Consider the following 461,373-nt stretch of genomic DNA (forward strand, 5'->3'; position numbering starts at 1 on the left):
GTTGGTTTTGTTCTCTATTATAAAGACCAACCCGGGCCTCTCGGCAAAATATGGCAAACTGCCAGCCAATACATAAAAAACAAAGATTCTGCTCAAAATCAGTTAAATCCGTATAAAGCGCCAGAACCGGCCAGCCAAGCGTCGCAAACGGGCAGGAAATCAAAAAACCATAAAAAGGAAGACAACTTTTCTGCAACCAATGAGCCAACGTATGAACCTGACCAGATAGACCTTACTTTACCTGATTACGTATTACCTGCCATTCAGAAAAGCGATGAGGTTATCAGGCACAAAAACTACACGCTACGGTATGAAGAAAAATACGAAATACCTGCCTGGGTAGCCTATCAACTGCGTGGAACGTTTACAAAGGGTAAAGCCGACAGAAGTGAGAACCAGTTTGTGCCAGACGGTAAAGTAAAAGAGGCGTCTGCTTTATCTGCCGATTATACAGGCTCCGGTTATGACCGGGGCCACATGGTACCTGCCGGAGATTTTAAATGCTGCCAGGGGTTAATGAATGAAACATTTTTTATGAGCAACATCTGTCCGCAAGTGCCTGAATTGAATCGCGGAATATGGGAAAACATCGAAAGCCGTATCAGAAGCTGGGCTGTAAGAGATAAAGAATTGTTTATTGTAACAGGGCCTGTGCTGAGCAAAAACATGAAAACCATTGGTAGATATAATACGGTTTCTGTACCAAAACACTATTATAAAATTGTGTTGTATTACCCTAAAGGTAAAACACAACAACCACGGGCCATCGGGTTTCTGATCCCCAATTCAGCCGAATTGAATAAAAAGATGAACACCTACGTAGTTTCTATTGACGAAATTGAGCAGAAAACCGGACTCGATTTTTTTACCAAACTGCCCGATACCATTGAAAATCAACTGGAAGCAGCAAGTGATTGGTCAGCCTGGACAAAAACACAAAAGTTAAGCGTTTATAACTACAGTATTTGCATTGAAAATCCCCCTCCTTTTTCAAGGAGGGGTGGTTAAATTTCATAAACTATATTAGCAGCCTTTGTTCGTAGAGTTTGTCTCACTACAAAACCCTTTGAATGATATTTCCGGTGGCCTTTTCTTTCAGAATTACCTTCTTGCGACCATCTGGCAAAAATTCATCCTTTATATGCCAGTGGTCTGCATCAAAATCTACAAACGGCGACGGCTCCGTTACGTCTGTTCTCCCTCGCCAGTCTATAATTTCTACCGGCTCCCACTTCTTAGTTTTAGCCGATTTGTAGCAGGCATCTATTACCGCATTAACTATGTAGCCATCATAGAAACTTTCCATTGGCGTACCTCCGTTATCCAGGCTATCAAACATATCCGTAAACATATGGGTATAGCCCAATGAATTTACCTCATCGCCCACCGGAAACAACCAACCTGAGGCACTTTCTGCCTTTTCAGCCACGTAGCTAGACTCCTGCGCTGCCGTAAACATTTCAAAACCGGTACGCATAAAATGGTCTGTTCTGATAACCCCTTCCGTGCCTGACACTTCGTCTCTTAAATCCATGCCTCCCCTGAACGACCAGCTCACTTCAAACTGGGCAATAGCGCCACTGGCATATTTTACCAGAGCAATGGCATTATCTTCTGCTTCTATGGGCTTTACCTGTGTGGCAGCCCAGCACATCACCTCAACGGGTCTTATATCTTTGCCTATGTAGTTGCGGGCAATTTCAATACAATGGCAGCCCAGGTCTACAATTGCGCCTCCACCGGCTTTCTTTAGATCCCAAAACCAGCTTGAGTGAGGCCCGGGATGCGCTTCTCTGGAGCGCGCCCACGTTACCCGCCCGATTACCCCGTTTTTCACCGACTGCAGGGCATGCAGGGTTTTAGGGGTATAGGCCAGGTCTTCCAGATATCCATGAAAAATACCGGCCTTCTCAACCATTTCAAGTATTGCTCGGGCTTCATCTCCTGTACGGGCCAGAGGCTTTGTGCATAGCACCGCCTTTTTATATTTGCAACAAAGCTCAATAGCCTGAAAATGCAGGTCATTAGGTAAGCCTACAACTACCACGTTTATGTTCTCATCTTTGATGGCGTCTTCCATGCTGGTGGTATACACGGGTATCCCCCACTCTTCGGCAAAAGATTTGCCGCGTTCTTCGCTTCTTGAATAAACAACTTGTACACGGTCAGGTCTGCGATGCTCATGAAGAGATTTGGTATAGAACCAGCCAATAAGGCCGGTGCCCAGCATAGCAATTCTATGAGGTTTGTTACTCATGGTTAAAATATTTTAAGGTTGATAGATTGGGGGCGGCTTGTCTATACAAGCCCAATGCAAGATACTAAAGAATCAGGAAACCCAAGAGGTAGAAATAAAAAAGAATCTGCCACACAGGTAGCAGATTCTTTTCCGGTAATATCGGTATGCACGGCAGGCTTAGCCGTTAAGTTTCAGACGCATTTCTTTTTTAGCGGCTCTGAACCAGATAAAAATCAGAGTAGGCACTGAAAGGTAAGTAATAACAAGCAGATACAATATTCCGTCATTAATACCTGTTCCTATTTCGCCTCTGCCTTCACTTAAATTGCTGCCAACGGTGGCACGGCACATAGCACATTGCGCCATTGAAACTGAGCAATTAAATAAAAACACAATAACCGTTACCGCAAATAATTTTAAGGCTTTCATGTTTTTAAACATAATATGGTCTGATCATAATATACGCAATCACACCAGTTATTGAAACATACAACCAGATAGGAAATGCAATTCTTGCAATCTTTTTGTGTCTGCTCATCTGATTACTCCACGAAAAATAATACGTTCTTAAAACCAGTGGCAACACTATAAAAGACAAACCTATATGGCTTATCAACACAAAGAAATAAATGTAGCGTATGGTACCTTCGCCGCCGAACTTAGTGCTCGGATTCGAAATATGATAAGCTACATAACACAAAAGGAATAATGCACCTAATGCAAACGCACCCGTCATTACACGCTTATGCTGGTCAATCTGCCCCTGCTTAATTAAGTAGAAACCATACAATAACAATACTGCCGTTAAAGAATTAATCACCCCTATTACATGAGGCAAAGTACTTGTCCAGGCACCAAAATCTATCTTTTGGGGAATCCCCAACAACAATGCTACTGCTACCGGTATCACAACCGACAACAGGTTTATCCACAACATGGATTTTCTTTCTAATTGCGCTTCCATCTGCTTATTTTCCTCTATCGAGATTTGTTTTGATCTTTATAAATTTCTTCTAAAACTTTTATTTCTGCCTGCAAACGTTCTATATCTGCATTAAAAGTTCCATCATATATTCCTCTTATGTAGCCATCTTTATCTATCAGCATTATCTTCTCTGAATGGATAAACATTTCATCTACATTTTTTATGTTCTTATCATACTCTGACGCATCTGCCACAGGTAATTTATAACCTTTAATAGCCAAATCATAAATTGCCTTTTTTTCGCCTGTCAGAAAAAACCACTTCCCGTTTTTAGCATCAAATTTCTTTGCATATTCTTTCAGTACCTGAGGGGTATCATGGTTCGGGTCTACCGAGTGAGAAATCAACATTACATCCGGGTTATCCATAAAAACATCCTGTACCCTAAGCATGGCCGAACTCAGTTTAGGACAAATGGTGCCGCAGCGGGTAAAGAAAAAATCTGCAACGTAAATTTTACCTTTGGTTTGCTCTGAAGAAAACTTCTGCCCATTCTGATCTGTCAATTCAAACGCAGGTATCTGATGAAAAACCGTGTCGGCACCTTTCATCAAAACCATTCCCCTATCGTCCGTTTCAGGCATAAAATAGGGTAGCTTGTAATAGTTATTTCCGAACAACTTCAGAAATATAAATATAAAAGCCGGAACTACCAGTATCACTACTAGTATTCCGGCTTTGATAGTATTTTTACTCATTTTGGAAATATGAAACGTTCGAAACCGATATACCCACCTTCCACAATCAACGCTATAATCAACCAAACCACAAAGATACAAGGTAAGATGATTGTCCATATCAAAGATTTCACTTCATGCTTTAAGTGCATAAAGATACCCACAATATAATAGGCTTTGACGATAGTCAGAATCACAAAGATTCCAATCTTTGTCCATTTATAGTGGTCTGCATCAATTAAAAATGCAATTACGAACTCAAATGAAGTAATGATTAAAAGTATCCAAAACGTTTTCCAGATCTCTTTTGTTTGCGCTGGAAGTTTTTCTCCGTGAGGTTCTGAATGATGAGCCATTTTTTGTCTAATATTTTAAGTTTACTCAATCTATAGATTGAATTTTCTGAAATCAATATCCAAGCCAACTACACAAGGTAGAAGAAAGTAAATACAAATACCCAAACAAGGTCTACAAAGTGCCAGTATAAGCCAACTTTTTCAATCATTTCGTAGTGTCCGCGTTTTTCGTATACACCATTAGCGGTGTTATAAAAAACCAGTACATTAAGCACCACACCAGACAACACGTGAGTTCCGTGAAACCCTGTTATGAAGAAAAAGAAATCAGCAAATGCCGGAGGCCCATATTGGTTTTGAACAAGGTTGGCACCAAAAATTTTGGTTCCGTTTGCCAGGGTTAGGCCCTCTTCTGTACCATGAATAAAGTGTGACCACTCCCATGCCTGAGAACTTAAGAAAGCTATACCACCAAGGATAGTCCATAACATATATTTCTCAACATCAGCTTTATCACGACGATGACCTGCCTCAACAGCTAACACCATAGTAACCGAACTCATGATTAGAATAAAAGTCATGATACCCACAAATACAAGTGGAGCCTCTATACCATGCAAAAAAGGTACGGCTTCAAATACACGTTCTGGTATTGGCCACCAGGTAGTAGAGAATTCAAAGTTTTTTCTTAATCCTTCAAAGGTCGGAAAACTAAACCGTACCAAACCATAAGAAACCAGTAACGCTGAAAAAGTAAACGTATCTGAAAGGAGAAAAACCCACATCATCAGTTTTCCATATCCAACTTTCATAGGTTGGGTTCCACCTTTCCAAATCAAATGTTCAGCGGTTGTTGAGGTATTTGCACTTGCCATAGCTGATAGTTTCTGAATATCAAACCGGTCGGTTAGGAACCAGCCTGAATCTTGAAATTGTAAAATGTTTATCTAAAATACAATAAAAATACAAATAAATACACCCATAGTAGGTCAAGGAAATGCCATGAAGTGGCGCAAACCTCTACCAGTAAAGTATTCTTCGAGTTAATCTTGGTTCTGAACGCCATAATAAAAGTGGCTATCAGAATACCCAGACCAATAACCAGGTGCGCCATGTGCAGGCCGGTGAAAATGTAAAAGAATGAACCCGAAGGATTACCCTTTAAAAACACACCCTGCTGCTGCAGATTTTGCCAACCCAGGTACTGCATAACCAGGAACGCAATTCCAAATCCGAAGGTAAGCGCTACTGCCAACTTTAATGTCGGTTGTTTATCAGCCTTAGCTGCCCTCAGGGCAAAATGCATAGATATACTACTGATAACTAAAACAACAGTGCTAAACCAGAATATTTGAGGAATCTCGAATTCTACCCAGTTACCTTCTGCTCTTCTTACCAGATATGCACTTGTTTGCGATGCAAACAACATAATAATGGTAATAATAAAGAGCCAAACCATAAACTTCCACTTGTTTACCGACAAAACCACTTTGGGCTCTTCGGTAATTTTATTTGCAGGTATCTTTACTACTTTCTGACTCATCTTTTTTCGATATCTATAGGTCTTAAAGTTTATCCAGAAGGTATGCAATCTGCACAACCGGAAGATAAATAAAAGACCCGAACATTAATTGAAGTGCTGCTTTACGATCTACCTTTCGCATTAAGTGAAAAGTCTGCGCCAGAAACAACACCCCGAAAATCATGGCCACAACGGCCGAATTGATACCCGTAATACCCATGTAATATGGTACCCAACATAAGGGCAACAAAAACAGGGTGTAAATCATAATCTGAATAGCCGAGTTTAAATTTTGTCCACCTTTAGAAGGTAGTAACTTAAACCCTGCCTTATTATAATCTTCATCAAGCACCCAGGCAATTGCCCAGAAGTGCGGAAACTGCCAGAAAAACTGAATAGCAAATAAGATGCCTGGCTCCATTCCGAAATGGTTAGTAGCGGCTATCCAGCCAATCATCGGAGGAAAAGCCCCCGGTAATGCGCCAACCGCAACGGCAATGGGTCCCACACGTTTCAGCGGAGTATAAACAAAACCATACAGTACCATCGATAATAAGGCTACCAGACCGGCTCTGAAATTGAACTCATAAAACAAAATATACATGGCAACCGCAGCCAATACCCAACCAAAAAAGGCCGCCTCTTTAACAGAGAGCCTGCCACTGGGTAAAGGTCTGTCTTGGGTGCGCTTCATTAATTTATCCAGATCTTTTTCAATTATCTGATTAATAATGTTCGCCGCCGCTGTAGTTGAAAAAGCAGCTATACAGAAAAGAACTAACTTAAATGCATCAACTTTGTCGGCCCCCAAAATAAAACCAAAAGCACCAGAAAAAACAACTGTCGCCGATAACCGAAACTTAGTTATATCGTAGAGAGCTTTTAATTTTACACCAATTATATTTTGACTAACGGATTGATTCATTACTTAAATAAAACTCCTGAACTCCTCTAAAAACTCTTTCTTTATTTAATAAAAGATACAAAACAAATTGTATCCCCAACATCAAAATAGCTACTGTTAAATGTACAGGCTGTGCAAAATACGGGAAACCCAGATAATTTAAAAACAAACCTGATAACATTTCTACACCTAACAAGGCTATTAAAGCAATCGAAAAACGGTTAATAATCCCTTTGCTACTACTATTTCTTTTTAATCGATAGTAAAAGAATAAATGCAAAACTGTAACTACAATTGAGAACCATCTGTGCATTTGAAACTTACCACCCAAATTAGAAATCCATTCAGACCGCATATCAGACCCCATTAGTATCGCAACCTGATCTATCGTTTCTCTTACCTGTGTACCCAAAAGAACCTGCCCAGTAGTTACCAGAATCAAGGCAGTAAGTAGAAAACTCAACGACCCTGCATCCTTTACCTCTTCAACAATTACAACTTTTGTGTAAGAACGGGCAACTGCATACAAAAGAATGAAAACAATTACAACAGAAAGCAACATGTGCAAGGTAATAATTACCGGATGCAATTCAGTTGATACAACAATTGAGCCCAGCCATCCTTCAAAACCAACCAGAACAAACGCCAGAAAACTTAACCAGACAATTGCTCTATCCTTCGCTCTAAAGGCTAAAAACGAAGAAATAAATGTAGCAAATATTAAAAGACCAATTGTAACGCCAACCAAACGGTTTACATACTCAACCCAGGTTTTAACGGCATTAAATTCAACTTCACCTTTAAGTTTTGCACCAAAAATCTCTTTATAATTAGGCGGAAGCTGCGAAGCGTCAGTAGGCGGAACCCAACTTCCAAAACACTTTGGCCAATCAGGGCAACCCATTCCAGAGCCAGAAGCACGAACAATCCCCCCTACCAGAATCAACACATAAACTGCGCCGATTGTCCAAATACCCAGTCTTCTGAAAACTTGCATACTTCTACGCTTTTCTTTAACCGGTAGTTCTATTGCTAAAACTACCGGTCTATATTATAACCTGAAAATCAATCAGGAATACTGTAATCATATTTGATACCTTCAATATCCTTCTCAGTTTTAATTTCTTCGTTCTCTTCTTCCAGATTTGATTCAGGAGTAGCCGAGAAAGGTATATTCTGAGGGATAAAGTCTTCAGCAGCACCGGGCTTGCTGTAATCATAAGGCCAACGATATACGGTTGGTATTTCACCAGGCCAGTTACCATGACCAGGCTCTACAGGAGTTGTCCACTCTAAAGTGTTCGAACGCCAAGGGTTTGCAGTTGCCTTTTTACCCCAGAACATTGAATAGAAGAAGTTGAACAAGAAAATTAAGTTAGCTGCAAATACTACAATGGCAGCAATGGTACTTAACTCTGCTAAATCCTGGTACTTAGATGTAAAATCGAAACCTGTATAAGAGTAATAACGTCTTGGGAAACCAGCGATACCCAGATAATGTTGCGGGAAGAACACCACATATACTCCGGCAAATGTTATCCAGAAGTGAATATAACCCAGAGTTGAGTTCATCATTCTACCAAACATCTTAGGGAACCAGTGGTAAACACCAGCTACCATACCAAAGAAGGCAGCAGAACCCATAACAAGGTGAAAGTGAGCTACCACAAAGTAGGTATCATGCAATTGAATATCCAAAGCACTGTTACCAAGAATAATACCTGTAACACCACCTGATACGAAGAATGAAACAAGACCAATTGAGAACATCATGGCTGGCGTAAATACTATATTTCCTCTCCACATGGTAGTAATATAGTTAAAGGCCTTAACCGCTGACGGTACCGCAATAATCAGGGTTAGCAACATGAATACCGACCCAAGGAAAGGATTCATACCTGACATAAACATATGGTGAGCCCATACAATAAACGCCAGGAACATAATACCCAACATTGAGAAGATCATAGCACGGTAACCGAAAATCGGTTTTCTTGAGTTAGTAGCAATGATTTCAGAGGTCATACCCAAAGCAGGAAGGATTACAATGTAAACCTCTGGGTGACCCAGGAACCAGAACAAATGCTGGAACAAAATCGGGCTACCACCCTGGTTAGGCAATGCCTGCCCGTTAATATAGATATCTGACAAATAGAAACTTGTGCCAAAACTACGGTCGAAAATCAATAACAATGCTGCTGACAACAATACAGGAAACGAAAGAATACCCAATATGGCAGTAAAAGTAAATGCCCAAATTGTTAGCGGCATCTTATCAAACGTCATACCTTTAGTACGTAGGTTGATAACCGTAGTTACGTAGTTTACACTACCCAACAAACTAGATACAATAAATATGGCCATACTTACCAACCATAGTGTCATACCGGTACCAGAACCAGGAGCAGCACCAGATAATGCACTTAAAGGTGGGTAAACAACCCATCCGCCACCAGCAGGACCATCTTGCACAAACAATGATGCAAACATAATAACACTTGAAAGGAAGAAGAACCAGTATGACAACATGTTCATGAAACCTGATGCCATATCTCTTGCTCCAATCTGAAGTGGAATAAGGAAATTTGAGAAAGTACCACTTAAACCTGCAGTTAATACAAAGAATACCATGATGGTTCCGTGCATTGTTACAAGCGCAATGTAATAGTTAGGGTCAAGCTTTCCGGCATCATCAAACCACCTCTCACCCAGAATCGGTTTTAACCAACCCAGGTCAATACCAGGATAACCTAATTGAAGACGAAATACTAATGACAGAAAACCACCAATCAGCGCCCATACAATACCTGAAATCAAATATTGCTTAGCAATTACTTTATGGTCTTCAGAAAAGATATACTTTCTGATAAAACTTTGCTCGTGGTGTTCGTGAGCGTGGTCATGGTCATTGGCATGTACGTCTGCGTGTGCTACTGCTGCCATAATTTATTACTATTTTAAGAATTTTCTGTTGTTATAAAGAATTACATAGAAGCCGCTACTGGCTTTGCTGTTGTGGTTGAATCAGATGCGGCCGCTTCACCACCAGTATATTTCAAGGCTTTGGCTTTCAGATTGGCCGGAACCTTGTCAATAAACTCAGGTTTAACAGACAATAATGGTTTTTGCTCTTTTTTCCATTTTTCATAATCTGCCGGCTCATCAACAATAAGATTCAGCTTCATAGCAAAGTGGCTACGACCACAAACCTCAGTACATGCAATCTCATATTTAAAATCAGGGTTACCTAATTCAGCACGCATATCAGCAGTACTTTTATCGGCAACAAACCAGAACTTGGTAGGCATACCCGGCACTGCATCCATCTTCACACGCATGTGAGGAATAAACACACTGTGCAACACATCTCTTGCTCTGATCTTCAACAATACAGGTTTTCCTTTTGGAATATGTAGTTCTGTATTACTTGTAAAATCATCAAATGAATGTTCGTCGGTGAAATCAACACCAAACTCATTACCTTCCGAATCGTTGATTAATTTGTAATTGTAGTTACCCAATTTCTCATCATCCACACCACTATAACGCACCATCCATGAAAACTGTTTTCCTACAACCTCAATTACTTCTGCATCTTCAGGCGCATCAGACATGATTCTGTTCCAGGCTCTTAAGCCCGTGAAAACCAAACCTGCCATTACAATCGCAGGAATCAAAGTCCAGACAATTTCAAGTGTATTATTATGAGGATAATAATAAGCCTTTCTGTCTTTTTTATAACGATACTTTAAAGGGAAGTAAAAAAGAACAGAGTTAACCAAAAAGAAAGCCAATGTAATAACAGTGATACCAAACCAGAACCAGTAATCAGTTTCTTTTCCATGTACAGAAGAGGCAGAAGGCATATCACCAAAAGCCATCAGGAAATCTTTCTTGGCATAGTTAAATGACCACACAACTCCGATTACACTAACAATCCAGAATATAAATAGACCAATGGCATTAGAATTATTTGCACCATCAACCACCGAGTCATTTTCTTCCTCCGTCTTTCCCTTTACACCTTTCAATAGAGTTTGGGTTTTGGAAATAACCAAAATGGTTAGTACCAAAAACACAACAGCTAAAATAACAATTAATGAGGTCATGTTACTAAAAATTTACAAGTTATAAGTGCCTAATCCTTGTATGTTTTAAAATTTAATCGAAAAAACCGGTACCTTAAAAAACTTTTCTGTATTAGATATCGTGGTGCAAAGCTTCCTCTTTAAACGGATGTTTCTGAGGAATAAGATTGGCTTTCGACAACTGATTTGCAACAAAATAGATAAACAAAGAAGCAAAAGTAAGCGTAGTACCCCACTCAATGATACCAATACCACCCTGGTCTTTGGCAATACCAGGCATGTGCATCTGATAAAAGTCAAACCAGTGACCAATCAAAATAGCACCACAGGCAAGTTTCAGGAAGGTAGGTCTTCTTTTAGAATCACGTGCCATCAGCACAAGAATCGGGAAGAAGAAGTTGAGAACAAAGTTAATGTGGAATGGCCACCAGTAACGTCCGTCATACCCTGTGAAACGCTCGCGGAAATAAATTGTTTCTTCAGGTAAATTGGCATAGAAAATCAAAAGATACTGCGAGAACCAAACGTAAGTCCAGAAAATCGAGAATCCAAAGATGAACTTTCCAAGGTCATGCAAATGGCTGTCATTCACATACTTCATATAACCTTTATCTTTCAGAATCAGAACCGTAAACATAATAGCCGCTAAACCAGATACATGCCAGCTTGCAAGGTGATACCAACCAAACATAGTAGAGAACCAGTGCGTATCAATTGACATTGATAAGTCCCAGGCTGCAGTAGATGAAGTAACAGCAAAGAACAATAAGAATACTTTAGAAATATTACGGCTTTTGTAATAGTTATCCAAACCGGCTTCCTGATCTTCAAGTAAAGAGAACTTGCGAACCTGCATCCATAGGAAGTACCACACACCAACATAGGCAATCAAACGGATGGCATAAAAAGGAGTGTTCAGATACCATGCTTTGGTTGCGATAATCTTGTCATAATTCTCGCTTCCTTTATCCATAATTCCCTCGTGAGTCCAGTGAAGAATCATGTGGCGGGTTGAAGGAATAGCAAAAAGGATAATAAGAATGATACCCGGAACAATAATGAATGATGGGAAGGCTTCAGCTACACGTTTGATAGAAACAGACCAACCCGCTTTAGCAACGTAATTGTAGGCAATGAAAAACATACCTACTACTGAAATTCCAAGAAAATAGACACTATTCATCCATAGGTTTCCGATGAGACGGTTGATAAGAGTAGCACCATGATGCTCTCCACCACCATGCTCGCCATGACCACCGCCATGGGCTGCAGCGGCTCCATGCTCGGCGCCGTGCGACTCCCAAACGCCGATTGACCAGCCTTTGTGTAAAAGAAACATTCCGAGCGCAACCAAAACCACACCTAAGGCTGCAGCAATCAACAACTTGCTTTTCAATCCGGAAGTAAACTCAAATCTTTCTTCTGTTGAAGGAATTTCGTGAGTATTATGAGCCATTATTCTTGAAATTTGAACCCCTCCCCTAAAGAGGGGTAATCATATTAATATTTCTAACACGCCCCATTAGGGATGGGGGTGAGTTATTAATTTCCTAATTGTAATCTGTGAACGTAGTGTACAATTTTCCAGCGTTCTTCAGGATTAACCTGAGAAGCATGAGGCCACATTCTGCCTTTTCCATAAGTAATTACATGGAAAATATGTCCGTCGTTCATATTCTTGTAAGCATCACTGGCATAATTCGGTACCCCTTTGTAAACCTTACCTACAGGGCCGTCACCTGCTCCGCCGTCGCCATGGCAGTGTGCACAGTTTCTTTCGTATAAAACCTTACCTTCTTCTTCTGCGGCTTCAGACCACGGAATAGGGTTCTTCAAGGTTACTTCTGCAACGGCAATACTGTCTTTAGGCAGATTATAAATCATCAGGTCATTTACCTTAGTGCTATCATCCAGCATGAAAGAAGTATGATAGTTTGAGCGAGGAATAGTACCCGCCACCGGCGACCTCATGTTTTTGCCATCCACATTTATAGTATTCTCACGCCATTGTGTCAAGGGCTCGTAAGCACGAGAATTGTACATGTTAGGTGCAAACTCCCAACCAGTGCTGTTATTATCTTTACATGAAGATAAAACAACTGATGAGAAAGATGCAACTGCTACTGCAAGCGTGATATTTCTGACTGAAAATTTCATTTGAAAACAAATTAATGTATAACTATCTGAGCCCGTTACCGGATACCCGTCAATGTTCTGTTTGTAAATTGTATTGAACAACCCTTCGGCAGTTCATTGTTTTCTGATTTTATGCCTCTTTCACATTTACTTCAGCGGCACCTGACTTCTTTAAAATATCAGTTATCTCGCCTTCTGATAGTTTATTTTTAGCTAAATCAATTGCCATCACAAACTTATCATCTGTACTTCTTACATCAAAGATGATTGGTTTGGCGGTTGGCCCCATACCCTCCATAATAAAGAAAGTAAACGACATACCAAATGAAGCTAAAAGTACGGTCAGCTCAAATATGATAGGTACGTTGGTAGGCCATGGGAAGAAGTTCTTACCACCCACGTTAATCGGCCAGTCGATACCCATTGTCCAGAAAGTTAAAACAAGCGCGCATATTGTTCCGGTAATACCAAACAGGAATGCAGCCACACCCATTCTTGGGCGGTCATAACCTAAAGCACGGTCAAGTCCGTGGATAGCGAAAGGAGTATACACCTCATGAATTTTAACACCGCTGTGTCTTACTGAACCCACTGCGTGTAATACCTCATCTTCGTCTTCAAAAACACCAACTAAATATTTGCTATCTGCCATTGTCTGATAATGGTTTCTTAAATCTAATAATTATGCTTGTTTCTTTACTTTTTCAGGATATTTTTCTGAAGATGACTTCAAAACTGATTTTACCTCGGCCATATTGATAACTGGTAAGAATTTGGCAAAAAGGAAGAATGCAGTAAAGAAGAAACCGAACGAGAAAATATAATCTGAAATATCTCCCATACGTGGGGTAAAATATGTCCAGCTTGATGGAAGGTAATCTCTGTGAAGAGAAGTTACGATAATTACAAAACGCTCAAACCACATACCGATATTTACCACAACCGCCATCACGAAAGATATAACGATATTCTTACGGATTTTCTCAAACCAGAACAACTGCGGAGAAAGAACGTTACAAGTCATCATGGCTGCGTAAGACCACCAAAGCGGCCCCGTAGCTCGGTTAATAAATGCATATTTCTCATACTCAACACCCGAGTAGGCGGCAATGAAAAACTCAGTGATATAAGCAATACCTACAACAGAACCCGTAAGGGTTATGATTTTATTCATTAACGAGATATGCTCAAGAGTAACGTAATCTTCCAGTTTATATACAACACGCGTAACCAGCATCAGGTTTTGAACCATTGCGAAACCTGAGAAAATAGCACCCGCCACAAAGTACGGAGGGAAGATGGTTGTATGCCAGCCAGGAATAACCGAAGTGGCAAAGTCGAAAGATACGATGGTGTGAACTGAAAGTACCAGAGGAGTAGAAAGACCTGCAAGAATTAACGAAACGTCTTCATATCTGGCCCAGCTTTTAGCACCACCTGTCCAACCTATTGCCAATGCACCGTACACTTTTTTGCGAACACCGGTTGCACGGTCACGGATAGTTGCCAAATCAGGAATCATACCAATGTACCAGAATAAACATGATACTGAGAAGTAAGTAGAGATAGCGAAAACGTCCCAAACAAGAGGAGAGTTAAAGTTAACCCATAACGAACCGAAAGTATTTGGTAATGGTAATGCAAAATAAGCTAACCAGGGGCGACCCATGTGCATTACAATGAATGAAGCCGCACAAATTACAGCAAAGATGGTCATCGCTTCTGCCGCACGGTTAATGGAGGTTCTCCACTTCTGACGGAACAATAACAATACTGCCGAAATAAGTGTACCGGCGTGACCAATACCTACCCACCATACAAAGTTGGTGATATCCCAGGCCCAACCTACTGTTTTATTTAAACCCCACACTCCCAGACCTTCCCACCAGGTCCACAATACCCATGCAGTACCATACAATAATACCAGTACTGATATTCCGAATGCTACTTTCCACTCTTTGGTAGGGGCGCCTTCAACCTGCTTACAAATATCTTCTGTTATATCATGGTAAGACTTACCACTCAATACCAGCTTCTCTCTTATAGGTGAAACTACGTGCATAGTTTTTTTTGTTTATTGAAAATGCTAAATTCTTAAAAAATTGACTTTAGAAGTCTTAATTATGAATGTGCTTCGTGTGCCGCTTCTTCTTTAACTCCTGCAGCTTTAACTTTATCTTTATTACGGATTTTAGTTAAATAACTGATTTGCGGTTGCGTGTTAATCTCTTCAAGTACGTGGTAAGCTCTTCCTTCTTTTTCTACAGCCAGTACTTTTGAAATTGCAGACTCGGGGTCAAGCATATCTCCAAACACAATTGCATTAGTAGGACAAGACTGCGAACAAGCTGTTTGGATTTCTCCATCAACCGGACGACGTTTTTCTTTTTTGGCTACCAGCTTACCTGCCTGAATACGTTGCACACACATTGAACACTTCTCGATTACACCTCTTGAACGAACAGTTACGTCTGGGTTCAATACCATACGACCCAGGTCGTTGTTCATGTTGTAATCAAAATTGTCATTTTCAAAGTATTTAAACCAGTTGAAACGACGAACTTTATACGGACAGTTGTTGGCACAATAACGAGTACCGATACAACGGTTATAAGTCATTTGGTTTAGACCTTCAGAGCTGTGGGTTGTTGCCAATACCGGGCAAACAGTTTCACAAGGAGCATTAGAACAGTGCTGACACGTCATCGGCTGGAATACAACCTCCGGATTATCAGAAGCAATTTCCATTGCTCTGAAACCACTTGGGCTATAACCTTCTTCATGTGGCGCATCTGAGCTATAATAGCGATCCAGACGAATCCAGTGCATTTCTCTGGCACGGGCAACTTCTGCCTTACCTACAACCGGAATGTTGTTTTCTGCCTGGCAGCTTACAAGACATGAACCACAACCGTGGCAAAGGTTCAGGTCAATGACCATTCCCCAGCTATGGTTTTTCTTTTCATGACCATTCCAGAGGGTAATCTGGTTGGTTTTCTTGATACCATCTGAAGTCTGCAAAGTAGGCTCAAAACGGCCTGCTTTAACATTCTTAACATATTCACTTAGAACAGACTCCTGAATTATAGACTCACGGCCCATTACGGTGTTGTGCGTTTGTGTCTGAGCCAGGGTATATCCGCTCTTGGTTTTTTCTAATTTAACATCACCAGCCCAGTATTGACCGTTGGATACTAATGGGAAAACATTGGCACCTACGTTACCAGCCTTACCTGCTGCTGTACGACCATAGCCTATTGCTACAGAAACGGTTCCATGCGCCTGACCCGGTTGAATCAACACAGGTAGTTCAATTGTTTTACTACCTACAGTTAATTTAGCCCAGTCTCCCTGATCAATACCTGCTTCTTTGGCTGTTTTTTGCGAAATAGCAATGGTGTTTTCCCAGGTTACTTTAGAGATTGGATCGGGCATTTCCTGTAGCCAGGGGTTATTTGCCTGATTACCCGTACCTATGGCAATAGATTCAAACGCAGAAAGCTCAATACCAGCACCTTTTATACCAGCTATAGCAGTAGCTGCACCGGCCAGGTTACCGCCAAAAGAAGCAGCAGATGCTACAGCTCCTGCACCCGGCTCATAAACGCCGTCATGCAATGCCTGCACCCAAGACTTACCACTTAATATATTTTTGGTCCAGTTTGATTTCAGATAAGCCTGATAATCACCTGAAGCACCAGCCCAAATCAATAAGCTTGATTCAGCCTGACGGGTATTAAATATAAGAGAGATAGTTGGCTGAATTAAAGAGTAGAAACCTTTCTTTGGTTCAGCATCACCCCATGACTCAAGATAATGTGGAGCCGGAGCAATATATTTACATCTAGAGGCTGTTTCGTCGGCATTAGCTGCAAAAGAAACCGATGTGGCTACCTTGCTAAGCGCTTCACCTAACTCAGCACCTCTGATATGGTCATAAACAGGATTTGACAGGAACAATACTGAACTTACCTGGCCACCTTTCACTTCGTTGATGAAGGCGTTCATTTCAGTATCATTACCCTGACGGAAATAAACCGGATTGCTCAAATCAATAGTTGTTCCGTAGCTGCCAAGCAGGCTATTCAGAGCATTTACTACCGTTTGAACTGCCGGATTATTTGAACCAGACACTACCAATGCCGAACCTTTGGCAGCAACCAAATCTTTAGCACATTTGTCGAGGTTCTGAACTTCAATGGCAGCACCTGAAATGGCGGCACCACCTAAAGCAGCTGCTACTTTATTATATAATGCAATTGCTACCGCTCCTTCTTGTGAAGGTTTAATCATTGAGCGATAATCAGCAGATGCACCTGTAATCGTCATACCGGTTTCAAACTGATAATGACGCGACATATCGTTTTTACCACCCTTGCCACTAATTAAACGGCGATTTTCAGCCCATTGAGTAGCAAAAATATCTGGTGAAATCCATGTTCCCAGGAAGTCAGCATTGATACCTACCATAACCTTAGCCTTGCTGAAATCGTAGCTTGGCACAACTGCCTGTCCGAATGATTCGGCATTGGCTTGTATCAGGCCTGATGCTGAGTTAGCATCGTAAGTTACATGCTTGGCAGTAGGGTATTTGGCAACAAAATCAGCAATTACTTTCTTGAAAGTTGGAGAAAGTATTGTATTGGAAACAATTCTGATATTACCTCCTTTTGAAAGCCCGGCAACCACTTCTTTATCCAGGTCTTCCCACGATATGTCTGAAGTGCCTTTTTTAGGGGCTTTCAGTTTTTCGTTATCATAAAGACTCAATACTGAAGCGTGTACACGTGCGCTTACTCCGCCTTTGGTAAGGCTCGACATCTTGTTACCTTCAATTTTAACAGGACGTCCCTCACGGGTTTTAACAAGAATGCTTGAGTAGTCGCCACCTTCAGCGTAAGTTGAGGCATACCAGTTAGGAATACCCGGCTCAACATCTTCAGGTTTGTTCAGATACGGAATAGCCTTACGTACCGGTGCATCACAAGCAGCCAGCGAAACCGCAGCCAATCCAAAACCTAATACTTTCAGGAAATCACGGCGGTGAGTAGGTTCAACCGTGTCAATATCGTCTAAATTAAATTCACGATTGGCGTTTTTAACGAACTCAATATCGTTCTTTAATTCTTCAACCCCTTTCCAATACCTTTTATTAGTATTCTCCATGAGCAAAAATGCTGATTTAAGTATTTATATGTTAAATCCTTGTTAAAGGGACTTAATATCTTTGATTAATTTATTCTAAAACTTTACGTATTCGGTTTACAGATTAATAGTGGCATCTTGCACACTCTAAACCACCGATATCAGAAACTTTCATTGTACCGTTACTTGCGGCATTGTGGGCTTCCATTAGCTTATCATAATAAGCGTTATCTTTACCATTTACCTCAGTTTTACGGTGACAATCAACACACCAGCCCATTGTAAGTGTGGCACGTTGTTGCACTACTTCCATTTTAGCTATCTCACCATGACAATTGTTGCAATCAAGACCACCTACATTTGTGTGTTGCGCGTGGTTGAAATAAGCAAGGTCTGGCAAATTATGTACACGAACCCATTCAATTGGTTTGTTGGTTTCAATTGCCGTGTAAATCTTCTGGATTTCAGGCGACTCACGTTTGATTGTGTTATGGCAGTTCATACAGATGTTAGCTGAAGGAATACCAGATTGTTTTCCTTTATAAACACCTGTGTGGCAATAAGCACAGTTGATTTTCATTTCACCGGCATGTAGTTTGTGAGAGAAAGAAATAGGTTGTTTAGGAGCATAGCCCTGATGAACACCTATACCATACAAACCGTCAAAGGTAGCTTTGGTGGCCAGTAATACAAACACCCAGATAATGGCTGAACGAACCGTTTTGTTAGAAACAATCTGCTTAATGCTCAATTGAATTTTCTCACCCGCTGACACCGCAGAACCTTCTGTGCCTTCTGTTGTACCGGTAAGCTTGTTTAACAACTGTAGAATACCCAACAAAGCAACCAGTACAAGACCCATGATTACCAGCAGGGCAATCATAATTACGGTTACAAACTTGCCGCTTCCGGTATCACCGGCAGTAGCAGTAGCAGTTGTACCACCACCAGGATCTGCAGTAGGAGCCGCCGGAGCAGAAGCAACTTTAACGTAATCAAGTATGGCGCGCACCTGCTCGTCAGTAAACGACGGGAAGGCGGTCATTGGAGTTTTGTTAAACTTTACGAAAAGCTCGTTTGCATACTTGTCGCCACTTGCAATAACACCCATTGGGTTGTTAATCCATTTTTTAAGCCAGGCAAAGTCTCTGCGGGTTTCTACACCGGCCAGACCAGGCCCTACTACTTGCTCACTCGTCGGAGCATGACACTGCGCACAGTTTTCTTTGAATAATTTCTCTCCAAGTGCTGTGTCTCCTCCCCCTGCAGGTGCTGCTGCGGTAGCTGTTGAATCTTGTGCAAATGCGTTGCTGAAAGAAATGGTAACAACAACAGCAAGAGCTAAAAGTGATTTATAAAAATTACGAATCATATTATAAGTAAGTAGTATAACCTAATTTTCTGACTGCAAAACTACGCCAGTAATGTTTTCAATCAAATAGCTTTTTTAACTTTTTTTATTTTTTGCAGTAATTTAGAATAATTTTAAATAAAAACATAAAACACTGCAAATCAGCATTTTAACAAAAAATACCATTCCATGATTCACCCGTGCAGGGGTGCCTGGAATGGTATTTTAGCAAGATTATACGCACAAAAGAAACGTATATTCATTCTTAAATGTTAATTTTTTTCAGTTTAGGTCAGGGTATTAATGTCGTGACAAATATACGGCCAAGGGCGCTCTGTTACAATAGTTTAATCATAAATTTCTAGCATTTTAATCCTGCTCGCTGGCAGTACTCTGTCTTCAGGCATCTGCAAAAGGCTTAAAACCAGTGCGTTGTATTTTTACCTGTTATACCCAGCTCAATGCATGCTGTATTTCTTTACAACAAAATAATATGGCCTGCACTTCAAAAGTATATATACGCACAAAGCTAAAACCGGCCAATCTCTCTTATCTTAAGTGCGTACTATCAAAATAATAGGCTAAAATTCCGCACAAGGCTTTTAAAAACATAAGCCCATCAATAACTGTAAGATAAAAAAAGATGGTTCTTCGCTGTTTGAGCGCATAAGCCACCAGAATCATAGCCAGAAACGGAATCAAATTAAAAAGCAAACGGGTAACAGAAAACCCATTATAAATTGCAAAAGCAAGAAAACTGGCCATGCCAGCCAATGTAAGCGGCACAATGATACTGAAAATGGTAAACCGCAGCCCTTTGGCTACTACAAAAGTTTTGATATTGTGATTGGCATCAGAAGCATAGTCTTTGATATCGAACATGATACAAAGCACTGAAACAAACATGAAGTTTTTTAGGAAAAGCCACCACCCGGTGGGGCTCATGCTTTGGTTGGTCTGATGCGAAATATGGTAAAACACCACAGGGGTAAGGGTTATTAAACCCGCCCAGGTAAAGCCTATGATAAATGGCTTCAGCCACCCTATTCTTCTAAGATTAAAACTGCCCAAAAAACTTAAACCATAATAAAGAAGCGCGGCCAGAGGCGTAAGCAGCAATGGCCATAGTTGCCCTTTGCTGATGCCCGTTAGACCAATCCTGTATTTGTACAAAAAATACAAAAGTATGATACCACTGCTTATCAGACACAACCTCTGGCTATAAAGAACGTAAACTCTGTACTGAATAAACCAACGGGTTCTGGGGTTTCTGGACGTCTTAATTGAAGGGTCTTTTATGTACGCCAGCGTATAAAACCAGACAGTAATCGTAAATACCAGAACATAAAACAAGGGTGGGTTTAAAGAATAATTTTGCTGCAAAGAAGCCTCAATAGCCAATGCCACTGCACAAATGCCATAGAAATAGTTTCCGAAGAAAACTGCTTTGATAATAGACTGAAACATTAGACCGGCTAAATAATAAAACAGATAACAAATGCCTGCGGTGCAATTCCGTTTCTGACCCAAACAACTGGAATACCCAGGTAAAGATAGTTGCTTTTGTAAGAAAACAAATGTCATAAACTTATAAATTGCCCATACACATAGTTTGCTGTTGAAGCAAAACCATAAACCTATAACCCTGCTGCAACGGGTATTGCTACCGGCTAACAATAAACTAAAAAGAGCGCACCCGAAAGCACGCTCCTTAAAACCAACTAAACCCCATTGAATGCCGATACCACCTAAGATACCGGATACTTCTTCATTATTTTGGCTACTCCTTTTTCAATCTGTCTGTCAAGTTTTTGGTTATTGATAGCAGACGAAATACTACCCTGCCATACCAGCTTATTGGTTTTGGCATCAATGGCATCAATTACCAGTGTACCCTCAGTGTAGGTGTATGGCGATGAATACCCTCCACCCCAGTATCCCATGTTATAAGGTACAATGAAACGGCCAATACGGGTGTATCCTATCATTGGGAAGGCTCCGCCATAACTAAACCCACGGGTGGTTTCTTTCTCGGCATTCGTATGAAACCTCAACAACAAATCCGGTTGGCTGGTATCAATACTCAAGCCTTTGCTTAGCAAAGCCTGGTCAACATCCGTCTGAATTTTCTTGCTTACCAGTTCATTATTATATAATGGATTATTCGTCCGTATATCCGGCTCAACCCAGGCAAAAGTTCTGAACTTACTAAAATCGGCCGAAGGGTCTTTATGTGTAATAACCTGTGCGTCGGCACCTGAGATGCCCAGCCCAATCATCCCGATCAGCAGGGCTATGTTCAATAGGCTTTTCATCTTTTAAAAATTGTTTGTTCTGAATGATTGAAAACAACTTTTAGACAGCCCACAGTAAAAAAAGTAAATTACTACCTGCATTAAAATTTGTTAAAAAAATAAGCAGACTCAAACATAAAAAAGCAACAGATTAAACCAGTAAAATTGTTTTTACAGATACCATTTAATCAAAAATTCAGGGTGAAAGATATGAACTCTAAGAATTTTTATTATTTTTGATTACAATTGCCAAACCAGAACTTATATGATTTTTAAAATTCAAATTAGCACTGATTTTGATAATCATCTTGAAAAGAGCTTTACCTATAGCCGTGAGCTTTTAACTTTCGACCTCCACACTGTGCCGATTGTAAAATCCACACTAGATTCAGACACCACATTGAGTAATTACCCCGAATACGTTTCGTATAACCACACCCTTGAGGGCCAAAGGCCTTACCAGTATTCTTAAGTGATATTCCATACAACCAAAGTTAAAAATTTAAATCAGGTTTATTTTTAATTCAATTACTATGGAAAACATCTACCTTAATCACTGGGCAGTGCTGGCTTGTGCTGTCTTAAGCCTTGCCTTGGGCGCCTTATGGTATTCACCGCTTATGTTTCTAAACGGCTGGAAAACAGCCAATAATCTGACAGAAGAGCAACTGAGAGCTAACAATCCGGCAAAAACTTTCGGCATTACTTTTGTGCTGGCGCTGATAACGAGCTATAATCTGGCGTTTTTTCTGGGAGACGACAAAACCGATATGGCTTGGGGCGCTACGGCAGGCTTTTTAACCGGTTTTGGTTTCTGTAGTGCCATTTTTACAATTGTTGCTTTGTTCGAACTACGCTCGCTTAAATACATCCTCATTAATGGTGGATACATAACTGTTTACTATACCCTGGCCGGCCTTATTCTGGGTGCCTGGAGGGGCTAAGTATCGTTTTACATAAGCATATTTAAAAAACACCATCGCACATTGCAAGGGGTAAACGTAATTCATTAATAACTAAAACCTCTTGCTTTGCGCTAAAAAACAGTCACCCGGGTCTACCGGAAGCACCCTGCTGATTATTGTTAAAACCGATACTCAGCAATACTCAAATATTATATAGATTCCTTCCACCGATATCCCTTTCTTTTTTTGTACAAATCCACATTTTTTATAGAATGCTATAGCCGCCTGGTTGGCCTGCAGGCATTTCAGAGTAATTGGGGTCTTTAATTGCTGAATCATGGCATCAACCATCAATTTTCCAACTCCCATTTTCTGATATGACAAATGCACATAAATATGGTGTATAAAGCTATCAGGCTCATAGGCAGAAATAAACCCAACTATTACCTCATCAATAAACGCAACAAGGGTGTATTCACCCTGGGTATCGGTGTCGTAAGATTCTAATTGATAATGGCTGGTATTTAACCAGGTAAAGGTAGCCTTTCTTACCTGCATGTATAATTCTCTTAAAGCAGGTAAATCTTTCAATTGAAACGCTTCTATTTTTACTTTCAAAGTCTTTTAATTTTTTATTTCGGGATTGTCGCCAAAACTATTATGGTTTTTTGAATTTGCCAAACATCGCTTTCCAGTATTTTGAATATTTAATACCTCTGCAATGGCGTAGGCATAATTTTTATTAATTTAGCTTTATAACAACAGCACAACAGATATGAACGAAGAACTATTGAAAGAAATAGCAGCCCAACTGCGCCAGCCACATGGCGAAATGGGCAATGAAATGGGCGACAGAATGAACCAGAGTAATGCCCTGATGAACCGCTTTGTCATTAAAAACCTTAATGCGGCTCCCGGCGATGCCGTTCTTGAAATAGGCATGGGGAACGGCTTTTTTGTAAATGAAATACTCAAAAATAACCACACGATTGTCTACACCGGTTGCGACTTCTCTGAAGCCATGGTTACAAGGGCTATACAACTCAATGAAACTTTGATAAACCAAGGGCAGGCGACATTCAAATTAGCCAGCGCCAACGATTTACCTTTTGATGCTGAAAGCTTTGATAAGGTTTTTACCGTAAACACCATCTATTTCTGGGATAACCCAACAAGTGTATTGAATGAAGTAAAGCGTGTAATGAAACCAACTGCGCAATTGCTGATAGCGCTGAGGCCAAGGTCTGTAATGGAACAATATCCGTTTACCAGATTCGGCTTTACTATGTATAGTGCTGATGAACTAACGGCTTTGCTACTGGCAAACGGTCTTTCGGTAATCTATATACTGGAAGAAAACGAACCAGATCAGGAAATGGCAGGAGAAGTGATTAAGTCTTCTTCAATGGTTGTCTGTGCACAAAAAAACAATTGATATACCTGTCAGATAACCATCCATACGATTTGCAACTTGGGATGGCTGAAAGCCGAAAAATTATCTGACCGATAGCCTTCCAAAAACAATTATTTACCTTTGATGTAGATTTGAAGGTTTAAGCAAAAAAATATGATTCTTAACTTATTAATATCGTTGCTACTCATTCACGCCGGTGAGCATCCGTCTGTAAACAACTTAATAAATGTAAAGGCAAATGCAACCAGTGTGGCTACACTCCAACGGCATATACTTCAAGACACCACTTTTACCCTTAAAATTGAAAACGATAAGCGAGTAGTTGACAATGCCCTGAAGGCCAGACTAACAAAAGAAATAAAAGCAGCTATTGTGGCCAATAAGCTTAAAAAACCATACAAACTGGCAATGGGCTTTACTCGTGGTGCCCGGGATGTGGAGACCTTTCTGTTTGGCGAGCAGCTATTCTACTCTCTGGCCGAGAGTGGCTTTACAATTAATGGCAAACCCATTGAGTTACCAGATGCAAAACCAAACCCCATACCGCAGATAAAGGTCATAGACAATATAATATACGTGGTGCTGTCTAAAATGTAACCTGTCTGATGCTTTACTATTTAATAACGTCTATGAGAATTCTAAAAACCCTGCTTTTAATATGCCTGCCTGTTGGTTTGTTGGCTCAGTCAGAAACCAGCACGTTTAAACCTTTTGTATTAGGGTACATTGATGAAATCAACTCAGTACAACTGGGAGAGAAAAGGATTCTGAATATTTATCTGCCAGAAGGTTATTCAAAAACAGACACCACCCACTACCCTGTTGTTTATCTGCTTGATGGCTCTTATGATGAAGATTTTATTCATGTAACAGGCCTTTATCAGTTCAATAACTTTTCATGGATTAACCGCGTACCAAAATCAATTATAGTAGGTATAGCCAATGTAGACAGGAGAAGAGATTTTACATACCCAACTACGATTCAGAAAGAAAAAGATAGTTTTAAAACCGCCGGGAAGTCAGCCCGGTTTATAGGTTTCATAGAAAAAGAACTGCAACCTTATATTACAAAAAAATATAATGCCGGTGGGTCAAAAACCATTATCGGGCAATCGCTGGGTGGTTTGCTGGCAACAGAAATTCTTCTTAAGAAACCTGCCCTGTTTAATCAGTATATCATTATCAGCCCAAGTATATGGTGGGACAACGGCTCATTGCTTGAACTGGACTCAGACATTCTGAAACCTAACTTTAACCAGCCGCTAAAGGTATATATCGGCGTTGGTAAAGAGGGGCTGGCGCCGTCTGAAACCCCAAGGGTAATGGAAGTAGATGCCAACCTGCTGGTTGAAAAACTGAAAAAAGCGACAAACAAAAATCTGCAAGTATATTTTGATTATCTGCCACAGGAAGACCACGCCACTATTACGCACCAGGCCGTTTTTAACGCTTTACGCTTGTTGAATCCGGTTACTGATAAAAACTGAATTTTAAATCGTTGATTAACCTGTTAACTTATTCTAGTCGGCAAGGAAGGTCATTAAATAGCTTATGATTTCTTTGCTCTGTGGCTCGGTTGCATCCTCGTCCATATCATTATGAATAGTAGCCGGCAGTTTAATAACCGTTATTTTGTATTTCTTTTGTTCTTCTGCTGTTGGCAAAACACCCTCATCTGCGGGTTGGTCGCTTGACCGTAATGAATAAACCCTGGGCTCTTTTGTACGGGGTAGTTCCATTCTGCGGTTATCCAGAGTAACAATCTTGCTAATTAAATGTGGGTACTTATGCGCAAACAAAGCTGTCATGTCTCCACCGTTAGAATGCCCCACTAAAATCACGTGCTTAAAGTCAAGATGCGGACTCCTTTTTTTAAGTTCACTCAAAACAAAAAGTAGGTTAGCTGCACCCCTCCCCCAATTAGAACGCCTTACCACTTGTGGTTTACCGGTTAGTGGCAAAAGGCTGTCGGTAGGCAGTTCATGCTGTACACTAGCTACCAGGTAACCCTCTGATGCCAGATGATGAGTCAGGTAATTATACGCCAGATTAGCGCCTCCTTTGTTTTCGCCATAACCATGGCTGAAAATAACCAATTTCTGATGTTTAACCTTAACAGCAGGTGTAAAAAATGCTATAGGAATTACCCTTTTACGGGCAGTATCAAACCATCTGACGGTGTCAAGCTTTACCTCAAAATTCTTTTGAGCCAGTAAAACAGAAGAAAATGCAGAAAAAAAGAAAGCCAGGATAAATGCCGCAAATCTTTTGTGATGGTTGTTTTTCATTAAGCACGTTTTTTCGTGCAATTTACGAAGTATCCAAAGAGTCTTATAGAGTGCTTCAAAGAAAATTGCTAGGCAGAAACCTTGTCATTCTCCTTTCAATATTAAATGGGCTTCCATGACCGTTCAAATAATTTTACGGCACAAGAACTATTACATGATATAGTTTTGCCAGATATTTTAATCATAAAAGTTTCACCCTATTGTTATGAAATTTCTTAGTTCGTCGTTAATGCTATGCCTATTTGTTTTGCAGGCCATTTGCCAGCCTTTAAATACCAATAAGCTGGATAGCCTCTTCAATACACTTGCCGAGAAGAAATTGGCAATGGGTAGCCTGGCTATCAGTATAAATGGCAAAGTACAATACAAAAAAGCAATTGGTTATGCTGATATTAACAACCATATTGCTGCAAATACGGGTACCAGATATAGAGTCGGTTCGGTATCAAAAATGTTTACTGCTGTAATGGTGTTCCAACTGATTGAAGAAAAAAAGCTCTCATTAACTGATAAACTAAGCCATTTTTATGGTGATATTCCTGATGCTGAGAATATTACGATAAGCCACTTGCTCAATCACAGAAGCGGATTGCACAGTTATACAGAAGATACCGACTACTCTACATGGATGAGCAGCGCTCAATCGCACGCCCAGATGCTGGCAATCATCAGAAAACTAAAACCTGACTTTGCGCCCGGTACAAAAGCCTCTTATTCTAACACCAATTATTTATTGCTCAGCTATATAATTGAGCAAATAGACCAAAAGCCTTATTCAGAAGCTCTCAAGCAACGCATCACCTCAAAAACAGGCTTGAATGACACATACTTCGGGGATTTAACTGATATCTCCAAAAATGAAAGCTATTCATATAAATATAATGAAGGAAACTGGCATCAAATAAAAGAAACAGATTTGAGTATACACAGCGGAGCAGGCTCAATCGTATCAACCCCAACAGACCTGGTCAAATTTATTGAAGCGCTTTACGAGGGCAAATTAATTGGCTGTGCAAGCCTTAATGAAATGCAAACCATGAAAGACGGCTATGGAATGGGGATGTTTCCTTTCAGTTTTGAAGACAAAACTGCCTTTGGACACAATGGGCGGATAGAAGAGTTTTACGCGGCAGTCAGGTATTTTCCTGAAGAAAAAATGGCATTGGCCTATTGCACCAATGGTATTCTTTATCCCAGAGCAGATATTCTTACGAGTATTCAGCAAATCTGCTTTAATAAGCCTTATGCTATTCCGTTTACTAATCCTACTCCGTTGGGTTCGCATGATTTAGACCAGTACACAGGTATGTACACTTCAGACAACAGGGCAATAGTAGTGAATGTAGGCAAAAACCAATCAGAATTGCTTATAGAAACCAGAGGTAAAGCATTTGAGGTGCAACCCATTGGAAAACACTACTTCATGCAGCAAGGTTTGGGTTATTTCTTTGAATTTGAACCTAAAAAAAACACACTCCTGATTAAAGAAACAGATAATATTTACTACCTGAAACGTCAATAGAAATTTAATGACAACAGGAACGCTTTCATTAGCAATAACAGAATCCAGTGGCACAATACCACGGGATTCTGTTAGCGGACTTCAAAATTATGCCTTTTTACGGCAGGTATTTATACCGAATATTGAATAAAGCGGACAATAGTTTATAAAAGCAGTAATCAGGAAAATACCTCCTGCTACTAATGCAACTATGCCCCAAACCCCCGTTAGTACTTTTGTAAAATAGAGTATCAGGGCCAGAAGTGCAACCAGGAATCTGACGATACGGTCGGTGCTGCCAATGTTCTTCATGGTAAAAGAGTTTAAAGATGATATTGTACTACTGAAACTGATTATCGCCGCCGGGTTTTTGCGGTTGTTTATTCAAAAAGTCTTTCAGTAAATCGCCGAAAAAGAACCCGAAATAACCCCCGATTGGAATCATGGTCTGCCACTGCGATTTAAGCGGGCAGGTACCTGTCAGGCAGCCTATTTCTTTCCAGTACAAATAACCGCCCAGGGCACCGATGGCTGTAAATACCCAGACAATGAATCTTTTGTTTTTCATACAATTTTATGTTCTGCGTCTATACCGGCGGTTATCAGGGATATTGCAGCCACCGGGGCCGCAACCAAAATTCATTACTGCCTGCACCACCAACAGCAGCCCGATAACACTGAGAAGCAACTGGTTTTCAATAAAGGCCATGATAATAATACCCATACCAGCTACCAGCCTTATGACGCGAACGGCGTTCCAGTCTTTCAATAAAGTTTTCATATTGCCTTTGTTTATCGCGGATAGCTTCCTATACCACCTGAAAGGTTGTAAACATTTTTAAAGCCCTTACCTGCCATTAATTGACAGGCCTGCGCACTTCTGGCGCCACTTCTGCAATAAAGCAGGTAAATTTTCTGAGGGTCCAGCCCATCCAGCCGCTTTTGAAAATCGCCGCTCATAATATCTGCATTAATGGCCCCTTTAATGGCCCCCTGTCTGTATTCCATGGGTGTGCGCACATCCAGCAACACAGCCTCTTTATTTTCGTTCAGCAGTTGCTTGAAGGCTTGCCCTGACACATCCTGATACTGCTTTTTGGTTTTAAAGAAATCGAACATTTTTTTGCCGTTTATAAATTAATTATAAACCAAATGTCAGCAAAAAATGATACCCTTGCAGTGATTTTTATCACACAGAGATAATTTATTTCAGAGCAGGGTTGTTGGACAAACATAGTCTGTTACAGCTACCCTGCCGGTTTGCTTAATTGCTGCAAAACCGCCGGCCACGTCAATCAGGTTATGAAATCCACGTGCTTTAAGAATAGAAATGGCTATCATAGACCTGTATCCTCCGGCGCAATGTACATAATAAGTAGTGCCAGGATTTACCTGAGCCATGTAATCATTCAGAAAATCAAGCGGCATATTTTCGGCACCCAAAATATGTTCTGAGTCATACTCACTTTTCTTTCTTACATCTATTACGGGCAAGGCTGTTGTTGTATTCATTAAATCGGCAAACTTTTCAGCGTCTACCTGCTGTACACTATCGGTCTCATGGCCTGCATTTATCCATTCCTTAACACCGTCCTTTAGGTATCCAATGCAATTATCATATCCTACACGAGCCAATCTGGTAATGGTTTCTTCTTCTTTGCCTTCTTCTGCAACCAGTAAAACCGGCTGTTTTAAATCTTTGATTAGCGTACCTACCCAGGATGCAAACTGCCCGTTAAGACCAATATTTACCGACCCCGGAATAAATGCCGCGGCAAATTCTGCCGCACCTCTTACATCCAGTATCAGGGCATCAGTTTCTTGTGCGGCGGCCTCAAACTCGCGCACATTTAATGCCCGCATGCCACGGCTCAACACATTGTCGAGGCTTTCGTAGCCTTTCAGGTTCATTAACACATTAAACGGAAAATAGGCCGGAGGCGGTACAAGGCCTGTCAATAAATCTTTAATAAACTGCTCTTCAGTAAGCGACGGGTTCAGCGCGTAGTTTACCTTTTTCTGATGCCCCAGTGTATCAAAAGTGTCTTTGCTCATGTTTTTACCGCAGGCACTACCCGCACCATGGTTTGGATAAACGATGAGGTCGTCGCTTAATGGCATTATTTTGTTTCGAAGCGAATGATACAGATGCGAGGCCAGTTTTTCCTGTGTCAGCTCTGCTATCACGTGCTGCGCAAGGTCTGGCCGGCCAACATCATTTATAAATAAGGTATCGCCTGAAAAAAGCGCCGTCTCTTTGCCACTTTCATCAATCAGCAAATAGCATGACGACTCCATTGTATGCCCTGGCGTGTGCAGCAGTTTTATCTTTACGTTACCTAATGTAAATACTTCGCCGTCGTGGGCTACATGTGCTTCATAGCCCGGCTTTGCCGTAGGCCCGAATACAATGGTGGCTCCGGTTTTATTGGCCAGTTCAAGATGTCCCGATACGAAATCGGCATGAAAGTGAGTTTCAAAAACATATTTTATCTGGGCATTGTCTTTCAAGGCTTTGTTCAGGTACGTATTACTGTCTCGAAGAGGGTCAATCACTGCGGCCTCACCCGCCGACTCTATGTAATAGGCTGCCTCTGCCAGGCAACCGGTGTACATCTGTTCTATTTTCATTGTTATTGTGTTTAAGTTTAAAATTTTAAGCTGCTACAAATGTATTTGCCTGCCAATTGCTTGTCAGTAACATTTCTCACACTTGTTGTACCTTATCTTAAAGCACCTAAAATTATGAAGCTTAAACACTACAATTAATGACGGATATCATAACGGCACAAAACAAAAAGAACGGAAACCACCAGAGGCAATTTCCGTTCAGAAAACTTATTCTTTAAACGGTATGTCAGAGTAATTCAATCCTGTTTCTGGACAGCTTTACTTTTCCGAGTTTTTCTAATTGTTTCAGCAGTCTGGACACCACCTCTCTTGACGTGGCCAGTTCATTGGCCAGCTCTTCATGGGTTATCACAAAAACCTTACAATTACAGGCTTTGGCTTTCCGTTTCAGCAGCATCAGCAGGCGGTCGTCCAGCTTATGAAAAGCTATCTGGTCAATGGTGTTGAGCAAATCTTCAAAGCGTCGCTGATAAGTCATAAAAACAAATTGCCTCCAGGAGTTATACCGGGTCATCCATTCTTCAACCTTCTCAACCGGAATGCTGATAAGGGTGGTTTCTTCATCAGTTACGGCAAGTATTTCGCTTTGCCGGTGCCCCAGACAACAGGTAAGAGACATGGCGCATGAGTCCATACCACCCAAGTAGTATAGCAAGGCCTCGCGCCCTTCTTTATCTGGCCTGAGTATTTTTACCGACCCCTTTAATATAATAGGTACAAACCTGATATAACCGCCGGGCTGCATCAGAACATGCCCTTCTTCCAGTACAACGTAATTTCCAACCAGTGCTAATTCCTGCAACAATTCGTATTCAAATATGCCTGTAAAATTTTCCTGAAGCAATGAGATGCCGGGCTTCATAATAAAAGCTTTTGTTTAAACATCAAAAATAGGTATATGCCTTAAATGCTTATGTAACAAATGTTACATTGTTTTAGTGGCATGCTGAAAACGGAAATTTACTTTTTAAAAATGGATATATTCATGACACACACTTCAGGAGAGAAAAACGAACTAAATTTTACCTTGAAGGTATTGAGTAATCTGACGAAACAAGTGAGCCTGTGATAGATATGGTAGCCATAAATTTATATTTTCAGACAACCATTGTAGGTGCCTCTGACAATTTCCATAAAAACGTTTAAGAAATAAATTTATTCAGGGCATATTATTTAAAAAAAGCACTTTAAAAAGCCAGAATTTCACGTGCAACCCGCTCGCCTGAACGGATGGCGCCGTCAATGTACCCATTCCAGACATCAGCCGTTTCAGTACCAGCCCAATGAATATGGCCTACGGGTTCTCTTAAAGCTTTGCCGACGGAGGTCCAGGCACCGGTAGGCATTAATCCGGCATAACAGCCGCGGGTAAACTCTTCTTCTGCCCAGCTATGATCAAGGTACTGAACAGGTTGCCGGGCCTTCTGCCCGTAAAACCGGGCAAAGGTATTCAGCACAGATGCTTTTCTTTCTTCGGGTGTGAGCCTTGCAAAAGCTTTGGCCTGATTCCCCAGCACAAAACCCATCATAATTCCTTTACTGGCATCTTTGGGCGAGTTATCGAAAGTTACTGTCACGTAACCATCATTAGTAGCCGCCAAACCGTTCAGTCCATCTTCGCGCCAGAAGGGTTTGTCATATATGGCATAGGTTTTCCAGACATTGCCCATTGGCATACGCTGGGTAAGCTGCTCTCTGTTAGCAGGCATAAGCGGGGCGTACTGTATCCTTCCCGCAAGCATGGGTGGCAATGCCACTATAACTTTTGAAGCCGTCAGCTCAAACCCGTCGCCTTTTACGGTTACCAGTGTGCCATCCTGGCTGATGCTTCTGACGATGCTGTTTAAACGGATGTGTTCCTTAAAAGTATCTGCAAGCCGTAATGCCGGTTGCGCGGCCCCTCCTACCAGTCGTTCTTCCTGCGCCCCGTTCTTTACATTCATCAGCATATCCAAGTCCCCACCTGACCTGGTATAAAACAGCGCGTGCAGCATTGATATTTCGTTGGGGTCTGCTGCCCAGATGGCCTCTGCCGCCAGCTTAAACATAACTTTTGCCGTTTTAAACGACATCTGTTTGTCCATCCAGGCAGCCAGAGTCAGCGAGTCATAATAGGCAGCATTGGGCGTATTCCAGGGGTTTTGCAGGTCTACTGTTTTAGACAGCTTATTCATACGCTTAATGGCCATATCCAGACTTAGAAGCGCGCCTATGGGCAAGGGCGGAATTATCCCTTTATAATATTTCAGTTTATTGTTAAAGTAAAGGGTGCTTTTCCCTTCGTCAAAAGTCGGAAAAGTCTGCACGCCAAACTCCTTTGCCAGGGCATAGATTTTGTCTTGAGTGGGCCCTACCCATGCAGCGCCCAGGTCTACGTAGCTGCCGTCTTCAAAATATTGGGTATGCACCCTGCCGCCTACGCGGTCGCGGGCTTCCAGTAAAATTACTTTTTTTCCGGCTCTGAGCAGTTCGCGGGTAGCGGTTAGCCCGGCATATCCGGCACCGACAACAATGGCATCGTAGGTTTGCATAAGAAGGTTAAAGATTAGGGAATCCTAATTTGAATATTTTTTTGTAAAAAACCAACATCTTTTATGAAAAAACTACTTTGCCTGCATCTACACTACAAAACTTAAAAAACTGAAAGTATGATGCCATCTTTCCAACTCAATGTAGATAATCCATGCCACGAGCGATGGGAATCATTTTTGCCCACCTCCACAGGTGGTTTTTGTGCTTCATGCGCTAAAAATGTAATTGATTTCAGCCAGATGTCTGAAAGCCAGGTGGTGGCTTTTTTCAGAGACCGACAAGCATCAGCAGATAACGTCTGCGGGCGTTTTAGAGATGACCAGTTGAAAAAGAATTATAGAATTGAAGATTGGTTTCCTGAATGGAGCGAAGGAGGCAGGTACGATTCTATCGAAATTCCGCTTATGATATTAAGTAATCAGCAGAGTTCCGGTTTCATTAAGCTGCCACACATGAAGCATACCAAGCTTATCAGAAATGTAGCTGCGGCCATAATGACTTTCTTTTGCATTGAAGATGGCATTGCTCAAAACCGCTTGATATCCGGAAGAGTAGTAGATGCAGATACAGGTGATTCTTTGTCTCACGTTTCTATTACAGTAAAAGGAACTAAACGGGGTGTAATATCTGACCTTAATGGTAGATACCAGATTTCAGCTAGTGAAAGCGATACACTCATTTTTAGCTTTATCGGTTATGCAAGTGAAAAAAGACCTGTAATTGAATCATCAGAAGTATTAATGTACGCTACCATGACTGTGCTTTCAGGCGCGGTCTCTGTAAAAGGCATAGCGCCGGAACGACACAATATGAGTACCGGAGGCATTTCAATCAGCAAAAGTTATTGCAGTTCTGAAAAAACACTGCCTCTCCCTAAGTTCGCCTCAAACGCAACCGTATGGGGCAACGCCGTTCAAAACGGAGAACTTACATTGGTACCGCAACTGTCAGCATCGCCCGATTCTGCAGGTACATCTTATGAGAGGTCGGTACATGAACAATGGTTTCAGCAAAACGGCTTTCAGGAAGTACAGAGTGTTCAGATATATGATAATTCGGGTCGGGTATTTACAGAGAGTTTCTCAAAAGTATCTGACGGCATGATTAGGGTTGATGTAAGACATGTTCCCCGAGGCTCCTATATTGTCAGAATAGTTTACCGTAACGAAAGGAGTATTGCAGAACATGAGGTTTCGACAGTACGGATTATTATTGAGAGATAAGCCAGGGCCAAATTTATTTGGCACGCCCTAAGATGCAGGCAGGCTTATGGTAGCAAATGACACGGTTAACATGGTAGTATCTTTAACCCCCAGTATGCAAACCGGAACAACCGATTGCTCTTCAGTTGAAGTTGGCAAGGGTTAACTTTATAAGATTTACTGTCAGGTATCAGAAACTATTTGCCTTTCTTCCCATGAACCTGAGATTTCAGAATTTGAGTACGCATTTCCTGGCCTAATGTTGTAACCTACTGCCTACAAGCAAGAAATATTCATAAAAAACAAAACCTTTTTGATTTTCTCAAAAAGTATTCATAATTTTGCACCCCGAAATACAATTCTAATATTAGCTTGGAATAAAAGTTTCTCAACAATATTGTCTGATAACCAGACTCTTAAAAACATTTTTTCAAAAATCTAAAAAAATGGCACGCGATTTAAAATTTACAAGAAACATCGGTATTGCTGCCCACATTGACGCAGGTAAAACAACTACCACTGAGCGTATCCTTTATTATGCCGGCGTGAGCCACAAAATCGGTGAGGTACACGATGGAGCTGCTACGATGGACTGGATGGAGCAAGAGCAGGAAAGAGGTATTACCATCACATCAGCTGCAACCACCGTTGGTTGGAATTACAGAGACCAAAAATATCATATCAATATAATTGATACTCCAGGTCACGTTGACTTTACTGTAGAAGTAAACCGTTCACTACGTGTATTAGACGGCTTGGTGTTCTTATTTAGTGCGGTTGACGGTGTTGAGCCTCAATCTGAAACTAACTGGCGCTTGGCCAACAACTATAACGTAGCTCGTTTGGGTTTCGTTAACAAAATGGACCGCTCAGGTGCCGACTTCCTTAACGTGTGTAAGCAAGTAAAAGAGATGTTGGGCAGCAACGCAGTGCCACTTCAATTGCCAATCGGCGCTGAAGATAACTTTAAAGGTGTGGTTGACCTTGTGAACTTCCGCGGTATCGTTTGGAACGAGCATGACAAAGGGATGACTTTCACTGAAGTACCGATTCCTGACGACATGATGGAAGAGGCTACTGAATACCGTGAGAAATTGTTGGAAGCTGTAGCTGAATTTGATGATACTTTGATGGAGAAATACTTCGAAGACCCGAATTCAATTACAGAAGACGAAATTCTTGCAGCGCTTCGCCAGGCAGTTATTGCCATGAAGATTGTTCCGATGCTTTGTGGTTCTTCATTCAAAAACAAGGGTGTACAAACCATGCTTGACTACGTGATGGCCCTGTTGCCTTCACCATTGGATAAAGAAGCCATTAAAGGAACTAACCCTGATACTGGTGCAGAGATTTTCCGTAAACCAACTGAAAGCGATCCTTTCGCGGCTCTTGCCTTTAAAATCGCTACTGACCCTTACGTTGGCCGTCTTTGTTTCATCCGCGCTTATTCGGGTGGTTTAGATGCCGGTTCTTATGTATTGAACAACCGTTCGGGCAACAAAGAGCGTATCTCTCGTATCTTCCAGATGCACGCCAACAAACAAAACTCAATTGAGCGTTTGGGTGCCGGTGACATCGGTGCGGTAGTAGGTTTCAAAGATATTAAAACCGGTGATACACTTTCTGATGAGAAAAACCCAATCGTTCTTGAATCAATGGTATTCCCTGATCCGGTTATCGGGTATGCTATCGAGCCTAAGAAAACAGCCGATCAGGATAACTTCTCTAAAGCAATCACTAAACTGATTGAAGAAGACCCAACTCTACAGGTTGAATCAAACGAAGAAACAGGCCAGACCATCATCCGTGGTATGGGTGAGCTTCACCTTGAAATCATCATCGACCGTATGCGTCGTGAGTTTAAAGTAGAAGTAAACCAGGGTGCACCACAGGTGGCGTACAAAGAAACCATCACCAAGTCTATCGAACACCGTGAGGTTTACAAGAAACAATCGGGTGGTCGTGGTAAATTTGCCGATATCGTATTCGAAATCGGACCACGTACAGACGAGAAAACAGGTCTTGAGTTCGTAAACAACATTGTGGGTGGTATCATTCCAAAAGAGTTTATCCCTGCTATCCAGAAAGGTTTCGAATCAGCTATGTCAAATGGTCCGTTAGCAGGTTTCCCTGTTGACTCAATGAAAGTGCGTTTGTTCCACGGTTCATTCCACGACGTTGACTCTGACTCATTGTCTTTCGAACTAGCTGCTCGTATGGGCTTCAAAGAAGCTGCCCGTCAGGCTGGCCCTAAATTGCTTGAACCAATCATGGCAGTAGAGGTAGTAACTCCTGACGAATACACAGGTCCTATCACAGGTGACTTGAACCGTCGTCGTGGTGTGATGAGAGGTATGGATACTAAAGCTGGTTCGCAAGTAATCAAAGCTGATGTACCTCTTTCAGAATTGTTCGGTTACGTAACAGACCTTCGTACGATGTCGTCTGGTCGTGCTACAGCTAACTTGACGTTCTCACATTACGAAATCGTTCCGCAAAACATTGCTGATGGCGTAATTGCAAAATCAAAAGCTTAATAATAGCTTTAAGTATATTAAAAACACCTGCTTCGGTTTCGAGGCAGGTGTTTTTGTTTGGTACTCACGGTCATAATCTTTTCAACATCACTCGCCTGTATTTTTACAATTATTTGTTGCGCCTTCTCTTAATTACTCCTTACCCCATTTTAGCCCCCTTAATCATCAGAATGGTTTTAACCGACTCTTCCTTTAAGGGCAAAAATTTCATACGGCCGTCGTCTTTCATAAAGCCCAGCAAGTCGCTTTCATGCTCAAAAGAAACAATATGAATTTCGTAGGGTTTCTCTTCTTCACCAGCTATATAGGCGGCTGCATCAGGCCGTATCCGGTACAATAACTTGCCGTTATATTTCTCCATCAAGGGTATGGCAAAATTCTCAAACTCATGAAAAACTTCTTCTTTGCCCTCTTTAATAAAAATAAGCTGAGTAATGTAAATCATAGTAAATATTGATTCAGGTTCTATTATCTGATTTTGTTTTGCCGCAATAGGTAGTCTTGCCGGAAGTAATTTTAATGATGCCCCAGACTTGAACCAGATTTGGTATCGGTTTGAACAGGTAACAACTTTTCTTTTCTACAAATTTGCCAAAAAACAATCATGCCATTGGCAAAACTCCAAATTTTATTATTAATAAAACCAGCCTATTTATGAAAAAGCTACTGACTGTCTTCTTCTTCCTTATGTCTCAAATTGCGTACCCGCAAGGCAATCCACCGAGAGCAGACTTTAAAAATCCATCTCTCTGGCTTATTTACAGCAAGCCCACACCGATATGGAAAGATACTATACAGCTAGACAAAACAGATAACGACGGCATGATGGTGCTTAAAGATTTTGAAATGACCAACGGCACGATTGAATTTGACGTAAAAGGGGCAAACCTCTTACAACAAAGCTTTGTAGGTGTAGCCTTTAATGTGCAGGATAGCCAGACCTATGAACACGTTTATTTCAGACCATTTAATTTCATGAACGCCGACACGGCCCGCCGGAGCAGAGCCGTGCAATATGCCTCACTGCCTGATGCCCCCTGGTTTAAACTGCGAGATGATTTCCCCGGGAAATACGAAAACAAAGTAAAGCCTGTACCAGACCCGGACGACTGGTTTCATGCCAGAGTAGTTGTAGACCGACCGTTTATCAGGGTGTATGTCAATAATCATCCTGTTCCCTGCCTTGAAGTGAAGAGTCTGGCCCCTGCAAGGCCGGGCAAAATTGCTATCTGGGCCGGGCCGGCAACACGCGTTAAATTTACAAATCTGGTGGTAACACCAACCGTTAATCATTAATACTAATTCCTATTGGCAAGGATACCAATCAGGGCTGGTTGTCTATACTACTGCCGGGGTTTGTATCCTCAAAAAACGCCTCAGGCTTATAAATACTAACCATACCCGGGGCAATCTTCTACTGCTGCACAAATTCTTACTAGCCCCGGGTATTACTATTTTTAGATATTTTATTACTAATCCGGCATACGTTTTTATACCATTCAGCAGCCTGGCCAACCGCTTGTAAACCTCACAGCAACCACCTGTAATTCAATTAAGACACTCATCGGTTAATATCAAGTATTCATCATCCTAAATGATACACTTATCCATTTTTGGTTTCAGTATTAGCTTTTCTGAACCAACTTTGTAACGTTAAAAACTAAATCATGAAAAAAAGTAATTTACTAATCATTCTAATCGCATCTGTTTTCACCTCATTTACGGCAGCTCAGGCTCAGTTCCCGATGGGCGGGGCACCAGCCACTAAAGCATTGCCGGGTACAGCAGGAGACCAGACACCCAAAGGTAATAGCAAAATTTCGGGTATTGTTGTAGACTCAACTACCAATAAAACTGTTGAATTTGCCAGTGTTGCCCTTCTTGATAAAACCACCGGCAAGCCTGTAGATGGCACGATGGCCGACGAAAAAGGGAAATTTACCCTCAACAAAGTGGCTGCCGGTTCGTTTAAATTACAAATTACATTTATTGGTTATACTACCAAAGATATCAATGTAACCCTAAGCAAAGGACAAGAACTTGACCTGGGGAACATACTGATAGCCAGCAGTGCCAAATTGCTGAATGAAGTTACCGTAACCGGCCAGTCTGCCCTTATTGAAGAAAAAGTTGACCGCCTGGTTTATAATGCAGAAAAAGACATTGCAGCCAAAGGCGGCGATGCCTCAGACGTATTGCGTAAAGTACCTTTATTGACAGTAGACCTTGACGGCAACGTTTCGTTGAGAGGTAGCCAGAACATCAGGGTTTTAATTAACAATAAACCCAGCACCATAGTTGCCAGCAGCGTAGCCGATGCCTTGAAGCAAATACCGGCCGACCAGATTAAAACCGTTGAGGTTATCACCAGTCCATCTGCTAAATATGATGCTGAAGGTTCTGGTGGTATTATTAACATTATTACTAAAAAGAACAGCCTGCAAGGTTTAAGCCTGAATGTAGATGGCGGCGTTGGTAACAGAGGCTCATTACTTAGCCTGAACGGCAACTACAGAAAAGGTAAAGGCGGCGTAACGCTAGGTGGTTTTGGCCGTGGGATGTATAACACCATTACCAAAACTTCTCTCGACCAGACAAGTATCGTAAACGGAGTTTCTACGCTTACCAAACAAACGGGTGATGGTTCAAGTCACGGGTTGTTTGGCCAGTATAACCTGGGATTCGATTACGACCTGGCCAAAAACCAAAGCCTGACAGCTGGTGTACGTTATGGCGTTCGTAACTTCAGCACGCAACAAGACCTTGTAACCAGGTTATTCCGTAATGGCAGCCTTGACGCCGACGCCAGCTCACGAAGAGACGTTGACGCAGACAACCTGTCAGGAACAGTTGACATGAACATTGATTACCTGCACACTTATAAAAAACCTCAACAGGAATGGAGTATTTCTACACTTTATAGCCGTAATGACCTTAAAAATAACTTTGACGCCAACCTGATGACCCAAGGCGGAGAGTTATTGAACCGTCAGCGTAATATTAACTCAAATCTGAATCAGGAATTTACCCTGCAAAGTGATTACCAGACCCCAATCAGAAAAAACCAGATGCTTGAATTTGGCGGAAAGGGTATCTTCCGTGAAGTAACCAGCGATTACAAGTTTCTGATTGCAGGGCCAACCGGCAATTTCTCAACTGAAATCAATCAGCCTCAGGGCGCGCTTACCTACCATCAGAATATAGCAGCAGCTTATAGCTCATATACTTATACTACCAAAAAACGTTATACCTTTAAAGGTGGTTTGCGCTACGAGCATACATTTATAGATGCCAGCACAAAAGAAGGCGGGCAGATTGGTGTAGCAGATTACGGAGTATTGGTGCCAAGTGTAAATGCCTCAAAAACCATTAAAGGTACTACCTTTAAGCTGGCTTACAATAAGCGTATTCAACGCCCGGGTTTGCAACAGTTAAACCCGAACTTTAACTCGGCTAACCCTCAGAATATCACTGTGGGTGACCCTACTCTGAAACCAGAGATAACCGACAACTTTGAATTAACATTGAGCAAAAACATTAAGAAAACCTTTGTGAATGCTTCGTTTTTTGGTAGAGTAACCAATAATGCCATATCGCAGGTTCGTATTCCGTCAGATACCCTGCCCGGTGCAATTGTTACTACTTACAAAAATATCGGGCGCCAACATGCGTATGGTTCCAACATTTTTGCTAACGTTGCAGCAACATCGAAAATTAACGTCGGTTTGTTTGCCAATATCATCTATAATACGCTTGAAGGACAAGTATTGGGTATGAACAATGTATCAGAAACCATAACTAACTCAGGCTGGAATATCAGTGGTGGTGTGTTCTCGCAGGCTACCTTTAAAAACGGATGGGGTGCGCAGGCCTTCGGGTTTCTACAAGGAAACCAGGTTCAATTACAGGGTAACCAGGGTGGATTCGGCTTCTATACCATTGGTATCAAAAAAGACTTTAAAAACAAAAAAGGAAGCCTTGGCCTTGCCGGCGAAAACTTCCTGAACAAAAGTTTCAATATCCGTAGTGAGTTGAAATCGGCGCAGTTCAATCAGGTAAACAATATTTATATGTATAACAGAGGTGTGCGCCTTACATTCAGCTACAAAATTGGTAAAATGACAGTAGATGCACCTAAGAAAAAAGCCCGCTCAGTAAACAACGACGACGTAAAAAGCGATGGCCAAAGCGGCGGACAAACCACAGGTGGCACTACAGGCGGTGGGCAACCAAGACAATAACCAGCCCCTCCGGCTTTAAAACCGGAGGGATTTACAGATAAGCCCCTTAATAAACTAACGAATAAACTTAATTCAAATCGAACAATGAAAATGAACAAACTTTTTGCAACAGCATTTGCAGCTTTGGTTTCAATAAGCAGCTTTGCCCAGACTGTCGATGAAATAGTAGACAAGCACATTGCGGCCCTTGGCGGAGCAGATAAATTGAAATCGGTAAATACCCTTTACATTGAGCGCTCGTTGTCTGTACAAGGCATGGAAATACCAAGCACCAGCACAATGGTGGTAAACAAAGCGGTACGCTCTGAGTCAACCGTGATGGGTAACTCAATGGTTCAGGCTTATGATGGTACTTCAGCCTGGATGGTTCGCCCGACAATGATGGGTGGCACAGGCGAGCCGGAAGATATGCCAGCTGAACAGGCAAAACAATTAAAAGGCCAGCTAGACCCTTTCGGTCCGCTTTTCAATTATAAAGAAAAAGGCAATAAAGTTGAGCTGGTGGGCAAAGAAAAAGTAGACAAAAAAGACAGCTACCATCTGAAAGTAACTTCGGCAACAGGTGATGTGATTGATCAGTATATAGACGCCACCACCTACTTGTTGACCAAAACAAAGGCTTCAGCCAATGGTGTGGAAGTGGAAATCAGTTTCTCTGATTACAAAGATGTAGACGGCATTAAGTTTGCCTATTCTATGGACATGGTAAATCAGATGGGTAATCTGGCATTTATAACCAATAAAATCAAGATTAACCCTCCGGTTGATGCAGCGGTTTTCAAAAAACCTAAATGATAGTCATTAGCATTTAATTGAACAAAGAGGCGCGCCTGCAGGCGCGCCTCTTCTGTTTTACAGGTACCGGTAAATAATTTTTTTTTGCTACATCAAAAAAAAAAATAAAATTGCAGCACGACTGCTACTATGTATTCAATAAACTAAAACAAGCTGTGACTCACCGAATGAAAAAGACAATCGCTTTTGCCTTATCTGCTATATGCCTGGGCCTGGTTGTTGCTTACTTTATCGGGCTATATCCATTTTTTATTTTCGATAAAAACACCACCTCTCAAGCCTCTATTGTAGCAATCAAAGACGAAAACAAGCCTTTTCAGCAATTTAATTTTCAGGAGGGCAATTACACCGCCTACGTAATTATAAGTGTTAACGACCTCATGAACTCCTGGGCCGGTATACCACGCAACAGGGTATTAAAATCATCTGACAAACAAATACTAAGCCAGCTGAAAAACTGCGAGTTTATCAGCAATGGCAGCGACTCACTTAAAATTGAAAGCCGTATATATCTGCTAAAAAACGACTCGCTTATTTATCAGAGTGGGCTGGTGCTTGACCAGGACTTTGAGGGAATCCATAATAATGATTCTGGCTGGGCCGAAAGCAAACAAAAAGGGCAGTTACTGCGTATTTTGCGGCAGTTTGAAGCCGAAACAAAGCCGGTAGTATTTTTACAATAAAAGACCGGGCATGCCAGCCATGCCTTAAACCATTATCTGGCCATATCTGCCAAGCCAGCTACAAAGCCCCAATTCTGATGCTGTTTTCTTCCCATTGCATTAAAACCTTCACCAAAAAAAGAGGCGTCACCCTCAATAATAAATACCAGCTCATTATCACCTTTTTTCAGTTCCAGGGCTGTGCAGTTCTGATAAAGTTCCAACCTTTCCAACTTAAATCTGGCGTAATTATAAACCTCTTTTCCGTTCAGAAAAACTTTTAGCTTACCGGTAAAATCAAAGTACATCAACTTGGGCTTATCAGCTTCAGAAACTACGTTACATCTGGTAAAAACCGTTCCGTTAGGGTATTCATAATATCTTTTCAGATTCACCATTTCGTCTCTTCTATCGTTAATTTTAGTCCAGTTCTTAATTTTCTTTATATCTGTATATTCGTAAGTTTTGTCTCTTACCAGCTGCTCTGATACAGACCATTCGTAAAGTATTTTTGGTAACTCCTGAATATACACATTGGCAAAGTAGGATTCTCCGAACATACTTCTCAATAAAATACTTCCATTGTCAGTATCAGTATCTAGCAGGCTCACAATCAAATCTGGTTCTTTTTTATAGTTCACAAACACTTTCATAATTCTGCCGCGCACCTCTATAGTGGCATGAAACCACTCCAGCTGAGCAATGGCTGCTTTGGCCTCATAAATCGGATAATGGTACATTACCCAACTTAAGCCACCATTATAAATGGGCACATACTGAATTGCCTCCTGCGTGCCACCGTAGCCGGGCCTGAAATACAGAAACTGGTAGTTCTGTTCGTTCTTTACATGGAAGCCGATTCCGCCCATTACACGGCTGGCGATATCGAGGTCTATTCTGAAATTTTCATATTTTTTATCCTTTCTAATAATGATAGCCTCATTTTTACCATCTAATTTTATGCAGCTTTTATCTTTATAGGTTTGCTCGGTTAAAATGGCTGGCGTGTTGTTTTCAGAGAACCCCTGCCAGTCTTTAAAAGCGTTCTGTGCCGAAAGACTAAAAGAAAGGCCAACAAAAAAAGCAACAATTAATGATTTGATTCTGAGCATTTTCATAATAATTTGTTTTAAATTTTGAGTAATGATTTGAGGCTGCAATATGCCAGACACCCGGATAATTATCGTGTGCAAGATTGAACTGTTTTACAACTGTTTTGCGATTGTTTTTTAACCCATCTGATTATGAACGACATCAACCCTATCGATAAAGAACTTCTGGATAGGCTAAAGCAACAAATTGAGGAAATGGCAGGGCTCAGCCTGCACGAAAGCCGGGGGCAGAAAGATTATGAGTTTCTTGAATTTTTTATTGAAGAGAAATCGGGTGTAAAAATCAGCCTTACCACAATTAAAAGAATCTGGCGCAATGAGTTCAACCGTTTACCGCATTTGTCAACACTTGATGCCCTCAGCAAAATTGCTTACCATAAAGACTGGCTCACACTCAAACTTGACCTGGCCCAAATACTTACAGGCAAAACCGTACCGCCAACTGAAACTTTTATACCCCACCCCGATAAGCCCTTTGAAAAAATCAGACCTCGGTCTACACATACAAGACTGTTCGCCATTACCGGCATTATTCTGGTTCTGGCCTTACTGGTGTTTAAAAACAAACTTTTCAAAAATGGTATTCGTGCAGGAGACGTTCAGTTTTCTGCCAAAACCTCTGTTTCTAATACCGTACCTAACACAGTTGTTTTTACTTACAATATCGATTCTGTTAATGCCAGGAAGTTTTATATTCAGCAATCGTGGGATAAAAAACGAAGAGTAGAAATTACCAAAGGCAATTACCAGCAAACGGATATTTATTACCTACCCGGCTACTACATGGCCAAAATCATTGCAGACGACTCTATCATCAGAGAGATTCCGGTACATATCAGGACCGACAACTGGGTAATAGCGGCACACCAGCCACCAATAGAGAATAAAATACTGCCGGAGGCCGATTGGGTATCAAAAGACATCATCGGCGTAAAGCCCGATGTTTTGGTCAGTAACAAACTAGATACCAAAGAACCCTTTATGCTCACTTTTCATAATAGCCGCGATTTTAATATTGATGGAAACAGATTTGTTTTCAGAACTGATTTCAGAATGGATTCAACAGGCGTAGTTTGCCCTGCAGTAGCCGTGCTGATTAAAGGAGAATATGAATATATGTATGTTAACCTGGCCCATAAAGGCTGTGAAAGTAACATAAACCTAAGTATCAGTAACCGGAGGTTTGACGGCAAAAAAACAGATTTAACCGCTTTTGGTACTCAAATGTACGGGTGGCAGCATGTGAGCATAATCAACAGAAACAAATTTGTGAGTATTGCATTAAACAATCAAACGATTTTTGAAACACCCTATAAAAAGCATCTGGGTAAACTCAAAGAAATTGGCTTTATTTTCAGGGGGAATGGCATCATAAAAAATACACAGATTACCAGACTTTAAGCTCGGTCGCTATTTTTAACATTTTCGACAACCTAAATAATGATACATATTACCACGCCCGAAGCATTTAGTTATCAGGAGTTGCTGAGGTTTTTATCGCGTAATGAAAAAGAGTGCCTGCATACCATAAAGGGAGATAATATCTACAAGGTTTTAGACATGGGCAATGAGCTGGTGCTGTTTTCTATTGCATATCACAACGGCCTTGCCGTTCATATCCATACCGGAAAAGCCACGCCAGAAGTGCAGCAGCGCATAAAAAACTATATTGAAAACTGGTTTGACCTGACCGCCGACCTGAACGTTTTTTATAATGCCGTACAGGCCGACCCTATAATGCAGCAGCTTTGCCAGAAATACTATGGCCTGCGCATGGTAGGTATGCCCGATTTATTCGAGTCGCTGGTTTGGTCGGTTATCGGCCAACAGATCAATCTTAATTTTGCTTACGCGCTTAAACAAAGGCTGGTACACAACTTTGGTAAAAGTGTAACTTTTGATGGTGACACATTTTATACACTACCCACACCACAAACACTGGCGGCACTTAAGGTGGAAGACTTCCAGCCATTTCAGTTCAGCAGAAGTAAGGCACAATATATAATAAATATTTCGCAGGCATTTGCAGAGGGTATTCTGGCGCAGGAGAAACTATCCCGGTTAGGGTATGAAGAAATCAAGCAGCAATTAACTGCCATTAAAGGAGTAGGAAACTGGACAGCCAACTACTCAATGATGAAAAGCCTCAAAAGCTACGATGCGTTTCCGGTTGAAGATGTAGGCCTTCATCATGCGGTAAAAAATCAATATAAATTACCGGCCAAACCCACCATTGCCGAATTGCACCAGATGGCTTCCCTGTGGCCGGGCTGGCGTGGTTATGCTACATTTTATTTCTGGCACTCCTTGCTGGAATAAAAAAATAGCAGCTGCTTCAGGCAACTGCTATTTTTTGTAGTCAATAGTTAGCACTATAAAAGTTCTACCGGCTCAACCTCTTTTTTTTCTTCCGGCAGAATAAACTTCATGGCATTGGCAACTTTGCCGGGCAATAATGCTATTTCCAGCACTTCCTGCACGTAGTCTACGTAATGGAAAGTGAGGCCTTCAGTATATGCGGCACCTACTTCCTCTACATCCTTGCGGTTTTTGTAGCACATTACAATCTCTTTTATACCCGCACGCTTGGCAGCCAGAATTTTCTCTTTAATACCGCCCACAGGCAGTACTTTTCCGCGCAGGGTAATCTCGCCTGTCATGGCCAGATTCGGCTTCAGTTGTCTTTGGGTATAGATAGAGGCCATTGATGTAACCATCGTAATACCTGCAGACGGACCATCTTTTGGCACAGCCCCCTGTGGCACGTGTACGTGCAAATCGTAATTCTGAAAAATGCGGTAATCAATACCTATTTCATCGGCATGCGATTTAAGGTAAGAAAGCGCCGTAACGGCCGACTCTTTCATCACGTCTCCCAATTGGCCAGACAACGTCAGCTGGCCTTTACCCCTGCTCAGGCTAGACTCTATGAAAAGTATATCTCCACCTACCGATGTCCAGGCCAATCCGGTTACCACACCTGGCAACTCATTGCCTTCATATAAATCCTGGTCAAAAACTGCACCACCCAGTAATTTCTCAACGTGTTCAACTTTTATCAGTTTCGGATACTCCTCCTGCATGGCAATAGATTTGGCAACTTTTCTTATCAAAGTTCCAATCTGCTGTTCAAGACGACGAACCCCCGATTCTCTGGTGTAGCCTTCAATTACCCGTTGAATAGCCTTGTCTTCTATTTTCAGATCTTTTACCTTTATACCGTGTTGCTCTAACTGCTTAGGCACCAGGTGTTTTTTAGCGATTTCTATTTTCTCCTCAACCGTATAGCCTGAAATCTCAATTATCTCCATGCGGTCTCTTAATGGCGCCTGAATAGTATCTAAAGAATTGGCAGTGGCAATGAAAAGCACCTTAGATAAATCATAGTCAACCTCCAGATAATTGTCTTTGAAGGACGAGTTTTGTTCGGGGTCCAGAACTTCCAGCAGTGCCGATGAAGGGTCACCTCTGAAATCGCGGGATACCTTATCTATTTCGTCTAAAACAAATACCGGGTTTGACGACCTGGCTTTTTGCAGATTCTGAATCACCTTGCCCGGCATGGCGCCGATATACGTTTTTCTGTGGCCGCGTATTTCTGCCTCATCATGCAATCCACCCAGCGCCATCCGTATGTAATTACGGCCCAGCGACTTGGCAATTGAGCGCCCCAATGATGTTTTACCAACACCCGGAGGCCCATAAAGGCACAGAATAGGCGCTTTCATATCGCTCCGTAATTTTAATACGGCCAGATACTCAATGATACGCTCTTTTACTTTCTCAAGACCCGAGTGGTCGGCATCCAGTATTTTTTTAGCCCTTTTCAGGTCAAAATTATCTTTTGTGTATTCTGCCCAGGGCAGCTCAATCATGGTTTCGGCATAGGTTAATGAAACCCCGTATTCTGGCGCCATTGAGTTCATGCGCAGAATTTTGTTCAGTTCTTTATGAAAATGCTCGTTGGCCTCTTTAGACCATTTCTTTTTGGCGCCTTTGGCACGCAGTTTTTCTACTTCCTGATCAGGCGTTTCCATGCCCAGTTCTTCCTGCAATACCTTTATCTGCTGGCGCAGGTAATATTCCCTTTGTTGCTGGTCAATATCAAGGCTGGCTTTGCTTTGTATATCTCTTTTGATTTCAAGCACCTGAATCTCCTTCATCATGTGTTCCAGCAGTTTGTGCGCTTGTTCGCTACCGTCGTAAGTCTCCAGTAGCAATTGTTTCTCGCTAATCTCTATATTCAGGTTAGAAGACAAAAAGTGCGTCAGGAAACTAGGGCTGTCAATATTACTGATAGCCATCTGCGCATCTTTCGGTATTTCCGGATTCAGGCTCAGAATTTTATAAGCCGCCTCTTTCAGGCTCTGTATCAGGGCTTTTACCTCTTTTTTGCGTACACTCGGAAAATTATCAGCTATATACTTAACCGTAGCGCTTAGGTGTGGTTCGGTCTGGATATAGTTAATAACCTCAAAACGGCGTCGCCCCTGAATAATAACCGTCACATTTCCATCAGGCAGCACAATCATTTTAAGAATGGTTGCAATCGTACCTATTTTATATAAATCTTCAGGTGTAGGTTCGTTGGGCGTATGGCGTATTTGTGCAACCACACCAATGGTTTTATCGGTGCGATAAGCCTTTTTTACCATTTTAATAAATTTGGCCCTTGTAACAGTAACAGGTATAACAATACCCGGAAACAGAACGGTATTTCGAAGCGGAAGAAGCGCTAGTTCGGTTGGAAGATTATTTTCATTCTCCATCACTTCATCCGGTGAAGCGATTTCAATCATTTCCACATTTTCTACGTCTTGGCGTCCCATCATAAGGCTGGAGATTAGTTCACGATTCATGTACCACAAATTTAGGTTCTTCTATAAGGCTTTTTCTTAAAAAAACCCGTTTTATTTAACAGCAAACATTAGTTAATTATCTGGTAAAAACCTGCTGAACACCCTTCTAAAAAACCATTAATGACTCGTATTTATCTGCCAGAATGTCAGAGTGAATGTACAAAACGTTTTATATAATTAAAATATTTCTGTGCTTTTTTTATTGTTCAAACCAAGTGCCAATTCTATATACATGGCATAGTGGCAGTAAAATCATTAAATATGCTCAGGTTTTTGAAACCATACAGATTTATTGTCTATTTTTGATTTCTGTTCCGACAAAATCTTAAACTCATGAAAAAAGTATTCCTGCTCTGTTTTCTGTTTTTCAGTCTGCTATCTTCCTTTGCTCAAAAAAGCCCCGATTTCCTCAATAACTATAACCAACGCTGGGTAGATTCTGTTTTCGCGACCCTGTCGTTAGACGAAAAAATCGGTCAGTTATTGATGCCGCGGGGAAATACTTCAGGCCAGGGATATAACGTTGAAAAGCTCAGAAAATGGGTACAGGATTACAAAGTGGGCGGTCTGGTTTTCTTTGCTGGCCAGCCAACCACACAGGCTCGCATTGTAAATGAGCTGCAGGGGATGTCTAAAGTACCCATGCTGATAGGAATGGATTTAGAATGGGGACTGGCCATGAGGCTGGATAGTACCGTTCGGTTCCCTTATCAGATGACGCTAGGCGCCATCAGAGGTAAAGAAGCAGATATACGCGAAATGGGTGCAGAAATAGCCCGTCAATGCCGCAGAATGGGCGTGCACATCAATTATGCCCCTGTAGTAGATGTCAATAATAACCCCAACAACCCGGTTATCAATTTCCGCTCGTTCGGTGAAAACAAATATGACGTGGCCTCTAAGGCCATTGCCTATATGCAGGGCATGAACAGCGAGCGTATTCTGACGTCGGCCAAGCACTTTCCGGGGCATGGTGATACAGGCGTAGACTCTCACTATGATTTACCCCTGATAAGCCACGACAAAAAACGGCTGGATAATATTGAGCTTTACCCTTACCGTATGCTCATGAACAGCGGCCTCAGCGGTGTCATGACAGCCCACCTGAGTATTCCGGCTTTAGACAGCGCCAAAAATCTGGCGTCTACGCTCTCAAAAAATATTGTTACTGATTTGCTCCGTAATGATTTAAAATTTAAAGGTCTTGTATTTACTGATGCCATGGATATGCAGGGAGCGGTAAAATACTTCCCTAACGGGCAAGCCAATGTAAAAGCCATTCTGGCAGGTAATGATATCCTTGAAACCTTCGAAGATGTGCCGGCAGCCATAGCAGCCATTAAAGCAGCCGTTGCCAATAAGGAAATAACCCAGGAAGAAATTGATTTCAGGGTTAAGAAAATCCTGATGGCTAAATCATGGGTAGGTTTAGATAAATATAAACCAATAGAAATTAATAATCTGATACAAGATCTGAACACCACGAAGTCAGACGTGCTGAACCGTCAGTTTGCCGAAGCAGCCCTTACGCTCATAAAAAATGAAGAAAGTGTTTTGCCCGTTAAAGACCTGACAGCCAAAATTGCAGTGGTTTCTGTTGATGCTGTTCAGCCAACGGCTTTTCAGAAAATGGCGGCTAACTATACTACGGTTGATAATTTCAATTTACCGGCCAATGCCACCGATGCCGACATCAGCAAAATGCTGGAGCAAGTCTCAGGATATGACCTCATACTGGTGGGTGTACACCTGAATAATATTCGTCCGGCTGCTAAATATGGTGTTACTGATGCCAATAAAAAGGCTGTAAAAGCCCTGGTAAATACCGGCAAAGCCGTAGTAACGCTCTTTGGCAACCCTTATTCGTTGGATAAATTTGAAGACCTTGACAAAGCTAAAGCCGTTGTAATGGCGTATCAGCTAACCCCCTACATGGAAGAGGCCTCGGCACAAGCCATTTTCGGGGCTATTCCGTTTATTGGCAAGCTACCTGTTACAGTTAATGAAAATTATCGCCTGGAATCTGGCAAACAAACCCAGTCAATCGGTCGGTTAGCTTATGGTGTACCCGAAATGGTTGGGCTTGACAGTAAGGTTTTCAATGCCCGGATGGACTCGGTAGTAAATCTGGGTCTGAAAGAAAAAGCATACCCCGGTGCGGTACTTGAGGTAGCCAAAGACGGAAGGGTTATTTACCACAAAGCATTTGGATACCATACTTACGAAGCCGCCAAAGCAGGCCTGAATACAGCTAATGAAATGGTTTTAAGCGCCGGTAATAAAAATGATGTGATGGACGAAAAAGTAAAAAGCGCTGCTTCTATACAGGCAGGGGCGGCACAAACCAATGCGGTATCAAACGGCAAGGTAAAATTAACCGACCTGTATGACCTGGCCTCGGTTACCAAAGTAAGTACATCATTGCTGGCTGTAATGCAGTTAATGAGCGAAAACAAGTTTGACCTCGACAAAACCTTTAAGGACTACTACACAGAATTTGACAACTCAAATAAGGCAAATTTGCGGTTCAGAGATATGCTTACCCATAAATCAGGCCTGAAAGCCTGGATTCCGTTCTGGATGGACTGCATAGACTCGGTAAAGACCGTAATGAACAGCCCCATATTTAAAGCTAAGTATGCACAGAAATACAAAAGGAAATTTTTAATGAGCAAAAAGAAATACTATGCCATGCTCATGAAAGCCATTAAAGAAGATAAAAATCTGTGGAAAGAAACGCTGTCGCCTGTTACATTGGTTTGGAAAAAGAATACGATTGCTAACGAGCCGTCGGATGATTACACGGTTCAACTGACAGACAGCCTGTGGCTGCACAAAGATTACAGAGAGAAAATTTTCAATGCCATTAAAGATTCGCCTGTTAAACCCGAGCAGGGCTACGTGTATAGCGATTTACATTACTACGCCTACCCGACTTTTATGCCGCGCATAACAGGCATGCCCTGGGAAGACTACCTGAAAAAAACTTACAAACAACTAGGGGCAAACAGCCTTACCTATAATCCGCTGCGCTTTTATCCTAAATCTCAGATTGTACCCAGTGAGCGCGATACTTTATTCAGGCATACACTCATACACGGGCGTGTGCATGATGAAGGCGCCGGTATGCTCAATGGTGTTTCGGGGCACGCAGGTTTGTTTGGCAATGCCAACGACTTAATGAAACTGATGCAGCTTTATCTGCAAAAAGGAACTTACGGCGGCAAGCAGTTTATTAAGCCCGAGGTGGTTGATGAGTGCACCCGTTACCAGTTTCCTGAACTAAAAAACAGAAGAGCCATTGCATTTGACAAAATAGACTTTAACCCTAAGGTGGCCAACGGGCCAACACTGGCAACACCTGAAAGCTATGGTCATTCAGGCTTTACAGGTACTTTCGTTTGGGTAGACCCTAAATATAATTTTGCCTACGTTTTCTTATCAAACCGTGTTTACCCAACCCGTGATAACACGAAGATAAGTACGCTGAACATCAGAACAGCTATTGGCGATGAGATTTACAAAACCGTAAAATAATACAGGTGGAGTAAATTAATGTTTTACTTCTTAGAAAAATGCAATATCTGAAACATAGAAAGTTTGCCGATGTTGAGCTTTTCCGTTTTGGTTATGCTCCTATCGGCAAACCCTGGTTTAATGTGTACTGTTTTGTTTTTGACCACGTATTAATTGATACCGCCCAGGCGCACTGCCGAGAAAAAGTAAAAGCCACATTTAAGGACAAAAGAATTGAAAAAATTCTGCTGACGCATTTTCATGAAGACCACTCAGGTAATGTAGCTGCTTTGGCGATTGAGCATAAGGCTGAGGTATTTGCCCACGCAGCAACCCAAGAAAAAATAAAAAAAGGCTTCGGTCTGCATCCTTATGAGAAAGTACTTTTCGGGCATATTACACCTTATGAAAGCCATATACACCACTTCCCGGCCATTATTGAAACGCCAAACCACCAATTAGTTCCTATTTATACACCGGGGCATTCAGACGACCACACGGTTTTTCTCGAGCCCAACAAAGGCTGGCTGTTTTCAGGCGACTTGTTTGTGGGTATCCGGATCAGGGTTTTCAGAAAAGGCGAGAAATTCTGGCAGCAGGTAGCGTCTATGAAAAATATACTTCAATACAATTTTGATGTACTTTTTTGTGGGCACCACCCCCGGTTAAAAGATGGTAAACAGCAATTACAGGCCAAATTACAGTATTTTGAAGACTTTGGCGGGCATGCACGCGGCCTGCACCAAAAGGGTTTGCCGGTTAAAGACATCATGCGAACCATGAAACTGCGTGAAAATCATCTGATGCGGCTTTTGCTATCCAACGACGTATCCGTCAGATACATGGTAGAAGCTGCTTTGGAAGACGAATAAGCAGATCAAGCATAACAACCTGTTTAGTAACACATTAACATACAGAAACTTTAATCTTTAGACCCATGAACCGCAGAAATTTTGTACAAACCACAGGCCTTACTCTTGGGGCATTTGCTCTTTCTGGCAAAGAATTACTGGCCAATATTCTGGCGCAGAATCCGTATAAACTGAAAGATTTACGCGGTGGCGTAGGTGTTTTTACTGAACGCGGTGGCACCATAGCTTATCTGGTTACACCTAAAGGCCTGGCCGTGGTAGACTCTCAATTCCCTGAGCAGTCGAATCACCTGATTGGTGAACTAAAAAAAATATCAGAGAAACCAATACAACTGCTTATCAATACCCATCATCATGGCGACCATTCGGGTGGCAACATTGCTTTCAAAGGCATTGCTGAACATGTAGTTGCCCATAGTAATTCACTGAAAAACCAGAAAGTAGCCGCAGAAAAGGCCAAAACTGAAGACAAACAGTTATATCCTGACATAACCTTTACCGACACCTGGAAACAAAAAGTTGGTAAAGAGACCATTAAAGCCCATTATTTTGGACCCGGACATACCAATGGCGACAGCATTATACATTTTGAGCAAGCCAATGTGGCTCACATGGGCGATTTGCTGTTTAACCGCCGATACCCTTTTGTAGACCGTGCTGCCGGGGCATCAGTCAAAAACTGGCTTAACGTGCTTGACAAAACGCTGTCAACTTTTGATAACCAAACACTTTTTGTTTTCGGCCATGCCTTCGACCCTGAAAAAATAACCGGTAATAAAGAAGACATCATGGTGTTTCAGGACTACCTGGCAAAGCTATGGAGTTTTGTAGAAGGCGAAGTAAAAGCCGGTAAAACGAAAGAAGAAGTTTTAAAGACCACGGCTATTCCGGGCGTAACCCAAATGCAGGGCGATGGCATCCAGAGAAGCATTCAGGCCACCTACGAAGAGATTGCTGGGGTATAAAAAATCTTTGAATTAGCCTAAAGCTAACTTAGAAAAGTGCAAAAAAATGGAAATTCTGAAATTTTATTTTAAAAAATTTGGAATTAAAAAATCCTTTCGCCTACATTTGTATAGAATATGATTCGCACTTAGCGAATTTTCGCAAATAGAGAAGTTTATTCATGAGCCAACATAGAGTCATTATCGTTCTAATTATTCACCTGCTCGCCTAGCGAGTGTGAAGGAGGACGCATGACCATAGCCTGACGACCTTCTTCACACAGTGAAGAAGGTTTTTTTATGAACAAAATATTATTTAAGACTTAAATCACCCCATTCAATTTCAATGACCACTCTCAATAAATACAGTCGAACGCTTACACAGGAAGTAACAAACCCTGCCGCACAAGCCATGCTATATGCCATTGGCCTTACAGAAGAAGACATGGAAAAACCCCAGATTGGTATAGCCAGTACCGGTTATGAGGGCAACCCCTGTAACATTCACCTGAACGGGCTTTCGGTGCATGTAAAAAAAGGCGTGCAGGAAAACGGAATGGTTGGACTGATTTTTAATACGATTGGTGTTTCAGACGGAATGACCAACGGAAACGACGGCATGAGTTACTCATTACCAAGCCGCGATATCATTGCCGATTCAATTGAAGACGTGGTGTCGGCTCAATGGTATGATGGTGTAATTGCCGTTGTAGGTTGCGATAAAAACATGCCGGGCGCCATGATGGCCATGGCACGCCTAAACCGCCCTGCCATATTGGTTTATGGCGGCACCGTGAAGTCAGGTTATTACCACGGACAGAAGCTGGACATCGTTTCGGCTTTTGAGGCATTAGGTAAAAAGTTTGCCAATAATATATCTGACGAAGATTATAAAGGCGTTATCCAGAACTCAATTCCGGGCCAGGGTGCCTGTGGTGGTATGTACACAGCCAACACGATGGCGTCATCTATTGAGGCAATGGGCATGAGCTTACCAAACAGCTCTTCATACCCGGCCACACACGAAGGCAAAAAGGCAGAATGCCTTGCCATTGGTGCCGCCATGAAAGTGCTTCTTGAAAAACAGATACTACCGCGTGACATCATGACACGCAAGGCATTTGAAAATGCACTTACAGTAGTAATGGCATTAGGTGGTTCTACCAACGCGGTGTTACACTACCTGGCCATTGCCTCTTCGGCAGGTGTAGAATTTACATTAGATGACATTCAGGCCATTTCAGACCGCACACCTTTATTGGGCGACCTGAAACCTTCAGGTAAATATTATATGGAAGACATGCACCCCATTGGTGGTGTGCCGGCAGTAATGAAGTATCTTTTACAAAACGGTTTGTTGCACGGCGACTGCATCACCATAACGGGTAAAACCGTTGCCGAAAACCTGCAGGATGTACCAGACCTTGATTTCAGCACACAAAGTATAATTCGCCCGGTTACCAGTCCGCTTAAAGCAACTGGCCACTTACAGATTTTATACGGAAACCTGGCCGAAAAAGGTGCGGTAGCAAAAATAACCGGAAAAGAAGGCGAAAAATTTGAAGGTATCGCCAAAGTATGTGAGCGTGAAGAAGAAGTAATTGAGTTTTTGAGCAAAGGCGAAATAAAAGCAGGGCATGTAGTGGTAATCCGCAATGAAGGCCCGAAAGGCGGGCCGGGTATGCCAGAAATGCTTAAGCCAACCTCAGCAGTAATGGGTGCCGGACTCGGCGATTCAGTAGCCATGATTACCGATGGCCGTTTCTCGGGTGGTACACACGGTTTTGTAGTAGGCCACGTAACACCGGAGGCATTTGATGGCGGCACAATTGCCTTGGTAAAAGATGGCGACAAAATTACTATTGATGCCATTGACAACAAGCTGATTCTGCACGTGTCAGACGATGAACTGGCCGAACGCAGGGCAGCCTGGCAACCGAAAGAATCAACATTTAAAAGAGGAGTACTTAGAAAATACATCAAAAATGTAAGTTCGGCTAGTGAAGGTTGCGTAACTGACCTGTAACTGACAAAGCCGGTAAACCGGAACAGCGGCTTCAGCAATATTTGCAAAAGATAACCGGCGAAAAGACTTACAACAATATAAGGATACATTAAAAACCACTCTGACATGGGAAATTTATTAGAAGTAGAAGCCAAGCAGGAGGTATTAACTTTACCCCTTGAAGAGCCCCAAAAGAGAGAATATCTTACAGGTGCACAAGCCATGATGGAGTGCCTGCTGGCCGAAGGCGTAGAAACCATTTTCGGATACCCCGGTGGCGCTATTATGCCTACTTATGATGCCCTCTATGACTATATAGACCGTCTTAACCATATACTTGTCCGTCATGAGCAGGGTGCCGGCCATGCCGCGCAGGGTTATGCGCGTGTCAGTGGTCGCCCCGGTATTTGCCTGGTAACATCTGGCCCGGGTGGCACAAACCTGATAACACCCATAGCAGACGCGATTATTGACTGCACCCCATTGGTTTGTATTGTAGGCCAGGTTAAATCTACTTTATTGGGTACAGATGCATTTCAGGAAACTGACATGATTGGCGTAACCACGCCAGTTTGCAAGTGGAATTACCAGATCACCAGCCCCGATGAAGTACCAGAGGTAATGGCCAAAGCATTTTACATTGCCCAGGCTGGCAAGCCCGGCCCGGTTGTGATAGATTTCACCCGCGACGCACAGGCAGGTAAAATGACAGACAAGTTCAGTTACCAAAAGGTAAATAAACTGGTAACGTATCGCCCTCGCATTGTGCCTAAGCAAGAGCAGATTGAAAAAGCCGCCGAGCTGATTAACAAGGCTAAACGCCCCTATATATTGTTTGGCCACGGCGTATTAATTGCTGATGCCGTACAAGAGCTGCTTGAGTTTATTGAAAAAACAGATATGCCTTGCGCCAGCACCTTATTAGGTTTGTCTGCCGTACCGATTGACCACCCCAATTATATGGGCTGGCTGGGTATGCATGGCATGTATGCACCTAATGTAATGACAGACCAGTGCGATGTGTTGATTGCCATTGGGATGCGCTTTGATGACCGCGTAACGGGCGATGCAACAAGGTTTGCCAAACAGGCGCGAATCATTCATATAGAAATAGACCCTTCTGAAATAGAGAAAATAAAGAAAACCGAGGCGCCTGTAGTTGGTGATGCCAAAGAAGCATTGAAAATGCTGATGCCGCTGGTTAAGAGAGGAGAATTTACTGCCTGGAAAAACGAATTCAGGAAACTGGATGCCAGAGAACACCAGAAAGTAACGCTTCGCGATTTGAAAGGTGAAGGTAAGATAAAAATGGCAGAAGTGGTTGCCATGTTGTCTGACAAAACCAAAGGTGAAGCCTGTATTGTGGTAGACGTTGGCCAGCACCAGATGGTAACGGCACGGTATTACCAGTTCCGGAAGCCTAATTCTTATATTGCATCCGGCGGATTAGGTACTATGGGATTTGCTATTCCGGCTTCATTCGGCGCCAAAATGGGAGCGCCTGAACGCGAAGTGGTAGGCATTATTGGCGATGGTTGTTTTCAGATGACCATCCAGGAGCTAGGAACCATTGCGCAAAGCGGGCTGGCAGTTAAAATGATTATCCTGAACAACAATTATCTGGGCATGGTACGCCAATGGCAGCAATTGTTCTTCGATAACCGTTACTCATTCGTTGAATTAAAGAATCCTGATTTCATTACCATAGCCAAAGGATTTGGCATTGAAGGCCATACCTGTGCTGAAAGAGAAAACCTCAGCGAGTCGCTTGACAGGCTACTGCAGTCAGACAAAGCCTATCTGCTGGAGGTATTGGTAGAAAAAGAGGAAAACGTATTCCCGATGGTTCCGGCAGGCACAAGCGTGTCTGAAATACGACTGGAGTAATAGTGAATGGCTAATGACGAATGAGCGAATCAAGCAGTTTGTCATTCAAATTATTCGCTAATCCGCTAATTCACTAATTCCTGATTATTAATGACAACATACACTATTTGCGTATTTACCGAAAATAGCATCGGATTACTCAACAAAATCACAATAATTTTTACCAGAAGAAGAATCAACATTGAATCTTTGACTGTTTCTGAAACCGAACGAAAGGGTATCTCACGCTTTACGATTGTCATCAAACATGACAAACGTGAAGAGGTAGAAAAGCTGGTACGCCAGATTCGTAAGGTTGTAGAAGTTTTAGCTGTTTTCGGTTATCTGAATGAAGATATCGTTTACAATGAAATCGCCCTCTTTAAGATTTCAACCCCTATTGATGGCAAGGTAATAGATGTTGAAAACATCAATAAGGTTTATAAGGCCTGGGTAGTTTACTGGGGGCTTGATTACGTTGTGATTGAAAAAACCGGTACAGAAAGAGAAATATTTGATTTCTTCCGGTATATCAAACCACATGGTATTATAGAGTTCGTTCGTTCAGGAAGAGTAGCCGTAGGCAAAACCCCGCAGGGGCTGATTGAATACCTGCCCGAAGAAATTACAGAATGGGAGTATTATTTATAGTAGTATCATATTTTTATCGCATAAACACAAAACAAAAACAATAAAATGGCAAAGTTAAATTTTGGCGGTGTTGAAGAAGAAGTAGTAACCCGCGAAGAGTACCCTCTTGAAAAAGCAAGAGAGTTTTTAAAAAACCAAACCATCGCAGTAATTGGCTACGGAGTGCAGGGGCCTGGTCAGGCAATGAATATGCGTGACAATGGCTTCAACGTAATTGTTGGACAACGCCCCGGCAAAACATACGACAAAGCAGTTGCAGATGGTTGGGTACCGGGCAAAACACTTTTCAACATTGAAGATGCATTGAAAAAAGGTACTGTTATCTGTTTCCTTTTGTCTGATGCAGCTCAAATTCAATTATGGCCAACCGTTAAACAACACCTTAAAAAAGGTAAAACTTTGTACTTCTCTCACGGTTTCGGCATCACTTACAGCAAAAAAACGGGCATCAAACCTCCGAAGAGTGTTGACGTCGTATTGGTTGCCCCTAAAGGCTCTGGTACTTCGCTTCGTCGCCTATTTGTAGAAGGTAAAGGTTTGAACTCAAGCTTTGCCGTGTATCAGGATGCCTCAGGCCATGCCCGTGAAACAGCCATTGCCATGGGTATCGGTGTAGGTTCAGGATACCTGTTTGAAACTGACTTCTACCGCGAAGTAACTTCTGACCTTACAGGTGAAAGAGGTACTTTGATGGGCGCTATTCAGGGTATCTTTGCGGCTCAGTACGAAGTACTACGTGAAAACGGCCACTCGCCTTCTGAAGCTTTCAACGAAACTGTAGAAGAGTTAACACAATCATTGATGCCATTGGTAGCAGAAAACGGTATGGACTGGATGTACGCCAACTGTTCAACAACTGCTCAACGCGGTGCGCTTGACTGGTGGAAGCCTTTCCGCGATGCCAGCAAACCGGTGTTCAAAAAACTATATAACAGTGTAAAAACACAAAAAGAAGCCGCTCAGTCTATTGAACGTAACTCTCAGCCAGACTACCGTGAAAAACTGGAAGTTGAATTGGCCGAACTACGTGATTCAGAAATGTGGCAGGCAGGCGCTACTGTACGTAGCCTGAGACCTGAAAGAAACTAATTCTTGCATTAAATAGAATTAAATCATTCAATGAGTAGGTATTTTGCCTACTCATTTTATTTTTTATTACATTTGGCAAAAAATTCTTTCGGGTATTTATCTACCGCCCGAATGGGTTCTTATAATTATTTCAGGTTAAAAACAGATTTAACCAATGACCAGCATCAACAAAACAGTGCCAGAAAAACAACTGACTCTTCCGGATATTGACAATATGTATGTAGCAGCCGAAAGGCTGGAAGACGTAGCTACGCACACACCTTTAATGCATAATCTGAATCTGTCTGAACGTTACGGAGCCAATGTGTATCTGAAACGTGAAGATTTACAGGTAGTGCGTTCTTATAAAATCAGGGGCGCTTACAACAAAATGGCCAGCCTGCCAAAAGAGCAACTAGATAAGGGGGTGGTATGCGCCAGCGCGGGTAATCATGCCCAGGGCCTGGCATACGCCTGCCGTAAACTGGGTGTAAAAGGCACCATTTTTATGCCTACCACTACCCCTGCTCAGAAAATAAAGCAGGTAGGTATGTTTGGCAAAGAGTTTGTAAAAATAGAGTTGGTGGGTGATACCTACGACGACGCCTACTTTGCTGCCAAAAACTTTTGTGAAGAGCAGAAAGCCACGTTCATCCATCCGTTTGATGACCTGCAGGTAATTGAAGGACAGGGAACCGTAGGCCTTGAAATATTTAAAGATGCCAATTTCAAGATAGACTACCTCATTTTTGCCATTGGTGGTGGCGGACTGGCCTCAGGGGTTTCTACGGTTTTTAAACAACTATCGCCACGAACCAAGCTGATTGCGGTTGAACCGGAGGGCTCTCCTACCATGAAAAAATCGTTGGAAGCAGGCCATGTTGTAACACTGGAAGAAATCAATAAATTTGTTGACGGCGCCGCCGTAAAAAGAGCAGGAGACCTGACCTTTGAGGTGTGCAAACAAAACCTTAATCATGAAATTATCCTGATTCCGGAAGGGAAAGTGTGTTCAACCATTCTGGAACTGTATAATGAAGAAGCCATAGTTGCCGAACCCGCAGGTGCTTTGTCGGTTTCAGCCCTTGATTTTCTGAAAGATGAAATCAAAGGCAAAAACGTCGTGTGCATTATAGGCGGTGGTAATAATGATATTACCCGTACTGAAGAAATCAAAGAACGATCGCTGCTATATGAAGGGCTTAAACATTATTTCATTATCCGTTTTCCTCAGCGCGCCGGTGCGTTTAAAGAATTTCTGAACGATGTACTGGGCCCTACAGACGACATCGTATATTTTGAATACTCAAAGAAAACTTCTCGCGAGCGCGGCCCAGCACTGGTGGGTATAGAGTTGAAACAGAAATCAGACTACCAGCCTTTGATTCAGCGTTTGGAAGAACATAATATACCATTTGAATACATCAATAAAAAGCCTGATTTGTTTGAGTTTTTGATATGACCGTAGGACAAACTGACATAACGTCTTACCTTTGCACCCAACGAAACCACCATTTTTGAATGTATTGGATATTTCTGTTCCTCTTTTTGGGTTTTATATGGCAAATCCATCGAAATTCAGTTTATATCTCTGAAAGCCTGAGTGATTACTCCCTGAAACTGTTTCTTGGGCTGGTTTCCTGCATTATTCCCACTGGTTTTATCTTATCTGAGTTCAATCTTATTAACCAGCCCTGGGCCTGGGGGGTGTCGGTCAATTTGATTGCCCTGTTGTTTTATGCTGTTTTCAGGCAGGTTAGTAATCCGCAGAACTTTACTCTGGCTAAAGGATTCAGCCACTTAAACAACAAAGCAAAAACTGCGTGGGCAGGTCTTTCGTTTGCAAATAAGATTTCATTTGGCGTACTTTCATTTGCAGCGGTGGCTACGGCAGTTCTTAATCTTGTTATTTTCTTTTTTACCTACCCCAATGAATGGGATAGCATGACAGGCCATCTGGTAAAATGCGCACTTTACCTGCAAAACGGCAACATGAACAGGTTGCAAGGCACCACCTGGACCATCGATTTTTATCCTAATTCTCTGCCAACTTTGCAGATGTTTTTCTTCCATTTGCTAGGCGAAAAAGGATTTAAAGTAATACACTATCTGTCATACTGGATATTTGCCTTGTCTGCTTATGCACTGGCGTTTAAAATCTCTAAAAACTTTGTTGCTTCTGTTTTTACTGGGTTGGTAACACTTTTATTACCAACGGCATTGATACAGGCCACCACTACCGAATCGGACATCGTACTTACAGCTTATCTGGGTATTCTGGCTTATTGCTTATTTGCATTCAGGCAAAAACCAACACCGCTTAACATACTATTGATCAGCCTGATAGCCGGTGTCTGGATAGGCCATAAAGTTACCTTTCTTTTAATAGCACCTGCTGCCTTTGCAGTAGCAGTTTACACGGTATTAATCAAAAAAGAATTCTATAAGAATATCAATCTGTTTCTGATTAGCTTTATGCTTAGTGTAGGTATATATGCGCTCCCAACAGGATACATCGGCAACATAAAAGAAGTTGGCCGGTTTAGCCTGGGCAGCCTCTCTGCCCCGCCGATAGTAATGAAATGGCATGGGATAGAAGATTACAGCACAAAAGATAAAGTAAAAAACATGGCTCTGAATGCCGGGCGTTACTCTTCTGATTTCCTGAATTTAGATGGCTTGCGCAGCACCCTTGCAGGCAAACGGGTCAATGATGTATTCAGAGTAATACCAGACAAAATGCTTGGCCGGCTGCATCTTGAAGGAGAAAGATTTACTGTAGTATCTTATTTTTCTTTCGACCACCCCATCCGATTCTATATCGAACGCCCTTACTGGGGAATCATCAGTTTTGGTATGGTGCTTCCCGCATTGGTTATTTTACTGTTTAGATTTATAGGCCGTTACCGCGCCATCACCCCGCTTGAGAAAGGCTTAGGAATTTTAGCAATTGCTACCCTGTTGCATTTTTTATCATTATGTTACTCAGCACCCTACGACCCCATCAAGGCGCGTTATTTTCTAAACATGGCTGTGTGGTGTATGCCCTTACTTGTTGTGTTCTATTTATTTAGCATAAAACGCAAGCTATGGCAGTACTGGCAAGTGGTATGTTGTATTTTAATAGCGGTTTCGGCCATTTGCACCATATTGTATACAAGGATTCATCCGGTATTCGGAGAGAAAAACATCTTCAATATGAGTAGGATGGAACAGCTGACGGTTGCCCGACCAGACATTTATGAAGCCTACCAGAAGTTTGATGAAATAGTACCCAAAGATGCCGTGGTTGCCTTAGGTACGCAGCAGGAACATGAAGATTTTGAGTATCCGCTATGGGGAAAAGACTTTAAACGCAGGTTAATACCTATACACCCTTTCCGTAGCAGACTGAAACCGATTCCAGCTGAGGCTGAATATCTGTTCTACTCGGAAGGAGTATTGCCATTTGAGGAAGGAGACATTGAATTGAGTAAAAAAGATGAGCACAATGATACACCTGTTAAAGAAAGTTCGTTTTTTCTTAGAAAATTAAAAACTAAAGCCACTGACAAGCCATGACAATCGGAATCATGCAACCTTATATTTTTCCATACATTGGTTATTTTCAGTTAATCAATGCGGTTGATAAATTTATTGTGTATGACGACGTGGCCTATATCAATAAGGGTTGGATTAACCGCAACAATATATTAGTGGCGGGCAAGGCATCGCTCTTTACACTGCCCTTGGTTAATGCCAGCCAGAATCGACTCATCAGAGATATAGCAGTTGATAACCTGCCGGTATGGTCAAAGAAATTTCTAAGAACCATCGAGCAATCATACAAAAAAGCGCCTTTTTATAACGAAACAATTGCGATTCTGGCAGAAGTTTTTCAGTCAGAACCGGCAAATATTGCCGAGTTATGCACCAAAAGTCTGAAAACAACCAGCAGTTATTTAGGCATTAAAACCGAATTTGTAGAAAGTTCGGTTGTTTATAACAATCAGCATCTGAAAGCACAGGATCGGATTCTTGATATCTGCAAGCAGGAAAACGCCAGCCATTACATTAACCCGATTGGAGGAATGGCCATCTACGACAAGCAATTATTTGCTGATAATAAAATCTTACTTAATTTTATCAAGGCAAAGCCGATTCAGTACAATCAGTTTAAAAATGAATTTGTGCCCTGGCTTTCTATGATTGATATCCTGATGTTTTGCCCTGCAGATGCAATTCAGCAATATTTAAAAGAATTTGAGTTGGTTTAAAATAAAAACACCAAAATGGCAAAAGTAGTAGTTTTCGGTACAGAATTAGTGGCAGAACTGGCCCATTATTATCTCACGCATGACTCAGAACATGAGATAGTAGCCTTCACAAAAAACAGAGATTACATAAAAGAAGGTGAAACTACTTTCTGTGGTATTCAGCTGGTAGCATTTGAAGATGTGCCTGCTTTGTTCCCGCCCGCAGATTATAAGTTCTTTGCCCCCTTGAGCGAACGTAAAATGAATCAGATTCGGGCTAAAATCTACGGAGAAATAAAAGCACTGGGCTATGAGTGTATCTCTTACATCAGCTCTAAAGCCACAGTTCTAACCGACCAGATTGGAGAAAACTGCTTTATACTGGAAGATAACACCATTCAGCCTTTTGTAAAAATAGGCAATAATGTAGTGCTTTGGAGCGGTAACCACATCGGTCATCATGGCGAAATCAGAGACCACGTCTATTTCACTTCCCACGTGGTGTTATCGGGTAGATGTCTGGTCGGAGAATACTCATTCTTTGGTGTCAACGCTACCATCCGCGACGGCTGCACCATTGGCGAAGGTACACTGATAGCCATGGGTGCCAACCTAACCAAAACCAAAACTGAGCCTTGGAGTATCTGGAAAGGGAATCCGGCCGTAAAAGCTGAGGTTTCCAGTAAGGATATTAATTTGTAAATACTATTTAGTGCCATTTACTTGTTGGCCTAACTAACAGGTTTTTACAGATAAACCGCCCAATAGAATAAACCGGATAAACATGGTTTTTTCATTAAAAATCTTGAACTTTGACGCTTTAAATCAGAATATACATCGATAATGACTCAATTTTTTGACCAGCTTATTTGCCCGAAAACCAGAACCAGACTTGTTGTGTCGGCCGACGGCAAAACCCTTCATAATACCTCTCAGGAAGAACCTATCTCTTATGATATAAACAACATTGTTGATCTGGTTTATCCGAAAGAACTCTTCGAACAAGACCGCAAAGAACAGGTAGCCTATAACGATGCCCATTTGCGTTACGACCGTGGGGTTTCCTGGGTTTTTCAATCTTTACATGCCAATGAAGCCGCAACTCGAAAACTGATGATTGGCTTGTTGAAATTAAAACCCGGCATGAAAGTTCTGGAAGTAGGCGCTGGTACAGGAAAAGATTCAGCCTTTATTATTGATAAAATCACTCCGGGTGGTCATGCCGTTTTATCTGACCTTTCTCCTGCCATGCTTGGTCATGCCAAAGAAAAGTTTGCTGATAAAAAAGATGTTAAAATTGACTATTTCATCGTTAACGGTTCTTATCTGCCGTTTGAAGACAATTTCTTTGATGCCGTTTTTCATTTTGGTGGCATCAATACCTTTGCCGAAAGAGCCAAGGCATTTGAAGAGTTTAACCGTGTAGTTAAAATTGGTGGCAGAGTAGTTGTAGGTGACGAAAGCGTAGGTGCCTGGCTGAGAGACCAGAAAACCTATCAGATTCTGATGGATGCTAACCCCATGTTTGCCGACCAGGTGCCATTGCAGGACTTGCCTAAAAATGTAAAAGATGTAAAACTGCAATGGATTTTTGGTAATGGGTATTACGTTTTGGAGTTCAAAAAAACCAAAAAAGCCCCAACCGTAAACGTAAACCTACAGATACCGGGTAAAGATATTAAAGATAACTGGAGAATAAGGGCTGAGAGGAATAGGAAGAACACCCCCCGCCCCTAAAGGGGAGTTAAAACAAAAAGCCATCGATATCATTGCACATGAAAGAGAATATGTTTTATGGGGCAAGCAGCATTAGCTTTGAAAGGGCAGCAAAGTTAAGAGCGAATTCCACACCAATGGAGGAGCATCTGTGGCATTATCTGTCAAAAAGCCAATTAGGTTTGCGTTTCAAAAGACAGCACCCAATTGGCAATTACATAGCCGATTTTTATTGCCATTCTGTCAAGTTGGTTACTGAAATTGATGGTAGTATTCATAAAACTACTGAACAGAAGTTAATAGATAAAGAAAAGGACGAATTCTATCAATCGGTTGGGATTACCGTGCTAAGAGTTACCAATAAAGTTTTAAGTAATTCCACCGAAGAAATATTAAATAAAATCAAAGGAATGCTAAATACTAAAGATTCGAACACCCCTTTAGGGGCGGGGGGGCATATCTGGCAAAAAAAAGGAGTAATATACAAACCTGACGGAACATTGGCTCATAGCCGTTCGCATGCGCAGGTGCCGTATGCTTATAAACATAATGACTTTTTAAGAGTTTACTTTTCATCAAGAGATGATCACGGCCAATCACGCCCGACATTTATTGATGTGGATTATGATGACCCTACAAAGATTCTCTATGTGCACGACACTTTCGTTCTTGATTTAGGCGGGCCGGGCGAATATGACGAAACCGGAGCCATGCCTTCATGGTTTGTGCCGCAATCCAATGGTGATATCTGGTTATATTATACCGGCTGGAACCGTACCCATAATTCATACCGGCTGTCAATGGGTTTGTCGGTTAGTACTGATGGTGGCATAACGTTCAAGAAAATGTTCCGCGGGCCTATTATGGACCGCTCTATTCATAACCCTATCTGGGCAGCGCAGCCATCGGTAATGTATGTAAATGGCCGCTGGATGATGTGGTACATTTCTGGTCAGAAGTGCGAGTATATTCACGGGTATCCCGAACCCTATTACGACTGCCGCGTGGCGGTTTCAGATGATGGCATTAAATGGGAACCAACCGGCGATGTGGCCTTGCCTTTTGATGATTTTCTGCATGCCGTTGGCCGCCCGAGTGTATTTTTTGAAGATGGTATTTTTAAAATGTACTACTCTTATCGCCACACCCGCGATTATCGCACAGACCGTAACCAAGGCTATCGCTTAGGCTATGCTGAGTCAAAAGACGGCTTTCAATGGGACCGCAAAGATAATCTGGTAGGTATTCATAAATCTGAAAACCCTGCTGATTTTGACTACCAGATGATAGATTACGCATATTGCTACGAACACAATAACAAAAAATATCTGTTATATAACGGCAACGGTTTCGGAGCCGCAGGTTTTGGCTATGCTGTTCGGGAAAAATAATGATTTTCTGATGAGCATCATTTTTGGAGCTTACCCCAGCATCTAATTTTGCCCTGTTGTTTTATTTTTGATGTTTAAAGCGAAGGTTACCATGAAAGAACAATTCAATAAAGAAGGTTATGTAATAATCAAGAATTTCTTTAATAAAGAAGAAATAGCACTTATATATACCGAAGCCCGTAAACTCTTTGCCATACAAATAGAAAGAGTATTGGGTAAAAAAGTAGATATCAATAACAAAGATGAGTTTGAGAAGGCCATGTTTGATTTTTTTGAGGCCGATTTCACCACTTTTGTTAATACGGGTAAGCAGGTGCAACATCTGATTTCTCTTCACCGGCTGGGTACTGACCCCAAAATTGTTGATTTGTTAAAGTCAATCGGTTACGACTTCCCCATTATCGGTGTCCGCCCGGCCATGCAGTTCAACAGCCGTTATTTGTCAAAAGGTGGCAGCCACTGGAAACTGGGTGCGCATCAGGACTGGCGCACAGGCCAGGGTTCTCTTGACAGCATAGTGATGTGGTTCCCTTTGGTAGACTGTGGAGAAGCCCTTGGTTCATTGCAGATTCTGCCTGCCAGCCATAAAGATGGTTTGCTGAAAGCAGATACCTCCGGCTATCTGGGTAGTATACAGGAAGACCTGCCCGAAGAACAATATGTACAAACTGAATTTGAAGTAGGCGACCTGCTGGTTTTTTCTGCTTTTCTGGTTCACCGCTCGGGCGAAAACGTTACTAAAAACATCCGCTGGTCGGTTCAGTTGCGTTATAATAACATTGCAGAGGGTACATTCCAGGAGAGAGGCTTCCCGATGCCGTATATCTATAAGCCGGAAGCTGATTTGGTTACACCAAATTTTCCGGAAAAGCAACACCTGGAAACAGTTTTCGCTTAAAGGCATACAACCGGCGGTAAGATTAATACCGTTTAATCATATTCAGTGTTATTTTTGAAGAATAACCGCTAAAAATCGTTCTTGAAAAGGAGCGATTTTTTTTATTAATGTCTCCTTTATTCTGATATTAAATTTCATAAAAACCGTTTGCCTATTTCTGAAAATTATCAGATATTTCATACATTTGTTTTACAATCGTGCTTTTATAATAAAACCATAAATTCTACCGGAATGGCAACTAATACTTTTCGCCACCGTCCTGCTCCGTCTGTGCCCAAGGCTGCGCCTAAGGCCGGGCTGTTCGATAATATCAATTCATGGCTTAAAAATCGGCTGCATTTAGGAGACGCGCTTCCTACCGAAACGCTCAAACGTATTGTATGGCTGGGTGCATTGGGTATTTTTTATATCTATATTCAGCATAGCTATGAAGGTTTTATAAAAAAAATTGAGAAGACCCGCCTGGATATGGAAGAAAGACGCGCCGAGTATATATCGCAGAAATCGCGTTACATGTATGCCAGCAAGCAGTCAGAAATTGCCAGGAAACTATCAGACAAAGGTTTGGAAGACAACATAACGCCGCCAAACAAAATAGTAGTAAAAGAATAACAGGCCGATTACAACCATCAATAAAGTCATGTCAGCTAAGCCCTCTATCCGTGAAGAAATTCAATGGCGAGCCAAACTTACGTTTGGTTTGGTATTTGTAATTGGTACATTGATAGCCGCTCAGATATTTGTGGTACAGAATTTCCAGAAAAAAAAATGGATGGATAAAGTTGCCAAAGTGCAACGCAAACCCATGAAAATAAAAGCTACCCGCGGCAATATTTATGCTGCAGATGGCAGTAGTCTTCTGGCCACCTCTGTTCCCCGATACAGAGTAGGTATTGATGTAACCCGTGCCAAGCCCAAATACCTGAACGCCCAGCTTGATTCTCTTACCCATTTAATGGCCGGTTTTTTTCAGGACCGCACCGCAAGGCAGTATCGTGAACTAATAATGAATGCACGCAAAGGGGGCAAAGTACACTTTGTTGTTTTGGGTGACCGACTGGTAGATTTTACGGAAATGGAAAAAATAAAAAAATTTCCGTTTTTTCGTGAAGGGCCTATGAAAGGCGGTGGCAAGTTTGAGCAACTCAACCGGCGGGTAATGCCTTTTGATGACATGGCCCTGAGGTCTATTGGTAAACTAGACCGCGATACCCAAACCAAAGGAGATTTCGGTATTGAGTTCAGCTTTAATAATTATCTGGCCGGACGAGACGGCGTAGGCCTTTTTCAGCGTTTGGCAGGGGGTGTATGGAAACCGGTTGAAGACTCTCCGGATGTACGTCCGGAATCAGGCCAGGACGTAGTAACTACCATAGACATTAATTTTCAGGACATTGTAGAGAGTTCATTACGCAATCAGGTGATGAGTACCAATGCCAAGTATGGTTCAGCCATTGTAATGGAAGTAGCCACAGGGCAAATCAAGGCCATTACCAACCTATCGCGCAGAAATAAAAACGACCAGACCTTTTACACAGAAGACTTTAATTATGCCGTAAAAGGAGGTACCGACCCGGGTTCTACATTTAAACTGGCAACTATGGTGGCCATTCTTGAAAAAAGTCATTTAAACCCTAATGATTTTGGTGCAACCTGCGATGGGTCTGTCAGACATAACAATATTGAACTAACCTGCGACGCCAAACACGGCAGCCAGACGGTGCAACAGATTTTTGAAAATTCTTGTAATGTAGGCATTTATAATCTTGTAAAGCAGCATTTTGGGTTTTCAAGAGCTAATAATTTTGTTGCCTACCTGAGCAGGCTGAAGCTGGATAAACCGGTAGGGTTTCAGTTAAGAGGCGAAACCGACCCGATTATTAAAGACAGTAAAAGCTCTACTTTCAGCTCTACAACAATACCCTGGATGGCCATAGGCTATGAAAGCCGCCTTACCCCCTTGCAAATGCTTACATTTTATAATGCCATTGCTAACGGAGGCAAATGGGTACAACCCTATATTGTAAAAGAAATAAGAGAAGCAGACAGAGTTCTTGAACGGTTTGAGGGAAAAAAAGACGGACAGATTTGCTCTGACCGCACGATTAAAATAGTGCATCAGATGATGAAAGGCGTGGTTGAAAACGGAACAGCCCAAAACATTAACACGGGTTTTTGTAAAGTGGCAGGTAAAACCGGCACTTCGCAAAAAAGAGAAAACGGATACGTTAAAGGGCAGTATTATACCGCTTTCATAGGCTTTTTTCCGGCAGACAACCCCAGATACAGCTGTGCCGTAATTATTGACGAGCCACAGGGTATTAACGTTCATGCCCGGGATGTGGCCGCTCCGGTGTTCCGTACTATTGCCGACAAAATTTTTGCCTATGACGTGGCTATGCACCCTCCTAAAAACAAAAATGCGAACGTACAGAACATAACATCGCACGAGCAAAGTGGATATGCGGAGGATTTCAGAGCAGTAAGCGAGACCCTTGGGCTTGAAAATGTGCCTGCCAGCGCCGGATGGACAAAGGCCGTAAAAAATGGCAGCAATATAACCTGGCGCAAAATCAACGAAAATGAGGACATCCCCAATGTATCGGGCATGACCCTGCGAGACGCCATTTATCTTTTAGAAAACAAAGGCTTTAAAGTACAATATACTGGGTTGGGCAAAGTAGCCGACTATGCCATTATCCAACCAAAGGTGGTGTCATTAATACTTCAGTAATCTACATTAAAAACCCCGGCTTACAAGGCAGGGGTTTTTAATATCTTCTGAACAATTTTCTCCGCATGTATTCTTGAGTTTTCAATGAAAAGGCTGTGGGTGTCCATCCCTCCGCATATTACCCCGGCCAGATACACATTTTTCATATTGGTTTCCATTGTGTCATCATTATACTCAGGTTTCATAATTTCATCTGCCGAAAGGTTAATACCTATTTTTTTCAGAAACGGCAGGTTAGGCTGGTAACCAGTCATAGAAATCACCCAGTCGTTTTCAATGGTTACAATTCCCTCAGGAGTTCTGATATCTACCTCATAATCACGTATTTCTTCTACCTCAGCATTAAAAAACGCTTTTACTGACCCCTCCTTAATTCTGTTTTCAATATCCGGCTTTGCCCAATACTTTACTCTTTTACCTATCTCATCCTTCCTGATAACCATTGTTACCTCCGCTCCCTTCCTCCAGGTTTCCAAAGCGGCATCAACGGCCGAATTATTAGCACCAATCACCAGTACTTTCTGAAATGCATAAAAATGCGGGTCTTTATAATAATGCGTTACCTTTGGTAGCTCTTCGCCTTTTACCCCCAGCTTCTGCGGAATATCATAAAACCCGGACGCAATAATAATATGCTCGGTTTCATAAGTATTCTTTTTACTGATTACCATGTAAGTACTTCTGCCTGCACCGGGTACCACCTCCTGCACCTCTTCAAAAAGTTTTATATTCAGCTTTTTATGCGCAGCCACCCGTCTGTAATATTCCAGCGCTTCGCTACGGGTAGGTTTGGCATTGTTTGATACAAATGGCACCTCTCCTATCTCAAGCCGCTCAGAGGTGCTGAAAAAAGTCATGTTTGCCGGATAATTATATAAAGAATTAACCAGACAGCCTTTTTCGAGAATCAGGTACTTCAAACCTGCCTTTTGCGCCTCTAATCCGCAAGCCAGCCCAATAGGGCCACCACCAATAATTATTAAATCGTACTGTAAAGGGTTCATGTATGGTAAGCTAAATTTGTATGTACTGTGTATTCTTAACAAAGTTTTAATTAAAAAACGTTCTTTTCAATAATAAGTATGCTATTTTTGAACTTACTTTCGTTAGTACAGGCGGAGCTAATCTGGTCTTTTGATCTAGCTGGCGATTATGGAACCTATCAACCCGAAATTTACGTTTGCAAAAAAGGATATTTTAAGACCGAATAACCTATATTATCTATAAAAATTATTAAATTTTCTAATGGCAGTTTTAACAATGATCGGGCAACTTTTGCTTGCCTTAACTATTCTGGTCGGATTACATGAATTTGGACACTTCATCTTCGCTCGTATTTTTGGTATTAGAGTAAATAAGTTCTATATATTTTTCGACTTCCTTTTCCCGCTTCCGAATGTGCTCAATTTTGCTTTATGGAAAAAGAAAAAAGGTGACACCGAATATGGGCTGGGCTGGTTTCCGCTGGGAGGCTACGTAGATATAGCAGGTATGATTGACGAAACCAAAGATGCATCGCAGCTATCGGCTGTACCAGAGCCTTATGAGTTTCGTTCAAAACCGGCATGGCAACGTTTATTTGTTATGTTGGGTGGTATTATTGTTAATATTATTCTGGGTATTCTTATTTTCTGGGGGGTAAAATACGTTTGGGGAGATGAATACTATTCAAAAGCTGAAGTTAACAAACTGGGTATTTATGCCCACCCGCTTGCACAGGAGATAGGCCTTAAAACCGGCGACAGAATTATTAAAATAAACAATCAGGACTTTACCGATTTCAGCGAGGCACGTGCCGCTTTAATGCAGGAGAACACCTACTTTACAGTTGACAGAGGCGGGGTAATTAAAGAAATTCCGGTTCCGAATGAGCTGATAGATAAAGTTGCCAGTAAGGTGCCTTTTATTGAACCTATTATGCCGTTTACGGTTGGGCAAATTATGAAAGACTCGCCCGCTGAAAAAGCAGGATTGAAAGAAGGAGACAGAATTGTAAAGCTGGACAGCACCCCTATTACTTTCTTTCAGCAGCTACAGAACGAACTGAAAAAAGTACCCGGCAAAAAAGTGGAGCTAACAGTTGAAAGAAACAAACAACTGGTTAAACTGACCCCAACGGTTTCTAAAGAATCTACGCTTGGGTTCGGAGCCATTTCAGACCTTACAGCCAGCACCCAGAAATATAATTTCGGAGAGGCGTTTGGCGAAGGAGCCAGAGAAGCGTTATCGGTTATACCTAATCAGGTAAAAGGCTTCGGCCGTATATTTAAAGGGCATATTTCTGCCGGCAATGCGGTAAGCGGCCCGGTTGGTCTTGCACGTTACTTTGGTGGCTATTGGGACTGGCAGAGATTCTGGGGCCTAACAGGCTTGCTTTCTATGGGGCTGGCATTTATGAACGCCCTACCCATACCTGCTCTTGACGGTGGGCATGTAATTGTATTGTTATACGAAATGATTACCCGCCGTAAGCCGTCTGAAAAGTTTATGGAACGCACGCAACAGGTTGGTACATTCATTCTGCTAACCCTGATGGTGCTTGTACTCTTCAACGATACTTTCAAGGCATTGTTTAAATAAAATCATTCAGCCCGGGCAGGTAAAACTATCCGGGTTTTCTTTCATTTATTCACATGCAGTTTTTAATACACTTCATACTTACACTATCTGTACTGCTGGTTCCTTCAGAACTTCAAAAAAACCGGAAGGCTACTACCCTGCATGCTTTTCATACCTCATTAACCGAAATACAGTACAATGCCAGAGAGAAATCGCTTGAGGTAACTATCCGTATGTTTACCGACGACCTCGAAAGCGCGCTAACCAAACTTAACAATGGCCAAAAAGTTATGATTGGGGGTAAAAACGACAATAGCGATGCCCTGCTGAGCAAATATGTGCAACAACATTTTGCCATTATTAGCCCACAGAAACAGAAAAAAGCCATGCAGTATCTGGGCAAAGAACCCGAAGGCGATGCCACCTGGGTGTATATTGAAATACCCGAAGGGCAAACGCTAAAAGACCACACCATTTATAATGACCTGATGCAGGAGTTATTTGACGACCAAACCAACCTGATTAACTTATTCTACGGCAGCAATAAAAAAACCTTTCTCTTCAACTCAAAAATCAAGAGTGCGGCCATTGAGTTTTGATTTTTAGCATAGACTTTAATACCTTTAAGGAATCAACCTTATCTGTAATAATATCTATGAAAAATCCACTACTACTATTGGTTTTTGCCACCATTTGTCTGGCTGCTACCGCGCAAAAAAATAACCCCAAAAAAGAAGAATGGGAGCAAATGTTTAATGGCAAAGACCTGAACGGTTGGGACATTAAAATTGCAGGCCAACCACTAAACGATAATTACAAGAATACTTTTAGAGTAAAAGAGGGAATTCTTCAGATAGCGTATGACGAATACGAAGCGTTTAACGGAAAATACGGCCATCTATACTACAATAAGCCCTATTCTTATTACAAACTTCGTTTTCAGTACCGTTTTGTAGGTAACCAGACCAAAGGCGGTGCCTCATGGAATGTCCGTAACAGCGGTGTAATGTTGCACTCGCAATCAGCAGCCAGTTTGTCTTTCGGACAAGACTTCCCCGTTTCTCTTGAACTACAAATGCTGGGAGGCTTAGGCAAAGGCGTGCGTCATACGGCCAATCTTTGTACGCCAGGCACGCAGGTTTATATAAAAGGCAAACTGAATACCCAACATTGCATTGACTCGTGGTCTAAAACTTATGACGGCGACCAATGGGTTACCATAGAAGCGCTGGTGCTGGGTGACTCGCTGATACAACACCTGATTGATAATAAAGTTGTTTTTGAATATGAAAGGCCCCAGATTGGTGGGGGCTTTGTAAGCAACGATTATAGCTGGAAAGACGCCCACGTTGATGAGGCCGCGGCTCAGGAATGGATTAAGAAAGATGGAACACCTTTAACCGAAGGGTATATAGCCTTGCAGGCAGAAAGCCACCCAATTGAGTTTAAAAAAGTTGAAATACTAAACCTGAAAGGCTGCATGGACCCAAAGGCGGTCAATTTCAAATCATATTATATCAAAGCTGATAACACTTTGTGTGAGTATAAGAGATAAGTACTTAGCACATAATTTTTATAGTTTTCAATTTCCGGATAGTTATTCAAAGACAAACCACTAAGGCTTAAACATACCCTGGCGGATTATATTTATAGCCGATTTTTTACCTTACAGGTGTTTTGCTTAAGAGGTACAAAATAACAATCTGTTCTGAATAGCGGTATTTGCCATTATACCAAGCCTATTCTAATGCCACTTACGGCGGGTTTATTACGTATAATCAAAAATACCTAAGTATATAATAATCAGGTGTTTAGTTGTTGAAATGTAAAATTTTACGTTTATTCGCTCTATAATATTTCAAGTTATATACTGAAATATTTAAAAATTGCTCAATATCATTGAATACTGGGACGCCAGGGTTATGAAAACTAAACTATTACTAACACTTCAGTTTGTTATTATTGCCGGGATTAGCCTTGCCCAGAGGAATTTTGTTAAGGGTAGGCTGATAACCGCCAAGAATGATACCCTGAGCGGATATATTGATTATAAAGAATGGATTAAGAGCCCCCTTGAGATATTTTTCAAGCGAGAACTGAACCAACCCAGTTTTGTTTACGGCAGCGCAGAACTGAACGGATTTATCATAGATTTTAATCAGGAAACTTACGCTTCATTAAGTTTTTCTATCGAAAAATTCCCCCGTAACGGTAGCAAAGAGGTGTTTCCAAGCCTGGCAGCCTACGCCAACCGCAATAAAAAACTAACGCAAAGAAGTGCTTTTGTAAGAGTGCTGGCTTCTGGGAGGGCTACGCTTTATTACTTTGTAGATAAAGACTCTGAAGAACATTTTCTGGTAAAAGTTCATAACAGACTTGAGCCTTTGGTGTACCACATCATAGAAACCGGAAACCAGACAGCCAAATTAAAACAGTATCAGATTCAGATAGAAGAAATGCTGGCAGACGCCTGCAAAAAGTTGCCCATTATGAATACTGATTACTATGCAAAAGACCTCAAGAATCTGATAGATAGTTATAATGATTGCTTCAGGATTGTTACACTGCCAGAAATGGGTCTCAACAACCATGGAAAATGGGAATATGGCCCAGTAGTGGGTGCCGGATATTCGCAGATTATGCATATTGTTTCAACCTCTGTGCCGCCTAATTATGTTTACGTAAAGGGTAATGGCAATTTAACGCCAGCCGGAGGAGTTTTTCTAAACTACGTATTCGGGCGTGGCCGTGGCAAATTTGCAATTGTTAATGAGTTACATACATACGCCCTCAAAAGCACAGCTTCCGATGCCGAAAGTCGGTTCCACTATGATATCCGGTATCTGGGGCTTCAGAATCTGTTCAGATATACATTTTATATCGGCAAACCTTCGGTTTATGCACTGGCGGGAATCTCGAATGCAATGATTATTGCCGACAGAAGTGTGATTGAAGATAAAGACAGAGGTCGTACAGACCTCAACAACGCCTTTGACCGCAAAACCGAACAGGGCATAATTGCCGGTATAGGTGTAAGCAATAAGAGGTTGATACTTGAAGGACGTGGCTGCTGGGGTAACGGCTTCTCTGCGCAGGTGCTTAGTTCGGCGCCAACCAATAGATATGAGTTACTGGCCAAATGGAATTTTGGTCATGTACGCCGCTAACTGTCCATTTGTTATACCAGCAAACCGTCGGTCAGGCTCTTCCATTGTAATTTACTGGCGCCTAAAATGCCACCAAAAGCAACAAAGGTATTTCTGATTTTATCTATTAGCCCCACACCTTCAATATTGGGTTTCTCGTTACGGCCATGCACTTCTGCTTTTAGCTTCATTTCTTTACGTTTCACAATAAAAGTATTGGTGGCGGCGTCATCAAAAAAATGGGCGGTTTCTTCTTTCCCGGCTTTTTTCTGCGGATTAGCCGAAGGCCTTATGGTTATGGAAATAAATTCCTCATGCACACGCTCATCTTCCACGATATTTTCAATTATTACCCAATCGTACCCCTCGCCAGAAGTGTTCGTAGGGCCGGGTATTTCTATTTTTATATAATCACCAACCATAGGTAAACGGTCTACCGGTTCAGCGCGGGCGTCAATGAGTTTAAACTGCAGATTATCGCTTCCTATCACTTCATGCCAATGGTTCACAGCCAATAGTCTTTGTTTTGAAATCTGAAATTGTGCCTTTGCCTGCTTTTCAGTTGAAAAACTCTCTTCTGATACGGTATCGTAAGATGTTCCTTCTCTTTGTGTAGGAATGGTGGGTTTCATAAGATGTCTATTTTATGTCTCTGTTTCAGGGTTTGATATAACTTACCATAGTTACGATAAAAACCTGTGCCAGTGCAGCCTGCGCATTGTTCAGTATCTCCATTTCACTTAAATAATGTTAAATAGTTGCTGATGCCACTGTGTTGACTTTGAGATGGAACCAATATATCCGACTTTAGCAAATGAAACCTAATTTATAAACCAACGCCATGCGCAAAGCACAATTACATGCCATCTGGATTTACTATAAGGGTACAAGCCCCTTTACTTTAATGGTTAGCCTGGGGCTTTTATACACCTATTATCAGTTTAAGGATGGCGCTTCACTGTTTGTCTTTTCAAAAATCATTACGCTTGTTTTAACGGCAATTCTATTGAAATTTTATTATAAAACTGATGCGTTTCTGTTTTATGAGAACCTGGGTATCACACAGAACCAACTTATACTTTTTACCTTGATTTTGGATTTGCTTTTATTTTTGACCGGCCTGTATTTAACTGCATTGATATGACAAAAAATTTACTTGAAGCTGACAGTATTTATCTTGAATTTGGGGCACGCAGCATTCTCTCAGATGTATATGTAAGAGCCGAAACCGGCAAGGTGACGGGTTTCCTGGGCCGTAACGGATGCGGCAAAAGCAGCCTGATGAGAATTATATTCGGCTCGCTTCGGGGCAATTTTCAATCGGTTCGTATAAACGGCCAGTATAAACGCACGCTGTTAACTTCGCCGGGGGCTATCCGATATCTGCCGCAGAAAGCATTTATACCCAAACATTTAAAAATTGAGCAGGTATGTAATTTGTATGAGGTGAATCTGAAAGATGTTATAGAAGACTTTCCAATATTTGATAAATATAGTAAGCAGAAACTGGGGGCTCTTTCCGGTGGAGAAATAAGGCTCTTTGAGACTATGGTTATTCTGAAGTCAGCAGTAGCATTTGTTATGCTTGATGAACCCTTCTCTCATCTAATGCCTCTTCATGTTGAAAAACTGAAAGAAATAATAGCAAAAGAAAAACTTAAAAAAGGGATTATCATTACTGACCATCTATACAGGCATATTATGGATATGAGCGATGATTTGTATTTAATAAGAGAAGGAAAAACCTTTCAAATAAATTCACAAGATGACCTGATTCGCCACGGGTATATGTTGGAAAAGGATAGCTAAAGTATCAGAAATATCGTAGGTTTTTTATGCAAATCAGGCTTTTGCTTTTTCCATTCTTTTACCGGCAAAGTTCTAATCAGTTCGTCTTCAGCTGTAATGTTGGCAGCAATGCACAGCAATGTTTCAGCGCCCATATTTTGCAGCACGTCATCCAGCATCTGGTTGTTACGGTATGGGGTCTCCATAAATATCTGTGTCTGGCTCTTATTCTTTGCTGTTTGTTCCAGACTTTTAAGGGCTTTCACTTTGGCAGCTTTTTCAATAGGCAGGTATCCATGAAAAGTAAAGCTTTGCCCGTTAAAGCCGGAAGCCATCAACGCCAGTAAAATGGAGCTGGGCCCCACCAAAGGCCTGACTTTATAACCCAGCTGATGGGCAAAGCCAACAGCAACAGCACCGGGGTCGGCAATACCGGGGCAACCGGCCTCGCTTATAATGCCTGCATCAGCTTTTAGTTTTTTCAGTTGAGCCAATGTCTGGTCTTGTGGTGTGTCTTTGTTTAGCTCATGAAACGTAAGCTCGTCTATCACCTTCCCAACCTTCAGGCTACTGATAAACCGCCTGGCAGTACGTATATCCTCGGCAAAGAAAATATCAACCTTTGTAATTACCTCAACTATCTGGGGTGCCAACACACTGGTCTGTGTGTCGGGGGCCAATATGGTCGGAATCAGAAAAATATTCATCTTATATAACAGGTAATAAAAACTAAAGGCATATCATATATGTATAGACAGGGCAGGCATCATTACTTAATTATTTCAGTTTCATCCGGTTTATCAAGAGTCAGAGCCTGATGATATTGATTGAGCCTCCACATAGATAAACCTATTAAAACCACATAAATAACCGAAACGGCATAAGCCAAATAAATAAAGAACTCGTGATAATTGATACTTTTCTGAAAGAAGTTCTTGTAAAACAGTACCAGAATGCTGCCCAGATATGCGTAATAATCGGCAAAGGTAATCATAAAACCCACAGTACCCGAACGTTTGAAGGCCGCAATCATCCGCTCAAAATAAAGACTATTACACATGGCATAGGCCATATACAAGCCAAGCCCTAACAAGGTGAGCCAGACAACTGGCGATATTACCCCTTGCTGATAAAGCAAGGTACTTAGCCCGATCAGCGCTCCACCCACAAGCATGAGGCATTGAATAATAACAAAAGCCCTGTAGTTGTTCTGCACCCAGCGCATGGCGGCCATCATCAATAACACAGCAATAGCAATGGGTATTTCTGTCTGGGTAAAAATGGCTGAGTTATTTCCATAGCCCAAGGTTTTCCATATTTCGGGGGCAAAGTTATCACGAAACTCTCGGAAGGTTGTAAGCAAAATATAAGAAACCACAAAAATGGTAAGGGTCAGTGTAAACTCATTAATAAATGCTTGCCTGTCTGACCTCTGCATGGGCTTTCGTTCCGACCTACTGGCCTTATCTTTCTCACTGGGCGGTGGTATCTGTCCCATTAGCCATACGCAACAACCAAAGGGTAGTATCATAATGGCGCAAGCCACAAATGGCATCCAGAACTCGCTTACTTCCAGCGTGGCCATAACCCATTTACCAATGCTTTTGGCAAAGCCGGAACCCATAATAAAAGACGCCGTTAGCACGGCCACAAGCAGGTCGGTTACACGCCTGCCTTCCAGAAAACCAAGCATAATACCATACACCATACCTAAAGGCAGACTGGCCAGAAAAATAAAAAACAGATTGTAAGGCGCCGGAACCCAGGCAAAAAACAGATAACAAACCCACGACAGCAAAATAATGAACATCAGATTACGGGCTCTGCTGGCAGGCGCCATTTCAGACACATATTTGATACCCAAACCTTTAGATACTGCAAAGCCCAAGACCTGAGCCGTAATGATTAGTATTTTATAATGAATGCCAAAGAAATAAAGGTCATCATAAGTAGCGGCAGTGTAGGCGCGCCTGAACGGATAAAAGCACAGATAGGTAAAAAAGGCAGCTATGGAGGTAAATACAGCAAATGCTGTTGAATTAACTGCCAAATATGCTTTAAGTTTGTTCATTTGGTATGAAGTGTAGGGTAAATAAGGAAGCCTTGCTGCCGGTGGCAGAAAAGATTAATTAAATTTTCATAGATGTATGTTCATGCAAATTTGAGAATTCCGAATGAATTACCTAATTTTACATCAAAAAAATAAGCTTTTATTCTAAGCCACAATGAGAGAGATACAATTTAGAGAAGCCCTGCGCGAAGCCCTTTCAGAAGAAATGAGACGTGACGAGAACGTTTTTCTGATGGGTGAAGAAGTAGCCGAATACAACGGTGCATATAAAGTAAGCCAAGGAATGCTGGACGAATTTGGCCCTAAACGTGTGATTGACACTCCTATTGCCGAGCTTGGTTTCGCCGGTATTGGTGTAGGAGCAGCAGCCAACGGTTTACGCCCGGTTATTGAGTTCATGACGTTTAACTTTTCTTTGGTAGCTATTGACCAGATTATTAACTCAGCAGCTAAAATAATGGCCATGTCAGCCGGGCAATATACCTGTCCGATTGTATTTCGTGGGCCAACCGGTAATGCCGGGCAGCTGGGTGCGCAACACTCACAAAACTTTGAAAACTGGTTTGCCAATACGCCCGGTTTAAAAGTGGTTGTACCGCATAGCCCTTATGATGCCAAAGGTTTGTTGAAATCATCTATCAGAGACAACGACCCGGTTATTTTCATGGAGTCGGAGGTGATGTACGGTGATAAAGGTGAAGTACCACAGGAAGAATACCTGATTCCGCTTGGCAAAGCTAATGTGATTCGCGAAGGTTCTGATGTTACCATCGTTTCTTTCGGAAAAATGATTCCGCGTGTGGTTTTACCTGCCATTGCTGAATTGGATAAAGAAGGTATTAAGGCTGAATTGATTGACCTGCGTACAGTAAGACCTATCGATTACGCTACTGTAATTAACTCTGTGAAGAAAACCAACCGTTGCGTGGTAGTAGAAGAAGCATGGCCATTGGCGGCTATTTCATCAGAAATCACTTATCACTTACAACGTTACGCTTTCGATTACCTGGATGCGCCCGTTATTCGTGTTAATAACATGGATATTCCTTTGCACTATGCACCAACTTTAATTGAAGCTACATTGCCAAACGTAAAACGTACAATTGATGCTGTGAAAAGCGTATTGTACAAAAAATAAGCGTTTGTAAAATATATGATAAAGCAAAAATCTCCGGAGGGGTCTCCGGAGATTTTTCATTACCGGCCTATTCTGATGCCGAAGGTTGTCAGATTCTGAGACCAGTTCATATCAACAGTTTCATAAGGCGGAAACTTACTCCGCGTATTGCGGCTCTGGAAGAAATTATTGACATCTCCCTCCAGAAAAAAAGTAAACGCCTTGTAGCCCAGGTTCAGAATTAAGCCGTAACGATAAGGGTTATCCTTGCTTTTTATAGGGATTTTTACATCCTGCTGGTTAATTGATTTTATCTCAGGGTAAATCTGGCTACCGCCTATTAATCTTCCTATATAAGCTCCGAAACCGAAATGAAAGGTTTTCTGGTTTGAATTACCATAGAAATTAACAGTGGGTATTATCTTGAAATTGATATAGAACAAAGATTGATTGTAAGCCGATTCGGCTTTTGGGCCAGCAGTACCCACCAGGTTATCTATGGTATAATAGTTACCAGCAGGCGACGGCCTGTAAACAGCCACTGTATCAAACCCGGCAACATTGGTATTGCTGGCCCGCAGCAGGTATGAAACCCTGTTATTGATGTCGCGGTTCAGGTAATACCAGCTGATATCAAATCCATAATGTAGTAATAGTTCTTTTCTGCCTGTTTGTATAAAACTCTCCTGGCGCATGAGCCCAATGCTGATATTTGGCGATGCGAACGTCTTTTGTCTGAATAAATCTGATGTGTTTTTGTAGGGATTATACACCGAATTACCTCTTTGCAGATACCTGGCCGAACTAAAACCAAATGACAGATTCAGATAGGTGTTTCTGGTAAGCCTTTGCCACGGAGTAAGCCCCTCTAACTCTTGCTGGCGGGTGGTTTCTTTGGTATAGGTATTGCCTTCGTAGTCTTGCCTGATACTGCGTCTGACATTAGAGGGCATCTCTTCCAGATCCTGATTCATTTGTCTTACAATGCGGTTCAGGTCATATTTTTCGAGCGCCTTCAGGTCTTCCTGTGTTGCGCCCCACAATACAATCTTTTTTCGCTTGCCTATATTTACCACTATTGAGTCTATAGCTGCACTTTTTATCATTGCAAAGCCATAGGTATCAGTACCTACAACCAACAACAGCAGCAAAAAGAACTTCTTCATGGCAGGTAATACATTAAAGATAAGAAGTAACAGGTGTGTTTATGCAAACCAGATTCAAAACCCGGTTATTGTCAGAAACAGGCCATTATTTAACGGTAGAATCGGCAGGTATGGATTCATTTTTGAAACTCTGCTTCACAAATGCCCATATCTTGTTAGGCTTGCTAGGGTCTGCGGCCTCAGGGGTTTTATCAACCTGCCTGGCAAGGCGTGCCTGGCGGCTTTTTTTCTTCTCTTTTGGCGCAATTACATAATCGTCTTCATCTTCAGGAATCTCCAGTATAGCTACCCTTTCCCGCTTAGCAGGGGCAACTGCCGTAGCAACTTTATCAATAGGCTTACTGGGTCTGAAGATAATGGGGGCGTCAAAAATAACAGGGCGTACATAAGCCGGCTCGTTTCTTGATGTTACATTGTTGTAGCTAAACTCCTGCTCGCCGTCTTCAGTAGTTACCAGATTATCAAACGCTTCATTGGTGTTTTCGTTTGGCTCCTGCACAAATGGTTTCACTTCGTTTAAAGACCGGCCATTCTTTTTATGCGCTTTCCGGCCCGTATTCTGCTCTTGTGGCTTATCTTTCAGCGCTACCAAAGCAGATTCATTAAACCGGGCTTTTACTGAAGGCGGTTGTGAAGATTTAGCAGATGGTGTATGACGAGGCTCCATTTTATTGGCCATTATGCTACTTTTGTCTGCAAGCACCCCATAAACTCCGGCAAGGCCAAGCATCACCATTCCTGCTGCAACGGCTTTCCACCATCCGAAACGCTTCTTAACCTCTTGTTTTTGTTCAAGGTGCTGCCACACCCGGCTTTTATCCCAATCGGGGTTAAAGTCAGAATTCTCAAGATTTTCTCTGATTTTACTATAAAAGTTCTCTGTTTGCATCACTTTTATTAGCTATTTGTAATTTCTTTTGCAATAATTTGCGTGCATGGTTCAACTGCGACTTTGAGGTTCCCTCGCTTATCTGCAGTTGCTCTGCAATTTCTTTATGTGTGTAACCTTCAATGGCATACAGGTTAAAAACCGTACGGTACCCATCGGGTAATTCGGCAATCAGCCTGTAAATCTCCTCTGTCGAAATCCTGTCGAGTATATGATCATCAACTGGTACATCCACCGCTTCACTTTCAGGCATCAGATGAAAACTTGCCTGCCGGCGCAGTAGCATTAATGCCTCATTCACCACAATTTTTTTCATCCAGGCCTCAAACGACCGCAGGTTATCGAATCTGAAATGGATAATGCCATCAAAAATCTTCAGAAACGAATCTACCATTAAATCTTCGGCCAGCATTCGCTCACGTACGTAACGGTACGCAATCCGATACAAAAAGCTGCCATAATGCTCAAAAATTTCTTTCTGGGCAGCAGCGTCTTTTTGTCGCAGACGTTCGATTGTAGAGGTTAGAATCAAAGTTTAAACGTGGCTTTTAGTGTTAATGCGTAAAAGTGCCAAAAAGTTGTATCAGCCAATAAAAAAACCTGAAATTAAACAAAAAATAAACCAATTGCAGGAGTAAAGCCGGGTATAAACCCATCATTGAGTGATTCTGAAAAAAGCAGCAACGGCTTTCGCCGCCTAGAGGAAGAGAATGTAGAAGGTATTACCCTTACCCCTCTCTGATACCGGAGAGAGGGGCATTAAGGGTTATTTTTTATTTACTACGTTGAATTGCTTTCAGCAAAGACGTGTCATCGGTAGTATCAAGTGCTATTTCCCATATCATTACACCTCCGCAGCCACGTTTTTTGGCCAGTCTGGTTTTGTTCTCAATGGTGATTGTTCCGTTGTAGAAGGCGCCTTTCCAGTAATCATCGTACGCGCTGGCGCCGTCTTTGATTAAATCGCTATAACCCGGACCATAGTTACCCATACCTTTTTTTGAATAGAAGGGTAGGCCCAACACGGCTTTGTGTGCTGGCAGGCCGCGTTCTTTAATCCAGTAGTCAAGACTTTTTACAGCTAATGAGTACGGCGAGTGTGCAATAACATAACTCGGGCCGTAATCAGCGTCATACGCCATCAGATTCAGCCAGTCCATCTTATCAAATGCTGCTTTTTTGATTCCACCACCCGTTTTGCCATAAGAAATAACGGCTGCGGTAAGTTTCTTGCCTTTTTTATGCAGGGAATCTGCCAGCTCTGAAACCAGACTTACATAATGGTCGGCTGACGGGCTGTCTTCATCCGGATACTCCCAGTCTAAATCTACTCCATCAACACCATAAGTTCTTACAAACTGCAAAACGTTTCTTACAAACGTATGGCGCCCATCGGCGCGCTCGGCCATTTTATGAAAACGGGTGTCGTCTCCGCCCCCATCGCCAATACCCCAGCCCCCAATAGAAATAAACACCGATTTTTTATGCTGATGTGCCACTTTTACCAGGCTTTTCAGCGACTCAGGATTACCCAGTGGCAACAGGGTGTCTCCGGTTTTTGCCGGAATGGCAAACGAATAATTGATATGCGTAAGCAGGTGCATGGGCAATTTTTCAGCCGGGATGGAAGGCGTGTAATAACCTACCACCTTAAATTCTTTGTTTTGTGCAGATGCAGCATGTGCCACTACTGAAAGCATCAGTAACGATAATAACCACGATTTAACTTTCATTTTTCTTTGGATTTGGTTTTGCATTTATTCAATTACCAGCCAGGTGTAACCCTCAGCCGGTAGCTGAACTGTTATTTCAATAGAATAATCACGGTTTAATAGATAAGCAGTTGTTTTGCCGTTTTGTTCTCTTACTTTAGCTACTTTGGTTAAGCCCGAATAATAGAGCGGCAGCTTAATTCTACGGCTGATGTTTTCTTTTAGAGGATTATAAAGCATAACCAGGCCTTTGGTTGCCAAAGCAGGATTCACGTGCATGATACCGTCCCAGTCGCGGCCGTCCGGGCGCCGCAGATGTATGATGTCAGAATTAAGGATATCTCTGTATTTTTTATACCATTTAATGGTTTCAGTTACCACTTTTTTTGTTTCCGGGGTATCATATAACCGAGGGCCACGATAGCACGCCTGTATGCCTGCTCCGTAATACTGCATCATGAGTTGTTTGTAGTCTTTCAGATGCTCGCTCAGAGGCTCCAATACTGCTTCGGCTCCGCCACCCTGGTATTTGGTGAGCGGCACAAAACCCCAGCCCATTGAAGGAGTTTTATCCCAGGTGCCATCAAAAATATTCTGGCGGTTCAGTATTTTCTGTTGCTCTCTTGACAGCGAAAAGTTAACCTCTCTGTAACCCAGCGCAATTTTGTGTGAGCCATCCATAAAATACCAGTCGGGCGCGTTAATATAAACACCACGGGCATTGAGCCATTGATAAAACTCTTTTTGCATTTGCATCTGTACCCATTGCGAATCATCTAAACCTTTGTGGCCGGGGTGGCTGGTAGAAGCGCACACATCGCCCGGATACGGGCCGTCATGTTCCAGCAGGTCAAATCCGGTTTCGCTGATAAACTTTTTCAGGCTTTTGATATAATTGATTCCCCACTCACTGGCCAGACAAGGCGCATGGCCAAAGAAAGCGCCTTTATCAGGCAAACCCGTTACGGGGTCTATTACGTCGTTCGCATCATCAATCCGCCTGCTGCTGAATAATGAATAGCCACCGAGTTTAATTCCTTTACTGTGCGCGTAGTCGGCCAGTTCTTTAAACTTCCGGATGTTCGCATCTGATGCGTCTTCCATATTCAGGCCGCTGCCAAAGCTCAGTATCACCATTTCGTAGCCGGTTTCGGCACATTGGTCAATTACACCTTTCACGGTGGCAGGGTCTGTGCTGATGAGGTGCATAAAGATGGGGTTCTGGGTTGTCCAGGGTGCAATGGCTCTATACATTTTCCGGCGGGCCAAACCGTTTCTTTCCCTGTCGTAGCTGTCAAGAAGCAGTTCATACGTGCGGATGGATTTATAGCTTGCTCCGGATGCCAGGTCTATACCTACGCCTAAAGTCGGATACACCTCTACCACACAAGGGGTTTCGAAATTGTAATTCACCTGCGATGTATAGGTACTGTCTATCTTCCAATGTGTGGCCTGGTCTGAAAGCTCATAGCGCATGGCATTGTTGTAAGCATAGTTGTTTTCTATGTATAGCTTTTGCGGTTTTTTCATCTTCTCAGGCTTACCTACTACCGCCGATTCTTCTTCTGGTGTGGCCAGAACCTCATTTACAACCTGTGCCAGCCTGAATGCCCCCTTCGATTGATTACTGATAGTAACCCATTTACTAAGCAGCGGGATACCGTCAAAAACTTCATAATGCACTGCTACCTCGATACCTTTCAACTCTGGCAAACCAGACTGAAAGAACAGCATAAGGCTCTTACCTTTGGGTTGCGTAGGGTTGGCTGTCCATGTAGTGGGTTTCCAGTCAAAATGAGGTTTCACTTCTCCTGTTTCATAACGCACAAATTTGAAGTCGTCCGGCCCGGCTGTTAAACCTGGTATCCACTCTTCCAACAGATATGCGTGTTCTTTTTGCCCGTATAGTCCACCAACATTAAAGGTCTTGCCATTGATAACCACCCGTGCCTCGGGTCTCACCGAACGCACAAATTGTTCGTTGGTTGAAAGGTTTTTGAAACTGACGGTGGCCGCGTTCGGACTAATTTTTATCCGGCGGCTAATCAATCCGTTCGTAATTTCAAGCATCTGTCCGTTCTGCAGAACATTCACTTCACTGTTTTGCATAAAAGGTCGCACCAGCCAGTCTTGACTTGGGGTCTGGGCGAATGTCTGGCTGACAGCCAACAGACCAATAAAAAGCAGATTGTTGAAGGTCTTACGGTGGCGCATATTATTTATGGGCATTAGTTAGTTCATAAGTCCAGGCATACTGGCACGGAATAGTATTAGGGTTTAACTGCGGAGCAACTATGGTAAGCACTTTGTTTTTGTATGTAAACTTAATATCGCCGTTAAAACCCAGCAATTTTACTTTGCTTGGTTTTTCTATATTTTCAATTATGATGTTATCCTGCCATTTGCTGCTAATGGCATAGATATTAGCAGCTTTTTGGGTGAAATGCAGCTTTGAATCTTTTGCATAGGCGGGGGCTTTGTCCCATTTGCGCGAGCCATAAATGGCTTCTCCGTTTACCTTCATCCAGTCGCCTATTTCTTTTAATCGTTGCTGCATAATAACCGGAATCCTGCCGTCGGCTGTCGGCCCTATGTTAAGCAGAAAATTTCCTCCGCGCGCAACAATATCTACCAGTTGGTGCACCAGTTGCTCGCCTGTCTGGTAAACTTCCAGGTTTTCATTGCGGTTATAGCCGAAAGATTCTCCAATACCACGGCATTCTTCCCAGGGTCTGGTAAATCCATTCGTCGGCAAATTGTCAGTGCCGCCATGACCGTACTCAGACGTATAAAAACTGCCATGTTTACTCTTGGTATCATTACCCCAGCGGTCGTTAACAACCACACTGTTTTTTACGGGCGAATCATTATACAGCCAGGCCAGAAACTCTTCGCTTTGCCAGGTTTTGGCAGGGTGGTCCCATTCTCCGTCTGTCCAAAGAATATCGGGCTGATATCTGGTTACGAGGTCTTTCATTTGTGGAATCATCCGTTCGTTTACATACTTTTTTACATCGCTTTTATAAACCGGATTAAACCATTCGTATAAAGAATAATAATAGCCCATGTGCAGATTTCTGGCCTTTACTGCCTTAGATAAATCTCCGGCCAGGTCCCGGTGCGGGCCCACATCAACGGCATTCCAGTTCCAAGACTGGGCACTTGGCCAGAGCGTAAAACCCTCGTGGTGCTTTGAGGTAAGGACTACATATCTGGCACCGGCCTGCTCAAATATCCTGGCCCAATCTTCAGGTTTAAACATTTCTGCTTTAAACTGCTGCACGAAGTCCTGGTACGAAGCCTTGCCGTAGTTTTTTTCATGAAACGCTACAAACTCTTTATGAATTTTAAGATTAGGTGCGAAGAGCCTCTGCCAATACCATTCGGCGTAGCCACTGCCAAAACCGTCGGCATTAGAATTGGTTGCCCAGGCAGGCACAGAGTAGATTCCCCAGTGAATAAAGATTCCGAACTTGGCATCCCGAAACCATTCTGGCGTGGGGCGCTGGTCGAGGCTATTCCAGTTGGGCTGATACTGGGCGTATGTTTGCAGACCTACCAGTGTTGTTAGTATTAGAAGGTATTTTTTCATGTTTATAGGTTGAATAAAGGCGTGCCGCGGTTTGATGCCGCAACACGCCTGAGTACCTGAATTAACAGGTTATTATTTTATTCATTACTTAGGAAAATGGCTCTTTGCCATAAATACCTTGCCGCCGTCGTCGGCCAGCGTAACCGAATAACTGAAACCATGCTGAATAGAATAGGCACCGTATTCGCCCTGTTTATTAATGGCAATAAAACCTACCTGAAAGCCTTTGGCTTTTTCAGGGTTAATTTTTACAATACGCTCTACGGCTATTTTGCAGGCCTCTTCAGGCGTTTTGCCCAGGCGCATCATTTCAACCACCAGGTGGGTACCGGCAACTCTGATTACCTCTTCTCCCTGGCCAGATGAAGTGGCAGCACCGACTTCGTTATCCACAAACAAACCGGCACCAATAATGGGGGAGTCTCCTACCCTTCCGTGCAGTTTAAATGCCATACCACTGGTAGTACAGGCACCTGAAAGGTTACCTGAGGCATCCAATGCAATGGTACCCATGGTATCGTGGTTGGCGGTACCGTCTTCAAAATAACTTGGGGCAAACGGGCCGCTACCATTTTTACGGGCTTTAATCTGCTGTTGTTCTATATTGATAACAGGTTTGTATTCAGACTTCTTCAACCATTCCTTGTAGGTCTTTTCAGCATCCGGCGATAACTTATCAGGCTCTTTTTTGAAACCATTTTCTAAGGCAAACTGTAAGGCGCCGTCGCCTACCAACATTACATGCGGGGTGGTTTCCATCAGTTTGCGGGCTACCGAAATAGGGTGTTTGATGTGCTGCAAAAATGCTACTGAACCGCAGTTGGCTTTTTCGTCCATAATACAGGCATCAAGTGTTACTTTCCCGTCACGGTCAGGATTCCCCCCCAGCCCCACACAACAATTAATGGTATCTTCGATTGAATTGGCTGCTACCTCTACGGCATCAAGCGCGCGGCCGTTCTTTTTCAACACTTTCCAGGCCTCGGCGTTTACGGCCAGGCCGCTGTCCCAAGTGGAAACCACAATGGGTTTGCCGGCTATGGTTTTTGCGTTAGAAAATGCCCTGCTTGCCGACAGGAATGGTAAGCTAAAAGCCGACCAGCGTATAAATTTTCTTCTCGATTGCATTATTTTGTTAGTATTAGGTTATTGAGCTTCTTTTAATATTTCACAAATGTACGGTCTACGGTGCCGTTATCATAAAAATCAAGTACGGCATAGGCAGGCTCGAAGTCTCTGAAAGGACCTCTCCACCAATTACCTGAAACCGCCCCGTTGTTATAATGCGTTACCCCCTGATAGCTAAGCGCCTCCTGCATGTGCAAATGCCCGCTTAAACAAACCTTTACGTTTGGATAATTTCTGAACAGGTTAACTAATGCATGCGCATCGGTATGAATTAAATAGTGCGGTTGCTGCAGGTCGCCGTTTTCGGGCACTTTATCAAAAAACAAACTGGCTGCCGCTGATAAAATGGGTATATGAGAGGCCACACAAATATGCTGTTGTGCCGGGGTAGTGTCTAGCTCTGCCTTTAGCCATTCCAGCTGCTCAGGGTCAATCTGACCCATAAAGCCGCCCTGTGGATAAAGCTGGGTAGAGTCTAGCATAATGAATTTCCAGCCTTTTTTTGTAAATGCGTAATACCGTTTGGGCATCCGGAACTCTTCTACAACCCATTGTTTACCATAGAGGTTGTCGCCTTTTAAATCTGCTGTTTTATTAAACCATCCCCATATATCATGATTACCGATGAGATGTTTTATTTCCAACCTGTTGTTTTCTTTCAATAACTTGCTGAAAAGGTTGAACTGTTGGCGGGTACCTTGTTTTGTGTTTTCAAGTGCATCTAATATGGCATCACCGCCATTGATTATAAAATCCGGCCTGGGAGTCAGCATATTGGCGCTTTGATAAGCTCTGGCCATGCCGGCTTCTGCCTCACGAATGGGTGAAACGTGCACATCTGACAGGTAGGCTACCCTGAATGCCTTTTTACGGGCAGATGCTGCGTTTGGTTCAACTCCGATCATGGTTCCTGCAATTGCACTATTTTTCAGAAATCGGCGGCGGTTCATATCCTGTTATCTGTTAATTTTCAACGCCCATGCATAGCTGTTACCTGCGGATTTTCTGGCTTTTTCCGGAATCTCAACTACTATTTTACCATCCTTTGCCATCCATTTTATTTTCTCCTTGCTGCCCAATAAACTTACGGTTGCCGTTTTGGCCAAGGTAAGTTTACTGATTTCAATACTGGCAGGAAGCGTTTCGCCTTCATCAGCCCTATAAATGGCATAAGTAGTATTGCCATTATGCGTAAACACCAGTTTGTTTTGTTTACCCAGTTCGTTGTCACCTCTTGTATTATAAATGGCTTCCCCATTTACCTGCATCCACTTACCAATTTCTTCCAGACGCTGATACGCCTCTGCATGGAAATCTCCCTCAGGGCCCGGCGCAATATTCAAAAGCAAGTTACCATTTTTTGATACTACGTCGGTCAGAATATGAATTAATTTTCTGGCCGGTTTAAAGTTCTCTTTTGGTATATAACTCCATGAATCGCCCATAGTCATACAGGTTTCCCAGGGTATTGGCATGTAATGGTCCGGAATCTGCTGCTCAGGCGTTACGTAGTTTTCAAATTCGCCACTTACGGTTCTGTCTACTACCAGCAAACCCGGCTGATGGCTTCTTGCCATTCCGGCAATGCGCGGCATATCGATGTCCTGGTCGAAAGGAATGGTTCTCTGCCATGAAACTGTGGAGTCGATAGTGCTGAACGGGCGTACCCAACCCCCATCAAGCCAGAGGATATCCATCTTGCCGTAGTCGCTCATCAATTCTTCAATCTGGTTGTAGGTAAATTGCTTGAAAGCCTTCCATTTTTCAGGATATCTGGCCGGATGGTACGACGGATTACGGTCTTTCGGCGGGAAATATGACCACCAGTAATCGTTAGAGTGCCAGTCTGGCTTAGAGAAATACGCGCCAATCATGAAATCGTCTTTACGGAAAGCCGCAAAAACCTCTTGGGCAATGTTGCTCTTCGGGTTAGAGGCAAAAGGTGTATTAGTGATTTTATAATCGCTTTGTTTGGTGTCATACATCGCAAAACCATCGTGATGTTTGGTGGTAAAAACCAAGTATTTCATACCTGCATTTTTAGCTGCGGCAGCCCATTTGTCAGGATTAAACTGAATGGGATTGAAAGACTTGGGCAGGTCTTCGTATGCTTTTTTATACTCATACCAGTTGTCTTTGAAAGGGCCTTTGCGTTCGCACCAGCCTTCGTCTTCAGGGCAAAGACTCCAGCTTTCTACAATACCCCATTTGCTGTAAGTACCCCAGTGCATCATTAAACCAAACTTTACATTCTGCCACTGGTTTAGTTTTTCTTTTACTTTGGGGTCGGTGGGTACAACATATTTATCATGATTCTGCTCTGAGTGTTGCTGAGCAGAAAGTGTATGCGCCAAAACGGCAATGATAAGTGTGACTAGCGTTTTTTTCATTTTACTTATAATGAGAAAAGAAAGTTTAGAGCTGCAAAGGAATTGGCACTTTCTGAGTCTTGTTTTCTTATTCTCTTGTTTATCAATAATAATTACTGGTTATGGTTTAGACAGCCCCAACTAACGAAACACCGTTTCGTTATACGTTTAATAAATGCGGCCGTTCGCGTTCAATTTTCAGAATCAGCTCTCCAAAAAGCGTGTTGGCCCATGCAAACCATTTACGTGTAAACTGAGAGGCATTGTCTTTATCGAAAGACTCATGCATAAAACCTGTGCCTGCATGTGTGGTTTTCAGGTAATACAACTGGGCCTTTATCTCCTGCTCACTAGTGGATGTCATGGCACGCATAATGATGCTCATGGGCCAAATCTGATTAACCAATGTATGCGGGCTTCCGATTCCCTCGGCAGCTTTGCCCTTAAAGAAATACGGATTGCTGTAGCTCAGCACGAAACGTCTGGTGTTCTGGTACACCGGGTCGGTAGCTTTTACAGCCCCCAGATACGGCAGGCTCAACAGGTTGGGCACGTTGGCATCGTCTTGTAACAGGCAGTTACCAAAACCGTCTACCTCCATGGCATATACTGGCCCGTAGATTGGATGTTTGATGACAGCATATTTTTTAATAGCTGTTTCAACCTGATTGGCAAGCGCCTTACATTCTGTTGCAAAGGCGGTATTATTCAGTACTTTCTCTGATATTTCGGCAAGCTGGCGGAAAGAAACAACCGCGAACAGATTGGACGGAATCAGGAACGGGTACTGGGTGGCATCGTCGGAAGGACGGAAAATACTGTGAATCAGACCGTTTGGTTTGGTATTATTACCATAGCCATTACCAGGTACAGTATCTGTAGACCAGGAGGTGGTACGACCAAAACGGTAAGGCCCCCTGTCGGTAAAGCGTTGTTGCACTTTGCAGGTGGCAATAATCAGTCTGGCTGCCTGAAGCCATCTGGCATCAAAAATACTGGTATCGCCAGAGGTCTTCCAGTAATGATAGGCCAGCCGAACAGTGTAGCACAGTGAGTCCAGCTCCCATTTCCGTTCATGCAACTCAGGTTTCATGTCTGTGTGGTCGGAGTACCACTCCGACTTACCCGGCCCATCGTTAAACGCATTGGCATAAGGGTCAATGAGTATACACTCGGTCTGGCGGTTGATTACCCCCGCTATCAGGTCTTTCAGGCGGGCATCCTGCTTAATTAAAGGCAGGTAAGGCCATACCTGCGCCGAGCTGTCGCGCAGCCACATGGCATGAATGTCACCCGTAATTACAAACGTATCGGGTCTGCCGTTTTTGGTTTTGAAAATAACCGTAGTATCAAGCGTATTGGGGAAACAGTTTTCAAACAACCAGGCCAGTTCAGGGTCTTTTACAGACTTTTTTATGCGCTCAATAGTGGCCTCAATGGCCGGGCTGGTAAAGTTTCTTTTGTCTGGCGCGACCCTAAAAGTAGGGAAACCAGCGGCAAAGGCATTGGTACCTGCCAGCAGGCCTATGCCAGCCAAAGAGGTAGTTTTAATAAAATCTCTTCTATTCTGATGCTGCATTTAACAAATAGGTTAAAAATTAAATTAGGGCTGGCCTTAAGCGGTTTTCAGCAGGTTTTCAACCACGTAGGTATGCACCCCATATATTTTGGCGTTTTCGCCCAGTTGAGAAATCTCAATTCTTAAATCTTCCTTGAAGTCGGTTAAGCAATACTTATTAATGGCGTGTTCTATCGGGTTTACGATGAGTTTCTGCGCTTTAGACAGCACGCCGTCAATAATAATAATCTGAGGATTAAACAAATGCACGGCTATAGACAAACCCTTGCCCAATTCTAAGCCTATGTTGTGTATAATGTCAATAGCAAAGGCGTCGCCCTGTTGGGCAGCCTCAATTACCATTTCAAGATTAATGTCTTCAATTTTGTCTTTATATTCACCCAATTTAGACACTTTACCTTGTCTTAGGCCGTCTTTGATGTTTTTAAGCAATGACGAGGCCGAGGTTATGGTATCAAGACAGCCAACTTTTCCACAGGTGCAAAGCACGCCATCAGGATTCACCTGAATATGCCCCAACTCTCCGGCAAAACCAGAGGCGCCGTCAAATATTTCACCGTTTACTACTACGCCCAGACCAATGCCCCAGTCAACATTGATCGACAACACATGATGCTTGCCTTTGGCCAGCCCGAATCGATACTCGCCAAATGCATTGGCTTTAGAATCGTTCAATACGTAGGCTGGTAACCTGAAATGCTCCTCAATTGATTTGGCCAGCGATTTATTCTCGCTGTTAAGGCTTTTATAGGTGTAGTTGATACCCGTATTTTTATTGACCAGCCCCGGGATAGAAACCCCGATAGCAATCAGTTTTTTACCTTTGGTTATTTTCTGCTCTATTACGTTGTCTACCAACGAAAAAAGTGTCTCCAGAAAGATGGGATTGTTTTTTAGCTGTAAATCAAAAACCTGTGTAAAAATGACCTGATTACGGAGGTTAAGCAGAAAAACCTTGGTGTCGTGCGTGTTGATGTCTAGCACCAGAACAAACTTCTCTTTGGGATTTATGCCGTATATAGCCGGCCGGCGGCCCTGCTTTGACATCCCAAATCCTGTTTCAATAATCCACTTTTCTTCAACCAGTTCTTCAATAAGTGCAGTAATTGACGGAATACTGATGTGTAATGAGTGAGAAAGCTCTGCTATGGTATTGGTTTCGTTGAGATACAGCTCAGAGATGATGCCCTTTTTCTGTCTGTTTTTTTTGATATCGATGACCGATTCTCTACTGGTCCCTTCAAGATCGTTATCGAGAGATACTTCTGACATTGTTTATAATAATTTAATGAGGTTAGGCTCATAACAAACAGGCAGGCGCTTTAAAGAGGGCTCCGGTTATGATTTTATATTTTCGTATAGGGTGAATTTTAAAAAACAGTAAGCAATTTATTAAAAAAATAGCAAGACTTTTTCTTGATTCAGGCTTTTTTGCAAATCAGGCCTAAATATCATATAAAATTTAATAAGACTTCATATATTTTTAAAAAAATTTAATAATTAGTTTTTATTAATCAATTTTTATTTATGTTTGTAACCACATTTAAGATTTTTTTAAAAATCTGTTCGCATCAAAAAGTATCACTATATCAATTTTATATTGATTTTTTTGAACCGCATTCTTAATCCACCATATACGTTTTGCTTTTTATCTCCAGTTTTCGCTACCCGTAAAACGGAGTATTTTAAGACCATTACTATAAGAATGTTTAACCTTAAATCGTCAGAGTATAGCTAAAAATTAACTAAATCTAGCCTATCTATGGAAGCAAAGTATATAGTAGGACACCCTCATAAAAACGTTTGCTTGTTTTGCCACCCGGCAAATTAACAGCACGTTGTCTGAGTGGTCATTTTCCTGTTATGCTTCAATGCCGATTCTGAAAATGCACCATTCAGCTGATTTTACCGATTTTCAAAGCAATCATTTTTAACCCAAGTCAAATTTATATGAGAAATTTTTTACCAAAGTTGGTGGTAATACTTTTGATGGGCTTCAGCCTGCCGGTATTAGCCCAGACCATTACAGGTAAGGTAACAACAAACGGAGAGCCGCTGCCCGGCGTTTCTGTAGCCGTTAAGGGCGCCCCTAACGGAACTATTACTGACACAGAAGGTAAATACACACTTACTGTGCCTAATCTGAAAAGCACTATTGTTGCTTCTTTTATTGGTTTTACAACGCAGAACATTGACATTAACGGACGCTCAATTATTGACATTGAGATGGTTGAAGATGCCAAACAACTTAACGAGGTAGTTGTAACGGCATTGGGTATTAAGAGAGAATCAAAATCTATTGGTTACTCGGCCCAGAAGGTGGCATCGAAAGACCTGGTACAGGCTGCCCCGCCAGATATCGCATCTGGTTTGATGGGTAAAGCTGCCGGTCTGAACATCTCTCAACCAAACGGTGTGCAGGGTAGCTCTCAGAGAATCGTTATCCGTGGTAATAACAGTATCCTGGGCAGCAACCAGCCTTTGATCGTTATTGACGGTATACAGGTACAAAACGACCCCGTTGGTGGTACGCAAGGTAAAAGTGGTGACGTAACCAGCCCTAAAGACTGGGGTTCGTTCCTGAACTTTGTAAACTCTGACGAGGTAGAAGATATCACCGTCCTGAAAGGCGCCAACGCAGCTGCACTATACGGTGCACGTGGCGCTAACGGGGTTATTATGATAACCAGCAAAAAAGGTGGTAAAAGAGAAGGTTTTGGTTTAGACTATAACTTCTCGTCGCTATCAACAACGGCTTACCGTTTTCAGGATGTACAAAACGAGTACGGTTATGGTGGGGCATCTGCCCTTTGGTCGGCAACGCAACCATTCCCAACTACCTCAAAAGGCGAATTGCGCTACCCTGGTAACTACCCTTGGGATGCACAGGACGTAAACAATAACTACCGCAGTGGTGGCCCTATTCCGGGTGGGTATTCATCTTGGGATATTTTCAGCTGGTATGGCCCGGCTTCATCATGGGGACATAAACTGGATGGCACTGAGCTTATCTGGTGGGACGGCGCTAAACGCAAATGGGCTCCACAACCAGACAACAGAAAAGCTTACTTTAACACCGGTAACACTACTACGCATAACTTGTCGTTCAGCGGTGGCGGAGACTACGGAACTTTGAGAGTGGGCTTGACCAGATTAGACAACAAAGCTATTGTGCCGAACAGCAACTATGACCAGACCAATGTAAACCTGGGTTCGTCATTAAATATTTCGAAAAAAGTTAAAGCTGAAATCACTACCAGCTACACGAACTATAACCGTCTGAACACGCCTGAGTCTGCCAACGATAACGGTTGGTCAAACTTTATGATTCACGGTATGTCACGCGATTACATCCCGTTAGAGTTTGACACTTACAAACTACCAAACGGAAGCAAAAACATTTTTGACCAGACTTCTCCATTCAAATATTATCCTTACAACAACAATGCGTTTAAGGATATGTTCTGGAAATTCTACGAAAACAACCAGAGATTATCACGTAATCAGTTGTTAGGTTCAATCCGTTTATCGGCAGACATCACGCCTTGGTTGAACATCGCCGGTCGTACGTCGTTAAACAACTCAACTACCAGCATAGAAAGCAAAAATACGCCTGTTGATGTTGCGGGTATTCAGGGAGCTTATGGTATGGAGAACATCAACAATACCGACCTGAACTTTGAGGCATTCACAACCTTACATAAAGACGGTTTGTTTGGCTCTAAATTTAACGGTAGCTTGTTAATTGGTAACTCGGCTCTTCGTAGCAGAAGCCACGGTGTAAATACCTGGAACGCCGGTAACTTTGACGTACCGTTTAAATATTACCTGAACAACAACCTTGATAAAACCAAAATCACAACCGGTGAAACCCGTTATGATTTAAACCTGAACTCGTTGTTTGGTATTGCAGACCTTTCTTACAACAACTACCTGTTCTTGCAATTAACAGGCCGTAACGACTGGTCGTCTACCCTTCCGATTGCTACTTCGTCATACTTCTTCCCATCAGGAAGCTTGAGCTTTGTGTTTACTGAAGCAATTGACGCATTTAAAAATCAGAACTTACTAAGCTACGGTAAACTGAAAGTATCATTGGCCGAGAGTGCTAACGGTACTAATCCTTACCTGACACAGTACACTTATAATACCTCTACCATTACCAACACCATTAATGGTACAGCTGCTACTTCTTTTGGCGGTCTTCCGGTTCGTAGTTTGCAAACTACCTTGCCTCCGGCTGGCTTATTGCAACCACAAAGAAACAAATCATTTGAAATTGGTACTGAGTTAGGCTTCCTGGGCGGTAAATTAAGCATGGAACTGACTTACTACCAGACAAGAGCAACCAGCCAGATTCTGAGCTCATCGCTGGCTACTTCTTCAGGTGCTACTGCAGTAACATTTAATACAGGAGAATTGGCTAATAAAGGTTTCGAGTTTATTGTAAGAGCTACACCTGTTAACTCTGGTTCATTCAGATGGGATCTTGCTTTGAACGGTGCACATAACCAGAACAAGGTTATTTCATTGGCTGACGGTATTGAGCGTTATCCGATTGCTGACCTTTGGGGAACTAACGGCGCCCTGATGTATGTAAAAGCAGGTGAAAACTATGGCACAATTTACGGATATGACTATACGTATTTGAATGGCCAGAAAGTGGTTAAACCAGTGGTTGACAAAACAACCGGTAAAGTAGTTGGTACCCAATATGTAACCACTGCCGACCCAGTTGCTATTGGTAACACCACTCCGAAACTGACAGGTGGTTTAACTAACAATTTCCGTTATAAAAACTTCAGCTTGTATATCCTGACCGACTTCAAACTGGGTGGTGATATTTACTCGGCAGACTACGGTGCTTCAGTAGGTCATGGTTTGTCGCCAAGCACATTAACAGAAAGAAACGGTGGTGGTTTACCATATACCTATCCTGATGGTAGCACAGCTAACCACGGTGTAATTCTTGAAGGCGTATTTGCCGACGGAACCAAAAATACAGACGTGGTACATTATATGTATAAATATGCAGGACAATACATGGGTTGGTCTAACGTAAAAATGCCAAGAAGCAACCTGGTTTTCGAAAACTCGTGGGCCAAACTTCGTGAGGTAAACCTTACTTACTCTATCCCGTCAGCCATTGTAAAACGTACTAAATTCCTTCAGGGGCTTGATGTATCGTTTGTTGGCCGTAACCTGTTCTATTTATTCACAACCTTGCCTGACAGAATGAATCCTGAGGCTATTAACGGTATTGGCAACGCCCAAGGTTTCCAATGGTCGCAATTCCCGGGCACTCGTGATTTAGGTATCTCATTAAAAGCAAGGTTATAATCCATTAAACACAGAATCATGAAATATCTATCAAAAATATTTATAGTAACCTTACTGATTACGGCAGTATCATGTAAGAATGATTTTGAGGAAATAAACGCTCCGTGGGACAAACCCAACAGCGCCTCAACGCCAGAGATGTTCAATGCGGTAATCAGTTCACTGCCATTGACAGCCGGAGAACAATCGGTTATGAATGCCTGGTTGTACCCTATTACACAGCAGGCCGCCATTACTTCTGGTTCTTACCCATACGACAACGCCAAAAATGATGTTTGGCAGAACTACTACTATACCCTTGGTAACGTAAGAGTAATTGAAGACAGAATTGCTAAAAGTGCAGACCCTGCCTCAATGAACAACGTGTCGGCCATGCTTAAAACCATTATGGCTTACAAGTCGTTTAAACTGACAAACTACTACGGTGCGGTACCTTATAAAGAGGCCGGATATGCTGCTTTGGCAGCCGATAAAGGCGTGGGTGTGTATAAAACAAAATACAATACCCAACAAGAGATATACACAGATATACTGACAAACCTGAAATGGGCAGTTGATAACCTGAAAACCGATGCCTCTCAGTATTCGTTGGGTAACTATGAAACACTTTTCAAAGGAGACATCAGTAAATGGATCCGGTTTGCCAATAGCCTGCGCTTGTATATAGCTGCTACTATTTACAACAAAGATCAGGCTTTAGCAACTGCTCATATTACAGACGCGCTAACTAAACCATTGCTTGGCGACACTGAAAACGTAGGAATCTGGCCAGCTGACCTGAACCTTTCTCTACAATGGCGTGAGTGGTCTTTTTCTGCTAACTGCTACTTAAGAATGGGTTCAACTATGTGGAGCCTGATGTCTGCTAATGACAATAAAGACGGTAGTGGTATATTTGACCCACGTGCCCGTATATTTTATGAACCAAACAACGCAGGCGAGTGGGCTGCATATCCGCAAAACCCGGTTTCAGGCGTAACAGCTACAGAAGGGGGTACTCCTTATGACAAAAAACGTTACACAGCCTGGAGCGATAAAGGCGCCAGCAACCTGTATTCGCCGGTTAATTTGTATTTCGAGCAGGATTTAACCACTATCCCTGAACTTATTCTTACAGCAGCGCAGGTGCGTTTTATCAAAGCCGAAATTTACAACAGAGGTATGGGTGTTGCAGCCAACGCTGCCACTGCCAAAGCAGAATATGAGGCGGGTATAAAGGCATCGGTAAATATGTGGAAAGGCATTGCGTTTAAATCGCCGGTTTGGACAGTAGCAAAACCTTCATCTGCTACAGCAACCGATGCAGAAATCAGCACTTTGCTGTCGAGCCCGGTAGTGGCTTACGCTGCCGACCAGGCTACTGCCTTGAAACAGATATATGCCCAGCTATGGATTGACCAGTTCAGACAACCATTTGATGCCTGGACATTGAAAAGAAGAACAGGAGATAAAACGCCGGTTTCAGCTTCAAATACACAGTATTACACTGGTAACTTCGGTACTTACCAACGTTTTGTGTATCCTGACGACGAAATCACCTACAATGCAGACAACTTTAAAGCAGCTGCAGGCGGAACAAACCTGAACAGCACAAAATTGTGGATAACACAATAATTTGCACAAATATTTTATTATATTTGAACGAATAATTCAAAAATATTAAGTAGAATTGTTTCATCATAGTTTTTCCAGAAAAGGCCCTCAATCGAGGGCTTTTTTCTTTTCAGGAGGTTTTTATCTTGAAAATTAAGAATCAGCAAAGCTTCTTGAAAACTTCACATAGATTCATGAGGTATATCTATGGCAGGTTGATTTTTTATTTTATTTTCGCGCATTGTTTTTTGTGACTAAACCAACCAATCACTACTATATGAAATCCTTCCTTTTTAAGACTATTGTCTTTTTGAAAAAGCCAAGTATCATTTATCGTTTTCTGGCTATTCCTGTTGCATTTTATGCCATTTTTTCAATCGCCATTCCGGACATCCAATTCAATATGGCAAGCGGCAAGACGGTAGAAATGTCATTTGACCAGCTAATCAAAACGCCAAAAGCAGAATTGCCCCGCTATTTAAAAATTAAAGATGCCGTTGTACCATCAGGGACTTACGTTTATGAAAGAAGCAAAAAGAGAGGCACTCTCAGAGGCATTTATTATCCGGTTTATCCAGAACAGAAACAGAGTATTAAAATCAGTGGCGCAAAAGTGGATAGCCTTCTCAAAGCAGCAAATGTTAAATCTTCATCACTTCAAAATGAGGCCGACAGCAGTGTTTCTATTCCATTAATGCAGGATTACAGCAGCACAGAGGCCAAACTTGTGATTCATGATACGCATGTACAAGAAAGTGATATAGATGATAGCACAGGCCATTATTTTGATTCTCCGACTTTTTCTATCGAAGGCCGCAATAGTGGCGATGCCATACCTGATGATATAAAAAGTTTATTTACCGAAGATGGTATCAAGATTAGTAATGATGCCATATTGTTGAAAAAAGGTGAAACAGTTATGAAAACGTCATCGGCAATAATTCTAAGCGTTGTTGCCTTGATTATTGGAGTACTGGGTATCCTTACCTTTTTCCCTACAAATGTGCTTGCCAATTGGGCTGGGGTAAGTATTGTTTCAGAACCTGCCAAAAATGAAGGTGAGGCATCATCTCCTGAAAACAAAGCTTAATTATTTACCTGGCATTTTACAAAAAAAGCACCCGCGCAGGTGCTTTTTTTGTAAAACAGACTTCACTTTGCCTCACCCTCATCTTCCACAATATCCTTATGCTCCTCTGCCAGTTGCCTGATAAGATTCCCTCCGGCCGGTATCCAGTCTGAAACTTTTGAAATAACCGATGGCGCCACTTTAGTGATGACCGGATAAGTGACCGATTCCTGCGTAAGATGTGGAGGCAGTTTTATGTCAATAGCATTGAGCAACCACAAGAAAACACTGATACCAAATACCCAGGTAAATATGCCGACTATTGCCCCGGCGAAGCCATCAATGGTACCCAGAATAGTAAACCGGAGCGCCCGGCTGAGCATCCAACCCAGCTTATTGATTAAGAATATGGTAGGAAAGAAAATAATAGCAAAACTCAGATAAGGCAAAAATCGGTTAGCCGTGTTTTCGCCAATGGCGGGGGCCAGCCAGTTCATGCCTATACCCAGAAACTTAAAGCCCAACACAAGGGCTGCAATAAAAGCCAGAACACCAATAATTTCTATAAACAGGCCCTTTACATAGCCCTTATAGGCACCAAACAGAATGGGTACTATGAAAATCAGGTCAAGCACGTTCATGTTCTAAAACAGGGTTATCAGGAATAATACGTAAAACTCCTGAAAAAATTTCTTTCCAGTTCCGGAGTTATACAAAGGTAAAATTTTTAAGCACAAAAAAGCGCTTATCAGACATAGAAAACCACCTCAAAAAAGTCGATTGGCAGATTCAGAAAACTACTCTAATTATCATAAAAAGACAGGTATAACACAAAAAATCAGGAATAATTCCCTTAAATACACCAAATTTCAGCCTCTAAAATTTATCCTGATATTTTTCTCTTGATTATCAATATCTTAAAAACTATTTAGATAAATTCTAAAAACAATTATTGCAAACTGTGGTATTAATCTGTAAGTTTGACTACACTTTCATGAAAACAATTGGAGTAACCTTAAATTATACTAAGATGACTGACGAGCAATTATTAGAAGTAGAACCCCTGCTCATTGAGGATAAAACAAGATTTGTCCTTTTCCCGATAAAGCATAACGATATATGGGAGTTTTATAAAAAACATGAGGCATCTTTCTGGACAGCAGAAGAAATAGACCTTTCGCCAGACCAGAAAGACTGGGAAAATCTCAATGATGGGGAGCGTCATTTTATATCACACGTACTGGCTTTCTTTGCCGCATCAGACGGTATAGTTAATGAAAACCTGGCGGTAAACTTTATATCTCGCGTTCAGTTTGCCGAGGCCAAATGTTTTTACGGTTTCCAGATTATGATGGAAAACATCCACTCTGAAACCTACTCGCTTCTGATTGACACCTACATAAAAGACCCCGTAGAGCGTGATAAAATGCTCAATGCCATAGACCATATACCTTGTGTAAAGAAAAAAGCCGACTGGGCTTTGCGCTGGATAGACAACGGCAATTTTATTGAACGCCTGCTGGCCTTTGCAGTGGTTGAAGGCATCTTCTTCTCTGGCTCGTTCTGTTCTATTTTCTGGTTAAAAAAACGCGGTTTAATGCCCGGCCTTACTTTCTCTAACGAGTTAATATCGCGTGATGAAGGTCTGCACCGTGATTTCGCCTGTCTGCTTTATACCCGTTATATTAAAAACCAGTTGCCTGCCGAAACCGTTTATTCACTGATTAAAGACGCGGTGGCAATTGAGAAAGAATTTGTAACCGATGCCCTGCCGGTTTCGCTAATTGGTATGAATGCCGAGTTAATGTGCCAGTATATTGAATTTGTGGCCGACCACCTGTTGGTGTCGTTGGGTCTGGAGAAAATATACAACACAGGCAATCCTTTCGACTTCATGGATATGATTTCGTTGCAAGGAAAAACCAATTTCTTCGAAAAACGTGTGGGCGAATATCAGAAAGCCGGCGTTATGTCGCAAAAAGAGCAGATGTCGTTCTCGCTTGACGAAGAGTTTTAATCAAGGAAAACATTTTGTTACATAGTTTGGTAATCAATAGGGGCAAAAGATGTTTTGCTCCTATTTTTTTTAAAATTAAAGACGCTGGTAAAGCTCAGCGAGCCGGGCGGCAATAGGCTTGCCTGCAAATTGCTTAATGTGTTCCTCTCCTGCTTCAACCAGTTTGTGCTGCAAGGTTTTATTGCTTAGCACTTCCTGCATTTTTTTTGCTATGTCGGCTGCATCAAGCGGATTAGCATAAAGTGCTCCCGCTCCCCCGGCTTCTTCAAGGCAAGAGCCTGTTGCTGCCACCACCGGCACCCCGCTGCTCAGGGCTTCAATGATGGGGATACCAAAGCCCTCAAACAATGAAGGGTACACAAACAGACTACAACCCTGATACAAAGCGGGCAAATCGTCCATCGGCACTCCACTCAGAAACCTGACAGACTGAATACGGTTTTGCTGTACGTATTTCTTCAGTTCCTCCAGATATGCCGATACTCCCCCTACCAGCACCAATTCATACGCTTCGGTATTTAAGGCTTCAAATGCCTGTATAAGCCTTAGCTGGTTTTTCCGTTCGGTAAAAGATGCCACACATAGTATGTAATCCTTCGTAATACCATACTTTTTTTTAACCTGCGCCAGCGTAGCCTTGTCTGTTATTGGCTGGCCAAACTGAGGTTGAAACCCCTGGTATATAACAGTTATCTTGTCGGCCGGTGTGCCATAAAACTCTATGATATCACGTTTGGTTTGCTCACTTACAGCCACAATGGCATCGGCGTTCTGGCAGGCATATCTGAATTTCCGCTGATAAAAAAACCTATCAACGGCAGGGTATTGCTCAGGATACCGCAGGAATATCAGATCATGAATAGTCACAACTGATTTTATACCGGCTGCTGCAAGACCCGAGGGAATCTCATTACTCAAGCCGTGAAAAACCTCAATTTTATCAGTCTGTAAATCTTTAGTAATAAATCTGCTACGCCACAAGGCATTGGGCAGGTAGGCATAAGCCGCAGGAAGCTTAATATTTAATTGATTTTTGAAAGGCATCTGCGCATCAGGCCAGGTTGCTTTCTGCTTGGGTGTGTAAGCATAGTAGGCGTTTTGGGGGGCGTGTTCCAGCAAAGACTCCATAATAAACCTGCTGTAATTGCCTAAACCCGTGTAGTTATTAAAAGCCCGCTTGGCATCAAAACCTATTCTCATTGAACTATCTTTGCATTAAATTTGTAAATGAATATTAGGTCATACTTTTAAGAGACCTCCTTTTTACACCATTCAATATTTTTTTCCCTTAGGGGTTTATGGAATATCAAATCTATACTTTACCCAATGGTATTCGTATTGCACATCGTCAGGTACCACACACACAGATTGTGCATTGCGGCCTGATGCTCGACATGGGTAGCCGTGATGAAAAACCCAATCAGGTGGGTCTGGCCCACTTCTGGGAACACATGGCGTTCAAAGGTACAAAAAAGCGCAAATCTTATCATATAATTAATCGTCTGGAATCGGTAGGAGGCGAACTGAATGCCTACACCACCAAAGAGAAAATCTGTTTCTACGCGTCGGTGCTGGATAATCACTTCGAAAAATCGGTTGAATTACTGGCCGATATAACTTTTCATTCTACGTTCCCTGAAAACCAGATTGAAAAAGAACGCGGAGTGATACTGGAAGAGATGTCGATGTATCAGGATTCCCCCGAAGATGCCATCCAGGACGATTTCGATGGGATTGTATTTGCCAATCACCAGTTGGGCGCTAATATTCTGGGCACGCAAGACAGTGTAAAATCGTTTACACGCAAAAGCCTGCAGCAGTTTATAACAGAGAATATGGATACCGACCGGATAGTTTTTTCGGTTGTTGGCAATATATCGTTCAAAAAGGTGGTTCAGATTACCGAAAAGTATCTGAAAGAAATACCTGCCCGCAAGAGTGAAATCAGACGCGAGCCTCCGGAGTCTTATCTGCCGCAACAGGTAACACTTACCAAAAGCATAACGCAGGCACACTGCGCCATTGGCCGCCCCGCCTATGCGCTGAAAGACGAACGCCGGCTACCATTCTTTATGCTGGTGAATCTCTTTGGCGGCCCTGGTATGAACTCACGCCTGAACATGACATTGCGCGAGAAATACGGATTGGTATATGGCATTGAAGCTAATTATTCGCCCTTTATAGATACCGGTTTTCTGGGAATATACTTTGCAACCGACAAGGCTAATCTGGAGAAGGCGAAGTCGCTCATCAGAAAAGAAATGCAATTGCTGAAAGACAAACCGTTGGGTAAGTTGCAACTACACACAGCCAAAGAACAACTGATGGGCCAGATGGCAATGGCCGAAGAAAGCAACCAGAGTTATATGTTAATGATGGCCAAGAGTATTCTGGACCTCGGCAGGGTAGAATCGTTGGAAAGCATATTCAATGCCATAAAGAAAATTGAAGCCCATGACCTGCAAAGTGTTACGCAGGAAATGTTTGATGAAAACCAGCTGAGTTACCTTACGTTTCTGCCTGAATAAAAACATAGCAAGAAAGAATTATACTTTTCGAAGCATTTTGAGAAGGCCGGACGAGCCTTTAACCGACTTTTTTTACTTTTGATAAATGAAAATTCTGGTGCGATGAAAAATATATATTTTACTGCCGGCCCGGCCGAATTATATCCCCGATTTGAGGAGTTTCTAAAACAAGCGGTTGAAGAGCAAATCGGCTCTATTTCGCATAGAAGTGGCCAATTCAGGAAAATATATCAGCATTGCGTCGAGAATCTCCGGGTTTTAATGAATATCCCCGAAACATCAGGCATCTTCTTTACAGGGTCTGCCTCTGAGGTATGGGAACGTATCCTGCTCAACATGGTAGAACACGAAAGTTTCCATCTGGTGAACGGTTCATTCTCTGATAAGTTCTACAAATATGCCGGAAGCCTGAATAAATTTGCACACAAACAGGAAAAACCCATTGGTGAGGGCTTTAGCTATGCCGAAGTAGAAGTACCTGAATATGCCGAACTGATTTGCACCACCCAGAACGAAACCAGCACAGGCGTGCAAATGCGTGAGGCTGATATTCATAAACTGAAACGCAGCCACCAGAAGAAGTTTATAGCGGTTGACATGGTGTCGTCTGCCCCGATTCCTGAACTGGATTTGTCGTTAATTGATACTGCCTTCTTTTCTGTACAAAAAGCCTTTGGTCTGCCTGCGGGCCTGGGCGTGTGGATTGCCAACGAGAAATGCCTTGAAAAGTCTAAAAAGCTGGCAAAACTGGAAGGCCTGCACATTGGTGCGCACCATACCCTGCCAGCGCTTTGGAAAAACTACGAGACTTTTGAAACCCCTGCCACACCCAATGTACTGGGTATTTATCTGCTCGGCAAAGTAGCAGAAGATATGAACAGGATCGGGATTGATAACATCAGAAAAGAAACTGACGAAAAAGCCCGCAAAATATATAAGTATCTGGAAACCAGCAGCCTTTGCAGCATAGCCGTTCAGAACCCTGAGCACCGCTCAAGAACTGTGATAGTAGCCAACACAGCCAAGCCGTCGAAAGTGATTATGGATGCCCTGAAAGCAAAAAACATGATTATCGGCAGTGGTTATGGCCCCAATAAAGATACCCAGATAAGAATCTCAAACTTCCCATCAAACACACCTGAACAAGTAGATAATCTGTTGAAAGAGTTGAAGAATCTGGAGTAGGGGTATATCTATTGAGTGATTTAGTGAATGAGCGATTTAGTGATTGTTTCGCTTAAATCTGATTATATTCACTCAATCACTCCGATTCTATCCCCCTTTCAAAACATATTCGTCAGAAATGCCAGCAATCAGGATGATGCTGGTTACTGCCCCTGCCCATTTCATAATACAAACAACCTGCCAACTTACGGATTTTAAGGGCTCAAACTTGCGCTAAGCCCGGTGCAGCATATCCCCATTGATTGAGATATAGATTCCCGAAGTCATTTACACCACCGTTGATTATCGACGGAATACTGTGCATAAGCAGTATAATAGCCACTGCTACGCGAAGTAAGTAGGTGTGTTGAGTTTTATAGAAATTTTATTACTTAAAAATTTCTATAAAATATTGATTATCATTAATTTATACAGTACTGCATTTTTTTTCATTACAAAATTTTCTTTATTTTTGGCTTATACCATAAACCTATTAATTTCACGACCATGATAAACCAGGAAGCCAAAAACATCGATGAATTCATCGGCTGGTTCCCGCCTGAAGTACAGAAAATATTGCAGAATATACGGAATCTGGTGCATGAGCTTGCACCTGAGGCTACCGAGGCCATTAAATATGCCATGCCTACTTTTGTACTTAATGGTAATCTGGTGCATTTTGCGGCTTTCAAAAATCATATCGGTTTCTACCCTGCCCCTACTGGTACAGCCGCTTTTAAAGAAGATCTGGCACCGTATAAAACAGGCAAGGGTTCAATCCAATTTCAGTTGAATGAACCCATACCTTATGATTTAATACGGAAAATCGTGTTGTTCAGAGTAGAAGAAAACCGTAAGAAGGCCAAACCGGCCCAAAAGAAAGCAAGCACACAGGCTAGTTAAGAAACGGATTAGAACGGCGCTCCTGCCCTATGGTGGTAGAAGCGTTATGCCCGGGATATACCGTGTAATCGTCGCCCAGTGTCAGGAATTTATTTCTAATGCTATTCATGAGGTCGGTGTAGCTGGACATCGGGAAATCATATCGCCCGATACTACCCTTGAAAAGCACATCACCGCCAATTACAAACTTTTGGGTATGGTTTACAAAAGCCAGATGCCCCGGTGCATGGCCCGGCACAAATAATATCTCCAGCGTTGAGTTACCGAATTTTATCACATCTCCCTCGTCAATAAAACCATCTTCCTGCACGGGTTCATAGCCGGGTATGCCCCATACTTTACAACGGTTTTCTACATCGCGCAGCACCGGCACTTCATTTTTGTGCATGAGCATTTTTACGCCAAATTTACGTTTCACAAAAGCACTGCCAAAAACGTGGTCCAGGTGTGTATGGGTCTGCAACAGGTGTTTTACCGTCAGTTGGTTATCAGCAATAAAATCGGCCAGTTCTTCTTTCTCATATTGCGCCAGACAACCCGGGTCGATAATAACGGCCTCTTTGGTTTCATCCCACAGCACATAGGTATTCTCTGCCAGAGGCGAAAAAGTAAAATAATGAATATGAATCATCGGTTTTTGTAAATTTAGGGCTAAAGTTAGGAAGAAAATGAATGATTAATAAGGCTTTTACCTACCAGGCTTTAACTATCTGAATTTCTTGAAACTTTTCTTTTTGTCTTTGGCAGGTGGCTGCGCGTTATTGCTTTGTACCTTTTTCTTCGGGTTTGAAAGTAGGCGCTCGGCTAAATCAGGGCGATTGAGCTTGAAGAGACGGCTACGGATCCAGTTCTTAAACTCCGGTTTATACCAGAAAAAGAAGCGGTTTTGTGCCAGTTTTTCTTCTTTGGTTTTGGCGGTTTTAATGGATTGCAGGGTATACGGGTGCACTCCGGAATAATAGATAACCTCGGCCACTGTCATTGGCGTAGGCGTAAAGTCTTGTACCTGCTCCAGCTGAAAACCCAGATCTTTGGTTTCAGCAGCCAGATTGGCCATATCGGCTTCTTCACAACCGGGGTGCGACGAAATAAAGTACGGTATCAGCGGTTGTTTCAGTCCGTGTTTATCCTGTATGTTATCGTATTTCTGCTTGAATTTCCTGAAATATTTAAAAGACGGCTTCCGCATTACACGCAGCGTATCATCAGAAGTATGCTCCGGCGCTACTTTCAGTCGACCCGAAACGTGGCGGGTTACCAGTTGCTCCATATAAGCATCATGATTCCCATCCTGATTGTTCTTGTTGAAATCATCTACCAGTAAATCATAGCGGATACCCGAACCCACAAAGGCCTTCTTTACGTCCGGGTGCGCATCAACGTTCTGGTAAATCTGGGTAAGGGGTTTGTGCGAAGTATCCAGATTAGAGCAGATAACCGGATGAATACAGCTTGGCGCCTGGCAACGGGCACAGATAGATTCATCTTTGCCCTTCATGCGGTACATATTGGCCGATGGACCGCCCAAGTCGGAAATGTATCCTTTAAACTCAGGGTGCTGAACAATCTGGTCTACCTCTTTCATGATTGACTCCTCGCTTCTGGAAGCGATAAACTTACCCTGATGCGCCGAAATGGTGCAGAAACTACAACCCCCGAAACAGCCCCGGTGCATGTTTATCGAGAACTTAATCATCTCATAGGCAGGAATCGGCCCGCGCTTTTTGTATTTAGGGTGAGGCAACCGAGTATAAGGCAAATCAAACGACTGGTCAATTTCCTTTTCGTCCATTATTTTGAACGGCGGGTTAATAACCAATGTTTGCGCACCAACCTTTTGAATAATGCGGTTGGCCTGCCATTTGTTCGACTCCACCTCCACAATCTTGAAATTGGCAGCGTATTTCAGCTTATCGGCCAGGCACACCTCATGGCTTGCCAGTTCAACGGTGTTCCAGCCTCTGTCGTCAGGTAGGGCCTCAGCAGTATCCTGCATATAAGCCACCTGATTAATATTTTTGATGGTGTTCAAAGGAACACCCTTTTTAACCAGTTTCAGTATTTCGCGCAGGGGTTGCTCTCCCATGCCATACACCAGTAAATCTGCCCCCGAATCGGCCAGAATAGTAGGCATCAGTTTGTCTTGCCAGTAATCGTAATGGGTAACCCGCCGCAGTGAAGCCTCAATCCCCCCAATCAACACAGGTACATCCGGATACAGCTCTTTCAGTATTTTAGTATAAACCGTAGTGGCATAATCAGGGCGATACCCTGCCTCACCCCCCGGTGTGTAAGAATCGTTCGACCGCAAACGTTTATTAGCTGTATAGTGATTCACCATCGAGTCCATACAACCGGCCGTTACACCAAAGAAATATTTGGGTCTGCCATATTTTTTAAAATCACGTAAATCGTCTTTCCAGTTCGGCTGAGCAATAATGGCCGTTCTGAAACCCTCGCTCTCAATAATACGCCCGATAACAGCCGTACCAAAAGCAGGGTGGTCTACATAGGCATCGCCCGAAACGAGTATTACATCTACCTCGTCCCAGCCTCTTTTCTCCACTTCTTTCAAGGTAAGCGGCAGCCAATCTGTTATGGGTCTTTCTGGTCTTATTATCATACTACAAAATTAGGGCTTTTTACGAGAAACACGGCATTTTATTATTATATCGACCACAAACGCATAAAAAACCAACAAAAAGCGAATACTTAACAACAATACCAGGCCTTAGGTTTCAAAGAAGAAAAATTATACTTTTTCAATAAAGTGCCTGGTGGTATTTCCGGTTGGCAATTACGGGTATTTTTTTACGGAATGGAGACAAACAAAAACCGGCTGATTTTTTTGCGCATTTAAACGCGTACCGGAAACGTTCCCGAAAACGAAACCGGTATATTTTATTAAAATTGTTTCAGAATGTCTTTGTTTAATACAAATTTTACATTAATATTCTACTGATTATTATCTGGCTGAAGTATTTTTGATGAAGCAACCCCAACACCTAAAAGCCGCTTCTTTTGTACTTTTTATAGAATTACCTAAACCCTAAATACACCAGCTCCGGTACTTATTCCACAAATAAACTTACGGCACTATCGTGAAACAATTAACTATGGAAGGGAAATTTTAAAGTGTGCGGCTGTGAGCCTGTCAATGCCCTTTCGGGGCTATAGCTGGCAAAACAGCCGCAACCATCCCTGTTTCTTTTGATACCTCTATTCAACATAAACATACAGCGTGAAATGAACAACGATTCAAAAAATGATATTTCAAGAAGAAAATTCCTCGAGCTCGGCAGTAAGGGCCTAATGGCAACAGGGGCAATGGCTTTTGGCGTACCAACCATTGTGCCGGCCTCAGTTTTTGGTAAAAACGCACCCAGCAACCGCATTAATGTGGGCGCCATTGGTGTGGGCCGGATATCGCGCGGGCATGACATGCCGGGCGTTTGGAAACATGAAAACGCACAGATTATGGCCGTTTGCGACCTTGACAGCAACCGGGTTGATGCGGCACAGAAACTGGTAAATGGCTATTATACCAAAAAGACCGGAAAAGACTTTAACGGGGTGAAAGGCTATGGCGATTATAGAGAATTAATGGGTAACAAAGATATTGATGCCGTTATTGTAAGTACGCCCGACCACTGGCATGCGCCTATTGTTATACATGCGGTAGAAGCCGGCAAAGATGTGTACTGCCAGAAACCGGCGTCACTTACCATAGCTGAAGGACGAATGATGGCCGATGTCGTAAAAAGAACAGGCCGCATTGTGCAGATTGGCAGCCAGCAACGGTCTACTTCTCAATTCAGATATGCGGTAGAGTTGGTAAGAAACGGAAGAATAGGTACATTGCAAAGAGTTTTTGTGGGTTTACCGGGAGACCCTTCGGGCAATGAAGAGCCTGAGATGCCTATACCTAAAAACCTAAACTACGATATGTGGCTGGGTACCACGCCGGAAGTGTTCTATACTGAAAAGCGGGTACACCCGCAGGTAGGTTTCGACCGCCCGGGCTGGTTGCGTTGCGAGCAGTTTGGCGCCGGAATGATAACCGGTTGGGGCGCGCACCATATTGATATAGCTCATTGGGGTATGAATACCGAACTTTCGGGCCCTATTGAAATATGGGGCAAGGCCGATTTCCCAACCAGCGGTTTATGGAATGTACATGGCATTTTTACGACCCATGCCATGTATGAAAACGGAGTGGAGATGATTATCAGCAATGAGATTCCGAACGGCATACGTTTTGAAGGTACAGACGGCTGGATTTTCGTTTCCCGTGGTGATGGTGCTGTAACCTCAAGCGACCCGATAGCCAAACAAAATGCTGCCAAGAAACTGGATGCGAGCGACCCTAAAATAATAACGTCTGAAATAGGGGCAAACGAGATACACATGACCGGAAGCCCCGACCACCACGGCAACTGGCTGGAAAGCATTGCCAGCCGGAAAGACCCGATTGCTCCGGCCGAAATAGGGCATCGTTCATGCACCGCATGCTTGTTGCACCATGCAGCCATGAAACTGAAAAGGAAGCTATACTGGGACCCCAAAACAGAACGTTTTAAAAACGATAAAGAGGCAAACGCATTACTTGCTCGCCCGCAAAGAAGTGCTTATGCCATTAAAGTCCGTAAATAACCCTAAGAATATCTGATGAGAAAAAAACACTTGATAACAGGATTTGCTTTAGCGCTTGGTATGTTATTCATTAAAGAAGCATCTGCCCAGTCTTCAAAAGAAATTAAACTGATAACCCTGGACCCCGGCCATTTTCACGCTGCATTGGTTCAGAAAAATATGTATCCGGAAGTAAGCCCCGAAGTACATGTTTATGCCCCTGCCGGAACTGACCTTGATTTCCACCTGCAACGCATACAGGGCTACAATACACGTAAGGATAACCCGACTCAATGGCAGGAGAAAGTATATACCGGCAATGATTACCTTGAGAGAATGCTGGCCGATAAGGCCGGAAACGTAGTAGTAATAGCTGGCAATAACCGTATCAAGGCCGATTACCTTCAGAAGTCAGTCAATGCAGGTTTCAATGTACTGGCAGATAAGCCGATGATTATCAACTGTGGTGATTTCGAGCAATTGAAACAAACATTTGCCGCTGCTGCCCAAAAGAACGTTTTGTTGTATGATATCATGACCGAGCGTTACGAGATTTCAACCATGCTTCAGCGTGAGTTCTCCATGTTACCAGGGGCATTTGGCAAGCTGGAAAAAGGAACCCCCGATAACCCTGCCGTAACCAAAGAGAGTGTGCATCATTTTTATAAGTATGTATCCGGCAGTGTGCTTACCCGTCCGGCCTGGTTTATGGATATTGCCCAGCAGGGAGAAGGCATTGTTGACGTAAATACGCACCTGGTAGACCTTATCCAGTGGGAATGCTTCCCGAATCAGGTTATTGATTATAAAAAAGACATCAGAATTAACGATGCCCGCCACTGGACAACCGATATGACTCTGAGCCAGTTTAAGGCCATTACCAAGTTATCAGGTTTCCCTGACTACCTGAAAAAAGATGTGGTAAAAGACACCCTGCTGAAAGTATTCTGTAACGGTGAAATCAACTATCAGCTGAAAGGCGTACATGCCAAAGCATCGGTTATATGGGCGTATCAGGCGCCGGAGGGTGGCGGAGACACCCATTATTCTATTATGCGTGGTACGAAGGCCAATCTGATAATCAGACAGGGAGCAGAGCAAAACTACAAGCCAACGCTGTACATTGAGCCTGTAACAAAGGCAGCCAATTACGAAACTGACTTAATGAAAGCTTTAGCGGTGGTTCAGAAACAGTTTCCGGGTGTTAGCCTCAAGAAAATCGCCAAAGGCTGGGAGGTTGAAATACCAGAGAGATACAAAGAAGGTCACGAAGCGCATTTTGGTCGTGTAACCGAAAAATACCTTGAGTTTCTGAAACAAGGCAAGCTGCCTGCCTGGGAAGTACCCAACATGCTTGCCAAATATTACACCACTACGCAAGCCCTGAAAGTGGCAACCAAAACCCGATAAAATTAACCTGATTAAACTATGGAGAACAACCCCAATAACCGACGCAAATTTTTAAAGGATAGTCTGGCAAGTACAGCAGGTATTGTACTTTCGTCGAGCCTTGTGAACGAAATTGCTGCAAAGTCTGCCACAGTTGAAGCACCTTATATACACCGTAATCTTGAACCCAGCATTCGTTTTTCGGTAATCGGCCTTAACCATGGCCACATATATGGCATGACAGAGGCCATTATTCGTGGAGGCGGGCAGCTTGTCTCGGTTTACGCAAAAGAACCTGATTTACTGGCGGCTTATGTAAAAAGATACCCGGACGTAAAACAAGCTGGCAGCGAGAAGGAAGTTTTGGAAGATAAATCAACCCAGTTGATATTGAGCGCTGCAATAGCCAGCGAACGGGCACCGATAGGCATCAAAGCCATGCAGCATGGCAAAGATTTTATGGCTGACAAACCCGGTATAACCAGCCTTGAGCAATTGGCCCTGGTAAGAAAAGTGCAAAAAGAAACCAGACGTATTTATTCTATTATGTTTAGTGAGCGTTTCGAAAACCGTGCTACCGTTAAAGCAGGCGAACTGATAAAAACCGGCGCCATTGGCAAGGTTGTGCAAACCATTGGGCTTGGGCCACATAGAATGAATACTAAAACCCGCCCTGAGTGGTTTTTTGACAAGAATAAATTCGGGGGCATCATTACCGATATTGCCTCGCATCAGTTTGATCAGTTTTTGTTTTTCACAGGTTCTACCAAAGGCGAGATTGTGAGCTCTCAGACAGGTAATCTGAACCACCCTGAATTTCCGTTATTTGAAGATTTCGGCGATGCCATGGTAAAAGGTAACGGAGGCACAGGATACATTAGAGTAGACTGGTTTACGCCAGACGGACTAAAAACATGGGGCGATGGCCGATTGACGATTCTTGGGACGGAAGGGTATATTGAAATACGTAAGAATATAGATATTGCCATTAAAGACAAAGGCAATAACCTGTATCTGGTAAACAATCAGAAAACCGAGTACATCGATTGCAGCAATGCCCCCCTGCCATTTGGCAGCCAGCTGGTAAGCGATATTGTAAACAGAACCGAAACCGCTATGACCCAGGACCATTGTTTTTTAGCGACAGAACTGTCTTTGAAAGCACAGAAATTTGCTAAAAGGTTGACATTTGCGAAATAAGCAGCCTGAAAATTGCTATTAAATTACTTCGGGTAAGCATTTATAAATTTTAGTCAATGTTACTCAGACTTTATTGATGGGTAGCAATGGCTAATTTTGGTTATAACAGGTATGAAAATAAGGAAGGCCGCTCAAAGTACAATTTCCTTTTAAATGCTGGCAAATAAGAAAATACTTACGGCACAATAATTTAGTATTCGGGAAATTTGCTGATATTGAATAACCTTATTCAATACCTGAATATTAGAGATTAAAAAAGTTATAAACCTAAACCCGTTGACCTATGTTTACCCGGAAAACCCTAAAAATTGCAGCTATTGTTGCCATTATTGTTTGTATTCTAGGCATTTTGTTAAGCTTGTTGGTAGCCTTAACTGTTGACAAAATGGCTTTTCTTCAAGTACTGTCCTGGCTGATTTTAGTCTATGCAAGTTATTGCGCAATGAAACTAACAGGTTACGATATTTACGAAGAAGATTTAAAAAAAATTGGGTGGAGTATTTATGCACTATTTGTAATTTTTGTTTTGTTTCTTTTTATCGGCTTATCTCTGGGGCCAATTATTGCATTAGTAATAACTGCCCGTTTACATTTCCAGAAAACAAGTATTGAATCATGGATAAAGGATAATTCTTAATATCTAACCCTTCCTTTAATTACAAAATACCTTCTGATACACCCGGAAACGTGCGTCTGTTCCGGGTGTATTAACTATTTAGTTGTTCTTGCCTTACTCTTCTACAATTGTTTTTATGAAAATTGTCCGCTTGCCAAAACACAAACTACTGACGGCGTAGATACCCGCATTTACCCTAAATCGCTCTACGGTAAAGGTTACAACCTTTTTTGAATCATTGATAGAGCAGAAATAAACCCTGGCCAGGGTTAAAGACCCATTTCAAACAAAAACTTACCACAGGCACCCTGTACAAATGCACCTATAAGCGGCAGTAAAATACTTTTCTGGCATGAAACCCTGACAATGGCAAAAAAAGCTGCGCTCAAAATTCCATCGGTACGAACCATAGGTTGGGACATCGCCTTAACCCCAAACGACCCTACAATTATTGAGGGCAACGACAACTGGGGCAAAACCATTGTAGAGCTAGTAACAGGACAAGAACTGCAAAAAAAACCAGTCCGCAAGTGGCAAAAAAAACCTTTACCCAACGCTAGTGGACTTACCCTAAATCCAAAAAGTGCATAAAATACTTTTCTAATTTATAAAATTTTGTAATTTTAATTTTAAAAGTACTATTTGTAGGACTTTTAGGTAATTATTCGAAAAATAAGCCATAGCTAATGCATATTAAATACTTAGCCTATAATATAATTAAAACTGATTTTAGAGAACTTCATAACCTTGTAAAAAAACTAAGCGCAGAGAGGGGTCTTTCAATAACCGAAATTTATAAGGATATAGCCGTATGCCTTTTTAAATACAACACCAAGCTCCTGGATTATTTTTATCTGGGTTTGTTTAATGAAGATACAAGACGCCCGGACTTCACCGATGTTTGGCACCTGCACCAGTTTCATCAAAAGTTTAATACAAAAGACTGCTCTGTTTTTCAAGACAAAGTAAAGTTCAGAGCGCGATTCAAAAACTATTTTACTTACCCTTATTGGGTTGTAAAGTCAGAAAAAGATATTGAAGGCCTACTGCAATGGGCAGGCAAGAACCAATTCTACAAGATTGTAACCAAAATACCATTAGGCAACTCAGGTAAGCAGGTTAAAGTTTTAGATTTAACTTTTGCTGGCAATGAAGTAACCGTTGACGGTATAGATGCCCACAAGGCACTTCTTAAACTTTATAAGGAAGGATATATTCTTTTTGAATCATTCGTAGACCAGCACCCTGTTCTGAAAAACATTAACCCTATATCTGTCAACACAATCCGGATTGTAACATTTGTTAACGACCAGGCATTTGTTGAAGTATGGGTTGCTATTATACGCTTTGGCTGGAACACCCCCATAGATAATTTCAGCAATGGCGGGCTTAGCTCTAATATAAAACTTGAAACGGGTGAGATTGATAACCTGGCCAAAGTAAGAGACCCTTTTACAAAAGAAAGGTATGCAAATCATCCGGTTACAGGCAACGCTATTACAGGAGTGAAAGTCCCTTTCTGGAAAGAAACCATTGAGATGGTAAAAAAAGCCGCCCTTGAAGTACCAGGCGTTAGAACCGTAGGCTGGGACATTGCCATGACCCCAACCGGCCCTACACTTATTGAAGGCAATGACAACTGGGGAATTTATGAGGCCATATCAGAAGAGCCCGTCGGTAACAGGATTCGAGGCTTGCTTTGAAATGATACGTCTGCCAGGTCAGTTCTGTATTTAAACCATATAGCCATACTTTCATTGTTTATCCAATATCAGTCTGATACCTGAAGTTGTATTCCATTCTTCTGAGTGATGCAAAAAACAAAATCTTTTTATTCAACTGAAATCAACATTTAGTTTTAATAGATGTACAGGTTTTTTATTAAACACTTTCTGGACCTCCTTATTTCTGCGCTTGGCATTATCGTTTTAAGCCCTGTGCTAATAGTGGTAACGATAGGCCTGTTTATAGCTAATCAGGGAAACCCATTTTTTTTACAGCCCCGCCCCGGCAAAAATGGCAGGGTATTCAGTATTATAAAATTCAGGTCTATGAACAATAAAAAAGATATACACGGCAACTTGCTTTCTGATGCCGAGCGACTAACAAAAATGGGCGCTTTTATACGTAAAAGTTCAATAGACGAAATCCCCCAGCTAATCAATGTATTAAAAGGAGATATGAGCTTAATTGGCCCGAGACCCCTCCGAACCTATTATATGCCCTTATATAATGATACCCAGAAGCGCCGCCATGATGTACGCCCGGGTATTACGGGTTGGGCACAGGTAAATGGCAGAAATGACATCTCATGGACTGCCAAGTTTGAAATGGATGTATATTATATTGACCACCTGTGCCTTGCGCTGGATGCCAAAATTGCATACCTGACATTAAAGAAAGTGTTCTTAAAAGAAGGCGTTAGTAAGCAGGGATACGCCACCACGGTTCCGTTTAATGGGCATAATTAAAAAATTACAATAAGTGTATTAAAGAAATTGAATATAGCTTTCACTAATCGATGGCTGAGTAAAAAGGAAACCATATTGGGCAGCTGTCTGGAAATTGAAGAAACACAGTATTGAGATAATCCACCATTATTATAAATGCCTTAAACAGGCAAGCAAAAACGAATAAATACTTTACTAAAGGATAATGAATTATAAAGCTTTAATTATTGGCGCCGGAACCTACGGACAGGTTTATTGTGAGTATCTAAAAGAAGAATATGAAGTAATTGGGTTTGTTGACGATAATAAAGAGCTCATCGGGAAGAATTTCTGTGGGGTGCCAGTAATCGGTGATTTTGATTATATAACCAGCAACATTGACAATTCAGTTCATATTTTCGTTCCGATTGGGCATAATCAAACCAGAGTAGCCCTGATAAAAAAACTGGAAGCCGCCGGCTATAGTCTGCCGTCATTCATTCATAAAAGTTCACAGATTCATGAATCTGTCGCAATCGGAAAAACAGTATATGCCCTACCAGATTGCAACATTATGCCGTTTTCTACCATTGAAGACTACGTAATGATCAGCATGGGTGTAAACATAGCACATCATACTATTTTAGGCCAGGGTAGTTTTTATTCGCAGGGTACAAACATTGGGGCGGGCATAACCGTGAGCCAAAACACGTTCTGCGGGCAGGGGTGTACTTTGTCTACCGGTGTTCATTCTGTGGGCCAGAACGTTCTTATAGGCTCAGGAGCTGTAATCATAAAAGACGTGCCGGATAACGCCGTGGTAGTGGGTAACCCGGGGCGAATAATCAGATACAATAATCCGGATTAAAGATTGGTCAATTCGCATTTTTTTGTTATCATTGCTTCGCAGAACAACAAATTGCTATGAGATTTAAACTTACCTTAAAGCCCACTAACCCGGGGCAAAAACTTACTCTTAATTATAACCATCCTTTTTCAAGCTGGATATACACCCGTATCAAAGAATCAGATGCCTCCTATGCCGCCTTTCTGCATCAGAAAGGCTATCGCACTCAGGATTCTACCAAAACCTTTAAACATTTTACGTTCTCAAAGTTTGTTGTACCTCAAAAAGCCAAAGCGATTGAAAAGGGCGACGACTTTATGCTGTTATCTGACCAACCCATATATATTACCGTTTCTTTCTTCATTGATAAAGCAGCCGAAGACTTCATTATTGGCCTCTTTAACAATCAGCAAATCAGCATTTACAACAAAAAATACCAGGCCGATTTCATCATATCTTCAGTTGAATCGTTACCTGCGCCAGCTTTTGCCAATGTACCCATGCGCTTTAAAGCCGCCTCGCCAATGGTGATAGCCGAAAAACGCGTCGACGGTACCGACGAATACCTACCCCCTACTGACCCCCGGTTTGCCAGATACTTAGTACAGAACCTGTTTGATAAATATGAGTCGGTACACGGCAAAAGTATAGACGTAGATACCGCCACGCTTGATAAGCTAATCAGGATTAAGCTCATTGATACCGAAAAGATGCGTTCTAAGCTCATCTGGATTAAGCAAGACCGCAACGACGAAACTAAAATTAAAGGCTACGAAAATTTTAGTTTTGATTTAACCGCCCCAGCCGGAATAATAGAAGCAGGATTTTACGGTGGCATAGGTAAATACACCTCGGCGGCAGGCATGGGGTTTCTGGAAATTGTATAAAACAACAAGCTGATGAATGTCTTCCACGACAATAGCCCTAAAAACCGGCTATTAGGGATCCTGAAAAATCTTTTGGAGCAACCGTGCCATTATACCATTAAAATGCTGGCCGCCCGGTATAATGTGAGCCAATCTATCATCAAAAAAGATTTTGATGAGCTAAAAAACGCGTGGTTTACATTAAAGTATGACAAACAATACCGATACTACCTGGTCTCGGACAAATCGCTGGAACACCTTGAAGACGTGCTGTTTTTTACCGGGCCAGAGAAAGAGTTCTTACTTGAAGCACTCACCAAAGCCAACGCTACCGACAAACGGCTTGAGAAAATAAGGTCTAAGCTGGAGCGCATTTATGACGTATCAAAACTGGGCAGCAGTTTGTTTTCAAGAACTTTTCTTGACAAGGCCAATCTGCTTGAACAAGCCCGAAAACAAAAACGCGTAACGACACTGCTTAACTACCGCTCGACCATGAGCAGCCAGGTAAGCAACCGTGTGGTTGAGCCATTTCATATAAGTACCAAAGAAGACATACTGCATGCCTATGACCTGGAAAGGAAAGAGATACGCCATTTCAGGATTTCGAGAATTGAGCGAGTAGAACTGCAAACTGAAAACTGGCAACACGAGACCTTGCACCATGTAGCGGCAACAGACCCCTTCAGAATAGTCAGCGACCAGCAGGTATATATACACTTAAAACTAAAGACCGGCGCAGTGAACGAACTGATAGATAAATTTCCGGTTTCGCAGGCGTATATACAGCCAAGCAGCACAGAGAAAGACATCTACCATTTTGAGTGCAAAGTAAATGCCGAGTTTAAGGGCATCAGCAACTTCATTTTGGGTCACTCAGAATACATAGTTGAGATTGTTGAGCCTGAATCACTCATTGAACATATTAATAAGAAGGTGCAGGGGATAAAGTTTTAGGGGTAGGGCAAGAAATTCTTATTTTTATTACTTAAGAGATACAAAAAAAGCTTTGCAAATACGGTCCGATTTTTATTAATACTTATTAATAATTTTTCAATTCCTTACTATTTACAAAGCAATCACAAAGTTACTCTCTATTTAAAAATAAAACACAAAATATGGCTGGGTAATTCTAAAAAAAAATAAATTTAATATTTATTTATAATTGGTTCTTAATTTATTTAGTACTACGTTTGTCCTATAAATAAATTAAGATGAAAGATAACACAGCGCCATTAATCAATAAGCCGATGTTTTGCCTCAATTGCGGCAAATTACATATTAGTAATTTTAAAGAATGTGAATTATGCAATGGTTTCTGCTTTATTACAAATGATAATCTATAAAAGCTATAATACCTTAAAACTTTTATTTAAAAAATTTATGGTAGGGCAAATATTGCACCATGCAGGAGTTTAAGTTTGAAACGTAAAAAATGAATATAATAATGAGATTACACATTCACTTATCCCAAAATAAAGAGACAGTGCCTTTTACGTATCAAGAGAGGCAAGTCAGCAAACTGCATTATTGGCTAGGACACAATGAGGTGCATGACAAATTATCTCTTTATTCATTCTCATGGCTAAAGAAAGGCAAACAGGAAGGTAAAAAGGGCCTAAACTTTATTAATGGCAGCCAATACTTTATTAGTTGTTTTGATAGCCAGAATATTAAAAAAATCATTCAAAGTATCCAGACAGATAATGATTTTGGCTGGGGGATGAAAATCATATCCCTAAGCCTTGAAAAAGAACCTGTTTTCAACAATGAACACTCGTTTTCGTTAGGCAGCCCGGTATTTATAAAAAGGCCTCGTTCGGGAGAGAAGGATGCGAAATTCTACTTTTATAACGATTCAGAAGCCAACATTTTTCTCACCCAAACCCTAATCAATAAGCTTAAGCAAGCAGGACTATCAAGTGAAAGCGTTGAAGTAAAATTTGATGAATCGTATGCCAGCCCTCATATAAAAGGCTGCACTTATAAAGGAATTAAGAATAAAGGGTCTATGTGCTCAGTGATTATTAAAGGTACACCTGAGCAACTTGCTTTTGCTTGGAATGTAGGTGTAGGTAATTCTACAGGTATTGGCTTTGGCTCACTAATCTAAAATTAAAGAATTATGGAAAAATACTATGTAGTTAAATACAGCGGTCAATTTGGTTTTATTAAACCATGGACAGCGGTAAGAGACAGTGAAACTTTCTCTCAGCAATTTTTAACGCCATCTATTGTAGAAGGCATTGAAAAAAAGTTGTTTCCGGAGTTGTTATCAGAAAATGGAATAAAAAAGATAGTTGGGCATAGACTTTCATATACTCAAATCAGTTCTCAGCAAGAAGTCATTCAAACCCGAGGTTGGAATTCTACCCGACAAGGAAAGCAAATTCTTTTCGATAGACCTAAAGCTATTTTGTTGAGAGGCATCTTATTAGAGCCTGTGCTTCATCTTGCCTTTTTAACTAAAGCAGATGCTGAATTAGCATTAAGCCAGCATATCTGTCTTGTCAGAAATGAAGACTTAATGCTCCCAGTATCACTCGAAGAAGTATCGAAATACGACTTCAACAATGATACTGAGCGATTTGCAGGCTATGAATTAATCTTTGAAAAAAACGAAAAATCATTCATTGCCGGCTATCACAGACTAACGAATGACGTAATGCATGGATGGCTTAAAATAGTTGGCACACCTGTAAAACAATTCTAATGGAAAAGTTATACGCTAAATCAGGCCCGGAATGGACTTCTTTGGAGGATCATCTTTTGCATGTAGCATTTGCTGCTAAAGCATTTGCCAAACACCTTAAAAAAAATGAAGAATTAGCATACAAAGGAGCTATTTTACATGATATTGGCAAGGCACATCCTGCGTTTCAAGAGCGTCTTTTTAGCAATGCGAGGAAAAGTAAAACATTCAGACACGAAATCAGCTCGTTATTCTTTTTATCAATATTTCCTGCTGACGAATACGAAGTTTTAATAGAAATGATTATTGGGCATCATAAATCTGTAAAAAATGATGCAGGCGAAAAGGGTCTACTTGATTTAGAAAAAGGATACGATTATTTGGATTATCATTTAGGAAAATGGGAAGAGTGGAGCGTTAAAGCCATTGAATTATTAAATAATTTAGGAATACATGCCTCAACTATTACAAAGGCGCAAGCACTTCAAAACATAGATTTTGTAATAACATATTGTAAGAAAAAAACGAAAGAAAGGGGTTACTCAGAATGGCGTGGACTTCTAATGGGAGCAGACCACTTTGCTTCTGCCGTTATTAATGATACAGAAAAACATATTAAAAAAGCTTTTAAAAACCCAAATCTCTGTTTTTTCAATAGAACAAGTGCTTTATATCCTTTATCATTAATTGATAATTTCCGCTCAGAAAAAAAACACACCATAGTTGTAGCATGCACAGGTGCAGGCAAGACTGACTACCTTTTTAAAAGATGTAAAGGGAGAGTGTTTTATACTTTACCTTTTCAGGCATCAATTAATGCAATGTTTAAAAGAGTTGCACATTCACTTAAAGATACTAATCCGGAACTCGACATTAGGGTCTTACATGCTGCTTCATGTGTTGTGAAAAGAAAAAACGATGAAGAAGAAGAAAGCGTTTTACAATCATTATTTGGGTCCTCAATTAAAATTCTTACTCCTCATCAATTGGCAGCAATTGCTTTTGGAATGAAAGGATATGAAGCATTACTGCTTGACTTAAATAGTTGTGATATTATTCTAGATGAAATTCATACTTATTCAGGTATCTCTCAATCAATAGTTTTAAAACTAATTGAAATCTTAAAGGCAAATGATTGTAGAATCCATATTGGAACTGCTACAATGCCAACAATTCTATATAAAAAAATAATCGAGCTATTAGGAAATGATGTACTTGAAACCAGCCTTTCAGACGAAGAACTAGACAAGTTTAATCGACACAGGGTATTTAAAATTAACTCATTTGAAGATGCTAATCAGATTATATCAAATTCAACAACTCATAACGAGAAAGTTCTAATCGTTTTAAATACTGTTGACAAAGCTCAGCAAGTTTATGATTTGATTAAAGAGTCCTATCCTGAAATTGATAAACTTTTATTGCATAGCAGGTTTAGAAGATGTGACAGAAATGAAAAAGAACTAGATTTAATTGGCTTGGATAATGAAGGAAATCCGATACAGACATTTAATACTTCAAATAAAGCATGTATAGTTGTTTCCACGCAAATTGTTGAAGTAAGTCTGGATATAAGCTTTGATGTTATGATAACTGAAACAGCTCCTTTAGATGCTCTTATTCAAAGGTTTGGCCGAATAAATAGAAAAAGAACTACAGAAAATGCAGAAACAATAAAAGATGTTTTTGTGATTGCTCCGCCTGAAAGCACTAAGGATGCTAAACCTTATGACATTGAAATTTTGAAACGGACTTTCAATGTATTAAGCAATGGCGAAATTCTTAAAGAACGTGAACTTCAACAAAAAATCGATACAGTTTTTACAGAAATCAACTTTTTAAAGATTGAAGAGCATGCAGTTTTTAAGTCTGATGGAAGAATTAGCATTGATAAACTCACCCATAGTAGAGAACCCATATTAATGCAACTACTTGAAATTGATTCCGTATCATGTATTCGTGAATCAGACCAGGATGAATACGAAAATTCTTACTTTGAAAGGAGGCTTGAATTGGAAATACCCGTCAGATACTTTTCAGTATGCAAAATGAATCAATCAGAAAAAGGGAATAAACCTTTTATTATTCCTGATAAAGCCTATGACCTAGAAAAAGGACTATTTGTTAAAGAAATAAAAGAAGAAAATTTTAACTCTAAGTTTCAAATTTTATGATAACAACCGTTGTTGGAAAAACATTTTTAGAAGCATATAATGCAAAATATGAAGTAAATAAATCTCCGAAAGAGTTTTTTGAGGAAGTTTATTTTGAGTTATTCTATAATCACGCTAAATATATGCAATGGGTGACCAACTCTCCGTTTGTTCAAATGAAAACAGGCCAAAAACCTGAACTTTTGACTCATACTGAAAGAATTGAGAAGCTCGAAAACTTATTCGAAAAGGTTGAAAATTCAGAACCTGACGCAAGTTTTGCACTCGGTTTCCCTGCATCTGAATTAAAAGAATACGCAAGCACGTCTGGCCTGGTTAGTGATTTAGTTATACCAACAACACCCGATGACATTTACTTATCATGGATTGGCAGCGGTCTAGGGATTGGAGTAGCCGGTGGGTTTTCCATACTTTATAATGATGCTAAAATTACCTTACAGACTTTCGAAGGATGGAAAATTTATAGAAAATACTTAGAAGATGATGGGTTAGATAAACTTAGGGGGAATCAAATAAATACTTGGAATGGACAGTGGTTGAAATATTCATTAGATAAAGATGAATACAGGGAAGACTTTGATTTTACTGAATTAACTAATCAAAAAATCTTTGCTGTAAGTGAGTCATTGGCAGAGGTTAATACTGTAAACTGGTCAGAACTTTTCTTTAGTCTCTCTCAATTGTATCCACAAGGCGAATTAACTGGTTACGTATACGGATTCGGTCAAACTAACAAAACTATAGGGTTTATACCTTTTTATCTAAAATCTGGCACTAGAATAATTGATATTTATCGCCAATTATTCGGAGAACTAAATACTGACAAAAAGCGCTTTGAAGCTCTTTTTGGGATGCACATTAAACGCGCTTGTGAGCTTGGCAGTATAGGATTGCAAGCACTTAGGCCTGAAGGGCTTGTTAAGTATATGAAAGAAGATAAAACTATTTCATTAAAGAAAGAAGAAGATACATTTAATTATTACGCATATAAAACCTGGCTTATAGCAATGATATCAAAAAACAAAGATGAAATAACAGATTATACACTTGAATTGGCGGAGACCTTTTTAGAGTATAGAAACCGCGGGAGTAAGAATGATAGAAAAACTCTATTAGAAAAATTATTCTCAACGAAAACAAAAAAAGCTTTTTTAACAAATCTGACAGAAATGATAGAAGGCTTTGAAAAAGAAGAAGATAGATTAAAACTTAGGAATTTTAGAAATGAAACTCATTTGATGACAAATGAAGAATTTGAATACTTTCACATATTACTAAAATTTGACTACACATTTGTTGAAAAAAATAATAAAAACTAAATAAAAATATGAATACTATTTATATCAGAACTTTAAAACGAGCAGAACACACAGTGTTTTGTGTTGCAGATGGCCAAAAATATTATTATGATAATCAATTTGGAAGAAGAATTCCTTTCTCAAGTGGACAACAAGTAAAACGCTCATTAATTGAAACATTATGTGATGCAATTAATCAAAAGCCTTCTCCAACTACATTCATATCTGAAATTGTAAATGTAAAAGGTAAGAAAGAAATCAATGAAGGAGAGGTCTTTGGCACTTGTGATCCGACTTTCGCAGACCAATTATTTGGAGGATGGATGAAAGCTTCCAAAGCTCTTGAAGGGGTTAAAAAAGAAAGGACTCTAAAGAGAAGAAGCCCTCTTTCTATCTCTGCAATGCGAGCTTTACACCCACTATTGGCAGGAATGCAAAAAGAAGCTGGATCTTTTGATAGAAGCGAAAGACCTAATAATCTAATCGTTGTGAGAGATGAAAAAGGCAATCAATTGTCAGATGAGGATATAAATGACTTATTAGACGGAAAAGACCGAAGCCTAACAAGAAAATGGCTAAATGCATCTGATAGAGCCTCAGGCTTGTTTGTTTCAGATATAGCAATTGATTTAAGACGCTTATTTTCTGTCTCATTAAATAGTTTTGAACCTGAAATGTCAGATAAGACTATTGATAAACTAAAAGAAGAAGGATGGAAAGAATCGGAAAACGTATTTGGCAAATGTCTTGTAGCACCAAAAGAATTAAGAAAAGAATGGATTAAAGGATTAGCTAAAGCAATCATTGACTGGAGAATCACCTCAAATCAGGCAAGAACATTTAGCTTAATGGATACTTTAGCAATATCAATTAGTGATAATGCAAATCTGATAGCAGGTAGCATTAGAGCAAAATTATCGGAAGAAGATTCAGACAAAGCCAATCCAATTATTGAAGAAAACCTGAAAGGTGTAAACACATTTATTACACTTCAAGCCGGAGGATACATACAAACAAAAGGAGAAACTTCAGACGCCCTCGAAAAAGCAGAAGAAAAGCTGATAGAGCTTTTAACAAGTTTTGACTACGAGAATCAATTATAAACCATGCCCATCACAGCTACCCTCATCAATTATCTGATGGTTTGTTACCGGAAAGTCTGGCTACACGCCAACGGCATCCGGATGGAACATACCTCTGAGATAGTTGCTGAGGGTAGGCTCATAGGGCAGGAAAGCTACCCCCAACGTGCCGAACGATACACCGAAATTGAGGTGTCGGCGCAATTCCCCCACCCTGCTTACCAGTTTATATCGCTGGCAGCAAAAATAGATTTCTTTGACCCCTCAACGGGTGTGGTGCATGAAATAAAAAAATCAAACGCAAAAGAGCACGCCCACGTAGCGCAGGTGCAGTTTTATTTATATGTGCTGCGGCTTAACGGTATCCGGGCCGACTATGGGCTGCTTGAGTACCCAAAACTTCGTATTACTGAAAAAGTAAGCCTTTCGGCTTCTGACCAACAACAACTGGAAGCGCTTATTATAAAAACTCATGAAATTGCTACCCTGAGCCATTGCCCCGACAGGCTGCCTGTCAGTAAATGTAAGTCTTGCAGTTTTTTTGAATTTTGCTGGGTTGGAGAAGAATAAACCTGAATCATGAAAAAAACATACTACTTGTTTAATCCGGGCAGGATGTCGCGCCGCGACAATACGCTTAGTTTTACCCCTATCGACGAAAATAACGTGGAAGGGCAAACGCGTTACATTCCCATTGAAACCGTAGATAACATCTATTGTTTTGGTAGCCTCGATGCCAATTCTGCTTTGTATAATTTCCTGGGTAAGAACCATGTATCTGTTCATTTTTTCGATTATTACGAGCATTACACAGGCTCCTTTATGTCTAAAGATTATCTGCTGGCAGGCAAAATGCAGATAGACCAGACAAAGCATTACAGTTCTGACAAAAAACGACTTATAATTGCCCGTAAAATTATTGACGGTGCGGCGTTTAATATGCTCAAAAATCTGAGTTATTATGCCAACCGGGGCCGGAATCTGGCAGAGGCCATTAACCGTATCAGCAGCTATACCGTACTTATACCCGGTGCCACAAAAATTGATGAACTGATGGGCATTGAAGGGAATATCAGGCAGGCATATTACTCAGGCTTTGATGAGATAATCAACGATTTTGAAATGGGGAACCGCACAAAACAACCGCCAACCAACGAGATTAACACCTTGATTTCGTTCGGCAACATGCTATGCTATACGGCTTGCCTGAGCCAGATCTATCATACACAACTAAACCCCACCATCAGTTTTTTGCATGAACCCGGCTATCGAAGATATTCTCTGGCCTTAGACCTGGCCGAGATTTTTAAACCTATATTGATTGACAGGCTCATATTTACGGTTCTGAACAAGCATCAGATAAAAGCTGGCGATTTCAGAAAAGAGCTAAATGCCTGTGTTATGAAAGACTCGGCGCGGAAAACATTTGTGCAAGCCTTTGAAGAAAAACTAAAAGAGACTTTCAGGCACCGGAAACTGAGCCGCAATGTATCATACAAGCAGTTAATAAAGCTAGAGTGCTACAAGCTACAAAAACATATTTTGGGTATAGAAGAATATAAACCATTCAGGATGCTGTGGTGACCCATTAACGGAAAAACAATAAACTGCTATGTATGTGATTCTTGTTTATGACATAGGCGAAAAGCGGGTCGGCAAAATGCTTAAGTTTTGCCGGAAGTACCTGAACTGGATTCAGAATTCGGTGTTTGAAGGGGAAATAACTGAAGTAAAGCTGAAGGAAATGCTGATAGGCGCAAAGAAGATAATGAATGAAGAAACCGACAGTATTATTATTTTTAAGAGCCGTGAAGAAAGGTGGCTCGACAAAGAAATTATAGGTATTGAAAGGATGAGAACCGATAACTTTCTGTAGGGGGGTGTCGTCGGTGCCTATAAAAACAGTTCATTGACATACTGAAAAAATAACACTCAGCAGGCAACTTGCTGATTATCAATGGTCGTCGATGTACAGGCAAAATCCTATCATTATACATCGACGACTTTTTCATTGATTTTTCCATCCAAAAACCCTATTTTTACATCATCTGAGCCGTTTTTTCAACGGCCACCAATCGCACCATATAGGAATTGAAACATTAGATTAAGCCCTTTTGCATTAAAAGGCAGTTTAACCACCAATCGCACCATATAGGAATTGAAACAGCGAGTCATTTACACTGCCCAACAGCACAAAAGGCACCACCAATCGCACCATATAGGAATTGAAACGAAATATAAGGACCTGGCAAATGCTGATAAAGGAGACCACCAATCGCACCATATAGGAATTGAAACTGAACCATGAGTCTTTACATACGGCATGGTACAACCTCCACCAATCGCACCATATAGGAATTGAAACTTTGATTGTTTCTGCCAACGCACAAAATTTATTGAACCACCAATCGCACCATATAGGAATTGAAACGAATAAACTCCTCCAGAGCCAACGCTGGCCCATATCGCCACCAATCGCACCATATAGGAATTGAAACACTACTAAAATGCTTGCGACTGAAGAAGCCTTGGGTTCCACCAATCGCACCATATAGGAATTGAAACGAGGTGGCGTTCGTCTTCGGTGCCTTTTCTTTGCCCTCCACCAATCGCACCATATAGGAATTGAAACTTTAGCTATTCGTTTCTTACTCCGAATAAACCGGACCACCAATCGCACCATATAGGAATTGAAACAGGAGGAAGTCGAAGAACTTAAACGCCGATACGGAGCCACCAATCGCACCATATAGGAATTGAAACTTTTCTTATCTCTTCTTTTTGTCTGTTGCTCTCAACCCCACCAATCGCACCATATAGGAATTGAAACTTTATTATAACGGTGTTGCTTAGATGCGATACTGTCCACCAATCGCACCATATAGGAATTGAAACTCAAATTGCGTTGGCAGCGTTCCGGTTACATTGCCGCCACCAATCGCACCATATAGGAATTGAAACATGGCCCTGAGCAATCTACGTACACTTCTGCTGTACCACCAATCGCACCATATAGGAATTGAAACTGAGTTCCTTTTGCCCTCTCTCTACTTGTTCTATGCCACCAATCGCACCATATAGGAATTGAAACAAAAAATAAGGCCACAAACGTGGCCTTTATTTCGATGCCACCAATCGCACCATATAGGAATTGAAACTTGACAGCTGCTAAATCACAAGTGTATCAGGACTTACCACCAATCGCACCATATAGGAATTGAAACCGGATAACCAAAGGCCGACCCCTCCGTTGTTGTCTGACCACCAATCGCACCATATAGGAATTGAAACATAGGTAAAACCGTTGTTTGGTTTATATCCGTAAAAGCCACCAATCGCACCATATAGGAATTGAAACTTCCATATTACCGGTCTTTCTATCGACCTCGTAACTAACCACCAATCGCACCATATAGGAATTGAAACTCATACACGGTCATTTTACGGCCTGTTTGCCCTCTACCACCAATCGCACCATATAGGAATTGAAACAAGTAACTGCCGGGCGTGGATGCAAAATAAAATAGATCCACCAATCGCACCATATAGGAATTGAAACGCCTTAAACTAGCTAAAGTTAGTAATGTAATAGCTAACCACCAATCGCACCATATAGGAATTGAAACAACATTTTTAATGAAACAAATTAAGCATTTATGCAGAACCACCAATCGCACCATATAGGAATTGAAACTAAGTTACAAACCCGTTTTCCGTTCTGGCAGGCCAACCACCAATCGCACCATATAGGAATTGAAACGCTTCAGGCGGTCATGGTCTCAACTTACAGGCCGGACCACCAATCGCACCATATAGGAATTGAAACTTTCAGGATAAGCTAAGATTAATTCTGGTTTTTTGTCCACCAATCGCACCATATAGGAATTGAAACAATGATACAAGAAGACATTGCAACGTCTTTGCAGATGCCACCAATCGCACCATATAGGAATTGAAACAATACTGCCGCTTAACGGTTTCGTTTTGTACCCTGAACCACCAATCGCACCATATAGGAATTGAAACGAAACCGACTACACTACACAAGCACCCGAGCCTTACCACCAATCGCACCATATAGGAATTGAAACGCTATAAATATTAATTCGTATCTCCTGAGTATAGACACCACCAATCGCACCATATAGGAATTGAAACAAGTGGCAACTCTTTATCAGCGCGCAATCTCACAACCCACCAATCGCACCATATAGGAATTGAAACTAATAAGTATTTGATAAGTACAATTATATTCTTGAGTACCACCAATCGCACCATATAGGAATTGAAACCATTAATCTATTCCTTGATGCTGATGCCAGCGGCCGCCACCAATCGCACCATATAGGAATTGAAACAACCGAATGGATTTTTTATCCCGGCTCTACCTGCGCCACCAATCGCACCATATAGGAATTGAAACTTGTTAGCTTAAACTCGCTTGTGTTAAATGTTGTAGGCCACCAATCGCACCATATAGGAATTGAAACAACTCTAAACTTTAAAAGATTGCCGGGGATGGATATCCACCAATCGCACCATATAGGAATTGAAACTCAGGTGGTGGCAGCTCAGGAGGAGGTGGCGTTATAGCCACCAATCGCACCATATAGGAATTGAAACCCGCCTTAACTTTGAATTTGACAGATTCCGAAATAATCCACCAATCGCACCATATAGGAATTGAAACCCATAAAGTTTATGCCCTACTGCTTTTTTGTATTCAGCCACCAATCGCACCATATAGGAATTGAAACCCTACATCTACAATTTTAACGGGGAAACCATCCATAACCACCAATCGCACCATATAGGAATTGAAACTTTTCCGACTGGGAATTTATCCCCTCTGGCGTTTATACCACCAATCGCACCATATAGGAATTGAAACTATAATAAAATGAAAATAAATGATTTAAAATTTGCTACCACCAATCGCACCATATAGGAATTGAAACACATTGAAATCATTTGAAAGTGAATTGGCTTAATGCCACCAATCGCACCATATAGGAATTGAAACTATGTAATAGGCGGCGCGCCTTTCTTGCCGTCATTGTCCACCAATCGCACCATATAGGAATTGAAACATTTGCCAACGAGTTTGATGTTATCCGTGCCATTGCGCCACCAATCGCACCATATAGGAATTGAAACCCCCAATATTCAAAACCTTCAACGCTAGGATAAGGGTCCACCAATCGCACCATATAGGAATTGAAACTACTATGAGCGCTATATTAATGCCCGAAATCGTTATCCACCAATCGCACCATATCGGAATTGAAACGATAATCTTATATAAGTAGAACTAGCAGTAGCGGCAACCACCAATCGCACCATATAGGAATTGAAACTTTTAACTTTGCTAGAGGCCTTTTTAGCCTTAACTCCACCAATCGCACCATATAGGAATTGAAACTATCTGTTAACTGTCCTCATAATTCTAAGGTTGACGTCCACCAATCGCACCATATAGGAATTGAAACTGTTTATCAATTTTTTTAGCGTGCCAAATAATGTATTCCACCAATCGCACCATATAGGAATTGAAACATTCAAAATAACTTTCTTCTGTTACAGTTTTAAAATACCACCAATCGCACCATATAGGAATTGAAACTAATTATGGCAAAGATAATATTCTATATCGTAGATTAACCACCAATCGCACCATATAGGAATTGAAACTATAATAAAATGAAAATAAATGATTTAAAATTTGCTACCACCAATCGCACCATATAGGAATTGAAACAATTTAACAGTTCTCATATACTCTCTTTGCTTATCCACCAATCGCACCATATAGGAATTGAAACTAACTTGAATACCTAGCTTAATATCTTTGTTATCCGCCCACCAATCGCACCATATAGGAATTGAAACAAGGAATCCGACCAAACATTTTTAATGAAACAAATTACCACCAATCGCACCATATAGGAATTGAAACTAGAAAACGGGCGGCCTAGCGGTACTTCTGCTTCTCCACCAATCGCACCATATAGGAATTGAAACGAAAATGAGAAAGGCACACCTATCATTCTCAGCCGGCCACCAATCGCACCATATAGGAATTGAAACATATCGGTAATGAGTGAGAAACCAAATTGATGAATTCCACCAATCGCACCATATAGGAATTGAAACAAACGCCAGGCCTCGCCCGGTGCAAAATCTGTTGGTCCACCAATCGCACCATATAGGAATTGAAACGTGGTTGAAATTAGTTTTGTGAGCGATCGTGGCTCTACCACCAATCGCACCATATAGGAATTGAAACCCTATCATTAACTGTTTCATTTCTTTTGTGTCGTTTACCACCAATCGCACCATATAGGAATTGAAACAAAAGCCACGCCCCGGCGACCTTATAGGGTATATGTCCACCAATCGCACCATATAGGAATTGAAACTTACGGCAAAGAATAGTTTTGATGTTGATATTATGCTACCACCAATCGCACCATATAGGAATTGAAACAGCAAGCATTTAGTCAAGGTGCTTAATGGTAAAGCAACCACCAATCGCACCATATAGGAATTGAAACTTGTATCCGCTAATAGAAACGGGGTTGACTAAAAACCACCAATCGCACCATATAGGAATTGAAACCAACACAATACAGCTTCAAGGTGAACAGCTGAAAACCACCAATCGCACCATATAGGAATTGAAACCGTTAATGACAAAGAGTATTCTTCATTATACTTTTCCCACCAATCGCACCATATAGGAATTGAAACCCTATGCCCGAGAATAAGTCTAACAGTATTATTTTCACCACCAATCGCACCATATAGGAATTGAAACCAACTAGTTCTACAACTACATCAACTTCAACTAGTTCCCACCAATCGCACCATATAGGAATTGAAACGCGTATTCATCCGCGTATCAACAATCAGGAGTATGTTCCACCAATCGCACCATATAGGAATTGAAACAAAGAATTCATATCAGCAACAGGAGAGAAGTTTTATCCACCAATCGCACCATATAGGAATTGAAACTTAGCTACCGAATCAGCCTTAATTGATGGGGATGGCTCCACCAATCGCACCATATAGGAATTGAAACACTTTTGTGCAACCTCTGGCAATATTCCAGGTTACACCACCAATCGCACCATATAGGAATTGAAACTTCAGGCAGTGTTGTACAAAAGCGTAGGCTTTCAACCACCAATCGCACCATATAGGAATTGAAACTTTTTAAATACTAACAAATTTTAGCGATGGACGGAACCACCAATCGCACCATATAGGAATTGAAACTTGAAACGGCTTCAGATAACCCTGAAGCCGTTTTTACCACCAATCGCACCATATAGGAATTGAAACACGCCCCGGTGGCATCCTTAACGCTACTACTGTAATTCCACCAATCGCACCATATAGGAATTGAAACCCTAAAAATTCATTTCCTGTTTTTTCGTCTACCCACCACCAATCGCACCATATAGGAATTGAAACTAAGCAGATGTTAGCATCTTCTTATATGCTTCCTTCCCCACCAATCGCACCATATAGGAATTGAAACTCGCATCCGGGTAAAAAGAAAGCCCTGTTTTCTCACCACCAATCGCACCATATAGGAATTGAAACTCCGGTAATTGATTGGGGGTTCTGGCTCCCCGATGGCACCACCAATCGCACCATATAGGAATTGAAACTTGTCTTTAAACCCTACGCCTGTTTGGTTTCCCCTTCCACCAATCGCACCATATAGGAATTGAAACTTACTTGTTTATGAAGCAATCCAAGTGCTTTTGTACCACCAATCGCACCATATAGGAATTGAAACTTTGATGTGTTTTTTATTCCTTTTGGATGTATCAACCACCAATCGCACCATATAGGAATTGAAACATTTCAACAAATAAGACATTTATCAGGCAAACTATCCCACCAATCGCACCATATAGGAATTGAAACTTCAAAAGAGCCGGCCAATGGTGGCAGGCTTACAAGCCACCAATCGCACCATATAGGAATTGAAACTCGTACAATTCATACACGATAGTTTTTTCGTTTGCTCCACCAATCGCACCATATAGGAATTGAAACTAAGCGTAAATACTTTTTGATGAATATGATACTAGCACCACCAATCGCACCATATAGGAATTGAAACTTGGCAATCAGCAATGTACACGTGCCGTTTGCATTTCCACCAATCGCACCATATAGGAATTGAAACCCGTTCAATCTTGCTTATAAATACTTGCTTTTTTATACCACCAATCGCACCATATAGGAATTGAAACATAAGCCGCACTGGCCGCCATGCCTGCCACATAAGCCACCAATCGCACCATATAGGAATTGAAACCTTTTTATGGGTGGGCAAAAAGCCTGAGCATTTTACCACCAATCGCACCATATAGGAATTGAAACCTTTATACTTATCGTCAGCAATGCGCCAGAAACCGTCCACCAATCGCACCATATAGGAATTGAAACGAGTACTTGTAAACAACCTCGGCCGTTGCATCAAATACCACCAATCGCACCATATAGGAATTGAAACGTAAAACATAAGAGCATAATAAACAAAAAACCGGGGTCCACCAATCGCACCATATAGGAATTGAAACAAATTCGCGTGCAAGGAACTGATAGAGACGTATATAACCACCAATCGCACCATATAGGAATTGAAACGACAGCAACCTTAAATAATTCTGCTTGATTTCCTTGCACCACCAATCGCACCATATAGGAATTGAAACTAATATCCCGTCATATTTACAATGCTCAAAGCCTCCCACCAATCGCACCATATAGGAATTGAAACATTGGGTTGGTTGGCGACCAACCCACTACAATAGACCACCAATCGCACCATATAGGAATTGAAACTCAACGGCAAAGGATTTACTTTCGTGTCGACTTACTCCACCAATCGCACCATATAGGAATTGAAACTAATAATAATAATTTGTTTTAATCTTCAATAGCTGCCACCAATCGCACCATATAGGAATTGAAACCACGTTTTTAAATCTGTCATGAAGTGAAAAATTTTACCACCAATCGCACCATATAGGAATTGAAACTCGGGATAATACACATCTGCACCGTTCTTTACTACTTTCCACCAATCGCACCATATAGGAATTGAAACACGCCCAACGTCGCGCTTCATTCTTTGCCAGTACAACCACCAATCGCACCATATAGGAATTGAAACCTATGGTAGCAAAATTAGGTCATAGCAGATTTTTAGTCCACCAATCGCACCATATAGGAATTGAAACTTCCGAAACACCTATCGTCCACAAGACCGAGTAACCCACCAATCGCACCATATAGGAATTGAAACCAAAATGCTTTCGCAAAGCATGGATTGAAAAAACCGCCACCAATCGCACCATATAGGAATTGAAACCCGATAAAGAAATATCTACCCCTGAGAGTTCTAATGTACCACCAATCGCACCATATAGGAATTGAAACGTATAAAATTATAAATGATACCACGGCCTTGACATCGCCACCAATCGCACCATATAGGAATTGAAACGCTTTACCCAAAATTTTACACACTAATTCGCCTGAACCCACCAATCGCACCATATAGGAATTGAAACAACCAGGCTTTGACGTCTCCTACTGTAACTTTGCCGTCCACCAATCGCACCATATAGGAATTGAAACAAACTATACTGCTACATTCGATTGCATGGCTTAAAAGCCCACCAATCGCACCATATAGGAATTGAAACTCAATCCAAAGTTATCAAAAGAGGCGAGAGAAACAACCACCAATCGCACCATATAGGAATTGAAACGCTTTAGGGTCCGTAAATGTTAGTTTTCCAGCAGGGCCACCAATCGCACCATATAGGAATTGAAACTCAACCAGTCCGGCTTGATGCCTAGCCGCCCGGCTATCCACCAATCGCACCATATAGGAATTGAAACTGCGAAGCGCGCCCCTGTCGCCTTTCGGATTTGTCACCACCAATCGCACCATATAGGAATTGAAACAAGCTTGTCTCCTTTAACGTTAGCCGTTGTTTGCGCCACCAATCGCACCATATAGGAATTGAAACTGAAATTAGCGATTCAGAAACGTTTTTTAGCTTACCACCAATCGCACCATATAGGAATTGAAACTCTATCAGGAAATGAAGCGTTTGCAAGCAGAGACCGCCACCAATCGCACCATATAGGAATTGAAACGGCGCAAAGAGTGTAAACGGTCGGGCGGAATCAGTCCACCAATCGCACCATATAGGAATTGAAACGATACTTTAATTAAAAGGTTGTTGACTGACAGAGAAACCACCAATCGCACCATATAGGAATTGAAACTAGGCGATTGCAATTCATAAGCTGTAACATAAGCAGACCACCAATCGCACCATATAGGAATTGAAACTTCTTTATAAGAACTACCCAATACCCAAAAATTTCACCACCAATCGCACCATACATATAGGAATTGAAACACCTCGTCAACTGGTCTTCCAAGGTTGATTTACACGACCACCAATCGCACCATATAGGAATTGAAACTATCGCCTAATTTACCAAAACCCTGTTGCAGTCTGGCACCACCAATCGCACCATATAGGAATTGAAACTCCATTATTAGGCTCAAAACGCCTTCCGGAAACCATACCACCAATCGCACCATATAGGAATTGAAATTTTTGTAATTGTGCAACTTTTTCAAGATAAGATAAGCCACCAATCGCACCATATAGGAATTGAAACGCCTAATAATACTGCTCTCCACATTTCAATTAAATACCACCAATCGCACCATATAGGAATTGAAACTCTGATTTTAATGCGCTAACTGACCTTGTAGCTTCGTCCACCAATCGCACCATATAGGAATTGAAACATAATTTCAATACGCCGGTGTTGGGTATGGGTACGGACCACCAATCGCACCATATAGGAATTGAAACAATTTAACAGTTCTCATATACTCTCTTTGCTTATCCACCAATCGCACCATATAGGAATTGAAACATAATTTCAATACGCCGGTGTTGGGTATGGGTACGGACCACCAATCGCACCATATAGGAATTGAAACAATTTAACAGTTCTCATATACTCTCTTTGCTTATCCACCAATCGCACCATATAGGAATTGAAACATCTTGAAAAAAACATTGTATTTTCTGGCACCGCCTACCACCAATCGCACCATATAGGAATTGAAACGAAAGCATGAACGAATTACAGTTGTTCAGCAATTACGCCACCAATCGCACCATATAGGAATTGAAACTTACTTCTTTGCTCTTCTTTCCTGCAATTCCTGCGCCACCAATCGCACCATATAGGAATTGAAACAACATTTCCGCTAGTTTTTGTTGGGTAAAATTCTTCCACCAATCGCACCATATAGGAATTGAAACTAAACGGTATTGAAGTACCGGCAATAGCCGCTTTTTCCACCAATCGCACCATATAGGAATTGAAACACGATTAGCAAGGCGGTAAAAGCTATATAAAGCAAATCCACCAATCGCACCATATAGGAATTGAAACCTTCTTCGGCCATGGTTTTCAAGTCTTCCATTTTCGCCACCAATCGCACCATATAGGAATTGAAACAAATTGATAGGCTCCTATGATAGCTTTGCTCCTAACCACCAATCGCACCATATAGGAATTGAAACTTTGATAAAATCTTTTTTATTGGTTACTGACCATTCCCACCAATCGCACCATATAGGAATTGAAACTCGTAATTTTTATCGTTTATATAGCGGGTGAAATAAGCCACCAATCGCACCATATAGGAATTGAAACTTTGGTGACGCAAAGTCAATCGCCATGCTTGCTAACCACCAATCGCACCATATAGGAATTGAAACAAAACCATGAGGGTTTGAAAGTTCAGGACAGAAGAGCCACCAATCGCACCATATAGGAATTGAAACGCCATTCCATACGCATCTATATTATTCGAATATTCCACCAATCGCACCATATAGGAATTGAAACTTGTATTAATTCCGTTAATGATTAATTGATAGGACAACCACCAATCGCACCATATAGGAATTGAAACTTAAATAGCTGTCCAAGATAGTTTTCTATTGATTGTTCCACCAATCGCACCATATAGGAATTGAAACATAAATTCGGTCAACTCTTCTTCTTTTCCTTTTTTTACCACCAATCGCACCATATAGGAATTGAAACAAGAAGTGTAATGTGTATGTGTGGGAGGATGAGGTGATCCACCAATCGCACCATATAGGAATTGAAACGTTATTAGGAAAAAGAAAGTAGTTTGTTTGAGATTGACCACCAATCGCACCATATAGGAATTGAAACAAGAAACCAGATGCAGGCGGTTAAAAATCTGGCACACCACCAATCGCACCATATAGGAATTGAAACTGCCATTAGCAGCCACAAGCCTGTTCACATCACTACCACCAATCGCACCATATAGGAATTGAAACAGGCGCGACTACCCGGAAGAACTAATTAACTATTTACCACCAATCGCACCATATAGGAATTGAAACAAACGGCCTTTTATCAGGAACTTAGACTATAACAAGCCACCAATCGCACCATATAGGAATTGAAACTCAAAAACTTGCTTTACAAAAAATGACATTGCAGCACCACCAATCGCACCATATAGGAATTGAAACTGTTTTTATTTTCTAATCTTCGTAAATAACTCCCTGCCCACCAATCGCACCATATAGGAATTGAAACCCTGTAAAATCTTGTATTAAATAGCCCTGCCCGCCGTCCACCAATCGCACCATACAGGAATTGATATACGAGATACAAAAATAGAATTTCCGGAATGACTTTACCTTTGCTGCCGCTGTGGCTATAAAATCAATCATTAGCATTAAACTATAATTTATATATCCTTAGCCACTATTTTTCCTGCTTTCTTTCTATTCATTCACTAAATTGCTTTCCATATTCTTCAGTTTTATAGCTTACGCTGTTATCAATCAAAAAAAAAATTAAATATTCTGTAATGTTTCGTTAGGTGGGTCGTCTATGTTATTGAAATGGATTTAAAAGTATTTACACAATCGGTTCTTCAACACCAGGCACGCTTATACAGAGTGGCCAAACTCTACCTCAAGAACGCTGAGGAAGCCGAAGACACCGTGCAGGAAGTATTTTTGAAACTGTGGGACAAACGACAACAGCTTGAGACATACCAGAGTGTGGAAGCGCTGGCAGTACAGATGACCAAGAACCTTTGCCTTGACAAACTGAAGTCGTATGCCTACAACCACACGCAAACTGGTTTAGAGACCATTGATATGGGCGAAATTGCCTACACACCTTATGAACAGGTGGAGTTAACCGATAGTAATGAATTATTAAAGAAGATTATTGACGCCTTGCCTGAAATTCAGAAAACGGTTTTGCATCTGCGCGATGTGGAAGAGTATTCATTTGAAGACATTGAGCAGGTTACAGGCCTGACCGTCAACAATATCAGAGTTATTTTATCAAGAGCCCGGAAGAGTGTCAGAGACAGTTATTTAAAAGTGAACAATTATGCATCAGGAAATTGAAAAATTATTGGAGAAGTACTACGAGGGAGAAACGTCGCTACAGGAAGAAAAGTATATCAAAGATTTTTTCAGTAAAAGCGATGTACCACCCCATTTGCAACACCATGTGGCCGAATTTGGGTATTACCAAAAGGCAGCGGAAGAGCAACCCTCTGTGCAAATAAAAACTCAGGTATTAAACACCATACAAAAGCGCGGAAGGGTGGTGCAGTTTGGCATCGTCAGCAGAAGAATAGCCGCCGGCATTGCCTTGTTAATTGGCGGATTTACCGCCGGATACTATTTCAATAACAGTCGGCCGGATATACTGATTGTTGAAAGCACACCAGAATCAAACCTGAAAAAAACCTTACAGTTTGAACAGGTGAAACTGACGTCGGCCAGTGACCGGATTGATGCCGTACACCAAAGCCTTGAGCTGAAAGAGCTTGACCAGGAGCTGATACAGTTGTTAATCAATACCCTGAATTTCGACGACAACGTAAACGTACGTTTAGCTGCCTGCCAGGCACTGGCTCGCTTTGGAGATGAACCCATGGTACGAGAAGGGCTCATTCAGTCGCTCAAAATACAAACCGACCCAAATATTCAGATTACGCTTATTGAGCTGCTGGTAATAATGAAAGAGAAACGCGCATCAACTACCCTTGAGCAAATCTCTAAAGACAAAGCAGCATTGGATATTGTACGTCTGAAAGCACAGGAAGGCGCAGCCAGATTAATAACCTTATAAACAATTAACAACAAACGGATTTTCGAAGAAATGTAAGGCCTTGTTCAGAGATTATCCCATTTTTAATCGATTCAGAATTATCTAAAAGCAAATTACAATGAAAAAACACATGCTTATATTCGCCTGTCTTTTTCTGACAGCCCTTTATACCCAGGCGCAGGAATACAAACATAAACTTGCCAACAACGCCAGCAGCAAAATAGCCATAGAGCTGGATGCCGACAACCTGAAGATTGAAGGCCATGCCGGTGATGAGGTGATTATCAGAGGCGGAAGTACTGAAATACTACCTGAACAAGCCAAGGGTTTAAAAGCCTTGTATAATACAAACGTTGATAATACCGGTATCGGGCTTTCTGTTACGTCAGAAGGCGGAATATTAAAGATTGAAAAAGCATCAAGAAAGTCGGCTAAATACACAATTCTAATCCCGAATAAGGCCAGCCTGATATACACACAGATTAACTGGCAAGGCTCTTGGATAGCCATCAACAATGTAGAAGGAGACCTGGAAATGAAAACCAACAATGCCGATATGAAACTGAATAACGTTACAGGGCCTATTGTAGCCAGCAGTATCAGTGGCAATTTCACGGCTGTTTTCAAAAACGTGAACCAATCAAAACCATGTGCTATTTCTCTGGTGAGCGGCGAGATTGACCTTACGCTGCCCTCTACCACAAAAGCTTCGGTATTGGTAAAATCGGTAACAGGTGAGGTTTACAGCGACCTTGACATGAACCTGAAACCTGGTAAAGATGGTTTGCCAAAAGTGAGTGGCGGCCACAATATTGCAGGCACCCTGAATGGCGGCGGCGTGAACCTGAATCTGAATTCGGTAAGCGGCAATATTTACCTACGCAAGCAAAAATAACAACCTTTGTCCTATATAAAAATTATGAAAAAGCTATTAATATTACTTATGCTGGCATTTAGCCAGTACAGCGGCTACGCACAAAAAATAAAACTAATTGAAAAGCACCTGCCTTTTTCTGCCGCTCAATCGGTTAATCTTAATCTCAGATTTGCCGATGACATTCAGGTAAAATACTGGGATAAAGCCGAGGTTTACGTAAAAATTGCTGTAGAAATAAACTCTGGTAAGCTGAATGATGCGTTGACGGTAAGCAGTAACAGTACAACAAACGAGATAAGTCTGAAAACCGATTTTAACAATGCGCTGCTTGAAGACGGGAATGTAGAAGACTGCCCCGATAGCAAAGCCCACCAATCATCATGGAACCGCAACGGCAAAAACTATTATGTATGCAGTAAAATAAACTATGAGGTTTATCTGCCTAAGCAAGCCGAACTAGAGCTGGAAACGATAAGCGGAAACATCTGGATTAACTCTGTTTACAGCTCAATAAAAGCCAAGAGCATCAGCGGGTTTGTTGATGTAAGCTGGCCGAAAGGCAAAGGTGGAACCCTTGGCATGAAAACCGTTACCGGTGAAGTTTACTCAGACCTGAAAATTGATTTCACCAGCAAAAGACAAAAGAACCCTTTAGTTGGGTATCCGCTTGAAGGCACCGTAAATGGTGGCGGCCCCAAAGTAACGTTAGAGTCTATCAGTAATAATTTATATGTAAGAAGTAAATAATAAGTTGTTGGTCCGGTGGTTTAACCTGCTCATCACAGGATTTGAATCACCGGATTTTTTTATCCAATAACCAGCCACCCCAACACAATGGCTTATATTGAACCATGCCCGACAATCCTGTAAGGGGCTTATCAGGCAAGGTTTTAACCACTATTCTTCAATTCTTCAGAACAGCCACGCGTGACACCTGGCTTTCAATGTTAAAATCGTAGATTAATTTCTCATTTCCGGCAGATACCGCCAGGGTATAAGCGCCGTCGTCAAGATGCTCTACATTCAGCACCAATGGTTTATTAGTCTGGCTAAGCTCCTGATAAAACACTTCACCCTTAGCGTTATAAATTTCAATGCTTGCGGTATTTTTTGTTACATCATCAAAAAGTACTTTCAGACGAAGATTGCTCATATCTAAAACACTGATTTTTGATTCGGTTTTTGTGTCTTTGGCAACCGGAGTTTCTGCTTTTGCATAGCTAAAGCTGCTGATAACTAAACCCAGGGCAAGAATAAAAAATGACTTTCTCATGATACATAAAATTTAAAATGTTGAACCGTTTTTTTCTTTGATGAGTCAAATATACAGGTCATTTTTTTAGCAGAAATGCAGAATAGATAAACCCGGAACCTAAGATGATGAAAGCTGAGAAGGACTTGATATAGGCACATATCGACAAAAAACTGGCAATTTTGGGCTTACAAGGGCATACATCGTCATATTTCAGGTTTTTATCTACCTGCATCACGATTTGTTCCACATCATAAGAGAGGCATTAAACCTTTAAGAATACCGGGGGAGAGTTCAGCACAATCAGAAATGGCTGCCCTTGCTGTTTAAATCAGGTAGGTTATGTAAGCAGCGGTGTAAAATTTAAAAACAAGCCCCATAAAAATATTATTCTATGGGGCCCTTACCAGTTATTTGAAATTGAATGCTTTTTTCAGCTTATCAAAAATATCGTTGTTCTTATAAAACCCTGCAAACATTTCAGCGCCTTTGCCGTAAGCAAAAACCGGAATCATCACAGCTGTATGCCCACCGGTAGTAAACTTGCCCTCCACTTTACCGTCTTTAGAAAGGCCGTTCAAAGAAAAGCCACCAGTTTCATGGTCGGCCGTAATTATTACCAGGGTATTACCGTCTTTATCCGCAAAATCAAAGGCCTCGCCAATGGCTTTGTCAAAATCAAGCATTTCGTTCACAATATACTGGGTGTCGTTTGCGTGGCCACCCCAATCTATCTGAGACCCCTCTACCATCAGGAAAAAACCCTTTTTGTTTTGTTTCAGAATATTCAGTGCCGTTTGGGTAGACACCAGCAACTGGTCTCCCCTGCCCTCCGATATCTTCACCGGGTCGCCCTCTGCAATCAGCCCGGCCAGTTTACCGCTTTTTACTTTGGCCACCTCATCAATTGACTGCGCAACCTGATAATTTTTGCTTTTCAGTTCATCAAGCAGGTTTCTTCCGTCTTTTCTCTGATTAAAATACTTGCGACCACCCCCAATAAACAGGTCAATATCTGTTTTAAGGAAATCAGCCGCTATTTCTTCCGACATCTTTCTTGAAGGCTGATGCGCAATAAATGAAGACGGCGTAGCATCTACAATGGCACATGTAGCCACCAGGCCGGTAGCCAGCCCTTTCTGCTCGGCAATTTCAAGAATGGTAGGCAAAGGATTCTTATCTGCATCTACCCCAATTGCGCCGTTATAGGTCTTCTGCCCGGTAGAAAACGCAGTGGCACCAGCGGCTGAATCGGTAATAAAATTATCGGCCGAATGGTTCTTATGAAAACCAATTACCTTACTGCGCTCAATGTTAAGCGGGCCTTTAGCCGAAACAATGCCCGAGTAAATCTGGGCGGTACCCATGCCGTCACCAATCAGAAAAATAATGTTTTTTGGATACTGATTTTTCTGTGCTTCAACTGTAAACGACCCTATTGTTGCCAAAACAGCAAACATGCTCAACCACAATGTTTTTTTCATTAAAATGCTTTTTTTTATTAATACCCCGGCCTGCCCTTAAAAGACCATTGTGCACCTGATGCTACACCCAAAGACAGGGTATTAAAATGTGAATAATTATAAAACGAGGGCACAAAAAACGGAAAGAACCACTAAATAACAGACCAACATTTGTTATGATTTTATTAAGAAAAATACAATCCACACAAGAACAAGCCTGTTTTTGGCGTTTATAGAGCTAAAAACGTATATATATCCACCAAAATTTTTATCTACTAAATGTGCCATTTGCGTGGCATATTAGCCGTCCACCTCTCCATTTTTGATTAAATCTCCTAAATAATTATGTTTTTTGTTTACATTTTAGGAAATTTGAACAGCTGCATACGATGAGACACAAAGTATTTACTAACCGAATTTTATTATATCCTGAGGCTTATCTGAAGAGTTAAATTTACTCTGATGTCTCTTAAATGCGAACACATGAAAACTAAGAATTATAGGATTTTCTACACTGATGACGACCTTGACGATAAAGAAATTTTTAAAGAAATAATCAACGAAATACATCCCGATTTTTTGATTGAGTTTCAGAGTGACGGGATAGAGTTGCTATCGATGCTGAAAGAAACCCAGGCCAAGCCGGACATACTGTTTCTTGACCTGAATATGCCTTATGCCGATGGCTTTGAGGTATTGAGTGAAATACGACAAGACTCATCGCATAAAAATCTTCCTGTGGTGATACTCTCTACATCAAACGATACCAGTTCTATTGCCAAAGCAAAAGAATCTGGGGCTACTCTGTATGTTTGTAAGCCTGATTCTTATACCAAACTCAAGAATATTCTTGCCGAGCTATTGAGTTTAAACTGGAACAGCTATTTAGAATCGCAGCCTGTGAAAGAATTTGTTTATTGTTGAACAAATATCTTTTCTCTGACAATTGCCTGAGGAATACATGACACACTACGATAGCATTTTAAGCAAACTCAGGTCTGAGACCGGGGTTCTGCATACTGAATTAGAAAAAACTGCTCTTTCAAAAGCCCTGCTTGAAGAAAACGTTTCAATGGAAAACTACCTGCTCTATCTTCAAAAAATGAGGAGTGTGGTTGATTTTTACAAAAATTGCGTTTTCCCGGTTTTGATTGATACACTTGCTGATTTGCCACGCAGACGAAGACTTGAGATGATTGACCATGATTTGAACCGGTTATCGGCAAAGCCAATTGAACAGAATGTTTTTAATATACAGAATGCAGGTGGGCATCCGCCCGTTCCGTACGCCTTAGGCTGTATGTATGTAATGGAAGGTTCAACACTGGGTGGCAGAATCATTCTTAAGCATATTGAAAAACACTTAGGGCTTTTGCCATCTGACGGCGCTTCTTTTTTTGAAGGCTATGGCGCCGAAACGGGGCAATTGTGGAAGTCGTTTTTAACAACATTACAGACTTATTCATTACAAAATGATGCTGATGCCGCTATCGTTGCCGGAGCAACTGATACCTTCAGGTCAATAAAAAATCATTTGGAGTCTTAACAGATGGCATTGAAAGATATAGTTAACCGCGAGCTTGTTAACCTTACCAATTGCGAACAAGAGCCTATTCATATACCGGGCAGTATTCAGCCTCATGGTTTTTTAGTAGCCACAGACACCAACGGGGTAATCAGATATTGCAGTGCCAATATCCATGAATTTACCCCGTTCAAAGCCGAAAACCTGCTTCAACAACCTATTGAAGTGCTTATCGGAGCCGACCAGCTTTCGCAGTTCAGGCACTACCTTACTGAGCTCCAGCGCACATCGGCGGCGCCTCATATTCTTGGTATAGGAAACACTCAGTTTCAATGTATGGTACATCAGGCAGAAGATACCTTTTTGTGTGAATTTGAGCCGGTTTCGGAGCATATCCCACGCGTATCGGCAGTTTATGACCAGGCCATTAACTTTGCACGGTACATGAGCCAGGCCATGACCCTGCAACAGCTTTGCCATAGCGTAGCTACAGAAATACGGGCATTAACCGGATATGACCGCGTAATGGTGTATCGTTTCGATAAACAATATAACGGCGAAATATTTGCAGAAAGCAAAGTTGATGAACACGAGCCTTTTCTGGGTTTGCATTATCCGCACACGGATATTCCTGTTCAGGCACGGCAGCTATACATCAGAAACCTGATGCGCCTGATAGTAGATGTTAATTACACCCCTGTACCGATACTTACTAAAGAAAACAGCAGCAACAAAGACCTAGACCTCAGCTGCTCAACATTGCGCAGCGTATCGCCTATTCATGTGCAGTACCTGAAAAACATTGGTGTAAGCGCCACACTAACTATTTCTCTTTTGCACGAGGGCAAGCTGTGGGGGCTTATTGCCTGCCATCATTACTCGGCCAAGTATCTTGACCATTACACCCGCATTACAGCGCAGTTGCAGGGACATTTTCTAACATCACAGATTCAGGTTCGGGAAATGGCCGAAGGTTACGCCGTGGCGGCCAGAATAAACACCTCTTTAGAGACTTTACTGAACAAAACATTTGTACCCGAAAGAGCCTCTTTACAAGCATTGGTAAATCAGCCTCAGATACTTGAAATATGCCATGCCGCAGGCGTAGCGGTGATACTGAACAATGTTGTATACAAAGCAGGAAAAACACCTGACGACCCGTTAATTCTGCAAATTGCAGAGCTGGCCAGACAAAAAGCAGCAAACGGCATTTTTAACACCTCGGCACTTTCTGAAGATTTTCCTGAAGCCTTAGAATGGTGTTCGGTGGCCTCTGGTATATTGTATTACCAGCTGGGGGTAGTGCATAATGAAGCCATAGTCTGGTTCAGACCAGAAAGCCTTCAGACTATTAACTGGAGCGGAGACCCTGAAAAAGCCATAATGAAAGATGTAAACGGGCTGTCGCCAAGAAAATCATTTGAAAAATACCAGCAGATTGTAAAATGCCGCTCTTACGACTGGACTCAGACAGAGCTGACCGCCGCCGCTACTTTTTCATATTCTATTCAGAAACTTATTACACTTATTCTGCTTACTGAAGAAGAAGCCCGCCAAAGAGAATTGACCAGACAACTGGAGGCATCGAACCTTGAATTGGAAAATATCAGTTGGATAAGCACTCATGATTTAAAAGAACCGTTGCGTAAAATACAATTGTTTTCGTCGCGCTTGTTGAACATTGACAAGAACCTATCGGCTGATATGAGCGCCACGCTCCAAAAAATGAATGCTTCTGCTAACAAAATGCAGAAACTTATTTCAGATATCACTAATTATTCCAGAATCAGGCATTCTGAAACAACACTCGAAAAAATTGACTTAGCTGCCCTGATTGATAAAGTAAAACAAGAGCTTGCAGAAGATATTGAAGAAAAAAACGCCAGCGTTGTTGCAGTTAATTTAGCTTTCATAGAAGGCATACCCGTTATTGTGCATCAGTTGTTCAGCAACCTGATAGGTAATTCTATGAAGTTTATCAAAGATGGCGTATGGCCGAAAATAGTAATTAAGCAAGAGCAGGAGCCAGTAAAATCACCGGAACCTGACGACACAAAACTATACTACAAAATTACTGTTGCTGACAATGGCATCGGCTTTGAAAACGAATTCAGCGATAAGATATTCAAGATATTTACACGCCTACATTCGGCAGATAAATATCAGGGCACAGGTATAGGGCTTGCCTTGTGTAAGAAAGTCATGCAGTTGCATAATGGATATATCTATGCAGAAAGCGGAGAAAATCAGGGAGCTGTGTTTACACTTTATTTTCCTGTTTGACTACCGTGCCACGCTCTCTTTATGAAGAGGATAAGCGTGGCACGGTTGAATTAATTCTCTATCTATTAAAACTCTCCCTCAGCAGGTTCTTTTGTTTTCTTCTTAGCCTGATGCAGACGATAGTTAAACGTCAGATTCACTTGTCTCAAACGCCCTTGTCCTCGGCTCTCCGTAATAAAGTTAGGCCCTTCGGTAATAGAACGATAAATCCTTGAGTTAAAAACGTCGCTCACATTCAAAGTCACTGTGGCATTGTTTTTCATGATATCCTTACTCACTGCCAAATCCATCACGGCAATGGCTTTTCTTCTTCCCTGAGGCGTTTGCTGTGGTGCCTCATAGTTACCACGTATCTGGAAATCGGTGTTATTCCAGAAAGTAAAGCGTGAGGTCATACGCGTAAACCAGCTGTAAGTATCACTTTTAAGGCTGGCATCAAAGTTAGCACCATTGGTAATGGCTCTGAAAAAGTTAAAGCTGCCATCCAGTTTCCACCATTTATAAGGCGTTAATGAGGTAGTAAACTCATAGCCGAACGAGTTTTCAGTAGCCAGATTTTCAGGTCTTGTAAATGAATTACCGGCATCGTCCACTTTTCTGATACGTACTATCTTGCCATCGGTATATCTGTAATACAAAGATGAGCTGATAGACCCGCTCTCGAAATACTTGATATGACCCAACTCATACACATCCGTAAATTCCGGATTCAAATCAGGATTACCGCTCCAGAAGTTACGGCTGTCGCTAAAAGTTGAGAAAGGGCTCAGGTCATTATAAGTCGGGCGACGGATACGTCGGCTATAGCTAATCTGCATCGAGTTTTGTTTCGGAAACTCATAAGTAATATGCACACTCGGAAACAGGTTGTTGTACTTACGCGGGTTTACTTCATTGGTTTTTCTCAGCGTAGTGGTCACATTTGTCCACTCTGCCCGAACACCTGCCTGATACGAAAACTTGCTCACTTTGTTACCAATAATACCATAAGCCGCATTGATGTTCTCTTCATAGAGGAAATCGTTTGTAAAACCTGCAATCGGGAACCAGACGTTGTTCTCACCTCTTTGTGTCAGCGAGAAATCGTTGGTCATATCGCGCGAGCTGCTTCTGGCACCCAATTCAAATTTGCCCTCTTTGGCAAACGGATGCGTGTAATCAGCCTGAAACAACAACTGTTTTTCGGTTTCATAATTCAGCGAACGTTGCAATATAGCCGGTATGTCAGAAGCACTGCCATCTGGTTTGTAGGTCTGCTGGTTATAGTACTGGTCAGAGTCCTCCCAGTTATCCAGGTACCTCACGTCTGCCGTCAGTTCATGGCCTTTTCTGGCAAACTTACGTTTGTAAGTAAGGGCATATTCAGCATTGGGTTCGGTTTCGGTTTCGTCTTGTGTACGGTTGGTAATACCGGTAGGGTTATTTACATTGTTCAGGTAATCACGGTAGCGGATGTCTGAAAAACGTTTTCCTTTGCTTATTCTCCACAGGTACGAGCCCGTCAATGTATTGTTATCATTAAAGAAATAATCAATACCTGCACGGGCACTGTTATTCTCACCTTTCAGTTTGTTGGTTGAGTTTTGCTGGGTTATGAGCGTTGAATCGCCCTGATAAAACTCCTGATACAGCGAGTTTCTGCCCGGAGTATTTCGGTACGAAGCCGTATAATTAACAAAAAAGTTAAGGTTTTTACGCCGATAATTTACATTAGCAGCCAGGCCCAGGTTGGTAGGGTGTCCGGCAATTACATCAAACGAACCGTTAAAGCCTTCTTTTCGCTCTTTTTTAAGAATAATGTTAATGATACCCCCCATCCCTTCGGCCTCATAGCGTGCCGATGGATTGGTAATAATCTCTATTCGTTCTATGCTGCTGCCTTGCAACTGCTGCAAACCACTTCCACCTTTAATACTCACCAGGCCCGATGGCTTACCATCTACCAGAATCCTGACGTTATTACTGCCTCTCAGGCTTACGTTACCATCAATATCAACCGATAATGAAGGAATATTGGTCAGGATATCAATGGCCGTGCCACCAGCGTTGGCCAAATCTTTACCTACATTGAAAATACGCTTATCGAGCGACATCTCCATTGAGCTTTTCTCGGCGCGCACCTCTACTTCATTCAATACATTACTGGAGGTGGCTACTTTCAGGATTCCTAAATCATGCGAAGGATTATCAGGTGACAAAGAAAACGGAGCCGTTTTGGTGGCTTTATATCCAATAAACTCCAGCAGCGCATAATAAGTACCAGATGGTGCATCAATAGAAAAAGCACCGGCATCGTCTGTAATATTACCGGTAACAAAAGAGCTGTCGGGCAATTTATACAGCCGCACACTGGCAAAGGCAAGGGGTGCGTTAGACTGCGCATCTACTATTTTACCTTTCAGTTTAAATTTCCCTGCATTCTGGGCTAAAGATTTTTCGGCTCCTAAAAAGCTAATCATTAAAACAACAATAAACGATAACGGTTTTGCGATTGAAAGTAAAGATTTGTATTTGATGATAATGTTCATTTCCGGATTGATAGATAGGATATAAGGCTGAAATCTGTTGTGGGTTAATTTACTTTATAAGCTACCACCTTGTTTTTAAGAAAAGTAGGCACAACCAGTAGTTTTTTGCTGGCTACATACTCAAAATCGGCAGTATTCATTGGTTTTTCAATGGTATCTAGTAAAAGGTTTGTTTTGCCCTGGGGTGTTACATGCCAGATACGGCCTCTCCACTCACTAACAAAATAGCCTTTCTTACCATCAGACTCTATGCCGTCAATGCCGCTTTTCTCGGTACCCATTCCTTCGGCAAATTTGCTTAGCTCTTTAGTCTTGGTATCATAGGCATACAAAATACCTTCGCCATTGCCTATCAAGAGCTGGCCATTATCATAAAACAATCCGTTCGGATTTTTAAGCAGGCCGCCATCCAGTATTTTTTCAAGTTTACCATTCTGTAGTTTCCAAACCCTGTTGGCGCGCATATCGGTCACATACAAAGTTTTGTTCTTTTCATCAATCGTAATATCATTCAGCATTTTGGCTTCCGGCACATCATATTTATTAATTACCTTTCCGCTTGCCAGGTCAATTTCAACCACTGCATAAAAACCGGCCGCATATAGTTTGTTATCAATAATGCCCATGCCTTTAATGGCATTGAGCCCCCCGGTAACAACTTTTTGTTGTATTTTGCCATCAAGACCTATTTTAGCAATAAAGCTTTCCTGATTTTCGGGAACCGATTTTCCATTAATGCAAGAGACATACAAGACATTCTTTCTGGCGCCGTATAGCACCGACTCCGGCGTTGTGAGTGTTGTATCAGTTTCCCATACCTGTGTTAAGGTCGGGGTTTGAGCAAAGGCTGTCAGGCTAAGCGCACAGCAAAGCCAAAATGAAGCAAGTAAGATTTTCATTAGTAAAAAAGGTTAAATAGATTTTATTCAGGCTGAATGAATGTGAATATTACAAATTATTAAGGGCATTGACAAACAACCTATTCATAAAATAGACTTCCTATTCTATTAAATCGACAAAGTCATTCCAAAATCAGGCAGAATGCCCGGCGCTGCTTCTATTTATATCCATCAATTCATTGGTCAGATTAGTTGGGCCCTTATCAGCAACAGGTTATGGCCTTCCCCCTGGCTTTCCTGCAATAAAAGCAACTTGCTTATCAATATAGCCCAGGGGTGCTTCCACATTTTGAGTATCATCTTTCACAACATTCAATACAATCGTAAATGGCATATAATTTTTGCTATTGGCCTTACAAAAAACACAATTTTATGATAGACCAGGAAAACAGCTTTTACAGTCAGAATGACGAACAAGCAATAGAACCGAATAATGCGCAACCAGAAAAAACCTGGGATGTGCCACCCATGGAACCCGAACGGTCGGCGCAGCAGCAGCAAGACACTATTGATGAGCGGCTGGCCGATGTGGCAGATACCAACGAAAGCACAGATAGCCCGCCGTTAAGAAGCGAAATGGACCCTCCGAGGGCTCCTGATATTATCCCTGATCAATCGCCGGATGAAATAAATTACCCCGGTAAGCAGGATATCCCTAGAGTTGAGCAACCAAAATTCTTTGGTTCTTCTATCAGTTCTTCGTCGTCTATCGGCAATGAAGATGACAGACCCGAAAAAGGCGATGAGGCTCAGGAATTACAGTTAAAAGAAGAAGAAGAACGAAAAGAGAAAATTAAAGACCGGGAATCAGATTTGCGCGAGGCAGTGGAAGGACGTGAAGAAAGCATCAGGAAGTCGGAAGATGGAAACATAAGCGATAACCGTGGATACAACGAGATTCGTGAAAACTCTCCGGTAGGTAATGACCGCGATAAGGAGTTTTTGAATTAAGTTTGCAATAGTACCGAAAAGGCCTTGAATTGTTAATTCAGGGCTTTTTCAGTATATTTAGCGCGCTTATTCTAAAAAACGTGCTAATTACAAACATGAAAAGACATTTACTTCTGCTTTCTGTTTTTATAGTTTCAGGCTGTGGTGTAATTAGTACAACCCCAAAAAAGGTTTTGATAGATGGCATTTACAAACAAAAAAGAGAGAGCCTGACCAGAAAAGTTTATGTAAATATAGAAGACGAGACGCTCCGCATTCATCCTTTAAGCGTGGCCGCGAATAAAACTACCTTTGATACCCTCAACCCTGAGGAGGTATTCCCTGTAGAAATAAACAAGGCCGGCATCAGAAAAAGCGCCTTTACAGGCAATAGCTTTGATATTGATTTTCTGACCATTCCCATAAAATATCGATTTGCCCGCCAAAGTGTGCCTGCGCAACTAAATGCTAATATTAATGGTGCAGTTTATCTGGGTTACCGAATAGACAAATATGTTGTGAGCTATAAGCCAGATTTGCTCGGGCACTCATTTAGGTATATCACTCATTATGGATTCTCGTGGGGTATTTTTAATGGCCTGGGTAACACCGCCATGACCCCCACAAATACGTTTCCGGCAATTGACCAGGAGTACGATGGCATTGTATGGAATAAAGGCATTGCCGGGATTTTTGCAATCAATAATTTTACATTAGGGGTATCAGCAGGTATAGACAATTTGTTAGACAAAAATAAAAAGGCCTGGATTTATCAATCCAGACCCTGGTTTGGCATTGCTATAGGCCTTAATCTGAACTAGAGCTTACTCTCCGAATATCTCCCCTGCCAGTTTTTCATCCAGCCCGTATAAATCATTGCGGAAATTTATTTTCCCGGCAGTATCAACCCAGGCTGTAAAATAAACTATGTAAACCGGCATTGGTGGTTTTAGCTTTATTCCGGTTTCCTTATCGGTTTTCAGTATATCGTCAACCTTGGTTTCGTTCCATTCTGCATTATTTCTCAGCAGGTAAAGCGCCAGCTTTTTAGGGTCAGATAACCGGATGCAACCATGGCTAAAAGCCCGGTTTGACGCACCAAAAAGCCCCTTCGATGGCGTATCATGCAAATAAATATTGAAGCTGTTCGGAAACAAAAACTTCATCTTACCTAAAGAGTTGCTTCTTCCTGGTTTTTGTCTGAATGCATAAGGTACATTTTTTGTAAACGAATTCCAGTTAACACTCGACGGGTCAATTACCTTATTACCTGATAATACTTCCATATTATTTCTGGTCAAATACGATGTTCCTCTTTTCAGCTGTGGTAAAATTTCATTGCGTACAATACTCTGCGGTATATTCCAATAAGGATTCAGGACTATCTGCGACATATTTCCTTTGAAAATACTAGTTTGAGACGCCGTTTTACCTACAACCACGTTCATGGTCCAGACCTGCTTACCATTCTCAAACACGTGCAGCATGTATTCGGGTATATTTACCAGCAAGTGATTTTTTTCCAGTTCAACCGGCACCCATCTCAGACGTTCCATATTAAGCATTATCTGCCTTATCCGGTACTCAATCGGCCTGTTCAGTTCTTTTAATGTAGCTACATCAATTTTACCAGTTGCTTTTAAGCCCATCCGTTGCTGGAAACTCGCCACGGCATTAACCAGAGAATCGGTAAAAATCAGACTGGTGTCTTTTATACTGAAGTCGCCCGTTAAATAAAGACTTTGCTTTACTGCCAGCAGGCTTGAATCGGTGTTTCCCTTAAGCAACAACTTTTTATTGGTTGCTATCCTGGGCAAGCCACCCTGGCGCTCAATATTTCTATAGATGCGAAGTTTATCTTTAAGCCTGGTGTAGTATTCATTAACAGGCTCTTTTACATGCTCTCCTTTATTAACAGATACAAGGGAGTCGAGCAGTAACTGATAATCTTTCTTTTTACGTGGCATGAACCACTCCAGATCAAGCGGATTTTTGGCTATACCCCCATAAACTTTTTCGGCATACTCAAAAAAAGTAGTGGTCATTAATAACTCAAGCCTTTGTACATCTTTGGTTCGGCTTAAAAAACCCTTTTCGTCGTTTTCGGCATCATCAATGAGCATATCCAGTTCATGATTCTGAAAACTGGTATCGGCAAAATCATAAGCATAATTCTTAAGCTGATTATGGAAGTTAAGGGCGGCATGATTCATACCCTTTTTGCTAAACCAAGCCGACTGGTAGTTACGGCGTGCATAAAACTCGTTTACCTCTTCTCTGATGGTATCTTTTACGGCAAAACCGCTGAAGAATGTATTAACAACCGAGCTGTCGAGCAGTATATCTGTGAAGTTCTTTGTTGAATAAACGGTGGAGTCCTGCAATGCACCTCTCCGGAATTTTTTCCCTTTTTTGCAGCCACCAAGACTAACAATAACCAATAAAACAAGACCAAAAAAAACAGCAGAGTTTCTAATTTTGAGCATACTGAGCGGATGTGTTTTCACGATGAATGTATAGCAAACTGCCATCGGCTATCACCGGAGCTACCTGGGGTACCAGCTCATTGGGCAGTGCGGGGCATCCAAAACTCCTACCTAATCTACCAAACCGCTTCACAAAGTTTGTACTTACGTAATCAGCGCCATGTATGATTATCTCACGACGACGGGCGTTATCATTAATACCTTTCTGTAAACCTGCCAGCAATAAAGCCATACCATGCTTGGGGCTACGGATAATCTGCCCAACCATGTAGAATCCGAGACTGCTTTTGTGCGACTCCATAGTATTAGAAAAAAACTGTGCCACATTATCGCCTGATTTCTGCCCGTGTGCTACCAACGAAGAAAAAAGTAACTTTTTTTGCACCAGGTCTATCACAAAGAAGCGCTCCCGGGTAGAGGGCAAATTAAAGTCAATTATAGTAATGATAGATTTTGAGGGGTGGTATTTTTCATACCCGGCAATTGATTTCTGAAATGCCTCAAAGCTCACTATACCAGCCAGATTACATTGATTGTATAATGTCATTACTACCTTATTTGCAGTAGCCAGACTACCCTCTGTTGTTTTTCTGCTGCCTGTTTCATGGGCTGCAGGTATTGTAAAATTGAGTAATACCAGCAAATAAATGAGTTGCAAGAAATTAAACATAGGCTTATTATAAGTTATTGCAATTACTTTAACGCCATTTATGCCAAAATCATTTCATGCAAATGTATAAAATTGAGAATTGAAATTCCCCAATTTGGGGAATTCAGTCCAGCTACGTTTATTTATAAAACGTGGAAAAAGCATATACGAAGCCCAATGTTAGAATTAAGCAAAACTGCCCATTTTAGCTATAAATCAGCATTTTTATTGTTATATTAGCTTTCATTCGGCTTTAAAATTTCAGGTTTTTATTTCACATCATAACTCAGTTTTAATTTTTTAATTTTCTGGTAAAAAAAAATCAAAAAAACCGAAAGCCTTACAAAAATGAGGCCAGCAAACCAGAGTTATGATGGTAAATGATCATTTTACAACCTTACGAACAAACTGCCTTCCATAGGCTGAAATTCTTAAATAATAGATGCCACTCGGATATTCGGTTAAATCAAGAGGCATATAACCTCTTACATAACTTTTTCTTTTTAACTCTCTACCTCTTGAATCAGTAATTACAACTTCCGCATTCTTTTTTAAGAGTGCTCTATCCATATATAATCCGGTATTGGGTTCATAAGGATTCGGGAACACCTTTACCAAACTTTCTATTTCTTCTGGCTGATGAACCACATAAGTTGCTTTGCCTTTAAAAGTACCCTCTCCGCAAGCGTTACTTGCAGACGTAATGAATATATCTTCTGACTTCATGGGTATGTAGTTCAAATAAACACTGTTAACTGTTATTCCTGCCTGTGCCATTCCATTAGAAAGCTTGAACGACCATGGCAAATCTCCACTATGCGATATATTAAAATCTACGGTGTCGCCAGCCATCACAGAATCATACCCATAAATTTCTACTACTGGTTTACTTTTTATTGAAATAGGTATTGCAGAACCTACAATCACCGGATTGCTCCCTATTACCCGAATGTACTGAGTTCCAGTAGCAATTCCGTCAGGAATGATTATAAATAAACTATCACCTTCAACGGTTGTTGGAATTTCCTTAAAAGTGCCATTTATCTGCCCTGAGGTTTCAACTTTAAAAATATTACCCGGCTGAAAAACTCCGTTACTTATTAAGAACGGAACATAGATCTTCAGATTTTTACATATCACTTGAGCAGGAGGCGCCTTAGTAGTAATAACGGGCAAAGGTAAGACTTTCAACTCAACTACCCCTGATGCTTTACCGTTACCGCAGCCATTATACAAGCTATCAATAGAATAGCGTGTAGTTCTCAGGTGTGTTTCTTTATCTATATAAAATGGATTCTGAGTTATATTAGTATACATTGAACGGTCAGATAACAGGATGTTATATGGACCTTCTCCTGAAAAGTCAACTCTTAAACTTACTTTCGATTTTTCATATACTGTTCTGGTCTCGCTACTGATAACTGCAGTACTTATCGGCTTAATCGAAAACGATTCGCTTAGCTGCGTTTCGAAATATGGGCTGGTTGAAACAATCTGCAAATTGTATCCATCAACTGTCGGTAAATCTGTTGGTATATTAAAAACCAGATTATTTTCATCTGCAAGATAGGCTGTTATCTCTTTATTGATTTTTCTGCTGTTATTGGTTAGTTTTACTATGAACTTATTCTTCTCACGGAACGAACCGTCTTTCTTAACAGATAAATTTGCAACAGAACCTATACAAAAAGCTGAAGGCTGAACAAAAGTTAACCTGCTCGCTCTTGGTTGAAGAACCTTCACTGTAGCAGAACCACCTACCTGGCCCATACAGCCATAATACTCTACTGATTTAACTGTATAAGTAGTAGTAGTTGCCGGTGAAACTTTGAAGATTTGAGAGCCCTGGCTAGTCAGTACCATCGTGCCGTCAGACAACCCAACATTTCCAAAATCCGGGCCTGAAAAATCCAGTTTAATAGATGCCTGTTCTCCCGGAAGAATTTCACTATAGCCTGAAATGGAAGCAATGGGGGTTTGAGCTATAATCAGTGAGGATGAAGCAGGACTTTCAAAATAGGGATTAGATGAAATTACTTTTACTTTATAACCAAAACCACTAATGTTATCAGGCAAATTAACTATCATTTCATTGGTTTTTGAAAAACCTAATACCGCAACAAATTTATCATTACCATCATACAGATGACTGGTGAAATAGTTATTTTCACCAAAAACGCCTTTTGGTTTAAAACTCAGTTTGATTGAAGAACTTCTATTGGCGCATTTTTGAATATACCAATCGCTTAATGCAACACTTTCTACAGAAGCCTTTGTGCCTGCAGGTTCCAGAACTTTAACATTTACCGTACCAGTTATTTTGCCATCTCCACAGGCGCTGTTAATCAGGCGGTCTAACTTAAAAGCATAATCTCCAGGCCTGTTAACCGGAAACATTAATTCTCCAGGTATATTTAATGACAATTTGTTATAGTAAACTCCCCAAGTGCCAACAGTGTTATTACCGGCAACAAATGTCCAGTCACCACCGCCATCAACAGTTGCAGCCATAGACATTTTATTACCTAAAAGTATAGTCTGGCTGCCACTTAAAATTCCATTAGGAATATCATTTATTCTAAAAGCTCTGCTAAAAACACCCTCAAAATAAGGTTCTGTTGCAATAATCCGGATTTTGTAGTTCATACCGATTGCCAGGTCTGATGGGAATTTAATCCTTATCGGACTGCTTTTACTTTGGCCTATATAACCTATGAAATTACCAAATGAATTGTAGAGCCCTACCCTGAAAACATTATTCTCAGGGAAATCACCTGTGGCGGTAAAGTATATATCTTGTTCTATCGTTTTACATAAAATATCTGATATATTATTTACTGATGCCGAATATTGTGGGGCATCATCAGATATATATATGGTGTAATCTTCGGTTTCACCTCCATCTACTCTCATACAAGGGTTATCAGGCAGATTCTCACTTTTGTAACTTCTTACTCTCATCCGCGTGATACCCTTTTTTGCATTTTCCGGAACCTTAAAATTTTCACGTATCGAAAACGCTGCGTTTGATACAATAATTTCATTTTTATCAAACTTCCCATTCTGGTCATAGTCAATCCACATAATAAGGTTGTATCCCCATGCCGAATAAGAATATTCAGTTCCCTCATCGCTATTGGTAAGGTCAAAAGTATAAGTATTACCTGGCTTCAGATAGGCAACCATACCCGTGTTATCGGTATATCTGTCTTTGCCAATTTTCATTTCATAACTATTGAGAAGCATCTTACCATTTAAATCTGAAATTCTCACTCTTGCTATTTTCCCATAAGCATTATATCCAGATGTTACCATTGGCATGCAATATTTTTCGGCCCCATACTGAATGGTGCTTACAGCTTGCCCGTATGCTGCCCCAACTCCACAAGCATTGCTTACTAAAGTTAGTTTATAGACACTGCTATTCTGAACGGTAACCGGCAAAACCTCAGGGCTCTGATTAAGTGTATATTCAGACTCTTGTCCACCGGACGACAACTTAATTGTCCAGGGCCCCCCACCGGTTAATTTTACAGGAAAACTACCAGAAACTCCTTTATTACCAGCTACAGCCCCTTCAAGATAGGCAGTAGGCTTTCTTTTAATACTAAACTGGTTTGAGCCGCTGCCAATATATCTGCCATCTTTACTTATTATCCTTAGTCGGTATTCATCACCTTCAGTTATGTCATTTGGAATAATTGCCTCTAAAGGACTTGCAGTGCCACCAGTAGGAATATTTTTAAAATTCAAACCCGTTTTATCTGATAGCTGAACAATATAACCATTATCATTCCTCAGGCTGGAGTCCACCTTGAAAGGAACTTTTACGATTTCTCCGGCGCACACCGAAGCAAAGCTAACAAGTTCGGTAGTAATCAGGTAATTCACTTTCACATCTGCATTTCCAAAAACTTCTCCATTAGGACAGCTGTTATTAGACACAGATTTTAATACATAGGTACTTGTTTCTGTTGGTGAAACTGCCCACAAAAATTCATTTGATGCGCTTGATATTGTCTCTCCTTCTTTTGTTGTTAAAGTAAACGGAGGAGTGCCTGTAAACTGAATTTTAAGATTTGCTATCTTGCCATTATCTATTACATAGTTACCTGCAAGACTGGCTGTTACTTTCTCCGAAATTGTGAAGCTTTGCGTTACATATTCTATAGCCGGGCTGGATGAAATAACTTTAACTTTATAATTGCTACCGCCAGGCAAATTTTTATCAACCGGCACTTCCAATACATTGATAGAATTAGGAAACAGACCTATATCCTTAAAATTAATACCATTTTTATCAGAAAACTGCACTTTAAAGGTATTCCAGGCATCAAATAATCCGTCTGCTTTCAATCCTAATTTAATGGTAGTGCCAGCACAAATACTCTGCCCATTCAGGTTTTCAATAATAAAGCTTTTAGCTATTGGTTTTTGTTGAATATTAATATCTACCTGCCCGATAGCAGTACCTTGCCCACAACTATTATATACACTTGTAACCTTTAGTACCTCAGTCCTTGAAGCAACCATCTCAATAGTTGGAGGGATAATCGTAGTGCTAGAATAACCATTATTATTGCTCAATACATATCTTAACTGCCCTCCTGTTGCTTTCAATGGTATTTTAAGAATTTCACCCTGAAATACATTGTAAATTCCGGACAGCTCAATAGAAGGCAACTTTGTAACATAAAAAAAAGCATTTGATAACGTACTGTGTAGTACAGGGCTGCTTGAAACAATCTGGATCCGATAAAGAGTAGAAGTAAGAGGTGTTTCTGCAGGAATTTTGCAACTAATCATGGTTCCGGTTCCTTTGCCAACTTCAACAGAATAAGTGCCGTTTTCTGCTATCAGAAAAACTTTATATTCATTATCGGTATTAAAACTACCGGTGGCACTATAAGTAACACTAAAAGGTTTTTCAACACATATCTGATTATAAGAATTTTGCTTTATCCCGTCAATATAAATATCACCCGCTATAATTACATTAGAGTTTACCCCTTTACAATCAATACTATATGCCTGTGATCTATCAGAATCCTGTATCATTCTGATAAGCAGCCCGGTTTTCACCATTGAGCGCTGGCCTGGTGTAAAGAAGTTTCCACAACCGCGATAATATGACATCAGGTTACCTATCTGAGGAGAATAGCCTTCACCATTGGCATCTAAGTTTGTAGAAGTATACTGGCAATTCTGAATACTGTAAGTTCCTCTACCGTAAGGGTCTGCGGGTGTATCACAAATTAAGTCTCCGGTATATGCACAATTGCTTTTTTCACCTCTTGTAACCAATTCCGCGTTAGCTTCATATCCGGAGCCCTGAAAAGTATGCATTAAACCAAAATAATGGCCCATTTCGTGAGGCAGAATTTTGGTAATCAAATCGGCCAGATTACTATATGCGCAAAAAATACGGTTTGTAGTTTTATTTGATGACGGGAAATAGGCGTAACCACCCAGGCCGGCATCAGCAAATTTCTTAACCAAATAAACATTGATTGCATTGCTAACATCATATTTCTTACAAAACGCAGGCTCATCGTTGGTATTGAAAGTATAGTATTTATCATCTCTGATATTATCAATTTCCCCACACTGATAAAACTGTATGTTGGCGCCTATAAAATGTGCATTAAGTGAGTCTATTAATTCCTTGATTTTTACATCAGGAACCTCGATTGCACCATTTGACATACTTAATAAGTGTATTTTAAGCGCTACATGAGTCACTGTTTCTACAGCCTGGCGGGCCTTTACAGATTCAACCGAATGATACTTCTGAAGAAAAAGCCTCCTTTCTTCCTGTGTAGGCTCTTGTGCGCGGCACCATGTGGCTTGGCCTTCTGCTTTAAAAAAGGAAAATAATAGCAGCAAAAAACAAAACAGATTTTTCATTAAAGGGTGGTACTTAAGTTAGATTTACGTTCTTAAAAGATGGCTTATTGAGACCGAAAAATGAGCTTTCTGCAGAGCATTCAGGTATCACAGCATTACGGCTCCAAATTAGCAAAAGTTCAGAAGATACGTATAATCATTATCTTAAATTTTGCATACATTAAGGGTTCAATTATAACTTTGAATGCCATGCCTTTTTGGGATATAAAAAAAGGTGCATGTTTAAAAAACAAGCACCTTCAGTAGAGTTAAGTGTCGATTACAAACTATTATAGTAATCAAATATGCGTATTAAATCGGCGTCTTCTTTTGTACCCAATTTTTCCTTTTTTATGTATATCTCAACCTCTCCGGCCTTGTCGCCAAATAAGGCAATAATAGATTTTTTATCGGTTTTTATCTTTGAAAGTTTTGAAAGCTCTCCGATATAATAGCTGGTGTTATTCAAGATATTTCTTTGCACAGTAGCTGAGCCGTACGGCTTCTCATCAATTATAGACTTTTGGTTTTTCTTCCATAAAGTAATTTTTCCGGTCAATAGTTTTTCATAAAAAACACCGTCCGGGCTTCTTTCAAAATTATAAACGTCGGCTCCCTTTTTTACAGTAAATGCTGCCACAGGCTGGCTAAATGCTTTGCTTTGCCCGTCCGCGCCTCTAAAAATAACCATATTGGCAACCTGATCGAACATCATGCTTAAATTCTCAAACTTTTTACCTGATGCCATGGTAACAGTGCCGATTTCCCATGTATCCAATAAAAAAGGAGATCCCTTTATATTAGTATACGGTTGTCCGGTAAGGGGCGTGCCCCCTATCACATCGGCCGAGATAGCAATCTGCGCGTGAGCATTAGTAGCTAGCCAGACAAAACCAAAACTTACAATCAATAGCTTTCCAAGTTGTTTCATTGTTCTAAAAAATTAAATTTATATAAAAAAATGGGTTGTCTTAGTAGAACCAGACAACCCATTACAAATATAAAAAAAACCTTCAATAAATTAATTACCTATACCAGGGTTTGTCTGGATTTCAGTCAAAGGAATACCAAAGATGTATCTTGGGTCTGATGGCTGAATTAAAGCACCAGCACCAAAAGAGTTAATTGGTTGACCTCTTCTCAGAATATCTACTGTTCTGAAACCTTCAGCAAACAACTCAATACGTCTTTCAGTCAGAATTGCAGTAATCAAATCTGCTTTTGAAGGTGAACCAAAATCGTAAGTAGCATCAGAACGACGGTGTACTGCTGTCAACAAAGCCAAGGCACGTGTTTGACTACCGGCTTCTGCCTCAGCTTCGGCAAGATTTAACAAAACCTCTGCATAGCGAATACTTGGTACAAAATCGATATATGGAGATACACCGCTGAATTTAGTACTTGACGGGAACGCAGCAACTGAAGTAGTTGGTACCATCAGTTTAGCTTTACGATCATCAGAAGCTCTGAATTGTGCATTAGCATAGATACCCGTTGGACCCGTATTAATAAAATACTCAACGTTACCTGCATTGAAATAATACCCTAACTGGTTTTGTCCTCCCGGACCGTTTGTTTCAGCCATCGGGAATGAGAAAATAGACTCAACTGAAGTGTATGGAGCTCTGAAAACAGAAACTACATCTGCTTGCAATTCATGAGCAACTCTGTTGGCTGATTTGAAAGGAGAAGCAGCCGAAACAATTTTGTTGGCTTCTGTAATTACACCTGCGTAGTCTTTCTTTGCTAACAATACACGGGTTTTTAAAGCAATTGCGGTGTTTTTGTGTGCTCTGGTTGTACGAAGCAAAGGGGTAGTGTAGTTATCTGGCAATTCATTTTCTGCCTCGTTCAGGTCTTTCAACACTTGCTCATAAATTTGTGCAACAGTGCTTCTAGGCAAATTATTATTGGCAGAAGTAACTTCACCCTTTAATCTTAGTGGAAGACCTGGTGATGCACCGTTATCTAATGCATACGGTTTAGCAAAAAGCTGCACTAAAGAAAAATAAGTTAGTGCTCTAATAAATTTTGCCTCGCCTCTGTAATTGGCAGCCAAAGTCGTACTCACTGCATTTGGATTGGCTGCTATACCTTCCAAAAACAAGTTGGCTCGGTTGATAGTCAGGTATCCCTGCACCCAGAAGTTAGCTATGTAAGTATCTGAAGGGTCCTGATTACCCTGATACGTAGAGTATCCGGTAACAGAGTTAGTAGTACGGTTTACAAATTCTTCAGCGCGGATATCGTTATAAATCAAATAACGACCACCGAAAAGCGCACCACTCTTTGCTGAAGCATACAATCCTGTTATCTGCGATTCAACACGGGCAGGAGTACTGAAAACTGTCGCATCAGACAAGCTCAGTTCCGGAACAGCGTTCAGAAAATCTTCTTTACAAGAAGAAAGACTAAGCGTTAATGCCAATGATAGGAATCCTATTTTTTTATTTAATATTTTCATAAAATCAATGTCATTTAGAAATTAGAAACTTAAGTTAAGACCAAGCGTAAATTGTCTGCCTTGTGGAATTGAGTTACGCTCAATACCCATTGCATTATTAGAATCTCCGTTAGTTGAGATTTCAGGGTCAACACCGGTATACTTGGTTAGTAAGAAGGCGTTATTTACCTGCGCATACACTCTCATAGAAGTAATACCTGTTTTACCAAATGTACTAGGTACACGATAACCCAAAGTAGCTGTTTGCAAACGTAAGAAGTCTCCTTTCTCAACATTTTCAGAAATCAGGAATGATGAGCCGTTTGAAATGTTGTCTCCGTAGATTGCTTTGGGAATATTCGTGATATCACCAGGGTTTTTCCAAGAAGTTAATACTTCTACAGAGTTATTCCAAACACGTTGGTCTCTCAAACCGGCTTTGCTACCGTTATAGATGTAATTCCCACCAGAGAATGTAAAGTTCAATCCTAAATCAAATCCTTTATACTTCATAGTATTATTAAATCCACCATACCAGGTTGGCATTGTTCCTCCTAATATCACTTGTTGTGACGATGGAGACACAGTTGCTGAACCATCAGAAACTAAAGTCCATGCTGTTGCACCGCCAAGGTGATTGTATTGCACTTCTTTGCCGTCACGTGTAACGAAAATACGACGACCATTATCAGAGTTAACTCCATGAGTTACTACACCATAAATCTGACCCGCTGAATATCCAACCTTCGTGATATTTGTAGCTTCCAAACCAGAGGTATTAGTCAGGATTGGCGTGTTATCATCAACCATGCTCGTAACCATATTTTTATTGGTAGAGAAGTTAATGTTGGTTGACCAAGTAAAACCACCTTTATTAATAGGCACTGCATTGATTGAAAACTCCCAACCCTTGTTGTACATTGAACCAACGTTGGCAAGAATTGTATTACCAGGGATACCTTTTGAAGGTGCTTGCGGAACATCAAGAATCAAATTGTTGATGTCTTTGTTATACCAGTTAGCCTCTAACGTGATACGGTCATTCAGGAAGCTAACATCTATACCAATGTTAGTTTGTGCACTTGTTTCCCATTTCAGGTCTTTGTTACCAGCCTGGTTAAATGCCAATGTAGCAGAGGAACCATATAAGCCAGAACCAAATGTAGAATATGAACCGTAAGCATTGTTTAAGTTACCGTTACCAACTTTACCCCAGCTTCCTTTCAAACGTAATGAAGAAAGCGTGTTACCAAAACCAAGAGATTTAAAGAATTCTTCTTCAGAAATTGTCCAACCTACAGACACCCCTCCGAAATCACCCCAACGGTTTTGAGCAGCCAAAGCAGAGTTACCATCACGGCGGTAGTTACCGCTAACAAAATATTTACCTGCATAGCTATAGCTAACACTACCTAAATAGGCTTCAAAAGCCACTTGCGAAATACCATTACCTGCAGCAAGGTTCGTAGTGTAGTTACCCTGGAAATCCTGGAAGAAGAAGTCTGCCAAAGTCTGACGTTGTGCGCCCCAACTTGTATTTCTTCTTTTTTGAACATCTGAACCAGCCACGATAGTGATATTGTGCTTCTCAGCAAAGGTTTTCATGTACTGCAAGGTATTAATCCAGTTCCAGTTGTCACCACGTACAGTCTGGTTATATGCATCACCTTGTGCAGCCCAACCGTCACCATTGAATGGGTTCCAGAAACGGATGTTTTCAGTATTCCTGAAGTCCCAAGAGTAAGTAGTTTTATAGTTAAGGCCATCATATAGCTTCACTTCTGCACCCAGATTAGCAATTACGCGGCTAGTTTCAGAGGTGTTTTTATCTAAATCTCTCAATACGGCTGCATTAGGGAACTGCGCAGGTAACAAGTTATTTTTACGACCTACTGTATTGTTTTCAAGGTTATAAGAACCATCTGCATTATAAGCAGGCAGGTTTGGCACTTGAGCCACTGCTATACGACCCAACCCAGATGTAGCAAATGCACCACCAGTGTACGAACCACTGTTAGGTGATTTGTTCATACTATTGGTATAGTTTATGTTTGCCGATAACTTCAACCAGTTAGTGGCCTGATGATCCATATTTAAACGACCTGAACGACGCTGAAAGTTATTGGCCCTTAGGAAACCATCCTGATCTGAGAAACCTGCAGAGAAGTAATAAGTAGTTTTTTCTGAGCCACCCTGAACTGTAAGGTTATGGTTTTGAGAAAATCCGGTTCTATAAACTTCTTTATACCAGTCAGTATCAATTAAGTTGCCATTGGCATCATAATTAGGAAGGAATGAGCGATTCTGAGCATCGCGTTGAGAAGCATTTATGGCATTGGGGTTGTTAGCTAATGCATTAGCAATTGCCATGTTTTTATGGTCCATGTACTGCTGTGCATTGAGTACATCTGGTAAACGTACTGCATTGCTTACACCAGCCCAGCTATCAATACTTACTTTGGTTTTGCCTGCTTTACCACGTTTGGTGGTAATCAATAATACCCCTGCTGCAGCACGAGAACCATAGATGGCAGCAGAGGCTGCATCTTTTAATATGTCGATAGACTCAATATCAGCGGGGTTAATGTCTCCCAAAGGGTTGTTTGTACTTGCGTTACCAGATACGTCACCTGTAGCGATAGGTATACCGTCAATTACAACCAATGGAAAAGAGCTCAATGAAAGTGAGCTAAGACCACGAACACGGATAACCGGTGGGTTGTTTAGCAAACCGTTTGGCTGAACAATGTTTACTCCGGATGCCTGACCAGTTAAACCTTGAGAAAAACTTTGAACAGGACGTTCAGCAATCTGAGTCGCTTTAACTGTAGATGCCGCACCGGTAAACTCAGTTTTCTTCTGAGTACCATAACCAACAACCACAACCTCATTCAGTTGTTTGTTGTCTGCAACTAACTGAACATCAACGATTGAGCGTGTTCCAACTGCAATCTCTTGTGTTAATGTACCAATAAAACTAAAAATTAATGTTGCATTACCTGACACCGTTACTTTGTACACTCCTGATGCATCAGTCTGAGTTCCTTGTTTTGAACCCTTTACCGAAACACTCACACCAGGCAATGGTGACCCATCTTCTGAGGCCGTTACTTTTCCAGAAACAGTTCTCTCTTGCGCAGACACCTGCCAACCGGTTAAGATAATCCCCAGCATTAAGAGAAGTAGAAATTGTTTTCTCATGTGATTGAAGGTTTGTTTAGTTTGTTTAAAAATTCTAAAGACACACTTAAAAAGTGGATGGTAAAATTATTAAAAAGCGATTAAAAAAAAAATGACATTAAATTTTGATTAAAAAAACCAGCAGCAAATAAACGACTTTGTTGTACTTTTTTTAGTTATTTAACAGAAAATGCAGTAATAAACGGCAAAATTGGCAAACTTAATATTTTATTAAAATTTAAAATTTCAGAAATTCAGATGGTCAGACGTCTGCTACTCTGAATGGCTTTATCTCTATTGATTGCCAGACATTTTGCTGAATGTATGGCTCATTGCAGTACCAATTCTGTAGAGCTGCTTCATCTTCAAACTGAACTATCATTACTGAGCCTGTCATTTTCCCTGATTCATCAAGTATAGCACCACCCAAAATGAAGTGATTATTGGCTTTTAGGTCCCGGGCTCCGGCCAGGTGTGAGGGGCGGGCCGCCATACGGCGTTCTAAGGCCTGGGAATCCGTTCCATCAATAGCGATGATGACATATTGATTCATTAAACTACAATTTAGTTTAGAAAATTCCTTTAAGCGTTGCCAGAAGAACTTGTTAGTAATACTTTTTTCATTTGCCTGGCATTCTGTAAAACTTGCTGGTTTCAGTCATTAAAAGTAGGCCAACAAATTATTACAATTACCGGATTCAATAATACGAACGTATTATTGAATCAATTCGCTGTGTTGATTGTACAAAGAATGTCTATAAATTTTAAAATTTAATTTCAGCAAATGAGCATTCATGCATAAAACTGGCTGTAAATATAGCCTGCCAATTAATCTTTACTCTATTAAGCAGGTAGTTCTAAAAAGGTAAATTACCTGCGCGCCTATATTTATGGCCGGGTTAAACCGCCTGATAAAAAAAGCTCAATTTATGATACGTAAAACGAGGCTTGCCCTGATTATTTACGTAATTTGTTGAACTTATTACGTTAAAAAAGTACCTGTCTGTTGAACAAATTTAAAATTTGAGCTTCAACTTTCTTATTATATGCCGCCATCCACTTTGACTTGTTTACTTGTTGATGATGATCAGGATGACCAGGAAATCTTTTATCTGGCACTAGAAGATTCAGGCCTTAATATGAAATGCCTGCTTAGTAACTCACTTAAATTTACCACAACTGACCCACAAATAAATATCACCTCTCATAAGCTCAGCTTTGCCGAAGTAAACTCGGTTATTGAACTGAATGCTAACAAAAGCTATTTCCTGATTGAAATTCACGATAACGGCATTGGCTTTGAGCAACAATATGCCAAGCAGATATTTACTATTTTTCAGAGGCTCAACGACAAACAATCTTATGCAGGCACAGGTATTGGTCTGGCACTTTGCAAAAAAATAGTTGAAAACCATAAAGGGCACCTGTCAGCAACCAGTGAGCCGGGCAAGGGAGCAAATTTCATATTTACCTGCCGGCATCAGCAGCTTAAGTTTTTTGAACAAAAGAATCCGAACATAAAAAACAGTGAAAATGGCAACGCTACTATTGGTATTTGCGTGAACATACCAAAGGTGATGAAACACAAGCCGATTAACAGAGTAAAAATCTGCTTATCTAAAACGCTTTTGTGTTTCATCACCCTCAGGCAACTTATTTAAAGAATATGGCTAACTATTACAAACGATTGGGGTCTCTGTCCATATCTCCGTTACGGTTGTCCATATTCTTTTCTATTTCACGGTTTTCAGAGTAATCGGCGTTTCTGTTTACACCCTCGCGGTCTTGTTCACGGTCTCTGCCTTGTTCGTTCTGGTCTTTAGTCCACTGGTCTGACTGCCCCTGCTGACCGCCGGAAGTATTACTTTGTTGGCCCTGCTGGCTGGTATTTCTGTTTCCTGATTGTTGGTTGGAATCACGATTGCCGGATTGCTGACCCTGATTCAAGCCTTCCTGGCCTTGCTGGCCCTGATTCTGGCTTGATTGTTGGCCTTGTTGAGCGGTATCTCTGTTACCAGATTGTTGTGTAGACGGGTTTCTTTCGTCTTCTCTCGGATTATTCTGTGAACTTGTCATAATTGTAATAAGTTAAAGGATAAAATAAATAATTTAACATTATTTCTTAAAAAAATTCTATACCAAACCCATTAAACTCAAAAATGCAGGCATATTCTGTTTTTCCGAGGTTTAAATTTCTCAGCATCAACACAGTTGGGAAAATTAATAGGCAACGATTAGCGATTTCCTGGCCATTTGTGCGGCAATTTCTCCGTTTAATAAAATCGCCAGCCGAAATACCCCTGAATAATGGATGTCTGGCTTAAATTTTTACGAATTTTATACAGCATCAAGAAGTTTTTTCCAGAAAAGACATGTACATGAATCATTTTATTGGTTGTTCAGGCTTTTCCAATAAAGACTGGAAAGGTCAATTCTACCCGGATAGTCTGCAGTCGAAAGACTATCTGGCTGTCTATGCTGAAAATTTCAACTCGGTGGAAATTAATTCTTCATTCTACAGAAAACCCACCACCAAAACTTTAAACAATTGGTACGACCAAACACCCGATGGCTTTGTTTTTTTTGTTAAAGCACCCCAGGCAATAACGCACATTAACCAGATGAATGGTGTGAATACCGAGATTGCCGATTTCTGTAAGCACATCAGTAATAGCCTGAGAGAAAAACTCGGTGGATTTCTGTTTCAGTTTCCGCCTTCTTTTCTGTGTACCAAAGAGAATATCAATCATATCATTGAAGGCCTTAATCACCGGTACCTGAATGTGGTGGAGTTCAGACACAAAAGCTGGTGGAATAACCAGGTTTATGACTTACTGGCCGAGCAAGGTGTTGTTTTCTGTGGTGTAAGTATCCCCAAAGATATACCCGAAGAGGTAATCAGTAACCACCCTACTGCCTTGTATTACCGGCTGCATGGCAAACCGGAATTGTTTAAATCTGAGTATAGCGAAGAAACATTGCAGGAATTGGCCGAAAACATAAAAAAAAGCCAAAAAAACACTTATGTGTACTTTAATAATACATGGGGGCTGGCCGCTATTAATAATGCCAGATACCTGCAAAAGTTGTTGGCATCTGACCATATCTGATTACTTTGGCCTATATCAGCAGAAATACAAAACCTGAAAACAAGAATGACCGGATACTTTTAAGCACTTCAGGGGCGAGACTACACCTTAATTGTAGGTTAATAAAGGCATAAAGCATAAATTGCAGCAGAATAATAATCTTTATTTGCTACGGTTATGAAAACAACAAAAGCTGCTGCCCTGCGAACCTTACTTACGCTGTTTCCGCTCATTATTGCGTTTCATGTATCAGTGATGGCAGATGTAATTCCGTACACTATTGTGTGGGCAGGGAGAATCCATTCTACACAGGAAATGTATGTTTTTGAGGCGGTGTCTATCGTTATCAATCTGCTGTTTATAACGGTGCTACTGCTGAAAGCACAATATGTAAAAAACAACGTACCCGACCGGCTGCTTAATAACATTCTCTGGCTGTTTCTGATACTTTTTTCGGTCAATACCATTGGTAACCTGATGGCCAAAACTTCATTTGAGAAATACGTCTTTACGCCCATTACCCTGCTTTCGGCCATTCTTATCTGGCTGGTTGTAAGAAAAGAAAAAGCCTGACGCTTAAACAACTACACCCCGCCTACCAGATGCGGTTTACATGCCCTGCAGTTTTTTATTGGCGTGATAAGCTCTTGCATGGTTGATACTATCCGTTTTTGGCTTGGCCTTTGCTAAAGCCCCGTTGTTTAAAGCGTGTATCTGCTCGCTGTACTCAGCCGGAAGAAGAATATGCTTCACCAGCCCATCAATTTTGAGCTTGCGGCTCAATAAATACAGATTCAGTAATATTTTGCCCTTTGCCGAACTGCCGAAGTGCAACAGCTCAGACACCTTTGCCGGAACCACGAGTTTCTGGCACTCCAACAAAATACGGTAACGAGTACCGCCCAGATGTTTTTTATATTGTTTAAAAAGGTCTGCCGTGTAATGCCCGTTCACTAAGTCTGCCTGTAGATGCTCCTCGCGAGACTGTAGCCAACTGGCGTAATCTCTGGGCAGGTCTTTCAGGCCCATCCGTAAACCCACCTCCGAAAAGACATTGAAAACTTCTTCTTTTTCTTCCAGGCTCAGTTTTCTTTCCAACAATTCATAAGCTACCACCCCATAATCAATCAGCATATACAGCACATCTCTGTAAGCCCAGTCGGGGATGCGTGCACCGCGACTCTGTTCAACGCCCTGATGGATACTGCTTATCTGGTCAATGGTTTTGATGGCACTTTCTCCGTCGGCAAAGACAATCATTTGTGCATAGCGGACAGTTGAAAATAGCCGCCCTAAGGGGTCAGACGGAATCTTGCCTGTAAAATACAGCCAGTCAACCGCTTTGTTGAGGGCAAATTCTGCCGCTGAGCCGGCAAAGATGAACAGAATCACATCTGAGTTGCCCCATATTTTTCTAACTATCGAGTGCTTGTCAACAAAATCATTCATAACCGTTTCAATTTAAAAGCCCTTTTTTTGTGGATACGCCCCTGCTTTTGTTCTCTGGTACTCTACCCAAAGGATGGTCAGGACACCCAGCGTGTAGGCCAGCATATCATACCACGAAAAGCTGCTGCCCAGGGCAACGGCCACCATTCTGTGCTTCTCCCAACCCATGCGATGCACAAAATGGAAATACTGCGAGGCCTCAACCAGATAAGAGAACAACAGCACCGCCACCGACTCTGTTACAAAATGGGTGTTCCAGAACGTAAAAACGAAACAATAGACTAGAAACACCACCAGATAGTCTCCCACAAAGGGCCTGACGAACGAATCATGCACATAGACGGCTATCATTACCTCAATAACGAAGAAAACAACCGCCAGCAATCCATATTTAGGTCTGAAAGTAAACATCAATAATTAAAAGTACTTTGTTTTACAAAGTTAGTGATTGTTTTTGGATTTTGGAAAGGAGAATGTTTTTTTTCTATACAAATGATGCTAAAAAGTAAAATTCATTAACTAATCTTAGATTCGAGGCTTTATATTTATTAAGTTGATTTGTAAAATGATTATAACAATTGTTATGTTTATCAACTTTGTCTTTTTATGCTTTATTATTTAATGTAAAACCTCTACTTTTGAAAAATATAATAAGGCCTTAAAAATGAAAATTATAGAATTAGATGACATTGACAATATTCAAGTTGACGAAAATCAACTAGAATTCTATTTTACTCAATCTAGGGGTGAGCATTTTAATGTTTGGGATAAATCAGTAAAAGTAGAAGAAAATTTATATTACAATAATCACAATTTAATTACACAAAAAGGGGCAAAGAATAATGTAGTAAGACCAACTGTTGTTGAGTTATTCTGTGGATGTGGAGGAACTTCAATGGGGTTTGAAATGGCAGGCTACGAAGTTATTTTAGGTTGTGACATTCATTCTCCATCTATTCAAACTTTTAAAACCAATCATCCCCGTTCAGCTACAATTCTGGGGGATGTTAGAAAAGTTGAAGCAAATTTAATCACAGAATTAACAAATAATCAAAAAATTGATGTACTTATTGCTGGTGTACCATGTCAAGGATTTTCCTTAAATAATAGGAAGCGTCATGAAAATGATGAAAGGAATTTACTTTATAAAGAGTTCATTAGATTAATTAAAGACTTACAACCGAAAGCAATAGTATTAGAAAATGTTTCAGGTATGAAAAGTACAGGAAACTTTGTTAAGACAATTGAAAAAGATTTAAGTGAAGCAACCGGAACAACTGTAAAAAGCAAACTGCTTTTTGCCCCCGATTACGGAGTTCCACAAAGAAGACAAAGACTTGTCTTTATAGGTGTACATGGGGAGGAGTTTAACTTTAATGATATCATAAAAACTCATGGAGATACTACTGGCATTCCTTATGTAACTGTTAAGGAAGCTATTGGTGATTTGCCAAGTTTAAAACCAAATGAAGAATCTCTGGAATATAAATGTGAACCATTTAGTGATTACCAAAGGTTAATGCGTAAAAATGTTGATGATAAAAATCTTAAGAATCATAAAGCTCCGAATCATCCTAAAGAAACAATAGAAAAAATTGAGAATACTAAACCAGGGGAGCCAATGTATCCTAACTTTAAACAAAGGATTAGACTTTCTTGGGAAAGTTTAAGCCCTACACAAGTATCTGGTGGAATTCGACCTCAATTTCAATTTGGACATCCAAGTGATGCCAGAGGGCTCACTATTAGAGAAAGATGCCGATTACAAAGTTTCCCTGATACGTTTGTTGTTAAAGGTGGAATAGTTCAAGGTAGAGTTCAAACCGGTAATGCAGTTCCGCCGTTACTTGCAAAAGCCATAGCACTTGCTCTTAAAAAATATATAATATGAACTATAGAGTTTGGTATAGTACTGAAAGTTTTGCGGATTATATAATTGACAACACGGTCCTCTCGACTAAAAGCGTTACAAAAAAGAAAATGTATGAAAGTGATGCCAACAATGCAAAAAACTTTCATACCATGCCTGACCACATAAAAAAAATTCTTTATTTAGATGCTCCAGACATTATTGTTGAACTAGATTCAGAGCCTATTTTCTCAATAGAAGTTTCAACTGAAGCCGGAACGGGACATAATGTATTTCAAAGATTTGCGAGATTAGCGGCATCCGTTGAGAATAACGTGCCTGCATTTTATATTTATCCCGAGGCTGTGATTATTCATAGACAAGGAAATCCAACAAGATGGGATGCTATTAATGCATTAGTTTTTAAAGCTCTTGAAGATGTTATGAACATATATAGCATACCAGCATTATTCTATTACTTCCCGTCCGATTTTAAGACATATTCTAATCCAAATTCATCTCCAAATATTCAATCAAAAGGATTAAAATATGATCGTAATATTAGCTATGCCGGAAGTCCAGATAGTGGAGATAGTGAAATGCGGCTAATGTTCGACGCAATAAATGAAGTTATATCGGTATTTGAAACTGCTGGTATAGTCCAAGGCAGAAGTAACTTACTTAGTAGACGAGTTGTTATTGATAGAAGAAGCTTTATGCAACAAGAATATTTTTCAAAAAATGGGAATCTTCAGATGTCTCCATTGACATCTACGATTAAAATACCAACAATTTATCTACTTAATTATTTATCTCAATATGAGAATAGCAATTATAAAATTGGTGAGCTATTAAGAAGTAGAGATGAGACCATCATTTATTTTACTGATTCTAAGTTTCGAGGTGACCCATTTCCGGGAGCATTAGCAGCAATAGATTACTTATGTACTAGACAAGGCAAAACATTTGAAGAAAGAAAATATAATTTAGTAATGGTATGGGGAAATCTTGTAAAAGATGAAACAAATAAAACACTACAATTAACAAGCGCCAGAAGTTCTATTAATAATTTTACTAGTGCTGTTCAAACTAGTGAAGCCAAGAACATTCTGAAAAAATCTTATAATCAATTAGCACCAGAACAGGTACCTCGTTATTACATGCAGGTTCGCTATGGGTCAACTTATTCAAAGGCTAAACATATAAGAGTATATTCATATTTTGCAGATGCAATCTTATTTTCCGATGGCGCATTATGGCGAGACGCTTAACTGAAGAGCAGGTGACGAAATTTTTACTTTCTTGGTTAATTAATCAAGGATGGGAAATAATATGTTTTGATTTCCCACAAAGTGGTACTGGGCAGATTTTACATCCAAATCAAAGTGTTAGAACCACTAGAAATAAAATGGCTATAATTCCTGATATAGTTGCAATAAAAAATGGAGTATGTATCTTTTTGGAAAATAAAGATCGCTTTGTATTATCTGATTTTCATAAAATTTCTTCCCTCAGAGCTGAGAATTACTATTCAGAAGCAATTGAGAAATTGCTCAAAAATAAAGAAGTTGAGAAAATATACTTTGGAGTAGGATTACCTTACTCTAAATATGCGCAAACCAAAACTCTAGAAAATATTGATTCGATTGATTTTGCTTTAATAATAGAGAATGGCGAAAAAACAGTACTGATAATTCATCAAATAGCAGAAATATTCATATAATTGATTTACTGTTAAAATTTCAAATCTGTAAATTTTATAATAAAATTCATATAAATTTGTCTTTAATTTTCAGTATCAACTTTATTGCTAATATCACAAGAATCTTCCCTAATCCAACAACAAATTCCCCCTCCCCCACCCAAATCCCCAAATTTTTTAATATTTTTACCAAAAAACACTTCTTAAAAAAACATCTTCTTCATGAAACCTACTATTACTTTTAAGTCGGCACTGATGGGCGTCTGCATCGGTTGCTGCGTGGTGGCGGGTGTCTTTGCTTCTAAAGGCCGTGTGTACTCGCGGCTTTTGCATGCGCTGAACGACACCACCAAACCTACCAAAGACACTACTAAGTATATACGTTACAAAGATTTACCGCTTAAAGCCACACGTAAACTGAAAACCACAACTACCGAAGGCACCTGGCTGTCGGTCGATGTAAGCCCCGACGGCAAAACCATTGCTTTTGATGTCATGGGCGATTTATTCACCATTCCGTTTGGCGGGGGCAAGGCCACCAATGTAACCAAAGGTCTGGCGTTTGATACCCACCCACGCTTTAGTCCGGATGGTAAAAAGCTGTTGTTTATCTCTGACCGCACCGGGTCAGACAACGTGTGGTACATCGACTTTGAGAAAAAAGACACCATACAGGTTACCAAAGACCGCGACCAGAACTATACCTCTGCCGACTGGACACCCGACGGCAAGTACATTGTGTTCTCGAAAGGCCGCATGAACGTACAACTCTGGATGGTGCATCACGAAAGTGGCGGTGGGGTACAATTGATTGACCAACCCACGAACCTGAAAACCATTGATGCAGCCGTAGGGCATGACGGCCGTTATATTTACTTCTCGCAACGCAGCGGTGCCTGGAACTACAACGCCATGATGCCGCAATATCAGATAGGGGTATATGACCGCGACAACGCCAAGCGCACCACCATTACATCCAGATACGGCTCGGCCTTTACGCCAACGCTTTCCGGCGACGGCAAATGGCTGGTATACGGTACACGCTTTGAAGACAAAACAGGATTGGTGTTGAGAAACCTGGATAACGGCGACGAAAAATGGCTGGCCTACCCTATTCAACGCGACGACCAGGAGTCTATCGCAACCATGGGTGTATTGCCGGGCATGGCGTTTACACCAGATAACAAGGCGGTTATTGCCTCTTATGGCGGTAAAATATACAAAATAAGCATTGATGGTTCTGCTCCGGTGGCTATTCCGTTCAGTGTAGATATGGAAATAGAAATGGGGCCTCAGCTGGAGTTCAAATATCCGGTTTCAGACAGCAGCCATACGCTCATTACGCAGATACGCGATGCGGTGGCCTCTCCTGACGGTAAAAAACTGGCCTTCACTGCCTTGAATCGCCTGTATGTAGCCGATTATCCGAACGGTACCCCTCGTCTGATAACCACTAACGATTTCACCGAAGCCCAACCGGCGTGGTCGACCGATGGTAAAAGTCTAGTGTTTACTACCTGGGCGCCTGAGGGAGGCCACTTGTATAAAGTAAACGCAGAAGGCACGCCGAATCTGCAAAGGCTGACACAAAACCCTGCCCTTTATGCACAACCCGTTTGGACACCTAAAAACGACCGTATAGTGTTTATCCGTACGCGCCTGCAAACGTTTAAATCATCAATCGGGCCGGGAGCCAACGGTTCAGAAGACGAAATCTGCTGGATAGATGCCAACGGTGGCCCTGTAACGGTTATCGACAAAGCCCGCGATCGCTCCGCGCCTCACTTTGTAAGCAAAACCACCGACCGCATTTATTTCAGTGCAGGCGACGGTGCGCTGCAGTCTATTAAATGGGATGGAACCGACGAAAAAACACACGTGAAAGTAACGGGCATAACTACCTACGGCATGAGCATCGAGGGAGAAGACTTTGCCCATAACTGTATGCTGTCTGAAAAAGCGATGCAGGCTATGGAGGTAAACCGTCCTTCTCCGGCATCACAAATCATTATGGCGCCTGATGGCGAGCAGGCACTGGCACAAATAAACAATGAGATTTATACAATGACCGTACCGCAGACAGGTAAGACTGTCAGTATTTCGGTGGCCGATGCAGGCTCGGCGCAATTTCCGGCTAAAAAGCTGACAGAATTGGGCGGAGAGTTTCCCTCGTGGTCGAGCGATTCTAAAAAAGTGCACTGGTCGCTGGGTCGTTACCACGTGGTTTACGATTTAGAAAAAGCCAGAAATTTTGACGACAGCGTAAAAGTTGCCAAAAAAGCAGAAGAAAAACGAAAGGCGGATTCGCTGAAAATTGTGAAGACCGACACAGTGAAGATTAAAACCGACAGCGTGAAAGTAAAAGATGCCAAAAAGGCCACAGCAAAAAAAGAAGAGTCGAAATACAAACCGCAGGAAACAGAAATAAAAATCTATTTCAAGCGTGATTTACCTACCGGAACCGTGCTGCTGAAAGGTGCCCGTATCATTACCATGAAAGGTACCGAAGTGATAGAAAACGGCGATATATTGATTGAAAACAACCGGATAAAGGAAATAGGCAAAAGCGGAAGCATTAAGGGAGCAGGAAAAGCCAAGGTGATAGATGTGAAGGGCAAAACCATTACGCCTGGCTTTGTTGATACGCACGCGCACATGTGGCCACAATGGGGAATACAGAAGAATCAGGTCTGGATTTATGCCGCTAACCTGGCTTATGGTGTTACCACCACCCGTGATCCTCAAACCGCTACCACCGACGTATTTACGTATGGCGACATGGTGGAATCGGGCAAAATTCCCGGACCTAGAATCTACTCTACGGGTCCCGGGGTTGGCTTCTGGGCATATAATATCAAGGATTCTACCGGAGCCATTAATGCTTTGAAACAATACAGCAAGTATTATGACACAAAGTACATTAAAATGTACCTGACCGGTAACCGCCAGGCTCGCCAGTGGATTATCAAAGCTGCCAAAGACCAGAAATTGATGCCTACAACCGAGGGTGGTCTGAACTATAAACTGAACATGACCAACCTGCTGGATGGGTATCCGGGTCATGAGCATGCTATTCCGGTTTATCCGTTGTATAATGATGTTATCAAAAGTATTTCGTTCTCGCAAATGGCAGTTACCCCTACGCTTTTGGTAGCTTATGGCGGGCCGTTTGCAGAGATTTACTATTTTGAAACCGAGAACCCGTACCACGACAAAAAGATGCAGTATTTTATGCCTTATGAAGAGCTGGCAGAAAAAACGCGTAGAGTAAGTGGCTGGTTTCTGCCGGAAGAACACGTGTTCCAGAAACATGCCAAATCGATGAAATCGATGGTTGAAGCTGGTTCATTGGCAGGTATCGGTAGTCACGGTGAGTTTCAGGGGCTGGGTTATCACTGGGAGTTGTGGTCGATGCAAAGCGGTGGCATGAAGAACCATGATGCCCTGCGTGTAGCCACTATTCTGGGCGCCAAAGCGCTGGGTCTTGACCAGGATTTAGGCAGTATTGAAAAAGGTAAACTGGCCGATTTATTGATTATGGATAAGAATCCGCTGGAAAACATCCGTCATTCAAACACGCTGAAAATGGTTATCAAAAATGGCCGTGTGTATGATGCAGGTACATTAGATGAGGTTTACCCAACCCAAAAGAAACTGCCTCGCACCGAGTGGAATTATGAGAAACCTGCCAATACTACGGGTTTGAACGATTAGGACGCCCCTAACCGATACGTCGGACCGCCCTAAAGGGGGGATAAAGAATAGCGTTTTGTGCTGTGGACGAAACGCTATTCTTGCTTATTTTAAATAATACATAGTCAAAAGTTTTGTAGCTTCCTCGGCGTTTTCGGCGCAGGCGTTGCAGAAGGTGCCTCTGCCTTCGGCCGGGGCTTCATATAGCCAATGAAAGGTTTTGGCATATTTGCCGTCGAGGCCGGCTACTCTTAATGTGTTGTTTTTTCGCGGTATTACATACAATAATAAGTTGTTCGGGAATAATACCTTGAAAGCTTTTTCACCATTTAATATACCAACACCTTCATACTTCAACTTCATGGTTTTAATGTCTCCTTCGGGTGTTTTGTATGAATACTTAATGTCACTTACCTCATTGGCATTTACCCAAAAGGCATAAACTTCAAAGTCTTTAGCGCTGAACTCTCTATAAGCAAAATTGGCAACGCGCTGTCCGTTAACCGCAACGGGCAACGATAATAATAGCAAAATCAATAGTCTGCACATGGGTTCTATGGTTTGTGTTTCTGCACAGACTAAAAACTCTATGCCAGCCTTTGCTATTACTTGGCTTGTTGCTTTTTCAGTACCAACACAACTTATTTGCCTCATTAAAATCAGCTTTGTTCAAGCTAAATGGCATATAAGCGGAATCGGATAAGCTAAAACCTACAACTTCCCGAACTTTTATTTTTGCAACAATGTTGCATATTAAAGTTTAATTATTATTCGCTGAACAACACACAAAACTATGAAAAGCAATACTTACTATGATGCCGTTATCATCGGCGGCAGCTATGCAGGTCTGTCGGCAGCCATGAGTTTAGGCCGTGCCTTAAGAAATGTACTGGTTATAGATTCAGGCCTGCCATGCAACAGACAAACGCCGCATTCGCATAACTTTCTGACACAGGACGGCCGAAAACCAAAAGAGATTGCGGATATGGCCTTGGCGCAAATCCATCAGTACAAAACCGTCCGGTTCTATAAAGGCATGGCTATCAATGCCACACAATCGGAAAATATTTTTGTAGTGGAAACAGAAAACGGAGAAACTTTTTCTGCTCGGAAACTCATCTTTGCCACAGGCATAAAAGATACCATGCCTGCTATAAAAGGTTTTGCCGAATGCTGGGGTATCTCGGTTATCCATTGTCCATACTGCCATGGATATGAGGTTCGGCAACAAAAAACCGGCATCTTAGCCAATGGTGAAGGTGCGCTTCATTATGCCCGGCTGATTAACCAATGGACGAGCGACCTCACTCTTTTTACCAATGGGCCATCCACACTTACAGAAGAGCAAACAGCCAAACTTACCAAACACAATATTGCTATTATAGAAACGCCCGTCTCCGAAATTATCCATACCAACGGGCAGCTTGAAGCACTGGCTTTTGAAGATGATACACTTACCGGCCTAAGCGCCATTTATTACAGACCTGCATTTGTACAACATTGCCCCTTACCCGAAAAACTGGGTTGTGAATTGAACGAACACGGCCTCATAAAAATCAGCGGGTTTCAGAAAACCAATGTGCCGGGTGTTTTTGCCTGCGGCGACAACTCACATTCAGGCCGTTCGGTAGCAATGGCCGTTTCGTCAGGCTCGATGACCGGAGCATTTGTCAATCATGAATTAATAGAAGAAGACTTTTAAGCCCACAGGCAGGTTTATTGGTGCGAAATGGTGTATTAAGCGTAGATTCACCTTTTCAGCATAAATCTGCTTTTCAAGCAATGAATTAGCAGCTTTTGGTGATTGAGCTTGTGCGAGTGATGCGCACCAGCTCAATCACCCTTCGGCTTACGATGGCGTATCCGGATCTGATTCTGCCCCTGTGGGCAGCCGCATCTCCAGCAAATGGCCTTTAAACCCTGCTTTTTCGTAAGCCCTTTTGGCAATGAGGTTATCATCATATACTTCAAGGCGAATCTCCGATACATTTTGACGGGCTGCCCATTGCCTCAGGTAGTCCAGAACAGCCTTGTTGATACCCATACCTCTGAATTCAGGCTTTACATACATAAAACCCAGATAGGCATATATTTCATGGTCAAGATAGTCTTTTGCCTCTTTCAAGAGCGCATAGCCAGACCCGGCCACTTCATTATCAACCTCTGCCACCACCACTTCTGCAGTAGGCAATTCGATGAGCTGCTTTAAGTCATAATAATGTATTTCACCCTTTTTCAGGGTTGGGTCAAATGGGCGTTCCGTTTTTACAATTCCCTGCTCAAATTCCAGAAGCAAATCAATCTCTTCCAATCTGGCCGGTCTTACTGTTATGTTACTCATTTTCTTTAATCTTCTTAAATGCGTTTATTGTTTCTTTGGAATCATGATTTTATACCCCTGCCCGGGTTTAACTTCCAGCATTACATTCATCCATTTATTCTGCTCATAATATTTATCTGTCTTTGCGGCCCCGGGGTTATATACCAGCCAGGGATTATAATACTTAAGCGTTTTATAGTTAATCTTATATTTTTGGGCAAGTTCTATCAGATTTACATCTTCTTTTATTTCAACAACTTCCAATATTTCAGGAGCGGGACTTTTACTCACTTCATAACCATAAGCAGCCGGATTCTCACAGATTATCTTCAAAGCCAGTATTCTGAACACGTAATCGTTGGTTTCAAGGGTCAGGTGCAAATCATAATAAGACTGCACCCCTTGTGCTTTCTGGGTATTCATAATGCTGGTTCGCCCTGAATTATAGGCGGCGGCAGTGAGGGTCCAGTTATTGAAAGTTTTGTTCAGGTTATTAAGAAAATTACAAGCCGCCTGTGTCGAAAGTTCCAGGTCCCGTCGCTGGTCAACAAATCTTGACACCTCTAATTTATATTCCTTAGCAGTAGTATCTCTGAACTGCCAGAACCCGGCGGCCTTGCCCGAATTGGCGTAGGGCCACAGCTCACTTTCAATTACTGCCAGATAGAAGAAATCGTCCGGCACTTTATTCTTTCTCAGAATACCCATAATACGTTCTTTATAAAGCCCCGCTCTTTGCAATATAGCCAGTGTAGAAGAGTGCTTGTACACGTTTTTGGTTAGCTCCAACTGTAGTTGCTCATAAACAATAGGGTTATCGAGTGGCACCTTCTCAGTGGCAAAGTCTATCGTAGCCGGAACAGGTGGCAAAGAGATTTTCTGCGCCACTGCCTGCGCCTGCACAGTTCTGAACCCAAACTGGCAAATCAGCAGGCAAATACATACTGTTTTTACCTTGTTCATGATAATTGGGTAAGGCTATTGTTCATTTTCTATTATACCAATTGTTGATAGCGGCGGCGCAATAATCTAATTTCTAATACTGCACCAAATGCTTTTTAACTGACCTTTAATTCTAATTTAAAACCAGTTTTAGGCCGCCTGCTTTACTTTGTTGCACCAAAACAAAGAAACGAAAACGCAAAAAAGTAAACCAGTTAATATAAGATTTTATGACAGCAACTGTATCTGCTCTATTTTAATTAAATCATTATATTATTCTAAAACTCAAATAAGACAATGAAAAAGAACATCATTCTGGCTGGAATCATGGCTCTTCCATTTTTCACCCATGCGCAATCGCTTTCTTCTAACACAATGTTAGTTAATAATTCGGTAACTACTGAATTGGCTATTCCAAAAAATGGAATATTTATCAATGCAGAAGAGTTTCAGAACGGAATGCCGGAATTAGGTTTCGACAAAAAATCAAAACAAAATCATATTCATGAATTTGACAACAAGGTTTTCCTGACCGAAAATACCGAAAAAGCCAGCTTCCCTAAATCGGCTATCTGGGGTTTCCGTAAAAACAATCAGGACTACCGCACTTTCCAGAACACCGACTACGCTGTTGCGTATGCACCAAAAGGCTTGCCAATTTTATTTTACACACTCGGAGAAGTAACCGGTGAAGGAAATATTAAAGACGACATCAACACCAACTATTACTTTAGCCGTAACAGTCAGTCGGCCATTTATCCGCTCACACTGGCCAATGTAAAAGAAGTGTTTTCAGACCAGCTTAGCTTTGTAAAAGCCCTGGACGGCTCCGGCTTGTCAGACGACAAACCTATTCATGAAATCAGCAAAGTGCTGGCAGCATACGTGCGTAACAATGTAAATTAGACAAAACAGAAGGGTAAAACCTTTTAAATATATAAATGCTTTAAGGTAGGAATCGCTAAAGGTCAGGAAAAAGAATGATGGGTAGCCTTGCAAAAAAAGATAGGGCAAATACAAAAGGCCCGGTCTGTTGATAAGGTTGCTCATCATTAAAAAACTAAAGATTGACCGATAAATCAAAAACTTTCACAAAAATGGTGGTATCTGACCACCATTTTTTGTTTTAAATTGTTTCAGTATAATCACAACCGGTTAAGTTGCCTTGTTAGAATTATACCCGGCACCTGCCTTAAGCATGAGACAACGAACAGTTTTTTTTATTCTATTCTATTTAACACCATTTGTTTTGCTGGCACAGATACCCTATTCTCAGCAAAAAGATGCCAGCGATGTGTTGCGCAGAATATTCCATATAAAAAAGCCAAGAAAGAGCGACTCAACCTCACTAAAAGAAGGTGGCAGGGTAATTGCCATACTCCCTACCCCCGGTTATGCACCGCAAAGTGGTTTTTTTGCGCAGGTAGTTTCTAATGTGGCCATAAGAAATACCAATGCTAACGTATCTATTCTTAATCTGGTAGCAACCTTTACAGAGTTCAGGCAGTCAATATTTCAGTACACAACCAGTTATTTTACCAAAGACAACCGATTTTATTTCTCTAACGATTGGCGATGGATGGACTACCCGCAGGCCACCTACGGGCTTGGAATGAACACAACGAGGCAGAACAAAACAGAGATGAATTTCAGGTACCTGAGATTATACCAGACCCTGATGCGCAGCATTGGCAAAAACCGGTATATAGGTATCGGTTATCAGTACGATTACCACTGGCACATTGAGAGCTACGCACAAGGCACACGTGTAGAAGAAATTAGTGGCTACAAGATGGGGGTTAACGGTAAATCGGTTTCTTCAGGCCCTACCATAGCGTTTCTGTACGATAGCCGTACAAATGCGATGAGTGCCACCCAGGGTTTGTATACCAACGTGGTGTTCAGGCAAAACCTGAAAAGCCTGGGCAGTAATACCAATTACCAGTCTTTACTGGTAGATGCCCGTAAGTACTTTGATTTGACAGGTAATACAAATCATATACTGGCGCTGTGGTCTTATAATATGTTTACACATGGCAATGTACCCTATCTTGATATGCCAAGCACTGGCTGGGACACAAACGTAAATATGGGCCGTGGGTTTATTCAGGGGCGTTTCAGGGGTAAAAACCTGATGTATTTAGAAGCTGAGTACCGATTTACGCTAACGCGAAGCCATTTCATAGGTGGCGTTTTGTTTTCTAATATACAGACAGTAAGTGAGATTACCGACAACCGCTTCCGGAAGGCGATTCCGGCCATTGGCACAGGGCTGCGGATACGGATAAATAAGTTCTCAAAGGCCAACCTTGCTATTGATTTTGCTGTGGGAGGAGATGGTTCACGCAATATTTACTTCAATTTTGGCGAAGTTTTCTAATATCATTAAAATATTTATAAAAATAGTAAAAATATTTATAAAATAATTATGACTATTCAAAGTAATAATTATATTTGCCCAAGAATTACTGAACTTTAACCCATGTGACTATGTATTTAGATGTTATCGCCATTACGGGCGTATTTGGCATTCTACCATTGATTGCCGTTGTCGTAATTTTGGGCAGAGCCTACTGGTCATATCAACTATTGATCAAAAAAGGCTTAAAAACAGAAGGTGAGATTATTGACTATGAAGAGTACTCAGACGGTAAAGGGAAAAAGTCCTTTTTTCCTATTATCAGGTTCAAAACTTATCATGGGCAGGAAATCCACCAGCGAACCTCATATGGCCTTAACGCCAGAAACTTTATCGACAAAGGCTCGATTGTCGAAGTAGTGTATTCAGCGAGCAACCCGAACCGCTTTATGTTAAATAAATACAGCCCTCTAAAAACCGAGGAACCTGCATTTTTAGGTTTTATTGTAGGCTTTGGAATGAATTAACAGATGTAAAACCGGAAGATATATATCTTTCAGTTTCTATAAAACATTACCCAAACGGCAATAACAGCCGCAACCAGGATAACAATTTTAGCCCAGGCAGGAAGCCATACCCTGCCCGGGCTTTTTTCGTCAACGTCGGGCTCATCATCTTCATCTGCTATTATGGGCCGGTGCTTCTCCTGCATATAATCGAGATACGCCAGATAAGACCTGAATTGCTCATACCAGGCTATGGTTTCAGGTGTGAGGCTGACAGGCTCGCTGTAAGCATCTGAAAGAGTATTGCTATGTATATTTACTATTTTTTTACTGACAAGTATAAACAACAGATTCCTGAACTGCTGCTCATTCATGCCGGGTAATTCAGCAAATAGCTCCCGGCAAAGTTCATTATAAGCGGGCACCCCGGTAAAATCTGCTTGCTTTCTTACCTGCCTATCAAATAATACATTGATGATTCTGTCAATCTGCTGATTGGTTGTCATGAACAATGCCGTTTTGGTTGTTGTCAAATATACATTTTGTGTTACTTTCTGTCAATTGTAACCACCTGTTTTTTATGGTCTGCTCTTGTAAAAGCAACAAAACTAACGGCAAAATTATGTATATTGGCCGGGGCTTTCAATACAACGCTTAAGGATAAACCCGTATTAAAGAAAATCATTCATTCATGAATTGCTTAATTAACCGTTACAAAGGCCAATTTCTGGCTATTTTGATGCTTGCGCTGGGAGTCTCTGCCTGCCAGACCATCGGCAAAAAGGTAAAATATTACGCTACCGAAATAACCCTTAAAAACGGCGCAGTGCTGAAAGGCAGTACTTCGCCCATTGCCGGAGACAACTTCAGTTTTAAAGATGCCCAAACCAGCAGTAACTCTACCATTCAAAGTAAAGATGTTCAGTCAATCATCAAACAGACACCCGACGGGCCCAAAGAATATGCGCAGTTTACCATAATAAATAACAAAAAACGAGGTAAGGTGGAGACCGTTTTGGCGGCGTATGAAGTAAAGGGAGAAGTGAGCCTGATTGCCCATGAAACCAAAGAGCATGTACGAAAAACAAAAGACGTAAACAACCGGATGACCTTTGTAGAAGAAACAGAATTAATAAAACGCCTGTATCTGAAAAAACAAACCGAACCCGGTGCAGAGGTGCCTGCCGGTAACAAAAAAACACAGGTGGAAGAATTTAATGAACTTGCAGTTAATTATTTTGCCGATGCACCCGCCCTTATGGCAAAAATTGGCGGCCCGGGCTATGAAGTAAAAGACATAAAAAAAATAGTAGCTGAATATAACCAGATTAAAGCGAAGAAAAATTGAGGGGTAGCCTGATTCTGATTTAAACTACTTCATCCTTACGTATTTTTCAATGTTTAGCCTTTCAATGTTTGCGCTTTCTACTTTTTCAATGCCTTTCTGAACCAGTGTGTCGTTCTTGATTTCAATGGTAAAACTGAAATGGTGCCCCTCCCACTTGCGGGCATTACAATATTCAAGGTTTTCGGTGTAGGTGTTTTCTTTCAGGGTATATGTACCACCACCCGCCGTGAAAACGGCCGTTGTTGAGTCCTTACCACCTTTCAAATCGTGCTGAATAAAAGCAAAATGGGTATCGTTTATAATCTTGATAAAAGAAACCCCTTGGGTGTAATCAGTTACGGTTGTGTCTCCTTTGTCTACCAGTGTACCGCTTAGCAGTTTCCAGGTACCAACAATGGCTGGTGCCTCATTTGTGTCGGTTTGTTTGATGCAGGCAAGTAAAACCGCAGCTACCACCATAGAAGCAATTACTTTTTTGAAATAGAGGGTTCTCATTCGTTGTAAGGTTATTAAGGTTGAATACGAAAACTAAGGGTTTTCAGGCACTCAACCAAATTTATCGGCATAATTGCCTTCTCCATAACAGACACTACCAGAATTTTACATGAGTTTGGGTTACATATTTGCGTAATCGAACCATATATTCTAATTTTAGCCTATTACCTTAAACCAAGATTATGAAAACAACCGGCGACCGCATTGAAATTCATCTGAACAAACAACGTCTTATTTTCCTATTAATCAGTGCGCTGGCCTTTTTTGCCGTCGGCATCTGGTTTGTTGCTAACCCCGGATTCTTCAAAAAAGGCATGGTAGGTAACCCTGCTGTAATATCTGGCATAGGCATGCTAACCATAGTTGTTTTTGGCCTCAGCAGCTTTGTGCTTGGCAAAAAAATGATTGACCAACAACCGGGTGTAATTATTGACAAGAGCGGCATTACTGATAATTCGAGCGGCATTGCTGCCGGGCACATTCCATGGAAAGACATCAAAGAGATTAAACCTGCTAAGCTATTTAATAAGAAATTTGTAAACATTGTACTAAAAAAGCCCATCAGTAAAAACAATGGCGCAAAGAAAAAAGGCAAGAAAGACGACGACATAGTCGTGAGCATTTCTAACAATACACTGCAATGCAGTTTTGAAGAGCTTGAAAACGCGCTGAAAAGTGCCTTTGAAAAATACAAAGTCGGTTAATTTAAAACAGACGATTCATTGCCCTAATCATAACATCTACACCAATGCAAGTGGGTTGAACAAAGTGTGAGCGGTACGCTCAGGAAACAAAAACCGGCCAACAAACCAAAAATGAGTTAAACTGAATAAAAATGGTTCACTAGCAGTTATAAAAATGCAATTGATGCCGCAACCAAGAATAGAAACGCTAGCAAAAAAGAAGCTGGTTGGCAAACACCTGTCTATGTCTTTTGCCGACAACAAAACGGCAGATCTATGGCGCAGTTTTATGCCCTACCGAAACGAGATTCAGCATAGCGTAAGTACTGACTTGTTCTCTTTACAGGTATATCCACCAGTATTCTTTGATGCTTTTAATCCGGAAGCGTTGTTTGAAAAATGGGCTGCTGTTGAGGTAAGCGACGCGTCTTTTGTTCCGGCCGGTATGGAAGTAATGATTCTTGAAGGCGGTTTATATGCCGTATTTACTCATAGAGGGTCCAGCCATGATACCAGCACCTTTCAGTATATTTTCAATACCTGGTTACCTCATTCGGCTTATGTTCTGGACAACCGACCGCATTTTGAATTGCTGGGCGCCAGATACAAAAACGCCGACCCTGAATCGGAGGAAGAATTCTGGATACCTGTTCAATTAAAAAGTTAATTCAGTTATCAGAATCCCTGTCCAGGCAAAATTCTTCTACACCTATAAACTACAGGTAGTTTAAAAAATCAAGCCTTTGTATAAGCCGCATTAAGGCAAGGGTAATTCGGAAGGCCTTTCGTATGAAATTATACAATTCGCTCAGACCACCTCTTTCCGAAAGAGTGGAAATAATTTCACAGTTGATTATGGAATAAGGTTTTTCAGAAATAAATCTGAAAACTATCTTAAACCATATCTGTATGGAACTTTACGAACAAATCATCCGGCTTTTTGTATTAGCCATTCCTATTGCCTGTGTGGCTTGGACAGTTACGCATGAAGAGATTTTTAGAGAACCCCGAGAATACTGCAAAAATCAGAGCCAGGCAGGGAAAACCATTCTGCAAAGAAAATTCTTTTATGTGTTCACCTGCGAATACTGCTTCAGTTTTTATGTAACCATTCTTTTCGTTATCGTCACCAATTACCAATTGCTCTTTACCGACTGGCGAGGTTATATAATAGCCGTTTTTTCATTGGTCTGGATTGCCAACATTTATATGAGCTTGTTTTTTAATATCAGAATCGGCATCAAAAAAGACGGACTTGAAGCCAAAGTAAAAGAAAAAGAACTGGACGAAATCAGTAAAAGTTAAAAATCTGAGATTACACGAGGTATGTTTTTTCTATACTTAATGCCATGGTATTGATAATGTATTTTACCTGCTAAAAACAACCGGAAAATAAAAAAACTGGCAGTTCTTTGATTAGTACTAAAAAGTTAATACAATTGCGGTATACTCTAAACCCTTGCTGCTATGTTATTGAAAAAGAAAAGTTTCATTATTCTCCTTACTATAGTTTTTGTAATACTGCCTATTCTTTTATTATTGCTTAACATTTATACTGTTACTGCTGACCCACAAAGTATATTTACAATAGTGAAATATTTAAAACACGAATTTTTGCCATTTTATGATATTATGGATGATGAAGTAAATATTAAATATAGTTTAAGTACACTCTTTTATAACACTAAAATCGGTAATCATTTCATCTTTCTTTTTATACCCCTTTTAACTACAGTTGGTATATTGAGATTTCAAAAAACGGGTTCTTTAAGAATTTTACAAGGCTTATTGATAATCATTTTTTTCGAGAGAATACATGCTTTAATATCTTTGGTTGTTGCATTTATAAGAATGTCTGAATATACCCCTTCTTTTATTTATATTACTGTCACTGTAGTAAGTTTGCTTGCAAGCATATTCTCCCTTAACTATATTCGTACGAAGCTAAGCGTTACAATTGCTTCAGATGCTGAAGAATTAGTTGAGCAAAATGTATCTGAAAGATTTTTAAATATGATTATTGATCAGATTGTTATCACCTTCCTCGCCTTTGTCAGCACTTATTGGATAGTTTTAGCCAAGTTTGAGTATAGTAATGTGTCTGATTGGAAGTTTATAATTTATTTCCAAATATGCTATTCCTTGCAATTCTTCCTATATTATTTCATAATTGAAGGCTGCTTTAAAACCACGGTAGGTAAGGTGATTACGAAGTCTACGATTGTAAACTCCGAAGGAGAATTTATATCTATGGGCAATGCCTTTATAAGAACCCTATGCCGATACATCCCTTTTGAACCTTTCTCTTTTTTGATAGGCAGCCGCGGATGGCATGATTCTGTAAGTAACACGAGTGTTGTTAAATCATTCTATAAAAATGATGCAGACTAAAAACTGTATCTTAACTGTAATTGAACATCTGATTTGTGATTACCCGGTATTGCATCGGTTCCACTGCCGATGCCTGTCTGATTATGCAGTTGTGTACGGGCATATCTGAGCCAAACGTCTAGGTGCTTATTCAGGTTGTACCGGGCTGTGAGATACGTTCGGATGCCTTTACCATAATAGGCAGGGAAAGAAACGGCATAAAGAACGGTGTTCTCAAAAGCATAAATGCGCGAATCGTAATCGTTAGTGGCAAAGTAGGCAATACGGCCGCTCAGGTTTAATTTTTTTATAGAACCCTCAAAATCCTGCATGAGCGCATAACCTGTTGACTTCGCACGTCCTTCGTACTGAAAGCTGTTCACCTGCGCTCGTGTTCGCAATCTGAATGACCGATTTACAGAATAATCCAGATTACCCAAAATATTCTCTCTGAGAGTATTTACCACAATATCAGTCGGGGTGGTATTATCCGGCAGGTTTTTGCCTTTGTGTTCAGCATGATACTGCGCATAAACCAATACCTTTTTGTTGATTTGCCAGGCAGCTCTCAACAGGTAATCGTACCCATTTGATGGCGCATCAACCAGATACTTTAACCAGGGAAATTTGAAGCGGTCATAAAACCCACTGAAAGTAAGCGATTGGGTGGGCGCATACTTCAAACCCATGTAAATACCCTGCTCGTTGATATTCCGGCTTCCTTCTGCCAGTGCATTGGCATAAAAGCTATGGAAATCCCTGTCATAATGCCTCAAATGTATGGCCCATTCAACCTGCCGGCTTAATGCAGCTACCCAGCCGGCGGTAAGGCCTTTGCCCCCGCTGCTGCTTTGGGCGGCTTCACCAAAAAAATTGAAATTCTGCCAGGTATAAGTAAAGTTGGCACCTGCTACGGTGTTTTCTTTACCTGTAAACTCAAACGTATTATATAGTCTAGGCCTGCGCATCAGTAAAGCATCAAACCGGGTGTGCAGTACTGTGGCGCCTATGTATCCGTTAGTAAATCTGAAGGTGCCATTGAAACCAATATTCTGCTCCGTTAGTTGGTTTTTCCGTGCCAGTTCAGTTTCGGTACGATGATACCCCGAGGTAAGTACCGAGCTAAAGTATTCTTCCGTTTCTCCATCTGCCGCTTCAACGCTTGCATCACGCCTGTTGTAAGCGTAAAAAGCAGTAAGGTCTGTTTTTCCGAGCTGATAAGTGGCTGCAACGCCTCTCAGATTGCCCCCTTCTAATAAAGAGCTATACGGCCTTATACCCATATTGCTACGCCGTATGGTAGTTACGGCTTCGCTTCCTTTACCAAGAAAAAAACCGGCACCTACTACCAGCCCCTGCCCGAACTGCACCTGATAATCGCCCAAAACCAGGTTTTTCAGTTTGCCTTTATTTTTTAACTGCAGATGAAAACTGTAAAAATCCAGGTAATTGCGCTCTCCCGCATCTTTCTCGGCAACAAAGCCTAACTGAAAATCTTTAGGGCTACTGAGGCGATATCGCACATATAACTGCTGCGGTGTACCCGCATAATTGTTTGCGGTAAATCCCTTGCTTTTTTCCAGGGTTTGTGCGCTTCTTAAAACCAGATAATGATCATTTGCCCGGTTTATGCTTGGTAATTGGCTACCTGATTTCGCTCGTACGTCTACAAAAGGCAACAATTGCTGAATAGTAGGTAAATCAAAACCTTTAACGGCCTGTAGTTCATATAAACTCAGAAACGGGCCAAATGCCGCACGATGCGCCAGAAGGTTCTTAATTTGGGTAACTGATAAAATGTACAAAGAAGCCAGGTCTTCATAGGTAGCCGTATTAAGGTCTATCGGATTCTGGTATAACTGATAAAGCTGTTCGTATAGGTCTTCATAGGGTATGTTCTCCTGTTGCATCGGGAACAGCCTCTGCGTGAACTCATCCAGATTAATTTCAGGCCGTGGGGGTGTCTGTGCCCGGGTGCAGTATACACCAGACAGTATGAAAAAAATGAACGCCGGAAGCTTTTTCGACAACCAGGCGATGGGAATCGAAATTTTTTCGCAGCAAATATCAAGAAGTGTCACAAGCAATGCCAGAGCTTAGGTTTGTTTTATAATAGCCGTTTATGCAGCAATCAAATATAAACATTTATTTTTTATTGCTCGGCGGCACAAGAGTTATTGTGGATGATTTTACTCAAAAACCTGAAAAATATGATGGCATAGGTTTTTCATATATATAAGGAATAATAACTCTACTTAAAAATATGCACAACATAGAAAAACAAACCGAAATTTACATCAATGAGATGGGTTCTACCCCCCATCAACATGGCGTTTTCTTCAGGGTTTGGGCTCCGCATGCCGACTATGTGTCGGTCGTTGGAAACTTTAACGACTGGAACGAAGGGGCAAACCCGCTCATAGCCGGTGAGAATGGCTGTTGGGGTGTAAACGTAGAACATGCGAAAGAAGGAGACCAATACAAATTTTTTATTAAGAATGGCGAGTTGAATCTTTACAAAAATGACCCCTACGCCAGGCAGGTTACCAGTTCGGTAGGGAATTCGATAGTTTATAATCCGAAAAAATATAATTGGGAGAATGTTAATTACCAGATTCCGTCATGGAACAATCTGGTAATATATGAATTACATATCGGCACATTTAACCGCAGTAATGCCGATACCGTTGGCACTTTTCATGATGCTATCAGAAAACTGCCCTATTTGCAAAAACTGGGCATAAACGCAGTAGAAATAATGCCTCCGTTCGAATTCGCAGGGGGGCTATCGTGGGGGTATAACCCGGCGCATCCTTTTGCTATTGAAACCGAATACGGCGGCCCGGTAGCATTTAAAGATTTTATAAAAGAAGCTCATAAATTGGGCATTGCAGTTATTCTTGATGTAGTATATAACCACTTTGGCCCTTCAGACCTTGACTTGTGGCAGTTTGACGGCTGGCAGGAAAACGGCAAAGGGGGAATCTATTTTTATAACGACTGGCGGTCGACAACCCCCTGGGGTGACACCCGCCCCGACTACGGCCGCCCCGAGGTTGGCCACTATATAAAAGACAATGCCCTGATGTGGCTGGATGATTATAAAGTAGATGGCCTGAGAATGGACATGGTACCGTATATAAGAAACGTACATGCCGACGGCAACCCCGCACATGATTTGCAGGAGGGTGTGAACATGATTAAATGGATTAATAACGATATTCATGAGAGATACCCCAATGCCCTGGTAATAGCCGAAGATATGCACGGGCATGATTTCATAACAGACCAGGTGCAGTCTGGCGGGCTGGGATATGGCGCACAATGGGATGCCGATTTTGTGCACCCCTTAAGGAATGTACTGACACAGGCCTCTGACGAGTACATTGACATGAATCTGCTTTGCTCGGCACTTTTAAACAGGTATAGTAATGATGCCATGCGAAGAGTTATTTTTACGGAGTCGCATGACGAAGTTGCCAACGGTAAATCAAGGGTAGCCGAAGAGGTTGAACCCGGTAATGCAACCGGTTGGTATGCACGCAAAAAGGCTACTTTGGGTGCTGTGCTGGTGCTTACCTCGCCTGGTATCCCGATGATATTTCAAGGCCAGACACTACAGGAAGGCAGTTGGTTTCAGGATACTGACCCACTGCATTGGGACCGTATGAATGAGGTTTCGGGGATATCCAATATGTATAAAGATTTAATACACCTGCGCCGTAATCTGACTGGTGTAACCGCCGGGCTAATGGGCCAGCATACCGAACTTCTGGCTTGTGACCATGACGCCAAGCTGTTGGCGTTTCAGAGATGGCAAAACGGCGGAAGTAAAGATTCTACTGTTGTAATACTCAACTTCTCACATCAGGCAAGAGCGAATTATCAGGTTCGTTTACCTGCAGAGGGTAAATGGGTAGTACGCTTTAATGGAGATGCCGAGGTTTATGGTGCAGACTTTGCCCATACCCATTGCACAGAGACCGAGGCAGTTCTTAAAGAAGATGCCTTTATAGCTGAAATTTCAGTTGGGCCATACAGTGCACTGGTTCTTTCGCAAGACTAAATTCACGCTAAACAGAAGGGCTGTATTGCTAGCGATACAGCCCTTCTGTTTTTAATCAACCACTGCTATGACAATCAAACATCGATGGCAAAGAATTATAATCGGAATAATAATCGGCATTTTAGTTTTACTGCTGCTGCTGACCATCGGTGGTTACTTCTTTTTGAAACCTTTGGTTACTGACCGTGTCAGCAAAGGTGTATTGAAAGCCTCAGACGGGCTGTATCAGCTTTCGTTTTCTGATATACAATATAATCCGGGTATGGGCGAAATTGTGATTAAAAACGCAAATTTAAGGCCTGACACCAATGTCTACAAAAGACTGCACGCAATTAAAAAAGCGCCAGATAACCTGATGCTGATTGAAGTACCTACCATAAAGCTGACGGGGGTGAATCTGTTACAGGTGGTTTTTCAACGAATATTAGATATAAATACAATAAACGTTCACGCGCCCACCATTCAGGTGCTTTACAAAGGCCTGAAATATAATTTGCCGCCGGATTCAACCGAACAAAAGACGCCTTACCAGTTAATATCGAAGTTTGTAAAATCATTACACATTAAACGTGTAACACTAACGAATGTGGATTTTACGTACGAAAACCGGCAGAATGCAAAGCCGAAAAAAAGTACGGTTAAAAATCTTGATGTTGAGATTACGAATATACTGGTGGATTCTGCATCTGACAGGCCCTCAAAAAAAGTTTTATACGCCGACGACTACACATTTAACATTAAAGCAGCTGAATTACCAACCAAAAATCATTTTAATACCCACGCTTTTAAAAACATTGTTTTTTCGCTTAAAAACAGATACTTATCTATTGAAGAATATCACCTTAAACCGCGTGCCAGCAAAATGGCTTATGCTAAAATGTCTGGCGGGCGCAACCACACGGAGGTAATATTAAATAATATTGTAATAGAAGACATCCGGCCGGAGATGCTGTTCCCGGACACTAAACTTTATGCAGGTTCAGTACGTATTAATAAGGGGCTTGTGCAGATATTTAAGAACAAGGCTCACCCGGTGCTGGAACGCGACAAAACAGGCGAATACCCGCATCAACTGCTGAAAAAGCTGGATTTACCATTAAACATTGACACCGTTTTTATCAATAACACCAAGGTTGATTACTCTGAATATGACCCGGAGGTAAAACTGACCGGCTTCATAAGCTTTAACCGGATTAATGGCAAGATTACCAATGTTACAAACGACAGCCTGCCACTGGCAAAAGACCCGGTTATGCGGGCACAGTTTCATAGCTACTTCATGAATCGTGGCAGCCTTGATGTGGCATTTACTTTTAATATTCCTTCAAAAAAGGGAGATTTCACCTGTCAGGGTCAGCTGGGCAATTTTGAGGGTACTTCTATCAATAACATTACCGTAGCGCTTACCAAGGTAAGTGTGCAATCGTTGAAGATAAACAAATATGTTTTCAGACTGAAAGCGGATGATTACCGCGTAACCGGCACAGGCACCTTACATTACGAAAACCTGAAAGCAACCATATTGAAAGTAAATAAAGATACAGTAGAAAAAAAACCGAGATTCCGGCTCTTTAAAAAGCGTGCGCTGCCTACCTTTGTGGTCAATAATCTGGTGTTAAAAGACGCTAACCCCCGCAAGAATAATCAACTAAAAACAGGCACTATTAATTACAAGCGCCCGCGGACCAAATCTTTCTTTGGCGCTATCTGGGGTGGTTTGTCTCAATCGCTTTTTCAGAGTGTTACCGGTACTGTGAAGGATTAAGATATCCAATAGCTTACATTTACCGACGGTTACTTCTTATTAGCACTGTTATAGAGCAGGTAGGTAAGGTTTAGCTGAAAACTTAGTTTTTCTGCGTATATATCATCAATGAGTAGCTTTGAATTTTTGTAATAAAATATAGATACCTGTTCTCTTTTACCTTTTGGAAGCACTTTCACATTAGCTGAAAGTAGAAAGTTTTTCCACTTCATTCCTGCTTCTCCTACTGCATATACGCTAAGCCTGCTACCTGAAACAGATTTTATATCAGGATAAGAAACGAGCGTTTTAGCATTGATGCCTATGCCAACAATTGGTTTAAAGGCATATCGGCTGCGAAATTCATGCCTGACTTTTGGTAAAAAATTCAGGTAATAAAGGCTGGATGAAAAGTGATTAGCATCACTCTTAATGACTTCACGATTAAGATAGACTTCCATTACAAAACTTTCTCTGTGAAAGTTTCTTATGGATGAAACAGTGGCATTAATCCCGACCAGCACGTTCGGCACACTGGTTCTTGTTTCGAAATATTGATTTACATTGTAATTCTGAATGAATATATTTCTATCATTTGCCAAACCCGCCATTAATCCAAAAGCAAAACCAGCTTTATCTTTTTTCTTCTTCACATAACAGGTATAATTACAGCCGATACACTCATTGAACTCAATAAATTTATCCATCAGGTCCTCAAGTGAAAATTCTATGCTTCTGGTTTTTATCGTCTTTCCACATTGGCTGAAAAGTTCTTCCAGCTGCTTTTGAAAGACTTTATTGTTAAGCAAATAGGTTTTCTTGTTTCTATTCTCGTCTAATAAATACTGTAAAAAGAAATGATTTATTAACTCTGTTATTTTCTGGCCTTCTTTATAAAAGAAGTGGTTTTTGTTATTAGAATCTCTTACCGACAACAAACTATAATCTGACTTCAATAAAACTAAAAAAGCTAACAAGGTATCCTTCCTGATATGTAAATTGCGATCGTAGAGCAATTCGTTCTTCAAGACTGGCGTAACATCTAAATCAACTCTTCCTACCAGGTAGCTTTCTTTTCCTGATATTCCAAAGGCTACCAGTTCACTGATATGATAAATCTCCTCGGGCCCATCTGCATTTTTAAAATTGATGCTTACCGGGTTAACCGCCCAGTTCAGGTCATCAATTTTACCTTTCAAGGTGTCAGTCTGGTTTTTTAAAATAATGAAGCCATCTACATAGTTTTTCTGCGAGAAAGCATAAGAAGAAATTAGAACAAGTATAAGAAGGGTGGTGGTCTTGATAGTGTACATTTGCTTTATTTAGTTACAGCTATTTCAAAAAGTATGCATACGAACAAATTATGAAATTTCAGATTAATAATAATGACGTTCCAAATAATTATTTTGCCTGAGAAGGCCTAAGCTATCTTTTCTTCTTAGCGCTGTTATAAAGCAGATAGGTAAGTTGAAGCTGAAAGTTAACGCGTTGGTAACTGATTACATCTAGTACTTCGGCAACTTTAGTATAGACAATTTTTACATCTTCATTTTTGTGCATTGGCTTTACCTTAATACGAGCCGCAATAAGAAAATTATTTAATTTAACCCCACCTTCACCTATCAGGAACAAATTTATCTTGTTACCCATGTAAGATTTATCTTCCATCCTAGAAACCATATACTTAAAATTAACCCCGGCTCCTACAAAGGGTTTCATGATTGCATGGCTTATAAACTGATGTCTGACAAGCGGAACGAAATTTAGATAAGTAAAAGTTGCAGAATAGTTGTTAGTTTCGTTTTTGATGCATTCCTGGTTAATAAATGCCTCAATTAAGAGAATATTTCTATTCAGATTTCTTCTTGATGAAATAGAAAAATTCAGGCCATATAGCAAGGATGGTACTTTAGTTTTTGCTTCAAAATAATTGCGCTCATAGTAATCATTGTGTGAGAAAAAGTTCCTTTCGCTGGAAATACCAGCCATCAATCCAATTGTTAAAACAGCTTTATCCGCCTTTTTCTTAACATAACATGTGTAGGTACAACCTATACATTCACTAAACTCAATAAACTTATCGGTCAAGGCCTGTATTTCAAATTCTGTGTTATTAACCTGAATTTTCCTGCTACATTGATTAAACAATAACTCTAACTGCTTCTGATATAGCTTGTTATTAAACTCATATACTTTTTCGCCTCTCTTTTGCAAAAACTTATGATTAATCAGCTCAGTTATCTTCTGATGATCTTTGTAGAAAAAATGCTCTTTGCTGGTTTCATCTTTTAAATATAACAGGCTATAATCTGCCTTTAACAAAACAAGAAAAGGGAGCAGCGTATCTTTTTTCACTATCAGGTTACGATCCTGGAGTAAAGCAGTACTTTCGAAAGGCGTAATGTCCAGATCCGCTTTTTCAACTATATAACTTTCTTTTTCAAATATTCCAAAAGCCTTCAGCTGGCTGATGCTATAAGATTCTTCTATGTTTTGAACATTTTTAAAATTGATGCTTGCCGGGTTAACCGCCCAGTTCAGGTCATCAATTTTACCTTTCAAGGTGTCGGTCTGGTTTTTTAAAATAATGAAGCCATCTACATAGTTTTTCTGCGAGAAAGCAGACAAAGAGATACAAACAAAAAGCAATGCTTGCAGGATTTTCATAAAGCGTGTTCAGTGGTTTTATATTTTAGGCCAACAGGAAAAGTTAGTATATACGTAACTGGCTCCAATTTAATAAAAAACTGAATCAGACCGAATATAAGCAGCAAATAATAATTTTATGGTAATCTGTGTAGGCTATACACATTGACTAATCACAATGACAGCGTATAACAGTTTACGGTATACCTGTTATAAACAGCCCGGCACAAAAAAACCACCTTTTGCAAGGTGGTTTTCACTGAATAATTAAGAAAGAAAGAAGTCGGAATCCTTATGAGCCACACATTTCGCACCCTTCCGGGTTATCAAGCGAGCATTGCATAGCAGCGTATTGATAGTCTCCGTCACCACTAAAAGTAGAGGCGGCAGCAGCTTTAGCCGTTTGTTCTTCGGCATATTTAGCATAATCCAGAGGTTTTTCCTCTACGGTTGTAACGGCCGGTACTACCTCTGCAATGGCTTGTCTGTCTACTGTAAATTTAACAGCATCAGCGGCAGCCTTGGTGCGTAAATAATACATACCGGTTTTCAGACCTGCTTTCCATGCATAGAAGTGCATAGAGGTAAGCTTACCGAAATTGGCGTTTTCCATAAAGATATTCAACGACTGACTCTGGCAGATAAATGCGCCGCGGTCGGCCGCCATATCAATAATGGTTTTTTGCTTGATTTCCCACGCAGTTTTGTAGATTTCCTTCAAATTTTGTGGAATTTCGGCTATTGCCTGTACAGAACCGTTAGCTGCAATCAATTTGTTTTTCATGGTATCGTTCCACAAGCCGATTTTCACCAGGTCTTTCAGCAAATGCTTGTTTACTACCACAAACTCACCCGATAGTACACGACGGGTATAAATGTTTGACGTGTAGGGCTCAAAACATTCGTTGTTACCCAATATCTGGCTGGTTGATGCCGTTGGCATCGGAGCTACCAATAATGAGTTACGCACACCGTTTTGCTTCACTTGTTCACGAAGCACTTCCCAGTTCCAGCGACCTGACGTTGGTGTAACACCCCACATGTCGAACTGGAAGATACCTTGCGAAATCGGAGATCCCTCCCATGTAGCATAAGGTCCTTCTTTAATGGCCAATTCCATCGATGCCTCCATGGCAGCAAAGTATATCGTCTCGAAAATGTCTTTATTTAACTGACGGGCCTCGTCAGATTCAAACGGCATTCTTAAGGTGATAAACGCATCAGCAAGACCCTGTACACCCAAACCTATAGGACGGTGGCGAAGGTTACTTTTTTCTGCTTCCGGAACAGGATAGTAATTAATATCTATAACTTTATTCAGGTTACGGGTAATTACTTTCGTAACCTCATATAATTTCTCGTGGTCAAATTTCAGGAAGCCTGTTACCGTGTCTTTCACTATATATTTCGGCAAGGCTATAGAGGCCAGGTTACATACAGCTACTTCGTCAGGCGATGTATACTCGATAATCTCGGTACACAGGTTTGAAGATTTGATGGTACCCAGGTTTTTCTGGTTCGATTTCTTATTGGCTGCATCTTTGTATAGCATGTAAGGCGTACCGGTTTCTACCTGCGACTCCATGATGGCAAACCATAGATCCTGTGCTTTGATAGTTTTGCGGGCGCGGCCTTCAAGCTCATATTTCTCGTACAACTTCTCAAACTCTTCGCCGTAGCATTCTGACAGACCCGGCGCCTCATGAGGGCAGAACAACGACCAGGTGTCGTTGGCCTCTACGCGTTTCATGAAGAGGTCAGATATCCATAGTGCATAGAACAAGTCACGTGCACGCAACTCTTCTTTGCCGTGGTTTTTCTTCAGGTCAAGGAAATCAAAGACATCAGCATGCCAGGGTTCCAGATAAATAGCAAATGAACCTTTGCGCTTGCCACCTCCCTGGTCTACATAACGGGCGGTGTCGTTAAAAACACGCAACATAGGCACAATACCGTTAGATGTACCGTTGGTGCCTTTAATGTAAGAACCAGTGGCGCGTACGTCATGTATAGCCAGACCAATACCACCGGCCGATTGTGATATCTGCGCGGTTTGGCGCAGGGTATCATAAATACCTGTGATACTGTCTTCTTTCATGGTTAACAGGAAGCATGAAGACAGCTGTGGCTTAGGCGTACCCGCATTGAATAAGGTTGGAGTAGCATGCGTAAACCAGCGCTCAGACAGCAACTCGTAAGTTTCAAGTACTCTATCAATATCATCTCCATGAATACCCACCGATACACGCATCAGCATGTGTTGCGGGCGTTCAACAATCTTACCGTTTAGTTTAAGCAGGTATGATTTCTCAAGGGTTTTATATCCGAAATAATCATATCCGAAATCACGATCATAAATAATGGCAGAATCAAGCGTTGCCGCGTGTTTCTGAATCACTTTCCAGGTGTCTTTGGCAATCAGAGATGCATTCTGCCCGGTCTTTGGGTCTACGTACTGATACAACATTTTCATGGTACCAGAAAAAGACTTCAAGGTATTTTTATGAAGGTTAGAAATAGCAATCCGTGCAGCCAGAATGGCGTAATCGGGGTGCTTTGTGGTCATCGAAGCGGCAGTTTCTGCGGCAAGGTTATCCAGTTCAGAGGTATTAACACCATCATAGATACCGGCTACAACTTTCATGGCTACTTCAACGGGTTGGACAAATGCCGGCTCAAGGCCATAGCACAAACGCTCGATACGAGCAGTGATTTTGTCGAACTTTACCGACTCTCGGCGGCCGTCTCGTTTAATTACATACATAAGGTCGTCTCTGTAAGGGGTTTGGATTCAAAAAAAACAATTCTGACCAAGCACAAACGGCCCAGACACGTTTAAAAATTACAGCATTATAACGTTTTTCAGTTATCTTGGCCGCCTGTTTTTTGCAGGCTTGCGGCCTTGAAACCTCAAAGCAGCCAGACTATATTTACAGATTGCAAAAGTTGTACCAGTACTCAAACAAAAAGTTTTGAGTATGTAAAATTAACAAAATCCGCAGGCTTGCGAAAACCTAATATCTATACCTTATTTAGCAAAAGCAAAAAAGCGCAATATTAAGAAAATGTTAAGACCTAATAATCAATCAGTTAGTTTTCGAAGAAATCGAAAAAGTCAAACTCAAAAAGTTTTCCACAATGTTTTGCACAAAAATGGACATATTTTTTCTTGACTTTTCCCGCGTAATTTATATGCAGTATTTAGGTTCAAAGCTACATTAACAAATGTAAAATTTCTATTTTCAGAAAAAAAGAAAAATTCTGAAAAATTATCCACATCATACAAAAGACGCCTAATCGCGGCATTCCATCAACAATAAATCGCCCGATTCATAAGAAATACGCACCAGGCCGTCTTCTGCGGCCTCATTACTGCTCCCTGCTCTATAGCCCAATACAAGCGCTTCATTATCAAGCTTATACAACAGGTTTTCGGTTCGTACACCTTCTGCTGTTCCGATAGGTATCAAAGATATGGCCGTGCCTTTTGAAAACCATTTCTCAAAAACACCGGGGGCGGGCAGCAGCGGGTAAATTACAGAGTAATCGTCAATCATCACTATCTGAAGTTTACTTTTGTAACGCACCAGGTTGGTCATATTAGTGATGGAATGATCTGCCCTGCGCCCTGTTGCCCACACCACATTAGCGGCGGGGAATCCACGAGTTATCAACATCTCAAAAGCCTTGTCTAGATCGGTTTTTTCCTGGTCAGGCGTATGAATAATTTCAATCGGATACTGAATCCTTTCAATTTCTTCCAGGTCAAGGTCTTTATCAAAATCCCCCATCAGCACATCAACCTTGATACCGAGCTCCAGCACTCTGTGAATGGCCTGGTCCAGTACAACCACAAACGGGCTCCACTCAAGCAATTGGCCAAGCAATTCAAAACTACAAGCTTCGCCGTTGGCAATAATCAGAGCAGGCTCCTGTTTTTCTCTAACAATGTGATGAGACGACATTCAAACAAACAGATTTTAAACTAGGTAAAGGTTTAACCCATTACCGGTGGCAGAAGTTCTCTGTTTTGGGTAAATAATTTTTCCACGCAGGGTTTCTGCCCTTCAGGTGCAAACACCAGCGCATAACAGTTTACATTATTCAATTATCCGGAGGGCGCCGCTCTTCAGAGAATCGTTCAATACAAAACGTAGCGCCTGCCTACCGGCACCAAGTTGAAATGATAAATCCGCACTGAATTGCTACAATTCTGAACAACGCTGCTAACTTTGAATTTTATTTCTGAAGATGCTTAGTTTTCCAAATGCCAAAATAAACATAGGGTTAAATATTGTAGAAAAAAGACCCGATGGATTCCACAATATAGAATCCGTTTTTTATCCAGTTAACTGGTGCGATGCGCTGGAGATTATTCCGGCTGAAGGGCTTCGGTTCGAAAGTTCAGGGCTGCCGATTCCAGGCGACCAGTCTAATAACCTGTGCCTGAAAGCCTGGCACTTGCTAAGTAGCAACCAGCCTGTACTTGCTGGTAAGGCAGCGGCCTTTCATTTGCACAAGGTTATACCGATGGGAGCCGGCCTGGGAGGGGGCTCAGCCGACGGCGCTTTTGCCCTTAAAATTCTGAACGAAATTTTCAGCCTCGGGCTGTCTACTGCAGGTTTGCAGCATTTTGCCCGGCAGTTGGGCTCAGACTGTGCATTCTTTATTGAAAACCGCCCGGTTTATTGTTTTCATAAAGGCGATGAATTTGAAGAATTTTCGCTAAATTTAAAGGGTAAATACATTGTAGTTGTGAATCCGGCCATTCATATCTCAACGGCCGAAGCCTACAGTGGCGTAATACCCCAAAAGCCGGGGGTCTCATTAAAAGAGGCCTTGATGCAACCCATAAGCACCTGGGAGGGTCTTATAAAAAACGATTTTGAAAAGAAACTGTCAGAAAAGTATCCGGCCATTGCCGACACCAAAAAAACGCTGTATCAGCAAGGCGCCTTATATGCCTCTATGACCGGCTCAGGCTCAACGGTCTACGGTATTTTTGAGACAGAAAAAGATTTGAAGGCTCAATTCCCGAATTATGCCGTGTGGCAGGGATTTCTCGACTGATAGTTAGCCCAAACCAAAGAAAAATGCTGAAACAACTCACAAAACGCCGTGAACCCTTTGCATTCATGCTGTATCTGTTCATAGTTAGCAGTGGTTTACTGTTTTTCTTCATTATTCTGGTTTTTATTTCTAAAGAAGCCGCCAGTGGAGTGGTTCCCTTAAAAATACCCGGGGTTTTCTGGGGTAGCACGGCCATCATTCTGGTCAGCAGTTCTACGCTTCACTGGGCCAATAAGGCTTTCAGAGAAGAGCGTTTCAGGAGCTACCGGCTCAATATAAGCCTCACACTGGCGTGTAGCGTAATTTTTCTTATTTTACAGGGCCTGGGCTGGAAACAGATGCTTGAAAGTGGCATTACCATGAGCAACAATACAGGGGGTATGTTTATTTACATACTCTCCGGCCTGCATCTGCTTCATGCCTTGGGTGGTATCGTTGCGCTGGGTTTTGCCAACCGCGACGCCTTCAAACGGCTGGATTACGTGGAGTCTTATGTATACAGCGTAAACCCGCCTAATCAGCTAAAACTTAAATTAATCAGTATCTACTGGCATTTTATTGATATACTCTGGATACTCCTGTTTCTTTTCTTATTGTATCATGCTGCACAAAACCCGGGGAATAGTCATTAATTATATACGTTACCGCGAAACGTCGATTATAGCCAAAATTTACACCGAAAAATTCGGGGTGCAGTCGTATATAGAAAACGGGGTGCGCAGCAGCAAAGGCAAAAACAGAATTGCGCTTTTTCAACCCCTAAGCCTGCTAGACCTGGTGCTGTATCATGACGATAAAAAAGAGATACATCGTATCTCTGAAATCCATTCAGGATTTCCGTTTAAAACGCTTCCTTATGACGTTTACAAGTCGAGCATCGGTATGTTTGTAAACGAGGTGCTTAACAAAACCCTGAAAGAAACCAGCGAGAACCCGGCACTGTTTGATTTTCTTTATCATTCGCTCATTTTTCTGGATGAAACCGAGCAACAATTCGAAAATTTCCACCTCATATTTTTGTTAAAGTTCTCTTTCTTCCTGGGTTTTTCTCCGCAGGATGCCGATGAGATTCTGATGCAGTTAAGAGATGCAAACATGATGATTCCGTTTGATTCAGACTACAAGGCACTGCTGAACGAACTGATAATGGCCGACTACCAGACACCCGTACTCATGAGCCGGGCGGCTCGCAACTATGTGCTGGAAGCCATCATTCTGTTCTACAAGCTGCATGTTGAAGACTTCGGCGAAATAAAATCGTTTCAGGTTCTGCGCGAGGTATTAAGCTAGCTTTTGCAATGGGCTTATGCTTAAGCACATAGTAGTGTGTATGAACAAAAAGAAAATTCAATATTTTTTAAATATACTTTGTTTTCTTTTTAATTATTTCTAATTTTGCAACCCGTTTTAGCGAATTTTAGAAGTTCAATATCAATAAATCAATGAAAAAAGATATTCATCCAAATTATAGACCAGTTGTTTTCTGGGATTTGTCGTCAGATTACAAATTTTTAACACGCTCATGTGTTAATACCAAAGAAAGCATCGTTTGGGAAGATGGTAACGAATACCCTGTTTACAAAGTAGAGGTTAGTTCTAACTCGCACCCATTCTACACTGGTAAAAACGTATTGCTTGATACAGCCGGACGTGTTGATAAATTCAACAAACGTTACGGTAAAAAATAATTTCCGGATTATTTTACGGAAAAGGTCTTTCAGCGTGCTGGAAGACCTTTTTTGTTTTACCGCTTAATGCTGCTTTTTTCTCAGAAACGGATGCAGCACTACTGAAAGCAGAATCAAAACGCCGCCTATATAAAAACCGGTGGTCATACGCTCTTTCTCTCCAAAAATAATGTAGGCAAGCAGAATGCCATAGATGGGCTCCATGTTAATAGAGAGATTAAGCGTAAACGCCGAAATCTTCTTTAGTAATTTCAACATTTCATTGTATGGATACACCGTACACACCAGGCCCAGTATGGCAATCCATATCCAGTCGGTTGGGCTGGGTATCAGTTGGAAGTGCGTATCTGGTACGGCTAACATAATAAGAGGTATCAGCACCCAAGAGGCAACAAAGGCGCCTGTCATCTCATAAAAAGTAATGGTTTGTGAGTCGTACTTTCTGGTTAGCTGTGCATTCAAAACAGAAAAGACAGTTGCCAGAAAAGCGCCGATTATACCAATAATAATGCCCGTCAGGTGGCGGTATTCAAACGTAAAAACAAAGTACATACCCATAACTACCAGCACACCAAGCAGCACCTCTACCCAGCTGATTTTGGTTTTATTGACGAGCGGCTCCAGTATACTGGTAAAAAACGATGTTACTGAAAACGTAACCAGACTTATGGCAATGGTAGATGCCCTGGCCGAGCCAAAGAAGCACATCCAGTGAAGGGCTATAATACCCCCTACTCCCAAAAGCGGCAGGCTGTCTTTCAATGATATCAGAATATTTCTTTTCTGAAAACGAGCCAGTAGAAACATGCCCAGCGAAGCCAGAAAGGTGCGATAAAATACTACCCCTAACGCAGAGACATCAGTGAGCCTGCCCAGAATGGCCGTAAAGCCCAGAATAACAACAATCAGGTGAAGTTTAAGGTAGTCTTTTGGCTGGGGATGAGTCATTTTTTAGGTTCTGGTATAACAACAAAACTGTTTATGGTGCTGAAAAACTGTCAAAGTTAATGAAATATGCCTTTAAAAATTAAACAATTTGATGGTTTTTGCTGTTGAAAGGACATAAACTAACCAACTGAACCAGTGAAAATTTTAATAACAGGTGGTACCGGACTTATTGGCCGAAGGCTGACATTACTGCTCCAAAAAAAAGGGCATCAGGTTGTTTATCTGAGCCGTAAAAAAGAGAATATCAAAGACGTAATAGTTTATAAATGGGATATATCAGCCGGATACATTGAGCCGGAGGCCCTTGAAAATATTGACTATATTGTTCATCTGGCCGGGGCAGGCATTGCAGACAAACGCTGGACGGAGGAAAGAAAACAGGAAATTATTGATTCGCGCATTGAACCTATTGTGCTGCTCAAAAAACATCTGCAAGAAAAAAACATTAGCATAAAAGGATTTATTTCGGCCTCGGGCATCAGTTGTTATGGCACCGATACCGGTGAAACCCGGCTGGATGAGCATAGCCTTTTCGGAGATGATTTTCTGGCCTACTGCTGTAAGTTATGGGAAGAAGAAACCCGAAACTTTACCCCGGCCAGGCGCACGGCAAGTATAAGAACAGGTGTGGTATTGAGCCGGGAAGGCGGCGCTTTACCTAAAATGATGTTGCCCGTTAAGTGGGGCGTGGGCTCGCCCTTTGGCGACGGCAGGCAGTGGATGTCATGGATACACATTGATGACATCTGCCAACTATACCTGCAATGTATTGAAGATGAAAACATCAACGGTCCTTTTAATGCGGTGGCTCCTGCTCCGGTACGTAACGCAGCTTTTGTTGCAACCGCAGCAAAAGTATTAAAACGCCCTTTATGGGCGCCTGCTGTACCTGCTTTTGTGCTTAAATTGCTACTGGGTGAAATGTCTGCCGTATTACTGGGGGGCAATTATATCATTAACAAAAGAATGGCCGAGGAATTGTCATTTAATTATCAATATCCGGAGCTTGAGACGGCTTTGCAGGATTTACTGAAATAAACGGTAACATTAACCTAATTTTGTTTTCTTCTGAAAGTCAATCCTTCAAAATTTGTTACCTTGCACACAAATTTATTCAGACCATTATGCCTTCTATCTTTTCGAAAATAGTTGCGGGAGAAATCCCCTCTCACAAAATAGCAGAAACCGACCAGTACCTGGCATTTCTTGATGCTTTCCCGTGTGCGACTGGCCACACACTGGTGATTCCTAAAAAAGAAATAGATTATCTGTTCGACCTCGACGATGAGTTATACACCGGCCTTATGCAATTTGCCAGACAGATAGAACCTGCCATCAGAAAAGCAGTGCCATGCAAGCGGATTGGCGTAGCGGTTATAGGCCTGGAAGTGCCTCATGCACACGTGCATCTGATACCTATGAACAGCATGAGCGACATGAACTTTAATCATAAATTAAAAATATCACAAGAAGAACTGGCCGCCATTGCTGCTAAAATCAGAAGTTTCTTATAAGTATATGGAAATAGCCTACGCAGTAGTTATCTGCATTATACCCCTTTATCTGAGCATCAGGTGTATCTATCTGGCAAGGAAGAGTCCAAGAGTTTCTGATTTCATGAAGAGCATCATTACAGCTATTCTCATTGGCATTATACTTGTGTCTATCAGTGTAACCGTCCATCATTTCATGACAGAGGGGATATCTGAGGCAACAAACATGAGTATGGGAGTATTAACCACCGTACAGGGTATTATATCAGGTGTGGTTTTTATGGTTACCCGATTGATGAGCAAGGCCTGAACCTGAAAGGCTCATTTACAGGCGCCTTTCGGGTTTAATCGCCCAGATAATATATTTCCTGTATTCCTTTTAGAAGTTTCACAAAATCAAGCTTCAGATCCTTCAAAAGCCCGGTTCTTATATCAAACACCCAGCCATGTACGGTAGGGTAACCTTTTTTAAGATATTGCTGCTGCACGCTGGCCAGTTTTATTACATTAATACACTGCTCCTGTACATTTAATTCAACCAGGCTGTCATAACGTTCTGGTACATTCTTAATGGCGTTCAGCTCTTCTTTATGCAGCCTGTACACGTCTCTTATGTTCCTGAGCCAGGGGTTCAGTAATCCCATATCAACGGGCTGCATGGCTGCTTTTACACCACCACAATTATAGTGGCCACATACAATAATGTGCTTTACCTCCAACGACCGCACGGCATATTCAATCACCGACATCACGTTTAAATCTGTAGCATTTACCAGATTAGCTATATTTCTGTGCACAAAAACCTCACCCGGCCCGGCACCCATCAGATCCTCGGCCGTAACGCGGCTGTCGCTGCAACCAATATACAGGTAATCGGGTCGCTGTTCTTTTGCCAGATTTTCAAAAAAAGACTCATTACCTCCCTTTTTCTCTTTCAACCACGCCAGGTTGTTTTCAAATACTTGTTCATAAGTTGGCATATAGTGTCATTCAACAGGTGTAAGGTAAAACAAACCATACAGGCTTATTATTTCAGACGGGCTTTTAATTCCTCAAACTCCTTCCGGAGCGGGGCTTGCTGGTATAATATCTTATAGGTAAATTCAGTTACCGGAATATCCAGCCTGTAATCCTGCAGCATTTCGTAAATGCTTCTGGTAGCATAATAGCCCTCGGCCACCATGTTCATTTCCAGTTGGGCTGCCTGCACGCTGTATCCACGGCCAATCATATTACCAAAAGTACGGTTACGGCTGAACTGAGAATAGGCAGTAACCAGTAAATCACCCAGATAGGCCGATGCGCTCAGGTCGCGTTCCATAGGGTTTATGGCTTGTACCACGCGGCTTATTTCCTGCATGGCATTGGCCACCATCACAGCCTGAAAATTATCTCCGCCACCCAGGCCATGTGTTATTCCGCAGGCCAGCGCTACTATATTTTTCATAACGGCAGCATACTCTACCCCATATAAATCGCCCAGGGCAGAGGCACTCACAAAACGGCAACGCAGTAAATCAGCAAAATCGCCGGCCAGGTTTAGGTTAGGTGATGCAATGGTAAGATACGAATGTTTCTCTAACGCTACCTCCTCTGCGTGGCAGGGGCCGGCTATTACGCCAATATTCTCTGCCGGCACCTCATAAGTTTCTTCAATCCAGTCGGTTACAAGCTGGTTATTGGCCGGAATCATTCCTTTAATTGCCGATATAACCTTTTTACCATTCAGGTGGCTTTTATTGATATTCTTGAGGGCATCTGTCAGGAAAGCCGCCGGAACCGCCAGCACTACCCATTCTGTATCGCGCAATGCCTCTTTCAGGTTGGTATAAGGCTTTACTTTAGACGGGTGGATTTCAATACTGCTGAGGTAATGCGGATTATGATGCAGGCGCTTGATATGCTCTGCATCTTCGCTGTTTCGCATCCACCACTTAATATATACGTTGCTCTCGCTCAGAATCTTTATGATAGCCGTAGCCCAACTTCCGCCACCAATTACTGTTATTTTCATATTTTTTAACTAACCAGATGATGCAGCTGCCATACTATAGACTATTCTTTAACGTGTTTGCTGCAATAAAGTTTAAGATGCTAAATAAACCAAAAGGCCTGAAAAAACAAAGAGACTACCCACGGGCAGCCTCTTTGCAGAATGGTTAATGTTATACTCAAAGGTACTTATTCTTTCTTCTTCCCTTTGTCTTCCACTTTTTTTCCGACCAAATCACCGTCTTTCAGTTTTTTCGACACGGCAATAAATGGCCCAGATACTATAGACTCTCCTTCTTTCAGGCCTTCTTTTATTTCTATGGTTCCGGCTACAGTATCAGTAATACCGGTTTTTACCTCACGTGTTTTCACTTTGTTGTCGGCGCCTAACACAAAAACAACTTCTTTTGGCTGCTCTTTTTTCTTAGCCTTGGCTGGCTCATTGGTATTACTTTCACTGTCAGGGCCTTGCTGGTCTTTCTTCTCTTCATTGTTGGCGTCGCGGGTAGTAACGGCAGCAATAGGTACACTCAGAACTTTTTCTTTTTTCTCGGTTATGATATCAACAGTGGCTGTCATTCCGGGTTTGAATGGGTACACCTTCCTGGCTTTTCTGTCTACCAAATCTCGGTAAGACTCTGGCAGAATTCTGATTCTCACTTCAAATTCAGTTACAGCATCAGTAGCGCTAGACGCAGCCGCCAGTGTACCACCAGCCCCATTAGCGGTGTTGGCTATCTCTGTTACAACGCCTTTGAATTTCTTACCGGTAAGCGCGTAAGAGTCTACGTCAATATTGGCCGTATCGCCCAGGCTTACTCTTACAATATCGTTTTCGTTTACGTTTATTCTAACCTCCATGTTATTCAGGTTGGCAATACGTAGCATCTCTGTACCGGCCATCTGCGAGGTACCCACCACGCGTTCGCCCAGCTCTACACCCAGTTTAGATACTATGCCATTCATAGGTGCGTAGATACTTGTTTTACGCAGGTTTTCAGAGGCGTCTTTTAAACCTGCTTCGGCACTTCTGATATTGTAGGTAGAGGCCTCCAGATTGGCCTTAGAAGCAGTTACATCCTGTTTAGCTACTTTCAGGTTGGTTTCTGCAATCTCAAGGTCGGCGGCCGAAATCACTTTTTCTTCATACAGTTTTTTCTGACGGTTATACTCGGCCTGGGTTCTGATCAGTCTTGCTTCTGCCTGGGCAATGGCCGATTTGGCCTGCTCTGCACTGGCTCTTGACTGGTTCACTACGGCTTCAGCGCGCTGAGTAATAGAGATATAGTTTTCGGGCTGAACCTTCAGTAAAAGCTGTCCTTTCTTTACAGAGTCTCCTTCTTTTACATACAAACCGATAATCTCGCCGGGTACGTCAGGTGTAATTTTCACTTCAACCTCGGGCTGGATTTTACCAGATGCCGAAACTGTTTCAATAATATCTGTTTTTCCTACTTTCACCAATTCAACTTCGGTAGGTTTTTCTTTACCTATCCAGCCGGCCGACTTTGCAATCAGTAGAAATATTACAAGCAGGGCTATTACACCGCCCAGAATCAACCAGATTCTATTTGATTTTTTCATTGAGAAAATAAATTTGTAAACAATTAGTAATAAGGTAAGTATGCAAACTTCTAAGTGAGTGACTTAGAAATTAAGTGGTTTATTCTGATAATAATCTAAAATCTTAATTCTGAAAATGTAATCATATTTAGCCTGAATCTGGTTGGCTCTGGCGCGGTCCAGGTTGGTTTTAGAAATACTGTAATCAAGTGAGTTTAATGAGCCAACGTTAAATCTGGCTTCTGATGCCCTGAAGGCTTCTTCAAGCGCTCGTACCTGATTGCCCAAAGCTGAAAACTTCTTGGCCGAATTACTCATGTTTACATAAGCTGTTTCAATATCCTGACGCAGGCGCAGGCGTACGTTCTCTGCCTGTACTTCTGCCTGTTTCTGCTGAATAACCGCGCCTGTGGTACGGAATTTGGCATTGTAACCGTTAAAGATTGGTACTCTTACGCTTAAACCAATTGATGTATTAACGTTGCTTCTGATCTGGCGCAGATAACCGATTTTCTCGGTGGTGGTGGTTGTACTGGGTATTTGGGCAAAAACGTCATACCTTGTATTTCCAATATCTACATAGCCTGCGCGTTGCTCAATAATACTTGGTGTTACAATTAATTTCTCGGCAGCTGTGGTAGAGTTGGTGTTGGCGTTGGCAAAAGCCGTAACAACAGGGTATCTGAGTCCCTTGGCAATATCAACAGCTTTCTGGGCGGCTTTCACGCGCATATCTGCCGCCTGTACATCTGCCAGAAAACTCTGCGCTATTTCATATACTTCAGATGAAGAATTAGGATATGGCTGAATATTGGGGTTGGGCACTTCTATCCTAACCACGTCAATGTTTCTTTCCATAGCCGTATTCAAAAGTTGTTTCAGGGTCAGCTTTGCCGATAAAATTGCGTTTTCTGCATTTACTACCTGCACTTCGTCATTGGCCAGCTGGGCCTGGATGTCGAACAGATTGGTTTCCGGAACAGAGCCCGCATTTACCAGTTTCTGGGTGCGTTCCAGTTGTATTCTTGATACCTCTACCTGTCTTTGGGCTATAGCCAGCAGGTCTTCCTGCGACAGTACGTTCAGGTAAGCTACCACTACGTTGAGGGTAATCTGGTTTTTCATGGCCTGCAAATCAAGTCTGGCCACTTCCATGTTGGTCTGGTTTAAAGCAATGTTGTTTCGGGTTTGAAAACCGTCAAAAACCGTAACACCACTTGAAAGCCCGAAACCGTTTGACCCCACCGTATTGGTAATGATACCATTGGTGTAAGGGTTAATGTTACGGCCAGTAAAAAGGTTAAGGTTGGCGGTTCCGTTCAGGTTGGGGTATCTGGCCCACTTAGACTGGTCGAGGGCGTTCATGCTGCTCTCAACAGCAAGCCCGCTTTGCCTGATAGAAAGGTTGTTTTTCAGAGCTACATCAACGGCCTCCTGTAATCCGATTTTCTCAGATTCGGCTCTGCCGCCGCTGGTAGCTAAAGCCTGCGGTTGTTGTGCCTGAACAAAAGTATTAACGAGTAATAGCGTAGGTAATAAAATACTTGAAAATTTCATGAGGAAAATTTTTTTCATTTCGATGAACCTGTTCGATGAAACTTATAGGGCTTTATACGAGTTTTGGTATGACAATCTTACGAAACATTAGTATTAGGTTGCCACAAGAAATGGATAAACGGTTTTATTGAAGTTTAGAGTAAGTTCTTTAGGGTTTGAACTTCTTGAAAAATAGACTTAAGTTTGAACTGTATTTCGTTTTCAGTAAAATCATTGCTTTGCAAATGAGCCACCAAACATCAAAAGATTTCCTCAAACTGTTGAAAAACCCAGACTTTATTGACGGGATTTACAATTATTGCGATAGCTGGTGTGAGCGCTGCGGCTTTACAGAAAAATGCATGAATTTTGCCATGCGAAAATACAAAACCCCGGATTATGATGACCCCGGCGACAGCCTCTCGGATGTTTTCAGGCAAACAACTGATTTAATAAAGCAGGTTATTGAGGACAAAGGCCTGAACCGGGAAGAGGTAGTAAACCAGGCCGATGCACAGCCCCCAACCCGCGACCCACACCAGGAAGCCGACAAACACCGCAACGTAATAAACGCCCGCGAATATACCCGCCTGTATGGGTCTTTCCTGAGAGAAGAGCAGGGTTTTATGAAAGGCAAAGGCGTTGAATTTCAGAACGAATTGAACAAAGGGGCGTTGTCGGTTGAAGAAGCCGAAGAGGCGTTGTCGCAGATTGAAGATGCCTTTGAGGTAATCAACTGGTATCAAAGCCTGATTTATATAAAAATCAGAAATGCCTGCCAGTTGTTTTTTGAAGAAAACCTGAGCGACTTTATGACAGACTTCTATAATGGCAAGGCCAAACTAACGCTTATCAGTATTGACCGCAGTATAGCTGCCTGGCTGGTTTTGCAGGTACATTTCCCGGAAAAAGTAAATAAAATTACTGAAATATTGCTTCAGCTGGAAAAACTACGCCAATATATAGAGAAAGATTTCCCTAATGCTCGTAAATTTGTGAGACCAGGCTTCGACAAATAACAGCCTTCATATTTTAACCACTTTTCATGCAATACGAAATCGTTATAGGGTTAGAAGTTCATTGCCAGCTTTCAACCGAAAGCAAAATTTTTGCTTCTGACTCTAACCGCTTTGGCAGCGAGCCAAACACCAATATAAGTGTTATTACATTGGGGCATCCAGGTGTATTACCAAAACTGAACAAAAAAGCTGTTGAGTACGCCATAAGAATGGGTCTTGCCTGCGGCTGTGAAATAACCCGCAATAACTATTTCGACCGAAAGAATTATTTTTACCCCGATCTGCCGAAAGGTTATCAGGTATCGCAGGATAAATTCCCTATCTGCAAAGGTGGTGGGGTAACCGTGAGGCTGAAAGACGGTAAACAATACAAAGAGCGGTTTCTTGAACTGCACCACATACATCTGGAAGAAGACGCCGGGAAGTCGGTACATGAAGGCGACAGCGAATATACCCGACTGGACTACAACCGTGCGGGTACCCCGTTGATAGAGATAGTGTCTGAACCCTGCATGAAAAGCGCCGAAGAAGCAGGTGCGTATCTGACAGAAATTCGTAAGATGGTGCGTTATCTGGATATATGCGACGGCAACATGGAAGAAGGCTCCATGCGTGCCGATCTTAATATTTCTATCCGACCCGTTGGAACAGAAAAACTGGGTACCAAAGTAGAGGTAAAAAACATGAATTCTATACGTAACCTGCAACGAGCCGTAGAATTTGAGTTTAAGCGGCAGGTAAGAATGCTGGAAACCGGAGAAACCATTATTCAGGAAACACGGATGTTTGATGCCGACACCGGTGAAACCTACGGTATGCGGGTAAAAGAAACAATGAACGACTACCGGTATTTCCCTGAGCCAGACCTTGCGCCTATCCATATATCTGATGCCTGGCTTAATACGGTTAAGAACCAGATGCCTGCTCTTCCGCATCAGTTATTCAAACAATTTACACAGGAATATGGCCTGCCTGATGAACACGCCGCAGTACTGACCGACAATAAAGATACGGCTGGGTACTTTCTGGAAACAGCCCGGTTTACAAAAAACCACAGGGCTATTGCCAACTGGCTTACTTCTACCATAAAAGGCTACCTGAACGACAAAGGCATTGAAATTAACCAGCTGGTTTTGAAACCAACTCAGCTGGCAGAACTCATTGCCCTGGTTGATGACAACAAAATCAGCAGTTCAACTGCTGCTCAGAAGCTCTTTCCGTTGTTGCTCGATAACCCCGCAGAAACAGCGCTGGCACTGGCAGAAGCCAATAATTTGATTCAGCAAAGCAATACAGATACCTTACAGGCGTTAATCAACGAGGTTCTGTCTGCTTATCCCGACAAAGTGAAAGAGTTTAAAAGCGGTAAAAAAGGCTTGTTGGGTATGTTTGTGGGTGAGGTAATGAAGAAATCGAAAGGTACGGCAGACCCTAAATTGACCAACCAGTTACTGATGGACGCTCTGAAATAGTCTTCAAGGTCATTATTCTTTAAAAATCTGTACATTAACTTATATGAAACAATCTATTTTTGCCATATTTTTTCTGGCCTTTGGGTGGTCGTGCCAGTCGCAGCCCCAAAACAAGACTGCCGAAACCCCTGCAAAAGCTACAACAGGTAAACCATTTAGCATAAAAGGTAAAGTTACAAACGCGGTGTCGGGCAAGGCGTATCTTGAAAGAATGAACGACAGAAATATTGCGCTGAAAATAGATTCGGTGAATATTGCAGCCGACCGGACTTTTGCTTTTAAAGGTATGTTGCCAGAACCGGGTATTTATCAGGTAAATATTGCTAACCAGCAGGTAATTGGTTTGATTCTGGATGGCGGCGAAGAAATAAGCCTGGTGGCTGACGGTATGAGTACGCCTGACAAGGCGGCGTCTTACAGCATTGAGGGTTCTACAAACATGAAGAAGTTCAATCAGATTCTGGCAGAAGCACAGAATTTCAGAAAAACGCAGTTGAATCTGAACGACCAGTTTGAAGCCGTTTCAAAGAAACGCGACGAAAAGAAAAAGAAAGAATTACAAACACAATACGTAACAGCCGAAGAGGCCTATTTTAATACAATTAAACCTATGATTGCCGAATTAGGCACCTCATTGGCTGGTATTATTGCGGTAAATAATTTTCTGAACCCTGAGAAAGACTTTGAGATTTTTGCCAACACGGCTGCTCAGTTGGAAAAAGAAGGTAAAAATTACTTTTTTGCCAAAATTTTTATTCAGGACGTAAAGCGTAGAAGTGCTGGCTCGGTAGGCGCTGATGCGCCTGATTTCAGCCTGCTTGATAAAGACGGCAAAACCGTTAAGTTGTCAGACCTGAAAGGCAAAGTTGTTATTCTTGATTTCTGGGCAACCTGGTGCGGGCCTTGTATTATGTCGTTTCCGGGCATGAAACAGGTGCAGGAGAAATATAAAAACAACACCGACGTGCAGTTTCTGTTTGTGAACACATTTGAACGCATGGAGCCAAGCCAGGTGAAAGGGTCGGTAGTTAACTTCATGAGCCAGAGAGGCTACGGGTCTTTCCCGGTTGTTTTTGATGCCGAGGGCGACGTAGCCGGTGACTATGGCGTAAATGGTATACCAGCCAAATTCTGTATTGATAAACAAGGGAAAATCAAGTTTAAAAGTACAGGTTTTCTTGGCTCCAGTGACCTCGTAGTACAAGAAATGATAAAATGGATAGACGAAGCTGTTAAGTAAAAGCAACAGCAAAACTGTTATAAACAGAAAGGGGAAGATTCGGCAAATCTTCCCCTTTCTGTTTATAGCCTGGTAACACCTTTACGTTTAAGTGCCAGGTCATGAGCGGTGTCGTAATAGGACCGAAGATTGGTCCAGTCAAATATCTCAGAGATATTCTCTACTCTGTTACGCTGCATAATGCGGTCGCGGCGATTCATGGTTACGAAATTAAACATGATATCTGCCAGTTGGTCAGCCGCATCGTCATAGGCTTTAGTCCGGCGGTTTACCACATATACCCCAACACTTTCATAATCTCTCATTAACTGAATCATGAAATCACCGAAGCCGGATAAATCGCTTGTTACCGTCGGAATACCCCTCACGACGCATTCAAGTGGTGTATAACCCCAAGGCTCATAATAGCTCGGGAAAACCCCCAGATGACAGCCACGTACAAACTGGCTGTATTCCATACCAAAAAGCGGATTGGTAGGAGAAATAAAATCAGGGTGATATACAAATTTTACACGGTCTTGCTGATGATTCTGCAGGTTTGTGAATTTCAGATAATCGGTAACCTCGTCTTCCTGCTTTAACAAGTGTGTAACCGTATGTGGCAACTTCTTCGTTCTCCAGGTCTGTATGGTCCGTCTTAATCTCAGTCGCCAGTATTCATCAACAAAATCGTTCAGGTCTGGCAGATTAGGGTTCTCGTTAGCAGCAGAGGCATGAAAAAGGTTCTCGCCCACCTGCTTTTCAATGGCCTCGCAGGTTTCTCTGATTTCTTCCATTACGGCTCTTGACTGCAGCACTTCAGGATTAATAGAATAAACCGGATTTTTAGTAATGATAAACATAACCACGGTTGTATCAACCCCAGACTGAACCAACTTAAAGTTTAGCCTTTTAAGTGCTTCAAGGGTTATGTCATAGCCCTTGTTTCTGAACTCATAACGCCCCGAAGTAAAGAAGTACAAAGTATTGTCGAGGTCCCAGCTATAACTCTGAAAAAAGTGCCCCATTACAAACTGGTGTATTTTCTCTTTGTATTTCAGATGCAGATTCTGAAACTCATGGGTGGCTGCAAAACGGGTAACATTCAGCCCATTGGGCAGAATCAGGTCGCAGCTTCTGCCAAAAAACACCTCGCATTCTTTGGCTGTTACATCGCTAACGGTTGTAAGCACATGGCTTTTCTGTGCAGCCAGCCGCTCTATTTTGGCCTGTGCATATATACCGTAGTGATGTGCCTCATGCTCCCAGTTATAGTAAGGCAACCGCTCATAGAAGTTCGGCTCGTTTCCGGCAATATAGCGCCCCAGCATTGTGGCATGGGTAGTAAACACGGTAGACACCGGCACGTTGTCTGTCCTTATATCTATAAGGGCTGTTGCCACCATCCATTCATGAAAGTGCGCAACGATATCATTTTTATGGCCGTAGGCTTCGCCAAATTCGGTCAGAAATACCTTAATCATTTCGCCGAGGGCAATCACCTGGTCAACCAGAGGCTCGGCATTTATGGTAGAAATCTGGTGCCTGTTCCAGATATTATGCTTTAAATCGTTGGCTTTATATAAAAGGTTCTTGAAATCAAGCAAAACAATTTTGGGTTTTCCGGTTACCAGCCAGCGTCCATAATGCGCCTCAAAACCCAGTTCACGCATTCTTTTAACTGTCTTACCAAAATATGATTCATCAAGGTCATCAATAGGCTCAAATTCAACTACCGCCGTATTCTGAAAATACGGTCCTATTAAACAATAATTTTCTCCCCATTCTTCTACCATAGATGGCACCTTAGAACGGATTACCGTATAAATCCCACCTACCTGATTACATACCTCCCAGGCTATTTCTATCAATAATGGTTTTTTCTGCTCACGTGGTTGAATACTAACTGTTTCTTCTGACTCTTTTCTTAGTTTTTTGGACGTTACCATGTGGGTTATTTATTTAATCAATTCCGAACAGGTGAATTATGCAATAATTTTTAATAATTACAATAAATTGTTTAACTTTTCAAATATGCTTGAACTAAAAACAGAATCAGTACGTAAAAATGAAAAGCAAAACTATCATTTTTACCATTTGAGATGTCATAAGACAGGTTATTTTTTATGTCAGACCGCACAAAGTATCTGATTGGCGCGTTAATGGTTTTTGGAGCGGCTTTCGGCTTTGCCCTTAAGGGCATTTTTATTAAATCTGCTTATCGCTATGGTATCGATTCCATTTCGCTTCTTGCTCTCAGGTTTCTGTTTTCTGCCCCGTTTTATCTGGTAACTATTTTTCGTACGCGCGTTACAGAAGTGGCACACCCGGTTATACCTCTTAAAATTTGGTGCCAGGTGGTTCTCATAGGCTTTACCGGCTATTATGTGTCTGCCTATGTTAATTTTCTTGGTCTTGAATACATCTCTGCCAGCCTTGAGCGTATCCTGCTTTTTATTTATCCTACCTTTGTTTTATTGATTAACTCATTTCTGGTTAAAAGAAAAGTAAACCGCCTGCAATGGCTGGCATTGCTCATTACTTATGCAGGTATAATAGTGGCGTTTACCAGGCATTTTCAGGCACATCAGCAAAAAAACATAGCATTGGGGGCATTTCTGGTTATTCTGAGTGGTCTTACGTACTCGTTCTACTTAGTAGGTAGCGACAAGCTGATTGGAAAACTGGGCACCGCACGCTTTACCTCCTGGGCCATGCTATCTGCGCTGGTACCCACTCTTATACACAGCTATATTTACAACGGCCTTGATATATTCGGTTTTTCGGCACCGGTTTATCTGATTTCCATATCTATGGCTATTTTTTCAACAGTACTACCCACATTTTTGTTTTCGGCGGGTATCAAACGGGTTGGTTCCGGCAACGCCTCAATTATAGCCAGCATAGGGCCTATCTTTACCATTATACTGGCCACTGCTTTTCTGAATGAACCCGTCTGGCTTGAACAGATAATAGGTACGGCACTGGTGCTGGCAGGGGTTTTTCTGATAAGCTGGAAAGGCGAAAAGTAAAACCGGGGTGTTTGCTGATAATTATTTTATAGAGATTCGTCAATTTATTTCTTAAGTTTGACGCTCGTTCATGCAAAACTATTGATTATGAAAATTTCGTGCTTTGTGCTGGCAATACTGGTGTTTCTGCAATCATGCAGCAAAGAAAAAACAGATTCACAACAACCTTATGACGACATTAATTTCAGAACCTACTGGAATCCGGGTACTGCTGAAATCAACAGCTATGCTTTGCAGGAAGCCCAATTCGGTAACCTGAATAATGGCGAGGCGATTATGGTTTTCAGCACCGAAGATTTCAGAAAAGACAAGCACGTAAAGCTGGAAACAGAAGATAAAGAGAAAGCAGTAAAAGTACTGAAACTCAACTTTATTAAGAGATTTGTTACGGGTATTCATGATTTCTCTTTATACACATCGGTATTTACGCCTGTACAAACCCAGGAGTACCCTTCTACACTTAAGGTTTCTAACACTAATCAGGACTGGAGCGGGCAAACTTTTCTACAACTCAATTTTCGCCAGAACGGTTATCAGGTTTTGGGTAAATCTTATTTTGATGAAGAAATAGAAGATGATTATCATATAGACAAAGCAGTGCTGGAAGACGAACTCTGGACGCGCGTACGCATGAACCCCCTGAAACAGTTACCGGTTGGTAAAGTTATTCTGGTGCCGGGTTTATCTTCACTGCGGCTGAGACGCGAAAAACCGGCACCAGCCATTGCCGATGTTACGCTGCAACCTTACAGGGGCGACTCAACCTTCAGGGGTGATTCTTTGTACGCCTACAAGGTAAAGTATGTTGAAAGCAAAAGAAGCATCAGCATTATATTTGAGAAGAATTTCCCGCATAAAATTGCCGGCTGGGAAGAGAGCTACCTAGCTAACAACAAGGTGCTTACCAGCAGAGGTATTCTGAAGGGCTCCATTCAGAACCCATTCTGGCAGAAAAACATGCCATCTGACACCGTATATAGAAAAAAGTTAAATTTGAAGTATTGATTTCATACTTTTGTTTTGTATTTTTCGTTCAAGGTTCTGAATTATGAAAATATTCTGGAACAAAACCCCATTTTGATGAAAAAGCCTCCGGTTACTTATTTTTTGCTTACTTTTCTGTTTTTAGTTCCTTCTCTTTTTTCCTGCGGAGATAAAGAAACCCAAAAAACTGATAATCAAACCAATAGCCCCATTGTACATACCCTGATTTTTATTGATAAAACGGCAAGTGTAGACGTAAAAAAAGCCTTTGTGGCACAAAAGTATCAACAGACACTTACGTCTATTATAGAGCAGAATTTCAGAAAAGCAGGCGATACCTTTGAGATATATTATATACACGAAAACACATCGAAAGGCCGCACTTTGTCTCTTACCTGCCGCACTGAAATGGAAGACACAGAAGGTGTAAATGCCACTGATATGGAGGCCATCAAGACAGCCTACGACTTGTCAATCCGTAAAGAAAGAAACTTTGTTATTCAGCAATCTTTAAACAGGTTGAAAACACAGAATGATAACGCATCAAATCTGGAAACCAATATTACTGCCAGCATACCGGTTATTGCGCGCCTGGCCGAAAGCCCGGGTATTACGAAAGTTTATTACCTGAGCGACATGGTAGAGAGCGTAAAGAATGGCAGGGATTTTCAGGTGAGCCCGCCTAAAGATGAAGCACAGGCCGAAGAATGGGCCAAAGTTGATGCTGAAAAGCTAAAAAACTACCAGCTGAACGGACCCGACATTTCAATGATTCTGCCGTTTGAGCCTACCAGTTCTTCTAAAGAGAATAACCCCACCGTTACTTACTATTGGCAAAAGCTGTTTGAACAACTGGGCGTAATGAATGTAACTGAAATGTAATAACCTTCCATTAGCGCCTGTAATGGCAATTACTATAGCATTGGTTAAATGCTGGGTTTCTACGGCCTAAAAGTTTATAACAGCTAACCAGGCATGCAATAAAACAAAAAATGGCGAGCCGTCTGGCTCACCATTTTCATTTGTATATCTGCTTATATTAAATTAATCTCCTTTCAAAGCTTCGGCACCACCCACAATCTCCAGAATCTCTTTGGTAATTGCGGCCTGACGGCTACGGTTGTACTCAATTTTCAAAGAGCGCAACAACTCGTTGGCATTGTCTGTTGCTTTGTCCATGGCTGTCATACGAGCGCCATGCTCTGATGCGTTCGATTCCAACACAGCCTTAAATAACTGCATTTTAATGGCCTTTGGTATCAGTTCCAAAACAATCTCTTCTTCTGAAGGCTCAAAAATGTAATCAATCTTGCTGGCTGCTGATTCATCAGCTTTTTTATCAACCAACGGAAGCATCTGTTCAACTCTGATGATTTGAGTAGCAACGTTTTTAAACTCGTTATAAACAAGCTCCACAACATCGTACTTCCCTTCTTCAAAGGCTGTCATGATTGATTCTGCAGCTGAACGTGCATGCGCAAAATTCAGGTTCTGGAAGATAGTCATGAATGATTCGTTCACTTTATAACTGCGACGAGCCAGTGCTTCACCACCTTTTTTACCCAGTGCCAGAATCTCAACATTACCTTTAGCTGCCTGAGAAGCATACTTTTCATTAATAACAGCCAAAGCTGCTTTAATGATATTTGAATTAAATGCACCGCAAAGACCTCTGTCTGATGTAACCAGAACAACCAGAACTTTCTCTACCGCACGTACACTGGTATAAGGGCTGGTAGCGCCTACTTCAGTATTGGCTGATACGGTAGCAATCAGTTCGTTAAGCTTGGTAGCATACGGACGCATCTGAAGGATAGCATCTTGCGCTCTGCGTAACTTAGCTGCAGACACCATTTTCATGGCTTTTGTAATCTGCGTCGTTGAGTTTACCGAGACAATTCTATTTCTTACTTCTTTTAATGAAGGCATCTTTATAAAAAATTAAGAATGAAGAGAGAGAGAACCCACTCTTCATTCTATATTATTATGCATATTTTTCAGCTAATTCTTTACCAACTTTCTTGATGGTATCGGCGGCGTCATCCAGCTTTCCGGCTGCAAGCGCTTTCAAAACCTCAGGATTCTGTGCTTTCAACAGGGTAACAAACTCATCTTCGTATTCTTTTACTCTGTTTACCGGAACTTTGTCTAACACACCATTGATCGAAGCATAGATGATAGCCACCTGCTCAGCAACCGGCGATGGAGAGAACTGCCCTTGTTTCAGGATTTCCTGGTTACGACGGCCACGTTCGATAGTCAATTTGGTAGCGGCGTCAAGGTCTGAACCAAACTTGGCGAAGGCTTCCAACTCGCGGAACTGCGCCTGGTCTAGTTTCAGGGTACCTGCTACTTTTTTCATTGATTTGATCTGAGCATTACCACCCACGCGTGATACCGAGATACCTACGTTGATAGCAGGACGGATACCGGCGTTGAAAAGGTTTGACTCAAGGAATATCTGACCGTCAGTAATTGAAATTACGTTGGTAGGGATATAAGCAGACACGTCGCCGGCCTGTGTTTCAATAATTGGAAGCGCCGTTAATGAACCGCCACCTTTCACTTTACCTTTCAATGACGGAGGCAGGTCGTTCATATCTTGCGCAATTGAATCATTGGCATTGATTTTAGCGGCACGCTCCAGCAAACGGCTGTGAAGATAGAAAACGTCTCCAGGATAAGCCTCACGTCCCGGAGGGCGACGAAGCAACAATGACACCTCGCGGTAAGCAACAGCTTGTTTCGACAAGTCATCATACACAACCAATGCCGGACGACCGGTGTCACGGAAATACTCACCAATAGCGGCACCGGTAAACGGCGCAAAGAACTGCATTGGAGATGGGTCTGAAGCACCGGCAGCTACAACTACTGTGTAATCCATGGCGCCGTATTTACGAAGGGTTTGCTCAACCGCTTTGATGGTTGATGCTTTCTGGCCGCAAGCTACATAAATACAGAATACAGGTTCGCCTTTGTCATAAAACTCTTTCTGGTTAATGATGGCATCAATACAAACCGCGGTTTTTCCGGTCTGACGGTCACCAATTACCAACTCACGTTGTCCGCGTCCAATCGGAATCATCGCATCAATCGCTTTAATACCAGTTTGAAGCGGCTCAGTTACAGGCTGACGATAGATAACACCGGGGGCTTTACGCTCCAAAGGCATTTCGAAAGTTTCACCCTGAATCGGGCCGTTACCATCAATTGGTTCAGCCAATGTATTTACAACACGCCCAATGATACCGTCACCTACTTTCACCGAAGCGATTTCGCCGGTACGTTTAACGGTTGCACCTTCTTTAATTCCTGTTGCGTCTCCTAAAAGTACTGCTCCTACGTTATCTTCTTCAAGGTTAAGTGCTAGTGCTTTTAAACCGTTTTCAAAAGCCAACAATTCACCGGCCTGTACTTTTGATAAACCATATATACGTGCCACACCGTCTCCGATTTGTAGCACTGTACCTACTTCTTCGAGTTCCGCTTCGGTTTTTGAACCTGCTAGTTGTTCACGCAGAATAGCCGAAACTTCATCTGGTCTAACTGATGCCATATTTATTTTGATGAGTTTTTAAATGTAGATCCGAAAATAGGTAGTACACCTTCATTTTTCGGGTGCAAAAGTACTACACAATTTTCACAATTCCGATGTTTTTGGCAAAAAAAGACAAAAAAGGTAGGACTATTTTTAGAAAACCACCTAAAAGGCCTCTGCAAGCCCCAATTTGCCCGCTTTTACTGCTCACAGACATGTATTTTTACACTGGTTTTCAGCTCAAAAAACAACATAAAACGGTGGTTTTCACGAGCTTAGCCAGGTAAGCATATTATTTTGAAAAGCTAAGGGTACGTCTTTAAACATACCCTCAACTGTAAAACTCCTGAGAGGCCTATTTGGCCCCCTTATAACTAATTTTATAGATGGTTCCGCCAAGGTCGTCAGACACATAAATTGAGCCGTCAGGGCCTTGAGCCAGTCCGCAGGGGCGGTGTTGTACCGGGCCGGTTGGTTTAGCCAGGTCAATGCCAGCAAAGTTATCGGCAAAAATCTCCCAGGGGCCAGATGGCTTGCCATTCTTGAAAGGCACAAAAGCCACCATATACCCTTTTTTCAATTCAGGCGATTGGCCATGGAAAGCAACGAATGCTCCATTTTTATACTTAGCCGGAAACGCATTGCCCGTGTAAAACAACAATCCGTTGGGGCCCAGGTGGGCAGGAAACGCAGCAGCAGGATTAATGGCTTTTTCGCCACCAGTCTTTTTGCCGTCGCCGCCGTATTCAGGGCACAAGATTTTCTTTTTCTGAAACTGGTCATAATACACATAAGGCCAGCCGGCATCTGCACCTTCATGTAACTCATACATGGTTTCGGCAGGTAACTTGGTACTCATTTCAGGCGTATAATAATTCGGGAAAGCCTCATGAAACTGGCCCCTGCCGTGCATCATCACAAACAATTTATTGGTTTTGGTGTTCCAGTCAAGCCCTACAACGTTTTTCAGCCCTGTGGCATATTTTACACCATCACTATAAGTCTGGTTCAGTTTATTGGTCTTGAAACGCCAGACTCCGCCAACCGAATCAAGCAATGCACAAGGATAAACACCCTTGTTGGTGCCTTTTTCTTTACAGGTTTCATCTGGTGACCCAACAGAAACATAAATATTACCGTTGTTATCCAGTGCAATGCCTTTGGCTTCGTCGCGGCCTTTGGCAACCAGCCCGGTTACAATCTGTTCCGGGTTGTCAATATTGGTAATTTCGCCGTTGGCATCCAGCTGATAACGATACACTCCGGTGTTAGACGAAGAATACAGGTAGTTGTCTTTAATAACAATACCTGTGCCTTTATAATCTAGCAGGTTTTTCCGGGCATCCAGCTTACCGTCAGCATCAGAGTCGTACAAATAAACAAGACCTTTGCCATCTTTTAGTTTAGAAAGTTTGGCATAAACACCGCCTTTGCCGTTAACAGCTATATGACGGGTAGCGCCGAGGTCGTTACCTAATACAGAAACAGAAAATCCGGCAGGCACTTTAATGGCCGGTGCGGGGGTTTCATCAAAAACAAAGGCAGAAAGTAGAGCCACTCCTGCCACAGCCGTGAGCCATGAGTGAATCCGTGAAATTTTACGCATGATTGAAAGTTTAGATTTTGGTTATGAATTGAATAGGGCCTGTAGCCATCAGACGGCAAATATATAAGTATGCCGATGATTCTTTGTTAATGTTTTATTTATTTTAACTCAATAATCTGATTATGAATAAAGCAGCTAGCGTTCTTGAATCAATCTTTCTTGTGCGGTTTGGTTAGACTTTGCAAAAATTCAATTAAATTCGTTTATCAACCTGTAACTATAGCTTCCTATGAAAACCGTATTACTATTTGCCCTTTTAATAATGATGAACAACCTGACAACAGCGCAACAAAAAACATTGGGAAAGGTGAACCGCCTTGACCCAGCCATTGATAATCTGATAGATAAAGATGCAAAAATTGAGATTCTGAGCGAAGGATACGACTGGGCTGAAGGCCCGGCCTGGGTTAAAGATGGCAATTATCTGTTGTTTTCTGATGTACCCGCCAACACGGTTTATCAATGGAAAGAAGGAGCAGGTGCCAGGCCTTTTCTGAAACCGTCTGGCTATACCGGGCTTGGGGTATATAGTGATGAACCCGGCAGCAATGGCTTAATTATTAATAAAGATGGCATGCTGGTTTCTTGCGAACACGGCGACCGCCGTATCTCAGTAATGCCGCTTAGCATAGGCGGCAAACACACACTGGCCGATAACTACGCGGGTAAGCGTTTCAACAGCCCGAATGATATTGTGCAGAAATCAAACGGCGATTATTATTTTACCGACCCTCCGTATGGTTTGATGAAGAAAGAAAATGACCCGACCCGGGAAACGGAGCTATTCGGCGTTTACAGAAGAGGAACCGACGGGAAAGTTACTTTAATAATAAAAGACCTTACACGCCCTAACGGCCTGGCTTTTTCGCCGGATGAAAAGACTTTGTATGTGGCACAGTCAGACCCCGACAGAGCCTACCTAATGGCCTACCCTGTGCTGGCAGACGGGAAAGTAGGTAAAGGTAAAATTCTGTTTGATACCACTCCTATGGTAAAAGAAGGGTTGCAGGGTTTACCTGACGGACTGAAAATTGATAAAAAAGGGAATATATTCACCACCGGCCCCGGTGGTATTTTGATACTGACGCCGAAAGGAAAGTTGCTGGGCCGCATTGAAACCGGGGTACCCACAGCCAATTGTGCCTGGGGTAATGATGGTTCAACGCTCTATATAACGGCCGATATGTATTTATTGCGGATACAAACCAAAACGGTTGGGGTTGGGTTTTAAAAACAAGGGGCAGGTCTCTCTCTCCTGCCTCTTATCATTTATTTTCCCCCTACTACTACTTCAAATAAATTTTCGGGTTTAAAATAGGTATTGGCCATTTCAAGTACATCCATTGGTGTAACGGCACGTACTTTCTGAATATAATTATCGTAGAAATCGGCTGGTAAATCGTCCAGTATAATTATTTTCTGCCTGTCGGCTATTTCAAAAGGTGTGTTTAACGACCCCACAAAAGACCCAATCATGTAATTTTTGGCGGTTTCAAGCTCTTCTTCTTCTACCGGCACCGTTTGTAGCAGGTTTATTTCCTTTAATATTTCGTCTAAAGTCTGCTGCGTAAATTCTTTCTTTACATCGGTACCCATTACCAGATAACCGCCTTCTTTCTGAGGTACCAGCCCTGACGAAATACCATAGGTAAAGCCTTTTTCTTCGCGGATATTTTTCATGAGTCTGCTGCCAAAATAACCACCGAAAACAGTATTGGTAACCATAAACTTGAAATAATTAGGGTGGGTGCGGCCAAATAACTTTTTGCCCAGGCGAATGGATGACTGCAGGTTTTCGGAGCGTTCAACCAATATGCTTTCGGGATGTGTAATGTTGGCACTGGTATCAATCAAATGCTGATGCTGCTGAAATTCAACCGGGGTTTTGCCCAGGTATCTGTTCAGGGCCTGCACTTCTTCATTACCAAACTTACCAGATATAAATATTTTAAAACCTTTGCCCTTAATATGCTTTTCATAAAAATCTGTAACGTCGTTTCGGGTGATATCGTCTATCAACGCCAGCGTAAGCGATTTACCATAGGGGTGATTAACGCCGTAAATCTGCTCTCTGAACACCTGACCGGCTACATAAGAGCTTTTTTCGAGGTTAATTTTCAGATTCTGCGAGGTAATATTTTTTTGTACCTGCAATTCACTTTCAGGAATTACAGAATCTGTAATCATTTCAAGTAAAAGCGGCAGAAGTTCGGGTAAATGTCTGGTAAGGCCATGTACGGTTATTGTGAGTCTTTCTACGGCCTGGCTTATTTCAAGAAATGCGCCGAAGGAATCAAAATGCTCGCTTATTCCGGTTGCAGTATGCTTAGATGTACCTTCTGAAAGCATTTTTGCTGCAAAGAACGACTCCCCGGTTTTATTCTCAAATCTGCTGCCGGCATCAAAAATTAATTCCAGACGCATTACCGGTTGTTCGCCGGCTTTAATCATGTAAACTGGTATCTGGTTATCGAGCAGTGTTTTTTCAGCTTTCGGGATACTTACCTGTTCTATCGTTTGTGAGGGCGGAGCAATTGTTCGGTCTAATATCATTGATTTATGGGTATAATCTTAACAGTTGTATACAGAAAAAGTAAAACAAATAATGATTCGGGCAGGAATAACATCATTCGTTTTACTTTAACAAACTTAAATATAAATAGATAACAAAAAATTATCTGCTTGATTCCATCATGCCCAACAAATAATCAAGGTCATACTCAAGAACTTTACCACTTTGCCGCAGTTTTTTCACATCCTGTAATTCAATTCCGTTACGGACATAAGTAGGTGTGCTTAAAGCCGGATTCCGGTATCCCTCTCTCATAAAACGCTGAATCATGTTTTTAATTCGTTCACTGTCATCCGTTTTCTGATGCTCAGCCACAGCTGAAACCGCGTTTTTTGTCCTGACAGCCTCTCCGGTTTTCCGCTCCCCGTTTTTGTCTTTCACTTCTGGTTCCTGCGGCTCATTTTCAATTCCCAAATCAAAGCCGGCAGCTACAATTGTTACCCTAACTTTAGACTTCAGGTTTTCGTCAATAGCAAAACCATGCTTGAAAAGCCTTGCCTTGGTCTGAATCTGGCTTTCAATAAACTTGGTAACCAGTGTCTGGTCTGAAAGCTTGATTTTATGCTCGGTGCTATAGGCAATACTTACCAGTACTCTTTGTGCCCCGCCTATACCGTTGCTCTCAAGCAATGGTGACGAAAGCGCCGATTTAATGGCATCTTCGGCCCGTCTTTCTCCCTCTGCCTCTGCTGTACCCATTACAGCCTGACCCGCATTACCTAAAACTTTTTTCACATCGGCAAAGTCAAGGTTTATAATACCCGGCCGTGTAATAAGCTCTGCAATACTTTTTACGCCATTGGCCAGCACATCATCTGCCTTGGCGTAGGCTTCTTCTATATCCATATCGCCGTATTGTTGTTCAAGACGCTCATTCTTGATAATCAGTACGGTATCACTGCAATTTTTAAGTTCTTCAATTCCGGCACGTGCCTGCACAATTTTGTCTTCTCCTTCAAAAGTAAAAGGGTCTGTAACAACGGCAACGGTAAGCAGGCCCATCTCTTTGGCAATGCGCGCTATTACAGGGGCTGCACCTGTACCGGTACCGCCACCCATACCCGCAGTGATGAAAACCATCTCAGTAGGCGCTTTTAATACTTCCCGAATCACTTTTTCGCTTTCTTCAGCAGCCTTTTTACCCATTGCCGCTTCAGTACCGGCACCTAACCCCTTGGTTAGTTCTATGCCAATCTGCAACCTGTGGATACCCGACGGAGCCGATTCAAGCGCCTGCAAATCTGTATTACAAATAACCAGACCAATATCAGTTACACCCAGCTTGTGCATGTGTTTAACGGCATTACAGCCGGCACCACCCACACCAATTACCTTAATGATGTTCTTGAATTTGTTTTTACTTGTAACGATTTCGAAGTCTGGTTCTGGCGACATAATAAGAAAGAATTTATGTAGATTAGGAAAGTATTTTTCAAAGAAATATAAATACTAAGGCAATTGCTTTTGGAAAACAGTTGCTTTAATGTACATCTCTGCCAAATATGGTATCGGTGCGTTTAGCCATTGGCTACAAAGGGCTTTAAATGCCTGATACCAGAAAATATCTGCTCTTTATAAATAATATAATTGAATACTAGTTTGTATAATTTTTGTCGTCTCCCATGTCAATCTTACCAGCTGATGAGACTTTCTTTTTTAACCAGCCAAAGAGACCTCCACTAGTGGGCTCGTCATCCTGTGGCTCTTCTCTTTTTCCGCTATTACGACTCACCGAAGGTGTATCGACGCCATTCATGTAACCGCTTTGTGACTGGCTCTCAGGCAAATCACCCCATATAACCTCTTGCGGTACACGTTCATCGAGCGGCAAAAAGCCTGATAGCACCAGGCCAACAACAGTGGCATACTTGGGGTCGGTGATTTTACTTATCGCACTTTCTCCTATGTTTCTGATAGTGTTGCCTACGCGGATGTTCATGCCATTGGTTACCTGAGCAAACACATCTTTTATCATGGCAATATTAGAGGTACCTCCGGTTAGTACTACACCGCTAATCAACTGCCCATCATAACCCGAATGCATGATCTCGGCCATTACCATGGTGGCTATTTCTTTCAGACGCTCTTCAATGATGATACTCACATTTTGCGCCACAATTTCTTTATCTGGCAGCCCCTCAATACCCGGAATCTTAATTATCTCATTTTTTCCTACCTCATTAGGTGGCACTGCCCCCATAATAAGTTTCAGTTTTTCGGCGTGGTCTGGCAGAATCTGAAAGGCCTTTACCAAATCGTTGGTAATGCTTTTACCGGCAAACGGTATTACGGCAATGTGGCGTAGGCCACTCTCCTGAAAAATAGCAATCTCGGTTGTGTCGCCACCGATGTTAACCACTACCACACCCAGTTTACGGTCAATCTCACTTAACACGGCCATTGCATCGGCCAGGGGTGTAAACAGTGTATGAACTATTTTAAGCGGAATAAATCTGCGGTTGTTCTGTACTTTTACACCCACGCTTTCGATGGTCCGGCGTAAGGCCAGATGCGGGTCATTGGGTGTAGAAACCAAAAAGAAATTGCCACCCAGTATAATGCCAAAACGGCCTACGGGATTATCAGGCACAGTGGTTTTGTCAACTAAAAACTCCTGAGGAAATGTATGGATGATGACGTTACCTGCCGTTGGCCGGAACGATTTCCGGATATCAACTGCTAATCTTTCTATTTCTTCTTTGCGTATGGTACTTCGGCTGTCATTACGTGTAATTGAACTCTGATGTGACCGCCCCTCTACGTTTTCGCCGGATATATTGACAATTACGTTGTTAATATTGATATCGGCCTTGTCAGACAAAACTGTCAGTATACGGTCTATGTCTTTTGCTGTAAACTCAAGATTTACAACCGTGCCATTAGAGACACGACCCCTTTGGGTAGGTTCTTCCACGATGTCAAGAATCTTCACTTTCTCAACACCATCCATTATTCCTGCAACGGCACAAATTTTTGTGCTGCCAATATCAATACCTACTATTACGCCTTTACTCATTTCATTAGTTTTTAGGACATCATTCACTGCTCTTTGCCTTGTGAACGTATTTTCAATGCCGTTTTCATGCATTATTTACAAACCAGTTGCCCGTCATATTTTACACTTACCCGTGTAAATTTATCCCATCCCTGCACAGGCAATATCTGCTTATAGAATATCTTTAGTCTGTTTAATCTGTTCTGAATATTCTCTGGCGCGCCAAACTCAATGGTGTGGTTTCCTAAAAGTGGCACAATACTGATATTACCGGCCTGGTCTATATCCAGCTGGGTAAACTGGGCTTTCAAGAAACTGTCTTCATTAATTAAATTAATAAAGCTCATCAACTTTTGCTGACGTTTTTGCTTTAAACTTGGCAAATTTCGGAAATATTCGCCCGAAAGCAATACAATTCTTGCGGAATATCTTTCAGAGAGCGGGAAAAAGCTGCCCTCATTATCTACATATACATCTTCACGGCCGTCAGAACCAAGAATACGGGCAATGGGTATGTGCTGCTCAATATCAATGTTCAGGTTTCCCTCAATACCTCTAAAAACCTGACAACTCTTGATTTGTTTATTCTTTAAGACTCTTTTTTCAATCTCCTGTAAGTCTATCTCCTTAAAAAGCTTACCCTTCAGTTGGTCGGTACCGTAATTGGTAGCCAGTTCTTCAACTTCGTGTCTGTCAATAAAAAACTGATCGTCGGCGTTTTTGATTTTAACTTCTATTTTCTTGCAGCGGTCAGTTGAAAAAGTATTGCTTGAAAACACGATAAGCGCAACAACCGCTATGATGGCAACACCTGCCATTAGCCACCGGCCGATTTTCATTATGTTTAATTTCTTTTCCATTTCAGGCTGTACTTAAAAATAAGGTTTGCATTGTAGCAGAATCAGTGCTGAGCTGATTCCGGCACTTTAAAGGTTTTTAAGAAACGTATTTCTATCCGGCATTAACTTAAACTGGTCGGCTTCTTTGGCCTCCAGGTCAGTTTTGCATAGTTCCTTAAGGCGCTCCACATCTTTGCTCCACTGGTGGCCGTTAAAATAAGACAGGCCCTTGTGGTCTCTTATTTTATACAAAGCCGAAGGCTTGTAGGCAGTACCCAGATACACATATTTAAGGCCGTTATCTTTTGCCCATCTGATAGCCCGCCACATCATCCATTTGCCTAAAGAGTGGGTACGCATATATTCGGTATCAAAAAATGCAAACCAGTAATGCAGAAAACTGTCACCCATAGCGCCCAGTATAAAGCCTAAGAACTTTCCCTCTGAGGTAAATCTAAGGATATGCGTTCCTGTCTCTCTTGATAATATATACTGCCAGCGTTCAAGGCTCATGTTGTCGTCACCGATTCGCTGCGAAATATAGGCCTGGCAAAAATCAGTAAAGGCGGGGTCGTCCAGGTTAAAGTCTTCTTTTCTGATAACTTCCAACTCTATTCTAAGAGGCTCCACCAGCCTGTTGACCCTGCGGTTTTCTGAGGTATCATCAAAGTTTTCAAGCTCAACTCTCAGGCTTCTGGCCAGATAAAATATATCTCCTTCAATACTCAGATCACCGGTATAGGGTAAAAAACCTTTTTCATAAATTCCGGCCAGCTCTTCCTGTGTTTCTTTCAGGCAATAAATGGCGTAGTCGAAAGTATAATTAGAGTAATCAACTCTGTTTTCAGAAAAGAAAATTTTCATAGGGTGATGGTGTGTCCGGTAATTTTAAATCAAAGCCAGAACTTCTTCTGCTATTTCCTGCCCTGCGTTGGGCTTTCCTAAAGTTTTTATGTTTCTGCTTAATTCGTTCATGGTTTTGGGGTCATCAGCCAGAGCTATCACCTGATCAACCAGTTTTTCTCTCGCCTCTGCATCTTTTACCCACCAGGCGGCATTTGCATTTACCAGGTTTAGCGCATTATGTGTCTGGTGGTCTTCGGCAGCTGCCGGAAACGGCACCAGTATTGACGGCTTGGCCGTAAGACATAACTCAGAAACCGACAAGGCTCCTGCGCGAGACACCACGAGGTCGGCCGCTGCATAAGCCAGATCCATTTCATAAATAAAGTCTGACACATACACACGGCTGGTCTGTAAGGCATCTACTGCCGCCCTGGCTTTATCAATAAACAATTTACCTGTTTGCCAGATAATCTGTAAATCATTTGAAATCAAATCGTTCAACCCCGCCAGTATTGATTCATTAATGGTTCTTGCACCCTGGCTGCCCCCAATAATGAGTAACACCTTCCTGTCGTCGTTCAACTTGAAATACGCCAGCGCCTGTTGGCGTTTAGAGGCTGTTTCGAGGATATCTTTTCTGACAGGGTTACCTGTAAGCACAATTTTTTCTTTCGGAAAAAACCGCTCCATGCCCGGATACGCCACGCATATCTTTCTGGCTTTTTTAGCCAGGTTTTTATTGGTTACGCCTGCAAATGAATTCTGTTCCTGAATCAACGTTGGCACGTTCAGAAAATTGGCCATTATCAAAGTTGGGCCGCTTGCATAACCCCCCACGCCAATAGCGGCATCGGGCTTAAAGTCTTTTATTATCTGATAGGTTTTCCATAAGCTGCGCAGCAGCTTAAACGGTAAACCCAGATTGGCCAGCATATTTGAACGGTTAATGCCGGCAATGGGAAGCCCAATAATTTTGTAGCCTGCTTTGGGTACCTTTTCCATTTCCATTTTTCCTTCGGCGCCTACAAACAAGATTTCAATGCCCGGGTCTTTGGCTTTCAACTCATTGGCAATTGCCACCGCAGGGTAGATATGCCCCCCTGTGCCGCCACCAGAAATAATTATTTTTGCGCCTTTGCTCATCCGGAAAATAGCTGTAAATGGTTAGGTTAATACAATAAATCAGGCCACTACTTTGCCCTCATCGTGTTCGCCCTTGGTAACACTCAACACAATACCAATGGCTACTGATGTAAATAAAATGGAGGTACCCCCCATGCTCATCAGAGGTAATGTCTGCCCGGTTACCGGGCCTAGCCCCACATTAATAAACATGTGTACAAATGCCTGAAAAACAATGCTGAACGTTAGGCCAACACATAAAAGCCCGCCAAATGCCCTGTTGGTGTATTCTACATTCTTGAGGCCTCTGTACAATAGCCATAGATACATAAACATAACAAGCACCGCCCCTACAAGACCGTACTCCTCTACTACAATAGCATATATATAGTCAGAAAAAGCATCCGGCAGGTAGTTTCTCTGAAAACTCTTACCCGGGCCAATACCCACTGTCCCACCCCGGGCAATGGCTATCATGGCCTGGTCTCTCTGGTAAGTATCATCTCTGTCGGGGCTACCGATTATTTTGTCGTTATTTAAATCTACTTTGGCAAAAGCTTCAATACGCTCTAAAACCACCTGACCACGGCCAAAATCAATTCCTTTGTTATAAAGAAAAATACTAATGCTCAGCACTATCACAATTGCACTGATTACAAAAGTGGCCATCCGGAAAAGATAACGGCTCGGTACACGACCCACCCACATAATAATGAAACAGGTAATGCCCAGAATAACCGCCGTTGAAAAGTTGGTTACTGCCAGCATTCCACATAACAGGCCGCACCAGAAAATAAGACCCAACAGCGTTTTAGGATTATACTCCACATTTTGTCGGCGGGCCAGCATGGCAGCCAGATTGGTGATAAGCACCAACCGAACCAGATCTGACGACTGAAAAGACACCCCAAAGATGTTTATCCAGCGTTTGGTACCCCCAACGGTAGTTCCGAAAAAATACGTGTACAACAAAATGATGGGTGTAACCCAGAGCAAAAGTCTTGAAATAACTGCGAAATTGGTATAGTTTATGCGATGCATGAACCAGATAACCATAATTCCCAGCACCAAATGACCCGTATGCGAGAGCAGGTAACTTTCGGTGTTACCGCCGGCACGTTTATAGGCAAGAGCTGAGCTGGCGCTATAAACCACCAGCATACTGAATAACGATAGCACGGCAATAATAAACCATATTTGCCAGTCGCCACGCAGTTTATCTTTTAACCACGTTTCCATGAAATAACAGAGCGGGTATCCGCAGGATTATAAGGTAAAGCACAAATTAAATTTCGGTAAGGCTATTATAAGCCTAAACTAAAATTCGATAACAAATGTAATTTATTTAGGATTGAAAGAAAAACAAAAATTTTAAATTTTATTAAGGGGCATTTCCGGTGGTTTTTGATACAGATAATACTTTTAATATGCCTGCCAGACTCAATAGCTGATTGAAAAAATAAGGATATACAGACCTTTATAAAAACCAAAAGCTAATCATCATGCCCCCGGTTAAAGGCTGGAAAAAAGCTTAAGAATGCAGAAGATTATTTCGGCTCGGTTAACTTCAGTTTGTTGGCTGCTTTTACAATCAGGAATAGCACCCAGGCTATAATAAAGAAATTAATAACCACACTCAAGAAATTACCGTAGTTAATAACAATGGCAGGAATCTGCTGACCGGCGGCATCAACAGTGGCTTTTTTAAGCACTATGCCCCCTGTAATACCACCACTGGTAAAAACATTGACGATAGGCATAATGATATCTTCAACCAAAGAGGTAGTAATTTTGCCAAAGGCTGCACCAATCACAACTCCAATGGCCAGGTCAAGTACATTGCCTTTGGCAATAAAAGTTCTAAATTCTTGAAACATAATTTTCAGGCGTTTATAAAGTTAAAAATTTACAGTTTAAATAATAACCCGGCAGCAAAGGCCTGGCTTATCTGAAATTTATCTATCTGGTCTTTATCATATATGGCCAGCATCGTGAAATTAAGATTCAGGTATCTGTTTACCTTGGCTGTGGCAATAAGGTTAATGTTATGGTCGATAGTGTTTTTATTGGGCAACAATTTTCTGGTTACATAGGCCTGAAAGGCTTGATAACGGCACTTAAGATTAACGTTTTTTATAATATCTTTATCCAATGAGGCCACCATCTGAAAGCCCATCTCGGTAAGCACTTTTTTACCCGGAGCAATACCGTAGGCATCAGTAGATTTGTTAAACTCAGTAAAATCAGTATAAATTTTATCGTTTAGCACAAATGTATGGCGTAAGGTTGCACCCCCTAACTGCACTAAAAAGTAACTTACCGGCTTGTACTCAACCCCGAAGCCTTCTGACAAATAACCGGGAGCCAGAAACCCTGAAATCGTTCGTCTCTGCTCAGTAGGCAGGCCGTCGTCCTGATACACCACGCCTTTGGCAAACTGTGTTAAGAAGTTGACTGTCCCAAACCAGTTTATTTTAGGATTTAACTTATGCGAATACTTGGTTTCCATAAAAAGACGGTCAATACTTTTGGCCGGTCTCTGGCCTCTGTTATTGACAGTTCCCAGTTGAAACTGAACCTCGCCTGTAAAAGCTCCCTTATTTTTGTAATATTCAGACCTGTTATTAAACAATGCACCGATGCTCCAGTTATTGGTACCCCCACCCTGCCAGTTGTTAAATGACGCCTGACTAAAATTGATACCAAATTGCGCATTTCGCGGTTTCCAGAAACCAATTTTTAGCGAATCTGCCCTGTTTTTTGCTTCTCTCAGTAACTGTTTTTTGTCTTTTATAGTCAGCGTATCATTCGCATTAAAAGCAAGGCTATCATTTTTTATTTTACTTTGCCCGGCCACCTGATAAACCCAAAAAATACAGGCAAATATGGCTATTACTCTTTTCATTTATTCTTTGGTTTTTCAATTAAACGCCATTTGCTTTCAGCGGTATATGTACCGGCAAAAGCAAATAAGCTATCATCTGCAATTATTGGGCAGGCATTTGCCAGAACTAACTACGGGGTTCAGGAGGCTTATCTTAATACGGCTTCCTGAAGATAATTAAACACCTGAAAACGACCGGAAATCTGGTTTTTGACCAATAAAATTGTTGCCAATTTGATTGTATCAAGTTTCAAATATTTCAAGTCTTTTTCAAAAAATCAAATTTTTGACAAAAAAATTAGTATGCTTGCATAATATCAGTCTAATTTTATTAACTTTCGACTTTCTATTTTTACCTCAAAAATACAAGACAATGACCGCAAAAGAATATTTACAAAACACAACAGCCAAGTTAAACGAGTCTGAAATTGAAGATGTAAACACAACTTTGCATTTTGATTTTGGCAGCGAAACCTACACCATGAACGTAGCAGCCGGCAAAGCAGTGTTAAAAGAGGGCTTTGAAGGAACCGCAGAATGTGTGATTAAGGCCAATGAAGCAGACTTTGTGAAAATTGCAACCGGCGATATGAACCCGATGATGGCAATGATGATGGGGAAACTGAAAATATCTAACCCGGGCGCCATGATGAAATATGCCAAAATGCTAGGCCTGATGTAACCGGCTGTGTGCTTTTTATTTCAGCATCTTAAAACTTTTCAATGAGCGTATCATGGCAAAGAATTTCTTCAGTAAAAGAAACGTGAATTTTCTACTTTATGAAGTACATGACGTAGAGTCACTGACAGGGCATAGCTATTTTGCAGACCACAACAGGGAAACCTTCGATATGACCATCGACACGGCCACTCAGATAGCCGAAAACCTGATGTTTCCGTTTCTGAAAGACGTTGATAAAAACCAGCCGGAGCTAAAAGATGGCCAGGTGCAGGTGCATCCCTCTATCAGAAATTACCTGAAAGCAGTAGGGGAATCTGGTATTATCGGAGCAGACTTCGATTACGAAAACGGAGGCGCCCAAATGCCGGTAACTATCACAAGCACAGTAGGATACATTCTGATGTCGGCCAATAACGGTATGATGTATACAGGCCTTACCGCCGGTGGTGCAAGGCTAATTGCCAGCTTTGGCTCTGATGAACTGAAAAAGCAGTATATAGAAAACATGATTACCGGCAAATGGCAGGGAACCATGTGCCTTACCGAGCCACAGGCGGGTAGTTCGCTCTCTGACATTACCTCTTCTGCCGAGCCTCTGGAAAATGGCGCTTACAAAATAAGAGGGCAAAAGGTTTTTATTTCTGCCGGAGACCATAATGCAACCGAAAACATTATACATCTGTTTCTGGCCCGTATTAAAGGCGCGCCAAAGGGCACCAAAGGAATATCTTTATTTGTAGTACCCAAATACAGGCTGGATGGCACCGATAATGATGTTACCTCTATGGGTATTTATCATAAATTAGGCCAAAAAGGAGTACCCGCCATGCACTTGGGCTTTGGCGACAGAAACGACGATTGTATCGGGTATCTGGTAGGTGAACCCAATAAAGGGTTGTCTTATATGTTTCAGATGATGAATGAAGCACGTATAGGCGTGGGCCTTACCGGGGTTTCTATTACTTCTGCTGCTTATTATGCTGCCCTAGAGTATGCACACGAAAGGCCGCAAAGCCGCAGGTTAAATGCCAAAACCGCATTAGACACACCTCAGGTACCGATAATTCAGCACCCTGACGTGAAAAGGATGCTGCTATTCCAGAAATCGGTAGTAGAAGGCGGCTTGTCTTTGTTGCTGGAAACCTCTAAGTATTTCGACCTGTCGGAAGCAAGTGATGACCCTGAAGAAAAAGAGAACGCTCACCTGATGGTTGAGTTGCTGACACCGATTGCCAAGACTTTCCCATGTGAATACGGTGTGTTGTCTATCAGCAATGCGGTTCAATGCTTTGGCGGATATGGCTTTACTGAGGATTTCCCGGTTGAACAATACTACCGTGATATCCGCATTACGCCTATCTATGAAGGTACAACCGGGATACAGTCGCAGGATTTACTGGGTAGAAAAATAATGCTTGCGGGCGGAAAACCCCTGCAACTGCTTGCTGCTGAAATAGGCAAAACAATTGAAACAGCCAACCAATACGATGGCTTAATAAAATATGCTCAGCTGCTTACAGAAAGCACCGGGCAATTATCGAAGGTAACAAAACATCTGTTGGGTATTGCAGGCACCGGTGATATTGAAAGATTCTTGTCTGATGCCACACTTTATATGGAGCTTTTCAGCCTGAATGTAATTGCATGGCAATGGCTGAAACAAGGCGTTGTGGCGCAGCAAAAACTATTGGCAGGCACCAATGATGCCGACTTCTACGAAAGTAAAATTCATACCATGAAATATTTCTTTCATTATGAACTACCCAAAACACAAGGGCTGGCAACACGCCTTACAGATACGGAAGTACTGACGATAATGACAGAAAAAGAAATAGTAATGTAACAACCGGGGGGACTGCTAAGGCGTCCCCCCGATGCTTTTAATACCGAATCAATTTGCCGATTTTACTGTTCCTGCACCTGAAGTATTGGCAACAACAGAGGTAGCGCCGCCTTTGTACCGCACACTGCTTGCTCCGCTGGCTTCTGCTACTATTCTACTGGTAACATATACTTTGGCTCCACTTGAACCCGAGGCATCAATTGTAGCCGTAGATACCTTAAAGTCATAAGCATTGACGCTTGAAGCGCCTGAGACATCGGCAGTGAGCTTCTGTCCGTCGCCAACAATAGCAACACTTGAAGCGCCTGAACAATCAAGGGCTAAATTTTTTGCATCAATATCAAAGGTAGCGCTCGACGCGCCCGACAAATCAATACCAAAAGATTCGCTGCTGAAACCCGATACTTTTGCTTTGCTGGCGCCTGAAAAACTGACAGCCACCAGTTTGGGCATGGTTATGTTGATGTACACTTCCTTGCGGTTTTTCCAGCCAGACCAGTTAGACGGATAGCCAATCCGGAGTTCACCGTTTGATACTTTCACAACCAGGTCTTCCAAATCCTGCTCACGTCCTGAAGTTTCTATCTTGTAATTGTTAGACTGCGTAACCGTAATAATAAAGGCGTTGCCCATATCGAGTTTATCGAAACCACTTAAACTGAATGAACGCTTAGATTCCTGTGCGGTAGCAGCAGTTGCAATGAATAGGAGTAAAATGAATAGCTTTTTCATGATTTTGTATTTGTTATTGTATCTATATCCATAAGATGAAAAAAAACTTTAAACGTTGCATAGCAGGGCTTAAATTTTTGCATTTATTTATTTGGGTTATTTCAAAAACAAAAAAGCTGCCCAGAACAGGCAGCTTTTTCAATATCAATACTTAACCGGTTGTTACTTGTTTAATATCATTTTCTGATACAAAGGCTTTTTTGAGTCTCCACGCACTACTCTCACTGTCAGCTCAGTTGCAGGCAGGTGTTCAGGCAATACATATGCTTTACGTAAGTCTTTTACGGTTCCTGTTTTTTGCAGTACCCTGGTGCCATCCTGGTTGACGACATCAACTGTTATCAGTTCAGTTTCATTCATTCCTGATAATTTCAGGAAAAACTCACCGTCAGTAGGGTTCGGATACACCCCGATAGCCGGTTGGATATTACGACTTTTGGCTCTGGTGAAAAGCGTACCACTGGCGAGGTCAGTGGTTGCAGAGAGACTGGCATCTTCACTTATTGACCAGGTGCCTTTATCAAGAAACGCTATTCCGTCTAAATCAGACCCATTGGCTAAAGATATTTTTGCTGAACCTTTGGCCGATTCAGATTTCAGTGTCCAGTATTCATTCTGGTTGATAGCGTCAACATTTTCTGAAACCTTCTCAGAAATAGTCAAGGGGCTTCTGTAAAGGTACGATGCCGTTAAGGTCTGATTGCTATGATTACCCGCTACCCTGAAAGAGCGATAATTGCTGCCGTCTCCCAGCGGAAATTCAAAAGATTCACTACCTTCTTTACTGATTACACCTTTGATATGAGAAAAATCCGAGGCTCCGTCATATCTGCTGCCAGCACTGAATATCAGCGGACTCTGCAAAGAAGATTCAATCACCCCTCTACGGAAAGACAACGCACCGTCAACCCGCAAGGGGGCTTCCAGCTTTAAATCGTTATCGAGCATTAACTGCCCGAAAGACAATTCCTTTGGACTTCTCAGAACCTGCATACTGTTACCGTCGAAAACAACTGTTCCGTTCGATTTCAGCAAACTCAGGTTATCAAAATTCTTCTGAAAATGTACCTTACCGTTATTAGTGATTTTCCCGTCGTTTACTACATCAGTATTAAAGCTCACAACGGCACCTTCGCTCACAAAGAGTTCAGCACCATTATTATACACTTGTGCCTGTATTTGCGTAGCCATCAGGCATACGCCAAAAGAGTAGATAATTTTCTTCATAACAACACCCTTTTAATTTTACACGCTAAATGTAAATAATATTCATTAGAAGAAAAAGAATTTAATGCAAATTCTATTAATTGGTTTAAAAAATAAAGGCTGGCAGTATCCTGAAAAACAAATCAGTAAAGCTTTACTTTATTAACCAGCAATACCCACACCAAAGCCAGAGAGGCAATCAGAGCAAAAGCAAAAGGCAGGCTTATGCTTTCAGAAACAAAGCCTATCAGAACCGGCCCGGCCAGAAATCCGGCCATGCTAAAGGTATTCATGGTTGCCAAACCCGCACCTTTGGCCATGCCGGGTACCCTTGCCGAGCTGCCGTAAAGAATAGGCGCCCCGCATGAAACCCCTGCCCCCACTAAGGCAAAACCTAAAATGGCCGTGGCTGTGTAGGGCAATAGAATAGATATAATAATACCGGCGGCAGCAATAATACCACCTATTTTAAGCACCTGATTTCCGCCATAACGCGGAATAAGGGCATCGCCGGCAAAACGACCCAGTGACATACAAAGTGAGTATCCGGCCAGCCCCCAACCAATAAAGTAATCTTGTGTTTGTACTACATCGCGCATATAAACGGCTGTCCAGTCGGCCATGGTACCTTCGGTAATATTGGTACACAGGCTTATCAGTATCATCAATAGTAAGGCGCCTTTCGGAAAAACAAATTTTGCGCCTTCGCCAGCTTCTATCTTTTCTTCATGAATACTCATAACCGTGGGCCGGATAAAAAATGCAAGACCTATAAAGCAGACGGTTATCAGCCACATATGGTAAGTTGGGGGTATTTTCATACCCTGTGTAAAACTTGCCAGAATAGAGCCCAGCATTAGCCCGGCACTAAACATACCATGACAGGTAGACATGATGTTGATGCTATATTGATGCTCAAGACTGGTAACACAGGTGTTCATGGCCACATTGGTGGTAGAAATGCTGATACCCACCAGAAACAAACTAAAGGCTACCAGCGGCAGGTAGTTCATGGTTACAGGCATGGCATACACCACCGACATAAAAATCAGACCGGCAATGGTGGTGTTTCTCATACCAAAACGGTTAATGAGAATCGTAGTAAAGGGGTTCATACCTGCGGCACCCAGAGGCATAAAAAGCAGCAGTAAGCCCAGTTGGGCATCATCTAATGCATATTTTTGCTTTACAAACGGAATAAGCGTAGCCCAACTGCCAAACAACATGCCCATGGCTGTAAAAACCATGGCAACAGCCAGACTCTGGCGATGAAAGAAAAATGTTGATAAATGCTTAAACATAAAATAAGAGAGCCAACAGGATGTATTTTAAACAATACTGACCTGATGGCTGATAATACAATTCAATTACAAAATATTTTTATGCCGTAATTTCTATACGGTTCTTTTCAGGGTCCAGAATCACACTTTCATAGTAGCCGTCGCCTGTCCATCGGGGCTCTCCAACAACCTCAAAACCAGCTTTTCTGAATAGCTCCGTCATTTCATCAACTTTTGCTTTGCTCCCTACTGAAAAAGCCAGGTGCGTAAGACCCATAAACTGTTCATGCCCACTATTTGTGGTATCGGTAATACCGGGCATCTGCATCAGCTCAAGCCTTGCGCCTGAATAAAAAGCAATAAAGTATGACTCATAGTTTTTCTTCTCATTTCTATACTTCTCATTGGCTACCCCACCGAAATAAGTAACGTAAAACTCGCGCATCAAATCCAGGTTTCTTACCCAAACAGCCACGTGCTCAATTGTCATAGCTCAAAAAATGATTTAATATGCTGGTACGTCAGCCCTCTGTAATCTGCAATGTAGTGGGTGCAAACCGGTAATTCTTCCTTTTTATAGGTTGTTAAAACCCCAATAACTTTGGCACCGGCAGCTTTACCGGCCGTAACGCCTGAATGCGAATCTTCAAAAACAAGACAGTTTTCAGGCAGTATACCCAGATTAGCCGCCGATTTTATATAAACCTCAGGGTGGGGCTTATGATGGGTTACATCTGCACTAGATAACAGCGACTGCATTTTATCTGCCAATGGCAGTTTGTTTAAAATCATTTCAAGGTTCTCGACAGGCGCAGAGGTGGCAATACCCGTTTTGATGCCATTGGCTTTCAGGTCGTCAATAAAATCCAGAAGGCCCTCAATAGCAACTACTTCTGGTTCATAGAGTTGTCTGAACAGCGCCTCCTTCTCAAACTCCATCAGGTTAAACTCGTCGCCGGTTACCTCTCTTTTAAGAAAGTATTTCAGAATATAGCTGTTGCTTTTGCCATACATGTGGGCTATAAATTCTTCTTCTGTGGCCTCAATATCATATTTTTTCAAGAATGCCTTCCAGGCCAGCGAATGGTGAGGGTTGGTGTGGCAAATAACCCCGTCCATATCAAAAATTACTGCAAATGGTGTTTCCAATAGTAGATATCTGATTTTTAACGCAAAATTACGGCTTTTGCCCGGCGTTTACCAGTTATTTATTTGCTAATTCTGATGCCTGATTGACCAGCCGGCCATCAACAAAAAGAATACCGTCAAAGCAAGCCCTGAAACATATTTAAAAGCCTGATTTCAAGAAATTGACGGGCCAAATTATTAGTATTGCAGAAAAGAACTATCTCTTTAATTATTTGGTTACATGATTTGAGACTTTTCTCTCTTAATGAAAGATTTACCAATTCCAACAATATAAATACCCGAATCTGTACGAAGGACACCGGGCTTTTTCTGCATGGACAATTCTGCGCTTAATTTAATAAAATACCCCGATGTTGATGCCCTTGACCCTAAGCAATTCATCATCATTAAAGGAGCCAAAGTAAATAATTTAAAAAATATTGATGTTGCCATTCCGCGCAACAAACTGGTGGTGGTAACGGGGCTTTCAGGCAGTGGAAAATCGTCTCTGGCGTTTGATACCCTCTTTGCCGAAGGCCAGCGTATGTATGTAGAGAGTCTCAGCTCTTATGCACGCCAGTTTCTGGGCCGTATGGAAAAACCCGAGGTAGAGTACATCAAAGGTGTTTCGCCGGCTATTGCCATAGAACAGAAGGTAGCCACCAAAAACCCGCGCTCTACTGTGGGTACTACCACCGAAATCTACGACTACCTGAAGCTCTTGTTTGCCCGCATAGGCATTACCTATTCGCCGGTTTCAGGCAAAGAGGTAAAAAAAGATACGGTAACTGATGTTGTGAATTTTATTCTGTCAAAAGAAGAAGGAACCAGAGTAATGGTACTGACCCCGCTGAAAATAAAAGACAACCGGAATGTAAAAAAAGAACTTGACCTGCTGCTTCAGAAAGGATACACCCGTGTGGTGGTTGACGGAGAAATAAAACAGATTGAAGAAATAGTTGAAGGAACTGAGATTATAGACGAAAAACAGCACAACATTGAAATTCTGATAGACCGGAACGTGGTAAAATATGATGAAGATACGCAGTTCCGTTTCTCAGATTCTATACAAACTGCTTTTTTTGAAGGAGAAGGCGAATGTATTGTAGATGTAATTGGCCAGGGGAAACATACTTTCTCTGACAGGTTTGAGTTAGATGGCATAGCCTTTGAAGAACCAAGCGTTAATCTATTTACTTTTAATAATCCGTATGGCGCCTGTAAGCGCTGCGAGGGATTCGGGAAAATTCTGGGTTTAGACCCTGACCTGGTGATTCCGGATAAAAATCTTTCGGTATTTGAAGGAGCCATTGCTCCCTGGAGAACCGAACGCATGAGCGAGTGGGTAGCGCCGTTACTCAAAAACGGCATCCGTTTCGACTTCCCCATTCACAGGGCTTATAAAGACCTTACCCAGGAGCAAAAAGACCTGCTCTGGACAGGCAATTCTTATTTTGAAGGCCTGGACGCATTCTTTCGGGATATAGAAAGCCAGGTACACAAGGTTCAGTACCGGGTAATGCTTTCACGCTATCGGGGGCGTACCGATTGCCCTGAATGCCGGGGCTCGCGACTGCGTAAAGATGCAGCTTATGTAAAAGTAGGTGGCGCTTCTATTACCGACCTTGTACTGATGCCGATATCAGATGTATCACAATTCTTTAATAATCTTGAGCTGCCTGATTATCAGCAAGGCATAGCCAAAAGAATACTGATTGAAATTAACAGCCGTCTGGATTTTATGGAACGGGTTGGTTTAGGATACCTGACACTCAACCGATTAACCTCCAGTCTGTCAGGCGGCGAGTTTCAACGTATTAAACTGGCCACCTCTCTGGGTAGTGCTCTGGTTGGTTCAATGTACATTTTAGATGAGCCAAGCATCGGCCTGCACCCGAGAGATACGCGCCGTTTGGTAAGTGTGCTGGAATCATTAAGAGATTTAGGTAACACCGTAGTTGTGGTAGAGCATGAGGAAGAGGTAATGCTGGCAGCTGATGAGATAATTGACATTGGCCCCGAAGCAGGAACCCTGGGCGGTAACCTGATGTTTCAGGGGAATTGGGAAGATATTATGCGGTTGAAAACAACCCCACCCCTAACCCTCCGCGACGGCGGCCGCCCCAACAGTGGGGAGGGAGTCGTAAGCCACACTATCCGCTTCCTGACAGGTGAAGACCATGTGCCTGTGCCTCAGAAAAGAAGAAAACCAGCCGACTTTATTGAACTAAAAGGTGCCAGAGAGAATAATTTAAAAGAGGTAGATGTAAAATTTCCGCTAGGTACACTTACCGTGGTAACGGGTGTGAGTGGTTCGGGAAAATCTACACTGGTTCGCAAAATCCTTTTCCCGGCCATTGCCAGGCTAAAAGGAGAATACAGTGAAGAAGCCGGAAAATACAGCGAGTTGATTGGCTCTCTCGACAGAATTACGCAGATCGAAATGGTTGACCAGAACCCAATAGGTAAGTCGTCGCGTTCTAACCCTGTTACCTATATTAAGGCCTACGATGCTATCAGGCAGTTGATGTCAGACCAGCCCCTGTCTAAAGCCCGCGACTACAAACCGGCTTTCTTCTCATTCAACGTTGATGGCGGCCGTTGTGAGGCATGCCAGGGAGAAGGAGAACAAACCATAGAGATGCAGTTTATGGCTGATGTACGCCTGAAATGCGAAAGTTGCGGTGGCAAGCGCTTCAAACAGGAGATTCTGGAAGTGAAATATAAAGATAAAGACATTGCCGATATACTGGCCATGACGGTGGATGAAGCTCTTGAGTTTTTCAGGGAAAGTGACCCGAAACTGGCCGAGAAACTTCAACCTTTGCAGGATGTGGGCTTGGGTTACATTGGTTTGGGACAGTCGTCAAGCACTTTGTCGGGTGGTGAGGCACAAAGGGTTAAACTGGCATTCTTCTTAAGCAAAGGCAATGCCGATAAAGGTAAAACCTTGTTTGTGTTTGATGAACCAACAACCGGGCTACATTTTCATGACATCAAGAAGCTGCTGAAAGCCATTAATGCCTTGGTTGACCAGGGAGACTCGGTTATTATTATTGAACACAACATGGAAATCATTAAGTCGGCCGACTGGATAATTGACTTAGGCCCTGAAGGCGGAGAAAAAGGTGGCTATCTGACTTTTGAAGGCACGCCAGAAGATATGGTAAAGCTGGAAAATAACTATACAGCTGAGTTCCTTAAAGATAAGATAAAGGTCTGAACTAAGTTCAGACCTTTATCTTAATGCATTATTTCAAATATAATATTGTCTTTTACCTTGCTGTTTTCTTCATCAACCAAAGCATTAATATCTTTAATTACCTCAAAAAAAACAGCCAGTTTTTCAGCAGGGATAGTCTCCTGAATCTTCTTGTTGAAGATAATCACTCCTTCGCGGGCAAAATTCCTCTTTTTCTTCCCTTCCTCTGTCAGGTACACCTTTACAAAACGCTTGTCGTCGGCATCTGTTTCTCTGTAAATCCAGCCTTTTTCTTCAAGGGTTTTCAGCATGCGCGTCAGACTTCTGGGCTCCATACCTATCGACGGCCCAATTTTAGTTGCCGGCGTACCTTTCTCTGAATCAATATTAAGCAAGACATACCCAATGGCCATGGTAATATCATATTGCCCTGCATAAGTATTATACATACGCGAAATGGCATGCCAGGCCCATTTAATGTAAAAATCAATAGTCTTTTCCTTCCTCATTGGTGTTTTTTGCTTCGGGTAACCACAAATGTAGAAAAAAATCAGTATGCAGGCATACTGTTCGGAAAATTATTTTGAGAAACAGAAACCTTCTTCTTTTTTAATTGATATACAATATTTCTAAAATGTAAATTTTGTTTTCTTTCGTGCCTGCATTCTTCATAAATACCTACGTATCTTTGAGTTATGAAAAAAAAAGCGACCGGTTGCCCGGTCGCCTATATCATACATTAAGTAATTTGCTATAATCAGGCATTTACTTTCCAAACCCAGCCAAAAGTATCTTCTACTTTACCTGTGCGTAAATCATTCAAAGCATTTTTCAGTTTAGAAGAAACCGACGATTCGGTTATGGCAGGTAAATCGTAATCTTCACCATTGTAGCCAATAGCTGCAAACGGAGAAACCACAACCGCTGTACCGGCGCCAAAAACCTCGGTTACCTTACCGCTTTTTATACCGGAAATCACCTCATCTACAGATACTTTTCTTTCTTCAACTTCAATATTCATCGATTTCGCCAATTGCAACAGCGAATCGCGGGTGATACCTTTCAGAATTGTGCTGCTTACGGCAGGGGTTACCAGTTTACCATCAATCACAAACATCACGTTCATCGTGCCAGACTCCTCAAAATACTTGTGTTCAATGGCATCTGTCCATAACAATTGGGTATAGCCTTGCTCCTGCGCCAACTTGGCCGGATACAAAGAGGCTGCGTAGTTACCTGCACATTTGGCATAACCCACACCACCCGGAGCAGCACGGATAAACTCGGTCTCTACTTTCACTTTTGGCGGTGTAGAGTAGTATTTACCGGCAGGGCTCATAATAATCATGAACCGGTAGCTCTGAGAAGGGCGAACACCCAGGTAAACATCACTAGAGAACATAAACGGACGTAGGTACAATGAGTTATCTTCACCTTTAGGAACCCAGGCCGCATCTAAACGCAACAACTCTTCCAACCCGCCTACAAATATATCTTCAGGTACCTGTGCCATACACATACGTTCTGCCGAAATATTGAAACGTTTCCAGTTTTCCTGCGGACGGAACATCAAAACTTCGTCATTATCATTCTTGAAAGCCTTCATACCTTCAAAAATGGCTTGTCCGTAATGCAGCACTGCAAGCGCCGGATTATAGCTGATATCGCCATAAGGTAAAATTTTTGGTGTCTGCCACGCGCCGTTTATATAGTCGGCCACGAGCATGTGGTCTGTAAAGAGTGAGCCAAACTGAATATTATTGGGGTCAAGCTGATGTATCCTGCTTTCAGCTACTGTGGTCACGTCGAAGTTTAATGTCTCTGTCATGGTAAACCTTTTTTAATAACTCAAATAAAATTTCTTTTGCGAAGCAACAAAGAATATACCACATTGTCAAGGAAAAATGCAAAAATAGTTGTTAAGACAAGTTTTCTTTTCCTGATACCCCTTTAAGTAGTTTTGTCTGATAATAAAAACTCATATTCTGGCGCAATTAAAAGCTGCCGGCAAAGCTTTGAAGCTATACGTACTACCCATACAACCGGCATATACGCACAGCTGAAAAAATGAGGGATCTTCATTAAAACCATTCTTACAAAACGTACACTCTTAAACCCGGGCAAATGGCAAAACAGGTGGTAATAAAAGGCATTAAATGGCATAAGTTTACCAGGGATTTTGCCTGTTATGCTTTTTTCAGTTTTCTTTGCCAACTGCCCTGATATAAACTAATTCAAGTGTCTGACTGAAACAATCTTTTAATTGAATGGTTCTTAATTGTTAAACGGGTGTAACCTTTCTGAAGATTGAGTACTATGAAACCACGTACACTAGTTGTTGGCGATATACATGGCGGGCTGAAAGCATTAAAGCAGGTGATGGAACGTGCCGCTGTGAGTAAAGATGACACCCTCGTATTTCTGGGTGACTATGTAGATGGCTGGAGCGAGTCGGCACAGGTGATACAGTTTCTGATAGAGCTTAACGAAACCCGGAATTGCGTTTTTGTGAAGGGGAATCATGATGTATGGTGCGAAGAGTGGCTGCGCGAAAAAGAATGGGATAAAGTTTGGGGCTTTCACGGTGGTTTTCTGACAGTGAAAAGCTATGAATCAATAAATGATGCAGAACGGCTGGAACATCTGAATTTTTTTGAACGCATGAAGATGTATCATATCGACGACAACAACCGCCTATTTATACACGCCGGGTTTACTTCTATGCACGGGCCGATGCAGGAGTTCCACCCATCTAATTTTAACTGGGACAGAACCCTTTGGGAAATGGCGCTGACGATGGATAAGCACATCAGGAGAGACTCAAAACTGTTTCCTAAAAGGCTTTTGATATTTGATGAAATATACATTGGGCATACCCCTACCCTGAACTATGACACAACCGTACCTATGAACGGCTGCAATGTTTGGAACATAGACACCGGGGCGGCGTTCTGGGGTAGCCTTAGTATATTAGATGCCGACACCAAGCAATTCTGGCAAAGTGACCCCCTGCCCCAATTATATCCCAACGAAAAAGGAAGGAACAGATAATAACCTTACTGGCACGCTACTGATTTGCCTGTAGACCTGTTCTGCTTCTACAAAAGCAACAAATACACTGCCCGGTAAAAGATCGGCCCTCTATACCTCTTTTAGCAGTAACAAAACCTTAACGGGACCGGTTAAAAAAAACTAATAGTATGCTTGCATAATATTTTCAAAAAATATTATCTTTGTAACAGTATGCGCGCATAACAATGGCCTGCATTTTCAAAAGACGAATTTCAACTCATAATACTATGTTAGCAACTGAAAATAAAGCATCAATTAAAGGAGGAGAATTCCTGATAAAAGATGTGGAAGCACATCAGATTTTTATTCCGGAAGAGTTTTCAGAAGAACAAAAATTGATTGCCGACACCTGTCGCGATTTCTTGCGTACAGAAATCCACCCACGGCTGAACGAAATTGACAATGCCAAGTCGCCGGAGCTTATGTCATCTCTCATGACCAAAGCGGGTGAATTGGGTTTGTTGGGTACTGCCGTGCCGGAAGAATACGGCGGGTTTGGCATGAGTTTTAATACCTCAATGCTGGTAGCAGAAGCACTGGGGCAAGGCCACTCGTTTTCAGTTGCGCAGTCGGCCCATACAGGTATTGGTACCTTACCTATAGTATATTACGGAAACGAAGAACAAAAAGCTAAATATCTCCCGCTACTAGCCACAGGCGAATGGAAAGCCGCTTATTGCTTAACAGAGCCGGATTCAGGGTCTGATGCCAACTCTGGCAAAACCAAAGCAGCTTTGTCGGAAGATGGCACACACTATATCATTAACGGACAAAAGATGTGGATAACCAACGGCGGTTTCGCCGATTTATTCATTGTCTTTGCCAAAATTGATGATGACAAAAACCTGACGGCATTCATTATTGAGAAATCTTTCGGTGGTATTACCATGAACGAACCAGAGCACAAGCTGGGCATTAAAGGCTCAGACACCCGCCAGATTTTCTTTAACGATTGCCATGTACCTGTTGAAAACATGTTGTCGTCTCGCGGTAATGGTTTCAAAATAGCAGTAAACATACTCAACGTTGGGCGTATTAAACTGGGCATAGCCGTAATAGGCGGGTCTAAAGGCTCTCTTGGCCATGCTATTAACTACGCCAACGAGCGCAAGCAATTTGGTGTTTCTATTGCCACATTTGGCGCTATTAAATATAAACTGGCCGAAATGGCTACGCGCATTTTTGCCTCGGAGTCTGCCAACTACAGAGCCGGACAAAACATTGACGACGCCATAGAAGACCTGAAAGCCCAGGGCTTAACAGATGCCGAAGCCAAGCTGAAAGCACTGGAGCAGTTCTCTATTGAGTGTGCTATTATGAAAGTGCACAGCTCTGAAGTGCTGGATTATACCGTTGACGAAAGCCTGCAGGTGTATGGCGGTATGGGTTATTCGGCCGATGCACCTATGGAGCGAGCTTACAGAGATGCGCGTATCAACCGGATTTTTGAAGGCACCAACGAAATCAACCGTATGTTGATTATTGACATGCTTTTGAAACGTGCGTTGAAAGGCGAGATAGACCTGATGACCCCCGCAATGGCCGTTGCCAAAGAAATTATGTCTGTGCCTGATTTTGGTGGCGCCGACGACGAAAGCGTATTTGCCGTTGAAAAGAAAGTGTTGAAAAACCTGAAAAAAGCAGCGCTGATGGTAGCAGGTGCAGCCGTGCAAAAATTCATGATGTCGTTGTCTGAAGAACAGGAAATACTAATGAACCTGGCAGATATGGCCATTGAAATTTATGTGGCTGAGTCAATATTGTTAAGAGTTGAGAAATTGATTGGCGTTAAAGGAGAAGCTAACGTGGCACTGCAAAAAGATATGGCTCTTATTTATCTGCACGAAGCCGTAAACAAAGTAAACATTGCAGGCAAAGAAGCCATTGCGTCTTTTGCTGAAGCCGATGAGCTGCGAGTAATGCTGATGGGTCTGAAACGATTTACCAAGATTGAACCATTTAACCTCAAAGCTGCGCGCCGCAGAGTGGCCGAAGCCATGATTGAGGAGAATAAATATATTTTTTAAAGCTCAAATAATCAATAACTAAGAACCAACAAACCGTCTTCCGCTTGGAGGACGGTTTTTTATTTGCCACTATTGTGGCAAAACTCTGATAAACACTATTAAATGCCAATAACCACAAATTCCCCAACTACCTCTTTTAGAAACTATTATGTTTTTGCCAACCAAATGGTTAACTTTAAAATGTATAGAACGGTGTTACCAAAAAAACCAAAGTATTTTGAGTTGCAAGTGGGAGAAAGCCTTAATCATATATGCAGTTACAGAGATAACTGCCGGCATCCAACAGACAAAGCATGACCCTTTTATTATAATCCGCAATACTAATAGCCAGATGGTATGATGCTGGCAGCTTAAAATATCATTCTAAAAAGAACCAAACCTATGGAAAAGGAGCAGAAAATAACGCCTTTCTTATGGTTCAATGGCAACATTGCAGAAGCTATTGAATTGTACACTTCGGTTTTTAAAAACACCAAAGTGCATTACACCAATAAAGTAGGCGATAAAATTATGAATGCCAAATTTGAGCTGGAAGGACAGGTGTTGCTGGCTCTGGATGGTGGCCCTCATTTTGCATTTACACCGGCCATATCTATGTTTATTGATTGCAAAACCCAGGAAGAGATTGATTATTACTGGGATAATCTGATAGCCAACGGTGGAAAGCCAAGCAGATGTGGCTGGCTGGTAGATAAATTCGGGTTGTCGTGGCAGGTTGTACCAGATGTGCTCGGTCAATTGCTGGGCGACCCGGACCCTGCAAAGGCACAAAGAGCCATGAACGCCATGCTAAAGATGGATAAGCTGGATATTGAGACACTTAAAAAAGCCCATGCAGGAATTTAACGTAAAGAAAACAAACAACACCACAAACAGGCCAAACCAGCTTTTGAAATAATATCCATCCATCTACACACGCTCTTTTTATTGCGGTATTGTGTGCGCAAAAAATTGGGATGGTTTTTTATTTTTTTTGAAATTAACTACCTTTGGCACTCTAAAAACTATTATGACATTATCGTAGTGAATGCTACGGACTCAGATTTAAACTTACATATCATGGCATACGGATTACTAAAGGGTAAAAAGGGAATTATTTCTGGCGCATTAGACGAAAAATCTATCGCATGGAAAGTGGCACTGAAAGCAAAAGAAGAAGGTGCTTCTATTGTATTAACCAACGCTCCTATTGCTATGCGCATGGGCGAAATCAAGAAACTGGCCGAAGCCTGCGAAGCCGAGATTATTCCTGCAGATGCTACTGTTGTAGAAGAAATCGAAAATCTTTACACCAAATCAATGGACGTGCTAGGTGGTAAAGTTGACTTCGTATTGCACTCAATCGGTATGTCGCCAAACATTCGCAAAGGAAAAGCCTACGGCGATTTGAACTACGACTGGTTTCTGAAGAGTGTTGATGTATCGGCCTTATCATTCCATAAATTCTTACAGGTAGCCGAAAAAATGGATGCTATCAACGAGTGGGGGTCGGTAGTTGCTTTATCTTACATGGCGGCACAACGCACGTTTCCGTTCTATACTGATATGGCAGAAGCAAAAGCCATGTTAGAATCAATTGCACGCAGCTACGGCTACCGTTATGGCAAATTGAAGAATGTACGTGTAAACACGGTGTCGCAGTCTCCAACCAAAACTACTGCCGGTACTGGTATTGGCGGTTTTGATAAATTCTATGACTTTGCCGATAAAATTGCTCCGCTGGGTAATGCCTCGGCTGATGCCTGTGCAGACTATGTAATCACGCTTTTCTCTGACCTTACCAAAATGGTAACCATGCAGAACCTTTTCCACGATGGCGGTTTTGTGAATACCGGTATCTCAGAAGACGTAATGAATCTGTTGGGTTAATCGCTCATCAGACCACATAAAAAAAAGAGGAACGTTGTCGTCCCTCTTTTTTTTTACTTCTTCCATTCTCCTTCTACCAATCTCCAGATATTCAAAGGGTTATCACTTTTCAGTTCATCCGGCAGTAATTCATCAGGGAAATCCTGAAAGCTTACCGGGCGCGTAAAGCGTGTAATGGCTTTTGTACCTACAGAAGTAGAGCGCGAGTCAGTAGTTGCAGGGAAAGGCCCTCCGTGTATCATGGCATGATTTACCTCAACCCCTGTCGGGAATCCGTTTATAATCAATCGACCCACTTTCTGCTCCAGTATATCTAATAAGTCAGAATATTCAATTAAATCCTCAGGCGTACCATGAACAGTAGCCGTCAGGTGGCCGTCCAGATTACTGGCAGCTATCAGAATTTCTTCTTTTGTATTGGCTTCAACAATAAGGCTGGTTGGCCCGAATATCTCTTCTGCCAGTTCCGGCTTGGCATTTAACGACGCAATATCAGTGCGAAGAAATACAGGCTCAACAGCGGTAAAGCCTTCAGGTGCTTTGCCTACACCCATTACCTGTGTAAATTGCTTCGAGTGCTCGGTACCTCTCACATAGGCATCTTTTATACCCGGTGTAAGCATAATGCCCCCTTGTGTATGCGGCGCATTTTTCTCAATTTCATCAATAAAATCCTGGTTGTTTTCCAGAAACAGCATACCAGGGTTTGTACAGAACTGCCCTACCCCCAGCGTTACCGATGCCAGATAGCTGTTGGCAATTGCACGGCCTTTTTCTGCCAGAATCTTAGGTAAAACAAAAACCGGGTTTACACTTCCCATCTCGGCATATACCGGTATAGGTTCAGGGCGACGAACCGCCGCATCAAACAACGCTTTACCACCCTTCAGCGAGCCGGTAAACCCTACTGCTTTTATAACCGGATGTTTCACCAAAGCCATCCCGATTTCGTGTCCGTCATCAAATAACAAAGAGAAAACGCCGTCAGGCATACCTGTTGCCTGCGCTGCTTTCTGCACTGCCAGACCTACCAACTCTGAAGTACCCAGGTGGGCAGGATGCGCCTTCACAATTACACAGCAACCTGCTGCAAATGCCGAGGTGGTGTCGCCCCCGGCTACAGAAAACGCCAGTGGAAAATTACTGGCTCCAAAAACGCCAACCACACCCAGAGGGCGTTCCATTGAGCGTAAATCGGGGCGGGGCGCCGGCTGACGGTCAGGCATAGCGGCATCAATGCGGGCATCAACCCATGAGCCTTCTCTTAACAAATGAGCATATAACCTGAGCTGACCAACGGTTCGGCCTCTTTCACCCATGGCTCTTGCATTAGGTAAGCCTGACTCCAGCATGTATCTTTCCAGCAGGGTGTCGCCCAGATTCTCAATTTCTTCAGCTATTTTTTCTAAAAAATTAGCTTTTTCAAAGCCTGATTTTTTTCGATAAACCTGAAAAGCCTTTTCTGCTTTTTCGGTGGCCAGCTCAAGCTCGTCTAATGTGGCTTTAAAAAAAAGCGGAGACAAAGCCTCGCCTGTCGCCGGATTAACTCCTTGAATGGCTACTGTTCCTTCAGAGAAAGATTCATAGCCAATAATATTTCTACCAGTAAGTTGCATAGCAGGGGTATTTAACAAAGAGCTTTACTTTTAGGTAAAGCTCTTTTTGTATCTGAATAATTACTTAACTTCTACAGTGTTAATTAAAGTTCCGATTCCCTCAATAGTAATACGTATTTCATCGTCCACTTCAAGAGTGAAATCATCGGGCGGTACTATGCCGGTGCCTGTCATCAGGAAACATCCGGACGGAAACGACATTTCTCTGAACAGGAATTCAGCCAATTCGGTATGATTTCTCTTCATACGGCTGATAGCCACAGAATCGGTAAAATAAGGAATTCCGAAACGAAAAATCTCAAGTTTGATTTGCGTATCTGAAGAAATAGGCTCGTCAAGTATAGTAATGCAGGGCCCAATGGCAGCGCTTTTGTCGTATGATTTGGCCTGTGGCAGATACAAGGGGTTTTCGCCCTCTATATCTCTTGAGCTCATATCATTACCAACGGTATAACCAGATATCTGTCCTTTAGAATTGATAAACAGCGTCAGTTCAGGCTCAGGCACATTCCATTTAGAGTCGCGGCGTATACGTACTTTTTGCCCGGAACCAACAACACGGCCAGGCGCAGACTTAAAGAACAGCTCGGGGCGCTCTGCGTCATATACTCTGTCATAAAAGTTATCTCCACCAGAGTTCTTAGACTCTTCCATGCGGGCATCACGGCTTCTGAGGTAGGTAACTCCTGATGCCCATACTTCCTGCGACTGGATAGGTGGCTGTAAACCATTTTCAATAAGCGATTGATACTCACTTACCGGTTCAAGCAGTTGTATTTCACGGAGCAGCTCGAAGAACAGATTTTCGCGGTTAATGAATAAATCCCAGTCATGATGACGTGAAAGAAAGTACTGATTCTGGTGTTCAATAACGAATCCCTGTGAGGTTTTGTAGGCTTTCATTGAATAATAGTATGGTGTTTCTCTTTTGTTTAAATGACGTACGGTCATTACCCCATAAGTCTGTTTTTGAATGCCACAGATAATACCTTACATATTACCTGCGCAAATTTTGTTAAAAACTATCAATTAAGCAACGAACCCAACTGATATTCATTATTACTTAAAAATGTTGCCTGAGTACTACGATTTTTTCTCTTAACTTAGCGGCATTAAAATAAAAAGTAAGTTTATGTTCAGGAAACTACTCTGTATCAGTGTTTTTGTTGTAATCACCAGCCGGGGCTTTTCGCAGGCTTTTACATATTACCCGTTCAACTCAGTTTTTTCTATTGCATCCAACCCAAATCAACCCGTATGGGCCGACTTCCGGTTTCAGATGAACTCCTATTTTTCTTCGCTCAGCACCGAGATATCGCCCATGGTAAATGTCATTAAACATGATAAAGCCAGGTTTTACGTTGGTGCGGGGCTAAAAGCCAATTTTTTGAATTACCTGAACGACGACCCAAAAAACAGGAATCCACTGGAAGGCTATTTTATGAATCTGGGTGTGCGTGTATCTCCGTTTAGTAAAATGCCACAGTTTCAGGGTATCTTTGAGCTATCTCCCTATGCCAATAAAAAGTTTGACCTTGGCGTTTTCAGGGCCAATCTGGGTATTGGTTATGTATTTATGAAGAGAAAGAAATGATTATTCTCCTACAGCTGTGGGATCTGGATCCCCATAATTTTCCTGTACAAATCAATGGCGAAGAGGTCTGTCATACCTGATATGAAATCTACAACCGCCAGCAGGTTTTCGTATAGGGTTCTCTCTTTGCCAATCATAAATTGCTTCGGAATCAGCTTCAGCAGCTTTTTTGACTTGGGCGTATCCGGCGAAAGCACAGCCGACACAAACTCTTTCAGCAAACCACCTATTACATGGTAACCCGCTATTTCAATCTCAATTACTGACTTATCGTTATATATTTTTTTGACTGATATTTCATCAATCTTCTTAATCAGGCCAATCGTTTTTTCATCAAGCAAATCAATCAGAGGTTTGTTAAGGGTTCCAGCCAGTAATGCTTCTTCATGTTCAAAAAACACTTCAGTGCATTTACTTGTCAACTGACCTATCAGCATTGCTCGTAAAAACGATAATTTCTGTTTGTCGTCTTCAATGTTGTCTACGGTTTCGGTTATATCAGGCTTTCCCTCCCGTTTTTCAAAGAATGGCTCCAATAGTTGCCGGGCTTCATGTGTTGATAAAATTCCTAAGCGGTGGGCATCTTCCAGATCAATAATTCTGTAACAGATATCGTCTGCGGCTTCTACCAGAAACACAAATGGGTGGCGTGCATAAATGTGAGCCGTGTCGTCTAAGCGGTTAAGCCCCAGTTCTGTTGCAATACGCCGAAAAAAATCATTCTCAGAATCAAAAAAACCTGACTTTTTAGTTGATATCAATCCGCCCTTTCTGAATCCTGAGGTGGAATCAGACGGATACTTAACTATCGAAGCCAGGGTGGCATAGGTAAGGTTCAGGCTGCTTTGATTAAAAATGGTGGTCAGAATCCTGAACGCATTGGCATTGCCCTCAAAATTCCTGAAGTCGTTAAACTGGTTTTCTGTCAGGCCTTCTTCAAGAAGTTTACGTTTATCTTCGTCCAGTTCTTTAAAGTACGTACGGATGGCATCTTCACCCGAATGCCCGAACGGAGGGTTACCGATATCATGGGCAATACAGGCCGTCATCACTACTGCCGACAGCTCAAATTTATAAAACTCCTTTGCCTCCTGGCTTAGCCCGGCATCATATTTGGCCACAATCTTTTCGCCTATGGCTTTACCAAGCGAACGCCCGACAGACGCTACCTCGAGACTATGCGTAAGGCGATTGTGTACAAAAACTGCTCCGGGTAATGGAAATACCTGCGTTTTGTTTTGCAAACGCCTGAATTGCGACGAGAAAATCAGACGGTCGTAGTCGCGCATGTAATCATTACGGAATATATCCTGCCCCGGTTTGTCTTCCTTGCCTAAGCGTTTATTAGAAAAAAGCGTTTGCCAGTTCATTTATTACTTCAAATTTTGCTGCAAGATACAAATGCCGGTTTATAATCGGGTACAAAATGTTTGTTCTCTGGCCGGCCATTTAAAGCACAAACAAATAAATTAAACAAAGCAAAGAAATAGTAGTACATTTTCAGCAAATCTGTATAATTGTTGGCAGATAGAAGTAGATTTGTATAAACAACACCAAAGTTATTATCTTCAATTTTTTCTGATTTGAAAGTCATCATAATTAAATACAATGCAGGCAATGTACAGTCGGTTATGTATGCGCTTGAGCGTATTGGCGTAGCCTATGAATTGTCTGACAACCCCGAAACAATCCGTGCCGCCGAAAAGATTATTTTTCCGGGTGTAGGTGAGGCCAGTACCGCCATGAAAAGCCTGCGTGAAAACGGCCTTGACCAATTGATACCCACACTGAAACAACCTTTTCTGGGTACCTGTGTAGGTATGCAATTGCTCTGCCGGTCGTCGGAAGAAAACAATACCGATTGTCTGGGTGTGTTTGATGTACCCATTCTGCGTTTTCCGCAAATAAAAGGCTTTAAAGTACCCCAAACCGGCTGGAACGACATTTACGATTATGCTTGCCCTTTAACCGACGGATTAAACAGCAATGCTTATGTATATTATAATCACGGGTATTATGCGCCCTTGTGCGACTTTACCGTAGCTAAAACCACCTATATGCTTGAGTATTCGGCCATGTTGCAGAAAGACAATTTTTATGCGGCGCAGTTTCACTCAGAAATAAGCGGAGACGTGGGGCAGAAAATCTTTGAGAACTTTCTGAAATTGTAATTCGCATGATTTTCCTGGCAAATGCGTTATATTTGTATAAAACAGTACGACCATGACTATCTACAATACATATGATCAATTGGCAGAATTAATTGCAGGTCTTGACCCGGCAAAGGTTTTGGCATTAAAGGCCACTGATGAAATGCAGACTCGTCTGGAAAATCTAATTGAAAAGTCAAAAGAAAGTAGTCTGGATAGAAGAGAGAAAGACGAATTGGATCATTATATAGTATTGGAAAGACTTATCCGCTTGGCTAAGATTCGTGCTCAATCTCCTGAACAAGCCTCATGAGTCGTTATATATCTGAAGCGCTCCGTAATAAAGTTGCTAAAAGAGCCCTATTTCGATGTGAGTATTGTCGAATCCATTCCGGAAATTCATTCTTTGTCTTTCATATTGACCATATTGTAAGTCTGAAACACGGCGGACCTACGACAGCCGAGAATCTGGCATATACCTGTCAGATTTGTAATAACAACAAAGGCTCTGATATAGCTACTTTTTTAGAAGAGCCCAATATTCCGGTACGTTTTTTCAATCCCCGCATCGATAATTGGAATGACCATTTTATAGCAGGCGATTCAGGCTTACTTGAGGCAAAACCGACATTGGTACAGCTACTATTAAAATTCTGGATTTAAATCATCCCGATTCAATTATTGAAAGACGTGAGATGATTCGCCGGGGTATTTTCTAACAATTAACAAAATTTTATGCTACAAATTATACCAGCCATTGACATTATAGAAGGTAAATGTGTACGCCTCACACAGGGAGACTACTCACAAAAGAAAACGTATAATGAAAACCCTCTCGAAGTAGCCAAAATGTTTGAAGATGCGGGTATTAAACGCCTGCACCTGGTTGACTTAGATGGCGCCAAACAGAAGAAAATCATTAACGCCAAAGTACTGGAAACATTAGCTTCTAAAACTAATCTGCACATTGATTTTGGTGGAGGGGTGCAGTCTGATACAGATATTAAACTGGCTTTTGATTGCGGTGCCAGACAAATTACCGGAGGCAGTATTGCGGTTAAAAATCCTGAGTTGTTTGAGTCCTGGATACAAACCTACGGCAGTGAAGCCATTATTCTGGGCGCTGATGCTAAAGGAGAAAAAATTGCCGTAAGCGGTTGGGAAGAAGAAACCAGTGTTTGGGTATATGATTTTGTAGGCGAGTGGATTCAGAAGGGTATCCAATACACCATCAGCACCGATGTGGCCAAAGATGGCCTGCTGCAGGGGCCATCTGTAGATTTATACAAAAAAATGCAGGAGCAATTCCCGGACCTGAAAGTGATTGCCAGCGGCGGAGTTAGCTCGATGCAAGATCTGGAAGAATTGGCCGAACTGAATATTTTTGGTGTAATTGTAGGCAAAGCCATTTACGAAAACCGTATCAGCCTGAAAGATATAGAACGCAGATTTATATGATTCACGAGTTCAGAAAAGACGGGTTTATTTTAAGTACTGATAAACAGCTGTTGCAGTTTAATGTGATTCATGATTTTCTGAAAACCAGCTATTGGTCGCCCGGCATCCCGCTTGATGTAGTAAAACGTGCAGCAGAAGGCTCTATTGCTTTTGGTATTTATAAAGAAAGCGGTGAACAGGTCGGTTATGCACGGGTGATTTCTGACTGTGCTACTTTTGCCTATCTGGCAGATGTATTTGTGCTGGAAACTGAGCGAGGCAGGGGGCTATCAAAATGGTTGATGGAATGCCTATTTCAACTGCCCGAACTTCAGGGACTTAGACGGTGGTCGTTGGCTACAAGAGATGCGCACGGTTTATATGCTCAATTCGGGTTTACGCCTTTAGATAACCCCGACATCATGATGCAAATAGCCAGACCTAATATTTATATGGAGATGAAAGAAGCAAATGGTAAATGATGAATGGCGAATAATATTAAATTTTGCCGGGATGGCTCAGTTCAAGATTAATTACTTAACCACTCTTTCACTAAATCACTAAATACATTACCAAACATGCTTACCAAACGAATTATTCCTTGTTTAGATATAAAAGACGGACGCACAGTTAAGGGTACAAATTTTGTAAACCTGCGTGATGCCGGCGACCCCGTTGAACTAGGCGCTGCCTATGCTGAACAAGGTGCCGACGAACTGGTGTTTCTGGATATTACCGCAACTGTTGAAGAGCGAAAGACGCTCATTGAATTGGTAAAAAGAGTAGCCAGAACTGTCAATATTCCGTTTTGTGTAGGTGGTGGTATAGGCTCGGTATCTGACGTATCAAAACTGCTTAATGCCGGGGCTGACAAGGTCTCTATCAATTCTTCTGCCGTTCGTAATCCTGACCTGATTAATGAACTGGCTCTTGAGTTTGGTTCGCAGTGTATAGTGGTTGCCATAGATACCCGATACATAACACTCGAAAACGGTTTACAGGAACATATCGTACATACGCATGGTGGCCGCAAGCCAACCGAATTAAGAACCATTGCCTGGGCAAAAGAAGTAGAAAACAGAGGAGCCGGAGAGATACTGCTTACCTCAATGGATACCGACGGCACCAAAGCAGGATTCGCCCTTGAATTAACAGCCTTGATTTCAGACAATGCCAATATACCTGTTATAGCCTCGGGTGGTGCCGGAACAATGGAACATTTTTATGAGGTATTCACAGGCGGTAAAGCAGACGCAGGTCTGGCAGCCAGTATTTTCCACTTCAAAGAAATCGGTATTCCTGAATTAAAACATTACCTGCGCGACAAAGGCATCTCTATGAGGATCTAGTCTTTTCATATCTCGATAATGGTTTCCCAATTATTCCACAGCCTCTGGCCGGTTAATCTCTCTGACGCTCAATCAGGTTTTCAAGAATCAACACCAGTTCATGGGCTTCGCATTCCCAGTACATGTGGGTAATGGCCAAAGGCGCCAAAAAACGCAAGACCGGATTTTCATAAGCCCCCAGTAAAGCGGCTCTGAAATAGTAAAACGGAGCCTTAAAGGTCGTATCAAGCCGGGGTTCGGATAAAGTCCGTTCTATTGCTTTCTCAAAGCCAGAATGCCCCTTTCTGCTCAACCTGAGTAAGGCTGTCTGTAGTATTACTCTATTCATGCCCCATTTGTGTTCTTCAAGCAACGTAAGCGTATCTTCTATGAGTTTGCTTCGGTAAGCCTCCAGATGAGGCACTTCGAAGTCTCCCAGCAAACGCGCAAAATGATAAATAATCAAAGGGGCGGTTGCATAGTTACGTGCTACCACAAACGGTTTGCTGAGGTATTCGTTATGTTCAATAATGCCGCTTAGATAAGCATACGTATCTGCATCATACTCATTGTAAGGCAACCTATGCCATTCAAACAAATACATGAGGTTACATAAAGCACAGGCATCAAACTCTATACCCATATTTTTACCAAACCAGGTTGAGTACCCCCTCAGATGTTTATAATGGCTGAAAGTATTCTTTATCTGCCGCACCTTTGCAGCCCCGGGCGACAAATTGGCATGCTGTTGTAGTTTTTCTTTCAGCCAGAGCGCCTCCTTTTTATTTGCAGGTTGTGTAAGATATACCAACGCAGTATCATCAATATCATCAGGTATCCTGAAATGCTCCATCCTATGGAAAACATATCCACCCGAAAAATGGCCTGAAAGTCTGCCGTCTTTAGGTGTTTGCCAGAAATTGTAAGTACCCAGCCCGTTTTTGTTCTGATGAGCCGGATAATTGTTGATTGCTTTTGCGGTAATAGTCTCAATTACCGCCTGGTTATCTGTACTCAGGTAAGACTTTAGCTGATTCAGTACAAAAACAATAGTAGCAGTGTAAAATATATTATTGTCGGGCCGTCGGTATCTCAGGTAGGAATTCTGACGGTAAGAAGGGAAAATGCCCTCAGGGAAGTATGCATCGCCCCGCGATTGAAGCGAGGCGATGCTCTGAATAATGGAATCTATTGAATTAACTGAAACTGCCTGGCGCATGGTCTACTGAATTTTCAGAACCAGCTTGCCTGTGTTTTCACCTTTAAACAATTTCATGAGTGTATCCTGAAATGCTTTCACACCACCATCGGCAATATCAACCTTGGCATTGAGCTTGCCTTCAGCTACCCAACCGGCCATTTCTTTTATAGCTTTGCCATAATTGGCTGCATTATCAAAAACAACGATGCCTTCCATACGTGCCCGGTTTACCAATAACGACATATAATTACTTGGCCCTACAGGTTTTTGAATGACATTGTATTGCGATATGGCCCCGCAAATAACAATTCTGGCTTTCATGTTTATCAGTGTCAGGGCGGTGTCCAGTATTTCGCCTCCAACGTTATCAAAATATACATCTACTCCATCCGGGCAAGCCTCTTTCATGTTTCTTCTCAGGTTTCCGGTCTTATAATCCACACAGGCATCAAAGCCTAGCTCTTCTACCACATATCTGCATTTTTCCTCTCCGCCTGCAATGCCCACAGCCCTGCAGCCTTTAATTTTTGCTATCTGGCCCACTACACTTCCAACAGCACCCGCCGCGCCAGAAACCAGCACGGTTTCGCCGGGTTTGGGCTGGCCGGTCTCCAACAAACCAAAATACGCCGTAAGACCAGACATACCCAGTGTACCCAGATAAGCAGGCAAAGGCACAAAGGCGGGGTCAACCTTTACCAGATGCTTACCATCCAGCACGGCGTATTCCTGCACACCGGTAATACCAGTTACGGAGTCTCCGGCGGCAAAATCCGGATGCTTTGAATCAATCACCAAACCTGCCCCCAAGGCACGCATTACTTCGCCTATATTTACAGGTCTTACGTATGACTTCCCCTCGTTCATCCACCCGCGCATGGCTGGGTCTATTGAAAGATACTGTACTTTTACAAGAACTTCATTATCCTGTAAATCGGGTACATCTACGTCTTCAATCTCCCAACATTCAGGAGTTGGGTTACCAATCGGGCGGGCCAGTAAATTAATGCGTGTATTTTTCATAAACTATCAGGTTGATTTTATCTCCATTTTTCAAAACTATTACATTAAAACAAATTATTATCATTTTTTATGGACGAATTCTCGCGCTTGTGTATAAATTTACGTTTACAAGTAAAAAAACTAAGAAATATTTAAAAAACTTTTGCAGGATTTTTGGTTAATAATCAGGAGTTTAGTATCTTTGCAGCCCGAAATTAGATTAGCAAAGATATTAAATACATAAAACAATGGCGAAGAAAGGCAATCGTGTACAAGTCATTTTAGAGTGCACTGAGCAAAAAACAAGCGGTGTAGCAGGTATGTCTCGCTACGTAACTACCAAAAATCGTAAGAACACTACCAGTCGTTTGGAGTTAAAGAAATATAACCCATTCCTGAAAAAACATACAGTACATAAAGAAATTAAATAATTTTTGATTGCAGGGGTTCATCAGATTTTATCAGAATCCTGAGAATCAATACATCATAAAACGATACTAAAATGGCAAAGAAAGTAGTCGCTACGCTTCGTGATAAAACCGCAGGTAAGAACTTCGCAAAAGTTATCAAGGCTGTGAAGTCTCCAAAAACCGGTGCATATACTTTCAAGGAAGAAATGGTTCCTATGGAAGAATTGCAAAGTGCTTTAAAAGCATAATTCCGATAAAAATATTGGTTGAAGCCTTCTTGCATACAAGAGGGCTTTTTTGTTTTGGCAACCAAGGCAGGTAATATTGCCTCTGTTTTGTGAATAACCTTCTAACACTTTAGCTGAACAAATTGGAAACCCCGCACAGTAATGAGCACCTCTTCCCGATTAAGGTGATTGCCAGTGACATCGACGAACTCAACCATGTGAACAACATTGTTTATTTGCGCTATGTGCAGGAGGCCGCCGGCAACCACTGGCACACAACAGTGCCAGAAAACTTAAGCGTGCAGATTATCTGGGTGGTGCGCAGGCATGAAATAGATTACCTGAAGCCCGCTTTTCTGGGCGATGAACTGACAGTAAAAACCTGGGTCGATAATTTTACAGGCGTAACCAGCGACCGCCACTGCGAAATATGGAGAGGGGCTGAGCTACTGGCGCGGTCAAGAACTATATGGGTGTCGCTTGATGCAGGCACGTTTCGCCCCAAGCGCATAGGCGAAGAAATTGCCGGTTTATTTTTTGGTTCAGCAAAGGAATAAAAGTCAGATTATATTGAAAATTAAACTGAATGTATAACAAAATTGTTATAGTTTTGTCCTGATTCACACAATCTTAGCCGATTGTTCATTTTTATACTATTGTTATTAAATGGGATTATTTGACTTCTTTTCAAAAGAAAAAAAACAGACACTTGATAAAGGACTGGAGAAATCAAAAACAAGTATTTTTGATAAACTCTCGCGTGCCATTGTAGGTAAGTCGAAAGTAGATGATGAGATTCTGGACGAATTGGAAGAGATTCTGATTAGCTCAGATGTGGGCGTTGAAACAACCGTGAAGATTATCAGAAGAATTGAAGCCAGAGTAGAAAGAGATAAATATACTAACGTTGAAGAATTAGACAGAATTCTGCGTGAAGAGACTGCCGCATTACTGGCCGAAAACAACTCGCAGGATGTAAAAGATAGTTTTGAAACAGAGCACCTGCCCAAGCCGTATGTACTGATGGTTGTGGGTGTAAACGGCGTAGGTAAAACCACCACCATTGGCAAGCTGGCTTATCAGTTTCAGAAAAGAGGCAAAAAAGTGGTTTTGGGTGCTGCAGATACCTTTAGGGCGGCTGCCGTTGACCAGTTGAAATTATGGGGACAACGCGTGGGTGTAATGGTAGTTGACCACGGAATGAACACTGACCCTTCGTCAGTTGCTTACGATGCCGTAAAAAAAGGAATGGAGCTAAACGCCGACGTAATTATTATTGATACTGCCGGGCGTTTGCATACCAAGGTAAACCTGATGAACGAGCTGGGTAAAATCAAGCGGGTAGTTCAGAAGTTTTTGCCTGAGGCACCACATGAAGTGATGCTTGTGCTGGACGGCAGCACCGGCCAGAACGCTGTAATTCAGGCGCGTGAGTTTACGAAAGTAACAGAGATAGATTCATTAAGTATCACCAAGTTAGACGGAACCGCCAAAGGTGGGGTAGTAATTGGCATTTCAGACGAATTCAAGATTCCTGTAAAATACATTGGTGTTGGCGAGCAAATGGACGACCTGCAGGTATTTAACAAAATGGAGTTTGTGGATTCTTTGTTTAAGAAGTAGCACAATTGTTTTGCCACAAAGTACACAACAGACACGAATTCTCAGAATCATAGACAACTACAAAAGCCGCTTTTCAGCGGCTTTTGTAGTATATAAAGAGCAGCTGATTAAGCTACATCACAAATTTTCACACTTTGCTTGAGAGAAGCTATCTGGTCTGCACGTTTCGGTACAAACTCCTGCCCTACAAAACCTTTATAGCCTGTGTCTACAATGGCTTTCATAATTGCCGGGTAGTTCAGCTCCTGCGTATCATCAATTTCTGCACGGCCTGGCACGCCACCAGTATGATAATGCGCAAAATATGGGTGATACTTTTTGATGGTAGCTATTACGTCACCTTCCATAATCTGCATGTGGTAGATGTCATATAACAACTTGAATTTATCTGAGCCCACCTTATCGCACAATTCAACGCCCCATTTGGTGTGATCGCACATATAGTCTTTATGGTTTACTTTGCTGTTTAGGAGCTCCATTACCATGGTAATACCATATTTCTCGGCCGATGGCATCAGTTTTTTCAAACCTACGGTACAGTTTTCCAATCCTTGTTCGTCAGACATACCTCTGCGGTTACCTGAAAAACAAATTACTTTATCGTATCCGGCAGCTTTCAATTTCGGAAAAATACCTTCAAAACTGGCTATCAGTTCAGGATGAAGGGCAGGGTCGTTAAAGCCTTTCTCAATACCAAGCCCGGCACCCCATGGCAAAGCACAGGTAAGGCCGAATTTCCTGATAGTAGGCCATTCATCAGGGCCTTGCAACTCTACCGATTTCATACCCATATTGGCGGCTTCGCGGCATAGGTCTTCCAAAGGTATTTTGCTATAACACCAACGTGCAACCGAGTGGTTAATTTTACCGTTCAGTTCGGTGCCTAATACTTTTTCATTAGCCGCAAAAGCTTCTGTAAGGGTCACAGGTGCCGATAATATTGCCGCACTGCCTATGATGTTTTTCAGGGCCGAACGACGAGATGAGTTAGCTTCCATTGATTATGTAAATTAAATTGAATAGTTTTTTAGTCTCTGATACTTACACTTTGAGCCGTCGGGAAATCTTTCGGAACAGCCTGTGTTACTTTACCCGTAGCCGCCCACTCGGTACCTCTCTGAAGGGTAGTAATAAATCCATTGCATTTCTGAGAATAGTTGCCATGCCCCAGAGTGGTATGAAATACCCTGCCTTTACCATAAGAGATGGTCATAAGCATTGGTTCTATTCTGCCAGAGCCTCGTTTTTCTTTGTCGCTGTAGGCGGTTGCTAATACCTCCATGTTTTCAGCAGGGCCTCTCAATCTGTCATACAACTCGTCTTTTTCGTGCAGCCATGCTTCCGGTAAACCCTTGGTTATGGGGTGTTTTGTATTATGTACTTTTACCAGAAACTGGTGTTCTACTCCATGACTCCCCCCCAGGCCGGCACTTTTATCATGCACGAAGTTATGCTTTTCCTGGTCATAATACACATAAGGGCCAGATTTTTCGGTGCGATTACCCCAGCCGCCCAAGCCTATCATTTTATTGTAGGCGTCCCACTCCGGAAAAGCGTTGTCGGCAGCATGCACCACCACAAAGCCTCCACCATTACTTACAAACTTTTCAAAAGCTGCTTTGGTGGCATCAGACCAGGAATCACCGTTGTAATTAGACAATACTACCTGATACGCTGAAAAATCAGGCTTAAAGGTACTCATATCGCCTTTTTCGGGCGGAGTGGTTGCCACATCTACTTTAAAAAGCCCTGTTTCTTCCAGGTACCCCTTCATCATGCTGGTGGTCTGCGGCCAGTTTTTGTGGTTATTCTGTCCGTCAATAATCAAAACATTCACAGGCTGCTTTGCTTTCTTCTGTCCCCAAGCCTGGCCTGTTAGTATATTTGAGAAAACCGCCAGAATTACGAGGAATTTTCCGGCAAAACTTCGCTTGATTAATGCTGTTTTCATTATTTCAGATTTTATAGAATACCTCAAAAACTATTTTCTGCTTTTACGGGTATAAACCTCATGATTTTCGTTTCCACCTGATTTCAGATAAGCAATCAGATCTTTCAGTTCATCTTCGTTCAAACTGTTTATCAGACCCGGAAGCATGACCGATACCGACGAATACTTGCTTGAAACCACATCTTTTTTGGCTACTTTCATCAGTACGTCCGGCGCATAAGGATTCTGCGAAATGTAATAGAACGTTTTATCTTCATTAGCCAACCGGCCCACAACTGAATCACCGTTTTTAAGTATCAGCTGTGTTGCAGCATACTGGTCAGACACCGCCTTGCTTGGGTCTATGATAGCCTCAAGAATATCTTTGGTAGAGAAGCGGGTACCCAGCTGTGTTAAATCAGGGCCAACGTTACCGCCTTCGCCCTGAATACTATGGCAGCGGCTACAGGTAATGGCATTATACATATCTTTACCCTGCTGGAAATTCCGCGCACCTGCGTCTTTATCTACCACTTCTACGGCGTTTTCAAGTTTCCAGTTTTTCCCCGGGCCTTTCGGATAATTCTGTATTACCAGGTCATTGCCCGATTTAGACAGCATGTCTGCCCCCGATAGTTTTTCATAATAAGCTACCTGTTGCTTCGGCACGTTCTCCAAAGCTAGTTTACGCATTCTGTCTATGAAACCAATGTAGCTTACGCCACCCTTATAGTTAAGCGCATTGCGCAACCATTTAAAGTATTTTTCTCTCAGCGGTGGTGTCCAACCTGTTTTGGCCGATGTAAGCACCGTGGCAATGTAGGTTTGTTGCACCGGAGGTGTTTTCTCTAACATTTTGGCAATATCAAGACCATACTGAGGGTTTCTCATAATTAAATCTGCCGACGAGGTTGCCGTTTGTCCGCCAGCAATGGTGCCGGCTGCTTCTTTTTTGTCAAGAAGTGCCACGCATTTGGCAACCGCGCCCGGCGCCTCTAAATGCACAAGAATTCTGCTCAGCAACTTGTTCTGCTCGTTTCCGGTTGAAGGAAACTGCGGATTCATATACGCAATCATTCTGGTTTTTGTGGCTGGCTCGGGCTCACCCATTCGCACAATTACCAATTCAAAAGCACGGAGAATATCAATTTTCTGTGATTCTGATAAAGTTGCATAGTTTACACTCAACAACGATTTCAGGATGCTTTCTTTCAATTCCGGCTGCCCCTGTCGTGCCAGGCCAATCATGGCATTAATTACCTTAACAGGGTCTTTTTCTGCCAGGGCTTTCTGTTGCCACTCTGCTACTGGCTGGTGCTCTAATGCCAGCCTTGAAGCATAACGGATAAACCTGTCCGGATGGCTTAAGTTAGGCCAGGCTTTGTCTATTGCCAGCGGATTAGGGTCGGTATGGAAAGTTTCAATTTCTCTTCTGAGTGTGTTTTCTTTGGTAGGTACACTTGCAAGCGAAGTTTCAACAGCCTCATTGCCATTATAATAGACACGATACAAATCTGATTCAAGTCTCCGGCCGCCAGTAAGGAAGTAAAGGGCGCCATCAGGGCCAATTACACCGTCGGTTAGTGGCAAAGGTAAACCAGATAAGAACTCATCTCTTTCGGCAGTGTAAGATGAACCGCTTGGTTTTAGATGAATGGCATGCACGATACCAAAACTCCAGTCGAACGCCAATAGGACGTTTTTATATTTTGCCGGGAATTTAGCGTCTCTGGTATGCAGCAGGTTGGTAGGTGACCCCTGACCGATACCAATAACTGGCGGAAGGTTATCAGGCAATACCGGTTCCCAGGTTCCGGAGCCTGTTCGCCAGCCGTATTCACTGGCACTGGTTACATGGCATATACGAGTTGGGCGATACCAGGGCAGGCCGAAGTCCCACTCCATATCCGAATCATAGGCGAATAAATCGCCCACTTCATTAAAGGCAATATCATAAGTATTTCTATAGCCGCCGCTCACTAATTCCCAATGTTTGCCGTCGGGGTCTACATTGGCTATCCAACCGCCCGGTTCCTTGCGGTCGGTGGCATGGCCACGGGGGTCTTTTATATGCGGAAACAGTTTGTCGTATTTCCAGTTGGGTGGCAGGCGATACGAATCAAACTTCGGTGGGTCGGTATAGTTACCAGCTACAATGTATAAAGATTTTTTATCGAACGATAATATAACACTGTGCGGGCCATGCTCGCCATCTCCTTTCAGTTCTTTCAGCAAAGTTACCTTGTCGAACTGGTCGTCTCCGTTAGTATCCTGTAAGCGATATAAGCCACTTTTACGCGGAAACTTCTTGTTGCTGCTATTGTTCATCATCACATACAGACTATTGAAGGCATACAACAAGCCCTGGGCATTTCCCAGAGCGACGGTGTCTCCCTGAACGGTCAGTTTTTCTACTTTAGGCTTTGTACCTTGCCCAATGGCAGGAATGGTAAGCCGGTATAAAATACCGTACTGGTCTGAGGTAATCATGCGGCCTTTGTCGTCAAAGGCCATCGAAACCCATGAGCCCTGCTCGTTTTCTGAAGGGCTGTAGAGGTGTTCTGCCTTAAAGCCCGGTTGCAGCTTTAATTTGGCTATTTTAGGGTTTTCATCTGCCGTAGCCGGATTCTCCTTCAGGTTTGTGTAAGAAGCCACCATCAGGAATACCCCAGTAACACCCACAAGGAGTTTCAGTGCATTTGGTTGAGTGTACATTAGTTTATTTTTTAGGATTGAATGTCGGTTTATTCCGGCCCCTTCTCTACATCTTCTCGGTAAACAATGCGCCATAAAAGCACAAAAGAGATTTTTGATGGCTCCCTCAACAAGAGGAAGGCTAACCGGGGCCTAATGGTTTACCTTATGATACTGAAATACAATTCAGCTATAAATTCAGGTCTTTTCTGTTAAAAATACTTTCCGGCTGTGGGGCATGACCTGCCAGAATGGCCAGCACATTTTTAACGGTTGACACACACATATTTCTGTAAGTAGTTGCTGTCAGGCTACCTACGTGCGCCGTAATAATGGTTTTCGGATGGCTTAACAGGGGTTCATCTGCCGCCGGGGGTTCTGTTACCAAAACATCGGCGCCAAAACCAGCTATTGCACCACTATTGAGCGCGTTGATCAGGGCGGTCTGGTCTACCAAAGCCCCACGCGCAGTATTAACCAGCATAGCCGTAGGTTTCATTAAAGACAGTTCCTTTTCGCCAATCAGGTTTTTGGTATCTTCAAACAAAGGCAAATGTAAGGTAACTATATCTGAGACGCTCAATACTTCTTCAAGCGGCAATGCCTGATAGGCTGACTGCACCGGAAATTTATCCCAGTAAACCACATTCATTTGAAAGGCATCGCCTAATTTAGCTACACGCTTCCCAATATTACCCATACCCAGAACACCCAGCGTTTTGCCTTGCAGTTCGTCTCCATCAAACTGGTTGCGCCATTCCCAGTTGCCGGCTTTTACCTGCCTTGCCGATTCGTACAAATTACGTTGAAGCATCAACATCAGCGTAATAGCATGTTCTGCAATGGTACTAGAGTTTGACCCCGGCGCATTAACCACCTTTATGGCACGGGCTGAAGCCTCTTTTACGTCTACGTTATCCAGGCCAACTCCGCAGCGGGCAATTACCTGCAGCGCCGGGCAGGCCTCCATCAGTTGTTTATTGCCCTGCCCTTTCCCACGGGTAATGACGGCGTGGATAGAATTTTCAGCAAGAATTTCCGTCTGAGTTTTTTCTCCCCATACGGTAAAAATCTCAATCTCTCCTGCACTGGCGGCACTATTCAGCAAATCCATTGCCTCGTCGGCAACGGTTTCTAAAAGCAATACGTTTTTTTTCATTATCTGTCGTGATACAAAGTAGCATTTGCCGATTTATATCCTCTGAAATCGTTACGGCCTGAAACATAAATACCTTCATGAAAAAGCTCGTCTTCAAAAATACGAGGGTCTACGTCGCTACCCGGCGCTGAAGAAATCTCAACCAGATTCCCTGAGGGGTCTCTTACAAACATCTGCATGGCGCCATCAGGCAGCTTACGCACCTTGCCCCAAGGCGTAATATCTATTATGCCCAGCTCTTTCATACGGAAAAAGATGGTATTAAAATCATCTACCTGCACGCATATATGCGCTCTGAAAGAAATGGCATCTTCCCACTCAGAAATATGTAATTGCTGCTCTTCGTTAAATTTGAAAAAAGCAGCGGGGTAATCAAACAAAAATGCCGGAAGTGGTTCAAGTCCCAGTTCATTTTCATAAAATTCACAAGCCTTTTCAAGGTTGTCTACTATAACGGTTACGTGGTTTATTTTAACTGCTCTTGCCATAGCTTTATATTGTTTATTTACGTTAGCCCCAACCTGCCCATTGGCATAAAGCTGAGCTAATTGGTTATCAGATTAAAAACTAAATTGTCTGTTTAAACTCGTTCACGAAGTCCCAGTTCGGAGTCAATCCCAGCCCCGGAGCTGTCGGAACTTCAATCATGCCGTCTACGGCCTGTATTTTCTCATTTACGAGGTCATACATCATCGGGTTTCCGCCTGAAGAGAACTCTATAATAGTAGCCGCAGGCGCAGCAAATGCCACATTTACCCCGGCCATAAACGAGAACGCCGAACCCCAGCAATGCGGAGCCAGTTCTAGCTGATAAGTATGGGCCAGGTGTGCCACACGCATGGCTTCGGTAATACCGCCAATAATGGCAGAGTCAGGCTGAACAACATCCAGCGCGCGCACTTCTATTAAATCTCTTACGTCAAAAGCGGTATATTCGCTCTCACCGGCTGCAATCGGAATAGAAGTTGAGGCTTTTACCTCTGCAGTGCCATGCCTGTTATCGGGGCTGATGGGTTCTTCAAACCAATAAAGATTACAATCTTCTACACCTCTGCAAAACTGCTTGGCTTCTGGCACACTGAACGTGCCATGGGCGTCGGTCATCAGTTTAATGTTTTCCCCTAATGCTTCTCTGGCAGCTCTCACGCGGCGGATACTCTCCTGAACGGTTTCGTCCATTACCCCTACGCGCATTTTTACTCCCTGAAAACCCTTCGAAACATAACCCAGCAATTGCTCACCTATTTTATCCGTACCAGCCCAGCCGCCACTGGCATAAGCAGGCATTTTTTCGCGGCAGGCGCCACCCAATAACTGCACTACGGGTACTCCCAGTGCCTTACCTTTCAAATCCCATAAAGCGGTGTCTACGCCGCTCATGGCAGATATGGTTAAACCTCTACGGCCTAATATCGGAAATTTCCGCCCTCTTTTCAAGGCGTAGTGGTCGCGGGTGCCGTTATAGATATGTTCCCAGATACGGGTTATATGGTGTGCATCCTTACCTATCAGTAAAGGTTTAATTTCATTCTCGATACAACTGACGATTGACGCACAAACACCTGATGAGCCTACTGCTGCTTTGGCTTCGCCGAAACCTTGTAAGCCGGTATCGGTAGTTACTACTACCAGTGTCATATCAAAATCTGTAAGCAGGCCGTAGTCTGAAAAGTGTTGTTTCTCTTTAGGTATAGGGCAACGAAGCCAGAACGCTTCTACATTAGTTATTTTCATTCAAATTAAGATTAACAGGTTGGTGGTGGCGGGCAGCACACGCAATTAAGGATATAAGTTTCAGCAGGCGAACAAAATGTTCGCCCCACAAATCAGATAAGCGGTCGTAATGTATCAATTGACCGACGGGTAAGCATGGTATAGAAATCTTCTGTTACCGACGAGCTCCCGTGGTCTTCCAGAAACTTCTTTTGTTCGGGGCTTAACCCCTCCGGATTCAGCTCAATTGAGTTCGGGTAAGGGTTGGCAGGGGTTCTGTCTAATGGCGAGCAGAATTCAACCGACAATACCTTGTCATAGTCTATTTCGCGCAGGGTTTCAATAATTTTCGGCCAGTTGATGGTACCCATCCCCGGAGCCATACGGTTGCTGTCTGCCACATGGAAACCTACCAGACGGCCTTTAGCTCTGCGGATGGCATCGTAGGTGTTGTCTTCTTCTATGTTCATGTGAAAAGTATCCAGACAAACGCCGCAATTAGGGCCAACTTCTTTAGCCAGTGCCAGAGCCTGGTCGCCACGGTTAATGAAGTACGTCTCAAAACGGTTAATCGGTTCTATACCCAGGGTAATACCAACACTTTCAGAGTACTCATAAACCGCTTTCATGCTATCAACAGCCCATTTCCATTCTTCGTCGGGTCGGCCGTCTGGTATAATTTTACCCACTGTTCCGGGTACTACAGAAACCATTTCGCCTTCCAGTTCTTTCACCATCCGCACTACATCTTTTACATATTGAATTGATTTTTCTCTTTGAGATTTGTCTTTGGCAAGCAGGTTTCTGTCTTCCAGCATCAGGGTTACCGAGCCCCAGCATTTCAATCCGTGGTCTTTAAGAAGCTTACCTATCTTACGGGTGTCGTAGGCTTCGGGGCTTCCGGCAATCTCCAGTTTGTCATATCCTAATGCGGCAATTCGTTTAATAGTAGTCTCTATGGATTCTGCGCGCATCCAGTTGTGAATAGAAATTTCCATTTTGAAGGTTATAAGTGTTGAATATATTCAGGAGCATCGGGGTAAATGCTTCAGGGCAAAAATAATAGTATTTGTTTAAGTTTTTTGATTTTTCAAAGATAATATTTACTCTTTCAAAGGCCTGTAAAACAAATACAATATTCCGGTAATAATACTGATGTAAATCGTTTTAGTACCTATTTTAATTGATTTATTTCTCAATTGAGTAATCAGAGATAGAGGGGGATGAATTTTAAACTTTTTACACCGTCAAATGTTGAAAGTTTTTTTTAATCTAGATAAAATCTTCATAATAAAGTACTTTTTTATCCAGCGAACTTACTTTGACCCAATCAATTGAGCCTGTTCCTTTAAAAAAAATCTGTATGAATTTTAACTTTCCAATTCGCCCCTTATAAGGTATTGAATACCTTAGTATATCATTTACAAATATTTTTAAAACCTGATTCTGAGTTATCGTTTTTACAACTATCCAATTAGACAAATCCATACAGGAGTTTGTAAGATTTATATTTGAATCTGCATGAGATAGCTTTGTGTCTCCAGCTTGAATATTAGCAAATTGTTCACAGTTTTTGTTTAGTAAATTAAACGAAAGAATACCAAGCTTTTGCTGCCACTCACCATTCAAATCAATTCCAATATCAAAACAACTGATTCCACCTTCACGATGTGGATTTTTTACACGGGTTTCGAAAATCATGTTGTCTGCAGCAAAATCAAAATCGTTAAGATTTTGATAGGCTATATAGTATTCACCGTCTTTAATGATTGAGGCTGGTACTTTATCCTTCGGAAAATGCACTATTCCGTTACTTTTCCAAGGAACTTCATACAATTTATCTAGCATCACCAACCATCCTTCTGACCTGAGTACAACTAAAAATTGCTTATACTCTTTATCAATAATGATTTTTATATCTCTTCCCTGCGGATGCGTAAAAGTATAGCTGATTGTACCCTTTGGTTTTTTTAATGGAATAACAATGGGATTTTTAGTAGTACCTAAATCAATAAAAGCTTCTGAGTAGTTTAGCTCCGAGATATCATATTCGAATTCAACTCTACACGGGGCAACTTTATTATTAGTAAAACTTTTTACTTGCAATTTTATTCTAGGATCATTAGTTGCCAAATGGAGAGTATCAGTATTAAATGACTTTCTATAAAAGAGAAGCGTCAACAATATGATGAAAATAAATGCACCAACAGACCAATAGAAATATTTCAAATAACTCTTTTCCTGAAAACTATCTTCAATTTTGATTGCTGATTTTGCAGTTTCTTTTGATTGGTCGACAGAACTCCAATCGATACTTAAATATTTCTGTAAAAAAAAACTTCTGCGTCTTATAAAAGATTTCAGATGTTCTTCATCACTTTCCTCTAGCTTTCCCTCCTTGATAAGAATATAGAGGATAAGGATATAAATTGAACGATTCCTTTTCCCAATTCCTTTACCTACTAAATCAGAAAATGTCTCGCCGATATTTTTGGGCAATTCATATTTCTTATAATCTTTCGATTCAAAGAGTATTATCAAATCTTCACTAAGTATATCCCAATCACTTACTTTTAAATCAGTTATAGATTTAAAGTTATTTACTGATGAAGACAAGCTCCAGGCTCTCTGTAAAATCAATTTAACTTGTTGTTCATTTAAAATTTCATCATTTTCTACTGTCATGCGAAACTCTTGTTAAAATCCTTGTTAAATCTTTCATTAAAGTAATTTTTTGATAAAGTTTTGTGCAATTAATCTATAATTAATTCCTATAAATAAAATACAATTATGGAAAATATCATATCCAAACTAAAAAAAAATTTCTTCGGAAAGGGATGGCTCATCTTTATATGCTTATCTTTTTTCTCTCTTACTGTTAATCATGTTACTGGCCAAACCACAACTTACACTGCCAGTCCATCATCATGGACCATCACTCCCTCCAAGAACGCAACTTGCCAAGGCACTTTGCTAGGTAAAAATATACGCGACCGTGTAACCATTTTAGGGAATAAGGCCACATTTGAAGTAAGTAAGGTAAATGGAAACTTTACATCAAACGGAACAGTTTTTATTAAAGATTCTTATTGCGGTAATATTATTAAGAGTCAGAGTTTTTTGAAAGGTGAGACTAGTATTTTCATTTCAATTCCACTAAGCCATTCGTCAGAAAGTAAAAATTATGTTATAACCTTAAACAGCAGCACTACAGATAAGTTTTATACTGAACCTATAGCCATAACTGCCAAAACCACGCTCCCTGTTTCTTTATCGGCTTTTCCAACAAACCTGAGTTTCCCTGCAAGCGGCAGTACACAAAGCATTACTATTAGTACCAATGCTGATTACAAAATTTCAGGAACAGTCCCTGGCTTTACAATTACGGCTACCGCTTCTAACAAAATCAGTGTTACTGCTGCGTCTAATGAAAGCACACAAATCCGGGGTGGCTCATTCATTATAATAGCAGGAACAGGCACCAATTCCAAAACTCAAAGTATCGCTTTGACACAGGACGGCAAAACACCTCCTCAGGTCACTTTGACTGCTACTCCAACAAGCCTGAGTTTCCCTGCAAGCGGCAGTACACAAAACATTACAATTAGTACGAATGCTGACTACAAAATTTCAGGAACAGTCCCTGGCTTTACAATTACGGCTACCGCTTCTAACAAAATCAGTGTTACTGCTGCGTCTAATGTAAGCACACAAACCCGGGGTGGCTCATTCAATATAATTGCAGGAACAGGCACCAATTCTAAAACTCAAAGTATCGCTTTGACTCAGGACGGTAAAACACCTCCTCAGGTCACTTTGACTGCTACTCCAACAAACCTAAGTTTCCCTGCAAGCGGCAGTACACAAAACATTACAATTAGTACCAATGCTGACTACAAAATTTCAGGAACAGTACCTGGCTTTACAATTACAGCTACCGCTTCTAACAAAATCAGTGTTATTGCTGCGTCTAATGAAAGTACACAAACCCGGGGTGGCTCATTCAATATAATTGCCGGAACAGGTACCAATTCTAAAACTCAAAGTATCGCTTTGACGCAAGCAGGCAAAACTCCTCAAGACTTTAAGATAATTGGGTATCTACCTACTTATCAATGGGGTATTACTAAGAAATCGAATTATTTAGAAATGCTCACCCATGTAAATTTATCATTCATTAACCCTAAAATAGCATGGAATAGTAAAAGCAAACAATATGAGGTACAATATGATAGTAGAGGGAATGTAGCCTTAACATTTGATAACACCAGTACAATAACTGATGAAAATGCTGTTATTCGTGATTTAAAGATTGTTAGAAGCCTGATTAGTAAACAGAATTTAAAAATTTACCTTTCTTTTGGCGGTGCGGTAGCTTCTCAGCCAAATGGACTACTAAAGACCTATAGGCACTTATTAACTACACCTAATTTGCGTCAGGCATTTATTAATGGTCTTCTAAATTATGTGGAGGAAAACGGGATTGATGGAATAGATGTAGATTTAGAATACCTTGCCATGATTCTACCAAATTACAATGTTTTTGTTCAGGAACTTTCTAAAGCCTGTAAAGCTAAAAATAAGGGCATTACCGCCGCTTATGAAACAAAATGGGTTAAGTGTATCGACGAAAACAATAGTTGTAAAAATGACACAGTAAATAAGATAAAAGATGTAACTAAGCTATCAGCCAGTACCCTTAATAGTCTTGATTGGATAAATGTTATGTCATATGATGAAGAGGAAGACCAGCACGCGTCTGAAATTGCATATTTAAGCCATTTTACCTTTTGGAACAGCACAAAAAATATTGTCCCCTCAAAAATTGTAATGGGATTACCTTTTTATGGGAGAGTTCCTTTAAAAAGCAGAGGAAATAGTAATCCGGAGATACCTTTCTTTGATATTTACAAAACACTAGCCTCTAATAAAACCAAGAATTACGCGACAAATATTTACGACTCATATTTGAATAAAATACACCCTAAAGTTTACTACAACGGAACAAATTTGATTTCTACAAAGACCAAATCTGCTAGAACTAACAAATGTAGTGGGGTTATGATATGGTCTATTGGGAGTGATATGAATAGTGACATAAACAACTCTCTTTTAAAGGCGATTTATGACAGTATTGTCGACAATAAAACTTCATTTGCAAAAGAAGAACCGATAGAGTTACCCAGTAGATTTGTTGCGTATCCAAATCCGGTAAATTCAACTGATTGGATAGAGTTTAATAAGCCTGTTTCTTTTGAGATTTATGCCGAAACAACAAATTCTTTAGTTATCAGTTCTCAAGAAATTGTAAATGGTTTTAATATATCCAAATTGTCCTCAGGCAGTTATATTATTAAAACTCATGAAGGCCAAACATTCAGAATTGTTAAACAATGATGATAGATGCCTATTGCAGCACGAGCGATTCATTGATTATCTCATGAATACGCTTTCTGATTCTTAAGGTATTGATTTTGTTGTTGGTAGAAACAGGGTAAACCCTGTTTGAGAGGAAAATGAAGATAAGTTCGCGGTCTGGGTCTACCCAAACAACGGTGCCGGTAAAACCGGAATGCCCGTAACTGTTAGGCGAAGCCGAACTGCCTACAATGGGGCTGTCTGAATCGCCGGGTTTATCCCAGCCTAATCCCCTGTGGCTTTTTTGTGTATAGTTGCGGGCAAAATGGCGTGTGGTTTCAGGAAAAAGATATTGGCGGCCGCCATAATACCCGTTTTGCAGATTCATCTGAAATAGTTTTACCAGGTCTGATGCATTGCTGAATAACCCTGCATGGCCTGATACTCCGCCTAGAAGTGCGGCATTAGGGTCATGCACCGTTCCCTGAATCTGTGAAGCCCTATAACCTGCTTCGTTTTCAGTAGGCGCAATGGTAGTCTTCGGGAATTTAAGCAGTGGATTAAACATGGTAGAGGTCATGCCCAGTGGTTCGTATAAATTTTGTTCCAGAAACTCTTCCAAAGGTTGGTTAGTTATCCGTTCAACCAGCTTTTGCATCATAATCAGGCCCAGGTCGCTGTAAGTATAGCGGTAACCGCCCTGCCGGTCTTGTGTGTTTATGAGTTTAGAGTCAATGACCCATTTCCATACCGAGTCTCTAATTGCCGGCTTTATGTACAGATTACCGGCCACCTGTAAATTGGCAGGCATTAGCAGACTGTCTTTGCTGAAACTGTAATATTCAGGATTGTAGGTGCTACCGGTTTTGGTTTTTTCCCAGAAGGGCATAAATGCAACCAGCCCGGCCTGATGCAACAGAATATCTGAAATCAGCATTTTTTCTTTATTGCTGCCTTTCAGCTCTGGCAGATAAGTGCTTAACTTTTCATTCAAATCAATGGCGCCACGCTCGTTGAGCATCATAACACCCTGTAATGTAGCCGAGACTTTGGTCATAGAGGCGATGTCGTACAGGGTTTGGTTGGTTACCGGTTCATATAAACCGTATCTTAAAGTTCCGAAGCTCCGGTTATATACTATTCGGCCTTTTCTGGCTACCAGAACCTGGCAGCCCGGAAAAGCCCTGTTGTCTATCCCCTGCTTTACTACCTGTGCTATTTCGTCCAGCTTCTGCCCGTTCATGCCCACACTTTCAGCATCGCCAAAAGAAACACGACCAAGCCTTTGGGTCTGAATGCCGGCACCAACTTTCAGGTCGTTATCAATTGAAACCGGAAGCCTTCCTCTGGCCGGTAAAGCGCCGAACAATATCTGAGGCACCACCCGATGAGAGGCAGGATCGTCTTCGTAACCACATATCAGATTCCGGGTGTGGCTGTATAATCTTAAACCGTAAGGGTTACCAAAAGCACATACTACCACGTGGGTTCTTTTGCCAAGCTGATGGATAAAATCCAGCGTGGCCGGAGTTACGCCATAGTTTCTGTCGCCACGGCTATTCATACCGTGCACGCTAACCACCACAACTTTATATTTTGAGGCCTCGTCTAATACCCAGGCAATGTCTTTTTCAGAACCGGGCTTGAATGGCACTACAAAATTTTTAAAATTGGCGTACTGACTGAGCGTTTTCTGAAATTCATTGTCGTAGTCAGCACTGATGGCAACAGAAGCAAAAGAGAGGGTGTCAAGATGATTGAAAGGAATAAGATTATCCTGGTTTCGGGCAACGGTTACTGCCTGTTCAAAAAGAGCGGTTTTCAATTCCAGCGATTTTCTTCCGTTCAGGTCGGCACCCAACCCAGCCATATCAACAGGCTTATAATTGCCAAGCCCGGCCCAGTATTTAGCCATCAGAATTTTTTTTACCCGGGCATCCAGCACATCTGTTGGTATCTGGCCGGTTTCAACAGCTTTCTTTATGCGGTTAAACGCGGCAGGTAAGTTGCCGGTTTGCAGTAAAATATCATTACCGGCCATAAATGCCAGAAACTCAGGCTCGCCGGGTTGCAAGCCTTGCGTAATGCCTCTCATATTGAGGGCGTCAGTTACTGTAAGCCCTCTGAAACCCATCTGGTTTTTAATGATTTCGGTAACTATCCGTTCAGATATAGACGTAGGCGTATTCCCTCTTGCTTCCAGAGCAGGCACCAACAAATGGCCTGTCATGACGGTACCGATACTATCGGCAATCAGGCGTCTGAAAGGATAAAGCTCAACCTCATTGAGCCTTTTCATTGAGTGCGTTACTACAGGCAGTGTGTGGTGCGAATCCTGGTCGGTATCGCCATGACCGGGAAAATGCTTGGCACTGCCCATTACATGATAGCGTTTCATGCCCCGTACATAAGCCAGCCCTTTTTCTGCTACATTTATCTGCGACTCCCCGAATGAACGATAATTGATTACAGGGTTGTCTGGATTGGTGTTAACATCAATAGAGGGTGCGAAATTGATATGAATACCCAGTCTTTGGCATTGCCGGCCTACTTCCTGTCCGAATCGCTCAATATAGGCGTTGTCCTGAATGGCCCCCAGGGTAATCTGTTTCGGAAAATCAATAACGCTGTCCAAACGCATTCCCAGGCCCCATTCGGCATCTATGCCAATCATAAGCGGAACGCGTGAAAGTTGCTGATAACGATTGGTTAATCTGGCCTGGCGGTGAGGCCCGCCCTGAAAAAAGATAAGCCCGCCAATATGGTAGTTAGCAATGTTGTTTTCAACCTGCTGATAGTATTTTTCGGTGCGGTTAGAGTAGGTGGCCATCATAAACAATTGCCCTACTTTTTCGTCCAGCGTCATTGAGGCCAGCAGGCTGTCGGCCCACTTTCCTTGCGTTTGCAGATAGTCTTTAGATTTGTCAGGGGACCGCGTAAAAGAACTGATTACAGTAAACAAAGTCAGAACAAAAGCCCCCGCAATTATTATCTTCCTCACTAAAAAATCCTCCCATTTAAATTATTAACACCAGCCAGAAGCTTTTTTCTTCAAGTAAAGTTAAGCCTTCATTTTAATTGGCTCAATTCGTATAGACCTATTTTAATTTATTTTTAATCAATTTCAACCACTACTCCCGGGGTAAGTGGGTGTGCCACACAGGTAAGAATGTAGCCCTGCTGAATCTCTTTTTCGGTAAGGCCTTCTTCTTCGTCCATTTTTACTTTACCAGAAACGCATTTACCCATACAGGCTGTACACATACCAGCCTGGCAAGAGTAAGGCAGGTCAATATCAATGTCAAGAGCCGCTTCCAGAATACTCTGGTGTGGCTTTACTTCAAATTCGTGTTCTTCTCCTTCATAGATAACTTTTATCAGCTGGGGTTTAAGGGAGTCGTCGTTCTCTTCTACAAACACTTCATCCAGCATGGGTGCATGAAAATTCTCGCGGTGAATCCTACTCTTGCTTACATCATATATATTAAGGCCTTTGATGATGTCTTCCATCATACCGGCAGGGCCACAGAGAAAAAATTCGTCTTTGGCAAAATCGGTGAACGAGTCTTTCATGAAACGGATACCGATGCCCTGGCTGATGCGCCCTACCTGCCCCACCCAGTAATCTGAGGGGCGAGACAAAATATGATGCACCTTTAGGCGCTCTCGATAGGTACGCTCCATTTCTTCAATTTTGTCCTTAAAAATAATGCTGCCTTCGCTGCGATTACCATAAACAAGGGTTATTCTTGACCCTGTTTCTACTTTAAGAACAGATTTTGCAATGGCCATCAGCGGCGTAATACCACTGCCTGCCGCAAAAAGAACCAAATGGCGGCTATGTTGGGCGTCAGGTTCTACAAAAAAGTTACCCATTGGTTCTACAATCTCAATAAAGTCTCCTACTTTAACTTTATCGTTCAGGTAGTTGGAAACCAACCCGCCTTTTACTCTTTTTACTGTTATACCAATAGCGGTATCAGTATGAGGCGAGGTAGACATGGAATAGCTGCGACGTACTTTTTTACCGTCTAATGGCACTTTTACTGTAATAAACTGCCCTGCTTTATATTTAATCTGCTCGCTTAATGGATGCCAGAAATAAATAGTAACGCTGTCTGGGGTTTCAGTAACAACTTCTTTTACCTGCAGAAAATATGTTTTTAATGTCATTTTTAATTTGCCGGGTAAGGTTCTGTTACCCTTCAGATACTTTTTAAATATTTTAACTATTCACGCTATCGCTCAGGTACTTTTTAAGGTATTTACTTTTCTTTTTTGGCTCTTTTATACAAAACCACTAAAGTATGTAAACTGCAATGGTATATTTTATGCCTTCATCAAAAAGTTTATGGCTGCCGGCATGGTGCAAAATTAGGCTGTAAAGACCAAACGAACTAATTTTCAATGATTTAGCATAAAAAAAAGAGAAACAATTGCTTTTATTTCAGGAAATCTCTAATTTTGCAGCCCCAAAATACTCCCTTGAGACGTAGCCCGTTAGTTCAAGGGGACATCCAATTTTGAGAAGTGACTGATTCCGGAGTTGCTATGTGTTGTTTCAACACCTTAAAAATTGTCGAAAAAAAGCCACAGTTATTAGTATAAGCTTTTGGGGGCAAATACTGAATTACGAATGGCAACAGCTTTTTTCAAACACATTTAACATTTAAAAATAGTGAAATATCTAAGTTACAAGACGATTTCGGCAAATAACGAAACCGCTAATAAAGAATGGGTGGTTGTAGATGCAACCGACAAAGTATTGGGTCGTTTGTGCAGCCAGATTGCTAACATCATTCGTGGTAAGCATAAAACCAACTATACTCCGCATGTAGATTGCGGTGATAACGTAATTGTTATCAATGCCGAGAAAATCCGCCTGACAGGAAAGAAAATGACCGACAAAGTTTACGTTCGTCACACGGGTCATCCGGGTGGTCAACGTTTTGCTACTCCTCGTGAGTTAATGGCAAAAGACGGTCGTCGTGTAGTTGAGTATGCTGTAAAAGGTATGCTTCCAAAAGGTCGTTTGGGACGTCGTCTATATACAAATCTGTATGTTTACGAAGGACCAAATCACCCACATGCAGCGCAAACGCCAAAAACAATTGAGCTGTAATATCAACGGGTAATAATTTATAATTTTAGAAAATTTTCAAAATCCTATATAATAATGCAAGTTATCAACGCAGTAGGTAGAAGAAAAACAGCCGTTGCCCGTATCTACATGAAACAGGGTAATGGAGCAGTTACTGTGAATGGTCGTGAATTAAAGGAGTACTTCCCTTCTGAAATTCTTCAAATTGTATTGAACCAACCATTTACTGCCGTAAATGCAACTGGTCAGTACGATCTTAAAGTAAATGTACAAGGTGGTGGTATTGCTGGTCAGGCAGAAGCAGTGCGTATGGCAATTGCCCGCGCATTGTGTGAAGCTAACACAGAGAACCGCCCGGCATTGAAAAAAGAAGGCTTCTTAACTCGTGACTCTCGTATGGTTGAACGTAAAAAATACGGTCGCCGTAAAGCTCGTAAGAGATTCCAATTCTCAAAACGTTAATATTATTTACGAATTACATCCGGCTGTTGCGAAGTCTTTATTTCGCCTGCTGCGTGTAATTCGTAAATTCTTTTGTCCAGACAGCACTTACAGTGATGCCGACGTGCTGTGCTGCGTAATTTAATTTTTTTCAACATTTTATCATTTTACCAAAAATGGCACAATTACAGTACAAAGACCTTCTGGATGCAGGTGTACACTTTGGTCACCTTACCCGTAAATGGGATCCGAAAATGGCTCCGTATATCTTCATGGAGAAAAACGGAATCCATATCATTGACCTTAACAAAACTTTAGCTTGTTTAGAAGACGCACAACAAGTGGTAAAAGGTATTGTTCGTTCTGGTCGTAAAATCATGTTTGTTGCAACCAAAAAACAAGCACAGGAAATAGTGGCAGAAGAAGCAAAACGCTTGAAAATGCCTTACGTTACTGAGCGTTGGTTAGGTGGTATGCTAACAAACTTTGCTACTATCAAGAAATCTTTGAAAAAATTGCAAAACGTTGAGCGTATGTTGAAAGACGAAGCAACAGCGAGCAACCTTGCTAAACGTGAGCGCCTAATGCTAGACCGCGAGCGTATCAAATTGGAAAGATTATTGGGTGGTGTAGCTGATTTATCAAGACTTCCGGCTGCTTTGTTTGTTGTTGACGTAAAACGTGAACACCTGGCCGTAGCTGAAGCACACCGTTTGGGTATACCGGTAATTGCCATGTGCGATACTAACTCAAACCCTGAGTCGGTTGAGTATCCGATCCCAGCCAATGATGATGCCTACAAATCAGTAGCTTTGGTAACACTTGCTTTAGGTAAGGCTATTGAAGAAGGTATCATGGAGCGTAAAATGGATAAAGATAACGCCGCTCTGCAAGAAGAAGAAGAAGCTAAACGTGCAGTAGACGAAACACCAGCAGCAGTTGAGGAAACTCCAGCAGCAGTAGCCGGTGACGAAACTGAAGCATAATTAGCCAAGAAATACTAAGTTTAAAGGCCCGGAATTTTGATTTCGGGCCTTTTTTTTGCTTCTAAAAAATAATCTGAAACCGGGTGCCTTCGCCAACTTTTGAAAATACTTTCAGGTTACCGCCATGCATTTGCATTATCTGCCTCGACAAGCTCAGACCAATGCCCGAGCCTGTTTTCTTGGTGGTATAAAACGGGATAAATATCTTTTCAAGCGCTTCAGGCTCAATACCGCTGCCGTTATCGCCAATTTCAACTATTTCCTGACTTGTTCAAATTAGGTCAGCAAGTTAATTTTTCTTAGGATTTCCATGATTACTGGGTTTAGATTTGCCTTTATTTTTATTTCTTTTCCTGTAATCTTGTTTTTTAGCCTTGCCGTTGTTATCCTTTTACATTCATGGATACATTTGCGGATGGATTTGTTTGTTTGAAGTTCTATGTGCTTGGATATAACCAGTGCTGTAAAGCAAATTAACAGATGTAGCTTGATAGGTTCTTCTTTGTAGTGAAATATGGGTCTTGTCTGTAAATCGCTTTTAGCTATTCGGAAAGCCTGTTCTATTCTGAACAATTCGTGATAACGTTCTATGATGGTATCATTGCTGAGAAGGCTTTCTTCTATATTGGTATAATAGCCTTTGATTCCCAGAATCTTTTGTGTTTTATCAATTAGTTTCTGGTTGAGTGCTATAATTTCTTCTTTCGTGGTGGTGAACTTTAGCTTTTTGTTTTTGGAGGGGTTTTCGATGATGTATTTAGCATTTTCTATTTGCTTTTCCATTTCATACTTATCCTTACGATACCTGACTGTGGAGTAGCTGCAAACCAAATATCCTTTGTCTGTTTTGATGCGGATGCTTTTGCCATCTTCACGCAAAATACTTTTGTCTATTGCCTCTATCAACTCATGGGAAAGATTACCTAATCTGGCTCCTACAATGTAGCTGATGTCATTTTCTCTTAGCGCCTCAATGTTTTCGGTACTAATCATTGCCGCATCAGCCACTACTGTAAAGTTTTTTACCTTATTTTTAAGGATGAAACTTTTTACAACGGGAATGATGGTATGCCCCTCGAAAGTATTGCCAGCAAAGACTTCGTAAGCTATCGGAAATCCCTCTTTACTGACCATTAGTGCCACTAAAATTTGTGGTTGTTGGAATTTATTATCTTTAGAAAATCCATTCTTACGCAATTCATCTTCTTCAAAAGTCTCAAAGTACAAGGTAGTGACATCATAAAACAATAAGTCATAATTAAAGGCATAATGCTTCCTGGCAAATGCGAGAGCAATGCCCTCGGCTTTCGACTTTAGTTTAAGCCACTCAGGAGCAGTCTTATAATAATTTTGTCTGCGATGTTTGATACCAAAATATTCCTCCAGAAGCGCAATAGAACGAAGTTTAGAGGCCGGTTCCATTATCCGCATAATGACCAAATCCAGAAGCAGAGTATTGTTTAGCTTGTCAAAACCGATGGCAAGGATAATTTTGGATAGTACATCATAAAGAAAAGTATAATGAACCCCGATAAATTCGGTTTGTCTGATATAAAATACATTGCCTGCTTGCTGGTCTTCAAAGAGAAAAAGTTGTTTAGAGATTTTTTCAATAAAATCATTAGCAAGAACAAGTAGGTCAGATTTCTCCTGCTCGTTACGAGCAGTGCCGATGTGGCGAACAATGACTCGCTTCCTGTTTTCAATCTTATAAACCTGGATAGAAACCGAACTTTCTGAATATTTTATTTGCCTGATTTTATACATTTTGACCCATTAGGTCAGCAAATTACAAAATTAATAGAGTTAATATACTCTATTTCAGCAACTTATGATTTTAAATTTAAGAGGTGGACAAGTCGGGACACTTGCTTTAGGTAAGGCTATTGAAGAAGGTATCATGGAGCGTAAAATGGATAAAGATAACGCCGCTCTGCAAGAAGAAGAAGAAGCTAAACGTGCAGTAGACGAAACACCAGCAGCAGTTGAGGAAACTCCAGCAGCAGTAGCCGGTGACGAAACTGAAGCATAATTAGCCAAGAAATACTAAGTTTAAAGGCCCGGAATTTTGATTTCGGGCCTTTTTTTTGCTTCTAAAAAATAATCTGAAACCGGGTGCCTTCGCCAACTTTTGAAAATACTTTCAGGTTACCGCCATGCATTTGCATTATCTGCCTCGACAAACTCAGACCAATGCCCGAGCCTGTTTTCTTGGTGGTATAAAACGGGATAAATATCTTTTCAAGCGCTTCAGGCTCAATACCGCTGCCATTATCGCCAATTTCAACTATTTTCTGTTCATCAATTTCAAAGGTTCTGATTCTTACCTGAGGATTCAAACGAGACTCCGTAGCTTCAACTGCATTTTTTATAATGTTTATCAGCACCATTGCTATCAGCTCGGTATCGGCCATTAAATCAAAGCTCTCTTTAAAGTCTGTTTTTAACTCAATCTGTTTCTCTTTCAATTGCGGCTGAACCAGGTTTAGCACCTGAGCTATTAATTCTTTAGAGGTGGTTTCTTCAAACTTCGGTTTGGGTATGCTTGTAAACTCGCGGTAGGCATTTACAAAGTTCATAATACCCTTGCTACGGTTTTCTATCGTAAACAAGGCTTCTTTCAGGTCGTTAACAGTTTCCTGAATACCCTCTTCCTTGCTTAAATCAAGCTCAATAATTTCACGCATGGTGCTGGCTAGTGATACTATCGGCGTTACAGAGTTCATAATCTCATGGCGCAACACTTTGGTCAGGTTCTGCCAGGCTTCCAATTCTTTCTGTTGCAGCTCAGACTGAATGTTCTGCAACGAAATTAGTTTAATAACACGCCCCCTGAGGCTCACGGTGGCAGCGTTGATAGATATCTGTTTTTCGTTAGCTGTCTGATATAGCGCCTTACTGCCAGAAGAGATATTGTTCAGGATGTCAAACAATTCAGCATGGGCGGTTTTAGAAAGCTCGCTGATATTGCGCAAACGATAAATATTTAAAATACGAAAGGCCGCATTGTTTATGAGCTCAATGTTGCCAGACGAATCGTAAGATAAAAGCCCTACATTTACGTGCTGAACAATAGTGTTAATATAGTGCAGGTTAGCTTCTTTTTCGGCGCGTGCCTGGCGGAAGGCCTCCAGAACTCCATTGAATTGCTGGTTTACCTCTTCAAAACTTCGGCCCAGTTTGTTATCAGACCGAAACTTAACGGCGAAGTCAGAATACCGCACAGACTCAAAAAAACGGGCCAGCTTCCGGTTAATAGAAGTAGTATAAGTGAAAATCCAGAAAAATACGAGTGCCGACAAAATACCAAACAAGCCCACTGCCGACCACTGGTTCTGTAAAAAATAATAAACCATTGCCAGAAGTGTTACACTTAAAACACTAATACGCAGGATGATACCAATTGCAAAATGCCTCATGAAAAATAGCTGCTTGTAGGCGTGAAATTAAAAGACGGTTAAACGGTTAATCTTTTCAAAAAGAAAGAATTCTAAAGATAACCCTACGATTTAAAAAATCGTGAAACAACACAAAAGAAAATTTGTCAAATTTCGTTAAATACTTGTTAAATCAATAATAAAATGAGAACCAGACACATAAATAAAAATTTATTTACCCTCCTTATTCTGGGAATATTGTTGTCGGGCTGTTCTGCTCAAAGAGATTTTCTTTCAGATAATTTTTCTAAAGCAAAAGCTACCCACCAACGCATAGCCATATTACCATTTGATGTGCAGTTTGAAAACCCCGTAAACCGGAATCCTGATACCCGCACGCAAAGATTTTTCAGCCAGCAGGAACGTGAAGCAAGCCTTGATACCCAGAAAGAACTATTTGCCTACGCCGCCAAGCAGGTAGAAAAAGGAAGATACGAACTGGCGTTTCAGGATTTCACCAAAACCAACAGCATACTGGCAAGCAGTGGTATCAGGCTGGAAGACATAGGCAGGCATGACAAAGCTCAGCTGGCACGTATATTAGGGGTAGACGCCGTAATCTGGGGCCAGTTGCAGGTAGTTATCAGCCGCCAGAACCGGTACTCTATGATGCCCTCTTATATGGGGAACGACGGTGTTGAGGCCAATGTGAATCTGTATGATGCAGCCACCGGAGAGCTGCTGTGGAAAACCAATATGAAACAGCGCCCAAACAACCGCATGGATACCCCCCACCACCTGACCAGCCAGTTGATTGCACAGGTAGCCAAACATTTACCATACCGAACAAAATAAGTGGATTATTAAAGTAAATTTTTCTAATTTCGCGCTCTGAACTACCGGCGGTGTCATCAAAAAAGACCGTGTCCGGAATATTATTAAAAATTAGCATTTACTTGATATATTATGGGAAGAGCGTTTGAATTCAGAAAAGCTCGTAAAATGAAGCGTTGGGGGCAAATGGCCAAAACATTTACTCGTATTGGTAAAGATATTGCCATTGCCGTAAAATCTGGCGGCCCGGACCCTAACAGCAACTCGCGCCTGAGAGCCATCATACAAAATGCCAAGGCTGCCAATATGCCAAAGGCCAACGTTGAAAATGCCATTAAGAGAGCATCTTCTAAAGAGCAGGAAGACTACAAAGAGATGGTTTACGAGGGATACGCCCAACATGGCATTGCCATACTGGTTGAGTGTACCACCGACAACACCAACCGCTCGGTAGCCAATGTGCGCAGTTATTTCAGCAAATGTGGTGGCAGCCTGGGTACCTCGGGTATGTTGGATTTCATTTTCGACAGGAAGTCGGTCTTTAAGATTGCCAAGAACGACAAAATCGATGTGGAAGAACTGGAGTTTGAGTTAATCGACTTTGGTGCTGAAGAGGTATTTCTTGATGAAGAAAGCAACCAAGTTAATATTTACGGCGAGTTTACCGCCTTTGGCGCTATTCAGAAATTTCTGGAAGAGAAAGGCTTTGAATTACTACAGGCCGATTTTGAGCGGATTCCGACCGATATGAAAACTATTACGGAAGAACAGGCCGCTGACGTTGAGAAACTGATAGAAAAACTGGAAGAAGATGACGACGTGCAGAATGTGTATCATAATATGATAATTGCCTGACCTGAATCTTGATTTCTATATTCGTCAGAATCCAAAAGATTCTGACGTTTTTATTTAACCACCTCACTTCTGCCTATACCATGTTTCATATTCTGTACTCATTTATTCTCTTAATGATTATGTCAACCCCTGATTATAGCGTTTCTTTATCAAAAAACGAGTGGAAAGACCTCGACAGCAAGTATTTCAGGCATTCAACCACCGGCCAAACCGCAACGCAGGAAACACTGGTAAAGCTGAAATATGACGACCAATACCTTTATGTTGCCTTTGAGTGCCACCAGAACCCCTACTGGAAAGAAAACACTTATCAGGTACATAACACAGAAATGTATAATCAGGAAGTGTTTGAGGTCTTTATAGCTGAAGGAACCGAAGTACCTGAGCGATATCTGGAACTGGAAATAAACCCCAATAATGTATTGTGGATTGGGAAGATACATAACCCTACCAAAGGACATGGCGGAGGGAATTCGACCGAAATGATAGACTATGCAAAGGCCGGTATCAAACACAGTGTAAAAACGCAAGACGATACCTGGAGTGGCACTTTGCAAATACCGCTGAGCTTGATTGGCTCAGGAAATACAAAAGATTACAGAGCCAACTTTTATAGAATTGTATCTACGCAATCGCACAAGAAAGGCGACTGGAAATGTAACCCCAAAGAATGTGATTTCTTATGCTGGAGCCCAACCATGAGCGGTAAAACTCCGGCTTTTCATAGACCTGAGTTTTTTGGCTCGCTGCATTTCAAATAAAAGGCCAATATAAACCAGCTCATTAATTAATTACTACGCTTAATCAGCCTGCATCTTAAAACAAATGTTTAAGGTGCAGGCTGATTAAATTTACTAGTTTTCATCCTTTAAAATCTTGCCCAGTCCTTCGCCCATTTTCTTCATGCGGGCATAGTTTTCGTACGAGTTTTTGGTTTTATCCATCTCAATCTTTAAACTACCCGGATACATCCTGATGTAAAATGCCATCTTATTATCAAGCACCATATCAGCATCCAAACGTGCATTTTCAAAAGAAAAGTCGCTTTCGTTTTCAAGTTCCTCATCCAGATACTGCTGCACTTCTTTAGTAAACCTTTCGGGATACCTGGCAGTAAATTTATACAAATCATGAGTTTCGCTATGCGAAATAGAAATATCCCCTTTGTTTTCACAAGACGAAAAGAACACAAGCCCCAGAGCAGCAATCAAAAATAAGTTAAATAGCTTTTTCATAATTATTTGTTATTAAAACGGTTTGAAATCGTTTCGATAAACAAATATAATGCAATGCTAGATACATTGTTATACATAGTACCTTGCTATTGCAATTATTATGATAAACGGTGCTATTGAAGGATGAACGGAACCCGGTAACTCAAAGTCATTCATTCCTATTGGCAGCTAAGCCAAGATCCTGCTTTTTCACGCACGCATCTATCCTTTAATAATCAGAATTTACTCTTGAAAAATCAGCTTTTGTCAGAAATCCCTACCCTGTCAAACCCGAATCCGATAGGTTTGCATCATCATTTAAACCAGCATACTTATGACAAAGCTTATACCTTATATTCTGTTTTATCTGTTTCTTATACCCATTTTAAAAGGGCAGACCAACATTAAAGGCAAAGTAACCGACAAAAAGGGAGAGGCCATTCCGGGTGCCAACATCTATATTAAAGGCAGCTATGATGGCGCCACCAGCGATGCCGAAGGAGGCTATCTATTCAGGACCAGTAAAAAAGATACAGCCACTTTAGTAGCCAGTTTTGTGGGATATGATAATTACGAGCAAAAAATAAAGCTAGCCGGTGGCACAACCGAAATCAATATCAGAATGCAGGAGTCGATGAATGTCCTGAATATGGTAACTATTACAGCCGGAACATTTGAGGCATCGGACAGTAAAAAAATGGTAATGCTGAAACCATTAGATATTGTAACCACTGCCGGAGGCGGCGCTGATATAACAGCGGTTATGCAGCTTTTACCGGGTGCGCAGAGAGTTGGCGAGCAGGAAGGGCTGTTTGTAAGAGGCGGCTCAGCCAACGAAACCAAAACCGTTATTGATGGCATGATAGTTCAGAATCCGTTTTTCAGCAGTACGCCTGATGTGCCTCAACGCGGGCGTTTTACACCCTTTATGTTTAAAGGTACGGCCTTTAGTACAGGCGGATACTCAGCACAATACGGGCAGGCTCTTTCGTCGGTATTGCTGCTGCAAACCCGCGACAAAACCGATGATGCCAGCGGCTGGAACATCAACGCCAATATGGCTGGCCTGGGCGCTACTTATACGCACAAGGGAAGCATTTCCGGCTCACTTTACTACACCAACCTTACCCCATTTTTTAACCTGATGAAATCAAACATTGCGTTTGATAAAGTACCGCAGGGCCTCAATACCTCATTGACCATTAATGAAAATCTTACTAAAAACAGCAACCTGAAAATTTACGGCAGCTATGCTGAAAATCAGTCAATCATCTCATTCCCTACTTATCAGTCCACAGACTCATTTTATAAATTCAATCTGAAGAACAAAAACCTATTTACCAATGGTACCTACCAGGTTAACTTTGATGAAGGCCGATGGATATTGCTAACAGGCTTATCTTATAGCCGCAATACAGATAAGATAAAAATTGGTAATGATGCCGGCGACCGCCTGGACGAACGCACACAAATACGAACAGTATTAACCCGGCTATTTGGTAAAAACAACGCCAGCTCATTTTTATTTGGAGCCGAATTTCATGCCATTAAAACAGGCAACATCTATAATCATTACGATTTCAGCTTGCAGGATAATTACAGCGCGGCGTTTACAGAAACCGAATTATACATTACCCCAAAACTGGCCGGAAGACTTGGACTGAGGACAGAATATACCAGTGCGATTGACAAGGCAAATATTGCTCCGCGGGTTTCATTGGCCTATAAAACCGGGCAGTACAGCCAGGTATCGCTGGCGGCAGGGCAATTCTACCAAACACCAGAGAAAAACTATTTGTACCTGAACCGTAATCTGGATTATGAATTGGCAAACCACCTGATTTTGAATTACCAGATTATTAAAAATGACCGAACTTTCAGAATGGAAGGTTTCAGGAAAGACTACAAAAACCTGGTTTTAGAGCATACCAGCTATTATGACCCGAACCCATACCGTTTCACAACCGGGCCGACTGACAACAAAGGCAAAGGCTTTGCACAAGGCTTTGATGTATTTTACAGAGACAAGAAAAGCATAAAAAGCGGTGAGTTCTGGCTGACCTATTCTTTTCTGGATACCGAGCGATTATTCAGAAACTACCAGAAAGAAACCATGCCTACTTTTGCTTCAAAACATAATGTTAGTGTAGTTTACAAGCAGTTTTTTGAGAAAATAAGTACCAACGCAGGTGTAACCTTTACCCATACAAGCGGCAGGCCCAATTATGATTTCGCTACTACATCGTTTGCGCCTCAGTACACCAGACCTTATGAAAACGTAAGTCTATCTGCCAGCCACATACGCACCGTCAAGGGTAACTTTATGGTATTTTATGCTACTTTAGACAATCTGTTTGCCCGTAAAAATGTATTCGGGTATCGTTATTCTGCTGATGGCAAGCAACGCTTTGAAGTAATACCCCCCATGTACCGGACTTTCTTTCTCGGGGTTTCCATCAATCTATCAAAACAAATGAGTAAACCTAAAGAGGCAGATCTGGATAACTTGTAAGAGTTGGAAACGCACGCCAGGAAAAACCCATAATGTAAAAGCACTATGACCGTAAAAAAAACTATATATGTTAATAAAAGGCGGATTTTCTCTCAAATACCCCGCTCTTCGCTAACAGCGCACTTGCGCACACAGAAAGTTAATTTATCTTTGAATGTCCGAAATTTGAACCAAAGAACAATTAACTTGAACCACCAAACATGAAACAGAACTATCTTTTTTGCTATCTGCTATGGCTATTTACCGCCGTTATTTCTTGTACCAGCGAACAACCTGCAGCCAAGTCCAGCGAGGCCAAAATAGTGAAGCTGGAATTTGAAACCGCCGGAACAGTTTATGCCACCACCATTACCGGAAATAACATTAGCCTGGAAAAGGCTATTCCTTACAGTGCTAAAGAAGTGGCCGTCAAAACCATCACCGCTTCTAACGGAGCAACTGTAAACATGAAGGCTGGAGACAAACTAACAACCGCCCAAACCGATATTCTTGTAACGGCAGAAGATGGCGTAACCAAGCAGACCTACAAAATTAACTGGCAGATAGCTGCCGCATCAACAGAAGCGGCACTGACAGAAATTGTGTTTGCTTATAAAGGCGCCGACTATACCGGAACAGTAAGCAATGCTACCATTGTGTTAAAGAAAGAATTGCCTTATAATGCCGACGGCACTATCAGCATCAAATCATTTAAGGCATCTGCTAATGCAACTGCCAACATCAGCGTTGGCCAGGAAGTAGGCGTTGATAAAGCGCTAACAGTTAGCATTACTGCTGAGGATGGCAAGGTTAAAAACAATTATACGCTGAATAGTTTCAGAGACGAAGAGGGTAAGCTATTAATTGCCCAGTCTACCATTAAAAGTTGTGAGGCTTTTAAAACTTTTCAGACGGGCGAATTTATGGTTGAAAATAACCTCTGGAATGTTACAGGTTTAGCTGCGGGTTCTTATTCATTGTGTGTTTATAATTATAATGCTGATTCACGATTCCTTTTGGGTTGGTCGTGGGACTTCCCAACTTCTGCTACCAATATTAACGCCTATCCTGAGGTTATTTACGGCCAAAAACCGTGGTATCCGAACACAACTACCGCACAATTGCCGAAGAAAATAGGTGAGTTGGGCAAGCTAAAAGTGAATTATGACATTGAAATGCACATTGAGCGCGGAAGTTATAATCTGGCATTTGATAACTGGATTAGCTCGGCAAAGGTGGCCACACCAGGCAATGTTCAGTTTGAGTTTATGATTTGGGAAGATTACCAGAACCTTGAGCCATTTGGTACCTTTAAGGAAACCGTAAATACTACCAACGGTAGTTATAAGTTTTACATGGGCGAGCCCACCTGGGAGCCCGCAGGCTCTAACTGGACATACGTTGCCTTTGCCAGAACAGATAAAAGGCAAGCCGGCAAAGTAGATGTTGACGAGCTGATAGCCTATCTGGTAAGCAAAGGTATCGTTTCAAAAGACAGTTACCTGTCTTCTATTGAGTTTGGCAATGAATTAGGTAATACCAAAGGCTACAGTGTTCTGAAGACCTTCGTAGTAGAGACCAGATAAATAACTATACAGGAGGCTGCGTTTTAATGGCAGCCTCCTGTATCATTAACCCTGCTCTGCCACTTTTCTTAATTCATCCAGTACATAGCCCCAGTCATTCTCAGAACGCTCAGCGGCGGCATCGTCCTTTAAACCATCCTGTGTTACGGTAAGCAGGGTTTCGCCGGTCTTTTCTTCTAATGCGTAGGTTATGTTTGCATAATTTGCAGGAATATCGTCTGACCCACTCATATTGCTCCAATAATTATAGGTAACCGATTTCCCGGGTTCAATAGCCAGTATGGTTCCTTTGTCTTCATAAGGTTTGCCATCCCACTGGCCCGAGAAAACTATCGGGCTGCCTACCTGCCAGTCGGTTCTGGTTTCGGTGCCAAACAAATACAGCTTTATTTTCTCGGGGTTAGTGAGCGCATCCCATACAGCTGCTGCCGGAGCTTTAATTGTAATGGTTTTTTTTATTTCTTTTGGCATAGTTTCGAGCTGGTTTATATAATTAATTTTTTTACGGGTTCTCTTAAAATGGTTTTCAGCTTTTCAGGTGCTGTTTTGTTGAAGTCAGACAAATAAATTTCATGGTGCAAACCATTTCTTTGCAACTGCCTGGCCTCTGAAAAAGCCTGAATCTGCAAGAGGCTCTCAGGCTCTTTATCAAAAGGCCCTATGTGCAGCATCTGCACGCAAAGCCCCTCTTCCATCTCGAACAATTCAACACTGGCAGCCCGGGCAATCTGTTTTTTATAGGCTACATTTTCAGCAGTGTTTTTAATATCTTCTGCTGCTACAAACGCAGGCAGGCGAATCAGCATTCTATACTGCCATTCACTACGGGGTATTTTTTGTGGGGCTTCGGCCATAGAAACCCTGCTATTGGTGGTTTCGTCAAACCACCAGAGGCCCTCCAGTTTAGCCACTATAAAATCTTTTTGCTTAGCCTTATACAAGAACTTAAGGGCATAAGCCGTAGCATACAAAGCCTGTAAAGTGGTTCCGTAGTCAGGCTGCGAAGGGTCTCCCTTGCCCAAGACAGACAAAAATCTGGCTGCTTCAATATTTACCAGCGTTGGCTTTGTTGTAGCGGTATAGTAAGCTTTGTAAGCTTTACTTAAATCGAGTTTTTCCATGTTGCGGTATCATTTTATCAGAAACCCTCATCGGCGCTCGGGCCATAGCTGCCCGGTATAGGAATATTGAGCAGGCGTAAAAACACCCCAAGCTGTGCACGGTGATGAATTGTCTGGCTCAGACACATACGCAGCACATCTTTTTTAGGTCTTACACTGTAAACGGTTTCACCACTACGAAGCGTCCAGTTTTTGTCAATCTGGCCTTCATATTCTTCTTTCAGGTACTCGCGCCCCTCTTTCAGGTTATTTTCAAAATAGGTCATTAAATCTGATGTATTGTTAACCTGTGCCGGGTTGTAAGGGTTGTTTGCAAAATTCAGTTCATCGGTTGTCATGGTCATTTTTATCCATGAAGGCAGTTCGCCTATGTGCGTAGCCAGTTGCCTGATGCTCATGCTTTTTTCGTGCGGTCTCCAATCATACTTGTCGTCAGGCACAATAGATAACATTTTACGGGTAGTTTGGGCTTCCTGCTCAAATTCGTTTGAAAATTCCTGTAAGAAAGACATAGTTTTTTTTGCGTTTAAATGAATGATAATGCAAAGAAAACGGGCCTCACTGACAACCCTATGTCAGTCTGTTTTTGAAATTTTCTATAAATTTTTCAGAATTCAACCGGCAACTGATAATCGTTCAGCGTGATGTGGTTTTTCTTTCTGTAAAGGATACCGGTATCCTGAATAGAACAAATGCGTGAAACCTTAAAATCGCGGTATTCTTCCCTCAGGTGGCACCAGGCTATCATGTGCCAGCTAAAAGCATAAAAAACCAGGCCTATGGCTTCTACCTGCCTTTTGCTTGATTCTTCTTTGTTATTGACGTAGGTTATTTCAAGAATATTTCTGGCTATTATGGCATTCTGAATACTACTCAGATACTCAAAGTCATTGTTGAGCCGCTGAGGTATCTGCAATCTTATATTGTCTGTCAGCATATCCATCTTTTCTTTCTGGCTGGTACGTAAAACAGCCTTCACTTTGCTTAGGGCTGACGAGTAGTGTTTCCTGATAGACTTGTCGGCGAACCCTATTGTAACGCTTTCCATGAGCAGCAATGCGTTGGCTTCTTCAATGCTGAATGCCACCGGTGGCAGAAAATACCCCGGTACTACAAAATACCCTTTCTGGTTTTCGAACCCAACCGGAATACCCAGTTCGCCCAGCGCCTTGATGTCGCGATAGACAGTACGGACACTGATTTCATACTTTTCGGCAATGCTTTCGGCACTTACAAATTTCTTTGACTGCAAAGTGGTTACTATGGCCATCAGCCGGTCTATTCGGTTCATCACTATCAGTTTATAAGATTGTATGTCAAAAATAACAAAGTATTTACACCTGCAAAAACCAATTTCACGCTCACAAAGCGGGGTTTCGTCAGAAAGCCCTGTGGTGTCCCTCCCGTACTGTCTAATTTTGAAGCATCAACCCGAAGCAAACAATTATTTATCATTTAAACATAGTCAAAAATGAAACGAATTATTTTAACTATCAGCTTTTTATCTTTAATTTTCGTTCAGTCTTTTGCGCAGAAGGCCGAGTACGTATCAGCAATGGAAAACGCCATCGGCCTGTTAAGCGAGTTTGAAAATACTGAAAATACCAGGCAGGGCGTAAGCCAGCTGGAACGCATTGCAACTGCCGAACCTAACGAATGGCTACCAGGCTACTGGGCAGCTTATGGCCTTGCCAACCTGAGCTTTGCAGAGCCGGAGGCCGACAAAAAAGATTTGCTGCTTGACAAAGCCGATAAGTTTCTGGCTTATGCCGAAAAACTGCAACCGGGCAATGATGAAATAGAGGTACTGAAAGCCTACATAGCCAATGCAAGAATGGCAGTAGCCCCGCAAGACCGCTGGCAAAAATATGGCGCTACCGTAAGTATGGGCTTGCAGAATGCCAATAAAATAAACCCTGAAAACCCCAGAGCCAAATTATTAGAAGCCCAGGGTATCTACTTTACACCAGAGGCTTATGGCGGTGGTAAGAAAAAGTCGGCTCCGTTGTTTGAAGAAGCCCTTAAGAGATTCGCAAAATTTAAGCCGGCATCTGGCATTGCGCCCAACTGGGGTGAACGAGACGCCCGATGGTTGTTATCACAAACAAACTAAGCAATGAAAGAATCGACCGTTTTATTAGGATACGCAGACCTTATTGAAAATACAGATAAACATCTGAAAAAACACTTCATACTTTTTTCAATATTGGGGCTAATCGCCGGTCTTGGCAGATTCGTTCAGGAAGGCGGATGGGGTAACATTAACGCAGGCCTTCTTACCTTACTTGAAGTAATAGTGAACCTGGCACGTTTGTTAATCATCTTTGCAGTAATCGGTCGGGGGCAGCCGCTGGCTGGGTTCAATCATTTTCTGGCTATATTCAGACTCAGGAAATCAGACTGGTTAGATACCTGGTCTAATTTTAAAAACAATGTAAGGCATCATTTTCTGGCTATTTTAGTCAATTTAATAATTTACGTAATAGTAGCGGTTATTACCAATATTGCCATATTTGCTACGCTTGAATACAGCCCCTTGCTTAACTGGTTGAAATCGGCAGATTTAATCAGCCAATCGGCAGGCAAATGGCCCGTAATACTTCTTTTAAAAAATATCTCTATTATTCCGTTTACACTGGTATTTGAGACCCTGCTTGTGATGTGGATTGTAGAACGAAACAAAACAATAGAGGAATGAACTATTTACCATCAGAAATAAAGAATATTCCGTCAGACGGCATACAAAATCTGCAGGCAGAGACCATTGCCGGTGGAATAGAGCTGGTAGGATATGACGAGAACCAGATACGGATAGAAATATATGCATCTAAGCGGCTGGTAGTTAACCTGTTCAAAAAAGAAAGTGTTAACTCGTATGACATAGGCCATGAGCTGGTAAGCATAACCCGGCAGGGAGACAACCTGCGGGTAGCTGCAACCAATAATGGATTCTGGAAATGGGACTGGCTGAGTTTCTTCCGGGTATCGCTCCGGATTTTTGTACCCCGAAACATAAACGCCGTCATAACAACCAATGTTGGCGACATATCTCTTAACAACCTTAACGGCAGGCAAATGCTCCGTACAACCATTGGAGATGTAAGAATTGCTAATTCTTCAGGTGAGATTCAGGGCAAAGCAGCTGCAGGAAATATTAAGATTGGCAATTGTGATATCAAGGCAGACCTTTCTTCTTCAGGAGGAAACATACTGATACATAATTCAAAGGGAGAAATTAACTGCTCTACAAGCGGAGGTAATTTCAAAATGGAGAATTTCAGCGGAAAACTATACACCAAAACCAGCGGAGGCAACATAAAAGCTAACAATATTTCAGGCGAATTCAAGACGTATACCTTCGGAGGTAACATACGGCTTGCAAACATGAAAGGCAACATTGGCGCCTCTACCAAAGGTGGTAATATCAATATCCAGGCGGTTTCTATTAACGAATACCTCTGGATTGAAACCTCCGGTGGCAACATAAAGGCACAATTACCCTTAAACCAGGGCATGCAGATAGAGGCCGACGGCGGTTCGGTAAGTGCGCCATATATTCAGGGTTTTCAGGGCATTAACCGCTCAGGTTTTCTTTCTGGTAGTGTCAACGGGGGTGGTGCAAGTGTAAAATTAAAGTCATTTGGGGGTAATGTTAAAATATATGCCCCCAAAGCTGAGCCTTATATAGAGGAAACCGAGTTTAAAAAAAAACAGCCTACCTGGGCTGACCGCCTCAGTGTAGAAAAAGCCCCAGATGTCAGTTCGCAGGTTACGCCTGTTCAAAACGCCACCCAGAATCCTGAACCGGCCAGACGCTATTATAAAGACCGCACCGAGGGGTTCAGAGTAAATTTCAGAGGCATTATAAACAGGCTTAACTCCAGGTTTTTATTTTACACGCTGCTTTACACCATTTTTTTTATTTACGGGCTTAACAGCATTCTCTATTTTTCGCTTGAACTCCTTAACCCTACTTCTCTTGAAGCAGAACAGAATAAGGCTGTATTTCTGGCTAATCTCACAACCGGGGTGTCTTGTTTTATAAGCCTTACCATTTTTATACTTTTTATAGAGCGCTTTCTGATTAAGAACTGGTCAAAGTATACCATTCTTATTGTGCTTACCTATGGTGTTATTATGCTAACACGGCTCATACAGAAAGCATTTTACCTGCTTGAAAACGATGGAGGCCGTTACTGGACCCATTACTGGAAAATTATGTCGGTAAAATATACCGATGGCTGGCTTGTTAATCAGGGTACCTTATATCTGTTTATACCTATGATAGCCGTTTGCGTCTTTTTTTATAACTGGCAACGTTCTAAAGACCTGGACCGCAAAATATCTGAACAGGAATACCAATTACTGAACCTTGAAAAGCTGAAAACCAAAGCACAACTAAACGCATTGGAGGCACGTATTAACCCGCATTTTTTGTACAACTCGTTAAACAGCATTACAGGTCTGATTCATGACAACCCCGATAAGGCCGAAGAAATGACAATTCAGCTCTCAAAATTGTTCAGAGCTACGACCGGCCGTTCTGACCAGAGTTTTCATACCATAGCCGAAGAGCTGGATATCGTAAAATCTTACCTGTCTATTGAGCAGATGCGCTTTGGCGACAGGCTGAACTATGCCATTAACATAGAAGCTGGTCTTGAATCAATCAAAATTCCACGCTTTCTGCTACAACCGGTGGTTGAAAACGCCATTAAACATGGTATTTCTAAAATAACCGAACACGGTATTATTGATGTAAAAATTAGTAAAGAAGACAACCTGATTGCTTTTCAGATACACGACAACGGCCCGGCTTTTAAAGAAGATTTAAGCGGAGGCTATGGACTGAAAAGCATCAGTGATAAATTGCGCCTGATTTATGGCAATGAAGCTGGTGTGCAAATACAAAACAACGATTTCAAAGCCATTATCATCAGAGTTCCGGTTGAAACAGCCGATAAAACACATATAGAAGTGTAGTTCAATAAAAATTCAGCATTGTATGTTAAAGACCATATTAATAGACGACGAACCACTGGCCATAAGCCGCTTAAAGAGACTGCTGGCTAGTTATGGCACGACCATTCAGATAATTGATGAAGCGCATAACGGACAGGAAGGGCTGGAGAAAATAGAATCGCTCAAACCAGACCTGATATTTCTGGATATTGAAATGCCCCTCATGACAGGCTTTGAAATGCTGGCTAACCTGTCTTATATGCCAATGGTTATTTTCTCTACCGCCTACGACCAATACGCCATAAGAGCATTTGAGGAGAACTCGATTGATTACCTGCTGAAGCCCATAGAAGCCGAACGATTGGAAAAAACCATAGAAAAACTAAAGAAACTGGAAGACAAAAAGGAAGACAGTTCGCTGAGCGCCAATCTGATGCAATTGCTTGAGCAGTTAAAAATAAAAGAAGATGCCCTGCGCACACCCGCTCAAAAGCAAACCACGGCTCACTCCATATCAGTAAAATCAGGCGAACGCATTCTGTTTATACCCTTAACTGAAATCAGTTACTTTGAGGCCGAAGATAAATATGTGTTTCTGAACACAACAGATGGCAAACAGTACCTGACCAACTATACCATAACGGGTCTGGAAGAAAAACTACCCGACAATTTTGTGCGTGTCAGTCGCTCGGCTATTGTTAATTCTATCCACATTAAAGAACTGCAAAAGTATTTTAATGGTAAATACCTGGTATTGATGCGAGACAGCAAAACCACCAAACTGGAAACGGGCTCTACCTACGGCGATAACCTGAAAAAGCTGATGGAAATTTAAGATTATAGGTCAAAACTAATCCTTTTGGCTGTGGCATAGTTTTTTAATACTTATTAAAGATACCCATGTTTAAAATGAATATAAATCTTTAATAATTATATGAATCTTAAAAGAATCTTCGGGTCAATACTAACCGTGTTAGGCATTGCCGGTCTTATTTATGCTGCCGTATTATTTGTAAATACCACAGGTGGCACCAAAAACATAAAAGCGCTTATTATTTACGGCATTATTGGTTTAATTTTTTTCAGCTCGGGCATTAACCTGATTCGCACCACTAAAGATGAAGCATAACTGCTAAGCCTGCAAAATTTATGACCCTGTAAGAGCGCCACTACAGAAAAACTAACATTGCAGTACAGTTGTTACATTTACGGTTTCATACGCTTTGATTTTACATACAAAATTCTGAAAATTGTATAAACAAACTCAAACCGTATGAACAAACCTCTGTTAACCACACTTTTAGCCTTTTCTGTCTCATTTGCCATTGCACAAAACAAAGAAATCGTAAAAACCGACAAAGCTCCGGTACCGATTGCTCCTTACAGCCAGGGAGTAAAAGCCAACGGCATGCTATATGTAGCCGGGCAGATAGGTCTGAACCCTGAAACCCGTAAACTGGTAGATGGGGGCGTAGAACCAGAAACCATGCAGATAATGGAAAACATTAAAGCCATTGTTGAAGCCGCCGGAGCCCGCATGGAAGACATTGTTAATACAACTATCTACATGAAAGACCTCGGTAATTTTGCCAGAGTAAACGACTTGTACGGCAAATTTTTTACCGGTACCTTTCCTGCCCGTACCACGGTAGGCGTTGCCAATTTGCCCGGCGGAGCCAATATTGAAATGGCTGTAATAGCCGTTTTACCCAAGGTTCGTCGAAAATAAGTCGAATATGGTCTCTTCCCCATCCTCCGGGCACATTTTTAATATACATCATTCAGGTTTTTATTTATTTTTGTTAATCAATCAAGTTCCTTCATCATATTCATGAAAAACACCATTCTATTTATCTGTTTATTGGCGGGGTTCACGGCGTTTGCGCAGATGCCGGCCACTACCCAATACAATGCCAACACCCGTTTTGAGCAAATGGGCACCGAGCTACCCACACCCAACACCTACCGCACCGCCTCTGGTGCACCGGGCAAAGACTACTGGCAACAAAAAGCCGACTACGACATTAAAGTGGAGTTGGACGACGCAAACCAACGCATTATTGGAACAGAGGTAATTACGTACACCAACAAATCGCCTGACGAACTGCGTTACATCTGGTTGCAATTAGACCAGAACCTGTTTGAAAAAACATCTATCAACGCCTTAACCAAAACAGGCGGCATTGAAAACCAGATGTCTTTCGGAGCCATTCAGGGTATCAACGCACCCAGTTCGGTAAGAGCCACTATTGCCAGCAACAAAGAGTATGGCTACAAAATTACTTTGGTAAAAGATGCCAAAACCGGGGCCAATCTGGTGTATACCATCAACAATACCATGATGAGAGTAGAAGTACCCACACCTTTGAAAACCGGGCAATCTTACTCTTTCCGTGTCGACTGGAACTATAACATTACAGACTACTACGGCCGCTCGGGTATGGAGTACTTCCCTAAAGACGGCAACTATAACTACTTTATTGCGCACTGGTTTCCGCGGATGGCTGTATATGACGACGTAAACGGCTGGCAGCATAAGCAGTTTTTGGGGCAGGGAGAGTTTACTCTTCCGTTTGGAGACTATAAAGTTGAAATTACTGTACCTAACGACCACGTTGTTGGGGCAACCGGCGAATGCCAGAACTACGACAAAGTTTTGTCTGCCACACAACTGAAACGTTTCGAACAGGCTAAAAACTCTAAAACTCCGGTTGTGATTGTTACTCAGGCCGAAGCAGAAGCCGCTGAGAAAGCTAAGCCAACCGGCAAAAAAACCTGGATTTACAAGGCATCTAATGTGCGCGACTTCGCTTTTGCCTCGTCTCGTAAATTTATCTGGGATGCCATGCAGACTGATGTGTATAACAACGGCCGCAAAATATGGTCAATGTCGTTCTACTCAAAAGAAGGTAACCCGCTTTGGGGGCAATACTCAACCCGTGTGGTAGAACATACTTTGAGAAGCTATGGTAACCGTACCATTCAATACCCATATCCGGTAGCCATTTCATGCCATGCTACTGCAGGCGGTGGTATGGAGTACCCGATGATATCGTTCAACGGTGGGCGTCCTGAGCCGGATGGCACCTACTCTGAAATGACCAAAGCAGGTATGATTGGTGTAATTATCCATGAGGTTGGCCACAATTTCTTTCCGATGATTGTAAATACGGACGAACGTCAATGGACCTGGATGGATGAAGGCCTGAACACTTTCTGCCAGTATCTGGCTGAGCAGGAATGGGACCGTAACTTCCCGTCGCGTCGTGGTGAGCCGCAATACATTGTGCCTTACATGAAAACCGATAAGACACAACAAGTGCCTATCATGTCTAGCTCAGACAACGTTATATCATTAGGGCCAAATGCCTACGCTAAACCTGCTACGGGTTTAAATATGTTGCGCGAAACCATTATGGGTCGCGAGCTGTTTGACTATGCATTTAAAGAATACGCACGTCGCTGGGCGTTTAAATCGCCGCAGCCTGCCGATTTCTTCCGTACTATGGAAGATGCCTCAGGCGTTGACCTGGACTGGTTCTGGAAAGGCTGGTTTTATGGCGTAGAACCTGTTGACCAGGACCTTGCCGAGGTTGAATGGTATTCTATCGACAACCAGGACCCGGTTGCTAAAAAAGCGGCAGATAAAGCTGATTTTGACGCCAAGCGCGAAACCCTGAGCAATATCCGCAACAAAACAGATATTAAACAAACCGTAGTAGAGGCAGACTCAACGATGAGAGACTTCTACAACTCTTATGATAAGTTTGCCGTAACAGCTACCGACAAACAGAAATCGGATCAATATAAAGCCAGCTTGTCTGAAGAAGAACGCAAAATGCTGGAAGAAGGCAAAAACTTCTATGTTTTGAAAATCAAAAATAAAGGTGGTTTGCCAATGCCTGTTATTGTGAAACTGGATTACGAAGACGGCACTAACGAAATTGTGAGAATACCTGCTGAAATATGGCGATTAAACGATAAAGAGATTAAGAAAACGCTTCCAACTACCAAAAAAGTGAAGAAGTTTACACTTGACCCTTTCTATGAGATTGCCGATATTGATACAGCCAATAATGCATTCCCGCGTGAACCGGAGCAACCAACCAAGTTTCAGGCTTTCAAACAAAGGGCGTTCCAGCAAGGGCCTAACCCTATGCAACAGGCTAAACAAAATCAGCCATCAGGTGTGCAAACCAGTGGTAAGAACTAATTCTTACCCTACACATAAAACATAAAAACGAAAGCCAGAGCAAACACGCCCCGGCTTTCGTTTTATAATTCAATTTAGATTCTTAATTCCTTACTCTGAACTCATACTTGCCTGAACCCACCAGCAATTTGGTGTGATTACCGTCTATGCCATCAATCTTGATATCAGACGAAACCGGTTTGCCTCCTTCTTCAATATCAGGTACGTTTGTGGTGGGCAAATAAACCGTAGCTGTGGTGTTCGCCGGAATTTCAATGGTGTATACCGTACTTTTGCCGTCTTTTTTCCAGCCAGATGAGGCCAGACCATAATTGGTGATGATTCTGGCACTGGCAGAGGTCAGCCCGTCTCCCAAATGCGGTTTAATGATAATTTTCTTGTAGCCTGCACCAGACTCATCAACATCAATACCGGCTACATCCCGATACATCCAGTCTCCCACGGCGCCATACGAATAATGGTTGAACGAGGTCATGCTTGGGTCCTGAAAAGTGCTGTCGGGCTTCATAGAATCCCACCTTTCCCAAACGGTAGTGGCGCCCATTTTAATTGGATACAGCCATGACGGGTAGGTATCCTGCAATAACAACCGATAGGCAACGTCGGTTCTGCCAAAACGGGTGAGTACAGGCGTAAGGAACGGCGTACCCAAAAAGCCGGTAGTCAGGTGATAATTATAGCTTTTTATGTTATCTACCAGTCGGCCTACTGCCTGCGGGCGTAATTCTTCGGGCAGCATATCAAACTGTAAGGCAAGTATATAGGCTGTCTGGGTTTCAGAAATCAGCCTTCCGCTGGCTGTCATAAATTCTTTGCGGAACGCGGCCTTTATGCGCTCCAAAAGGGCTTCATAATCTTTTACCTCCTCTGTTTTGCCCAGGAGCCTCGCCGCTTTGATCATCAGGCTGGCATTATAAGCAAAGAAACACTGTGCTACCAGATAATTATCTGTAATGGCAGACTTCTGGCCAATCAGACCTTTCGAATCATCTACCCTGTATGATAGCCAGTCGGCAAACTGGAAACCGGTATTCCATAAATCATTATTTGCGGCTTTTCGTACATAATCCAGATATGCTTTCATGCTGGGGTATTGTTCTTCTACCACGCGCTTATCGCCATATACTACGTACAGATTCCATGGAATGATGATACCCGCATCAGACCAACCTGCTGCACCTGCCGGGGTATCAAAAAAAGTACCTTTCAGGGCATTGGGTATCACAAAAGGAATGGCGCCATTAGGATTCTGGTCGGCAGCCACATCTTTCAGCCATTTAGAGAAAAAATTGTTTACATTGAAATTGAAAGCGGCCGTGCGTGAAAAAACTTCAGCGTCGCCTGTCCATCCAAGGCGTTCATCGCGTTGTGGGCAATCAGTTGGTACATCAAGAAAGTTACCCCTCTGCCCCCATTGTATGTTCTTTTGTAGCTGGTTTACCAGTGGATTAGAGCATTCAAAGCTGCCCGTTGGTTTCATATCAGAATACAAAGCCACAGCGGTAAAGTTATCGGGGTTCAATGGTTCTTTCAGACCCTCTACCCTTACGTATCTGAACCCGTGGAAAGTAAATCGCGGTTCGTAGGTTTCAACCCCTTGGCCTTTCAGAATATAAGTATCCTGCGCCAGTGCGTTTCTGAGGTTATCAAAATAAAGCCCACCGGTTTTATCAAGCACTTCAGCGTGCGAAAGCACAATTTTATCACCCGCATTACCCGACACCTTCATTTGTACCCAACCTACCAGATTCTGGCCGAAATCAAGTACCTGCTCGCCTTTTGGCGTTCTTAGCACCTTTACAGGCTTAAAGGTTTCATGTTTGGTAATCAATTCATGATTAGCAGCAAACAGTATATCTTTCGGGAAGTTTTTTACTACCACCGACTGCCAATTTTTGTCGTCAAAGGTAGCGGTTGCCCAGCCTGCCTTCTCATGTCTGGCATCATATACTTCGCCGTCATAAATTTCAGAGAATTGAATAGGCCCGGTTGATACTTTCCAAGTGCCGTCAGAAATAACAGATTCTGTCTTTCCATCTGTATAAGTTATATTTAACTGGCAAAGCAATGCGGTTTCTTTGCCATAGAAATTCACCTTTTTCTCCCAGCCTAATTCACCTCTGTACCAACCATTGGCCAAGCTTACACCAATGGCGTTTTTGCCTTGCTTTAAAAGATTGGTAACATCGTATGTCTGGTACAACAAATGTTTGTTGTAGCTGGTCCAGCCGGGTGTCAGGTAGGCATCGCCTACCCTTTGGCCGTTTATATGTGCCTCATACAATCCTTTAGAAGTAATATAGGCAATAGCCGATTTAATCTTTTTTGATGTGCTGAATGATTTTCTGAATTGCGGCACTATGCCATAGGCAGTATCTGCTTTAATGCCGGACGAAATCCATTGGGCTGTTATTTCAGAAGCCGGGTTGAGTAGGGCCGTCTGCCAGAAAGCCGTGGTACTCCAGGGTGACTCATTCGCCTGATTATCCCAGACTTTTACCTGCCAGTAGTATTTCTGCCCCGATTTAAGCGGAGCTCCCTGATAGGTTTGTAATACAGACTCATCACTATTTACTTTACCTGAATCCCAAACCAGATTTTTTTTGGCGAAATCGGGAGATGTGGCTATCCGAATGCTGTATGCTGTTTGAAGAATGTTACGACCGCCTGCGGCAATTTTCCATGTAAAACGTGGCCTGGTTACGTCCAGACCGATAGGATTCACCCGGTTTTCGCAGGTTAAATCATAGGTACTCAGGTTTTGAGCCATCGCGCTAATACCAGCGAGACAGACGAGCAGGGTAAATATTCGTTTCATTGCAATTTTTAATTTTATCAATAATATTTTGCACTATTCTACAAAATAAACCGAAAACAACCAGAGTACCCTCATTTACTCTCCTGCTATTGTCTCATTTTGATAAAATAAAAATCCGTAGCAGAGGCTGCTACGGATTCATAACTTATCTGATTAACATTTGTTATTGCTTTGCGGTCATTTCGCTGGCCATTTTTACAGCATTGTAGGCATTTACAATGCCACCCGTTACCGACAAATCTTCAAACTTCACAATCTCTTTGGTTCCGGGTTTGTAAACTCTCAATTCCGGGGCTTTCACTGCCGACTCCAGAATAATTTTCTTCAACTGGGCCGCTGTTAGCTCAGGGAAATACGATTTCAGTAAAGCGGCAACACCTGTGGTGGCTGGTGCAGCCATACTTGTACCGCTCTTTTCTTCATATTTAGAACCCGGAATGGTAGAGTAGATATCAACACCCGGTGCAAACACATCTACATTGTTTTTACCATAGTTGCTGAACTCTGCCACGGCATCAGGTGCATTTTTCCATGACAAGGCTCCTACTGATATCCAGTTTTCGGCTTTTCCGCCATTGGCATAGGTGTTGGTGGGGTAATGCACGTCTACATCAGTATCCTCATTATCATTACCGGCAGCGGCTATCAGCAATACACCTTTCGACTGCGCATACTTCACGGCGTCGTCGACCCATTTTTTCTCAGGAGAATAAGGTTTTCCGAAACTCATATTGATAATCTGTGCGCCGTTGTCTGCGGCGTAACGAATAGCATTGGCCACGTCTTTATCTCTTTCGTCGCCATCAGGTACGGCGCGCACCACCATAATGCGTACATTATCTGCCACACCTTTTATACCCAGATTATTATTGCGATTGGCCGCAATAATACCTGCTACGTGGGTACCATGCATACCGTCGGGGCCTACCACTTCGTTGTTGCCATATTCGCCGTATTGCAATTTATCAGGCTTGTCGCCCACCACTACACGTGGGTTGAAATCAAGATTGAGGTTATACTTCTGTTCGTTTTCGTAGTGTTCAACGGCATCTTTAATATCGCTGCCGGTAGCGCCCAGCTCCATAAACTTCTCTAATGTACGCTTGGCCGCTCTTACACTGCGGTCTACGCTGTTTTCGTCAATGCCGGCTATGCTTTCTTTTGTCAGATTATCCGTTTTCAGATAAGCCTTCAATACATTCTCCGACTCTACGAAGTTCTTATACAACTGTGCATAAAATGGGGCATATTGTTCAGCTTCTGCTTTTTTCTCTTCATATTCTTTTTGCAGCTTCTGATACAACGCGTATTCAGCCTGATTTTTACGTAGTAGTTTCTTAGATGGTTTATCTCCGAATTTTTCCTTCAGCTGTTTCAGCATGCGTGTTATTTCAATCTGCTCGTGGTTTACGTCCTGGCCGTCTTTACCACCCAGAAAATCCCAGCCATTGATATCGTCAACGAACCCGTTTTTGTCATCGTCTTTACCGTTCCCTGCAATTTCTTTAGCGTTTACCCAGATTCTGTCTTTCAAATCCTCATGGTTTACATCCGTACCACCATCAATAACGGCCACCAGAACAGTTTTAGATGGTTTGCCTTTCAATAATTCGGCGTATGCACGCTCAACGCTCATACCTCTAACACCGTCTTTTTCAAAATCAAGATTCTGCCAGTTTGGTTTAGTCTTTAACTGTTGTGCGCTGGTTTGTAGAAAAAAAGAAAGGAGAAAAATTGAAAAAAGTACTTTCTTCATTATTTAGTTTTTTGTGTTAATAAAATAGACCTGTTTGTTAAAGTATAGCGTCTTTCGCCGGTACCTGCCTACTTAAGAAAATAAGCTGATTGCGAATATAAACGATTTGCTCCGGCTTTTATTTAACCCAGAATGGGTTATTTTGGTTAATATTTAATTAAAATAAATATTTAGTGCTTATAAATTTTCAAGTGCCTGTCTGAAATCCGCAAGCAGATCGTCGATATTTTCAATGCCTGTTGATATTCTCAGCAGGTTATCAGGACTTACCGAATGGGCGCCCTCTGCCGACTTACGGTGTTCTATCAGCGTTTCTACTCCGCCCAGGCTGGTAGCATGTTTTACCAGTTTCAGGTTGGCTGTCAATTTCAGGGCAGCTTCCTGGCCACCTTTTACCAGTATTGACATCATACCGCCAAAACCGTTGCTCATTTGTTTTCTGGCAACCTTGTGATATTCATTGGATTTCAGACCCGGATAATTTACTTTTTCTATCTGCGGATACCCTTCCAGAAACATGGCCAGTTTCATGGCATTATGGGCATGTACCGGCATCCGGACTGCAAAAGTAGAAAGACTACGAAACAACAACCAGCAGTCGAAAGGTGAGGGTATTACGCCTCCTGTTGTCTGAAAATTCCTGATTCTGGCTTTCAACTCCGGCGGGCAATTATCGTTAACAATAATGCAGCCACTCAGAATATCAGAATGCCCACCGAAATATTTGGTGCTTGAGTGCATGATGATATCCACGCCAAAATCAAACGGACGGGTAAAATAAGGGGTAGCCCAGGTGTTATCGCAGCCCACCAGAATATTTTTAGCTTTTGCCAGTTTTACTACTGCCTGTATATCGGTAATTTTCAAACTTGGGTTTGATGGCGTCTCTACCCATATCAGCCTGGTATTTTCTCTGATTGCCCTTTTTATCTGGCCAATGTCGGTCATGTCAACTGCTGTGCAGGTCATACCCCAGTGTTCATACAGGCTCTCAATCATATAACGGGTGCCGTAATAGATGTCGTCCGGTAAAATTACATGGCTGTTGGTACCCAAAGCATGAAAAACGCTCATGGTAGCTGCCTGACCCGACGAAAAAGCAATGGCATCGGTACCGCCTTCCAGCGCAGCCAGTTTTTCTTCCAGCATACGTCGGTTGGGGTTAGAGGCGCGGGCATAAATATCACGTCCCTCAACAAAGGTTCCGTCGGCGGCGCGCTCAAAAGTAGTTGAAAGAATAATGGGGGGTATCACCGCTCCGGTGGCGGGTTCACCATCATTTCCGGTATGTATGGTTAGAGTTTCTAATTTCATGTGTAATTTTGGGGATTAATAACGGCTAAAGATTATATTCCTTTATAAAAACTACCTCTATACGGCAAATATAACCAATAAATGAAGCAAAAACTTAACATTATAAAAATCGGCGGCAATGTAATTGACAACCCAGATGCCCTGGCCAGATTCCTGAAAGACTTCTCGGCTTTACCTGATGCTAAAATACTGATTCACGGTGGCGGTAAAATTGCCACTAAAATAGCAGTTAAGCTGGATGTTGAAACCAAAATGGTAGACGGCCGCCGTATTACAGACCTGCCTATGCTAGAGGTAGTAACAATGGTGTATGGGGGTTTGGTAAACAAACAAGTGGTGGCAAAGCTACAGGCTTTGGGCTGCAACGCCATTGGCCTTACAGGCGCTGATGCCGGGGTAATACTAGCCAGAAAACGCCCGGTAAAAGAAATTGATTATGGCTATGTGGGAGACGTAGCGCAGGTGAACGACAAAATCATTAAGAACTTTGTAGAAAATGAGCTGACACCCGTTTTTGCACCACTTACTTTTGATAAAGAAGGAAACATCCTGAACACCAATGCCGATACGCAGGCGTCGTCGGTAGCGGTGGCTATGGCGCAGCATTACGAAGTAAACCTGATTTACTGCTTTGAGAAAAAAGGAGTTTTGTCTGACCCTGAAGATAACGATTCGGTCATACCTACCCTAACACCGGACAGCTATGCCGGATACAAAGCTTCAGGCGCCATTAATGCCGGTATGATACCCAAACTGGATAATGCCTTTGCCGCCCTGCAGAAAGGTGTAGCCAAGGTGATAATCTGCCATGCCGATGAATTACTGCAAGCAGTTGCCCATGGACAAAGCGGAACACAAATAATTCTTTAACTTTGCAGAACTACCATTATTAAGAAGATATGATTCAGAACTCCAATCTGGTTGAGACATTAACGAAAGATGCCATTGAATTGCTAAAAGACCTGATTCAGACAGAGTCTTTCAGTAAACAGGAAGATGAAACAGCGGCAATTATAGAAGAATTTTTCAGGGAAAGAAACATTCCGTATCGCCGAAAGAAAAACAATATCTGGGCAAGAAATAAATTCTTTGACGCCTCTAAACCCACCGTTCTGCTTAATTCTCACCACGATACCGTAAAGCCTAATCCTTCCTGGACCCTTAATCCGCTTAACCCGCTTTTAAAAGACGGCAGGTTATATGGCCTGGGCAGCAACGACGCCGGCGGGTGTCTGGTGTCTCTGATTGCCACTTTCTGTTATTTCTATTACCGCCAGGACCTCAGCTATAATGTAATAATGGCTGCAACAGCCGAAGAGGAAATATCAGGCCGTGACGGCCTTGAAATTGTAGCACCCGAATTACCTGAAATATCGTTTGCCATTGTAGGCGAACCTACCCAGATGCACCTGGCTGTTGCCGAAAAAGGATTGCTGGTATTAGATTGTACAGCACATGGTAAGTCTGGCCACGCGGCAAGAAACGAAGGCGAAAATGCCATTTATAAAGCCATTGAAGACATCAACTGGTTTCAGACATACCAATTCCCTAAAGTATCAGAAAACCTTGGGCCAATTAAAATGACTGTTACCATCATTGGTGCCGGTACCCAGCACAATGTAGTGCCTGATGCCTGCAAATTTACAGTTGATATACGTGTAACCGAGCAATATACATTGGAAGAGATTATTGAAACCGTAAGAAAAAATATTGGCAGCGAGGTTGTACCACGGTCTATCCGCCTGCGCCCTTCAAGCATTCCGATGGAACACCCGATTGTACAGGCAGGTATTGGCATGGGGCGTAATACTTATGGATCGCCTACCACATCAGACCAGGCCTTGCTAGACTGCCCTTCGCTTAAAATGGGGCCGGGCGATTCGGCACGTTCGCACACGGCCGATGAATATATCTACCTGAACGAAATAGAAGAAGGAATTCAATTATATATACAGATGTTAGAAAAAGTAATTCTATAAACATACTTTCTGCCACAGGCAGCACATTTTATTAATGAATATCATCTTTTACTTTTTCGCCGTCCTTTGCGGAGTAGCCAACAGCATACAGTCGGGCGTTAATGCCGAGCTACGCAAGGGTATCAATAATCCTATTTTTGCTGCTATTATTTCGTTTTCGGTAGGGCTTGTGGGGCTTATACTCATTACGCCGTTTTTCAAAGAGCCTATTCCTTCCTTATCGGCGCTTAAGTCTCTGGCCTGGTGGAAATGGATAGGTGGAATACTGGGCGCTTTTTTTGTTACCACAGTTATTCTTATTGTACAGAAAATCGGTTCGGCCAATATGCTGGCCCTGATTGTGGCAGGCCAGTTAATTACCGCCATGATACTGGATCACTACGGGCTGCTTGGCTACAAAATGCACCCGATTACGCTATGGAGAATTGTAGGAGGCGTGGTTACAGTGGTTGGTGTATATATGATTGTAAAAAACTAAGGGTATCAGGAAGCATGATTATTTTCTGATAATGCTTCCTACTACCTCCATTATCTTTTGTGTGGCCCCTACATTAGCTGTTACATAATTGCTGCAAATAGTGGCAGCGCTCTTTCGGCTGGCTTCGTTAGTCTTCATTCCTACATATAAAGACTTTAGTTCTTCTGTATTTTCTGCAGGAAACGCCCCGCCTGCTGCTATTAAATCGTTGGCTTCCTGAAATTTGTGATAGGCTTTATTACCGAAGAATATAGGCATGCCAAATGTGGCGGCTTCCAGTATGTTATGTAATCCCTTGCCAAAAGAACCACCAATGAAGGCGTACTCGGCGTATTGATACAAAGAAGACAACATACCTATGTTATTAATAAAAAGTACGTCACAGGCTTCAAGGTCAGGTGTTTCGCGGGCGTCAGAGAACAGCACCGTTCTTGAGCTGAGTTGCTTACGCCATATTTCAATTTCAGCATCATGGATTTCATGCGGAGCAACAATAAATTTTGTACCATCTTTTAAATCATTCATCATTGGAATCATGACGTCCATATCAGCCTGCCAGGCCGAACCAATGATGAATACCTGTTTGCCATTCTTGAATTGCTCAACTACCGGAATCTCCTTGCGGTTGTCTACAATCTGTTTTACGCGGTCAAAGCGTGTATCTCCGGCCAGAGTGGTGTTAGCAATACCGATACCCTCTAGCAGTTCCAGCGATTGCGTGTTCTGCACCAGAATATGGTCAAACTTATGTAACACTTCCCGGTAAAATCCGCCATAAAACTTAAAAAATACCTGATTCGGCCTGAAAATAGCAGAAAAAGAAATAACGGGTATCTTCCGTTTCTGCAACTGCGTCAGATAGTTCTTCCAGAATTCGTATTTCACGAAAAAAGCGATACTAGGCTTTACAATCTCCACAAAACTGGCTGCGTTTTCGGGAGTATCCGCCGGAAGGTAATAGATGTAGTCGGCACCGGTATAGTTTTTCCGGATTTCATAACCAGACGGCGAAAAAAACGTTAGAAGTATTTTATAGTTGGGATACTCTTTTCTGAAAGCCTCAATTACCGGCCTGCCCTGCTCAAACTCGCCCAGTGAAGCGCAATGAAACCATGCCAGCCTGGTAACGCCTGAACGCCAGTGTTTGCGTTCGGCATCTGTTTTCAGTTTATCAAAAAGATTTTTTCTGCCCTCTACCCACAACTTTGCTTTTTTGTTGAAAGGCGAAACCAGCCTGAGTAATGAAACATAGGCGTAGATTGACAGATTATAAAGGAAGTTAAGCATCCTGCTAAGGTAATTAAAAATCTAAAACAAAGGCAAACCTACAAAAAACCTTTCAAAAACTATCTTTCATGTTAATTAACTGTGTGGTTGCATAAGCTGCCTCAATAGGATATACTACCGACTCCGGACAAATCAAAAAGGCAATTCATCCCAAAAACAACCTCCTACACAACACTTACGCCCCTCTTCACATATTTTTGGAGAGATACGATAATATTTTCTTAAATTTAATGTTATAATGGCATTATACGGGTTACTATTATTACCCGCTTAATATCATTTATTCGTATTAACAAATTCCTGAAAAAAGCTATTATTTAATTAATCGGGGAAATAATTAAAAAACTAATTAACCCATGTCTCTGCTCAGTCGTTTAAAAAATTGGCTTCTGTCTGAACAACCCTCAGATGTGCCTGCCGAGGTTCCGCCTGTAATTAATGAACCTCCTGCCGTATCAATTCCTACGGGTGTGGTTGCTGTGCAAGAGCCCACTCAGCCTGCCGAATTACCTCTTTCTCCGTTCTGGCTTGAAAACGAAGACGCCCTGCGCGATGAAGGCGTAATCTTTGGATTATCTGATTCAAAAGCAGATGAAAAAATTGGCGCTATCAGAAATTACTTTTCGCATAAAACGGCCAATCTGGAAAAGACGGTTGAGTATTACTCTGAAAAAATCGGAGAACTGAATCTTTTTATTGAACAAAAAGAAAACAGAATTAACGAATTAAAAGATAAAGGTGTAACGCTTGAAAACCTTGAGGCTTCGGCTCACCATCTGCCTCGCACCATAGCAGGTTTTTTGTTATCGGTGGCCATGTGTGTAGGCAATTACTTCCTGATTGATGAGTCTATCCTGACCAATTTTCCGCGCAACCATCAATTTATTGCTTTGGGTGTCTTGCTGGCCGGTATGTTTAATCTCTTTACGCCGAAGTCGCTCTTTCATGAGCAGGAAAGGAAAATTTCGTGGAAGAACGTTCTGGAAGAAATAGGTATGCCTGCCGCCGCCTCTATTTTTGTGTTTGTACAGGTGTTAGAGACCCAGTCTACCGCGCGTGCGCTGGCTCTGCTTTTGTTTAGTTTCTTTTTGTTTCTGTTTGCAGGCAAACTACTGCTAAGCAACCTGACATTACTTAAAAATGATGCAGGCCAATGGATAAGCAACCTGAAACTGGCCAGTGACAAAAGCAATAAGGCCAGTGACTGGGAAAACGAGGTAAACCAGCTTAAACTTGAAATAGATGAAAAGAGAGTTGAAAAATGGAAGATAATTGACGAGCTGAAAGCGCCTGAAGCAGAGCTGAAACGCCTGAACGAAAAACGCGAGATGCTTATTAAACTCTTTGAAAGCGAGTTTAATCTGGCCAGAAGTTACCGCGAAAAACTGACAAACAAGGAAATCAAGAAAATATTGGAATAGCATTTCACCTCGTGAAACCAACCTGTACAATCAATGGAAAAGGAAAACGAAAATTATTATAATACTGATTTTCAGCACGGGTACATTACCGGTGTTGAGAATGTTGACAAGGCAACTTACGAGAGCTATCTGTCAAGCCATGTAAGTTATGAGTGGCTGCAAGGCCGCATTAACGATAAGCGCGAAGAACTGACCCGGATAGACAATGCCATTGCCGAAAATCGTGATAAGCGAAAGGCTTCTTTTGACAAACTGCAGGAGCATCTGCAGGCCATTGATACCCAGACCCAGCACATAGGCTATATAAACAAAGACATTGATGCCAATCATGCAAAAATTGCCTCTATAGAAGTAAAGCACAAAAAATCTGAGTCGCCCTACTCTCTGTTTGCGGGTATTCTGTATCTGTTGGCAGGGGTGGCTTTTGTATCAGGCGATTTGATTATATCGCACGAAATTGTGGCCTATGCGCTCAATATCCGTAACAATTTTGAGGCCTGGGCATTTGCCATTGGTCTGGCCATGTTATCTGTACTGCTGAAACCTGCCTATGAGCGGCTGGTTGAGCACCCTTACCTGCATAACTATAACGAAAAAACCAAAAAGGTTTATGGTGTATTTCAGGGCTTCCTGTTGGTGTTCTCAATAGGCACCATGCTTGTTTTGGGTTGGTTCAGGTACGAGGCCTACAAAACCGATAAACTTAAAGAGGGTATCAATAAGCAAATAAAGGCAATGCAGCTGAACAGCACGCCTTTAGACCCGTCGGCCGCGCAACCTGCCAACAATCAGGCGCTTATACAGAAAATGGACGAGCAACTGAAGGCTTATGACAAACTGAATATTGATTTGGTAAACAGCCCCTGGGCTTTGATGTCGTTCGTTTTAAGCGGTATTCTGTTTGCCATTGCCGGGGCTATCTGTTTGGGCATTGCCCTGCCGGTAATGCATGCGTACTGGTACCGTTGGCTGCAGTCTGGCCCGGCGATCAGAAGATTACGCAAACAAAATGTAAAACTGACTGACACCCTGAAAGAGGCTGAAAAAGCATTGGCCGCACAAATAGCACAAAAAAACGTACTTGAAAATGATTTGGTAACTTTACCCGAGGTTGCTGAGTTGAAAGAAGAGAAAAAGACGGTTCTTGCCGAAATTGATAGCATGCTTGAACACGCAAAACTTGCAGATCAGGATAGACGAATCAACTCGTTTAATGATGGTGTGGCCAAAGGCACAGCCAACAGGGGTGAAATGACAGACGACGAGTATGAGGAGTTCAGGAGTTCGTCAGTAAGGCAAATGCGTAATGCACAGGATTCAAAATCAGACGCTGGCCCGAAAGTCTACCGCAACAATGGTTTAAGGCCGCATCAGGCATTGCGTAAGGTAATAACGGAGCAATTCAATCAGAATCAAAATCCGAATTAATCAATCATTTCATTTTAGTATACAGAAGAAACATGAGCGCTCGTGTTTCTTCTTTTTTTATGTTCGTAAGTCCACAAACAGATATTTTACCTATTTTTGTCGCCAAAACTATTTTAGCTATAAACACATGGAATCAACAGAAATAAAAAAAATCCCACTGAGTAACCTGCACGAAAAAATCGGCGGAAAAATGGTACCGTTTGCAGGCTTTCTGATGCCTGTCAGGTATTCGTCAGATATTGAAGAACACAACTGTGTACGCAATGGTGTAGGTGTGTTTGATGTGTCGCACATGGGAGAATTTATGTTGACCGGAGATAAAGCCCTGGAACTGATACAAAGAGTATCGGCCAATGATGCCTCTACCCTGTTCGACGGAAAGGTGCAATACAGCTACCTGCCCAACAGACAAGGTGGCGTGGTTGATGATTTATTGGTTTACAGACTGACAGAAGACTGGTATTATCTGGTTGTGAATGCCTCAAACATTGAAAAAGACTGGGACTGGATACAGAGCCATAATACTGAAAATGTACCAATGAAGAACCTGTCAGACTCTACCTGTCTGTTTGCTGTGCAAGGGCCAAAGGCCATTGATACGCTGCAGAAACTAACCGACATTGACTTGTCTGCTATGGACTATTATACGTTCAAATCGGGTACTGTGGCCGGCATAGAGCCTGTGCTGGTTTCGGCTACGGGTTATACGGGTGCCGGTGGCTTTGAATTATATGTAGACAACAAAGATGCCGAAAAACTCTGGAACGCCATATTTGAAGCCGGTGCCGAGTTTGACATTAAACCAATTGGCTTGGGTGCAAGAGATACTTTACGCTTGGAAATGGGTTATTGTTTATACGGCAACGATATTACCGACACTACCTCTCCGTTGGAAGCTGGGCTAGGCTGGGTAACCAAATTCAACAAAAACTTTGTTAATTCGGCCAATCTGCAAGCACAAAAAGCTAATGGATTAAAGCGAAAACTGGTTGGTCTGGAAATGATTGACAGGGGGATTCCGCGTTCGCACTACGAAATATGTGATGCCGAAGGTAATAAACTGGGTGAGATAACATCGGGCACCATGTCGCCTACTTTACAAAAAGGTATTGCCATGGGCTATGTACCTACTGAATTTTCAAAAGCCGGAACAGAGGTATTTGTTAAAGTAAGAGATAAACTGTTAAAGGCAGTAGTTACCAAAACGCCGTTTGTGAAACCGGGGGTGTAAGAATATTATTTTAAGGGGAGTATCCTGACTCTGACTTTATTAATGTCAAAAGTTATGAGACTCCCTTCTTCAATATAATTTTTGTATTGATTCAAACATCTGACAACTATTTCTCCTATTGCATCAGGGAGTAAATCCTGACTCTTAAGCTGAAAAACGCTTGGAGGTTTTGCTTGTGTAGCTGCTAAAATTGCTCCGAAATCTAAGTCATTTGTAAAGACTATGTAGTCATTAGCGGAAGCAAATTGAAATATTACTTTATCTGCATCGTTTGGCCCACCGACCTTCATCCAATGAATTGCTTCAATATCATTCTTTTGGAAGAATTCAACCTAGCGGGGAGATAAGTTCATGTCAATTAATATCCTCATGAAAATACAACCGGAATATCTACCTCTTCTGCCCGCCACGCAGCATAAGAAAGTGCCTGACGTAAATCTTCTATTTCCAAGTAAGGATAAGCACCTATAATTTCATCATTCGAGCGTCCGGTGGCTATTAAGTCTACAATTGTTCCTACTGTAACTCGCAAACCGTGAATACAAGGTTTCCCTCCCATAACATTGGGGTCAAAAGTGATTCTATTCAGATTCATACACAATTGATGGTTTCTTTTACAAATATAACGATTTCGGCGGTAAAACCTTAATAAAAATGGGAATGCGCTTGAACACATTCCCATCTCAAATCTTATATTCTAATAAATTTAACTCACCGGCCCTCCGTTCCAGACTGCCTTATGAGGTTGTAACAATGCCAGTGAACCATCGCGGTCTTCGGCCATCAGAATCATACCGTTCGATTCTATTCCCATCATTTTACGCGGAGCCAGATTAGCAAGGAATGTTACCTGCTTACCTATCATTTCTTCCGGCGTAAAATGTTTGGCAATACCGCTCAGAATAGTCCGTTTCTCAAAGCCATCATCAACCAGAAACTTCAACAGCTTATCGCTCTTGGCCACTTTCTCTGCCTCTATAATGGTTCCGACACGGATATCCAGTTTCGAGAAATCATCATACTGAATGGTCGGTTTCAACTCAGGCACTTTTTTATTCTCTAACTCGTTCATCTTCTTTGTATCTAGTAATTTCTGCACTTGTTTCTCAACCACGCTGTCTTCAATTTTGGTAAACAGCAATTCTGTTGGGTTCAACTGATGCCCAGCAGCTAATAAGTCTGCACTTCCGGCTGATTCCCATTGGCGGGCATCTATATTAAGCATTTTAAATACTTTGGCAGATGTAAAAGGCAGGAAAGGCTCACTTACAATGGCAAGGCTCGCGGTAATCTGTAAGGCAATGTTCATGATAGTACCCACTCTTTCCGGGTCTTTTTCTTTCCAGGGCTCTGTTTCTGCCAGATACTTGTTCCCAACCCTTGCCAAATCCAGTACGAGGCTCAATGCCTCGCGGAATTTATACCCGGCAACGGCAGTACCTATGGCAGTGGGCAGGCTGTTCAAATCCTCCAAAGCTTTCGTGTCTATCTCTTTTAATTCTGCTCTGGCTGGTACCTTACCTTCAAAATTTTTATGGGTAAGCACCAATGCACGGTTAATAAAATTACCAAATACCCCTACCAACTCGCTATTATTTCGGGTCTGGTAGTCTTTCCATGTAAACTCACTGTCTTTGGTTTCTGGCGCATTGGCGGTTAATACATAGCGCAATACATCCTGCTTATCAGGGAATTCTTCCAGATATTCATGCAACCAAACCGCCCAGTTTCTTGACGTAGAAATTTTGTCGCCCTCCAGATTCATGAACTCATTGGCTGGTACGTTATCAGCCAGAATATAACTTCCCTCTGCCATGAGCATGGCCGGGAAAATGATACAATGGAAAACGATATTGTCTTTACCTATAAAATGTACCAGCTTGGTATCTTTGTTTTTCCAATAGTCTTTCCAGTCTTTACCGTTCTGGTCGGCCCATTCTTTGGTAAAGGTGATGTAACCGATAGGCGCATCGAACCATACGTACAATACCTTACCATCAGTATCAGGCAACGGAACTTTAATACCCCAGTCCAAATCACGGGTCATAGCGCGGGGTTTCAGACCCTCTTTCAACCACGACTGACACTGCCCGAAAACATTGGTTTTCCACTCGGTGTGGCTGTTTACATATTTCTCAATTTCAGGCTGCATACGGTCAAGGGGTAGGTACCAGTTTTTGGTAGACCTCATGACAGGCTTAGAACCCGAAAGCGTTGAATGCGGATTCTTCAATTCGGTTGGTGAAAGCGTAGAACCGCAACGCTCACACTGGTCGCCATACGCATTGGGGTTACCACAAACCGGGCATTCGCCTACAATGTATCTATCGGCCAGGAATTGCTGTGCTACTTCGTCATAATACTGCTCGCTTACATTTTCATCAAAGTAGCCCTTATCATATAAAGTCGTAAAAATCTCCTGCGATAATTCGTGGTGGGTCTTATTCGACGTGCGTGAATAGGTATCAAAAGATATTCCGAAATCAGAAAAAGACTTTTTGATTTGCTCGTAGTAAAAATCTACCACCTGCTGAGGTGTTTTGCCTTCTTTTTTGGCTTTTACGGTAATGGGTACGCCGTGTTCGTCAGTACCGCTGATAAAGGCCACATCGGCACCCGTAGAACGCAGGTAACGTACATAAATATCAGCAGGGATATAACAACCCGCCAGATGCCCGATATGAATGGGGCCATTGGCGTAAATCAATGCTGCTGTAACGGTGTATTTTTGCATAGGTAATGGTATTGCGCGACAGTACTCAAACAAAACTAAAATCGCTCATGATAAAAATAAGTTTGCAAAGTTAGGTGTTTAAATGATTTTTACGGTTCATAAAGGCAAAAAATTGGCTGCTCTGTGGCAATAAGCAAAAGCAAATTCAATCGCCCATTCTTCGTGTAGCCCTCCGCTATGTTACTTGCAATGCTTTTTAGACTTGCTCATGAGCCATTTACGGCCTGAAAACCCAAGGTTTTTACCTGTAATTCAAGCCTCGTTTTATCTCTTTTTCTACATAAAAAACAATTTTATTCCTTACTATTAATGTTATAAAAATTGCACTTTTAGTATACACCTGACAGCCATCATATTTTACTTGTTATCCGGAATATAGCTTTGCAGCGCTTTGGACAATTAAAAGAACTTAATAGAAGTTTCAAATATTTGCCCTGTTGCTGACGATTTTTTGCATTTTTTTGTGTTACGTTTTTATACAATAATCCAAATAAACTAATAATAATACAATGTCGCTTGTAGGTAAAAAATATCCACGCATATCGGCCGGTGCCGTAATAAACGGTGAAGAGATAGTAGAAGATTTCAGCTTAGACCAGTATCTGGGTAAAAATTATGTAATTCTATTTTTCTACCCTAAAGACTTCACATTTGTATGCCCAACTGAACTACACGCGTTTCAGGAGAAACTGGCTGAGTTCGAGAAAAGAGGCGCTGTGGTAGTGGGCTGCTCAACCGATACAGAAGAAACGCACCTGGCCTGGTTGAATACACCTAAAGAAGAGGGTGGTATTCAGGGGATTACGTATCCTATTATTGCCGATACCTCTAAAGTTGTTTCATTAAACTGTGGCGTACTGGGTGGCGAGTATGTGTTTAACAACGAAACCAGAACCTGGTCATTTGTAGGTAATCCGGTGGCTTTCCGTGGTACATTCCTGATTGATAAAGAGGGTATTGTTCGTCATGAGTCAATCAATGACCTGCCATTAGGCCGTAATATCGACGAATACCTTCGTTTACTGGATGCACAACTACACGTTGAAAAGTTTGGTGAAGTATGCCCTGCCAACTGGGAAGAAGGCGAAACAGCCATGATTGCAACCAATGAAGGTGTAGTGAACTATTTCTCTCAAAACTAAGAAAACCTTACAGCCATGTTAATTGAATTAGCAGAAGATAATCTGGCCGACATCATTGCACAGAACGAAAAAGTAATGGTGCAGTTTTCGGCAAGCTGGTGTGGCAACTGCCGCCTGATGAAACCGAAGTTTAAGCGGTTGTCGGCCGAAAACGAAAGCACCGCTTTTGTGATTGTAGACGCCGAGAAGTTTCCGCAGTCGCGCAAATTGGCCAGTGTAACCAACCTGCCCACATTTGCCGGGTTTAAAGGCGGGCAACTGGTTAACCAGGCTCAGACCAATAAAGAAGAACAATTAAAAACTTTGATAGATGAAATTACCCTTAATTAGACAAGCACAGCGCACTTCATCAGTAGCTGAAATTGAGGCTGCTATTAAAGTGCTGGAGAATATTTCTGAGACGCCATCATTGAAAGATGAAGAACTGGATTTAATTGGAGAGTTGATTTCAAACCTTTGTGGCGCGCTGGAGGTACACCAGTTAATAGCCGAAGGAATGCCCGAGAAAGATGCAGCCAATACTTTTATGAAAAAAGTAATAGGCTCTATAGATAAAGTTGTGGCTTAACATTTATACACTTCATCAACTAAAATGCCCTCGAATCGAAAGATTGAGGGCATTTTTTTATGAATCGCTTACGAATTCGGTGAATGTATTCACAGTCAATCTAAACTAAGGAATAAATTCATAAGAGCATCCCGATTAAAATCTGGACACATTAGTTATTTCTTAGCCAGTTCTTCTTCTTTCAAAGCACGGCGCAATATTTTGCCTACATTGGTTTTTGGCAGCTCGGTACGGAACTCAATGTGTTTGGGGCATTTATAGCCTGTCAGGTTTTGCTTGCAATAGGCCTTTACCTGCTCGGCGGTTAGTTCAGGGTCTTTTTTCACAATAAACACCTTTACTGCTTCTGTCGATTTCTCGTCAGGTACACCAATACAAGCCACTTCTAACACACCAGGGCATGTGGCTACCACATCTTCAATCTCGTTCGGATACACATTAAAGCCCGATACCAGAATCATGTCTTTCTTACGGTCTACTATTTTAAAGTATCCGTCTTCGTCCATCACGCCAATATCTCCGGTTTTAAACCAGTCGCGGCCATCAGCATCTTTCAGCATTACTTTTTCGGTTTCGTCAGGGCGGTTATAGTACCCGGCCATTACCTGTGGGCCATTGGCACAAATCTCTCCTACTTCACCCGGGCCACCCCAGGTGCCATCATCTTTAAGTACCCTTATTTCGGTACTTGGCCACGGTATACCTATGGTTCCAATTCTGTTTTCGCCTACCAGTGGGTTAGAGGTTAATACCGGAGACGTCTCCGACAAACCGTATCCTTCGGCGGGTAAATTGCCGGTCAGGTCTTTCCAACGGTTAGCTACAACCCCTTGCAAGGCCATTCCCCCCGCCGAGGTTATCACCAGCTTGCTGAAATCTACTTCGTTAATCTGCGGATGATTCAACAACCCATTATACAGGGTGTTCAAACCAGTAAACACATGTGGCGGGTTTTTCTTCAAATCCTTAATGAAGGCATTCAAATCGCGCGGGTTGGTTATCAGCAGGTTCATGGTACCTGTTTTCAGAGACGTAAGCGCGTTTACCGTTAAAGCATAAATATGATACAAGGGCAAAGCTGCTACTACCACCACCTTATCATCTTTAATTTTATTGGTCAGTACACTTTGCCATATATTGTTGGCTTCAAGGTTAGCCACAATATTACGGTGTGTAAGCTTGGCTCCTTTAGACACCCCTGTTGTGCCACCGGTGTACTGAATAAACGCCAGGTCGCTACTGGTAAGCTTAGGTTTAGACCAGCTCAGGCTGCTTCCTTTACTAACGGCACTCATCAACGGCATAGCCTGTGGAATATGGTAAGCCGGCACCATCTTTTTTACCGTTTTCACCACAAAATTCACCAGTTGCTTTTTGGGAAACCCGAGCATATCGCCCAATTGGGTAACAAACACGTGTTTAATGGCAGTCTTATCAATCACTTTTTCCAGATTCGAGGCAAAGTTGGCTACAATTACAATGGCCTTGGCGCCAGAATCCTTAAACTGGTGCTCCATTTCGCGGGGTGTATAAAGCGGATTGGTATTTACGATAATCAACCCGGCTCTCAGGGCGCCAAACATGGCAACCGGATATTGCAGACAGTTGGGCATCTGAATCACGAGGCGGTCGCCTTTCTGCAGGCCGACACTTTGCAGATAAGCTGCAAAATTTCGGGTGTACGTATCAAGCTCACCGAACGTTATTTCTTTTCCCATGCAGGAATAGGCCGAATGGCCGGCGTATCTTGTAAAGCCTTCGTCCATCAGTTCTAACAACGACGGATAGGCATCAGGGTTTATTTCATGAGGTATACCCTCCGGATAAAATTTTAACCAGGGATATGGTTGTGTTTTAACAGGCATAACAGTTTCTTCTTAGTTATATACTAGTGAACAGGTCTTGTATTATTTAATGTAAAAATAAGACGATTTATTGAAAACAACCCATAAAAAATTAAAAATGTTCGGCAAGCATAATATTTTTTAGCTAGCCATATAACCATAAAGTGGCCTGAAACACCTGCCGGAACACCCAACCAGGAACCCCGCTTAACTTACTAATAATAAATATATTATACCTAGGAAATTACATGAATAAGTAATACCTTTGCAGTCCTTTTCGCAAGGAATTTTCAATTCAAAATTTAATTTCGGTTCAAAAGCCCGGTGAACTGATGTATAAATGGGCGATTTTAAATCTATTATGGCACAAGTTGCAGATTTTGACTGGGACAAAGTCTCAAAAAGAGGTATCGGTAGCGGTTATACTGCTGCTGAAAAAGCAGAACTTGAAAAACTTTACAGCGACACGCTAACTGAAGTTGACGAGAAAGACGTAGTAATGGCTACTGTGGTAGGTATTTCCGACCGCGAAGTATTATTGAACATCGGTTTCAAATCTGATGGTCTTGTTTCAATTTCAGAGTTCCGTGATCTACCTAACCTGAAAGTGGGTGATCAAGTAGAGGTATTCATTGAAAAACAAGAAGATGCAATGGGTCAGTTGGTTATCTCTCGCAAAAAAGCAAGAGTACTAACCGCTTGGAACAACATCGAAAAATCATTTACAGAAGACGCTATCATCGATGCATTTGTTAAACGTCGTACGAAAGGTGGTCTTATTGTAGACATCTACGGAATCGAGGCGTTCTTGCCAGGTTCACAAATCGACGTTAAGCCAATCCGCGATTTTGATATTTTCGTAGGTAAGAAAATGGAGGTTAAAGTTGTGAAAATTAACCACACTAACGATAACGTGGTTGTATCTCACAAAATCCTTATCGAGAAAGACCTTGAAACGCAACGTCAGGTTATTCTTAACAACCTTGAGAAAGGTCAGGTATTGGAAGGTGTGGTTAAAAACATTACTAACTTCGGTGTGTTCATCGACTTGGGTGGTGTTGATGGTCTACTTCACATTACTGATATCTCGTGGGGTCGTATTAACCATCCGAACGAATTACTTAAACTGGATCAACGTATTAAAGTGGTTGTTCTTGATTTCGACGAAGACAAAAAACGTATTTCGTTGGGTATGAAACAACTGGAATCTCACCCATGGGATTCACTTGCTGAAGGTCTTTCAGTTGGTTCTAAAGTTAAAGGTAAGATTGTAAACATTGCTGATTACGGTGCATTCCTTGAATTGAAACCGGGTGTTGAAGGTCTTATCCACGTTTCTGAAATGTCATGGTCTCAACACCTTCGTAACCCATCTGATTTCTTGAAAATCGGTGACGAAATCGAAGCAGTGGTATTGACGCTTGACCGTGAAGAGCGTAAAATGTCTTTGGGTATCAAACAATTGACTGAAGATCCTTGGACTAAACAAGACTTGTTGAGCAAATACGGCGTAAGTACTAAACATACCGGCACCGTACGTAACATGACTAACTTTGGTATTTTCCTTGAATTGGAAGAAGGCATCGACGGTCTAGTTCACGTTTCTGACTTGTCTTGGACAAAGAAAATCAAACACCCTTCTGACTTCGTGAAAGTTGGTGATACCCTTGATGTAGTGGTATTGGAGCTTGACGTTGAAAACCGTCGTTTAGCCCTTAGTCACAAACACTTGGAAGAAAACCCTTGGGATACTTTCGAGCACATCTTCACTGTAGGTTCTGAACACGAGTGTACAATTATCTCTAAAAATGACAAACAAGCAACACTTGAGCTACCTTACGGTATTGAAGGTTACGCTTTGTTGAAACATTTGGCTAAAGCTGACGGAACAACCGCCGAAGCTGGTGAGAAATTGTCATTCCAGGTATTAGAATTCCACAAAGAAGAGAAGAAAATCATGCTTTCGCACTCTAAAACCTGGGAAGCTCCTAAGGAAGAAGAGAAAAAAGAAGCTAAGAAAAAAGGTGGAAAAGAAGCAACTGCTTCTACAAACGACGAGAAATCGACACTTGGAGACCTTGATGCCCTTGCTGCTTTGAAAGAGCAAATGGTAGAAGGTGAGAAAAAGAAACTTTCTAAAAAGAAAGATTCAGAATCTGTATCTGAGTAAGATAAAGTATAAATTACAAAAATGGGCTTCTCGGTTGAGAAGCCCATTTTTGTTTGCAGATTGCTCTGTTTTTGTTGAGACGTATTGCATACGTCTCAAGGCCTATGCAATCAGAGAAATTAATGGGCGGATACCAAAATAACGGATAATCCGTAAATGCTTATAGACCCCTAAAGCCGCATGCAATGCGGCTCTACGAAATTGGGTTTATTCTCTTTTACAATCCTTACTTCACCCCACAAACCGCTCAAAGAATTCATAAATACGCAGGATTCTGTCAATGCGCTGGCGTACGTTTCCTGCACGTGAAAGCTCATGGGTAGCACCCGGCATACGTACATACTCCACATCTTTGCCAAGATATTTCAGGCTTTTAAACATCATTTCTGACTGTACTACACCCGTGCGCAAATCGTTTTCGCCATGTTTAATCAGGAAAGGCGTTTTAATCTGATGCACAAAGGTATAAGGCGAATTAGCATCTATTTTAGTTACTTTCTCGTCTTCCCAAGGCAAACCGAAGTAATTAGGCACCAGTCTCCAGGCGTTGGCTTCGCCCATAAAGGTGGTCAGGTCATATACGCCTCGCTGCGCAAAAGCCGCTTTGAAACGGTGGTCTTGTGTAATAATCCATGCCGTTAAATATCCCGCATACGAGCCCCCTGTTATCACCTGTCTGGCTGTATCTACCCATGCTTCTTTAGCAGCATCAGCACAAGCACTTAAAGCATCTTCCTGCGGGCCTTTGCCCCAATCGCGGTAATTAGAGAACTGGAACGACTTGCCATAACCACCAGAGCCTCTTTGGTTTGGATACACTACCCCGTAACCCTGCGAACAGAAATACTGAAACTCATGCCACATCGAGAACTCTCCAGGCCCCCACATGGCCGTTGGCCCACCATGCAATTGCAACAGCAAAGGGTATTTCTTACCGGCTTCCATAAAAGTTGGCTTCATAACCCAGTAGTCTACTTTCTCTCCTTTCGAGTTGGTATATACTCTTTTCTCCGGGAAACTCAGTTTTCTGTCTTTCAACCAGGCGTCGTTATGCGCGCTGAGTTTTACCGCATTTTTCATGGTCAAATCGGCCATGTATAATTCTGAGGGGTTAAGCACTTCTGTTTTAGCAAATACCACTTTGTCGTTGGTCAGTTCAAATGGGCTTGCCCCAGACTCATAGTCGCTTAAGCGTTCAATCTTACGGGTTTTGGCATCCATTCTAAAAACCGGTATGCCTCCGTTTGAAGAAGCAGCCAGATATAAATATTTATTATCGGCCGTCCATTTCAGGTTGCCGGGCACGCGGTCAAAATCTACAATCTGGCGGTTCGTGCCGTCGGCATTCGCAATCACCAATTGCCCGAATGATAGCAGGTTAGGTGAATTCATGGTCATAGCCAGTAGCTTACCATCCGGCGATGGCTCAACACCAGAGAAACTCTTGCCGTTTTCAGAAACCAGCACTTTTCTGTCGCTACCATCAAGGTTCATGCTAATTACTATGCTCTCCTGTTCACGGTCGGGGTGCTGGTCAGCATCTTTACCGCAAACAGCCAACACTCTTTTGCCGTCGGGTGCCCAGGTTGCCTGTCCGTGCGACCAGAAACCTTTGGTAAGCGGCGTGGCTTTTGCATTTTCTTTTACATCAATTACAAAAATATGAGAGAAATTCATCTCCGGCTCCACTGTTGCTTCTCCCTGAAAGTTTAGTCGGGTAAACACCTTTGCTTTTTTATCTTCCACGTCTTTATCCAGATACGCACGTATTTCTTCGATGCTGCCATCAGGATTAGCCTTTACTTTTTTGTCTTTTGTAAGAAACTCGTTTTTAGGGAAACCCGGTTTTTCAAGAGACCAGACAGGGCCAGATTTTGAAGGATTCAGCGTTGAATCTTTCAATAATTCTGAAAAAGACAAACCACCACTAAAAAGCAATTTAGAGCCATCAGGCGAGAAAGACGGATTGCTGGCACCGTATTTAGAGTTGGTCAGCTGCCATGCCTCTCCCCCGTCCAAAGGCATAATAAAAATCTGCGCTTTGCCTTTGGTAGCGCGTACAAATGCAATGGTTTTGCCATCAGGCGAGAAAGTAGCCTGTGAAGCACTCTCTGGCCCTCGTGTAAGGGCTTTGGGTACACTGCCGGCCTGTAGGTCTACCAGATACAAATGTGTGCGGTAATCATATTCTAAAGCATTATCGGCATTGGTTTCTATGGTTCTCAGGCCATAGACAGCTTTTTTACCGTCTGGCGAGGTGGCGATAGAAACTACCTGTTTGATTCGGGTCAAATCGGTTACTAAAATTTTCTGTGAGTTGGTCTGGGCGAAAACTAAGTTTGAAATGAAGAGTAAAGTCAGGAGTATTCTCATTACGTGTTGATTTTAGTTGATAAGTAAATGTACAAAAAGGCAAAAGAAAGACAAAATACCGAAGTCTTTTGCTTACGGCATCAGGCTATCTGCCAGCCAAATCTCCGGGTTTCAAACTTCATTCATGGCAATTTCAATGAGGATGACTCATCATTGAATTGTGTTTTCTGATAAGCTCTTCTGTATAAAGTTTTGCGCCCTTTTCATTTAAATGAATAAAGTCTCCCAAATATGTATTGTTGGATATGCTGCTTAGAAAATCTGAAGTGTAAATCCACTTGTTTGCTTCCGGAATGGCATGGTAAATGGGCATTAATTCCTTTTTATCTTTGGCAGCCCGTATGTTTAAGGGCAATACAAATACAATTTGCACATTTTTTTGTTGTCCCTTTTGTATCAATTCGTTCAGCAAAGCCAGGTACCTGCTCTGCCATATAACTAAAGGCATTGCCACAGGCTGCATATCAGCACTATCAACGAACGTGTTTTGGGTACCTGTATAGGTGGTTTTCCATCTGGCAAAACCCAATTCATCTGTTTTTTTTCTCTTCGAATTTACATTGGCCAAAAGTTCTCCTTTTACGTTAATCAGTGAGAAAAAAATGCTCTGAAATTCGTTCAGGTCTGCCCCAATTGCTAATCGGTTTTTTATTATGCCCCATAAATCTTTGTGGGTACTGAAAACATAAAAATAACCTGGCGGAAGCGCCCGGTAATCCGACAACTCAATAAAGACGCGGCTACCCGGGGCAAGCAACGGAAGTGTTTTCTCTGCCAGACCACAATTATACAGTATGCTTGAGCCAGACAAACCCAGATTGTAAAAATTGAATTGAGGTATTTCTGATTTCAGCAAATCAGTATCTATACTTGTTTGCATACGGCTAGAGCCAATAAACAATGTTTTTGGTTGGTGGTTGTCTGCCTCAATATATTCTGCAAGGTTGGCATTGGCATTACTGAATGCAGTAACAATTTCTGAAAAACCCAGCATAGCCAGCAGCAGTAAGCCCAGTATGAGACAATAAGCAAGTAATTTACGTAACGAAACAATTAATGAACTTTTCATACCTTAAAACTGCATGTAATACGCATCTTCGTTATTGTCAGAACCAAAAATCAGGATACAGGCGGTCAGCAGTATATAAATGGCCCATCTGTTGCGCAGGCTAAGCGTTCCCAGGTACTCTTCAATCGGTTTTTGTCCGGCTTTTCTGTAAATGTAATCCATAAGAACAAAAAACGGACTTATGTATATTATCTGCTTAATAATTACCAGATATGTGCCTGTTGGTAGAGTGCTACTTGATAACAAGGCTTTTACTGATGCTCCAAGGTCTGGAGTTCTAAAGACAATAGCCACAAAAGAGGCAACAGATACGTGGTAGAGTGTTCCGAGAATTGTTGCGCAGGTACCAGGTTTTAAACCCAGGCGTTTGCGCAGTTTATCCTCGGTTATAATCCAGGTGCCATTAATGAAGCCCCATAGTACAAACTTCCAGGACACATCGTGCCAGATACCAATCATTACAAATGTAACCATCATAGCCAAGTCTATCTGCCATTTTTTTCTTGCCTTTCCTGCAATTCTATAAAATATGTAATCTCTGAACCAGTGATTAAGGGTAATATGCCAGCCCTCCCAGAATTGCCTGCGTGAGCTTGAAGCATAGACCCTGCTCCGGAAGTTTTGTGAAAGCTGAATGCCAAATATATGCGAGGTGCCTCTTACTATGTCAATGAAAGAGCTGAAGTCGCAATAGAGATACAAAAAAAAGAAGAAGCCGCCAATAATTACATAAAACCCCTTGTAGACATCTGGTGAGTCTATGATAATAGCAACCAGTTTGCCCAGATACTGCCCTAAAACCAGATTCTTGAAAATGCCCCAAAGAATAAGCCTGAAACCCAAAGAGAAATTCTGGTTAGACAAACCTACATTATTTCTGAACTGAGAAGCTACTTTCTTATACCGATGTAGCGGCCCTGCCGATATGTATGGGAAATAAAGCAGATAAAGCAGCAATAATCCATAATTTGTTTCAGGTTTAAGGTAGCTTTTCCTGATATCAAAAAGATAACTCAGCCCATTAAAAGTAATGTAAGAAATACCAATGATAACAAAAGGTAATGGCAAACCCACTTTGGTAAAAAGACCTAATTTCTCTAGCAGCAAGAACGTCAAAGCCATGGTTATTATGCCATAGTAGGCTAACTTCCCTTTTGTTCTCTCAATGATTTTCCCTCCGAAAAAAACAACAAGCGAAAACAGAAAAATGGGTATAGCCGCCCATTTGGCAACTATCATATAGAACAGTACACTACCAAGCAGCAACACTTTCCAGTTTTGTCCGGGCTTGTTTAATAACAAAATACCTGTTACCACCAACAGAACAAACAGCAGAATCAATAAAATACTGACAGCCATCCACTTATATTTTAACGCTCCATAAGTTCTTTACACCTCTCATAAAAATAGCTTTTTGCCATTCAACCTCTGTGCTTTCATCCAGCTTGAAGTTTTTCAACACTCCGGCCAGAGGCTTCAGTAAAGCCTTAAGTTCAATTCTGGCAAGTCTGGCTCCCAGGCATGCGTGAGTACCGCTACCAAACGCCAGATGAGGGTTATAGCTGCGGTCGGCCACTATCTGGTCAGGATTCTCAAACACCGTCTGGTCATAATTGGCAGAAGCAATACAAAGATAAATTCTTGAGTTTTCCGGAATCAGATGCCCGCCTATTTCAATTGGCTTTGTATTGATTCTGATTGTATATTGCTGCGGAGAGGCAAAACGGAACAACTCCTCTGCCAGAATGTTTATCTGTTTGGCATCGGCACTAAGAATGTAATCCAGCAATTCCGGATTCTTAAAAAACTCATAAACACTGGTGCTGATGGTATCAACGGTAGTTTCAACAGAAGCAAAAAATAAGATAATAGCCAATGAAACCAGCTCGTCAACCGTAAACAGATTACCCATTTCTTCATTTACCCGCAAAAAATTTCTGACCAGAGCGCTATCTGCAAAATTGATATCCTCAAAATCTTTACGGATGGTAGAAAACAACCAGGCCGCATCGGCATTATAATCCTGGTATTGCTTTACAGACTTGTATAAGTCCTGTGACCTGGCCAACGATTGAGATACTTGTTTCAGGTGCTCAAAAGATGCCCAGTCTTCATTCAGAGGCTGATAAAGCGAAAGAAAAATAAGTGAGGGCAACACAGAGGCCACATGCGCCATATCAAGCCGGTCTGCTTCAAAAAACCGACTTATCCAGTCGTTCAGGCATCTGTTTACAATTTCATCCAGATCATAGCATTTCAAAACTTTTTCTACCATTTCGCGGGCAACACTGTGAGCGTCACCGTCCAGATACATCATCCATTTTCTGGTGGCTTTCGATAAAAAAGGGCATTGGCTGGTGTTTTTCAAAAGCATCGGCTCTTTTTTTTCAAAGAAGCCGGATAAATCTGCAGTCAGACAGGTCTGGTCTCTCAACAATTGCTTTACATGCTCATATCTGAACAAGACCCATTCGGATGCCGAAACCTGCTGTACAGGATTAAACGCCAGACACGCATTCAGATTTAAATAAGGGTTTTTGAAATACTCGGCCGTTGCAGGTGTCCATTTTATGATTTTTGGCGGCTGAGTATCCATTCAATTATCTCATTTATGGTTTCAAATTCGCTAAAGATGGTAGGTTCAATATAAAACCCCACAAAATCCTCAAGGTCCTGAGAAAGCGATACTAAAGAAATAGAATCAAGGTGATATTGTTCAATAGGTATTGAAAGTGAAATTTCGTTTGGTGTTTTGCCTAATTCTTCCGCGAGTTTGCTCTCAAACCAGATGGTAAGTTCTTCTTTTGTCATGATTAATTACAAATAATGTGGAGCTCTGTCCCGTATGTGATTTACTTTTCAGTCAAGTTTACAATAATACTCAAAATTGAATATAGCTCAAATAGTTGCTTACCAAAACCTGTAGCATCTTTTTTATAATTGCCTTACTATTAACCGTTTTATGCAAAAAAAAGCCGCAGGCACCTGACGGAACCTGCGGCTTGTATGTAAGCACTTCTGATACTTATCAGAATCTGAAGTGTGAGAACGCTTTGTTTGCTTCTGCCATACGGTGCGTATCATCTTTTTTCTTCACTGCTGCACCTTCACCTTTTGAAGCGGCAATGATTTCACCTGCCAGACGCTCTGTCATGGTTTTCTCTCCACGCTTGCGTGAATAGTTGATCAACCATTTCATTCCTAAAGATTGTTTACGCTCCGAACGTACCTCTGTAGGTACCTGGAAAGTAGCACCACCCACACGACGGCTCTTAACCTCTACCGCTGGTGATACGTTGCTCAATGCTTTTTTCCAAAGCTCTAAGCCGTTTTCTTTTGTACGTTTTTCTACAAGGTCAAGTGCACCGTAGAAAATACTGTAGGCAATACTTTTCTTGCCGTCGTACATCAGGTTATTTACGAATTTTGTTACTACTACGTCTCTGAATTTAGGATCAGGTAATACGTAACGTTTTTTTGGTTTTGCCTTTCTCATTGCTTTTTAATAAGGTTTCGTTTTTACAACTAATTCACCCTGGTCTACCAGGATTACTACCCCGTAACTAAACGATTTGCCGTAGTGACGGTACTAAACATGAATGCGATTATTTTTTCTTGCCGCCTTTTGTTGGAGCTGCAACCTGACCTGGTTTAGGACGTTTCGCACCATATTTTGAACGACTTTGTTTACGATTGTTCACACCCGAAGTATCAAGGGCTCCACGAACAATGTGATAACGTACACCCGGAAGGTCTTTTACACGACCACCACGAATCAATACGATTGAGTGCTCTTGCAGGTTGTGTCCTTCACCCGGAATGTAGGCGTTTACTTCTTTCATGTTACTCAAGCGAACACGGGCAACTTTACGAAGCGCCGAGTTTGGTTTCTTTGGAGTCGTAGTGTAAACACGAGTACACACGCCACGACGTTGCGGACATGAGTCAAGTGCCGGAGACTTTGACTTCCAAGTCATTTGCTCTCTACCGTTTCTTACTAATTGTTGTATAGTAGGCATTTTGTCTTGAAAATTATTTTTTCGTTTAGTTACTAATTTCCTAAATAGGGCTGCAAAGGTACAGAGTGTTTTTAAAAAATACAAGAATATTTTAAAACTTTAGGCAAAACCTGCATTAATTATCAAGTATTTATATATGAACCCCCTCTGAGCCTGATTTAAAACCCGCACTTTTAATATACCGTGTTACTGAATGATATTATTCAAAAATATGTAAATTGCATTCATAATATTCAAACCTCTTATACCTAATTAAACCTGTTCTACTATGGCCAAGTCCATATTATCCACTTTTCTATTGTTTGCACTGTGCCATTTAGCCTTCAATAACGCTAAGGCTCAGTCAAAAAATGCCCCCTTGATTGTATTTGTAGCCGGCGACCACGAATACAGTGGCGAGCACACTCTGCCGCTGATTGCCGCCGAACTCGAAAAAAATTACGGTTTCCGTACCAAAGTACTAAAATCGTATCCCGACCAGAACGCCGAAAAGGATATTCCGGGTCTGGAATCCCTGAAAGATGCCGACCTGGCGGTGTTTTATCTGCGCTGGCGCCAGCTGCCCAAAGAACAACTGGACTACATTGAAGCTTACCTTAAAACAGGCAAGCCGGTAATGGCCTTCCGCACTACTACCCATGCCTTTAATTATCCGAAAGGCCACGAGCTTGAAAAATGGAATGCTTTCGGTGAATTTGCCCTTAATGCTCCTCCCGGTTGGGGCGGTAAGGCCGGCCATACCCATTACGGGCATGAGAGCAGCACCGATGTAACGGTTATTCCTGCTGCTGCCAAACACCCGATTCTGACTGGAGTAGCCCCCAACTTCCATGCACGCTCTTGGTTATACAGGGTTTTACCCGACTACCCAACCAAGGGTTCTGAATGGCTTTTGATGGGCAAATCAGTAAACCCGGATAAAGCCGCTATTGAAAACCCTGTTGCCTGGACAGGCACTAATTCTTTTGGCGGAAAAGTATTTATGACCACCCTCGGGCATCCGGAAGATTTTCAGGTAGAGGCATTTCAACGATTAGTGATTAATGCCATTCATTGGGAATTAGGCAAAAAAGTACCCAAACAATGGAAAGGTAAAATTGACATTAACGTGCCTTACCGTGGTATGACCAAGTGATTGTATGCCATAGACCTTAACGACACAGCAATACGACCCTACTTATTACTATTCAACTCATGAAAATAAACATAAGATTACTCATAGTCTTATTTGTACTGGTGGTCTTTGCTATCAGTTCGTTTCAGACTACCCCACCCCAGACCCTGACAGTCCAGAAAAATGCACACATAGCGCTTATTGGCGGCAATCTCGGTTCAAGAATGATGAACTACGGCCTCTTTGAAACAGAAATGCATGTCAGATACCCCGATTACTCGCTCTTTATCAGAAACATGTGCGATGGCGGCGACACCCCCGGTTTCAGGCCGCATGCCAGCCGTAATCTGCCCTGGGCATTTCCGGGCGCAGAGAAATTCCAGACCGAATACGCCAAAAATTCTGATAGTGAAGGCCATTTTGAAACGCCCGACCAATGGCTTACACGTCTGAAAACCGATGTTATTATTGCTTTCTTTGGCTATAGCGAATCATTTCAGGGCAAGGGCAATCTGCCTGCTTTTAAGGCAGAGCTGGATGCCTTCATTAAATATACCCTCAGCCAGAAGTACAATGGCAGTAGCGCCCCGCAGTTGGTCATAGTATCACCCATTGCGTTTGAAGACCTGAGCAGCCTGCACGACCTACCCAATGGGGTAAAGGAAAACGAAAACATATTGCTATATACCAAAGCCATGAAAGAAGTGGCAGATGCCAATAAAGTTTTATTTGTAGATGCATTTACGCCTTCAAAAAAATGGTATGACACCACCCGTGAATTTTTAACCATTGATGGTTCACAGCTAAACGAAGCCGGTTACAAAAAGCTAAGCCTGCTACTGGCTGATGCCATTTTCGGCAAAACACCTGCCAAAGCAGAGGCTAACCGGGGTTTAATTCTGAATGCCGTAAAAGAAAAAAACTGGATGTGGCACAACGATTATAAAATACCTAACGGTGTGCATGTTTATGGGCGCAGATATAATCCGTTCGGGCCTGATAACTACCCGGCAGAAATTGAGAAAATCCGTCAGATGACCGACATCCGCGATGCAGCCATCTGGCTGGCGGCATCAAAAGGAGAAAAAATGGATGTGGCCTCTGCCGATAAAAATACAAAAGTTTTGCCTCAGGTAAAAACCAACTATAATCCTGAAAAAAACGGTAGCCTTACTTACCTGTATGGTACCGAGGCATTAAACAAACTGAAAGTACCTGCCGGATATAAAATTGAACTCTTTGCTTCTGAGCAGGAGTTCCCCGACCTGGCCAAGCCGATGCAGATGTCATTCGACAATAAAGGACGCCTTTGGGTAGCTGTTATGCCGAGTTATCCGCATTACAAACCCGGTGACACCAAGCCTAACGATAAGATAATTATTCTGGAAGACACCAATAATGACGGCAAAGCCGACAAAGAAACCGTTTTTGCAGATAGCCTGCACCTGCCACTGGGATTTGAGATTACCCACGAGGGCGTTTTTGTATCGCAGGGCACTAATCTGAAATTATTTACCGACACCAACGGTGATGACAAAGCAGACAAGGTAGAAATTTTGCTGAGCGGTTTTGACGACCATGACACCCACCACAACAGCCATGCTTACACAGTTGACCCATCAGGTGCCATCTATTCAGGAGAAGGCGTGTTTCTGCACACCAATGTAGAGACCTCTTACGGAACCGTGCGTGCCACCAACGGTGGCTTTTACAGATACAGCCCGCAGTTGCGTAAACTGGAACGCACTGCTCAACTATCAATACCCAACCCCTGGGGTATTGCTTTTGACGACTGGGGGCAGCCATTCTTTGCAGAAACGTCAAGCCCGGATGTGCGCTGGATGATGCCCGGAAGCGTATTGCCAAGATACGGAGAGGCTACCCATAAGGGCGTACAGCTCATTGAAAAAGAACACATGGTACGCCCGACATCTGGTCTGGAGTTTGTATCGAGCCGCCATTTCCCTGATGAAGTACAGGGTGATTTACTGATAAACAATACCATTGGCTTTTTAGGTACTAAAATGCATAGCATGGTTGACGATGGCACGGGTTACAAAAGCAAACACCGAATGGATTTGATTGTGAGCGAAGACCGCAATTTCAGGCCGGTAGATATGGAGTTTGCGCCGGATGGCTCTCTTTATGTGATAGACTGGCATAATATTCTGATTGGCCACATGCAACACAATGCCCGTGACCCACTGCGCGACCACATGCACGGCCGTGTTTACAGAATCACTTATCCGTCAAGACCATTGGTAACCCCGGCCAAAATTGCCGGAGCCAGTGTAGAAACGCTATTGGATAACCTGAAACTGCCTGAATACCGCACCCGCTACCGTACCCGCCGTGAACTTAGAGGCAGAAACGCAGCAGAAGTACTACCCAAAGTAACCAAATGGGTGGCAGGTCTGGACAAAACCGACCCGCGCTATGAGCATAACCTGTTAGAAGCGCTTTGGGTTACCTGGGGGCTTGATAAAGTTGACCAGAAGCTACTGCGCCAGTTGCTAAAAGCCAAAGACTACCATGTAAGAGCCGCCGTTGTGGAGGTAATCCGGTTTACGGGCCATCAGGTGCCAGACCAGGCAGCCTTGTTAATGCAGGCGGCAAAAGACGACAACAGCCGGGTTCGATTGGGTGCCATAGTAGCTGCCTCGTGGATTGGCAAAGAAAAAGGCTTACCTATATTGGCAGAAGCCAAAAAGAAACCGCTGGACGACTGGATGATTCATGCTTACGAAACAGCGGTGGCACACCTGAACGGCGAACCTGTGAAGAAGGCCAAAGAAGTGGCGGCTAAAACCACATTAAAAGGCGCCGACCTTGAATTGTTTAACACAGGCAAAGCTATTTATGCCAAAGAAGGTTATTGTGCTACCTGCCACCAGCCAGATGGCAAAGGTCTTACGGCTTCCGGGTTCCCGCCGTTGGCAGGTACCAACTGGGTAACCGGCAATGAAGAACGCGCCATTAAGATTGTATTGAAAGGGTTGTTAGGGCCAATAGAAGTAAACGGCAGGAAGTATCCTGGTCAGGTACCGATGACACCATTTGAAGGATTACTGAATGATAAAGAAGTCGCAGCAGTGCTTACCTACGTGCGCAATTCTTTTGGAAACAATGCTCCGGCCATTAACCCGGATAAAGTTAAAGCGGTAAGAGCAGCAGTTAAGAATCAGAAAGATATTTATAATGCCTCAAAACTTCTGGCTGAACATCCCTTAGAAAAATAAAGAGTTGAATTAATAGCAAATACCCTGGCAAATTTCCGGATTTGCCAGGGTATTTGTTTTTACATTGGTATGAAAATCCTTTCTTTATATTTAAACCTACCTGGAGCCTACTTCTATTAAGTGCGGCTCGTATGATTCACTACCTGACACTTCATGAATGATGGCCGGTAGCCAAAAATCTCATTGATGATTGGTATAATTTTTCTCGCTTTCGCTGGTAATTTTTATTGATGGCTACCTGATTGGCACGAATTCGGATTCAGTTTCTTTATCTACCTTTTTCTTATCAGGCCTTTTAATTTTATGCGTTTGTTATTTGGGGTTAAGGCTAAGTGATTGTACCAAAATTAAGGTACAGTGTCTTCTCCTATCTATATACGCAGGATACTCCGGGAACCACCGTGCTTAACTTTGTGCCAAGCCGTGATAAAACAATTCTTAAAGTGGTTCTTTCGATAGCTCTGATTCAACCATAAAAAGTATCTGCAATGATTAAACACCATTTACGCTATCTATTTTTTTCCGAGCCTTATCTATAGATTAACCTATTCTTACCTTAGTGAGTAAAAAATAATGCAAAAAATGTATAATTTTAAGCAATTAAGTTCGTAGACTGTAACCATAAACTAAACACTTCATAACCCCATGAAAAAAGTGATAGCGCTTCTGTTGCTGAGCAATGCTTTTGCGGTTGCCCAAAAAAAGGAGTTTGATGCAAAAGAATTAAAAGCAGACCGCACGCCAAAGAATTTTCAGCAACCTTTGCCATTAGTACAATGGGCCGACGGCGACAAGCTATCTGTTGTGCAAAGAAGTGCCGGCAACAAGAGCTTTATTCTAGACCTAACCACCGGTAACCTGACCGAAGGCACAGCCACTGTTTCTTCAAAAATACCACAACCCCGGTTGTCGGTTCAGGTAAAAGACAACGATATTTTTCTGAAAGACGGCAAAACAGAAAAACAACTGACCAAAGACGCTGCCGAAGAAAAAAATCCTACTTTCTCGCCCGACAGCAGCTTCATTGCCTATACCAAAGACAACAATCTGTTTACCTACAATCTGAAAACCAACAAGGAAGTTAAGTTAACCACAGACGGCACCAAAACAACCCTGAACGGCTATGCTACCTGGGTTTACTGGGAAGAAATCTTCGGGCGTGCTACGCGTTTCAGAGCTTTCTGGTGGAGCCCCGATAGCAAAAAACTGGCCTATATGCGCTTTGATGAAAGCAAGATTCAGATGTTTCCACTCTATAACAGCGAAGGGCAACATGGTTTTATAGAAGAAACCAGATACCCCAAAAGCGGCGACCCTAACCCGGAGGCTAAAATTGGTTTTGTGTCTCCCACAGGCGGAAAAACCGTCTGGGCGGATTTCAATGAAAAAGATGAGCAGTATTTCGGTTGGCCCGAATGGTTACTGGACGGCAGCGGCCTGATGGTACAGTGGATTAACCGCGGAAACGACAACCTTAAAATCTATAACGTTTCTCCGGCTACCGGGAGCAAAAAAGAAGTATATGCCGAAACCCAAAAAGCCTGGATTGATATTGACGATGCCGATAACCGCCTGACGTTACTTGATGGCAACAAAGAAATGATTATTCTGAGCGATAAAACCGGCTGGAAGCAACTGTATCTGTACGGCATTGACGGGAAACTCAAAAATAACATCACCAATGGCAAATTTACCATTAAATCGGTAGAGGGTATTGACCAGAAAAACCGGGTGGTTTATTTCCATGCCCGTGGATTGGAAAATTCAGCCCGGTTTGATTTTTACAGAGTTGATTTCGATGGAAAAAACCTCAAAAGACTAACTTTTGGCGATTATAACCATCGTTTTATTCAGCTTTCACCTGACTTCAAGTATTTCATAACAACTTATTCAAGCATCACGGCACCAACCTCAATGGCGGTTGTTGATAACACCGGAAAAATCATTAAAGACCTGGGCAGTATCAAAGGCACTGAAATGGATAGCTATAACATGGCTAAATCTGAATTGCTGCGCGTTAAAAGTGACGATGGCCTGTTTGATTTGCCCATGACCATCACCTATCCGCAAAATATGGTGGCTGGCAAAAAATATCCGGTGCTCATCAGCATTTATGGCGGGCCTGATGCCGGAACAGTGTTTGACCAGTGGCTATGGTCGCCCAGAACGCAATGGTACGCACAGGAAGGGCTGATTCAGGTATCGCTCGACCACCGCGCCAGCGGACACTTTGGTAAAGAAGGCGTTGCCTATATGCACCGCAACCTGGGCTATTGGGAAATGAAAGACTATATTACATTAGTGAAGTCGTTGATTGACAAAGGCATTGCAGACCCAACCAAAATTTGCATTACCGGCTTTAGCTATGGTGGCTATATGAGTTGCTACGCGCTTACTTACGGCAGCGACGTATTTACGCATGGCATGGCCGGTGGTAGTGTAACCGACTGGGGTTTATACGATAGCGCCTATACCGAACGTTTTATGGACACGCCAGCCGAAAACCCTGAGGGCTACAAAAGCAGTAGCGTAATGACCCACGTACCCAAATACAAAGGCATGCTGCAAATAGTGCATGGCACTATGGACGACAACGTGCACATGCAAAACAGTATTCAGTTGATTGATAAGCTGGAAGAAAACAAAAAGGACTTTGAATTTATGCTGTATCCGGGTGGAAGACACGGCTGGAGAGGCAATAAAGGCCAGCATTTCGATAATCTGAAAACTAAGTTCATTTACAGATATTTACTTGAAAAACCCGTTCCTGAGGGATTGTTAAAATAATCTGAAACAAAATTAAGGTGGCCAATAGTACTTTTAAAATACTATTGGCTATTTTTATGCAGTACCATTTCAATCCATAACAAATAAGCGCCTTTTCATGAAAAATAGTTTCTTTACTGCCCTGATAGCCTTGCTGACAGTTACATTAACCAATGCCCAAACCAGAAGCCTTTTTAATTTCAAAAACTTTAACGGCTGGCATATTGATGTGCCTGCAATGGACAATAACTCAGGCGCTAAGAATCCGTTTATTATACGCAATGGAATGCTGGTAAGCCTGGCAGACCCACAGGGCCATATCATTACCGACTCGGTTTATAAAAATTACAGGCTTGAGGTAGAATACCGCTTTGCTGGCAAACCCGGCAATTGCGGAGTATTAGTGCATGCCTCAACACCAAGAGTTTTATATGGTATGTTTCCTAAGTCTATAGAAGCGCAGCTGATGCACAAAAATGCAGGTGATTTCTGGTGTATTGGCGAAGACATCAGCGTGCCGGATATGGAAAAAAGACGCGGACCCCAAAAGAACTGGGGCTCGGTCGACGGTAAAGAACGGCGAATCAAAAACCTGACGGATGATTCAGAAAAACCGGTAGGCGAATGGAATATCATGAGAGTAGAGTGCCTGGGTAACGAAGTGAAAGTATGGGTAAATGGCGACCTGGTGAATCATGGCTTTAACTGTACGGTTAGCCAGGGGCAAATTGCTTTGCAGGCTGAAGGTTCAGAAGTGGAGTTCCGCAGAGTTGATTTTACACCTATTACTAAATTGACAAACTAAGATTACTATTAACCCTGAGCAACAAACAAAACCACCTATGAAAGCCCTATTATGCAAAGCGTTCGGAACGCCAGACACGCTTACATTAGAAGACATTGAACCCCTGAAAGCCGAAGCCGGAAAGGTGGTAATCAGCGTCAAAGCCTGTAGTGTCAATTTCCCAGATACCCTTATTATTCAGAACCTGTATCAGTTTAAACCTGCCCTGCCGTTTTCGCCGGGGGGTGAGGTATCAGGAATTGTGAAAGAGGCTGGCGAAGGGGTAAAACATGTAAAGCCGGGCGATAAAGTTTTTGCACTGACAGGATGGGGAGGTATGGCCGAGGAAGTACTGGTGGATGCCCGCAGGGTTTTCCCGATGTTGCCAACCATGGACTTTGTAACGGCTGCCTCGGTTATGTATAATTACGGCACTTCGTTCCATGCGCTGAAAGACCGTGCAGAGTTAAAAGCGGGCGAAACATTACTGGTTTTAGGAGCAGCCGGAGGAGTTGGTTTAGCTGCAGTTGAGCTGGGCAAGCTAATGGGAGCCAAAGTAATAGCAGCGGCATCGACCAACGAAAAACTGGAAATATGTAGAGAGAAAGGGGCTGAATTTACAATTAATTATGCTACTGAAGACCTGAGAGAACAAATCAAAGTTATTACCGAAGGGAAAGGTGTAGATGTGGTTTATGACGCCGTTGGCGATAAATATGCAGAACCTGCCCTGCGCTCAATGGCCTGGAAAGGCCGGTATCTGGTAGTGGGTTTTGCTGCCGGAGAAATTCCAAAAATACCGCTGAATCTGGCATTATTGAAAGGCTGTTCTATCGTGGGGGTTTTCTGGGGGCAATTTGCCGAAAAAGAATCGGCAAAAAGTTTTCAGAATATTCAGGAACTGGCCGGATATTTTATGAAAGGCAAACTTCGGCCGCACATACATCAATTATATCCGCTTGAAAAAGCGGCCGATGCACTGCAGGATATGATGAACCGGAAAGTGGTAGGCAAGGCCGTAGTGGTAACCGCTGATGACATACAATTGCCACAATATGAGACCAAGAAAGAAGAAGTAACCATAACAGAAACAAAACCGGCCGAGACCGTAAAAGAAGGCAATACCATTATTTTCAGGAATATTGCCGAACTGAAAGACTTTGCAGGTAACGAACTGGGTACATCAAGCTGGCAAACGTTATCGCAGGAAATGATAAACGATTTCGCCAAAGCCACATTCGACGACCAGTGGATTCATGTCGATGAAGAAATGGCCAAGCAGTTTTCTCCATTTGGTAAAACCATTGCACACGGCTTTCTGTCGCTGTCGCTTTCACCAAAGTTTATGTACGAATTATTCAGGGTTGAATCGGCGAAGATGGGTTTAAATTACGGTACGAATCGTGTCCGCTTTATTTCGCCCGTGCCATCCGGAAGCAGAGTACGTATGAATGCCGTACTGAAAGAAGTAGAAGACCTGCAACCTAACGGAGTAAAGCTAATTATTGATGCGATTTTTGAATTGGACGGCTCTCAAAAACCAGCCTGCGTGGCAGAGTTGTTGAGTGTGATATATGAGTGAAACAGAGGGTAATTTATGAAATTTGGTAGTGCCGCAATGCTTGCGGCTTATCATAGAATTTGGTTATCTAAGAATATGTTATTAAACTGATATTAAAAACATTAACTGATTTTATAGGCCATCGAAGACGTAAAGCATTACGTCTCTACGAAAAATGACTTACGATCACCTACCAATAGCCACTTTCTTCAAAAGCGTATCAATCACCTGGCGGGTGGTGATGCCGTCGGCTTCGGCTTCGTAGTTCAGAATAATCCGGTGGTTAAAAACATCATGCACCAGTGCCTTGATGTCTTCAGGCAATACGTAGTCTCGTTCGTCAAAGTAGGCCAGAGCCTTAGCCGCATTATATAAAGATAACCCAGCCCGTGGCGATACCCCGAATTGTATGTAACGGGCTTCATCTTTCAGACCATATTCAGCCGGGCGACGCGTAGAGAAAACAAGTTCAATTATATAACGCTCCAGTACTTCAGAAATAGTAATCCGGTTGATTTCCTGTCTGATGGCAAAAATTTCTTCTTTATTAAGAATCGGTTGCGGAACATAATTAAAATCCAGATTGGCCATCTTCCTTACCATTTCAAGCTCAGAGTTCTTATCCAGGTAGTCCACAAAAACTTTCATCATAAAGCGGTCTACCTGTGCTTCGGGTAGCGGATAGGTTCCCTCCTGCTCCACCGGGTTCTGCGTAGCCATTACCAGAAAAGGCTTATCTAACAGATGCGTCTCGTCGCCTATCGTTACCTGTTTTTCGGCCATAGCTTCCAGTAAGGCAGACTGTACCTTAGCAGGGGCACGGTTCACCTCATCAGCCAGAATCAGGTTCGAGAAAATCGGCCCTTTTTTCACCTCAAAATCTCCCGATTTCTGGTTATATATCATGGTACCCACTAAATCAGACGGCAACAAATCGGGTGTAAACTGTATGCGGTTAAAGCCCAGGTCAAGCACCTTGGCTAATATATTAATGGTTTTGGTTTTGGCCAGACCCGGCACCCCTTCAAGCAAAATATGCCCCCCAGTAAAAAGCCCAATCAGCAAACGATTAATTAACCGTTCCTGACCAATCACTACTTTGCTTGTCTCTGAAAATACTTCTCTTATCTTTTTATGCAATATTCTCGAACCTTCCATTATGTCTGATAGATTTGGGGTAAATCTTAGGGTTAATATTCAAATAATGACTGGAAGAAAATTTGTACTTCCAAAATCAAAACCTACAATTGGTTATAAAGTGTGAAGTTAGGAAAATCCGTCTAAAACCCTTCATGGTTTTTAGTCTTTTTGCTGATTGAGGCTCTCACAAACCTGTTTTTTCGGTGAATATCCTGTACCACCGCAACATCTGTAAAACCCGCTTCCATAAATACGGTGGCTGTCTCAGTACCCAGATTTTCGTTAATCTCAACTGCCAGCAGGCCACCGTCTTTAAGGGCTTTTGAGGCAAAGCCCGCAATAGCTACATAAAAAACCAATGGCTCTGTGTCTTCTACGAAAAGCGCCAGATGAGGCTCAAACTTCAACACATTTTGTCGCATCTGTGCCGCTTCCTGCCGCGTAACATAGGGCGGATTGCTGACAATTACATCAAATGCTTGTTCAGGCACAATGCTTTTATTTAAATACCTGAGTATATCTACTCTTTCAAAACTAACGTCGGCCTTATTAAGCATGGCATTTTTTCTTGCAACAACCAAAGCTTCTTCCGAAATATCATACGCAGTAACGCGCGCATCGTTTAGTTCTTTTGCCAGCGAAACCGCAATACAACCACTGCCCGTACCAATATCTAATACCATTTTAGCTTCAGGTTTGTTTTCAGCCGTTCGCTCCCACTCACAAACAAGGGCCACTAATTCTTCGGTTTCCGGCCTCGGTATCAGCACCGGCTTATCAACCAGAAATCTTCTTCCGTAAAAAATTGTTTCCCCTAAAATGTACTGTATCGGCTCGTGTTTATTAAGCCTGTCAATAATGGTTGCCCAATCTGTTTTCTTGGCAGTATTAATCGGTTTGTCAGCCAGAATATCTATTTTCACGAGATTCAGCTCATGTTCCAGCAACCAAAAAACAATTTCTTTTGCTTCCTGTGTCTCATACACCGTAATTTGGTGTAACAAATGATCAAAGAGTTGTTTAGCCGTAATGCTGTCTTTCAAAGTATTAATATATAATTGGGCGCAAAATTATCGACTAATTTGCTGATTCACTAATCTGCGAAATCAAGAATGGAAGAAAAATACATGCTGAGAGCCTTGCAACTGGCAGAACTGGGCCGGGGATTAGTAAGCCCCAACCCTATGGTTGGCTGCGTAATTGTGCATAATAACCAGATAGTGGGCGAAGGCTGGCATAAAAAATATGGCGATTGGCACGCCGAGGTAAATGCTGTTAATTCGGTAAAAGACCCAACCATTTTGGCCGAATGCACCGTTTATGTTACGTTAGAACCCTGTGCGCATTTTGGCAAAACTCCACCCTGCGCCGACCTGCTTGTAAAGCATCAGGTAAAAAAAGTGGTTATATGCAACCAAGACCCCTTCCCGCTGGTAGCCGGTAAAGGCATTGAAAAACTCAGAAATGCAGGAATTGAAGTTGAAACCGGGCTACTGAAAGAAAAAGGCCGCGAATTGAACGCTCGCTTTTTTACCTATGTAGAAAAAAAGCGCCCCTATGTACTGTTGAAATGGGCTGAAACCGCCGACGGCTTTATAGCTGGCGAGAATTATAAACCTGTTAAGATAAGCAATGGGTTGTCGCACAAAATAGCGCATAAATGGCGCAGCGAAGAAGATGCCATGATGGTGGGTACCAATACGGCCAGATTCGACAACCCCCGGCTGAATGTACGTGAATGGGCAGGTGGCAAAAACCCGGTACGTATCGTGATTGACAGAAAACTACAGCTTCCACAATCGCTACATCTGTTCGACAATACCCAAGATACCTTGGTAATTAATGACGCAACCGACAAAACAGAAGGAAGGAATACGTATCTGAAAGTTGAGTTCGGTGGGTCGTTTATTGAAAACCTGCTGCAAGAGCTATATCAAAGAAAAGTACAGTCTGTTTACATAGAAGGCGGCACCAAATTACTGCAAAGCTTTATTGACGCACAACTATTTGATGAAATCAGGGTTTTCAGATGCCCGGGGCATTTAGGTAAAGGTATGGCAGCACCCATGATGCCCAATTATATTGAGGTGGCTGAAAAGCAAAACTTATTGGGCGATGAACTGACAATTTATAAATCATCATTAAATTTGTAGGTTTACCTTTCAACCCTAAAAGGTAAATAACTTTCAACCAAAACGCTCCGGTAAAGGGTATGGAGCTACCGATACATGAAAATTGCCATTATAGGCTGCGGAAATATGGGAATGGCCTTTGCGCGTTCGTTTTTGCAGTATGACCTCGTAAAGAAAGAAGATTTATTACTGATAGAAAAAAGTCAGGAACGCAGCGAAACCCTTAAAAGTGCCAGAGAAGGGGTGGTTGTAAGCACCATTAATGCACAGATAGCCGACTATGAGTTAATTATCCTGTCTGTAAAACCACAGGATTTTGCTGCCTTGAAAGAAGAACTTGGTGCGGTAATTCAGCCGCAACAGGTGGTTTTGTCTATTATGGCCGGTATTCCTATCAGCAAAATACAGGAAACCCTGAACCACAGGCTGGTTGTACGCGCCATGCCTAATACGCCGGCTATGTTGGGTATGGGTATAACGGGTTTTACGGCGGCAGCAGAGGTTGATGCCTCTAAACTGCGTAAAGTAGAAAACCTGATTAATGCCACAGGCCGCTCAGTTTATTTAGAAGACGAAGGCATGATTGATGCCGTAACGGCATTGAGTGGAAGTGGCCCGGCTTATTTTTACTATCTGGTAAAACACATGATAGAAGCCGGTAAACAAATGGGCTTTGATGAAGGCATGGCCAGCCTGCTGGTAAAACAAACCATGCTGGGCTCTTACCACCTGATTAACAATGCCGAGAAAAGCCTGGACGACCTGATAAAGGCGGTGGCCTCAAAAGGTGGCACCACAGAGGCCGCTCTGAAAACCTTTGAGGAATCTCAACTACCTGAAGGGCTGATTAATGGCATTCTGGCAGCCGAACGCCGCGCCAAGGAGTTGTCTAAATAATCAAAAACAAAGACAAATAAAATTTATCCGGCTTATTTTATGTTAATCATGTGCTGCTGCAATAATCACATTTTGAAGTGGCATTTCGTTAATTAATTATTACATTTATTTTGTAAATAAGCATTTATAATAAATTACGCCTGAAAGTGGAAGAGAACAAGATTCAGAATAATAAAGCGACGGTTCGTACCCCCATTATTGTGGGTACTACCCTGGCATTGGGCATATTAATTGGGGCAACTTTTTTTGGGGGAAAACGTGCAACCGGAGCCGGAGACGTGTCTCGCAGCACAACTAAATTCAGGGAGATTCTGTCATACATCAACAGAAGTTATGTAGATAGTGTCAATACTGACAGTCTGGTTGATTATTCCATCACAAAAATGTTGGAAAAACTAGACCCACACACCTATTATTTCCCTCCGCAAGATGCACAGCTGGCGCGCTCTCAACTGGAAAGCGGCTTTGATGGCATCGGCATTGAGTTTAATGTGTTTAATGATACCGTATATGTGGTAACGCCGCTGGCAGGTGGGCCGTCAGAGGCTGTGGGCATACAGAGTGGTGATGCCATCATTAAAGCTAATAATAACAGCCTGACAGGTAAAGATGCCAGTTCTACCAACATATTCGCCAACCTGAGAGGTAAGCGGGGGTCAGAAGCCAAACTGGAAATTAAAAGAAAAGGCTTTAAAGACCTGTTGAAGTTTTCGGTTATCCGTGATAAAATACCACAATATTCTATTGATGCGGCCTATATTATGGATGACCATAAAACGGGTTATCTGAAAATCAATCGTTTTACCGAAACTACCTACGACGAGTTTAAGGAACACATGGCGGCCTTGCAAAAACAAGGCATGAAGCAATTGTTGCTTGATTTACGGGGGAATCCGGGCGGCTATATGGACAGAGCCACTGATATTGTAGACGAAATGGTAGGAGGTAAAGGCGTGATAGTTTACACCGACGGAAAAGATACCCGTAATAACCGCAAGGCTTTTGCACATATTAACGGTATGTTTGAAAAAGGCGCTGTGGTGGTTCTGGTTGATGAAGGCAGCGCATCGGCGTCTGAGATTGTATCCGGCTCTTTACAGGATTACGACAGGGCATTGATTGTTGGTCGGCGAACGTTTGGTAAGGGATTAGTGCAGCAACCTATTCAGCTTTCTGACGGCTCTGAGTTACGACTCACTATTTCGCGCTATTATATACCAAGTGGCAGAAGTATCCAGAAACCTTATGTGAAAGGGAGCCTGGATTCTTACGAACATGAGCTGGATGACAGAGGTAAATCAGGAGAGTATTTTATAGCAGACAGTATCAAGAACAACCCTAAGATGCGTTTTAAAACCGTGGGCGGCCGTACCGTTTATGGTGGCGGTGGTATTACACCTGATATTTTTGTACCGCGAGACACAAGCCATATTACTGCCTACCTGATGGAGCTATACGGCCGCAACGTAATACGCGAATATGCCATGAGCTACGCTAACGACAACCGCAAAACACTATTGAAGCAATCTTTTGAGAGTTACCTGAAAGACTTTAAAGTGAGCGACACCATGCTTAGCAGCATGAACAGGACATTAGAGAATACTGGCGTTAAGTACAGCGCCAAAGATTTTGCAGACTCAAAAGAATTTGTAAAACTTCAGTTAAAGGCTGCTATTGCCCGACATGTATGGCAGCGAAGCGTAAAAAATGGCCTCAATAATGAATATTATCAGATAGTATATGCCGACGACCCGATGGTTGCAACAGCCATAAAAAGTTTCGCCAAAGCAGAAAAATTGGAAAAAGAAAAGAAACTATAAAAATGAAACTGAAACGGGGAGCATCTGGCTCCCTGTTTCAGTTTAAAATGTACCGCTGTCTTCCTGATATAACACCTGCACTACCGTTTGGCCTACTGCTTCTAGTGTATTTTTATCAATGATACTTATGTTATCTGCATGGGTATGATGATACGCACCAAAAGTACGGCTGGTGTTCAGTTCCTGATGCAGAATGTCTATCATCGGTATTTTGGCTACTGTATTTACATAATAATGGTCGTCAGTAATTCCGGCAGCCTCCTGCTGAATAAAGTACTGCCCATAACCAAGCACACCTGCGATATCCCATACACGGCTATTAACACTACCGGCAAACTGAACCGATTGCTGCTCTTTAGGGAAAGTAGCTCCTTTAGCGCCTACCATGTCTAACAAAATACCAAAATAGGCCGAATAACCCGGCTTGTGTAAATTAGCAGCCCAATATTGTGAACCCAGGCACCAGAAAACCTTGTTTTGAGATACCGGTGGCGTATCCTCTTTTTCTCCCCAGTCTTCTGCATCAAAGAAGATAATATCTACACCCAGATTAAGCTTCTGCGGCGATGAACTGATAATACGGGCAATTTCAAGCAGCACCCCTACTCCACTGGCCCCGTCGTTAGCTCCATCAATAGCCTGGTCTTTTTTCTGAGTATCTTTATCTGCAAAGGGTCGGCTGTCCCAATGGGCTGCCAGTAAAATTCTTTTAGTAGCAGAGGGGTTAAAACTGCCGATAATGTTGCGGGCATTCAGTACTTTTCCATCAAAAGTTACAGGCATAAAACGTTGCTCTGTTACTTCAAAGCCGTAGGCTTTCAGTTTATTTACCATCCAGTTGCCTGCTTTTAAATGCGCAGGGGTGCCTGGTACCCTTGGGCCAAACTTCACCTGAGTATCAACAAAAGCAAAGGCAGAATCAGCATTGAACGCCGGGGAGGTTACCAGTTTAATTGCCTCTGTTTCTTTGGCAGAACCCGAACTCCCACTGTGCCTGCAGGAAACCATGGCAAAAAACACCGGAAAATAAATTAGTATAACCCAATGGGGGAAACGCCCGTTTTGAGTTGTCTGTTTTTGAAATAAATTCATTATCATTATATGATTATTAAAAAAATAGCTGGTCAATCAGCCAGCGTTTGCACCGATGTAAATTTCTGTTGCAAAGGTATTTAATTTAGTTTCAGCTATTAAAAGAAAATTAAACTGAAACGGCCAGCATTAAAAACATTTTTATAAAAAACTGATAATAAGCAATTTATAAGTTTTTTTACATAAATTACATTTTGCTTCGTTTTAAAACAGCATAGGGCCGGGCCGCGTATTTCGCAAAGCGCTTTTTTTGCTTAGTTTTGCATTAAAAGTACAATTAATATGACCATAGCCGAAGCCCAGACAGCGGTAGATAATTGGATTAAGACCATTGGTGTCAGATACTTTAACGAACTCACCAACATGGCCATGCTTACCGAAGAGGTAGGCGAAGTAGCGCGTATTATTGCCCGCAGGTACGGCGAGCAGTCAGAAAAAGAATCTGACAAAGAAAAAAACCTGGCAGATGAAATGGCAGACGTGCTGTTTGTACTGATATGCCTGGCCAACCAAACTAACATAGACTTAACAGATGCGCTTCGTAAAAACATAGAAAAGAAAACAAAAAGAGACAGTTTACGACACCTAAACAATGAAAAACTAACCAATATGTAATATGTTCACCATACTTTCACAAGCTTTTAACAGAACTGCCCGGAACTGGAAAATGGTTCTTACAGTTTTTATTCTTAATCTTTCGCTTGGACTAATTCTTGCTACACCACTTTATAATTTGCTTCAATCAGAGAGTCATAATTCTTTGGAGTTCGAAAAACTACTCAATGGATTCGATTTTACCGTTATATCAGACTTTATGTCGCAAAGCCGTAAAACACTCCGCCCTTTCTGGCTGTTAAGCTTTGCTTTGTCTGTTATATACATGATACTGAATATATTCTTTGCAGGGGGCATACTCTGTCAGTTTGCCAAGAGAGGCTCTTTCCGCCTTGCCGAATTTTTCAAAAACTCAACTCGGTATTTTGGTCGTTTCCTGCTTGTATTTGTATTTGAGATTTTAGTTTTACTCGTAGTAGCCATTGTTTCTTTTGCCTGCATGGGGGTTTCGCTGGTTGCTTCTGATGGCAGTACCGAACCTGTGCAAATGGCCTGGCTTACACCTTCTTTGCTGATATCTGCCTTTTTGCTTACAGTTGTGCTCAACATGGGTCAATATGCCAAAATAATTCTTTTCAAAAACCAATCGCTAAGCGCATGGGCAGGCTTCCTGAAAGCAGCAGGCTACGTGTTTAATAATTTTAAAACCATGCGTATATACTGGGCTATCTTAATAGTAGCGGCAGCACTGGTTTTGGCTTATTACTTTCTTGAATCTGCCATTGGTATGACCTCGGCCTTCAAAATTGCTATCATGTTTATTATTCAGCAGGCGTTTATTTTCTGCCGTGTGTTTGTTAAAATCTGGACGCTGAGCGGTGCTTTTGAATACCTTTCTTTAAAGCCTGCGCTGGTTACCACCCTTTCAAAAGAAAATAGGGGCTTAAAGAGTGAGGCCTTCGATTCGGGAGAAGGCAAACTTTCTGTTTAAAGATAATGTTATAAAAATGCATGTGTCATTGTACCATTGCCCGTGCTGACAGCGCACAATGGTACTTTTTTATTTTATAACTATGGAAGAAGAAGTAATCGTAAACCGGGTAAGCAAAAGCGGACTGGTTTCTCTGGACCTTGAAGATTTTTATCACCCGGGCGACAGGGTTGTCTACGACCTCAAAGATAATTTATATATGGGTCTGATTCTCCGCGAGAAAGATTTCAGAGAGTTTCTGAAAACCCACGACTGGAGTTATTACACCAACAAAAATGTAGCTATTACCTGTACTGAAGACGCCATAATACCTACCTGGGCCTATATGCTGCTGGCTGTTCATTTAGAGCCTTATGCTCATTTAATTGTATTTGGCACATTAACTGATCTTGAAAATAAATTGTATGACGAGGCCATCAGCAAAATAGACTTCAGCCAGTACGAAGGCGCCAAAGTAGTGGTAAAAGGCTGCAGCAAGGTAAGCGTACCAACAACGGCCTATGTAGAGATAACCCGCCGCTTAAAGCCTGTAGCCCAAAGCATTATGTTTGGCGAACCATGCAGCACAGTGCCTTTGTACAAAAAACCCAGGGTTTAAATTCAGCAATTGTATTGTTGGGTATTTAAAAAAAATAAAACCATTGGCCTGCATTTTTTCGTAAATTGCGCCCCGTTTTAAATTTTTGGTCATATAGACCCTCATACCCTATTCGGGGAAATTAGAAATTCATTGCAAAAAACTATGTCTGTTCGTGTAAGATTTGCTCCGAGCCCCACTGGCCCGCTCCATATCGGAGGGGTACGCACGGCTTTGTATAATTATTTGTTTGCCCGCAAAATGGGTGGTAAGATGTTGCTTCGCATAGAAGACACCGACCAGACCCGCTACGTACCCGGAGCAGAAGAGTACATTCTGGAAGCCTTAAGCTGGATAGGCATTAACATTGATGAAGGCCAGGGCGTTGGCGGGCCGGATGCCCCTTACAGACAATCAGAAAGAAAAGCCATTTACCGCCAGTATGCAGACCAGTTGCTGGCATCAGGGAAAGCCTATTATGCTTTTGATACGGCTGATGAGCTGGAAGAAATGCGCAAAAAACTGGAAGAGGCCAAGGTAGATAATACCTCTTACAATGCAGTTACGCGCATGCAGATGAAAAACTCGCTGACGCTTCCGAAAGAAGAAGTAGAAGCGAGAATTGCAAAAGGCGACCCTTACGTGATACGCCTGAAAGTACCACTGAAAGAAGAAATCCGTTTTAAGGATATTATACGCGAGTGGGTGGTAGTACACTCATCAACTATCGACGATAAAGTATTGCTTAAGTCAGACGGAATGCCTACTTATCACCTGGCTAATATTGTTGACGACCACCTGATGGGCATCACCCATGTGATTCGTGGCGAAGAATGGCTGCCCTCTGCCCCGCTTCATATCTTGTTATACAGAGCCTTTGGCTGGCAGGCACCTGAGTTTGCGCACTTACCATTACTTTTAAAACCTGAAGGAAACGGCAAACTAAGCAAACGTGATGGTTTGTTAGGCAATTTTCCGGTTTTTCCGCTAAAATGGACAGACCCATTTACCAGCGAAGAAGCAAGAGGTTTCAGAGAAGACGGCTATTTCCCCGAAGCGCTGATTAACTTTCTGGCGTTTCTGGGCTGGAACCCGGGTACGGAACAGGAGATTTTCTCGATGGACGAATTAATTGAATCGTTCAGCCTTGAAAAAATACACAAAGCCGGTGCCCGCTTCATGGTTGACAAAGCCAAATGGTTTAATCAGCATTACCTGAAAGAGAAATCGGATGAGGAACTGGCAAACATTATTCAGCTTCCTGCCGGTACTTCTGCCGGCATTGCCACTAAGCTGGTTAAACTCATGAAAGACCGTGTTACATTCCCTCAGGAAATTGTAACAGAGGTGCCATATATCTTTGCCACTCCGGCTGCGTATGATGAAGAGGTTGCGAAAAGCAAATGGAATGATGACGCCAAAAAGGCCATGAGCGCCATTAAAGAAGCCATACAAAGCATGGCAGAAGAGCAATTTGTAGCGCAACAAATTCATGACACTATATTTCCGGCACTTGAAGCAGCCGGACTAAAACCCGGCAAGGTAATGCAGGCGTTCCGGCTGTCAATTACAGGCGTTGGCAAAGGGCCCGATTTAATGCTTATTCTTGAAATACTGGGCAAAGCCGAAGTAATTGCCAGAATAGAAAAAGCCATTGTAACACTTGGATAATACGTTGAGGTTTTGTGCGTTTCTGATATTTGAAACGCACAAAACTTTAATTAGAACTCAATACAAATTTGCACGGCTGCATATCTTTATTGAGTTAATTTTAAAAATGTTGTTTTGCCACATAGTTTACATAGCAGTAGCAATTGAACAAAATTGTTAAAAACAGGTTTATTAAGTTAAAACCCATAAATTTCTACCAAATGGCAAAGAAGAAATCAGACGATAAGTCTCAGGCCGAAAACCCACGTGTTCATAAAGATTTAAATGGATTTGATATCAAGATAAACTCTTTCGGTGAAATACAGATGAGCTTTGAGATAGACAAAATCAATAGTTTCCTGAATAATACTGTAGACGACAAAAAACTTCGTAACCGAAAAAAAGACGCAGAACAGTAGAATTAATTTCGCCGGCCAAATACAGGCTTCCTGTAAGCCCGATTCAGCAATCCTGTTACGAGCAATATTCTGCCCAGGTTGGCAGCAATTCTTACTATGCCGTAATCAAACGCAAAAGGGGTAATATATACCCTATGAAAACTGGTTCCACTGGCAAACATAATAAAAAACATGCCCATGGTTATGCTCAGTTTGCTCTTTTCTTCAAACGGCAGGTAAGCCGATAAAACAGACATATACATAATCTGCAGCAGGTAAACAGATAGAATCAGCACTACGTCATATCTGTGAATATTAAAGATACTGATAACAAAGTAAACAAGCGGAAAAAGAACAAAGGGTACTACAACCCTTATAAATGTTCTTAAGTTATTAGTGAGCTTTATTCTTGCGCCCTCTAACCTATAAATCTTGATAAGCAGCTGATAACTAACCAGAAGCAGAACTACCTCAACCAACGTACCCCAGGTAAAACCAAATAAAAAAATAGGAATGGGCGTAAAGGCAGGTATCAGACATGAAACAATAAATAGTCTGTCTGTCAGAGTAAGTACCGACTTCCTTGCCGAATAATACCAGTAAGCTATATACAGATGTATTAAGCCCCTGAAAGGATAGGCAAAAGCAGGATTTACCTGATAAAAAATTAACAACTCAATAGCTAGTAGTAAAGCAACAGGAACAAGCCTTATCATGTATGAACAAAAATTAACTAAAATTGAAACCAGCGTTAGACAATAGCCTCAATTTTAAATTAATCAATCTTATATTACATAAACACTATTACCTGTTTAACAAAAACTGAACCAAAATTAATACGCGCCAATAAAAAAGAGGCCTCAATCAAAAAAAATGAATACCTCAGTTATTATTGACCCATGATGCAGGTTTTTGCTCTTTTTTTAAAGTTTCAAGGCATTTAATGCAAAGGCAGGAGCTAAACATTTTACCAATTTCTGCTATCAAAGCATCAGAAAGGAGAATGGATTTGCAAGCGCAATTGTTGATTTCTGATGCCAGACAAGTAAATGGCTGTTGACAGCGGGGGCAGACCTGCGACGGATATGTTGTAGAAAGGTGCGACAATTAATTTACCTCTTTTTCAATGGCAATAAAATGTGTAACAATATTCTCCTGATTTCTCAACGGTGCAATACTCAGCCCACACCAGTAAGTCTCACCATTTTTCCGGTAATTCAATATTCTGGCTTTTAGAGGCTCAAACTTAGACAGTCTATCATTAATTAACTCTCTGGTAGGCTTATGTGTTCTTTTACCCTGCAAAAACGTAGGTTTTTTACCAATAATTTCGCATTTTTCGTAGCCGGTCATGGCTACAAAAGCTCTGCTTGCCCAAACAATTGCTTTTGATACGTCTGTAATTATCAAGGCGTAATTTTCCATCAGATACGACTTATAATCACTATCAGGTTGCCATTGGTTTAATACCATTAACTCATCCAGTTCGGTCATATCCTGATGCACTTCTAATCTTTGGCTCATGTTGATACTGGCGATATCCCAGCAAAGCAATGGAGCAAAAACGGGTTTACTTTGAGAATCTTCTCTTGAAAAAAGTGGTAGATTAAACATTGACTTATTTTTTAAGACTATACCATTTGTTGAACTTAAATGTTTAAATTTTTTTTAAATAATGGCTTTGGGCTCCATAAAACAGGTCTCAACGGGCCTTTCACCTGTTAAAGACCGGAAAATTTAGTAAATTTGTATCTGTTTTTAAATAAAAAAATGCTTTACCCACAAAACATAGAACAAAAAATAGGGTTTGATAAAATTCGTGAACTCATTGCCGAACAATGTATCAGCTCGCTTGGGCGGGCCTTTGTTGAAAAAATTCGTTTTTCGGACGACTATAAACTGATTGACCGTTTAATAAGACAAGCTGCAGAGTTTAAACTGATATTGCAGGTTGAACCGGGTTTTCCGGAGCAAAACTACATTGATGTAAGCGACGCCCTGGCGCGTGCATCTATTGAAGGCGCATTTATAGGCGAAGACCAGTTTTTTGAAATAAAACTTTCGCTGCGCACTATTCAACAGATTATACATTTCTTTAAAGGTAAAGAAGAGACTATCTACCCCGAGCTAAAATTGCTTACTGCTAATTCGTTACCCGTTTCGGCCGATGACGGCTGGGGAAGCGTAATATCTCAGATTGATAAGATTATTGACGAAAGAGGCAAGGTGCGCGACTCAGCATCACCTGAACTGGCTGATATTCGCCGACGCCTCATAGCTGAACAAAGCGAGCTAAGAAAAACCCTTGAACGTATTCTGCGCACTGCGCGTAATAGCGGCTGGATAGGCGATGATATGTCTTTGACAATCCGCGATGGCCGGATGGTTATTCCGATTCTGTCGGAACACAAGCGCAAGCTGAGAGGCTTTGTACACGATGAGTCTGCAACCGGACAAATGGCCTTTGTTGAACCCGCCGAGGTGCTGGAGGCCAATAATGAAATAAGGGAGCTGGAAGCCCGTGAACGCCGTGAGATAGTAAAAATACTGGAGAAACTCACCGCTTTTCTTCGGCCACATGTGCCTGCTCTGCGTAAGGCCTATCTGTTTTTAGGCCTGATAGACTTTATCAGAGCCAAGGCTAAGTTTGCCTTGACCATCAATGGTACTGCTCCCCTGCTGGTAGAAAACCAGGCTTTGGAATGGTACAGAGCCACCCACCCATTGTTGTATCTGGCACATCAGAAACTCAATAAATCTATTGTACCGCTGTCAATAAAACTTGACCATGAAAATAGAATAGTGCTGGTTTCCGGGCCAAACGCCGGCGGAAAATCGGTCATGCTTAAAACCATAGGGTTGGTGCAATACATGGCACAATGTGGCCTGTTGGTACCCGCATCGCCCGATTCAAAAGTGGGCATATTCAAGAATGTATTCATTGATATAGGCGACGAGCAGAGCATAGAAAACGACCTCAGTACCTATAGCTCGCACCTCACAAACATGAAGCACTTTGTCAATTTCTCAAACAAGTTTACCTTGTTTTTAATTGACGAATTTGGAACCGGAACTGAACCCAGCCTGGGTGGAGCTATTGCAGAATCGATTCTTGAACAGCTACTGCGCGCAAAGGCCTACGGGGTTATTAATACGCATTATACCAACCTGAAAGTTTTTGCCAATAAAAACAGCGGAACCATCAACGGCGCCATGAAGTTTGATGCCGAACATCTGGAACCGCTCTATGAACTTGAAATTGGCAAACCCGGCAGTTCTTTTGCTTTGGAGGTAGCCCAGAAAATTGGCTTACCCAAGCAGGTAGTAGATAACGCCAAGCGCAAATTAGGCACCCAGCAGATTGATTTCGAGAAGCTGATTAAGGAGCTTGAAATTGAGCGGAAGGTGTTTTCTGACAGAAACAAGGAGTTTATTGAGAAAAACCAACAGTTAAAAAACACGCTTGAGCAATATAATGGCCTGAAGAGTTTTCTGGAAACTGAGAAAAAGAAGATTCTGAACGACGCCAAAGCACAGGCTAAAGAATTGCTGAAAGAAACTAATCGCAAGATTGAAAGTACGATTAAAGAAATAAAAGAAGGCAAGGCTGATAAGGATTTAACAAGGCTTATCCGGCAGGAACTACAAAACTTTGAAAGTAAGGAGCTGAAACCCGAAAAGGTAGATGAACCCAAGCCAGCATCAGAAGAATGGATTGCCGATGACGGGGCTATAACTGTAGGAAGTTTCGTAAGAATTAAAGGGCAGACAGCCGTAGGAGAGTTACTATTTATGAAAGGCAAAGATGCCGAGGTAGCCATTGGGGAGCTGAAAACCAATGTAAAACTGAACAGGCTGGAGAAACTGAGCCGTAAAGAGTTTAAGGAAGCCGTGAAAGAGAGCATCAAGCCCAAAATGAGCGGAATTGACCTGAACGAAAAGATGATGAATTTCAGCTTTAACCTTGATTTACGGGGCAAACGCGGCGAAGAGGCACTAGGTGAGGTAGACAGCCTGATGAACGATGCCATTATGTTGGGGTATCCCGAATTACGCATCATTCACGGCAAAGGTGATGGTATTCTAAGAACTCTGATACGCCAGCACCTGCGCAGCTACAAACAGGTAGCAGGCATGGCCGACGAACACGCCGACCGTGGCGGACAAGGGGTAACTATTGTGAGGATGAAATAAAACGAAAAAGGCTGTCCCGCGAGACAGCCTTTTTCGTTTTATTTTATATGTTTACTCTACTTTCCCAAAAGCAGACTGAGATTTTTTATGCAAATGATATGCCGGGTCTTCTTCTAAAACAGAATTTTGAGTTATAAATTCTTCATTCCCACTGTTATTTAGACGCTCTAATATTCTACTAAGCTCTTGGAAAAAATTAATCAGGTCTATTTTTTCAGTATTCGAAAGGCCACTTTTACTTAATTCACGTTTTACTTGGTCAAGAGTATTATTTACGATTGAAATACGAAAATCTTTGTTCTCTTCATTTACATATGGTGTAAGATGAAGATTAAAACTCTCATTAATATCTTTTAGACTTTCACTTCTATATTCTTTAGTACTTACTCCCATATCAGTCTTCAGTTAAAGTTACTTCTTCTAAGGTAATCTCATAGTATCCATTTTCGGAATCATAGCTTAGAACTTTAAACTTTTTATTATAACCTAAAACTACTTCTTTTTCGTCTAAATGTTTTGCGATTATGCTAATATTTTTCCAATTTCTGCAAAGAATCGTAAATCTAACCCTCCCAAAAGCCCAAGCCAGATTTTCATTGAGACTTGCTGAAATAAAACTATGCTCTTCTATAAGCTCGCCACTATGATAAGCTTCTAAATAAGATTTAAGTTGAGATTTGTTTAAGTTTACACCTCTGAATGCAAGATTAAATTCTGAAGGAATTTTGTCTAAAGCGTTTTTCAAATGTACTCCAAACTCACTAATATTCAGACCATTGCTAACTCTCAATTGCTCATTCAGGCTTTCATAACCATCTTCGGTATATTTATAAATAACAGCCTTTTCGTGTATTGACAAAAAAGGATATTCATTACTGAAACGCTCAACTATTCTGATTTCTTTTTCAAGATATTCATTTGCAAACTCTTCTAAAGTCATATAAAGGCAAATGTTTGTCTATTATTCCACCCAAACCTTCACTTCATCAAGCGTTGGCATTTTTTCTTCAATTTTCAGTTTCTTTCTCAAACCTCCCAAATCATTGAAAATCTTGTTAGCGTTGGCTCCTTTCAGTTGGTCTGTCATTAAAAAGCCCATTTTCTGCAAGGCAGGAATCCAGACTTTCGGCACGCCAATGGCTTCATAATCTGCCTCGGTTGATACCTCCTGCTTTTTCTCAGGGCGCATCTGCGGGAAGAACAATACCTCCTGAATACTGGCATTATCTGTCAGCATCATGGTCAGGCGGTCAATACCAATACCGATACCTGCGGTTGGAGGCATTCCGTATTCCAACGAACGGATAAAATCTTCATCCATAGCCATTGCCTCTTCGTCACCACGTTCGGCCAGTTTCAATTGTTCTTCAAAACGTTCTCGCTGGTCAATCGGGTCGTTCAACTCAGAGTACGCATTGGCAACTTCTTTGCCGTTAACAAACAGTTCGAAACGCTCAACCAGACCCGGTTTTGTACGGTGCTTCTTGGTTAATGGCGACATCTCAACCGGATAATCGATTATGAACGTAGGCTGAATGAGATTAGCTTCAACTTTTTCACCAAAAATCTCATCTATCAACTTGGCCTTACCCATAGTATCATCTATCTGCATTCCCCACTGGCGGCAATACTGGCGGGTTTCTTCTTCCGATAACGTGCCCACATCAACGCCCGTGTATTTTTCAATAGCTTCCAGAATACTTAAACGGGCAAACGGCCCGGCAAAATCGAGTTCGTGTTCACCCGATTTGAATCTGGTAGTACCATGCACGGCTAAAGCTACTTTTTCAAAGATTTCTTCCGTTATGTTCATCATCCACTCGTAGTCCTTGTAGGCTACGTAGAATTCCAGAGAGGTAAACTCAGGGTTGTGGGTTCTGTCCATACCTTCATTGCGGAACATCTTGCCAAACTCATATACACCGTCAAAGCCACCAACTATCAACCTTTTCAGATATAATTCGTTGGCAATACGCATATACAGCGGCATATCAAGTGTATTATGATGCGTTTTGAACGGGCGAGCTGCTGCCCCGCCATGAATAGGCTGCAGAATCGGGGTTTCTACTTCCAGCCAGCCTCTTTCATCAAACATCTGGCGCATGGTGCTGATAACCCTGGCCCTTTTAATGAAAATATCTTTTACATGCGGGTTTACTATTAAATCGACATAACGCTGGCGGTAACGCAGTTCTGGGTCTGAGAAGGCATCATACACTTTACCGTCTACCTCTTTTACAACCGGTAGCGGGCGTAACGATTTATTAAGAATCTTGAACTCTGTTACATGTATTGAAATCTCATTGGTTTGGGTAGTAAACACAAAACCCTTCACGCCAATGATATCACCGATATCAAGTAATTTTTTGAAAACTGTATTATATAAAGTCTTGTCTTCACCCGGGCACAAATCATCCCGACGGAAGTACAATTGTATTCTGCCTGTTGAATCCTGCAATTCAACAAATGAGGCGCTGCCCATAATCCGGAAGCTCATCAGGCGGCCCGCAATGGAAACATTCTTATAGTCTAACTTATTGTTTTCGTAATTCTTATGAATATCGGCAGTGTTTACATTTACCTCAAATAACTCGGCCGGGTATGGGTCAATGCCCATAGCCATTAAATCTTGTCTTTTCTGACGGCGCAGAATTTCCTGTTCGCTAAGAACCATCGCTTTATCTTTTTATTTTCAATTCGTTATAAGGCGCAAAGTTAAAAATAAAATGTCAATTATTATTAATTACCGTTTATCTGTAAAAACCCTCACCTATCATTTTTTCTTTTGTCAATCTTGGTCGTTTCAATATCTTTGTGATATCAATTTAATATCAAACAAAAACCCCTTATGAAAGAGAAAGAACTTTACTCGCAATCCGGATACCTGCTGCTGATAGGTGGATTACTTTTAATGATAGTACCCGTCTTCACCTTTTTTACCTATGCGCCCATTCTGGCTATTATTGTTGCTCTGGCTGGCTTTATTCTTATTATTGGCTTAACGGTAATTAATCCTAACGAAGCAGCCGTTACTACGTTCTTCGGCGACTACATGGGAACCATGAAACAGAATGGGTTACGCTGGGTGAATCCGTTGTTTCGTCGTAAAAAAATAAGCCTGCGTGCCAGAAACCTGAACGGACAAAAGCTGAAAGTAAACGACAAAATGGGAAATCCGATAGAGATAGCAGCCGTGGTGGTTTGGCGGGTGAGCGACACCGCAAAGGCCGTTTTTGAAGTAGATGACTATCTTAAATTTGTGGATATTCAGTCAGAAGCCGCCGTGCGGCACCTTGCCAGCTCTTATGCCTATGATAACATAGAAGACGAAAGCGCCAACATTACCCTTCGCGATGGCTCGGGGAAAATCAACGAAATGTTGGAAAAAGAACTGAACGAGCGCATTGCCCAGGCAGGTGTTGAGGTAATGGAGGCGCGTATAAGCCACCTGTCTTATGCCCCTGAAATTGCAGGCGCCATGTTGCAACGCCAACAGGCAACAGCAGTGGTAGCCGCCCGTAAGCAAATTGTTGAAGGCGCGGTAGGAATGGTAGAAATGGCTTTGGCCAGATTGTCAGAAAAAGAAATTGTACATCTGGATGAAGAGCGTAAAGCCGCGATGGTAAGTAATTTATTGGTAGTTTTGTGTGGTGAAAAATCTGTGAGCCCCGTGGTAAATACCGGAACCCTGTATAACTGATGGCCAACGAAAAAAAAGCATTTGTATTAAGAATCAGTCCTGAAGTGCTGAAAGAACTGGAGAAGTGGTCGGCAGAGGAATTCAGAAGCCTGAACGGACAGATAGAGTACATCTTGAACGATGCTCTGAAAAAACGTAAAAAGAGCAAAAAGAATGAGGAGTAAGCGGGCAGGAGGTATAATTTTGGTATCTCCTGCCTGAATATGTTTGTACCCCTAGCCCCTAAAGGGGAATTTTCAATCAGAGCTTTATTCCTTCTTCTTCCAGATACTTCCCGATGTTAATATTAATGCCATCAAAAAGCTCTACATCCTTATTCCAATCTTTAATCAGCCAGTCTTCGTTGGGTGAAGTCACTATCACCTGTTGAGTTGCCGTAACAACCCAAAAAACTTTCTCTACACCAAATTCAAATAGCTTTCCGGTTTTGCGGGTCAGGTATTCAATAAAGCTGGTTTCACTCAAATCGGCATTCGTATCTACTTCTATAATGTATTTGGGTGGTACATCAGAATACTTATTATTGATTTTATCGGGTGTTAGCACCTGTTTATCATAAATCAGAATATCACCCGCCAAAGTATCTTTATATCCTAACTTCAAACCAGATTCATTCGTATGTATTCTGTATTTTTTCTTATCATAAAAAATATGAATAATCTCAAGTATAAAGTTAACCAACTCAGATTGTAGTGAACTGCTACCCATTATTTCTTCAGCATTAAGTTGTTTTTTTACAGCTTCCTTATAACCTTTATAATAAACCGGCTCTCCATCCATTACTTCATAGATGAATTCCTCAGGAATTTTATTCTTAGCTGTCTTTTTCGTTGTCTCAAGCACCATCTCTATTTCTAATTTATTGAAACTAAGTTACACAATCTGTTTAATTACTAATACAACAATTTGTTTTTATTTCTACAAATGCCACGTATAACTAGCTATTTTTATCTATTTTTGCGGTTCATTACAAGATTTTATTTTTATGCAAATCAAAGAAATACTTACACAGACACCTGTACAACAAGAAGTAACAGTAAAAGGCTGGGTGCGTACAAAGAGGGGGCAGGCAGCCGTAACATTTATTGCAATTAATGACGGTTCTACCATCCATAATATTCAGGCAGTAGTAGAAGGAAATACAATTAATGAAGAAACGCTTAAGCTGGTTACTACCGGTGCCTGCGTAGCCATAACCGGAAAACTGATTGCCTCGGTGGGTTCTGGTCAGGCTGTTGAAGTACAAGCAGAAAAAATAGAAGTTTACGGCACTGCCGATGAGACTTTCCCGATGCAACCCAAACGCCACTCAATGGAGTTTCTGCGCGAAAAAGCTCACCTGCGCTTCCGTACTAATACTTTCGGAGCCGTATTCCGTATTCGTCATGCGCTGGCCTTCGCCATTCATAAATATTTTAACGATAAAGGCTTCTTTTACCTGCATACGCCCATCATTACGGCGTCTGATGCCGAGGGTGCCGGAGAAATGTTTCATGTAACAACGCTTGATATTAAAAATCCTCCTAAAACAGAAACGGGAGATATTGACTATAAAGAAGATTTCTTTGGCCGCGAAACCAGCTTAACGGTATCGGGCCAGTTGGAAGGAGAATTGGGCGCGCTGGCACTTTCGAAAATTTACACTTTCGGGCCAACCTTCCGTGCCGAAAACTCTAACACCACCCGCCACCTGGCTGAGTTCTGGATGATAGAGCCGGAAGTTGCCTTCTATGAACTGGAAGACAACATGACACTGGCAGAAGATTTTGTGCAAAATGTGATTCAATATGCGCTTGAAAACTGCGCCGACGACCTTGTTTTTCTGGAAAAACGCCTGTTGGAAGAAGAGAAAAACAAACCGCAGAACGAACGCAGCCCGATGTCTTTGATTGAGAAATTACGCTTTGTGGTTGATAACCAGTTTGAGCGTTTAACTTATACCGAGGCAATTGATATTCTGTTGAAATCAAAAGCGCATAAAGAGAAGAAATTCCAGTATCCGGTTGAATGGGGTATCGATTTGCAATCGGAACACGAGCGTTATCTGGTAGAAAAACACTTTAAAAAACCGGTTATTCTGACCAACTATCCACGTGAAATCAAGGCATTCTATATGAAACAGGATGCCGATGGTAAGACTGTGAGAGCAATGGACGTATTGTTTCCGGGTATTGGTGAAATAATTGGAGGCTCTCAACGTGAGGACGACTACGAAAAACTGGTAACCCGCGTGAAAGAAGTAGGGATAGACCCTGAAAACATCTGGTGGTATCTGGAAACCCGTAAGTTTGGTTCTGCGCCGCATGCAGGGTTTGGCTTAGGGTTTGAGCGTCTGGTATTGTTCGTTACAGGCATGACCAACATCCGTGACGTAATTGCGTTCCCGAGAACACCTAAGAGTGCTGAATTTTAATTATTGCTACTAAATGATTCTTACGCTCGCTATATTTCTTGCTATTGTTTTTGCCAATGTGGTGGTCGGGGTTTATCTCGAGCGTAAGGTATCTGCTTTTATACAAGACCGCCTAGGCCCTATGGAAGTAGGCAAATGGGGGCTTTTGCAGCTCATTGCCGACTTACTGAAACTGATTCAGAAAGAAGATATTATTCCTGCCAATGCCGATCGTAATTTGTTTAAGTTTGCCCCTATCATGCTGTTTATGGTGGTTTTTGCAGGCTTTGCAGTTTTCCCGCTTTCGGCTGGTATGCCCGGCTCAGGCACTAAAACCGGGGTCTTTCTTTTGCTAGCCGTTGTTTCTTTAGATATTCTGGCTATTCTGATGGCAGGTTGGGCCTCTAACAACAAATATTCATTACTGGGAGCCATGCGCTCGGTAGCGCAGATTATCTCTTATGAAGTGCCTCTGGGGCTATCTGTACTTTGTGTGATTTTAATTACCCAGACGCTCGATTTACAGGAAATCAGTTTTCAGCAGGGTATTTTCTGGGACGAGAAAAACTATCTGTTTGGCATTAAGGCTTTGGGTGTTGAAACAAGCACTGTAGGTGGTTTTCTGACCTGGAATGTGTTCCGGAATCCGTTTCTGATAATTGTTTTTGTTATTTACTTCATAGCCTCTCTGGCTGAAAGCAACCGGGCGCCCTTTGACCTGCCCGAGGCAGAATCAGAATTGATATCAGGTTTTCATACTGAATATTCAGGTTTCAGATGGGCTATCATGATGCTCTCAGAATACGCCATGATGCTGCTGGTGTCGATACTTGGAGTTATACTTTTCTTAGGCGGCTGGAATACGCCTTTCCCCAACATCGGCCCGATTGAGCTGGCAAGCTGGACAAGCGGAGAGCCAGGGCATTGGTCTGGTAATCTCTGGGGGGCTTTCTGGTTGTTGTCTAAGTCTTATCTGCTGATTTTTGTTCAGATGTGGTTGCGATGGACCCTCCCGCGTTTGCGCGTAGACCAACTGATGCATCTATCTTGGAAAGTGCTTACGCCGTTTTGTCTTGTCTTTCTTTTGATTTCAGGTATCTGGCGTTTGCTGATGGTTTAGCCTTGCTCAAACCAGCCTCTAAACTGATGTGCCTTTTCTTTACTTATTACAATCTCTTCTTTAGTTGGCACCTGCAATTTTAGTTCTATTTTGCCTGTAAAGTGTGTTCTATAGCTTTCTATGGCCATTTTATTAACAATAAACTGCCTGTTAGCGCGGAAGAAATCATTAGGATTCAATAACTCCTCAACCTCATCTAACGAATTATAGTCGGTTATCAGCCTTTGGGTATCTTTTTCGCCGAATGTCTGCAACCAGATAACCTCATCTCTGTAAAAACAGGCAATCTTGCTATCGGCTACGGCCACAATGCTACGTTGGTGGTGGGCGGTAAAGCGCGTTTTATATTTCTGACTTAAAACCTTCGACTTCAAATCGGTCAACAGATTTTCCAGCTGTTCATGATAACTATCAGGTTTTACAACACCGCTGTTTCTTTTAAATTTTTCAAAGGCAATTCTGAGTTCTTCTTTATCAATGGGTTTCAGCAAATAATCAATACTGTTTAACTTAAAGGCTCTGATGGCGTATTCATCATAAGCTGTAGTAAAAATAATAGGGCAGCTGATTTCTGCCTCATGAAAGAAATCAAAGCTAACCCCATCTGATAGCTGTATGTCAGACAGGATAATATCTGGAGCCTGATGCGTTTCAAACCATTTTATGGCCTCTTTTACACTACCTATTGTGGCTAATAAAGTAGCTGTGGACTCAAGTTCTTTTACCAGATTGGCCAGATTTTTCGCTACCAGAGGTTCATCCTCAATTATCAGAATATTCATATCAAATCAAAGGTATAGTAACCGTAAAATACTGGTCTGTTTCTGTAACTGTAATTTCTCTGTTACTTAAAAAACCATAAAGTGTCTGCAGGTTAATCAGCCCCTGGCCGTTTGATGTCTCCAATTGTTTCTTTCTTTGTAGATTATTACTTATGGAAAGCACATCACCCTCACTTTTAATTTCAATTCTTAGCGGATTACTTTCATTAATTACATTGTGCTTCGTTGCGTTTTCTATCAGAATTTGTAAAGTAACGGGGGTAATTTGTAAGTCGAGCGTATCATCAGCTATATCAAAAACAATAACCAGTGCATCGGCGAAACGGGTTTTCAATAAACTTACATAGTTTTTTATAAACCCAAGCTCGGTTTCAAGGCTTACCAGCCCCTTCTCTTTACTTTTAAGTACATACCTGAACACCTTTGACAATTGCTGCAAAAACTCTCTGGCTAAAGCCGGGTCGTCCTGAATCAGGGAGTCGAGTGAGGTAAGACTGTTAAAAAGGAAATGTGGGTTCAGCTGGTTTTTCAGGTTATCAAACTGTACCTGCGATTTCTCTTTTTCAAGATTACTTGCCTTTAGCTGATTCTCCTGCCATTTCTGAATAGAGTAGTAGGTAAAGTGTGTCAGATTCAATAATCCAACTGCCAGTATCTGCGTAACTGTACCTGTTACCCGTGCCAGGTGTGTAAGCTCGCTACGAACCAGAAAGCGGAATTTCTCAATTCTGAATATCTCAATGCCGAGATACAACACCAGCCTTGTAAGTAAATTAAGAAAAACAAATGTAATAAGAATCTGTGGAATCAGGCGCTTGAAAACCCCTTCATCATAAGGTAGTACTTTGTCGAAATATGCATACAACTTTCTGAAAAATACCACCGTTGAAAACAACACGAAGCTGGATATTAAAGAAAGCAAAACATTTGTCTGGGCATCTATTTCAAAAACATACCATCTGATAAACGTTGAGCCGCTCACCATCAGGATTACTATTAACGCTATGATTTTATTCCTTTTGCTCATGAACTTTTATGACTTCTCAGAATCTGCCCGTCTGACATCTCAATAATCCTGTCGCTGCCTTTGGCAAAGTCGGGGTCATGGGTTACAGTAATAATGGTCTGGTGATTCTCATGGGCAATCTGCTTGAAGATATTAAACACAACCTCTGAGTTTTTCTTGTCAAGGTTACCGGTGGGTTCATCGCCCATTACAATGGTGGGGTCATTAATTAGCGCACGTGCAATAGCTACCCGCTGCTGCTGCCCACCTGAAAGTTTAGATGACTGTTTAAGCGCGTGGTCTTGCATATCTACCAGTTTAAGTTTCTGATAGGCCCTTTCTTGTACTTCTTTAGACGAATATTTGCCTAATTTAAGAGCGGGCAACATTACGTTCTGTAATACGGTAAACTCTGGCAGCAGGAAATGAAACTGAAATACAAACCCCAGGTGTTCGTTACGGAAGGCCGCCAGTTGGTCTTGCGTTTTGCCTGTCAGGCGCTCACCATTCATTTCAAGGTCTCCCTCATAATCGGTATCCATCGTAGAAAGTATGTACAGCAGAGTAGATTTACCGCAGCCCGACTTACCAATCAAAGAAAGAAACTCACCTTTCTCTGCATCGAAGGATATGTTTTTAAGTACCTGAAATTTTTCAGGTTCATAAAAGTATTTGTTGATATGATTAGCTGACAGAACTTTCATTGTTTGTAAAATAGACAGATATGTTTACCCTCTCAAAATAGCCACGGGGTCAATTTTTGCAGCTTTTCTGGCCGGGAAATACCCCGCCAGGATAGTGGTTATTACACCAAACCCTAAACCCATGATGTAATATTTGATATTGAAAATAACCGGGAAGGTCTTCACGTCCAGAAAATCCCCCGCATCAAATGGTGTCTTAGATAACAAATAACTTAAACCAAACCCAATGATTATGCCTAAAAGCGCACCTAAAACCCCAATAATTATAGACTGAATAAGAAACACTGCCACAATATCTTTGCCGCCAAATCCGGTGGCTTTCAGAATGGCAATGTCTTTCATTTTATTTACCACATTCATATTCATAATGTTGTAGATACCAAATCCGGCCACCACCAGCAGGGTTATTGACACAATAATAACCATGGCATTTCTGATTTTATCGCCCGACATAAAGGCCGAGTTGGCCTCGGCCCAGTCCTGGGTTTTATAGCCATATTGTGTTTTCAAAACCTTGGCGTAGTCAAGAGCGGCCTGAGAGTCTTTCATTTTTATGTGGATGTCGGTCACATAACTTTTATCTTTTTGCAGTATCTCCTGCACCATAGACATGTTAGCGTAGCATTTCACGCCGTCGACAGTCTGAATACCAAAGCCATAGATACCCACCACCTTTACCAGCTTCAGATTTCCTGTAGGCGTGGTTACTGTCAGTTTGTCGCCTACTTTCACGTTCAGATTACGCGCCAGAATGGTACCCATCAGAATTCCGTTCGGGTTTGACAACAAATCATCCATACTACCAGACTTAATCCGTTTTCTGATATTGTAGATTTTATCTTCCTTCAGAATTTCAACGCCTGATATCTGCCCTGAAACCGGGATTGGTCCTTTATTAAAAAACACCTGCGAGCTTATCTGCGGCGAAACCCCCAACACTGCCGGGTCTTTTTCAATATTCGCCACAATCTGCAATCCGCTTTTAATATTGGCCAGTTCGTTTTTGGGTAGCTGGTGATATATTACATTAAATGCACCCGGATTTACCTCGTCTATCAGGCTGGGGTGGTTACTGGTTATTTCTTTATAGATTCTTACATGAGGCGTGGCATCAAGGGCAGAGTCTTCCAGAAACTTGTTGACACCCTTAATAAACGAAATCATGACAATAAACATGGCTATACCAAACGTTACACCCAGCATGGCTATCAGGGTTTGTTTCTTTTTGGTAAGCAAATGCGTTTTTGCTATTTGAAAAGATATTTTTAAATCCATCGTATTAGCTTTAAATATCAATAGCCGTTAATTACCTGTTGTCACAATTGATTTTTCGTTCAGCCCGCCTTTTACCTCTACCAGGTCAAGGTTTTCTACGCCTTTGGTAATCTTTACTTTCTTTTTGTCACCGTTTTCCTCAATCCAGACCGAGTCATTACCAACAAGATAGGTTTTCGGAATGGTGAGCACACGCGGGTTCTGAGAGATAATAATGTTGCCCTCTAGCGTCATACCATAATAGGCGTTGGGTTTTTCACCAACAAATTCGGCATCTACCCTGAAGGTCTGGTCGGCTTTATTAAGCTTGGGGTAAAGTTTCGTTACCCTTGCTTTAAATACTTTGTTCTTGTACACGTCTATTTTCACCAGTACCTCCTGCCCGGGTTTTACTTTTGAAAAATCACCTTCATCAATGGCCAGTTGGGCATAAATTTCATTGGCGTCGCCTATTAATGCTATTTGTTCTCCTCTGCGCACCAGTTCTCCCTGTTTTTTATAAATCTCGTAAATCTTGCCTGCCTCAAAGGTTTTTATTCTGTAATTATCGCCTTCACGTGCATTTACTCTGAAGTTTGACTGCGAGTTCTGCAGGTCTACATATAACTGGCTTCGGGTTCTTTGCAATGCTTTCTGGCGAGTAGTAATTTCTGTTTTAGAGGTCTGATACGCCAACTCAGCCCGTTCATATTCAACGCGGGTGGTAGCGTTGCGGTCGTATAATTCTTTCTGACGAAAATAATTTACAGAGTCATTCGCCAGTTTGGTTCGGGCGCTCTGTAGCTGAGAGGTGAGCTCTGCCAGTACCGGAGAATTGGCACCGTAGTTAGTCTCTGACTGACGCAGAATATTGCCGGCTGCTTCCAGACGGGCGTCCTGAGAGATACTTTCCAACTGAAAAATCAACTGGTTCCTGGTAACCAGGTCTCCTTCAAATGCTGTCTGACGAATCAGAAAACCATCAGCATTGGCTGTAAGCCTGTATTCATTTTTCGGGTAGATATTCCCCGAGGCATATACAGCCTCAGTTAATGATTTATACGCAGGCGAGGTGGATTTCTCATTGCCGTTGTTGCAGGCAGCTATAAAAACCTGGATAAAAACCAGATAAATGAAAATCTTTTTCATGTGATGATGTCAATACAACTATTGATTGTCTTAAACCTTTTGAAACCCGTTTGCAGGTCCACTTTACAAATAGATAAGTAATATACAAAAGCATCAAGAAAACATGAACGAAACGGAAGAAAATAATAGTGAGACCCGTCTGTTTAACATTAATGAAAGGAAATTATTAAGCTGATTAAGAGACTACGTTTTGGTATTTTTTCGTTAATTGATAGATTAAAACGTTTTTACTCACTAAAAGACCTTTATTAATGAATATTTCAGTATTTCGCAGAGTAGCGGTATTGTTGGTTTTGGCTACAGTTTTGTTTGCAGTAACTAATTGTTCTAAAAAAGATGAGCCAACGGGGCAAAGTACGGGTATAGAAGGAAGATGGAAGTTTACAGCCGTTTATACGAAATCTGGCAATGCAGCCGAAGTAGATAACTTTGGTTTAATAGTAGCCGATTATCCCTGTTTTGCTAAAATTGAAATTACTTTCAAGTCTGATGGTTTTATATCAGCAAATGTGCCAACCGAATGTAAGGCAGTGGTAAATGACTTTGTGGGGAATGTAGACGGAAAAAAATACGAAGTAAAGAACGGGAAAATTACCATTCTGGATGGCTCGACCGTTATTCTGAATATGGACGTTACTTTTAAAGGTAACCAGATGGACTGGCTGGAAACCACCACATCGGGTGGCACTAGCAGTTCAACCAGACTAGTTTTAACAAAACAATAGAAACTGGCAGAACGTTAAATTTGAGGGCCTGGCATCTGGTAAATAACAGGCCCTCAAATTTAAGAAGCCATAGATTTGTTTATTACTTCCCAAACCAGATCACTTTCATAACCTTTGCCTATGGCGTAGCGTGCCAGCTTTTGTTTCAGTATCTGTGGGTGTTTTTCGGTGCGTAGTTCGTGCCGTTTCTTAGAAATCAGCTCATTGAGCGTAGCCAGATAGTCATCGTCTTCAATTTCAGCCATGGCCTCTCTGATGACGTGGGGCGATAATTTCCGGGCTTTCAGTTCATGCAGTATCTTTTTCCTGCCCCAATGTTTAACTCTGAACTTGCTTCCGGCAAATATTTTGGCAAAACGGCCTTCGTTCAGGTAATTCTCTTCTATCAGATACACAATTATTTCTTCGGCTTCGTCTCCATGCACGCCCCATTGCTGCAAGCGCTCACGCACTTCTGCTTGTGTGCGTTCCTGATAAGCGCAGTAATTTGCAGCCTTCACGAGCATATCCTTCCGAATCATGGCTTTAAAGCGTCTGTAACAAACTCAGTTTCTTATAAAATCCGTTCTCAATTTTCAACAATTCTTCATGGCTGCCTCTTTCAATAATTTCGCCTTTATGCACTACCAGAATCTCGTCGGCACTTTGTATGGTGCTTAATCTATGCGCAATAACCAGCGTGGTGCGGTTCTGCATCAGCTTCGTGAGGGCATCCTGCACCAGTTTTTCTGATTCTGTATCTAAGGCCGAGGTGGCCTCGTCCAGAATCAGTATAGGCGGATTCTGCAGAATGGCTCTGGCAATTGACAATCGCTGGCGTTGCCCGCCCGAAAGTTTGGTGCCTCTGTCGCCGATTACTGTCTGGTAACCCTCCGGTTGCTGTATTATAAAATCATGTGCATTGGCTATTCGGGCCGCTTGTATTACTTCTGCCTCTGTAACTGTTTTTCCGAAAGCAATGTTATTAAAAATGCTATCATTAAATAAAACGGCTTCCTGTGTTACTATGCCCATTAATCCACGAAGCGACTGCTGCGATACACGTTTCATAGACAGCCCGTCAATGAGTATTTCCCCGGCTGTAGGGTCATAGAACCTTGGCACTAAATCGGCAATGGTAGATTTACCACCCCCTGACGACCCCACCAAAGCGATAGTTTTACCTTTAGACAAGCCAAAATTGATGTTCTTCAATACCTGAACCGTACCATCATACGAAAAGTCTACATTCCTGAATGTTACGCTCTCGTTGAAATCGGTTATATCAACCGGGTTTTTATCATTCACCACTTCCGAGTGGCTGTCAATCAGGTTCAATACTCTTTCACCTGACGCCAAACCTCTTTGTGCTGAACTAAAGGCATTGGATATTTCTTTAGCCGGACGCATAACCTGAGAAAAAATGCCAATGTAGGTTATAAACTCTGCTGCTTCCAGTGTCGATTCGTTTGATAGAATCAATGACCCCCCATATAATAAAATACCTATTACCACAAAAACCCCCATGATTTCAGAAAACGGTGAGGCCATCTCTCTTCTGGAAGCCAGACTAAAAATTGATTTACGATAAGCCTGGTTTTCTTCTTTAAATTTGTTTGTTACAAAATTTTCGGCCACAAAGCCTTTTACCACGCGCATGCCGCCAAACACCTCGTCCATCAAACTAATCAGGTTACTCAGTCTTCTTTGTCCTTCGCCTGCATTGTGCTTCATTTTCTTTACCAGCGTAGAAATAAAAATGCCTGAAACCGGAATAACTAATAGCGCAAAGAGTGTGAGATTCCACGAAATGGCAAATAAAGTTACTATATACGACAAAAACAGGAAGAACTCTTTGGTAGCAGCCGAGAAGGTATTGGCAATTGAGTTTTCAACCTCTTGTACATCGGTTACAATACGTGATATCAGATTCCCCTTACGTTCGTTACTAAAAAAGCCCAGATGTAGATGTATGGCCTTGCTGAATACGGCCTGCCGTAGGTTGGCCACCATATTAGACTTGAAGTTTTCGAGGAGCCTGACACTGATGTACTTAAATATGTTTGACAAAACTATGGTAACACCCACGGTGCCACATACAAACTGTAAAGCACCCTGCTTACCGTTTTCTTTCAGGAAAGTAGCAAAGAAAAAATTAAACTGCTGAATGGGGTTGATGCCAGTGGGTGGCTTCAGCATACCCTTCATCTCCTCAGGGCTTACCTGGTTAAAAAGAACTTTTAACAGGGGTATTAACAATGTAAAATTCAATACGCCGAAAACACTTGCCAACAGGGAGGTTATAAGAAAAGGAACGATGAAGTTTCCTAATGGACGAGCGTATGAAAGTAATCTGAGGTAATTCTTCATTGAGCACACATCGGCTACCGCCGAGAATTTCTAAATATTACAATTTTAAAGGCAGCAAAGTTCGGAAAGATACAGTGATAAAACTAAGGATTAGATTAAAAAGCAGTAGCTGAAGGCAATACACCCCGGGTTAAAGCAATAAAAAACAAAATTACCGGTTAATTAATCTTATAAAAAACAAATGCCCGCCTGACGACGGGCACTCGTGCTACACCTGCATGGTTTTCCATTTGCCTCTTCTGAATACAAAGATGGCAATTACTGCCAGGATGGATTCGCTGATGGCAATTGACCAGAAAACCCCCGATGGCCCCCATTTGAAAGTAATTGCAAAAAGATAAGCCAGAGGTATTTCAAGCGCCCAGAAGCAAATCAGATTCATGATAGTGGGCGTTTTGGTATCGCCGGCTCCGTTTAATGACTGCCCTATAACCATTCCAAAACCAAAGAATACATATCCCAGACAAATAATCTGCAAACATAAAACGCCTACTTCTATTACCTTCGGGTTATCATTGAAGATGCCGATAAACTCTCGGGCAAAAACCGAGAAAATGATGCCTACCAGAAGCAGAAAACCCATATTATAAAGCGCGGTTCGCCAGACAGATTTCTCTGCTCTATCGGGTTTACCTGCTCCCAGATTCTGCCCTACCAGGGTGGAAGCTGCGTTAGACATACCCCAGGAAGGTAAAATGGTAAATACAATAATACGTATGGCAATGGTATAACCTGCCACTACATCGCTTCCAAAACTTGAAAGAATACGGGTCAGGAAAATCCAGCTGGCCGATTGTATCAGGAATTGGCCTGTACCGCCGGCGGCGATGTTAATCAGACTTCGGATAATTTCAGTATTAGGTTTAAACTGATCTCTGTCAATCTGCATATTACCATTGCCTTTAAAAATGGCATATAGCTGATAAATTACCCCAATGGTACGGCCGATACTGGTAGCTATGGCTGCCCCCTCTACGCCAAAGCCAAGAACGGGAATCAGCAGGGTGTCCATACCAATATTAATAAAATTGGCCAGAATGATTGATCTCATGGCCGTTGAGGCGTCGCCTGCGCCGCGTAGTGCGCCACTTAATGTGTACAAAAGTATGATAGACGGGCTACTGGCAAAAATTATCCGGGTAAAGCCTGCCCCCTTTTCAATCAGATGGGCGTCGCCTCCCATTAAACGTAAGATGTCTTCTGCAAAAGTAAAGCCCAGAATACCCACCGCTACACCAAATATCAACGAAATAATAATTACCTGCGCCATAGCCACACCGGCCCCTTTTTTGTTGCCTTCGCCCACACGGCGCGCCACAATGGCCGTAGCCGCAGTGCTTAAACCAATGGCTACCGAATAAATTAATGTTAGCACAGACTCGGTAAGCCCTACCGTTGCCACCCCTTCAACACCCACATAACGGGCCACAAAAAACGCATCAACAATAGCAAAGAGCGACTCGCCCACCATTTCCAGTATCATGGGTACCGATAATAGAAAGATTGCCCTGTTAATGTTTAACTCAGTATAATTTTGTTCTTCGCCACGAATGGCTTGTATCAATAATTTGAAAAATTTCCGCATGAATAAAACAGTTTATTGCCGTTTCAATACCATACCACCCCCGGCGGGAGACATAGAATAGAAAAATGAAAAAGAAAAAATGAATATAGCGCTACAACAAGTTATGAAGATAACTTATGTAAAAAACAAGAAGATAAGAAGATGTTCGCAATTAGCGAACCACAGCGGTAAATGACATGGGCTTTTTAATTTTTGTGCCGCAAAGATATATTTTTACGCTCACCACGCAAAATGTTTCAGAAAATAAAATACTACGCAATTTCAGGCCTTAACTTCTTTAATAATCTGTAGTGCATTGGCAACAATGCTGGTAACCTGTGCAAAATCTTTGGTTGCCAGCACTTCTTTAGGTACTAGTTGAGATCCGATACCAACGGCTGTTGCACCCGCGCCAAACCAGGTTTTCAGGCTTTCGGCGGTTGGCGAAACGCCTCCGGTAACCATTACCTGTACATCAGGCATTGGGGCTTTAAGGGCTTTTACAAATGCAGGCCCCAAAACCTCGCCGGGGAATATCTTGATAAATTCGGCGCCGGCCTGGCGGGCGTTGTAAATTTCAGTAACGGTCATTACGCCCGGCATCCAGGGTATCCCCGCTTCTACACAAACGGCCCCTACTTCGGGGTTCATAATAGGCGCCACAATAAAATTGGTGCCGATTTCAATATATTTTTTTGCCGTAGCCGCATCATAGATAGTACCAATCCCCAGAATCATCTCGGGCATTTCGGTCTCTGCAATGCTGACAAGCTCTTTAAAATTATTAAATGAATTTTCGGTACGGTTCGTAAACTCAAACACACGCACACCTGCCTGGTAGCATGCCCTTAATACACCAAGACAAATGTCGAGGTCGTTATGCGTAAACAATGGAACAAGGCCTGTGGCGCTAACCTGCGCTAAAGTTGTGTTTTTATCGAATCGTGCCATATCTGTAACTCAAATTTCTAATGTAAGTTTATTATCTTTTCAATCGACCGGATTTGTCGCCACTCATAACGGCTTCTACTTCCGGCACTGTTACCAGATTCTGGTCTCCCTCAATGGTATGTTTCAGGGCTCCTGCGGCTACCCCGAATTGCAGCGATTTCAGGTCGTCTTGTAATACCAGTTGTCCGTAAATAAATCCACCTAAAAAGGCATCGCCGGTACCTATTCTGTCTACAATGTGGGTAATATCCTGATAATCGGTTTCTATCAACTCTTCACCATTCCACATTTTTGCATTGTATTGGTTGTGTGATGCGCTCACCTGCACGCGGTCGGTATCTATCACCTTTTTCACGTTCGGATAATTCTCCATCAGTAGTTTACAAGCCTCTACAAACTTGCCTTTCTCGGCCGTTACTTTCAACGAGAAAATTTCTTCTATGTTCTTTCTGCTGGCCAGTATAATATCAGAGTACGAGGCCAGTTCAGGCAGAATATCCTGCGGCGTTTTGCCATACTTCCATAAGTTGCTGCGGTAATAAATATCAGACGAAACCGTTATACCCAGCTTTTTTGCGGTTTTAACGGCCTCCAGGCAAGCAATAGCTGCTCCTTCTGACAATGCCGGAGTAATACCACACCAGTGGAACCAATCGGCGCCTTTCAGGATTTCTTCCCAGTTAAACCAGCTTGGGTCAAGATTGGCAAAGGCAGAGTCCATGCGGTCGTAAACAATCTGGCTGGCGCGCATTACAGCACCTGTTTCCAGAAAGAATACCCCTACGCGGTCTCCTTCCAGTTTAACATGAGTGGTATCAATGCCTAAAAAACGCAGATACGCCTTCGCTTTTTGCCCCATCAGGTTGTTAGGGAAACAGGTAACGTGGGTGGCATCAAAACCAAACTTTACCAACGAGGCACCCACATTCATTTCAGTACCGCCAAAGGTAGCATTGAATGATTGGGCCTGCTCAATTTTCTGGAAATTAGGAGTTGATAACCGAAGGAGTATCTCACCGAATGTAACTATTTTAGGCATCTGTATTTGTGCTGAATCTTTTTAAAATCTTTAATTATCTGCAATACCCAACAAAGGTAAGCAATATTAGTTACTGAACGAAGAACGAATAATTCCTAATTCAAGGCCTCTTAACTCAGCCAGGCCACGCAAACGGCCAATGGCAGTATAGCCGGGGTTGGTGCGTTTAGCCGCGTTCAGGTCGTCAAGCATTTTATGGCCGTGGTCAGGTCTGAATGGCAGCCTTATGTCTTGTCTGCCCTCATCTATTCTTCTTTTTTGCTCGGTAAGCAGGGCTTTCATTACTCCATACATATCAACATCACCAGCCAGGTGGTCAGCTTCATGGAAGTTCCCTTCGGCATCCCGTTTGGTTGCTCGCAGATGGATAAAGTTTACTCTGTTACCCAATCTTTCTACCATACCCACCAGGTCGTTATCGGCTCTTACGCCATAGCTGCCTGTACAAAAACACAAGCCATTGTATTTGCTCTCGGCTGCTGCCAGCAGTTGTTTAGCGTCAGCTTCAGTACTCACTACACGTGGTAAACCTAAAATCGGATACGGAGGGTCGTCCGGGTGAATAGATAATAAGACACCGTTTTCTTCGGCCACCGGAGTAATGGCCTGAATAAAGCTATACAGATTCTTGCGGAGTTCTGCCTCGCCCACATACTTGTAGGTATCAAGTGTATCGCGGAAAGCATCAATCGTGAAGCTTTCTTCACTGCCCGGCAGCCCGGCAATGATATTTCTGGTAAGACGATGAATATCTGCATCGCCGGCTTTATCAAACCATTCTTTGGCTTTTTGCAGCTGACTCTCTGAATAAGACCTTTCGGCATTGGGCCTTTTAAGGATATACACCTCAAAAGCGCAGAACTCGGTCATGTCGAATCTCAGGGCTGTTGAGCCGTCGGGCATCGGGAAGTCGAGGTCGGTACGGGTCCAATCCAGTATCGGCATGAAATTGTAGCAAACCGTATCAATGCCGCAAGCGGCCAGATTAGCAAGGCTCTCTTTGTAGTTTTCGATATACTGCTTGTAATTGCCGGAAGCCTTCTTGATATCTTCATGTACGGGCACACTTTCTACCACCGACCACGTAAGCCCATGTTTTTCTATTTCTGTTTTTCGGATTTCAATTTCAGATTTTGTCCAGACTTGTCCGTTAGGAATATGATGCAGAGCAGATACGATTCCCGTTGCTCCTGCCTGTTTCACATCTGACAAACTCACGGGGTCATTTGGGCCGAACCAACGCCAGGTTTGCTCAAGAGCCATAAGATTAAAGGTTGAAATGGTAAGCTACAAAATTATGTTTTAGGGGCGGAGTCTTCAAATAATATTTTGATAAAAATAAGTACTTTTTTGACGGCAATAAAAACTGACGTGATTGAGCACCCGGCCATTTTTAAACAAAATAAATATGAAATATGATTTTATAAAGAAAATTAAAAATTTTAAACTTTTTTTTGGCGAGGATTTGGATAATTAAAAACAAACCTGCACCTTTGCAGTCCCAAATCACAACGGGGATATGGGAGTTTAGCTCAGCTGGTTCAGAGCATCTGCCTTACAAGCAGAGGGTCACAGGTTCGAATCCTGTAACTCCCACACTGATAATCAAGCACTTACGAGGAAATCTTGTAAGTGCTTTTTTTATTTGCACAAGATTTGCACACCGGATTCATTTTGCTTAGCCCCCAACTTTTTCGCTTGAGCCAAAAAAAGGATCAATCCTAAAAGTTGTGGGGCGGTAAAATAATTTCGACCTTTGCATTTTTACGAAAGAACAGATGCAAGAGAGTTACAAAGACATTTTGAAGTTATTACTACCAACGATTATAGTTGAGAATTTTGAACTTACCTCCTACAAGACTACAGCCGAAGTAATGCATTTATATCTACAGGAGATTAATCAGATACCCAAAGAATTTGAAGGTCAGAAGTTGGAATCGAAAGGTTTTTTTGAAGAAATTACAGTTCAGGATTTTCCCATCAGAGGCCATAAAGTTTTTCTACATATCAAACGTCGCAGATGGTACAGCCATACCCTTGAAAAAGTAGTGTATCGGAACTGGGATTTAGTGGCAGATGGAACGCGGATAACTAAGGAATTCGCTGTTTTTTTAAAAGAACTCAATCGATTCTAATGCAGATGCTACGCAATCTATTGCAGGCTATTATGGTGTCAATGGCAAAAGACTTCAAGAACAATATAAGAGTTACCTGAGTGACTTTAGAACATGGTCTCAACTAAATCATGCCAAGGACTGGCTTATCTTTCCTCAGAACATCGGTAAACATTTATCCATAGACGAGACTAGTCTGTCTGATGGAGAACTGTATACCATTCTGACCAACAAGGCAGCTAATTGTAAAAAAGGCAGTATTGTAGCCCTTGTAGCTGGTACTAAAGCAGAAACTGTGATTGATGTGCTACGAAAGATTCCAGTCAATCTACGCAAGAGAGTCAAAGAAATCACCCTGGATATGGCTGCTAACATGGAGTTAATTGCCAAACGAGCATTCCCTAACGCCACCAGAGTAACCGACAGATTCCATGTACAGCAGTTAGCCACAGAAGCCTTACAGGAAATCAGAATCAAACACCGATGGGAAGCGCTGGATGCTGAAAATGATGCTATCGAATTGGCTAAGAAAACCGATACTGAATATATCTCCAAAATACTTCCGAATGGAGATACTGTTAAACAGTTATTAGCCAGAAGTAGATATGCTCTTTACAAAAAAGAGACAGACTGGACTGAAAATCAGAAACAAAGAGCCACTTTATTATTCGACCTATACCCAGATATTAAACAGGCGTATGACTTAACAATGAGTCTTTCATACATCTTTGAAAATACCAATGACAAGTTATATGGCTTAACAAGATTAGCTAGATGGCATGAGAAAGTAAGGCAGGCAGGCTTTAAATCATTTAATACAGTAGCTCGTTCAATTCAAAACCATTATAAAACCATTGTTAACTTCTTTGAGAATAGAAGCACTAATGCCTCGGCTGAATCTTTTAATGCCAAGGTAAAGGCTTTCAGAAGCCAATTCAGAGGTGTGAAAAACATCCCATTCTTTTTATATAGACTTACCCAAATCTATGCTTAGATATAACTACCCCACAGGTTTTAGCCTTGATCCCATAAAAATACATAGAATACACTTCTTTGATTTTATTAATTGATAAATTTAAGCTGTTTTTTTGTGCCTAATCCTAATCATTAAACCAACCCTATGTCAATAGACCAGAAAAAACAACTAGAACAACAACTTTGGGCTGTTGCCAATACCCTACGAGGGAAAATGGACGCAGACGATTACCAGGATTATATTTTAGGCTTTATCTTTTATAAATACCTCTCTGAAAAAATTAAACTGTTCGCCAATAAGATTTTAGAAGAATCGGGAGAGGAAATTAAGTATGAAAAAATTGACGAAAGTACCGAGGAAGGAAAACAGTATTTAGCCGCTATTAGGCATGAAGCCGTTGAAACATTGGGCTATTTTTTGAAACCAACCGAATTGTTTAGTTATATAGCCGAAAAAGGTAGCCCTTTAACTGAAAATGAAAACAGCGAAGAGAACGAAGAAGAACAAACTGAACAATTTATATTGGAGGATCTGACAAGGATTTTTCGTAACATTGAACAAAGTACGTCAGGGACTGATTCAGAAGATGATTTTAATAATCTTTTTGAAGACGTCGACCTTACTTCTACCAAGCTGGGCAGAACTGTAAAAGCAAAAAATAAGTTGATAGCCAAAGTCTTGCAACACTTAAACAAGATAGACTTTGAACTACAAAATGTTGAGGCTGATGTATTAGGAGATGCGTATGAATACCTGATAGCTCAATTTGCCAGTGGAGCAGGAAAAAAAGCAGGAGAGTTTTATACACCTCAGCAAGTATCAAAAGTATTGGCAAAAATAGTAACCACAGGTAAAACCAAACTTCGTTCGGTATATGACCCTACTTGTGGTTCAGGCTCATTGCTTTTGCGAGTGGCAAAAGAAGTGCAAGATGTAGCCCATTTTTACGGACAAGAGCTAAACCGTACTCCTTACAACCTGGCACGTATGAACATGATTTTGCATGACGTACATTACTCTAAGTTTGACATTAAACACGCTGATACCCTTGAAAACCCGCAGCATTTATGGTTACAAGCAGAGGCGGTGGTAGCGAATCCACCCTTTTCAGCGCAATGGTCAGCAAATGCTATGTTTCTGACAGACCAACGTTTTAGTCAGTATGGTAAATTAGCCCCGGGCAGCAAGGCAGACTATGCATTTATCCAACACATGCTTCACCATTTAGCCGATAATGGTATAATGGCCGTAGTTATGCCTCATGGAGTTTTGTTCAGAGGCGCAGCAGAAGGGCATATCCGCCAATACTTAATAGATAATCCTACAACTAATTACCTTGATGCAGTTATTGGTTTACCTGCTAATATTTTCTATGGCACCAGTATTCCCACAAGTATTCTGGTTTTCAAAAAATGCCGTGAAAACCCGGATAACATTTTGTTCATAGATGCCAGCAAAGGCTTTGAAAAAGTAAAAACGCAGCATATTTTAAGAGACGAAGACGTAGATAAAATTATATCAACTTATCAGGAGCGCAAGGCAGAAGAAAAATATAGTTACATAGCGCCGATTAGTGAGATAATCGCAAACGATTTCAATCTGAATATACCCCGTTACGTAGATACTTTTGAGGCAGAGGAAAGCATTGATCTGAATGAAATTGCTCATCAATTAAAGGCTTTAGACGCAAGCATGGCAGAAACAGATAAAACTATTGCTGATTTTTGCAAAGAACTAAACATTGAAACCCCATTTTGAGCTATGACTAAATTACAACCACAATTACGGTTTCCTGAGTTTGAGGGAGATTGGAATGAACAGAATTTAGGAAATACTGTAAAAATTAATCAGGGCTTACAAATTCCAATTTCAGAAAGATATACTAAACAAATAGAAGGGTCACATTTTTATATTACTAATGAGTTTTTGAGAGAAGGAAATTTAAAAAAGTATTACATTAAGAATCCATCTAATTCTGTCCTTTGCACTAAAGAAGATATTTTGATGACAAGAACAGGAAATACAGGAATGGTGGTAACAAATGTAGAAGGCGCATTTCACAATAATTTTTTTAAAATTGCCTATCCTAATTATATAAGAAAACAATATTTATTTTATTTCTTAAATTTATTAAAAACACAAACTCAAATACTAAAGTTAGCTGGTACATCAACTATACCAGACTTAAATCATGGAGATTTTTATAGAATAAAAATTCAACTCCCTACTTTTGAAGAACAAACTAAAATAGCCAATTTTCTAACAGCAATTGATGAAAAAATTCAAGCCTTACAAAAAAAGAAAAGCCTTTTAGAACAATATAAAAAAGGAGTAATGCAGAAGATTTTTAGCCAAGAGTTAAGATTTAAGCAAGATGATGGCTCTGATTTTCCGGATTGGGAAGAAAAGACTTTGGGAGAGATGGGTGAAGCCTATAATGGGCTTACTGGTAAAACAAAAGAAAGCTTTGGGATTGGGAAACCATATATTCAATACAAGCAGATATTTGACAATTCTAAGATTAATACAAAAAACTTTGATTTTGTTAAAATTGGTGAAAATGAAAATCAAAGCAAAGTAATATTTGGTGATGTATTTTTTACGGTTTCATCAGAAACACCCAATGAAATTGGTTATTCCTCTGTCCTATTAGATATGGTAGATGATGATTTATATTTGAACAGTTTTTGTTTTGGTTATCGTCCTTTTTCATTAAAAATACTATATCCTTATTTTGCTCAATTTTTGTTTAGAAGTGAACATTTTAGAACAAAAATTATCAAATTGGCTCAAGGTAGTACAAGATATAATATGTCTAAAGTGCAGTTAATGAAACTAACAATACAACTTCCATCATTTGAAGAACAACACAAGATATCCAATTTCCTAAGCGGGATTGATGAAAAAATAAATAAAGTAAGCCAACAAATAGAATATACTCAAACCTATAAAAAAGGTCTTTTGCAACAGATGTTTTGTTAAAACACTATACCTATGACCCAATCAGAATTAGAACTTGAAAAAAAACTAATTGAGGCTTTAGTAAAAATAGGGTATCAATTTGTGACTATAAAAGACGAAAACACATTGATTGCCAACCTTAAGCAACAACTCGAAAAACACAATAAGTTAGAATTAACTGACAGGGAATTTACACAGGTATTGAACCACCTGAACAAAGGTAATATCTGGGATAGAGCCAAGACATTGCGAGATAGAATGCAACTGACCAAAGAAGACGGCACAAGCGTCTATCTTCAGTTTATGAACATGGATTTCTGGTGTCAGAACGAATATCAGGTAACGAACCAGATAACCATTGAAGGCTCCTATAAAAACCGATATGATGTAACTATCTTAATCAATGGCTTACCGTTGGCGCAAATAGAATTAAAACGCAGAGGCTTAGAGTTAAAAGAGGCATTCAATCAAACAAACCGCTATCAGCGTCATTCGTATAGTGCCAATCATGGCTTATTTCAATATGTGCAGCTTTTCGTTATTTCTAACGGTGTCAATACTAAATATTATAGCAATAACGCCCGCCAGAGCTTTAAACAGACCTTCTATTGGTCAGATAAATCAAACAAGCTCATAACCGATTTATTTGCCTTTACCGATGCCTTTTTAGAAAAGTGCCATTTATCAAAAATGATAGCGAGGTACATTGTTTTGTCAGAGAAAAACAATACCCTGATGGTGCTTCGCCCTTATCAGTATTATGCCGTAGAAGCCATAATTGAACGGGTGAAAACTACGCCTAAAAACGGGTATATATGGCATACTACAGGCTCAGGCAAAACCCTTACTTCATTTAAAGCCAGCCAGATTCTCACACAAATTCAGGGCATTCATAAAGTGGTTTTTGTGGTTGACCGCAAAGATTTAGATTACCAGACAACCAAAGAATTTAATAGTTTTTCAGAAGGCAGCGTAGACGGGACAGATAATACACAGAAATTGGTCAAACAATTTACTGATGATACTAAACTGATTGTTACTACTATTCAGAAATTAAATACAGCTATTTCAAAACAGCAGTATTTAAGCAGAATGGAAAAACTGAAAGACAAGAAAATTGTGTTTATCTTCGATGAATGTCATAGAACACAATTTGGAAAAACGCATAAAAAAATTAGACAATTCTTTAGTAACAATCAAATGTTTGGGTTTACCGGAACACCCATTTTTGAGCAAAATGCGTATGCAGCAGATGGCTTAAAACATACAACAAAAGAATTATTCCATGAGTGTTTGCATAAATATGTGATTACTGATGCCATCAAAGATGATAACGTTTTAAAATTCTCAATAGAATATGTAGGCAGATATAAACAGAAAAATAGTGAGAACGAAATAGACATTGATGTAGAGGGAATAGACACTAAAGAACTGGTTGAATCACCTCAACGAATTGATAAGATAGCTGACTACATTATAGGACACCATAGCCGTAAAACACATAACAAGGCCTTTACAGCTATGTTTTGTATAAATAGTGTTGATACACTAACGAAGTATTACGACAACCTTGCACAGAAGAAAACAGATGGCAAGCATAATTTAACTATTGCCACTATTTTCAGCTTTACAGATAACGAAAACGATAAAAATGCAAACGGTAATATCGATTTTGAAAATATAGATCTTTATGAGTTTGACAGAGTAGCGGAACCACAAGACTCTTATTCAATAGCTAGTTTGCATAGTAGAGACAAACTCGAAAGCTATATTGCAGATTACAATAAGATATTTGGCACTAATCACTCTACGCGCGACAGTCAGTCATTCTATAACTATTACAATGAAATATCGCAACGGGTAAGAAAGAAAGAAATTGATGTTCTATTAGTAGTAAATATGTTTTTGACTGGTTTCGACAGCCCCTTACTTAATACTCTGTATGTTGATAAGAATCTGCAGTATCATGGTCTGGTTCAGGCATTTTCAAGAACAAACAGAATTTTAGACGAAAAGAAATCACACGGCAATATAGTATGTTTCAGAAACCTGAAAAAAGCGACAGATGATGCCATCACTCTATTCTCGAATAAAGAAGCAAAAGAAGATATTATTTTAAAACCTTATGTTGATTATGTAGCTAAATTCAATGCTGCCTATGCAGAATTGTTAGCTATTGTGCCGAATATAGATAGTGTTAATGAATTGCCGAGTGAAGATGAACAATTAGCATTCGTAAAGAAATTCAGGGAGTTAATAAGAATAAAGAACGTATTAAATACATTTGCAGACTTCAGAGAGGAAGACTTACATATACCTCCACAAGATTTTGAAGATTACCAAAGCAAATACCTTGACCTTTACGATAGAGTAAAAAATACTACCCAAAAAGAAAAAGTATCAATTTTAGACGACGTTGATTTTGAGTTAGAATTAATACACCGTGACGAAATAAATGTTGCCTATATTTTACGCTTATTAACCAATTATAAAGAGGCTACTAAAGCAGAGCAGGAGAAGAAACGCAGAGAAATTACTGAATTATTAGAAACACAAATACAGCTTCGCAGCAAGCGTCAGCTAATTGAAAAATTCATTAACGAGAATTTCCCATATATAGAAGATAGCGACACAATAGAAGCCGAATTTGATGCTTTCTGGAACATAGAAACAGACAGAGCCCTCAACTCTTTAAGCGAAGAAGAAAACCTTGATAGCTCTAAATTAAAAGAAGCCATCAACGAATTTCTATTTTCTCAGCGCCTACCAATGACTAAAGAAATCGACAATATGCTTATTGTAAAACCAAAACTTCTACAAAGAACAACAGTATTTGCAAGGATAAAGGATAAGATAAAAGCTTTTATTGAGACTTTTGTTGAGGGGGTGTAATGTATGGGGAATTTTCTATTAAATTGCTCTTCTATTTGATTATTAAGAAAATACGGTTACCCACCTGATATGCAAATGCTGGCTACTGAAAATGTTTTAAAACAAGCTGAAATAATTGCCAATGAAATAGCCGGCTAAGTGCCATACCCTGCCATCTACCGGTAATAATCCAGCAGCATTTTGCGGAAAAGTAATTCATATTTGGCCTGTATGAAGTTTGAATTGGCTTTTTCGAGATTCAGCCGGAAAGTATTAAGCTCAATGGCATGAATCAGGCCTTCCAGAAATCGCTCCCGGGCCGAATCAAACGCTGTCTGCTGGGCATTCAATTGTCTTTGGGCGCTGGTAAGTTTTTCCTGGGCTATTCTGGCGGTAAGGTAGGCTTGTTCTACCTCCTGCTTTAGCTGAAGTCTCGATTGCGACAACTGGGTTTCTGCCATCTGCTGGCTGATAATGGCATTGTTTATTCTGCCCTTCACCTGTCCGTTGCTGTAAATAGGTATGTTTATATTCAAACGGGCATATTGATTCAGATTGAAATTCAACTGATTAAAATAATTATACTCTCTTGCTGCCGCACTTGAATAGGCGGTTCCCATGCCCGCCCCTAACGATATACTCGGATACCTGGCCGCCTGCGCTATTTTTATACCTACAACCGAACTGCGCAAGCGCCAGTCGGCATTTTTTATAACTGGCTGGTCATTTAAGGCAGCCGTTACCTCCTGCAAATATTGTTCATCAATTATGATGTTTTTTTCATGAAAAGGCACTGGCTCAATTTCAAACGAGCTGTAAGACGGATAAGCCATCAACTGCGCCAGTGCCAGCCTGGCTAACTCAATATTACTTTTCATGTTTAAAGCCTCATACTCAGCCGTTGCCAGTTGTGCGTCCAGGTCAGTCAGGTTAGTATGGGGCATATTGCCTTCTTTTACCAGTTCTTTTACTCTATCTATCTGTAGCTGCATACTTCGCACCTGCTCCTGATTAATTTTCCATAGTTCCTGGCTCATTAATACCTGCATATAAGCAAGGGTTATCCGGTTGCGCAACTCTACTTTACCCCGCTGCATATCCCATTCGTCGGCCTGTAGATTATATGAATTCTGCAATATCTGATTCTTCAGCGCGAAACCGTTAAAAAGCATAACGTTAGTGCCAAAACTAACTGAATTAGAAGAAATAGTATGTTGTATGAAATCGTTTGTAAAGGGGTCAATGCTTCTTCCGGAACTTAAGCCCTGAGAAAAAGACCCTGACAGATTAGGATATACCGCTTGCTTTGATTGCCGCAAGGCATTTTCGGTCTGCTTTATTTTTAAAAGCCGCTGTCTGATATCAAAGCTTTGTTTGTAGGCATATTCTACACATTGCTCAAGGCTGAATCTGTTTTGTGCAGATACCCCCATTGCCCAACAAAAAAACAAAAGCAGGTACACAAATTTACGAAATGACATAAGCTTGGGATTAACGTTTCATGGTTTTCCGGATATCATAAAACAATTTCTCAATCAGTTTCAGATTCTCGGTTATTATTTCCCCTGTGGCTGTCATACCATTTCTGAACGGCAGTTTCTTGTCGGCAGTGGTTACTAATCCGCCCGGAAAATTAACCCTTACTACATACACAGTGTCTTTGGGAATATCCGATATATAGGCCACTCTGCCGGTAACCGTCCCGAACTCCTGAAAAGGGTAACTCTGAAACTTCACTATCACCTCCTGATTCGTTTTTACCTTGCCAAAGTTGTATTGGCCCAGCATCATTTCTCCGTGGTATCCGGTGCCATCAGGCAGAATATAGAGCAACTCCTGCCCGGCTTTTAAAATCTGGTTTTCTTGCAGACTAGTGAGAAAATTTACTTTGCCACTAATGGGCGCTATGGCAACGTAGCGCTGTTTCCAGGCCTCTATGTCGCTTTTCAATGAGTTGATAGACTGCACCAGGTTATTTTTTTGTTCTTCAATGGTTTTGTCAAGCTCTATCAACTCCTGCTGCTTCTGATTCCTGCTCATTGAGTTGTTATCAAGCGAGCCTTTGGCCTGCTCAAAGGCCTGCTTTTTGCTGAGGTAGCGGCTTTGGGCATTGCGTGCCTCCTGTTTAGACACAAAGCCTTTGTCGCTCAGCCTTTGTTGGCTTTGTGCCTCCTCTAATGCCATCTGAAGATCTTTTTCCTGTAGTTCAAGCTGGGCTCTGGTATTCTGCTGGATACTCTCCAGGGTATTGATGTCTCTGTTCACGGCACTTTTTTTCTTGAGATAAGAGCCGTCAGGCATAGAAGATTGTGAGCGCACCAGCGCTTCCTGAAAGGTCTGAAATGATTTCTGTAACTCCCCCAATGAAAAATACAGCGGAACCCTGACCCGGTGGATACCGGCAAAATCGTTTTCAAGCGATAATTGTATCAGTTGATTAACAGTTGCTTCTAAAGAAAACACCTCATCTACACTGGCCGTACTCTCCAGATACGCCAGATGCGCGCCTTGCTTCACCGTCTCTCCTTCTTTTACCAGTAGCCGGGTCAATCGGCCATCAGTTCTCACATTGACAGACTTAGGGCTATTGTCTGACACAACCATCATTGGTGCACCCACCAGGTCCGGGTACTCAACAAACCAGGCCACACCCAGCAAAATCATTAAAACAAAAAAGAACACGCTTACACCCCAGCGCACCAGCCAGGCAGGCGGCTGATTCAACACCTCATCAACCTGGCTATTACGTAGCTCCGGCAGGTTGGAATGGTTGTCGCCTCCCCCACCCCCACCTTTATTCAAGACCGGAGGCACAGGTGGCCCGTCAGACCCACTATTCAGCAAATCTGGTGAGATTACGTCTTTACCACCAACCAACTCTGTAAGACTACTTTCTGATAATTCTCCTGCTGTATCTTTGTTGTTTCCCATCAGTTTCCTAGTTCTAATTGGTTTTTCACGAGTTCAAAGTATTTGCCATGCTTTTGGGTAAGCTCGGCATGGGTGCCGGTTTCAACAATCTCGCCTTTTTCAAGCACCACAATCTGGTCGGCATTTTTTACCGTACTGAGGCGGTGCGCCACCACCACAACTGTTCTGCCCTTGAAGAACTCGTTCAGATTTTGCATAATTACGCTCTCATTGTTGGCATCAAGTGCATTGGTGGCTTCGTCAAGAAATATGAAATCGGGGTTTTTATAAACCGCGCGTGCAATTAATAACCGTTGTTTCTGCCCCTGGCTGATTCCGCTACCCTCTGCGCCTATGTTGGTGTTATAACTCAATGGCAGCTCTTCAATAAATGACCGTATATTGGCCACTTTTACGGCATGCATCAATTTAGGTATGTCGGGGGTTTCGTCACTTACGGCAATATTATTGGCAATGGTATCAGAGAAGATAAAGCCATCCTGCAAAACAGTTCCGCACACACTGCGCCATACCCGCGGACTGATGTTATTAAGGGCAGTATCGCCCAGTTTAATCTCTCCTTTGCCGGGGTTATAAAATTTAAGCAGTAATTTAAGCAAAGTAGTTTTTCCGCTGCCACTGGTACCTACAATTGCTGTTACTTTGCCATTGGGGATGCTCAGGCTGATATCCTTTAAAACAGGTTCATTACCTGCGCCTGTATACGTAAAACTCAGGTTCTTAATTTGTATATCTTTGTTTTGCGGCAGATACTTTACAAAGGTTTTTTCTTCCGGTTCTTCATTGTCAATTTCATGTATTTCATTGAGCCGCTCAATGCTGATCTGGGCGTCCTGCCAATGCTGTATAAACTGTATCAACTGTTCAATCGGGCCATTGAGCTGCCCCATTATGTATTGCATGGCCATCATGCCTCCGAGTGTCATTTGCCCGTTTACTACGGCCGTGGCTGCAAGAAAAGTTATCAGGATATTTTTGCCTTCATTAATAAAGAGAGTACCCGCTTGCTGGTATTGCCCTATTGCCAGGCTTTTGATACTCCATTTAAATTGTTTAACCTGCAGATTTTCCCATTCCCAACGTTTCAGGTATTCGGCATTATTCATTTTTATTTCCTGCACCCCGGTAATGAGCTGTATCAGGCTGCTCTGATTCTGGCTGGCCAGCGCAAAGCGCTTGTTATCCATTTTCCGGCGATACCGAAGAAAAACGGTTATCCAGAGGGTATATAAAATGCTGGAAACAATGAAAATACTAAAAATGGTGAGGTTATAAAAAGCAGCTATAAAACTGAAAATTACCAGATTGAACATCGAAAACAAGACATTGAGCGAAGACCCCGTCAGGAATGACTCTATCCGGTGATGGTCGCCGATGCGCTGCAGGATATCACCAGTTTTTTTTGAGTCAAAAAATGCAATCGGGAGTTTCAATAACTTGCCCAGGAAGTCAGACAGAATGGATAAATTAATGCGCGTACTGATATGCAACAGTATCCAGCTTCTGATGAAATCAACCGATACCTTGCCCAAAAACAGCATGGCCTGGGCAATCAGAATGAGGTAAATGAAATGCAAATTGCGTGTTTGAATACCCGTGTCAACAATAGATTGGGTGAGAAAAGGGAAGATAACCTGTAAAATTGAGCCAATCAGTAAAACCAGACCCAACTGAACCAGTAAGCTTTTATATCGCCAGACATACTGCCAGAGCATGCCAATGGCAAGCCCCCTGTTTTTTTCGCCTTCATCTTCATAAAACCGGGATGTGGTTTCCAGAAGCAATGCTATACCTTCTTCTTCATTGTTCTTCTTTGAGGCCAGCCAGCCCTGACAAAACTCATCTTTTGAGTACGTTAGTAAACCTCTTCCGGGGTCAGCAACATGTACCATTAAATCTTTACCAAAACGGCTTTTGGTAATTTTATACACAACCACAAAGTGATTCTGCTGCCAGTGAATAATACATGGCATAGGTGCTTCTGTAGTCAGCTTCTCAAAACTTACCTTAACAGCCAGTGTTTTAAAACCAATATCTTCAGCGGCTTGGGCAATACCCAATAAAGAAACACCCTCTTTGCCAATTTCTGCTTTCGTGCGCAGTGTCTGAATAGATAAATTTTTCTTGTAATGCTTCGCCACCATACGCAGGCAGGTGGGTCCGCAGTCCATCGCATCCAGTTGTTTATAGTAGGGGAATTTATTATTTAGCACATTTTTAGTCAATTAGTTTTTCATTCAAAAGTTTTTCCAAGGTTTTCTACTAGATTTAGTCTAATTTAATGAGCCTTCTTCCTGAAAAGTTAATATCCAACCCAGTATTCTTGTTTATCATAAATTCTTATCTAAAAACCTAATTATTTCTTCGGGTTCTAAATCTTTCTTAATTATCGTTCCTGAGCTATCCACTAAGAAATTAGCCGGATAAGCTATTATGTTTATAGCTGTAGTAATCTTTCTGTTTTCATCAAGATATTCCGGCCAAGGGAATTTGTATTTTCTTAATGCTATATCTAATCTATCAAGATTACCAGTCCAATCTCCGGGAACAGAAATAATCCGAAAACCCTTAGCTGAGTATTCAGGATAAATTTTTTTGTATTCACGTAACTGTTCAACGCAGGTTCCACAGGCAGAATGCCAAAAGTCGATAAGCGTGTACTTCCCTTGTTCCGTATTTATCTTTTCAAACTTTCCGGAGGTCAGATTTTTATATTCGAAATTTGTAGGAAATTTTTTACCTATTCCTACGATATTGGCTTCATTTAGTTTTGCTGCCAATATTTTCCCAATAAAGCTTCTGCCAATATCAGAATCGGACATATATCTTTCCAAAAAATACTCATACCCTGGCTGAATACCTCTTTGGTAAAAATGAACGTATAAATACCAAAAAGAATAATTGCGGTCCTTCATAGAGCAAGTATTATTTTCTATCACTCTTGCTCTTTCAATGTGATTTTCTTTGATGAGCTTGCATACGTTTGCCAGGCTGTCTGGAATCAGCTCGGGAGTCGGGTAAGCAGCCGTGATACTATCAGAAAATGTCTGCAACCAAGTAATATCTTTCAATAAACGTTTGTAATTTGAATAAGCGTAAGAGTCATAATAACTTTTCATTATCTCATTATTGACTAACGGAATAGGAGATTTTAAATCAATTTCGGCCATCTGTGTACCTTCTCTAACTACAAAAAAATCAGATGAATAACGGCATGTATCTTTGCTGCAAAATTTAAAAATAAAGGGATAGGTCGGATAACCTAACTCGCCTTTAATAGTAAAACTTCCATTGGTTATATTTGCAGAGTAGCTTCTTATATCCAAAGTTGCATCAATTGAGTCTGAAGGAATAGCCGGAATGAGTAAAATTTGCCCATCAGAAGCATTGATTTTTCCTTCAACTACAAAAGTATGTTGCCCGAAACAACTCATTGACTCAAACAAGATGGTTGAGTAAAAACATATGTACCATATTCTTTTAATACAAAAAGATAGAAAAATAGAATTCATATATTTTTTAATTTGACAAAGTACATAAGTACCATTTATTGGGTATCTTATGCACTTTGTAATGAAATTCACTATCATAAATTCTTATCTAAAAACCTAATTATTTCTTCGGGTTTTAAATCTTTCTTAATTATCGTTCCTGAGCTATCCACTAAGAAATTAGCCGGATAAGCATATATGTTTATAGTTGTAGTAATCTTTCTGTTTTCATCAAGATATTCCGGCCAAGGGAATTTGTATTTTCTTAATGCTATATCTAATCTATCAAGATTACCAGTCCAATCTCCGGGAACAGAAATAATCCGAAAACCCTTAGCTGAGTATTCAGGATAAATTTTTTTGTATTCACGTAACTGTTCAACGCAAATTCCACAGGCGGAATGCCAAAAGTCGATAAGCGTGTACTTCCCTTGTTCCGTATTTATCTTTTCAAACTTTCCGGAGGTCAGATTTTTATATTCGAAATTTGTAGGAAATTTTTTACCTATTCCTACGATATTGGCTTCATTTAGTTTTGCTGCCAATGTTTTCCCAATGGAGCTTCTGGCTATATCAGAATCGGACATATCGTTTTTCAAAAAATACTCATACCCTGGCTGAATACCTCTTTGGTAAAAATTAACGTATAAATGCCAAAAAGAATAATTGCGATCCTTCATAGAGTAAATAGTATTTTCTATCACTCTTGCTCTTTCAATGTGATTTTCTTTGATGAGCTTGCATACGTTTGCCAGGCTGTCTGGAATCAGCTCGGGAGTCGGGTAAGCAGCCGTGATACTATCAGAAAATGTCTGCAACCAAGTAATATCTTTCAATAAACGTTTGTACTCAGTAAAAGAGTAACGGTCATAATAATTTTTCATTATGCCATTATTGACTAACGGAATAGGAGATTTTAAATCAATTTCGGCCATCTGTGTACCTTCTCTAACTACAAAAAAATCAGATGAATAACGGCATGTATCTTTGCTGCAAAATTTAAAAATAAAGGGATAGGTCGGATAACCTAACTCGCCTTTAATAGTAAAGCTTCCATTGGTTATATTTGCAGCATAGCTTCTTATATCCAAAGTTACATCAATTGAGTCTGAAGGAATAGCCGGAATGAGTAAAATTTGCCCATCAGAAACATTGATTTTTCCTTCAACTACAAAATTATGTTGCCCGAAACAACTCATTGACTCAAACAAGATGGTTGAGTAAAAACATACGTACCTTATTCTTTTAATACAAAAAGATAGAAAAATAGAATTCATATATTTTTTAATTTGCAAAGTACATAAGTACCATTTATTGGGTATCTTATGCACTTTGTAATGAAATTCATTATCATAAATTCTTATCTAAAAACCTAATTATTTCTTCGGGTTTTAAATCTTTCTTAATTATCGTTCCTGAGCTATCCACTAAGAAATTAGCCGGATAAGCATCTATGTTTATAGCTGTAGTAATCTTTCTGTTTTCATCAAGATATTCCGGCCAAGGGAATTTGTATTTTCTTAATGCTATATCTAATCTATCAAGATTACCAGTCCAATCTCCGGGAACAGAAATAATCCGAAAACCCTTAGCTGAGTATTCAGGATAAATTTTTTTGTATTCACGTAACTGTTCAACGCAGATTCCACAGGCAGAATGCCAAAAGTCGATAAGCGTGTACTTCCCTTGTTCCGTATTTATCTTTTCAAACTTTCCGGAGGTCAGATTTTTATATTCGAAATTTGTAGGAAATTTTTTACCTATTCCTACGATATTGGCTTCATTTAGTTTTGCTGCCAATGTTTTCCCAATAAAGCTTCTGGCTATATCAGAATCGGACATATCGTTTTTCAAAAAATACTCATACCCTGGCTGAATACCTCTTTGGTAAAAATTAACGTATAAATGCCAAAAAGAATAATTGCGGTCCTTCATAGAGTAAATATTACTTTCTATCACTCTTGCTCTTTCAATATGATTTTCTTTGATGAGCTTGATTACGTTTGTCAGGCTGTCTGGAATCAGCTCGGGAGTCGGGTAAGCAGCCGCGATACTATCAGAAAATGTCTGCAACCAAGTAATATCTTTCAATAATCGTTTGTAGTTTGTATAAGCGTAATCGTCATAATAATTTTTCATTATCTCATTATTGACTAACGGAATAGGAGATTTTAAATCAATTTCGGCCATCTGTGTACCTTCTCTAACTACAAAAAAATCAGATGAATAACGGCATGTATCTTCGCTGCAAAATTTAAAAATAAAGGGATAGGTCGGATAACCTAACTCGCCTTTAATAGTAAAGCTTCCATTGGTTATATTTGCAGCATAGCTTCTTATATCCAAAGTTGCATCAATTGAGTCTGAAGGAATAGCTGGAATGAGTAAAATTTGCCCATCAGAAGTATTGATTTTTCCTTCAACTACAAAATTATGTTGCCCGAAACAACTCATTGACTCAAACAAGATGGTTGAGTAAAAACATACGTATAATATTCTTTTTATACAAAAAGCTAGAAAAATAGAATTCATATATTTTTTAATTTGACAAAGTACATAAGCCCCTTTTATTGGGTATCTTATGCACTTTGTAATGAAATTCACAAATTTGTATTAACTGCAAGAACCTGGTGTTTTACCATCAGATGTAGAGCAAGTTGTGCAACCAGAAGGTTCACAATCTTTATTAGAACCCAAGCAAGCCGCTGCCCCACATGCTTCTCCTGCTAGGCCACCTTTTACTTTTTTCATTTGCTCTCTTGAAAGTAAAGACGCACCAATACTAATAATCATTTTTTTCAATGTTGTATAATTTAAAATGTTAAGATTTGTTTATGGTTGATTTGCAAATCCCTTGTTGGTAAATACTTTAAGATACCTTTCAAATCTTTTAAACGGTATATTTCAGGTATTTTTAACCCATCCAAATACATCGTTGGTGTCCCTTTAATTTTTGTAATTCTTGCCAGCTCACACCAAACTTTATGTTGTTCTATTAAACTCCTGGTTTTTTTGTTTTCATTTATTCCCAATTTCACCTCCCACTTTTCTATGTTGAGTTCTTCGTTTCGTACCACTGATGCAGTGCCTCTGCCTGCCGTTCCTGGATAAGGATAAAATAATGCTTCCCACTTTGCCAAGATTGTCAGCCTCAAAGTAAATTGCATAAAATACTACCCGACAATTCAGGGTATAATTAAAAAACAGGTCTTACATTACTGCGTAAACACGTGGATAAGGCTGACAAAACGGATTTTTACAGATTTCACTAATGCAAATACCCCCCATTTACATTTAAGTGGGTTAAAAATGGCGTTGTTATATCTATTATTTGTTCGGGCTTTATCTGTAGGGCCACGTTTTCAATATGCCACTCGTTCAGGGCATCACTGGTAGCCAACAGGCTTGGGTAATCGGGGTGATTTTTTAAAGTTTCTTCTACAGTTTCAGCGGTTACTTTGGCACCAATCGATTTCAGATATAAATAAGTAGCCGCCACAGCATTGTCATTAGATAATGGCGTTGTAAACATGGCAAGGTTGAATTTTATAGTCAGGCAAAAGACAAATATGTGTGCTTACATGGTTAATTCCTATCAAAACACTAATAATAAAACTGATAATTCCAGAGGCAATCAGTACCGCATAATAATTTATCCGTTTTCGATTGAACTTATAAAACTCTAATTATCATTAGATTACGAATATATGTAAATTATACATACCGAGACAATAAAAGAAAAACTTTTTATTTAACGTTACCTTTTTCTGTTTCAGAGGCCTGAATTGCAGCTGTGGTGAAAACTGGATGGGAGAAATGCGAAGTAATTATTTATAAATCACACAATATATAGCTGTTGCTTTAGAGGATGGTATACAAAATCAACTATTACTCAACCATTAATGAATTAGCTTCTCAATAGCCGAATAAATCTCATTTACCTCTTTTGCCGGGTCATAACCTATTTCAATAAATCTGATGTCCCGGTTTTTGTCAATTATCACAACCGCTGGAATACTATTTATTTTAAGGTCAGTTTCCAGGCTGTTTTTTTCATCAAAAAGTACCTTAAAGCTATATCCTCTTGAGCTGATGCTGTTTAAAATCTCATTTTGACTGATTCCCAATCTTTCTTTTGAATTGACAAATAGAAAGGCAACATCTTTATTGTCTTTATAGTAATCAATGAGGTGCTGCGTGGGTTTGAACTTTAAAAAGCACGGACCACACCAAGAAGCCCAAAAATCTAAAACTATTACTTTTTGACTTAGCTGTTTAATATCAATGAGGCTGCCTGATGTATCGTGAAACTCCAGCTCTGGTAGTTTCTTTTTTAAGAGTTTTACATCAGTAAGCTGGAAGCCTATAGTTTTTTCATCTATCTTATCTTGCATGTTTTTTATTAGCGCAAGCTCTTTTTCTGCCAATTCGGTTTCACCGGTTTCTTTAAGAAAAGAAATATAACCTGCATTAATATCTTCATACTTTAAAAAACCGTAGTCAAAGGCGGCCTTTCTAAGATATTCTTTTGCTTTGCGCTTATCACCCTCTAAAGCAAGTATTTGTCCGTACGTATGATACCTTCCTGCAAGAGTAGTTTTTCTTATTTCTTTTATCTCAAAATCTGGCAAGGTAAATGGTTCTCGCCAGTCACGGTTCCTATTGAGCAAGGGGGTCTCGCCTTCCATTGACTTTTCAATAAGCTCTTTGGCAACCGGCAGGTATTTTTTTTCTTTCACTAAATGAGACGCCGTCAGGGCGAAGCAAGCATATCTTCTTTCTTCTTTCAATAATTCCATTTCTTGTTGCCATGCCTGATAAGCATCCGTTTCAATATAGTCGGGCAGCAAGGCAGCCAAAAGTAAAGATAGGTGTAACTCTAAGGCATCCCGATTTTCTGGTTTTATTTCCGTATATTTATTTTTATATGATTCATAAAGGCGAATTCTTTCATTTGAGGTTTTTAATTTCAGGAATGGCCGGTGATAATCATAAAAATATACATGATTTATTGTATATTTATCTTCAGGAAAGTTTGATAGCGCTTTTGTTCGCCAGTTCTCTGCCATTTCAGTCATACCCAGATTTTGATAAAACGTGCACAGAGTCCAGGTTTCGGTTGAATTCAGCCTGTCCTGGGTTGATAATTCAACCAGTTCGTCTTCCATTTGCAATCTGTGCAGGCCGTTACCTGGCTCAAATGTATGTAAATACGGCAGATAGAACTTTCTTTTCAGGGAGGGTTGAAAAATAAACGCTTCTTCAAATAGTTTTTTGGACACTTCTTTATTACCATCCATTTTAAATTGCCATGCAAAATTGGGCGACTTATATTTTGCGACATAAGCCTTTGACTCCGCCTTTACGTTGTCATTATCAATAAAATAAACAAAGTTGTTTTCAGGCTTATCGATAAACTTTTTATTTCTTACTACTCTGAAGAACAAGAATCTTGTATTAGCGTTAGCAGAAATTTCAAATTTCTGGCCCTCCTTACAATTACCAATCAATTTTCTTTCCAGATAACATTCTTTATCATGCTCTTGCCTATAAATAAAAAGCTCAACAGAATCCTGAGGTACTCCATGATAAATAATAGAAATACTCTGGCCGGTTAATGCGTTGGTAGTATTAAAGCTCAATGCTGTTTCCTGCGCATACAGAGAGTAGTTAATAAGCAGAATTATACCCCAAAGCCACGTTTTCATAGTTTTAATACTTCAGTTACTTCAGTATCGATTGATTTAAAAAAACAGATATGTAGCCTCAGCAGCATTGTCTTTAGAAAATGAAGTTGTAAACATGACAATGTTAATTTTTATAGTCAGGCAAAATTAAAAACAGTTATGACTGTATGATTAGCTTCAATCAAAACTTTAATATTCATTACATTACGAATATACGTAAACTATTCATACCTAAACAATAAAAGCAAATTTTTATTCAACGTTACTTTTCTGTTATTTCAGAAGCATGAATTATGGCTTAAATGAAAACTGGCAGGGAGAAAATCGAATTAATGGTCAGAACATCACGCAATATCAAAACCCACTTTAGAAGCGGGCTGGTATGCAAGGGGCTAATGCGTCTATTTACTGTTGCGTTTGTTGATTGTCAGCCAAATCATCATGTGTCTTTTTTTCTTTTAAATCAGAGCAAAACTGTTCATATTGCTGACTAGTCTTCATGATACCAAGGCTTACTAATTGGCGGGAATCGACGTACCTCACTGAGCCTTCATAATGAAAACTTATTTCAGGGTTCTTCTTGATGACATCTTCAAAATGTTTGTAGTAAAATGCGCCGCCATAGTGTTCTCCTCTTTTTACTTCTTCGTTTACTTCACTGATGAAATCAGACAGGAATTTAGTATGAAAAACCGCCCCCTGAATATCACTGACTTTCGCACCATTAATTGCGTGCATACCTTGTACTAAATAAGTACCTGTCAAGTTTTTGAAAAGCGGTATTTTCGACAAAATATGAGGCGGATTTATTGCTCCGAAAACCCTTTCTCTCATGCCTCCGGTAAATATAACAGACCTGAAATTCAAGAACCTGATTCGGTCAAAAAAACCAAAACAACTTTCCTTGTATTCTCTATCAAAGTACGGAAGGTACAAGAGCGGACTCCCCCCGTCATAAGCAGAAGAACCCACTTGTTCTGCCGGATACATATCCAGCAAGAAAGTCCTGATAGCCGTAGAGCCCTCTTCTTCCATATATTGTGCCAGCGCGCGTATGTTCAGGCTTTCTGCATTTGGAAACCAAAAAAGTTCATCAATATCTACCACAACACACCAATGGTTTTTTCCGTAATTATCCAGCAAATGCTCCATCCAGTACCAATGGTTAACATAGGTTTCTGAGGTATTGAAGATATGTACGTTTTCTTCTTTTGCAATAACTGCTTGCGAGTTATCAGTCGAGTTATTGTTAATCAGAAAAAATCTGTTTACTCCTAACTGCTTATAATATTCAATAAAATGGGGCAACCGCAATGATTCATTTCTGAAAATGGCAAAGAGCCGTATTTCTTTTATGTCGTTGTTTATCGCCCCTGTATCCAATCGCCGAATTGTGCTGACAGATTTTTTCAACTGTTTTAAATACACACCTTTTTTCTTTCTTAAAGCCATGTATTCTTTCAATTGCCTTCGCCAGGTTATCAATTGATATTTAAGGTTAGTAGGTAACATCTTATTTTTTTAGCATAACATCAAAAATTTCTCTGATTTTAGGGTCTGACGGGCGCGGCGCATCAGAATTGATAACTCTACCCTCTTTGTCCATGATTATGTATCTTGGAATAGCCACTATTTTTAGCTTTTTGGCTATCTCTGAATCATTTCCCTTTGGCAATAGATAATTATGCGTTTCTGATAACCCAATTTGCTTTATTGCCTTTTGCCACGCCACAGGGTTGTCATCCATAGAGATATAAATAAAATTAATCCCCTTATTTTTGTAATCAATTGCCAGTTTTTTTGAGTCAGGCATTTCTTGTCTGCACGGAACACACCAAGACGCCCAAAAATCAATATAGGTTAATTGGTTCTTAAGAATTTTAGCGAGTGATTTTACTTGTTTATTGGTACCAATCAGGTCGTCAGTATTGTGTCTGATTTTTTTTAGGCTTAGGCTATTACACAATTTATAATTATACTAAGGTTTTTGCTGGTAAAGAAAGAAATATCAATTATTTAAGTTAAAATATTTATTGATGATTTGCTCGGTTTGTGTAGGTCCGTCTTTTACATCAAAACCTCTGATTTTATAGAGTATTTTACCATTTTTACCTACGAAAAGTGTTGTAGGAATACTTCCGTCAAATTGAAATAAGTCGTTTTGATACGCTTTTAATTCGGGAGTAATAATAAATTGCTCCCAATCCATTTTTTCTATAGCTAATGCTTTTTTCCATGCTTTTGTATCTTCATCAAGCGATACTGATACCATTCTTAAATATGGGTTGTTTTTATTTTTTTTGTGTATTTCTTTGAGTGTCGGTATCTCTTGACGACAAGGTCCACACCAAGATGCCCATAGGATAAGCAATGTACTTTCCCCTCCTTTAGTTAATACTGGTTTTATAGAATTATCAATAGAAGCTAATTTTGTATTAAAACTTAATGTAAAATTATCTTTTGTAACAATATACCTTTTAAGTTTTTGAGCAGTATTACTTAATTGAATTTGCTTGGAAAAGAGACTAAGTAGCGAATTGATATTTTCTTTCGTGAAATCATGTCTATTTCTTTCTAATTCATAAAGCAAATAGAATGAATCAGGATACTTTTCAATAGATTTTTTCAGCTTAGTGTAATCTATCCTTTTTAGGAAATAAGTCGAGAAGTAAGCCTCTGTTTGTTCTCCTGTTTCTATTTCTTTATTCGGGAAAACAATCTTTAGTTTATCTGAATAAGAAATAAATTCCTCTAATTTCCCATTTATTTTTATCCCATCTTCCAACATGAAATTTGAAAGAAAATGTGGCTTCCCATTTAGGGTTAATCTTGTTTTAAATCCAAACAATCTTTTGACGTTATTTGAATCTATGTGTTCTAAAGCTACAATTATTGGCTCTCCAAATTCTGCTTTTTTAAGAAAAAAATGGAATTTGCCTTTAATTGTTGTTGTGCTGCAAATTATTGATCTATCTAATCGAACTAGCTGTATTTTTCCATCAGGAAGGTTGTCTAAGTTTCCCACTATTTTTAGTAGGTCTTTATTTGAATCATTCTTGCAAGATGAATTAATAATAACTAAACAAATAAAAAAAATAAATACTTTTAACAACTTAACTAAATTCTTCATTTTTATATTCTTAAATATTTGTGTCTAAATTTTTAATTAAGCTACTGCCCTACGTAACCTTCATCAACAACGGGGCATTCTTATTCATTGCTCTTTTTGCACGAAAGCACGATTAATAAGGTAAATGCAAAACTGAAAAATCTCATTGCTGCAATTTAAGTTGATGGCTTGCTATCTTAAGCCTAAATATCTATTACTAACAACCTTTGCACCAAGTAGCTGCGCTACAATGAGACCAGCAATAAAGTACTCCTTCAACTGCTTTGTATAGGTAATAAATGTTTACTTCAGGTTGTCAAGTCGATATCTTACTTTTTCAACAATCCATCAAAAATTTCTCTGATTTTAGGGTCTGACGGGCGCGGCGCATCAGAATTGATAATTTTACCTTCTTTATCCATTATCATGTAGCGGGGAATAGTTATAATCTTAAGCTTTTTCGCCATTTCTGAATTGCTCCCCTCAGGCATTAAATAATTTTGATTTTCTGATAACCCAATTTGTTTTATTGCCTTTTGCCACGCCACAGGGTTGTCATCCATAGAGATATAAATAAAATTAATCCCCATATTTTTGTAATCAATTGCCAGTTTTTTCGAGTCAGGCATTTCTTGTCTGCACGGAACACACCAAGACGCCCAAAAATCAATATAGGTTAATTGGTTGTTAAGAATTTTAGCGAGTGATTTTACCCGCTGACCGGTACTGATTAATTCATCACTATTAAATCTGATTTTCTTTAAACTGAGGCTCTTGCGTAAGTAATTATTATATTCAGATGTTTTGCTGGTGGCATAAAAAACATTGGTTAAGCTATCATATTCTTTTTTAGAAAATCTAATCCGGGTGGTTTGCTTATCGACCCAAAATAATAATTTAAACTGCAGATAATCTTTAGTATCAGCCTTAAAGTTCTGGTCAATGACAGCAAACATTTTTTTTAGTTCTATGGACTCTTTACCATACTTAAGGTAATAAAGCAGGTTTACTATACCCCAGCAACTTTTGCGATAATAAGGCATATCCAATAAACGGTGCTGGTTCAATTCTGAAACACTCTTACTCAGTTCCTCCAGATATTTCCTGTCCCATTTTTCATAGTTGCCAAAATACGTTCTCCTATATAATTTATCATACTTAATAATGTTCATCCAATCGTTTAAAAATGATTTGTCTAAGTTAAACTGCTTGCAATACACTTTTAAATAGTCCTCTTTCTGCTTAAATTTTTTGTCAATTTTTTCTTCTCTCAATGCATAGTTATTTAAATAAGTACTATCTAAAAAAAATGCATTTAAAAAAGTATTATCATTCTCAGAGTCAGATTGGCATCTATAACTGTAATCAAAATTGAGTTCTTTGTTTATTTTTTCATTTTTCGTTCTTGCCACTATCAATTTTGGCCTGGTACTATCTGCTTCTATTTCAATTATTTCATCATAATTTCTTATTAAGATATCCTGAGAACGCCAGTGTGAGGTAGAGATTAACCCTGATTCCGGAATCGAATTACGGCCTTCCGTTAAATCATTTAACTCGTCAAAAATGTCTTCATAAGCCAATACATGGTTATTTAATACATCTTTTTTTACCATAACGTTTACAGAATCAATGTCAGGATTTGCCAAGGCCTTATCCTGCATTTTATTCTGCTCGCTTGCACAACTAAAAAAGATAATTGCTAAAAGATTACAATAAGTAAATTTCATATTTGTAAGCATTAGTCAGAGCTTTACTAACCCCGAATTGTATCAGGGTTAGTGTAATTAAACAATTTACCACGACTTATTGGTATGAGAAGAACAGTTATCACAACAGTAATAAGCATGTACCCAGCCACCCCAGGATGCAACAGTAGTTGCTTCATTTTTGGCCACTTCAAGACGATATCTTACTTCCTCAACAATCCATCAAAAACTTCTCTGATTTTCGGATCTGATGGCCGGGGTGCATCACTATTGATTACTTTGCCAGCTTTATCCATAATCATGTATCGAGGTATGGCAGATACATCAAACTTTCTGATAATTTCCGATTGGCCAGCATTCATTAGCAAAAGACTTCCCTGATTGCCTAAGTTCAATTGGGTGTTAGCTTTTCTCCAAGCATCATGACTCTCATCTATCGACAGATACAGAAATTTAATGCCCTTATTTTCATATATTCGCTTTAATTGAATAGACAAAGGCATTTCAATTCTACATGGAACACACCATGAGGCCCAGAAATCGAGATAATAAAACGCTTGTTTGTCTGTCTTGATTACTTCATTAAGATTGTCGAATTTTCTTCCTTGTAAATCAATAATCTTTGCCTGCCCAGCTGCCTTATCAGATTGAAAGTAAGTAGCATGCAAAAAACTTCTAATTGAGCTATCGGCAGTTAAGTTATAAAAACGCCTCGCCAGCTTTTGGGCTTCGTTCCTGCTTTGTGAATGAACCATTCCTAAGGCGTACATAAGCACACCTGTTTTTGATTTACCTGCATAAATTTCTTCGCACTTCTCAAAATATCTGATATGATTACTGGAAGTAAAATCTTTTTCAACCAGATATTTAGCCCAATTGTAAAGAAACTGGATATAGTATAGCTTATTTACCAGGCTATCATTAATCAATTGTTTGGTAATGTGTGTATCAACCTGGATTTTATTTCTGCTTTGAAGCACCCCGCTATAAAAATTGTATGTTTGTCTTTGTTTGGTTTCCTGATAGAACTTTTCTGAAACGAGGTTATTTCTATAAAGGCTATCCAAGAAATGCTGACTATATTGTATGCTTTTTGTTGGACTCAGAAATTCTCCCTTCAATATCTTTGCTTTAGAGTCTGGCTCAAGCGCTACTGTATTTGAAATTTTCTGATCGAAATCATCAATTCCTATACTTTTCAGATTCAGTAAGGTGTAATAGTTCATCTCATTGAAGTTAAAACTCCGATTCTTTAATCTAAAAATAGGATAATCCTTTTTATTAAGAGCAATTTCTACGACATCTCCCTTTCTGAATTCCTGCGAAATATTGAATGTAATCTCCTTATTCATTGAGTTTATAGTTACCATTAAATTGTCGCCGGAAAGAATCGAATCTTTTAATTTATTTTTATTCAGGTTAACCAGCGCATATCCATCCCGAGAATTACAATTCAGTAATAGTTCTCTGGCGGTATTGGCTTCTAATGTGAAGTATATATAACCCGGAGTTTTCTGCGAGTAACCTTTGTCGGCTGATTTCTGGACAACCTTAAGCTTATCATTCCTTGCTTTATCTGCCGAACACGAAAAAAACACAAAAAGAACAAAATAAACGATCGTAAGCCAAAGTGAATGCTCCCAAATTGGCAAGCATCTTTTTTGTAAAGCGTAAGAATTACTAATGGTAAAAAAAAGTCTCCACCCCGCTGATTTTCGCATTTCATTAACGGTTGATTGGTCTAGTAAAAAAAAGATTTTTCGGTATCATGTTAATTTGTTTTTTGGACACTCCCCTCTCTGCAACACAGTACCTTTCAAGAGTAAGTAGAAACCTACTTACTCTTTGTTTGAACTACTTTTAACTTATTATACATCAGATAAAAGTATCAAAATCATGAGACCAAAAGTATTTACCAAGTTTTAACAACTCCATTAAACTGGATAATTCCAGGGGCAATGATCACAACAATAATGTGTTCCGTTTTGACCTGCCAGATATACGGCATTCTTTTTTGAAACACCGTTCGAATCATAAGGGGCAGGTTTCCAATAAGTGGTTACAACTGTAGTATAGCTTTTGAGGTAGGCATCCCACATGGTATGATAAACTTTCTGTTGATAGCCGCATTGACCACCCCCCAGAATTTTTGCCATTTCTGATTTTGACAATGAAGAACTTTTGAATTTTAACAGTTTTTCCATGATTCTTAAATGTTAAATTGAGAATTATTTAAGTTTGATTTGCAAATCCTAGATTGAATTGATTCCTGACTATTTTACCCAGATCATCGGCCTGATATGTTTTAGGGATAAACCTGTTATTAAGGAATCTAACTGGTGCTTCTCTGATATTTGCCATTTCCAACCATCTTAAATGCAGAGCCATTTGTTCTCGTCCATTTTTGTTATCATTTTTTATTCCAAATTTTGCCTCCCATTTCTCTATGTCTTTGTTATTATCGTTAAACCATTCATCCAAAGCAGTTTTTATATCAATACCGTTGGCCTGACCCAATATCTGAGATGCAACCTTACCTCCCTCATCGTGTGCAGCCATTGATGCGGCCAAAACTATATCAATCTTTATATTACCCTCGTTCTCTATCAATCTTTTCGCGGCAAAATAAGATTGCCTACAAGAGCCACACCCGGGGCTCAATATCAAGAGTAAATGATTGCCGGCATCATTGTTGCCCATTTGTATGGTCTGCATTCCATCAAAAAACGGAGGCAGAAATGTTTCTTTACTAAATATTGAATTCATAAAATCGGTGTTGAACTTTAGTTTTTGTAGTTCAACGTAAAGACTATCTGCCCGCAATGATTTTATAAGGAGGCCTTTTATTAATACCCAGAGAACAGGGGTAATCAGAAAAGCTATTAGTGCAATTTTATACGAAAAAGTAGCAGGTAAACTAGTATTTATTGGCCAGTTGATTAAAAACTCTACCCATAATAAAACTTGTATACTAAGGCATAAGACACACCATTTCCGAACAACAAAACCCTGATAATAAACAGACCATAGGGTGTAAGGCATCACCATAACACCCAGAATCTGAATGAAAGGTATGGCACGTACTCCATCAAAAAGCAGTGCTAAAAAACCACCTGAAAAATAAAAAAACCCGATTTCTGCCCATGATATCCATCCAAATAGCTTTGCCGCCGGAGAATTTAATACAGAATCACAGTTTGATTTATTATTTAATTTACACACACTTTGCAGAAATGAGTTGCCGGCATCAAGACTATACCAAACCAACATGGCAGAAATAGTTAATCCGATAGTTTTAGATAGCAGCAAACCGTAATACAGCTGGTTGTTATGAAATAAAATCTCCTGAAAAGTTTCAAAGCCCATCATACCCAAGATTACTAGCAGACCTACCACAAAAAATGGCAAACGCAAACCATTCAGAATTTCATTTCTACGATTTTGCTTAAAGTTTGGCTCACCAGATTCTTCATTGGGCTCTATTAATAAAGTTATTCCCTGCCATTTATGCGTAAAGTTGGTAATTGATTCTTTACGTATCCCTTCCATGTCATGTCTCCATTCAATTGTATCGTTCTCAACTTTGGTAATCGTCACAAAACTGCCACCATTGTCGTCAAAATAGGCAATAGCAGGCAACGGAATTTCGTAGAGCTGCCCGGGGTCAAGTCTGGTTGCCAGATTGGGTATATGCAGTTCATTCAGTATTTCACTTATACCTAGTATTGAAGTCGGATGATTATGCTGAAGAATGGCACTTTTGAGGCTTGTTTCAGTAACCTTAACTTTTGAAATGGTTAATAGTTGCCAAAGTGCTTCAAATACATTTTTTTCATTCATGTTTAATCTCATAGTCCTAGCTGATTAAGTATTACCTGATTCCTTTGATGCGAATAACAGCTTTTTATTTTTTGCAAACTTTCGGTGGTTTTTTCTTTAAATACCTCGTGATTTAAAAGCCTTTCAATTTTTGATTTCATATCATTTGTACGTTCATAGGCAAAATTCCCCCTCAACCCTATACCATGATACTCCACCTTCAAGCCGTTTCCATTCTGGTCGTAGTGCATATCCAGCGGATAAACCATCATCGGCACCCCAAACTCAATGGCTTCTTTAATTGAACCCAAACCGCCATGGGTTATAAATAAATCGCTCTCTTCGAGTACCTCAAGCTGTGGTACTCTTGAAAAAAAACAGATGTTACCCCCTGCCTTTAACTGAGATTTGAATGTCTCAATAACAAACCGGTTGACAGATATGATAAGTTGAATATTACCAAGCTCATGTATTACCTCAACCAGATTGGAGACAAAATTCAGAAGTGTTCTATCCGGCCCGGCATAATAAGTACCAAAACTGCAATAGATAATTTTTTGCCCGTTTGCCCGATGCTTTTTAATATCTGGCCATAATTCGGCAAAAGAAGTGTCCAATTCAGTATCCTGCCTTTGCGAGCGGGTACAAAGACCCAGATAATACTGCCATTCCTGCCTTACATGAGGCGAAACCTCAAATTCAAGCGGTGCTGCAATCAACTCCGGCACCCCCCGGAACATCTTTGTGAAATGATTTTCTTTGTCTAACGTGTTCTCTGACACTCCGCTTTCTTGAAATATGCGCTTTTCCTGTCGCTGGTTCAGGTATGCAAGAATGCTTCGTTTAGGATGGGTAAAATTCCACCAGAAACCCGGCTTTCCTTTTATTTTCTTAGGTTCAATTGCCCTGTTTTTTAACCAGGCCCCCTCTGATACTATCGGATAACCATTTACCCTATACGTAGACAACATGGGATTGAAAAAAACTATATTCAGGCTTTGATTGAGTGATTTCAGTACCAGATAGTCGGTACTACTAAATATGTCAATAACAACACTTGCGGGTTTTACTACTTCTAAAATACGGCTTAATTCATTCTGGCGATACCTGAATAGCTCGTTGTTCCAGTATGCCTTTGATAAACTCCAGAAACTGACCTTTTTTTTCTTTTCAATGGCAATAAAAGTACTTTCCATGTTGAACATCACTTTTACGCCACTTTGTCTGATTGCCTTATAACCGTTTTTTTCAACTAAATCTGCCAGTATATCATCGGTTACTGCAAAGTAAATTTCGTACTTATCGGCAAGTAAATCGGCTACATACATAGCAGGCATTACGTGGCTACGAATAGAAGCCGGTATAAAAAGTAAACCGGGGAGTTTCATAAAAGTAGTTTGATAGTCACATGTAAAAGTTAAAGGCTGTTTTCTAAAAACAAACTGTCCTAAAACCTTTACAAATCAAATTTGTGGGTTTTGATTTGTAAAATCAATCAAAACACTAATAATAAAATAATAATAAATCTTAATAAAATTCTATATTTGCAATGCCCGCAGTTATTAACTTTGTACAGCTGCCTGACTATAAAGCACTTAACTTAAATACCGAATTATTAACTATTGACTATTCAAATAATATTTTTTACTTTGCGTTACTCTATTTAGTTACTGAATACTAATCCTTAACTATATTGCTGCGATGAAACCTATAGAAGAAGCTCTCTTTAATTATCAATTAGAGAAGAGATTAACACAACATGAAATGGCCGCGTTACTCAATGTTTCGCAAGCCACCTACAACAACTGGATTAACCAAAAATCCACTGTTTCACCCAAGTATTATCCCGTAATCACCAAGGTTTGCGGCATAGAGGTCTCTTACCAAACTTCAGGCAAGAAGCGTGCTGATTCTATTGAAAACAAAACCCATGAAAATGAGCTTAAATTGTATCAGAAATTTACTCAGAATTTAGAAGAACAAATTGCTTATCTGAAAGAGCGGGCAGGTGAATTGCAGTTTAAGTTGCAGGAAAAAGAAACAATTCTCAGAAGTCAGCAGGAAGAAATTAATATGTTAAGAAAGCAGCTGGTATGAACTGTGCATTTTATAACCGGCTATTATGCAATTAATTGCCGGCAGATAATGCCCTGAAGTTAGGATGCACGCTCACTTTTTTGTTTTGTTGGCCTCTTCTTCAAAGAAAGAAAACTACAGGCTTCTTCTTTGACGCTTGGCTTTTTTATACTTTCAGGCTAAAACAGGTAAAATTAAGGGCACTCCTTGCAGACTTATCTTTCTCTATTTCTTTGAGGGTCTTGGCTTTTTTGTTTGCGACAAGCCCCTCTATCATTTATGGTATAATTAATAGTGAACACCTAATTGGAATCTTTTTAAACCTACGGGCGAAAACAGATAATAGTGCAAACATGAATAAACACAGATTTCGCATTGAGTAAAGAACTAATTGATAGGTTTATTATCTAGCACTTTTTGGAGAATAATACTGGTTTTATTATCTGAAGGACGAGGAGCAAAGTTCATTGCAATTTTACCGGCCTTGTCAATAATTAAATAATGAGGAATAGATTTTAAATTTATAGAGTTGCTTAATTTTTGTAGTTGTTCCTCTTTTAACACAACATGTAATCCCTGTAAGTCAGGATGATTTTTTAAAAACATTCTCCATTTATCTTTATCACTATCTTGAGATGCATAGATAAACACCAGGTCTTCTCTATCTTTAAATTTTTTTCTTAAGTTTATAGAATGACTAAACTCCTTTATACATGGCGCACACCAAGTAGCCCAAAAATCTACGTATATAACTTTACCTTTTAATTCTGACAACTTAATGGTAGTTCCATCATCTTTTTCTAAGCTTAAATCAGGAATACTACTATAAATTAACAATCTTAACTTATCTCTTAAAATAGCCAGATACTCTGCGTTTTTTATATATTTTTCAGATAAATAGGTTGTATCATCAGAATAATGAATAGCGCGAATCTGAGATTCCATAAAATAGAAGAGCATAAGGTCTTTAATCTCTGTATCTAATGAAAGTGTATTAATCGTATTAATTCCATTCTTTTGGTATTCAGCTATTATCAACTTTTGAGGTGTGGTTTCAAGTTCCTTTTTATTAAATTTATTAACAAATGAAGATGTGGCTAAATAAGTTGTGTACATACGCAGCATAGGTATAAACATGTTATTGCCATAAGACAAATTCTTGCTTTTTATATCAAGCAATTCTGCTGATATTTGAAAATAATCAGGTACTTTTTCAGTCTTATCACTATAATATGATAAAGTTTTAATTAATTTTTGCCAATTGCTGTAATTTACAAACCGACTTCTTAAAAGTTTTTTATCTAAAGAAGAAACAGAAATACTATCACAAAGTTTTTGAAGCAAATCTTCATGTTTCTGAAGTAAATCCTGCAGAGCTATCGGAAATTCGGTCTCGCCATCACACCTTATTAAACTCTTACCATTATATCTGTAATTCTGAGTTAAATCATTTTGCTTTTGTAAATAATCATTAATTGAATCCCCAAATTTCACCTCCAATGGGCCATCTTTCAATTCTTTGATTGTTAAACTATAACTTTGGTTGGGTTTTAAATAGACATTTATATTTGTAGTATTAATTTTCAATAAGTAAAAGCCAGGATTGCCCGCTTTAAATTGAAAAGCATTTTTTTTAATCTCCTTTTCTGAAAAAATTATCTTGTTGCTATTAAATATTTCTTTAGACAACTGAATGGAATCAATTATCGACAACTCAGGCACTTTTATTTCAATGCTTATTTTTTGTGAATAAACTACACTGCTTATCAGCAGAAAAAAGAAAATAAGATGGCGCATAATTTTTGATATTGTAACCCTTTAATCTTCAGGAATTAAAGGGTTATAAATTGATAAGCTAAAAATGATAATCACAGTAAAAAATGGTACCTGCTTCCGTTTGGGTCTGAGCAGGTGTAACCAGGGTGGCCCCCTTCAAATTTACAAATAATTTCATAAATTTACCTTCCTTTTTTACTGCACAATTTTGGCTATTTCATTTATCAGAATTGCCATCTCAATCATGCCTTTAAACCTTATTTACTCATATTTTGAGAGACCAAAACTAAAAAGCTATACTACGCCCAGAAAACTTAACTATGGGTACTGTTTTCCGGGAATAGTATAGCTAGCTTAACCTCTATTGTATTGTTTTTCTGTTGAAGTAAAAATTCAGAATCTTAAAGGTTTTATTTTGTAGGTTCGGTTTTTTATGATCAAAAAATCATACAAGTACTGCCGGATGTACTTTTTATGGGGTTTTCTCTTATTATTTCTTTTAAAATATTGTTTTCTTTAATTGTTACCAGGCCTTTGACCTCTAATTTATTGGCCGGCCTGCACCGAAGCCTGCTTAAAAAATACGCTACGTTAGTAACCTGCTTATTTACGTTCAGCTCTGCCAGTTTAAACTGCTGCTCAGCTGATGGCCTGTCTTTGAAGCAAGAAAAATAATGCTCAATGTATAGCTCTTCCAAAGCTTGTTCGTGAGGCAAGCCATTCATACCTTTTTTTTCAATTACACTCTTAATAAACCTGCAGTCTGCATCATTTACCAGATATATGGTTCTGATGCTCTCTTCAGTAATTAAATAATTAATGACCGAATCAAAATCTTCTGCCTGCAGCAAAGAAGCGCCGGGATAAGACAGAAAGAAAGCGTCGACACCGAATCTGGATTGCAGAAAGGCCTCCATATTTGAAAACGGACAAACAATAAATAGTTTTGCGGCCATGTTTTTTTTAGATGAAATTTTATCAACAACAGCTTGAGGAACTAAGGGCGCGCCGTCATTTCAGCAAGCGCGCCCTTCCATTCAATGGCACATAAATTATGCTTACATAAGCCGGGCAGATATAACGGCATCCAGCTTTATATTGCCACTTTTACTCATGACCAGATTCCTGAACTCAAACAGTTCTTTCTGAAGACCTTTTATTCTAGACTCCCGGTATTTGATGTCTTCTTCAGTGCTGTCTAAAGCAATCTTACTTTCATGATACCTGATTTTGGCATGTACCATTTGCGTTACAAGCTGCAGGGCATCATTACAGCTGAACTCGCCATTTATAAGTTGAATGTTCATATTTTTAATTTATTGACCTTGTCCTAATGAGTAAGCCGGTTTGCCATCAAAGGCATAAAGGTTTTCGGTTTTTATGGTATCTATATTCTCAGCCAGCGCCTTACCCAGCAATTCAATAATATCATTTTTATCTATTGCTTTGCCTTCAGCTGGTTTAAAACGGCATCGCCAGTGGTCGGTGCAGAAGGTCTCTTTAAACCCGTTCGGCCATACTTTTATACCGCGGTTGGTAATCATGCTTAACACCGCTGCCTCACTTTCAATTTTTTTAATAATCGGCGCCAGTTCCTCAGGGTCTGTGCCTGACCAGTGAACAAAAACATCAACCCCGACCAGTTCTTTTTTGGCGGCAGGCTTTCGGACGTATTTAGGGAGATTAAGCGTTGAATTTCCGGCGTAGCTAACCGGCTTCAGCGTGGCTGGTTTACAGCCCAGATTACCAATTACTGCCTGGGCAAATTCCTTGGTTCCTACTTTTTGCTTACTTACGCCTTCTTTAAAAATATCATAGGTATGTATACCATCTTCAAGCGTTTTCAGCCAGGCATTATGTACTTTCTCGGCCACCTCTGTTTGGCCAATATGGTTAAGCATCATAATGGCTCCATTGAGCAACCCTGAAGGATTAGCCACGTTTTGCCCTGCTCTTCTGGGTGCTGAGCCATGAATTGCCTCAAACATGGCGCATTCTTCACCGATATTGGCAGAACCCGCCAGGCCCACTGAACCCGTTATCTGAGCTGCCACATCGCTCAGCACGTCACCGTATAAATTGGGCATCACAATTACATCAAAGGCTTCAGGGGTATCGGCCATTTTTGCCGCACCAATATCAATTATCCAGTGTTCGTTTTCTATTTCCGGGTATTCTTTGGCAATTTCATCGAAAACCTGATGAAACAAGCCATCGGTTTGCTTCATGATATTGTCTTTTGTAAAACAGGTTACCTTTTTCCGGTTTTGCTGTCTGGCGTACTCAAAAGCATAACGTACAATTTTTTCGCAGCCAGGTCTGCTTATCAGTTTCAGGCACTGAACCACCTCGTCGGTCTGCTGATGCTCAATACCTGCGTATAGGTCTTCCTCATTTTCACGGATAATCACAATATCCATTTCAGGATGCTTCGTATTCACAAAAGGATACAAGCTCATGCAGGGTCTAACGTTTGAATATAAACCCAAAAATTTTCGGGTGGTAACGTTCAGACTTTTATAGCCCCCACCCTGCGGTGTAGTAATGGGCGCTTTTAAAAAAACCTTGTTGCGTATAATGGTATCCCAGGCTTCAGCAGCTATACCAGAGGTATTGCCCGCCAGATATACTTTCTCCCCTACCTCTATTTCCTCTGCTTCAATTTCAGCGCCTGCCGCCATTATAATTTCTAGTGTGGCATCCATTATTTCAGGCCCTATGCCGTCTCCTTTTGCAATCGTTATTTTTGTCATTTTCAATTGGGTTTATTTTTAACGACACAAAATTCTGTATTTTAAATAATAAATTTTTATTTATGTTTGTAATGAAAATCATAAATAAAACTTATGAATTATACGCTTAACCAATTGCAGATTTTTTTAAAAGTAGTACAAACCCAAAGTGTAACTAAAGCTGCAGAAGACCTGCACTTGACCCAACCGGCAGTATCGATACAACTCAAGAATTTTCAGGACCAGTTTGATATTGCCCTTACGGAAGTAGTAGGCAGAAAAATTTATATTACCGATTTTGGAAGAGAAATTGCCGATGCCGCAGAGAACATCATTAATCAGGTATATGCTATTAATTATAAAACACTGGCTTATAAGGGCCAGCTTACTGGCCGGCTTAAAATTTCGGTGGTATCAACCGGTAAATACGTTATGCCGTACTTTCTTACTGATTTTATGCAGCAGCACACAGGTATAGAATTAGTGATGGACGTAACCAATAAAAACAAGGTAGTAGAAAGCCTTGAAAACAACGAAGTAGATTTTGCACTTGTTTCTATCTTACCCACCACACTTAACATTGAAAAACTTGACCTGCTGCAAAACAAACTCTATCTGGTAGGCAAAACAAGCTTAGAAAAAAGCCTGGCACCGCAGGAAATTTTCACTCAATACCCACTTATTTTCAGAGAAAAGGGCTCTGGCACCAGGCAAACAATGGAGAGCTTTATTGAGCGAAATCATATTGAGGTTTTGAAAAAAATGGAGCTTACATCAAACGAGGCAGTTAAGCAGGCATTGCTGGCGGGTCTGGGGTATTCTATTATGCCCCTGATTGGCATCAGGAATGAACTGCAGAATGGCGAATTACAGATAATTAAGACAGAGGGCCTACCAATCAAAACCACCTGGAGCCTTATATGGCTGAAAGGCAAAAAACATGCACCGGTTTCTTTGGCGTTTCTGTCGCACCTGAACAAGAAAAAATCAGAAATTGCCGAGGCCAAATTCAGTTGGTATGAGCAGTATTAATAAATAACATGGGCAATTTACCCTGTATTACTGATTAATTTAAACATTGGCGCAAACTGCCAACTTAACATTTTTACGTAATTTAGCGAAAAAATTATCTGAATTAACAAACTAAACCTGACTGGATCATTTCATGAAGCACCTGCTTAACCTCTTCTTTACTTTATTGCCTTTCATTTCAATAGCGCAAAAGCCCCTGAACAACGATGCCCGAATGGCCATAGAGCAGATTGATTCTAATCGCATTAAGGCTCATGTGATGTATCTTGCCGACGACAAGCTGAAGGGTCGTCAGCCCGGAAAAGAGGGTTTCCGGATGGCCGTAGATTATGTGCAGAAGCAATATAAAGAAATGGGCTTACTGCCTGCCGGAGAAAACGGCACTTACCTGCAAAAGGTAACTTTACGCAAAAGCCGCCTCATTAAAGAGCAAACAGCCTTGACAATAACTTTGGCCAACGGAGCAAAAAAACCATTGACGCTGGGTAATGAGTTTTTTGTGTATCCGCATCCCGAACAGAAATCTATTGATTTTGATGCGCCTCTGGCTATTGTAGGCACTGGTTTTGATGCCCCCGCCATTGGTATTCAGGACTATAAAAACCTGGATGTGAAAGGCAAAATAGTGATTGTGCTTCGTAAAGTGCCAGACCACCTGTCGGCCAATGTGAAACTACATCTGCAATACCCTGCTACCCTGCAGGAATACGCGGCTAAAAACGGCGCCATCGGCGTTTTGGTTTGTAACTATACCAACAACAATGTTCAGTTTAAAGCCCTGGCCAATAGTATGTCAGTAAATGGTATTGGTGCGGCCATTCTGCCCGACGGCAAAAGGGCCAGTTCGGCATCGGTTTTGGGAGGAAAAATACAGATGGCCGGTGGTATTACGGTGCCGTTTCTGAAAGAACTGATGCAGGCTGAAGGAGAAAATCTGGATACAATATGGCAAACGCTTGAAAAAGGGATATACGTAAGTAAATCGTTGAAGGGTTCTATAAGCGGGCATTATGAATCTGCTTTTGAAGACACCGAGAGCTTCAATGTGATAGGTAAAGTAGAGGGTTCTGACCCCAAACTTAAAAACGAATTTGTTATTCATTCTGCCCATCTTGATCACCTGGGGGTAGGGAAACCTGTTAACGGAGACTCTATCTATAATGGTGCGCACGATAATGCCTCTGGTGTTGCCTGCGCGCTTGAGATTGCCCGTGCCTATACCAAACTGGCCACCAAACCCAAACGCTCGGTGGTATTTGCTATGATGACAGCCGAAGAACTGGGCTTGCTGGGCTCGGGTTATTTCAATGCGTTACCCACCTTACCCAAACAGCAGATTGTAGCCGATATAAACACCGATATGCCTACCATAATGGCTCCCCTGGAGTCGGTAGCTCCTTTAGGCGCCGAACACAGCAGCTTACAGAAAGTGGTAGAAGAAGCTGCCGGCTATGTGGGGCTGAACGTTGAGCCAGACCCGGACCCGTCTGAAGGACGTTTTGTAAGAAGCGACCAGTATAATTTTGTAAAAGCAGGCATACCTGCACTCCATATTAAATATGGCTACAAAAAAACTACAATTGAGAAAAACCTGGCCGAAAAGGTGAAAGTGTGGAGAGAAGCCAATTATCATAAACCATCTGACGAGGTAAATGATACCTTTGTGTGGTCTGCCGGACGTAAATATGCACAGGTAAACTTTCTTATAAGTTATCTGGTTGCGCAAAACCCCGCAAGACCCGCCTGGAATAAGGGAGATTTTTTTGAGACAACGGCCGGAAAATGATATTTTTGTAGAATTAAACCAATTAACCAGCACTAATGGCGCATAATTGCTACTTTAATGGCCAAATCGGCTCTTCTGAGCAGACATCAGTACACATTACCGACCTGGGGCTCTTGCGTGGCTATGGTCTTTTTGATTATTTCCGCACCTATAATGGCCGCCCGTTTCAGTGGGACTGGTACTGGGAGCGTTACGAACGCTCGGCGAGGCTTCTGCGCCTGCCTAACCCGGTTCAGAAAGATGAGGCCTACAAAATAGTAATGCAACTGGTTGAGAAATCTGGTCTTGACGACTGCGCCATCCGTTTTATATTGACCGGCGGTTATTCTGAAGACAGCGTTTCGATGAGCAAACCGAATCTGCTGATTATGAGCGAAGATATTCATCCCGTAAAACCGGAAGAGTATGTAAACGGCATAAAAGTAATTGCTTATGAGTTTGTAAGAGATCTGTCAGAGGTAAAAAGTACCGACTACAAGCATTATATGATACTCCAGGCTGATATTAAAGCAGCGCAGGCGTCTGACGTACTGTATCATAAAAATGGCTTAATAAGTGAGCTGAGCAGAAGCAATGTATTTATTTTTAAAGGTGATACCCTGATAACCCCCGATACTGATATTCTGAAAGGTATTACCAGAAGAACAACCCTTGAACTGGCCAAACCTCACTTTAAAATAGAAGAAAGAGGTATTTCGTTTACCGAAATGCTTGAAGCTGATGAAGTATTTACTACCAGCACTACTAAAAGAGTGTTGCCTATTACCCGGGTTGACAATAATGTATTAGGAACCGGGAAAATTGGTGCAAAGACACAGTTTTTATTAGACCTGATTAACGAAATGGTAAAAAATTGGTAAAAAATTTATTGCCATGTCTTGCGTGGTTTGGTAAAAACTATTACTTTTGCACCCACAAGTTCAGGATTGACCCATAGTATAAGGGTAGTACAACAGATTTTGGTTCTGTATGTCTAGGTTCGAATCCTAGTGGGTCAACAAAAAACAAAAGAGGTAATTATTTGAAAATCAAGTAATTACCTCTTTTGTTTTATATCTGCCCGGCTCATTCTTCAGTTGAGTTTCCGGCCTTACTACCCTCGTATGAAATGGTATTGATTTTTGAAATCACTTCATCAAGTTCATTGGCCGATGTTTCCAGATAACCTATCATCTGCTCAAACTCTTCGCTTTTTACGTCTCCTTCTTTTATTAATGATGTAATTGCCAGTATACGCGCTAAAGGCGCCCTTACCAGATGAGACTGAATCCATGAGATTTCCTTAAATTGCTCACTATTCAGCTTTTGCTCTGTAATATCTTTTGCCACACAAAATATGATACCTTCTTCTGATGCCGGAGTGACTGCCCAGGACAGCCATTTTACTTTTCCAGATTTACATATAAATCGATTATCAAAGAAAACTGTCTTGTTTACCGTTCTGATTTCATTCAGATAATTCGATACAGTTGTGTAATCGTCAGGATGTACAAAAGACATATAGGGCGTCATTAAAAGTTCTTCTTCACTATACTCAAAGGCTTTTAATGCAGCAGGGTTTAACTTCTTAAAGTTTCCGTCAAGCCCGGCGGTTACAATAATATCAGGGGCAAATCTGAATATCTGGTCTAACTCAAGCTCTACCTGTTTCCGGTATATTTCGTTACCCAGTTGCGGCCCCACACTTACAAACAGAGAATGATAGATTTTGTCAGGATTTAGGTTTTCATCCGAACCTATCAATAAAACCCCCAGAGTTTTTCCCTGATGCGAAATAGGAATACCATACACCGATTTTAAGTTTGCTTGTCTGGCGTTTTCACATCTAAAAAAATCGGTTCTTTTATCAATATCAGACCAAAAAACCGGCTGTGATTCCATCCAAACGGTGCCAGGCAACCCAGACCCTAATTCAAAACTATTAATAAGGTCACTCTCTCTGTAAAACTTAAGCGCAATATCTGTAGTAGCAAACTTGGCTGCCAGATTAATCTTTGTTTTATCAGAAGCCACCATCCAAATTTCAGCAAACTTAAATTCTCCGAACAAAACCAGTTTTTGTAAAACATTGGCCAAAATTGTATTGAGCGACTCTTCTGCACTAAATATCTTACTTATTTCTGATAAAAGCGTTTCGCGGAGTTCTTCCTGCTTGCGTTTGGTTACATCTCGCTGTATGGCAATCCAGTGGGTGTGTTTGCCTTCAGAATCCTTCAAAGGGCTGATTGAGAAGTCGGCCCAGTAAGTTTGCCCGTCTTTTTTATAATGCAGCAGTGTAGACTCGCAAGGCTTTTTTCTCATCATAAATTCGGCAATCCTGTTAACCTCTGCTTTATCTGTCTTAGGCCCATGCAGAAATGACGGCGGCTTACCCATTACCTCTGCTTCGGTAAAGCCCGTCATGGTGCAAAAAGCCTCATTTACATAAACAGTAATTGGTAGTTTACCGGGGCTTTCGGCTACATTTGTAACCAGAACTGCATCTTTGGTATTAGTAATTACCGATTCCATCAGTTTCAACCTGTGTTCTTCGGTTTTACGCTTAGATATATCTCTTACAAACAAAACCAGGCCGCTTTCAGAAGGATAAATGCGGTTCTCTTGCCATAAATTCAACGGGGCGAAGTAATCTTCCATTACGATGTCTGTATGTTTCGTATGCGCTTCCTGAATGGCTTTGTAAGTAGCACTACCAACGGCATCCGGAAAAACCTCCCAAACGTTTTTTCCTATTAGCTCTGCCGCTGTTTTGCCAACGATTTGTTCCAGACGATTATTGACATATACGTAGCAAAGGTTGTGGTCAAGGGCAGCAAACCCGTCTGTTATACGGCCAAGAATGTTGGCTATTTCCTGTGTTTTGGTTACAGACTCCTGTAATGCCATTTTCAGGTCTGTCATATCAAATACCAGAGAATAAAACCCAACTACTTTGCCGTCTGCTACGTCTGGCACATACTGTGTATGGCTTATAATTTTGGGTTTCCCGGGCCGTTCGAGTACCCGCTCAAAAGATTGCGCTTCGCCTTTCAGCACCGCATCCATCCAGGGTTTAAGTTCTTTTACTTCTTCTTCTGTTAGTAAGTCAGACAAATAGACCCCATCCATCTCTTCAATCGTTTTGTCAAACCACGTCCGGTACGCATTATTGGCAAACAGACATTGAAAATCGGTGGTCCAGTAGGCAATCATGGCCGGCACATTATCTGTAATGTTTCTCAGGAAACGCTTCCTTTCCCTCACCGCCTGTTCAGTTTGTTTCCGTTCGGTTAAATCAAACCTTATAGACAAATACTGCGTGGGTTTACCTTCTGTATTCAGAAAAGGGATAATGGTGGTATCAACCCAGTAATAACTCCCGTTTTTTGCTTTGTTTTTAATTTCACCTTTCCAAACTTTACCATTAGCTATGGTTGTCCATAATTCTCTGATAAATTCTTTGGAATGATGGCCTGAGTTAATGATGCGATGGTCCTTTCCGATAAGTTCAGACTCCGAATAGCCTGAAATTTTGCAGAAATTGTCATTTACGTACGTAATACTTCCTTTCTGGTCAGTTATGGCAACTATAGCCGCCTGATCAAGCGCGTACTTGTAATCAGAAAGTTCTTTTTGAGCAGACTGCTTTTCCATCAGGCAAATGGGCTTAATTGATAGGTGTTTACAGGTAAAGTATTAGTTGTAATGGTATCACAGCAGGGAGTTGAAAAATATTATAAAAGCCTGAAATTCAGAGCCTTTTACAAATATAGTAAAACCTACAAAATTAAAAAGCCTTGGAGGAGATGTTTGTGTACCGAAAAAAAAGGCAGTCTGCACAACCGGTTCTACTATTTTAGCCTTGCCCCTATAAAAGTTAGTACATCTTTACGCACACAATAACCCTACATATTTGTATATTTGGCTATACTTTTAAGTAACAATACAAACCAGACAATGAGGGATTTTTGCCGCTGAGGCAGTTTAAAGAATACTAAACTATTTATTTAACTATTTACCAGAATGAAAAAATTAGTTTTTGCGCTACTATTGATGTGCCCCTTGAGTATGGCATTTGGCCAGACAGACACCCTTACCAGCGATAAGGCAGCCAGCTATGTTGATAAGCAGGTAACTGTAAAAGGAAAAGTAGCCGGTGCAAGACGCTTTGATTCAGGCAATGAGCGTGCACCATTTTTGCTGATTAATTTAGACGAGAATTATCCGAATAGCCCGCTTACAGTGGTGGTTTATAAAGAGGTACTTGAAAAAACCACACTGAATGCCGAAGACCTGACAGGCAAGAAAGTAGTAGCCACTGGCAAGATTAGTGTTTTCAGAGGCAGAAACCAGTTGGTGATTGAAAAAATTGAAGACCTGAAAATACTGAATTAGAAATTACACCCGATATTAAAGCAAAAGCCACTGCAAATCTTAATTACAGTGGCTTTTTTATTTGAGGTGTCTGTTATCCTATCATTAATGATTCTCTGCGGCGCATCTTTCCTGCAGGTATGCCAAACATCATTTTGAAACGACGACAGAAATAGGCAGTATCTTTATAGCCCACTTCGTGCCCAATGGCCCGGATACTTTTCTTTGACGTACGCAGCAGATTTACGGCCGCTTCCATACGTTGGTATTCTATATAATCCTGCGGATTAATACCTGTCAGCATCTTGAAATACTGGCCTACGTAATCTTCAGAAACATTGGCTACGTTTGCCAGTTGCTTGTTAGACAAGTCTCCGGCCAGGCTGTTTTTGATGTAAGTAAAGATGTCTATCAGACGAGGGTCTTTGAAATACGTACTGTTGGTTGCCAACTGCTCAACAAACATTCTGTTTTTCAGAATATGCCGCACAATTTCAATAACTATTTCTTCTGTTTTGTTTCTGATAACACGCCCGCGGCCTACTTCATCAGAGAAATCCTCCAGCAAAATATCATGTATCAAAGATCCAAGTTTGCTGTGTTGTTTTATAAAAAACGGCGGAATGTCCAGAGATGTAAAGAAGTTTACCGAATCAAACACTTTGGCTTCAAAATTAATCAAACCAAAAGAGTTAGGTACTTTACCAATACTTGAAGAGTCTGTCATGGTCTCGAAATAACTTTCCCGACGTGTCATAAACTCTTCAAAAGAAATATTTTTAGGTTCGCCCACACCATAGCTGATCGTTGCTGCTTTCCCTCCGGGAATAAACAACAAATCACCCGGCTGTACGCGCTCGTCATTCCCGGCCAGTTTCACATCACCATCGTACAAAACCAGAATTGAGTTTTCAACATCATAAACATTCTTAATCTTGATGGTTTGCAAGATTCTGATATGACGCGCTTTGGCGAATTTTACACCAAGAGATTCGATAATCTTATTGTAATCTTCCATGTTGAAGGAGCATTTTCGTGATAGCTTAGAATACTAAACGCAATGTATTAACTAATATTGGACAAAACTAATATATTTTCTCTTTATTTTGTAACAAATAGAAAACAAAAGATGTTCCTTTAATTATATTTTTTTACAACATTAAGACCTTTTTTCTAGAAAAAGTCTAATTTAACCCCTTTACAGGCCTGTTTTTTTATTATAAGTGCAAGGTAATATTCCAATATTTTTGATGTTTTATACATAAAAAAAGGCTCTTTTCGAGCCTTTTTTTATCCAACGAAATATGTGTTTTGTACTAAAGAAACCGCTGTTTACTTTAAAATTTCGCGTGCAATTACCAGCTTTTGAATCTCTGATGTGCCTTCATAAATCTGGGTAATTTTAGCGTCACGCATTAATCGTTCTACATGATACTCCTTTACGTATCCGTACCCGCCGTGTATCTGAACGGCCTCGGTAGTGGCCCACATGGCTACTTCTGAGGCAAACAATTTGGCCATGGCTGCCGCCTGAATATAGTCTTTGTCTTCATCTTTTAACCGGGCAGCCTTATATACCAGCAATCGTGCGGCTTCAATTTTGGTGGCCATTTCGGCAAGTTTAAACTGAATAGCCTGGTGCTCTGCTATTCTCATTCCGAACGCCTTTCTTTCTTTTGAATATTTAACCGACAGCTCATAAGCTCCGGCAGCTATACCCAAGGCCTGGGCAGCTATACCGATTCTACCACCGTTGAGGGTTGTCATGGCAAATTTAAAACCGAAGCCGTCTTCGCCTATTCTGTTTTCTTTAGGCACCTTTACATCAGTAAACATCAGCGAATGGGTATCAGACGAACGTATCCCCATTTTATCTTCTTTTTTGCCAACTGCAAAGCCATCCCAGCCCTTTTCAACAATCAGGCAGTTAATACCTTTGTGTTTCAATTCTACGTTGGTCTGGGCAATGACAAGCGATATAGACGATGAGTTACCGTTGGTTATCCAGTTTTTTGTGCCATTCAGCAGGTAGTGGTCGCCTTTGTCAATAGCGGTCGTTTTTTGCGAAGTGGCATCAGAGCCGGCCTCCGGTTCTGATAAACAAAACGAACCTATTACTTCGCCAGTGGCCAGTTTGGTAAGATATTTCTGTTTTTGTTCTTCTGACCCGTATTTCTCAAGCCCCCAGCATACCAGTGAGTTGTTCACAGACATGATTACCGAAGCTGAAGCATCTACCTTTGATATTTCTTCCATGGCCAGCACATAAGAAATAGTATCCATACCGCCACCGCCGTATTCAGGCGATACCATCATACCCAAAAAGCCCAGCTCGCCCATCTTCTTTACTTGCTCGGCCGGGAATTTTGAATGTGTATCACGTTCAATGGCTGTTGGGAGTAATTCAGTCTGGGCAAATTCACGAGCGGCCTGCTGCACAGCCAGGTGCTCTTCTGTTAGATTAAAATTAATACCTTCTATAGTTGTAGCTGCCATAAGATTTTAGTATTGACTTTATAGTTGATGATTGGATTTAACAAAATTACAAGGAAATAAAATAGTATGCAAGCATACCATAGTACTTGCAAAGTAAAAAGTCAGCTGGTTTGCCGGCTGACTTTCATGATGGCTTATAAACCTTTGAGGATTGTCTTTAAAACCGCCTGAGCCGACCACTCACGGTTGGCAGCCTGCTGAATAACGACAGACTGATGGTCCAGCACCTCATCGGTTACTTTCAGATTGCGGCGCACGGGCAGGCAGTGCATAAAAAGGCCATTATTTGTGAGATCCATTTTTTCTTTAGTAATCATCCACGAGGGGTCCTGGGTAAGCACTTTACCGTATTCGTTATAAGACGACCAGTTCTTACCATACACAAAATCGGCGCCTTTCAGAGCTTCATTCTGGTCATAAATCACTTTGGCATTACCTGCAAATTCAGGAGCAAGTTCATACCCATGCGGATGCGTAATCACAAACTCATAGTCTGTCTGGTTTACCCATTCGCAAAAAGAATTGGCCACAGCCTGCGGCAATGGTTTAAAATGCGGCAACCAGGTAAGAACTACCTTCGGCTTTTCTACTTTTTTATGCTCTTCAATGGTAATCAAATCGGCCAGCGACTGGCATGGGTGGCGCGTAGCCGACTCCAGATTCACAATCGGAACCCCTGCATATTTTCTGAATTTCTCCATCACCAGCTCGCGGTAATCTGCCTCTCGGTTTTGCAGGCCTGCAAAAGCTCTTACGGCAATAATATCGCAATAACTGCCTATAACAGCAGCAGCTTCTTTTACGTGTTCGGCTTTATCGCCATTCATTACTACACCGTCTTCCATTTCAAGCTGCCAGCTATCCTGCCCTACGTTCATCATCAGCACTTTCATGCCCAGGTTTTCTGCGGCTTTTTGGGTACTCAGGCGGGTTCTTAAACTCTGATTAAAAAAGATTAAACCAATGGTTTTGTTTTTTCCCAGTTCCTGTTCTGCAAAAGGCGCTTTTTTCTGACGAATCCCTTCATTCACTAAATCCCGGATATTCTCTACATCTTTCAGCGAAATAAAATTTCTCATTTTCAACTTGGCAAAAATCGAATAGTATAATTAATAGATAACGATTGTATAGTGGTTTGAATCCGGCAAACCCCGGGTCATCAGGTCTGGGGCAGGCAAATTCGCCACAAATATGGCTATTTGAAAAACAATAACAACAGGCTATTGGTTTAATTTTTTTGTCAGCAAAAACAAAGGATAACTGATAATGAGAAAGATCAGTGCATAACCGCTACTGCTGATGTCCTGATACACTGCGCCAATCAGAAACAAAATTGATATTACAATCAGTAACCAGGGTATAAAAGGATACCCCGGCACCTTGTAGGGTCTTGGTAAATCAGGCTCTTTTTTGCGTAGCATCATAATGCTGGCAAACCCCGCAATGTAGCACATCACAAAAAAGAAAACCGCAATATCTGATAGCTTCTCGCAGGTATCTTTCCCGCTTAGAATGAGCAATATTGAACAGAGTCCGGTAAGTGGCATGGCAATGGCGGGCGTGCCTCCACTGTTTACTTTTTGAGCAGCCTTGAAGAAAAGTCCGTCGCGACTCATGGAATAAATCACCCGTGGCGAGAACATAATCTGCGCATTAAGAATACCAAAAATTGAAATAGTAAGAAAGAATGTTACAATACTGGCAGACTTGTTGCCGAAAATCAGCTTTATGGCATCTGAAGCCGCCAATTTAGAGCCGGCCAGGGTTTCTATTGGCATAATGTAAAGTATAGCCAGATTTACCAGCAGGTAAATGGCTATGATTACCAGCACACCGCTGATCATAGACTTGGGCAAATTACGGGCAGGGTCTGTACTTTCTTCTGAAAAATACGCGGCAGTATGCCAGCCATCAAAAGTATAAAACACTGATTGGAGCGAAACTATGAGGCCTGTTAACAGACCCGGGCCTGCCACTTTCTGAGTGGTTTCTACCAGTTGCTGACTTTTTATTTCACCGCCATATACAAAACAAACTATTACAAAAGCAAAAAGGCCTATGGCTTTCAGAAAAGAGATAATTTCCTGAGACCTGCCGGCCGACTTGGTACCCAGCCAGTGGAAACTCATCAGCAACAACAGAATACCAATAGCCACATAGCGGACGATGGGTTCAACATCAGGCAGCATTAAAGCTATAAATTCGCTCATGGTATAGGCGCCAAAACCCAGGGCAGCCACTGTACCCAACCAGCTGGTGATACCGGTTACAAAACCCACGTAATCGCCAAAGGCACGGCGGGCGTATACATACCAGGCACCTGCTTTGGGTACCGACACGCCCAGTTCAATAGCGCACAACACACCTAAAAAAGCATAGATGCTCACCAGTATCCAAACAAGCATAATTAATGATGGGTCGCCCAGATTAGCCGCTATAGGGCCTGGTTTACGCAAAATGCCTGTTCCTATCGTTCCGCCAATGGTAACGGCAATACCAAAACCTACGCCTAGAAGTTTGAGAAGTTCACCCTTGTTTTTTTCAGAAGCCATGCTTTTGCGTCATTAATTAGAACGAATATAGCAAATAATGAAACAAATAGAAGAAAAGCAAGAATGGAAAGCCCAGAAGAATAAGAAAAACTGATTAACAGAAACAGATAAACGTCTAATTATAAAACGCTTACATACGCAAACATTTACAGAATGCCTGTTACAAAAATTTATCTATTTTGATATTAAACCCCACCCTGGCCTATATCAACAATGGGGAAGCCAGGGTGGGGCAATAACTACAACCTTACTCTTACCGCCAGCAGAAAATTGGTTCCTGCCTGCGGATAATAGAAGTTTTCTGTAACTACCTGTTGTTCATAAATATAGCTGTAGGTATAGCCATTTGATTCGTACAGATGATTGAGAATGTTATTAACCAAAAGGCTAAAGGTCATTTCTTTCACAATTTTCGGATGCACCGTAAAATTGGCACGCAAATCATTCACAAAAAAGGCGTTCAGTTTACGTTTTTGGTCTGCTGTATTATCCATGTACTGCTTACCTACATACTTAGGCAGCCAGGTGAATTCAAGATTTTTTACCGGGGCAAAAGACAACTGCCCACCGGCTATCACATTAGGCGAAAACGAAATATCTGTTTTTGTGTACTGATTAACTTTATCGGCGCCACCATCGTAATTCACCACGGTTTCGGTAAAATTTTTAATTTTATTCTGGCTGAATGTAGCATTGGCATTTAGTCTCCATTTGGGGGCAAAATTCCAGTTGGCTACCAGCTCAATACCTGCTCTGTAGCTTTTCGGAACATTCACCCGTATGGCCTCACCGACTCCGTTTACCTGTCCGGTCAGCACCAGTTGGTTGCGGTAGTTCATGTAATAGAAGTTCGCGTCGAAGCTCAGTTTCTGGTTTGCCCAGCGATACCCGGCCTCTAAATCTTCCAGATGCTCGGGTTTCGGTGCTTTTATGTTATCCACAAAGTCGGTGCGGTTAGGCTCTTTATTACCTACGGCATAAGAAGCATATATAGATGCCCCGGCGCTTAACTGATAATTCATCCCGACTTTTGGGTTAAAGAAAGAAAAAGAAGTATTTCGGGTAATATCCTGCAGTTTGTCGGCAATTCCTTTCATATCATACCCAACGGTGCGGTACTGCACGTCGCCAAACAGATTGAACCTGTCTGATAACTGATAATATACCTTACCGAAAATGTTAAAATCGGTTTTAAGAGACCTGCTGGTGTACCATCGGTAATCGTTAGCAGGTGTTTCGGCCAGCTTTGTCCAGATTACTTCGCCGAAATGATGCCCATCATATTTGTTCCAAGCCCCACCTATATTGGCTGAAAGCTTCTTATTACTCTGGTAATCGAAAGAGTAAGTTATTCCATAAAAATGATTGTCGAGCCATTTACGGCGCACCAGGTTGGTAGAGGTAATGGTATCTCCGCCTATTATCACATTGGGTAGTTTATAGCTGGCAAGTGCGTCATCTGACCTGAACTGCTCATAGTAACCTTTACCACGCGTATAATGCAAAGTCGGATTGAACGTCCAGCGCTCGCTTAATTTAAAAGACGAAATCAATTGATAATTATCCTGCTGATAATTATCAACCTGGTTAGGATACGTGTAAGGGTTGTATGTACGATTGGTTTTCAGAAGTTTCTCGGGCACCCCCTCCCAGGCCTGATAAGTAACTTCTTTCCCTGAGAAGATATTCAATCTGATAAAATTACTTTTGTTGTAGTAGCCCGTTGAAAAATAGAAAGATTTCAGGTCTGAACTGGCTCTGTCGATGTATCCGTCTGAAGATAATTTCGATAACCGGGCATCAACCACAAAATGGTTGTTTAGCAGCCCTGTACTTGCCAGCACATTGGCTTTCATGGTGTTGAAAGAGCCATAAGACAGGTTAGTCTCGCCAAAGGCCTCACGCTCATATCCTAAAGTGCTGATGTTCAGGCTGGCTCCGAAAGCCCCTGCGCCATTGGTAGAAGTACCTACCCCTCGCTGCACCTGAATACTTTGAACACTGGACGCGAAGTCTGGCATATTTACCCAGAAAGTACCCTGAGACTCTGAATCATTGTAAGGAACACCGTTAAGGGTTACGTTAATACGGGTGGGGTCTGACCCACGGATCCGGATACCGGTGTAGCCTACCCCCGCTCCGGCATCAGAACTGACCACTACTGACGGCAACTGATTGAGAAGAAAAGGTAAATCCTGCCCCAGATTCTGCTTTCTGATATCCCGCTGATATACGTTTGTGAACGCCATACCGGTTTTTTCGTTGGCACGTGTAGACCTCACCACTACTTCGTTCAGCTCTTTGATTTTGGTAGAGTCCTGAGCATTGGCTGAAAAAACTACCATGTTCATCAGCAAGACAACCGAAACGGTTCCCTGAAAAGATTTAGATAGGTTTAAAAGAAAACTGGTAACACTTTTTGTTAATTTTTTCATTGTATCACGAAAATTTTAACAAGGCAAAGGAGTAAAATCTTGTGAGCCCATGAGGCTCGTTTGGTTAAACAAAATTTTAAATGGAAAACAATAGTTCTGCAGGTGCGCATCCTCCAGTACTATTCTCTGTCCCTTCGGCAGAATTACCTGCATCAGGTTCAATGGGTATAATCTCAGCCCGTTATATTAAGGCACCCCTTTTGAGATAAGTTGTGCAAAGAAAACGTTTTTTTTAGAAATCTTGTTTATATTAGTGATAGAAATTTATAGCACAAATGGAATTGTTGACGTAATCCGAAAGTAAATTACCCTGTGTGGTATAGATTTTGTGCTGTTTTTATTTTAAAGAGAAGATACTATGACTCAGTTTATGGTGGAATTTGATTTGCCAGTGCCTTTCCCTGAAAGTTTCATTGCAAAAATTCCTTATCAAAGAATTGCTGTTAATCAATTGCTGGAAGATGGCAAATTGCACTCTTATGCGTTGTCTTCAGACAGAAGCAGACTATGGTGTATTGTAAACGCCCAGGATGAACTGGAAGTAATGGATATTATTTCTGAATTCCCGTTAATAGATTATATGTCTCATACCATTACCGAATTAATGTTTAATAATTCGGTAGTAATGAAAGTACCTACTTTTTCACTGAACTAACATCTTTTGGTGGCCTGCTTAACAGGCCACTTATATTCTTGTCTAAAACCTCATGCCCAATTTCCTTATCACTAATAATTTAGCTCTTCCAGAGAATTACTCGATTGTTGAACTGGATGGCAATAAAACACAGACACTCAGAGGCTTTTATGAAGAAATTGCCGATGCATTGGCGTTTCCGGAAGAGTTTGGTTTCACGCTTGATGAACTAGACGAAATGCTAAGCGATTTGTCGTGGCTGGAAGACGAAAAAATTGTACTGTATATTTCTCCTTCCGACGTTTTCATTGAAAAAGAGAGGAACCCCGAGAAAACAGGAACCCTGCTAAATTTGCTGGATGCCATTTGTGAAGACTGGCGTTGGGCAGATGACGAAGAAGACTTGCCAAAAAAAGAACTGATTTTTGCTTTTTCAGAAAGTGCCAGAATAAAAGAGCTATTGACTAAACAGGAAATTACTTTTAGAAGCGAATGAATTTTTTCTTGAGAAAATGGCAGGCAGGAGACGAGCCATCTTTGGCAGAAAACGCAAATAATTATCGTATCTGGAGGAATCTGAAAGATATATTTCCGCACCCTTATACCATTACTGATGCTTTTGAGTGGGTTAAACTTGCCCGAAATACATCAGAAAACTATGCTATAGTAGTAGAAAACAAGGCTGTTGGCGGCATAGGTATTTTGCTAAAGGACGATATTTATTGCCGAAATGCCGAAATTGGGTACTGGCTCGGAGAACCCTACTGGAACAAAGGCATCATGTCTGCAGCCATTGAAGAAGTAACTGACTTTACCTTTGCCAACTACCCCATTCACCGCATCTACGCCGGTGTTTTCGAATATAATACCGGTTCGATGCGTGCCTTGCAAAAGGCGGGTTACGAAAAAGAGGCAGTTCTCAAGCACGCTCTGTTTAAAGAAGGGCAATTATATGATGAACATATTTTTGCCCGTTACCGACCCTGACATCAAATTGCTTCAACTTTTATGTGCTTGGTTTCAAGGTATTCAAAAACAGCATTTCGCGATAACTCTACCCCATAACCTGAGTCTTTCCAACCTGCATAAGGTGCATAATTAGTATTTACTGCGCCACTGTTAACACAAACGGTTCCGGCTTCAAGCGCGTCGCCCAGGTGCATACTCGTTTTAAAATCCTTCGTAAAGGCGTAGGCCACCAACCCATAGTTGGTATCATTAGCTTTGTTAACAGCCTCTTCCAGCGTTTCAAAGGTCTCAACCGCCACCACACAACCAAAGGTTTCTTCCTGCATTACCTTCATGCCCGCATGGCAGTTGTCAAGTATGGTTGGCATAAAATAAAACCCCTTTTCATATTGCCCGCCTTCGGGGGCTCTGCCACCTGTAACTAATGATGCGCCTTTGCCAATGGCGTCTTCAATGTGCTGTTTTGTGGTTGTAATACCGTCAGCAGTAGCCATAGGTCCCAGGTCTGCTGCGCCGTCGGTAACTCCGTCGCCAATGGTCAGTTTCTCTGCATTTTTCTTTAGTTCAGCTACCAGACTCTGATGCTTTGATACATGCACATACACCCTGTTAATACTACTGCACGACTGCCCCATGTTCCTGAATCCTTTGTAGGCAATAACAGCAGCCGCATTTATAATGTCGGCATCTGCACACACAATGGCGGGACATTGGCCGCCGAGTTCAAGCGATATTTTTTTCAGATAGGGCGCTACCGTCTGCATCAGTTTTTTTCCGGTGGCAGTAGAGCCGGTCATGGCTACTTTCTTTACCAGTGGATGTTTCACAAGTACATCACCTACTACTGACCCCTGCCCCGTTAATACACTGATTACCCTGGCCGGAATGCCCCCCTCTACTAAAGCCATGCAAAAAGCCATAGGCGACAAAGGCGTAACTGTTGTGGGCTTAACTACAACCGAACAGCCAACAGCTAATGCCGGCCCGAGTTTCCAGGACAACAAAGAAACCGGGTAGTTCCAGGGAGTAATTAATGCACAAACCCCAACCGGGTAGTATTTTACTATTGAAAAAACACCTGCCTTCTCTGTCTGATTTACATATCCCTCTACGCGTACAGCTTCTGAAGCGAAGTACTCGATGGTATCGCAGGAACCGATAATTTCTGCTTTGGCCTGGTTGAAAGGCTTCCCCTGCTCTAATGCCATCAGCATACCTATGCGGTCGGCCTGTGTGCGCACATAGGCAGCAGCTTTTTTTATGATGCTTTCACGTTGATAAGCCGTCAGTTTTGCCCATTCTTTATAGCCAGCCTGCGCGGTTTCAACCGCTTTGCTGATGTCATTGGCGGTAGCCCGGGCAATGGAGGCAATAGGCTCTCTGTTGGCAGGAGAAAAGATAGTGATGGTCGATTCATCTTCGGCCGGAACAGACTGGCCGTCAATAAAAAGACCCCATGCCTGCCCTTTCAGGCTATTTGATAATTCTGTATTCATGGGTTGTTTTTACAAATTCGGATTAATACTCACTTTCAGGGCTTCGCCAGATTCCATCAGGGTAAATGCTTCCGTAATACTGCCCAGTGGCAGCGTATGGGTTACTATCTTATCTGCCGGAAAATCCTTTTTCTGAACCAAGGCCGTGGCTGCCTGAAAATCACTCATTTTTTCTGAATAAGACCCGCTGATGCGTAGTTCTTTGTAATGCAGATGATTGGTATTAAGCATAGCAAAAGGATTGGTTTTTGGTAAACCGCCAAAAAATTCCACCCTGCCTGCTTTTCCGGCTATCTCCAGGGCATCGGCCTGTGCCTGTGCTACACTCACGGCTACAATTACCACATCATAACCCAATCCGTCGGTTAGTTCCAGTGCCCTTTCAAGGTGGCTGCCTTCTTTTTCGGCTTTTACCACGTGGTCAATATCAAAAGTAGTTGCCTTATCCAGCCTTGTTTGCATGACATCATACATATCTACCTGCTGCGCCCCCTGATACCGTGACACCAGCGCGTGCATCACGCCTATTGGCCCGGCACCAATAATGGCAACTTTGTCTTTCAGGCCTACTTCCAGCCTGCCTCGGCCGTGGGCGTTTATTACACAGCCCAAAGGCTCGGCAAGACTCAGATGCCCTGCGGGTAATTCTTCACTTACTTTAAACAACTGCCTGCGGCGCACAGCTTTGGCTGGCACTTTCATAAAAGGTGCAAACGCGCCGTCGAGATGATACGACATCGTAGTACGGCTTTGGCAAAGGTTCTCTCTTCCTGCTTTGCAGTAACGGCATTCGCCACAAGACAAAACAATGTACATCAGCACTCTGTCGCCCACCTTTATATCAGTATCCGTACTTCTTGACTCCAACACTCTTCCGCAAAATTCATGGCCTAATATACGGGGCGGTGTAATTTTCTTATCTCCGTGCCGGTAAGTGCGTAAATCTGTTCCGCACACATTACATGCTTCAATTTCAAGCAGCACTTCGCCATCCTCCAAAGTCGGCATGGCTACCTCTTCTATTATTATGGCTTCTTTCCCTTTGTAAACTGCGGCTTTCACTTTAAAATCTTTAAAAATTGACAATCATTTTTAATCCAACTTGTCTATACAAGTCAACAATTACAAATGTAAGTTTCTATTGAGCCACAGACAAGGTTTTTAGAATAAAATTTCAGAAATAGATGCTTTACAATCATTAATTATTTGAAAAAACGTATATAAAAATAACCTTACTCCGATAAAAATTTTGCTTTTAATAGATTAGTATTATCTTTTTTTCGATAGTTTTGAAAAATATACCATAACAAACTCATAAAAACCTAAATATCTAAACACCCATGAGTAATTCGCTTTTTCGCAGGAAAGATGTCAGTAAAGCAATTCAGGAATCAGAATCGGGCGACAAAAGCCAATCACTGGCACGCATTCTTGGCGTAAGAGACCTTACAGTGCTGGGCATAGCGGCCATTATCGGTGCTGGTATATTCAGTACAATAGGGCTGGCCAGCTTCAACGGTGGCCCTGCCGTATCACTTCTTTTTGTATTTGTGGCCATAGCCTGTGTATTTACAGCGCTTAGCTATGCACAATTTGCCTCAATGGTACCCGTTAGCGGTAGTGCCTACACTTATGCTTATGTTTCGTTTGGAGAAGTACTGGCCTGGATTATCGGCTGGGCGCTAATTCTTGAATACGCCGTATCTAACATGGTAGTGGCCATCTCTTGGTCTAGCTATTTTGTATCTATGCTGGCTGGTTTCGGCATAAAATTTCCTATGTGGCTGGCTATTGACTATACCTCTGCCAAAGAAGCCTACCAGGCCGTTAAGGCAGGCGGCGCCGGCATAACCAGTGGCGATCAACTTCTGGCAACGGCCTTTAGCGAAGCCCCAGACCTGGGTTTCATCAAGGTTATATTTAATCTTCCTGCTGGTCTTATTACAGTTCTTATTACCTCTCTTTGTTATATTGGTATCAAAGAGACGCGCAATGCCAGCAATATACTGGTTGCATTAAAAATGGGTGTTATTCTGCTTGTTATTCTGGCAGGCGCCTTTTATATAAAACCGGAAAACTGGTCGCCTTTTGCCCCCAATGGCATAGAGGGCGTTTTAAGTGGCGTAGCTTCCGTTTTCTTTGCATTTATTGGTTTCGACTCTATTTCTACTACTGCCGAAGAAGCCAAGAATCCTCAGAAAGACTTACCAAGAGCCATGTTGCTCTGTCTGCTTATCTGTACTGTATTATATGTGCTGATAACCACCGTACTTACCGGTATGGTTAACTATAAGGAACTAAACGTGGCCGACCCCCTTGCCTATGTTTTCTCAAAAGTAGGATTTGATTTTGTAGCCGGGGTTATTTCAGTAAGCGCCGTGGTGGCTATTACCAGTGCCTTGCTGGCCTATCAGATTGGCCAACCACGCATCTGGATGGCTATGAGCCGCGATGGGCTGATAGGTAAAAAATTCGGCGAAATTCACCCTAAGTTCAAAACACCTGGTTTTGCTACCATAGTTACAGGCTTTTTGGTAGCGGTGCCTTCGCTTTTCTTCAAAATGAGTTTCTTTGTAGACCTTACCAGTGTGGGTACTTTCTTTGCCTTTATTCTGGTTTGTGCCGGCGTATTGTATCTCGACACCAAAGGCCTAAGCAAAGATGCCAAATTCAAGATTCCTTATATTAATGCCAAATACCTTACTGCCTTGCTGATGCTGGTTGCATTATACATGACCTATAGAAATGGAAACCTGGTACAACATCTGGAAGCGAGACCCCTGCTGGTAGTATTCTGGCTGGTATGGCTAACCCTCTCTGTGTTTAGCTTTAAGCATAATTTCTCTTTATTACCTGTGTTGGGTATCTTAACCAACCTGTATCTGATGACAGAACTGGGCTGGTCTAACTGGCGCATGTTTATTATCTGGATGTTATTGGGATTGGTTATTTATTTTACTTACGGCTACCAGAACAGTAAGCTGGCCAAGCAATCATGAAAAAGATTGATAAACTTGCCTGGATACGCGTAGAAAACAGAAAGATATTAAGCACCAGAAGCAAAGGGAAAGATGTCTTTTATTTTCCGGGCGGTAAAAGAGAGCTTGACGAAAGCGATGAAGCCGCATTGCTGAGAGAAATACAAGAAGAACTAACCGTTGATTTGCTGCCGGATTCTTTACGTTTCTTCGGAAAATTTGAGGCACAGGCACACGGCCATGCAGAAGGCACATTGGTTATAATGACCTGCTACGAAGCAGATTATAAAGGAACCCTGACCCCCGCCGCTGAAATTGATGAAATTGCCTGGCTTGGTTACGCTGACAGGCTCAGAAGTTCTGCTGTTGACCAGCTCATTTTCAGATACCTGAAAGAGCGTGACTTAATAGATTAACCGACATTCTATCAATAAACCTTAACAAGAAAAAATTGGCAAATTTTAAGAAAGAAATCCGCCTTTACGATGCTGTGATGCTCGTGTCGGGGTCTATGATTGGCTCCGGAATATTCATTGTCAGTGCTGATATTGCACGGCAGGTTGGTTCTTCGGGTTGGCTTTTGGCATCCTGGTTACTGGCAGGTGTACTAACCATGACAGGCGCCTTATGCTATGGCGAACTAACGGCCATGTTTCCGCATGCCGGCGGGCAATATGTATTTCTTCAGAAAGCCTATGGCAAACTAACGGGTTTTCTTTACGGCTGGTCTTTCTTTGCCGTTATCCAGACAGGTACCATTGCAGCAGTTGCGGTTGCTTTTGCCAAGTATTCGGGTGTGCTTTTCCCTGATTTTATCAGCGATAAACACGAAATTTTTGTTTTAGGTGATACTTCTTTTAAACTTACAACGCAGCGTTTACTGGCTATTGTAAGCATCATTATTCTTACTTATGCCAATACCAGAGGGGTAAAGGAGGGCAAGATTATTCAGAATATATTCAGCACTACCAAACTCGGAGCCATTGCCATGCTCATTATTCTGGGCTTTATTCTCGGAGCCAATGCCGACATTATTTCGCAGAATTTCTCTCATATATTTGATGCAACCAGCACCGCAAAAACAGGTGACGAGTGGGTAACTACGGCCATAGGCGGATTTACAATTATTCTGGCTCTGGGCGTAACACAGGTAGGAACCTTGTTTTCAAGTGATGCCTGGAACGGATTAACATTTGCCGGAGATGAGGTGGTAGAACCCAGAAAAACTATTCCGAGAGGACTGGCCATTGGCACCATGCTGGTAACTGTTCTGTATCTGTTAATGAACGTGGCTTATCTTTGTATTTTGCCTCTGAAAGGAGACCCTAACGGCACTGATGTGCTCAGCAGAGGTATTCAGTTTGCCAGCGAAGACCGTGTGGCTGCAGCCGCGGCCAATCTGATAGGTGGCCAGGGCTTTTCTATTGTAGTGGCCTTGTTAATTATGATTTCTACTTTCGGGTGTAACAATGGCCTTATATTATCGGGGTCAAGGGTTTATTATACAATGGCCAGAGATGGACTATTTTTTAAGAATTTCAGTAAGTTGTCTGACAGAGGCGTACCCAAAAATGCCCTTTGGTGGCAATGTTTCTGGGCTAGCTTTTTGTGCCTGACAGGTAAATATGGCGACTTACTTGATTACCTGATGGGCGTGGTTATTTTGTTTTATGCCTTCACAATATACGGCATCTTTATTTTACGCCGCAAAATGCCCGATGCCGAACGCCCAATCAAAGCGCCGGGGTATCCTGTTATTCCAATGTTATATGTAATTGTGGCTTCGGCCATTGTTCTGATACTAATCAAAGAAAAACCACAATTTACTTATCCGGGGCTGGGCATAGTTGCGCTAGGCATACCGGTATATTTGTGGTTTAACCGGAAATCGTAAAAAGCTTATGTTTATATATACAAAAAGGCGGGAGAATGAATCTTCCGCCTTTTTGTATATCTGTTATTACGTTCTTTTTTCTTAAGTTTGACAGTTGTTTTTGGAAAAAGCTCTTGGATGGCTAACTGGGGGCTATTTTGGCTATTTTTCGGAAAAAGTGTAGAGAGCCGATTGTGTTTTTGTCTATTGACATTCAAAGCTATATGGTTGTAATTTTGCATTATGGCATATTTGAAAGTAGAGAGAAAGCAATCAGGCACTTATTTGCGCATTTTGGAGAGTTTCCGAAATGGGTCAGGGAAGCCTAGTTCGAGGGTTTTGTATTCTCTTGGTAAGGTTGAAGATTATAAGCCTGAAGAACTTCGTAACATTGGCATCAGATTTTACGAATTAGGTGGAGGAGAGTTGAAGACTATTTTGGAAGGGGACCTAATCGAATTAGGTCGATACAATTATGGTTATCAAAAAGTATTTGGTTATGCCCTGGAGCAGTATGGGTTAAGGCTTCTTTTGGATCGTCTTCAGCAAAAGAGCAAGCTTCAGTTCAGTCTTTTTGACAGTGTATTTCTGATGCTTTTGGAACGACTGCAAAGCCCTTGCAGCAAACGCAGCAACTTTCAGCATCGTGATGAGTACATAAACCTTCCCGAATTGTCATTACAGCACTTGTATCGGGCTCTGGATAAGTTGGCTCAGTATACTGAGTTAATCCAGCAGCAGATTTTTCAAACGGGTCGGAATCTTTTCAATCAAAGCCTGGATGTGGTATTTTATGATGTAACGACCTTCTACTTTGCCAGCGAAGTTGAGAAAGAAGGACAACTTAGACAAATGGGTTTTGGTAAGGATGGCAAAATAGGTAAAACACAAGTTCTTTTTTGTATGCTCATAGACCACCTGAAAAACCCTATCGGTTATAGGGTTTTCAAAGGCAACACCTATGAAGGGGATACTTTTAGGGAAGCACTGGGCGACCTTAAAAAGCGATACCAGATTGACAAAGTAATTGTAGTAGCCGATAGGGGGATGCTTTCAAAGAAAAACCTGGAAATAACAAATAGCAAAGGCTACGAATTTATCATTGGAGAACGTTTGAAAAGCCTGCCCCAAAAAACGCAGCAAACCCTACTCGACTTAAAGAATTACCATCAGCAGTGGATATACAAAGATGCTACCGGACAAGATGTTTTGATTCGCTACACCACATTAAAACAGGAAGGCAAGACCTTTATTACTACCTACTCGGCAAAAAGAGCGGCCAAAGACAAGCAAGACCGGGAAGATAAACTACAGCACGCACAGCACCTCTTGAAGAACCCTTCGAAAATCAACAATAAAGCCACCAGATTCTTCTTAAAATCAGATGAAAACCAGAAATATAGCCTGAATGAAGAAAAAATAAAGGTCTCCGAAAAGTATGATGGGTTTTTAGCTATAAGCACCAATAATCAAAGCATGCCGGTAGCCGAAGTTCTGGACCAATACAAACAACTATTCAAAATAGAACATAGCTTCAGAACCTTCAAATCCCATCTGGAAACCAGGCCCATGTTTCACTGGACAGACCAGCGAATCGAAGGACATATATGCCTGTGTTACATAGCCTTCGCCATACAAAACTTTGTCTTACAAAAAATTAACCGCGATAAAAATGTAATCACTGAAAAAGGGTTGAGGGATACCCTTGACAAAATGCAAGTAAGCCTGATAGAAAATAACGGAGCCAAATCTTATCTAAGGTCTATGCCAACAGAAAACGAAAAAACTATCCTCCAAAAACTGGGCTTAAAACCAATATTACCCATACAAACGCAAGCAAAGTTTAAAATCTGAACTCGCACTCCAAATAACGGTTTGTAGAGAGCCGATTGGATATTCATGTACCTTATTATCAGCCACTTATCCCAAAATCGTGTCAAACTCAAGTGAATCTTCCGCCTTTTTGTATATCTGTTATTACGTTCTTTTTTCTATCAGGCATATACGTTCAATGCTGATACCACCTCTTTCACACCAATCATTTGCATATTAGAAAGGTGCGTGGTTACATTTTCGGCAAATCCACGTAGTTTGGTTAAATCACTTCCCCACAAAGCTTTGTTCGATAACACCTTATTCACCAACTGTTCTGTTGCGTTCTTCTGCCACAGTTTATAAAAATAGGCAGCCGAATCACACTGAATCAGATATAACTCTCCGTCTTTTTGTCCGTAATATTTGCCGTTTTCTTCTTTTATTGCTTTCATAAACAATAAATAAGCAGCAAAACCACGTGCAAAGTATTGAGGAATAGTATTAAACTCTTTATAATAGTTAAGCAATAGCGGAATGTTACGCATACGCATCTTCATGGTATATTGAAGCGTAATGCTAATCCATTGGTGTTCCAGATACGGGTTACGGAAGCGGTCGAGCACCTCTCTGCCATAGCGCTGGCAAACCTTTGGTTCTATTTTGTAAGGAATCGCCGGCACAATCTCGGTTGTCATCAGAATGGTGATAAACTTCTCCATCAATTCGTCAGCCAATGCTTCCTTAACTGTTTCAAAGCCAGACAAATACGCCATACCGCACATCAGGGTATGTGTACCATTCAGCATCCTTAGCTTCAATTCGCGGTATTGCTCTATGTTTTTTTCTATCTTCACACCCGGGTCTGCTTCATAGAAAGACAAAACGTCTTTCACTTTGTCATCGCCTTCAATAGCCCACAGGCGGTAAACCTCTGCAATAGTCAGCAGGTCATCTTCATACCCCAGCTTATCAAACAACTCTTTCAGTTTTTCACCTTTGGGTTTACCTGGCACAATTCTGTCAACCAACGAATTACAGAACCTGTTTTCGGTATTAAGCCATTCGATGAAATCTTCAGGTAACTGATTAAATGCACAAAGTTGCAGAACAATCTCTTTTAGCTTGTCTCCATTACCAACTATCAGTTCTGTTGGCACTATAACGGCACCTGGCAAACCGGCCTGAAAGCGTTCATACAGCCAGGCAGTCAGTTTTGCCGGAAAAGAAGCCGGAGGTGTTTGCAAAATGCTTTCTTCTACATATTGCAGGCCAACTTCTGTAGTGTTTGAAATAACAATTTCAATGGCCGGGTCTTTGGCAGTTGCCAGAATATCAGACCACTGGCTTTGCGCCGATAACACACGGCTGATAGCCGAAGAGATGATGTTCTCTTCTTTTGGCGCACCCTTGTCAATACCTCTTACACAAATTGTATACAGGTTATCCTGCTCAGCAAAAGTGTCAGCTCCACCTGAATCCGTTGATTTTACAACAACAATCCGGCCATTAAATATTCCTTCTTTGTTAGCTTTATCAATAAAATAATCGCACAAGCCACGAAGCAAAACACCTGTACCAAATTGTAATACTTTTTCAGGAAGTTGAGTTAAAGCGGGCTCGGTAAGTAAAGATTTATCAATTTTCATTAAGGTCTACGTAAAATAGATTATTAAACAAAAATAGACATTACAGGTTCTTATATCAACTAATATTCAATTTAATTCTAATACTTTTTTGCGGCGACCTTTGTACTCATCAGGTTTTTAGACATTTAATTAGTATTATATTATCCATTTATCAAGTTCAGGCTTGTCATAAAGTATAAAAACCAATAATTTCGCCCACAATTAAACCAATATAAACCGTTAATGGAACAGATTCTAACAACCGCAGCGTTGACAAGCATTGTTACCCTTACCCTTTTAGAAATAGTATTAGGGGTAGATAATATCATTTTTGTATCTATTATTTCATCCAAATTACCCAAGGGCGAACAAAAGAAAGCCAGGCGTATCGGGCTTATTATGGCAATGGCCATTCGTATTGCCCTGCTTTTTGTTTTAGGCTGGATTCTCAGACTCGAAAAAGAGTTATTTAACCTGCAGGATATAGGCCTGCCGTGGAATATCGGCTTTAGTGGCAAAGACCTTATTTTGTTGTGCGGTGGTTTATTTTTGTTGTATAAGTCAACATCAGAGATACACCATAAACTTGAAGGTCAGGAAGAAAACGTTTCGGGTAGCAAAACAGCCTCGAAACTGTCGAGAGCCATTATTGACATTGCCGTTATCAATATGGTATTTTCTATTGACTCCATCATTACTGCCATTGGTATGACCAACAACATAATAGTTATGGCCGTTTCGGTGGTGTTATCAACCGTTGCCATGCTTCTGTTTGCCGGAAGCGTAGGAGAATTTGTTGAAAAACACCCGACAGTGAAGATGCTGGCACTGGCGTTTCTGGTAATGATTGGTACACTGCTGGTGGCCGAGGCCTTTAAAGTACACGTACCAAAAGGCTATATTTATTTTTCAATGGCTTTCTCATTTTTTGTAGAAATTCTGAACATCAAAATGCGTAAAAACAGTAAGCCTGTTAACCTACACAAGGACATAAAATAAACTGATTTTTTTTCAGGGGAATAGATTAAGCATATATTTGTAGAATCATTCCCCTGAATATTACCCATGCACCGTCTTAAAAAACTATTATCTCAATTATACACAGGCTGGTGCCTTTTTTGGTTTGTATTAATCTTTCTGCTGTTATATCCGGTTGTTTACATTAGCCTTCAAAAAGAAAACTGGAAAGTTGTGGCCCATCATTGCAACCGTATCTGGGGGCATATCTTTTTCTTTCTGGCGGGCATGCCTGTAAAGATTATTTATGAAGCCGAAATAGACCCTAAAAAGACCTACGTTTTTTGTGCCAACCACTTCAGTTATCTTGACATTGCCCTGATGGGCACCGTACTCAAAAATTACTTTGCATTTGTAGGCAAAAGCTCCGTAAAAAACATACCCTTGTTTGGTTATATGTTTACGCAGCTGCATATTCAGGTAGACAGAAGTAGTAAAGGTAGCCGTACCAAAGCCTTAACCCGTTCTATAAAAGCGCTGAAATCTGGTAGAAGTATTATGATTTTCCCGGAGGGGGGCATTCATTCTACCAGTTTTCCGCAGATGGTTCAACCATTTAAAGACGGGGCCTTCTCAATGGCCATTGAAAACCAGGTTCCTCTGGTTCCTGTTTCGCTGGTAGATAACTATAAGGTAATGCCTGAAATACTGATGTGGCCTCACCAGATACGGGTGGTTTTCCATGCCCCGATAGACACAACAGGTTTAACAAAAAAAGACCTGTACGACCTGAAAACACAAGTTTACGGCGTTATTCAGGGCACATTAGATAAATATAAAGCCTAAAGCTCATCATTTTTAAGTATTAGTCTTACATTTGCACCGCCCGTAAATAAGAGTTTTTCAGCTACATTATTACGGTTTAAATATTGCAGAAAAAACAGTATGAAAATAGAACAACAAACTGTAAAGAAAATAGCCCATCTGGCGCGTTTGGAACTAACCGAACAGGAAGAGGTAAAAATGGTAGAGGATTTATCTAAAATTCTTGACTGGATGGATCAGTTGAAAGAGCTGGACACAACCGAAGTTGCACCATTAACCCACATGAGCGAAGAAGTGAATGTGTTCAGAGAAGACGTGGCTAACAACCAGCTTTCGCGCGAAAAAGGTCTTAAAAATGCACCTAAGCAAGACGGCGAATACTTTCTGGTACCTAAAGTAATTGAGCAATAATCAGTAAGCCTGCTGCTGTGCCGCCCTGCCAAAACAAAGCAGGCTTATAGCCAGCAGGTAATGGTAAAGATTGGTACTGTCTATAAAACTGTTTGCCATAAAGTTCTTATTGAAAGTACCGGCAATAAGCGCTACCACAGCTAAAAGCAGCCATACAGATGCCTGCTTTGCCACTCTAAACAACCCCCATAGCCCGGCTAAAAATACAACAGGTATTGAAACCGTCAGAATTGTATTGAGCAGCGCATAATTTTCGGTTAGTCTTACTACGCTAAAAGTTACCAAACCTAAAGCCAGAACCTCATATACCGGTAAAGCCGGCATTGGTTTTCTGAGCGCCAGAAACACACTGGCAAACACCAAACCAAATGCCCCGATGGTACCTGCCGTATGCTGAAAAAGTTCAGATATTTTAAACGCAGAAGGCATCACCCCCAAAAAACGAAGTGTACCAAACAAAGCAGCTAAAGTAACAGACAAAACAAAGGCACCCCAGCTTAAGCAAACAGGCAAAGGAAGCCTGAGCAGATAGCGGAAAAACACAAAAATGCCCGTTAGTGTCAGCACAGCGTCTGATATGGCATGAGATAGTTCCATTGGCTGAGTAAGGTGGTTAAAAATCATAAAAAAAGGAAGTACCCCTTAGAATACTTCCTGCAAAATCTCTATCCAAAAATCAGAAACACAAGCTTGCTGCACCCAGGAGGCCGGCATCATTGCCCAATGTTGCTTTTCTGATACTTAAAGTCTTCAGGTAATAAGGTGTAAGCCAGTATTCCAGCTGTTTATTGATTGACGGCATGATATAGTCAAATGAAGCAGATAAGCCACCACCAATCAGAATAGTAGTAATGTCAAGGATTCTAATCATAGACACCAGACCACTGCCAAGCATTTCTCCTACTTCGTCGAATATCTTTTGTGCCAGCTCATCGCCCTCTGCTGCTGCCGCTACCAAACCGGTGGTTGAGATTGTACCGTCTGCAGGCAATTGGGTTTTACCGTTATAGTTTTTTCGCATGGCGTTGGCCAGGTCAAGCAACTCATTTTTACCTATATTACGTTCTAATACTTTGCCGTGTTTTGACGGAATATGACCAGGCTCCATTGCATTACCGCCACCGCCTTTAAATACCTGCTTGTCTATAATCGCTGCTCCGCCGATACCTGTACCCAGCGTAACCATGATATAATCTTCCGGGATATCGCCTTCGCCAAAGTAGTATTCGCCCAAAGCCGCAGCGTTTGCATCATTCTCAAGGAAGAAATCATGATTCGGGAAACGCTCTTTCAAATCCGGAATAATCGTTATACCGTTTATTTCAGGAATGGCAGTAATTTCAATTAATGTAGAACGGTCTCTGGTTATCAGACCCGGAACACCGATCCCAATTTTCTGCACGGTTTTATTTTCTGTTAACTGAATAGCAATAGCATCGCCCAAGCGTTCTATAAAATGTCCTGATTTACGCCAGCTTGCAGTATCATGACTATAAAAATTAGAAAGTTTACCTGTTTCTGATTCAACAATGCCCATTTTGACATTTGTGCCGCCTATATCAATTCCCAAATATTCAGTTGCCATTTATTATAGTTTTGTTATTTTATTCGGTTTAAGTATCCTAGTTTATAATTTTCAACAGGTGTTTTCATATTTCCCTCAAAATTAAAAATAAATCTTAATCAAGATAATTTGTAGCAAGGAAATATTACAATTATACGCTAATCAGGGCAGATTTATCCCCGTCAGATACCTCCCATTCCATTTCAAACAAATCAGCCAGATGGCGCTTTAGTTTTTCGGCCACTTCGTCTATTTCTACCAGGCGGCCCAGTTCCAGAGCCAATGAGGTTACGGCCTTGTCGTCAATACCGCAGGGTACTATATTACTGAAATAATCCAGATCGGTGTTTACATTCAATGCAAAGCCGTGCATGGTTACCCATCGGCTCGACTTCACGCCCATTGCACATATCTTACGTGGATTCTTCTGTTCTTTATAATCAATCCATACGCCTGTCAGGCCGTCAATTCTTCCGGCATCAATACCAAAATCAGCCAGTGTACGTATAATTCCTTCTTCCAGTAAACGCATATATTTGTGTATATCGGTAAAGAAGTTTTCAAGGTCAAGTATCGGATACCCCACCAGCTGGCCCGGCCCGTGATACGTGATGTCGCCGCCACGATTGATTTTATAGAATCGGGCTTCTTTCGCTGCAAGTCCCTGCTCGTCCAGCAGCAGGTTTTCCATTTTTCCGCTTTTGCCCAGCGTGTATACGTGCGGATGCTGGCAAAAAAGCAGATAATTGTGTGTAAGTAATTGTTGCTCAGGGCTAAGACTTCTGTTTTTTACTTTCAGGTCTATGATTTCGGCAAAGAGTTTTTCCTGAAAATCCCAGCCATTCTGGTAGTCAATGAGACCTAAATTAACAAACCTTACTTTTTTATTAATAATATTATTCATCAGTTTTGTAACTTTGTGATATGAATACAGGTGCAAATGTAACGATTCGGGTAGGAACCATTGCCGAATGCATAGCAATTTCTAAGCAAATCCCTGAATTTATGCAGGGAAACTATGAAGAAAAAACCTACGAAGAACGCTTATTTAACACCAGATTCCTGATTTTAGTTGCGCTTGCCAACCAAACACCTGTAGGGTTTAAAGTAGGGTATCAACGCGATAACGACGGCAGTTTTTACACATGGCTGGGAGGTGTTTTACCAGCTTACAGAAAGCTACAGATTGCGCAGAAACTGGCCGACCAACAGGAAGCATGGGCCAAAGAGCAGGGATTTAATGCTATTGTGCTGAAAACCCGCAACCGGTTCAGACCCATGCTGACATTTGCACTGAAAAACGGATACTGCATTGAAATGGTTGAACCAAAAGCAGAAATTGAAGATTATAGAATTATTCTCCGTAAGAAATTAGTCACTTAGCATTTTTAAGAATACAATGATTTATCCAATATTAGCCTATGGCGACCCGGTTCTGAGAAAAGAAGCACGTGATATTGTGCCGGGTGAAATTGATGTGAAAAAACTGGCCGAAGACATGTTTGAGACCATGTATAAGGCATCGGGCGTTGGGTTGGCTGCACCGCAAATCGGGCTTGACCTACGCATTTTTGTAGTAGATGGCACCCCGATTAACGAAGGAGCCGAAACTGACGAAGATATTGATGAGTCGCTCATAAATTTTAAAAAAGTGTTTATCAATGCCGAAATCATTGAAGAAGACGGCGATGAATGGGCCTATGAAGAAGGATGCCTGAGCATACCGGGTATCCGTGCGGATGTTTACCGCCCTGAGTTTGTAACCATCAGGTATTTTGATACCGACTGGGTAGAACATACCGAAACCTTTGAAAGCATGGCTGCCAGGATTATCCAGCATGAATATGACCACATTGAAGGTATTCTGTTTACAGACCTGATTACGCCTCTGAAAAAACAAATGCTGAAGAAAAAACTGGCCAATATTACTAAAGGTGATGTGGATGTAGATTATCGCATGAAATTCCCTAAGTAATCAATCAGATGGCTGAAACTACCACCGCCCAACAGGATTTAAGCGTTACGCTTGTGCAAACCCATTTGTACTGGGAAGATGCCACAGCCAACCGTGCCATGCTGGAAGAGAAGATATTTGGTATAACAGCGCCTACTGATATAATTATACTACCTGAAATGTTTACCACTGGGTTTACTATGGCTCCGGCCAAGGTTGCTGAGCCCATGAACCTGCACACTACCCGCTGGATGCAACAGATGGCTGCCCAGACCGGGGCCGTAATAACGGGTAGTGTGGTTATAAAAGAACACAATAAATTTTACAACCGCCTGCTTTGGGTAAGCCCTGATGGCCAGGTTGACACCTACGATAAACGCCACCTTTTCAGGATGGGCAACGAGCATGAGGTGTATAGTGGTGGCTCTCAAAGGCTTATCAAAGAACTGAAAGGCTGGAAAATCTGCCCGCTTATTTGCTACGACCTCCGTTTCCCGGTCTGGAGCCGCAACACCAACCTTGCGTATGATGTTCTCATTTATGTAGCCAACTGGCCTCAGGTCCGCATGTATCCGTGGGACTCCCTGCTGGTAGCACGTGCCATAGAGAACCAGAGCTATATGGTAGCAGTAAACCGTGTTGGCCTTGATGGAAACGATGTTCCACATGCAGGGCATTCGGCTGTTATTGATTTCGCGGGAAATGTGTTATTCCGCGAAGTTGACCACGAAATACTACATACACATACGCTCAATAAAACAGCTTTAGACCAATTCCGCCGAAACTTCCCTGCGCATCTGGATGCCGACAGTTTCAATATTTACTAATCAGGCTTCCTGTAAAACCGGTTTTACGGCTTTTACATTAAACTTCAATCTGTACTTTTTCAGTATTCTGGCAGCAACTACCCCTATTGCAACTCCGGGTAAAACCCAGGTCAGTATAAATACAAAGGCGGGTGTGCCGGCAGGCAAATATCTGGGTACAATGTTTACGCAAAAGGCCGTTAGCGCAGCCGAGTAAGCCCCCATCATTTTGCCTCCATGCCCTAAAAACCAGTGCATTTTCTCGGGTTTCTGATACCCGAGGTAAATTTTCAAATCTCCATAGGCATTAAAAAGGCAAACTATACCGAAGATGGCAAAAAGAATGGCCAGTCCATTGAATCCCTCCGGATGCAGAAATCCATAAACAGAATAGCCCAACATTACCACACCGCACAAACCCACGGCCCAGGCAGCAACCCAGTCAATTAATTGCGGAACAATAGCCTTTTTCATACTCAATAACCTTTTGCCCGAAAAATTAGGGTAAAAACTAATGATGCCTATTGTAAGAAAGAACTGATACTTCAATTGTGCGGGGTAAATAACAAAGAAAACAATAGTAGTTACAAACACCCCCAGCATAGCCCAATAGAATATCTTACCACTTATGTTATGTGCCTTTTTGCCCTTTTCGGCTATCATAGCTACCAAGCCGGTAGATAAAGAAAGGAATCCGCAGATAACGTGTATTACCAAAAAGAAATTGAAAATTAGCTTTTCCATAGTTTTGTATTTTTCTAAATTGAAAGAATAATAAAAAAAGGCTTATCAGAATGCCATCAGACCAATAGCAATTATTTTGTTTTCATTTACATCAAAGGCGCATTGGTCAAAGTTCGGAGGCCCCATCAGCATAGTTACGTTCGAGAACCCAAAAGGCTCTGCCGGCATTTCTCCGTTCATGTCCAGTTGTTTATTATCGTTCAGGTCCTGATACAACACAATGGCATATTTACCTTCCAGTATATTCTCAAACTTTAAAGATACCTCACCGGCAGGGGTTACTTCTGCAATGGCAGATTTGATACCCCCTCTCGGGAAACTACCAGCATCATTGGTGATAGAAGCATAAACTTTGCCCTGGCGCAACTGAATGCCGTTTACTACTACGGTAACACTATATTTGTTTTGTGCAAAAGAAATAGTAGAAACAAGACCAAGAATGGTTGAAAAAGCAATGGTTCTGATTAGATTCTTCATCGGATTGATTGATTTAAGTTCGTGTTTTTGATGACACAAATGTATATCAGACCAATAAATGACACCAAATGAAAGGGCTGGTTATCAATCCTTTGGGATGTTTGACAAAGCAGAGGGGAGATTGACAGGCTTGAGGGAAGAATGACAAAGCCGGTTGTTTTAACCGCTAATGATTATTTAAGTTTATCGACAATTTCAGAATACTTGCGGGCTACAGGAATAGTCAATTCAAACAGTTGCAAATGCAATTTATACCCCTGGGCATTACCGGTTACCTTCTCAACCTTGCTGAGATTAACAATGTAAGACCTGTGGCAACGCACAATAGCGGGCTGGTTTATCTGGTTTTCTAAACGAGTGAGACTACTTCTCAGTAAAACTTTTTGAAGGGTTTGTGCCTGATTGTAGACTACAGTAGAATAATTGTCTGATGACTCAATAAAAAGCAAATCGTCAGCTTTCAGCTCTAAAACATCTTTCTCGTTTTCGGCTATCAGTTTTAAAGTAATTCCTTTTTCTTCTTCTTTTGTGGTAGCATTAACTGCTTGCACTATGATAGTCTGATTATATTTTTTAAGCTGAATAATATAGTTAGACATTACCCCGAAAGAAATGGGTATCAGGCCAATTAGCGCTACAATAAAGAACATTGCCAGAAAGCCCGTAACTGAAAACGGAACATAGCTGAAAAAAAAGCTGGAATACAGCATATTGGCAATTGTAATAAGCGCAAGCAGCAGCAATATATCTGCAATTTCTTTCCAGACAACCCATACTTTTTCATGGTAGACACGCGGAAAAACCGAAGGCAGAACAAACCGATGTATAGCTGTGCAGATACTGACAATAGCCCCAAAGCCTGTCAGTACCCAAATTTTATAAGGATGCTCCCATTCGCTGAGGCCAAAAGGCTGAAAAATGATAAAAAACAGGGCTACGCCGCTTCCCTCTGCCAAACTTTTCCAGAAACGGTTTTTTCCGGACTTATGGTGAAAAGGATACGGCTGCTGTAAGATTTTAAACATTACTAAAAACTATTGGCAATTTTGCTGATGAATAGCGTAATGATAGACGGATACGAAAGCGTAACAAATACAACACCCCACAAAGCACCGTAGATGTGCGCCGTATGGCCAATGTTGTCGTACTGTTTTTGAGCCATGTATCTTGAATACAATAAATACAAAATACCAAATATCCAGGCCGGAATTATAGGAGGCAAAGGAATAAAGCCCATTTTGGCAGTGGGCTCAAACATAATAAAGGCAAAAACTACCGAGGCTACCCCGCCCGATGCACCAAGCGCATTGTAACCCGAGTTATTTTTCTTCCTGAAAGTATCTGGTAAATTGGCTACTATAATGCCCGTCAAATAAAGTAACAAATAAAAGAATCCGGCTTTGGCACCGAATATAGCGCCAAAATATGCCTCTACGCCGTCGCCGAATATGTACAAACTGAACATATTAAAGAACAAATGCCCGAAGTCGCCGTGCAAAAAGCCCGAGGTGAGCAATCGCCACCACTCGTTGCGGCGGTGTACTGTGTAAGGATTAAGGATATACTGGTACGTCAATCTACTATTGCTGAATGCAGCAATACTTACTACCGACGTAACAATAATAATAATAATGGTTATAGACATTGCGGTTTAGTTTTCGCGTTCAATCAGCATTTGTATCAATTCCAGCAAGGGCTGTTTCTTTTCAGCCGGAGCCTCCAGTTTCTCAAGGTCTTTCAGCCCTCTGTTAAAGTAATCGTTCATTCTGGCCTCAGCCAGTTGCCTGATGCCAAGCGAATCATAAATGGTAGTTACTGCCGTAACCTTTTCATTTTTATCAAAAACCGGGGCTGCAAGCCATTGGTGCAATTCTTTCTCTTCTGCCCTACCCTTGGCCTGTGCAAGTGCTTCTATCAATAAAAACGTTTTTTTGTTTTCAATTATATCTCCGCCTACCTGTTTGCCAAATTTCTCCGGGTCGCCGTACACATCAAGTATGTCATCCTTCAGCTGAAACCCTATACCCAGATTGGTACCTATTTCAAACAATAATTTTGTGGTGGTTTGGTCAGCTTTGGCTATCATTCCACCTAATTCAAGCGCAAACCCTAATAAGACAGAGGTTTTCTGCCTGATCATCTCAATATACTCCTCTTCCGTTACATCGTTACGGGTAGCAAAGTTCATATCCTGCTGCTGGCCTTCGCATACTTCGGCTGCTGTGCGGTTAAATCTTTTAATTACCTGCTTAAATATAAGGTCGTTCACGTCAGTCAGTAATTCATAGGCACATATCAGCATTACGTCACCAGAAAGAATAGCTACATTCGGGTTCCATTTTTCATGAACAGTTGGTTTTCCACGCCTTAAAGGGGCTGCATCCATGATGTCGTCATGCATCAGGGTGAAATTGTGGAATACCTCTACCCCAATGGCCGGGCGAATGGCTTGTTGCCAGTTATCTGAGAATATATGGGTAGCCATAACCGTAAGTAAAGGGCGTATCCGCTTACCGCCGATAGACATCAGATAATCAATGGGTTGATACAACTCTGCCGGGCTATCGCCATACTGCAGATTCCTGATTTCGTTATCAATGGCGCTAAAAAAAATCTTTGTGGGCATCTTTTTTGTAGAAGTAAGCAACAAAATAAATTAAACTTGGCAACACTACCAAGTTGCAGGCATATATAAACCTGTAAATTGCAATGGTTTAGCAGATAAACGCTATTCGCCGCCCAGATATTTCTGAATAACCCGAACTACTGTGTCTTTTACAAATGGCTTGGTTATGTAATCATCCATTCCGGCGTCCAGACATTTTTCTTTTTCACCTTTTACTGTTCCGGCTGTTAAGGCTATAATCGGTACCCGTTTTTCAGGGGTTTCCATTTCACGAATCACCTGGGTTGCTTCCAGCCCGTTCATTTCAGGCATTTGCATGTCCATAAATATTATATCCGGATTTTCAGCCTTAAAAATTTCTACGGCTAATTTTCCGTTTTCGGCCTCTAAAATTCTGCCATAAGGAAAAACCGACTTAAAGATGGTTCTGGCAAAAAGCATATTTACTTTGTTGTCTTCCACCACTAATATGGTCAGGGTTCGTGAGTCGGTATATTGCAGTGGGTTGGGCGTATCAGACTTTTGAACCTCCTCAATTGACTTCCTTGCTATATTCGACATCGCCTCAAATACCCTCTGCATAATTACAGGTTTCACCAGCCTTTTCCTGATATGTAATTTCTCGGATTCGGAGTTGATGTATTCATGGTTATTTGAGCTGTATATCAGCATAACCGGTAGCTTTCTGGCATGATACTTTGGCTCGTGCCGTAAAATGCGTACGGTATCAAGGCCATCCAGAAACGGCATGTGGTAATCAATAATGAGCAGGTCAAACTTTTTACCTCTTTCTAACATCTCCAGTACTTCCTGACCGTTCACTGCTTCTTCATAGCTTATTTCGCGTAAATCGAGCATGCTTTTCAACAACGTACGGTTCGTCTTATTGTCGTCAGCAATTAAAACCCTTTTAAACAAATCCAGGTTTTCCCATACGTCAGGCCCTCCGGCTTCTGATTTAAGCTTCAGGTCAAAATAAAAAGTTGTGCCGCGGTTCAGCTCGCTTTCAACTTTCAGGCCACTGTACATTAGAGCCAGTAGTTTATTAGAGATAGTGAGCCCCAGACCTGTCCCACCAAACTTGCGCGTGGTAGAGGAGTCTTCCTGCGAGAACGCATGGAAAATCCGTTCCTGATTCTGCGGTGCAATGCCAATACCTGTATCTTTTACGGTAAACCTGAAGGTATTCAGATTATGCTTTACATCGCCCAGAACCTCCAGTTTTAATTCTATTTCTCCGGTTTCTGTAAATTTAACTGCATTACTGAGCAAATTAACCAGAATCTGTTTTAAACGAACCACATCTACCCAGATGTATCTGGGTGCATTAGCCGGAATATTGAGCAGCACTTCCAGGCTCTTCTGGCTTGCCTGAAAAGTAATAATATCTGTAACCTGGGTAAGCAATTCATGAATATCAGTCTTTACGGCCACTATCTCCAGCTTTCCTGCTTCAATTTTAGAGAAGTCCAGAATATCATTAATGATATCAAGCAATGTATTGGCCGACTGAAAAACGGTAGACATATATTGCTGCTGTGTATTATCCAGTTTGGTTTTCATTAGCAAATCAGTAAAACCGATTACGCCATTGAGGGGTGTCCTGATTTCATGGCTCATATTGGCCAGAAACTCCGACTTGGCCTTGGCACCCTGTTCGGCCTCTTCTCTGGCTTTCCGAAACGAATAAACAAACCTGTAAGAAAGAATAAGCGCCTGAAAGAAAATAAACCCAAAATACCCAAAGAAAAGATAATAGGAAGACGGCTGTATATAACCAAAATAACCCAGGATATTCAGCGCCACTGCCAGGCCTAAAGAAGACATACTCAGCATGGCAAATACAGAGCCTTTTTTCTTATGAATAAATGCCTGTAGCGCCTTATATAAATTATAAGAAACAAAGAAAAGAATAATAAAAAAGAACCCCTGCGAAATATACGTAATGAAATAAACAGGCGATACAACAAGTGAGATAATGTAAACTATACAAATAAACTCTACTACGTCTATCACAACATTTTTACGCGGATACAAGGCCTTGAGGAACCTCGCAAACAAATAAATGCAAAAGAATATGGTAAAGTATTCAAGAAAGAATGTAATCCGGAAATCAATGCCGGGTATGGCCTGATTAATGTAATAAATTTTATCTACACCTATAAGTCTGTAAATGTAAACCAGACAATAAAGGGCAAAGTATATCACAACGGGGTCTCTCTGCCCTAGGAAATAAAGCCCGAAGAATATCAGGGAAACCATCAGCAGAATACCCGTCAGAATCAGCACTATTGAAAGCTCGGTTATCCAGAGGTCTTCCATAAACTGATTACTGCCCAGTATGATTGGCTGCGAAAAACCACCACGGTAATGGTCAAAATTTGCCACCTGCATTACCAGGTGCAGGGTGTCTGACTGCACCATATACATCTTCTTAACCGGTAGCCAGTAAGGGCTGTAGGTTTCTTTAGAAGTACCCACCACCCCGTTTTCAGAAAGTTCCTGGCAGTTAATCCATATTTTATAGCTCGAATAAGCTGCCGGTATAAAAAAAGATATCTGGGGGTTTTTCTTGTGGTCTATATAAATTTTAAGTGTATAGGTGGCGTAGCCAAATGCCTTGAATGGTTCACCCAGTTGTTTCAGGTTGTTCCAGATAGTAGTTTGCGGTATGTAATAATCAGGCCTGGTATTGGTTGCCTGCCCGGGGGGTAACAGCTTGTTCCAGTAGAAGCCCCATTCGCCTGAAAGGTCGATATGGTTATTATTGTGAGAAAAATCTGCTTTACGTAAATCTAATTCACCAGATTTAAAAGGCTGCGCAAATGCAAAAGAAGACAGCCCTAATAAGATAACTCCTGTCAGGGCTAATGCAAAGCATTGGTTGATGTACCGAAAACAACTAATCATCTACCTTATAAATAGTTTCTGGCCTTTTAACAAAACCGGTTTCCCCCACCTGTGCTCCCTAAATGCCTGTTTGAATATCCTGTTAAAGTATATACTTCCGAGCCGGTATCCGAATACAAGTTAAAAAAAATCTTATTGAAAAATACGAGTAAAAAAACAAATCACTTTCTACCATATTTTGGGTCACTAATTAACAGCAACAAATGTGCCTAAATAAATATGTAACCAAAAAAACATTATTATACGTAAATAAACCAGGCACCATAAAAAAGCCCGGCAAAAGTTTGCCGGGCCTGTGTTTTTTTTAATTACCGAAAGACATTTATCGTAAAGTTTTCTAAAAACAATATCCATAAATGCAAATTACTGAAATCACTTACCAGAGCAGATGCTCTGCGTTGCCAGAATTACTACTTAGATGTTACTTCTTTTAAATCTACTTTAATTTGTGTGTAGTAAAGCGTTGTGGTAGCTTCAAAACCTGAGTCTGTTCCTACAATTACCCAAATGTTACCGTTGGCATCAGACTTACCGGTAAACTCTCCGGTTCTTTTTACCAACTTGTACTTGCTTTCGGTGGTTCCGTTGGCCACATTGCCAATTACCTTCATGTCGTCTCCGCTGGTAGCCTGTTGCATTTTCTTGATGTTCATCTCATGGTTCTTGGTGGTATTATTGGCTACTTTTTTCGGTTCTGTTGAAGTAAGGCCAATACCTACATACACGCTTTCAGCCGGCGACCCGCCAACACCTACCGAACCATCTGGTGCATTAGATGCAAATTCAACCTCGAACGTTCCTTTATAAAATTGGTTTGCTTTAGGGACGGTCATTTTCTTGGTTAGAAACATGAAGAGGTCGTCGCTGTGGTTGTTTCCTGAAATTCTGAATCCTTTTTTCAGGGTATCAAGAGGCGCAGGTAATTTAGCATCTTTTTTGGTTGTCAATTCGTAGAACGTTTCCTGGCCAATCGGATAATCTGCAAAGTCGGCGCTCCAGCCTTCAGCAGAAACATTAAACTGGTCGTTTAGCGATAGTTGTGGGGTGGTGGTTTCTTCTTTTGAACAAGCAAATAAAATAGCTACCGAAACAACACTTAAAATGATTTTTTTCATGATTTTTTATTGGATTTGTTTGTTACAGGGATACAGTTTGAAAAACATTAGTTGGAACTGGCAGCTAACAAAAGCGCATAAAAAATTGTATCTTATTGAATGTCAGGCCAATAAAAAATAAAAAAAATGGCAAAAACTTTTCAGAGCTGCCCATACGCCCTGGTACGTATATAGTAAAATTTTAAGCGTTTATGCGTAGTTTTTCACGCCTGAAAAGGTATGGCTGACATACCCTTTTGATGGTTATTCCGTTATTTTTTTGTTTGAAATAATTTATGCCTGCAACGCATTTATCAGCCTAAAATCTATCTAATATGGAATTGTGATTGTACCTTTGTTGTTTGTTATTGTATAAAGATTTCCGGAGATTAGAACATGGTAGTACCTTATAAAGAAAAAGAACAGGGAAAACGCGAGCAAATTGCTGAGATGTTTGACAACATTTCGCCCAAATATGATTTGCTGAATCGTTTATTGAGTGTGGGCATTGATGTTTGGTGGCGAAAAAAAGCCATTTCAATGCTTCGTTCGGCCAAACCGCAATTAATTCTGGATATTGCTACCGGCACCGGCGACCTGGCCATTGAAGCCGTAAAACAACTGAAGCCGGAAAAAGTGATAGGTGTAGACATCTCTGAAGGAATGCTGGCTATGGGTCGTGAAAAAATGAAGAAGCTGGGCCTTGACAAGGTAATTGAACTCAGAAGCGGCGACTCAGAGAAATTACTGTTTGAAAACAATACTTTTGATGCCGTTATCGTTTCTTTTGGAGTAAGGAACTTTGAAAACCTGGAAAAAGGGCTCGCCGATATGTATCGTGTTACTAAAGACGGCGGCACTTGTTTAATCATTGAGTTTTCAAAACCAAAAGCACCCATAATCAAGCAGCTATATTGGTTCTATAATTCTACTATTATACCCTTAATCGGGAAAATAATTTCTAAAGACAACGCGGCTTACAGTTATCTGCCTGAGTCGGTCAAAGCATTTCCTGAAGGAGACGATTTCCTTCGTGTATTTCAGCGGGCCGGCTATTCAGAAACCAGACGTGTGCCTCTTACTTTTGGCATTTGTACGGTCTATATCGGCAAGAAAAAGGCCTGACGGGTGTTTCAGAATTATGGATGATTCCTTTTCTTTTGTTTGAATGAAAAATTACCAAGTATCCTTTTCACTAACCCTGATTACCTCACAAAAAAAAGCCTTTCTGTTTAGAATGGCCTGCCTTCTTATAGCGGTTTGTTTATTTCTGCCTGCCCGGGCGCAAATGAATAAACGCATCTATCAGGCTGACTATGATGCCAAAACTGTTAAATTTGGCTATTTTGTAGGCATACCTTTTACACACCTGAACATGAAGTTCAACAATTACTTCATGAATTCAGCCAATAACAATTATGCAGTTTCTTCTCCGACAACCATTGGCTTGAAACTGGGTGGGGTGGCCAACATTCAGCTCAATGATTTCTTTGATTTCAGGATATTACCCACAGTAGCCCTGTATAACAGAAAAATTGATATCAGGTACATAGTCCCGGCTTCTACACCCCCGTTTGAAGAGAGAAAGGAATCACGCGAGAGCGCCTGGTTCGAACTCCCCCTTATGGTAAAGTACAAGTCTTTAAGACGTGGTAACGTGCGTATGTATGTTTTTGGCGGGGTCAGATATGCCATAGAAACCAATCCCATTAAGAGAAGAAATGCCACGCAGTTTAACTCAAAAGCCAGCGATTTCAGCCTGGAATACGGCACCGGGCTTGAGATTTTCAGAGAGTATTTTAAGTTTGCACCAGAGCTGCATTTTTCTCATGGCCTGGCCAATCTGGTAAATCGTTCTTCGGCTGCAGGCACAACCATGGAAGGCATCGACAGGCTCACTACGCATACAGTTACTTTATACTTTTTATTCGAATAGCTCATGAAGCACATCGCCATTTTTCTGGTTCGTCTTTATCAGGCAGGCATTTCTCCCTGGTTTCCGGCCTCATGCCGCTATACACCTACCTGCTCTCAGTATTCGGTAGAAGCATTTCAGAAACATGGTTTTTTTAAAGGCCTTTTACTGACCGTCAAAAGAATAGGCCGTTGTCATCCCTGGGGAGGCCATGGTTATGACCCAGTTCCCTGAAAAATTACTATATTTGCATTCTTCTTCATCAACTATTGATATTTTGCATTTTATCAAGAATAATCTTGACATTTCGTTTATTTATTGAAAATCAATAGCTTAGCTCGTTTTTAGGTCTGAAATAGTCTGTAAATTTGAGCTGCAACAAAACCTCCCTAAAGCAATGACTCTCGAAGAGCGCCAGTTTCCGATTGGCAAATGGAAACCCGAAGAGCTGTATTCTGAAGAAGAAATGGCCCAGAATGTAAGCATTATAGAGCAATATCCGGCTAAATATACCGAGTTGACTAAAAACCTGTCGGCAGAGCAACTGGCGCAGTCTTATCGCGAAGGTGCCTGGAGTATTCATAAAATAGTGGTGCATATTTCAGATATGCATATTCTGCATTTTGCCCGTTTTAAACAAACGCTTTGTGAAGATAACACACAGGGATACGGCTCAAATATAAATGGCTGGGCGAATAATCCGGAGGTAGAAACCGTACCTCTTGCAGATGCCCTGCTACTACTGGAAGCTACACATAAACGCTGGGTTCACCTGCTGAAATCAATGTCGCCCGCCGACTTCAACAAGAGCTTTTTCCATGTAGGCCGGCAAATGAACGTGACTTTAGCGCAGGCCTTACACATGGGTGCCTGGCACAGTAAACACCATCTGGAGCATATCAAGATTGCGTTGCAAAATCCGTAATAAACCTATATTAATCAGGCTTTAACATCAATACCTATTTTTAAGAGACTTTGTTATCCATGAGCAATCCGTATTTTATAATTGATTTCGACAGTACTTTTACTAAAGTAGAAGGGCTTGACGAATTAGCCAATATAGCCCTGATGGGTAATGCCAATCAGGAAAAAATTGTAGGCGAAATAAGAAAACTAACCGAAATGGGCATGAACGGCGAGATTTCGTTCGGCGAAGCCCTGCACAAAAGAATAGAGTTACTTAGCGCTAACCGCAGCCATATTGATAAACTTGTTGACTTACTGCATACCAAGGTATCTGACTCTTTTCAAAGAAATGAGAAATTCCTGCGTGAGTATGCCGATAATATTCTGATAATATCAGGCGGATTTAAAGAGTTTATTGTACCTGTGGTAACTGCCATGGGCCTGAGAGAAGATAAAGTATATGCCAATAACTTTGTTTTTGATGCAGAAGACAACATTATTGGTGTTGACAACGACAACGTGCTGGCACATGCCAACGGTAAGGTGAATCTGCTACGCTCGCTGAATCTGGAAGGCGACGTTTATGCCATTGGTGATGGTTACACCGACTATGAGCTGAGGGCCTCGGGTCTTGCCAACCGCTTTTACGCCTTTACCGAAAATGTTGAACGCGAAAAAGTAGTGGCCATTGCAGATCACGTAGTGCCGTCGCTCGATGAGTTTTTGTACCTGAACAAACTACCTCGCAGCCAGTCATATCCCAAGAGCCGCATTAAGGTACTTTTGTTAGAAAATGTACACCCGGTAGCCATTGAATCTTTCAAATTTGAAGGGTTTGATGTGGAATTCCACAAAGGAGCGATGGATGAAGCCGAACTGGCAGAGAAAATAAAAGGGGTATCTATACTGGGTATCCGCTCAAAAACCAATGTTACCAAAAAAGTACTTGAAAATGCCGATAAACTAATGATTATCGGGGCGTTTTGCATTGGCACCAATCAGGTCGACTTAAAGGAATGTACCGACAGAGGCATTGCTGTTTTCAATGCGCCTTACAGCAACACCCGTTCGGTAGTTGAACTGGCTGTGGGCGAAATGATAATGCTTATCCGGAATATTTTCGAGAAAAGCACGGGTATGCACGCCGGAAAATGGGATAAATCGGCCAATAACAGCTTTGAGGTACGTGGTAAAAAACTGGGTTTGATTGGTTATGGCCATATAGGCACACAATTATCGGTAATTGGTGAGGCACTGGGTATGGAAGTGTATTTCTACGATATTGTAGACAAAATGCCTATTGGAAACGCCAAAAAATGCCGCTCACTGGAAGAAGTACTACGCGTAGCCGATGTGGTAAGTATGCACATAGACGGCCGTAAAGACAACACCAATATTTTTGGCAAGCGCGAGTTTGAACTAATGAAAAAGGGTGTGATATT

393 protein-coding genes, 2 tRNA genes, 5 pseudogenes, 2 CRISPR repeat arrays and 1 riboswitch (2 of these 403 running past the window's edge) are annotated in these 461,373 nt (G+C 41.5%); of the genes and pseudogenes, 200 read left to right on the forward strand and 200 right to left on the reverse strand.

The features are described 5' to 3' along the window. A protein-coding gene (locus MB380_RS18545; RefSeq protein ID WP_253529716.1) for a DNA/RNA non-specific endonuclease crosses the window boundary here: on the forward strand, positions 1 to 1,008 show its 3' portion. It extends 42 nt beyond the left edge of the window; only the last 1,008 of its 1,050 coding nucleotides appear in the window; its start codon lies off the left edge, out of view; the stop codon is at positions 1,006 to 1,008. A gap of 46 nt (positions 1,009 to 1,054) precedes the next feature. Here the strand turns inward: MB380_RS18545 and MB380_RS18550 are convergent, their stop codons facing one another. From MB380_RS18550 to MB380_RS18640, 19 genes are all read right to left on the reverse strand, one after another. Beyond that, positions 1,055 to 2,257, reverse strand: a complete 1,203-nt coding sequence (locus MB380_RS18550; RefSeq protein ID WP_253529717.1) for a Gfo/Idh/MocA family protein — start codon at positions 2,255 to 2,257, stop codon at positions 1,055 to 1,057. A gap of 159 nt (positions 2,258 to 2,416) precedes the next feature. Then, positions 2,417 to 2,668: a hypothetical protein gene (locus MB380_RS18555; RefSeq protein WP_253529728.1), complete on the reverse strand. Its 252-nt coding sequence runs from the start codon at positions 2,666 to 2,668 to the stop codon at positions 2,417 to 2,419. Positions 2,669 to 2,672: 4 nt separating this feature from the next. Next, positions 2,673 to 3,203, reverse strand: a complete 531-nt coding sequence (locus tag MB380_RS18560) for a DUF420 domain-containing protein (RefSeq protein ID WP_253529731.1) — start codon at positions 3,201 to 3,203, stop codon at positions 2,673 to 2,675. A 14-nt stretch (positions 3,204 to 3,217) separates the two neighbouring features. Continuing rightward, positions 3,218 to 3,922, reverse strand: a complete 705-nt coding sequence (locus MB380_RS18565) for an SCO family protein (protein WP_253529734.1) — start codon at positions 3,920 to 3,922, stop codon at positions 3,218 to 3,220. Then, positions 3,919 to 4,257, reverse strand: a complete 339-nt coding sequence (locus tag MB380_RS18570) for a cytochrome C oxidase subunit IV family protein (protein WP_101724295.1) — start codon at positions 4,255 to 4,257, stop codon at positions 3,919 to 3,921. The genes MB380_RS18565 and MB380_RS18570 overlap by 4 nt, the downstream gene beginning before the upstream one ends. A 68-nt stretch (positions 4,258 to 4,325) precedes the next feature. Beyond that, positions 4,326 to 5,072, reverse strand: coding sequence for a cytochrome c oxidase subunit 3 (locus MB380_RS18575; protein ID WP_101724296.1), 747 nt, complete (start codon positions 5,070 to 5,072; stop codon positions 4,326 to 4,328). Positions 5,073 to 5,140: 68 nt separating this feature from the next. Beyond that, a complete protein-coding gene (locus tag MB380_RS18580; RefSeq protein ID WP_253529747.1) occupies positions 5,141 to 5,740 on the reverse strand; it encodes a cytochrome c oxidase subunit 3 in 600 nt (199 codons plus the stop codon). A 22-nt stretch (positions 5,741 to 5,762) separates the two neighbouring features. After that, positions 5,763 to 6,644, reverse strand: a complete 882-nt coding sequence (cyoE, locus tag MB380_RS18585) for a heme o synthase (RefSeq protein ID WP_253529759.1) — start codon at positions 6,642 to 6,644, stop codon at positions 5,763 to 5,765. Further along, on the reverse strand, positions 6,628 to 7,620 hold the full coding sequence (locus MB380_RS18590) for a heme A synthase (RefSeq protein WP_253529761.1): 993 nt from the start codon (positions 7,618 to 7,620) through the stop codon (positions 6,628 to 6,630). Before MB380_RS18590 ends, cyoE begins: the two co-directional genes overlap by 17 nt. Before the next feature lie 68 nt (positions 7,621 to 7,688). Then, on the reverse strand, positions 7,689 to 9,566 hold the full coding sequence (locus tag MB380_RS18595; RefSeq protein ID WP_253529774.1) for a cbb3-type cytochrome c oxidase subunit I: 1,878 nt from the start codon (positions 9,564 to 9,566) through the stop codon (positions 7,689 to 7,691). A 41-nt stretch (positions 9,567 to 9,607) separates the two neighbouring features. Continuing rightward, complete coding sequence (locus tag MB380_RS18600) at positions 9,608 to 10,732, reverse strand: cytochrome c oxidase subunit II (protein WP_253529777.1); 1,125 nt, start codon at positions 10,730 to 10,732, stop codon at positions 9,608 to 9,610. A gap of 91 nt (positions 10,733 to 10,823) precedes the next feature. Continuing rightward, entirely contained in the window at positions 10,824 to 12,167 is a 1,344-nt protein-coding gene (locus MB380_RS18605; protein ID WP_253529780.1) for a quinol:cytochrome C oxidoreductase, read from the reverse strand. Positions 12,168 to 12,253: 86 nt separating this feature from the next. Then, the gene (locus MB380_RS18610; RefSeq protein ID WP_253529783.1) at positions 12,254 to 12,868 is read right to left on the reverse strand and encodes a cytochrome c; all 615 of its coding nucleotides are present in this window, start codon (positions 12,866 to 12,868) and stop codon (positions 12,254 to 12,256) included. Positions 12,869 to 12,977: 109 nt separating this feature from the next. Next, the gene (locus MB380_RS18615) at positions 12,978 to 13,499 is read right to left on the reverse strand and encodes a DUF3341 domain-containing protein (RefSeq protein WP_253529786.1); all 522 of its coding nucleotides are present in this window, start codon (positions 13,497 to 13,499) and stop codon (positions 12,978 to 12,980) included. A 30-nt stretch (positions 13,500 to 13,529) separates the two neighbouring features. Further along, positions 13,530 to 14,909 carry an NrfD/PsrC family molybdoenzyme membrane anchor subunit gene (gene nrfD, locus MB380_RS18620; RefSeq protein WP_101724305.1) on the reverse strand — a complete coding sequence of 460 codons (1,380 nt, stop codon included), beginning with the start codon at positions 14,907 to 14,909 and terminating at the stop codon, positions 13,530 to 13,532. Between the two features lie 59 nt (positions 14,910 to 14,968). Beyond that, positions 14,969 to 18,013, reverse strand: a complete 3,045-nt coding sequence (locus MB380_RS18625) for a TAT-variant-translocated molybdopterin oxidoreductase (RefSeq protein ID WP_253529789.1) — start codon at positions 18,011 to 18,013, stop codon at positions 14,969 to 14,971. Positions 18,014 to 18,116: 103 nt separating this feature from the next. Then, positions 18,117 to 19,364 (reverse strand): c-type cytochrome, encoded by a 1,248-nt coding sequence (locus tag MB380_RS18630; RefSeq protein ID WP_253529792.1) that lies wholly within the window; start codon positions 19,362 to 19,364, stop codon positions 18,117 to 18,119. Between the two features lie 528 nt (positions 19,365 to 19,892). After that, positions 19,893 to 20,810 (reverse strand): hypothetical protein, encoded by a 918-nt coding sequence (locus MB380_RS18635; RefSeq protein WP_253529795.1) that lies wholly within the window; start codon positions 20,808 to 20,810, stop codon positions 19,893 to 19,895. A gap of 281 nt (positions 20,811 to 21,091) precedes the next feature. Beyond that, positions 21,092 to 21,658, reverse strand: coding sequence for a DUF4136 domain-containing protein (locus tag MB380_RS18640; RefSeq protein ID WP_253529797.1), 567 nt, complete (start codon positions 21,656 to 21,658; stop codon positions 21,092 to 21,094). Positions 21,659 to 21,902: 244 nt separating this feature from the next. On the opposite strand from MB380_RS18640, the gene MB380_RS18645 reads away from it, so the two are divergent. Both MB380_RS18645 and MB380_RS18650 read left to right on the forward strand, forming a co-directional pair. Continuing rightward, positions 21,903 to 22,109 (forward strand): hypothetical protein, encoded by a 207-nt coding sequence (locus MB380_RS18645; RefSeq protein ID WP_253529800.1) that lies wholly within the window; start codon positions 21,903 to 21,905, stop codon positions 22,107 to 22,109. Positions 22,110 to 22,170: 61 nt separating this feature from the next. Beyond that, positions 22,171 to 22,581 carry a DUF1761 domain-containing protein gene (locus tag MB380_RS18650; RefSeq protein WP_253529802.1) on the forward strand — a complete coding sequence of 137 codons (411 nt, stop codon included), beginning with the start codon at positions 22,171 to 22,173 and terminating at the stop codon, positions 22,579 to 22,581. Positions 22,582 to 22,734: 153 nt separating this feature from the next. On the opposite strand, the gene MB380_RS18655 is transcribed toward MB380_RS18650, so the two are convergent. Continuing rightward, complete coding sequence (locus tag MB380_RS18655) at positions 22,735 to 23,160, reverse strand: GNAT family N-acetyltransferase (RefSeq protein WP_253529804.1); 426 nt, start codon at positions 23,158 to 23,160, stop codon at positions 22,735 to 22,737. Between the two features lie 157 nt (positions 23,161 to 23,317). Between MB380_RS18655 and MB380_RS18660 the strand changes: the two genes are divergently transcribed. From MB380_RS18660 to MB380_RS18670, 3 genes are all read left to right on the forward strand, one after another. Next, on the forward strand, positions 23,318 to 23,977 hold the full coding sequence (locus MB380_RS18660) for a class I SAM-dependent methyltransferase (RefSeq protein ID WP_253529806.1): 660 nt from the start codon (positions 23,318 to 23,320) through the stop codon (positions 23,975 to 23,977). Positions 23,978 to 24,109: 132 nt separating this feature from the next. Beyond that, on the forward strand, positions 24,110 to 24,553 hold the full coding sequence (locus MB380_RS18665) for a hypothetical protein (RefSeq protein WP_253529817.1): 444 nt from the start codon (positions 24,110 to 24,112) through the stop codon (positions 24,551 to 24,553). A gap of 32 nt (positions 24,554 to 24,585) precedes the next feature. After that, entirely contained in the window at positions 24,586 to 25,443 is an 858-nt protein-coding gene (locus tag MB380_RS18670) for an alpha/beta hydrolase (RefSeq protein WP_253529832.1), read from the forward strand. Positions 25,444 to 25,476: 33 nt separating this feature from the next. On the opposite strand, the gene MB380_RS18675 is transcribed toward MB380_RS18670, so the two are convergent. Then, entirely contained in the window at positions 25,477 to 26,244 is a 768-nt protein-coding gene (locus MB380_RS18675) for an alpha/beta hydrolase (protein ID WP_253529835.1), read from the reverse strand. Between the two features lie 205 nt (positions 26,245 to 26,449). Here MB380_RS18675 and MB380_RS18680 point away from each other — a divergent pair, with 205 nt between their 5' ends. After that, positions 26,450 to 27,766, forward strand: coding sequence for a serine hydrolase (locus MB380_RS18680; protein ID WP_253529838.1), 1,317 nt, complete (start codon positions 26,450 to 26,452; stop codon positions 27,764 to 27,766). A gap of 87 nt (positions 27,767 to 27,853) precedes the next feature. Here MB380_RS18680 and MB380_RS18685 read toward each other — a convergent pair whose 3' ends face one another. The 7 genes from MB380_RS18685 to MB380_RS18715 all read right to left on the reverse strand — a co-directional run bounded on the left by MB380_RS18685 (position 27,854) and on the right by MB380_RS18715 (position 32,907). Continuing rightward, a complete protein-coding gene (locus MB380_RS18685; protein ID WP_253529845.1) occupies positions 27,854 to 28,057 on the reverse strand; it encodes a DUF2892 domain-containing protein in 204 nt (67 codons plus the stop codon). A gap of 28 nt (positions 28,058 to 28,085) precedes the next feature. Then, on the reverse strand, positions 28,086 to 28,313 hold the full coding sequence (locus MB380_RS18690; RefSeq protein ID WP_253529847.1) for a hypothetical protein: 228 nt from the start codon (positions 28,311 to 28,313) through the stop codon (positions 28,086 to 28,088). Positions 28,314 to 28,319: 6 nt separating this feature from the next. Next, complete coding sequence (locus tag MB380_RS18695; RefSeq protein ID WP_253529849.1) at positions 28,320 to 28,526, reverse strand: hypothetical protein; 207 nt, start codon at positions 28,524 to 28,526, stop codon at positions 28,320 to 28,322. Positions 28,527 to 28,537: 11 nt separating this feature from the next. Continuing rightward, positions 28,538 to 28,864: a rhodanese-like domain-containing protein gene (locus MB380_RS18700; RefSeq protein ID WP_253529851.1), complete on the reverse strand. Its 327-nt coding sequence runs from the start codon at positions 28,862 to 28,864 to the stop codon at positions 28,538 to 28,540. Between the two features lie 90 nt (positions 28,865 to 28,954). Then, entirely contained in the window at positions 28,955 to 30,376 is a 1,422-nt protein-coding gene (locus tag MB380_RS18705) for a rhodanese-like domain-containing protein (protein WP_253529853.1), read from the reverse strand. Between the two features lie 226 nt (positions 30,377 to 30,602). Next, complete coding sequence (locus tag MB380_RS18710) at positions 30,603 to 31,238, reverse strand: Crp/Fnr family transcriptional regulator (protein WP_253529855.1); 636 nt, start codon at positions 31,236 to 31,238, stop codon at positions 30,603 to 30,605. Between the two features lie 325 nt (positions 31,239 to 31,563). Further along, positions 31,564 to 32,907 (reverse strand): flavin monoamine oxidase family protein, encoded by a 1,344-nt coding sequence (locus tag MB380_RS18715; protein ID WP_253529857.1) that lies wholly within the window; start codon positions 32,905 to 32,907, stop codon positions 31,564 to 31,566. A 117-nt stretch (positions 32,908 to 33,024) separates the two neighbouring features. Between MB380_RS18715 and MB380_RS18720 the strand changes: the two genes are divergently transcribed. Together MB380_RS18720 and fusA are read left to right on the forward strand one after the other, a co-directional pair. Then, positions 33,025 to 34,131 (forward strand): carboxypeptidase-like regulatory domain-containing protein, encoded by a 1,107-nt coding sequence (locus MB380_RS18720; RefSeq protein WP_253529872.1) that lies wholly within the window; start codon positions 33,025 to 33,027, stop codon positions 34,129 to 34,131. 425 nt (positions 34,132 to 34,556) lie between these two features. Beyond that, entirely contained in the window at positions 34,557 to 36,647 is a 2,091-nt protein-coding gene (gene fusA / locus MB380_RS18725) for an elongation factor G (RefSeq protein WP_253529874.1), read from the forward strand. Positions 36,648 to 36,786: 139 nt separating this feature from the next. On the opposite strand, the gene MB380_RS18730 is transcribed toward fusA, so the two are convergent. After that, entirely contained in the window at positions 36,787 to 37,092 is a 306-nt protein-coding gene (locus tag MB380_RS18730; protein WP_253529876.1) for a DUF1330 domain-containing protein, read from the reverse strand. A gap of 209 nt (positions 37,093 to 37,301) precedes the next feature. Here MB380_RS18730 and MB380_RS18735 point away from each other — a divergent pair, with 209 nt between their 5' ends. From MB380_RS18735 to MB380_RS18750, 4 genes are all read left to right on the forward strand, one after another. Continuing rightward, a complete protein-coding gene (locus MB380_RS18735; protein ID WP_253529888.1) occupies positions 37,302 to 37,943 on the forward strand; it encodes a family 16 glycoside hydrolase in 642 nt (213 codons plus the stop codon). A gap of 371 nt (positions 37,944 to 38,314) precedes the next feature. Beyond that, a complete protein-coding gene (locus tag MB380_RS18740; protein ID WP_253529890.1) occupies positions 38,315 to 40,888 on the forward strand; it encodes a TonB-dependent receptor domain-containing protein in 2,574 nt (857 codons plus the stop codon). Between the two features lie 90 nt (positions 40,889 to 40,978). Then, complete coding sequence (locus MB380_RS18745) at positions 40,979 to 41,683, forward strand: outer membrane lipoprotein-sorting protein (protein ID WP_253529903.1); 705 nt, start codon at positions 40,979 to 40,981, stop codon at positions 41,681 to 41,683. A 167-nt stretch (positions 41,684 to 41,850) separates the two neighbouring features. After that, positions 41,851 to 42,366: a hypothetical protein gene (locus MB380_RS18750; RefSeq protein WP_253529905.1), complete on the forward strand. Its 516-nt coding sequence runs from the start codon at positions 41,851 to 41,853 to the stop codon at positions 42,364 to 42,366. A 32-nt stretch (positions 42,367 to 42,398) separates the two neighbouring features. On the opposite strand, the gene MB380_RS18755 is transcribed toward MB380_RS18750, so the two are convergent. After that, entirely contained in the window at positions 42,399 to 43,463 is a 1,065-nt protein-coding gene (locus tag MB380_RS18755; RefSeq protein ID WP_253529907.1) for a family 16 glycoside hydrolase, read from the reverse strand. A gap of 126 nt (positions 43,464 to 43,589) precedes the next feature. Between MB380_RS18755 and MB380_RS18760 the strand changes: the two genes are divergently transcribed. After that, positions 43,590 to 44,858: a hypothetical protein gene (locus tag MB380_RS18760; RefSeq protein WP_253529909.1), complete on the forward strand. Its 1,269-nt coding sequence runs from the start codon at positions 43,590 to 43,592 to the stop codon at positions 44,856 to 44,858. Between the two features lie 39 nt (positions 44,859 to 44,897). Then, on the forward strand, positions 44,898 to 45,776 hold the full coding sequence (locus MB380_RS18765) for a DNA-3-methyladenine glycosylase (RefSeq protein WP_253529911.1): 879 nt from the start codon (positions 44,898 to 44,900) through the stop codon (positions 45,774 to 45,776). Between the two features lie 53 nt (positions 45,777 to 45,829). Here the strand turns inward: MB380_RS18765 and lon are convergent, their stop codons facing one another. Next, positions 45,830 to 48,316 (reverse strand): endopeptidase La, encoded by a 2,487-nt coding sequence (gene lon, locus MB380_RS18770; protein ID WP_253529913.1) that lies wholly within the window; start codon positions 48,314 to 48,316, stop codon positions 45,830 to 45,832. A 333-nt stretch (positions 48,317 to 48,649) separates the two neighbouring features. Between lon and MB380_RS18775 the strand changes: the two genes are divergently transcribed. From MB380_RS18775 to MB380_RS18855, 17 genes and pseudogenes are all read left to right on the forward strand, one after another. Continuing rightward, complete coding sequence (locus tag MB380_RS18775) at positions 48,650 to 51,853, forward strand: glycoside hydrolase family 3 N-terminal domain-containing protein (RefSeq protein WP_253529915.1); 3,204 nt, start codon at positions 48,650 to 48,652, stop codon at positions 51,851 to 51,853. A gap of 38 nt (positions 51,854 to 51,891) precedes the next feature. After that, positions 51,892 to 52,704 carry an MBL fold metallo-hydrolase gene (locus MB380_RS18780; protein ID WP_253529918.1) on the forward strand — a complete coding sequence of 271 codons (813 nt, stop codon included), beginning with the start codon at positions 51,892 to 51,894 and terminating at the stop codon, positions 52,702 to 52,704. A 65-nt stretch (positions 52,705 to 52,769) separates the two neighbouring features. Continuing rightward, positions 52,770 to 53,669 carry an MBL fold metallo-hydrolase gene (locus MB380_RS18785; RefSeq protein ID WP_253529920.1) on the forward strand — a complete coding sequence of 300 codons (900 nt, stop codon included), beginning with the start codon at positions 52,770 to 52,772 and terminating at the stop codon, positions 53,667 to 53,669. A gap of 325 nt (positions 53,670 to 53,994) precedes the next feature. Continuing rightward, positions 53,995 to 55,674, forward strand: coding sequence for a dihydroxy-acid dehydratase (gene ilvD / locus MB380_RS18790; protein ID WP_253529922.1), 1,680 nt, complete (start codon positions 53,995 to 53,997; stop codon positions 55,672 to 55,674). A 105-nt stretch (positions 55,675 to 55,779) separates the two neighbouring features. Then, complete coding sequence (ilvB, locus tag MB380_RS18795) at positions 55,780 to 57,540, forward strand: biosynthetic-type acetolactate synthase large subunit (protein ID WP_253529924.1); 1,761 nt, start codon at positions 55,780 to 55,782, stop codon at positions 57,538 to 57,540. 90 nt (positions 57,541 to 57,630) lie between these two features. Further along, positions 57,631 to 58,170: an acetolactate synthase small subunit gene (gene ilvN / locus MB380_RS18800; protein ID WP_101724340.1), complete on the forward strand. Its 540-nt coding sequence runs from the start codon at positions 57,631 to 57,633 to the stop codon at positions 58,168 to 58,170. Between the two features lie 45 nt (positions 58,171 to 58,215). After that, entirely contained in the window at positions 58,216 to 59,259 is a 1,044-nt protein-coding gene (gene ilvC / locus MB380_RS18805; RefSeq protein ID WP_101724341.1) for a ketol-acid reductoisomerase, read from the forward strand. Positions 59,260 to 59,413: 154 nt separating this feature from the next. Beyond that, entirely contained in the window at positions 59,414 to 60,700 is a 1,287-nt protein-coding gene (gene ilvA / locus MB380_RS18810) for a threonine ammonia-lyase (RefSeq protein WP_253529926.1), read from the forward strand. A 59-nt stretch (positions 60,701 to 60,759) separates the two neighbouring features. Continuing rightward, positions 60,760 to 62,799 carry a hypothetical protein gene (locus MB380_RS18815; protein ID WP_253529927.1) on the forward strand — a complete coding sequence of 680 codons (2,040 nt, stop codon included), beginning with the start codon at positions 60,760 to 60,762 and terminating at the stop codon, positions 62,797 to 62,799. Beyond that, entirely contained in the window at positions 62,796 to 63,494 is a 699-nt protein-coding gene (locus MB380_RS18820) for a WbqC family protein (RefSeq protein WP_253529929.1), read from the forward strand. The genes MB380_RS18815 and MB380_RS18820 overlap by 4 nt, the downstream gene beginning before the upstream one ends. Before the next feature lie 15 nt (positions 63,495 to 63,509). Next, a complete protein-coding gene (locus tag MB380_RS18825; protein WP_253529931.1) occupies positions 63,510 to 64,175 on the forward strand; it encodes an acetyltransferase in 666 nt (221 codons plus the stop codon). A 141-nt stretch (positions 64,176 to 64,316) separates the two neighbouring features. Beyond that, on the forward strand, positions 64,317 to 65,210 hold the full coding sequence (locus MB380_RS18830) for a class I SAM-dependent methyltransferase (RefSeq protein ID WP_253529933.1): 894 nt from the start codon (positions 64,317 to 64,319) through the stop codon (positions 65,208 to 65,210). A 116-nt stretch (positions 65,211 to 65,326) separates the two neighbouring features. Next, positions 65,327 to 65,545 (forward strand): annotated as a pseudogene (locus tag MB380_RS18835) (endonuclease domain-containing protein); the annotation flags it as partial. 102 nt (positions 65,546 to 65,647) lie between these two features. Continuing rightward, positions 65,648 to 66,580, forward strand: a complete 933-nt coding sequence (locus MB380_RS18840; protein ID WP_253535609.1) for a sialidase family protein — start codon at positions 65,648 to 65,650, stop codon at positions 66,578 to 66,580. Between the two features lie 91 nt (positions 66,581 to 66,671). Beyond that, positions 66,672 to 67,478 (forward strand): phytanoyl-CoA dioxygenase family protein, encoded by an 807-nt coding sequence (locus MB380_RS18845; protein WP_253529935.1) that lies wholly within the window; start codon positions 66,672 to 66,674, stop codon positions 67,476 to 67,478. 231 nt (positions 67,479 to 67,709) lie between these two features. Continuing rightward, complete coding sequence (locus tag MB380_RS18850) at positions 67,710 to 68,090, forward strand: FtsL-like putative cell division protein (protein ID WP_143705979.1); 381 nt, start codon at positions 67,710 to 67,712, stop codon at positions 68,088 to 68,090. A gap of 28 nt (positions 68,091 to 68,118) precedes the next feature. Next, on the forward strand, positions 68,119 to 70,212 hold the full coding sequence (locus MB380_RS18855) for a penicillin-binding transpeptidase domain-containing protein (protein ID WP_253529938.1): 2,094 nt from the start codon (positions 68,119 to 68,121) through the stop codon (positions 70,210 to 70,212). 20 nt (positions 70,213 to 70,232) lie between these two features. On the opposite strand, the gene MB380_RS18860 is transcribed toward MB380_RS18855, so the two are convergent. Further along, positions 70,233 to 71,216 carry a YpdA family putative bacillithiol disulfide reductase gene (locus MB380_RS18860; RefSeq protein ID WP_101724351.1) on the reverse strand — a complete coding sequence of 328 codons (984 nt, stop codon included), beginning with the start codon at positions 71,214 to 71,216 and terminating at the stop codon, positions 70,233 to 70,235. A 241-nt stretch (positions 71,217 to 71,457) separates the two neighbouring features. Here MB380_RS18860 and rseP point away from each other — a divergent pair, with 241 nt between their 5' ends. The 4 genes from rseP (at position 71,458) to MB380_RS18880 (ending at position 75,938) form a co-directional block, all read left to right on the forward strand. Beyond that, positions 71,458 to 72,792 carry an RIP metalloprotease RseP gene (rseP, locus tag MB380_RS18865; RefSeq protein WP_253529941.1) on the forward strand — a complete coding sequence of 445 codons (1,335 nt, stop codon included), beginning with the start codon at positions 71,458 to 71,460 and terminating at the stop codon, positions 72,790 to 72,792. 53 nt (positions 72,793 to 72,845) lie between these two features. Beyond that, positions 72,846 to 73,370: a DUF6702 family protein gene (locus MB380_RS18870; RefSeq protein WP_253529944.1), complete on the forward strand. Its 525-nt coding sequence runs from the start codon at positions 72,846 to 72,848 to the stop codon at positions 73,368 to 73,370. Between the two features lie 56 nt (positions 73,371 to 73,426). Continuing rightward, the gene (locus tag MB380_RS18875) at positions 73,427 to 74,326 is read left to right on the forward strand and encodes a DUF1080 domain-containing protein (protein WP_253529948.1); all 900 of its coding nucleotides are present in this window, start codon (positions 73,427 to 73,429) and stop codon (positions 74,324 to 74,326) included. Between the two features lie 367 nt (positions 74,327 to 74,693). Then, positions 74,694 to 75,938: a hypothetical protein gene (locus MB380_RS18880; RefSeq protein ID WP_253529951.1), complete on the forward strand. Its 1,245-nt coding sequence runs from the start codon at positions 74,694 to 74,696 to the stop codon at positions 75,936 to 75,938. Between the two features lie 11 nt (positions 75,939 to 75,949). On the opposite strand, the gene MB380_RS18885 is transcribed toward MB380_RS18880, so the two are convergent. Continuing rightward, on the reverse strand, positions 75,950 to 76,549 hold the full coding sequence (locus MB380_RS18885) for a hypothetical protein (RefSeq protein ID WP_253529954.1): 600 nt from the start codon (positions 76,547 to 76,549) through the stop codon (positions 75,950 to 75,952). A gap of 209 nt (positions 76,550 to 76,758) precedes the next feature. Between MB380_RS18885 and MB380_RS18890 the strand changes: the two genes are divergently transcribed. Both MB380_RS18890 and MB380_RS18895 read left to right on the forward strand, forming a co-directional pair. Continuing rightward, positions 76,759 to 77,061 carry a hypothetical protein gene (locus tag MB380_RS18890; protein ID WP_253529957.1) on the forward strand — a complete coding sequence of 101 codons (303 nt, stop codon included), beginning with the start codon at positions 76,759 to 76,761 and terminating at the stop codon, positions 77,059 to 77,061. Continuing rightward, a complete protein-coding gene (locus tag MB380_RS18895) occupies positions 77,058 to 77,726 on the forward strand; it encodes an ATP-binding cassette domain-containing protein (RefSeq protein ID WP_253529968.1) in 669 nt (222 codons plus the stop codon). Before MB380_RS18890 ends, MB380_RS18895 begins: the two co-directional genes overlap by 4 nt. Here MB380_RS18895 and MB380_RS18900 read toward each other — a convergent pair. Both MB380_RS18900 and MB380_RS18905 read right to left on the reverse strand, forming a co-directional pair. Continuing rightward, positions 77,723 to 78,412 (reverse strand): SAM-dependent methyltransferase, encoded by a 690-nt coding sequence (locus MB380_RS18900; RefSeq protein ID WP_253529970.1) that lies wholly within the window; start codon positions 78,410 to 78,412, stop codon positions 77,723 to 77,725. The genes MB380_RS18895 and MB380_RS18900 overlap by 4 nt on opposite strands. Before the next feature lie 62 nt (positions 78,413 to 78,474). Beyond that, positions 78,475 to 79,776, reverse strand: coding sequence for a DUF5690 family protein (locus tag MB380_RS18905; protein ID WP_253529972.1), 1,302 nt, complete (start codon positions 79,774 to 79,776; stop codon positions 78,475 to 78,477). Positions 79,777 to 79,930: 154 nt separating this feature from the next. Between MB380_RS18905 and MB380_RS18910 the strand changes: the two genes are divergently transcribed. Further along, positions 79,931 to 80,914, forward strand: a complete 984-nt coding sequence (locus MB380_RS18910) for a pyruvate dehydrogenase complex E1 component subunit beta (RefSeq protein WP_253529973.1) — start codon at positions 79,931 to 79,933, stop codon at positions 80,912 to 80,914. Positions 80,915 to 80,973: 59 nt separating this feature from the next. On the opposite strand, the gene MB380_RS18915 is transcribed toward MB380_RS18910, so the two are convergent. The 11 genes from MB380_RS18915 to MB380_RS18965 form a co-directional block, all read right to left on the reverse strand. Beyond that, positions 80,974 to 82,059, reverse strand: a complete 1,086-nt coding sequence (locus tag MB380_RS18915; protein WP_253529975.1) for a hypothetical protein — start codon at positions 82,057 to 82,059, stop codon at positions 80,974 to 80,976. Positions 82,060 to 82,144: 85 nt separating this feature from the next. Continuing rightward, complete coding sequence (locus MB380_RS18920; RefSeq protein WP_253529978.1) at positions 82,145 to 82,948, reverse strand: hypothetical protein; 804 nt, start codon at positions 82,946 to 82,948, stop codon at positions 82,145 to 82,147. Further along, positions 82,926 to 83,480, reverse strand: a complete 555-nt coding sequence (locus tag MB380_RS18925) for an RNA polymerase sigma factor (protein WP_253529981.1) — start codon at positions 83,478 to 83,480, stop codon at positions 82,926 to 82,928. Before MB380_RS18925 ends, MB380_RS18920 begins: the two co-directional genes overlap by 23 nt. Before the next feature lie 241 nt (positions 83,481 to 83,721). Continuing rightward, positions 83,722 to 84,681 carry a glycosyl hydrolase family 18 protein gene (locus MB380_RS18930; RefSeq protein WP_253529984.1) on the reverse strand — a complete coding sequence of 320 codons (960 nt, stop codon included), beginning with the start codon at positions 84,679 to 84,681 and terminating at the stop codon, positions 83,722 to 83,724. A 24-nt stretch (positions 84,682 to 84,705) separates the two neighbouring features. Further along, on the reverse strand, positions 84,706 to 86,889 hold the full coding sequence (locus MB380_RS18935; protein WP_253529986.1) for an alpha-galactosidase: 2,184 nt from the start codon (positions 86,887 to 86,889) through the stop codon (positions 84,706 to 84,708). After that, on the reverse strand, positions 86,876 to 88,252 hold the full coding sequence (locus tag MB380_RS18940) for an alpha-L-fucosidase (protein WP_253529988.1): 1,377 nt from the start codon (positions 88,250 to 88,252) through the stop codon (positions 86,876 to 86,878). Before MB380_RS18940 ends, MB380_RS18935 begins: the two co-directional genes overlap by 14 nt. Before the next feature lie 84 nt (positions 88,253 to 88,336). Beyond that, positions 88,337 to 89,380, reverse strand: a complete 1,044-nt coding sequence (locus tag MB380_RS18945; protein WP_253529989.1) for an isoaspartyl peptidase/L-asparaginase family protein — start codon at positions 89,378 to 89,380, stop codon at positions 88,337 to 88,339. A gap of 32 nt (positions 89,381 to 89,412) precedes the next feature. Continuing rightward, positions 89,413 to 90,330, reverse strand: coding sequence for a metallophosphoesterase (locus MB380_RS18950; RefSeq protein WP_253529991.1), 918 nt, complete (start codon positions 90,328 to 90,330; stop codon positions 89,413 to 89,415). A gap of 6 nt (positions 90,331 to 90,336) precedes the next feature. Next, complete coding sequence (locus MB380_RS18955; protein WP_253529994.1) at positions 90,337 to 91,770, reverse strand: alpha-L-fucosidase; 1,434 nt, start codon at positions 91,768 to 91,770, stop codon at positions 90,337 to 90,339. A gap of 139 nt (positions 91,771 to 91,909) precedes the next feature. Then, the gene (locus MB380_RS18960) at positions 91,910 to 93,328 is read right to left on the reverse strand and encodes a glycoside hydrolase family 125 protein (protein ID WP_253529997.1); all 1,419 of its coding nucleotides are present in this window, start codon (positions 93,326 to 93,328) and stop codon (positions 91,910 to 91,912) included. A 36-nt stretch (positions 93,329 to 93,364) separates the two neighbouring features. Then, positions 93,365 to 94,600 carry an ROK family protein gene (locus MB380_RS18965; RefSeq protein ID WP_253530000.1) on the reverse strand — a complete coding sequence of 412 codons (1,236 nt, stop codon included), beginning with the start codon at positions 94,598 to 94,600 and terminating at the stop codon, positions 93,365 to 93,367. A gap of 678 nt (positions 94,601 to 95,278) precedes the next feature. Here MB380_RS18965 and MB380_RS18970 point away from each other — a divergent pair. The 3 genes from MB380_RS18970 to MB380_RS18980 all read left to right on the forward strand — a co-directional run bounded on the left by MB380_RS18970 (position 95,279) and on the right by MB380_RS18980 (position 101,351). Further along, positions 95,279 to 98,668, forward strand: a complete 3,390-nt coding sequence (locus tag MB380_RS18970) for a SusC/RagA family TonB-linked outer membrane protein (RefSeq protein WP_253530068.1) — start codon at positions 95,279 to 95,281, stop codon at positions 98,666 to 98,668. Positions 98,669 to 98,686: 18 nt separating this feature from the next. After that, on the forward strand, positions 98,687 to 100,282 hold the full coding sequence (locus MB380_RS18975; protein ID WP_253530073.1) for a SusD/RagB family nutrient-binding outer membrane lipoprotein: 1,596 nt from the start codon (positions 98,687 to 98,689) through the stop codon (positions 100,280 to 100,282). Positions 100,283 to 100,538: 256 nt separating this feature from the next. After that, a complete protein-coding gene (locus MB380_RS18980) occupies positions 100,539 to 101,351 on the forward strand; it encodes a hypothetical protein (RefSeq protein ID WP_253530076.1) in 813 nt (270 codons plus the stop codon). A gap of 62 nt (positions 101,352 to 101,413) precedes the next feature. On the opposite strand, the gene MB380_RS18985 is transcribed toward MB380_RS18980, so the two are convergent. Then, entirely contained in the window at positions 101,414 to 101,971 is a 558-nt protein-coding gene (locus tag MB380_RS18985; protein WP_253530079.1) for a CvpA family protein, read from the reverse strand. Positions 101,972 to 102,360: 389 nt separating this feature from the next. On the opposite strand from MB380_RS18985, the gene MB380_RS18990 reads away from it, so the two are divergent. Beyond that, positions 102,361 to 103,347 carry a ribonucleotide-diphosphate reductase subunit beta gene (locus tag MB380_RS18990; protein WP_253535610.1) on the forward strand — a complete coding sequence of 329 codons (987 nt, stop codon included), beginning with the start codon at positions 102,361 to 102,363 and terminating at the stop codon, positions 103,345 to 103,347. A gap of 75 nt (positions 103,348 to 103,422) precedes the next feature. Here MB380_RS18990 and MB380_RS18995 read toward each other — a convergent pair whose 3' ends face one another. Then, positions 103,423 to 104,547 carry a glycosyltransferase family 1 protein gene (locus MB380_RS18995; protein ID WP_253530082.1) on the reverse strand — a complete coding sequence of 375 codons (1,125 nt, stop codon included), beginning with the start codon at positions 104,545 to 104,547 and terminating at the stop codon, positions 103,423 to 103,425. A gap of 98 nt (positions 104,548 to 104,645) precedes the next feature. Here MB380_RS18995 and MB380_RS19000 point away from each other — a divergent pair, with 98 nt between their 5' ends. The 3 genes from MB380_RS19000 (at position 104,646) to MB380_RS19010 (ending at position 107,942) form a co-directional block, all read left to right on the forward strand. Further along, positions 104,646 to 105,875, forward strand: coding sequence for a pitrilysin family protein (locus tag MB380_RS19000; RefSeq protein WP_253530085.1), 1,230 nt, complete (start codon positions 104,646 to 104,648; stop codon positions 105,873 to 105,875). A gap of 102 nt (positions 105,876 to 105,977) precedes the next feature. Beyond that, entirely contained in the window at positions 105,978 to 107,060 is a 1,083-nt protein-coding gene (locus MB380_RS19005; protein ID WP_253530088.1) for an aminotransferase class V-fold PLP-dependent enzyme, read from the forward strand. A 486-nt stretch (positions 107,061 to 107,546) separates the two neighbouring features. Next, on the forward strand, positions 107,547 to 107,942 hold the full coding sequence (locus tag MB380_RS19010; protein ID WP_253530091.1) for an iron chaperone: 396 nt from the start codon (positions 107,547 to 107,549) through the stop codon (positions 107,940 to 107,942). On the opposite strand, the gene MB380_RS19015 is transcribed toward MB380_RS19010, so the two are convergent. Together MB380_RS19015 and MB380_RS19020 are read right to left on the reverse strand one after the other, a co-directional pair. Then, complete coding sequence (locus tag MB380_RS19015) at positions 107,935 to 108,573, reverse strand: MBL fold metallo-hydrolase (RefSeq protein WP_253530093.1); 639 nt, start codon at positions 108,571 to 108,573, stop codon at positions 107,935 to 107,937. The two genes, MB380_RS19010 and MB380_RS19015, sit on opposite strands and share 8 nt — an antisense overlap. Positions 108,574 to 108,648: 75 nt before the next feature. After that, the gene (locus MB380_RS19020) at positions 108,649 to 110,565 is read right to left on the reverse strand and encodes a YgiQ family radical SAM protein (protein ID WP_253530096.1); all 1,917 of its coding nucleotides are present in this window, start codon (positions 110,563 to 110,565) and stop codon (positions 108,649 to 108,651) included. 623 nt (positions 110,566 to 111,188) lie between these two features. Between MB380_RS19020 and MB380_RS19025 the strand changes: the two genes are divergently transcribed. From MB380_RS19025 to MB380_RS19130, 22 genes are all read left to right on the forward strand, one after another. After that, a complete protein-coding gene (locus tag MB380_RS19025; protein WP_253530098.1) occupies positions 111,189 to 112,595 on the forward strand; it encodes a Gfo/Idh/MocA family protein in 1,407 nt (468 codons plus the stop codon). A gap of 15 nt (positions 112,596 to 112,610) precedes the next feature. Then, on the forward strand, positions 112,611 to 113,984 hold the full coding sequence (locus MB380_RS19030) for a putative oxidoreductase C-terminal domain-containing protein (RefSeq protein ID WP_409014611.1): 1,374 nt from the start codon (positions 112,611 to 112,613) through the stop codon (positions 113,982 to 113,984). Positions 113,985 to 114,002: 18 nt separating this feature from the next. Further along, positions 114,003 to 115,163, forward strand: coding sequence for a Gfo/Idh/MocA family protein (locus MB380_RS19035; protein ID WP_253530103.1), 1,161 nt, complete (start codon positions 114,003 to 114,005; stop codon positions 115,161 to 115,163). A gap of 283 nt (positions 115,164 to 115,446) precedes the next feature. Beyond that, on the forward strand, positions 115,447 to 115,800 hold the full coding sequence (locus tag MB380_RS19040; protein ID WP_253530105.1) for a hypothetical protein: 354 nt from the start codon (positions 115,447 to 115,449) through the stop codon (positions 115,798 to 115,800). Positions 115,801 to 116,139: 339 nt separating this feature from the next. After that, a complete protein-coding gene (locus tag MB380_RS19045; protein ID WP_253535614.1) occupies positions 116,140 to 116,370 on the forward strand; it encodes a sugar-transfer associated ATP-grasp domain-containing protein in 231 nt (76 codons plus the stop codon). A gap of 95 nt (positions 116,371 to 116,465) precedes the next feature. Then, on the forward strand, positions 116,466 to 117,482 hold the full coding sequence (locus MB380_RS19050) for a sugar-transfer associated ATP-grasp domain-containing protein (RefSeq protein ID WP_253530107.1): 1,017 nt from the start codon (positions 116,466 to 116,468) through the stop codon (positions 117,480 to 117,482). A 162-nt stretch (positions 117,483 to 117,644) separates the two neighbouring features. Next, positions 117,645 to 118,250 (forward strand): sugar transferase, encoded by a 606-nt coding sequence (locus MB380_RS19055; protein ID WP_253530109.1) that lies wholly within the window; start codon positions 117,645 to 117,647, stop codon positions 118,248 to 118,250. Positions 118,251 to 118,434: 184 nt separating this feature from the next. Then, on the forward strand, positions 118,435 to 119,076 hold the full coding sequence (locus MB380_RS19060) for an acetyltransferase (protein ID WP_253530111.1): 642 nt from the start codon (positions 118,435 to 118,437) through the stop codon (positions 119,074 to 119,076). A gap of 56 nt (positions 119,077 to 119,132) precedes the next feature. Then, entirely contained in the window at positions 119,133 to 119,942 is an 810-nt protein-coding gene (gene cas6 / locus MB380_RS19065) for a CRISPR-associated endoribonuclease Cas6 (RefSeq protein WP_253530113.1), read from the forward strand. 12 nt (positions 119,943 to 119,954) lie between these two features. Next, a complete protein-coding gene (locus MB380_RS19070; protein WP_253530115.1) occupies positions 119,955 to 120,878 on the forward strand; it encodes a YafY family protein in 924 nt (307 codons plus the stop codon). 490 nt (positions 120,879 to 121,368) lie between these two features. Further along, positions 121,369 to 122,034 carry a CRISPR-associated endoribonuclease Cas6 gene (cas6, locus tag MB380_RS19075; RefSeq protein WP_101724388.1) on the forward strand — a complete coding sequence of 222 codons (666 nt, stop codon included), beginning with the start codon at positions 121,369 to 121,371 and terminating at the stop codon, positions 122,032 to 122,034. 12 nt (positions 122,035 to 122,046) lie between these two features. Continuing rightward, positions 122,047 to 122,634 carry a hypothetical protein gene (locus tag MB380_RS19080; protein ID WP_253530118.1) on the forward strand — a complete coding sequence of 196 codons (588 nt, stop codon included), beginning with the start codon at positions 122,047 to 122,049 and terminating at the stop codon, positions 122,632 to 122,634. After that, positions 122,634 to 124,787, forward strand: a complete 2,154-nt coding sequence (gene cas3, locus MB380_RS19085) for a CRISPR-associated helicase Cas3' (RefSeq protein ID WP_253530121.1) — start codon at positions 122,634 to 122,636, stop codon at positions 124,785 to 124,787. Before MB380_RS19080 ends, cas3 begins: the two co-directional genes overlap by 1 nt. Beyond that, positions 124,784 to 126,106, forward strand: a complete 1,323-nt coding sequence (locus tag MB380_RS19090; RefSeq protein ID WP_253530124.1) for a hypothetical protein — start codon at positions 124,784 to 124,786, stop codon at positions 126,104 to 126,106. Before cas3 ends, MB380_RS19090 begins: the two co-directional genes overlap by 4 nt. Positions 126,107 to 126,114: 8 nt before the next feature. Next, positions 126,115 to 127,188, forward strand: coding sequence for a CRISPR-associated protein Cas7 (locus tag MB380_RS19095; protein ID WP_253530126.1), 1,074 nt, complete (start codon positions 126,115 to 126,117; stop codon positions 127,186 to 127,188). A gap of 3 nt (positions 127,189 to 127,191) precedes the next feature. Then, positions 127,192 to 127,737, forward strand: a complete 546-nt coding sequence (gene cas4, locus MB380_RS19100; RefSeq protein WP_253530128.1) for a CRISPR-associated protein Cas4 — start codon at positions 127,192 to 127,194, stop codon at positions 127,735 to 127,737. A 9-nt stretch (positions 127,738 to 127,746) separates the two neighbouring features. Beyond that, positions 127,747 to 128,751: a type I-B CRISPR-associated endonuclease Cas1b gene (gene cas1b / locus MB380_RS19105; RefSeq protein ID WP_253530130.1), complete on the forward strand. Its 1,005-nt coding sequence runs from the start codon at positions 127,747 to 127,749 to the stop codon at positions 128,749 to 128,751. 28 nt (positions 128,752 to 128,779) lie between these two features. Further along, positions 128,780 to 129,043, forward strand: coding sequence for a CRISPR-associated endonuclease Cas2 (gene cas2, locus MB380_RS19110; RefSeq protein ID WP_253530134.1), 264 nt, complete (start codon positions 128,780 to 128,782; stop codon positions 129,041 to 129,043). A gap of 192 nt (positions 129,044 to 129,235) precedes the next feature. Beyond that, positions 129,236 to 137,561: direct repeats of the CRISPR family, unit length 30 nt; unit sequence CCACCAATCGCACCATATAGGAATTGAAAC. 106 nt (positions 137,562 to 137,667) lie between these two features. Continuing rightward, a CRISPR array of direct repeats spans positions 137,668 to 139,948; the repeat unit is 30 nt; unit sequence CCACCAATCGCACCATATAGGAATTGAAAC. 244 nt (positions 139,949 to 140,192) lie between these two features. Next, complete coding sequence (locus MB380_RS19115) at positions 140,193 to 140,711, forward strand: RNA polymerase sigma factor (RefSeq protein WP_253530137.1); 519 nt, start codon at positions 140,193 to 140,195, stop codon at positions 140,709 to 140,711. Continuing rightward, positions 140,695 to 141,444, forward strand: coding sequence for a HEAT repeat domain-containing protein (locus MB380_RS19120; protein ID WP_253530140.1), 750 nt, complete (start codon positions 140,695 to 140,697; stop codon positions 141,442 to 141,444). The genes MB380_RS19115 and MB380_RS19120 overlap by 17 nt, the downstream gene beginning before the upstream one ends. Positions 141,445 to 141,541: 97 nt before the next feature. Next, positions 141,542 to 142,318, forward strand: coding sequence for a DUF4097 family beta strand repeat-containing protein (locus tag MB380_RS19125; RefSeq protein WP_253530143.1), 777 nt, complete (start codon positions 141,542 to 141,544; stop codon positions 142,316 to 142,318). 24 nt (positions 142,319 to 142,342) lie between these two features. Beyond that, positions 142,343 to 143,047: a hypothetical protein gene (locus MB380_RS19130; RefSeq protein WP_253530146.1), complete on the forward strand. Its 705-nt coding sequence runs from the start codon at positions 142,343 to 142,345 to the stop codon at positions 143,045 to 143,047. 157 nt (positions 143,048 to 143,204) lie between these two features. Here MB380_RS19130 and MB380_RS19135 read toward each other — a convergent pair whose 3' ends face one another. Both MB380_RS19135 and MB380_RS19140 read right to left on the reverse strand, forming a co-directional pair. Beyond that, positions 143,205 to 143,573 carry a T9SS type A sorting domain-containing protein gene (locus tag MB380_RS19135; RefSeq protein ID WP_253530149.1) on the reverse strand — a complete coding sequence of 123 codons (369 nt, stop codon included), beginning with the start codon at positions 143,571 to 143,573 and terminating at the stop codon, positions 143,205 to 143,207. A gap of 389 nt (positions 143,574 to 143,962) precedes the next feature. Next, positions 143,963 to 145,036, reverse strand: coding sequence for an alkaline phosphatase (locus MB380_RS19140; RefSeq protein WP_253530151.1), 1,074 nt, complete (start codon positions 145,034 to 145,036; stop codon positions 143,963 to 143,965). A gap of 462 nt (positions 145,037 to 145,498) precedes the next feature. Between MB380_RS19140 and MB380_RS19145 the strand changes: the two genes are divergently transcribed. The 3 genes from MB380_RS19145 to MB380_RS19155 are packed head-to-tail and all read left to right on the forward strand — an operon-like array spanning position 145,499 to position 148,823. Next, entirely contained in the window at positions 145,499 to 145,939 is a 441-nt protein-coding gene (locus MB380_RS19145) for a response regulator (protein WP_253530154.1), read from the forward strand. Positions 145,940 to 145,976: 37 nt separating this feature from the next. Continuing rightward, entirely contained in the window at positions 145,977 to 146,561 is a 585-nt protein-coding gene (locus MB380_RS19150; protein WP_253530155.1) for a biliverdin-producing heme oxygenase, read from the forward strand. Between the two features lie 3 nt (positions 146,562 to 146,564). Beyond that, complete coding sequence (locus MB380_RS19155; protein WP_253530166.1) at positions 146,565 to 148,823, forward strand: ATP-binding protein; 2,259 nt, start codon at positions 146,565 to 146,567, stop codon at positions 148,821 to 148,823. 65 nt (positions 148,824 to 148,888) lie between these two features. On the opposite strand, the gene MB380_RS19160 is transcribed toward MB380_RS19155, so the two are convergent. Both MB380_RS19160 and MB380_RS19165 read right to left on the reverse strand, forming a co-directional pair. Continuing rightward, positions 148,889 to 151,351, reverse strand: a complete 2,463-nt coding sequence (locus MB380_RS19160; protein ID WP_409014614.1) for a TonB-dependent receptor domain-containing protein — start codon at positions 151,349 to 151,351, stop codon at positions 148,889 to 148,891. A 44-nt stretch (positions 151,352 to 151,395) separates the two neighbouring features. After that, on the reverse strand, positions 151,396 to 152,250 hold the full coding sequence (locus tag MB380_RS19165) for an SMP-30/gluconolactonase/LRE family protein (protein ID WP_253530168.1): 855 nt from the start codon (positions 152,248 to 152,250) through the stop codon (positions 151,396 to 151,398). Positions 152,251 to 152,622: 372 nt separating this feature from the next. Between MB380_RS19165 and MB380_RS19170 the strand changes: the two genes are divergently transcribed. Both MB380_RS19170 and MB380_RS19175 read left to right on the forward strand, forming a co-directional pair. Further along, the gene (locus MB380_RS19170) at positions 152,623 to 153,201 is read left to right on the forward strand and encodes a hypothetical protein (protein WP_253530171.1); all 579 of its coding nucleotides are present in this window, start codon (positions 152,623 to 152,625) and stop codon (positions 153,199 to 153,201) included. A gap of 95 nt (positions 153,202 to 153,296) precedes the next feature. Continuing rightward, complete coding sequence (locus MB380_RS19175) at positions 153,297 to 154,001, forward strand: hypothetical protein (protein ID WP_253530174.1); 705 nt, start codon at positions 153,297 to 153,299, stop codon at positions 153,999 to 154,001. A gap of 3 nt (positions 154,002 to 154,004) precedes the next feature. Here the strand turns inward: MB380_RS19175 and MB380_RS19180 are convergent, their stop codons facing one another. The 8 genes and pseudogenes from MB380_RS19180 to MB380_RS19210 form a co-directional block, all read right to left on the reverse strand. Beyond that, on the reverse strand, positions 154,005 to 155,666 hold the full coding sequence (locus MB380_RS19180) for a murein L,D-transpeptidase (RefSeq protein WP_253530177.1): 1,662 nt from the start codon (positions 155,664 to 155,666) through the stop codon (positions 154,005 to 154,007). Then, positions 155,653 to 156,336 (reverse strand): murein L,D-transpeptidase catalytic domain family protein, encoded by a 684-nt coding sequence (locus MB380_RS19185; RefSeq protein WP_253530180.1) that lies wholly within the window; start codon positions 156,334 to 156,336, stop codon positions 155,653 to 155,655. The genes MB380_RS19180 and MB380_RS19185 overlap by 14 nt, the downstream gene beginning before the upstream one ends. A 363-nt stretch (positions 156,337 to 156,699) precedes the next feature. Continuing rightward, entirely contained in the window at positions 156,700 to 161,121 is a 4,422-nt protein-coding gene (locus MB380_RS19190) for a GEVED domain-containing protein (protein ID WP_253530183.1), read from the reverse strand. 342 nt (positions 161,122 to 161,463) lie between these two features. Then, positions 161,464 to 162,222, reverse strand: a pseudogene (locus tag MB380_RS22000) (M43 family zinc metalloprotease); the annotation flags it as partial. Positions 162,223 to 162,481: 259 nt separating this feature from the next. Next, positions 162,482 to 163,132, reverse strand: a complete 651-nt coding sequence (locus MB380_RS19195) for a hypothetical protein (protein WP_253530186.1) — start codon at positions 163,130 to 163,132, stop codon at positions 162,482 to 162,484. 90 nt (positions 163,133 to 163,222) lie between these two features. Further along, positions 163,223 to 164,665 carry a RagB/SusD family nutrient uptake outer membrane protein gene (locus tag MB380_RS19200; protein ID WP_253530195.1) on the reverse strand — a complete coding sequence of 481 codons (1,443 nt, stop codon included), beginning with the start codon at positions 164,663 to 164,665 and terminating at the stop codon, positions 163,223 to 163,225. Between the two features lie 21 nt (positions 164,666 to 164,686). Beyond that, on the reverse strand, positions 164,687 to 167,845 hold the full coding sequence (locus MB380_RS19205; RefSeq protein ID WP_253530205.1) for a TonB-dependent receptor: 3,159 nt from the start codon (positions 167,843 to 167,845) through the stop codon (positions 164,687 to 164,689). A 241-nt stretch (positions 167,846 to 168,086) separates the two neighbouring features. Next, positions 168,087 to 168,377 carry a YciI family protein gene (locus MB380_RS19210; protein ID WP_253530221.1) on the reverse strand — a complete coding sequence of 97 codons (291 nt, stop codon included), beginning with the start codon at positions 168,375 to 168,377 and terminating at the stop codon, positions 168,087 to 168,089. A 508-nt stretch (positions 168,378 to 168,885) separates the two neighbouring features. Here MB380_RS19210 and MB380_RS19215 point away from each other — a divergent pair. After that, on the forward strand, positions 168,886 to 169,485 hold the full coding sequence (locus tag MB380_RS19215) for an ATP-binding protein (RefSeq protein ID WP_253530224.1): 600 nt from the start codon (positions 168,886 to 168,888) through the stop codon (positions 169,483 to 169,485). 16 nt (positions 169,486 to 169,501) lie between these two features. Here MB380_RS19215 and MB380_RS19220 read toward each other — a convergent pair whose 3' ends face one another. Beyond that, the gene (locus MB380_RS19220; protein ID WP_253530228.1) at positions 169,502 to 169,900 is read right to left on the reverse strand and encodes a hypothetical protein; all 399 of its coding nucleotides are present in this window, start codon (positions 169,898 to 169,900) and stop codon (positions 169,502 to 169,504) included. Positions 169,901 to 170,202: 302 nt separating this feature from the next. Here MB380_RS19220 and MB380_RS19225 point away from each other — a divergent pair, with 302 nt between their 5' ends. Together MB380_RS19225 and MB380_RS19230 are read left to right on the forward strand one after the other, a co-directional pair. Continuing rightward, the gene (locus MB380_RS19225; protein ID WP_253530231.1) at positions 170,203 to 170,934 is read left to right on the forward strand and encodes a DUF72 domain-containing protein; all 732 of its coding nucleotides are present in this window, start codon (positions 170,203 to 170,205) and stop codon (positions 170,932 to 170,934) included. 156 nt (positions 170,935 to 171,090) lie between these two features. Further along, entirely contained in the window at positions 171,091 to 171,486 is a 396-nt protein-coding gene (locus tag MB380_RS19230; protein ID WP_101724418.1) for a hypothetical protein, read from the forward strand. A 36-nt stretch (positions 171,487 to 171,522) separates the two neighbouring features. Here MB380_RS19230 and MB380_RS19235 read toward each other — a convergent pair whose 3' ends face one another. Next, entirely contained in the window at positions 171,523 to 172,362 is an 840-nt protein-coding gene (locus MB380_RS19235) for an oxygenase MpaB family protein (protein ID WP_253530235.1), read from the reverse strand. Between the two features lie 12 nt (positions 172,363 to 172,374). Further along, positions 172,375 to 172,773, reverse strand: a complete 399-nt coding sequence (locus MB380_RS19240) for a DUF2809 domain-containing protein (RefSeq protein ID WP_253530238.1) — start codon at positions 172,771 to 172,773, stop codon at positions 172,375 to 172,377. Positions 172,774 to 173,026: 253 nt separating this feature from the next. Between MB380_RS19240 and MB380_RS19245 the strand changes: the two genes are divergently transcribed. The 4 genes from MB380_RS19245 (at position 173,027) to MB380_RS19260 (ending at position 179,627) form a co-directional block, all read left to right on the forward strand. After that, positions 173,027 to 174,253 (forward strand): DNA cytosine methyltransferase, encoded by a 1,227-nt coding sequence (locus tag MB380_RS19245; RefSeq protein WP_253530240.1) that lies wholly within the window; start codon positions 173,027 to 173,029, stop codon positions 174,251 to 174,253. After that, positions 174,250 to 175,482, forward strand: a complete 1,233-nt coding sequence (locus MB380_RS19250; protein ID WP_253530254.1) for a hypothetical protein — start codon at positions 174,250 to 174,252, stop codon at positions 175,480 to 175,482. Before MB380_RS19245 ends, MB380_RS19250 begins: the two co-directional genes overlap by 4 nt. Then, positions 175,467 to 175,934 (forward strand): hypothetical protein, encoded by a 468-nt coding sequence (locus MB380_RS19255; protein ID WP_253530256.1) that lies wholly within the window; start codon positions 175,467 to 175,469, stop codon positions 175,932 to 175,934. The genes MB380_RS19250 and MB380_RS19255 overlap by 16 nt, the downstream gene beginning before the upstream one ends. A 201-nt stretch (positions 175,935 to 176,135) precedes the next feature. Then, positions 176,136 to 179,627: an amidohydrolase family protein gene (locus MB380_RS19260; protein WP_253530258.1), complete on the forward strand. Its 3,492-nt coding sequence runs from the start codon at positions 176,136 to 176,138 to the stop codon at positions 179,625 to 179,627. An 84-nt stretch (positions 179,628 to 179,711) separates the two neighbouring features. On the opposite strand, the gene MB380_RS19265 is transcribed toward MB380_RS19260, so the two are convergent. Further along, complete coding sequence (locus tag MB380_RS19265; protein WP_253530260.1) at positions 179,712 to 180,260, reverse strand: hypothetical protein; 549 nt, start codon at positions 180,258 to 180,260, stop codon at positions 179,712 to 179,714. Positions 180,261 to 180,399: 139 nt separating this feature from the next. Between MB380_RS19265 and MB380_RS19270 the strand changes: the two genes are divergently transcribed. Then, positions 180,400 to 181,308, forward strand: a complete 909-nt coding sequence (locus tag MB380_RS19270) for an NAD(P)/FAD-dependent oxidoreductase (RefSeq protein WP_253530272.1) — start codon at positions 180,400 to 180,402, stop codon at positions 181,306 to 181,308. A 147-nt stretch (positions 181,309 to 181,455) separates the two neighbouring features. Here MB380_RS19270 and MB380_RS19275 read toward each other — a convergent pair whose 3' ends face one another. Further along, on the reverse strand, positions 181,456 to 181,947 hold the full coding sequence (locus MB380_RS19275) for a GNAT family N-acetyltransferase (protein WP_253530274.1): 492 nt from the start codon (positions 181,945 to 181,947) through the stop codon (positions 181,456 to 181,458). 24 nt (positions 181,948 to 181,971) lie between these two features. Beyond that, a complete protein-coding gene (locus MB380_RS19280) occupies positions 181,972 to 182,889 on the reverse strand; it encodes a lytic transglycosylase domain-containing protein (RefSeq protein WP_253530276.1) in 918 nt (305 codons plus the stop codon). 276 nt (positions 182,890 to 183,165) lie between these two features. Here MB380_RS19280 and MB380_RS19285 point away from each other — a divergent pair, with 276 nt between their 5' ends. From MB380_RS19285 to MB380_RS19295, 3 genes are all read left to right on the forward strand, one after another. Continuing rightward, positions 183,166 to 183,774, forward strand: a complete 609-nt coding sequence (locus MB380_RS19285) for a hypothetical protein (protein WP_253530278.1) — start codon at positions 183,166 to 183,168, stop codon at positions 183,772 to 183,774. Positions 183,775 to 184,066: 292 nt separating this feature from the next. Beyond that, a complete protein-coding gene (locus tag MB380_RS19290) occupies positions 184,067 to 185,248 on the forward strand; it encodes a BamA/TamA family outer membrane protein (RefSeq protein ID WP_253530279.1) in 1,182 nt (393 codons plus the stop codon). 110 nt (positions 185,249 to 185,358) lie between these two features. After that, entirely contained in the window at positions 185,359 to 185,754 is a 396-nt protein-coding gene (locus tag MB380_RS19295) for a DUF3592 domain-containing protein (protein ID WP_101724427.1), read from the forward strand. Between the two features lie 29 nt (positions 185,755 to 185,783). On the opposite strand, the gene MB380_RS19300 is transcribed toward MB380_RS19295, so the two are convergent. Continuing rightward, positions 185,784 to 186,239 carry a hypothetical protein gene (locus MB380_RS19300; RefSeq protein WP_253530281.1) on the reverse strand — a complete coding sequence of 152 codons (456 nt, stop codon included), beginning with the start codon at positions 186,237 to 186,239 and terminating at the stop codon, positions 185,784 to 185,786. Positions 186,240 to 186,424: 185 nt separating this feature from the next. Between MB380_RS19300 and MB380_RS19305 the strand changes: the two genes are divergently transcribed. Then, positions 186,425 to 187,081: a hypothetical protein gene (locus tag MB380_RS19305; RefSeq protein ID WP_253530283.1), complete on the forward strand. Its 657-nt coding sequence runs from the start codon at positions 186,425 to 186,427 to the stop codon at positions 187,079 to 187,081. A 24-nt stretch (positions 187,082 to 187,105) separates the two neighbouring features. On the opposite strand, the gene MB380_RS19310 is transcribed toward MB380_RS19305, so the two are convergent. After that, on the reverse strand, positions 187,106 to 187,576 hold the full coding sequence (locus tag MB380_RS19310; protein ID WP_253530285.1) for a hypothetical protein: 471 nt from the start codon (positions 187,574 to 187,576) through the stop codon (positions 187,106 to 187,108). A gap of 182 nt (positions 187,577 to 187,758) precedes the next feature. Between MB380_RS19310 and MB380_RS19315 the strand changes: the two genes are divergently transcribed. The 4 genes from MB380_RS19315 (at position 187,759) to MB380_RS19330 (ending at position 190,650) form a co-directional block, all read left to right on the forward strand. After that, positions 187,759 to 188,280 carry an STM3941 family protein gene (locus MB380_RS19315; protein WP_253530287.1) on the forward strand — a complete coding sequence of 174 codons (522 nt, stop codon included), beginning with the start codon at positions 187,759 to 187,761 and terminating at the stop codon, positions 188,278 to 188,280. 163 nt (positions 188,281 to 188,443) lie between these two features. Next, a complete protein-coding gene (locus MB380_RS19320) occupies positions 188,444 to 188,926 on the forward strand; it encodes a GyrI-like domain-containing protein (RefSeq protein ID WP_253530289.1) in 483 nt (160 codons plus the stop codon). A 242-nt stretch (positions 188,927 to 189,168) separates the two neighbouring features. Then, a complete protein-coding gene (locus MB380_RS19325) occupies positions 189,169 to 189,564 on the forward strand; it encodes a hypothetical protein (RefSeq protein WP_253530292.1) in 396 nt (131 codons plus the stop codon). Between the two features lie 162 nt (positions 189,565 to 189,726). Further along, positions 189,727 to 190,650, forward strand: coding sequence for an RDD family protein (locus MB380_RS19330; RefSeq protein WP_253530295.1), 924 nt, complete (start codon positions 189,727 to 189,729; stop codon positions 190,648 to 190,650). Here the strand turns inward: MB380_RS19330 and MB380_RS19335 are convergent. After that, the gene (locus tag MB380_RS19335; RefSeq protein ID WP_253530298.1) at positions 190,647 to 192,710 is read right to left on the reverse strand and encodes a helix-hairpin-helix domain-containing protein; all 2,064 of its coding nucleotides are present in this window, start codon (positions 192,708 to 192,710) and stop codon (positions 190,647 to 190,649) included. The genes MB380_RS19330 and MB380_RS19335 overlap by 4 nt on opposite strands. Before the next feature lie 182 nt (positions 192,711 to 192,892). Here MB380_RS19335 and MB380_RS19340 point away from each other — a divergent pair, with 182 nt between their 5' ends. Both MB380_RS19340 and MB380_RS19345 read left to right on the forward strand, forming a co-directional pair. Continuing rightward, positions 192,893 to 194,695, forward strand: coding sequence for an alpha-amylase family glycosyl hydrolase (locus MB380_RS19340; protein ID WP_253530301.1), 1,803 nt, complete (start codon positions 192,893 to 192,895; stop codon positions 194,693 to 194,695). 67 nt (positions 194,696 to 194,762) lie between these two features. Further along, positions 194,763 to 196,460: a hypothetical protein gene (locus MB380_RS19345; RefSeq protein WP_253530303.1), complete on the forward strand. Its 1,698-nt coding sequence runs from the start codon at positions 194,763 to 194,765 to the stop codon at positions 196,458 to 196,460. Between the two features lie 29 nt (positions 196,461 to 196,489). On the opposite strand, the gene MB380_RS19350 is transcribed toward MB380_RS19345, so the two are convergent. From MB380_RS19350 to MB380_RS19365, 4 genes are all read right to left on the reverse strand, one after another. After that, positions 196,490 to 197,752: a hypothetical protein gene (locus MB380_RS19350; protein WP_253530304.1), complete on the reverse strand. Its 1,263-nt coding sequence runs from the start codon at positions 197,750 to 197,752 to the stop codon at positions 196,490 to 196,492. A 112-nt stretch (positions 197,753 to 197,864) separates the two neighbouring features. Next, a complete protein-coding gene (locus MB380_RS19355; RefSeq protein WP_253530306.1) occupies positions 197,865 to 199,106 on the reverse strand; it encodes a hypothetical protein in 1,242 nt (413 codons plus the stop codon). A 271-nt stretch (positions 199,107 to 199,377) separates the two neighbouring features. Next, a complete protein-coding gene (locus MB380_RS19360; RefSeq protein WP_253530308.1) occupies positions 199,378 to 201,849 on the reverse strand; it encodes a ribonucleoside-diphosphate reductase subunit alpha in 2,472 nt (823 codons plus the stop codon). Positions 201,850 to 202,378: 529 nt separating this feature from the next. Beyond that, positions 202,379 to 203,050, reverse strand: a complete 672-nt coding sequence (locus tag MB380_RS19365; RefSeq protein WP_253530310.1) for a thiamine diphosphokinase — start codon at positions 203,048 to 203,050, stop codon at positions 202,379 to 202,381. Positions 203,051 to 203,336: 286 nt separating this feature from the next. On the opposite strand from MB380_RS19365, the gene ispE reads away from it, so the two are divergent. From ispE to MB380_RS19385, 4 genes are all read left to right on the forward strand, one after another. Then, on the forward strand, positions 203,337 to 204,155 hold the full coding sequence (gene ispE, locus MB380_RS19370; RefSeq protein ID WP_253530312.1) for a 4-(cytidine 5'-diphospho)-2-C-methyl-D-erythritol kinase: 819 nt from the start codon (positions 203,337 to 203,339) through the stop codon (positions 204,153 to 204,155). A gap of 23 nt (positions 204,156 to 204,178) precedes the next feature. Further along, on the forward strand, positions 204,179 to 204,787 hold the full coding sequence (locus tag MB380_RS19375) for a cytochrome c oxidase subunit 3 (RefSeq protein ID WP_253530314.1): 609 nt from the start codon (positions 204,179 to 204,181) through the stop codon (positions 204,785 to 204,787). Continuing rightward, on the forward strand, positions 204,756 to 205,445 hold the full coding sequence (gene recO / locus MB380_RS19380) for a DNA repair protein RecO (RefSeq protein WP_253530316.1): 690 nt from the start codon (positions 204,756 to 204,758) through the stop codon (positions 205,443 to 205,445). The genes MB380_RS19375 and recO overlap by 32 nt, the downstream gene beginning before the upstream one ends. 152 nt (positions 205,446 to 205,597) lie before the next feature. Next, the gene (locus tag MB380_RS19385) at positions 205,598 to 205,843 is read left to right on the forward strand and encodes a type B 50S ribosomal protein L31 (protein ID WP_101724443.1); all 246 of its coding nucleotides are present in this window, start codon (positions 205,598 to 205,600) and stop codon (positions 205,841 to 205,843) included. A gap of 63 nt (positions 205,844 to 205,906) precedes the next feature. On the opposite strand, the gene MB380_RS19390 is transcribed toward MB380_RS19385, so the two are convergent. Next, the gene (locus tag MB380_RS19390; RefSeq protein ID WP_253530318.1) at positions 205,907 to 206,791 is read right to left on the reverse strand and encodes a DMT family transporter; all 885 of its coding nucleotides are present in this window, start codon (positions 206,789 to 206,791) and stop codon (positions 205,907 to 205,909) included. Between the two features lie 135 nt (positions 206,792 to 206,926). Between MB380_RS19390 and MB380_RS19395 the strand changes: the two genes are divergently transcribed. The 3 genes from MB380_RS19395 (at position 206,927) to MB380_RS19405 (ending at position 208,594) form a co-directional block, all read left to right on the forward strand. Continuing rightward, complete coding sequence (locus MB380_RS19395; RefSeq protein ID WP_253530319.1) at positions 206,927 to 207,829, forward strand: TIGR01777 family oxidoreductase; 903 nt, start codon at positions 206,927 to 206,929, stop codon at positions 207,827 to 207,829. 86 nt (positions 207,830 to 207,915) lie between these two features. Further along, positions 207,916 to 208,305 carry an HIT family protein gene (locus MB380_RS19400; RefSeq protein ID WP_101724446.1) on the forward strand — a complete coding sequence of 130 codons (390 nt, stop codon included), beginning with the start codon at positions 207,916 to 207,918 and terminating at the stop codon, positions 208,303 to 208,305. Between the two features lie 4 nt (positions 208,306 to 208,309). Continuing rightward, the gene (locus tag MB380_RS19405) at positions 208,310 to 208,594 is read left to right on the forward strand and encodes a hypothetical protein (RefSeq protein ID WP_253530331.1); all 285 of its coding nucleotides are present in this window, start codon (positions 208,310 to 208,312) and stop codon (positions 208,592 to 208,594) included. Positions 208,595 to 208,628: 34 nt separating this feature from the next. On the opposite strand, the gene MB380_RS19410 is transcribed toward MB380_RS19405, so the two are convergent. The 4 genes from MB380_RS19410 to MB380_RS19425 all read right to left on the reverse strand — a co-directional run bounded on the left by MB380_RS19410 (position 208,629) and on the right by MB380_RS19425 (position 213,396). Continuing rightward, complete coding sequence (locus MB380_RS19410; protein WP_253530333.1) at positions 208,629 to 209,264, reverse strand: carbonic anhydrase; 636 nt, start codon at positions 209,262 to 209,264, stop codon at positions 208,629 to 208,631. A gap of 47 nt (positions 209,265 to 209,311) precedes the next feature. Then, entirely contained in the window at positions 209,312 to 210,298 is a 987-nt protein-coding gene (locus tag MB380_RS19415) for an NAD(P)H-dependent glycerol-3-phosphate dehydrogenase (RefSeq protein WP_253530335.1), read from the reverse strand. A 167-nt stretch (positions 210,299 to 210,465) separates the two neighbouring features. Then, a complete protein-coding gene (locus MB380_RS19420; protein ID WP_253530346.1) occupies positions 210,466 to 211,860 on the reverse strand; it encodes an efflux RND transporter periplasmic adaptor subunit in 1,395 nt (464 codons plus the stop codon). Positions 211,861 to 211,923: 63 nt separating this feature from the next. Continuing rightward, the gene (locus MB380_RS19425) at positions 211,924 to 213,396 is read right to left on the reverse strand and encodes a TolC family protein (RefSeq protein ID WP_253530349.1); all 1,473 of its coding nucleotides are present in this window, start codon (positions 213,394 to 213,396) and stop codon (positions 211,924 to 211,926) included. A gap of 224 nt (positions 213,397 to 213,620) precedes the next feature. Between MB380_RS19425 and MB380_RS19430 the strand changes: the two genes are divergently transcribed. Genes MB380_RS19430 through MB380_RS19440 form a run of 3 tightly spaced genes read left to right on the forward strand, consistent with a single transcriptional unit; the run spans position 213,621 to position 217,106 of the window. Then, the gene (locus MB380_RS19430; RefSeq protein ID WP_253530352.1) at positions 213,621 to 214,394 is read left to right on the forward strand and encodes a hypothetical protein; all 774 of its coding nucleotides are present in this window, start codon (positions 213,621 to 213,623) and stop codon (positions 214,392 to 214,394) included. Positions 214,395 to 214,420: 26 nt separating this feature from the next. Then, complete coding sequence (gatB, locus tag MB380_RS19435) at positions 214,421 to 215,866, forward strand: Asp-tRNA(Asn)/Glu-tRNA(Gln) amidotransferase subunit GatB (protein ID WP_253530355.1); 1,446 nt, start codon at positions 214,421 to 214,423, stop codon at positions 215,864 to 215,866. A 43-nt stretch (positions 215,867 to 215,909) separates the two neighbouring features. Beyond that, the gene (locus tag MB380_RS19440) at positions 215,910 to 217,106 is read left to right on the forward strand and encodes a TlpA disulfide reductase family protein (protein ID WP_253530358.1); all 1,197 of its coding nucleotides are present in this window, start codon (positions 215,910 to 215,912) and stop codon (positions 217,104 to 217,106) included. 62 nt (positions 217,107 to 217,168) lie between these two features. On the opposite strand, the gene MB380_RS19445 is transcribed toward MB380_RS19440, so the two are convergent. Continuing rightward, positions 217,169 to 219,034, reverse strand: coding sequence for a glycogen/starch synthase (locus MB380_RS19445; protein WP_253530361.1), 1,866 nt, complete (start codon positions 219,032 to 219,034; stop codon positions 217,169 to 217,171). 177 nt (positions 219,035 to 219,211) lie between these two features. Here MB380_RS19445 and MB380_RS19450 point away from each other — a divergent pair, with 177 nt between their 5' ends. The 3 genes from MB380_RS19450 (at position 219,212) to MB380_RS19460 (ending at position 221,983) form a co-directional block, all read left to right on the forward strand. Beyond that, positions 219,212 to 220,117 (forward strand): DMT family transporter, encoded by a 906-nt coding sequence (locus MB380_RS19450; RefSeq protein WP_253530363.1) that lies wholly within the window; start codon positions 219,212 to 219,214, stop codon positions 220,115 to 220,117. Between the two features lie 87 nt (positions 220,118 to 220,204). Beyond that, on the forward strand, positions 220,205 to 221,122 hold the full coding sequence (locus MB380_RS19455) for a hypothetical protein (RefSeq protein WP_253530364.1): 918 nt from the start codon (positions 220,205 to 220,207) through the stop codon (positions 221,120 to 221,122). A gap of 75 nt (positions 221,123 to 221,197) precedes the next feature. Next, positions 221,198 to 221,983, forward strand: coding sequence for a hypothetical protein (locus tag MB380_RS19460; RefSeq protein WP_253530367.1), 786 nt, complete (start codon positions 221,198 to 221,200; stop codon positions 221,981 to 221,983). A gap of 162 nt (positions 221,984 to 222,145) precedes the next feature. Here MB380_RS19460 and atpG read toward each other — a convergent pair whose 3' ends face one another. The 3 genes from atpG to MB380_RS19475 all read right to left on the reverse strand — a co-directional run bounded on the left by atpG (position 222,146) and on the right by MB380_RS19475 (position 226,251). Next, positions 222,146 to 223,030, reverse strand: coding sequence for an ATP synthase F1 subunit gamma (gene atpG, locus MB380_RS19465; RefSeq protein ID WP_253530372.1), 885 nt, complete (start codon positions 223,028 to 223,030; stop codon positions 222,146 to 222,148). Between the two features lie 55 nt (positions 223,031 to 223,085). Beyond that, entirely contained in the window at positions 223,086 to 224,660 is a 1,575-nt protein-coding gene (gene atpA / locus MB380_RS19470; protein ID WP_253530376.1) for a F0F1 ATP synthase subunit alpha, read from the reverse strand. Positions 224,661 to 224,997: 337 nt separating this feature from the next. Then, a complete protein-coding gene (locus MB380_RS19475) occupies positions 224,998 to 226,251 on the reverse strand; it encodes a PQQ-dependent sugar dehydrogenase (protein ID WP_409014714.1) in 1,254 nt (417 codons plus the stop codon). A 226-nt stretch (positions 226,252 to 226,477) separates the two neighbouring features. Here MB380_RS19475 and MB380_RS19480 point away from each other — a divergent pair, with 226 nt between their 5' ends. Further along, complete coding sequence (locus tag MB380_RS19480) at positions 226,478 to 227,479, forward strand: SMP-30/gluconolactonase/LRE family protein (protein WP_253530388.1); 1,002 nt, start codon at positions 226,478 to 226,480, stop codon at positions 227,477 to 227,479. A 38-nt stretch (positions 227,480 to 227,517) separates the two neighbouring features. Here the strand turns inward: MB380_RS19480 and MB380_RS19485 are convergent, their stop codons facing one another. From MB380_RS19485 to MB380_RS19525, 9 genes are all read right to left on the reverse strand, one after another. Continuing rightward, positions 227,518 to 228,801: a pitrilysin family protein gene (locus tag MB380_RS19485; RefSeq protein WP_253530391.1), complete on the reverse strand. Its 1,284-nt coding sequence runs from the start codon at positions 228,799 to 228,801 to the stop codon at positions 227,518 to 227,520. Between the two features lie 121 nt (positions 228,802 to 228,922). After that, entirely contained in the window at positions 228,923 to 230,215 is a 1,293-nt protein-coding gene (ftsZ, locus tag MB380_RS19490; RefSeq protein ID WP_253530394.1) for a cell division protein FtsZ, read from the reverse strand. A 199-nt stretch (positions 230,216 to 230,414) separates the two neighbouring features. After that, positions 230,415 to 231,836: a cell division protein FtsA gene (gene ftsA / locus MB380_RS19495; protein WP_253530397.1), complete on the reverse strand. Its 1,422-nt coding sequence runs from the start codon at positions 231,834 to 231,836 to the stop codon at positions 230,415 to 230,417. A 71-nt stretch (positions 231,837 to 231,907) separates the two neighbouring features. Next, positions 231,908 to 232,675 (reverse strand): cell division protein FtsQ/DivIB, encoded by a 768-nt coding sequence (locus MB380_RS19500; protein ID WP_253530400.1) that lies wholly within the window; start codon positions 232,673 to 232,675, stop codon positions 231,908 to 231,910. A gap of 66 nt (positions 232,676 to 232,741) precedes the next feature. Then, on the reverse strand, positions 232,742 to 233,518 hold the full coding sequence (locus tag MB380_RS19505; protein WP_253530411.1) for a GNAT family N-acetyltransferase: 777 nt from the start codon (positions 233,516 to 233,518) through the stop codon (positions 232,742 to 232,744). A 24-nt stretch (positions 233,519 to 233,542) separates the two neighbouring features. Then, positions 233,543 to 234,643, reverse strand: a complete 1,101-nt coding sequence (murG, locus tag MB380_RS19510) for an undecaprenyldiphospho-muramoylpentapeptide beta-N-acetylglucosaminyltransferase (RefSeq protein WP_253530422.1) — start codon at positions 234,641 to 234,643, stop codon at positions 233,543 to 233,545. Between the two features lie 39 nt (positions 234,644 to 234,682). Then, positions 234,683 to 235,861: an FtsW/RodA/SpoVE family cell cycle protein gene (locus MB380_RS19515; RefSeq protein ID WP_253530425.1), complete on the reverse strand. Its 1,179-nt coding sequence runs from the start codon at positions 235,859 to 235,861 to the stop codon at positions 234,683 to 234,685. Between the two features lie 308 nt (positions 235,862 to 236,169). Then, positions 236,170 to 236,499: a large conductance mechanosensitive channel protein MscL gene (gene mscL / locus MB380_RS19520; protein WP_101724470.1), complete on the reverse strand. Its 330-nt coding sequence runs from the start codon at positions 236,497 to 236,499 to the stop codon at positions 236,170 to 236,172. A 29-nt stretch (positions 236,500 to 236,528) separates the two neighbouring features. Continuing rightward, positions 236,529 to 237,527 (reverse strand): DUF3078 domain-containing protein, encoded by a 999-nt coding sequence (locus tag MB380_RS19525; RefSeq protein WP_253530428.1) that lies wholly within the window; start codon positions 237,525 to 237,527, stop codon positions 236,529 to 236,531. A 352-nt stretch (positions 237,528 to 237,879) separates the two neighbouring features. Between MB380_RS19525 and MB380_RS19530 the strand changes: the two genes are divergently transcribed. Next, complete coding sequence (locus MB380_RS19530; RefSeq protein WP_253530430.1) at positions 237,880 to 238,188, forward strand: SCP2 sterol-binding domain-containing protein; 309 nt, start codon at positions 237,880 to 237,882, stop codon at positions 238,186 to 238,188. 52 nt (positions 238,189 to 238,240) lie between these two features. Then, entirely contained in the window at positions 238,241 to 240,031 is a 1,791-nt protein-coding gene (locus tag MB380_RS19535; protein ID WP_253530432.1) for an acyl-CoA dehydrogenase, read from the forward strand. Positions 240,032 to 240,079: 48 nt separating this feature from the next. Here the strand turns inward: MB380_RS19535 and MB380_RS19540 are convergent, their stop codons facing one another. The 5 genes from MB380_RS19540 to MB380_RS19560 form a co-directional block, all read right to left on the reverse strand. Beyond that, the gene (locus MB380_RS19540; RefSeq protein WP_253530434.1) at positions 240,080 to 240,763 is read right to left on the reverse strand and encodes a head GIN domain-containing protein; all 684 of its coding nucleotides are present in this window, start codon (positions 240,761 to 240,763) and stop codon (positions 240,080 to 240,082) included. 162 nt (positions 240,764 to 240,925) lie between these two features. Further along, positions 240,926 to 241,990: a hypothetical protein gene (locus MB380_RS19545; protein WP_253530436.1), complete on the reverse strand. Its 1,065-nt coding sequence runs from the start codon at positions 241,988 to 241,990 to the stop codon at positions 240,926 to 240,928. Between the two features lie 122 nt (positions 241,991 to 242,112). Next, the gene (locus MB380_RS19550) at positions 242,113 to 243,270 is read right to left on the reverse strand and encodes an MFS transporter (RefSeq protein WP_253530438.1); all 1,158 of its coding nucleotides are present in this window, start codon (positions 243,268 to 243,270) and stop codon (positions 242,113 to 242,115) included. Between the two features lie 79 nt (positions 243,271 to 243,349). Beyond that, on the reverse strand, positions 243,350 to 243,739 hold the full coding sequence (locus tag MB380_RS19555; protein ID WP_253530453.1) for a VOC family protein: 390 nt from the start codon (positions 243,737 to 243,739) through the stop codon (positions 243,350 to 243,352). After that, the gene (locus MB380_RS19560; RefSeq protein WP_253530456.1) at positions 243,736 to 244,398 is read right to left on the reverse strand and encodes an HAD family phosphatase; all 663 of its coding nucleotides are present in this window, start codon (positions 244,396 to 244,398) and stop codon (positions 243,736 to 243,738) included. The genes MB380_RS19555 and MB380_RS19560 overlap by 4 nt, the downstream gene beginning before the upstream one ends. A 313-nt stretch (positions 244,399 to 244,711) precedes the next feature. On the opposite strand from MB380_RS19560, the gene uvrA reads away from it, so the two are divergent. Beyond that, complete coding sequence (gene uvrA, locus MB380_RS19565) at positions 244,712 to 247,600, forward strand: excinuclease ABC subunit UvrA (RefSeq protein WP_253530458.1); 2,889 nt, start codon at positions 244,712 to 244,714, stop codon at positions 247,598 to 247,600. Between the two features lie 20 nt (positions 247,601 to 247,620). Here the strand turns inward: uvrA and MB380_RS19570 are convergent, their stop codons facing one another. Both MB380_RS19570 and MB380_RS19575 read right to left on the reverse strand, forming a co-directional pair. Next, positions 247,621 to 248,088, reverse strand: a complete 468-nt coding sequence (locus MB380_RS19570) for a MarR family winged helix-turn-helix transcriptional regulator (RefSeq protein WP_101724478.1) — start codon at positions 248,086 to 248,088, stop codon at positions 247,621 to 247,623. A gap of 248 nt (positions 248,089 to 248,336) precedes the next feature. Beyond that, positions 248,337 to 249,407, reverse strand: coding sequence for a branched-chain amino acid aminotransferase (locus tag MB380_RS19575; protein ID WP_253530461.1), 1,071 nt, complete (start codon positions 249,405 to 249,407; stop codon positions 248,337 to 248,339). A gap of 488 nt (positions 249,408 to 249,895) precedes the next feature. Between MB380_RS19575 and MB380_RS19580 the strand changes: the two genes are divergently transcribed. From MB380_RS19580 to MB380_RS19595, 4 genes are all read left to right on the forward strand, one after another. Next, entirely contained in the window at positions 249,896 to 250,630 is a 735-nt protein-coding gene (locus tag MB380_RS19580) for a metallophosphoesterase family protein (RefSeq protein ID WP_253530464.1), read from the forward strand. Positions 250,631 to 250,878: 248 nt separating this feature from the next. Next, on the forward strand, positions 250,879 to 252,678 hold the full coding sequence (locus tag MB380_RS19585) for an acyl-CoA dehydrogenase family protein (RefSeq protein ID WP_253530487.1): 1,800 nt from the start codon (positions 250,879 to 250,881) through the stop codon (positions 252,676 to 252,678). Between the two features lie 381 nt (positions 252,679 to 253,059). Next, on the forward strand, positions 253,060 to 253,524 hold the full coding sequence (locus MB380_RS19590) for a VOC family protein (protein ID WP_101724482.1): 465 nt from the start codon (positions 253,060 to 253,062) through the stop codon (positions 253,522 to 253,524). A gap of 213 nt (positions 253,525 to 253,737) precedes the next feature. After that, positions 253,738 to 254,547, forward strand: coding sequence for an enoyl-ACP reductase (locus MB380_RS19595; RefSeq protein WP_253530499.1), 810 nt, complete (start codon positions 253,738 to 253,740; stop codon positions 254,545 to 254,547). Between the two features lie 53 nt (positions 254,548 to 254,600). Here the strand turns inward: MB380_RS19595 and MB380_RS19600 are convergent, their stop codons facing one another. Together MB380_RS19600 and MB380_RS19605 are read right to left on the reverse strand one after the other, a co-directional pair. Then, on the reverse strand, positions 254,601 to 256,163 hold the full coding sequence (locus MB380_RS19600) for an aldehyde dehydrogenase (NADP(+)) (RefSeq protein WP_253530501.1): 1,563 nt from the start codon (positions 256,161 to 256,163) through the stop codon (positions 254,601 to 254,603). 60 nt (positions 256,164 to 256,223) lie between these two features. Then, positions 256,224 to 257,066: a fumarylacetoacetate hydrolase family protein gene (locus tag MB380_RS19605; RefSeq protein WP_253535624.1), complete on the reverse strand. Its 843-nt coding sequence runs from the start codon at positions 257,064 to 257,066 to the stop codon at positions 256,224 to 256,226. 229 nt (positions 257,067 to 257,295) lie between these two features. Here MB380_RS19605 and MB380_RS19610 point away from each other — a divergent pair, with 229 nt between their 5' ends. Beyond that, complete coding sequence (locus MB380_RS19610) at positions 257,296 to 257,757, forward strand: hypothetical protein (protein WP_253530503.1); 462 nt, start codon at positions 257,296 to 257,298, stop codon at positions 257,755 to 257,757. Positions 257,758 to 257,765: 8 nt separating this feature from the next. On the opposite strand, the gene MB380_RS19615 is transcribed toward MB380_RS19610, so the two are convergent. Next, positions 257,766 to 259,127, reverse strand: a complete 1,362-nt coding sequence (locus MB380_RS19615; protein WP_253530505.1) for a deoxyguanosinetriphosphate triphosphohydrolase — start codon at positions 259,125 to 259,127, stop codon at positions 257,766 to 257,768. 213 nt (positions 259,128 to 259,340) lie between these two features. Between MB380_RS19615 and hisH the strand changes: the two genes are divergently transcribed. From hisH to hisF, 6 genes are all read left to right on the forward strand, one after another. Further along, positions 259,341 to 259,928: an imidazole glycerol phosphate synthase subunit HisH gene (hisH, locus tag MB380_RS19620; protein WP_253530507.1), complete on the forward strand. Its 588-nt coding sequence runs from the start codon at positions 259,341 to 259,343 to the stop codon at positions 259,926 to 259,928. Between the two features lie 52 nt (positions 259,929 to 259,980). Then, on the forward strand, positions 259,981 to 260,220 hold the full coding sequence (locus MB380_RS19625) for a hypothetical protein (RefSeq protein WP_253530509.1): 240 nt from the start codon (positions 259,981 to 259,983) through the stop codon (positions 260,218 to 260,220). Beyond that, positions 260,217 to 260,570: an HNH endonuclease gene (locus MB380_RS22005; RefSeq protein WP_409014616.1), complete on the forward strand. Its 354-nt coding sequence runs from the start codon at positions 260,217 to 260,219 to the stop codon at positions 260,568 to 260,570. The genes MB380_RS19625 and MB380_RS22005 overlap by 4 nt, the downstream gene beginning before the upstream one ends. A gap of 72 nt (positions 260,571 to 260,642) precedes the next feature. Continuing rightward, the gene (gene hisA, locus MB380_RS19630; RefSeq protein WP_253530512.1) at positions 260,643 to 261,365 is read left to right on the forward strand and encodes a 1-(5-phosphoribosyl)-5-[(5-phosphoribosylamino)methylideneamino]imidazole-4-carboxamide isomerase; all 723 of its coding nucleotides are present in this window, start codon (positions 260,643 to 260,645) and stop codon (positions 261,363 to 261,365) included. Next, a complete protein-coding gene (locus MB380_RS19635) occupies positions 261,362 to 261,826 on the forward strand; it encodes a GNAT family N-acetyltransferase (RefSeq protein WP_253530515.1) in 465 nt (154 codons plus the stop codon). Before hisA ends, MB380_RS19635 begins: the two co-directional genes overlap by 4 nt. A gap of 96 nt (positions 261,827 to 261,922) precedes the next feature. Further along, positions 261,923 to 262,693, forward strand: a complete 771-nt coding sequence (hisF, locus tag MB380_RS19640; protein ID WP_253530517.1) for an imidazole glycerol phosphate synthase subunit HisF — start codon at positions 261,923 to 261,925, stop codon at positions 262,691 to 262,693. Between the two features lie 52 nt (positions 262,694 to 262,745). On the opposite strand, the gene MB380_RS19645 is transcribed toward hisF, so the two are convergent. After that, a complete protein-coding gene (locus MB380_RS19645) occupies positions 262,746 to 263,891 on the reverse strand; it encodes a hypothetical protein (protein ID WP_253530526.1) in 1,146 nt (381 codons plus the stop codon). 3 nt (positions 263,892 to 263,894) lie between these two features. Next, a complete protein-coding gene (locus MB380_RS19650) occupies positions 263,895 to 264,896 on the reverse strand; it encodes an NADP-dependent oxidoreductase (protein WP_253530529.1) in 1,002 nt (333 codons plus the stop codon). Between the two features lie 227 nt (positions 264,897 to 265,123). Here MB380_RS19650 and rpmG point away from each other — a divergent pair, with 227 nt between their 5' ends. From rpmG to ftsY, 4 genes are all read left to right on the forward strand, one after another. Next, positions 265,124 to 265,306 carry a 50S ribosomal protein L33 gene (gene rpmG, locus MB380_RS19655; protein WP_101724499.1) on the forward strand — a complete coding sequence of 61 codons (183 nt, stop codon included), beginning with the start codon at positions 265,124 to 265,126 and terminating at the stop codon, positions 265,304 to 265,306. 71 nt (positions 265,307 to 265,377) lie between these two features. Next, entirely contained in the window at positions 265,378 to 265,533 is a 156-nt protein-coding gene (locus MB380_RS19660) for a DUF4295 domain-containing protein (RefSeq protein WP_101724500.1), read from the forward strand. Between the two features lie 122 nt (positions 265,534 to 265,655). After that, on the forward strand, positions 265,656 to 266,069 hold the full coding sequence (locus MB380_RS19665; protein ID WP_253530531.1) for a thioesterase family protein: 414 nt from the start codon (positions 265,656 to 265,658) through the stop codon (positions 266,067 to 266,069). A gap of 109 nt (positions 266,070 to 266,178) precedes the next feature. Continuing rightward, positions 266,179 to 267,135, forward strand: coding sequence for a signal recognition particle-docking protein FtsY (gene ftsY / locus MB380_RS19670; RefSeq protein WP_253530539.1), 957 nt, complete (start codon positions 266,179 to 266,181; stop codon positions 267,133 to 267,135). A 107-nt stretch (positions 267,136 to 267,242) separates the two neighbouring features. Here the strand turns inward: ftsY and MB380_RS19675 are convergent, their stop codons facing one another. The 8 genes from MB380_RS19675 to MB380_RS19710 form a co-directional block, all read right to left on the reverse strand. Beyond that, positions 267,243 to 268,133: a hydroxypyruvate isomerase family protein gene (locus tag MB380_RS19675; RefSeq protein WP_253530542.1), complete on the reverse strand. Its 891-nt coding sequence runs from the start codon at positions 268,131 to 268,133 to the stop codon at positions 267,243 to 267,245. 29 nt (positions 268,134 to 268,162) lie between these two features. Continuing rightward, positions 268,163 to 269,086: a ThuA domain-containing protein gene (locus tag MB380_RS19680; RefSeq protein WP_253530545.1), complete on the reverse strand. Its 924-nt coding sequence runs from the start codon at positions 269,084 to 269,086 to the stop codon at positions 268,163 to 268,165. Between the two features lie 30 nt (positions 269,087 to 269,116). After that, the gene (locus MB380_RS19685; RefSeq protein ID WP_253530548.1) at positions 269,117 to 271,780 is read right to left on the reverse strand and encodes a c-type cytochrome; all 2,664 of its coding nucleotides are present in this window, start codon (positions 271,778 to 271,780) and stop codon (positions 269,117 to 269,119) included. A 169-nt stretch (positions 271,781 to 271,949) separates the two neighbouring features. Further along, complete coding sequence (locus MB380_RS19690; RefSeq protein ID WP_253530551.1) at positions 271,950 to 272,918, reverse strand: 2-hydroxyacid dehydrogenase; 969 nt, start codon at positions 272,916 to 272,918, stop codon at positions 271,950 to 271,952. Next, complete coding sequence (locus MB380_RS19695; RefSeq protein ID WP_253530554.1) at positions 272,918 to 273,406, reverse strand: VOC family protein; 489 nt, start codon at positions 273,404 to 273,406, stop codon at positions 272,918 to 272,920. The genes MB380_RS19690 and MB380_RS19695 overlap by 1 nt, the downstream gene beginning before the upstream one ends. 79 nt (positions 273,407 to 273,485) lie before the next feature. Then, positions 273,486 to 274,652: a mandelate racemase/muconate lactonizing enzyme family protein gene (locus tag MB380_RS19700; protein ID WP_253530557.1), complete on the reverse strand. Its 1,167-nt coding sequence runs from the start codon at positions 274,650 to 274,652 to the stop codon at positions 273,486 to 273,488. 92 nt (positions 274,653 to 274,744) lie between these two features. Further along, on the reverse strand, positions 274,745 to 275,629 hold the full coding sequence (locus tag MB380_RS19705; protein ID WP_253530560.1) for a sugar phosphate isomerase/epimerase: 885 nt from the start codon (positions 275,627 to 275,629) through the stop codon (positions 274,745 to 274,747). 274 nt (positions 275,630 to 275,903) lie between these two features. Continuing rightward, the gene (locus MB380_RS19710; RefSeq protein ID WP_253530563.1) at positions 275,904 to 277,316 is read right to left on the reverse strand and encodes a hypothetical protein; all 1,413 of its coding nucleotides are present in this window, start codon (positions 277,314 to 277,316) and stop codon (positions 275,904 to 275,906) included. Between the two features lie 105 nt (positions 277,317 to 277,421). Between MB380_RS19710 and MB380_RS19715 the strand changes: the two genes are divergently transcribed. Then, positions 277,422 to 280,028 carry a glycosyl hydrolase family 18 protein gene (locus MB380_RS19715; protein ID WP_253530566.1) on the forward strand — a complete coding sequence of 869 codons (2,607 nt, stop codon included), beginning with the start codon at positions 277,422 to 277,424 and terminating at the stop codon, positions 280,026 to 280,028. A gap of 10 nt (positions 280,029 to 280,038) precedes the next feature. Here MB380_RS19715 and MB380_RS19720 read toward each other — a convergent pair whose 3' ends face one another. Both MB380_RS19720 and MB380_RS19725 read right to left on the reverse strand, forming a co-directional pair. Then, positions 280,039 to 282,990 (reverse strand): glycoside hydrolase family 3 N-terminal domain-containing protein, encoded by a 2,952-nt coding sequence (locus MB380_RS19720; RefSeq protein ID WP_253530569.1) that lies wholly within the window; start codon positions 282,988 to 282,990, stop codon positions 280,039 to 280,041. A gap of 113 nt (positions 282,991 to 283,103) precedes the next feature. Further along, positions 283,104 to 284,162 carry a ferredoxin--NADP reductase gene (locus MB380_RS19725; protein ID WP_253530572.1) on the reverse strand — a complete coding sequence of 353 codons (1,059 nt, stop codon included), beginning with the start codon at positions 284,160 to 284,162 and terminating at the stop codon, positions 283,104 to 283,106. A gap of 505 nt (positions 284,163 to 284,667) precedes the next feature. On the opposite strand from MB380_RS19725, the gene rplM reads away from it, so the two are divergent. The 3 genes from rplM (at position 284,668) to rpsB (ending at position 286,517) form a co-directional block, all read left to right on the forward strand. Beyond that, the gene (gene rplM / locus MB380_RS19730; protein WP_101724512.1) at positions 284,668 to 285,111 is read left to right on the forward strand and encodes a 50S ribosomal protein L13; all 444 of its coding nucleotides are present in this window, start codon (positions 284,668 to 284,670) and stop codon (positions 285,109 to 285,111) included. Positions 285,112 to 285,165: 54 nt separating this feature from the next. Then, positions 285,166 to 285,552: a 30S ribosomal protein S9 gene (gene rpsI, locus MB380_RS19735; RefSeq protein WP_101724513.1), complete on the forward strand. Its 387-nt coding sequence runs from the start codon at positions 285,166 to 285,168 to the stop codon at positions 285,550 to 285,552. A 155-nt stretch (positions 285,553 to 285,707) separates the two neighbouring features. Next, positions 285,708 to 286,517 carry a 30S ribosomal protein S2 gene (gene rpsB / locus MB380_RS19740; RefSeq protein WP_253530582.1) on the forward strand — a complete coding sequence of 270 codons (810 nt, stop codon included), beginning with the start codon at positions 285,708 to 285,710 and terminating at the stop codon, positions 286,515 to 286,517. Positions 286,518 to 286,578: 61 nt separating this feature from the next. Here the strand turns inward: rpsB and MB380_RS19745 are convergent. After that, positions 286,579 to 286,776: pseudogene (locus MB380_RS19745) on the reverse strand (ATP-binding protein); the annotation flags it as partial. 17 nt (positions 286,777 to 286,793) lie between these two features. Beyond that, on the reverse strand, positions 286,794 to 288,284 hold the full coding sequence (locus MB380_RS19750) for an IS1634 family transposase (protein ID WP_253530585.1): 1,491 nt from the start codon (positions 288,282 to 288,284) through the stop codon (positions 286,794 to 286,796). 97 nt (positions 288,285 to 288,381) lie between these two features. Here MB380_RS19750 and MB380_RS19755 point away from each other — a divergent pair. Continuing rightward, positions 288,382 to 288,549: pseudogene (locus MB380_RS19755) on the forward strand (30S ribosomal protein S2); the annotation flags it as partial. A 61-nt stretch (positions 288,550 to 288,610) separates the two neighbouring features. Here MB380_RS19755 and MB380_RS19760 read toward each other — a convergent pair. After that, on the reverse strand, positions 288,611 to 289,936 hold the full coding sequence (locus MB380_RS19760) for a PAS domain-containing sensor histidine kinase (RefSeq protein ID WP_101724515.1): 1,326 nt from the start codon (positions 289,934 to 289,936) through the stop codon (positions 288,611 to 288,613). A 162-nt stretch (positions 289,937 to 290,098) separates the two neighbouring features. Between MB380_RS19760 and MB380_RS19765 the strand changes: the two genes are divergently transcribed. The 3 genes from MB380_RS19765 (at position 290,099) to MB380_RS19775 (ending at position 292,344) form a co-directional block, all read left to right on the forward strand. Beyond that, the gene (locus MB380_RS19765) at positions 290,099 to 290,749 is read left to right on the forward strand and encodes a hypothetical protein (protein ID WP_253530602.1); all 651 of its coding nucleotides are present in this window, start codon (positions 290,099 to 290,101) and stop codon (positions 290,747 to 290,749) included. Between the two features lie 111 nt (positions 290,750 to 290,860). After that, a complete protein-coding gene (locus tag MB380_RS19770; protein WP_253530605.1) occupies positions 290,861 to 291,583 on the forward strand; it encodes a YebC/PmpR family DNA-binding transcriptional regulator in 723 nt (240 codons plus the stop codon). 80 nt (positions 291,584 to 291,663) lie between these two features. Next, positions 291,664 to 292,344, forward strand: a complete 681-nt coding sequence (locus MB380_RS19775) for a carbohydrate-binding family 9-like protein (RefSeq protein WP_253530608.1) — start codon at positions 291,664 to 291,666, stop codon at positions 292,342 to 292,344. A gap of 93 nt (positions 292,345 to 292,437) precedes the next feature. Here the strand turns inward: MB380_RS19775 and MB380_RS19780 are convergent, their stop codons facing one another. After that, a complete protein-coding gene (locus MB380_RS19780) occupies positions 292,438 to 292,818 on the reverse strand; it encodes a hypothetical protein (protein WP_253530612.1) in 381 nt (126 codons plus the stop codon). Positions 292,819 to 293,131: 313 nt separating this feature from the next. Between MB380_RS19780 and MB380_RS19785 the strand changes: the two genes are divergently transcribed. Both MB380_RS19785 and MB380_RS19790 read left to right on the forward strand, forming a co-directional pair. Continuing rightward, positions 293,132 to 295,309 (forward strand): TonB-dependent receptor, encoded by a 2,178-nt coding sequence (locus MB380_RS19785; protein WP_253530614.1) that lies wholly within the window; start codon positions 293,132 to 293,134, stop codon positions 295,307 to 295,309. Positions 295,310 to 295,509: 200 nt separating this feature from the next. Beyond that, positions 295,510 to 296,874, forward strand: coding sequence for a GH12 family glycosyl hydrolase domain-containing protein (locus MB380_RS19790; RefSeq protein ID WP_253530617.1), 1,365 nt, complete (start codon positions 295,510 to 295,512; stop codon positions 296,872 to 296,874). 45 nt (positions 296,875 to 296,919) lie between these two features. Here MB380_RS19790 and MB380_RS19795 read toward each other — a convergent pair whose 3' ends face one another. The 4 genes from MB380_RS19795 to MB380_RS19810 all read right to left on the reverse strand — a co-directional run bounded on the left by MB380_RS19795 (position 296,920) and on the right by MB380_RS19810 (position 299,286). Beyond that, the gene (locus tag MB380_RS19795) at positions 296,920 to 297,345 is read right to left on the reverse strand and encodes an SRPBCC domain-containing protein (RefSeq protein WP_253530620.1); all 426 of its coding nucleotides are present in this window, start codon (positions 297,343 to 297,345) and stop codon (positions 296,920 to 296,922) included. 14 nt (positions 297,346 to 297,359) lie between these two features. Then, positions 297,360 to 297,995, reverse strand: a complete 636-nt coding sequence (locus MB380_RS19800; RefSeq protein WP_253530623.1) for a GyrI-like domain-containing protein — start codon at positions 297,993 to 297,995, stop codon at positions 297,360 to 297,362. 17 nt (positions 297,996 to 298,012) lie between these two features. After that, positions 298,013 to 298,507 carry a DinB family protein gene (locus MB380_RS19805; protein ID WP_253530626.1) on the reverse strand — a complete coding sequence of 165 codons (495 nt, stop codon included), beginning with the start codon at positions 298,505 to 298,507 and terminating at the stop codon, positions 298,013 to 298,015. A gap of 95 nt (positions 298,508 to 298,602) precedes the next feature. Then, positions 298,603 to 299,286: a YafY family protein gene (locus MB380_RS19810; protein ID WP_253530636.1), complete on the reverse strand. Its 684-nt coding sequence runs from the start codon at positions 299,284 to 299,286 to the stop codon at positions 298,603 to 298,605. Between the two features lie 180 nt (positions 299,287 to 299,466). Between MB380_RS19810 and MB380_RS19815 the strand changes: the two genes are divergently transcribed. The 7 genes from MB380_RS19815 (at position 299,467) to MB380_RS19845 (ending at position 307,170) form a co-directional block, all read left to right on the forward strand. Beyond that, positions 299,467 to 300,108, forward strand: a complete 642-nt coding sequence (locus MB380_RS19815; protein ID WP_253530640.1) for a hypothetical protein — start codon at positions 299,467 to 299,469, stop codon at positions 300,106 to 300,108. Positions 300,109 to 300,111: 3 nt separating this feature from the next. Next, positions 300,112 to 300,693, forward strand: a complete 582-nt coding sequence (locus tag MB380_RS19820) for a hypothetical protein (protein WP_253530642.1) — start codon at positions 300,112 to 300,114, stop codon at positions 300,691 to 300,693. Continuing rightward, positions 300,690 to 302,978, forward strand: a complete 2,289-nt coding sequence (locus MB380_RS19825; protein ID WP_253530661.1) for a histidine kinase — start codon at positions 300,690 to 300,692, stop codon at positions 302,976 to 302,978. The genes MB380_RS19820 and MB380_RS19825 overlap by 4 nt, the downstream gene beginning before the upstream one ends. 22 nt (positions 302,979 to 303,000) lie before the next feature. After that, positions 303,001 to 303,792: a LytTR family DNA-binding domain-containing protein gene (locus MB380_RS19830; RefSeq protein WP_253530662.1), complete on the forward strand. Its 792-nt coding sequence runs from the start codon at positions 303,001 to 303,003 to the stop codon at positions 303,790 to 303,792. A 99-nt stretch (positions 303,793 to 303,891) separates the two neighbouring features. After that, the gene (locus tag MB380_RS19835; protein ID WP_101724530.1) at positions 303,892 to 304,086 is read left to right on the forward strand and encodes a hypothetical protein; all 195 of its coding nucleotides are present in this window, start codon (positions 303,892 to 303,894) and stop codon (positions 304,084 to 304,086) included. A 144-nt stretch (positions 304,087 to 304,230) separates the two neighbouring features. After that, positions 304,231 to 304,686, forward strand: coding sequence for a RidA family protein (locus tag MB380_RS19840; protein ID WP_253530665.1), 456 nt, complete (start codon positions 304,231 to 304,233; stop codon positions 304,684 to 304,686). Positions 304,687 to 304,788: 102 nt separating this feature from the next. Further along, positions 304,789 to 307,170 (forward strand): M1 family metallopeptidase, encoded by a 2,382-nt coding sequence (locus tag MB380_RS19845; RefSeq protein WP_253530666.1) that lies wholly within the window; start codon positions 304,789 to 304,791, stop codon positions 307,168 to 307,170. Positions 307,171 to 307,252: 82 nt separating this feature from the next. Here MB380_RS19845 and MB380_RS19850 read toward each other — a convergent pair whose 3' ends face one another. The 3 genes from MB380_RS19850 to MB380_RS19860 form a co-directional block, all read right to left on the reverse strand. Further along, entirely contained in the window at positions 307,253 to 309,988 is a 2,736-nt protein-coding gene (locus MB380_RS19850; RefSeq protein WP_253530680.1) for an alpha-L-rhamnosidase, read from the reverse strand. Positions 309,989 to 310,151: 163 nt separating this feature from the next. Next, on the reverse strand, positions 310,152 to 311,744 hold the full coding sequence (locus MB380_RS19855) for a S8 family peptidase (RefSeq protein WP_253530681.1): 1,593 nt from the start codon (positions 311,742 to 311,744) through the stop codon (positions 310,152 to 310,154). Between the two features lie 177 nt (positions 311,745 to 311,921). Beyond that, positions 311,922 to 313,058, reverse strand: coding sequence for a PLP-dependent aspartate aminotransferase family protein (locus MB380_RS19860; RefSeq protein WP_253530684.1), 1,137 nt, complete (start codon positions 313,056 to 313,058; stop codon positions 311,922 to 311,924). 81 nt (positions 313,059 to 313,139) lie between these two features. Between MB380_RS19860 and argB the strand changes: the two genes are divergently transcribed. From argB to MB380_RS19875, 3 genes are read left to right on the forward strand one after another with little or no spacing between them, the layout of a single operon-like run. Next, entirely contained in the window at positions 313,140 to 313,928 is a 789-nt protein-coding gene (argB, locus tag MB380_RS19865; protein WP_253530687.1) for an acetylglutamate kinase, read from the forward strand. A 29-nt stretch (positions 313,929 to 313,957) separates the two neighbouring features. After that, the gene (locus MB380_RS19870; protein WP_253530690.1) at positions 313,958 to 315,037 is read left to right on the forward strand and encodes a M20 family metallo-hydrolase; all 1,080 of its coding nucleotides are present in this window, start codon (positions 313,958 to 313,960) and stop codon (positions 315,035 to 315,037) included. Positions 315,038 to 315,071: 34 nt separating this feature from the next. Beyond that, on the forward strand, positions 315,072 to 315,515 hold the full coding sequence (locus MB380_RS19875) for a DMT family transporter (protein ID WP_253530692.1): 444 nt from the start codon (positions 315,072 to 315,074) through the stop codon (positions 315,513 to 315,515). 18 nt (positions 315,516 to 315,533) lie between these two features. On the opposite strand, the gene MB380_RS19880 is transcribed toward MB380_RS19875, so the two are convergent. Next, on the reverse strand, positions 315,534 to 316,802 hold the full coding sequence (locus MB380_RS19880) for a 3-deoxy-D-manno-octulosonic acid transferase (protein ID WP_253530694.1): 1,269 nt from the start codon (positions 316,800 to 316,802) through the stop codon (positions 315,534 to 315,536). A 356-nt stretch (positions 316,803 to 317,158) separates the two neighbouring features. Between MB380_RS19880 and MB380_RS19885 the strand changes: the two genes are divergently transcribed. The 3 genes from MB380_RS19885 to gcvT all read left to right on the forward strand — a co-directional run bounded on the left by MB380_RS19885 (position 317,159) and on the right by gcvT (position 320,882). Continuing rightward, a complete protein-coding gene (locus tag MB380_RS19885) occupies positions 317,159 to 318,223 on the forward strand; it encodes a hypothetical protein (protein ID WP_253530696.1) in 1,065 nt (354 codons plus the stop codon). Between the two features lie 33 nt (positions 318,224 to 318,256). Continuing rightward, positions 318,257 to 319,651 carry a hypothetical protein gene (locus tag MB380_RS19890; protein WP_253530699.1) on the forward strand — a complete coding sequence of 465 codons (1,395 nt, stop codon included), beginning with the start codon at positions 318,257 to 318,259 and terminating at the stop codon, positions 319,649 to 319,651. Positions 319,652 to 319,778: 127 nt separating this feature from the next. Further along, the gene (gene gcvT / locus MB380_RS19895; protein ID WP_253530701.1) at positions 319,779 to 320,882 is read left to right on the forward strand and encodes a glycine cleavage system aminomethyltransferase GcvT; all 1,104 of its coding nucleotides are present in this window, start codon (positions 319,779 to 319,781) and stop codon (positions 320,880 to 320,882) included. A 5-nt stretch (positions 320,883 to 320,887) separates the two neighbouring features. Here the strand turns inward: gcvT and MB380_RS19900 are convergent. The 3 genes and pseudogenes from MB380_RS19900 to metG all read right to left on the reverse strand — a co-directional run. Then, positions 320,888 to 321,202, reverse strand: a pseudogene (locus MB380_RS19900) (DUF5615 family PIN-like protein); the annotation flags it as partial. Positions 321,203 to 321,249: 47 nt separating this feature from the next. Beyond that, positions 321,250 to 321,414, reverse strand: a complete 165-nt coding sequence (locus MB380_RS19905) for a DUF433 domain-containing protein (protein WP_253530705.1) — start codon at positions 321,412 to 321,414, stop codon at positions 321,250 to 321,252. A gap of 174 nt (positions 321,415 to 321,588) precedes the next feature. Next, positions 321,589 to 323,616: a methionine--tRNA ligase gene (metG, locus tag MB380_RS19910; protein WP_253530716.1), complete on the reverse strand. Its 2,028-nt coding sequence runs from the start codon at positions 323,614 to 323,616 to the stop codon at positions 321,589 to 321,591. Positions 323,617 to 324,125: 509 nt separating this feature from the next. Between metG and MB380_RS19915 the strand changes: the two genes are divergently transcribed. Genes MB380_RS19915 through MB380_RS19925 form a run of 3 tightly spaced genes read left to right on the forward strand, consistent with a single transcriptional unit; the run spans position 324,126 to position 325,326 of the window. Further along, positions 324,126 to 324,758, forward strand: coding sequence for a peroxiredoxin (locus tag MB380_RS19915; protein ID WP_253530719.1), 633 nt, complete (start codon positions 324,126 to 324,128; stop codon positions 324,756 to 324,758). A gap of 15 nt (positions 324,759 to 324,773) precedes the next feature. Next, entirely contained in the window at positions 324,774 to 325,088 is a 315-nt protein-coding gene (locus MB380_RS19920; protein WP_253530722.1) for a co-chaperone YbbN, read from the forward strand. Continuing rightward, on the forward strand, positions 325,069 to 325,326 hold the full coding sequence (locus tag MB380_RS19925) for a DUF6952 family protein (protein WP_101724546.1): 258 nt from the start codon (positions 325,069 to 325,071) through the stop codon (positions 325,324 to 325,326). The genes MB380_RS19920 and MB380_RS19925 overlap by 20 nt, the downstream gene beginning before the upstream one ends. A gap of 155 nt (positions 325,327 to 325,481) precedes the next feature. On the opposite strand, the gene MB380_RS19930 is transcribed toward MB380_RS19925, so the two are convergent. After that, entirely contained in the window at positions 325,482 to 327,191 is a 1,710-nt protein-coding gene (locus MB380_RS19930) for an AMP-binding protein (protein ID WP_253530725.1), read from the reverse strand. A 340-nt stretch (positions 327,192 to 327,531) separates the two neighbouring features. Between MB380_RS19930 and rpsA the strand changes: the two genes are divergently transcribed. Next, positions 327,532 to 329,340: a 30S ribosomal protein S1 gene (gene rpsA, locus MB380_RS19935; RefSeq protein ID WP_253530728.1), complete on the forward strand. Its 1,809-nt coding sequence runs from the start codon at positions 327,532 to 327,534 to the stop codon at positions 329,338 to 329,340. A 231-nt stretch (positions 329,341 to 329,571) separates the two neighbouring features. Here the strand turns inward: rpsA and MB380_RS19940 are convergent, their stop codons facing one another. From MB380_RS19940 to rpsL, 7 genes are all read right to left on the reverse strand, one after another. Continuing rightward, entirely contained in the window at positions 329,572 to 331,713 is a 2,142-nt protein-coding gene (locus MB380_RS19940; RefSeq protein WP_253530731.1) for a S9 family peptidase, read from the reverse strand. Positions 331,714 to 331,846: 133 nt separating this feature from the next. Further along, complete coding sequence (locus MB380_RS19945) at positions 331,847 to 332,782, reverse strand: hypothetical protein (RefSeq protein ID WP_253530734.1); 936 nt, start codon at positions 332,780 to 332,782, stop codon at positions 331,847 to 331,849. Positions 332,783 to 332,785: 3 nt separating this feature from the next. Then, positions 332,786 to 334,141 (reverse strand): MBOAT family O-acyltransferase, encoded by a 1,356-nt coding sequence (locus MB380_RS19950; protein WP_253530736.1) that lies wholly within the window; start codon positions 334,139 to 334,141, stop codon positions 332,786 to 332,788. Positions 334,142 to 334,145: 4 nt separating this feature from the next. Next, entirely contained in the window at positions 334,146 to 335,378 is a 1,233-nt protein-coding gene (locus MB380_RS19955) for a cytochrome P450 (protein WP_253530738.1), read from the reverse strand. Then, positions 335,351 to 335,593 carry an acyl carrier protein gene (locus MB380_RS19960; protein WP_253530750.1) on the reverse strand — a complete coding sequence of 81 codons (243 nt, stop codon included), beginning with the start codon at positions 335,591 to 335,593 and terminating at the stop codon, positions 335,351 to 335,353. Before MB380_RS19960 ends, MB380_RS19955 begins: the two co-directional genes overlap by 28 nt. 217 nt (positions 335,594 to 335,810) lie before the next feature. Beyond that, positions 335,811 to 336,278: a 30S ribosomal protein S7 gene (gene rpsG / locus MB380_RS19965; protein WP_101724553.1), complete on the reverse strand. Its 468-nt coding sequence runs from the start codon at positions 336,276 to 336,278 to the stop codon at positions 335,811 to 335,813. A 109-nt stretch (positions 336,279 to 336,387) separates the two neighbouring features. After that, positions 336,388 to 336,801, reverse strand: coding sequence for a 30S ribosomal protein S12 (gene rpsL / locus MB380_RS19970; protein ID WP_101724554.1), 414 nt, complete (start codon positions 336,799 to 336,801; stop codon positions 336,388 to 336,390). Positions 336,802 to 337,069: 268 nt separating this feature from the next. Here rpsL and MB380_RS19975 point away from each other — a divergent pair, with 268 nt between their 5' ends. From MB380_RS19975 to MB380_RS19995, 5 genes are all read left to right on the forward strand, one after another. Next, positions 337,070 to 337,936: a ThuA domain-containing protein gene (locus MB380_RS19975; RefSeq protein ID WP_253530753.1), complete on the forward strand. Its 867-nt coding sequence runs from the start codon at positions 337,070 to 337,072 to the stop codon at positions 337,934 to 337,936. A gap of 59 nt (positions 337,937 to 337,995) precedes the next feature. Next, complete coding sequence (locus tag MB380_RS19980) at positions 337,996 to 341,154, forward strand: PVC-type heme-binding CxxCH protein (RefSeq protein WP_253530768.1); 3,159 nt, start codon at positions 337,996 to 337,998, stop codon at positions 341,152 to 341,154. 645 nt (positions 341,155 to 341,799) lie between these two features. Next, a complete protein-coding gene (locus MB380_RS19985) occupies positions 341,800 to 343,941 on the forward strand; it encodes a DPP IV N-terminal domain-containing protein (protein ID WP_253530770.1) in 2,142 nt (713 codons plus the stop codon). A gap of 97 nt (positions 343,942 to 344,038) precedes the next feature. Further along, a complete protein-coding gene (locus tag MB380_RS19990; protein ID WP_253530772.1) occupies positions 344,039 to 344,725 on the forward strand; it encodes a DUF1080 domain-containing protein in 687 nt (228 codons plus the stop codon). 37 nt (positions 344,726 to 344,762) lie between these two features. Beyond that, positions 344,763 to 346,286, forward strand: a complete 1,524-nt coding sequence (locus MB380_RS19995) for a zinc-binding dehydrogenase (RefSeq protein ID WP_253530774.1) — start codon at positions 344,763 to 344,765, stop codon at positions 346,284 to 346,286. Positions 346,287 to 346,451: 165 nt separating this feature from the next. Here the strand turns inward: MB380_RS19995 and MB380_RS20000 are convergent, their stop codons facing one another. Together MB380_RS20000 and prmC are read right to left on the reverse strand one after the other, a co-directional pair. Then, positions 346,452 to 347,423 carry a MoxR family ATPase gene (locus MB380_RS20000; RefSeq protein ID WP_253530777.1) on the reverse strand — a complete coding sequence of 324 codons (972 nt, stop codon included), beginning with the start codon at positions 347,421 to 347,423 and terminating at the stop codon, positions 346,452 to 346,454. A 122-nt stretch (positions 347,424 to 347,545) separates the two neighbouring features. Continuing rightward, positions 347,546 to 348,409 carry a peptide chain release factor N(5)-glutamine methyltransferase gene (prmC, locus tag MB380_RS20005; protein ID WP_253530780.1) on the reverse strand — a complete coding sequence of 288 codons (864 nt, stop codon included), beginning with the start codon at positions 348,407 to 348,409 and terminating at the stop codon, positions 347,546 to 347,548. 108 nt (positions 348,410 to 348,517) lie between these two features. Between prmC and ribD the strand changes: the two genes are divergently transcribed. From ribD to MB380_RS20020, 3 genes are all read left to right on the forward strand, one after another. Next, positions 348,518 to 349,558, forward strand: coding sequence for a bifunctional diaminohydroxyphosphoribosylaminopyrimidine deaminase/5-amino-6-(5-phosphoribosylamino)uracil reductase RibD (ribD, locus tag MB380_RS20010; protein WP_253530783.1), 1,041 nt, complete (start codon positions 348,518 to 348,520; stop codon positions 349,556 to 349,558). Between the two features lie 75 nt (positions 349,559 to 349,633). Further along, the gene (proC, locus tag MB380_RS20015) at positions 349,634 to 350,434 is read left to right on the forward strand and encodes a pyrroline-5-carboxylate reductase (protein ID WP_253530800.1); all 801 of its coding nucleotides are present in this window, start codon (positions 349,634 to 349,636) and stop codon (positions 350,432 to 350,434) included. Positions 350,435 to 350,580: 146 nt separating this feature from the next. Next, positions 350,581 to 352,254, forward strand: coding sequence for a S41 family peptidase (locus MB380_RS20020; protein WP_253530803.1), 1,674 nt, complete (start codon positions 350,581 to 350,583; stop codon positions 352,252 to 352,254). Between the two features lie 42 nt (positions 352,255 to 352,296). On the opposite strand, the gene MB380_RS20025 is transcribed toward MB380_RS20020, so the two are convergent. Beyond that, positions 352,297 to 353,346, reverse strand: coding sequence for a M28 family peptidase (locus MB380_RS20025; RefSeq protein ID WP_253530805.1), 1,050 nt, complete (start codon positions 353,344 to 353,346; stop codon positions 352,297 to 352,299). A 282-nt stretch (positions 353,347 to 353,628) separates the two neighbouring features. Here MB380_RS20025 and MB380_RS20030 point away from each other — a divergent pair, with 282 nt between their 5' ends. From MB380_RS20030 to MB380_RS20050, 5 genes are all read left to right on the forward strand, one after another. Next, entirely contained in the window at positions 353,629 to 353,961 is a 333-nt protein-coding gene (locus MB380_RS20030) for a nucleotide pyrophosphohydrolase (protein ID WP_101724568.1), read from the forward strand. Position 353,962: 1 nt separating this feature from the next. Then, on the forward strand, positions 353,963 to 354,892 hold the full coding sequence (locus tag MB380_RS20035) for a hypothetical protein (protein WP_253530807.1): 930 nt from the start codon (positions 353,963 to 353,965) through the stop codon (positions 354,890 to 354,892). An 82-nt stretch (positions 354,893 to 354,974) separates the two neighbouring features. Then, on the forward strand, positions 354,975 to 355,490 hold the full coding sequence (locus MB380_RS20040) for a DUF2480 family protein (RefSeq protein WP_253530809.1): 516 nt from the start codon (positions 354,975 to 354,977) through the stop codon (positions 355,488 to 355,490). Positions 355,491 to 355,634: 144 nt separating this feature from the next. Then, entirely contained in the window at positions 355,635 to 357,140 is a 1,506-nt protein-coding gene (gene gltX / locus MB380_RS20045; protein WP_253530811.1) for a glutamate--tRNA ligase, read from the forward strand. Positions 357,141 to 357,340: 200 nt separating this feature from the next. Further along, positions 357,341 to 357,538 (forward strand): hypothetical protein, encoded by a 198-nt coding sequence (locus tag MB380_RS20050; protein ID WP_253535664.1) that lies wholly within the window; start codon positions 357,341 to 357,343, stop codon positions 357,536 to 357,538. Positions 357,539 to 357,540: 2 nt separating this feature from the next. Here MB380_RS20050 and MB380_RS20055 read toward each other — a convergent pair whose 3' ends face one another. The 3 genes from MB380_RS20055 to MB380_RS20060 all read right to left on the reverse strand — a co-directional run bounded on the left by MB380_RS20055 (position 357,541) and on the right by MB380_RS20060 (position 359,131). Continuing rightward, positions 357,541 to 358,233, reverse strand: coding sequence for a hypothetical protein (locus MB380_RS20055; RefSeq protein WP_253530813.1), 693 nt, complete (start codon positions 358,231 to 358,233; stop codon positions 357,541 to 357,543). 166 nt (positions 358,234 to 358,399) lie between these two features. Then, the gene (locus MB380_RS22010; protein ID WP_409014620.1) at positions 358,400 to 358,624 is read right to left on the reverse strand and encodes a cysteine-rich CWC family protein; all 225 of its coding nucleotides are present in this window, start codon (positions 358,622 to 358,624) and stop codon (positions 358,400 to 358,402) included. Beyond that, positions 358,625 to 359,131 carry a PAS domain-containing protein gene (locus MB380_RS20060; protein ID WP_253530815.1) on the reverse strand — a complete coding sequence of 169 codons (507 nt, stop codon included), beginning with the start codon at positions 359,129 to 359,131 and terminating at the stop codon, positions 358,625 to 358,627. It abuts the gene before it with no gap. A 156-nt stretch (positions 359,132 to 359,287) separates the two neighbouring features. Here MB380_RS20060 and MB380_RS20065 point away from each other — a divergent pair, with 156 nt between their 5' ends. Next, positions 359,288 to 361,711 (forward strand): endonuclease MutS2, encoded by a 2,424-nt coding sequence (locus MB380_RS20065; protein WP_253530817.1) that lies wholly within the window; start codon positions 359,288 to 359,290, stop codon positions 361,709 to 361,711. 51 nt (positions 361,712 to 361,762) lie between these two features. Here the strand turns inward: MB380_RS20065 and MB380_RS20070 are convergent, their stop codons facing one another. Genes MB380_RS20070 through lysS form a run of 3 tightly spaced genes read right to left on the reverse strand, consistent with a single transcriptional unit; the run spans position 361,763 to position 364,385 of the window. Next, positions 361,763 to 362,104 carry a hypothetical protein gene (locus MB380_RS20070; protein WP_253530819.1) on the reverse strand — a complete coding sequence of 114 codons (342 nt, stop codon included), beginning with the start codon at positions 362,102 to 362,104 and terminating at the stop codon, positions 361,763 to 361,765. A gap of 1 nt (position 362,105) precedes the next feature. Beyond that, positions 362,106 to 362,651, reverse strand: coding sequence for an ADP-ribosyltransferase (locus MB380_RS20075; RefSeq protein ID WP_253530824.1), 546 nt, complete (start codon positions 362,649 to 362,651; stop codon positions 362,106 to 362,108). A gap of 21 nt (positions 362,652 to 362,672) precedes the next feature. Next, positions 362,673 to 364,385 (reverse strand): lysine--tRNA ligase, encoded by a 1,713-nt coding sequence (gene lysS, locus MB380_RS20080; RefSeq protein WP_253530840.1) that lies wholly within the window; start codon positions 364,383 to 364,385, stop codon positions 362,673 to 362,675. A gap of 174 nt (positions 364,386 to 364,559) precedes the next feature. Here lysS and MB380_RS20085 point away from each other — a divergent pair, with 174 nt between their 5' ends. Then, positions 364,560 to 365,411 (forward strand): SPFH domain-containing protein, encoded by an 852-nt coding sequence (locus tag MB380_RS20085; protein WP_253530842.1) that lies wholly within the window; start codon positions 364,560 to 364,562, stop codon positions 365,409 to 365,411. Next, positions 365,411 to 365,575, forward strand: a complete 165-nt coding sequence (locus MB380_RS20090; RefSeq protein WP_253530845.1) for an Arc family DNA-binding protein — start codon at positions 365,411 to 365,413, stop codon at positions 365,573 to 365,575. Before MB380_RS20085 ends, MB380_RS20090 begins: the two co-directional genes overlap by 1 nt. A 76-nt stretch (positions 365,576 to 365,651) precedes the next feature. Here the strand turns inward: MB380_RS20090 and MB380_RS20095 are convergent, their stop codons facing one another. Continuing rightward, positions 365,652 to 366,257, reverse strand: coding sequence for a Uma2 family endonuclease (locus MB380_RS20095; protein WP_253530847.1), 606 nt, complete (start codon positions 366,255 to 366,257; stop codon positions 365,652 to 365,654). A gap of 139 nt (positions 366,258 to 366,396) precedes the next feature. Here MB380_RS20095 and asnS point away from each other — a divergent pair, with 139 nt between their 5' ends. Both asnS and MB380_RS20105 read left to right on the forward strand, forming a co-directional pair. Then, positions 366,397 to 367,824 (forward strand): asparagine--tRNA ligase, encoded by a 1,428-nt coding sequence (asnS, locus tag MB380_RS20100; RefSeq protein WP_253530849.1) that lies wholly within the window; start codon positions 366,397 to 366,399, stop codon positions 367,822 to 367,824. A gap of 13 nt (positions 367,825 to 367,837) precedes the next feature. Then, positions 367,838 to 368,923 (forward strand): complex I subunit 1 family protein, encoded by a 1,086-nt coding sequence (locus tag MB380_RS20105; protein ID WP_253530851.1) that lies wholly within the window; start codon positions 367,838 to 367,840, stop codon positions 368,921 to 368,923. Here the strand turns inward: MB380_RS20105 and MB380_RS20110 are convergent. Genes MB380_RS20110 through MB380_RS20130 form a run of 5 tightly spaced genes read right to left on the reverse strand, consistent with a single transcriptional unit; the run spans position 368,920 to position 373,818 of the window. Continuing rightward, positions 368,920 to 369,705, reverse strand: coding sequence for a LytTR family DNA-binding domain-containing protein (locus tag MB380_RS20110; RefSeq protein ID WP_253530854.1), 786 nt, complete (start codon positions 369,703 to 369,705; stop codon positions 368,920 to 368,922). The two genes, MB380_RS20105 and MB380_RS20110, sit on opposite strands and share 4 nt — an antisense overlap. Position 369,706: 1 nt before the next feature. Next, entirely contained in the window at positions 369,707 to 370,732 is a 1,026-nt protein-coding gene (locus MB380_RS20115; protein ID WP_253530892.1) for a sensor histidine kinase, read from the reverse strand. Next, positions 370,729 to 371,415, reverse strand: coding sequence for an ABC transporter ATP-binding protein (locus tag MB380_RS20120; protein ID WP_101724580.1), 687 nt, complete (start codon positions 371,413 to 371,415; stop codon positions 370,729 to 370,731). The genes MB380_RS20115 and MB380_RS20120 overlap by 4 nt, the downstream gene beginning before the upstream one ends. A gap of 24 nt (positions 371,416 to 371,439) precedes the next feature. Continuing rightward, complete coding sequence (locus tag MB380_RS20125) at positions 371,440 to 372,690, reverse strand: ABC transporter permease (protein ID WP_253530894.1); 1,251 nt, start codon at positions 372,688 to 372,690, stop codon at positions 371,440 to 371,442. 27 nt (positions 372,691 to 372,717) lie between these two features. Then, positions 372,718 to 373,818, reverse strand: coding sequence for an efflux RND transporter periplasmic adaptor subunit (locus MB380_RS20130; protein WP_253530896.1), 1,101 nt, complete (start codon positions 373,816 to 373,818; stop codon positions 372,718 to 372,720). A gap of 251 nt (positions 373,819 to 374,069) precedes the next feature. Here MB380_RS20130 and MB380_RS20135 point away from each other — a divergent pair, with 251 nt between their 5' ends. Beyond that, positions 374,070 to 374,543 carry a lipocalin family protein gene (locus MB380_RS20135; RefSeq protein ID WP_253530898.1) on the forward strand — a complete coding sequence of 158 codons (474 nt, stop codon included), beginning with the start codon at positions 374,070 to 374,072 and terminating at the stop codon, positions 374,541 to 374,543. 59 nt (positions 374,544 to 374,602) lie between these two features. Here the strand turns inward: MB380_RS20135 and MB380_RS20140 are convergent, their stop codons facing one another. From MB380_RS20140 to uxuA, 6 genes are all read right to left on the reverse strand, one after another. Continuing rightward, positions 374,603 to 375,064: a regulatory protein RecX gene (locus MB380_RS20140; RefSeq protein ID WP_253530899.1), complete on the reverse strand. Its 462-nt coding sequence runs from the start codon at positions 375,062 to 375,064 to the stop codon at positions 374,603 to 374,605. 4 nt (positions 375,065 to 375,068) lie between these two features. Next, positions 375,069 to 376,892, reverse strand: coding sequence for an ABC transporter ATP-binding protein (locus tag MB380_RS20145; RefSeq protein WP_253530901.1), 1,824 nt, complete (start codon positions 376,890 to 376,892; stop codon positions 375,069 to 375,071). A 208-nt stretch (positions 376,893 to 377,100) separates the two neighbouring features. Then, positions 377,101 to 378,477: an MATE family efflux transporter gene (locus MB380_RS20150; RefSeq protein ID WP_253530903.1), complete on the reverse strand. Its 1,377-nt coding sequence runs from the start codon at positions 378,475 to 378,477 to the stop codon at positions 377,101 to 377,103. Positions 378,478 to 378,738: 261 nt separating this feature from the next. Beyond that, on the reverse strand, positions 378,739 to 379,407 hold the full coding sequence (locus MB380_RS20155; RefSeq protein WP_253530906.1) for a bifunctional 4-hydroxy-2-oxoglutarate aldolase/2-dehydro-3-deoxy-phosphogluconate aldolase: 669 nt from the start codon (positions 379,405 to 379,407) through the stop codon (positions 378,739 to 378,741). Between the two features lie 31 nt (positions 379,408 to 379,438). Then, positions 379,439 to 380,446 (reverse strand): sugar kinase, encoded by a 1,008-nt coding sequence (locus tag MB380_RS20160; protein ID WP_253530908.1) that lies wholly within the window; start codon positions 380,444 to 380,446, stop codon positions 379,439 to 379,441. Between the two features lie 66 nt (positions 380,447 to 380,512). Further along, on the reverse strand, positions 380,513 to 381,709 hold the full coding sequence (gene uxuA, locus MB380_RS20165) for a mannonate dehydratase (RefSeq protein ID WP_253530911.1): 1,197 nt from the start codon (positions 381,707 to 381,709) through the stop codon (positions 380,513 to 380,515). 258 nt (positions 381,710 to 381,967) lie between these two features. Here uxuA and MB380_RS20170 point away from each other — a divergent pair. From MB380_RS20170 to MB380_RS22015, 7 genes are all read left to right on the forward strand, one after another. Beyond that, positions 381,968 to 382,042, forward strand: a tRNA-Val gene (locus tag MB380_RS20170). 182 nt (positions 382,043 to 382,224) lie between these two features. Further along, positions 382,225 to 382,581: a transposase gene (locus tag MB380_RS20175; protein ID WP_253530914.1), complete on the forward strand. Its 357-nt coding sequence runs from the start codon at positions 382,225 to 382,227 to the stop codon at positions 382,579 to 382,581. 19 nt (positions 382,582 to 382,600) lie between these two features. Continuing rightward, complete coding sequence (locus tag MB380_RS20180) at positions 382,601 to 383,554, forward strand: transposase (RefSeq protein WP_253535626.1); 954 nt, start codon at positions 382,601 to 382,603, stop codon at positions 383,552 to 383,554. Between the two features lie 126 nt (positions 383,555 to 383,680). Then, a complete protein-coding gene (locus MB380_RS20185; protein ID WP_253530916.1) occupies positions 383,681 to 385,294 on the forward strand; it encodes a type I restriction-modification system subunit M in 1,614 nt (537 codons plus the stop codon). A 3-nt stretch (positions 385,295 to 385,297) separates the two neighbouring features. Beyond that, positions 385,298 to 386,518 carry a restriction endonuclease subunit S gene (locus MB380_RS20190; protein WP_253530919.1) on the forward strand — a complete coding sequence of 407 codons (1,221 nt, stop codon included), beginning with the start codon at positions 385,298 to 385,300 and terminating at the stop codon, positions 386,516 to 386,518. A gap of 12 nt (positions 386,519 to 386,530) precedes the next feature. Continuing rightward, entirely contained in the window at positions 386,531 to 389,389 is a 2,859-nt protein-coding gene (locus tag MB380_RS20195) for a type I restriction endonuclease subunit R (protein WP_253530922.1), read from the forward strand. Between the two features lie 75 nt (positions 389,390 to 389,464). Beyond that, complete coding sequence (locus tag MB380_RS22015; RefSeq protein ID WP_409014715.1) at positions 389,465 to 389,527, forward strand: hypothetical protein; 63 nt, start codon at positions 389,465 to 389,467, stop codon at positions 389,525 to 389,527. 17 nt (positions 389,528 to 389,544) lie between these two features. Here the strand turns inward: MB380_RS22015 and MB380_RS20200 are convergent, their stop codons facing one another. From MB380_RS20200 to MB380_RS20285, 18 genes are all read right to left on the reverse strand, one after another. After that, on the reverse strand, positions 389,545 to 390,849 hold the full coding sequence (locus tag MB380_RS20200; protein ID WP_253530935.1) for a TolC family protein: 1,305 nt from the start codon (positions 390,847 to 390,849) through the stop codon (positions 389,545 to 389,547). Between the two features lie 10 nt (positions 390,850 to 390,859). Further along, complete coding sequence (locus tag MB380_RS20205) at positions 390,860 to 392,299, reverse strand: HlyD family secretion protein (protein ID WP_253530937.1); 1,440 nt, start codon at positions 392,297 to 392,299, stop codon at positions 390,860 to 390,862. Then, a complete protein-coding gene (locus tag MB380_RS20210) occupies positions 392,299 to 394,470 on the reverse strand; it encodes a peptidase domain-containing ABC transporter (RefSeq protein ID WP_253535628.1) in 2,172 nt (723 codons plus the stop codon). The genes MB380_RS20205 and MB380_RS20210 overlap by 1 nt, the downstream gene beginning before the upstream one ends. Before the next feature lie 159 nt (positions 394,471 to 394,629). After that, positions 394,630 to 395,811, reverse strand: a complete 1,182-nt coding sequence (locus MB380_RS20215) for a TlpA disulfide reductase family protein (protein ID WP_253530940.1) — start codon at positions 395,809 to 395,811, stop codon at positions 394,630 to 394,632. Between the two features lie 74 nt (positions 395,812 to 395,885). Then, positions 395,886 to 397,067, reverse strand: a complete 1,182-nt coding sequence (locus MB380_RS20220) for a TlpA disulfide reductase family protein (protein ID WP_253530943.1) — start codon at positions 397,065 to 397,067, stop codon at positions 395,886 to 395,888. A 73-nt stretch (positions 397,068 to 397,140) separates the two neighbouring features. Continuing rightward, entirely contained in the window at positions 397,141 to 398,322 is a 1,182-nt protein-coding gene (locus MB380_RS20225; RefSeq protein ID WP_253530946.1) for a TlpA disulfide reductase family protein, read from the reverse strand. Positions 398,323 to 398,403: 81 nt separating this feature from the next. After that, positions 398,404 to 398,592, reverse strand: a complete 189-nt coding sequence (locus tag MB380_RS20230; RefSeq protein ID WP_253530949.1) for a hypothetical protein — start codon at positions 398,590 to 398,592, stop codon at positions 398,404 to 398,406. 11 nt (positions 398,593 to 398,603) lie between these two features. Continuing rightward, positions 398,604 to 398,930, reverse strand: a complete 327-nt coding sequence (locus MB380_RS20235; protein WP_253530951.1) for a hypothetical protein — start codon at positions 398,928 to 398,930, stop codon at positions 398,604 to 398,606. A 128-nt stretch (positions 398,931 to 399,058) separates the two neighbouring features. Then, the gene (locus MB380_RS20240; RefSeq protein WP_253530960.1) at positions 399,059 to 399,322 is read right to left on the reverse strand and encodes a hypothetical protein; all 264 of its coding nucleotides are present in this window, start codon (positions 399,320 to 399,322) and stop codon (positions 399,059 to 399,061) included. A gap of 367 nt (positions 399,323 to 399,689) precedes the next feature. Further along, positions 399,690 to 401,090, reverse strand: coding sequence for a TlpA disulfide reductase family protein (locus MB380_RS20245; RefSeq protein WP_253530963.1), 1,401 nt, complete (start codon positions 401,088 to 401,090; stop codon positions 399,690 to 399,692). A 792-nt stretch (positions 401,091 to 401,882) separates the two neighbouring features. Continuing rightward, entirely contained in the window at positions 401,883 to 402,989 is a 1,107-nt protein-coding gene (locus tag MB380_RS20250) for a glycosyltransferase family 2 protein (protein WP_253530966.1), read from the reverse strand. A 1-nt stretch (position 402,990) separates the two neighbouring features. Beyond that, positions 402,991 to 403,443, reverse strand: coding sequence for a TlpA disulfide reductase family protein (locus MB380_RS20255; protein ID WP_253530968.1), 453 nt, complete (start codon positions 403,441 to 403,443; stop codon positions 402,991 to 402,993). A gap of 42 nt (positions 403,444 to 403,485) precedes the next feature. Next, positions 403,486 to 404,607: a thioredoxin-like domain-containing protein gene (locus tag MB380_RS20260; RefSeq protein ID WP_253530986.1), complete on the reverse strand. Its 1,122-nt coding sequence runs from the start codon at positions 404,605 to 404,607 to the stop codon at positions 403,486 to 403,488. Between the two features lie 308 nt (positions 404,608 to 404,915). Then, on the reverse strand, positions 404,916 to 406,316 hold the full coding sequence (locus MB380_RS20265; protein ID WP_253530988.1) for a TlpA disulfide reductase family protein: 1,401 nt from the start codon (positions 406,314 to 406,316) through the stop codon (positions 404,916 to 404,918). 182 nt (positions 406,317 to 406,498) lie between these two features. Next, a complete protein-coding gene (locus MB380_RS20270) occupies positions 406,499 to 407,647 on the reverse strand; it encodes a TlpA disulfide reductase family protein (RefSeq protein ID WP_253530990.1) in 1,149 nt (382 codons plus the stop codon). A gap of 582 nt (positions 407,648 to 408,229) precedes the next feature. Continuing rightward, entirely contained in the window at positions 408,230 to 408,499 is a 270-nt protein-coding gene (locus tag MB380_RS20275) for a hypothetical protein (RefSeq protein ID WP_253530992.1), read from the reverse strand. Positions 408,500 to 408,527: 28 nt separating this feature from the next. Continuing rightward, a complete protein-coding gene (locus MB380_RS20280) occupies positions 408,528 to 410,135 on the reverse strand; it encodes a vitamin K epoxide reductase family protein (protein ID WP_253530994.1) in 1,608 nt (535 codons plus the stop codon). Positions 410,136 to 410,143: 8 nt separating this feature from the next. Further along, on the reverse strand, positions 410,144 to 411,502 hold the full coding sequence (locus MB380_RS20285) for a glycosyltransferase (RefSeq protein WP_253530997.1): 1,359 nt from the start codon (positions 411,500 to 411,502) through the stop codon (positions 410,144 to 410,146). 313 nt (positions 411,503 to 411,815) lie between these two features. Between MB380_RS20285 and MB380_RS20290 the strand changes: the two genes are divergently transcribed. Continuing rightward, positions 411,816 to 412,211, forward strand: a complete 396-nt coding sequence (locus MB380_RS20290; protein ID WP_253531000.1) for a helix-turn-helix transcriptional regulator — start codon at positions 411,816 to 411,818, stop codon at positions 412,209 to 412,211. 366 nt (positions 412,212 to 412,577) lie between these two features. Here the strand turns inward: MB380_RS20290 and MB380_RS20295 are convergent, their stop codons facing one another. The 4 genes from MB380_RS20295 to MB380_RS20310 all read right to left on the reverse strand — a co-directional run bounded on the left by MB380_RS20295 (position 412,578) and on the right by MB380_RS20310 (position 416,719). Further along, positions 412,578 to 413,987: a TlpA disulfide reductase family protein gene (locus MB380_RS20295; protein ID WP_253531011.1), complete on the reverse strand. Its 1,410-nt coding sequence runs from the start codon at positions 413,985 to 413,987 to the stop codon at positions 412,578 to 412,580. Between the two features lie 416 nt (positions 413,988 to 414,403). Further along, a complete protein-coding gene (locus MB380_RS20300; RefSeq protein WP_253531013.1) occupies positions 414,404 to 414,922 on the reverse strand; it encodes a hypothetical protein in 519 nt (172 codons plus the stop codon). Between the two features lie 102 nt (positions 414,923 to 415,024). After that, complete coding sequence (locus MB380_RS20305; protein WP_101724623.1) at positions 415,025 to 415,273, reverse strand: hypothetical protein; 249 nt, start codon at positions 415,271 to 415,273, stop codon at positions 415,025 to 415,027. Positions 415,274 to 415,282: 9 nt separating this feature from the next. Then, entirely contained in the window at positions 415,283 to 416,719 is a 1,437-nt protein-coding gene (locus tag MB380_RS20310; protein WP_101724624.1) for an NADP-dependent isocitrate dehydrogenase, read from the reverse strand. A 93-nt stretch (positions 416,720 to 416,812) separates the two neighbouring features. On the opposite strand from MB380_RS20310, the gene MB380_RS20315 reads away from it, so the two are divergent. The 4 genes from MB380_RS20315 to MB380_RS20330 all read left to right on the forward strand — a co-directional run bounded on the left by MB380_RS20315 (position 416,813) and on the right by MB380_RS20330 (position 420,514). After that, positions 416,813 to 417,730 carry a LysR family transcriptional regulator gene (locus MB380_RS20315; protein ID WP_253531015.1) on the forward strand — a complete coding sequence of 306 codons (918 nt, stop codon included), beginning with the start codon at positions 416,813 to 416,815 and terminating at the stop codon, positions 417,728 to 417,730. A 133-nt stretch (positions 417,731 to 417,863) separates the two neighbouring features. Continuing rightward, a complete protein-coding gene (locus tag MB380_RS20320; RefSeq protein WP_253531018.1) occupies positions 417,864 to 419,516 on the forward strand; it encodes a M28 family peptidase in 1,653 nt (550 codons plus the stop codon). A gap of 35 nt (positions 419,517 to 419,551) precedes the next feature. Further along, positions 419,552 to 420,376: an aminotransferase class IV gene (locus tag MB380_RS20325; protein WP_253531021.1), complete on the forward strand. Its 825-nt coding sequence runs from the start codon at positions 419,552 to 419,554 to the stop codon at positions 420,374 to 420,376. 67 nt (positions 420,377 to 420,443) lie between these two features. Beyond that, positions 420,444 to 420,514 (forward strand) — tRNA-Gln (locus MB380_RS20330). 67 nt (positions 420,515 to 420,581) lie between these two features. Here MB380_RS20330 and MB380_RS20335 read toward each other — a convergent pair. Then, on the reverse strand, positions 420,582 to 423,149 hold the full coding sequence (locus MB380_RS20335; protein WP_253531024.1) for a PAS domain S-box protein: 2,568 nt from the start codon (positions 423,147 to 423,149) through the stop codon (positions 420,582 to 420,584). Between the two features lie 369 nt (positions 423,150 to 423,518). Here MB380_RS20335 and MB380_RS20340 point away from each other — a divergent pair, with 369 nt between their 5' ends. Further along, a complete protein-coding gene (locus MB380_RS20340) occupies positions 423,519 to 423,890 on the forward strand; it encodes a hypothetical protein (RefSeq protein WP_253531028.1) in 372 nt (123 codons plus the stop codon). Between the two features lie 73 nt (positions 423,891 to 423,963). Here MB380_RS20340 and MB380_RS20345 read toward each other — a convergent pair whose 3' ends face one another. The 5 genes from MB380_RS20345 to MB380_RS20365 all read right to left on the reverse strand — a co-directional run bounded on the left by MB380_RS20345 (position 423,964) and on the right by MB380_RS20365 (position 431,352). Further along, positions 423,964 to 424,887: an AraC family transcriptional regulator gene (locus MB380_RS20345; RefSeq protein ID WP_101724631.1), complete on the reverse strand. Its 924-nt coding sequence runs from the start codon at positions 424,885 to 424,887 to the stop codon at positions 423,964 to 423,966. A gap of 314 nt (positions 424,888 to 425,201) precedes the next feature. After that, on the reverse strand, positions 425,202 to 426,365 hold the full coding sequence (locus tag MB380_RS20350; protein ID WP_305882493.1) for an acyl-CoA dehydrogenase: 1,164 nt from the start codon (positions 426,363 to 426,365) through the stop codon (positions 425,202 to 425,204). Between the two features lie 134 nt (positions 426,366 to 426,499). Next, complete coding sequence (locus tag MB380_RS20355; protein WP_253531037.1) at positions 426,500 to 427,444, reverse strand: N-acetylornithine carbamoyltransferase; 945 nt, start codon at positions 427,442 to 427,444, stop codon at positions 426,500 to 426,502. 141 nt (positions 427,445 to 427,585) lie between these two features. Then, positions 427,586 to 428,917: an APC family permease gene (locus MB380_RS20360; RefSeq protein WP_253531039.1), complete on the reverse strand. Its 1,332-nt coding sequence runs from the start codon at positions 428,915 to 428,917 to the stop codon at positions 427,586 to 427,588. 239 nt (positions 428,918 to 429,156) lie between these two features. Next, on the reverse strand, positions 429,157 to 431,352 hold the full coding sequence (locus tag MB380_RS20365; RefSeq protein WP_253531042.1) for a TonB-dependent receptor: 2,196 nt from the start codon (positions 431,350 to 431,352) through the stop codon (positions 429,157 to 429,159). 111 nt (positions 431,353 to 431,463) lie between these two features. Beyond that, a riboswitch (TPP riboswitch) is annotated at positions 431,464 to 431,561 on the reverse strand. A gap of 149 nt (positions 431,562 to 431,710) precedes the next feature. Here MB380_RS20365 and MB380_RS20370 point away from each other — a divergent pair. Genes MB380_RS20370 through MB380_RS20380 form a run of 3 tightly spaced genes read left to right on the forward strand, consistent with a single transcriptional unit; the run spans position 431,711 to position 432,973 of the window. Next, entirely contained in the window at positions 431,711 to 432,007 is a 297-nt protein-coding gene (locus MB380_RS20370; protein ID WP_101724636.1) for a muconolactone Delta-isomerase family protein, read from the forward strand. A gap of 52 nt (positions 432,008 to 432,059) precedes the next feature. Beyond that, entirely contained in the window at positions 432,060 to 432,482 is a 423-nt protein-coding gene (locus MB380_RS20375) for a barstar family protein (RefSeq protein ID WP_101724637.1), read from the forward strand. Continuing rightward, positions 432,479 to 432,973 carry a GNAT family N-acetyltransferase gene (locus tag MB380_RS20380; protein WP_253531051.1) on the forward strand — a complete coding sequence of 165 codons (495 nt, stop codon included), beginning with the start codon at positions 432,479 to 432,481 and terminating at the stop codon, positions 432,971 to 432,973. The genes MB380_RS20375 and MB380_RS20380 overlap by 4 nt, the downstream gene beginning before the upstream one ends. Positions 432,974 to 432,975: 2 nt before the next feature. Here MB380_RS20380 and MB380_RS20385 read toward each other — a convergent pair whose 3' ends face one another. Beyond that, positions 432,976 to 434,451 (reverse strand): aldehyde dehydrogenase, encoded by a 1,476-nt coding sequence (locus tag MB380_RS20385; RefSeq protein ID WP_253531054.1) that lies wholly within the window; start codon positions 434,449 to 434,451, stop codon positions 432,976 to 432,978. A 9-nt stretch (positions 434,452 to 434,460) separates the two neighbouring features. Beyond that, the gene (locus MB380_RS20390) at positions 434,461 to 435,513 is read right to left on the reverse strand and encodes an alcohol dehydrogenase catalytic domain-containing protein (protein WP_253531058.1); all 1,053 of its coding nucleotides are present in this window, start codon (positions 435,511 to 435,513) and stop codon (positions 434,461 to 434,463) included. Positions 435,514 to 435,791: 278 nt separating this feature from the next. On the opposite strand from MB380_RS20390, the gene MB380_RS20395 reads away from it, so the two are divergent. The 4 genes from MB380_RS20395 to MB380_RS20410 all read left to right on the forward strand — a co-directional run bounded on the left by MB380_RS20395 (position 435,792) and on the right by MB380_RS20410 (position 441,156). Continuing rightward, on the forward strand, positions 435,792 to 437,450 hold the full coding sequence (locus tag MB380_RS20395) for an amino acid permease (protein ID WP_253531061.1): 1,659 nt from the start codon (positions 435,792 to 435,794) through the stop codon (positions 437,448 to 437,450). Next, entirely contained in the window at positions 437,447 to 437,845 is a 399-nt protein-coding gene (locus tag MB380_RS20400; RefSeq protein ID WP_253531064.1) for an NUDIX domain-containing protein, read from the forward strand. The genes MB380_RS20395 and MB380_RS20400 overlap by 4 nt, the downstream gene beginning before the upstream one ends. Before the next feature lie 35 nt (positions 437,846 to 437,880). Continuing rightward, the gene (locus MB380_RS20405; RefSeq protein WP_253531066.1) at positions 437,881 to 439,323 is read left to right on the forward strand and encodes an APC family permease; all 1,443 of its coding nucleotides are present in this window, start codon (positions 437,881 to 437,883) and stop codon (positions 439,321 to 439,323) included. A 222-nt stretch (positions 439,324 to 439,545) separates the two neighbouring features. Further along, the gene (locus MB380_RS20410; protein WP_253523758.1) at positions 439,546 to 441,156 is read left to right on the forward strand and encodes an IS1634 family transposase; all 1,611 of its coding nucleotides are present in this window, start codon (positions 439,546 to 439,548) and stop codon (positions 441,154 to 441,156) included. Between the two features lie 140 nt (positions 441,157 to 441,296). On the opposite strand, the gene MB380_RS20415 is transcribed toward MB380_RS20410, so the two are convergent. Continuing rightward, the gene (locus MB380_RS20415) at positions 441,297 to 442,763 is read right to left on the reverse strand and encodes a tagaturonate reductase (RefSeq protein WP_253531068.1); all 1,467 of its coding nucleotides are present in this window, start codon (positions 442,761 to 442,763) and stop codon (positions 441,297 to 441,299) included. A gap of 222 nt (positions 442,764 to 442,985) precedes the next feature. Between MB380_RS20415 and MB380_RS20420 the strand changes: the two genes are divergently transcribed. The 3 genes from MB380_RS20420 to gatC all read left to right on the forward strand — a co-directional run bounded on the left by MB380_RS20420 (position 442,986) and on the right by gatC (position 444,935). Next, on the forward strand, positions 442,986 to 443,741 hold the full coding sequence (locus tag MB380_RS20420) for a TerC family protein (protein WP_253531070.1): 756 nt from the start codon (positions 442,986 to 442,988) through the stop codon (positions 443,739 to 443,741). A 66-nt stretch (positions 443,742 to 443,807) separates the two neighbouring features. Beyond that, positions 443,808 to 444,545, forward strand: a complete 738-nt coding sequence (locus MB380_RS20425) for a 1-acyl-sn-glycerol-3-phosphate acyltransferase (RefSeq protein WP_253531072.1) — start codon at positions 443,808 to 443,810, stop codon at positions 444,543 to 444,545. Positions 444,546 to 444,644: 99 nt separating this feature from the next. After that, on the forward strand, positions 444,645 to 444,935 hold the full coding sequence (gene gatC / locus MB380_RS20430; protein ID WP_253531074.1) for an Asp-tRNA(Asn)/Glu-tRNA(Gln) amidotransferase subunit GatC: 291 nt from the start codon (positions 444,645 to 444,647) through the stop codon (positions 444,933 to 444,935). Here the strand turns inward: gatC and MB380_RS20435 are convergent, their stop codons facing one another. The 3 genes from MB380_RS20435 to lipB form a co-directional block, all read right to left on the reverse strand. Beyond that, positions 444,936 to 445,532, reverse strand: a complete 597-nt coding sequence (locus tag MB380_RS20435; protein ID WP_253531076.1) for a DUF6962 family protein — start codon at positions 445,530 to 445,532, stop codon at positions 444,936 to 444,938. A gap of 79 nt (positions 445,533 to 445,611) precedes the next feature. After that, a complete protein-coding gene (locus MB380_RS20440) occupies positions 445,612 to 446,520 on the reverse strand; it encodes an ROK family protein (protein ID WP_253531079.1) in 909 nt (302 codons plus the stop codon). Positions 446,521 to 446,650: 130 nt separating this feature from the next. After that, positions 446,651 to 447,403 carry a lipoyl(octanoyl) transferase LipB gene (gene lipB / locus MB380_RS20445; RefSeq protein WP_253531082.1) on the reverse strand — a complete coding sequence of 251 codons (753 nt, stop codon included), beginning with the start codon at positions 447,401 to 447,403 and terminating at the stop codon, positions 446,651 to 446,653. A 20-nt stretch (positions 447,404 to 447,423) separates the two neighbouring features. Here lipB and MB380_RS20450 point away from each other — a divergent pair, with 20 nt between their 5' ends. Genes MB380_RS20450 through MB380_RS20460 form a run of 3 tightly spaced genes read left to right on the forward strand, consistent with a single transcriptional unit; the run spans position 447,424 to position 449,280 of the window. After that, positions 447,424 to 447,882, forward strand: a complete 459-nt coding sequence (locus MB380_RS20450; protein ID WP_253531085.1) for a GNAT family N-acetyltransferase — start codon at positions 447,424 to 447,426, stop codon at positions 447,880 to 447,882. A gap of 16 nt (positions 447,883 to 447,898) precedes the next feature. Next, positions 447,899 to 448,474 (forward strand): peptide deformylase, encoded by a 576-nt coding sequence (gene def / locus MB380_RS20455; RefSeq protein WP_253531088.1) that lies wholly within the window; start codon positions 447,899 to 447,901, stop codon positions 448,472 to 448,474. A gap of 8 nt (positions 448,475 to 448,482) precedes the next feature. Next, positions 448,483 to 449,280 (forward strand): amidohydrolase, encoded by a 798-nt coding sequence (locus tag MB380_RS20460; RefSeq protein ID WP_253531090.1) that lies wholly within the window; start codon positions 448,483 to 448,485, stop codon positions 449,278 to 449,280. Here the strand turns inward: MB380_RS20460 and MB380_RS20465 are convergent, their stop codons facing one another. From MB380_RS20465 to MB380_RS20495, 7 genes are all read right to left on the reverse strand, one after another. Beyond that, positions 449,281 to 450,003: a hypothetical protein gene (locus MB380_RS20465; RefSeq protein ID WP_253531092.1), complete on the reverse strand. Its 723-nt coding sequence runs from the start codon at positions 450,001 to 450,003 to the stop codon at positions 449,281 to 449,283. Between the two features lie 45 nt (positions 450,004 to 450,048). Further along, entirely contained in the window at positions 450,049 to 450,480 is a 432-nt protein-coding gene (locus MB380_RS20470) for a DUF2141 domain-containing protein (protein ID WP_253531094.1), read from the reverse strand. A 173-nt stretch (positions 450,481 to 450,653) separates the two neighbouring features. Beyond that, positions 450,654 to 451,505, reverse strand: a complete 852-nt coding sequence (locus tag MB380_RS20475; protein ID WP_253531096.1) for a LytTR family DNA-binding domain-containing protein — start codon at positions 451,503 to 451,505, stop codon at positions 450,654 to 450,656. 2 nt (positions 451,506 to 451,507) lie between these two features. Then, positions 451,508 to 452,125 (reverse strand): rhomboid family intramembrane serine protease, encoded by a 618-nt coding sequence (locus tag MB380_RS20480; RefSeq protein WP_253531098.1) that lies wholly within the window; start codon positions 452,123 to 452,125, stop codon positions 451,508 to 451,510. A 6-nt stretch (positions 452,126 to 452,131) separates the two neighbouring features. After that, on the reverse strand, positions 452,132 to 453,106 hold the full coding sequence (locus MB380_RS20485) for a polyprenyl synthetase family protein (RefSeq protein ID WP_253531101.1): 975 nt from the start codon (positions 453,104 to 453,106) through the stop codon (positions 452,132 to 452,134). 102 nt (positions 453,107 to 453,208) lie between these two features. After that, positions 453,209 to 456,016 carry a response regulator gene (locus MB380_RS20490; protein WP_253531106.1) on the reverse strand — a complete coding sequence of 936 codons (2,808 nt, stop codon included), beginning with the start codon at positions 456,014 to 456,016 and terminating at the stop codon, positions 453,209 to 453,211. Between the two features lie 410 nt (positions 456,017 to 456,426). Then, positions 456,427 to 457,131: a hypothetical protein gene (locus tag MB380_RS20495; protein ID WP_253531109.1), complete on the reverse strand. Its 705-nt coding sequence runs from the start codon at positions 457,129 to 457,131 to the stop codon at positions 456,427 to 456,429. A gap of 375 nt (positions 457,132 to 457,506) precedes the next feature. Here MB380_RS20495 and ubiE point away from each other — a divergent pair, with 375 nt between their 5' ends. The 5 genes from ubiE to serA all read left to right on the forward strand — a co-directional run. Next, positions 457,507 to 458,235 carry a bifunctional demethylmenaquinone methyltransferase/2-methoxy-6-polyprenyl-1,4-benzoquinol methylase UbiE gene (gene ubiE, locus MB380_RS20500; RefSeq protein ID WP_101724660.1) on the forward strand — a complete coding sequence of 243 codons (729 nt, stop codon included), beginning with the start codon at positions 457,507 to 457,509 and terminating at the stop codon, positions 458,233 to 458,235. Between the two features lie 163 nt (positions 458,236 to 458,398). After that, entirely contained in the window at positions 458,399 to 459,046 is a 648-nt protein-coding gene (locus MB380_RS20505) for a porin family protein (RefSeq protein WP_253531111.1), read from the forward strand. Positions 459,047 to 459,049: 3 nt separating this feature from the next. Further along, positions 459,050 to 459,259 carry a membrane protein insertion efficiency factor YidD gene (gene yidD, locus MB380_RS20510; protein WP_101724662.1) on the forward strand — a complete coding sequence of 70 codons (210 nt, stop codon included), beginning with the start codon at positions 459,050 to 459,052 and terminating at the stop codon, positions 459,257 to 459,259. A gap of 163 nt (positions 459,260 to 459,422) precedes the next feature. Next, the gene (locus MB380_RS20515) at positions 459,423 to 459,950 is read left to right on the forward strand and encodes a DinB family protein (RefSeq protein WP_253531113.1); all 528 of its coding nucleotides are present in this window, start codon (positions 459,423 to 459,425) and stop codon (positions 459,948 to 459,950) included. A 59-nt stretch (positions 459,951 to 460,009) separates the two neighbouring features. Beyond that, positions 460,010 to 461,373, forward strand: the 5' portion of a protein-coding gene (gene serA / locus MB380_RS20520; protein ID WP_253531115.1) for a phosphoglycerate dehydrogenase. The gene runs 526 nt beyond the window's last position; the window shows 1,364 of its 1,890 coding nt (coding positions 1–1,364); the start codon lies at positions 460,010 to 460,012; its stop codon lies off the right edge, out of view.

It is taken from the genome of Emticicia sp. 21SJ11W-3 (genome assembly GCF_024138715.1).
Lineage (GTDB): Bacteria > Bacteroidota > Bacteroidia > Cytophagales > Spirosomataceae > Emticicia > Emticicia fluvialis.

Excerpts from the sequence above, each read along its gene's own strand:
- MB380_RS18600 (WP_253529777.1), bottom strand. The coding sequence starts at position 10,732 with ATGACCTCATTAATTGTTATTTTAGCTGTTGTGTTTTTGGTACTAACC.
- MB380_RS20025 (WP_253530805.1), bottom strand. The coding sequence starts at position 353,346 with ATGAATTTATTTCAAAAACAGACAACTCAAAACGGGCGTTTCCCCCAT.
- MB380_RS19445 (WP_253530361.1), bottom strand. The coding sequence starts at position 219,034 with ATGGTAACGTCCAAAAAACTAAGAAAAGAGTCAGAAGAAACAGTTAGT.
- MB380_RS19125 (WP_253530143.1), top strand. The coding sequence starts at position 141,542 with ATGAAAAAACACATGCTTATATTCGCCTGTCTTTTTCTGACAGCCCTT.
- MB380_RS20225 (WP_253530946.1), bottom strand. The coding sequence starts at position 398,322 with ATGAATTCTATTTTTCTAGCTTTTTGTATAAAAAGAATATTATACGTA.
- MB380_RS20355 (WP_253531037.1), bottom strand. The coding sequence starts at position 427,444 with ATGAGAAATTTTATTTCGCTGAAAGATGTAGAGAATATCCGGGATTTA.
- MB380_RS19805 (WP_253530626.1), bottom strand. The coding sequence starts at position 298,507 with ATGTCTTTCTTACAGGAATTTTCAAACGAATTTGAGCAGGAAGCCCAA.
- MB380_RS20055 (WP_253530813.1), bottom strand. The coding sequence starts at position 358,233 with ATGATAAGGCTTGTTCCTGTTGCTTTACTACTAGCTATTGAGTTGTTA.
- MB380_RS19035 (WP_253530103.1), top strand. The coding sequence starts at position 114,003 with ATGGAGAACAACCCCAATAACCGACGCAAATTTTTAAAGGATAGTCTG.
- MB380_RS20425 (WP_253531072.1), top strand. The coding sequence starts at position 443,808 with ATGCACCGTCTTAAAAAACTATTATCTCAATTATACACAGGCTGGTGC.
- MB380_RS19285 (WP_253530278.1), top strand. The coding sequence starts at position 183,166 with ATGAAAAAGAACATCATTCTGGCTGGAATCATGGCTCTTCCATTTTTC.
- MB380_RS20125 (WP_253530894.1), bottom strand. The coding sequence starts at position 372,690 with ATGGATTTAAAAATATCTTTTCAAATAGCAAAAACGCATTTGCTTACC.
- MB380_RS20365 (WP_253531042.1), bottom strand. The coding sequence starts at position 431,352 with ATGAAAAAATTAACAAAAAGTGTTACCAGTTTTCTTTTAAACCTATCT.
- MB380_RS18855 (WP_253529938.1), top strand. The coding sequence starts at position 68,119 with ATGTCAGCTAAGCCCTCTATCCGTGAAGAAATTCAATGGCGAGCCAAA.
- MB380_RS18935 (WP_253529986.1), bottom strand. The coding sequence starts at position 86,889 with ATGCCCATAAATAATATGCGCCACCGTAAGACCTTCAACAATCTGCTT.
- MB380_RS20345 (WP_101724631.1), bottom strand. The coding sequence starts at position 424,887 with ATGGAAGATTACAATAAGATTATCGAATCTCTTGGTGTAAAATTCGCC.
- MB380_RS19645 (WP_253530526.1), bottom strand. The coding sequence starts at position 263,891 with ATGCGCCAGGCAGTTTCAGTTAATTCAATAGATTCCATTATTCAGAGC.
- rseP (WP_253529941.1), top strand. The coding sequence starts at position 71,458 with ATGGCAGTTTTAACAATGATCGGGCAACTTTTGCTTGCCTTAACTATT.
- MB380_RS20065 (WP_253530817.1), top strand. The coding sequence starts at position 359,288 with ATGCTTTACCCACAAAACATAGAACAAAAAATAGGGTTTGATAAAATT.
- MB380_RS18825 (WP_253529931.1), top strand. The coding sequence starts at position 63,510 with ATGGCAAAAGTAGTAGTTTTCGGTACAGAATTAGTGGCAGAACTGGCC.
- MB380_RS20000 (WP_253530777.1), bottom strand. The coding sequence starts at position 347,423 with ATGGAAGGTTCGAGAATATTGCATAAAAAGATAAGAGAAGTATTTTCA.
- MB380_RS18815 (WP_253529927.1), top strand. The coding sequence starts at position 60,760 with ATGTATTGGATATTTCTGTTCCTCTTTTTGGGTTTTATATGGCAAATC.
- MB380_RS18560 (WP_253529731.1), bottom strand. The coding sequence starts at position 3,203 with ATGGAAGCGCAATTAGAAAGAAAATCCATGTTGTGGATAAACCTGTTG.
- MB380_RS19890 (WP_253530699.1), top strand. The coding sequence starts at position 318,257 with ATGGAAAAGGAAAACGAAAATTATTATAATACTGATTTTCAGCACGGG.
- MB380_RS18700 (WP_253529851.1), bottom strand. The coding sequence starts at position 28,864 with ATGTTCGATTTCTTTAAAACCAAAAAGCAGTATCAGGATGTGTCAGGG.
- MB380_RS19690 (WP_253530551.1), bottom strand. The coding sequence starts at position 272,918 with ATGAAAAAAAACGTATTGCTTTTAGAAACCGTTGCCGACGAGGCAATG.
- MB380_RS18885 (WP_253529954.1), bottom strand. The coding sequence starts at position 76,549 with ATGAAACCCACCATTCCTACACAAAGAGAAGGAACATCTTACGATACC.
- MB380_RS19070 (WP_253530115.1), top strand. The coding sequence starts at position 119,955 with ATGAATGTCTTCCACGACAATAGCCCTAAAAACCGGCTATTAGGGATC.
- MB380_RS19260 (WP_253530258.1), top strand. The coding sequence starts at position 176,136 with ATGAAACCTACTATTACTTTTAAGTCGGCACTGATGGGCGTCTGCATC.
- MB380_RS18895 (WP_253529968.1), top strand. The coding sequence starts at position 77,058 with ATGACAAAAAATTTACTTGAAGCTGACAGTATTTATCTTGAATTTGGG.
- MB380_RS18965 (WP_253530000.1), bottom strand. The coding sequence starts at position 94,600 with ATGTCAGAAGTATCTCTCGATAACGATCTTGAAGGGACCAGTAGAGAA.
- MB380_RS19815 (WP_253530640.1), top strand. The coding sequence starts at position 299,467 with ATGAAACGAATTATTTTAACTATCAGCTTTTTATCTTTAATTTTCGTT.
- MB380_RS19695 (WP_253530554.1), bottom strand. The coding sequence starts at position 273,406 with ATGGCAAGAGCAGTTAAAATAAACCACGTAACCGTTATAGTAGACAAC.
- cas1b (WP_253530130.1), top strand. The coding sequence starts at position 127,747 with ATGAAAAAAACATACTACTTGTTTAATCCGGGCAGGATGTCGCGCCGC.
- MB380_RS19405 (WP_253530331.1), top strand. The coding sequence starts at position 208,310 with ATGGAAATAGCCTACGCAGTAGTTATCTGCATTATACCCCTTTATCTG.
- MB380_RS19585 (WP_253530487.1), top strand. The coding sequence starts at position 250,879 with ATGTTAGCAACTGAAAATAAAGCATCAATTAAAGGAGGAGAATTCCTG.
- MB380_RS18680 (WP_253529838.1), top strand. The coding sequence starts at position 26,450 with ATGAAATTTCTTAGTTCGTCGTTAATGCTATGCCTATTTGTTTTGCAG.
- MB380_RS19480 (WP_253530388.1), top strand. The coding sequence starts at position 226,478 with ATGAAAACCGTATTACTATTTGCCCTTTTAATAATGATGAACAACCTG.
- MB380_RS19765 (WP_253530602.1), top strand. The coding sequence starts at position 290,099 with ATGAGAACCAGACACATAAATAAAAATTTATTTACCCTCCTTATTCTG.
- MB380_RS19795 (WP_253530620.1), bottom strand. The coding sequence starts at position 297,345 with ATGCCAAAAGAAATAAAAAAAACCATTACAATTAAAGCTCCGGCAGCA.
- MB380_RS18640 (WP_253529797.1), bottom strand. The coding sequence starts at position 21,658 with ATGAAAAGCCTATTGAACATAGCCCTGCTGATCGGGATGATTGGGCTG.
- MB380_RS20070 (WP_253530819.1), bottom strand. The coding sequence starts at position 362,104 with ATGGGAGTAAGTACTAAAGAATATAGAAGTGAAAGTCTAAAAGATATT.
- MB380_RS20110 (WP_253530854.1), bottom strand. The coding sequence starts at position 369,705 with ATGAATATTCTGATAATTGAGGATGAACCTCTGGTAGCGAAAAATCTG.
- MB380_RS18760 (WP_253529909.1), top strand. The coding sequence starts at position 43,590 with ATGAACGACATCAACCCTATCGATAAAGAACTTCTGGATAGGCTAAAG.
- MB380_RS19530 (WP_253530430.1), top strand. The coding sequence starts at position 237,880 with ATGACCGCAAAAGAATATTTACAAAACACAACAGCCAAGTTAAACGAG.
- MB380_RS19295 (WP_101724427.1), top strand. The coding sequence starts at position 185,359 with ATGTATTTAGATGTTATCGCCATTACGGGCGTATTTGGCATTCTACCA.
- MB380_RS20120 (WP_101724580.1), bottom strand. The coding sequence starts at position 371,415 with ATGAAAGTTCTGTCAGCTAATCATATCAACAAATACTTTTATGAACCT.
- MB380_RS19535 (WP_253530432.1), top strand. The coding sequence starts at position 238,241 with ATGGCAAAGAATTTCTTCAGTAAAAGAAACGTGAATTTTCTACTTTAT.
- MB380_RS20400 (WP_253531064.1), top strand. The coding sequence starts at position 437,447 with ATGAAAAAGATTGATAAACTTGCCTGGATACGCGTAGAAAACAGAAAG.
- MB380_RS19375 (WP_253530314.1), top strand. The coding sequence starts at position 204,179 with ATGCTGAAACAACTCACAAAACGCCGTGAACCCTTTGCATTCATGCTG.
- rpmG (WP_101724499.1), top strand. The coding sequence starts at position 265,124 with ATGGCGAAGAAAGGCAATCGTGTACAAGTCATTTTAGAGTGCACTGAG.
- MB380_RS18660 (WP_253529806.1), top strand. The coding sequence starts at position 23,318 with ATGAACGAAGAACTATTGAAAGAAATAGCAGCCCAACTGCGCCAGCCA.
- MB380_RS18905 (WP_253529972.1), bottom strand. The coding sequence starts at position 79,776 with ATGAACAAACTTAAAGCATATTTGGCAGTTAATTCAACAGCATTTGCT.
- MB380_RS18710 (WP_253529855.1), bottom strand. The coding sequence starts at position 31,238 with ATGAAGCCCGGCATCTCATTGCTTCAGGAAAATTTTACAGGCATATTT.
- MB380_RS19230 (WP_101724418.1), top strand. The coding sequence starts at position 171,091 with ATGAAAACAACAAAAGCTGCTGCCCTGCGAACCTTACTTACGCTGTTT.
- ilvD (WP_253529922.1), top strand. The coding sequence starts at position 53,995 with ATGACCACTCTCAATAAATACAGTCGAACGCTTACACAGGAAGTAACA.
- proC (WP_253530800.1), top strand. The coding sequence starts at position 349,634 with ATGAAAATTGCCATTATAGGCTGCGGAAATATGGGAATGGCCTTTGCG.
- MB380_RS20360 (WP_253531039.1), bottom strand. The coding sequence starts at position 428,917 with ATGGCTTCTGAAAAAAACAAGGGTGAACTTCTCAAACTTCTAGGCGTA.
- MB380_RS19850 (WP_253530680.1), bottom strand. The coding sequence starts at position 309,988 with ATGAAACGAATATTTACCCTGCTCGTCTGTCTCGCTGGTATTAGCGCG.
- MB380_RS19750 (WP_253530585.1), bottom strand. The coding sequence starts at position 288,284 with ATGTATAAAATCAGGCAAATAAAATATTCAGAAAGTTCGGTTTCTATC.
- MB380_RS18890 (WP_253529957.1), top strand. The coding sequence starts at position 76,759 with ATGCGCAAAGCACAATTACATGCCATCTGGATTTACTATAAGGGTACA.
- MB380_RS19625 (WP_253530509.1), top strand. The coding sequence starts at position 259,981 with ATGACTATCTACAATACATATGATCAATTGGCAGAATTAATTGCAGGT.
- MB380_RS19135 (WP_253530149.1), bottom strand. The coding sequence starts at position 143,573 with ATGAGAAAGTCATTTTTTATTCTTGCCCTGGGTTTAGTTATCAGCAGC.
- MB380_RS19155 (WP_253530166.1), top strand. The coding sequence starts at position 146,565 with ATGGCATTGAAAGATATAGTTAACCGCGAGCTTGTTAACCTTACCAAT.
- gcvT (WP_253530701.1), top strand. The coding sequence starts at position 319,779 with ATGGAATCAACAGAAATAAAAAAAATCCCACTGAGTAACCTGCACGAA.
- cas6 (WP_253530113.1), top strand. The coding sequence starts at position 119,133 with ATGAGATTTAAACTTACCTTAAAGCCCACTAACCCGGGGCAAAAACTT.
- MB380_RS20260 (WP_253530986.1), bottom strand. The coding sequence starts at position 404,607 with ATGAAGAATTTAGTTAAGTTGTTAAAAGTATTTATTTTTTTTATTTGT.
- MB380_RS19920 (WP_253530722.1), top strand. The coding sequence starts at position 324,774 with ATGTTAATTGAATTAGCAGAAGATAATCTGGCCGACATCATTGCACAG.
- MB380_RS18920 (WP_253529978.1), bottom strand. The coding sequence starts at position 82,948 with ATGCAAACAGAGAACTTTTATAGTAAAATCAGAGAAAATCTTGAGAAT.
- MB380_RS19265 (WP_253530260.1), bottom strand. The coding sequence starts at position 180,260 with ATGAGGCAAATAAGTTGTGTTGGTACTGAAAAAGCAACAAGCCAAGTA.
- MB380_RS18645 (WP_253529800.1), top strand. The coding sequence starts at position 21,903 with ATGATTTTTAAAATTCAAATTAGCACTGATTTTGATAATCATCTTGAA.
- MB380_RS19305 (WP_253530283.1), top strand. The coding sequence starts at position 186,425 with ATGAATTGCTTAATTAACCGTTACAAAGGCCAATTTCTGGCTATTTTG.
- MB380_RS19875 (WP_253530692.1), top strand. The coding sequence starts at position 315,072 with ATGAATATCATCTTTTACTTTTTCGCCGTCCTTTGCGGAGTAGCCAAC.
- MB380_RS19050 (WP_253530107.1), top strand. The coding sequence starts at position 116,466 with ATGCATATTAAATACTTAGCCTATAATATAATTAAAACTGATTTTAGA.
- MB380_RS19615 (WP_253530505.1), bottom strand. The coding sequence starts at position 259,127 with ATGAACTGGCAAACGCTTTTTTCTAATAAACGCTTAGGCAAGGAAGAC.
- MB380_RS20205 (WP_253530937.1), bottom strand. The coding sequence starts at position 392,299 with ATGGGAAACAACAAAGATACAGCAGGAGAATTATCAGAAAGTAGTCTT.
- MB380_RS19060 (WP_253530111.1), top strand. The coding sequence starts at position 118,435 with ATGAATTATAAAGCTTTAATTATTGGCGCCGGAACCTACGGACAGGTT.
- MB380_RS19180 (WP_253530177.1), bottom strand. The coding sequence starts at position 155,666 with ATGCTCAAAATTAGAAACTCTGCTGTTTTTTTTGGTCTTGTTTTATTG.
- MB380_RS19025 (WP_253530098.1), top strand. The coding sequence starts at position 111,189 with ATGAACAACGATTCAAAAAATGATATTTCAAGAAGAAAATTCCTCGAG.
- MB380_RS22005 (WP_409014616.1), top strand. The coding sequence starts at position 260,217 with ATGAGTCGTTATATATCTGAAGCGCTCCGTAATAAAGTTGCTAAAAGA.
- lipB (WP_253531082.1), bottom strand. The coding sequence starts at position 447,403 with ATGAATAATATTATTAATAAAAAAGTAAGGTTTGTTAATTTAGGTCTC.
- MB380_RS18635 (WP_253529795.1), bottom strand. The coding sequence starts at position 20,810 with ATGTTTCAGTCTATTATCAAAGCAGTTTTCTTCGGAAACTATTTCTAT.
- MB380_RS20270 (WP_253530990.1), bottom strand. The coding sequence starts at position 407,647 with ATGAATAAGGAGATTACATTCAATATTTCGCAGGAATTCAGAAAGGGA.
- MB380_RS18730 (WP_253529876.1), bottom strand. The coding sequence starts at position 37,092 with ATGATTTACATTACTCAGCTTATTTTTATTAAAGAGGGCAAAGAAGAA.
- ribD (WP_253530783.1), top strand. The coding sequence starts at position 348,518 with ATGGAAGAAAAATACATGCTGAGAGCCTTGCAACTGGCAGAACTGGGC.
- MB380_RS18775 (WP_253529915.1), top strand. The coding sequence starts at position 48,650 with ATGAAAAAAGTATTCCTGCTCTGTTTTCTGTTTTTCAGTCTGCTATCT.
- MB380_RS20155 (WP_253530906.1), bottom strand. The coding sequence starts at position 379,407 with ATGGCACGATTCGATAAAAACACAACTTTAGCGCAGGTTAGCGCCACA.
- MB380_RS19385 (WP_101724443.1), top strand. The coding sequence starts at position 205,598 with ATGAAAAAAGATATTCATCCAAATTATAGACCAGTTGTTTTCTGGGAT.
- MB380_RS19420 (WP_253530346.1), bottom strand. The coding sequence starts at position 211,860 with ATGAAAAAATCAAATAGAATCTGGTTGATTCTGGGCGGTGTAATAGCC.
- MB380_RS18735 (WP_253529888.1), top strand. The coding sequence starts at position 37,302 with ATGAAAAAGCTACTGACTGTCTTCTTCTTCCTTATGTCTCAAATTGCG.
- ftsA (WP_253530397.1), bottom strand. The coding sequence starts at position 231,836 with ATGAGTAAAGGCGTAATAGTAGGTATTGATATTGGCAGCACAAAAATT.
- MB380_RS20350 (WP_305882493.1), bottom strand. The coding sequence starts at position 426,365 with ATGGCAGCTACAACTATAGAAGGTATTAATTTTAATCTAACAGAAGAG.
- MB380_RS19610 (WP_253530503.1), top strand. The coding sequence starts at position 257,296 with ATGTTCAGGAAACTACTCTGTATCAGTGTTTTTGTTGTAATCACCAGC.
- MB380_RS20250 (WP_253530966.1), bottom strand. The coding sequence starts at position 402,989 with ATGTTACCTACTAACCTTAAATATCAATTGATAACCTGGCGAAGGCAA.
- MB380_RS18970 (WP_253530068.1), top strand. The coding sequence starts at position 95,279 with ATGAGAAATTTTTTACCAAAGTTGGTGGTAATACTTTTGATGGGCTTC.
- MB380_RS18715 (WP_253529857.1), bottom strand. The coding sequence starts at position 32,907 with ATGCAAACCTACGATGCCATTGTTGTCGGTGCCGGATATGCCGGGCTA.
- MB380_RS19205 (WP_253530205.1), bottom strand. The coding sequence starts at position 167,845 with ATGAGAAAACAATTTCTACTTCTCTTAATGCTGGGGATTATCTTAACC.
- MB380_RS19505 (WP_253530411.1), bottom strand. The coding sequence starts at position 233,518 with ATGAAAATTTTCTTTTCTGAAAACAGAGTTGATTACTCTAATTATACT.
- MB380_RS20465 (WP_253531092.1), bottom strand. The coding sequence starts at position 450,003 with ATGGAAAAGCTAATTTTCAATTTCTTTTTGGTAATACACGTTATCTGC.
- yidD (WP_101724662.1), top strand. The coding sequence starts at position 459,050 with ATGAAGCACATCGCCATTTTTCTGGTTCGTCTTTATCAGGCAGGCATT.
- MB380_RS19290 (WP_253530279.1), top strand. The coding sequence starts at position 184,067 with ATGAGACAACGAACAGTTTTTTTTATTCTATTCTATTTAACACCATTT.
- MB380_RS19350 (WP_253530304.1), bottom strand. The coding sequence starts at position 197,752 with ATGTACACTATCAAGACCACCACCCTTCTTATACTTGTTCTAATTTCT.
- MB380_RS19685 (WP_253530548.1), bottom strand. The coding sequence starts at position 271,780 with ATGTACACTCAACCAAATGCACTGAAACTCCTTGTGGGTGTTACTGGG.
- MB380_RS19845 (WP_253530666.1), top strand. The coding sequence starts at position 304,789 with ATGAAAAACACCATTCTATTTATCTGTTTATTGGCGGGGTTCACGGCG.
- recO (WP_253530316.1), top strand. The coding sequence starts at position 204,756 with ATGCTGCACAAAACCCGGGGAATAGTCATTAATTATATACGTTACCGC.
- MB380_RS19545 (WP_253530436.1), bottom strand. The coding sequence starts at position 241,990 with ATGAAGAAAATTATCTACTCTTTTGGCGTATGCCTGATGGCTACGCAA.
- MB380_RS18995 (WP_253530082.1), bottom strand. The coding sequence starts at position 104,547 with ATGAGAATAGGTTTTGATGCCAAGCGGGCTTTTAATAACTACACGGGT.
- MB380_RS19430 (WP_253530352.1), top strand. The coding sequence starts at position 213,621 with ATGAGCCACCAAACATCAAAAGATTTCCTCAAACTGTTGAAAAACCCA.
- MB380_RS18565 (WP_253529734.1), bottom strand. The coding sequence starts at position 3,922 with ATGAGTAAAAATACTATCAAAGCCGGAATACTAGTAGTGATACTGGTA.
- MB380_RS19275 (WP_253530274.1), bottom strand. The coding sequence starts at position 181,947 with ATGAGTAACATAACAGTAAGACCGGCCAGATTGGAAGAGATTGATTTG.
- MB380_RS19575 (WP_253530461.1), bottom strand. The coding sequence starts at position 249,407 with ATGACAGAGACATTAAACTTCGACGTGACCACAGTAGCTGAAAGCAGG.
- MB380_RS20370 (WP_101724636.1), top strand. The coding sequence starts at position 431,711 with ATGACTCAGTTTATGGTGGAATTTGATTTGCCAGTGCCTTTCCCTGAA.
- MB380_RS19880 (WP_253530694.1), bottom strand. The coding sequence starts at position 316,802 with ATGCTTAACTTCCTTTATAATCTGTCAATCTACGCCTATGTTTCATTA.
- uxuA (WP_253530911.1), bottom strand. The coding sequence starts at position 381,709 with ATGGCTCTTGAGCAAACCTGGCGTTGGTTCGGCCCAAATGACCCCGTG.
- MB380_RS19310 (WP_253530285.1), bottom strand. The coding sequence starts at position 187,576 with ATGAGAACCCTCTATTTCAAAAAAGTAATTGCTTCTATGGTGGTAGCT.
- def (WP_253531088.1), top strand. The coding sequence starts at position 447,899 with ATGATTTATCCAATATTAGCCTATGGCGACCCGGTTCTGAGAAAAGAA.
- MB380_RS20435 (WP_253531076.1), bottom strand. The coding sequence starts at position 445,532 with ATGGAACTATCTCATGCCATATCAGACGCTGTGCTGACACTAACGGGC.
- MB380_RS19210 (WP_253530221.1), bottom strand. The coding sequence starts at position 168,377 with ATGAATCAATATGTCATCATCGCTATTGATGGAACGGATTCCCAGGCC.
- MB380_RS19570 (WP_101724478.1), bottom strand. The coding sequence starts at position 248,088 with ATGAGGAAGGAAAAGACTATTGATTTTTACATTAAATGGGCCTGGCAT.
- MB380_RS19790 (WP_253530617.1), top strand. The coding sequence starts at position 295,510 with ATGAAACAGAACTATCTTTTTTGCTATCTGCTATGGCTATTTACCGCC.
- MB380_RS19820 (WP_253530642.1), top strand. The coding sequence starts at position 300,112 with ATGAAAGAATCGACCGTTTTATTAGGATACGCAGACCTTATTGAAAAT.
- MB380_RS18705 (WP_253529853.1), bottom strand. The coding sequence starts at position 30,376 with ATGAAAATAGAACAGATGTACACCGGTTGCCTGGCAGAGGCAGCCTAT.
- MB380_RS20175 (WP_253530914.1), top strand. The coding sequence starts at position 382,225 with ATGCAAGAGAGTTACAAAGACATTTTGAAGTTATTACTACCAACGATT.
- gatB (WP_253530355.1), top strand. The coding sequence starts at position 214,421 with ATGCAATACGAAATCGTTATAGGGTTAGAAGTTCATTGCCAGCTTTCA.
- MB380_RS19410 (WP_253530333.1), bottom strand. The coding sequence starts at position 209,264 with ATGCCAACTTATGAACAAGTATTTGAAAACAACCTGGCGTGGTTGAAA.
- MB380_RS19120 (WP_253530140.1), top strand. The coding sequence starts at position 140,695 with ATGCATCAGGAAATTGAAAAATTATTGGAGAAGTACTACGAGGGAGAA.
- MB380_RS19780 (WP_253530612.1), bottom strand. The coding sequence starts at position 292,818 with ATGAAAAAGCTATTTAACTTATTTTTGATTGCTGCTCTGGGGCTTGTG.
- fusA (WP_253529874.1), top strand. The coding sequence starts at position 34,557 with ATGGCACGCGATTTAAAATTTACAAGAAACATCGGTATTGCTGCCCAC.
- MB380_RS19600 (WP_253530501.1), bottom strand. The coding sequence starts at position 256,163 with ATGCAACTTACTGGTAGAAATATTATTGGCTATGAATCTTTCTCTGAA.
- cas6 (WP_101724388.1), top strand. The coding sequence starts at position 121,369 with ATGAGATTACACATTCACTTATCCCAAAATAAAGAGACAGTGCCTTTT.
- MB380_RS20375 (WP_101724637.1), top strand. The coding sequence starts at position 432,060 with ATGCCCAATTTCCTTATCACTAATAATTTAGCTCTTCCAGAGAATTAC.
- MB380_RS18625 (WP_253529789.1), bottom strand. The coding sequence starts at position 18,013 with ATGGAGAATACTAATAAAAGGTATTGGAAAGGGGTTGAAGAATTAAAG.
- MB380_RS20215 (WP_253530940.1), bottom strand. The coding sequence starts at position 395,811 with ATGAATTCTATTTTTCTATCTTTTTGTATTAAAAGAATATGGTACATA.
- rpsA (WP_253530728.1), top strand. The coding sequence starts at position 327,532 with ATGGCACAAGTTGCAGATTTTGACTGGGACAAAGTCTCAAAAAGAGGT.
- MB380_RS20410 (WP_253523758.1), top strand. The coding sequence starts at position 439,546 with ATGGCATATTTGAAAGTAGAGAGAAAGCAATCAGGCACTTATTTGCGC.
- MB380_RS18830 (WP_253529933.1), top strand. The coding sequence starts at position 64,317 with ATGACTCAATTTTTTGACCAGCTTATTTGCCCGAAAACCAGAACCAGA.
- MB380_RS19555 (WP_253530453.1), bottom strand. The coding sequence starts at position 243,739 with ATGACAATTGAGCACGTGGCTGTTTGGGTAAGAAACCTGGATTTGATG.
- MB380_RS18590 (WP_253529761.1), bottom strand. The coding sequence starts at position 7,620 with ATGCAAGTTTTCAGAAGACTGGGTATTTGGACAATCGGCGCAGTTTAT.
- MB380_RS19980 (WP_253530768.1), top strand. The coding sequence starts at position 337,996 with ATGAAAATAAACATAAGATTACTCATAGTCTTATTTGTACTGGTGGTC.
- MB380_RS18550 (WP_253529717.1), bottom strand. The coding sequence starts at position 2,257 with ATGAGTAACAAACCTCATAGAATTGCTATGCTGGGCACCGGCCTTATT.
- MB380_RS19320 (WP_253530289.1), top strand. The coding sequence starts at position 188,444 with ATGCCGCAACCAAGAATAGAAACGCTAGCAAAAAAGAAGCTGGTTGGC.
- MB380_RS19200 (WP_253530195.1), bottom strand. The coding sequence starts at position 164,665 with ATGAAAATATTAAATAAAAAAATAGGATTCCTATCATTGGCATTAACG.
- MB380_RS20105 (WP_253530851.1), top strand. The coding sequence starts at position 367,838 with ATGATTCTTACGCTCGCTATATTTCTTGCTATTGTTTTTGCCAATGTG.
- MB380_RS20420 (WP_253531070.1), top strand. The coding sequence starts at position 442,986 with ATGGAACAGATTCTAACAACCGCAGCGTTGACAAGCATTGTTACCCTT.
- MB380_RS19540 (WP_253530434.1), bottom strand. The coding sequence starts at position 240,763 with ATGAAAAAGCTATTCATTTTACTCCTATTCATTGCAACTGCTGCTACC.
- MB380_RS19960 (WP_253530750.1), bottom strand. The coding sequence starts at position 335,593 with ATGACAAAAGAAGAACTTACCATCTGGTTTGAGAGCAAACTCGCGGAA.
- MB380_RS19390 (WP_253530318.1), bottom strand. The coding sequence starts at position 206,791 with ATGACTCATCCCCAGCCAAAAGACTACCTTAAACTTCACCTGATTGTT.
- MB380_RS19595 (WP_253530499.1), top strand. The coding sequence starts at position 253,738 with ATGGCATACGGATTACTAAAGGGTAAAAAGGGAATTATTTCTGGCGCA.
- MB380_RS18870 (WP_253529944.1), top strand. The coding sequence starts at position 72,846 with ATGCAGTTTTTAATACACTTCATACTTACACTATCTGTACTGCTGGTT.
- MB380_RS19160 (WP_409014614.1), bottom strand. The coding sequence starts at position 151,351 with ATGAACATTATCATCAAATACAAATCTTTACTTTCAATCGCAAAACCG.
- MB380_RS19175 (WP_253530174.1), top strand. The coding sequence starts at position 153,297 with ATGAAAAGACATTTACTTCTGCTTTCTGTTTTTATAGTTTCAGGCTGT.
- MB380_RS19450 (WP_253530363.1), top strand. The coding sequence starts at position 219,212 with ATGTCAGACCGCACAAAGTATCTGATTGGCGCGTTAATGGTTTTTGGA.
- MB380_RS18955 (WP_253529994.1), bottom strand. The coding sequence starts at position 91,770 with ATGAAAAAAACGCTAGTCACACTTATCATTGCCGTTTTGGCGCATACA.
- MB380_RS19345 (WP_253530303.1), top strand. The coding sequence starts at position 194,763 with ATGACAATCAAACATCGATGGCAAAGAATTATAATCGGAATAATAATC.
- MB380_RS18960 (WP_253529997.1), bottom strand. The coding sequence starts at position 93,328 with ATGCAGCATCAGAATAGAAGAGATTTTATTAAAACTACCTCTTTGGCT.
- MB380_RS19825 (WP_253530661.1), top strand. The coding sequence starts at position 300,690 with ATGAACTATTTACCATCAGAAATAAAGAATATTCCGTCAGACGGCATA.
- cas2 (WP_253530134.1), top strand. The coding sequence starts at position 128,780 with ATGTATGTGATTCTTGTTTATGACATAGGCGAAAAGCGGGTCGGCAAA.
- MB380_RS19990 (WP_253530772.1), top strand. The coding sequence starts at position 344,039 with ATGAAAAATAGTTTCTTTACTGCCCTGATAGCCTTGCTGACAGTTACA.
- MB380_RS20135 (WP_253530898.1), top strand. The coding sequence starts at position 374,070 with ATGAATATTTCAGTATTTCGCAGAGTAGCGGTATTGTTGGTTTTGGCT.
- MB380_RS20240 (WP_253530960.1), bottom strand. The coding sequence starts at position 399,322 with ATGTTTACAACGCCATTATCTAATGACAATGCTGTGGCGGCTACTTAT.
- MB380_RS19710 (WP_253530563.1), bottom strand. The coding sequence starts at position 277,316 with ATGACAGTAGAAAATGATGAAATTTTAAATGAACAACAAGTTAAATTG.
- MB380_RS18720 (WP_253529872.1), top strand. The coding sequence starts at position 33,025 with ATGATGCCATCTTTCCAACTCAATGTAGATAATCCATGCCACGAGCGA.
- MB380_RS20290 (WP_253531000.1), top strand. The coding sequence starts at position 411,816 with ATGAAACCTATAGAAGAAGCTCTCTTTAATTATCAATTAGAGAAGAGA.
- MB380_RS19455 (WP_253530364.1), top strand. The coding sequence starts at position 220,205 with ATGAAAATTTCGTGCTTTGTGCTGGCAATACTGGTGTTTCTGCAATCA.
- MB380_RS19240 (WP_253530238.1), bottom strand. The coding sequence starts at position 172,773 with ATGTTTACTTTCAGACCTAAATATGGATTGCTGGCGGTTGTTTTCTTC.
- MB380_RS19340 (WP_253530301.1), top strand. The coding sequence starts at position 192,893 with ATGCACAACATAGAAAAACAAACCGAAATTTACATCAATGAGATGGGT.
- MB380_RS19675 (WP_253530542.1), bottom strand. The coding sequence starts at position 268,133 with ATGGAAGCTAACTCATCTCGTCGTTCGGCCCTGAAAAACATCATAGGC.
- rpsB (WP_253530582.1), top strand. The coding sequence starts at position 285,708 with ATGGCACAATTACAGTACAAAGACCTTCTGGATGCAGGTGTACACTTT.
- MB380_RS19840 (WP_253530665.1), top strand. The coding sequence starts at position 304,231 with ATGAACAAACCTCTGTTAACCACACTTTTAGCCTTTTCTGTCTCATTT.
- ftsY (WP_253530539.1), top strand. The coding sequence starts at position 266,179 with ATGGGATTATTTGACTTCTTTTCAAAAGAAAAAAAACAGACACTTGAT.
- MB380_RS19270 (WP_253530272.1), top strand. The coding sequence starts at position 180,400 with ATGAAAAGCAATACTTACTATGATGCCGTTATCATCGGCGGCAGCTAT.
- MB380_RS18695 (WP_253529849.1), bottom strand. The coding sequence starts at position 28,526 with ATGAAAACTTTATTGAAAGACTGGAACGCCGTTCGCGTCATAAGGCTG.
- murG (WP_253530422.1), bottom strand. The coding sequence starts at position 234,643 with ATGAGCAAAGGCGCAAAAATAATTATTTCTGGTGGCGGCACAGGGGGG.
- MB380_RS19080 (WP_253530118.1), top strand. The coding sequence starts at position 122,047 with ATGGAAAAATACTATGTAGTTAAATACAGCGGTCAATTTGGTTTTATT.
- MB380_RS18670 (WP_253529832.1), top strand. The coding sequence starts at position 24,586 with ATGAGAATTCTAAAAACCCTGCTTTTAATATGCCTGCCTGTTGGTTTG.
- MB380_RS19415 (WP_253530335.1), bottom strand. The coding sequence starts at position 210,298 with ATGAAAATAACAGTAATTGGTGGCGGAAGTTGGGCTACGGCTATCATA.
- cas3 (WP_253530121.1), top strand. The coding sequence starts at position 122,634 with ATGGAAAAGTTATACGCTAAATCAGGCCCGGAATGGACTTCTTTGGAG.
- MB380_RS20195 (WP_253530922.1), top strand. The coding sequence starts at position 386,531 with ATGACCCAATCAGAATTAGAACTTGAAAAAAAACTAATTGAGGCTTTA.
- MB380_RS19440 (WP_253530358.1), top strand. The coding sequence starts at position 215,910 with ATGAAACAATCTATTTTTGCCATATTTTTTCTGGCCTTTGGGTGGTCG.
- MB380_RS19705 (WP_253530560.1), bottom strand. The coding sequence starts at position 275,629 with ATGGAAATTTCTATTCACAACTGGATGCGCGCAGAATCCATAGAGACT.
- MB380_RS19975 (WP_253530753.1), top strand. The coding sequence starts at position 337,070 with ATGGCCAAGTCCATATTATCCACTTTTCTATTGTTTGCACTGTGCCAT.
- MB380_RS19095 (WP_253530126.1), top strand. The coding sequence starts at position 126,115 with ATGAATACTATTTATATCAGAACTTTAAAACGAGCAGAACACACAGTG.
- MB380_RS20210 (WP_253535628.1), bottom strand. The coding sequence starts at position 394,470 with ATGGACTGCGGACCCACCTGCCTGCGTATGGTGGCGAAGCATTACAAG.
- MB380_RS19870 (WP_253530690.1), top strand. The coding sequence starts at position 313,958 with ATGATTCAGAACTCCAATCTGGTTGAGACATTAACGAAAGATGCCATT.
- MB380_RS19130 (WP_253530146.1), top strand. The coding sequence starts at position 142,343 with ATGAAAAAGCTATTAATATTACTTATGCTGGCATTTAGCCAGTACAGC.
- gltX (WP_253530811.1), top strand. The coding sequence starts at position 355,635 with ATGTCTGTTCGTGTAAGATTTGCTCCGAGCCCCACTGGCCCGCTCCAT.
- metG (WP_253530716.1), bottom strand. The coding sequence starts at position 323,616 with ATGCAAAAATACACCGTTACAGCAGCATTGATTTACGCCAATGGCCCC.
- MB380_RS20090 (WP_253530845.1), top strand. The coding sequence starts at position 365,411 with ATGGCCAACGAAAAAAAAGCATTTGTATTAAGAATCAGTCCTGAAGTG.
- rpsI (WP_101724513.1), top strand. The coding sequence starts at position 285,166 with ATGCAAGTTATCAACGCAGTAGGTAGAAGAAAAACAGCCGTTGCCCGT.
- MB380_RS19775 (WP_253530608.1), top strand. The coding sequence starts at position 291,664 with ATGTTTCATATTCTGTACTCATTTATTCTCTTAATGATTATGTCAACC.
- MB380_RS18880 (WP_253529951.1), top strand. The coding sequence starts at position 74,694 with ATGAAAACTAAACTATTACTAACACTTCAGTTTGTTATTATTGCCGGG.
- MB380_RS20300 (WP_253531013.1), bottom strand. The coding sequence starts at position 414,922 with ATGGCCGCAAAACTATTTATTGTTTGTCCGTTTTCAAATATGGAGGCC.
- MB380_RS19090 (WP_253530124.1), top strand. The coding sequence starts at position 124,784 with ATGATAACAACCGTTGTTGGAAAAACATTTTTAGAAGCATATAATGCA.
- MB380_RS20140 (WP_253530899.1), bottom strand. The coding sequence starts at position 375,064 with ATGATTCGGAAGGATATGCTCGTGAAGGCTGCAAATTACTGCGCTTAT.
- MB380_RS19785 (WP_253530614.1), top strand. The coding sequence starts at position 293,132 with ATGACAAAGCTTATACCTTATATTCTGTTTTATCTGTTTCTTATACCC.
- MB380_RS19235 (WP_253530235.1), bottom strand. The coding sequence starts at position 172,362 with ATGAATGATTTTGTTGACAAGCACTCGATAGTTAGAAAAATATGGGGC.
- MB380_RS20470 (WP_253531094.1), bottom strand. The coding sequence starts at position 450,480 with ATGAAGAATCTAATCAGAACCATTGCTTTTTCAACCATTCTTGGTCTT.
- MB380_RS18685 (WP_253529845.1), bottom strand. The coding sequence starts at position 28,057 with ATGAAGAACATTGGCAGCACCGACCGTATCGTCAGATTCCTGGTTGCA.
- MB380_RS19300 (WP_253530281.1), bottom strand. The coding sequence starts at position 186,239 with ATGACAACCAATCAGCAGATTGACAGAATCATCAATGTATTATTTGAT.
- mscL (WP_101724470.1), bottom strand. The coding sequence starts at position 236,499 with ATGTTTCAAGAATTTAGAACTTTTATTGCCAAAGGCAATGTACTTGAC.
- MB380_RS19365 (WP_253530310.1), bottom strand. The coding sequence starts at position 203,050 with ATGTCGTCTCATCACATTGTTAGAGAAAAACAGGAGCCTGCTCTGATT.
- MB380_RS20385 (WP_253531054.1), bottom strand. The coding sequence starts at position 434,451 with ATGAATACAGAATTATCAAATAGCCTGAAAGGGCAGGCATGGGGTCTT.
- MB380_RS19700 (WP_253530557.1), bottom strand. The coding sequence starts at position 274,652 with ATGAAAATAACTAATGTAGAAGCGTTCTGGCTTCGTTGCCCTATACCT.
- MB380_RS19860 (WP_253530684.1), bottom strand. The coding sequence starts at position 313,058 with ATGAAATTAGAAACTCTAACCATACATACCGGAAATGATGGTGAACCC.
- MB380_RS20480 (WP_253531098.1), bottom strand. The coding sequence starts at position 452,125 with ATGTCTATAACCATTATTATTATTATTGTTACGTCGGTAGTAAGTATT.
- MB380_RS19985 (WP_253530770.1), top strand. The coding sequence starts at position 341,800 with ATGAAAAAAGTGATAGCGCTTCTGTTGCTGAGCAATGCTTTTGCGGTT.
- MB380_RS19145 (WP_253530154.1), top strand. The coding sequence starts at position 145,499 with ATGAAAACTAAGAATTATAGGATTTTCTACACTGATGACGACCTTGAC.
- MB380_RS20265 (WP_253530988.1), bottom strand. The coding sequence starts at position 406,316 with ATGAAATTTACTTATTGTAATCTTTTAGCAATTATCTTTTTTAGTTGT.
- MB380_RS19400 (WP_101724446.1), top strand. The coding sequence starts at position 207,916 with ATGCCTTCTATCTTTTCGAAAATAGTTGCGGGAGAAATCCCCTCTCAC.
- MB380_RS18610 (WP_253529783.1), bottom strand. The coding sequence starts at position 12,868 with ATGAAATTTTCAGTCAGAAATATCACGCTTGCAGTAGCAGTTGCATCT.
- MB380_RS19715 (WP_253530566.1), top strand. The coding sequence starts at position 277,422 with ATGGAAAATATCATATCCAAACTAAAAAAAAATTTCTTCGGAAAGGGA.
- uvrA (WP_253530458.1), top strand. The coding sequence starts at position 244,712 with ATGGACAATTCTGCGCTTAATTTAATAAAATACCCCGATGTTGATGCC.
- cas4 (WP_253530128.1), top strand. The coding sequence starts at position 127,192 with ATGCCCATCACAGCTACCCTCATCAATTATCTGATGGTTTGTTACCGG.
- MB380_RS19030 (WP_409014611.1), top strand. The coding sequence starts at position 112,611 with ATGAGAAAAAAACACTTGATAACAGGATTTGCTTTAGCGCTTGGTATG.
- MB380_RS19185 (WP_253530180.1), bottom strand. The coding sequence starts at position 156,336 with ATGTTTAATTTCTTGCAACTCATTTATTTGCTGGTATTACTCAATTTT.
- MB380_RS19955 (WP_253530738.1), bottom strand. The coding sequence starts at position 335,378 with ATGGATACTCAGCCGCCAAAAATCATAAAATGGACACCTGCAACGGCC.
- MB380_RS19940 (WP_253530731.1), bottom strand. The coding sequence starts at position 331,713 with ATGAGAATACTCCTGACTTTACTCTTCATTTCAAACTTAGTTTTCGCC.
- cyoE (WP_253529759.1), bottom strand. The coding sequence starts at position 6,644 with ATGAATCAATCCGTTAGTCAAAATATAATTGGTGTAAAATTAAAAGCT.
- MB380_RS19660 (WP_101724500.1), top strand. The coding sequence starts at position 265,378 with ATGGCAAAGAAAGTAGTCGCTACGCTTCGTGATAAAACCGCAGGTAAG.
- MB380_RS19425 (WP_253530349.1), bottom strand. The coding sequence starts at position 213,396 with ATGAAATTTTCAAGTATTTTATTACCTACGCTATTACTCGTTAATACT.
- MB380_RS20145 (WP_253530901.1), bottom strand. The coding sequence starts at position 376,892 with ATGAAGAATTACCTCAGATTACTTTCATACGCTCGTCCATTAGGAAAC.
- MB380_RS18985 (WP_253530079.1), bottom strand. The coding sequence starts at position 101,971 with ATGAACGTGCTTGACCTGATTTTCATAGTACCCATTCTGTTTGGTGCC.
- MB380_RS20190 (WP_253530919.1), top strand. The coding sequence starts at position 385,298 with ATGACTAAATTACAACCACAATTACGGTTTCCTGAGTTTGAGGGAGAT.
- MB380_RS20505 (WP_253531111.1), top strand. The coding sequence starts at position 458,399 with ATGAATAAACGCATCTATCAGGCTGACTATGATGCCAAAACTGTTAAA.
- MB380_RS19015 (WP_253530093.1), bottom strand. The coding sequence starts at position 108,573 with ATGATTCATATTCATTATTTTACTTTTTCGCCTCTGGCAGAGAATACC.
- MB380_RS19115 (WP_253530137.1), top strand. The coding sequence starts at position 140,193 with ATGGATTTAAAAGTATTTACACAATCGGTTCTTCAACACCAGGCACGC.
- MB380_RS19930 (WP_253530725.1), bottom strand. The coding sequence starts at position 327,191 with ATGCCTGTTAAAACACAACCATATCCCTGGTTAAAATTTTATCCGGAG.
- MB380_RS20450 (WP_253531085.1), top strand. The coding sequence starts at position 447,424 with ATGAATACAGGTGCAAATGTAACGATTCGGGTAGGAACCATTGCCGAA.
- MB380_RS18595 (WP_253529774.1), bottom strand. The coding sequence starts at position 9,566 with ATGGCAGCAGTAGCACACGCAGACGTACATGCCAATGACCATGACCAC.
- MB380_RS19525 (WP_253530428.1), bottom strand. The coding sequence starts at position 237,527 with ATGAAAAGAGTAATAGCCATATTTGCCTGTATTTTTTGGGTTTATCAG.
- MB380_RS19280 (WP_253530276.1), bottom strand. The coding sequence starts at position 182,889 with ATGAACAAGGTAAAAACAGTATGTATTTGCCTGCTGATTTGCCAGTTT.
- MB380_RS19190 (WP_253530183.1), bottom strand. The coding sequence starts at position 161,121 with ATGATTAGTTGCAAAATTCCTGCAGAAACACCTCTTACTTCTACTCTT.
- MB380_RS19005 (WP_253530088.1), top strand. The coding sequence starts at position 105,978 with ATGAAAAATATATATTTTACTGCCGGCCCGGCCGAATTATATCCCCGA.
- MB380_RS20320 (WP_253531018.1), top strand. The coding sequence starts at position 417,864 with ATGAAGCACCTGCTTAACCTCTTCTTTACTTTATTGCCTTTCATTTCA.
- MB380_RS18745 (WP_253529903.1), top strand. The coding sequence starts at position 40,979 with ATGAACAAACTTTTTGCAACAGCATTTGCAGCTTTGGTTTCAATAAGC.
- MB380_RS18615 (WP_253529786.1), bottom strand. The coding sequence starts at position 13,499 with ATGGCAGATAGCAAATATTTAGTTGGTGTTTTTGAAGACGAAGATGAG.
- MB380_RS18675 (WP_253529835.1), bottom strand. The coding sequence starts at position 26,244 with ATGAAAAACAACCATCACAAAAGATTTGCGGCATTTATCCTGGCTTTC.
- MB380_RS20295 (WP_253531011.1), bottom strand. The coding sequence starts at position 413,987 with ATGCGCCATCTTATTTTCTTTTTTCTGCTGATAAGCAGTGTAGTTTAT.
- ilvN (WP_101724340.1), top strand. The coding sequence starts at position 57,631 with ATGACAACATACACTATTTGCGTATTTACCGAAAATAGCATCGGATTA.
- MB380_RS20040 (WP_253530809.1), top strand. The coding sequence starts at position 354,975 with ATGGAAGAAGAAGTAATCGTAAACCGGGTAAGCAAAAGCGGACTGGTT.
- MB380_RS19245 (WP_253530240.1), top strand. The coding sequence starts at position 173,027 with ATGAAAATTATAGAATTAGATGACATTGACAATATTCAAGTTGACGAA.
- MB380_RS18975 (WP_253530073.1), top strand. The coding sequence starts at position 98,687 with ATGAAATATCTATCAAAAATATTTATAGTAACCTTACTGATTACGGCA.
- MB380_RS20325 (WP_253531021.1), top strand. The coding sequence starts at position 419,552 with ATGGCGCATAATTGCTACTTTAATGGCCAAATCGGCTCTTCTGAGCAG.
- MB380_RS20030 (WP_101724568.1), top strand. The coding sequence starts at position 353,629 with ATGACCATAGCCGAAGCCCAGACAGCGGTAGATAATTGGATTAAGACC.
- MB380_RS20515 (WP_253531113.1), top strand. The coding sequence starts at position 459,423 with ATGACTCTCGAAGAGCGCCAGTTTCCGATTGGCAAATGGAAACCCGAA.
- ispE (WP_253530312.1), top strand. The coding sequence starts at position 203,337 with ATGCTTAGTTTTCCAAATGCCAAAATAAACATAGGGTTAAATATTGTA.
- MB380_RS20185 (WP_253530916.1), top strand. The coding sequence starts at position 383,681 with ATGTCAATAGACCAGAAAAAACAACTAGAACAACAACTTTGGGCTGTT.
- MB380_RS19725 (WP_253530572.1), bottom strand. The coding sequence starts at position 284,162 with ATGACATTAAAAACATATTTTCTGCAGGTAAAAGAAGTTGTTACTGAA.
- MB380_RS19000 (WP_253530085.1), top strand. The coding sequence starts at position 104,646 with ATGGAATATCAAATCTATACTTTACCCAATGGTATTCGTATTGCACAT.
- MB380_RS20245 (WP_253530963.1), bottom strand. The coding sequence starts at position 401,090 with ATGGATGGTAATAAAGAAGTGTCCAAAAAACTATTTGAAGAAGCGTTT.
- ilvA (WP_253529926.1), top strand. The coding sequence starts at position 59,414 with ATGACCAGCATCAACAAAACAGTGCCAGAAAAACAACTGACTCTTCCG.
- MB380_RS19515 (WP_253530425.1), bottom strand. The coding sequence starts at position 235,861 with ATGGAAACGTGGTTAAAAGATAAACTGCGTGGCGACTGGCAAATATGG.
- MB380_RS19325 (WP_253530292.1), top strand. The coding sequence starts at position 189,169 with ATGGAACTTTACGAACAAATCATCCGGCTTTTTGTATTAGCCATTCCT.
- MB380_RS19550 (WP_253530438.1), bottom strand. The coding sequence starts at position 243,270 with ATGTTTAAGCATTTATCAACATTTTTCTTTCATCGCCAGAGTCTGGCT.
- MB380_RS18875 (WP_253529948.1), top strand. The coding sequence starts at position 73,427 with ATGAAAAATCCACTACTACTATTGGTTTTTGCCACCATTTGTCTGGCT.
- MB380_RS19650 (WP_253530529.1), bottom strand. The coding sequence starts at position 264,896 with ATGAAAAATACACGCATTAATTTACTGGCCCGCCCGATTGGTAACCCA.
- ilvC (WP_101724341.1), top strand. The coding sequence starts at position 58,216 with ATGGCAAAGTTAAATTTTGGCGGTGTTGAAGAAGAAGTAGTAACCCGC.
- MB380_RS19225 (WP_253530231.1), top strand. The coding sequence starts at position 170,203 with ATGAATCATTTTATTGGTTGTTCAGGCTTTTCCAATAAAGACTGGAAA.
- MB380_RS18910 (WP_253529973.1), top strand. The coding sequence starts at position 79,931 with ATGAGAGAGATACAATTTAGAGAAGCCCTGCGCGAAGCCCTTTCAGAA.
- MB380_RS20050 (WP_253535664.1), top strand. The coding sequence starts at position 357,341 with ATGGCAAAGAAGAAATCAGACGATAAGTCTCAGGCCGAAAACCCACGT.
- MB380_RS20220 (WP_253530943.1), bottom strand. The coding sequence starts at position 397,067 with ATGAATTCTATTTTTCTATCTTTTTGTATTAAAAGAATAAGGTACGTA.
- MB380_RS19500 (WP_253530400.1), bottom strand. The coding sequence starts at position 232,675 with ATGGAAAAGAAATTAAACATAATGAAAATCGGCCGGTGGCTAATGGCA.
- MB380_RS20490 (WP_253531106.1), bottom strand. The coding sequence starts at position 456,016 with ATGATTAGTTGTTTTCGGTACATCAACCAATGCTTTGCATTAGCCCTG.
- lon (WP_253529913.1), bottom strand. The coding sequence starts at position 48,316 with ATGAATCGTGAACTAATCTCCAGCCTTATGATGGGACGCCAAGACGTA.
- MB380_RS18750 (WP_253529905.1), top strand. The coding sequence starts at position 41,851 with ATGAAAAAGACAATCGCTTTTGCCTTATCTGCTATATGCCTGGGCCTG.
- MB380_RS18605 (WP_253529780.1), bottom strand. The coding sequence starts at position 12,167 with ATGGCTCATAATACTCACGAAATTCCTTCAACAGAAGAAAGATTTGAG.
- MB380_RS19255 (WP_253530256.1), top strand. The coding sequence starts at position 175,467 with ATGGCGAGACGCTTAACTGAAGAGCAGGTGACGAAATTTTTACTTTCT.
- MB380_RS18900 (WP_253529970.1), bottom strand. The coding sequence starts at position 78,412 with ATGAATATTTTTCTGATTCCGACCATATTGGCCCCCGACACACAGACC.
- MB380_RS20060 (WP_253530815.1), bottom strand. The coding sequence starts at position 359,131 with ATGTTTAATCTACCACTTTTTTCAAGAGAAGATTCTCAAAGTAAACCC.
- MB380_RS19055 (WP_253530109.1), top strand. The coding sequence starts at position 117,645 with ATGTACAGGTTTTTTATTAAACACTTTCTGGACCTCCTTATTTCTGCG.
- MB380_RS18740 (WP_253529890.1), top strand. The coding sequence starts at position 38,315 with ATGAAAAAAAGTAATTTACTAATCATTCTAATCGCATCTGTTTTCACC.
- MB380_RS19590 (WP_101724482.1), top strand. The coding sequence starts at position 253,060 with ATGGAAAAGGAGCAGAAAATAACGCCTTTCTTATGGTTCAATGGCAAC.
- atpG (WP_253530372.1), bottom strand. The coding sequence starts at position 223,030 with ATGCCTTCATTAAAAGAAGTAAGAAATAGAATTGTCTCGGTAAACTCA.
- MB380_RS19995 (WP_253530774.1), top strand. The coding sequence starts at position 344,763 with ATGAAAGCCCTATTATGCAAAGCGTTCGGAACGCCAGACACGCTTACA.
- MB380_RS20150 (WP_253530903.1), bottom strand. The coding sequence starts at position 378,477 with ATGCGGAAATTTTTCAAATTATTGATACAAGCCATTCGTGGCGAAGAA.
- MB380_RS19925 (WP_101724546.1), top strand. The coding sequence starts at position 325,069 with ATGAAATTACCCTTAATTAGACAAGCACAGCGCACTTCATCAGTAGCT.
- MB380_RS19830 (WP_253530662.1), top strand. The coding sequence starts at position 303,001 with ATGTTAAAGACCATATTAATAGACGACGAACCACTGGCCATAAGCCGC.
- MB380_RS19635 (WP_253530515.1), top strand. The coding sequence starts at position 261,362 with ATGATTCACGAGTTCAGAAAAGACGGGTTTATTTTAAGTACTGATAAA.
- rpsL (WP_101724554.1), bottom strand. The coding sequence starts at position 336,801 with ATGCCTACTATACAACAATTAGTAAGAAACGGTAGAGAGCAAATGACT.
- MB380_RS18785 (WP_253529920.1), top strand. The coding sequence starts at position 52,770 with ATGAACCGCAGAAATTTTGTACAAACCACAGGCCTTACTCTTGGGGCA.
- MB380_RS19040 (WP_253530105.1), top strand. The coding sequence starts at position 115,447 with ATGTTTACCCGGAAAACCCTAAAAATTGCAGCTATTGTTGCCATTATT.
- MB380_RS18860 (WP_101724351.1), bottom strand. The coding sequence starts at position 71,216 with ATGAACCCTTTACAGTACGATTTAATAATTATTGGTGGTGGCCCTATT.
- MB380_RS20115 (WP_253530892.1), bottom strand. The coding sequence starts at position 370,732 with ATGAGCAAAAGGAATAAAATCATAGCGTTAATAGTAATCCTGATGGTG.
- MB380_RS18575 (WP_101724296.1), bottom strand. The coding sequence starts at position 5,072 with ATGGCAAGTGCAAATACCTCAACAACCGCTGAACATTTGATTTGGAAA.
- MB380_RS18845 (WP_253529935.1), top strand. The coding sequence starts at position 66,672 with ATGAAAGAACAATTCAATAAAGAAGGTTATGTAATAATCAAGAATTTC.
- hisA (WP_253530512.1), top strand. The coding sequence starts at position 260,643 with ATGCTACAAATTATACCAGCCATTGACATTATAGAAGGTAAATGTGTA.
- MB380_RS18780 (WP_253529918.1), top strand. The coding sequence starts at position 51,892 with ATGCAATATCTGAAACATAGAAAGTTTGCCGATGTTGAGCTTTTCCGT.
- nrfD (WP_101724305.1), bottom strand. The coding sequence starts at position 14,909 with ATGCACGTAGTTTCACCTATAAGAGAGAAGCTGGTATTGAGTGGTAAG.
- MB380_RS18665 (WP_253529817.1), top strand. The coding sequence starts at position 24,110 with ATGATTCTTAACTTATTAATATCGTTGCTACTCATTCACGCCGGTGAG.
- MB380_RS18570 (WP_101724295.1), bottom strand. The coding sequence starts at position 4,257 with ATGGCTCATCATTCAGAACCTCACGGAGAAAAACTTCCAGCGCAAACA.
- MB380_RS20130 (WP_253530896.1), bottom strand. The coding sequence starts at position 373,818 with ATGAAAAAGATTTTCATTTATCTGGTTTTTATCCAGGTTTTTATAGCT.
- MB380_RS19950 (WP_253530736.1), bottom strand. The coding sequence starts at position 334,141 with ATGGCTGTCAGTATTTTATTGATTCTGCTGTTTGTTCTGTTGGTGGTA.
- MB380_RS20035 (WP_253530807.1), top strand. The coding sequence starts at position 353,963 with ATGTTCACCATACTTTCACAAGCTTTTAACAGAACTGCCCGGAACTGG.
- MB380_RS18980 (WP_253530076.1), top strand. The coding sequence starts at position 100,539 with ATGAAATCCTTCCTTTTTAAGACTATTGTCTTTTTGAAAAAGCCAAGT.
- MB380_RS18940 (WP_253529988.1), bottom strand. The coding sequence starts at position 88,252 with ATGAAAAAATACCTTCTAATACTAACAACACTGGTAGGTCTGCAAACA.
- gatC (WP_253531074.1), top strand. The coding sequence starts at position 444,645 with ATGAAAATAGAACAACAAACTGTAAAGAAAATAGCCCATCTGGCGCGT.
- MB380_RS20340 (WP_253531028.1), top strand. The coding sequence starts at position 423,519 with ATGAAAAAATTAGTTTTTGCGCTACTATTGATGTGCCCCTTGAGTATG.
- MB380_RS19810 (WP_253530636.1), bottom strand. The coding sequence starts at position 299,286 with ATGAACCGAATAGACCGGCTGATGGCCATAGTAACCACTTTGCAGTCA.
- MB380_RS18945 (WP_253529989.1), bottom strand. The coding sequence starts at position 89,380 with ATGCAATCGAGAAGAAAATTTATACGCTGGTCGGCTTTTAGCTTACCA.
- MB380_RS19680 (WP_253530545.1), bottom strand. The coding sequence starts at position 269,086 with ATGAAAACAGCATTAATCAAGCGAAGTTTTGCCGGAAAATTCCTCGTA.
- MB380_RS18755 (WP_253529907.1), bottom strand. The coding sequence starts at position 43,463 with ATGAAAATGCTCAGAATCAAATCATTAATTGTTGCTTTTTTTGTTGGC.
- MB380_RS19885 (WP_253530696.1), top strand. The coding sequence starts at position 317,159 with ATGTCTCTGCTCAGTCGTTTAAAAAATTGGCTTCTGTCTGAACAACCC.
- MB380_RS20495 (WP_253531109.1), bottom strand. The coding sequence starts at position 457,131 with ATGAAAAAAATCATTTTAAGTGTTGTTTCGGTAGCTATTTTATTTGCT.
- MB380_RS19460 (WP_253530367.1), top strand. The coding sequence starts at position 221,198 with ATGAAAAAGCCTCCGGTTACTTATTTTTTGCTTACTTTTCTGTTTTTA.
- MB380_RS18580 (WP_253529747.1), bottom strand. The coding sequence starts at position 5,740 with ATGAGTCAGAAAGTAGTAAAGATACCTGCAAATAAAATTACCGAAGAG.
- MB380_RS19020 (WP_253530096.1), bottom strand. The coding sequence starts at position 110,565 with ATGATAATAAGACCAGAAAGACCCATAACAGATTGGCTGCCGCTTACC.
- MB380_RS19165 (WP_253530168.1), bottom strand. The coding sequence starts at position 152,250 with ATGAAAATCTTACTTGCTTCATTTTGGCTTTGCTGTGCGCTTAGCCTG.
- MB380_RS20275 (WP_253530992.1), bottom strand. The coding sequence starts at position 408,499 with ATGGAAAAACTGTTAAAATTCAAAAGTTCTTCATTGTCAAAATCAGAA.
- hisF (WP_253530517.1), top strand. The coding sequence starts at position 261,923 with ATGCTTACCAAACGAATTATTCCTTGTTTAGATATAAAAGACGGACGC.
- MB380_RS19945 (WP_253530734.1), bottom strand. The coding sequence starts at position 332,782 with ATGAAAAGTTCATTAATTGTTTCGTTACGTAAATTACTTGCTTATTGT.
- MB380_RS19250 (WP_253530254.1), top strand. The coding sequence starts at position 174,250 with ATGAACTATAGAGTTTGGTATAGTACTGAAAGTTTTGCGGATTATATA.
- MB380_RS18765 (WP_253529911.1), top strand. The coding sequence starts at position 44,898 with ATGATACATATTACCACGCCCGAAGCATTTAGTTATCAGGAGTTGCTG.
- MB380_RS20415 (WP_253531068.1), bottom strand. The coding sequence starts at position 442,763 with ATGAAAATTGATAAATCTTTACTTACCGAGCCCGCTTTAACTCAACTT.
- asnS (WP_253530849.1), top strand. The coding sequence starts at position 366,397 with ATGCAAATCAAAGAAATACTTACACAGACACCTGTACAACAAGAAGTA.
- lysS (WP_253530840.1), bottom strand. The coding sequence starts at position 364,385 with ATGGTTCTTAGCGAACAGGAAATTCTGCGCCGTCAGAAAAGACAAGAT.
- MB380_RS18820 (WP_253529929.1), top strand. The coding sequence starts at position 62,796 with ATGACAATCGGAATCATGCAACCTTATATTTTTCCATACATTGGTTAT.
- MB380_RS20095 (WP_253530847.1), bottom strand. The coding sequence starts at position 366,257 with ATGGTGCTTGAGACAACGAAAAAGACAGCTAAGAATAAAATTCCTGAG.
- MB380_RS19915 (WP_253530719.1), top strand. The coding sequence starts at position 324,126 with ATGTCGCTTGTAGGTAAAAAATATCCACGCATATCGGCCGGTGCCGTA.
- ubiE (WP_101724660.1), top strand. The coding sequence starts at position 457,507 with ATGGTAGTACCTTATAAAGAAAAAGAACAGGGAAAACGCGAGCAAATT.
- MB380_RS20075 (WP_253530824.1), bottom strand. The coding sequence starts at position 362,651 with ATGACTTTAGAAGAGTTTGCAAATGAATATCTTGAAAAAGAAATCAGA.
- MB380_RS20085 (WP_253530842.1), top strand. The coding sequence starts at position 364,560 with ATGAAAGAGAAAGAACTTTACTCGCAATCCGGATACCTGCTGCTGATA.
- atpA (WP_253530376.1), bottom strand. The coding sequence starts at position 224,660 with ATGGCATCAGTTAGACCAGATGAAGTTTCGGCTATTCTGCGTGAACAA.
- MB380_RS18555 (WP_253529728.1), bottom strand. The coding sequence starts at position 2,668 with ATGAAAGCCTTAAAATTATTTGCGGTAACGGTTATTGTGTTTTTATTT.
- MB380_RS20485 (WP_253531101.1), bottom strand. The coding sequence starts at position 453,106 with ATGCCCACAAAGATTTTTTTTAGCGCCATTGATAACGAAATCAGGAAT.
- MB380_RS19220 (WP_253530228.1), bottom strand. The coding sequence starts at position 169,900 with ATGACAAGTTCACAGAATAATCCGAGAGAAGACGAAAGAAACCCGTCT.
- MB380_RS20200 (WP_253530935.1), bottom strand. The coding sequence starts at position 390,849 with ATGTCATTTCGTAAATTTGTGTACCTGCTTTTGTTTTTTTGTTGGGCA.
- MB380_RS18650 (WP_253529802.1), top strand. The coding sequence starts at position 22,171 with ATGGAAAACATCTACCTTAATCACTGGGCAGTGCTGGCTTGTGCTGTC.
- MB380_RS18930 (WP_253529984.1), bottom strand. The coding sequence starts at position 84,681 with ATGAAAGTTAAATCGTGGTTATTATCGTTACTGATGCTTTCAGTAGTG.
- ftsZ (WP_253530394.1), bottom strand. The coding sequence starts at position 230,215 with ATGTCGCCAGAACCAGACTTCGAAATCGTTACAAGTAAAAACAAATTC.
- MB380_RS19315 (WP_253530287.1), top strand. The coding sequence starts at position 187,759 with ATGAAAACAACCGGCGACCGCATTGAAATTCATCTGAACAAACAACGT.
- MB380_RS19140 (WP_253530151.1), bottom strand. The coding sequence starts at position 145,036 with ATGAAAAAAACATTGTGGTTGAGCATGTTTGCTGTTTTGGCAACAATA.
- MB380_RS19800 (WP_253530623.1), bottom strand. The coding sequence starts at position 297,995 with ATGGAAAAACTCGATTTAAGTAAAGCTTACAAAGCTTACTATACCGCT.
- MB380_RS20475 (WP_253531096.1), bottom strand. The coding sequence starts at position 451,505 with ATGTTTAAAATCTTACAGCAGCCGTATCCTTTTCACCATAAGTCCGGA.
- MB380_RS19835 (WP_101724530.1), top strand. The coding sequence starts at position 303,892 with ATGAATCTTAAAAGAATCTTCGGGTCAATACTAACCGTGTTAGGCATT.
- MB380_RS18690 (WP_253529847.1), bottom strand. The coding sequence starts at position 28,313 with ATGAAAAACAAAAGATTCATTGTCTGGGTATTTACAGCCATCGGTGCC.
- MB380_RS19355 (WP_253530306.1), bottom strand. The coding sequence starts at position 199,106 with ATGAAAATCCTGCAAGCATTGCTTTTTGTTTGTATCTCTTTGTCTGCT.
- MB380_RS19195 (WP_253530186.1), bottom strand. The coding sequence starts at position 163,132 with ATGAAACAACTTGGAAAGCTATTGATTGTAAGTTTTGGTTTTGTCTGG.
- MB380_RS20280 (WP_253530994.1), bottom strand. The coding sequence starts at position 410,135 with ATGAATGAAAAAAATGTATTTGAAGCACTTTGGCAACTATTAACCATT.
- MB380_RS19770 (WP_253530605.1), top strand. The coding sequence starts at position 290,861 with ATGGGAAGAGCGTTTGAATTCAGAAAAGCTCGTAAAATGAAGCGTTGG.
- MB380_RS20395 (WP_253531061.1), top strand. The coding sequence starts at position 435,792 with ATGAGTAATTCGCTTTTTCGCAGGAAAGATGTCAGTAAAGCAATTCAG.
- ilvB (WP_253529924.1), top strand. The coding sequence starts at position 55,780 with ATGGGAAATTTATTAGAAGTAGAAGCCAAGCAGGAGGTATTAACTTTA.
- MB380_RS19170 (WP_253530171.1), top strand. The coding sequence starts at position 152,623 with ATGATAGACCAGGAAAACAGCTTTTACAGTCAGAATGACGAACAAGCA.
- MB380_RS19580 (WP_253530464.1), top strand. The coding sequence starts at position 249,896 with ATGAAACCACGTACACTAGTTGTTGGCGATATACATGGCGGGCTGAAA.
- MB380_RS19855 (WP_253530681.1), bottom strand. The coding sequence starts at position 311,744 with ATGAAGAAAGTACTTTTTTCAATTTTTCTCCTTTCTTTTTTTCTACAA.
- MB380_RS20160 (WP_253530908.1), bottom strand. The coding sequence starts at position 380,446 with ATGCCTAAAATAGTTACATTCGGTGAGATACTCCTTCGGTTATCAACT.
- MB380_RS20305 (WP_101724623.1), bottom strand. The coding sequence starts at position 415,273 with ATGAACATTCAACTTATAAATGGCGAGTTCAGCTGTAATGATGCCCTG.
- MB380_RS18850 (WP_143705979.1), top strand. The coding sequence starts at position 67,710 with ATGGCAACTAATACTTTTCGCCACCGTCCTGCTCCGTCTGTGCCCAAG.
- MB380_RS19150 (WP_253530155.1), top strand. The coding sequence starts at position 145,977 with ATGACACACTACGATAGCATTTTAAGCAAACTCAGGTCTGAGACCGGG.
- MB380_RS19360 (WP_253530308.1), bottom strand. The coding sequence starts at position 201,849 with ATGTATGTAATTAAACGAGACGGCCGCCGAGAGTCGGTAAAGTTCGAC.
- MB380_RS20460 (WP_253531090.1), top strand. The coding sequence starts at position 448,483 with ATGGCTGAAACTACCACCGCCCAACAGGATTTAAGCGTTACGCTTGTG.
- MB380_RS18915 (WP_253529975.1), bottom strand. The coding sequence starts at position 82,059 with ATGAAGAAGTTCTTTTTGCTGCTGTTGTTGGTTGTAGGTACTGATACC.
- MB380_RS20285 (WP_253530997.1), bottom strand. The coding sequence starts at position 411,502 with ATGAAACTCCCCGGTTTACTTTTTATACCGGCTTCTATTCGTAGCCAC.
- rpsG (WP_101724553.1), bottom strand. The coding sequence starts at position 336,278 with ATGAGAAAGGCAAAACCAAAAAAACGTTACGTATTACCTGATCCTAAA.
- MB380_RS18630 (WP_253529792.1), bottom strand. The coding sequence starts at position 19,364 with ATGATTCGTAATTTTTATAAATCACTTTTAGCTCTTGCTGTTGTTGTT.
- MB380_RS18950 (WP_253529991.1), bottom strand. The coding sequence starts at position 90,330 with ATGAACCGCCGCCGATTTCTGAAAAATAGTGCAATTGCAGGAACCATG.
- MB380_RS19330 (WP_253530295.1), top strand. The coding sequence starts at position 189,727 with ATGTTATTGAAAAAGAAAAGTTTCATTATTCTCCTTACTATAGTTTTT.
- MB380_RS19010 (WP_253530091.1), top strand. The coding sequence starts at position 107,547 with ATGATAAACCAGGAAGCCAAAAACATCGATGAATTCATCGGCTGGTTC.
- MB380_RS20315 (WP_253531015.1), top strand. The coding sequence starts at position 416,813 with ATGAATTATACGCTTAACCAATTGCAGATTTTTTTAAAAGTAGTACAA.
- MB380_RS19760 (WP_101724515.1), bottom strand. The coding sequence starts at position 289,936 with ATGAGGCATTTTGCAATTGGTATCATCCTGCGTATTAGTGTTTTAAGT.
- MB380_RS19485 (WP_253530391.1), bottom strand. The coding sequence starts at position 228,801 with ATGATATTAGACCGAACAATTGCTCCGCCCTCACAAACGATAGAACAG.
- MB380_RS20335 (WP_253531024.1), bottom strand. The coding sequence starts at position 423,149 with ATGGAAAAGCAGTCTGCTCAAAAAGAACTTTCTGATTACAAGTACGCG.
- MB380_RS20440 (WP_253531079.1), bottom strand. The coding sequence starts at position 446,520 with ATGGCAACTGAATATTTGGGAATTGATATAGGCGGCACAAATGTCAAA.
- MB380_RS20380 (WP_253531051.1), top strand. The coding sequence starts at position 432,479 with ATGAATTTTTTCTTGAGAAAATGGCAGGCAGGAGACGAGCCATCTTTG.
- MB380_RS18990 (WP_253535610.1), top strand. The coding sequence starts at position 102,361 with ATGACTGACGAGCAATTATTAGAAGTAGAACCCCTGCTCATTGAGGAT.
- argB (WP_253530687.1), top strand. The coding sequence starts at position 313,140 with ATGAAGCAAAAACTTAACATTATAAAAATCGGCGGCAATGTAATTGAC.
- MB380_RS20310 (WP_101724624.1), bottom strand. The coding sequence starts at position 416,719 with ATGACAAAAATAACGATTGCAAAAGGAGACGGCATAGGGCCTGAAATA.
- MB380_RS19605 (WP_253535624.1), bottom strand. The coding sequence starts at position 257,066 with ATGAAAGCCTACAAAACCTCACAGGGATTCGTTATTGAACACCAGAAT.